Source organism: Chryseobacterium gallinarum (assembly GCF_001021975.1).
GTDB lineage: Bacteria > Bacteroidota > Bacteroidia > Flavobacteriales > Weeksellaceae > Chryseobacterium > Chryseobacterium gallinarum.
The window spans coordinates 1,730,143-2,191,515 of record NZ_CP009928.1; the positions used below are offsets into that span (position 1 = coordinate 1,730,143).

At 37.3% G+C, this 461,373-nt stretch carries 412 protein-coding genes, 2 tRNA genes, 1 pseudogene and 1 riboswitch (2 of these 416 cut by a window edge); of the genes and pseudogenes, 214 read left to right on the forward strand and 201 right to left on the reverse strand.

The genetic code is table 11. From position 1 onward, the window contains the following. From OK18_RS07745 to OK18_RS07780, 8 genes are all read left to right on the forward strand, one after another. Window positions 1-133, forward strand: the 3' portion of a protein-coding gene (locus OK18_RS07745; protein ID WP_053327637.1) for a hypothetical protein. Its footprint begins 527 nt before the window's first position; only the last 133 of its 660 coding nucleotides appear in the window; its start codon lies off the left edge, out of view; its stop codon occupies window positions 131-133. Between the two features lie 123 nt (window positions 134-256). Further along, window positions 257-1,573 (forward strand): 2TM domain-containing protein, encoded by a 1,317-nt coding sequence (locus OK18_RS07750; RefSeq protein WP_053327638.1) that lies wholly within the window; start codon window positions 257-259, stop codon window positions 1,571-1,573. A 4-nt stretch (window positions 1,574-1,577) separates the two neighbouring features. After that, window positions 1,578-1,889 (forward strand): 2TM domain-containing protein, encoded by a 312-nt coding sequence (locus tag OK18_RS07755; RefSeq protein ID WP_082129259.1) that lies wholly within the window; start codon window positions 1,578-1,580, stop codon window positions 1,887-1,889. A gap of 48 nt (window positions 1,890-1,937) precedes the next feature. Continuing rightward, window positions 1,938-2,507, forward strand: a complete 570-nt coding sequence (locus OK18_RS07760; RefSeq protein ID WP_053327640.1) for a methyltransferase family protein — start codon at window positions 1,938-1,940, stop codon at window positions 2,505-2,507. A 112-nt stretch (window positions 2,508-2,619) separates the two neighbouring features. Then, window positions 2,620-3,189: a methyltransferase family protein gene (locus OK18_RS07765; RefSeq protein ID WP_167336355.1), complete on the forward strand. Its 570-nt coding sequence runs from the start codon at window positions 2,620-2,622 to the stop codon at window positions 3,187-3,189. 186 nt (window positions 3,190-3,375) lie between these two features. Continuing rightward, window positions 3,376-3,681, forward strand: coding sequence for a 2TM domain-containing protein (locus OK18_RS07770; RefSeq protein ID WP_053327642.1), 306 nt, complete (start codon window positions 3,376-3,378; stop codon window positions 3,679-3,681). A gap of 3 nt (window positions 3,682-3,684) precedes the next feature. Continuing rightward, complete coding sequence (locus tag OK18_RS07775; RefSeq protein ID WP_053327643.1) at window positions 3,685-3,948, forward strand: 2TM domain-containing protein; 264 nt, start codon at window positions 3,685-3,687, stop codon at window positions 3,946-3,948. Between the two features lie 67 nt (window positions 3,949-4,015). Further along, the gene (locus OK18_RS07780; protein WP_082129160.1) at window positions 4,016-4,759 is read left to right on the forward strand and encodes a LytR/AlgR family response regulator transcription factor; all 744 of its coding nucleotides are present in this window, start codon (window positions 4,016-4,018) and stop codon (window positions 4,757-4,759) included. Window positions 4,760-4,923: 164 nt separating this feature from the next. On the opposite strand, the gene OK18_RS07785 is transcribed toward OK18_RS07780, so the two are convergent. Continuing rightward, window positions 4,924-5,820 carry a hypothetical protein gene (locus tag OK18_RS07785; RefSeq protein ID WP_053327644.1) on the reverse strand — a complete coding sequence of 299 codons (897 nt, stop codon included), beginning with the start codon at window positions 5,818-5,820 and terminating at the stop codon, window positions 4,924-4,926. Between the two features lie 118 nt (window positions 5,821-5,938). On the opposite strand from OK18_RS07785, the gene OK18_RS07790 reads away from it, so the two are divergent. Then, entirely contained in the window at window positions 5,939-6,649 is a 711-nt protein-coding gene (locus OK18_RS07790; RefSeq protein ID WP_053327645.1) for a glycine-rich domain-containing protein, read from the forward strand. Between the two features lie 441 nt (window positions 6,650-7,090). Here the strand turns inward: OK18_RS07790 and mnmA are convergent, their stop codons facing one another. Next, a complete protein-coding gene (mnmA, locus tag OK18_RS07800) occupies window positions 7,091-8,278 on the reverse strand; it encodes a tRNA 2-thiouridine(34) synthase MnmA (protein ID WP_050021742.1) in 1,188 nt (395 codons plus the stop codon). A gap of 211 nt (window positions 8,279-8,489) precedes the next feature. Between mnmA and OK18_RS07805 the strand changes: the two genes are divergently transcribed. Continuing rightward, window positions 8,490-9,020 (forward strand): hypothetical protein, encoded by a 531-nt coding sequence (locus OK18_RS07805; RefSeq protein WP_053329322.1) that lies wholly within the window; start codon window positions 8,490-8,492, stop codon window positions 9,018-9,020. Window positions 9,021-9,307: 287 nt separating this feature from the next. Here OK18_RS07805 and OK18_RS07810 read toward each other — a convergent pair whose 3' ends face one another. Continuing rightward, window positions 9,308-11,845, reverse strand: a complete 2,538-nt coding sequence (locus OK18_RS07810; RefSeq protein WP_053329323.1) for an ATP-dependent Clp protease ATP-binding subunit — start codon at window positions 11,843-11,845, stop codon at window positions 9,308-9,310. Between the two features lie 151 nt (window positions 11,846-11,996). On the opposite strand from OK18_RS07810, the gene OK18_RS07815 reads away from it, so the two are divergent. From OK18_RS07815 to OK18_RS07830, 4 genes are all read left to right on the forward strand, one after another. Next, the gene (locus OK18_RS07815) at window positions 11,997-12,221 is read left to right on the forward strand and encodes a hypothetical protein (RefSeq protein WP_053327646.1); all 225 of its coding nucleotides are present in this window, start codon (window positions 11,997-11,999) and stop codon (window positions 12,219-12,221) included. Then, window positions 12,221-13,330, forward strand: coding sequence for a glycosyltransferase (locus OK18_RS07820; RefSeq protein WP_053327647.1), 1,110 nt, complete (start codon window positions 12,221-12,223; stop codon window positions 13,328-13,330). The genes OK18_RS07815 and OK18_RS07820 overlap by 1 nt, the downstream gene beginning before the upstream one ends. Window positions 13,331-13,417: 87 nt before the next feature. After that, window positions 13,418-13,837, forward strand: coding sequence for a SufE family protein (locus tag OK18_RS07825; protein ID WP_050021740.1), 420 nt, complete (start codon window positions 13,418-13,420; stop codon window positions 13,835-13,837). Between the two features lie 2 nt (window positions 13,838-13,839). Beyond that, on the forward strand, window positions 13,840-14,811 hold the full coding sequence (locus OK18_RS07830) for a glycosyltransferase family 9 protein (RefSeq protein WP_228377707.1): 972 nt from the start codon (window positions 13,840-13,842) through the stop codon (window positions 14,809-14,811). Here the strand turns inward: OK18_RS07830 and OK18_RS07835 are convergent. The 4 genes from OK18_RS07835 to OK18_RS07850 all read right to left on the reverse strand — a co-directional run bounded on the left by OK18_RS07835 (window position 14,801) and on the right by OK18_RS07850 (window position 17,485). Continuing rightward, window positions 14,801-15,922, reverse strand: coding sequence for a glycosyltransferase (locus tag OK18_RS07835; protein WP_053327648.1), 1,122 nt, complete (start codon window positions 15,920-15,922; stop codon window positions 14,801-14,803). The two genes, OK18_RS07830 and OK18_RS07835, sit on opposite strands and share 11 nt — an antisense overlap. A 94-nt stretch (window positions 15,923-16,016) precedes the next feature. After that, a tRNA-Val gene (locus tag OK18_RS07840) sits at window positions 16,017-16,091 on the reverse strand. Window positions 16,092-16,123: 32 nt separating this feature from the next. After that, window positions 16,124-16,198, reverse strand: a tRNA-Val gene (locus OK18_RS07845). A 42-nt stretch (window positions 16,199-16,240) separates the two neighbouring features. Then, on the reverse strand, window positions 16,241-17,485 hold the full coding sequence (locus OK18_RS07850) for a bifunctional folylpolyglutamate synthase/dihydrofolate synthase (RefSeq protein ID WP_053327649.1): 1,245 nt from the start codon (window positions 17,483-17,485) through the stop codon (window positions 16,241-16,243). Between the two features lie 96 nt (window positions 17,486-17,581). Here OK18_RS07850 and OK18_RS07855 point away from each other — a divergent pair, with 96 nt between their 5' ends. Genes OK18_RS07855 through OK18_RS07875 form a run of 5 tightly spaced genes read left to right on the forward strand, consistent with a single transcriptional unit; the run spans window position 17,582 to window position 21,805 of the window. Then, window positions 17,582-18,928 (forward strand): TolC family protein, encoded by a 1,347-nt coding sequence (locus OK18_RS07855; protein WP_053327650.1) that lies wholly within the window; start codon window positions 17,582-17,584, stop codon window positions 18,926-18,928. A 1-nt stretch (window position 18,929) separates the two neighbouring features. Continuing rightward, window positions 18,930-19,520 (forward strand): SprT-like domain-containing protein, encoded by a 591-nt coding sequence (locus OK18_RS07860; RefSeq protein ID WP_053327651.1) that lies wholly within the window; start codon window positions 18,930-18,932, stop codon window positions 19,518-19,520. A 2-nt stretch (window positions 19,521-19,522) separates the two neighbouring features. Then, window positions 19,523-20,605, forward strand: coding sequence for a mannose-1-phosphate guanylyltransferase (locus OK18_RS07865; protein ID WP_228377708.1), 1,083 nt, complete (start codon window positions 19,523-19,525; stop codon window positions 20,603-20,605). A 32-nt stretch (window positions 20,606-20,637) separates the two neighbouring features. Further along, entirely contained in the window at window positions 20,638-21,303 is a 666-nt protein-coding gene (locus tag OK18_RS07870; protein ID WP_053327652.1) for a hypothetical protein, read from the forward strand. Then, window positions 21,272-21,805: a GNAT family N-acetyltransferase gene (locus OK18_RS07875; RefSeq protein ID WP_053327653.1), complete on the forward strand. Its 534-nt coding sequence runs from the start codon at window positions 21,272-21,274 to the stop codon at window positions 21,803-21,805. The genes OK18_RS07870 and OK18_RS07875 overlap by 32 nt, the downstream gene beginning before the upstream one ends. Window positions 21,806-21,883: 78 nt before the next feature. Here the strand turns inward: OK18_RS07875 and bcp are convergent, their stop codons facing one another. Next, window positions 21,884-22,333: a thioredoxin-dependent thiol peroxidase gene (gene bcp, locus OK18_RS07880; RefSeq protein WP_053327654.1), complete on the reverse strand. Its 450-nt coding sequence runs from the start codon at window positions 22,331-22,333 to the stop codon at window positions 21,884-21,886. A gap of 33 nt (window positions 22,334-22,366) precedes the next feature. Between bcp and nth the strand changes: the two genes are divergently transcribed. Further along, entirely contained in the window at window positions 22,367-22,987 is a 621-nt protein-coding gene (nth, locus tag OK18_RS07885) for an endonuclease III (protein ID WP_050021736.1), read from the forward strand. Window positions 22,988-23,170: 183 nt separating this feature from the next. On the opposite strand, the gene OK18_RS07890 is transcribed toward nth, so the two are convergent. Further along, entirely contained in the window at window positions 23,171-23,617 is a 447-nt protein-coding gene (locus OK18_RS07890) for a DinB family protein (protein WP_082129161.1), read from the reverse strand. A gap of 114 nt (window positions 23,618-23,731) precedes the next feature. After that, complete coding sequence (locus OK18_RS07895) at window positions 23,732-25,528, reverse strand: DUF885 domain-containing protein (RefSeq protein WP_053327655.1); 1,797 nt, start codon at window positions 25,526-25,528, stop codon at window positions 23,732-23,734. 168 nt (window positions 25,529-25,696) lie between these two features. Between OK18_RS07895 and OK18_RS07900 the strand changes: the two genes are divergently transcribed. The 4 genes from OK18_RS07900 to OK18_RS07915 all read left to right on the forward strand — a co-directional run bounded on the left by OK18_RS07900 (window position 25,697) and on the right by OK18_RS07915 (window position 28,422). Then, window positions 25,697-26,158 carry a hypothetical protein gene (locus tag OK18_RS07900; RefSeq protein ID WP_050021733.1) on the forward strand — a complete coding sequence of 154 codons (462 nt, stop codon included), beginning with the start codon at window positions 25,697-25,699 and terminating at the stop codon, window positions 26,156-26,158. Between the two features lie 162 nt (window positions 26,159-26,320). Then, window positions 26,321-27,025, forward strand: coding sequence for a MotA/TolQ/ExbB proton channel family protein (locus OK18_RS07905; RefSeq protein WP_050021732.1), 705 nt, complete (start codon window positions 26,321-26,323; stop codon window positions 27,023-27,025). A gap of 81 nt (window positions 27,026-27,106) precedes the next feature. After that, on the forward strand, window positions 27,107-27,505 hold the full coding sequence (locus OK18_RS07910; protein WP_053327656.1) for an ExbD/TolR family protein: 399 nt from the start codon (window positions 27,107-27,109) through the stop codon (window positions 27,503-27,505). A gap of 32 nt (window positions 27,506-27,537) precedes the next feature. Next, window positions 27,538-28,422, forward strand: a complete 885-nt coding sequence (locus tag OK18_RS07915) for an energy transducer TonB (protein ID WP_053327657.1) — start codon at window positions 27,538-27,540, stop codon at window positions 28,420-28,422. A 12-nt stretch (window positions 28,423-28,434) separates the two neighbouring features. Here the strand turns inward: OK18_RS07915 and OK18_RS07920 are convergent, their stop codons facing one another. Both OK18_RS07920 and OK18_RS07925 read right to left on the reverse strand, forming a co-directional pair. Then, entirely contained in the window at window positions 28,435-28,827 is a 393-nt protein-coding gene (locus OK18_RS07920) for a hypothetical protein (RefSeq protein ID WP_053327658.1), read from the reverse strand. Window positions 28,828-28,897: 70 nt separating this feature from the next. Then, the gene (locus OK18_RS07925; protein ID WP_053327659.1) at window positions 28,898-30,301 is read right to left on the reverse strand and encodes a nucleoside recognition domain-containing protein; all 1,404 of its coding nucleotides are present in this window, start codon (window positions 30,299-30,301) and stop codon (window positions 28,898-28,900) included. A gap of 654 nt (window positions 30,302-30,955) precedes the next feature. Between OK18_RS07925 and OK18_RS07930 the strand changes: the two genes are divergently transcribed. The 13 genes from OK18_RS07930 to OK18_RS07990 all read left to right on the forward strand — a co-directional run bounded on the left by OK18_RS07930 (window position 30,956) and on the right by OK18_RS07990 (window position 45,185). Continuing rightward, window positions 30,956-31,300, forward strand: coding sequence for a hypothetical protein (locus tag OK18_RS07930; protein WP_053327660.1), 345 nt, complete (start codon window positions 30,956-30,958; stop codon window positions 31,298-31,300). A 31-nt stretch (window positions 31,301-31,331) separates the two neighbouring features. Continuing rightward, window positions 31,332-32,219: a peptide arginase, FlmR/OhkR family gene (locus tag OK18_RS07935; protein WP_082129162.1), complete on the forward strand. Its 888-nt coding sequence runs from the start codon at window positions 31,332-31,334 to the stop codon at window positions 32,217-32,219. Then, window positions 32,209-33,441 carry a lanthionine synthetase LanC family protein gene (locus tag OK18_RS07940; protein WP_053327662.1) on the forward strand — a complete coding sequence of 411 codons (1,233 nt, stop codon included), beginning with the start codon at window positions 32,209-32,211 and terminating at the stop codon, window positions 33,439-33,441. Before OK18_RS07935 ends, OK18_RS07940 begins: the two co-directional genes overlap by 11 nt. Window positions 33,442-33,447: 6 nt before the next feature. Then, entirely contained in the window at window positions 33,448-34,374 is a 927-nt protein-coding gene (locus OK18_RS07945; RefSeq protein WP_053327663.1) for an LLM class flavin-dependent oxidoreductase, read from the forward strand. Further along, window positions 34,371-37,535 (forward strand): lantibiotic dehydratase, encoded by a 3,165-nt coding sequence (locus OK18_RS07950; RefSeq protein ID WP_053327664.1) that lies wholly within the window; start codon window positions 34,371-34,373, stop codon window positions 37,533-37,535. Before OK18_RS07945 ends, OK18_RS07950 begins: the two co-directional genes overlap by 4 nt. Next, window positions 37,528-38,583, forward strand: a complete 1,056-nt coding sequence (locus OK18_RS07955; RefSeq protein WP_053327665.1) for a lanthionine synthetase LanC family protein — start codon at window positions 37,528-37,530, stop codon at window positions 38,581-38,583. The genes OK18_RS07950 and OK18_RS07955 overlap by 8 nt, the downstream gene beginning before the upstream one ends. Next, window positions 38,580-40,808 (forward strand): peptidase domain-containing ABC transporter, encoded by a 2,229-nt coding sequence (locus OK18_RS07960; protein ID WP_053327666.1) that lies wholly within the window; start codon window positions 38,580-38,582, stop codon window positions 40,806-40,808. The genes OK18_RS07955 and OK18_RS07960 overlap by 4 nt, the downstream gene beginning before the upstream one ends. Further along, window positions 40,798-41,682 carry a hypothetical protein gene (locus OK18_RS07965; protein WP_156173242.1) on the forward strand — a complete coding sequence of 295 codons (885 nt, stop codon included), beginning with the start codon at window positions 40,798-40,800 and terminating at the stop codon, window positions 41,680-41,682. The genes OK18_RS07960 and OK18_RS07965 overlap by 11 nt, the downstream gene beginning before the upstream one ends. Window positions 41,683-41,821: 139 nt before the next feature. Further along, window positions 41,822-42,049, forward strand: coding sequence for a class I lanthipeptide (locus tag OK18_RS07970; protein ID WP_053327668.1), 228 nt, complete (start codon window positions 41,822-41,824; stop codon window positions 42,047-42,049). A gap of 33 nt (window positions 42,050-42,082) precedes the next feature. Further along, window positions 42,083-42,292, forward strand: a complete 210-nt coding sequence (locus OK18_RS07975; RefSeq protein WP_053327669.1) for a class I lanthipeptide — start codon at window positions 42,083-42,085, stop codon at window positions 42,290-42,292. Between the two features lie 28 nt (window positions 42,293-42,320). Further along, the gene (locus tag OK18_RS07980; protein ID WP_053327670.1) at window positions 42,321-42,527 is read left to right on the forward strand and encodes a class I lanthipeptide; all 207 of its coding nucleotides are present in this window, start codon (window positions 42,321-42,323) and stop codon (window positions 42,525-42,527) included. A gap of 29 nt (window positions 42,528-42,556) precedes the next feature. After that, entirely contained in the window at window positions 42,557-42,754 is a 198-nt protein-coding gene (locus tag OK18_RS07985) for a class I lanthipeptide (protein WP_053327671.1), read from the forward strand. Between the two features lie 190 nt (window positions 42,755-42,944). Then, window positions 42,945-45,185: an outer membrane beta-barrel family protein gene (locus tag OK18_RS07990; RefSeq protein ID WP_053327672.1), complete on the forward strand. Its 2,241-nt coding sequence runs from the start codon at window positions 42,945-42,947 to the stop codon at window positions 45,183-45,185. Window positions 45,186-45,319: 134 nt separating this feature from the next. On the opposite strand, the gene OK18_RS07995 is transcribed toward OK18_RS07990, so the two are convergent. The 7 genes from OK18_RS07995 to OK18_RS08025 form a co-directional block, all read right to left on the reverse strand. After that, entirely contained in the window at window positions 45,320-45,829 is a 510-nt protein-coding gene (locus OK18_RS07995) for a DUF6973 domain-containing protein (protein ID WP_050021728.1), read from the reverse strand. A 54-nt stretch (window positions 45,830-45,883) separates the two neighbouring features. Then, window positions 45,884-46,738: an acetyl-CoA carboxylase, carboxyltransferase subunit beta gene (gene accD, locus OK18_RS08000; RefSeq protein WP_047095043.1), complete on the reverse strand. Its 855-nt coding sequence runs from the start codon at window positions 46,736-46,738 to the stop codon at window positions 45,884-45,886. 89 nt (window positions 46,739-46,827) lie between these two features. Next, on the reverse strand, window positions 46,828-47,898 hold the full coding sequence (gene fbaA, locus OK18_RS08005; RefSeq protein WP_053327673.1) for a class II fructose-bisphosphate aldolase: 1,071 nt from the start codon (window positions 47,896-47,898) through the stop codon (window positions 46,828-46,830). A 69-nt stretch (window positions 47,899-47,967) separates the two neighbouring features. Continuing rightward, window positions 47,968-48,834, reverse strand: coding sequence for an NAD kinase (locus OK18_RS08010; RefSeq protein WP_050021726.1), 867 nt, complete (start codon window positions 48,832-48,834; stop codon window positions 47,968-47,970). Window positions 48,835-48,836: 2 nt separating this feature from the next. Continuing rightward, window positions 48,837-49,490, reverse strand: a complete 654-nt coding sequence (locus tag OK18_RS08015) for a CBS domain-containing protein (protein WP_050021725.1) — start codon at window positions 49,488-49,490, stop codon at window positions 48,837-48,839. A 187-nt stretch (window positions 49,491-49,677) separates the two neighbouring features. Then, window positions 49,678-50,208: an RNA methyltransferase gene (locus tag OK18_RS08020; protein WP_050021889.1), complete on the reverse strand. Its 531-nt coding sequence runs from the start codon at window positions 50,206-50,208 to the stop codon at window positions 49,678-49,680. A 219-nt stretch (window positions 50,209-50,427) separates the two neighbouring features. After that, window positions 50,428-51,306 (reverse strand): bestrophin family protein, encoded by an 879-nt coding sequence (locus OK18_RS08025; protein WP_053327674.1) that lies wholly within the window; start codon window positions 51,304-51,306, stop codon window positions 50,428-50,430. A gap of 248 nt (window positions 51,307-51,554) precedes the next feature. Here OK18_RS08025 and OK18_RS08030 point away from each other — a divergent pair, with 248 nt between their 5' ends. Continuing rightward, the gene (locus OK18_RS08030; protein WP_053327675.1) at window positions 51,555-52,436 is read left to right on the forward strand and encodes a cupin-like domain-containing protein; all 882 of its coding nucleotides are present in this window, start codon (window positions 51,555-51,557) and stop codon (window positions 52,434-52,436) included. A 142-nt stretch (window positions 52,437-52,578) separates the two neighbouring features. Here the strand turns inward: OK18_RS08030 and OK18_RS08035 are convergent, their stop codons facing one another. After that, a complete protein-coding gene (locus tag OK18_RS08035; protein ID WP_050021723.1) occupies window positions 52,579-53,109 on the reverse strand; it encodes a GNAT family N-acetyltransferase in 531 nt (176 codons plus the stop codon). Between the two features lie 115 nt (window positions 53,110-53,224). Between OK18_RS08035 and mutS the strand changes: the two genes are divergently transcribed. Further along, window positions 53,225-55,816 carry a DNA mismatch repair protein MutS gene (mutS, locus tag OK18_RS08040; RefSeq protein ID WP_053327676.1) on the forward strand — a complete coding sequence of 864 codons (2,592 nt, stop codon included), beginning with the start codon at window positions 53,225-53,227 and terminating at the stop codon, window positions 55,814-55,816. A gap of 33 nt (window positions 55,817-55,849) precedes the next feature. On the opposite strand, the gene OK18_RS08045 is transcribed toward mutS, so the two are convergent. From OK18_RS08045 to OK18_RS08065, 8 genes are all read right to left on the reverse strand, one after another. Beyond that, window positions 55,850-55,996: a hypothetical protein gene (locus OK18_RS08045; protein ID WP_156173243.1), complete on the reverse strand. Its 147-nt coding sequence runs from the start codon at window positions 55,994-55,996 to the stop codon at window positions 55,850-55,852. A gap of 46 nt (window positions 55,997-56,042) precedes the next feature. Then, window positions 56,043-56,201 (reverse strand): hypothetical protein, encoded by a 159-nt coding sequence (locus OK18_RS21140; protein ID WP_156173244.1) that lies wholly within the window; start codon window positions 56,199-56,201, stop codon window positions 56,043-56,045. 126 nt (window positions 56,202-56,327) lie between these two features. Further along, window positions 56,328-56,489 (reverse strand): hypothetical protein, encoded by a 162-nt coding sequence (locus OK18_RS21145; protein ID WP_156173245.1) that lies wholly within the window; start codon window positions 56,487-56,489, stop codon window positions 56,328-56,330. Window positions 56,490-56,535: 46 nt separating this feature from the next. Beyond that, on the reverse strand, window positions 56,536-56,697 hold the full coding sequence (locus OK18_RS21150; protein WP_156173246.1) for a hypothetical protein: 162 nt from the start codon (window positions 56,695-56,697) through the stop codon (window positions 56,536-56,538). Between the two features lie 487 nt (window positions 56,698-57,184). Next, complete coding sequence (locus OK18_RS08050) at window positions 57,185-57,637, reverse strand: energy transducer TonB (protein ID WP_228377709.1); 453 nt, start codon at window positions 57,635-57,637, stop codon at window positions 57,185-57,187. Continuing rightward, a complete protein-coding gene (locus OK18_RS08055) occupies window positions 57,618-58,535 on the reverse strand; it encodes a YARHG domain-containing protein (protein ID WP_053327679.1) in 918 nt (305 codons plus the stop codon). The genes OK18_RS08050 and OK18_RS08055 overlap by 20 nt, the downstream gene beginning before the upstream one ends. Then, a complete protein-coding gene (locus OK18_RS08060) occupies window positions 58,532-59,170 on the reverse strand; it encodes a DUF2306 domain-containing protein (protein ID WP_053327680.1) in 639 nt (212 codons plus the stop codon). Before OK18_RS08060 ends, OK18_RS08055 begins: the two co-directional genes overlap by 4 nt. Before the next feature lie 52 nt (window positions 59,171-59,222). Then, window positions 59,223-60,425 carry a BaiN/RdsA family NAD(P)/FAD-dependent oxidoreductase gene (locus tag OK18_RS08065; protein ID WP_053327681.1) on the reverse strand — a complete coding sequence of 401 codons (1,203 nt, stop codon included), beginning with the start codon at window positions 60,423-60,425 and terminating at the stop codon, window positions 59,223-59,225. A gap of 114 nt (window positions 60,426-60,539) precedes the next feature. Between OK18_RS08065 and OK18_RS08070 the strand changes: the two genes are divergently transcribed. The 5 genes from OK18_RS08070 to OK18_RS08090 all read left to right on the forward strand — a co-directional run bounded on the left by OK18_RS08070 (window position 60,540) and on the right by OK18_RS08090 (window position 65,509). Further along, window positions 60,540-61,034 carry an acyl-CoA thioesterase gene (locus OK18_RS08070; RefSeq protein WP_050021888.1) on the forward strand — a complete coding sequence of 165 codons (495 nt, stop codon included), beginning with the start codon at window positions 60,540-60,542 and terminating at the stop codon, window positions 61,032-61,034. A gap of 107 nt (window positions 61,035-61,141) precedes the next feature. Next, entirely contained in the window at window positions 61,142-62,206 is a 1,065-nt protein-coding gene (gene thiL, locus OK18_RS08075; RefSeq protein WP_050021887.1) for a thiamine-phosphate kinase, read from the forward strand. A 92-nt stretch (window positions 62,207-62,298) separates the two neighbouring features. Continuing rightward, window positions 62,299-63,120 carry a helix-turn-helix domain-containing protein gene (locus OK18_RS08080; protein WP_053327682.1) on the forward strand — a complete coding sequence of 274 codons (822 nt, stop codon included), beginning with the start codon at window positions 62,299-62,301 and terminating at the stop codon, window positions 63,118-63,120. Between the two features lie 166 nt (window positions 63,121-63,286). Beyond that, window positions 63,287-64,504, forward strand: a complete 1,218-nt coding sequence (locus OK18_RS08085) for a multidrug effflux MFS transporter (RefSeq protein WP_053327683.1) — start codon at window positions 63,287-63,289, stop codon at window positions 64,502-64,504. Window positions 64,505-64,603: 99 nt separating this feature from the next. Continuing rightward, entirely contained in the window at window positions 64,604-65,509 is a 906-nt protein-coding gene (locus OK18_RS08090; RefSeq protein ID WP_053327684.1) for a DUF6268 family outer membrane beta-barrel protein, read from the forward strand. Between the two features lie 140 nt (window positions 65,510-65,649). Here OK18_RS08090 and OK18_RS08095 read toward each other — a convergent pair whose 3' ends face one another. The 6 genes from OK18_RS08095 to pepT form a co-directional block, all read right to left on the reverse strand. Continuing rightward, window positions 65,650-66,384 carry a LytR/AlgR family response regulator transcription factor gene (locus OK18_RS08095; protein WP_050021714.1) on the reverse strand — a complete coding sequence of 245 codons (735 nt, stop codon included), beginning with the start codon at window positions 66,382-66,384 and terminating at the stop codon, window positions 65,650-65,652. Then, complete coding sequence (locus OK18_RS08100) at window positions 66,374-67,435, reverse strand: sensor histidine kinase (RefSeq protein ID WP_053327685.1); 1,062 nt, start codon at window positions 67,433-67,435, stop codon at window positions 66,374-66,376. Before OK18_RS08100 ends, OK18_RS08095 begins: the two co-directional genes overlap by 11 nt. 80 nt (window positions 67,436-67,515) lie before the next feature. After that, window positions 67,516-68,112, reverse strand: a complete 597-nt coding sequence (locus OK18_RS08105; protein WP_050021712.1) for a porin family protein — start codon at window positions 68,110-68,112, stop codon at window positions 67,516-67,518. A gap of 152 nt (window positions 68,113-68,264) precedes the next feature. After that, window positions 68,265-68,507: a hypothetical protein gene (locus tag OK18_RS08110; RefSeq protein ID WP_128572432.1), complete on the reverse strand. Its 243-nt coding sequence runs from the start codon at window positions 68,505-68,507 to the stop codon at window positions 68,265-68,267. Between the two features lie 293 nt (window positions 68,508-68,800). Continuing rightward, the gene (locus OK18_RS08115; protein WP_053327686.1) at window positions 68,801-69,370 is read right to left on the reverse strand and encodes an energy transducer TonB; all 570 of its coding nucleotides are present in this window, start codon (window positions 69,368-69,370) and stop codon (window positions 68,801-68,803) included. 4 nt (window positions 69,371-69,374) lie between these two features. Next, window positions 69,375-70,622: a peptidase T gene (gene pepT / locus OK18_RS08120; protein ID WP_050021709.1), complete on the reverse strand. Its 1,248-nt coding sequence runs from the start codon at window positions 70,620-70,622 to the stop codon at window positions 69,375-69,377. 600 nt (window positions 70,623-71,222) lie between these two features. Here pepT and OK18_RS08125 point away from each other — a divergent pair. The 13 genes from OK18_RS08125 to OK18_RS08185 all read left to right on the forward strand — a co-directional run bounded on the left by OK18_RS08125 (window position 71,223) and on the right by OK18_RS08185 (window position 87,640). Next, a complete protein-coding gene (locus OK18_RS08125) occupies window positions 71,223-71,633 on the forward strand; it encodes an RrF2 family transcriptional regulator (RefSeq protein ID WP_082129165.1) in 411 nt (136 codons plus the stop codon). Window positions 71,634-71,722: 89 nt separating this feature from the next. Continuing rightward, the gene (locus tag OK18_RS08130; protein WP_053327687.1) at window positions 71,723-72,436 is read left to right on the forward strand and encodes a phosphoadenylyl-sulfate reductase; all 714 of its coding nucleotides are present in this window, start codon (window positions 71,723-71,725) and stop codon (window positions 72,434-72,436) included. A gap of 9 nt (window positions 72,437-72,445) precedes the next feature. Further along, a complete protein-coding gene (cysD, locus tag OK18_RS08135) occupies window positions 72,446-73,354 on the forward strand; it encodes a sulfate adenylyltransferase subunit CysD (protein WP_050021708.1) in 909 nt (302 codons plus the stop codon). 60 nt (window positions 73,355-73,414) lie between these two features. Beyond that, the gene (locus tag OK18_RS08140) at window positions 73,415-74,653 is read left to right on the forward strand and encodes a sulfate adenylyltransferase subunit 1 (RefSeq protein ID WP_053327688.1); all 1,239 of its coding nucleotides are present in this window, start codon (window positions 73,415-73,417) and stop codon (window positions 74,651-74,653) included. Beyond that, on the forward strand, window positions 74,654-75,487 hold the full coding sequence (epsC, locus tag OK18_RS08145; RefSeq protein WP_053327689.1) for a serine O-acetyltransferase EpsC: 834 nt from the start codon (window positions 74,654-74,656) through the stop codon (window positions 75,485-75,487). Between the two features lie 23 nt (window positions 75,488-75,510). Continuing rightward, the gene (gene cysK / locus OK18_RS08150; protein WP_050021705.1) at window positions 75,511-76,422 is read left to right on the forward strand and encodes a cysteine synthase A; all 912 of its coding nucleotides are present in this window, start codon (window positions 75,511-75,513) and stop codon (window positions 76,420-76,422) included. A 19-nt stretch (window positions 76,423-76,441) separates the two neighbouring features. Further along, window positions 76,442-77,284 (forward strand): uroporphyrinogen-III C-methyltransferase, encoded by an 843-nt coding sequence (cobA, locus tag OK18_RS08155; protein WP_053327690.1) that lies wholly within the window; start codon window positions 76,442-76,444, stop codon window positions 77,282-77,284. Next, window positions 77,274-78,989: a diflavin oxidoreductase gene (locus OK18_RS08160; RefSeq protein ID WP_053327691.1), complete on the forward strand. Its 1,716-nt coding sequence runs from the start codon at window positions 77,274-77,276 to the stop codon at window positions 78,987-78,989. Before cobA ends, OK18_RS08160 begins: the two co-directional genes overlap by 11 nt. A gap of 187 nt (window positions 78,990-79,176) precedes the next feature. Then, entirely contained in the window at window positions 79,177-80,853 is a 1,677-nt protein-coding gene (gene cysI, locus OK18_RS08165) for an assimilatory sulfite reductase (NADPH) hemoprotein subunit (protein WP_053327692.1), read from the forward strand. Window positions 80,854-81,250: 397 nt separating this feature from the next. Further along, window positions 81,251-84,133 carry a TonB-dependent receptor gene (locus tag OK18_RS08170; protein ID WP_053327693.1) on the forward strand — a complete coding sequence of 961 codons (2,883 nt, stop codon included), beginning with the start codon at window positions 81,251-81,253 and terminating at the stop codon, window positions 84,131-84,133. After that, a complete protein-coding gene (locus OK18_RS08175; protein ID WP_053327694.1) occupies window positions 84,130-85,656 on the forward strand; it encodes a TSUP family transporter in 1,527 nt (508 codons plus the stop codon). The genes OK18_RS08170 and OK18_RS08175 overlap by 4 nt, the downstream gene beginning before the upstream one ends. A 192-nt stretch (window positions 85,657-85,848) precedes the next feature. After that, the gene (locus OK18_RS08180; protein WP_053327695.1) at window positions 85,849-86,697 is read left to right on the forward strand and encodes a hydroxymethylglutaryl-CoA lyase; all 849 of its coding nucleotides are present in this window, start codon (window positions 85,849-85,851) and stop codon (window positions 86,695-86,697) included. Between the two features lie 88 nt (window positions 86,698-86,785). Next, the gene (locus OK18_RS08185; RefSeq protein ID WP_228377710.1) at window positions 86,786-87,640 is read left to right on the forward strand and encodes a sulfurtransferase; all 855 of its coding nucleotides are present in this window, start codon (window positions 86,786-86,788) and stop codon (window positions 87,638-87,640) included. Window positions 87,641-87,793: 153 nt separating this feature from the next. Here OK18_RS08185 and OK18_RS08190 read toward each other — a convergent pair whose 3' ends face one another. Both OK18_RS08190 and OK18_RS08195 read right to left on the reverse strand, forming a co-directional pair. Next, window positions 87,794-88,120: an SUF system Fe-S cluster assembly protein gene (locus OK18_RS08190; RefSeq protein ID WP_050021700.1), complete on the reverse strand. Its 327-nt coding sequence runs from the start codon at window positions 88,118-88,120 to the stop codon at window positions 87,794-87,796. A gap of 3 nt (window positions 88,121-88,123) precedes the next feature. Then, on the reverse strand, window positions 88,124-88,825 hold the full coding sequence (locus OK18_RS08195; RefSeq protein ID WP_050021884.1) for a 3'-5' exonuclease: 702 nt from the start codon (window positions 88,823-88,825) through the stop codon (window positions 88,124-88,126). A gap of 81 nt (window positions 88,826-88,906) precedes the next feature. On the opposite strand from OK18_RS08195, the gene OK18_RS08200 reads away from it, so the two are divergent. Next, window positions 88,907-89,677 (forward strand): DUF4382 domain-containing protein, encoded by a 771-nt coding sequence (locus OK18_RS08200; protein WP_053327696.1) that lies wholly within the window; start codon window positions 88,907-88,909, stop codon window positions 89,675-89,677. A 261-nt stretch (window positions 89,678-89,938) separates the two neighbouring features. Here the strand turns inward: OK18_RS08200 and OK18_RS08210 are convergent, their stop codons facing one another. The 3 genes from OK18_RS08210 to OK18_RS08220 form a co-directional block, all read right to left on the reverse strand. Next, complete coding sequence (locus tag OK18_RS08210) at window positions 89,939-90,286, reverse strand: tRNA-binding protein (RefSeq protein WP_050021697.1); 348 nt, start codon at window positions 90,284-90,286, stop codon at window positions 89,939-89,941. Then, window positions 90,283-90,792 carry a hypothetical protein gene (locus tag OK18_RS08215; protein WP_050021696.1) on the reverse strand — a complete coding sequence of 170 codons (510 nt, stop codon included), beginning with the start codon at window positions 90,790-90,792 and terminating at the stop codon, window positions 90,283-90,285. Before OK18_RS08215 ends, OK18_RS08210 begins: the two co-directional genes overlap by 4 nt. A 141-nt stretch (window positions 90,793-90,933) precedes the next feature. After that, entirely contained in the window at window positions 90,934-91,908 is a 975-nt protein-coding gene (locus OK18_RS08220) for a hypothetical protein (RefSeq protein ID WP_053327698.1), read from the reverse strand. 206 nt (window positions 91,909-92,114) lie between these two features. Between OK18_RS08220 and OK18_RS08225 the strand changes: the two genes are divergently transcribed. The 10 genes and pseudogenes from OK18_RS08225 to OK18_RS08265 all read left to right on the forward strand — a co-directional run bounded on the left by OK18_RS08225 (window position 92,115) and on the right by OK18_RS08265 (window position 104,094). Continuing rightward, window positions 92,115-92,945 (forward strand): DUF4200 domain-containing protein, encoded by an 831-nt coding sequence (locus OK18_RS08225; RefSeq protein WP_053327699.1) that lies wholly within the window; start codon window positions 92,115-92,117, stop codon window positions 92,943-92,945. Between the two features lie 13 nt (window positions 92,946-92,958). Beyond that, window positions 92,959-93,429, forward strand: coding sequence for a hypothetical protein (locus tag OK18_RS08230; RefSeq protein ID WP_050021883.1), 471 nt, complete (start codon window positions 92,959-92,961; stop codon window positions 93,427-93,429). Window positions 93,430-93,553: 124 nt separating this feature from the next. Continuing rightward, window positions 93,554-100,285 (forward strand): polymorphic toxin type 23 domain-containing protein, encoded by a 6,732-nt coding sequence (locus OK18_RS08235; protein WP_053327700.1) that lies wholly within the window; start codon window positions 93,554-93,556, stop codon window positions 100,283-100,285. Beyond that, on the forward strand, window positions 100,279-100,782 hold the full coding sequence (locus OK18_RS08240) for a hypothetical protein (RefSeq protein WP_053327701.1): 504 nt from the start codon (window positions 100,279-100,281) through the stop codon (window positions 100,780-100,782). The genes OK18_RS08235 and OK18_RS08240 overlap by 7 nt, the downstream gene beginning before the upstream one ends. Window positions 100,783-100,799: 17 nt before the next feature. Beyond that, window positions 100,800-101,495 carry a polymorphic toxin type 23 domain-containing protein gene (locus tag OK18_RS20870; protein WP_082129166.1) on the forward strand — a complete coding sequence of 232 codons (696 nt, stop codon included), beginning with the start codon at window positions 100,800-100,802 and terminating at the stop codon, window positions 101,493-101,495. Further along, window positions 101,489-102,034, forward strand: a complete 546-nt coding sequence (locus OK18_RS08250; RefSeq protein ID WP_053327702.1) for a hypothetical protein — start codon at window positions 101,489-101,491, stop codon at window positions 102,032-102,034. The genes OK18_RS20870 and OK18_RS08250 overlap by 7 nt, the downstream gene beginning before the upstream one ends. Then, window positions 102,028-102,756 (forward strand): polymorphic toxin type 23 domain-containing protein, encoded by a 729-nt coding sequence (locus OK18_RS20875; RefSeq protein WP_174441951.1) that lies wholly within the window; start codon window positions 102,028-102,030, stop codon window positions 102,754-102,756. The genes OK18_RS08250 and OK18_RS20875 overlap by 7 nt, the downstream gene beginning before the upstream one ends. Further along, complete coding sequence (locus OK18_RS08260; RefSeq protein WP_053327703.1) at window positions 102,750-103,292, forward strand: hypothetical protein; 543 nt, start codon at window positions 102,750-102,752, stop codon at window positions 103,290-103,292. The genes OK18_RS20875 and OK18_RS08260 overlap by 7 nt, the downstream gene beginning before the upstream one ends. 33 nt (window positions 103,293-103,325) lie before the next feature. After that, window positions 103,326-103,451, forward strand: a pseudogene (locus OK18_RS21935) (polymorphic toxin type 23 domain-containing protein); the annotation flags it as partial. A 145-nt stretch (window positions 103,452-103,596) separates the two neighbouring features. Continuing rightward, window positions 103,597-104,094: a hypothetical protein gene (locus OK18_RS08265; protein WP_053327704.1), complete on the forward strand. Its 498-nt coding sequence runs from the start codon at window positions 103,597-103,599 to the stop codon at window positions 104,092-104,094. Between the two features lie 1,029 nt (window positions 104,095-105,123). Here OK18_RS08265 and OK18_RS08275 read toward each other — a convergent pair. Next, a complete protein-coding gene (locus OK18_RS08275; RefSeq protein ID WP_167336357.1) occupies window positions 105,124-105,948 on the reverse strand; it encodes a universal stress protein in 825 nt (274 codons plus the stop codon). A gap of 291 nt (window positions 105,949-106,239) precedes the next feature. Here OK18_RS08275 and OK18_RS08280 point away from each other — a divergent pair, with 291 nt between their 5' ends. From OK18_RS08280 to OK18_RS08330, 11 genes are all read left to right on the forward strand, one after another. Further along, a complete protein-coding gene (locus tag OK18_RS08280; RefSeq protein ID WP_228377711.1) occupies window positions 106,240-107,298 on the forward strand; it encodes a sensor histidine kinase in 1,059 nt (352 codons plus the stop codon). Further along, window positions 107,295-108,059, forward strand: a complete 765-nt coding sequence (locus OK18_RS08285; protein WP_053327707.1) for a LytR/AlgR family response regulator transcription factor — start codon at window positions 107,295-107,297, stop codon at window positions 108,057-108,059. Before OK18_RS08280 ends, OK18_RS08285 begins: the two co-directional genes overlap by 4 nt. Window positions 108,060-108,571: 512 nt before the next feature. Further along, window positions 108,572-109,690, forward strand: coding sequence for an efflux RND transporter periplasmic adaptor subunit (locus OK18_RS08290; RefSeq protein ID WP_053327708.1), 1,119 nt, complete (start codon window positions 108,572-108,574; stop codon window positions 109,688-109,690). 30 nt (window positions 109,691-109,720) lie between these two features. Further along, window positions 109,721-112,879, forward strand: a complete 3,159-nt coding sequence (locus tag OK18_RS08295; RefSeq protein ID WP_053327709.1) for an efflux RND transporter permease subunit — start codon at window positions 109,721-109,723, stop codon at window positions 112,877-112,879. Next, the gene (locus OK18_RS08300; RefSeq protein WP_050021684.1) at window positions 112,866-114,281 is read left to right on the forward strand and encodes an efflux transporter outer membrane subunit; all 1,416 of its coding nucleotides are present in this window, start codon (window positions 112,866-112,868) and stop codon (window positions 114,279-114,281) included. Before OK18_RS08295 ends, OK18_RS08300 begins: the two co-directional genes overlap by 14 nt. A gap of 196 nt (window positions 114,282-114,477) precedes the next feature. Beyond that, window positions 114,478-115,053 (forward strand): DUF4840 domain-containing protein, encoded by a 576-nt coding sequence (locus OK18_RS08305; protein WP_053329328.1) that lies wholly within the window; start codon window positions 114,478-114,480, stop codon window positions 115,051-115,053. Window positions 115,054-115,142: 89 nt separating this feature from the next. Continuing rightward, window positions 115,143-115,709 (forward strand): RNA polymerase sigma factor, encoded by a 567-nt coding sequence (locus OK18_RS08310; protein ID WP_053327710.1) that lies wholly within the window; start codon window positions 115,143-115,145, stop codon window positions 115,707-115,709. After that, window positions 115,684-117,066: an outer membrane beta-barrel protein gene (locus tag OK18_RS08315; RefSeq protein ID WP_053327711.1), complete on the forward strand. Its 1,383-nt coding sequence runs from the start codon at window positions 115,684-115,686 to the stop codon at window positions 117,064-117,066. Before OK18_RS08310 ends, OK18_RS08315 begins: the two co-directional genes overlap by 26 nt. A 43-nt stretch (window positions 117,067-117,109) precedes the next feature. Next, window positions 117,110-118,078, forward strand: coding sequence for a T9SS type A sorting domain-containing protein (locus tag OK18_RS08320; RefSeq protein WP_053327712.1), 969 nt, complete (start codon window positions 117,110-117,112; stop codon window positions 118,076-118,078). A gap of 199 nt (window positions 118,079-118,277) precedes the next feature. Further along, the gene (locus OK18_RS08325; RefSeq protein ID WP_053327713.1) at window positions 118,278-120,098 is read left to right on the forward strand and encodes a hypothetical protein; all 1,821 of its coding nucleotides are present in this window, start codon (window positions 118,278-118,280) and stop codon (window positions 120,096-120,098) included. A 160-nt stretch (window positions 120,099-120,258) separates the two neighbouring features. Beyond that, on the forward strand, window positions 120,259-121,794 hold the full coding sequence (locus OK18_RS08330; RefSeq protein WP_053327714.1) for a YifB family Mg chelatase-like AAA ATPase: 1,536 nt from the start codon (window positions 120,259-120,261) through the stop codon (window positions 121,792-121,794). A gap of 11 nt (window positions 121,795-121,805) precedes the next feature. Here OK18_RS08330 and OK18_RS08335 read toward each other — a convergent pair whose 3' ends face one another. Next, entirely contained in the window at window positions 121,806-122,618 is an 813-nt protein-coding gene (locus OK18_RS08335; RefSeq protein ID WP_053327715.1) for a GLPGLI family protein, read from the reverse strand. Between the two features lie 606 nt (window positions 122,619-123,224). Between OK18_RS08335 and OK18_RS08340 the strand changes: the two genes are divergently transcribed. From OK18_RS08340 to OK18_RS08350, 3 genes are all read left to right on the forward strand, one after another. Continuing rightward, window positions 123,225-126,335 carry a non-ribosomal peptide synthetase family protein gene (locus OK18_RS08340; protein WP_053327716.1) on the forward strand — a complete coding sequence of 1,037 codons (3,111 nt, stop codon included), beginning with the start codon at window positions 123,225-123,227 and terminating at the stop codon, window positions 126,333-126,335. Window positions 126,336-126,409: 74 nt separating this feature from the next. Continuing rightward, window positions 126,410-127,561, forward strand: coding sequence for a histidine decarboxylase (locus OK18_RS08345; protein ID WP_053327717.1), 1,152 nt, complete (start codon window positions 126,410-126,412; stop codon window positions 127,559-127,561). 35 nt (window positions 127,562-127,596) lie between these two features. Beyond that, window positions 127,597-128,235: a GNAT family N-acetyltransferase gene (locus tag OK18_RS08350; protein WP_050021676.1), complete on the forward strand. Its 639-nt coding sequence runs from the start codon at window positions 127,597-127,599 to the stop codon at window positions 128,233-128,235. Window positions 128,236-128,349: 114 nt separating this feature from the next. On the opposite strand, the gene OK18_RS08355 is transcribed toward OK18_RS08350, so the two are convergent. From OK18_RS08355 to OK18_RS08365, 3 genes are all read right to left on the reverse strand, one after another. Beyond that, a complete protein-coding gene (locus OK18_RS08355) occupies window positions 128,350-129,588 on the reverse strand; it encodes a spondin domain-containing protein (RefSeq protein ID WP_050021675.1) in 1,239 nt (412 codons plus the stop codon). Window positions 129,589-129,705: 117 nt separating this feature from the next. Beyond that, window positions 129,706-130,179 (reverse strand): YdeI/OmpD-associated family protein, encoded by a 474-nt coding sequence (locus OK18_RS08360; RefSeq protein WP_053329329.1) that lies wholly within the window; start codon window positions 130,177-130,179, stop codon window positions 129,706-129,708. Between the two features lie 76 nt (window positions 130,180-130,255). Further along, the gene (locus OK18_RS08365; protein WP_053329330.1) at window positions 130,256-132,463 is read right to left on the reverse strand and encodes a S46 family peptidase; all 2,208 of its coding nucleotides are present in this window, start codon (window positions 132,461-132,463) and stop codon (window positions 130,256-130,258) included. 86 nt (window positions 132,464-132,549) lie between these two features. Here OK18_RS08365 and OK18_RS08370 point away from each other — a divergent pair, with 86 nt between their 5' ends. Then, a complete protein-coding gene (locus OK18_RS08370) occupies window positions 132,550-132,984 on the forward strand; it encodes an META domain-containing protein (protein ID WP_228377712.1) in 435 nt (144 codons plus the stop codon). 93 nt (window positions 132,985-133,077) lie between these two features. Here the strand turns inward: OK18_RS08370 and OK18_RS08375 are convergent, their stop codons facing one another. The 4 genes from OK18_RS08375 to OK18_RS08390 form a co-directional block, all read right to left on the reverse strand. After that, window positions 133,078-133,485 (reverse strand): hypothetical protein, encoded by a 408-nt coding sequence (locus OK18_RS08375; RefSeq protein WP_053327718.1) that lies wholly within the window; start codon window positions 133,483-133,485, stop codon window positions 133,078-133,080. A 5-nt stretch (window positions 133,486-133,490) separates the two neighbouring features. Continuing rightward, entirely contained in the window at window positions 133,491-136,013 is a 2,523-nt protein-coding gene (locus tag OK18_RS08380) for a beta strand repeat-containing protein (protein WP_053327719.1), read from the reverse strand. 6 nt (window positions 136,014-136,019) lie between these two features. After that, window positions 136,020-136,496, reverse strand: a complete 477-nt coding sequence (locus OK18_RS08385) for a T9SS type A sorting domain-containing protein (RefSeq protein WP_050021672.1) — start codon at window positions 136,494-136,496, stop codon at window positions 136,020-136,022. Between the two features lie 138 nt (window positions 136,497-136,634). Next, window positions 136,635-137,342 carry a LytR/AlgR family response regulator transcription factor gene (locus tag OK18_RS08390; RefSeq protein WP_050021671.1) on the reverse strand — a complete coding sequence of 236 codons (708 nt, stop codon included), beginning with the start codon at window positions 137,340-137,342 and terminating at the stop codon, window positions 136,635-136,637. A 194-nt stretch (window positions 137,343-137,536) separates the two neighbouring features. Between OK18_RS08390 and hflX the strand changes: the two genes are divergently transcribed. From hflX to OK18_RS08420, 6 genes are all read left to right on the forward strand, one after another. Further along, the gene (hflX, locus tag OK18_RS08395; RefSeq protein WP_050021670.1) at window positions 137,537-138,760 is read left to right on the forward strand and encodes a GTPase HflX; all 1,224 of its coding nucleotides are present in this window, start codon (window positions 137,537-137,539) and stop codon (window positions 138,758-138,760) included. After that, window positions 138,760-139,389 (forward strand): DUF4919 domain-containing protein, encoded by a 630-nt coding sequence (locus OK18_RS08400; RefSeq protein ID WP_050021669.1) that lies wholly within the window; start codon window positions 138,760-138,762, stop codon window positions 139,387-139,389. Before hflX ends, OK18_RS08400 begins: the two co-directional genes overlap by 1 nt. Window positions 139,390-139,411: 22 nt before the next feature. Beyond that, on the forward strand, window positions 139,412-140,695 hold the full coding sequence (locus tag OK18_RS08405; protein WP_050021668.1) for a cation:proton antiporter: 1,284 nt from the start codon (window positions 139,412-139,414) through the stop codon (window positions 140,693-140,695). A 2-nt stretch (window positions 140,696-140,697) separates the two neighbouring features. Further along, the gene (locus OK18_RS08410) at window positions 140,698-141,414 is read left to right on the forward strand and encodes a DNA alkylation repair protein (RefSeq protein ID WP_050021667.1); all 717 of its coding nucleotides are present in this window, start codon (window positions 140,698-140,700) and stop codon (window positions 141,412-141,414) included. Further along, entirely contained in the window at window positions 141,414-141,743 is a 330-nt protein-coding gene (locus OK18_RS08415; RefSeq protein ID WP_050021666.1) for a DUF6122 family protein, read from the forward strand. The genes OK18_RS08410 and OK18_RS08415 overlap by 1 nt, the downstream gene beginning before the upstream one ends. 66 nt (window positions 141,744-141,809) lie before the next feature. After that, a complete protein-coding gene (locus OK18_RS08420; RefSeq protein ID WP_050021665.1) occupies window positions 141,810-142,880 on the forward strand; it encodes a calcium:proton antiporter in 1,071 nt (356 codons plus the stop codon). Between the two features lie 90 nt (window positions 142,881-142,970). On the opposite strand, the gene OK18_RS08425 is transcribed toward OK18_RS08420, so the two are convergent. Then, the gene (locus tag OK18_RS08425; RefSeq protein ID WP_053327720.1) at window positions 142,971-143,351 is read right to left on the reverse strand and encodes a group III truncated hemoglobin; all 381 of its coding nucleotides are present in this window, start codon (window positions 143,349-143,351) and stop codon (window positions 142,971-142,973) included. A gap of 148 nt (window positions 143,352-143,499) precedes the next feature. Between OK18_RS08425 and OK18_RS08430 the strand changes: the two genes are divergently transcribed. The 3 genes from OK18_RS08430 to OK18_RS08440 all read left to right on the forward strand — a co-directional run bounded on the left by OK18_RS08430 (window position 143,500) and on the right by OK18_RS08440 (window position 145,474). Continuing rightward, entirely contained in the window at window positions 143,500-144,468 is a 969-nt protein-coding gene (locus OK18_RS08430; RefSeq protein WP_053327721.1) for an ion channel, read from the forward strand. 3 nt (window positions 144,469-144,471) lie between these two features. Next, window positions 144,472-144,960, forward strand: a complete 489-nt coding sequence (locus OK18_RS08435) for a YkgJ family cysteine cluster protein (RefSeq protein WP_050021662.1) — start codon at window positions 144,472-144,474, stop codon at window positions 144,958-144,960. A gap of 199 nt (window positions 144,961-145,159) precedes the next feature. Then, window positions 145,160-145,474, forward strand: coding sequence for a hypothetical protein (locus OK18_RS08440; protein WP_053327722.1), 315 nt, complete (start codon window positions 145,160-145,162; stop codon window positions 145,472-145,474). Here OK18_RS08440 and OK18_RS08445 read toward each other — a convergent pair. The 4 genes from OK18_RS08445 to OK18_RS08460 all read right to left on the reverse strand — a co-directional run bounded on the left by OK18_RS08445 (window position 145,425) and on the right by OK18_RS08460 (window position 149,463). Continuing rightward, window positions 145,425-145,874 carry an iron chaperone gene (locus OK18_RS08445; RefSeq protein WP_082129167.1) on the reverse strand — a complete coding sequence of 150 codons (450 nt, stop codon included), beginning with the start codon at window positions 145,872-145,874 and terminating at the stop codon, window positions 145,425-145,427. The genes OK18_RS08440 and OK18_RS08445 overlap by 50 nt on opposite strands. 129 nt (window positions 145,875-146,003) lie before the next feature. Next, window positions 146,004-147,362, reverse strand: a complete 1,359-nt coding sequence (gene gdhA, locus OK18_RS08450) for an NADP-specific glutamate dehydrogenase (protein ID WP_050021659.1) — start codon at window positions 147,360-147,362, stop codon at window positions 146,004-146,006. Window positions 147,363-147,552: 190 nt separating this feature from the next. Further along, window positions 147,553-148,662 carry a DNA-processing protein DprA gene (gene dprA, locus OK18_RS08455; RefSeq protein ID WP_053327723.1) on the reverse strand — a complete coding sequence of 370 codons (1,110 nt, stop codon included), beginning with the start codon at window positions 148,660-148,662 and terminating at the stop codon, window positions 147,553-147,555. 33 nt (window positions 148,663-148,695) lie between these two features. Then, the gene (locus tag OK18_RS08460; RefSeq protein ID WP_050021657.1) at window positions 148,696-149,463 is read right to left on the reverse strand and encodes a rhomboid family intramembrane serine protease; all 768 of its coding nucleotides are present in this window, start codon (window positions 149,461-149,463) and stop codon (window positions 148,696-148,698) included. A 244-nt stretch (window positions 149,464-149,707) separates the two neighbouring features. Here OK18_RS08460 and OK18_RS08465 point away from each other — a divergent pair, with 244 nt between their 5' ends. From OK18_RS08465 to OK18_RS08495, 7 genes are all read left to right on the forward strand, one after another. Then, entirely contained in the window at window positions 149,708-150,637 is a 930-nt protein-coding gene (locus OK18_RS08465; protein WP_053327724.1) for a DUF3078 domain-containing protein, read from the forward strand. A gap of 357 nt (window positions 150,638-150,994) precedes the next feature. Continuing rightward, window positions 150,995-155,182: a glycoside hydrolase family protein gene (locus OK18_RS21455; RefSeq protein ID WP_053327725.1), complete on the forward strand. Its 4,188-nt coding sequence runs from the start codon at window positions 150,995-150,997 to the stop codon at window positions 155,180-155,182. A gap of 9 nt (window positions 155,183-155,191) precedes the next feature. Next, window positions 155,192-156,181 (forward strand): hypothetical protein, encoded by a 990-nt coding sequence (locus tag OK18_RS08475; protein WP_053327726.1) that lies wholly within the window; start codon window positions 155,192-155,194, stop codon window positions 156,179-156,181. Between the two features lie 234 nt (window positions 156,182-156,415). Further along, a complete protein-coding gene (locus tag OK18_RS08480) occupies window positions 156,416-156,733 on the forward strand; it encodes a hypothetical protein (protein WP_053327727.1) in 318 nt (105 codons plus the stop codon). Further along, window positions 156,681-156,923 carry an XAC2610-related protein gene (locus tag OK18_RS21940; RefSeq protein ID WP_053327728.1) on the forward strand — a complete coding sequence of 81 codons (243 nt, stop codon included), beginning with the start codon at window positions 156,681-156,683 and terminating at the stop codon, window positions 156,921-156,923. The genes OK18_RS08480 and OK18_RS21940 overlap by 53 nt, the downstream gene beginning before the upstream one ends. A 38-nt stretch (window positions 156,924-156,961) precedes the next feature. Continuing rightward, window positions 156,962-157,720, forward strand: a complete 759-nt coding sequence (locus OK18_RS08490; protein WP_053327729.1) for a hypothetical protein — start codon at window positions 156,962-156,964, stop codon at window positions 157,718-157,720. 178 nt (window positions 157,721-157,898) lie between these two features. Next, on the forward strand, window positions 157,899-158,822 hold the full coding sequence (locus OK18_RS08495; protein WP_050021940.1) for a DUF3078 domain-containing protein: 924 nt from the start codon (window positions 157,899-157,901) through the stop codon (window positions 158,820-158,822). A 74-nt stretch (window positions 158,823-158,896) separates the two neighbouring features. On the opposite strand, the gene sufD is transcribed toward OK18_RS08495, so the two are convergent. The 6 genes from sufD to OK18_RS08525 all read right to left on the reverse strand — a co-directional run bounded on the left by sufD (window position 158,897) and on the right by OK18_RS08525 (window position 163,797). Further along, window positions 158,897-160,204 (reverse strand): Fe-S cluster assembly protein SufD, encoded by a 1,308-nt coding sequence (sufD, locus tag OK18_RS08500; RefSeq protein WP_053327730.1) that lies wholly within the window; start codon window positions 160,202-160,204, stop codon window positions 158,897-158,899. 100 nt (window positions 160,205-160,304) lie between these two features. Further along, window positions 160,305-161,048, reverse strand: a complete 744-nt coding sequence (gene sufC / locus OK18_RS08505; RefSeq protein ID WP_050021939.1) for a Fe-S cluster assembly ATPase SufC — start codon at window positions 161,046-161,048, stop codon at window positions 160,305-160,307. Window positions 161,049-161,066: 18 nt separating this feature from the next. After that, complete coding sequence (locus OK18_RS08510) at window positions 161,067-161,573, reverse strand: GNAT family N-acetyltransferase (protein ID WP_050021938.1); 507 nt, start codon at window positions 161,571-161,573, stop codon at window positions 161,067-161,069. Window positions 161,574-161,577: 4 nt separating this feature from the next. Beyond that, window positions 161,578-163,026 carry a Fe-S cluster assembly protein SufB gene (gene sufB, locus OK18_RS08515; RefSeq protein WP_050021937.1) on the reverse strand — a complete coding sequence of 483 codons (1,449 nt, stop codon included), beginning with the start codon at window positions 163,024-163,026 and terminating at the stop codon, window positions 161,578-161,580. 137 nt (window positions 163,027-163,163) lie between these two features. After that, a complete protein-coding gene (locus OK18_RS21690; protein ID WP_238555429.1) occupies window positions 163,164-163,295 on the reverse strand; it encodes a four helix bundle protein in 132 nt (43 codons plus the stop codon). Window positions 163,296-163,467: 172 nt separating this feature from the next. After that, window positions 163,468-163,797, reverse strand: coding sequence for a HesB/IscA family protein (locus tag OK18_RS08525; protein ID WP_050021936.1), 330 nt, complete (start codon window positions 163,795-163,797; stop codon window positions 163,468-163,470). Window positions 163,798-164,067: 270 nt separating this feature from the next. Here OK18_RS08525 and OK18_RS08530 point away from each other — a divergent pair, with 270 nt between their 5' ends. Beyond that, on the forward strand, window positions 164,068-164,913 hold the full coding sequence (locus tag OK18_RS08530; RefSeq protein WP_053327731.1) for a GLPGLI family protein: 846 nt from the start codon (window positions 164,068-164,070) through the stop codon (window positions 164,911-164,913). A gap of 86 nt (window positions 164,914-164,999) precedes the next feature. On the opposite strand, the gene ypfJ is transcribed toward OK18_RS08530, so the two are convergent. From ypfJ to OK18_RS08605, 16 genes are all read right to left on the reverse strand, one after another. Continuing rightward, entirely contained in the window at window positions 165,000-165,857 is an 858-nt protein-coding gene (ypfJ, locus tag OK18_RS08535) for a KPN_02809 family neutral zinc metallopeptidase (RefSeq protein ID WP_053327732.1), read from the reverse strand. 48 nt (window positions 165,858-165,905) lie between these two features. Continuing rightward, the gene (locus OK18_RS08540) at window positions 165,906-166,733 is read right to left on the reverse strand and encodes a GLPGLI family protein (RefSeq protein WP_082129168.1); all 828 of its coding nucleotides are present in this window, start codon (window positions 166,731-166,733) and stop codon (window positions 165,906-165,908) included. Continuing rightward, on the reverse strand, window positions 166,726-167,601 hold the full coding sequence (locus tag OK18_RS08545) for a hypothetical protein (RefSeq protein ID WP_156173248.1): 876 nt from the start codon (window positions 167,599-167,601) through the stop codon (window positions 166,726-166,728). The genes OK18_RS08540 and OK18_RS08545 overlap by 8 nt, the downstream gene beginning before the upstream one ends. Before the next feature lie 28 nt (window positions 167,602-167,629). After that, a complete protein-coding gene (locus OK18_RS21990; RefSeq protein WP_410493149.1) occupies window positions 167,630-167,797 on the reverse strand; it encodes a bacteriocin-like protein in 168 nt (55 codons plus the stop codon). Window positions 167,798-167,884: 87 nt separating this feature from the next. Next, window positions 167,885-169,963 carry an LTA synthase family protein gene (locus OK18_RS08550; protein WP_053327735.1) on the reverse strand — a complete coding sequence of 693 codons (2,079 nt, stop codon included), beginning with the start codon at window positions 169,961-169,963 and terminating at the stop codon, window positions 167,885-167,887. Window positions 169,964-170,174: 211 nt separating this feature from the next. Next, window positions 170,175-170,693: a 6,7-dimethyl-8-ribityllumazine synthase gene (gene ribH / locus OK18_RS08555; RefSeq protein WP_053327736.1), complete on the reverse strand. Its 519-nt coding sequence runs from the start codon at window positions 170,691-170,693 to the stop codon at window positions 170,175-170,177. 3 nt (window positions 170,694-170,696) lie between these two features. After that, on the reverse strand, window positions 170,697-171,404 hold the full coding sequence (locus OK18_RS08560) for a YfgM family protein (protein WP_053327737.1): 708 nt from the start codon (window positions 171,402-171,404) through the stop codon (window positions 170,697-170,699). Window positions 171,405-171,562: 158 nt separating this feature from the next. Then, window positions 171,563-172,099: an adenine phosphoribosyltransferase gene (locus OK18_RS08565; RefSeq protein ID WP_053327738.1), complete on the reverse strand. Its 537-nt coding sequence runs from the start codon at window positions 172,097-172,099 to the stop codon at window positions 171,563-171,565. Next, window positions 172,100-173,308, reverse strand: coding sequence for an NTF2-like N-terminal transpeptidase (locus OK18_RS08570; RefSeq protein WP_053327739.1), 1,209 nt, complete (start codon window positions 173,306-173,308; stop codon window positions 172,100-172,102). Between the two features lie 267 nt (window positions 173,309-173,575). After that, window positions 173,576-174,589 (reverse strand): hypothetical protein, encoded by a 1,014-nt coding sequence (locus OK18_RS08575; RefSeq protein ID WP_053329331.1) that lies wholly within the window; start codon window positions 174,587-174,589, stop codon window positions 173,576-173,578. A 150-nt stretch (window positions 174,590-174,739) separates the two neighbouring features. Further along, window positions 174,740-176,071 (reverse strand): hypothetical protein, encoded by a 1,332-nt coding sequence (locus tag OK18_RS08580; protein ID WP_050021930.1) that lies wholly within the window; start codon window positions 176,069-176,071, stop codon window positions 174,740-174,742. 8 nt (window positions 176,072-176,079) lie between these two features. Continuing rightward, window positions 176,080-176,778, reverse strand: coding sequence for a c-type cytochrome (locus tag OK18_RS08585; RefSeq protein ID WP_053327740.1), 699 nt, complete (start codon window positions 176,776-176,778; stop codon window positions 176,080-176,082). Further along, window positions 176,771-177,292, reverse strand: coding sequence for a DUF3341 domain-containing protein (locus tag OK18_RS08590; RefSeq protein WP_050021928.1), 522 nt, complete (start codon window positions 177,290-177,292; stop codon window positions 176,771-176,773). The genes OK18_RS08585 and OK18_RS08590 overlap by 8 nt, the downstream gene beginning before the upstream one ends. Continuing rightward, window positions 177,279-178,676 (reverse strand): NrfD/PsrC family molybdoenzyme membrane anchor subunit, encoded by a 1,398-nt coding sequence (gene nrfD, locus OK18_RS08595; protein WP_050021927.1) that lies wholly within the window; start codon window positions 178,674-178,676, stop codon window positions 177,279-177,281. The genes OK18_RS08590 and nrfD overlap by 14 nt, the downstream gene beginning before the upstream one ends. 25 nt (window positions 178,677-178,701) lie before the next feature. Beyond that, the gene (locus OK18_RS08600; RefSeq protein ID WP_053327741.1) at window positions 178,702-181,764 is read right to left on the reverse strand and encodes a TAT-variant-translocated molybdopterin oxidoreductase; all 3,063 of its coding nucleotides are present in this window, start codon (window positions 181,762-181,764) and stop codon (window positions 178,702-178,704) included. Window positions 181,765-181,787: 23 nt separating this feature from the next. Next, a complete protein-coding gene (locus tag OK18_RS08605) occupies window positions 181,788-183,152 on the reverse strand; it encodes a c-type cytochrome (protein WP_053327742.1) in 1,365 nt (454 codons plus the stop codon). 184 nt (window positions 183,153-183,336) lie between these two features. Between OK18_RS08605 and OK18_RS08610 the strand changes: the two genes are divergently transcribed. Further along, window positions 183,337-183,894, forward strand: a complete 558-nt coding sequence (locus OK18_RS08610) for an SPOR domain-containing protein (protein WP_050021926.1) — start codon at window positions 183,337-183,339, stop codon at window positions 183,892-183,894. A gap of 55 nt (window positions 183,895-183,949) precedes the next feature. Here OK18_RS08610 and OK18_RS08615 read toward each other — a convergent pair whose 3' ends face one another. The 6 genes from OK18_RS08615 to OK18_RS08640 form a co-directional block, all read right to left on the reverse strand. After that, a complete protein-coding gene (locus tag OK18_RS08615) occupies window positions 183,950-185,227 on the reverse strand; it encodes a DUF6080 domain-containing protein (RefSeq protein WP_228377713.1) in 1,278 nt (425 codons plus the stop codon). A 74-nt stretch (window positions 185,228-185,301) separates the two neighbouring features. Further along, window positions 185,302-186,627: a T9SS type A sorting domain-containing protein gene (locus OK18_RS08620; RefSeq protein ID WP_050021925.1), complete on the reverse strand. Its 1,326-nt coding sequence runs from the start codon at window positions 186,625-186,627 to the stop codon at window positions 185,302-185,304. A gap of 81 nt (window positions 186,628-186,708) precedes the next feature. Next, a complete protein-coding gene (locus tag OK18_RS08625) occupies window positions 186,709-188,250 on the reverse strand; it encodes a protein adenylyltransferase SelO (RefSeq protein WP_053327743.1) in 1,542 nt (513 codons plus the stop codon). Window positions 188,251-188,325: 75 nt separating this feature from the next. Next, entirely contained in the window at window positions 188,326-190,704 is a 2,379-nt protein-coding gene (locus OK18_RS08630) for a transglycosylase domain-containing protein (protein WP_053327744.1), read from the reverse strand. A gap of 6 nt (window positions 190,705-190,710) precedes the next feature. Continuing rightward, window positions 190,711-191,175 (reverse strand): gliding motility lipoprotein GldH, encoded by a 465-nt coding sequence (locus OK18_RS08635; RefSeq protein WP_053327745.1) that lies wholly within the window; start codon window positions 191,173-191,175, stop codon window positions 190,711-190,713. Further along, complete coding sequence (locus tag OK18_RS08640; protein ID WP_050021923.1) at window positions 191,168-192,538, reverse strand: PSP1 domain-containing protein; 1,371 nt, start codon at window positions 192,536-192,538, stop codon at window positions 191,168-191,170. Before OK18_RS08640 ends, OK18_RS08635 begins: the two co-directional genes overlap by 8 nt. A 278-nt stretch (window positions 192,539-192,816) precedes the next feature. On the opposite strand from OK18_RS08640, the gene OK18_RS08645 reads away from it, so the two are divergent. From OK18_RS08645 to OK18_RS08665, 5 genes are all read left to right on the forward strand, one after another. Beyond that, entirely contained in the window at window positions 192,817-194,052 is a 1,236-nt protein-coding gene (locus OK18_RS08645) for an OmpP1/FadL family transporter (RefSeq protein ID WP_053327746.1), read from the forward strand. 12 nt (window positions 194,053-194,064) lie between these two features. Beyond that, window positions 194,065-195,627 (forward strand): SGNH/GDSL hydrolase family protein, encoded by a 1,563-nt coding sequence (locus tag OK18_RS08650; protein ID WP_053327747.1) that lies wholly within the window; start codon window positions 194,065-194,067, stop codon window positions 195,625-195,627. 85 nt (window positions 195,628-195,712) lie between these two features. Continuing rightward, window positions 195,713-196,651, forward strand: a complete 939-nt coding sequence (locus OK18_RS08655; protein WP_050021921.1) for a ribose-phosphate pyrophosphokinase — start codon at window positions 195,713-195,715, stop codon at window positions 196,649-196,651. 56 nt (window positions 196,652-196,707) lie between these two features. Next, a complete protein-coding gene (locus tag OK18_RS08660) occupies window positions 196,708-197,349 on the forward strand; it encodes a 50S ribosomal protein L25/general stress protein Ctc (protein WP_053327748.1) in 642 nt (213 codons plus the stop codon). A 270-nt stretch (window positions 197,350-197,619) separates the two neighbouring features. Beyond that, window positions 197,620-198,840, forward strand: coding sequence for an aminotransferase class V-fold PLP-dependent enzyme (locus OK18_RS08665; protein WP_053327749.1), 1,221 nt, complete (start codon window positions 197,620-197,622; stop codon window positions 198,838-198,840). 92 nt (window positions 198,841-198,932) lie between these two features. On the opposite strand, the gene hemE is transcribed toward OK18_RS08665, so the two are convergent. The 4 genes from hemE to hemA all read right to left on the reverse strand — a co-directional run bounded on the left by hemE (window position 198,933) and on the right by hemA (window position 202,935). Continuing rightward, window positions 198,933-199,964 carry a uroporphyrinogen decarboxylase gene (gene hemE, locus OK18_RS08670; protein WP_053327750.1) on the reverse strand — a complete coding sequence of 344 codons (1,032 nt, stop codon included), beginning with the start codon at window positions 199,962-199,964 and terminating at the stop codon, window positions 198,933-198,935. A 54-nt stretch (window positions 199,965-200,018) separates the two neighbouring features. Next, window positions 200,019-200,702, reverse strand: a complete 684-nt coding sequence (locus OK18_RS08675; RefSeq protein ID WP_053327751.1) for a uroporphyrinogen-III synthase — start codon at window positions 200,700-200,702, stop codon at window positions 200,019-200,021. A gap of 63 nt (window positions 200,703-200,765) precedes the next feature. Beyond that, window positions 200,766-201,674 carry a hydroxymethylbilane synthase gene (gene hemC / locus OK18_RS08680; RefSeq protein WP_053327752.1) on the reverse strand — a complete coding sequence of 303 codons (909 nt, stop codon included), beginning with the start codon at window positions 201,672-201,674 and terminating at the stop codon, window positions 200,766-200,768. Then, window positions 201,661-202,935 carry a glutamyl-tRNA reductase gene (gene hemA / locus OK18_RS08685; protein WP_050021917.1) on the reverse strand — a complete coding sequence of 425 codons (1,275 nt, stop codon included), beginning with the start codon at window positions 202,933-202,935 and terminating at the stop codon, window positions 201,661-201,663. The genes hemC and hemA overlap by 14 nt, the downstream gene beginning before the upstream one ends. Window positions 202,936-203,398: 463 nt before the next feature. Between hemA and OK18_RS08690 the strand changes: the two genes are divergently transcribed. From OK18_RS08690 to OK18_RS08715, 6 genes are all read left to right on the forward strand, one after another. Beyond that, window positions 203,399-204,424, forward strand: coding sequence for a rod shape-determining protein (locus tag OK18_RS08690; RefSeq protein WP_002982450.1), 1,026 nt, complete (start codon window positions 203,399-203,401; stop codon window positions 204,422-204,424). A 28-nt stretch (window positions 204,425-204,452) separates the two neighbouring features. Next, window positions 204,453-205,307, forward strand: coding sequence for a rod shape-determining protein MreC (mreC, locus tag OK18_RS08695; protein ID WP_053327753.1), 855 nt, complete (start codon window positions 204,453-204,455; stop codon window positions 205,305-205,307). Beyond that, on the forward strand, window positions 205,300-205,806 hold the full coding sequence (locus OK18_RS08700; protein ID WP_050021915.1) for a hypothetical protein: 507 nt from the start codon (window positions 205,300-205,302) through the stop codon (window positions 205,804-205,806). Before mreC ends, OK18_RS08700 begins: the two co-directional genes overlap by 8 nt. Continuing rightward, on the forward strand, window positions 205,803-207,830 hold the full coding sequence (locus OK18_RS08705; RefSeq protein ID WP_053327754.1) for a peptidoglycan D,D-transpeptidase FtsI family protein: 2,028 nt from the start codon (window positions 205,803-205,805) through the stop codon (window positions 207,828-207,830). Before OK18_RS08700 ends, OK18_RS08705 begins: the two co-directional genes overlap by 4 nt. Beyond that, window positions 207,827-209,056 (forward strand): rod shape-determining protein RodA, encoded by a 1,230-nt coding sequence (gene rodA, locus OK18_RS08710; protein ID WP_053327755.1) that lies wholly within the window; start codon window positions 207,827-207,829, stop codon window positions 209,054-209,056. The genes OK18_RS08705 and rodA overlap by 4 nt, the downstream gene beginning before the upstream one ends. Before the next feature lie 90 nt (window positions 209,057-209,146). Further along, window positions 209,147-209,716 (forward strand): pentapeptide repeat-containing protein, encoded by a 570-nt coding sequence (locus tag OK18_RS08715; RefSeq protein WP_053327756.1) that lies wholly within the window; start codon window positions 209,147-209,149, stop codon window positions 209,714-209,716. 500 nt (window positions 209,717-210,216) lie between these two features. On the opposite strand, the gene OK18_RS08720 is transcribed toward OK18_RS08715, so the two are convergent. From OK18_RS08720 to OK18_RS08730, 3 genes are all read right to left on the reverse strand, one after another. After that, window positions 210,217-210,927: a C40 family peptidase gene (locus tag OK18_RS08720; protein ID WP_053329333.1), complete on the reverse strand. Its 711-nt coding sequence runs from the start codon at window positions 210,925-210,927 to the stop codon at window positions 210,217-210,219. Window positions 210,928-211,264: 337 nt separating this feature from the next. Then, window positions 211,265-213,460, reverse strand: a complete 2,196-nt coding sequence (locus OK18_RS08725; RefSeq protein ID WP_050021912.1) for a glutamine synthetase III family protein — start codon at window positions 213,458-213,460, stop codon at window positions 211,265-211,267. Between the two features lie 249 nt (window positions 213,461-213,709). Next, the gene (locus OK18_RS08730; RefSeq protein ID WP_053327757.1) at window positions 213,710-214,279 is read right to left on the reverse strand and encodes a DUF6680 family protein; all 570 of its coding nucleotides are present in this window, start codon (window positions 214,277-214,279) and stop codon (window positions 213,710-213,712) included. A gap of 301 nt (window positions 214,280-214,580) precedes the next feature. Here OK18_RS08730 and OK18_RS08735 point away from each other — a divergent pair, with 301 nt between their 5' ends. The 9 genes from OK18_RS08735 (at window position 214,581) to OK18_RS08775 (ending at window position 222,830) form a co-directional block, all read left to right on the forward strand. Beyond that, entirely contained in the window at window positions 214,581-214,892 is a 312-nt protein-coding gene (locus tag OK18_RS08735; protein WP_053327758.1) for a hypothetical protein, read from the forward strand. A gap of 17 nt (window positions 214,893-214,909) precedes the next feature. Next, the gene (locus OK18_RS08740; RefSeq protein WP_053327759.1) at window positions 214,910-215,281 is read left to right on the forward strand and encodes a hypothetical protein; all 372 of its coding nucleotides are present in this window, start codon (window positions 214,910-214,912) and stop codon (window positions 215,279-215,281) included. A 151-nt stretch (window positions 215,282-215,432) separates the two neighbouring features. After that, entirely contained in the window at window positions 215,433-216,359 is a 927-nt protein-coding gene (locus tag OK18_RS08745) for an IS1595 family transposase (RefSeq protein WP_053327760.1), read from the forward strand. Then, window positions 216,350-216,580 (forward strand): hypothetical protein, encoded by a 231-nt coding sequence (locus tag OK18_RS08750; protein ID WP_053327761.1) that lies wholly within the window; start codon window positions 216,350-216,352, stop codon window positions 216,578-216,580. Before OK18_RS08745 ends, OK18_RS08750 begins: the two co-directional genes overlap by 10 nt. A 205-nt stretch (window positions 216,581-216,785) precedes the next feature. Further along, window positions 216,786-218,477, forward strand: coding sequence for a DUF6909 family protein (locus tag OK18_RS08755; RefSeq protein ID WP_053327762.1), 1,692 nt, complete (start codon window positions 216,786-216,788; stop codon window positions 218,475-218,477). A 177-nt stretch (window positions 218,478-218,654) separates the two neighbouring features. Beyond that, on the forward strand, window positions 218,655-219,125 hold the full coding sequence (locus tag OK18_RS08760; RefSeq protein WP_050022440.1) for a hypothetical protein: 471 nt from the start codon (window positions 218,655-218,657) through the stop codon (window positions 219,123-219,125). Window positions 219,126-219,290: 165 nt separating this feature from the next. Continuing rightward, on the forward strand, window positions 219,291-221,129 hold the full coding sequence (locus OK18_RS08765) for a M1 family metallopeptidase (protein ID WP_053327763.1): 1,839 nt from the start codon (window positions 219,291-219,293) through the stop codon (window positions 221,127-221,129). A 355-nt stretch (window positions 221,130-221,484) separates the two neighbouring features. Continuing rightward, window positions 221,485-222,243, forward strand: a complete 759-nt coding sequence (locus OK18_RS08770; RefSeq protein WP_053327764.1) for a type III pantothenate kinase — start codon at window positions 221,485-221,487, stop codon at window positions 222,241-222,243. Between the two features lie 53 nt (window positions 222,244-222,296). Beyond that, window positions 222,297-222,830 carry a GNAT family N-acetyltransferase gene (locus OK18_RS08775; RefSeq protein ID WP_050022443.1) on the forward strand — a complete coding sequence of 178 codons (534 nt, stop codon included), beginning with the start codon at window positions 222,297-222,299 and terminating at the stop codon, window positions 222,828-222,830. Window positions 222,831-222,873: 43 nt separating this feature from the next. On the opposite strand, the gene OK18_RS08780 is transcribed toward OK18_RS08775, so the two are convergent. From OK18_RS08780 to OK18_RS08825, 10 genes are all read right to left on the reverse strand, one after another. After that, window positions 222,874-223,305 (reverse strand): nucleoside deaminase, encoded by a 432-nt coding sequence (locus tag OK18_RS08780; RefSeq protein WP_050022444.1) that lies wholly within the window; start codon window positions 223,303-223,305, stop codon window positions 222,874-222,876. After that, on the reverse strand, window positions 223,306-223,929 hold the full coding sequence (locus OK18_RS08785; RefSeq protein WP_228377714.1) for a hypothetical protein: 624 nt from the start codon (window positions 223,927-223,929) through the stop codon (window positions 223,306-223,308). 43 nt (window positions 223,930-223,972) lie between these two features. Continuing rightward, the gene (locus OK18_RS08790) at window positions 223,973-224,893 is read right to left on the reverse strand and encodes a helix-turn-helix transcriptional regulator (RefSeq protein WP_053327765.1); all 921 of its coding nucleotides are present in this window, start codon (window positions 224,891-224,893) and stop codon (window positions 223,973-223,975) included. A gap of 88 nt (window positions 224,894-224,981) precedes the next feature. Continuing rightward, window positions 224,982-225,449, reverse strand: coding sequence for a hypothetical protein (locus OK18_RS08795; protein ID WP_053327766.1), 468 nt, complete (start codon window positions 225,447-225,449; stop codon window positions 224,982-224,984). Between the two features lie 2 nt (window positions 225,450-225,451). Then, window positions 225,452-225,754: a hypothetical protein gene (locus OK18_RS08800; RefSeq protein ID WP_053327767.1), complete on the reverse strand. Its 303-nt coding sequence runs from the start codon at window positions 225,752-225,754 to the stop codon at window positions 225,452-225,454. A 219-nt stretch (window positions 225,755-225,973) separates the two neighbouring features. Next, complete coding sequence (locus OK18_RS08805; RefSeq protein ID WP_053327768.1) at window positions 225,974-226,981, reverse strand: relaxase/mobilization nuclease domain-containing protein; 1,008 nt, start codon at window positions 226,979-226,981, stop codon at window positions 225,974-225,976. Next, window positions 226,971-227,375, reverse strand: coding sequence for a plasmid mobilization protein (locus tag OK18_RS21945; protein WP_053327769.1), 405 nt, complete (start codon window positions 227,373-227,375; stop codon window positions 226,971-226,973). The genes OK18_RS08805 and OK18_RS21945 overlap by 11 nt, the downstream gene beginning before the upstream one ends. Window positions 227,376-227,607: 232 nt before the next feature. Then, window positions 227,608-228,114 carry a DUF3408 domain-containing protein gene (locus tag OK18_RS08815; protein WP_053327770.1) on the reverse strand — a complete coding sequence of 169 codons (507 nt, stop codon included), beginning with the start codon at window positions 228,112-228,114 and terminating at the stop codon, window positions 227,608-227,610. Between the two features lie 3 nt (window positions 228,115-228,117). Next, a complete protein-coding gene (locus OK18_RS08820) occupies window positions 228,118-229,170 on the reverse strand; it encodes a toprim domain-containing protein (protein ID WP_228377665.1) in 1,053 nt (350 codons plus the stop codon). A gap of 316 nt (window positions 229,171-229,486) precedes the next feature. Then, entirely contained in the window at window positions 229,487-230,677 is a 1,191-nt protein-coding gene (locus tag OK18_RS08825) for a VapE domain-containing protein (RefSeq protein ID WP_053327771.1), read from the reverse strand. Between the two features lie 50 nt (window positions 230,678-230,727). Between OK18_RS08825 and OK18_RS08830 the strand changes: the two genes are divergently transcribed. From OK18_RS08830 to OK18_RS08860, 6 genes are all read left to right on the forward strand, one after another. Then, window positions 230,728-230,937, forward strand: coding sequence for a hypothetical protein (locus OK18_RS08830; protein ID WP_053326637.1), 210 nt, complete (start codon window positions 230,728-230,730; stop codon window positions 230,935-230,937). 376 nt (window positions 230,938-231,313) lie between these two features. After that, window positions 231,314-231,520 (forward strand): helix-turn-helix domain-containing protein, encoded by a 207-nt coding sequence (locus OK18_RS20880; RefSeq protein ID WP_228377725.1) that lies wholly within the window; start codon window positions 231,314-231,316, stop codon window positions 231,518-231,520. Between the two features lie 2 nt (window positions 231,521-231,522). Continuing rightward, a complete protein-coding gene (locus tag OK18_RS20885; RefSeq protein WP_078737269.1) occupies window positions 231,523-231,810 on the forward strand; it encodes a helix-turn-helix domain-containing protein in 288 nt (95 codons plus the stop codon). Between the two features lie 237 nt (window positions 231,811-232,047). Then, window positions 232,048-232,581, forward strand: a complete 534-nt coding sequence (locus OK18_RS08845) for a hypothetical protein (RefSeq protein ID WP_228377666.1) — start codon at window positions 232,048-232,050, stop codon at window positions 232,579-232,581. A gap of 4 nt (window positions 232,582-232,585) precedes the next feature. Then, window positions 232,586-233,182 (forward strand): type 1 glutamine amidotransferase family protein, encoded by a 597-nt coding sequence (locus OK18_RS08850; protein WP_053326640.1) that lies wholly within the window; start codon window positions 232,586-232,588, stop codon window positions 233,180-233,182. A 459-nt stretch (window positions 233,183-233,641) separates the two neighbouring features. Beyond that, window positions 233,642-234,109, forward strand: a complete 468-nt coding sequence (locus OK18_RS08860; RefSeq protein ID WP_053326641.1) for a hypothetical protein — start codon at window positions 233,642-233,644, stop codon at window positions 234,107-234,109. 51 nt (window positions 234,110-234,160) lie between these two features. Here OK18_RS08860 and OK18_RS08865 read toward each other — a convergent pair whose 3' ends face one another. The 8 genes from OK18_RS08865 to OK18_RS08895 form a co-directional block, all read right to left on the reverse strand. Further along, on the reverse strand, window positions 234,161-235,339 hold the full coding sequence (locus tag OK18_RS08865; RefSeq protein WP_053326642.1) for a site-specific integrase: 1,179 nt from the start codon (window positions 235,337-235,339) through the stop codon (window positions 234,161-234,163). A 5-nt stretch (window positions 235,340-235,344) separates the two neighbouring features. Next, window positions 235,345-236,574, reverse strand: a complete 1,230-nt coding sequence (locus OK18_RS08870) for a site-specific integrase (RefSeq protein ID WP_053326643.1) — start codon at window positions 236,572-236,574, stop codon at window positions 235,345-235,347. Between the two features lie 267 nt (window positions 236,575-236,841). Beyond that, entirely contained in the window at window positions 236,842-239,097 is a 2,256-nt protein-coding gene (locus OK18_RS08875) for a hypothetical protein (RefSeq protein WP_156173249.1), read from the reverse strand. Continuing rightward, window positions 239,084-239,452 (reverse strand): nucleotidyltransferase family protein, encoded by a 369-nt coding sequence (locus tag OK18_RS08880; RefSeq protein ID WP_053327773.1) that lies wholly within the window; start codon window positions 239,450-239,452, stop codon window positions 239,084-239,086. The genes OK18_RS08875 and OK18_RS08880 overlap by 14 nt, the downstream gene beginning before the upstream one ends. Window positions 239,453-239,470: 18 nt before the next feature. After that, window positions 239,471-243,544 carry a hypothetical protein gene (locus OK18_RS21550; RefSeq protein ID WP_174441952.1) on the reverse strand — a complete coding sequence of 1,358 codons (4,074 nt, stop codon included), beginning with the start codon at window positions 243,542-243,544 and terminating at the stop codon, window positions 239,471-239,473. A 305-nt stretch (window positions 243,545-243,849) separates the two neighbouring features. Beyond that, window positions 243,850-244,020, reverse strand: a complete 171-nt coding sequence (locus OK18_RS21170; RefSeq protein ID WP_156173250.1) for a hypothetical protein — start codon at window positions 244,018-244,020, stop codon at window positions 243,850-243,852. Between the two features lie 229 nt (window positions 244,021-244,249). Further along, window positions 244,250-245,287, reverse strand: coding sequence for a patatin-like phospholipase family protein (locus OK18_RS08890; RefSeq protein ID WP_053327774.1), 1,038 nt, complete (start codon window positions 245,285-245,287; stop codon window positions 244,250-244,252). 193 nt (window positions 245,288-245,480) lie between these two features. Beyond that, entirely contained in the window at window positions 245,481-245,981 is a 501-nt protein-coding gene (locus OK18_RS08895; protein ID WP_050022451.1) for a M15 family metallopeptidase, read from the reverse strand. Between the two features lie 376 nt (window positions 245,982-246,357). Between OK18_RS08895 and OK18_RS08900 the strand changes: the two genes are divergently transcribed. Then, window positions 246,358-247,629, forward strand: a complete 1,272-nt coding sequence (locus tag OK18_RS08900; RefSeq protein ID WP_050021589.1) for a Y-family DNA polymerase — start codon at window positions 246,358-246,360, stop codon at window positions 247,627-247,629. Window positions 247,630-247,675: 46 nt separating this feature from the next. On the opposite strand, the gene OK18_RS08905 is transcribed toward OK18_RS08900, so the two are convergent. The 5 genes from OK18_RS08905 to OK18_RS08925 all read right to left on the reverse strand — a co-directional run bounded on the left by OK18_RS08905 (window position 247,676) and on the right by OK18_RS08925 (window position 252,652). Further along, complete coding sequence (locus OK18_RS08905; protein WP_053329334.1) at window positions 247,676-248,305, reverse strand: YdeI/OmpD-associated family protein; 630 nt, start codon at window positions 248,303-248,305, stop codon at window positions 247,676-247,678. A gap of 4 nt (window positions 248,306-248,309) precedes the next feature. Next, the gene (locus OK18_RS08910) at window positions 248,310-249,443 is read right to left on the reverse strand and encodes a serine hydrolase domain-containing protein (RefSeq protein WP_053327775.1); all 1,134 of its coding nucleotides are present in this window, start codon (window positions 249,441-249,443) and stop codon (window positions 248,310-248,312) included. A gap of 129 nt (window positions 249,444-249,572) precedes the next feature. Then, window positions 249,573-250,394, reverse strand: a complete 822-nt coding sequence (locus OK18_RS08915; protein ID WP_053327776.1) for a hypothetical protein — start codon at window positions 250,392-250,394, stop codon at window positions 249,573-249,575. Between the two features lie 106 nt (window positions 250,395-250,500). Continuing rightward, window positions 250,501-252,042 carry a glycine--tRNA ligase gene (locus tag OK18_RS08920; RefSeq protein WP_053327777.1) on the reverse strand — a complete coding sequence of 514 codons (1,542 nt, stop codon included), beginning with the start codon at window positions 252,040-252,042 and terminating at the stop codon, window positions 250,501-250,503. A 97-nt stretch (window positions 252,043-252,139) separates the two neighbouring features. Beyond that, window positions 252,140-252,652, reverse strand: a complete 513-nt coding sequence (locus OK18_RS08925; protein ID WP_053327778.1) for a hypothetical protein — start codon at window positions 252,650-252,652, stop codon at window positions 252,140-252,142. A 292-nt stretch (window positions 252,653-252,944) separates the two neighbouring features. Between OK18_RS08925 and OK18_RS08930 the strand changes: the two genes are divergently transcribed. Beyond that, entirely contained in the window at window positions 252,945-253,640 is a 696-nt protein-coding gene (locus OK18_RS08930) for a pseudouridine synthase (RefSeq protein ID WP_053327779.1), read from the forward strand. 160 nt (window positions 253,641-253,800) lie between these two features. Further along, the gene (locus OK18_RS08935) at window positions 253,801-254,838 is read left to right on the forward strand and encodes a quinone-dependent dihydroorotate dehydrogenase (protein WP_053327780.1); all 1,038 of its coding nucleotides are present in this window, start codon (window positions 253,801-253,803) and stop codon (window positions 254,836-254,838) included. Between the two features lie 34 nt (window positions 254,839-254,872). Here OK18_RS08935 and OK18_RS08940 read toward each other — a convergent pair whose 3' ends face one another. Both OK18_RS08940 and OK18_RS08945 read right to left on the reverse strand, forming a co-directional pair. Further along, the gene (locus OK18_RS08940) at window positions 254,873-255,757 is read right to left on the reverse strand and encodes a hypothetical protein (RefSeq protein ID WP_053327781.1); all 885 of its coding nucleotides are present in this window, start codon (window positions 255,755-255,757) and stop codon (window positions 254,873-254,875) included. Window positions 255,758-255,775: 18 nt separating this feature from the next. After that, a complete protein-coding gene (locus OK18_RS08945; protein WP_053327782.1) occupies window positions 255,776-257,020 on the reverse strand; it encodes a DUF445 domain-containing protein in 1,245 nt (414 codons plus the stop codon). A 179-nt stretch (window positions 257,021-257,199) separates the two neighbouring features. Between OK18_RS08945 and msrB the strand changes: the two genes are divergently transcribed. Beyond that, complete coding sequence (msrB, locus tag OK18_RS08950) at window positions 257,200-257,646, forward strand: peptide-methionine (R)-S-oxide reductase MsrB (RefSeq protein ID WP_128572420.1); 447 nt, start codon at window positions 257,200-257,202, stop codon at window positions 257,644-257,646. A gap of 127 nt (window positions 257,647-257,773) precedes the next feature. Next, window positions 257,774-258,526 carry a murein L,D-transpeptidase catalytic domain family protein gene (locus OK18_RS08955; protein ID WP_053327784.1) on the forward strand — a complete coding sequence of 251 codons (753 nt, stop codon included), beginning with the start codon at window positions 257,774-257,776 and terminating at the stop codon, window positions 258,524-258,526. Between the two features lie 338 nt (window positions 258,527-258,864). Here the strand turns inward: OK18_RS08955 and fabF are convergent, their stop codons facing one another. From fabF to OK18_RS08975, 4 genes are all read right to left on the reverse strand, one after another. After that, window positions 258,865-260,106 carry a beta-ketoacyl-ACP synthase II gene (gene fabF / locus OK18_RS08960; RefSeq protein ID WP_050021595.1) on the reverse strand — a complete coding sequence of 414 codons (1,242 nt, stop codon included), beginning with the start codon at window positions 260,104-260,106 and terminating at the stop codon, window positions 258,865-258,867. A gap of 177 nt (window positions 260,107-260,283) precedes the next feature. Beyond that, entirely contained in the window at window positions 260,284-261,552 is a 1,269-nt protein-coding gene (locus OK18_RS08965) for an acetyl-CoA C-acetyltransferase (RefSeq protein WP_053327785.1), read from the reverse strand. A gap of 10 nt (window positions 261,553-261,562) precedes the next feature. Next, window positions 261,563-262,168, reverse strand: a complete 606-nt coding sequence (locus OK18_RS08970; RefSeq protein WP_053327786.1) for a TetR/AcrR family transcriptional regulator — start codon at window positions 262,166-262,168, stop codon at window positions 261,563-261,565. Between the two features lie 107 nt (window positions 262,169-262,275). Next, window positions 262,276-262,695, reverse strand: a complete 420-nt coding sequence (locus OK18_RS08975) for an OsmC family protein (protein WP_053327787.1) — start codon at window positions 262,693-262,695, stop codon at window positions 262,276-262,278. Between the two features lie 216 nt (window positions 262,696-262,911). On the opposite strand from OK18_RS08975, the gene OK18_RS08980 reads away from it, so the two are divergent. The 13 genes from OK18_RS08980 (at window position 262,912) to OK18_RS09045 (ending at window position 282,749) form a co-directional block, all read left to right on the forward strand. Beyond that, window positions 262,912-263,790 (forward strand): AraC family transcriptional regulator, encoded by an 879-nt coding sequence (locus OK18_RS08980; RefSeq protein WP_053327788.1) that lies wholly within the window; start codon window positions 262,912-262,914, stop codon window positions 263,788-263,790. A 374-nt stretch (window positions 263,791-264,164) separates the two neighbouring features. Beyond that, window positions 264,165-267,083 (forward strand): SusC/RagA family TonB-linked outer membrane protein, encoded by a 2,919-nt coding sequence (locus tag OK18_RS08985; RefSeq protein WP_156173251.1) that lies wholly within the window; start codon window positions 264,165-264,167, stop codon window positions 267,081-267,083. Window positions 267,084-267,093: 10 nt separating this feature from the next. Next, window positions 267,094-268,740 (forward strand): SusD/RagB family nutrient-binding outer membrane lipoprotein, encoded by a 1,647-nt coding sequence (locus OK18_RS08990; protein WP_053327789.1) that lies wholly within the window; start codon window positions 267,094-267,096, stop codon window positions 268,738-268,740. Window positions 268,741-268,900: 160 nt separating this feature from the next. Continuing rightward, entirely contained in the window at window positions 268,901-270,190 is a 1,290-nt protein-coding gene (locus tag OK18_RS08995; protein WP_053327790.1) for an MFS transporter, read from the forward strand. Window positions 270,191-270,279: 89 nt separating this feature from the next. Next, on the forward strand, window positions 270,280-271,251 hold the full coding sequence (locus tag OK18_RS09000; RefSeq protein ID WP_050021598.1) for a glycoside hydrolase family 130 protein: 972 nt from the start codon (window positions 270,280-270,282) through the stop codon (window positions 271,249-271,251). Between the two features lie 118 nt (window positions 271,252-271,369). Beyond that, the gene (locus OK18_RS09005) at window positions 271,370-273,601 is read left to right on the forward strand and encodes a GH92 family glycosyl hydrolase (protein ID WP_167336358.1); all 2,232 of its coding nucleotides are present in this window, start codon (window positions 271,370-271,372) and stop codon (window positions 273,599-273,601) included. 32 nt (window positions 273,602-273,633) lie between these two features. Next, entirely contained in the window at window positions 273,634-275,061 is a 1,428-nt protein-coding gene (locus OK18_RS09010; RefSeq protein ID WP_053327792.1) for a glycoside hydrolase family 125 protein, read from the forward strand. Window positions 275,062-275,170: 109 nt separating this feature from the next. Then, window positions 275,171-277,321 carry an endo-beta-N-acetylglucosaminidase H gene (locus OK18_RS20890; protein ID WP_082129169.1) on the forward strand — a complete coding sequence of 717 codons (2,151 nt, stop codon included), beginning with the start codon at window positions 275,171-275,173 and terminating at the stop codon, window positions 277,319-277,321. Window positions 277,322-277,583: 262 nt separating this feature from the next. Further along, complete coding sequence (locus OK18_RS09020; protein WP_053327793.1) at window positions 277,584-278,450, forward strand: ROK family protein; 867 nt, start codon at window positions 277,584-277,586, stop codon at window positions 278,448-278,450. Window positions 278,451-278,463: 13 nt separating this feature from the next. Beyond that, window positions 278,464-280,746 carry a GH92 family glycosyl hydrolase gene (locus tag OK18_RS09025; RefSeq protein ID WP_053327794.1) on the forward strand — a complete coding sequence of 761 codons (2,283 nt, stop codon included), beginning with the start codon at window positions 278,464-278,466 and terminating at the stop codon, window positions 280,744-280,746. 25 nt (window positions 280,747-280,771) lie between these two features. Beyond that, a complete protein-coding gene (locus OK18_RS09030; protein WP_050021602.1) occupies window positions 280,772-281,269 on the forward strand; it encodes a cupin domain-containing protein in 498 nt (165 codons plus the stop codon). 500 nt (window positions 281,270-281,769) lie between these two features. Beyond that, on the forward strand, window positions 281,770-282,027 hold the full coding sequence (locus OK18_RS09035; protein WP_050021603.1) for a hypothetical protein: 258 nt from the start codon (window positions 281,770-281,772) through the stop codon (window positions 282,025-282,027). A 449-nt stretch (window positions 282,028-282,476) separates the two neighbouring features. Next, on the forward strand, window positions 282,477-282,749 hold the full coding sequence (locus OK18_RS09045; RefSeq protein WP_128572422.1) for a hypothetical protein: 273 nt from the start codon (window positions 282,477-282,479) through the stop codon (window positions 282,747-282,749). 1 nt (window position 282,750) lies between these two features. On the opposite strand, the gene OK18_RS09050 is transcribed toward OK18_RS09045, so the two are convergent. Further along, window positions 282,751-283,218 (reverse strand): hypothetical protein, encoded by a 468-nt coding sequence (locus tag OK18_RS09050; protein WP_050021605.1) that lies wholly within the window; start codon window positions 283,216-283,218, stop codon window positions 282,751-282,753. A 128-nt stretch (window positions 283,219-283,346) separates the two neighbouring features. On the opposite strand from OK18_RS09050, the gene OK18_RS09055 reads away from it, so the two are divergent. Beyond that, complete coding sequence (locus OK18_RS09055; protein ID WP_050021606.1) at window positions 283,347-283,730, forward strand: DUF6876 family protein; 384 nt, start codon at window positions 283,347-283,349, stop codon at window positions 283,728-283,730. Window positions 283,731-283,850: 120 nt separating this feature from the next. Here OK18_RS09055 and OK18_RS09060 read toward each other — a convergent pair whose 3' ends face one another. From OK18_RS09060 to OK18_RS09080, 5 genes are all read right to left on the reverse strand, one after another. After that, window positions 283,851-286,541: a TonB-dependent receptor domain-containing protein gene (locus OK18_RS09060; protein ID WP_053327796.1), complete on the reverse strand. Its 2,691-nt coding sequence runs from the start codon at window positions 286,539-286,541 to the stop codon at window positions 283,851-283,853. A gap of 200 nt (window positions 286,542-286,741) precedes the next feature. Then, window positions 286,742-286,900, reverse strand: a complete 159-nt coding sequence (locus tag OK18_RS21175) for a hypothetical protein (RefSeq protein ID WP_156173252.1) — start codon at window positions 286,898-286,900, stop codon at window positions 286,742-286,744. Window positions 286,901-286,989: 89 nt separating this feature from the next. Beyond that, entirely contained in the window at window positions 286,990-287,631 is a 642-nt protein-coding gene (locus tag OK18_RS09070; protein WP_228377715.1) for a hypothetical protein, read from the reverse strand. A gap of 78 nt (window positions 287,632-287,709) precedes the next feature. Next, complete coding sequence (locus OK18_RS09075; RefSeq protein WP_050021610.1) at window positions 287,710-288,396, reverse strand: response regulator transcription factor; 687 nt, start codon at window positions 288,394-288,396, stop codon at window positions 287,710-287,712. Between the two features lie 148 nt (window positions 288,397-288,544). Next, the gene (locus OK18_RS09080) at window positions 288,545-290,083 is read right to left on the reverse strand and encodes a sensor histidine kinase (protein WP_050021611.1); all 1,539 of its coding nucleotides are present in this window, start codon (window positions 290,081-290,083) and stop codon (window positions 288,545-288,547) included. Between the two features lie 197 nt (window positions 290,084-290,280). Between OK18_RS09080 and OK18_RS09085 the strand changes: the two genes are divergently transcribed. Further along, the gene (locus OK18_RS09085) at window positions 290,281-290,769 is read left to right on the forward strand and encodes an SRPBCC family protein (protein WP_053327799.1); all 489 of its coding nucleotides are present in this window, start codon (window positions 290,281-290,283) and stop codon (window positions 290,767-290,769) included. Between the two features lie 95 nt (window positions 290,770-290,864). Here the strand turns inward: OK18_RS09085 and OK18_RS09090 are convergent, their stop codons facing one another. From OK18_RS09090 to OK18_RS09120, 7 genes are all read right to left on the reverse strand, one after another. Continuing rightward, complete coding sequence (locus OK18_RS09090) at window positions 290,865-291,692, reverse strand: hypothetical protein (protein WP_053327800.1); 828 nt, start codon at window positions 291,690-291,692, stop codon at window positions 290,865-290,867. A 1-nt stretch (window position 291,693) separates the two neighbouring features. Next, a complete protein-coding gene (locus tag OK18_RS09095) occupies window positions 291,694-292,533 on the reverse strand; it encodes a hypothetical protein (protein ID WP_053327801.1) in 840 nt (279 codons plus the stop codon). A gap of 1 nt (window position 292,534) precedes the next feature. Further along, window positions 292,535-293,425: a hypothetical protein gene (locus tag OK18_RS09100; RefSeq protein ID WP_053327802.1), complete on the reverse strand. Its 891-nt coding sequence runs from the start codon at window positions 293,423-293,425 to the stop codon at window positions 292,535-292,537. Between the two features lie 534 nt (window positions 293,426-293,959). Beyond that, the gene (locus tag OK18_RS09105) at window positions 293,960-294,298 is read right to left on the reverse strand and encodes a hypothetical protein (protein ID WP_050021616.1); all 339 of its coding nucleotides are present in this window, start codon (window positions 294,296-294,298) and stop codon (window positions 293,960-293,962) included. Window positions 294,299-294,403: 105 nt separating this feature from the next. Beyond that, a complete protein-coding gene (locus OK18_RS09110) occupies window positions 294,404-296,449 on the reverse strand; it encodes a S9 family peptidase (protein ID WP_053327803.1) in 2,046 nt (681 codons plus the stop codon). A gap of 173 nt (window positions 296,450-296,622) precedes the next feature. Next, entirely contained in the window at window positions 296,623-297,363 is a 741-nt protein-coding gene (locus OK18_RS09115) for a uroporphyrinogen-III synthase (RefSeq protein WP_034721908.1), read from the reverse strand. 12 nt (window positions 297,364-297,375) lie between these two features. Beyond that, window positions 297,376-298,044, reverse strand: a complete 669-nt coding sequence (locus OK18_RS09120; RefSeq protein WP_053327804.1) for a DUF4271 domain-containing protein — start codon at window positions 298,042-298,044, stop codon at window positions 297,376-297,378. Window positions 298,045-298,277: 233 nt separating this feature from the next. On the opposite strand from OK18_RS09120, the gene OK18_RS09125 reads away from it, so the two are divergent. Genes OK18_RS09125 through OK18_RS09140 form a run of 4 tightly spaced genes read left to right on the forward strand, consistent with a single transcriptional unit; the run spans window position 298,278 to window position 301,750 of the window. Next, on the forward strand, window positions 298,278-298,994 hold the full coding sequence (locus tag OK18_RS09125; RefSeq protein WP_053327805.1) for a polyprenol monophosphomannose synthase: 717 nt from the start codon (window positions 298,278-298,280) through the stop codon (window positions 298,992-298,994). Window positions 298,995-299,017: 23 nt separating this feature from the next. Continuing rightward, complete coding sequence (locus OK18_RS09130) at window positions 299,018-299,437, forward strand: DUF4296 domain-containing protein (RefSeq protein ID WP_082129264.1); 420 nt, start codon at window positions 299,018-299,020, stop codon at window positions 299,435-299,437. 60 nt (window positions 299,438-299,497) lie between these two features. Continuing rightward, window positions 299,498-300,628, forward strand: a complete 1,131-nt coding sequence (gene tgt / locus OK18_RS09135) for a tRNA guanosine(34) transglycosylase Tgt (protein WP_053327806.1) — start codon at window positions 299,498-299,500, stop codon at window positions 300,626-300,628. Window positions 300,629-300,637: 9 nt separating this feature from the next. Continuing rightward, a complete protein-coding gene (locus tag OK18_RS09140) occupies window positions 300,638-301,750 on the forward strand; it encodes an LptF/LptG family permease (RefSeq protein WP_053327807.1) in 1,113 nt (370 codons plus the stop codon). On the opposite strand, the gene OK18_RS09145 is transcribed toward OK18_RS09140, so the two are convergent. Then, the gene (locus OK18_RS09145) at window positions 301,744-302,457 is read right to left on the reverse strand and encodes a biotin--[acetyl-CoA-carboxylase] ligase (RefSeq protein WP_053327808.1); all 714 of its coding nucleotides are present in this window, start codon (window positions 302,455-302,457) and stop codon (window positions 301,744-301,746) included. The two genes, OK18_RS09140 and OK18_RS09145, sit on opposite strands and share 7 nt — an antisense overlap. 87 nt (window positions 302,458-302,544) lie before the next feature. On the opposite strand from OK18_RS09145, the gene rsfS reads away from it, so the two are divergent. The 5 genes from rsfS to OK18_RS09170 all read left to right on the forward strand — a co-directional run bounded on the left by rsfS (window position 302,545) and on the right by OK18_RS09170 (window position 307,227). Then, a complete protein-coding gene (gene rsfS / locus OK18_RS09150; protein ID WP_050021622.1) occupies window positions 302,545-302,910 on the forward strand; it encodes a ribosome silencing factor in 366 nt (121 codons plus the stop codon). Between the two features lie 22 nt (window positions 302,911-302,932). Then, window positions 302,933-304,954 carry an ATP-dependent zinc metalloprotease FtsH gene (gene ftsH / locus OK18_RS09155; RefSeq protein ID WP_053327809.1) on the forward strand — a complete coding sequence of 674 codons (2,022 nt, stop codon included), beginning with the start codon at window positions 302,933-302,935 and terminating at the stop codon, window positions 304,952-304,954. 136 nt (window positions 304,955-305,090) lie between these two features. Further along, on the forward strand, window positions 305,091-305,672 hold the full coding sequence (locus OK18_RS09160) for an LUD domain-containing protein (protein WP_050021624.1): 582 nt from the start codon (window positions 305,091-305,093) through the stop codon (window positions 305,670-305,672). Window positions 305,673-305,696: 24 nt separating this feature from the next. Then, window positions 305,697-306,569: a phosphatidate cytidylyltransferase gene (locus OK18_RS09165; protein ID WP_050021625.1), complete on the forward strand. Its 873-nt coding sequence runs from the start codon at window positions 305,697-305,699 to the stop codon at window positions 306,567-306,569. Window positions 306,570-306,573: 4 nt separating this feature from the next. Then, a complete protein-coding gene (locus tag OK18_RS09170; RefSeq protein ID WP_053327810.1) occupies window positions 306,574-307,227 on the forward strand; it encodes a phosphatidylserine decarboxylase family protein in 654 nt (217 codons plus the stop codon). A gap of 205 nt (window positions 307,228-307,432) precedes the next feature. Here the strand turns inward: OK18_RS09170 and OK18_RS09175 are convergent, their stop codons facing one another. The 4 genes from OK18_RS09175 to OK18_RS09190 all read right to left on the reverse strand — a co-directional run bounded on the left by OK18_RS09175 (window position 307,433) and on the right by OK18_RS09190 (window position 311,310). After that, the gene (locus OK18_RS09175; RefSeq protein WP_053327811.1) at window positions 307,433-307,780 is read right to left on the reverse strand and encodes a hypothetical protein; all 348 of its coding nucleotides are present in this window, start codon (window positions 307,778-307,780) and stop codon (window positions 307,433-307,435) included. A gap of 19 nt (window positions 307,781-307,799) precedes the next feature. After that, window positions 307,800-309,638, reverse strand: a complete 1,839-nt coding sequence (locus OK18_RS09180) for an ABC transporter ATP-binding protein (RefSeq protein WP_050021628.1) — start codon at window positions 309,636-309,638, stop codon at window positions 307,800-307,802. A gap of 197 nt (window positions 309,639-309,835) precedes the next feature. Beyond that, on the reverse strand, window positions 309,836-310,759 hold the full coding sequence (locus tag OK18_RS09185; protein ID WP_053327812.1) for a M28 family metallopeptidase: 924 nt from the start codon (window positions 310,757-310,759) through the stop codon (window positions 309,836-309,838). Window positions 310,760-310,920: 161 nt separating this feature from the next. After that, entirely contained in the window at window positions 310,921-311,310 is a 390-nt protein-coding gene (locus tag OK18_RS09190) for a DUF4293 domain-containing protein (protein WP_053327813.1), read from the reverse strand. 144 nt (window positions 311,311-311,454) lie between these two features. On the opposite strand from OK18_RS09190, the gene rho reads away from it, so the two are divergent. Next, window positions 311,455-313,257 carry a transcription termination factor Rho gene (gene rho / locus OK18_RS09195; RefSeq protein WP_053327814.1) on the forward strand — a complete coding sequence of 601 codons (1,803 nt, stop codon included), beginning with the start codon at window positions 311,455-311,457 and terminating at the stop codon, window positions 313,255-313,257. A 26-nt stretch (window positions 313,258-313,283) separates the two neighbouring features. Here rho and OK18_RS09200 read toward each other — a convergent pair whose 3' ends face one another. Continuing rightward, window positions 313,284-314,033, reverse strand: coding sequence for a 4-hydroxy-tetrahydrodipicolinate reductase (locus OK18_RS09200; protein ID WP_053327815.1), 750 nt, complete (start codon window positions 314,031-314,033; stop codon window positions 313,284-313,286). 277 nt (window positions 314,034-314,310) lie between these two features. Here OK18_RS09200 and OK18_RS09205 point away from each other — a divergent pair, with 277 nt between their 5' ends. After that, complete coding sequence (locus OK18_RS09205) at window positions 314,311-314,907, forward strand: superoxide dismutase (protein WP_050021631.1); 597 nt, start codon at window positions 314,311-314,313, stop codon at window positions 314,905-314,907. A gap of 105 nt (window positions 314,908-315,012) precedes the next feature. Here OK18_RS09205 and OK18_RS09210 read toward each other — a convergent pair whose 3' ends face one another. Further along, entirely contained in the window at window positions 315,013-315,432 is a 420-nt protein-coding gene (locus OK18_RS09210; protein WP_053327816.1) for a DUF6146 family protein, read from the reverse strand. Between the two features lie 50 nt (window positions 315,433-315,482). Further along, window positions 315,483-316,682, reverse strand: coding sequence for an endonuclease/exonuclease/phosphatase family protein (locus OK18_RS09215; RefSeq protein ID WP_053327817.1), 1,200 nt, complete (start codon window positions 316,680-316,682; stop codon window positions 315,483-315,485). Window positions 316,683-316,915: 233 nt separating this feature from the next. Here OK18_RS09215 and OK18_RS09220 point away from each other — a divergent pair, with 233 nt between their 5' ends. Continuing rightward, window positions 316,916-319,660 (forward strand): TonB-dependent receptor, encoded by a 2,745-nt coding sequence (locus OK18_RS09220; RefSeq protein ID WP_053327818.1) that lies wholly within the window; start codon window positions 316,916-316,918, stop codon window positions 319,658-319,660. Between the two features lie 10 nt (window positions 319,661-319,670). Next, window positions 319,671-321,830, forward strand: a complete 2,160-nt coding sequence (locus tag OK18_RS09225; protein WP_053329337.1) for a DUF5689 domain-containing protein — start codon at window positions 319,671-319,673, stop codon at window positions 321,828-321,830. Window positions 321,831-322,139: 309 nt separating this feature from the next. Here OK18_RS09225 and OK18_RS09230 read toward each other — a convergent pair whose 3' ends face one another. The 5 genes from OK18_RS09230 to OK18_RS09250 all read right to left on the reverse strand — a co-directional run bounded on the left by OK18_RS09230 (window position 322,140) and on the right by OK18_RS09250 (window position 325,819). Next, window positions 322,140-322,610, reverse strand: a complete 471-nt coding sequence (locus OK18_RS09230) for a DUF6702 family protein (RefSeq protein WP_228377716.1) — start codon at window positions 322,608-322,610, stop codon at window positions 322,140-322,142. Between the two features lie 58 nt (window positions 322,611-322,668). Beyond that, window positions 322,669-323,421, reverse strand: a complete 753-nt coding sequence (locus tag OK18_RS09235; RefSeq protein WP_050021636.1) for an LOG family protein — start codon at window positions 323,419-323,421, stop codon at window positions 322,669-322,671. Between the two features lie 8 nt (window positions 323,422-323,429). Further along, a complete protein-coding gene (locus OK18_RS09240; RefSeq protein ID WP_053327819.1) occupies window positions 323,430-324,143 on the reverse strand; it encodes a nucleotidyltransferase family protein in 714 nt (237 codons plus the stop codon). A gap of 96 nt (window positions 324,144-324,239) precedes the next feature. Beyond that, window positions 324,240-324,647, reverse strand: a complete 408-nt coding sequence (locus OK18_RS09245; RefSeq protein WP_050021655.1) for a RapZ C-terminal domain-containing protein — start codon at window positions 324,645-324,647, stop codon at window positions 324,240-324,242. A 155-nt stretch (window positions 324,648-324,802) separates the two neighbouring features. After that, a complete protein-coding gene (locus tag OK18_RS09250) occupies window positions 324,803-325,819 on the reverse strand; it encodes an aminoglycoside phosphotransferase family protein (protein ID WP_050021637.1) in 1,017 nt (338 codons plus the stop codon). A 260-nt stretch (window positions 325,820-326,079) separates the two neighbouring features. Between OK18_RS09250 and xrtF the strand changes: the two genes are divergently transcribed. After that, a complete protein-coding gene (xrtF, locus tag OK18_RS09255; RefSeq protein ID WP_053327820.1) occupies window positions 326,080-326,610 on the forward strand; it encodes an exosortase family protein XrtF in 531 nt (176 codons plus the stop codon). After that, complete coding sequence (locus OK18_RS09260) at window positions 326,597-327,034, forward strand: exosortase F system-associated membrane protein (protein WP_053327821.1); 438 nt, start codon at window positions 326,597-326,599, stop codon at window positions 327,032-327,034. The genes xrtF and OK18_RS09260 overlap by 14 nt, the downstream gene beginning before the upstream one ends. A gap of 11 nt (window positions 327,035-327,045) precedes the next feature. Here the strand turns inward: OK18_RS09260 and OK18_RS09265 are convergent, their stop codons facing one another. From OK18_RS09265 to OK18_RS09350, 18 genes are all read right to left on the reverse strand, one after another. After that, window positions 327,046-328,041 carry a cation diffusion facilitator family transporter gene (locus OK18_RS09265; protein ID WP_050021640.1) on the reverse strand — a complete coding sequence of 332 codons (996 nt, stop codon included), beginning with the start codon at window positions 328,039-328,041 and terminating at the stop codon, window positions 327,046-327,048. A gap of 57 nt (window positions 328,042-328,098) precedes the next feature. Next, complete coding sequence (locus OK18_RS09270) at window positions 328,099-329,088, reverse strand: aspartate-semialdehyde dehydrogenase (protein ID WP_053327822.1); 990 nt, start codon at window positions 329,086-329,088, stop codon at window positions 328,099-328,101. Between the two features lie 71 nt (window positions 329,089-329,159). After that, window positions 329,160-329,597, reverse strand: a complete 438-nt coding sequence (locus OK18_RS09275) for a hypothetical protein (RefSeq protein WP_053327823.1) — start codon at window positions 329,595-329,597, stop codon at window positions 329,160-329,162. A gap of 86 nt (window positions 329,598-329,683) precedes the next feature. Then, window positions 329,684-332,275 (reverse strand): TonB-dependent receptor, encoded by a 2,592-nt coding sequence (locus tag OK18_RS09280; RefSeq protein WP_053327824.1) that lies wholly within the window; start codon window positions 332,273-332,275, stop codon window positions 329,684-329,686. A gap of 208 nt (window positions 332,276-332,483) precedes the next feature. Next, window positions 332,484-333,344 carry a carboxylating nicotinate-nucleotide diphosphorylase gene (gene nadC, locus OK18_RS09285; protein ID WP_053327825.1) on the reverse strand — a complete coding sequence of 287 codons (861 nt, stop codon included), beginning with the start codon at window positions 333,342-333,344 and terminating at the stop codon, window positions 332,484-332,486. Window positions 333,345-333,356: 12 nt separating this feature from the next. Then, complete coding sequence (gene nadB, locus OK18_RS09290; RefSeq protein ID WP_053327826.1) at window positions 333,357-334,928, reverse strand: L-aspartate oxidase; 1,572 nt, start codon at window positions 334,926-334,928, stop codon at window positions 333,357-333,359. A gap of 30 nt (window positions 334,929-334,958) precedes the next feature. After that, entirely contained in the window at window positions 334,959-335,585 is a 627-nt protein-coding gene (locus tag OK18_RS09295; protein WP_050021644.1) for an NAD(P)H-dependent oxidoreductase, read from the reverse strand. A gap of 122 nt (window positions 335,586-335,707) precedes the next feature. Then, window positions 335,708-337,969, reverse strand: a complete 2,262-nt coding sequence (locus OK18_RS09300) for a T9SS type B sorting domain-containing protein (protein ID WP_053327827.1) — start codon at window positions 337,967-337,969, stop codon at window positions 335,708-335,710. A gap of 123 nt (window positions 337,970-338,092) precedes the next feature. Continuing rightward, the gene (locus tag OK18_RS09305) at window positions 338,093-340,351 is read right to left on the reverse strand and encodes a T9SS type B sorting domain-containing protein (RefSeq protein WP_053327828.1); all 2,259 of its coding nucleotides are present in this window, start codon (window positions 340,349-340,351) and stop codon (window positions 338,093-338,095) included. A gap of 165 nt (window positions 340,352-340,516) precedes the next feature. Next, on the reverse strand, window positions 340,517-340,993 hold the full coding sequence (rnhA, locus tag OK18_RS09310) for a ribonuclease HI (RefSeq protein WP_053327829.1): 477 nt from the start codon (window positions 340,991-340,993) through the stop codon (window positions 340,517-340,519). A 60-nt stretch (window positions 340,994-341,053) separates the two neighbouring features. Continuing rightward, window positions 341,054-342,646 (reverse strand): replicative DNA helicase, encoded by a 1,593-nt coding sequence (gene dnaB, locus OK18_RS09315; protein WP_050021648.1) that lies wholly within the window; start codon window positions 342,644-342,646, stop codon window positions 341,054-341,056. A 150-nt stretch (window positions 342,647-342,796) separates the two neighbouring features. After that, window positions 342,797-344,908 (reverse strand): T9SS type B sorting domain-containing protein, encoded by a 2,112-nt coding sequence (locus OK18_RS09320; protein WP_053329338.1) that lies wholly within the window; start codon window positions 344,906-344,908, stop codon window positions 342,797-342,799. A 478-nt stretch (window positions 344,909-345,386) separates the two neighbouring features. Beyond that, window positions 345,387-347,462 carry a T9SS type B sorting domain-containing protein gene (locus OK18_RS09325; RefSeq protein WP_053329339.1) on the reverse strand — a complete coding sequence of 692 codons (2,076 nt, stop codon included), beginning with the start codon at window positions 347,460-347,462 and terminating at the stop codon, window positions 345,387-345,389. 420 nt (window positions 347,463-347,882) lie between these two features. Next, on the reverse strand, window positions 347,883-349,118 hold the full coding sequence (locus OK18_RS09330; RefSeq protein WP_053327830.1) for an MFS transporter: 1,236 nt from the start codon (window positions 349,116-349,118) through the stop codon (window positions 347,883-347,885). 92 nt (window positions 349,119-349,210) lie between these two features. Next, window positions 349,211-349,573, reverse strand: a complete 363-nt coding sequence (locus tag OK18_RS09335) for a hypothetical protein (RefSeq protein ID WP_050021649.1) — start codon at window positions 349,571-349,573, stop codon at window positions 349,211-349,213. A gap of 69 nt (window positions 349,574-349,642) precedes the next feature. Then, window positions 349,643-351,142 (reverse strand): GH3 auxin-responsive promoter family protein, encoded by a 1,500-nt coding sequence (locus OK18_RS09340; RefSeq protein ID WP_053327832.1) that lies wholly within the window; start codon window positions 351,140-351,142, stop codon window positions 349,643-349,645. Between the two features lie 126 nt (window positions 351,143-351,268). Beyond that, window positions 351,269-351,559: a hypothetical protein gene (locus tag OK18_RS09345; RefSeq protein WP_053327833.1), complete on the reverse strand. Its 291-nt coding sequence runs from the start codon at window positions 351,557-351,559 to the stop codon at window positions 351,269-351,271. 173 nt (window positions 351,560-351,732) lie between these two features. After that, complete coding sequence (locus tag OK18_RS09350; protein WP_053327834.1) at window positions 351,733-352,128, reverse strand: hypothetical protein; 396 nt, start codon at window positions 352,126-352,128, stop codon at window positions 351,733-351,735. 254 nt (window positions 352,129-352,382) lie between these two features. On the opposite strand from OK18_RS09350, the gene mfd reads away from it, so the two are divergent. From mfd to pth, 7 genes are all read left to right on the forward strand, one after another. Further along, a complete protein-coding gene (gene mfd, locus OK18_RS09355; RefSeq protein ID WP_053327835.1) occupies window positions 352,383-355,751 on the forward strand; it encodes a transcription-repair coupling factor in 3,369 nt (1,122 codons plus the stop codon). 368 nt (window positions 355,752-356,119) lie between these two features. Beyond that, window positions 356,120-356,941, forward strand: a complete 822-nt coding sequence (locus tag OK18_RS09360) for a hypothetical protein (protein ID WP_053327836.1) — start codon at window positions 356,120-356,122, stop codon at window positions 356,939-356,941. 5 nt (window positions 356,942-356,946) lie between these two features. After that, the gene (locus OK18_RS09365; protein WP_053327837.1) at window positions 356,947-357,762 is read left to right on the forward strand and encodes a hypothetical protein; all 816 of its coding nucleotides are present in this window, start codon (window positions 356,947-356,949) and stop codon (window positions 357,760-357,762) included. A gap of 9 nt (window positions 357,763-357,771) precedes the next feature. Next, window positions 357,772-358,512 carry a hypothetical protein gene (locus OK18_RS09370; RefSeq protein ID WP_053327838.1) on the forward strand — a complete coding sequence of 247 codons (741 nt, stop codon included), beginning with the start codon at window positions 357,772-357,774 and terminating at the stop codon, window positions 358,510-358,512. A 151-nt stretch (window positions 358,513-358,663) separates the two neighbouring features. Beyond that, the gene (locus OK18_RS09375) at window positions 358,664-359,524 is read left to right on the forward strand and encodes a hypothetical protein (protein ID WP_053327839.1); all 861 of its coding nucleotides are present in this window, start codon (window positions 358,664-358,666) and stop codon (window positions 359,522-359,524) included. Between the two features lie 98 nt (window positions 359,525-359,622). Next, window positions 359,623-360,552 (forward strand): hypothetical protein, encoded by a 930-nt coding sequence (locus OK18_RS09380; protein ID WP_053327840.1) that lies wholly within the window; start codon window positions 359,623-359,625, stop codon window positions 360,550-360,552. An 85-nt stretch (window positions 360,553-360,637) separates the two neighbouring features. Next, window positions 360,638-361,201 (forward strand): aminoacyl-tRNA hydrolase, encoded by a 564-nt coding sequence (gene pth / locus OK18_RS09385; protein WP_050020486.1) that lies wholly within the window; start codon window positions 360,638-360,640, stop codon window positions 361,199-361,201. A 155-nt stretch (window positions 361,202-361,356) separates the two neighbouring features. Here pth and OK18_RS09390 read toward each other — a convergent pair whose 3' ends face one another. The 7 genes from OK18_RS09390 to OK18_RS09420 form a co-directional block, all read right to left on the reverse strand. Continuing rightward, the gene (locus OK18_RS09390) at window positions 361,357-361,992 is read right to left on the reverse strand and encodes a carbonic anhydrase (protein ID WP_050020487.1); all 636 of its coding nucleotides are present in this window, start codon (window positions 361,990-361,992) and stop codon (window positions 361,357-361,359) included. A 44-nt stretch (window positions 361,993-362,036) separates the two neighbouring features. Then, entirely contained in the window at window positions 362,037-363,629 is a 1,593-nt protein-coding gene (locus tag OK18_RS09395) for a SulP family inorganic anion transporter (RefSeq protein ID WP_050020488.1), read from the reverse strand. A gap of 149 nt (window positions 363,630-363,778) precedes the next feature. After that, window positions 363,779-364,078 (reverse strand): hypothetical protein, encoded by a 300-nt coding sequence (locus OK18_RS09400; RefSeq protein ID WP_053327841.1) that lies wholly within the window; start codon window positions 364,076-364,078, stop codon window positions 363,779-363,781. Between the two features lie 23 nt (window positions 364,079-364,101). Continuing rightward, window positions 364,102-364,770 (reverse strand): carbonic anhydrase, encoded by a 669-nt coding sequence (locus OK18_RS09405; protein WP_053327842.1) that lies wholly within the window; start codon window positions 364,768-364,770, stop codon window positions 364,102-364,104. A 295-nt stretch (window positions 364,771-365,065) separates the two neighbouring features. Beyond that, window positions 365,066-365,620, reverse strand: a complete 555-nt coding sequence (locus OK18_RS09410) for a serine O-acetyltransferase (protein ID WP_053327843.1) — start codon at window positions 365,618-365,620, stop codon at window positions 365,066-365,068. Window positions 365,621-365,629: 9 nt separating this feature from the next. Beyond that, window positions 365,630-366,781, reverse strand: coding sequence for a glycosyltransferase (locus OK18_RS09415; RefSeq protein ID WP_053327844.1), 1,152 nt, complete (start codon window positions 366,779-366,781; stop codon window positions 365,630-365,632). Continuing rightward, window positions 366,782-367,345, reverse strand: coding sequence for an acyltransferase (locus OK18_RS09420; RefSeq protein ID WP_053327845.1), 564 nt, complete (start codon window positions 367,343-367,345; stop codon window positions 366,782-366,784). It lies immediately after the preceding gene. 41 nt (window positions 367,346-367,386) lie between these two features. Between OK18_RS09420 and OK18_RS09425 the strand changes: the two genes are divergently transcribed. Both OK18_RS09425 and OK18_RS09430 read left to right on the forward strand, forming a co-directional pair. Then, window positions 367,387-368,361 carry a 3-oxoacyl-ACP synthase III family protein gene (locus tag OK18_RS09425; protein WP_050020492.1) on the forward strand — a complete coding sequence of 325 codons (975 nt, stop codon included), beginning with the start codon at window positions 367,387-367,389 and terminating at the stop codon, window positions 368,359-368,361. Between the two features lie 25 nt (window positions 368,362-368,386). Further along, the gene (locus tag OK18_RS09430) at window positions 368,387-368,623 is read left to right on the forward strand and encodes a phosphopantetheine-binding protein (RefSeq protein WP_157837417.1); all 237 of its coding nucleotides are present in this window, start codon (window positions 368,387-368,389) and stop codon (window positions 368,621-368,623) included. 14 nt (window positions 368,624-368,637) lie between these two features. On the opposite strand, the gene OK18_RS09435 is transcribed toward OK18_RS09430, so the two are convergent. Continuing rightward, window positions 368,638-369,801, reverse strand: coding sequence for a glycosyltransferase (locus OK18_RS09435; protein WP_053327846.1), 1,164 nt, complete (start codon window positions 369,799-369,801; stop codon window positions 368,638-368,640). Further along, window positions 369,801-370,640 carry a glycosyltransferase family 2 protein gene (locus OK18_RS09440; protein ID WP_050020495.1) on the reverse strand — a complete coding sequence of 280 codons (840 nt, stop codon included), beginning with the start codon at window positions 370,638-370,640 and terminating at the stop codon, window positions 369,801-369,803. Before OK18_RS09440 ends, OK18_RS09435 begins: the two co-directional genes overlap by 1 nt. A 272-nt stretch (window positions 370,641-370,912) precedes the next feature. On the opposite strand from OK18_RS09440, the gene OK18_RS09445 reads away from it, so the two are divergent. The 8 genes from OK18_RS09445 (at window position 370,913) to OK18_RS09480 (ending at window position 378,658) form a co-directional block, all read left to right on the forward strand. After that, window positions 370,913-371,683 carry a class I SAM-dependent methyltransferase gene (locus tag OK18_RS09445; RefSeq protein WP_053327847.1) on the forward strand — a complete coding sequence of 257 codons (771 nt, stop codon included), beginning with the start codon at window positions 370,913-370,915 and terminating at the stop codon, window positions 371,681-371,683. 138 nt (window positions 371,684-371,821) lie between these two features. Continuing rightward, complete coding sequence (locus OK18_RS09450) at window positions 371,822-372,850, forward strand: acyltransferase family protein (RefSeq protein ID WP_053327848.1); 1,029 nt, start codon at window positions 371,822-371,824, stop codon at window positions 372,848-372,850. Between the two features lie 184 nt (window positions 372,851-373,034). Next, window positions 373,035-374,759: an HAD-IIIC family phosphatase gene (locus OK18_RS09455; RefSeq protein ID WP_053327849.1), complete on the forward strand. Its 1,725-nt coding sequence runs from the start codon at window positions 373,035-373,037 to the stop codon at window positions 374,757-374,759. A 2-nt stretch (window positions 374,760-374,761) separates the two neighbouring features. Next, entirely contained in the window at window positions 374,762-375,673 is a 912-nt protein-coding gene (locus OK18_RS09460; protein ID WP_053327850.1) for a class I SAM-dependent methyltransferase, read from the forward strand. 22 nt (window positions 375,674-375,695) lie between these two features. Beyond that, the gene (locus OK18_RS09465; RefSeq protein WP_050020501.1) at window positions 375,696-375,935 is read left to right on the forward strand and encodes an acyl carrier protein; all 240 of its coding nucleotides are present in this window, start codon (window positions 375,696-375,698) and stop codon (window positions 375,933-375,935) included. Beyond that, a complete protein-coding gene (locus tag OK18_RS09470; protein WP_053327851.1) occupies window positions 375,935-376,315 on the forward strand; it encodes a VOC family protein in 381 nt (126 codons plus the stop codon). The genes OK18_RS09465 and OK18_RS09470 overlap by 1 nt, the downstream gene beginning before the upstream one ends. A gap of 161 nt (window positions 376,316-376,476) precedes the next feature. Further along, window positions 376,477-377,730: an MBOAT family O-acyltransferase gene (locus tag OK18_RS09475; protein ID WP_167336359.1), complete on the forward strand. Its 1,254-nt coding sequence runs from the start codon at window positions 376,477-376,479 to the stop codon at window positions 377,728-377,730. Window position 377,731: 1 nt separating this feature from the next. Continuing rightward, on the forward strand, window positions 377,732-378,658 hold the full coding sequence (locus OK18_RS09480; protein ID WP_228377717.1) for a hypothetical protein: 927 nt from the start codon (window positions 377,732-377,734) through the stop codon (window positions 378,656-378,658). Here the strand turns inward: OK18_RS09480 and OK18_RS09485 are convergent. The 23 genes from OK18_RS09485 to OK18_RS09595 all read right to left on the reverse strand — a co-directional run bounded on the left by OK18_RS09485 (window position 378,650) and on the right by OK18_RS09595 (window position 401,804). Beyond that, window positions 378,650-379,591 carry a glycosyltransferase family 2 protein gene (locus OK18_RS09485; protein WP_053329341.1) on the reverse strand — a complete coding sequence of 314 codons (942 nt, stop codon included), beginning with the start codon at window positions 379,589-379,591 and terminating at the stop codon, window positions 378,650-378,652. The genes OK18_RS09480 and OK18_RS09485 overlap by 9 nt on opposite strands. A 164-nt stretch (window positions 379,592-379,755) precedes the next feature. Further along, entirely contained in the window at window positions 379,756-380,697 is a 942-nt protein-coding gene (locus OK18_RS09490; RefSeq protein WP_053327853.1) for a glycosyltransferase family 2 protein, read from the reverse strand. 75 nt (window positions 380,698-380,772) lie between these two features. After that, entirely contained in the window at window positions 380,773-381,771 is a 999-nt protein-coding gene (locus OK18_RS09495; protein ID WP_082129171.1) for an acyltransferase family protein, read from the reverse strand. Next, the gene (locus OK18_RS09500) at window positions 381,758-382,702 is read right to left on the reverse strand and encodes a glycosyltransferase family 2 protein (RefSeq protein WP_053327855.1); all 945 of its coding nucleotides are present in this window, start codon (window positions 382,700-382,702) and stop codon (window positions 381,758-381,760) included. Before OK18_RS09500 ends, OK18_RS09495 begins: the two co-directional genes overlap by 14 nt. Beyond that, window positions 382,702-384,498 (reverse strand): asparagine synthase (glutamine-hydrolyzing), encoded by a 1,797-nt coding sequence (gene asnB / locus OK18_RS09505; protein ID WP_053327856.1) that lies wholly within the window; start codon window positions 384,496-384,498, stop codon window positions 382,702-382,704. The genes OK18_RS09500 and asnB overlap by 1 nt, the downstream gene beginning before the upstream one ends. Window positions 384,499-384,616: 118 nt before the next feature. After that, window positions 384,617-385,537, reverse strand: coding sequence for a glycosyltransferase family 2 protein (locus OK18_RS09510; protein WP_053327857.1), 921 nt, complete (start codon window positions 385,535-385,537; stop codon window positions 384,617-384,619). A 13-nt stretch (window positions 385,538-385,550) separates the two neighbouring features. Next, window positions 385,551-386,684 (reverse strand): hypothetical protein, encoded by a 1,134-nt coding sequence (locus OK18_RS09515; RefSeq protein WP_053327858.1) that lies wholly within the window; start codon window positions 386,682-386,684, stop codon window positions 385,551-385,553. Window positions 386,685-386,717: 33 nt separating this feature from the next. After that, the gene (locus OK18_RS09520) at window positions 386,718-387,680 is read right to left on the reverse strand and encodes a glycosyltransferase family protein (RefSeq protein WP_053327859.1); all 963 of its coding nucleotides are present in this window, start codon (window positions 387,678-387,680) and stop codon (window positions 386,718-386,720) included. 10 nt (window positions 387,681-387,690) lie between these two features. Then, window positions 387,691-388,479 carry a glycosyltransferase family 2 protein gene (locus OK18_RS09525; protein ID WP_156173253.1) on the reverse strand — a complete coding sequence of 263 codons (789 nt, stop codon included), beginning with the start codon at window positions 388,477-388,479 and terminating at the stop codon, window positions 387,691-387,693. An 11-nt stretch (window positions 388,480-388,490) separates the two neighbouring features. After that, a complete protein-coding gene (locus OK18_RS09530; RefSeq protein WP_053327861.1) occupies window positions 388,491-389,441 on the reverse strand; it encodes a glycosyltransferase family 2 protein in 951 nt (316 codons plus the stop codon). Between the two features lies 1 nt (window position 389,442). After that, entirely contained in the window at window positions 389,443-390,111 is a 669-nt protein-coding gene (locus OK18_RS09535) for an NAD-dependent epimerase/dehydratase family protein (RefSeq protein ID WP_053327862.1), read from the reverse strand. Between the two features lie 70 nt (window positions 390,112-390,181). After that, window positions 390,182-391,357, reverse strand: a complete 1,176-nt coding sequence (locus OK18_RS09540) for a glycosyltransferase (protein WP_156173254.1) — start codon at window positions 391,355-391,357, stop codon at window positions 390,182-390,184. 41 nt (window positions 391,358-391,398) lie between these two features. After that, window positions 391,399-392,307 carry a glycosyltransferase family 2 protein gene (locus tag OK18_RS09545; RefSeq protein ID WP_053327864.1) on the reverse strand — a complete coding sequence of 303 codons (909 nt, stop codon included), beginning with the start codon at window positions 392,305-392,307 and terminating at the stop codon, window positions 391,399-391,401. Further along, the gene (locus OK18_RS09550; RefSeq protein ID WP_050020520.1) at window positions 392,297-393,397 is read right to left on the reverse strand and encodes a DegT/DnrJ/EryC1/StrS family aminotransferase; all 1,101 of its coding nucleotides are present in this window, start codon (window positions 393,395-393,397) and stop codon (window positions 392,297-392,299) included. The genes OK18_RS09545 and OK18_RS09550 overlap by 11 nt, the downstream gene beginning before the upstream one ends. Further along, entirely contained in the window at window positions 393,390-394,169 is a 780-nt protein-coding gene (locus tag OK18_RS09555; protein ID WP_053327865.1) for an acyltransferase, read from the reverse strand. Before OK18_RS09555 ends, OK18_RS09550 begins: the two co-directional genes overlap by 8 nt. A gap of 10 nt (window positions 394,170-394,179) precedes the next feature. After that, window positions 394,180-394,605, reverse strand: coding sequence for a sugar 3,4-ketoisomerase (locus tag OK18_RS09560; protein WP_053327866.1), 426 nt, complete (start codon window positions 394,603-394,605; stop codon window positions 394,180-394,182). Then, the gene (locus OK18_RS09565; protein ID WP_053327867.1) at window positions 394,592-395,773 is read right to left on the reverse strand and encodes a glycosyltransferase family 61 protein; all 1,182 of its coding nucleotides are present in this window, start codon (window positions 395,771-395,773) and stop codon (window positions 394,592-394,594) included. The genes OK18_RS09560 and OK18_RS09565 overlap by 14 nt, the downstream gene beginning before the upstream one ends. Next, window positions 395,758-397,020: an ABC transporter ATP-binding protein gene (locus OK18_RS09570; protein ID WP_053327868.1), complete on the reverse strand. Its 1,263-nt coding sequence runs from the start codon at window positions 397,018-397,020 to the stop codon at window positions 395,758-395,760. Before OK18_RS09570 ends, OK18_RS09565 begins: the two co-directional genes overlap by 16 nt. Before the next feature lie 50 nt (window positions 397,021-397,070). Continuing rightward, window positions 397,071-397,919, reverse strand: coding sequence for an ABC transporter permease (locus OK18_RS09575; RefSeq protein ID WP_050020524.1), 849 nt, complete (start codon window positions 397,917-397,919; stop codon window positions 397,071-397,073). A gap of 166 nt (window positions 397,920-398,085) precedes the next feature. Continuing rightward, the gene (gene rfbA, locus OK18_RS09580) at window positions 398,086-398,949 is read right to left on the reverse strand and encodes a glucose-1-phosphate thymidylyltransferase RfbA (RefSeq protein ID WP_053327869.1); all 864 of its coding nucleotides are present in this window, start codon (window positions 398,947-398,949) and stop codon (window positions 398,086-398,088) included. A 6-nt stretch (window positions 398,950-398,955) separates the two neighbouring features. Further along, a complete protein-coding gene (locus OK18_RS09585; protein ID WP_053327870.1) occupies window positions 398,956-399,405 on the reverse strand; it encodes a hypothetical protein in 450 nt (149 codons plus the stop codon). 5 nt (window positions 399,406-399,410) lie between these two features. Further along, window positions 399,411-400,490 carry a dTDP-glucose 4,6-dehydratase gene (rfbB, locus tag OK18_RS09590; RefSeq protein ID WP_050020526.1) on the reverse strand — a complete coding sequence of 360 codons (1,080 nt, stop codon included), beginning with the start codon at window positions 400,488-400,490 and terminating at the stop codon, window positions 399,411-399,413. Next, window positions 400,491-401,804: a UDP-glucose dehydrogenase family protein gene (locus OK18_RS09595; protein ID WP_053327871.1), complete on the reverse strand. Its 1,314-nt coding sequence runs from the start codon at window positions 401,802-401,804 to the stop codon at window positions 400,491-400,493. A 210-nt stretch (window positions 401,805-402,014) separates the two neighbouring features. Here OK18_RS09595 and rimP point away from each other — a divergent pair, with 210 nt between their 5' ends. The 13 genes from rimP (at window position 402,015) to pckA (ending at window position 422,261) form a co-directional block, all read left to right on the forward strand. Then, complete coding sequence (rimP, locus tag OK18_RS09600; RefSeq protein WP_050020527.1) at window positions 402,015-402,482, forward strand: ribosome assembly cofactor RimP; 468 nt, start codon at window positions 402,015-402,017, stop codon at window positions 402,480-402,482. Between the two features lie 16 nt (window positions 402,483-402,498). Further along, window positions 402,499-403,734 (forward strand): transcription termination factor NusA, encoded by a 1,236-nt coding sequence (nusA, locus tag OK18_RS09605; RefSeq protein WP_002982960.1) that lies wholly within the window; start codon window positions 402,499-402,501, stop codon window positions 403,732-403,734. 78 nt (window positions 403,735-403,812) lie between these two features. Further along, on the forward strand, window positions 403,813-406,743 hold the full coding sequence (gene infB / locus OK18_RS09610) for a translation initiation factor IF-2 (RefSeq protein WP_053327872.1): 2,931 nt from the start codon (window positions 403,813-403,815) through the stop codon (window positions 406,741-406,743). Window positions 406,744-407,061: 318 nt separating this feature from the next. After that, a complete protein-coding gene (locus OK18_RS09615) occupies window positions 407,062-409,887 on the forward strand; it encodes a SusC/RagA family TonB-linked outer membrane protein (protein ID WP_053327873.1) in 2,826 nt (941 codons plus the stop codon). A gap of 12 nt (window positions 409,888-409,899) precedes the next feature. Continuing rightward, window positions 409,900-411,510, forward strand: a complete 1,611-nt coding sequence (locus tag OK18_RS09620) for a RagB/SusD family nutrient uptake outer membrane protein (RefSeq protein ID WP_053327874.1) — start codon at window positions 409,900-409,902, stop codon at window positions 411,508-411,510. Window positions 411,511-411,529: 19 nt separating this feature from the next. Beyond that, entirely contained in the window at window positions 411,530-412,315 is a 786-nt protein-coding gene (locus tag OK18_RS09625; protein WP_156173255.1) for a hypothetical protein, read from the forward strand. 75 nt (window positions 412,316-412,390) lie between these two features. After that, window positions 412,391-413,047: a hypothetical protein gene (locus OK18_RS09630; RefSeq protein WP_156173256.1), complete on the forward strand. Its 657-nt coding sequence runs from the start codon at window positions 412,391-412,393 to the stop codon at window positions 413,045-413,047. A gap of 94 nt (window positions 413,048-413,141) precedes the next feature. Continuing rightward, complete coding sequence (locus tag OK18_RS09635) at window positions 413,142-415,070, forward strand: putative porin (RefSeq protein ID WP_053327877.1); 1,929 nt, start codon at window positions 413,142-413,144, stop codon at window positions 415,068-415,070. 12 nt (window positions 415,071-415,082) lie between these two features. Next, window positions 415,083-416,669, forward strand: a complete 1,587-nt coding sequence (bshC, locus tag OK18_RS09640) for a bacillithiol biosynthesis cysteine-adding enzyme BshC (RefSeq protein ID WP_053327878.1) — start codon at window positions 415,083-415,085, stop codon at window positions 416,667-416,669. 38 nt (window positions 416,670-416,707) lie between these two features. Beyond that, window positions 416,708-418,654 (forward strand): LysM peptidoglycan-binding domain-containing protein, encoded by a 1,947-nt coding sequence (locus tag OK18_RS09645; RefSeq protein WP_053327879.1) that lies wholly within the window; start codon window positions 416,708-416,710, stop codon window positions 418,652-418,654. Between the two features lie 71 nt (window positions 418,655-418,725). Beyond that, window positions 418,726-419,601, forward strand: coding sequence for an ACP S-malonyltransferase (fabD, locus tag OK18_RS09650; RefSeq protein WP_053327880.1), 876 nt, complete (start codon window positions 418,726-418,728; stop codon window positions 419,599-419,601). A 10-nt stretch (window positions 419,602-419,611) separates the two neighbouring features. Further along, window positions 419,612-420,517, forward strand: a complete 906-nt coding sequence (locus OK18_RS09655) for a GYDIA family GHMP kinase (protein ID WP_050020537.1) — start codon at window positions 419,612-419,614, stop codon at window positions 420,515-420,517. 127 nt (window positions 420,518-420,644) lie between these two features. Beyond that, entirely contained in the window at window positions 420,645-422,261 is a 1,617-nt protein-coding gene (gene pckA, locus OK18_RS09660) for a phosphoenolpyruvate carboxykinase (ATP) (RefSeq protein WP_050020538.1), read from the forward strand. A gap of 191 nt (window positions 422,262-422,452) precedes the next feature. On the opposite strand, the gene OK18_RS09665 is transcribed toward pckA, so the two are convergent. Both OK18_RS09665 and OK18_RS09670 read right to left on the reverse strand, forming a co-directional pair. Further along, window positions 422,453-422,860, reverse strand: a complete 408-nt coding sequence (locus OK18_RS09665; protein WP_050020539.1) for a type II 3-dehydroquinate dehydratase — start codon at window positions 422,858-422,860, stop codon at window positions 422,453-422,455. 30 nt (window positions 422,861-422,890) lie between these two features. After that, a complete protein-coding gene (locus tag OK18_RS09670) occupies window positions 422,891-423,904 on the reverse strand; it encodes a helix-turn-helix domain-containing protein (RefSeq protein WP_156173257.1) in 1,014 nt (337 codons plus the stop codon). 346 nt (window positions 423,905-424,250) lie between these two features. Between OK18_RS09670 and OK18_RS09675 the strand changes: the two genes are divergently transcribed. Further along, window positions 424,251-425,510, forward strand: a complete 1,260-nt coding sequence (locus OK18_RS09675) for a hypothetical protein (protein WP_128572253.1) — start codon at window positions 424,251-424,253, stop codon at window positions 425,508-425,510. Between the two features lie 73 nt (window positions 425,511-425,583). Here OK18_RS09675 and OK18_RS09680 read toward each other — a convergent pair whose 3' ends face one another. Beyond that, window positions 425,584-426,528, reverse strand: coding sequence for a helix-turn-helix domain-containing protein (locus OK18_RS09680; RefSeq protein WP_156173258.1), 945 nt, complete (start codon window positions 426,526-426,528; stop codon window positions 425,584-425,586). Between the two features lie 604 nt (window positions 426,529-427,132). On the opposite strand from OK18_RS09680, the gene OK18_RS09685 reads away from it, so the two are divergent. The 5 genes from OK18_RS09685 (at window position 427,133) to OK18_RS09705 (ending at window position 434,335) form a co-directional block, all read left to right on the forward strand. Next, the gene (locus OK18_RS09685; RefSeq protein ID WP_053327883.1) at window positions 427,133-427,570 is read left to right on the forward strand and encodes a transposase; all 438 of its coding nucleotides are present in this window, start codon (window positions 427,133-427,135) and stop codon (window positions 427,568-427,570) included. A 79-nt stretch (window positions 427,571-427,649) separates the two neighbouring features. Continuing rightward, window positions 427,650-427,973: a hypothetical protein gene (locus tag OK18_RS09690; RefSeq protein WP_050020546.1), complete on the forward strand. Its 324-nt coding sequence runs from the start codon at window positions 427,650-427,652 to the stop codon at window positions 427,971-427,973. A gap of 119 nt (window positions 427,974-428,092) precedes the next feature. Next, complete coding sequence (locus OK18_RS09695) at window positions 428,093-429,412, forward strand: hypothetical protein (protein ID WP_053327884.1); 1,320 nt, start codon at window positions 428,093-428,095, stop codon at window positions 429,410-429,412. A 292-nt stretch (window positions 429,413-429,704) separates the two neighbouring features. Beyond that, a riboswitch (SAM riboswitch) is annotated at window positions 429,705-429,802 on the forward strand. An 83-nt stretch (window positions 429,803-429,885) separates the two neighbouring features. Continuing rightward, window positions 429,886-432,825, forward strand: a complete 2,940-nt coding sequence (locus OK18_RS09700; RefSeq protein WP_053327885.1) for a SusC/RagA family TonB-linked outer membrane protein — start codon at window positions 429,886-429,888, stop codon at window positions 432,823-432,825. 16 nt (window positions 432,826-432,841) lie between these two features. Further along, window positions 432,842-434,335, forward strand: coding sequence for a RagB/SusD family nutrient uptake outer membrane protein (locus tag OK18_RS09705; RefSeq protein ID WP_053327886.1), 1,494 nt, complete (start codon window positions 432,842-432,844; stop codon window positions 434,333-434,335). 111 nt (window positions 434,336-434,446) lie between these two features. Here the strand turns inward: OK18_RS09705 and OK18_RS09710 are convergent, their stop codons facing one another. The 4 genes from OK18_RS09710 to OK18_RS09725 all read right to left on the reverse strand — a co-directional run bounded on the left by OK18_RS09710 (window position 434,447) and on the right by OK18_RS09725 (window position 443,128). Continuing rightward, window positions 434,447-434,830 carry a hypothetical protein gene (locus OK18_RS09710; protein WP_053327887.1) on the reverse strand — a complete coding sequence of 128 codons (384 nt, stop codon included), beginning with the start codon at window positions 434,828-434,830 and terminating at the stop codon, window positions 434,447-434,449. Then, window positions 434,823-441,701 carry an RHS repeat-associated core domain-containing protein gene (locus tag OK18_RS09715; protein ID WP_082129173.1) on the reverse strand — a complete coding sequence of 2,293 codons (6,879 nt, stop codon included), beginning with the start codon at window positions 441,699-441,701 and terminating at the stop codon, window positions 434,823-434,825. Before OK18_RS09715 ends, OK18_RS09710 begins: the two co-directional genes overlap by 8 nt. Before the next feature lie 107 nt (window positions 441,702-441,808). Further along, window positions 441,809-442,294: a hypothetical protein gene (locus OK18_RS09720; RefSeq protein WP_050020553.1), complete on the reverse strand. Its 486-nt coding sequence runs from the start codon at window positions 442,292-442,294 to the stop codon at window positions 441,809-441,811. 6 nt (window positions 442,295-442,300) lie between these two features. Next, window positions 442,301-443,128 (reverse strand): hypothetical protein, encoded by an 828-nt coding sequence (locus OK18_RS09725; protein ID WP_082129174.1) that lies wholly within the window; start codon window positions 443,126-443,128, stop codon window positions 442,301-442,303. 277 nt (window positions 443,129-443,405) lie between these two features. Between OK18_RS09725 and OK18_RS09730 the strand changes: the two genes are divergently transcribed. The 7 genes from OK18_RS09730 (at window position 443,406) to OK18_RS09760 (ending at window position 453,944) form a co-directional block, all read left to right on the forward strand. After that, a complete protein-coding gene (locus OK18_RS09730) occupies window positions 443,406-443,729 on the forward strand; it encodes a DUF6660 family protein (protein WP_050020555.1) in 324 nt (107 codons plus the stop codon). Window positions 443,730-443,869: 140 nt separating this feature from the next. Continuing rightward, a complete protein-coding gene (locus OK18_RS09735) occupies window positions 443,870-448,234 on the forward strand; it encodes a CusA/CzcA family heavy metal efflux RND transporter (protein WP_082129175.1) in 4,365 nt (1,454 codons plus the stop codon). A gap of 91 nt (window positions 448,235-448,325) precedes the next feature. Then, window positions 448,326-449,555: an efflux RND transporter periplasmic adaptor subunit gene (locus OK18_RS09740; RefSeq protein WP_053329343.1), complete on the forward strand. Its 1,230-nt coding sequence runs from the start codon at window positions 448,326-448,328 to the stop codon at window positions 449,553-449,555. Between the two features lie 130 nt (window positions 449,556-449,685). Further along, window positions 449,686-450,567, forward strand: a complete 882-nt coding sequence (locus OK18_RS09745; RefSeq protein ID WP_053327889.1) for a bestrophin family protein — start codon at window positions 449,686-449,688, stop codon at window positions 450,565-450,567. An 11-nt stretch (window positions 450,568-450,578) separates the two neighbouring features. After that, window positions 450,579-451,478 carry a cation diffusion facilitator family transporter gene (locus tag OK18_RS09750; RefSeq protein WP_053327890.1) on the forward strand — a complete coding sequence of 300 codons (900 nt, stop codon included), beginning with the start codon at window positions 450,579-450,581 and terminating at the stop codon, window positions 451,476-451,478. A gap of 19 nt (window positions 451,479-451,497) precedes the next feature. Further along, complete coding sequence (locus OK18_RS09755) at window positions 451,498-451,917, forward strand: Fur family transcriptional regulator (protein WP_050020659.1); 420 nt, start codon at window positions 451,498-451,500, stop codon at window positions 451,915-451,917. Window positions 451,918-451,961: 44 nt separating this feature from the next. Then, a complete protein-coding gene (locus tag OK18_RS09760) occupies window positions 451,962-453,944 on the forward strand; it encodes a heavy metal translocating P-type ATPase (RefSeq protein WP_053327891.1) in 1,983 nt (660 codons plus the stop codon). Window positions 453,945-454,094: 150 nt separating this feature from the next. On the opposite strand, the gene OK18_RS09765 is transcribed toward OK18_RS09760, so the two are convergent. After that, window positions 454,095-454,613, reverse strand: coding sequence for a GNAT family N-acetyltransferase (locus OK18_RS09765; RefSeq protein ID WP_053327892.1), 519 nt, complete (start codon window positions 454,611-454,613; stop codon window positions 454,095-454,097). Window positions 454,614-454,862: 249 nt separating this feature from the next. Between OK18_RS09765 and OK18_RS09770 the strand changes: the two genes are divergently transcribed. From OK18_RS09770 to OK18_RS09810, 9 genes are all read left to right on the forward strand, one after another. After that, window positions 454,863-456,356, forward strand: a complete 1,494-nt coding sequence (locus OK18_RS09770; protein ID WP_053327893.1) for a T9SS type A sorting domain-containing protein — start codon at window positions 454,863-454,865, stop codon at window positions 456,354-456,356. A 131-nt stretch (window positions 456,357-456,487) separates the two neighbouring features. Continuing rightward, complete coding sequence (locus tag OK18_RS09775; protein ID WP_050020561.1) at window positions 456,488-456,850, forward strand: hypothetical protein; 363 nt, start codon at window positions 456,488-456,490, stop codon at window positions 456,848-456,850. A 228-nt stretch (window positions 456,851-457,078) separates the two neighbouring features. After that, window positions 457,079-457,351 (forward strand): YHS domain-containing protein, encoded by a 273-nt coding sequence (locus tag OK18_RS09780; RefSeq protein ID WP_050020660.1) that lies wholly within the window; start codon window positions 457,079-457,081, stop codon window positions 457,349-457,351. Next, the gene (locus tag OK18_RS09785; protein WP_053329344.1) at window positions 457,338-458,015 is read left to right on the forward strand and encodes an SCO family protein; all 678 of its coding nucleotides are present in this window, start codon (window positions 457,338-457,340) and stop codon (window positions 458,013-458,015) included. Before OK18_RS09780 ends, OK18_RS09785 begins: the two co-directional genes overlap by 14 nt. A gap of 108 nt (window positions 458,016-458,123) precedes the next feature. Continuing rightward, on the forward strand, window positions 458,124-458,798 hold the full coding sequence (locus OK18_RS09790) for a superoxide dismutase (RefSeq protein WP_053327894.1): 675 nt from the start codon (window positions 458,124-458,126) through the stop codon (window positions 458,796-458,798). A 4-nt stretch (window positions 458,799-458,802) separates the two neighbouring features. Further along, a complete protein-coding gene (locus tag OK18_RS09795; protein ID WP_053327895.1) occupies window positions 458,803-459,171 on the forward strand; it encodes a hypothetical protein in 369 nt (122 codons plus the stop codon). 154 nt (window positions 459,172-459,325) lie between these two features. Further along, on the forward strand, window positions 459,326-460,153 hold the full coding sequence (locus OK18_RS09800; protein ID WP_053327896.1) for an MbnP family protein: 828 nt from the start codon (window positions 459,326-459,328) through the stop codon (window positions 460,151-460,153). Then, window positions 460,146-461,195 carry a cytochrome-c peroxidase gene (locus OK18_RS09805; RefSeq protein WP_053327897.1) on the forward strand — a complete coding sequence of 350 codons (1,050 nt, stop codon included), beginning with the start codon at window positions 460,146-460,148 and terminating at the stop codon, window positions 461,193-461,195. The genes OK18_RS09800 and OK18_RS09805 overlap by 8 nt, the downstream gene beginning before the upstream one ends. A 13-nt stretch (window positions 461,196-461,208) precedes the next feature. After that, window positions 461,209-461,373: the 5' portion of a transporter gene (locus OK18_RS09810; RefSeq protein WP_050020566.1), read on the forward strand. The gene runs 783 nt beyond the window's last position; 165 of the gene's 948 nt are visible here — the first part of the coding sequence; it begins with the start codon at window positions 461,209-461,211; its stop codon lies off the right edge, out of view.

The following is a 461,373-nucleotide window of genomic DNA, read 5'->3' on the forward strand; positions in this document are numbered from 1 at the left end:
AAAAGGAATAGAGCAATTTAAAACGGCATTAGCCAGGTTTAATTCCTATAAACCCAAAACAGCTTTAGATCCCAATTGGGGTAAATCCGAAGCGGAATATTTTATAAGCCTTCCTGCAGAAAAAACTAAATAAAAAAACCAGCCTTCATCCAGTGAAGGCTTTTTTATGCGGTTCGGTTATAAAAACCCGCCTTTCGGTAAGAAATAATTTTTGATACCTTTAATAAAAGCTAATTTTGAGTTAAGAGAACACATCATGAGACGTAAAAATATCATCATTTTACTTTGGATATCGCTGGGAACAACATTGTTTTTCTTTTTGTTTTTTAATCACGAAAAGACTTTCAGGGCTTTTATGATAACCATGTTGCTTTCAGTGATGTACACCTTTGTATTGGGAGTAGGAAACGGAGTGATTAATGAGTTTCTCAACAAAAGATTTCCATGGTCTGAAGCAACCCGGACAAGAGCCGTTTTGAGTATTGTTTCCATCATAATCGGGAATTTTATTCTGGTGTATTTCTGTAATTATATGAATTATGTTGTCATTCAGAAAACTGCCACTGCAGAAGAATTTTTCTCACCGAAATATGGTTTTACCAATTGGTTTATGATCAATATTGCTCTTTTGATCACAGCGTTCCTTCATGCTAAAGGCTTTATGGAAGAACTAAGAAAAACCTCAAGGAAAGAAGTCGTGGAACAGAAGCTTATTGCCAAATCCGCGAATGCTCAGTTTGAAAGCTTAAAAAATCAGCTGGATCCCCATTTCCTTTTTAATTCTCTGAATGTTCTGAGCGCTCTGATTGATGAGAACCCGGGAAAAGCACAAAAGTTTACTGCTTCGATGTCAAAAATTTACCGGTATGTACTTGAACAAAAAGATAAAGAGCTGGTAACCGTAGAGGATGAAATCGAATTTGCAAAAACTTATTGTGACCTCTTAAAAACAAGATTTGAAGACAGTGTAGATTTTGTTTTTGAAATACGCCAGGAAGACCTCCGGAGGTACGTAGTGCCCCTGTCTCTGCAACTGCTGCTGGAAAACTGTATTAAACATAACTTTGCAACATCTTCAAAACCCCTGATCATTAGAATCTTTTCGGAAAATGATACGCTTTGTATAGAAAACAACCTTCAGGTAAGAGAGCAGATCAAAGAAAGTTCAGGCATTGGACTTGCCAATATTGTACAGCGTTATTCCCTGCTTACCAAAAAAAATGTATTCATTGAAAAGTCTGAAGACTATTTTAAAGTAAAACTTCCGGTGCTTTCCAATAAACCTAATATAGTCAGCATTAAACCTGAAAATGAAGACCTGGCGTATGAAAGAGCAAAAAAGCGTGTGAAAGAACTTAAAAGCTTTTATGGAAACCTTACGTCTTATTGTATTGTTATTCCTTTTCTGATTATTATTAACCTTCTTACCAACCCAAAACATATCTGGTTCTATTTTCCGATGTTCGGCTGGGGAATAGGAGTGATCGCTCACGGAGTCAGTGTCTTTGCTATAGGAAAAAATTGGGAGGACAGGAAGATCAGAGAAATTCTTGAAAAACAAAGTAAACGATAAAACTATGAGAAATTTAAGTGAAAACGATATCCGCTACCAGGAAGCAAAAAGAATGGTGAAAAGAATCAAAGGGTTTTATATGTCTGCTTTTATTTATGTAGCAGTAAATATATTCCTCCTGTTTCTTAATTATGAAGGCTTGAAACCCGGGGAAAGCATTTGGCATATAGAGTATTTTATTGTTCCGGTTGTTTGGGGAGCTATCCAGATCTTCTACGGATTTACCGTTTTTTTTCCGGGATTCTTTCTGGGAAAGAACTGGGAAGATAAAAAAATTAATGAGTTGATTGATAAATATGAAGATAGGGTGAAATAAGAAGGAAAGCATACAAGGTAATACACCATTAATAATAAATATAATCCAATGAATGTGCTCCAGGTTTTATTTGCAGTTTCTATGGCCGTTTGGTTTGTCAGTGAATTTTTATACAAAAATATACTGAAGTCCGGCAAGGAAGATAAAAAAGATAAAGACAAATCCACTCTTAATATTTTATGGTTTGCTATTCCTTTTTCCATCCTGGGAGCCGTGCTGGTTTCCCACCTGACCACACTGCCGATTGCCGGTGGAAGCTGGATTTATTATGCAGGAGAAGGGTTTGTTCTTATCGGTATTATTTTCAGATTTATCATTATCAGGTCTCTTGGGAAATATTTTACAGTGGATGTTACCATTAAACAGGGCCATAAAATTAAAAAAGGAGGATTTTATAAATACATACGGCATCCTTCTTATACTTTTTCCCTGCTGACATCTCTTGGGCTTGGCTTATATCTGAATAATTGGCTGTCAATGGCTTTCGCGGTTATTCCCCCGTTCCTTGCTTTTACACACAGGATCAACATTGAAGAACAGGCTCTGATAGAACAATTTGGAGATGAATATATTCAATACAGAAAGAATACAAAGAAACTGATTCCGTTTATCTATTAGTTTAGATCCCGTCTTCTGTTGATATATTACGATTTTGAAATAAATGAATTTTTAAATATAAATGATTATTTGTATTGATTGGTTAATTTTAAAAAACCAAAAACTGCAAATAATGAAAACCTTAGACATCGTTATCTACACAGGGATTATTGTCTGGTCCCTGATCGAATATTATTACCTCAGGTTCCGGCGTTCCGGAAACGGAGATCAAAAAGTAACAGATAAAATAGGTCTTCAAAGGCTTTGGATTATTGCCTGTTTCACACGAATAAATCCGGTATTGATTTCAATACTTATAAAACTTCCTATTAGTGACATCATTGAATTCAGATATTTCGGGCTGGCAGTGTTTATAGGTGGAGTTTTACTAAGAGCATTGGCTATAAGAAATCTTGGAAACTTTTTCACGATGGATCTTACCATTAAAAAGGATCATCTGCTGATAACAAACGGAGTATACAGATACGTCAGGCACCCTTCTTATACGGCAATGCTTATCGGTCTTATAGGAATTGGTCTGGCTTTAAATAATTGGTTATCACTCTTAATAGGCCCTCTTGTATTTTTTCTGGCCTTTGAAAGGAGGATCGCAGATGAAGAGAGAGGTTTGATAGGAAGGTTTGGAAATGAGTATATCCAATATCAAAAAAGGACTAAAAAATGGATTCCTTTTATATATTAGTTAACATAAGAGATACCAGGAACAGGATAATGGGTTATTTTTTTTAAGAATTGTTTCAGTAATTCCAGATTTTTACCATTCGGGAAAAAAAATCTACCGTTCGGTAACATAAAGTTGATGTAAGGCTATTATACAGCCTACCTTTGAATCAGGAAAAAACAGCAATAACCTTTAAAACATTACATTATGGAAATTTTATCAAATAAAGAAACTGCTTCCTATGAAAGAGCAGCAAAAAAAGTAAAAGAATTGAAGAAGTTCTACGAAAACCTTACTTCTTTTTGTATTGTTATTCCCTTTCTGGCCTTTCTGAATCTTATGACTACAACCGGATATTTATGGTTCCTATGGCCGATGTTGGGCTGGGGTATCGGGATAGCATTTCATGCTGTCAGTGTTTTCGGAATTGGAAAAAGCTGGGAAGAAAAAAAGATCAGGGAACTGATGGAAGAAGAAAAAGAAAAACCTTATTATAACTTTAAAAAACCTTAGATCATGGATTACGATACTGCATACGGCAAAGTTCAGCAATTGAAAAAATTCTATAAAAACCTTGTATGGTTCGGCATTGTCACAGCAATTATCATTGGTAATAATTGGCTAGATAACGGGTTTCATCACAGGTTTTTCGGGGGACGTCTTTTGCTTGCCATTTGGGCGATTATTCTTATCATTAAAGCATTTTCTCTTTTTGTTTTAGATGACAAATGGGAAAAGGAAATCTTAGAAAAGGAACTTAAAAAACAAAAGAGCCTGTAGATTTTTAAACCCGGAGTCTTTTAGTTACCTTTATTTTCTTAAAATCTGAAAACCAAAGCCATAGAGAATGATCAAAACAGTGATTATTGAAGACGAGAAGCCAGCTTCAAGGAAATTAGAGAGGATGTTAAGTAACTTTCCTGAAATAGAGGTGGTTGCTAAAATAGAATCAGTGGAAGAAGGGGTAACCTGGTTTTCTGAAAATGAACATCCCCAGCTTATCTTTTCAGACATTGTTCTGGGAGACGGGCTTTCATTTGATATCTTTGAAAAAGTTCCCACCAAAGGTTTCATTATCTATACGACAGCGTTTGATCAGTATACCTTAAAAGCATTTAAATTAAACAGTATCGACTATCTTCTGAAACCAATTCTTGAAGAGGATCTTGCCGGTGCTGTTGAAAAATTTAAATCCTTTATTCCGGCTAATCATGATATGGGATCCCGGGATATCAAGCAGCTGATCAGAAAAGAAAAATCCATCCTTTCAAGAATCCTGGTAAAAATCGGATACAATCTGAAAATTGTTCAGACACACGAAGTAAGCTGCTTTTTCAGTGAAAACAAGATTGTTTATCTTCAGACGGAAGAGCGGGTATATCCTTCAGATTTCACATTGGAAGAGCTTGAAGATATTCTGGAAGATAAAAAATTTTTTCGTGTCAACAGACAGTTTATTATCAATTCTGACTATATAAAAAACATTCATACATCACCTTATTATAAAGTGGATCTCAGTTTTCAGCCCCAGGAAGAAATTACAGTAAGCAGGGATCGCGTTAAAGACTTTAAAGACTGGTTGATAAGTTAATTGTCATCAATTATAAAATATAACCAATGGACCTCATGCTTCTTATTTTAAAATTATTTCTTTTCCTTTTTTATTACTGACGGATAGATTAACGGCTGTAGAATTGTTTTTCATCTCCTCCTTCCCGTAATCAAAACGGATTTATATGAAAATACTGTTTACAGCTACCTGTAATCAATTCTATTAGTCTCAGTGTCTTCGAGCTGTTTTACAATAGACTCCGGAATTTCATCACTGTTTATCGGAAAGCTGATGGAATCTGAAATAAAATTTTTTCTGTCTGCTTTTTGAAAAATCTCAAATAAAGCTATAGGTTCCTGGTTAAAGCTGATGCAGGTGCTTATAAAGTGGAGCTCATGGAGCTTATATTCCGGATTTTTGAGCTTTTCTTTACTATCTTTGATCCGAGAGATAAAATGTCTCTGCCGGATGAAGGTATTGCTGTTCATAATGATAAAGATATAATCCGAATAAGCCGTTACTTTACCAAAATATTTATGGTGATCACCGCCGCTTCTTTCTATAAAAAACTCTCCTGTAGTTTCAGATTTATAAATTTCCATCGCAGAACGCCAGATGCGGTCTTCTTTTTCCTGTAAAGGATTTTCAGGAAGATTTCTGTTATAAGAATACCAGCATCCCACCAGATGATCTAAAAGAGCCGTGTTTGAGCTCACGTTATTCATATCAATTCTGAGATCGTTGAAGTTGAAGGATTCTGTATTGGAATTTATAAAATCAATATACCCTGAATAGCCCAGGACTTTTACAATCAGGCTTAATTTGGCCAGATTAGGTTTGCTTATTATAGAATATTCATTATTACGGTACTTTTTTAGTTTATTGATAACAAGATGCTCATAAAGGTAGTTCGAGCCCAGGAGCTCGGGTTCTTTTTTTATTCCTTTTTCTGAATGATCATTAATAATCAGATCATTGAGTTCCGTGCAGATGTATGACCATTCGGTTTTTGAGACATCTTCCCAGCTATTTTTCTTTAAAAACTGCCTGCTTAGAAAGTTCATAAGCTTCTCAAGATGAAGGATATCCTCTTTTCTCATTTCTTTATTTTTTATTGTAAGACGAATTTAAGGCTTTTATACATCCGGATAAGATATTTGTAAGGTTTTTATATTCTGATTTCAAAAGATATTTGAGTAGAAAATAAATGGTAACACAATGGAAACAAAAATATTTGTAAAAGATCAATCTCTTTGGAACCGGATTCAGGGGTTCTCCTTAGACGCTCCGGATGCTGCTTTTCCTTTTTCAAAGAAGCTGGCCAAAGAAGAAAACTGGAGCCGTGATTTCACAGCAAAAGCGATAGAAGAGTATAAAAAGTTTGTTTATCTCTGCTGTATTCTTCCCAATGGAGCCTCTCCAAGCAAGATCGTAGATAAAGTATGGCATATGCACCTGATCTACACCCAAAATTATTGGGAAGATTTTTGTCCCAATATTTTAAAAAGAAATCTTCACCATCATCCTTCAAAAGGAGGAGTAGAAGATCAATCTAAACATCGGAACTGGTTTATATACACCTTAAAAGCGTATCAGCAAATTTTTTATATGGAAGCACCAAAAGAAATCTGGCTTCAGAATACACCCTATAAAAGAAGCTGGTGGGAAAAATTCAGGATAATTCCGTTATTAGGCATTCTTTTGTTGATGTCATCCTGTCTTGGAGAGATTTTAAGTACAATTACCTCCTTGTTTATTTCACTTATGGTAGCTTTTATTTTTGGTGGGCTGATTGGAATATACCAGGGAAATAATAAACAAGATGATAAAAATGGCGGAAGCTGTGGCGGAAGTAGTTGTAGTGGTGGAAGCAGCTGCGGAGGAGGTTGCGGAGGTGGATGTGGCGGATGCGGGGGTTGTGGTGGATAATCAAGTAAAAATAAAAACTATGAAAAAATTGATCATTCATTTAGTGCCGGGTGTTATTAGCTTTATTTGGCTTTTTTCAAAACACCATACTTTTAATCCGATTACTTTGAAAGGTCCGGACTTTTTACAATTCTATTCAATTCTTTTATTGAGTGTTTATGCCGTAATCCCCCTGTTGAAAATGCTGAGAGAACCTGTTTCAAAAACAGTTTTGTATGGTATAAGCCTGGTTTTTATCTTGGGAATTATAAAGCTGGTGAGGGGATTGATCCTGGGAAAACCAATTGGCTTTTTAGCAATGATATTATTGTTAGAATGTATTGTGGGAATGGTATTTATTCGATCCTGTTTCAAGTATAAAATGAATAAAACAACCCGGAATACAAGATTCCGGATTTGCATATTTGATTTAAGGTTTTTCTGAAGTTTTATCAGAATATATTATGAAATGACACCACTTCCGATAAGCTCTTCGCCGATATACCAGGACGCAAACTGCCCTTCTGCTATAGCAGACTGCGGCTCATCAAATTCCACATAAAAAGCATCTTCAAACTGATAAAGCTTAGCTTTTTGCAAAGGCTGTCTGTATCTGAATCTGGCCATCACATCCATGGACTCGCCGCTTTTAAGCCTCATATCTTCACGTACCCAATGCAGCTCTGAATTGTCAATTTTTAAGGCCTTTTTATAAAGCCCCGGAAAATGACTCCCTTCTCCTACAAAAAGAATATTGTTTTCCATATCTCTGGAAATGATAAAGCAGCTTTCTTTATGCCCCCCGATACCTAATCCTTTACTTTGTCCGATGGTAAAAAACTGGGCTCCCTGATGCTTGCCAATCACTTTTCCATCAGTCTTTTTATATTGGATTTTGGCAGATAAAAACTTAAGCTCTTCTTCTTTAGATGTAAACCCCGGTTTTTCTTCTGAAAATAATGGAGAATCTTTGAAAATTTCTACAATTTCACCCTCATTAGGTTTCAATTGCTGTTGTAAAAACTGAGGCAGGCTTACCTTTCCGATAAAACATAGCCCCTGTGAATCTTTTTTATCGGCGGTTACCAATCCTATTTCTTTAGCAATCTCCCTTACCTGAGGCTTTGTAAGCTCTCCGATAGGAAATAATGCTTTTGAAAGCTGGTCCTGACTCAGCTGGCAAAGAAAATAAGACTGGTCTTTGTTATTGTCTTTTCCCGCCAAAAGATGAAAAATTTCTTTTCCGCTTTCATCAAAAGTAGAATTGACTCTTGCATAATGGCCTGTGGCAACTTTATCAGCACCTAAAGACATAGCTGTCTTCATAAAAACATCGAATTTTACCTCTCTGTTGCATAATACATCAGGATTCGGTGTTCTTCCTTTCTCGTATTCGGCGAACATATAATCAACGATTCTTTCTTTGTAAAGCTCGCTCATATCAATCACCTGAAACGGAATACCCAGCTTCTGGGCAACCATCAGTGCATCATTGCTGTCTTCAATCCAGGGACATTCATCCTCTAAAGTGACCGATGCATCATTCCAGTTTCTCATAAATAAAGCCACTACGTCATGGCCTTGTTGCTGCAGCAAATAAGCTGCAACACTTGAGTCTACACCTCCGGAGAGGCCTACTACTATTTTCATTATTTTCAATTTTACGAAACTCTTAACGGGAGTTCTTAGTTTGACGCGGCAAAAATACAACTAATAAATTCGTAAAAAAACCATATTTTTAAACATTGATAAAAACAATTTTAAATTAAATAACACCATATATGATACTTTTCAACAGCCAGACAGAGATAAAAAAGTGCTGATTGAGGAAGAATCTTTACACAAAATAAAATATTTAAATATGAAAAAGTTTATTATTCCACTGATGTTAATGTTCTTTTCAGGAACAGTTTTTTCCCAGATTTCAGTAGGTACACCAGCCCAGGAAAATAACCGTTGGACTTTCGGAGGAGGAATTGGTTTGGGATTCGGAAGCAACAGCGCTTTTTATCTGCAGGCATCACCGAGGGTAGGATACAGGCTTACCAATGATCTTGAAGGAGGTGTGGTGGGAAGTGTTTCATGGCAGACTTCAGACTATTACAGATCTACGATGTTTGGAATAGGTCCGTTTATCAATTATTATTTTGCCAGATCATTCTATGTCGGGGCCAATCTCCAGCATTATTTTATTAATTATAAAGATAAATACTACGATTATAAATACAACAAGGAAGAAACAGCATTATACCTTGGTGGAGGATATATGCAAAGGATCGGAAATAATTCTTTTATGCAGTTGGGATTAATGTACAATGTTCTCTATAAGGAAAACTCCAGTGTATTTTCAAGTGGACTGATCCCGAATATAGGCTTTGTTGTAGGACTTTAATAGATGCCGGAAGTTACTTTCAGTTATAATACTGACAGTAAACAACAATTTATTTTATTGTAAAGAAGATAAAACAGAGGAATGTTTATTCTTTAGGGTTCATCAGAAATTCCCCATAAAAAACAATAAATTTTATATTATGGTCCATCAATATCAATAGGGGGCGGGCTTTAGCCCGCATAAATCAAATATCCCCATTCCATGGGCTTTAGCCCAAACATAAGAACACCATAAACAAAAAAGCATCGGGAATTCCCGATGCTTTAATCAAAAATTAAATTATTTATTTAAGACTGAGAAGACTTCTCAGCTGCAGATTTCTTGGCTTTCTGTGTTTTTCCGGCTAAACCGTCTTTGGCTTCATTAAGATCAAGAACTACGGTTTCTCCTTCATTCAATTGTTTATTCACCAGCATTTCTGCCAATAAATCCTCAATATATTTCTGGATAGCCCGTTTCAATGGTCTTGCTCCGAAATCTTTATCCCATCCTTTTTCAGAAATAAAGTCTTTGGCTTCTTCAGTCAATTCTACTTTATATCCTAATTTTTCAAGTCTTCCGTACAGCTTATTAAGCTCAATATCAATAATTTTCTTGATATCATCCTGTACAAGAGAGTTGAAGATAATAATATCATCAATTCTGTTCAGGAATTCAGGAGCAAATGCTTTCTTAAGGGCATTTTCAATTGTGCTTCTTGCTCTGTTGTCGGAACTTGATTTCTTAGCTGAAGTTCCGAATCCTACACCATCTCCGAAATCTTTGAGATCTCTTGTTCCGATATTGGAAGTAAGGATAATAATTGTATTTCTAAAGTCGATTTTTCTTCCTAAACTATCTGTAACGTGTCCTTCATCCAAGATCTGCAACAGGATATTGAATACATCAGGGTGAGCTTTTTCAATCTCATCCAACAGAACCACAGCATAAGGTTTTCTTCTTACTGCTTCGGTCAGCTGGCCACCTTCTTCATATCCTACATATCCCGGAGGCGCACCTACTAATCTTGAAACAGCGAATTTTTCCATGTATTCACTCATATCAATTCTGATCAATGCTTCGTCAGAATCAAATAATTCCCTTGCCATTACTTTCGCCAGCTCGGTTTTACCTACCCCGGTTGTCCCCAGGAAGATAAAGGTACCGATAGGACGGTTTGGATCTTTAAGTCCGGCCCTGTTTCTCTGAATGGCTTTTACCACTTTTTTCACAGCATCTTCCTGACCGATCACTTTTCCGTTCAGTTTGCCGTCCATCTGGGCAAGTTTGTCGAGTTCGTTTTTACCTACTTTTGTTACAGGCACCCCGCTCATCATAGAAACCACTTCTGCTACATTTTCTTCCGTTACGGTTTCTTTTTTCTCCTTCACGTCTTTATCCCATTTTTCCTGAGCCGAGTTAAGTTCCATCTGAAGACGTTCTTCCTCATCTTTAAGCTTTCTGGCTTCCAGATAATCCTGGGCTTTTACCGCTTTTTGTTTTAATTCTTTGATGTCTTCGATTTTTTTCTCGAAGTCAATGATTTCCGTAGGGACTTTCATGTTTTTAATGTAAACACGTGATCCTGCTTCATCCATCGCATCAATAGCTTTATCCGGTAAAAAACGGTCTGTTATATATCTTGATGTCAAATTGACACAAGCGGCTATCGCTTCAGGCGTATAAATTACATTGTGATGTTCTTCATACTTGTCTTTGATCTGATTCAAAATCTGAATGGTTTCCTCAATAGAAGTAGGCTCCACCATTACTTTCTGGAATCTTCTTTCTAATGCTCCATCTTTTTCAATATACTGACGGTATTCATCAAGCGTCGTAGCCCCGATGCATTGGATTTCCCCTCTTGCTAAGGCAGGCTTAAACATGTTGGAGGCATCCAAACTTCCTGTGGAACTTCCGGCGCCTACAATGGTATGGAGCTCGTCAATAAATAAGATGACATCCCTGTTCTTTTCCAGCTCAGTCATAATGGCCTTCATTCTTTCTTCAAACTGACCACGATATTTGGTTCCGGCTACTAAACTGGCCAGATCTAAAGTGATCACACGTTTTCCGTAAAGAACCCTGGAGACTTTTTTCTGTTGAATCCTTAATGCCAGTCCTTCTGCAATCGCAGATTTACCAACTCCCGGTTCCCCAATGAGAAGAGGGTTATTTTTCTTTCTTCGTGATAGGATCTGGGAAACCCTCTCAATTTCTTTTTCACGTCCGATTACAGGGTCCAGCTTTCCGTCTCTTGCCAGAGAAGTCAGGTCTCTACCAAAGTTATCCAATGTAGGCGTTTTACTTTTTGCAGAACCTAAATTTCCTGTAGGCTTTCTCATTTGCTCAAATTCTTCTCTCTCATCATCATCATCGTATGCACTCATCTGAGGTGCTTGTCCTGAATTTTTGAGCATAGTCTGATACTCTCTTGAAACACCTTCATAGTCGATGTCATAAGCTCCTAAAATGTTTGAAGTAGGATCCTCATATTTATAAAGAATACCCAAAAGCAAATGAACGGTATTAATTTCATTGCTTTTATATTGCCGGCATTCTAACTCTGCACGTTTAATGGCATGATCTGCCATCTTGGTGAAAGAAATATTAGTAACCTCCTCAGAAATAGGATTAAGACTTGCTGTATTTAGAGTTTCAATTTTTCTTCTGATTTGTGTTAAATCCGCATTAAGGTTTTGAAGGATTTCTTTTGCAGAGTTTTCCGTTTTTATAATACCTAAAAGTAGATGTTCTGTATTGAGAAATTCACTTTTCAGCCTTTTAGCTTCGCTTTTGCTTTGTTTGAACACCTGGCTCAAACCTTGTGAAAACTTATAGTCCATAATATATCTCATTAGAATAAAAGCAACGTTGCTTTTTATTCATTATCTAAATTACAAATATTTTACCAAAAATCAATTAATGACTTTATGGCAGAAAAAATTTTATTATCTTATTGAAAATGATTAAGTTTGTTATCCTTAAAATTTCCCCATGAATCCTGAAATTACTACTTATATTGGATACTCTGCTTCTGTTTTTATCGTACTGAGTTTCATCCTGAAAGATGTAAGAAAAATCAGAGTGGTCAATATGATTGGTTGTATCTGTTTTGTCATTTATGGTTTTTTTAGTGGTCCGTTATGGCCGGTTATCATACCCAACGGGTTGATTTGCTTTATTCAGATGTATCATTTACTGACCGGAAAAAAATCCTGATGAAGAAAAAAATCATTACATCAGCTTTCAGTAATCTGTATACGGATCAGCGCATTGAAAAGGTTTGCAGGACCCTTCATGAAAACGGTTATGAGGTGGAGTTGATAGGAAATGATTGGAAAGGAGCCGAAGAAATGGAACGGCCTTATCCTTTTTCACGAATACATCTGGCTTCAAAAAGCTTAAAGACAGCCTATTTTGAGTTTAATTGGAAGCTTTACCATGTACTCAAAAGAAAAGCAGACCGGAATACCATTCTTCATGCTAATGATGTGGATGCCTTGTTATCAAACTATCTTATCGCCAGAAAGCTGAATATCCCGCTGGTTTTTGACAGCCATGAGATTTTTTCAGAAATGCCTGCCATTCAGGGCAAAATGTCACAAAAGGTGTGGCGGTATGTAGAAGAAAAGATTATTCCCCAGCTACAGTGGATGGTGACAGCCAGTGAAAGTTATGCAAAATGGTTCCGAAAAAAATACGGAATAGACGCTGTGGTGGTTCAGAATGCTCCAAGAAAACTGGATTTTACAATAGAAATTCCTCAAAATTCACCCAGAATATTTTTATACCAGGGAGCCCTTAATCCTTTCCGGGGAATTGATAAAGCCATTATGGCGATGCATTATCTGGAAGGAGTCATTTTTAAAATTGCCGGAGACGGTCCAAGAAAAAAAGAATATGAAGAACTGGTCAACAGGGAAAAGCTTCAGCATAAAGTTCAGTTTCTGGGAAAACTAAAACCCGAGGACTTAAGAAAAATAACCGTGACAGCAGATGTCGGAATGAGCATAGAAGAGAACGGGGGAGATAGCTATCTTTATTCATTGCCCAATAAGGTATTGGACTGTATCCAGTCAAGGGTTCCTTTAATTTTGTCTGATCTTCCCGAATTGCGAAATATTAAAAATCAGTTTGACATAGGAGAAATCATTAAAAATCATCATCCTGAAAATATTGCGGAAGCAGTAAAAAAGGTTTTGGAGAAAGGAAGAAAAAATTATCAGCTGGAGCTTGAAAAAGCATCCAAAGTGCTGTGTTGGGAAAATGAAGAAATACAATTATTAAAAGTTTTTCAAAAAGCAGGTTTGGCTACAGGCTTCAGGTAACAGGTTAATATCTGAAATAGCTTACTGCCTGAATCTTATCGCCTAAAGCATAATTTCTTATCTTTGCACAAAGAAATTTGATTTAAAATGACCATTAAGGAAAAACAGCAGGAAATAATCGAAGAATTCGCATTTCTTGAAGATTGGGAGCAGAAATATGAGTATATCATAGATCTTGGCAAGGAATTAAAAGGACTTTCGGATGATAAGAAGACAGAAGAAAACCTGATTAAAGGCTGCCAGAGCAAAGTATGGATTGATGCTGAATTTAAAGATGGAAAGCTTTTCTTTAATGCAGATTCTGACGGAATTCTTCCAAAGGGAATCGTTTCTCTTTTGGTGAGCATTTACAGCGGGCATTCTACACAGGAAATTTTAGATTCAGATTTTGAGTTTATTTCAGAAATAGGTCTTCAGGAGTTTCTTTCTCCTTCCAGGGCAAACGGATTAATGGCCATGACCAAGCAGATTAAATTTTACGCAGTCGCTTATCAGCTGAAATCGTAATTGTGACCAGAATTTTAGCATATCGTTTTTCTGCTTTTGGAGACGTTGCCATGACAGCTCCGGTTTTCAGAGAATTCCTGGAACAAAACCCAGATGTAGAAATTGTAATGGTTTCCAGAAAAAATTTTGAAGCCTTATTTGCTGGTATTCCGAATCTTATATTTAAAGGAATCAATTTAGATGACTATAAAGGACTTTTTGGATTAAACAGGTTGAGTAACGAACTGATCCGAGAATTCAACCCCGATTTTATCGCTAATCTTCATGATGTAATCCGTACCAAGGTATTGGACAGGATTTATAAAAGGAAAGGACTTAAGGTCTTCAAAATTGATAAAGGAAAGGAAGAAAAGGAACATCTTACCGATGTATGGAACTTAAATAAGGTTCAATTAAAAAAAACCGTTGAGCGGTACGCTGATGTTTTTCGGAAAATGGGCTTTAAAGTAGAATTGTCTCATCAGCTAAGGCCGGCTTCCACAGCGAAGTCCGGAATTGGCTTTGCTCCGTTTGCCCAGCATAAAGGGAAAATGCTTCCTCTGGAAAAATCATACGAGCTGGCCAGGCTTTTGGCACAAAAACACACTGTTTATTTTTTCGGAGGTGGAAAAAAGGAAACCGAAACTCTTGAAAAGTGGGAAGAACAGATTCCCAACACCAAAAGCCTCTCAGGGAAACTGAGCCTTTCGGAAGAACTGAATAAAATTTCAGAACTGGAGCTGATGATTTCAATGGATTCTGCTAATATGCATCTTGCCAGTCTGATGGGGACAAGATGTATATCTGTATGGGGAGCTACACATCCTTATGCGGGGTTTCTGGGCTTTGGTCAGAGCGAAAATGATGTGGTTCAGGTCAATGATCTTACCTGCAGACCCTGTTCTGTTTTTGGGGATAAAGAATGTTATCGCGGAGATTGGGCCTGTCTGGAAGAGCTTGATATCCGTAAAATAATAAAAGTTGTTAATCTTTAAAAATACTGTTGACCATTGCTTCTGCTTTAGCATGATCAGAATGATTCTTTTCTAAAACCATCTTTCTGGTTTCATTTTCATTGTAATCGCTTGTTGCGGTAGTTATAATATGTTGCCTTATTTCCTCTGTTGTTATTCCCATAAGGCATAGCCGGATCAGAGAGCTGTCGTCAGTAATATTCTGATTGATAATGACAAATCTGCTGTTATAAAGGGCATTGAAAAGCTTGACTTTTGTTCCGGACTGCTGGTATGAGAGTAAAATATTGGCATGTGCATTTTCAAAAAGCCGGTGAAGGGATTCGTCGGTTTCTATAGGAACCAGATCGATGTTTTTAATACGGTTTATTTTCTTTTTAATTTCATCAGGAGCCCGGTCGGACGCCACGATGAGGTTGTATTCAGGTAGGCTTTCAAACAGGCTGATCGTTTCATTTAATGCCTTTTTGTTGTCTGATATACTCAGATCCCCATGAAAAAGGAAATACGCTCCCTTTTTATCCAGGAATTTTACTATACGGTTACCATGGAAAATATGGATAAGGCTTGCGTTATTTGAATAAGCGAGAGTCTCCCGGCATTCTTTTTCCGAAAGACAGAATATCGTTTTAAATTCTTTCAAACGCTTCTTTTGGTATCCTTTGTATTTTAAAGCTTCAATTCTGTAAACGATCTTTTTTAAAAGGTTTTTTTCGGAAGAAGACAGGCCTTTATAATATTCAGTTTCGTTATTGTGAAGCCGGAGGAACAATTGATGTTCTTTCTGCTTTAATTGGTCGATAATTTTCGTCGTCTGCAGTCCTTCAAAAAGGATAGGTGCTTTGAATTTTTCAAGATTTTTGAGCAATGTCTCTGAATTTCTTATTGCTGCAGCGAAGGGCACGGGTGAAAAATAAAGAAAAGGGTTTCTCTTTTTTTTATAAAAGAAAATATTTTCTGTACTATCCCGAACTTCCGGATCAATTTTTTCAGGGATATGATCCACAAAACAATGAAGATGTATTTTTACTCCCAGATCTGATAATGCCTTAATCTTATAATATACATCAATAATGCCACCATAAGACGGCGGATAAGGATAATTGAACGATATAATGTGAAGCTCCTTCAAAAGCTGGTAATATGGATGTTAAGAGCTGTAAAGGTAATGAATATTGAGAGGAATAAAAAACAAAAAAATCTCCCAGAAATCTGAGAGATCTTTGTGGGTCCTGAGGGATTCGAACCCCCGACCCTCTGGGTGTAAACCAGATGCTCTGAACCAACTGAGCTAAGAACCCGAATTTTTTTGAAAGGTTTCGTTCCTTTTCTGTGGGTCCTGAGGGATTCGAACCCCCGACCCTCTGGGTGTAAACCAGATGCTCTGAACCAACTGAGCTAAGAACCCTCTAGACTTGTTCTCTTGTTTAGAGTGGTGCAAATATACGACTTATTCATTAATCTCCAAATTTTTTTCTAAAAATTCTCCCACTACAAAGTTACTTCCGCCAATAAAAATCATTTCGTTATCTGTACATCGTTCTTTTGCAGCCAGATACGCTTCCTGTACGGAATCAAAAATTTTATAAAAAATTTTAGCTTCACGGAGAAGGTTTTCATAATCTTCAGGATGCCTTCCCCTGTTGATAGATGGTTTAGCAAAATAAAACTCGGAATTGTCAGGAAGTAAAGCCATGACTTCATCTATTTTCTTATCGTTGACGAAGCCTAAAATAATATGTTTGTGCTTATCTATAGAATTTAACTGTGAAAAAACCTGCTCCAATCCGGCCTGATTATGCCCCGTATCACAAATAGTAAGCGGATTTTTTGAGAACTCAAACCAGCGGCCAATGAATCCTGTATTGTGATGAACATTTAATAATCCATTGGCTACGTCCTGTTCTGAAATAGTAACATTCAACTTTCTGAGTTCTTCTACCATAGCCAGGACAACACGAATATTTTTCTGCTGGTAATTCCCTTTCAGATCAGAAGTAAGGTCTGTCTGGATAAGGGTTGCATCAATAAACGGAGCATTTTCCTCTATAGCTTTTTTTATGATAATGTCTTTTACCGGTTTATTTTCATCGCCTGAGATAACAGGGGTGTTCTTTTTAATAATTCCTGCTTTTTCCCATGCAATTTCTTCAATAGTGTTTCCCAGGATATTCTGATGATCCAGCTGAACATTGGTAATCGCCGAAATAAGAGGTTTAATGATATTGGTAGAATCCAGTCTTCCTCCTAATCCTACTTCAATAATGGCAAAGTCTACCTGCTGTTGCATAAAGTATTCAAAAGCCATGATAGTAGTAAATTCAAAAAAAGACGGACGGATATCTTCGGGCAGCTTTTTAAGCTTTTGAATAAAATCAAAAACAAATTCTTTATTACAGTTTTTTCCATTGACTTTGATCCGTTCTGTAAAGTCAATAAGGTGAGGAGAATTGTATAGCCCTACTTTATAGCCCGCTTCCTGAAGTACAGACGCCAGCATATTGCTTGAAGAGCCTTTTCCATTAGTCCCGCCGATGTGGACGCATTTGATCTTTTCCTGGGGATTTCCAAAGAGCTCACAAAGCCGGATAATATTAACAAGTCCCGGTTTGTATGCTTTTTGCCCGTCTATCTGATAATTGGGCATTTGTACAAAGAGCCAGTCTATGGATTCCTGATATTGTTCGTTTGTCATGATGCAAAATTCCCAAAAGTTTTTTTAAAATAAAATATAATTTTTGAATCTGTAACTTTTTTATATTTAATTCGTCTAATATGGAAAAATCTTAATATGAAAAAAGTTTGGATTATCGTTTTTGGATTAGGTTGTTTGGGACTGAACGCCCAAAAGAAATGGTCCTTAAAAGAATGTGTAAGCTATGCAGTGGAGCATAATCTTCAGGTTATCCAAAATCAGTATACCAAAAAATCTCAGGATCTCAATCTTAAAATGGCCAGAAATGAATATCTGCCTTCAGTATCAGCGAGTATGACAAACACAGTAAGTTTTGGACAGACTTCATTTGGTACCGGAAGTTTAAGGAATGACAGATTTAGTAACAGCACCAATTTAGGGGCTGATATTGTCATTTATAACAATGGGAGACTGGACAAGAATATCAGAAAAGTTCAGTTTGATGTTGAAGCAAGTCAGTATGATATTGAAACCATTAAAAATGATATTTCTCTTCAGATTGCCCAGCAATACCTTACGGCTCTTTTAAATAAAGAAATTGTTAAGATTTCTCAAAGTGCTGTAGAAAACGCACAAAAACAATATGACAGAGCAAAAATAACGACCCAGGTAGGTACTACGGCCCAAACGGTTCTGGCAGAAGCGGAAGCAGCACTGGCAAGGGAAAAACAAAATCTTAAAACAGCGGAAGTAAATGTAGGAAGGGCTTTGTTTGCCATTGCCCAGCTCTTACAATTGTCAGATTATAAAGACTTTGATGTAGAAGATGTAAACGTACCGGATACACTGGAAACGCAGCTAAGATCAGCAGATGAAATATTGGCAACTGCTTTTGAAATCCAGCCACAGATCAAAGCGGCAGAAAGCAGGATCAAGTCCGCAGAAGCTCAGACTGAAGTAACAAAAACATCATTCTGGCCTACACTTTCGGCCAGTATAGGAGTAGGAAGTTTTTACAATAATCTTTTGAACACCAATACTACAGGATATGATATAACGGGAAGGCCTGTAAATGAAAGAGGCTTTTTCCAGCAATACAGTGATAACTTTGGTCAGCAGGGCGGGCTTACCCTAAGGGTGCCTATCTTCAACAAGGGAAATACAAAACTTCAGGTAGAGCAGTCCAAAATCAATGAAAGCGCAGCCAAAATCACTCTGGAACAACAGAAACAAACCATAAGACAAAATGTGCAGAAAGCCCAGTTTGACGCTGATGCCAATTATGAAACCTACTTATCAGCAGTAGAAGCAGAAAAAAGTTCAAAGCTGGCTCTTGATTTTGCGGACAAAAGCTATGCTGCCGGAAGAACTACCATATATGACGTTAATATTGCCAGAAATAATTATGCAAATGCACAGGGATCAGTAGCACAGGCAAAATATAATTATCTTTTTAGTCTTAAACTATTGAATTTCTATGCAGGAATTCCATTAAGTTTGTAAAATGTCTATCCAATCATTAGAAAAATATTTGCCCCAAAACACACTTCAATATTTAAGAGTTTGGTTTTCAGATTATTATATACATATAAAAGTTACAAGGAACAGAAATTCCAAACTGGGAGACTATAGAAAGCTCCCGGACAATTCTCATGAAATTACGGTAAATTCAACCCTTACCCCGCAGCTTTTTTTCTTTGTGCTGACTCACGAGCTGGCTCACCTGATTGCCTTTGAAAGATATGGGAGAAGAATTTCTCCACATGGTAATGAATGGAAAGTAACTTTTAGAAATATGCTTCTGGAAAGCCTGGAAGTGTATGATGAAGATCTGAAACCGATTATTGTAAAGTTTTCAAAATCACCTAAAGCAAACTTTATGGCCAGTCCTGATCTTGTAAGATATTTTCACACTGAAAAACAAGATGATAGCCTGTTGTTTATTGAAGAGCTTGAAAAAGGTGAATTTTTTATATATCGTAATGAAAAGTATTTATTAGAAGGTCTGGTGAAAAAAAACTATCTTTGTAAGAACCTGGCTACGGGAAGGAAGTATTCTTTTAAGCCTTTAGCAAGGGTAGAAAAATGTAGCTAAGAATGTTAAAATCAGATAGATACTGTGTGATAATGGCGGGAGGGATCGGAAGCCGGTTCTGGCCAATGAGTACGCAAAAGTTTCCCAAACAGTTTCAGGATATTTTAGGAGTGGGACGTACAATGATTCAGCAAACTTATGACAGAATCAGCAAGGTTATTCCAAAAGAACAAATATTTGTGATTACGAATAAGGAATATGTGGCGCTTTCACATCAGCAGCTTCCTGAAGTCCCTGAAGAAAACATTGTAGGGGAGCCCCTGATGAAAAATACGGCAGCCTGCAATCTGTATATGGCGAACAAAATCGCCGAAATTAATCCTGATGCTACAATGATTGTGCTTCCTGCAGATCATTTGATACTTAAAGAAGATGTTTTTTTAGAAAAAGTGGAGCTTGCTTTTGAGCTAGCATCAAAGCATGATTATCTGGTAACACTGGGAATTACGCCTACAAGGCCTGATACCGGCTACGGATATATTCAGTTTGTAGAAAAAAAAGGATCGGAATATTTTAAAGTAAAAACATTTACGGAAAAACCCATTCTTGAAATTGCCCAAAGCTTTTTAGAAAGTGGTGATTTTCTTTGGAATGCAGGAATATTTGTATGGAATGTTAAAAGCATTCACCATGCTTTCGAACTCTATCTTCCAGAGATGATGCAGCATTTTATGGCGTGCGAATATAATTCCGAAAAGGAGAACAGCTGTATCGAAACAATTTACCCGAAAGTACAGAAAATTTCTATTGATAACGGAATTCTGGAAAAGGCGAAAAATGTATATGTTATTCCGTCAGACCTGGGCTGGAGTGATCTGGGAACCTGGACCTCTGTATATGAGAATACTGAGAAGGATGAAAACGGGAATGCCGTGAAACTAAAGCATTTACTGACCTATAATGCAAAGGGAAACGTTATCCGTCTGAAAAACAATAATAAAGCTGTCATTATTGATGGTCTTGAAAATTATATCATTGTAGACACGGATAAGGCACTTCTGATTTGTCCCCGGGACAATGATCAGCTGATCAAAGATTATGTTCTTGATTTAAAAAGTTTCAAAAAAGGGGAAAAATTTATGTAAAAAATATGGTATATTTCAACTGATTTTAAATTATGATGAACATTACCACCCGACTTACAATTTTCGCATTGGCATTTTTAGGATTTCTGGGATATTCTCAGGAGAAGAAAAAGTTTTCAAGTATTCATGGTATCTTACAACAGATAGATCCGGACAGTAAAATTAATTCCTGGGTGCTGGTGTACAATAGCTATGGAAAAGGACAGGAAATCAAGGTTTCCGGAGATAAACTCAGCTATGTTCCACAATTTTCCGGGTTTAACCTGTTTCCCAATGAAGACAGTTTTTATTATATCGTTTACTCCTCAGCAGGAAAAACAGGATATATTACTAATACAGAAGAGCTGAAGACTTTTGTAGGAAAAATAGATAACGCTCAGGAGGCAGCAGTTGTTTTAGCGGCTGAAGGATATATGGTGGATGAAGAATTTAAAGATCTTGCCGGGAACTACCATGAAGACCGCTCAAATTATTATTTGGATCTGGGAAAACTAACGTCAAAGGAATGCCCTTATCAGAAAACACATTATACTTTAACGGTAAACAAAGCTACAGGAGAAGTGTCCAATGTGAAAAACAATGGAACTTATATTGAGCTATACAATAAAAAATGTGCTAATAATCCTAGACTTCTGAAAATCGAGAAAAAAGAAGAACCCAAGAAAGATGAGCCTAAAAATACAGCCAAACGCAGATAAAATTTACGAAACAGAGCGATTAATCATTCGCCCGATGTCTTTAGAAGATAAAGAACTTATTTTTAGACTGTATAACAGTCCGAAATTCATTCAATACATTGGTGACCGTAATATCAAGAGCGTGGAGGATGCAGAAAATTATATTAAAAACAGATTTCTTCCTCAATTTGAAAAACTTGGGTTTGGAAATTATCTTGTTATGACCAAAGAAGGAAATGAAAAAATCGGAGGAGTAGGTATTTTTGAAAGGGAAGGCCTGGATATTATGGATATAGGGTATTCCCTGCTGGAAGAATTTGAGGGTAAAGGATATGCCTATGAGGCCGCCCAAAAAGTAAAATCAATAGGAATGGAGGAATTTGGATTAACTAAAATATCTGCTATTATTTCAAAAGATAATCTTTCTTCTCAGAAGCTGATCGAAAAACTAGGACTTGTTTTTAAAAAGCATGTAACTCTTCCTGGTGAAAATGAAGAACTTAACTACTACGAAACAGAGTAGATCTTTAAAGACAAATCCGTCAATAACACAACTTATAGTAATTGTGGCGTTATTGGCGGATGTTATTTATAAACAATATTAACCTTCCAGAATTTGTTCTGCCGCTGTTTTTGAAGTCACTTTTTCAATAACCCTGGTGCAAATACCGTTTTCATCAAAAATAAAAGTGGTTCTTACGATTCCCATATAGGTTTTTCCAAAAGTCTTCTTTTCCTGCCATACCCCGAATTTTTCAATGATATCACGGTTTTCATCAGCAATAAGGTCATAAGGGAATGCAAATTTACTGTGGAAATTTTTCTGTTTTTTCACAGAGTCTCCACTTACTCCCAATAGTTGAAATCCGGCTTTCTTCAGGGCTGTATAGTTGTCACTCAGATTGCATGCTTCCACTGTACATGTTGGAGTATTGGCTTGAGGGTAAAAGAAAACAACAAGCTTTTTTCCGATAAGTTTTGATGAGGTTACTGTTTTTCCGTCTTGATTGATTCCTTCAAATTCAGGTAATTTGTCTCCAACTTTCAACATAAAGATTTAATTTTGTCCAAATTTACGGGTAAAATGACAAAAAAGCAAAGAGCCGAGCTCGTTCAGAGAGAACTGGATAAATTGTATCCCACCACACCTATTCCTTTAGACCATACTGATCCTTATACCTTAATGGTAGCAGTGGCGCTTTCTGCACAGACTACAGACAAAAAGGTAAATGAAGTCACACCTCATCTTTTTGAAGTGGCCGGAACTCCCCAAAGGATGGCCAGGCTGGAAGAATATCAGATCAAAGAACTGATTAAAGAAATAGGACTCTCCAATACCAAGGCAAAAAATCTGAAAAGAATGGCTGAGCTTTTATTGGAAAGGCATAATGGAGTGGTTCCCCAGACCTATGAAGAATTGGAAGCGCTCCCGGGAGTAGGGCACAAAACAGCATCAGTGGTAATGAGCCAGGGCTTCGGATTTCCTGCATTTCCGGTGGATACCCATATCCATCGCCTGATGACACAGTGGAAACTTACCTCAGGAAAAAATGTGGTGGAAACGGAGCGTGATGCTAAAAAACTATTTCCGGAGGAAGTATGGAATAAGCTCCACCTTCAGATTATTTTCTACGGAAGAGAGTATTCTCCGGCAAGAGGAAAAGGAGAAAAGGATTTTATTACGAAAATGTTATTTGAAAAGTAGTTTATATCGTTAACGAATTGCTCGCCAAGACTTTGTGAAATAGGGTTAAATAGTGCATAAAGACCTTTCGTTCAGTGGAAAAACTTTCTTAACTGGATGAAATGCCCCATGAACCTAAAAAATAAAACGCAACGGAAATAATATTATGTTCGTTGCGTTTATTTATTGACTGTAATTTATAGCTCAGACGTCTAACAACCTTCTGTGATAATTGATCTGTCCCAGATGATAATTCAGATGACCGATAAGATGAATCAGGAAATACTCTGCGGTCATTTTGTAACCTAAAGGCTCAAGAGGATATTCTTTTTTAAGATCTTCTTCAGATAACCCGCTTAATACGGTGCTTACCATTGTAATTGTTGACTGCACTTGTTCTACAAGTTCAGCCTTTGGAATATTTTTTAATGAAAACTCCAGGTCCCGCTGTCTTACATAATCTGTATTTCCGAGTACTCTGCCAATAAAATGGTTAAGGTTTCCAACCAGGTGAAGGCATAAATTTCCTGCAGAATTGGCGATATCTTTATCGGTCTTCCAGAGGTTTTCTTCATTTTGATAGGCTTCGATCTCTGTCTTTAATTTATTTAAATCCCTGCTATAAAGAGATTTCAGGCTTTCTGTAATCATGTTTTTGTTGTGTTATGGTTTTACAATATTCCTGGTATTTGTTATGATGAGATATCACACAATTATTTGTAAAAGATAAAAAAAAGATGGGATTGCTGTAATCCCATCTTTTTTTTATTTCTGTTTCTTGGCCCAAAGCTCCATCTTCCGGTTCAGAATATCCAGTGGAAGACATCCCTGGCTCAATACTTCATCATGAAAACTGGCCAGACTAAACCTGGCTCCCAGCTCTTTCTGATATTTTTCTCTCAATTCACGGATTCTTAAAGAGCCTATTTTGTAGCCTAAGGCCTGCCCAGGCATAGCCATATATCTTTCCACTTCTGCCGTTGCAGCTCCTTCATCATAGGAAATATTACTCAGGAAGTATTTAATAGCTTCCTCTCTGCTCATTTTTCCTGTGTGCAAGCCGGTGTCCACTACCAGTCTTACCGCTCTTAGCATCTGGTCGCTTAAATATCCCATTTTCTGATAAGGATCTGTATATAACCCAAACTCAGGTCCTAAAGTCTCACAATAATGGGCCCAGCCTTCTCCGTATGCTCCAAACCATCCGAATCTCATAAACTTGGGAAGGCGGGTATTCTCCTGCTGCAGAGAAACCTGATAATGGTGCCCCGGTATTGCCTCATGAAGAAAAAGAGACTCCATTCCCGAAGTTACATTAAACTTTGTAGGGTCCGGAAGCGGAACATAAAAAATACCAGCTCTTTTTCCGTCAGGAGTTCCCGGAATATATTCTGCACTGGCGCTGGCTTCCCTGAATTTTTCTGTTTGCCTGATTTCAAATTTTGTTTTTGGTGTCACATTAAACATGGTTTTCAGCTTCGGAGTAATCTTGGCCAGAATACCGTTAAACCCTGCTAAAACTTCTTTGGCGCTCTTATAGGTCATTGCTTTTGGATCGGTTTTCACAAAAGTGATAAACTCTTCCAGCGTTCCGGTAAAACCTACCTGTTGTTTTACTTTTTCCATTTCTGCACGCAGCATAGCCACTTGCTGCTGGCCAATCTTATTGATCTCCTCAGGTGATTTTTTAGTGGTAGTCCAGGTTTTTACATAATAGCTATATATTTCATTTCCATTGGGAAGGCTGTTGTAGCCGTCGGTATCTCTGGCTTTTGGCAGGTATTCTTTTTCAAGAAAAGTCCCCATTTTGGTGTAGGCAGGAATAATTTTTTTCGTGATAGCATCCTTATACAAAGCTGAAAATTTATCTTTCTGAGCCTGGGTAAAGTTTTTTGGAAAATTTCTTACCGGTCCGTAGAAAATATTTTTCTCCATATCGGCAGTGGTGATTTCCTCGGCTTTCATCTGAGGAATCATTTTGATAACCAGTTTTTTGGGAAGCACTATTTTATTGTTGATTCCTTCACGGAAATTATCTGTAGCGGCATTCATCCATTCCGGGAATTTTTCCATTCTTTTCAGCCAGTCATTATAATCTTTCTCAGTTTTAAAAGGCTGGCTTCCTTCTCCGCTCCCATACAAAGGAAAGGTGAGCGGAAGTCCTCCGAATTGGGTAAAAGGAATGTACTCAGGATGATAGACATACGCTTCAATTTTGTCTTTTAAAGTATAGTCCAATACATCATAAACTACTTTGTCCTCATCAGAAAGAGCTTTATAATCAACGTGTTCCAGCTGTTTCTGCACAGAGTTATAGAACGCTATTTCTCCTGAGATGAAATCTTTATCAATATTGATAGGAAGCTGGTCATTGTATCTCGTATCTCCCTGAGATGTAGCATCTAAAGGATATAGTTTAAGGTACTGCTCATAATAATTGGAAGCAATGGAATCCAGGTTACTGGGAGTCACTTTTGTAAGGGGAGAATCAGATTTTTTGCATGAAGCAAGGCTGATCATCAATCCTAATCCTAAAATACTTTTTGATAAGATGTTTTTCATATTCAGAATCTTTATGAAACAAAAGTAAGTAATATTGGGTGATTCAGACTCATTATACAATTTGATTTTAAAAAATAATTTTCAAAATCCTTTTCACTTTGAATCAATTTTTTATCTTTGTCTAAAACGTTTAACAATCATATTATTACAGTTCTTTTTTAAGAAAAAATGAAAGGGATTTTAAAAATTTACCATCCGGATGAAACGCTAAAATACAATATCAGAAATACTTATTGTAAAGCGGTTTACAGCAACCAGCAACATTTTTTAGAGGTTGAAATTATTACGGATGACAGTTTGGATCATGTAGATGATGATTCATTACAGTACAACTTTCCGCAGCTTTCACTGGAAGTTTTCGATTTCCCTATCGAATCTTCGGAGATAGAAGGCAAAACAATCAAAATCAATGATTCTGACGAGGAAACCTATACAGAAGTCGATTTATTCGATGATGAAGATGCTTATATCTATGATAATGAGCTTCTTTTTGAAAAGAATGAAGAGGGAGAGCTTCAGGTAATCTGGAAGGGAAATATTGATGATTTCTATACGGGATCCGATAACCCTATTCCTTTCAGGTTGAAATGCGAATTCAGACAGGATGATATCGAAGTAGACGAGGATTAATTCCTTTCCGATACCCTATTTTACCAGATTTCTTTTCAAATTATTTTTTTGGAGAGAAATTTGTTGTTTGTATATCATAACAAATTTTAAGCAATTTTTAAGATATCAATTAATAATATTCCACTACATTTGTCGTTGAAACTTTTATAAAAATTCACATTAATGCTGTTAACGGAACTTACTCAGATTTTATTTGCACAAATCGCTACACCCGCAGTTGCTACAGACAATTTAGAATTTTCATTTTGGAAGATCATGTTCCATGGAGGAGCTTTCGCTAAAATAGTGATGGTAACCGTATTGCTGCTGGGCGTATTTTCTTTATACCTGTTTTTTGAAAGGTTTTTCTTTATTAAAAGGCTGACCTCGAAGACAGATTCCAACTTTATGAATAATATTGAAGATTTTATCAAAGCAGGAAAGATTGAGGCAGCAAGTGATTATTGTAAGACGCAAAATTCCCCGGAAGGGAGAATCCTGGAAAAAGGAATTTCAAGATTAGGTCGTCCTGTTTCAGATATTGTAAGTGCAATGGAGGCTCAGGCTCAGGTAGAAGTGGCCAATATGGAGAAAAACCTTAACCTTTTGGCGGTAGTTCCGAGTATTGCTCCGATGTTAGGACTTTTAGGTACCGTAATCGGGATGATCATCGCCTTTTTTAATTTGTCCCATGCTACCGGATCTTTTTCTCCGAAAACCCTTTCAGAAGGTATTTATACGGCATTAGGACAAACAGCAGTAGGTTTGGCAGTGGCTATCCCGGCTAACTTCTGTTATAATATTCTTTTGACAAGAATTGATAAGTTTGTATTAAAAGCCCAGAATATGTCAGGCGAGTTTTTAGACCTTATCAACAAACCTTTATAAATCTTTCTTATGAAATCGCAGTGAAAGGGATTTACACCGTTAAGCGATTCCATCTGACCCTTAAAATAGCAGAATAAACAGATGAAAATTCAGAGAAGAAATAAAGCAAACCCGGAATTCAGTTTAGCAGCGATGACAGATGTTATCCTGTTGATGCTGATTTTCTTTATGGTAACGTCTTCTGCAGCCAATCAAAGTGCCATTGATGTAAACTTACCGAAAACCGGAGCTGTTGAAGATAATATACCCAATCCTGTTACCGTAAGTATCAAACCCGATGGGTCTTATTTTGTAGATGATAATCCCGTGAATAGAGGAGAACTGGAGCAGGTTATTATAGATAAGCTGGCCGGTCAGGAAAAAAAATCCTTTACCATCAGGGCAGATGAAAATACGCTGCATAAAGACGTTGTTTTCGTAATGGAAATTGCTGAAAAACATAAGATTAATATTGCTATAGCAACAGTTAAAGATAAATAATATACCGGATCGCCGGAAGAATGACTTTTAAGATGAGAAGCTATACTGCCAACAGAAACGAAGAAAACAAGGATAGAGTAAAGAGTGCTTTGCTTTCTGTCTTTATTTGGGCTGCCGTTTTGCTTTTTGTTTTTTTATATAAATTAAAACCGGAACTTGATAAAGAACCCGAAGTGGTGACTACCATGCTCGTGAATTTCGGGGATAACAGAAATGGGAATGGAATTGAAGAGCCGGCAGAACAACCCGGAAGCTTGGCTGCTGCCACGGAAGAAGTAACTCCCGAGCCGGCGGAAACTCCTGTTCCCGAAACCAAAACAGTAGTAAAACCAGAGCCTGCTCCCGAGCCAAAGAAAACAGAAGCTAAGGAAAAGATTATTACAGGAAACAGTTCAAAGAATACCGTTTCTAAAAAAGAAGACTCGAAAAAAGCGGAAAAGAAAGAAGCAACAAGCAATAGCGCTTCAAAAAACACCAAAAAGTCAGGAGCTGCTACGGCAAATGCCAAAACAGGAAATGGTGACGGAAAAGGAAATGCTGCTATTGGCAACCTGATTAAAGGAAGGGGCACAAAGGCGGGAAGCCAGGGCACCGGGCAGGGAATTGGAAATGCAGGTGATCCTTTAGGTGGTGATGGAAATGGGGATAGTAAAGTGGGAATCGACCGAAAATTAGTGGGATATATTCCGGGAACAATGGGTAGAGGTGGTGCTCAGCCTTCCCATAGCTGTACGGCAAGCGGATCTATCACTATTGCTTATACTGTAGATAAGGCTGGTAACGTAGTCTCTGCAAGAAGGGCCGGAGGAATCTCGGATCCTTGTGTGTCATCTACTTCCATAGCCTGGGTAAAAAAATATGTAAAGGCAGAGAAAGCCAATACATCCTCTACCGGAACCTATAAAATTACATTCTAACATAGAAAGCGCTTATTCAAGTGCTTTTTTTAATTCATTGATCCTGTTGATGACCGGAAGAGCAAAAATCCCGCTGGTCTGAAGATACAGTTCATAAAATGTCTTTGCCTTATCCTGAAAATCTTTATTGTGCTCTCCTTTGCTTTTAAAGTAAAAAAGATTCCCAAGCATCTCATAATAATCTTTATGATCTCTTTCCTGTTTCTGGCTGACCAGGGCGATCATGTCTTCCTTAGTCATTGAAGAAACTTCTGTGAAATTCATCTTGAAAATGTTCCGCATCAGCGTATCAAAATCCAGTTCTTTCTGCAGTAAACTTTCTTCAGGTTTGTCCAGGATCAGCTTTTCCAAAGCCTGGGTAAGTTGACGGATGAGTCTTAATGTAAATTCTTTATCTGTGATCATAATGGGTAATTTTATTGCTGGTTGTTAGTTGTTAGTTTGGAGTGATGTGCGGCATCAACCATCAGCTTGATTAAGCAAAGAATAAATAAGCCAAAGCAATAGAGGTAATAATTCCCACCAAATCGGCCAGAAGCATGGCAATTACAGTGTATCTTGTATTCTTTACCGCTACGGCCCCGAAATATACGGCAATCACATAAAACGTCGTATCTGAGCTTCCCTGGAGAACAGCAGCCAGCTTACCCTGAAAACTATCTGCTCCAAAAGTAGCCATCGTATCCACCATCATTCCTCTTGCTCCTGACCCGGACAAAGGCTTGATTAAAGCCGTTGGAAGCCCATCCACGAAACGTGGGTCAAGGCTTGCTGCGTTGGCTACCCATTTCATTCCATCAATAATCACATCAAATACTCCGGACGTTCTTAATAAAGAAATGGCGATCAACATCCCTACCAGATAGGGAATAATCTTTACACAGGTTGTAAAGCCTTCCTTTGCTCCTTCAATAAAGGCGTCAAAAACGTTGATCTTCTTGTAGACGGCTCCAAGTACTATGGCGAGGAAAATGAAGAGAATGAGCCCGTTACTTAGAACTTTACTGAAATCATCCAGCTCATCTTTGCTCAGCTGCACCAGATATACCACCAGCAAGGCGATAATAGCCGAAATACCACCTACATAGGCAATAACCACCGGACGAAGAAGGTTGATCTTCTGATATAAAGAAACAATAATCATTGCGGCCAGCGTTGCAGCAAAAGTGGCAATCATACAGGGAAGAAATATATCGGTAGGGGTTTTGGATCCCATTGAGGCCCTTATGGCAATAATGGAAACAGGAATTAAGGTCATTCCACCTGCATGAAGGCAGAGAAACATGATCTGCGAATTACTGGCCGTATCTTTATTGGGATTTAAGGTCTGCAGGCTTTCCATGGCCTTTAATCCAAATGGTGTGGCTGCATTATCCAGGCCAAGAAGGTTGGCGCTGAAATTCATCAGCATATGTCCGAATGCCGGATGATTTTTCGGGATTTCCGGAAATAATTTTGAAAAGAACGGCTGGATAAACCGGCTTAAAAGATTAATCCCGCCAGCTTTTTCAGCAATACTCATAAAACCCATGAAGAGTGTCATGATTCCAATCAATCCAAGACAGATTTTTACTGCTGTTTCTGAAGTTCCGATCACCCCATCCGCTTCCTGAACACGGTAAATGTTTACATTTTGCTTTAAAGAATCTGTTTTATAATGAATTCTGCTGTCTGCAAAATCATTTTTCTTTATCAGGCTATCCTTCACAACAGGAGACAGGCTGCTCATGGGCTGGGTTGCGATCTTTACCGTGTCACCGCCTTTTCCTACTACCATATCATTGAAAATGGTTTTGTAATGGCTTGACGAAATGTATTTTATACTGGCAATGGCAATGGCAATGATAATGAAAGCCGACCAAATTCTGCTGAGAACCATTCGATTGATTTAATTGTTTAAACTTATCAAAAATACTTTAAATCACAAAAGGCACAAAAGAATTAAACTCTTAAGTTTTTGAAAAGTGAAGAGAATTCTACTGAAGAGATACTCAAGTTTTTGAAAATCATTTGTTTTAATATAATAGTCGTAAAGTTTTTAATGGAAGGTATAAAATTTTACGTTCTCAGAGGCGTTGGCACTTAGCAGAGCGCTTTATATTTTGTAAAGATAGTAGTTAGAAAAACCTTAAGATAGGCTTTAACCAAATATAAAAATCAATTAGATATGGCTGTATTCATCTGTACGCCTGCTATACACCTGCTAAGCAAGAGAAGAATTCCGGTAACCAGCCCATAACAGAGAATCATCATGATCCATGGAATTGATATTAAAGATTTACATTGTAGGTATTGGTTGTTTAATTGCTTTTTGTGTTATACTGATCAGAAAACTTTAAATAACTCTATAAATAATAATGTCCTGCAAAAATCTACAGAAATATAATATACTTGAAGACGAGTTACATAAGAAACAAAAAATACATCTTATATAGAATCTTGGAATATTTTTAAGTCATACGTAAGAGAAATATCAGATTTTATATTTCATTTTTAATAAAATTAATCCTATATTTGATTAGTTGAAACTTATATGAAAAGCTTATTTGTAGCGATATTTTTTTTAATACTTGATAATTTTTGTTGTCAATCTGTTAAATATTTGCAAAATGTAATTATTCCTTCACATGAAGGAATGCTAATTCGTGCCCCAAAATCAGCAGCACATATGCAAATAAAAAATTTATCTTTTGAAAAAGTGGTTCTCAATTCTCCATTGAAAGTTCCTGATTATATTTTATCAAAGTCTGAGTTTAGCTATGTACTTCCAAAAAAGGGATACATTTACTTTTATAATTATTCTGCTTCAGACATTACTATTCAGTTAGATATAGAAAGTAAAAAACAATTTATTATTGAAAAACTAAAAACTAAATAAAGAATCACACTCTCACCAACTCCCAAAATTTATGAAAACAAAATGTCATGTCATTGAGGAACACAATGAAGCACTTATAGTTTGGATAAAATATATTAAAAATAATCAGATTCCTCCCTCACATAATTTTCTATTACATTTTGATGACCATTCTGATATGTCCATTCCTAAATTTGACGAAAGCCTTACAGGGATATTCCAAAAATCAGATGATGATATTGTGGACTTTGTAATGAGAAATATTACAATAGAAACATTCATTGTATCTGCATGCTTTCTAAAAATTTTTGATAAAGTAGACTGGATTCAGATAGATGGTGTAACGAGCTCCAGACAAAATTATGTTACCTCTTATAATGATGATGGTAAAAATATAATTTCCGGACTATTAATGTCTGAAGAAAATCCTTTTTTGCAAAATAAAACATCACATTGTTATACTTTTAATAAATTTTCAGAAAAGACATTCTCTTATAATGAATCTCCCGATACAGTTTTTTTTCTGGATATTGATTTAGATTACTTTTCCTGTGAAGTAAATCCGAATTTAGCAAATGAAGTTGTAATAGAAATTTCAAAGGATGAATATGATAATTTTAACTCTAATTTTTATCATCCGGTAAGGTATCTTGTTAATAGGGTTGAGGTGATGACTCAGGATGAAAAGTATTATTTAGTGATCAACTACTATCACGATGTAATTCCAAGCCCCAGAAAAGTTGATAATGATGCTATTTTGTATAGGCTCAATGATTTGAAAAACAAGTTACTTGAAATTCCTGTTTCCCCCAAAATTATTACGATTTGTAAATCAGTAAATAGCGGATATCTTCCCGAAGATCAATGCGAGTTCATTCTGACTCATCTAATAAACGTATTGAATGAAATTTATGATTTAAATGTTTGCTATGGATATTAAAGAATATACTCTAGAAATACTTGACTATATCAATATAATTTATAAGAAAAATACAGACCATTATTCTGATATATCTCTTATGAATGGAATTACCAGTCTTGCTATTGCCAATTTGACTATAGGGATAAAAACCAATAATACTTATTATATAGAAATGTCTAGAGATATTATGGAAAATGTTTTGGATAGGATAAATACTGATGAATATGGTTTGAAGAATACGGTTTCTTATTGTAATGGTTTTGCCGGAATATGTGAAGCATTATGCTTATTTTCTCATAAGAATATTATAGATTTCAATTCAGAGGATTTGGAGGATTTAGACGAATTTCTTTTTGAGAATGCCATTTTGCTATTTAGTAGTAATAATCCGGACTATCTCCATGGGGCAATGGGTGTATTATATTATTTTTCTAATAGATATGATGGAAATACAGGCAAAATTGCAGATTATATAGAATCCCTGATAAAAAAATATCAGGATATGATAATTTCTGATGAAAAAGGAATCAGAATAACAAACAATGTGTTATTAGACCAAAAAAATCGGGAGTTTAACTTTAGTTTGTCTCATGGCTTATCAGGACATGTTGTAATTTTTTTAGAAATATATAAAAAATACCCTTCTCCTCATATTCTGACAATTGTTGAGGGAATTGAGAAGTATATTAATTCTTTTAAAAAGCAACCCAGTTCAGGAAATAATGTTTATAAGACTTTTTTCCCAACATTTATTGTTGAGGGAGAAAATATTCTGGAAGATCCTGAAAATGCTGGATATAACTCTAGATTAGCGTGGTGTTACGGAGAGTTAAATTATGCGATGATGTATTTAAAATTAAATGAGGTATACAAAGAAGTAAAATATTTAGATACGGCAAAAGAAATTTTAGAAACCACCATATATAGGAACAACCCCGAGGAGGCAAGGGTAAATTCTCCATTCTTTTGTCATGGGGCATCCGGTCTTGTTGCGCTCAATATGTATTTTTATAAAAAAACCCAAAATACCGAATATCGCAAACTAGCAGATTATTGGAAAGAATTTACGATGAGTTCATTTCCGAAAGAAGAATTGTATAAAGCTATAGATCATAATCCGTTTTGCTTACTGGAAGGTGGGACGGGCCTCGTCATAGGGCTGTCCGCATTAATTGAGGAGGATCATTCTTTTGATCTTAAAGAGAATATGACGTGGGAAAGAATATTATTATTAAACTAAAAACACATGAACAAATTAAAACTGGGAATATTAGAATTCGGGAATATAAATTCAGAATTCAGCAGTTTAGGGAAAATATCTGATATATTGGATTTGACTGTGGAGGCAGACCGTTTGGGATTTTCCAAATATTGGTTTTCTGAACATCATAATTATATTAATGACGACCCATGGTCTAATCCACTCGTTTTACTACCTATCGTATTGAATAATACTGAAAATATAAATGTAGGTTTAGCCGGTATTCTGCTGAATTTTTATTCATCCTATGAAACAGCGATGCACTTTAAACTACTCAGTAATCTTTTTCCTGACAGGGTAGATTTGGGAATTGCAAATGGCAACCCTCCCATTAAGATAAAAAAAATGTTGACAGATAATGAATCATACAGCTTAGACCGGGAGAACACGATTCCCCGAAAAATAAATGAATTTTATGAGATGTTCCACAATGAACATAACTTTTCAGAGTCTAATAAAGTAGTTATACCTCCTTATCAGGGTGAGATTCCCAATGTATATTTTCTATCCTCAAGCTTCGATAATATAGATACAGCAATCAGGTATAAATTACATTTTTCAATGTCTATTTTTCATTCTGTAAAAGAATATGATAATACTAAGCAGCTGATTTTGCAGAAAAGGGAAGAATACTTTGATAAAAATGGATTCTATCCTAATATAAATGTTGCATTTACAGGGGCTTGTGCTGAAACTATTATTAAAGCTGAAACTATTGCCAAAAACTCAAAAATAGATCTTGTTAATGCGGTAGTAGGTACTCCGCAACATTTTCATGAAAGATTATTGGAAATGAAGGAATACTTCGGGGTCAATGAATTTATTTTCAGAGATGTAGCATTGGAAAGTGAAGATCGTCTGAATACTTTAAACTTGTTAAGTGATATTTTTCAACTAAAAAAGCAACCATGAAATTTGATATAGACCATTTTGGTAAATTTATACACAGATCACCAGTCCTATCTATTAATGAATATTACAAAGCGTCATCAGGCGACATATATTTATTTCTTAAAGATTTTTTTTCAAATCGTATAGTACAAACTGCTTTATATAATTCTTCGTATAATTTTTATAATGAAGTACTCTTCTTTTTAGAGGGGAAATATGATGGAAATGATGAAAAGCTGTATAAGTTTTATAGCAAAGCTTTAAAATATGCCAACAGAATGTGTACAAGACCCACTCCTTTTGGAAGCTTTTCGGGATGTACAGTAGGGGATATTGAATATAAAACAAGCATAAAAAGATCAGAAGATGGAAGACTTATCAGAAGGCATCGCTTAGACTATGAATTTTTATACGGTCTTGTTGTAAGTTTACTGAAGAATACTAATATTAAAGAACATATAAAATATTATCCTAATGACTCTATTTATATTGTAGGAGATAAATACAGATATGTAGACTTTAATACTGAAAGCGGAGAGCTGAACTATCTGTTATCTTCATTGGAAAAGAATGAATATGTTGATGAAATATTAGAAATTGCAAATACAGGATGCTATTATGAGGACTTTGTAAAATACCTGGTAGAAGAAGGGAACGAAAAAGAAGAGTCGGTGAACTTCCTGAATGAGGTAATTGATTCAAATATTATACTTCCTGAAATTCATCCTAATACTATAGGTGCTGAATATCAATATCATGTGTTGGATATTTTAGAAAAAGTTATCAAAAGGGATGGGGTTGATCATGAAATAAAAAAAATACATAATAGCTTAAAAGATATTGTTCAAAAGCTGGATTCTATTTCAGATAAGGACTATTCTGTGGACCATATGGAAGATATAATATCTGCTATAAAAAGCCTGCCTGTCGGTTTTGATACAGGAAATTATTTACAGATTGACACTTCTATCTTGTATCAAGACAATCATTTATCTCATCAAGAAGTTCAGAACATAAAAAAGGGACTCAGGGATTATTTTAAGATTTCGCAAAAGTCCTTTGAAAATAGAAGGCTTAGTGAATTTATAAAAAAATTCGAAGAGAGATACGAAGATACACCTGTAAAGCTTCTTGAGGTACTGGATCCTGAATTTGGGCTTGGATATGGAGATTACTCAAATGAGTTTTTGGTTATAACACCTATAGTAGATCATATACCTGTATCAAATAAAACGAGTGACAAATCATCATTTGTATGGAATAATAAAATCCATTCCTTTTTATTTAGAAAGATATTTGAAGCTCATAAGAATAATGCCGATGAAGTTGAATTGTTTGAAGAAGAAATTAATGACTTTGAATTTGATATACAGGATATCCCTTCTACATTTGTTGCATTCTTTAATATGTACCATACTCCTGAAGGATATTTATATAATTTTAAAAATTGGAGTTCAGATACGGCTGCTTCTATTATAGGAAGATTTTCTACACTGGATGAAACATTTCATGAGCTGTTGTCAAATATTGATAATTTCGAAAAAACCAGACTGAACTCAAACCAGATATTGGCAGAAATCAATCACCTTTCCGGGCTACGGATTGGGAATATAACGACCAGGACAAGTTTCAGAGAATATGAGATTCCTTATATCACTGTAGATAATAATAACGGACTGAAAAAGATATATCCTAATGATATTTACGTAAGGGTTTTTAGCGGAAAGGTGAGGTTATTTGATATCCGTTCCGGAAAGGAGATTATCCCGGTGTTATCCAATGCTCATAATTATAACAACAATCCTTTGCCATTATATCGGTTTTTATCTGATATTCAAAATCATTCTCAAATCAACGATCTGTCATTAAATATTGATCTCGGAATTATTCCCACTTTATTTAACCATATTCCAAGAATAAGGTATAAAAACTTTATCTTCAGAACTGCAACATGGATACTTCAGGCAAAAGATTTTAAAGAAACGCTTGAGATTAATGACAAAAATAAAAGAAAGGAAGCGCTTATAGCCAAGTTAGAAAGCCAAAGAATTCCAAAAGTATTTTATGCTACTGATGGGGATAACAAATTGTTTTTAGATTTTTATTCTCTATACGATGCATCAGAGCTTATTTTTAAGGATGAACTAAGGAAAAAAAACAATTTAATTATTGAAGAATATATCCCCAAGTCCTATCATGAGGAATTGAAAGCATCTGCAAATGGCTTTTACTGTAATGAAATGATAATCCCTTTTAAAAACAATGCTTCTAAGGTTTTTAATTATAGTGATTTTGGGTATTTAAGAGAAGATATTCTCCAAAATGAACATACAGATGTGCCAATAGGAAATAACTGTGTGTATCTGAAGATATTTATAGGAACAATCTCAAGAAATAAAATATTAAATGAGAAATTTATATATTTCATTTCTCAGCTAAAAAATGAAAATTTATTTGATTATTGGTTTTTTATCAGGTTTTCAGAAAACAATAACCCTCATCTGAGAGTACGTTTTTTCAAAGATCAAATAGATAATAATAGGATATTGAATATATATAATGAGATCTTCAATGAAGAAATAAAATCTAATATTATTTATAAGTCTGAACTGACTCTTTATAAAAAAGAAATCATAAGATATGGAGGAAGTGAGTTAATAGGTTATGCAGAAAGAATATTTGAAAAAGATAGCGAATTGTATCTTAATCTCAGCCTGCTTCTGGAAAAACAGGGTCTAAATGAATATTATTGGATATTTATTATGAAAACCATGTATATTTATTTAAGAGCCTTTGATCTGAAGGATAAAGAAAAAATAGCATTCTGCACAGAAAATAAAATATACTTTGCAGAAAAATTCAACGCTAATAAAGAGCAAAACAAAGAGATTCTGCTGAACTATAAGGAACATAAAAAGCAAATAGAAGAATTTTTGGATGATCATATTTTAAGAAACAAATACCCGGAGATCGCAAATCTTTTTGATACTTTTTTTCTGCAATTAAAACAAATTACAGATAGCTCATACCAAAACAAAGAAAATAAAAAAAGTTATCTGATGAGCTTGATTCATATGTCTGTCCTCAGGAGTACAATATCTAAGAATGTAAAGCACGAATATATATTATATTGTTTCTTGGAAATGTATTCTAAAAACCTGATGTATAGTAAAAATGTCTAAATATAATATAATTCAGTATTCGGAATACTTAAAAGGGATTATTAATGAAATACAGAAACCAGAAGCTTGTTATGGAAAACAAGGCCTGATTTTATTCTATTTGTACAAATACAAAATATATTCTCTTCAGGAAGATTATGATTATTATAATGTTCTTATCGAAGACTGTATAAATGAATTGATAGAGAATAATGATTTTATAGGGATAGTTGAATTTTTATACCTAAGTTTATTATATAAAGAAGAGTTCCAGGCAGAATATGATTTATCGGAAATTATTGAAGAATTTGAAAAAATTGCCTATTCATATATGTTAGGATGTTTTCAAAGAAATGATCTTGACGGTTACGCTGGTGCGGGTTATCCAATGAACTATTTTTTGCTTAAACCCAATAAAAATGAAGATCTTATAAAGCTTTTTCGTTCTTTTATAAAAAAAAATATTATTAATAACGATAAAATAAGTTACATAAAACTGAATGATGATACCAAAGCATTTGATTTAGGAATCACGCACGGATTATCGTTTATTATTAAATTATATGTTGATTTTTTTAATAGAGGAGATTTAAATGAAGATGATTTAGTCATTCTTAATCGGTTTATTAATTATATAAAGGAGAATTATAAGGCTTTTGTTGTAAAAGATCAAGCCTGCAATATTGTCTATGGGTGTTTAGGGATCTTGTATTGCCTTTTGATGTATAGGAGTGCTTTTCAGGATGCTCAGACGGATATAATAATATCAGATATTTTACAATATTTGTCTGAAAATAGACAGAATATCTGGTCCCTGAATAATAATACGCTTATGTATGGTAACTCCGGGATTATTTTGTTTTATAATATAATTAGCGATAAAATAGCTCCGGAATTCTATAAAGATGTAGTATTTTGGAACGCTAATATTGATAAAGTGCTCAATGATAATTTAACCATGGAAAGTTACTCTTTAGCTGAAGGAAAAATTGGCCTGTTTATAACTTATATGAGCCAGATGATTAATGATTACCGTTTTATGAACTTGTTTTTTATTAATAAAATATGATAGGCTTAAATAACTATGATAAATTTCCTTTTTATAAGCAGATAGATTCCAAAGACTGCGGTCCTACGTGTATCCGTATTGTAAGTAAATATTATGGAAAAGATGTAAGTCTGTCTCAGCTTAGAAAGCTTGCCCAAACCACAAGAGAAGGAAGTAGCTTATTAAACTTAAGTGAAGCCTGTGAAAAAATTGGATATAGGACTATAGGAGTACGAACAGATTTTGATACACTGGTAGAGGATGTACCTCTTCCGGCAATAGTGATGTGGAACAAGAATCACTTTGTGGTTGTATATAAAATAGAAAAGAAGAGAAAAGATACGCTTGTGTATGTTTCAGATCCGGGGTTTGGATTGGTTAAATTTAAAAAAGATGAGTTTCTTAGACATTGGATAGGGAATAATGCCGACGAAAAAACGAGAGAAGGAATTGTTTTGACACTGGAGCCAAGCCCTTCTTTCTTTGCCAATAAGTTTGATGATGAAAATATAGAAGCGGGGAATAATAAAATCAATCTCAAGTTTATTATTGCTTATTTAGCAAAATATAAGAAACTTATATTTCATCTTCTTTTAGGTCTTTTTATAAGTAGTGTAATAACACTGATAGTTCCTTTTCTTACCCAAAGCATTGTAGATATAGGCATTGCCCAGAATAATATCAATTTTATTTATTTAATACTGCTTGCTCAGATATCACTTTATATTGGTAGAGTGAGCTCGTTAGCCATCAGAGAATGGATATTTCTTCATTTAAGTACGCGTATCAATTTATCGGTGATTTCGGATTTTTTTATCAAATTAATGAAATTACCCATTAGCTATTTTGATTCCAGAATGACCGGGGATTTGATGCAGAGAATCAACGATCATGAAAGAATTGAAAAGCTCCTTACCAATAATAGTCTAAATACCATATTTTCACTATTTAATCTTATTGTATTTTCTATTGTTCTCTTATACTATAATGTAACACTGTTTTTTATTTTTGCTATAGGCTCTTTTTTATATTTTTCATGGATTTTCTTTTTTTTAAAAAAAAGAAAGATATTAGATTATAAAAGGTTTTCTCAGATTTCTCAAGAGCAAAGTACTGTTATTGAGCTTATAAATGGTATGCAGGAAATTAAAATGCATAATGCAGAGAGACAAAAAAGATGGGGTTGGGAAAAAATGCAGATAAGCCTGTTTAAAATTAATCTGAAAGCACTTTCTTTAGAACAATGGCAATCTATTGGTGGTGATTTTATTAATCAACTAAAAGATCTGACGTTAACATTTTTTTCTGCAAAATTGGTTATAGACGGTCAGATTACTCTAGGGGCGATGTTATCCATCCAGTTTATAATTGGACAGTTAAATAATCCTTTAATAATGATTATCAACTTTATCAAACAATTTCAGGATGCTGATATTGCTATTGAGCGGCTTAATGAAATCCATAATAAGGATAATGAGGAAAACAAAATATATTCTTCTTTCGAAAATGGGGATATTAAGCTAAATGAGGTGGCCTTCAAATATAATGGTACCAACGAATATATTTTTAATGGACTGAATATCAGGATTCCTTATAAAAAAACAACAGCAATTGTAGGAACTAGTGGAAGCGGAAAAACAACATTGCTAAAGCTTTTGTTACAGTTTTATCCCCCTAATCAGGGATCAATAACATTAAATGAAACGCCATTTGAAAATATCTCTCCTTCAAGATGGAGATCAGAATGTGGGGTAGTAATGCAGGACGGATATATCTTTAATGATACAATAGCTAATAATATTGCCTTAGGAGAGGCAGATCATATTTCGATGGAAAGACTCTGGCAAGCAATAAATATAGCGAATATTGATGAGTTTATAGAATCACTTCCATTGGGCTTAAATACTAAAATCGGAAGTGAGGGAATGGGAATAAGTGGGGGGCAGAAGCAAAGGATTTTAATTGCACGGGCAGTATACAAATCTCCTAAATATATCTTTTTTGACGAAGCTACCAGTGCTTTGGACGCAAATAATGAAAAGAAAATTATTGAAAATTTGGAATCCTTTTTTAAGGATAAAACAGCAATCATTGTAGCTCATAGATTGTCAACAGTAAAACATGCAGATAAAATCATTGTAATGGAAGATGGTGAAGTGGAAGAAGAAGGGACTCATAATGAGTTAGTTGAGAAAAAAGGAAAATACTATCAATTAGTTAAAAATCAATTAGAACTTGGAAACTGATAAATATACATCCCGAGACATACAGCTAAGATCAGAAGAAGCAAATGATATATTAAATAGTCCTCCCCCAAAACTATTGAGGGTGAGCAATATAATTATTTTCTTTATTATGATAATCATTCTGGTTTTGTCGTTTATAATCACTATTCCTATATACTCTAAAATCCCTATTCAGCTTAAACCTTTAAACCAGTCATTTATTATCCAAAGTGGGAAGACAGCTCTAAAAAACCTTGTAATATCTCCTATTCAAAGTCAACCAATAAATAAGGGACAAGTATTGATAGTCTCAGATTCTACTGCTAATTACCCTGAAATATTAAAACTTAAATATTTTATTGAGAAGAACCTGAATACCAAAACAGTCACAAAGCCTCCTCAACGGAGTGCTTCAGACTTGGGAACTCTAAAAAAAGATTATCTAGAGTATACATCCGGCAAGAAATCCCCTACGGAATTTTATAAAAGTATAATTTATTGGGAAGATACTCATCTGATTACTTCTGATTCTAAAGGAACTCTATCTATTGAGATGGATGATGAAGGAGGGGTAGAGTATATGATTTATCCTGAAAAAGGAATTGACCATAGTATAAGATATCTGATAGCAGAACTATCGCCTGATGAAATGAATCAGTTAAAAGGGAATCATTATTTTCTGACTATAGTTTCTCCAAGAAATTATCAAAATAAAAAGATTAATATATCACTTATTAATGAAAATTATGTAAGGAATAATGATAAATACAGTGTATTATTTAGAATTAACGGGACTTCATTAGAAGGAAATAACAGGATTAATGGATATATAAATATTCTAACAAGTAATAAAAAAGTAATTTATCTTTTATTACCTTTTTTTGATAAAAAGTAAAGGCTGCTGTATTTTTATAAATAATAGTGGGTTAAAAGTTTTATTTTTTATGAAATTTTCACTTTTTTTTGAGAAAATAGTTGGATGTTAAAAATTTTTTTTATATTTGATTAATTCAATAACAGATGAATTAGTTTCCATGAAATCAATAAAAAAAACACTAAATCTTAAAAAAGAAACCCTTATAAAATTACAGGAAAAGCAAATGAAAGCCTTAGCCGGTGCTGGCGATATGTCTAATAGTGAGTATAATGAGCTTGCCCTTTTGGATAATTCGTGCTGTAAAAGATCATGTAATGTTGCCGGCATTGAAATAGGATTGGAATTGCTGGATGAATCATGTTGTAAAAGAACCTGTAACAGATAGAATATCAAAAACTAATTATAAAAAATAATAATTATGAAAAACAATCAAAACAAAAAAGTATTAAATCTTAAAAAGGAAACCCTTGTAAGATTACAGGAAAAGCAAATGAGAGCTTTAGTAGGAGCAGAAGAAATGTCTAACAAATCCGGAGTTTGCGGGAATACTATTGAGGTGCCCATTGGAATCCTGGGATTAGCTGCAGCTGGAGACTCTTGCTGTAAAAGGTCTTGTAATGGTAAATAATAAACACTAACACTATAAAAAGCATTTTATGAAAAACAATCAAAACAAAAAAGTATTAAATCTTAAAAAAGAAACCCTTGTAAGACTACAGGAAAAACAAATGAGAGCTTTGGTTGGAGCAGAGGAAATGTCTAACAAATCCGGAGCTTGCGGGAATACTATTGAGGTGCCTATCGGAACCCTGGGACTAGCTGCAGGAGATTCTTGCTGCAAAAGATCTTGTAATGGCAAATAAAAGAAGATACTAACTATAAAATAATAATTATGAAAAAAGATCAAAATAAAAAAGTATTGAATCTTAAAAAAGAAACCCTTGTAAGACTGCAGGAAAAACAAATGAAAGCTCTAATTGGGGCTGCTGAAATGTCTAACAATTCGGGAGTTTGTGATAATACAATTAAAGTTCCTATTGGAGGACTAGGAGCAGTAGCTGCTTCTTGTTGTAAAAGATCATGTAATTAGAATTCAAATTAAATAAATATAAAAATAAAGCCCTGATTCAGGGCTTTTTAATTAAATAAAAATGAATTTCATAAGATCGCTTATCAATAAACTTTTCTTATTAAGCTTATTATCATTCTCTCTCTTAGTCTATTCACAAATCTCTGTAACGGGTCATGTGAAATCTCCCAATAATGAGTTTCTTCCTAATATGTTAGTAAAAATAAGTACTGATAAGACTACGTATAGTTCGTTAACAGACTATACTGGAGCTTATAAGCTTACGGTACCGGAAAAAGGAAATTATACTTTAAATGTATTTAAAAATAATGTTTTATTATCCTCCGAAGAGCTAAACATCCAATCTGATATAAATAAGGAATTAATTATCAATAATGGTGAAAAGCTGATTGAAACAATAACCCTTCTCTCGCAGAAGAAATTGATAGAACGGAAGATTGATAGAACGGTTTTCAATATAAACAATTCATCGATGAGTTTGGGAACAAACCTTTTTGATGCACTGCAGCAAGTACCTATGATAAGGGCTGATGAAAATTCAGGAATCTCCATTACAGGAAAATCTAATGTATCGGTTATGATTAATAATAGAATAATAAATCTATCATCCTCAGAGTTGATAAGCTATTTAAAATCATTAAATTCAAATGATGTTGACAAAATTGAGGTGATTACATCTCCACCCGCCAAATATTCTGCTCAGGGGAATAGCGGCCTTATTAATATTGTATTAAAAAAAGATAATACGCAAGGATTTAAAGGTACATATTCTTCTTCCGTTATTTCAAGAACATGGAATTCTTTTAACAATAATTTAAACCTAAGCTATAAAAAAAATAAAATCTACACTAATCTCAAATTAAGATATGAAGATTACAGGAAAAGATCTGTGGAAAATTATAATATCGTAGGGCCTACTTCTTCATATAGTAATGATTTGAGAACAGATTTTGGGAACTCAAAAGGAGCATCTCTTAATTTAGAATACAAAATAAATAGTCAGTCTACAGTAGGTATTAATAGCGATTTAAATTACCTGCATTCCAATATGAATATAAATAATACGACAAATTATTATATTGAAGAGAGATTTAACCAGACTTTGCATACCTATACTGAAAATCGAAAGAAAAATACTTCTTTTACTCTGAATGGCTATTATGATTTAGCTTTTGGAAAAGAAAATAAAAATAAATTAAATGTACTAATCAATTACTTTGATTATGATCCCGTTACAAATGTGAATTTTGCTACATCTTCTGTAAATGATATTGATAGTGTAAGGACCTATTCAGGTGTTAATTATAAAGTTTTTTCAGGGCAGTTTGACTTCACTATTCCCACTAAATTTGCAAATATTGAAACAGGAGCAAGATACTCTTCTATTAAAAATTTATCTAACGTTGAATATTATAATTTTGATTATGATAATTCTATTTTTATCGAGAATAAAGAAAGAGCTAATCAGTATAACTACAAAGAAGATAACTATGCTTTATATATAAGTGGAACAAAAGAGTTTGAAAAATTCTCTGTTAAAGCAGGCCTAAGGTATGAGTATTCTGTGATTGACGGAAAATCAGTTACTTTGAATAAAACGAATACATATAAATATGGCAGGCTATTCCCTACATTTTATTTTGATTATAATATTAACGATGATAATGATATATCTTTTTCATACAGTAAAAGAATAAACAGACCCGGATTCAGAGCAATAGATCCTTTTAGATGGTACTCAAACCCTTATTCTTATATGAGTGGAAACCCGGAATTAATGCCATCCTATAACCACAATTTTGAATTAAATTACACATATAAGAACTCACTATCCATAGGAGCATATTTTCAGAGGTTGATTAACGGATTCGACCAGATAACAAATTTAGATGGAATGTATGAAGTTAGCACCTATAAAAACTTTTTTAATCAAAATAGTTTTGGGGTAGATATAAGTTATAATAAATATATTTTCAAATGGTGGCAGGGATATTATACTGCAAATTTGGCATATTCTACCTCTGATATAGAAAACCCTTCTATTATTGCTCAAAAAGGTATTGGAATAAACTTTTCCATTACCAACAGTTTAAGGCTGAACAGCAATAAAACATCCTATTTAATTCTTGCATATAATCATTCTTTTCCATCAAGAGAAGGAAATACATATTATCTCCAAAAAAGTAGCTTTGATATAGGATATAGACAGGCACTTTTGGATAATAAATTACAGCTTTCCATTGCGGTTAATGATTTATTCAGACAACAAAAATTTAGAGGAGAGGTTTATTTTAAAGATAATACGCAATATTATAACAATTATTATGATAATAGAAGAGTTACTTTTGCAGTCACATATAACTTTGGCGCTTTAAAAGCTAATAATAAGGCTAAGCAGGTTGACTTTAAAGAAAAGGATCGTGCAGAATAATTTATCAATCACATTATTAATATAAAAGAGGAGACCTTCTTGGTCTCTTTTTCCTTTATCTAAAAAACGTTGTCCACAAAACCTTCTGATATTAGATTGTTTTCATGTAACTTAAATACATTTTTGATATGTATTTACTCTTCCAGGTAAACAAGATACCCTTCAAAATCATCATCAAGATTTTTCAGGACCTTGGCATCATCCATTTTTTTAATTAATCCGTCTACAAAGAAACTTTTTTCAAAAAACTGGCGGTGGATGCCGGGAAGAAGTTCCATGAAATAATCCATTCCGATTTTGTTGTTGTGGAGATCCATTTTAGTCTCCAGAGGCTGGTTGGGAAACAGTTCTTCGTGCATATCGGTTATTCTTTTACAGAAATCCAGCGCTTTTTCAGGAGAAGAGATTTTGCAGCAATACATCATGATAAAACAGCACCAGAGTGCATGCCTGAATGCATTTCCTATCCCATTATTGGAAGCTGTTTCCGGAAATCTTTTCTGGGCAATGGTGAATGCTTTAATAGTAGCGTAAAAACTTAATATGGAAAAAAGAGGGTGGGGGAGAACAAGAGATAAAAGACGTATAATCTTTTTAAAACTCATACTCCGGATAGTATTGAAAAATATCTTAAAAGTCCTCATAAATAAAAATCTCTCCCCAATTAGAGAGAGATTGTATTGTTTTTGTTACAGAAACTAGGCTTTTACAGCTAATAAATTAACCGTTTTAGCAACAGTGTCCTGAATTTCAGTTCTTTTTACGATGAAATCTACAAATCCTTTTTCCTGTAGGAATTCTGATGTCTGGAATCCTTCAGGTAAATCTCTTCCGATGGTTTCGCGGATTACTCTTGGTCCTGCGAACCCGATCAGTGCTCCCGGCTCGGCCATAATAATGTCAGCAGTCATTGCGAAAGAAGCTGTAATTCCTCCAAAAGTGGGGTCGCAAAGGTAAGCAATGTATAAAAGTCCTGCTTCAGAAAGCTGAGCTAACTTAGCCTGAACTTTTGCCAGCTGCATCAAAGAGTACGTGGCTTCCTGCATTCTTGCTCCTCCGGACTGACAGATAATCATATACGGAAGTTTGTGCTTAATACAGTAATCTACAGCTCTTCGGATCTTTTCACCCATTACAGAGCCTAACGAACCTCCGATAAAAGCAAAATCCATACAAGAAACTACCATTTCAGTTCCTTTTACAGTACCTACAGCATTTCTGATAGAATCAGTAAGCTTGGTTTTGGCTTTTACTTCTTTTAAGCGGTCTTTATACGGTTTTGTATCTTTAAAGTTCAAGATATCAATACTTTCAACATTGGCATCCAGTTCGGTAAATTTACCACCGTCAAAAAGGATGTCAAAAAATTCCGCACTTCCTATTCTTACATGAAACCCGTCTTCAGGAGAAACGTAATTGTTCCTCTTTAGTTCATCATGCTCCACAACTTTTCCTGATGGAGTCTGGTGCCATAAGCCCTTGGGAACGTCCTTTTTTTCATCAGTAGAGGTGGTAATGTTTTTTGCTTTTCTTTTAAACCAGTCGAATGCCATTTTTGTTTGTATTAATGTATAAATGTAAAATGTATTAATGTAAATGCATTCTTATGAATACTTTTTACATTAATACAAATGTACAGTTCTTATTTTAAAGTATTTACGTTATTTAAATCTTCAAATGCTTGTACCAATCTTGTAGAGAAAGTTTCCTCGCCTTTTCTTACCCAAACTCTTGGATCATAGAATTTTTTGTTAGGTTTTTCTTCTCCTTCAGGGTTTCCGATCTGAGATCTCAGATAGTCGATGTTATTGATCATATAATCTCTTACTCCTTCAGTATATGCGAATTGAAGATCAGTATCAATATTCATTTTGATCACTCCATAATCGATTGCTTCTCTGATCTCTTCCAAAGTGGAGCCGGATCCTCCGTGGAATACGAAATTGATTGGCTTGGCAGCAGTTCCGAATTTCTCCTGAACATATTTCTGAGAGTTGTCAAGGATTTTTGGTGTAAGAACCACATTTCCTGGCTTATAAACTCCGTGTACGTTACCGAATGCAGCAGCAATGGTAAAGTTATCAGAAATAGCTTTTAATTTTTCATAGGTATATGCTACATCTTCAGGCTGGGTATATAATTTAGAGTTATCAACATCTGAGTTGTCAACACCGTCTTCTTCTCCTCCTGTTACTCCGATTTCCACTTCAAGGGTCATCTGAAGTTTGGCCATTCTTTCAAAATATTGAGCGGAGATCTCAAGGTTTTCTTCTAAAGGTTCTTCAGAAAGATCCAGCATATGAGAAGAGTAAAGAGACTTTCCGGTTTGCTTGAAGAATTCTTCGTTAGCATCCATTAATCCGTCAATCCAAGGCAATAATTTCTTTGCACAGTGATCTGTGTGTAAAATAACGGTTGCTCCGTAAGCTTCAGCAAGAGTGTGAATATGTTTTGCCCCTGCAATAGCGCCTAAGATGGCAGCCTTTTGTCCGTCATTGCTTAATCCTTTTCCTGCATTGAAGGCAGCCCCTCCATTTGAAAACTGAATAATTACAGGAGAGTTTAATTTCGCTGCAGTTTCCATCGTAGCGTTTACGTTGCTTGATCCAATTACGTTTACTGCAGGTAGTGCAAATTTGTTTTCTTTAGCATACTGAAAAATATCAGTAACTAACTGACCTGTGGCAACTCCTGCCGGAAAAATTCTGCTCATGTTTTACTTTTTATATAAATTTATTAGGTGTTTTAATTTCGTGTAAAGGTAATCATTTTTAAGCAATCATTAATTTCTTTTATCTCTTCCCCAAAGCAGCTTCTGGCGGATAGTTTCATAGAAGCTTAAATTATTAGGCTGTACCAGAAGTAGCTGGAAATCTGCCTTTTTAATGATGATCTCCTTGTCCGTTTCAATATGGATCAGTCTGGAATCCAGGGAAAGGGAATACTGGGGAACCCGGCTTTCCACCCGGAATTTTATTTCCACTTTATCATTCACAACCAAAGGCCTCACGTTCAGATTATGAGGAGCAATAGGAGTGATGACAAAATTTTCGTTATTGGGCGATATAATCGGTCCTCCGCAGCTCAAAGAATAAGCCGTAGAACCGGTAGGTGTAGAAATGATGACTCCGTCTCCCCAAAAAACATTTAAAAATTCATCGTTGATATAAGAATCTACAGTAATCATTGAGGTAGTTTCTTTCCGGGAAACCGTTACATCATTGAGTGCATAAGGGAAAAATCCATCAAGCCCCGGAGAGACTACTTCAATCACCGAACGGCGGCTGGTTTTTACATCACCTTTTAAAATGGAATCCAGTTCTTTAAAAGCTTCTTCTTTAGTAAAAAAGGCTAAAAAACCTAATCTTCCGGTATTGACTCCCACTACAGGAATTTCAAGATCTTCAATAAATGTCAACGAATTTACAATAGTCCCGTCACCACCAAACGTGAAGAAAAGGTCCACTTCTTTATCAAGCAGGTCTTGCTTGCAATTGAAGGTTTCAAATATTTTGGAAAACTGAAGAGCTTCAGCCATTTCATCAAACAGAACAGATTTTACACCCCTGCTTTCAAGCTCAGAGATAAACTTGCTTAAATATAAAAAAGTATCAAGATCTTTTTTCTGAGAATATATAGCTGCCTTCATTGTTATATTTCTATAAATTTTTGGAGAAAACCAAACCGGTCTTTAAATAAATCGGTTTTCTCGTCAGAATAGTATTTCTCAACAATTCTGTAATCATACCGGTCGAAAGTGGCGTCTATTGAGGCCAGGTTTTCATTGCTGATCTTTATGGTCACATGAATGACCTCATCAGACATAAAGCTTATAAAACCTCCATAAAATTTCGAATTATTGCTCTCTACAATATTGGCTATTTCCGTCATTGAATATTTCCGCGCAGGAGCTTCTATGGTAAGAATGGCTCCTGATTCTGAAAACAGGGGATACCGGGAAAGGTCCTGAAAAATATCTTCACAGGTAATGTAGCCTAAATATTTTTCATTCTTGTTGATTACCGGGATCACATTGGAACTGAAGGTGTAAAACAAACGGATGCTATCCATAATATTGCTGTCCTCCAGAATGGCAAACCGCTCAATTTGATGCTCAAGATCCTTCAATGTTCCTCCATCTTCTTCATAAAGAAAATCCTGGGCAATAGCTCCATAAAAGTGATGGGATTTTTTGATGAAAATATGGGAATATCCAAAATCTTCTAACATATTCCTGGCCGACTCAATGGAATCGGACAAGCTAAAACAAGGGAAGTCTTTTGAGATATAATCCTTAATAAACATTGTGCTAATTTATAAAAAATTAAACGAAACTTTTTCTGAAAACATCATTTTTTTTAAGCAGAAATAAAAAAACAGGCCTCAAAATTTGTTTGTAAAGAAAAAAAAAGTACCTTTGTCGCCTTTCATTTTTACTTTTTATTAGATTTATTTCAAACTGCACTGTCTGCTAATGACATATGCAGTTTTTTTATTTCAGGGCCTTTGCAAATTCCCACATGACGATTCCCCCGCATACGCTCACATTGAGAGAATGCTTTGTCCCCAGCTGTGGAATTTCCAGAAAAACATCAATATTGGGCAACACTTCATCACTGATTCCCTCTACTTCATTCCCTAAAACCAGCGCATATTTTTTTGATTGATCAATGGTAAAATCAGTGATCATTATGCTGTTGGTAGTCTGCTCAATTCCGATGATTTCATATCCTTTGCTTTTCAGATCTGCAATGGCAGTGTTGGTGTCTTGTTCATGTGCCCAGTCTACACTTTCAGTAGCTCCCAGGGCTGCTTTATGGATTTCACGATGCGGAGGCTGCGGAGTAATCCCGCAAAGGATTATTTTTTCAATTAAAAAGGCATCTGCCGTTCTGAAAGCAGCTCCTACATTGTGCATGCTTCTGATGTTATCAAGAATGATAACCAGCGGAATTTTTTCAACTTTCTTAAAGGTTTCTACATCGATTCTGTTAAGTTCTTCCAGTTTTAATTTATGTACCAATTCTATTATTTTGATGAGATTAATTTTCCGTCTTTGCAGACCTCTGCTTTTCAATGTTCTGTTTTTACACAAAAATTATTGTGTTATCCTTTCTTTGGTGTTAAGGTTGTTTTTTATAAGAGATTAAATAGTAAAATTTATTGCAACCTGAAAAGTGTTTAGGCCTATTTTACTTCAAAAATAATAAATTACTTATACTTTACGGAAGAATATCCGGTTTTATTTTTTTATCATAATCTGATGTACGTTTTTTTCAATATTTTGTGCCAGTGTTTCCATAGGAATATCATTTTCATCATTGTTGAAAGGGTCTTCAATTTCTTCGGCAATAAGTTCAAGGCTCATCAGCACATAGTACACAAAAACAGTAAGGGGGATCATGAACAATCCGATAGTAATTACGTAGGCAATCGGAAGCGCAAAGACATACAGGATAATAAACTTCTTGATAAACGAAGAATAAGAATACGGAATCGGGGTGTTTTTAATTCTTTCACATCCGCCGCAAACATCTAGGAAGCCTGAAAGTTGGGTGTCTAGGTAAAGCATTTCAATGTCTGATATTTTTCCTTCTTTTTTTAACAGGTTCAGTTTATGGGATAAAAGGATGACCATTTCACTTGGGCCGTGGTTTTTTAAAGTTTTTTCAATCTCGGAATAGTCTTCATCCAATGCCAGTCGGGTAGACTCCTTCGAAAGATGTTTGGCTAAAAAATGCGGAAAAAACTTCAGATATCTGGAGATTTGTTCTGCATCCTGCCGGTTGTCTCCAAGTATAGTATTGATTTTTATTGCAAAATTCCTGGTATCATTGACGAGCTTTCCCCAAAGTTTTCTGCCTTCCCACCACCTGTCATAAGCGGTATTGGTCCTGAAAACCAGAAGTAAAGAAAGCACGAAGCCCAATAAAGAATGGATCATTCCTACATTGCTAACTCCGGATTTAGAGGTGAGATGAAGGTATTCCACCTCTAAATACTGAATGCCCCAGGAGTATAATCCTACCAGAATCATACTTGGAAACAAAATTTTCAAAGTATCACTTTTATGTAAGCTAAAAAGGATTTTAATAAAATGCTTGGTATTGTAAACTCTCATACATTGGCTTAGTCTTACAAATATAAATTTTTCAGAATAAAGTAAAGAAGTCCGAAGCTGGAAAAGGGAAGTCATTGAAGCCAAAGGAGTGGTTTAAGTTTTTATAAAATATTTTATATGATGCATAGAGGTTTGCGGGCAAATAGTAATTCTATCCTCCCTATCTCTTCAGCTTCCAACCCTTTCATCTTAATTTTCTCAATTTTCAAAAAAACACTATTTTTATTTCGCATAAAATACCCAAACCAATGATCCTTCAAAACGTAGATGTAGTAAACGATATTAGTAAAGAAGATTTTCAGAAAAATTATTTCAAAAAGCAAAAGCCGCTTCTCATCAAAAATTTTGCCAGCCGTTGGGAGGCATTTGACAAATGGAATCTTGCCTATATTCGTGAGAAAGCAGGAGATCAGGAAGTTCCTTTGTATGACAATAAACCGGCAGACGCTTCCAAAAGCTCGGATGCTCCGGTAACCCATATGAAAATGAAGGATTATATTGATACGATAAAAGCTAAACCTTCTGATTTACGTATTTTCTTTTACATTATTACAGACCGGCTTCCGGAGTTGCTTAAAAATTTTACTTATCCGGACCTGGGAATGAAATTTTTCAAAAGGCTTCCAACTTTGTTTTTTGGAGGCAGTGAGGCCCATGTCCTGATGCATTATGATGTGGATCTGGGAGATTTTATGCATATCCACTTTGAGGGTAAAAAAAGGATCCTGTTATTTGATCAGAAACAATCTGCTTTCTTATATAAGGTACCCTTATCCGTCCATACCATCTATGAGCTGGATTACGAAAACCCTGATTATGGAAAATTTCCGGCATTGAAATATGCCCGGGGATATGAAATCTTTATGGAACACGGAGATGCTTTGTTTATTCCCGGGGCATTCTGGCATTTCAACAGGTATCTGGAACCCGGCTTCTCTCTCTCTCTGAGAGCTCTTCCAAATAAACCGGCTGTTTTTGCCAATATGCTGTATCATGTTTTTGTGATGAGATATACGGATAAACTGATGCGTAAGCTGTTTAAAGCCAGATGGGTGGATTATAAACAAAAATGGGCCTATAAAAAAAGTTCAGAGGCTTTGGAGAAACATCTGGGGAAAGAGAAAACTTAATAAGAAAGGTGGATGTCGGAAGATGCAGGTCGCTACTTTCCGGGAGGGAGAATTTAAATCCTCCATTACTATTTTATAGAATGATGCATAGAAATTCACAGACTAAAAGGAACTTTCAGCTTCATTCTTCCAGCTCCCAGCCCTATTTATTTACCAATCCGAAGATGGTGGCATCTACGAATTTTCCCTTTTCAAAAAAGTAGTCTTTTAAAGTTCCTTCTTTACTGAAGTTTAAAGAAGTGAGGAGCTTTTCTGAAGAAATATTGGCAGGGTCAATGAAGGCGTCCACACGATGTAGCCCCATGCTTTCGAAACCAAATGTTAAAATGGGAAGAATAGCTTCTTTCATATAGGATTGCCTCCAGAACAGGGGATTAAGCTCGTAGCCGATTTCGGCACGGGAATGCTCACGGTACCAGTTGTGATATCCGCAGGTTCCGATAACTTTTTTTTCAGACTTTAGTTCTAGTGCCCACCGGAATCCTTTCCCTTTCTCAAATTCACTGTTAAAGTGCTGAATGATCCGTTGCGCATCTTCTAATGTTTTGAAAGTCTCAAGATCATAATATTCCATCACCTCATCCTGGGAAAAATATTCAAAAAGGTCTTCCGTATCATGGATAGTAAGTTGGCGGAGAAAGAGTCTTTCGGTTTCTAAAACTGGAAATTCCATAGATCTGGTATTTTATGGTGAAAATACAACTAATTCCTGATAAGGAAAAGTTTATTGAAAGATTAACTGGGCAACCCTGAATTTATTTTTTTAAATTTGGGGCTCATTTTTTACTATGGCAAAATCGAAGAAGGAAACCCCGTTAATGACACAGTACAATACCATCAAGGCAAAATACCCTGATGCACTTTTACTTTTCAGAGTAGGGGATTTTTATGAAACTTTTGGGCAGGATGCCGTAAAAACATCCCAGATCCTGGGGATTGTTCTAACTAAAAGAAATAACGGGGAAGGGAGCGTGGAGCTGGCAGGATTTCCCCATCATTCAATAGATTCATATCTGCCGAAGCTGGTAAGAGCCGGGATGAGGGTCGCTATATGTGATCAGCTGGAAGACCCGAAAATGGTAAAAGGAATCGTAAAAAGAGGAGTAACGGAATTGGTTACTCCCGGAGTAACGTTCAATGATCAGGTACTGAATTCAAAAAAGAACAATTTTTTACTTTCTTTACACAAGGAAAAGGAAAAATATGGAATTGCGCTGGTAGATATCTCTACGGGGGAGTTTTTAATTAGTGAAGGTACCCTGGAGAAATTATTGCACATTGTCAATACTTTTGATCCCAGTGAGATTATTTTCCAGAGAAGCATGCCAATGCCCGAGCAGCTTAAAAATAAAAATGCCTTTAAGCTGGAAGACTGGGCTTTTCAGTATAACTTCGCTTATGAAAAATTAACCAATCACTTCAAAACCAATTCTTTAAAAGGCTTCGGTGTGGAAGGACTTTCATTAGCCATTACCGCTGCAGGGGCTATTTTTGCCTATCTTGTGGAAGATACCCATCACAACCTGCTTTCCCATATTACCAGACTTCAGATTATTCCTCAGGAAGATTACCTGATGATGGATAATTTCACATTGAGGAATCTGGAGATCGTTTATCCAAGTAATCCACAGGGAAAATCATTGCTGGATATCATTGATAAAACATGCACTCCAATGGGAGGAAGGTTATTGAGAAGAAGGATTATCCTGCCTTTGAAATCGGTGGATGAAATTGGAAGAAGACTTTCTCTGATCGACTTTTTAAACGAAAATGACGCACTGAAGTATGAAATTGTACAATTGCTGAAGTCAATTTCCGATCTGGACCGGCTGATGGGCAAACTGGCTGCAGAAAAAATTTCGCCTAAAGAACTCGGTTACCTGCGGCAGAGCTTGATCAATATTCATAAAATCAAAGCCCTGTTACATTCCCATGCAGATGTGCTGGCCTGGCTGGAGCCGTTGTTTGATATGGAAGAACTGATTAGGTTCTTGCAGAGCCACCTGAATGAAGAGCTTCCGGTGAATATTGCCAAAGGAAATATCATTAAAGAAGGGGTTTCCGAAGAGCTGGACAGGCTGAGAAACCTTCAAAGTAAAGGACGCGGATTCCTGGATGAAATGTGCCAGCGAGAGATTGAAAGAACAGGGATTTCCAGTCTTAAAATTGATTTTAATAACGTTTTCGGATATTACATCGAAGTTAGGAATACCCATAAAGATAAAGTACCGGCAGATTGGGTAAGAAAGCAGACCCTGGTAAATGCTGAGCGTTACATTACCGAAGAGCTTAAAGAATATGAAAGCCAGATTCTGGGAGCTGAAGAAAAAATAGGAGTGTTGGAAAACGAACTGTACAGGAATCTATGTGCGGAGACAATGGTTTATATTGATCAGATCCAGGGGAATTCCAATATCATTGCCCAGCTCGATGTGGCGGCCGGATTATCTGAACTGGCAGTATCTGAAAGTTATACCAGACCTGTATTAAATGACGGTTTTGCAGTTGATTTAAAAGAAGCAAGGCATCCGATTATTGAGAATGCACTTCCTTTGGGGGAAAAATATATCCCGAATGATATTTTCCTGGATAAGGACTCTCAGCAGATCATAATGGTTACAGGACCCAATATGGCGGGTAAATCTGCAATTTTACGCCAGACCGCCATTGTATGCCTGTTGGCACAGATAGGAAGTTTTGTACCGGCAAAATATGCTGAAATTGGCATACTGGATAAAATTTTTACCAGAGTGGGGGCTACCGATAATATTTCTGCAGGAGAATCTACTTTCATGGTAGAAATGAATGAAGCAGCCAATATTTTGAATAACATTTCAGAACGAAGCCTCATTCTGCTTGATGAAATCGGCCGTGGAACCTCCACGTATGACGGGGTGTCCATTGCCTGGGCGATTGCAGAATACCTTCATCAGCATCCAACCCAGGCTAAAACCTTATTTGCTACCCACTATCATGAATTGAATGAAATGACAGTGAATTTTGAAAGAGTTAAGAACTTCCATGTATCTATCCAGGAAAATAAGGGTAATATCATTTTTCTGAGAAAACTCGTTCCGGGGGGAAGTGAGCATAGCTTTGGTATTCATGTGGCAAAGTTGGCCGGAATGCCTGCAAAAGTAGTAAATCGTGCCAATGAGATCCTCAAAACCCTGGAGGCAAGCAGAAGCCAGGATGGAAAAGGGTCCTCAGAAAGTATTAAAAGAGTGACTGAAGAAAATATGCAGCTTTCCTTTTTCCAGCTTGATGATCCCGTCCTGGAAAACATCCGTGAAGAGCTGACCAAAATAGATATTAATACGCTGACCCCTATTGAAGCTTTAATGAAGCTGAATGCAATAAAAAAAATGATTGGAGGCTGATCCAATCATTTTTTTTATTATAAACTTGTAAAGTTAGCAGCAGAACTCATCCTGAATTCCCGGAACACCTGATCGTTCCTGTCCTGTCCGGCGGTCAGTACAGCTTATCACGATGTGGCAGATAGGTCCAGCTCCTTTGATTTCTTTCAATGCCTTTTTAGAAAGCTTTGTTTTTTGCATGTTTGATGTTTTCATAATAATTATAATTGGGTTGTTATATTTTCGGTTAACAGCAATATCCGTCATTGCCTCTCGGACCTATGATCAGAAAATGACTGACCCCTCTCAGTTTGCATAACCCTTCTGCACATGCAGCAGCGCCTCCGTTAATCTCTTTCAGCTCACTTTTTGTGAGTTTTGTTTTTTGAATACTGAACTTTTTCATAATAATTTAATTGATTTAGATTGTGAATATTGGTATTGTCGCATCGGAAACAGATACATTTTGTTTCGGCGAATAGTAACTAATGAAACGACCGGTAGTTTGCCTGGTTTTGTTGTATAAATGGTTTTAACAACAAGGACCATCCTGAATGCCGGGAACCCCTATGAGCTCTTCACCTGAATCGCGGTCAAAACAGCTAAATACAACCGGACATTCCGGCCCGGCGCCCTTAATCTTTTTAAGCTCTTTTTTGGTAAGTTTTTTTGTTTGAAAGTTTGATGTTTTCATAGTCGTCTGATTTTGTAGATTGTGTTATTTTAAAAAGAGGTGATTATTAACAGCAGTTTCCATGTCTGTCTATGAGACCCGCTACAGGCTCATCAGAACTGGGCATAAAACAAAGTCCCTCCACACATATTTCCGGAGGCTGTCCTCCGATGATATTCTTTAATGCTTTTGTAGGCAATTTATTTTTCTTAAAATTCAATTTTTTCATGATAAATTTAGTTTGATTCAATACGAATATACAAAATCGTTCAAATAATTCCATTGATTGTGAGAAAATTAACATTTTATTATAAATGATTGTATTTGTCAATATAATGTTTGCAGAGCCTGTGGCGGTGGTTCCCGTTTGGTCTTAATTATACAAATCCAAGAGCTAGCCGGTGATTACAATTAATCCCAATAATCCTTACAGCCTGAAGATAGTTACCAGCAGATTGGCTAAGGCAAAGCGAAAAGGATTTTACATTTCCTTACCTGGTGATTGAAGGACAGAAATTTATCCGCAGTATGGTACTACAAAAACACTGAAACAATTATGACAATCCGGATGAGGTATCCGAACATTACGGTCAGGGCGCCGGAATGTTAGTTAAAAGCCTGAATGAACCATGTCAAGGTTCAAAATCTTGACATGGTTTCAATAACGAAAATTTTGATTTTTGAGACGCTTCTTACAATAAATGAGCTAGACTAAGTTATTTTCCTGTTGTAAAAATTAAAGGTTGTCTTGCTTTAACCCTTATTTTAGTTCCGTTTTGTTCTCCGGGGATCCATTGGGTCTTTATTTTTTTAAGTGCTCTTATAAACTCATCCTGAATGATTTCATTATCAGTTGATTCTATTTTGATATTAGACATGCTGCCGTCCTTTTCTATAATAAAGATGGCTGTTGCGGATGCCTCCTTAATGCCGGAATTATGTAATACCCGGGAACGGAAATTACGTACAAATTCCTTTTTGAAAGCGGCCATACCACCTGGGAATTGCGGTCCGTTATTTCCTGATCCGGATTTAGGATTGGATGCTGGGGTTTGTTTAGTGTGCTGGTTTATAGCAGAGGCTTGTTGTTGAGCTTTCACCGAAAACGTAATCAGCAACAGCATTCCTATCATCATGTATTTGTTTATATTACCTTCCAAAACTATCATATTTATCTTCCGCATATTTCGTGAAACGATTCAACAGTGCTACATTTTCTTTTTCCAAAGGAGATAGCTCCTGATCTACATTGTTGGAAACCGGAATATACCAATCAGTCTGTTCAAAGAAATTTCTGTAGGTCTCTTTTTTAAAAGAGTAGCCGTGTCTTGCAAAGACAGAGTTTTTGATGATTTCAAGATCAAGTTTTCTTAAATTTTTAAGGTCTTTTTCCGTCAGTTTCTGTTTAGAAGCATTAAGCTTAAAAACAGCATCAGAAGCCACTCTGTTTTTAGAAGTCGTATAGCTTTCCGTTTTTCCGGTTTCGTCATCGGTATATTTTTCTACAAACTCCTTTGGATTAGTCCAGTCTACCAGATTTGAATCTTTATCAAGCATAAAGTTGGGATTATATACAAACTCCTTTTTAAGGAGTTTCAGTGTTTTTACCGGAGCTTTTACGGCTGCTTTATTGAAGGCATTCCATCTCCCGGTCAGGCTGTCACCGGTCAGTTTTACCTCAAATCTGCCATCTGTTTTATCATTTCCCGGTTCATCAAGTACAAATGATTTTGATGCTTCATTAAAAACTCCTCTGAAAGGGCGCTGGTTGCCATTAACGATACTTTGCCCATATACACTGTCCTTCGTGATTCTGTTGATTTTTAATGAAATTTTCTTATATACGTCCACATCATATGGGGTGTCGTCCATTTCGTCAACTGTTGTTACCATACCATTAAAATCACCGGTATAAATACCATAATACTCTTTATGAATTTCAGGAATAACAACCGAATCTTTTTTTGCAATTGAAGAATCTTTTCCGGAATTGTTGTTTTTGGTGTCTTTTTTACAGCCTGTTAAAGAAATGGCTAACACTAGCAAAGTATAATGTAAGGTTTTCATATCTGTTTTTTTGTGATTAAATATTCAATTAAAAATATATTCGGAATCCAGCCCAGCCATGCAATAACCTGATAGACATCCATTGGGTTTGGATGCAATAAATATACGATAATAACCTTCCACATCCGAAGGGTAATGGCGGATAAGGTAAAGGCAAAGCTTCGCCACATCCACTGCTTATGCTCTTTAAACCTTTTTTGCCGGGCAAGCTTATAAGCTTTACAGGTTGAAAACCACCATAAAATACCCAGTATGATAAATGAGATTTTCGATAACAGGCCTCCGTTTGCGAATATCCCCATATAAATTCCTGAAGGTGCCGCGAAGATCAGAATGAGGAAAATATACATCTTTCCTATATTCTTGTGAAAATTTTTTATTCCAAAATCTTTCCTGAGAATAGCCAGAAAACCGGAAAGAAGAACAAAAATACTCGTATAAACATGGGTATAGAAGAAACTGAGATATTCCGGTCTTTTGGTAACTTCGGTTTGTTTGATCATCAGAAAACTGACTTCAGAATTAAAAGGAATATACTCCAGCGTAATCCTGAACATCAGCCAAAAGAAATAAGTAAACCCAATGATTAAAAGGGCTTTTACAAAAAGAATAATATTTTTTCTGGCCAAAAGCATATCTATCAATTAAAGCCGGCAGTAACAGGTGTTTAAGGGGAGCATTTATTTACTATAAAGTATTTAAGTCCTGTGCAATGAGCCATCCTTCACTCCAGCATGCCTGGAAATTGAAGCCCCCTGTTACGGCATCTATATTCAAAACTTCGCCTGCAATATAAAAATTAGGGAGTAATTTTGAAGACATGTTTTTAAAGTTAATTTCTTTTAAATCAACACCTCCGGCTGTTACAAACTCATCTTTGAATGTAGATTTTCCGGTGACCCGGAATTTCTTTCTGCAAAGATTTTCCAGGATTTTCTGCATTTCTTTTCCTGAAACATTGGCCATTTGTTTGTTGAGGTCAACCTTTGAAATCTCCAATATTTTCTGCCAGAAGCGGTTCGTTAGTTCAAAAATTTTCGATTGGCCGATGCTTTTTTTAGGATTATTTTGTTTAAAATGGAGAAAGCTTTCCTCAGCATCATCCATTGATATTGAAATGAAATTAACTTCAATTTCAAAATTATATTTAAGCTTAGCAAGGTTTATGGCTTCCCAGGCAGAGATTTTCAAAACAGCCGGTCCGGAAAGTCCCCAGTGTGTTATCAAAAGTGGCCCGCTTTCTTCTGTTTTTAATTCGGGAATTGAAATGCCTGCATTTTCAAAGCTTGTTCCCGGCAGATCTTTTAACAATTCATCTTTAATATTAAAGGTAAACAGGGAAGGAACCAGGTCAATAATCTTATGACCCAGGCTTTCAATAATTTTCAATGACTTTGGTGAGCTTCCGGTAGTATACACAATATAATCTGCTTCGAAATCTCCGGAATTGGTTTTTACCAGGTACTTTTCATCCTGTTTTTCAATCTCTTTTACCGTACATTTTGTCCTTACCAATACATTCTTCTTTTGGGTTTCATTCAGAAATGTATTGATGATGGTTTGTGAAGAATTACTTTCAGGGAATGTTCTGTTATCATTTTCAATTTTAAGAGGAACATTACGCTGGTCAAACCATTCCATAGTATCTCCCGGCTGGAATCTGGTGAAGACACTTAATAATTCTTTATTCCCGCGGGGATAAAACTGAACCAGTTCTCTTGGATCAAAGCAGGCATGGGTGACATTACAACGTCCGCCTCCGGAAATTTTCACTTTCTGAAGGACATCTGAGTTCTGCTCTAAAATGGTAATAGTATATTTCTTTTCGTCAAGGTTGGATGCACAGAAAAAGCCTGCAGCCCCACCTCCGATAATTATGATCTGTTTCATGTATATGTAATCCTATGCTGAAGATTATTTTTCCAAAAGTACAATTTTTATAAACCATCTTATTTGAGTATTTTTGAAGATTATAATTTTAATGAACCCAAAAACGATTTCAGTATGATTTTCTACCATAAATTTGAAGTGCGTTGGAGCGACCTTGATGCCAACAAGCACTTAGCAAACTCGTCCTATGTACAATATTGTGCACAGGCCAGAATGGCTTTCATGACTAAAGAAAAAATGGGAGTTACACAGTTAAGCAGATGGGGAATAGGACCTGTTATCCTTCATGAAAGGTATTCTTTTTTCAAAGAAATTTATGCAGATCAGACGGTAATCGTGAGTGTGGAAATTGACGGCTGTTCCGAAGACTCTTCGATTTACCGTTTCGTACACAAGTTCTATACACCGGACGGAGTACATTGTGCCACTTCAGAAGCAACAGGAGTATGGATTGATATGATGCTGAGAAAAATGACAACTCCACCGGATGATGTAGTGGAAGCGATGAATAAATATAAAAGCGCGGAGACAGTGGTGCTGAGCAAAGAAGACTTCAAAAAACTTCCTTTCCACCCTCATAACATTGACCCGGCAGAAATAAATATATAGTATATAAACGATAAATGATTATTTGATTAATGGTACGCAAGTGAAAAATTTTGTATGCATGAAAAATCAGACGTCATTTATCAATGATCACTTATAAACAGAAATTTATGTTTGAAGATAAATCACAGGAGCTGACGCCCATTTCAAAACTAGGAGAATTCGGCCTTATCAAGCATTTGACTGAGCACTTTCCACTATCCAACGAATCTTCGGAGCTTGGAGTAGGAGATGATGCTGCGGTTATTAATCCTGAAAATAAAAGAGTGGTTCTTACCACAGATGTTCTGGCAGAAGGAGTTCACTTTAATTTGGGGTATGTCCCGTTAAAACACTTAGGATATAAGGCAGTGGTGGTAAACCTTAGTGATATTGCCGCCATGAATGCTACGCCTGCTCAGATCCTGGTTTCCTTAGCCGTTTCAAACCGTTTTCCGGTGGAAGCTCTGGAAGAGATTTACGCCGGAATTCAGGCTGCTTGCACAAGATACAAAGTAGACCTTATCGGAGGAGATACTACGAGTTCCAATTCCGGATTGGTGATGAGCATTACAGCTATTGGAATCGAGAATGAGAATAATATTGTAAAAAGAAGCGGAGCAAAACCGAATGATCTTCTTGTCGTAACAGGAGATTTAGGTGGCGCTTACATGGGATTACAGATTTTGGAAAGAGAGCATGCCGTATTCTTAGCCGACCCAAATATGCAGCCGGAAATGGAAGGCTATGACTATATCCTGGAAAGACAATTAAAACCTGAAGCAAGAACAGATGTTAAAAAGATTTTAGAAGAACTGGATATCAAGCCGACTTCTATGATTGATATTTCGGACGGACTGGCTTCCGAAATTCTTCATCTCTCTGATCAGTCTAAAGTAGGATTCAGACTGTATGAAGAGAAAGTTCCGATGGATAGCCTTACGATTTCTACTGCGGATGAAATGAATTTAAATCCGGTAATGGCTGCTTTAAGCGGAGGAGAAGATTATGAGCTGCTGTTTACGATCGCTCCTGGTGACTTTGATAAAATTAAAAATCATCCGGATTTTACCATTATCGGACATGCGGTAGAAAAAGAAGATGGGAATTTCATGGTTGCCAGAGGTTCCAATCAGCTTGTCGCTCTTACGGCTCAGGGGTGGGATGCTTTTCTGGGAAACCAGCAAAACGGATAAAAATTATATTTAATTTTTGAATATTGTAGAAAACCGCAGCACTTTTTTTGCTGTGGTTTTTGTTTATTGCTAACTCTCTTAAAAATGCATTGATGATAGTACCAGAAAAAGAAATCCCGGTTCACCACCTTACTTCTGAAGAATTTCAGATGAGCACCTTAGTGGCAGCAGGCCCGGAGAATTTTCACGACGTTCACCGGCACAATTTTTTTGAGATTATCTGGTTCCGGAAAGTGCATGAAAGAAGCTGTCTTGAGCTGGATTTTGAAAGCCATAAGCTTCAGGACAATCAAATCTGCATCATTGCACCGGGGCAGGCATTCAATATGAAAATAGAAGGTGAAGACGGATATGCCATGGCTATAAGCAGGGAGATTTTTACAGAAGTTTGTGATATAGACCGGGTGCTCACAGGAGGAGTGTTGCCCTTTTTTTTACATCCTGAAAATATAAAAACCTGCAGTACGATCCTGTCATTGATTGAGCAGGAATATAAAGCCACGTCAAGGACTGAGCTTTTAAAGGCATATCTGAAAGCGTTCTGCATTATTATCGGAGAACAAATTAACTCTCAGGAGCCTTTACTGAATGACCGTCAACGTATTCAGGAGCTGGTGGGGCTGATTGAAAAACACTATATAGTGCACAAGGAAACAAATTTCTATGCTGAAAAATTAAAGCTAAGTACTCATCATCTTAACGATATTGTGCGTCTTTTGAGAGGGACATCGGTAAAAAAGATGATTAACCATCGGCTTATCCTGGAGGCTAAAAGGGAACTCAGCTTTGGTGCCCTTACTGTAAAAGAGATTGCTTTCAAACTTGGTTTTAACGATGCTTCATATTTTTCAAGATTTTTCAAAAAACATACCGGGCAAACCCCCGACTCTTTTAAGAATAATGAAAAAAGGTGATCTTCAATATTTACAATCAGGATGGGTTTAAATTAACGTATTTTATTTGTTTTTGTATTTAAATCCTCAATTTGTCCTATACTTCCTTCAGTTCTTTTATTGTAAGCTTTTGCTTTTTTAGTCAATTTTGCCGACTTAAAATCGCCTGTGAAGGCTTACATTATTTATGAAGAAGTTAAATATAGTGGTGTTTATTTTAGCACTGCTGAACACGTTGGAATCATTAAGTATAGATCTTTATCTTCCTGCTTTTCCAAGCATGGCCGAAATTTTTAAAACCGACATCGGGCATATTCAGATATCCATTTCGGTTTTCTTTGCCGGATTCGCTTTCGGGCAATTATTATGGGGACCTTTATCGGACAAAAAAGGGCGTAAACCTATGCTGTATTGTGGACTTATACTCTTTATTATAGGAGCAACGGCAATCTATTTTACATCAGATATTTATGTTTTATGGGCAATGCGTTTTCTGCAGGCCTTTGGAGGAAGCGCCGGGATTGTTATCGGGAGGGCTATCATTATTGACCTTTATGACAAGCAGAAGTCAGTCACTATTTTTTCACAACAGTCCCAGATCAGTGGTATTGCTCCTATTGTAGCACCATTACTGGGGAGTGTATTCCTTAAATTCTGGGGATGGAACAGTTCATTTGCCTTTTTATGTATTATGGGGCTGATCACCTTTTTTATGGTCTACAAATATGTCCCGGAGACCAATACCAGAATCAGCCAGCCTGATGTACACAGGAATGAAATAGGATTAAAAGATCAATTGAAGATGATCCTCTCAAACCGGGATTTTATCAACAGTACAATGGTGGGAAGTATTGCTTTTGCCTCCCTGATCATCTATATTTCTAATGCTCCCTTCCTATTTATGGAACTTCATGGGTTCTCAAGTGGAGTTTTCAGTTTTATATTTGCTTTTAATTCGTTAGCATTGATAACGGCAGCTTATATTACTCCAAAACTGATTAAGAGGATTAGTAATTCAAACCTTTTATTTATCGCAACAATCGCTCTTTTGGTAGTTTGTGCCCTGCATATTCTGATTGCTGCTGAACATCTTTCTGTAGCCTTGGAAATAGCGGTATTGTATTTGTCATTACTGGCAATTGGTATTCTATTTCCTATCACCTCCGCTCATGCTTTATCTCCTTTTAAAGAAGGGCGTGGCACTGCAGCGGCATTATTGGGATTTACACAGTTAATTGTTACCTTTTTGATGTCCGGACTGTTAGGCTTATTGGAAGCTAATTCAATCATTCCGATGGTCTTGACACGTACGGGAATGGCTGTGATTGCAGTTTGGTTTGGATATCAGATTTTTAAAAGTCAAAAAGTGGCTACCGGGTCGAAAGTCGTTTTGAAGGATTTTTAATCCTGCTAATTATTCCTGTTGTCATATCATCCGGGCACTTAATCAAGTATTTTTTGCAGAAAACAGGTAAAGGTTTCTCTTTGCATCAAATTTAAAATTATGAAGAGAAGCCTTATGACAGCTTTGTGCTGTCTGTTGCCATTAGGATATTGGGTCAATGCACAATCCGGAATATCTGCTGAGCTGAAAACGGAATATATCCCGGGTTCCAACTACATCCGTCCTGAAGACAGTGTAAAAACAAACTCTAAAAGCGATTTTAAAAGAGTAGATCTTAACCTGAGTATTCCTTTATCGGTAAAGAAAGATAGTAACGGGAAAGTAAAAGCATGGTCAATGCTGCTTAGCGGTTCCTATGCAAGAATGACGCACAGAAATTATGAAACCCGGCTGTTTCCCAATGAAATGCTGAATGCCCAGGTCGGCATACAGCATGTCCGGCCTTTAGGTAAAAAGTGGAGCATGATGATGACAGCCTCTGTAGGGGTATATACCGATATGGAAAAGATCAATTTTGACGATGTACTGGGGCAGGGAGGAATTTTGTTTATCAGGCATTTCAGTCCTAATCTTGCATTGGGAGGAGGCCCGGTCCTCACTACAGCATTTGGGGTTCCCATGATTTTGCCCTGGATTTATTTCGATTGGAAAACAAACGGAAAAATTAAATTTAACATCAATTTTCCTGAAGGAATGGAAGCCGGATATCAATTCACGGATAAGTTTGCCTTAAAGGCTGTTGTAAACCTCAACGGGATGTCGGTAGAAAGAAATAAAGACGGTAAATCTATGTTATTAGGATATCAACAGATTATAGCTGGTTTAAGGCCAGAAATACAACTTAGTGATCGGTTAAGCCTCCGGCTTACGGGAGGAACTACTTTAATACGGAGCTTTAGTGAGAACGACCGGAAAATCAAGAGTATTTTCAGGGATAAGAAAATGGACGACCCTCGTTTTTCCACTACATTTTATGCAGCTGTAGCACTGCGTTGGAATTTATAAGGCTGAAAACTGGAAGAAGGGAGCCGCGAAGTTTCTTCCAGTTATAATTATTGAACGCTGGCAAAACGATTATTTTTACTCAAAGAAGATAAATAGTATTGTTTAAAAACTCCATAACTTCCCTCTTCCCGCCTCCCTTCTTACTTACTGATCAGCTTCTTATACACCACTTGATTGAGCAGTTCCTCTTTCCGGGTTCGGGAAATAGGAAGCTCTGTTTTGTTGATAAATAATCGGCCTCCTGAAATCATATCAATATGGGTGATGTTGATTAAAAATGACTTGTGAATTCTGAAGAAATGTTCGGAAGGTAAGGATTCTTCAATCGCTTTCATAGTCTGATGGATGATCAGGGATTTATCTTTAAAATGAAGTTTCGTATAATTCTGCATGCTTTCTATGTATAAAATGTCCACCCAGGAAACCTTGACAAAGGTATCGGATTGTCTTACATACAGAAAAGGATCATCCAAAGGCGTATTTTTCCTCAGCTTTTCATTGATAATAAACTGTTGCTGGGCTTTATTTACTGCCTGATAAAAACGATTGAAAGCAATAGGCTTTAAAAGATAATCTGCAACCTGAAGGCGAAAGCCTTCCAATGCATATTCAGAATAAGCAGTTGTCAGAATACAAAGGGGAGGGTTTTCAAGTTGTTCTAAAAATTCCAGACCGCTCAGATAAGGCATATTGATGTCCAGAAAAAGAAGGTCTATTTCGTTTTCTTTTACTTTGGCGTCTGCTTCCAACGCAGTGGCACAAGTCCCCTCTACAGATAAGAATTCTACCTGATCAGCAAGTTCTTTCAGGTGAAATCTAGCCAGGGGTTCATCATCGATGATCAGACATTTCATTTTGGGGATATTACTGCTCATTTTCTTCAGACAGTTTTAAGAGTAAAGTTACTTTATATACCAGATTATCAGATTCAATTTTAAGGTCATAAGAATCAGGATATTGTAATTTCAGACGTTTTTTTACATTTTGAAGACCAATTCCTCCGATGCCGTCTTTCTTTTTGTGAACAGCGATTTCCGAGTAAGGATTTTCAACATAAAAGAAGAGATTGTTATTTTCTTCTTTACAAAATATTTTAACATAACCGGTTTGGCCGGGAAGCCTGCAAACATATTTAAAAGCGTTTTCAATAAAAGGGACCAACAATAAGGGAACAATATCGGCTTTTTTATTATGGATTTCCCAGGAGGTCTTTACATGAAGCTCATTCCCCCATCTTAGCTTTTCCACTTCTACCAAATTTTGAAGGTATTCAATTTCTTTATCTAAAGGGACCATAGGCTGGTTACAGTGATAGAGTTGATATCTTAGGATGTCTGAGAATTTCATCAGCAAAAAATCGGCAAGTTGAGTATCTGTTTTCATCAGGATATGAATATGATTCATAATGTTGAAAACCAGATGAGGATTAATCTGATCCTGCAGTAACTTAAGCTGATTTTCCAGGTGAGCCTGCTGAAGAAGGATATGATCTCTTTCTATCCTTCCATGTTCTTTGTAAAATTTAATTCCGCAGGCAGACCCGTTAATCAGAAGTGAGGCAGGTAAAGACATGTAAAATCCTTGCCACAAATAGGGGAGATGATCCCATATATTTTCCGGAAGCTCTTCTTTTGGAGCAGCTTCAAGATAGGTGAAAATAACAGAGAATACCAGACTTAACAGGAAAATGACTATAATTGCCTGAATGAGAAACTGTCTCATTTTTTTTGCCTGTAAAGCTTTGGGCAGCAGTTTATTGGTTAAAAAATGAGTAAAAGTAAAAGAGCAAAACCCAATAATAGAAGCCTGTATCATAGCCAGATATTTTTCTGTAGAGGTTTGAAAATTACACCATAAGACAATGGTAAAAACAAACCAGAACAGAAAGGTAAAAATATGCTCTTTTAAAACAAAAGATTTGGTCATGGGGAGAAACTTGAGTAAATTCATAAAAAAATAGAAACTGTACAGGGACAGTTTCTAATGGTAAAGATAATTTAAGTTTTTTAGAATAGGAAATAGCCAATCCCTAGACTGAAACTGTGCGGTTTGGATTTAAAATCTTTACTGATATTTGACAACCCGGTTTCATACCGCAGATCCACTGTGAAATTCTTATAATCTACTCCCACACCTCCTGTAATTCCGATGTTTGATTTATCAAATTTTATAAACCCTTCCTGGATCGCATGTGAAGTGGATATTTTATTATTAAATGCGTAACTGTAAACTCCGCCGGCAAAAACCCTTACGTTAAATTCGTCGGCTTTTACTACTTTGTATCCTATTACTACAGGAATATCAATAGCATTCCAGGTGAGCTTGGCTGAACTTCCGTCCTTGATATCGTAAGAGGTCTTTCTTTTGTTGAATAAGGCTTCTCCTTGTACATACAGCCTGCCAATATCCATTCTGGTCATTACGCCCGCCTGATAGCCGAAGCCGTATTTCCCTTCCAATAAAGAAGATTCCGTTGAGGTTTTGGTAAAACTGGTTCCGCCCTTTACCCCGATATGAAAAGCGGGAGTCTGCTGAGCTTGAATATCTACCGAACAAGTAATGCATAGTAATAAGGCACTTAATGACAGAAAATGTTGTTTCATAAACTGATAATTGTTAAAAATTTGATGCAAAACAACGGATCAGGAAAGGGAGATGAAATTTTATTTGATGAAAGGTAAGAATACGTTGACAAAACTCTGTTTCCGGCTGAAAATAAAAATCGGAAGTTGTAATAACTTCCGATAAATAAATATTAATAAGGTTCTTCTACACAAATGGTTGGTGGTATACAGGTGTTACCGCCACCACCGGGATTGCCTCCTCCTCCAACAGCAATGCATTGTCCCGGGCTTCCATCATCGTACATCTCACAAGCTTTTCCCCAGGCGCACTGGCAGTCACTTTGGCAATTATAGGAATCTCCTCCCATGTGACAATTATCTCCTATTCCGTTTCCATGAATGGTTTGTAACTCTTGTCTGGTTAGTTTTTTCATTTTTCTCATAGTAATCTGATGTTAAAAATTAATAGTTTTGTTTGTATATCATTGTAAATATAATAAAAAACCAGTTCATTATATTTTTAATCATCTGGATCTTAGAGTGATATGTTTTTGAATTAAAAAAAGTGTAAACGCTCTAAGTTATTTATCTCTCGCTGATTGAACTGATTGTACAGATTTCTCTACAAACATCTGCGTATAACCATATTTCACCTTCTCACTTTTGCAGAATAAAATGATAGATGTCTAAAAAAAATGCTGCCTCATTTTTTGAAGCAGCATTGTATTTATTTTTTAAATGTTAAAACCAAAGGAAGGGATACAGTAGAAGATACCGGTTTTCCGTTGCTTTCTGCGGGTTTCCATTTGCCCTGGTTTTTAATGCGGTAAAAAGCTGCTTCAATAAAGGCATTTATATCTTCGTTATTTCCTTTTACATTGGCATCAAGGGCATTTCCTTTAGAGTCAACCACAAAAGTCATTGTTGCTTTGTAAGAATCCGAAGAAAAATTTAAAAAAGCAAGATCCACTGCTTCATATAAAAGTTTTTGGAAAGAGGTCTTACCTTTATCATATTCAGCTTCTTTAGTGATTTTTGATTTTGTTGGAGGATCTAATGCAATTAGTTTCTTCTCTTCAGCAGAAACTTTATCCAGTGCGTTTTTATACGCTGATATTTTCTCTTCTGTCAAAAGCCACTCCTTCTTAGTTCTTAGATCATTAGGCTTAGGATATTTGTTATATAAAGCCTTTATCTTTCTGTCATAGCGGGAATCTGCCCTCTGAAATTCAGAAACCTGGGCATAGCCGAACACAAAAGTAATAATGAATGCTAATGCTAAGAGCTTTTTAATCATTGTATTAAGCTTTTACGATGTTAATAATAACTTCAGTTGCTTTCTCCATACTTTCTAAAGCAACATATTCGTACGGTCCGTGGAAGTTGATGCCTCCCGCGAAGATATTAGGACATGGAAGGCCCATATAAGATAGTTGTGCCCCATCCGTTCCTCCTCTGATCGCTTTGATCTTAGGCTCAATACCAGCTTCTTTCATCGCTTTGGCTGCAAGGTCTACAATATGCATTTTACCTTCAAACTGCTGTTTCATGTTTCTGTATTGTTCCTTGATTTCTACTTCTGCCGTTCCTTCACCATGCTTTTGATTGAATTCAGCTACTTTTGCTTCAAGGAATTTCTTTCTTGCCTCAAATTTATCAGCGTCATGGTCACGGATGATGTATTGAAGTTTAGCTTCAGAAATATCAGCAGTAATATCCATTAAATGGTAGAATCCTTCAAAACCTTTTGTCGTTGCAGGAGTTTCATTAGCAGGTAGCATCTGGGCAAATTCAGCTGCTAAAAGCGCAGCATTGATCATTTTCCCATAGGCATAACCCGGGTGTACACTTAATCCGTGAATTTTAACTACCGCTCCGGCAGCATTGAAGTTTTCATATTCCAATTCTCCAACTTCTCCGCCATCCATGGTGTAAGCCCACTCAGCCCCGAATTTTGCAACATCAAACTTGTGAGCTCCTCTTCCGATCTCTTCATCCGGAGTAAATCCTACAGCAATTCTGCCATGTTTGATTTCCGGGTGGGCAATAAGATACTCTGCAGCCGTTACAATTTCCGCGCATCCGGCTTTATCGTCAGCACCAAGAAGAGTGGTTCCATCCGTGGTAATCAGGGTCTGGCCGATATATTTTTTTAAGCTTTCAAATTTTGAAGGAGACAAAGTAAATCCTGTAGTCTGATTTAGAAGAAGATCATTTCCGTCATAGTTTTCCCACACCTGTGGTCTTACATTTTCACCACTGAAGTCAGGGGATGTATCATAATGCGAAATAAATCCAATCGTAGGCCTGTCATCATTTTCAAGGTTAGAAGGAACATATCCCATAATATAACCGTTATCATCAATTGAAACATCTTCCAAACCTATTGTCTTCAGTTCTTCAGTAATGTAATTTGCGATGTCCCATTGTCTTGAAGTGGAGGGAGTATTTTCGCTTTCAGCATCACTGGTTGAATATATTTTTACATAACTAAGAAAACGATTCAGTAATTTCTCTTTCCACAATTGATTAAATTCTATTGTACTCATCAGATATCTTAAATTTGAACAAATATACGATGTATATTGTTCAGATTTTATTTTTATGGCATCTTTCTGATAATACGTTTACTTAGAACGAATCAATGAAATGGTGAATAAAACTTTGATTTTAACTTATGGGTTCTTTTTAAAACATAATGCTTTTAATTTTAACCGCAGATTTCACAGATTTGCACAGATGTTTATGTGTAGTTTAATCATACGGATAAAGCAGGTAGCAAAAAAATCTTGATTTTTAAACTTATGTGGACTTCTTAGCGCTATGTTTTTCACTTTAAAAAGCTAAAGTGTTCAAAACTTTTGTGACTTTGTGGTTTAATTTTAACCGTAGATCTCACAGGTTTGCATAGATGTTTACGTGGTAGTTTAATCATGCAGGTAAAGCAGATTGTAATAAAATCTTTGATTTTAACTTGTGTGAACTTCTTAGCGTTATGCTTTTAACTTTAAAAAACTAAAGTGTTCAAAAATTTTTACTGCATTTTGTGGTTTTAACTTTACTATGACTCTCTTATGTTTTATCTTTTTTAAACTGATGTTTAACCCATATTTCGCCAATCGGATAAATTGTTATAACTTGCATGGATTATGATGTCCAAACGCTGCAAATATGCTCTAAAAGCAATGGTAAGGCTGGCAAGAAACTACAATCAGGGGTTTTTGCCCACTGCTGTTATTGCTCAGGATGAAAATATACCCAGAAAGTTTTTGGAACAGATTCTTTTGGAACTGAAAAGGGCAAAGTTGGTCAATAGTAAACAGGGAACAGCTGGAGGGTATTACCTTCTTAAGTCCCCGGATGAGGTCTCATTAGCAGATATTTACCGGATTTTTGAAGGTCCTATCGCTCTGACTCCGTGCGTATCTTTAAATTTTTATGAACCTTGTGACGACTGTGTCGATGAGGCAGTATGTTATCTTAGAAAAGAATTAATTATTGTTCGTGAAAAAACCAGGAAAAGCATGATGGAAGCTACTCTTACATCATTTCTGAAATAAAATCAAAATTTTTTTAATGTTATATTCTACTAATTTGGTAGGATATATAGAATTTTATATATATTTGCATCAGTTAAAATCAATTGCAAATGGAAAATCATCTGAAAATAGAATTCAAAAAACTACTGGAACTGGCTTCAGAAGAGGAGATTAAGGTGGATTTTTTGAAAAAGCTATCAGAATTGTTTCCTGGAGAGGTGATCTTTTCTACCAGTTTCAGTTATGAAGATCAGGTAGTGACTCATTTGATAAAAGACCTTGATATTGATATTTTCACATTGGATACGGGAAGGCTTTTTGAGCAGACGTATGAAACATGGACGGCTTCAAGAGCTTTTTTCAAAAAAAATATCAAGGCCTATTATCCGGATCCGGAAGCTTTACAAATATTTGTATCAGAAAACGGCCCGGATTCATTTTATCAATCAGTAGATCAAAGAAAGGCTTGCTGTAATATCCGTAAAGTTCAGCCTTTAAAACAGGCACTTAAAGGATACAAAGTATGGATCACCGGTTTAAGATCTGAACATTCCGTAGGAAGGAAACAAATGCCTCAGCTGGAATGGGATGCGGATCATCAGATCATCAAATTCCATCCGCTTTTGAACTGGACAACAAAACAGGTAGAAGACTATGTTCAGTCTCATCATCTGCCTTACAACTATCTGCATAAAAAAGGATTTGTAAGTATTGGCTGTGCGCCCTGCACAAGAGCTATAAAAGAAGGAGAAGACTTTAGAGCCGGCCGCTGGTGGTGGGAAGATGCTGATAAAAAAGAATGCGGTTTACATATTCATCAATAAAAATATACTATGTCACTATATCATTTCAATTATTTAGACCAATTAGAATCTGAATCTATTTACATTTTAAGAGAAACTGCAGGGCAGTTTGAGCGTCCTGCACTCTTATTCAGTGGAGGAAAAGACAGTATTGTGCTGGCTCACCTGGCTTCAAAAGCATTTCCTTACGGAAAAATACCTTTCACTTTTGTTCATGTAGATACAGGACATAATTTCCCTGAAGTATTACATTTCAGAGATCAGCTTGTGGCACAAAAAGGAGTAGATCTGGTTGTCCGTAAAGTGGAAGACACAATAAAAGAAAGAAAGCTTACCGAACCTAAAGGTCGTTTTCCAAGCCGTAACTGGTTGCAGACGTTTACTTTACTTGATACTATTGAAGAATTTGAATTTGATGCCTGTATCGGTGGAGCACGTAGAGATGAAGAAAAAGCCAGAGCTAAAGAAAGGATTTTTTCAGTGAGGGACGAATTTGGACAATGGGACCCTAAACTTCAACGCCCTGAGCTATGGAATATTTTCAACGGAAGAATCCATAAAGGTGAAAACGTAAGAGTTTTTCCGATCAGCAACTGGACGGAGCTGGATGTCTGGAATTACATCCGGAGAGAAAATATAGACCTTCCGTCTATTTATTTTTCGCATGAAAGAGAAGTAGTAGACCTTAACGGACAATGGATCGCCAACTCCGAATTTGCTTCTCTGGAAGAAAATGATATTGTAATTACAAAAAAAATACGCTACCGAACCGTAGGAGACATGACTTGTACAGCCGCGGTAGAATCTGAAGCCGCTACAGTAGACAGCGTCATTGAAGAAATACTGGCTACCAGAATTTCCGAAAGAGGAGAGACCAGAATTGACGACAGGGTTACCGAAGCAGCAATGGAAGACCGTAAAAAAGGAGGCTATTTTTAATAACTAATGAACATTCAATATGAGTCATTACTTATAACTAATCATTTATAATCAAAGAACGTGGACATATTAAGATTTATAACAGCAGGAAGTGTGGATGACGGTAAAAGTACCCTCATCGGAAGACTGCTTTACGATAGCAAAAGTATCTTGCAGGATCAGCTGGAAGTACTTGAAAAACACTCTAAAAACAAAAATGAGGACGGAGTAGACCTGGCTCTTCTAACAGACGGATTGCGTGCGGAAAGAGAACAGGGAATTACCATTGATGTTGCCTACAGGTATTTTTCAACGGCCAAAAGAAAGTTTATTATTGCTGATGCGCCGGGACATGTGCAGTATACCCGCAATATGGTCACCGGAGCTTCTAATTCAGATCTGATGGTCATTCTGATTGATGCCAGAAAAGGAGTCATTGAGCAAACGAGAAGACACTCAATCATCGCATCGCTTTTACAATTGAAAAAAGTGGTAGTAGCCATTAATAAAATGGATATGGTGGATTATTCAAAAGAGATTTTTGAAAACATCAAAGCAGAATATTCTCATATTGCAGAAAGTCTTGGCCTGAAGGATGTAACTTATTTTCCAATCTCGGCATTTAACGGAGACAATATTGTTTCTCTATCGTCCAATACAGATTGGTATAAAGGAAAACCCCTCCTTGAATATTTGGAAGAAGTAAATATTGACCAGGAGAAGAATAAAGGAAACCGCTTTCAGGTTCAATATGTGATTCGTCCACAAACTGAAGAACTGCATGATTATAGAGGATATGCCGGACAGGTTTTAAGCGGAAGTTTTCAAAAAGGAGACCAGATTCACATTCTTCCGGCAGGTATTGCTACGAAAATATCTTCCATTGAAATCAATGGAGCCGAAGTAGAGCAAGCTTTTGAAGGGCAGCCTGTCATTATACGTGTAGAAAATGATATTGATATCAGCAGGGGAGATTTCTTTACCACTACGGAAGAGCTTCCTCAGGTAGAAAAAGAGTTGGAAGGATTGTTGTGCTGGGTAGATGAAAAAGCGCTTCAGCCGGGTAATAAATATCTGATACAGCATCACAGCCGGTTATTGAAAGCAGTGGTCAAAGAAATCGATTATAAAATTGATGTCAACACCCTGGAACATGAAGAAGTAAAAGGAGAGGTGAAGCTCAATGAGATTGCAAAAGTCAGAATCAGGACGGCACAGCCGTTGGTGTTTGATGATTTTATCAGCAACAAAACAACCGGATCTGCAATTTTGGTGGATGAAACGTCCAATGCCACTGTTGCAGCCATAATAATTCAGTAAATGCCTGTTTCATTAGATTTTATCGGAAATATTCTTCAAAATAAAAAGCTGGGTTCTCATGGTTTTTTTGATAAAACCAAGATGGAAACTTTTGTGACGGGATTATACAATACGCTGTTTCTTCCACAGCATATTGATACTGAAGAACAGTTGCAGCAGGATTTTGAGAAATTGAATAAAGCGCTTTTTGAACTTATTTTAAGTGGAGTTAATCATGATGAAAGTTGGGCTAAAAAGCAAACAGAAGTTTTTTTTGATGAATTGTCCAACATTTACCATACGCTCATTTTAGATGCCGGATCCATTCTGGAATTTGATCCTGCGACAGAATCTCTGGAAGAAATACTTCTTTCTTATCCCGGTTTTTTTGCAACCTATGTGTACAGGATTTCTCACCAGCTCTGGATGCAGGAAGTGAATACATTGCCGCGTGTTATTTCAGAATATGGCCATAGCAAAACAGGTGTGGATATTCATCCGGGAGCTGAAATCGGAAAACATTTTTTCATCGATCATGGAACCGGTATTGTCATCGGAGAAACAACGGTAATCGGAGATCATGTTAAAATTTATCAGGGAGTTACTCTGGGAGCATTGAATGTTTCCAAAGAATTTGCCAACCAAAAAAGACATCCCAATATTGAAGATAATGTCATCATTTATTCCGGGGCAACTATTTTAGGAGGAAATACTACAGTAGGAAAAGACAGTATTATTGGAGGAAATGTTTGGATCACCCAAAATGTACCGGCTAATTCCCTGGTCTACAACAAAAGCGAAATAAAAATAAAGGATAACGGGCCCCTTCCCGAATCTTTAACATTTGTAATATAAAAAATAACATAAATTGAATAGATATGAAGTTCCAAAACACATTAGAAGCGATCGGAAATACACCGGTAGTCAGAATCAACAAACTTTTCGGAGCCGATCATGAAGTCTGGATTAAACTGGAAAAAAACAATCCCGGAGGAAGTATCAAGGATAGAATTGCTTTGGCGATGATTGAAGATGCAGAATCGAAAGGCCTGTTAAATAAGGATAGTGTCATTATAGAACCTACCAGCGGAAATACAGGAATAGGACTGGCATTGGTAGCTGCCGTAAAAAACTATAAGCTGATTCTGGTGATGCCTGAAAGTATGAGCCTTGAGCGCCGTAAAATTATGGAATCATACGGAGCAGAATTTGTGTTAACACCCAGAGAAAAAGGGATGAAAGGGGCAATTGAAAAAGCAGAAGAACTGTCAAAAGAAACTCCCAATTCATGGATTCCGAGACAATTTGACAACCCGGCTAATGTAAAAGCTCATACAGAAACTACTGCTCAGGAAATTTTGAAAGATTTTCCTGAAGGATTAGATTACGTGATCACAGGAGTAGGAACGGGCGGACATATCACCGGAATCGCAAAAGTTTTGAAAGAAAAACTTCCCAATATTAAAGTAATTGCTGTAGAACCTGAATTATCTCCGGTATTGAGTGGGGGAGTTCCGGCACCACATCCTTTACAAGGTTTGGGAGCAGGATTTGTTCCTTCCATATTAGACACTGATATTCTGGATGGCATCATTAAAGTGGGAAAAGAAGAAGCTTTCACCTATACTCAGAATGCCGCTAAAAAAGAAGGCCTTTTTGTAGGAATTTCTACAGGAGCAGCTCTTGCTGCGGTAGCTCAAAAACTTCCGGAAATTCCTTCCGGCTCTAAAATACTGACGATCAACTACGACACAGGTGAAAGATACCTGTCTGTCGAAGGACTTTTCTAACCCCATTTAATTCCATACCATGATACATCCTCATACACCACAGGTTTACCTGGTGGGTGCAGGGCCTGGTGACCCTGATTTGATTACAATGAAAGCTGTAAAAGCTGTTGCTTCCGCTGATGTTATTTTGTGTGACAGGCTGGTAAGTCCCGAAATTATAGACCGCTATGTCAATAAGGAAACAGAAGTGATATACGTAGGCAAAGAATGTAGTAAAAATGCTTCTACACCACAATCCTTGATCAATACCCTGATGGTAGAATATGCAGAACAGGGAAAAATTGTCGTAAGGCTTAAAGGAGGAGATGTTTCCGTTTTTTCCAATGTCCTTGATGAATTAAAAGCTTTAAAGCAAAATCAGATTTCATATGAAATTATTCCCGGTATTACAGCTGCTTTGGGAGCTGCTGCCTATGCAGGAATGCCTTTAACGGCCAGGGATCATGCGACCTCAGTTCGTTTTCTGACCTACTATAAAAGTGAAATTCTAACTGATGCTTACTGGAAAGAACTGGGCAACTCAGATGATACCCTTGTTTTTTACATGTCTAAAGGAAATCTGAATGCTTTGGTAGAAAAGTTTTTGAAATTCGGAGCAATGAATGGGAAAAAAATAGCAGTTATAGAGCAGGCAACCACGCCTTATCAAAAGGTTTATACATCCTCCCTGGAAGATTTTCAGAAGAATTTAGGGAACAAAACATTTATATCCCCATCTCTGGTTGTTGTTGGCAAAGTGGTTCATCTGCATGAAGAATTCTCCTGGCTATCGGCAGAAACACAGGAAGGGCTGTACTTTAAATCAGTCACTAACGGAAGTCTCTTACCTAATCCACAAAATTTATTTGAATATGCTGTCTGAAAATAAATTAAATGTACTTAAAGAAATATCCAGCAGTTTCTCGAGAGATGAAGCTGTTTGGGCCAGTGGTTTCCTTGCGGGCCTTGCCGGCTTGTCAACAGCGTCTGTTATAGAGCCCTCTCTGTCACACTCTGCACCTGTTTATTCCGTTTCTGTAAAAAAAATTACCCTTGCCTACGGAACTGAAACGGGGAATAGTAAAAAGCTGGCGGTAGAATTAGCGGGAATGATTAAGAAAAAAGGTCTTCAGGTAAAACTGGCTGATTTGTCTCAGTATAAGCCTAAAGACCTTGTCAAAGAAGAATTTTTCTTTGTTATTATCAGTACACAGGGAGAAGGTGAGCCTCCGGTCCTTGTAAAAAAGTTTTATGATCATATCCATGAAAATGATGTTGATCTTAATCACCTTAAGTTTGGTGTTCTTGCACTGGGAGACAGCAGTTATCCCTTGTTCTGCAAGACCGGGGAAGATGTAGATTCCCGTCTCGAAGTCATGGGAGCACAACGTATCATTCCTTTGAAAAAATGTGATGTAGATTATGAGCGGGACGCTGAAAGCTGGGCCGGACATATCCTGGATGTGGTAAACAAAACAGCAGAAAGCAGCAGCAAAAGTGTTTCAGTTCCAAAAGCTTCTACAGGAAGAAAAAAATATCAGGGAAAAATTTCATCCATCATCAACCTTAATGACATAACCTCTGAAAAAAAGACTTATCATATAGAAATAGAAACGGAAGAACCTATTGTCTATACTCCGGGAGCAGCATTAGGAGTGGTTGCCTTTAATCCCAAACCGGTTGTGGATGAAATTATTAGCCTGACAGGAATCAATCCTCAAAAGCAGATTGAGACGGCAAAAATTACAGCGAGTGTAGAGGAATTGTTGCATAAACATCTTAATATAAGTTACCTGCTTAAAACAACCGTTGCCCATTATGCAGAAATTACAGGACACAGTATCCCGGAAGTTCGTTTGGGACTTCTGGATCTGATAAGGATTTATCCTGTGAAAAATGCCGAAGAATTTGAACAGATAATCCCGGTTTTGACAGCGCAGGCCCCTCGTCTGTATTCCATTTCTTCATCTCCTGAGGCTCATGGTGATACTGAGATTCATATTACCGTTGCCCGATCTGAATTTTTTATTGATGACAAAAAGCAGGATGGATTATGTAGTGGCTTTCTGGCAGGATTTAATGAAGGAGAAAATCTGGAATTCTATATTCAGGAAGCAAAACATTTCCGGCTTCCTGGACCTGATAAAGATATGATTATGATTGGACCGGGAACGGGTATTGCACCTTTCAGATCATTCCTATGGGAAAGAGATGCACTGGGTGCCGAGGGTAGAAACTGGTTGTTTTTCGGAGACCGGAATTTTGTTTCAGATTTTCTTTACCAGGCAGAGTTACAGGATTTCCTTAAAACAGGGACTTTAACTCATTTAGATCTGGCATTCTCAAGAGATACTGCTGAAAAAATATACGTGCAGCATAAACTACAGCAGAAAGCTCAGGAAGTATACCATTGGTTGGAAAGTGGAGCCTCCTTATATGTTTGCGGAGCTAAAGATCCAATGAGTAGAGATGTTGAAAATACTCTTTTAGAGATCATTCAAAGTGAAGGGAAGCAAAGCCCGGAAGAAGCCAGACTTTATCTCGAAGATTTGGAACTAAACGGCAGATATCATAAAGATGTGTATTAATCATAATATGAATCTTTGTGTGAAGTAAAGAGTACAATTTTGATTTTTTATCTCGCAGATTTCACAAATCAAGCAGATTCTCATAAAAATCTGCGAAATCACCTTAATCTGCGTGAAAATAAGATAAACGCAAAGATTTTATAGCTAAAAAATCATATTGAATGCACAACCATCATAAAATAAAAACATGACTCAAAAAAATAATCTTTCACCGGTAGAAAGAATCAAAACAGAAAGTAACGGATTAAGAGGAACTTTAAAAGAAAGCCTTTTAGATGACTATACCGGAGCCATCAGAGAAGATGATCAGAATCTCATCAAATTCCACGGAATGTACCAACAGGATGACAGGGACAGACGTGAAGAAAGAATTGCTAAAAAACTGGAATGGCTGTATTCTTTTATGATCAGGCTAAGGCTTCCGGGAGGTTTTCTAACAGGAGATCAGTGGATTGGCCTTCATGACATTGCAGGAGAACATTCCACCGGAGTTATTAAAGTGACTACCCGGCAGACAATCCAGCTGCATGGGATTTTAAAATCTCATATCAGACCTACCATTCAGCAGTTTAACCTGCAGCATCTTGATTCCATTGCCGCATGTGGTGATGTCAACAGAAACGTTACCTGTACGTCGAATCCTTCAGAATCTCCACTGCATCAGCAGGTCTATGAATTGGCGGGAAAAATAAGCGAAATGTGCCTGCCAAAAACAAAGGCGTATTATGACCTTTGGATTGATGATGAATTGGTGGTTGAAAGAAAAGCAGAAGAAGACCCTCTGTATCAGGACAGATATCTGCCGAGAAAACTGAAAATAGGAATTGCCATTCCGCCTAATAACGATGTGGATGTTTTTATCAATGATATTGCCCTTATCGCTGTCATTGAAAATGATGAATTGGTAGGGTACAATATCGCTGCCGGAGGAGGACTTGGGGCTACTCATGGAAATGAAGCGACTTATGCCCGTCTGGCTTCTCTTTTAGGCTTTGTGGATTCGGAAGAAAAAGCCTTGAAAGCGGTTTATGAAATTATTACAGTACAACGCGACTTCGGAAACAGGAGTGACCGAAAATTATCGAGATTAAAATATACGATTGATAAACTGGGTATTGAAGAATATAAAAAAGAAGTTGAAAAAAGAACAGGATTTCAGTTTGAACCTGTCCGTGAATTCACCTTTACCCAAAGGAAAGACCGTTATGGCTGGGTGCAGAATCATGAAGGGAAATGGTTTTATACGGTATTTGTAGAACATGGAAGAATCTTGGATATAGAAGGGTATTCTTTAAAGACAGGATTATTAAAAATCGCTGAAACCGGAAAAACCAATTTCAGATTTACCTGTAACCAGAACCTGATTCTTTCTGATATTACAGAAAATGATAAAGCTGAAATAGAAACGCTTCTTACCGAATATGGAATTGCCCATTATACGGAAAATGCAGGAGCAATGCGTAAAAACTCAGTGGCTTGTGTTGCTTTGAATACCTGCTCCCTGGCTTTAGCGGAAGCTCAGCGTTATCTGCCTGACTTAGTAACAAAAATAGAGCCTGTTCTTGAAAAATATGGACTTCAGAATGATGATATCACCATTCGTATGACCGGATGTCCCAATGGTTGTGGAAGATCACCAAATGCAGAAATCGGGCTGATAGGAACGGCATATGGTAAATATAATCTTCATATTGGTGGTGACAGGCTGGGAATGCGCCTTAACACCAAATACAAAGAAAATTTAGGTGAAGACGAAATTCTAGGAAGTCTTGATGAGCTTTTCAAAATGTATGTGGAAGAAAGGCTTCCTGAGGAAACATTGGGTGACTTCTCGCATCGCTATTTGAGCTTGGAGAAGGCGTAAAGTTTTCCTTTAAAATAAAATCCAACCACAAAAACAAAAGATTATGACGTGTAGGTGAGTTTAAGTGACTACTTACTAACTCTTTTTAAGATCACTAAAGTTTTTGAAAATCTTTGATTTTCATCTTACGTGAACTTCTTAAGCAGTCTTTATTAAACTTACTCAAGTGATCTAAAGTGTTTAAAAACAAAAACTTTTGCGCCTTTTGTTGTTAATTATTTGATTAACAGTGTTTTAATAAACAAACAGAACCGAAAATATTAATATATGATTACAACTCTTCATCGAAGACAGAAAATTAAAAATCAATCTCTGCCTGTTTTAGAGAAACGAATGTGTATGTGTTGTCTTTTAATGACCACATAATCATTTTGTTAACTCTAAAACACACACCTCCATGAAACATAAATCCCATGAATACCTCCAAAAGAAAATATATTTTGTCCTATTTACATTTTTACTAACAGGTCTTACGCAGGCACAGCAGCTTATTGAAGTAACCGGAACCATTAAAAATACAGATTCTCATAAAGGAATTGCCGGAGCTCAGATCAAAGCTGAAAATACTGAAGATATGGCGACTACAGACCCTGAAGGGAATTTTAATTTAAGAACCCGGGTGAAAATTCCTTTCAGGGTTGTGATCGAAAAAGAAGGCTTTACCACCCGGACTTTTGAAATCCTTTCATTATCCAACAAAATCGCGATAGAATTAAATCCTCAGAATACCATCATCAATGAAGTGGTTATCTCAGCCTCCCGTGTTCCTGAAAAAGTGTTGAGGTCTCCGGTTGCCATTGAAAAAATTGATATTAAAACCATCCGTGAAAGTCCTGCAGCGTCATTTTATGAAACATTAGAGAATGTCAAAGGATTACAGCTTTTAACGTCAAGTCTTACTTTAAAAGTTCCCAACTCAAGAGGATTCAACTCTCCGAATAACTTCCGGTTTATGCAGCTGGTAGATGGGGTGGATGTACAGTCAGCAACATTGGGTGTTCCATTGGGTAATGCCATTGGTCCTACAGAACTTGATATTCAATCCATGGAAATCACTCCGGGAGCAGCATCAGCTCTTTACGGAATGAATGCTGTGAACGGCTTGGCCAGCCTTCAGACTAAAGATCCTTTTACCTCTGAAGGGATAAGCCTTTATTTCAAAGGAGGCGTGAACCATGTAGATCATATCAGTCATACAACAGCCCCTTTGGGTGAAAGTGCGATAAGGATAGCTAAAGTATTGAATAAAAACTGGGCCGTAAAAGTTAATGCATCTTACCTCAGTGGAGTAGACTGGGTTTCAGATAATCACACCGATCAGAATCCTAACTCATTAGTTACCGCCAACCCTCAGTTTGCTCTTGCCAACAATCCCGCTGAAGACCTTTGGAATAAATATGGAGACGAAAGAAACAACCGTACAACGGTAAAAGTAAATTATAACGGAAAACCAACCACTTTCAACGTATCGAGGACGGGATATTATGAAAAAGACCTTGTAAGTCCTGAAGTAAAGAATATTAAGTTTGATGCAGGATTGTATTACCGCTTTGGAGACCAATGGAAGGCTTCCTATGTTTATCGCTATGGATTGCTGGACGGAACTTTCCAGAGAGGAAACAAAATCCGTCTTCAAAACGCAACCGTCCAGAATCATAAAGTGGAACTTACGGGGAAAGAGCTTACATTCAGAGCGTATATGTCGATTGAAAATACAGGTGATTCTTATAACCTTAAACCCTTAGCCGATAATCTTGATCTGACGAATCTTTCCAATACCAATTGGAAAAATATCTTTCAAAATACCCTACAAGACAGGCTTAATGCAGGGGTCACTCTGAATGATGCCATGATACTGGCTCGTCAGGCGGCAGATAAAAACCGTGTTGTTCCCGGAACAACCGCTTTTGAACAATTGAAAAACACCATCATCGGAATTAATAATTGGGACTCCGCCAATGCGGGAATTGCAGGTGCTCCCGCAACCGGAGGGGCTAAACTTGAACAGAAATCTCACTTCTATCAGGGAGAAATTACTTATGACTTTACAAGGCTGGTAAAGGTATTTAGCTTGTTAGCGGGAGCAGATTACCGTTTGTACAGCATTACTCCGGATGGGAATAATTTTGTTGACTTTACAAGACCTGTCAACGAGAGAAATATTCCTCTGGCAGATGGTACATTCGGGAAAAATGTAATCTACCAGAAATATGGGGCATTTATTCAGCTTACCAAGCTTTTCTTTGAAGATCAATTAAAAATAAACTTTGCCTTAAGGGCAGACAGAAATCCGGAGTTTGAAACAAAGCTTAATCCAAGGGTAAGTGTCGTTTATTCTCCTGTGAAACAACATAACTTCCGGGTTTCTTTTCAAAACGGATATCGTTTCCCTTCATTATTTGAAGCATTATCTTTTGTAAACAACGGGAATGTTAGAAGAGTAGGAGGCCTTGAAAAAGCGAATGAAGGCTTAGGGTATCTTGAGAACTCTTATACCTTAGCTTCTATCGATCAGTTTACTTCTGCTGTTAATAAAGAAGCAGATGCCGGAGGAAACCAAAACCAGGCAGCATTAAAGAACAGAAACCTTTTGGTTGCAGCAAACTTACAAAAGCTACAGCCTGAAAAAGTAAATTCTTTTGAAGTAGGTTACAAATCATCATTGTTCAATGGAAAGCTGGTCATTGACTGGGATTTTTATTACAACATGTATGAAGGTTTTCTAGGACAGGTAGAAGTAGCGGTTCCCAAAAACGGAAAGATAGGAAGCGATAATGCTGTTTTGGATATGCTGGATCGAAGCAAACAAGATCGATATAGAGTATATACCAATAGTACAAGTGTTTATAAAAGTTTAGGAACTTCTTTGGGCGTTCGCTACAATGTGGTAAAAAATTATAATATCAATGCAAATGTATCTTATAACGACTTAGTATCTTCCAATACTTCCGATCTTTTTATAACGGCTTTCAATACCCCAAAATGGGCTGTGAATGTAAGTATAGGAAACAGGGAAATTGTAAAGAATATCGGATTTACGCTGACAGCAAGATGGCAAAATAAGTTTCAGTGGGAAAGCCCTTTGGCTTCAGGAGAAATTCCGGCTTATTATACCATTGATGCACAAGCAACCTGGCGAATTCCTGAAATCAATGCAAATGTAAAAATCGGAGCAACGAATTTGCTGAACCGTCGTTACTTTCAATATGCTGCCGGGCCTGAAATTGGAGAATTATATTATCTGGCAGTTACTTATGACTTAAAACTTTCGGTAAGATGAGCAATACGTTATATCCCATTTTTTTAAAACTCGAAGAATTATCTCTGTTGATTATTGGTGGAGGTAATATCGCTTTGGAAAAGCTTCAGTCGGTTCTTACCAATGCTCCGGAAACTAAGATTAAATTGGTAGGTAAAGAAATTAATGATGAAATTAAAACCTTGCCCCAACAGTTTCCTAATCTGGAACTTCACGAAAGGCCATATGCAGACCAAGATTTTGAAAATACAGATCTCGTGATTGCAGCAGTGAATGATATTGAACTGGCAGAACAGATCCGAAAAGAAGCCCATCAGAATAATCTGCTTGTGAATATCGCAGACAAGCCCGGATTGTGTGATTTTTACTTAGGATCTATTGTCCGAAAAGGAAATCTTAAAATTGCAATTTCCACGAATGGTAAATCTCCCACGATTGCCAAGAGACTGCGGGAGATGCTAACAGAAACCATCCCTGATGAAGATATGAATGGGTTGCTTGATAATATGCAGAGTATCAGAAACCGGCTGCAAGGAAACCTTGATGAAAAAGTTAAGACACTGAATAAACTGACAACGCAGTACCTGGAAGAAAAAGACAATCCGGACCATAGAACAAAACTGGAAATGGAAAAGCTGATCAGCATTACCAAAAACGCACAAAGGCGGGCAAATATCTATTTGGGAATCATAGGAGTTATCATTCTTGTGGCTGTTTTGGCATTGATTATCTATCAATTTAATCTGTCGGGAGACCTTCAGGTTTTTCTTAGCAAGGATGGGTATATATTTTACTGGATGTTACTGGCAGGGTTTCTGGCCGAAATTGTTGCCGGATCTATGGGAATGGGGTATGGTGTCATATGTACAACGATACTAATGTTACTCAATGTACCACCTCCTGTCATCAGTGCAAGTATTCACTCCGCTGAATCATTTACTTCTGCAGCCGGAAGTATCAGTCATTTTAAAATAGGGAATGTCAACAAAAAAATGGTGTTGGTTTTATTTCCTGTGGCAGCTTTAGGTGCATTTATCGGTGCTTTTGCATTATCGCATTTCGGGGAATATTATGCTCATATTGTAAAACCTGTAATCGCCTGTTATACTTTGTATTTAGGAATCAACATTCTTAGAAATGCTTTTAAGAAAAAAGGGAAAACGGAGAATTCTTCCAGACGTCATAAAAGAACAAACCTTAGAGTTTTGGGTTTGGTTGGCGGGTTTATTGATTCCTTTGCAGGCGGAGGATGGGGGCCATTGGTAACCGGAACTCTGATTAAAGAAGGAAGAACTCCCAGATATGTCGTAGGAAGTTCAACAATGGCTAAATTTTTATTGACAGTAGTCAGTGCCATCACTTTTATTTTCACCATCGGAATCCATCACTGGAATATTGTATTGGGACTTCTTTTGGGTGGAGTGTTTACCGCTCCTTTTTCGGCAATGCTTACTTCCCGCCTTCCCGCTAAAAAAATGTTTGTGGTAGTAGGAGTAGTAGTTATCGTGATGAGCCTTATATCCATCATGAAAGCTTTACTATAAATATTTTTAGATCAAATAGTCAGGTAAAAATGCTTCATTAGGCTTTCTGAGTTACTTCTGTGGATATGAATATTGATGATTGAAATTTTAAATCAGATATAAAGTATTGAAAATCAAAATAATGATAGATTTGTATGTGCCGGATACCAAATTATTTAGTTTTATTATATTTGAGAAAATCAAAAAGTAAAAATGTTTCTTACCGAATGTCCTAGAGATGCCATGCAGGGGTGGGGAGAGTTCATCCCTACCAATAAAAAAATAGATTATATCAACTCTTTAATGGATGTTGGTTTTGATGTATTGGACTGTCTGAGTTTTGTTTCTCCAAAAGCAATCCCTCAGATGGCTGACTCTGATGAGGTGGCAGAAAATATTGATAAATCCCGCTCCAAGACGAAAGTTTCTGCGATTATCGGAAATTATAGAGGAGCAGAAAAAGCTTTGAAGCACCAGTCGGTGGATATTCTTGGATTTCCTTTTTCTATTTCTGAAACTTTTCAGTATAGAAATACCAACAAAAGCCAGGAAGAAGCTTTTGATGAAATTATAAGAATGCTTGATCTGGTAAAAAGTGAAGGAAAACAACTGAACATCTACTTTTCCATGGCTTTTGGAAACCCTTACGGTGAAATGTGGAAATGGGAAGATGTAGACCAGTGGGCACAGCGATTTTCAGAAATCGGGGTGAAAGATATCTTGCTTTCGGATACAACAGGAGTGGCAACTCCGGAAACCATTGCTCTTTTATTTGAAAAAATCCCATCCAAATATCCTGCAATCAATTTTGGTGGACATTTTCACAACCGTTACGAAGATTCTTATTCCAAATTGAAAGCAGCTTATGATAAAGGTTGCAGAAGATTTGACAGCGCGATTAAAGGAATTGGAGGATGCCCGATGGCCAAGGACGATCTTGTAGGAAATATGCCTACAGAACAGGTTATTAACTTTATGAGCGTTGAAAAGGTAGATCATAAACTAAACCTGCTCAACTTTGAAAGCTCTTATAATAAAGCAAAAGATATTTTTCATTTTTAAAATGGATTGAAATAAAAATATCAATAGGAGCGGGCTTTAGCCCGCTTTGCTCTATATGAAAACCATGGCTTTAGCCAAAACCTAATTAATGCAAACCCAAAAAATCTACAAAATGTCTCCAATCATTTCACCATCCGAATTAAAGATACTCTCTTCAGAAAGCCTGATCATTCTTGACGCAAGAACGGGAAAAGATATTCGTCAAAATTACCTTGAAAAGCATATCAAAGGAGCCAGATTCATCGATTTGGATAAAGATCTTGCAGAGATAGGAGACGACGCAGCCTTTGGAGGAAGACACCCACTTCCGAGTATAGAAAGGTTTGCAGAAACGCTTTCAAACCTGGGTATATCAGAAGGGGCTCGTATTGTGGTTTATGATGATAAAAATGGATCAAATGCTGCGGCAAGAGCCTGGTGGATGTTGAAAGCTTTTGGATTTGAAAAGGTGCAGGTTCTCGATGGAGGAATGCAGGCTGCAGAAAAAAACGGAATTCCATTTTCATCAGGAGAGGAAATTTTTGACAAGGCTTCACTGATTACAAAAGAAAGTTGGTCTCTTCCGACTTCAACCCTGGAAGATGTTGAAAATGAATTACAAAAGGATTCTTCAACCGTTATTGATGTAAGAGATGCCTATCGATACAGAGGAGAATCCGAACCTATTGACCTGGTTGCCGGGCATATTCCGGGAGCTATTAATATTCCTTTTTCAGAAAATCTGGATGAGAACGGATTATTCCTAAGTCCTGAAATGCTAAGGAAAAAATACAACCAATTACTGGAAAATAAACCTGAAAATCTGATTATTCATTGTGGTTCAGGAGTAACGGCATGTCATACCATTTTAGCCCTAACGTATGCAGGATTTGATATCCCAAATCTTTATGTAGGTTCATGGAGCGAATGGAGCAGAAGAGAAGGAAAAGAAATTGCAAAATAATATTTGAAGGAAGCAAGATGATGGAAGAGGGAAGTTCTTAGCGGTTACAAAAGAATTGAATCTATGTGGTTAATATAGTTTCTGCCAAATAATTGTTAGAAATTATATCGAACAACACTAATTTCCTGCCTCCCTCTTCCAGCTTCTGGCCTATTATAGCATTCCCAATTCAAATTTTGCCTCTTCACTCATCATATCCTTATTCCAGCTTGGTTCAAAGGTAAGTTCGAGGTCAACACTTTTTACATGTTCTACTTCTCCTACTTTATCTTTTACTTCTTGTGGAAGTGTTTCCGCTACCGGACAATTGGGAGTGGTAAGGGTCATTATAATTTTTACATCGGCATCATCGGAGATCTGTACATCATAAATCAGCCCTAGTTCGTAGATATCTACCGGAATTTCGGGGTCATATACGGTTTTTAGAACGCTGATGATTTCCTCACCAATGTCAGCAATTTGATCGTCTGTAAATTTCATTTTTTAATCTAGATTGATATTCCTTTTCAACAAATCTTCCTGGCGCATACGCCGGAAAATATTTGCCAAAGTTAAGACATCTTTTTCACAATAGTCTACAATTCGCTGCAAGTCTTTTTCTATGTAGTAAATTGATGAAACCATTGAGCCGTCAATATCATCCTTCGGAGTGGGAATACCAAAGACATGAGCCAGTAATTCTAATGATACAAAACTTTTATAATCCCCGAACTTCCATAGTTCCATCGTATCGATGTGGGGAATTTCCCAGGGTTTCTTTCCAAACATCTGAAACGGTGCCGGTGGTTGCATTCCATTGATGAGATAGCGCCGGGCAATCCACGGGAAATCAAATTCTTTTCCGTTGTGGGCACAAAGGATCACATTATAAAGTCTAGGGCTGTTGAAGATTTCTCCAAATTCCTGAAGCATTTTTTTCTCATCGTGACCATAAAAGCTTTTAATCTTTAAAGTCTCATTTTTTTCAAGCATTCCTATGGTAATACAGATAATCTTTCCAAACTCGGCCATTATGCCGGCTCTTTCATAAAATTCCTCTGCAGAAACATCTTCTTTCCTCTGAAACTTTGTTTTTTTATCCCAGAGGTACCGGTCGGTTTCAGACAACTCGCTCCAGGAGCCTGCTTGAGGAACGGTCTCAATATCAAGAAATAAAACTCTTTCTAAGGGGATGTTTTGGATCATTTTTTGTTTTTTATAACCGAAATATATGACATAATAAACCAATTATCCAAAACGTTTTTATTATACATAAAATTTAAGCTTATGAAGAATTTATTCATTATAGGAAGCAGTATTTGCTTACTATTGTTAGCGTCATGTAATGATTCTGATGAAAAAGGTACTGCTACAGTGAATGTAAGGCTTACCGATGGTCCTGCTATGTATGACGCTGTTAATATTGATATTCAAAGAATTGAAATCAACAGTAACGGAGAGTGGACCGCATTGAATTTTCCAAAGCCGGGAGTGTATAACCTCCTTAATTTTAAAAACGGAACCGATGTGGTTTTAGGACAGGCCGTACTCCCGGAAGGAAATGTTTCCCAGATGAGAATGGTGCTGGGACCTAATAACACTTTGGTTGTAAATGGAATAACTCACCCGCTGCAAACCCCATCTGCTCAACAGAGTGGATTGAAGTTTAACTGGCATCAGACACTTGCTGCGAACGGAGCCTATAATGTATGGATCGATTTTGATGCTGGTAGATCTATTGTTACAACAGGAAACGGTGCCTATATTTTAAAACCTGTGATCAGAACCTTTTCTGAACTTACCAATGGACAAATAAAAGGTTACGTTCAGCCGCAAGCTGCCAAAGCAGTGGTTCATGCCATAATGGCATCGGATACTATTGCCACGGCTATTCCGAATCCTGATGGATTTTTTATGTTTTCGGGGCTTTCTCAGGGAAGCTATACCGTTTCCTATGATGCGTCAAATGGTACAGGATACGTTGATGAAAACTCCGGACCTGTATCTGTAACTTTCGGACAGATCACTGATCTGGGTACAAAAACGTTACATCAATAAAGGTTATCTTAAATAACCTCAGCCCGGAATGAGGAATTCTGATGTAATCAATTTTGAAGTTAAGGAATAGAAGATGGAAGTTACGGAGGTAATAAAATAACCATTTATCTGTTTTATCTTTTTTAAAGTAATTAATGGTGTTAATTATGACTGAAAGTAACTTCCAGCTTCCATCCTTACTTTCTAAACCCAAACTCAGGTTAAATACTATAAGCCCTTGTAAGAGTTTCATAAAGTTAATTCATTTTTAAATTGTAATTATTATCCTACCTGCATGCCGTTTTTTGTAGGCAGAGAAGGGGTTAAAAGGGTAACATCCTTTTTATCTTCTCCATATAATCCTAAAACAAGGCATTCACTGAAAAAATTGGCGATCTGCTTTTTAGGAAAATTAACAACGGCTAAAATCTGTTTCCCTATCAAATCTTCTTTTTTGTATAGTGATGTAATCTGTGCGGATGATTTTCTGATACCTAATTCCCCAAAATCTATTTCCAACTGATATGATGGGTTTCTTGCTTTTTCAAAATCATTAACGGATAGAATGGTTCCGCACCGGATGTCTATTTTTTCAAAATCTGCCCAGGTTATATCTGGTTTTACATTCATGGTAAGGTGTTTATTAAATGTTCTACTTCTGTTTTCTGTTCTGCATATTTTTGTTGTAATTCGGAGCCTTCACCCATTCTTCTATAATATTCCAGGGCTTTGCCGCCGAAGAATTTTTTGTGAAAGTCTGAAACCTCAGGAATCTGTGGGAAAACTTTATGAAAAAGCATCTCATAATAGGCCTGAAACTCCCGCTCATTTTTGTCTTCTATCACTTGTCCCGGAGCTTTTTGTCTTACATGGAGCATTTCATGGGCGATCATGTTCAACACAAGATTCAAATCAAAATCAAATAAATTTTTAGGAATCATTACCGTCTGCGGTCCTCCCAGTTCACCTTCTGCAGTAAGAAGCATTGATGTAGGAGAGAGCTCCTGCCTGAATCCAAACCCTGCAAAATTCTCATGCTCCAGGTTAAAAGAATGAATCAGGTACCGGGCCGCATCCAAAATCTGGTTGTGTTCTTTGTAGGCTTCAAGATGTAGATTGACCTGCTCGAAATTCATTTGAAAATATGTTTTCTAACAAATGTATTAAAATATTGAGAATTGATGAGAATGTTTGAAGAGTAAAGTATTGATGGAGTAATGCTGATAATAACCCGATTTTTAGATCTCCATATCATTCGGTTTTATAAGATGGGGCCTTTACATAGATAATTGAATACTTTTTTTTAATTGTTCTATTTTATTATACATTTTGTTAAAGAAAATATTTCTGGCTTTATTGTTTGCGGAAAGCAGTTCCGAGTTTTTCAGGATCAGTTCGAGGCTTTTTTCATAATTATTACAAACCCTCTCATCTAAAGTATAATAATAGCTTAGAATACTATAGGGTAAAAACAGCATTTTCTGATCTAAGAATTTTATAAAAACACTATTATTCATAATTAAAAGATCATTCTGATATAGTTTAAAGTATGCCTCCTGTCCATTCTTCTTCTCATTAAGAGCTTCATTCTCTATGAGTTTCAACATATGTAAAATTTCATCACATATTTTTTGAACATTGATTGTACTGATCATCTCCAATTGATGAAAATATATGAGTTGTTCAAGCATAGCATAAATGGTAACATTACTCCATATTTCTGTAGAACTCACATTATGATATATTTCAGAAAGTTGTCGGCCTTTTTGTTTAATTTTTTCAGGAACTTTAAACTCTTCAAAATCTATTCTTTGTGAAAAGAAATTAGCATCCATTAGTTTTAGCCATGTATAGATTTTAAATTTTTGTAATTGTTCAGACTTCATAAAATAAAAGAGTGGAATATCTTTTGCGGCATAAATGAATTCAACATTTGGAATTTCTTTCATCTTCTTCAGATTCTCAATAGAAAATTCAAAATATTTTTCCAAATCTTCTATATTATAAATATCATGCACTCTGTTTACAACAATATTATTGATATTGGAGTCATGAATTGAATCTAGGGAAATACCAAAGTGTGAGGCCATAGTAATTCCCTCATTAAATGTAATATGGCTTTTTCCATTAATTCTTCTGTAGGCTGTATCATTGGATAATGCAAGTTTATCAATCATTACATCAACCAAATTCTTTTTTCCTTCGGATTCACTTAGGAGTAGGTCAAAAAGATTTTTTTGGTAATTTTTCATAAGTATTGTGCTTTGGGTAAATATATCTAAAAAAGCTTGAATTATTGTCCTTTTTAGATAAATTGTCTGTTTTTCAGCATTAATTTAGACACATTGTCCTTTCATAACTTGCTGATTTTCTTGAATTTTGTAACAATAAAAAATATTTTTTTGAAAAAAACATCAATATTGATCTTATATAATTAATCACTTTAAAATTGTTATAAATGAAAATTAAGATATTATCCTTTTCTTTGTTGGTTTCTACATTTACATTGGCTCAAAGCTGGAATACCACAGGGAATACAGGAACCAATCCTGCAATAAATTTTATTGGGACAACAGATGGACAACCATTAATCCTAAAGGCTAATAATAAAGCGTCTATCCGTATACTTCCTACAGGGAATGTAAGAATTGGTTTAGGTGATACAGATATTAATCCTCTTTCCAATCTGAGGGTTTATAATACTGGAGACTCTCTTCTTGAAGTTGCCAGTTCGGTAGGTTTATTCCAAATTGCCAAGTCCGGATGTAACGGGTGTTTTGGTGGTATGACTGGAGATACAGTGCTAAGAAACCTTGGGAAAAGCCATACTATTATTCTTGCGATGCCTAATAATGTTAATGATGGTGGGTCTTACGTAGGCATTCAGGATGGAACCAATGGTACATGGGTTAAATTCTTTAATAATGCTATTGCCAAAATTGATGGTAAAGTCTATGCTAAAGAAGTTGAAGTAAAGGCTAATGTTTGGGCTGATTATGTATTCAGAGAAAATTATCAGCTCCGTACCTTAGAAGAAATTGAAAAGTATATTGCAGAAAAAGGGCATTTGCCCGATATCCCGCCTGCACAGGAAGTGATGGAAAACGGAATTAATATAGCACAAATGGATGCTAAGCTTCTTGAAAAAATAGAAGAGCTAACCCTTTACTCCATACAACAAAATAAAGAGATCAAGAAACTTCAGGAAGAGAACAAAACTTTGAAGTCCCAATCTGAGAAGATTGAAAAGCTGGAACAGCAGGTTCAGAAACTTTTATCTAATCAATAATAAAAATATTCATATGAAAAGAAAACTATTTTCTCTAGTTTCTTTATTAATAGGATTTCTTGGTTTCTCACAGGCTGAAGTGTACTTCAAATATGATGAAGCCGGAAGCCAAAGATACAGAGGAATAAATGCCAATGCCAAACAGACACCGGAAACTTTATCAAAAACGGAATCTAAAACTACTTCTTTGGCCCAGCCTGCTGTTGTTATGGATGAGAAAGCCTTCTGGAAGCAGATACGGCTGTATCCTGTTCCTGTTAATGACATTCTTACCATTGATTGGACTAATGAAGTAGACGGACTGATAGAATCCGTTTCGCTCTATCAGCATAGTACGGTTCATTGGAAATTTCAACTGCAAAATGCACCCGGGTTGAATAGGCAGGTTAAGATCAGCATGACCGGTTATGATTGGGGTGTTTATATTTTGCGTTTTACGTTGAAGGACGGAAGAGTCTTTGGCAGGAATATTACCAAAAGATAAAAGATTGGGAAAGGGATTGAAAATGGTGCATTGAACTTCAAGAAATTGCTCTTTCTCTGCATTCAGTCATTTCTATCGATCAATGATATTCATCAATTAGCTTTTATAAATATCCAACACAAATATGAAAATTATTTCATCCTTTATATTGTCTTTATGCTCAGTGGTAAGCTTCTCACAGACGATACTGTATCAGGCAGAAACCACGTCGAGGACAGTTCAAGATCCACAATCAGTAGTTTTTGCACAGGGATTTATAGCAAAATCTGATATTTCCAATCCTTTTATAGCCAAGATTGGGCCTGCAACAGAAAATGCAGGAGGAAGCCCTGTAGACTCCAATGCAGGCACTGATAATCCAAGTGGGGCATCTGCTCCGACAGGACAAAGCTTCCATGATACAAAGGGAAATATAGAAGTTACGGGAGGAGGACAATTGCAGTTTACTTTACCTATTGCTTTACCTCCGGGAGTAAAATCTGTGGCTCCTCAAATTAATCTTGTATATTCCAGTGATTCAGGAAACGGAATTGCAGGATACGGCTGGAACTTATCAGGAATCACGGCTATTTCCCGAATAGGAAAGAATATTGAAAAAGATGGAGAAGTAAAAAGTATCCAGATTGATTATTCGGATTATTACAGTTTCAATGGACAAAGATTGATCCTGAAATCCGGCGAATATGGAAAGGATGGTGCAGAATATGTTACAGAGAAATATTCCAACATTAAAATTAAGTCTCTTGGCAATATTCCAAACTGGAAGCAGCCTGAATATTGGGAGGTAACTTTTGAAGACGGTTCGCAGGCTTGGTATGGAGGAGTAGCTCCCGGTTGGAATAATGCTACTAATCGCTTAGGGTTTAGTATTGTAAAGTGGAAAGATACCCAGGGAAATGTCATCAATTATAATTATGATCAGGAATATAATGTCAATGTGATCAGATCTATTACTTGGGGAGGGAATGAAAACTTAGGGACAGCCTCTTTTAATGAAATAGTATTTAATTATAATGACAGAAATATTCCTGAAGGAGCATATATCAACGGCTCAGGGACTTTGTTTACCCAAACAAAAATTTTAAAAGATATTATTGTTAAAATAAGCGGGCAGATTTTTAAGAAATATGTACCGGAGTATTTCATTGATTCTATAGGATACCAATACATTAAACAGATTACTGAATCTAATTCCAAAGGTGAACCGGCCAACCCTGTTGTATTTAATTATCCTGTTCAAAACCCAACATCTGTCAGTGGTTGGAATATGGATAGTCAGGCTTTATTTGATAAGGTTAAGTTTACAGGAGATTTCAATGGAGATGCTTATCTTGATTTTATCATGACGGATGGAACTATAAAGCTGGGTGTTTTTAATGATGATTTTAATGTTGTTCAAACCAATAAGATTTTTAATTCAAGCTCTGTGGTTGTTAACATATTCCTGGATGAAACCGGAAAGGTTGTTAATGGTAATGGGGTGGCAGAGTATGAAAAGGGTAAAATTTCTGTATATGCTTTCAGAAATAATACTTTTGTTAAAGTTTTTGAAAAATTAGTTTACGATGATTCTGATTGTATACGAGGGAGCCAGCCTCCGCCTGCCGGTTGTAAGATAACAACAACATTAAATGAAGGAGATAGTAACGGAGATGGTATCTCTGATATTTTTGTTACTATAAAAAGAGAAGAATGTTATTGGGCACAAGACCCTAACTGTAACAATACTACTTCCAATGGCATCGCTAATCGACCTCCTCCATGCTCAATACTTCAATGTGCTTCTTATACAGCAGGGAATCTCATTGTAGATTTAAAGAATCAAAATAGTCCTCTTGCTACTTATACTTTAGGTGCCGGAATTAATGAAAGCTTATATACGGATCAAAAATATATGGATATTGACAGTGATGGTAAAGTAGACATTATTAATGTGTCGAATACTGCGTACACGATCTTTGAATTTGTAAAAACAGCACCGGATCAATATCTAAAGAAAATTAAGTTTACCGGAAACTTAGAAGAAACCAAAGGGAATGGATTTCCTGTATTATTCGGGGATTTCAATGGAGATGGAAAGCTTGATTTTGCACTCCCTCTTACTGAAGGGAAAATAGGGAAAGATGACTGGAAGTTTTACATAGGAACAGGAAAAAGTTTTAATACGGCCTTTAGACCTGATTTCTTAATGTATAAGAATGAAAATACGCAGAGTAATGGGGCTTGGCTACGATTTAGCAGAACGATGTATTCTATTACAGACCTTAATGCCGATGGGAAGTCAGATATTGTTCAGGTTCACTCCTATTCGAACTCATTAAATTCAACGTCAAGAACAATGGGAGTTGTTGTGAATGGACTGATTTCAAAAGGAGCTGCTTCATTTGGAGCTATAGATTTTACAACCCAGAATATTTACACCTATCCTACACCACCCCAGTTTAATATTGTTCAGCCTTATGATGATCTTTCCATCTATCAGCCGATAACCAATGTCATTAGGTCCAATAACAACTATTACAATGTTTTCTTATTCAGGAAAGATAATGTACTTAAAATTAAAGCTCCTACCGGAGTAGGTGAGCTAAAGAGAATACAATCAATTACACAGGGAGGTATTACAACATCTGCGAAATATCTGGAAATCATTCCGGATAATACGGTAAATCCTAATTTTTATAAGAATCCTAAAAATGAATTATATCCCTACTTCTCTTTACCGAGAATAGATAGAGGGCATGCGGTTTCACAGCTTCAACAAGAAAATAGAAAACAGGATTTCCGATACAGGGGAATGACGATGCATATGCAGGGGAAAGGAATGATAGGCTACTATCAAACAGCCCGTTCTTCCTGGTATGCAGATGGTTTTGAAAACACCAAAATCTGGACAGGAGCAGAAATAGATCCATTAAATGAAGGCGTGCCGGCAAAAGAATGGTCAGTAAGGACTAATAATGAAAGTTTGATCTTCCCGGATGATCTTTCTGAAAATAATACCCACCTCTTAAGTTTTAAATCCATCACTTACCAAACCGATAAATTATTAAATAATCAGGTAGTAAGTTCTGTTGCTGACAACGATAAGCCCAAAGTAGTAACAGCTATTGTACCGAAGACCACTAAGACAAAGGATTTTTTAACAAATACAGTAACAAACAGCACGGTATCCTACGATAATTATTATCTTCCGATACAGACCGTATCCAATGTTAATAATGGATATGCGGTAACTACTTCCACATTTGATTACACACACAATCCTTCAGGAACAGGCTCGAACTATTACATCGGACGCCCAAAATCTAAAACAGACATAGTACAGGCTTATGGTGATACCAAATCTGCTAGGGAAGAATACACCTACGAAAACAACCTGTTGAAAACCCTTAAAACCTGGAACAGGGACAATTCAGGTTACGTACAGGAAACCTATATTTACGATGACTTTGGAAACATAACCCAAAAGACGATAAGCAATAGTATGGATTCCCAAACCCAGACTACTAAAGCAGATTATGATCCCAAAGGAAGGTTTGTCATTAAGAAAACAGACAACTTAGGATTACAGACCGGTATTGTATACAACGTTTGGGGACAGATTCTGACCCAGGTTGATCCCTTAGGAAATATTCTCACCAATACTTATGATAATTGGGGTAAATTATTAACTTCTAAAACTAATTTGGCAGGAACGACAACGTATCAGTACGAAAGAGACAACAATGCCAATATCATGGTTACTCAATATGACCCTGATGGTAATATTTCCAAAAAGTTTACCAATAAACTCGGACAGGAATACAAAATATCTTCCAAAGCATTTGGACAAGGAAAATATATTTCTAAAGAAACTCAGTATGATATTCTGGGAAGGAAATTAAAAGAGTCTGAACCCTATTTTGAGGGACAAAGTGCGAGCCAATGGAATACGATGACCTATGATGATTCTGTATTTCCGGCCAAAATAACGGCTATTGCGTTTAATGGTAAACAAATGGAGACTTCTGTTTCCGGTTTAATAACAACCGTTAAAGAGCTGAACGGTTATGGAAGAACCACTTCCAAAACCACCGACGCTTTAGGAAATGTAGTTTCTACCACCGATAAAGGAGGAAGCATACAATTCTCCTATAATGCAGCCGGGGAACAGATCAAAGCCCAATATGCAGAAAATACGGTCATCACAAAATATGACTCCTGGGGAAGGAAATCAGAATTCAATGATCCTTCTAATGGCGTTTACAAATATGAATATGATGGATTTGGACAGCCTAAAAAGACAATCAGTCCGAAGGGAACTAAAGAATATATCTACAATAATCCTGGACAGCTTATTTCTCAAAAAGAGCTATCTACCACAGATGGCGGGCAGACTACTAATAAAACCATTAGTTTTACCTATGATAATAAAGGACGAGTAATTTCCAAATCCGGGACTTCCAAAGGAAACAGTTTTAGCTCAAATGTAACGTTTGATCCTCAGGGAAGAATTCTCTCCTCATCAGAAAGCGGAAATGGGAAATACTTTATTCAAAAAGGGATTACTTATGATGATAAAGCACGAGTAATATCTTATGAAAAGCAACTTTACTCATCAGGAATATTAACTAAAATACAGATAGAAAATGTATATAGTGCATGGAATGGAGAGTTGTACCAGGTAAAAGACAAAGTGACAGGGAAGACCCTGTGGGGGCTGAAAGAAACCAATGCCAAAGGTCAGGTGCTAAAATCCAGACTGGGAGCAGCAGATGTTAATAATACGTATGATGCAAATGGTTTTTTAACAAATGTGAATCATTCATCCGCTGTTAAACCTTCCATTTTACAGCTTTCTTACTCATTCGATGCGATTAAAAATGAGATGAAAAGCAGAACCACCGGAGGAGACTTCAATATCACCGAATCCTTTGATTATGATGACAACAACAGGTTGGTGAATTGGACAAATCCGGTAACCGGGGTAAAACCTACAACCAATCGTAATGTATACGACATCAAAGGAAGAATCACCCAAAACGACCAGGTAGGAACCATTAAATTTGAAAACAGTCAGAAGATCTACCAGCCAACAGGCATGACCCTGAATGCCGCAGGAGTTCAGAATTATAATAATGATCTGATCCAAAGCATTTCTTATAATGAAAATAACGATCCTGTATTTATCGATGGAGAAAAAGGCGATGCCGCCTTCCAGTATGGATTGACGCCCATGAGACAAAGAGTTACTTATGGAGGAAATTTCAGCAGTGATGGAGAAGGTAAGTTCACTAAATATTACAGTGAAGACGGAAGCTATGAAATCGTAAAAGACAATACTACAGGAAAAGAAAAACATATCATTTATATAGGAGGAACCCCATATGAATCAAATATTGTATATTTAAAAAACTATGTGGAGAGCAGTGGTTCTTACAAATTTTTGCATAAAGATTATATCGGAAGCATTTTAGCGATCAGTGATGAAGCAGGAAATAAGCTGGAGCAAAGACACTTTGATGCCTGGGGGAATATGACTCACCTTCAAATAGGTAACGGGCTAATTACAACGGATATAAACAAAATTAAGGAAACAATAAATAAAGGAGGATTACTGCTGGAAAGAGGCTATACTTCTCATGAGCACTTCATGGAAGTAGGCATCATCCACATGAACGGAAGACTATATGATCCTTTATTAAGAAGATTCTTAAATGCTGATGAAAACATCCAGGACCCATACAATACCCAAAACTACAATAAGTATGGATATGTGATGAATAATCCGTTGATGTTTAATGATCCTAGTGGAGAGTTTTTTGTAGCAGGCTTTTTCTTAAGCTATATTGCCCCGATTATCTGGGGTGCTATTGTAGGGACAGCCATTGCAGGAACAGCTTACCTTTTAACGGCTGCTTTTACGCAGAATTTTACATGGAGTGGTTTTGGAAAGGCTTTGCTGATGGGAGCAGTGGGAGGAGCAGTTACAGGTCTTTTGAATCCGGGCCTTTTCTTTGCCGGTGGATACTCATTTTTGGGGCAGTATGCCGGAGGAGTGATTTCCAGTATTATGCCTGCGTGGAACATCAATATCGGAAACTTCAGTTTTGGGCTTTCACCAAGTATTGCCTTTGGCAAGGGGGTGGGCTTTGGGGCCAATGTCAGTGCCACTTTCCAGGCTGGAGACTTTGCTATATCGGCAGGTTTTGGGATCATGAATTATGGAGCCCATGCCGGAAGTGGAGAAAGCGGATGGGAGTTTAGGAAGTCTCTAATGGCTGGAACTTTAGGGAAGGAAGGAAATTTGGGCTTAATGCTGGGAACTAATATCTGGAGCGGTATGTACGAACAGCAAACAGGTATTATAAGACTTGCAAGTGGAGATTTTTCGATGACTTATGAAAATGATGGAGCTCCATTTGGCCATACATTGGGAGATAATAATGATAGATTTAGAACAGCTGCGATGACGATTGGTATAGGAGATTTTAGTGCTGGATTTAACCTGTTTACAGGAGTAAGATTAGAAGAAAGCTACTATGATAATAAAACACTTTATAGTCCAAAAGATATTACTGAGGGCAAAATTCCTTATGATTATTGGCAAATGGGCAAATCATCAATAGGAGATTATGGTGAGAAATATAAAAATGGAATAGTTGATGAACGAGGCAGACAGTATCGATTTGGAGGGGCTTATGTTGGCTGGGGAAATTATCGAGTGGGAATAAATTCCGATAGGTATGTAAGACATGCGATACAAAATAGATTAGCTCACACATTTATTTCTCCTCAACCAGGATTTAGAGTTTTGTCTGGTACTATAAATCCTTATTTACAATTTCAAACAAAAAACAAATTCACATCATGGTAAAAACATTTAAAATATATCATTTGGCTATTTTTTTATTTCTTTATATGTCCTGCAGTAGTCAATTATCTGTTGAGAAAAAGATGGAATCTAAACTAAAAATGTTTAATAGAAATGACTTTAAACAAGTCCATTTTAATAATATATACCAATTAGAAGGTCTGTATGAAACAAAAAGAGATTTTGAGTTAATTTATCCTAAATTAGAAGAACACAGAGATAGTAATTATATTGATTATATGTATATACAAAATAATGGAAAAATAAACTTTGGAACGGGTTCTATGGTCCCAGATATTACTAAACACAAAGAAATACAAACATTTAATGGTGTTCTGGTAAAAGAAGGAGATAAGTACGTTATTTTTCGAAAAGTAGTACTACATCCAGTTTTAGGAGTAGGAGGATATGAAATAAAGAAACAAAAAATTTTAATTGAGAATCGTCGCTTATATATACAAGATGGTAATAACTGTTTGGTTTATAAACTTGTTGATTAAAAAATAGTACTTACAACATCAGTGCTACCTTCCGTGCTGAAAATTTTGCTATATCGGCAGGTTTTGGGATCATGAATTACGGAGCCCATGCCGGAAGTGGAGAAAGCGGATGGGAGTTTAGGAAGTCTGCGATGTTTAGCTACAATAGCAGAGACTTTGGAATTAGTCTGGGTACCAATATGTGGAGTGGGCTTCATCCTCAACAAACAGGAGTCTTAGGCTTAAGAAGTGGGGACTTTTCCATAAGCTATGAGAATGATGGGAGCCCGTTTGCTCCAAAAAAATGGTCAGAAGGAATTTTAGCAGATAATAATGATCGCTGGAGAACAGCTGCAATGACCATAGGGATAGGAGATTTTAGTGCTGGGTTTAATTTGTTTACGGGGGAACGTTTGAAAGAAACCTATGATAAAGGCTGGGATGATCAAATGATGGATTATGTTAAAAAGAATGGCCCTCTAAAAGGTGTTGCTGGTGCGAGATACCCACAAGGGTTTGCCTACGAACAGGGGCCTGCATACCGTTTAGGAGCAGCTTATGTAGGTTACAAAAACATGAGAATTGGAATAAATTCTGATAGATATATAAGGCATCCGATACAAAATATTGTAGCCCATGGTAATATATCTAAACAGCCTGGGTTTTTGGTATTGACACCAAATATTAATCCTTATTTTCAGTACAGAACAAAAAATCAATTTACATCATGGTAAAAAGGTATATAATATTACTTGGTTTATTATCAGTGAATTCTTGTATAAGCCAAAATAAATTAAAAGATGGGACAAAAGTGCCATCAAGTTCATATATTTTTTCAAATAAGAAAAATTTTTCTTCAAACATCTTAAATCACATAAATACTAATCATTTATATGAGTTGAAAGCTACCTATATGTGTGATTATAAATTAAATATAAAAAGAAAACTATCTCTAATGGGGGCATATTATTTACAATTTTATAATAATGGAGAGGTAAGATTCATGGATGCTTTAGAACCTAATCCTAATGTAACTGGATATAGAGGCGTAATCTATGTAAAAAATGGAAATTTTTATATTGATAAGGCTGCGCCTGTTTATACTTCGGGGAAAAACTTAGATATACATAAATATTTTCTAAAAGTAGATGGTGATTCTTTATTATTAAGGGAAGATAATAGCTTCTTTAGACAATCAGAATATATACTTCTTGTATACAAAAAATCAGGAAAAATTCCTGAGAATTGGAAGAAGTATAAGGCAGATTGGTAAACAAAATCTTCTCCTTATTAGCTACTATCAGTGCTGCTTTCCGTGTTGGAGACTTTGCTCTATCGGCAGGATTTGGGATCATGAATTACGGAGCTCATGCCGGAAGTGGAGAAAGCGGATGGGAGTTTAGGAAGTCTCTAATGGCTGGAACTTTAGGGAAGGAAGGAAATTTAGGCTTAATGCTGGGAACCAATATCTGGAGCGGTATGTATGAGCAGCAAACAGGTATTATAAGACTTGCAAGTGGGGATTTTTCGATGACTTATGAAAATGATGGAAGTCCGTTTGCTAAAGGCCCAAAAGGAACACATTTAGGAGACAATAATGACCGATGGAGAACAGCTGCAATGACGATAAACGTGGGTGATTTTCACGCTGGGTTTAACCTATTTACAGGTGAAAGAAGAAGTGAAAGCTATGCTGAAAATGGAGATAAATCTTGGGATGCACAAAGAATGAAAGAGGGACCCTGTTATAGCAACGGAGCATGTTTACCTCATAGCTATGTAGAAGAAAAAGGACCAAGGTATAGACTTGGAGCAGCGTATATCGGCTGGGGCAATTACAGAGTAGGTATAGATTCAGACAGATATATAAGACACCCTATACAAAATATTATGGCGCATAGCTGGTTATCTCCACAGCCAGGATTTGAAGTGCTTTCCACAAATATCAATCCTTATTTTCAATATCAAACAAGAAATAAATTTACGTCATGGTAAAAAATATAATAATATTATTAAGTAGCATTTTTTTCATTCACCCATATGCACAAACAAGAAGACTAGCAAATGGTACGAAAGTACTCACTAAGAAATATAAAAATATTGATAAATTTAATGAATTAGCATATAGAAATATAGACATTGATTATTTCTATAAACAAATTGACTACTATCTAAGTGATAAAAATTTTAATAAAAAAAGAGACTATGGAAGTAATGCTATTAGGAAAATTCAATTTTATAATAATGGACGCATTAGAATTCTAGGAATGGAAGACCCTGATCCAGAAAATGCGGGCATGAGAGGGATTATATATCTAAAAGATAATCATATAAGAATTGATACTCAAGGAGCTTCTCAAGATGGAGATATTTTTAAAATAACTTTTAAGGTGAAAATTGAAGGAGATAAAATTTATCTGTTAGAAATGCCTAATACATTATTATTTCAGCCTTCTGAATACAATTGTTATATATATCAAAAGGCAAAAAAAATTCCTGAAGACTGGAAGAAATACAAAGCAGATTGGTAATTTTTCATCTGCAAAGGCTAGGGCTTTGGAGCCAACGTCAGTGCCACTTTCCAGGCCGGAGACTTTGCTGTATCGGCAGGTTTTGGGATCATGAATTACAGAGCTCATGCCGGAAGTGGAGAAAGCGGTTGGGAGTTTAGGAAAGTCTGCGATGGTTAGTTATAACAGCAGAGACTTTGGAATTAGTTAGAAAAATTATAATCCGCTATTCTTCATAATTGGCAAGGCCACATGAACGAGTATAACGCTGTCTATAAGTGTACCACTCATTTTATAGACCATATTCATAACTTAAAATAATAACATGATAAGAAAGATTATATCATTGCTTCTTTTGATGGGCTTTCAGCTTCATTTTTCTCAAGACACTCTGAAGTCAGTTAATAACAAAGTTATTTTTCAGGAAATATATAAGAAGCCATTTGAAAAAGCAGGAAAGCAATACAAACTGAAAGATTATCGGCAGGTAATCACCAAAGAAGGAGCCCGAGCTTATGTCAGAAGAGCGAGAACCAACAAAACGATCGGGGAGGTCTTTGCCTTCAGCGGTGGATTTTGTATGGGCTACGGATTATTTCAGTCATTAGCGGGATCAAAATATCCGGCAGATAATAACAAATCCAGGGGGTGGACGATGGTAGGGATTGGAGCAGGAATTGTAGGGATCGGGTTGCCTTTTGCCCTTTCGGTTAACAAAAACCTGAGAAAAGCAGTGGATATAGAAAACGGAACGCCACCCCATACAGGACAACTAAATATGAACATTGGTACAAACGGTATTGGGCTGTCCTATAATTTTTAACTGTAATACCTCCAAAGAAATAACCTTCTCCCGAAAAACTGTTCCATTTTTTGGAGAAGGTCATTTTTCTTAATTTTAGGAGGACTTACACCATATAACCCAGTACCCTACTTGCCACAAAAACAATAGGGTGAGGATATATATTTACATCATGGTAATTAAAAGAATATTATTGCTTTTAGGTTGTATGGCTTGTGTTCAACAAAGTAAATTTCATGAAAAATGTGAGAATATTAGGCATATACCTGTTGCTCATGAGGCTTTTGACATAATTGATACTATATCTATTTATAAATTAGTAAAGAATTATGAATTATGGAATAAAAAGTCTTGGATTAGGCGATAGAGGAGATAGTTACCGCTCTGCTGCATTTAATAAGTATAGGTGATTTTTCTGCGGGTATTAATTTATTTACGGGATATAGAGGATTAGATAATCAAGAAGAGGAAAAAAAATCCATGATCTTAAATTCAAGAGGAAACCGCATAAATCCAATTGTTAATGAGACCGATGGTTATGGTAGAAAATTCAAATATGGTTTTACTAATGAAAAGATAGAATTAAAGAATAATACGTTTGTAAAAAAAGTATTGAAGAAATGATGAAATAAAAATAGTAAAAGGAGGAATTACAGGGATGACAATATCTGTTAAATGGAGGTCTGAGCAATTTAATAAATTCTATAGTTTTTCTGGGATGGAAATGAATGGTACCGGTTTTAGTGGAAATGGAATAGGAATAGGCTTTAGTACAGGAAGAATAAATCAGGTTGATATAGAATTGGGATATTTTCTGATACAAGTTTTAAAAGGAAATTAATTTATATAGGTTTGCGTTCTGCTTTAATACAGGTTTGTCAATCACAATATAGTGACTTTGTAACATCAGTCTGCTTTAATTACCCAGGAAAAAATTCAAAAAACATGACCGGAAAGAAATTTCCGGTCATATTAAACAAGATTAAGTGTAAAATTTAGCCTTTAAGGGCAAAAAAGGATAATTCAAATGTGTACAGATTTTTATTGATCTTAATCTATGTTTAATGGTATTGATAATAGTGGAATTTTATTTTTGTGTGCCATTATAGCTGTTTTACTCCGGTGAAACAGAGATTCCACGAGATTGTATTTATAAGGAATCATCGTCAGCAAATCAGGATTGGCCAGCCTGATTTCTTCTTCAATAGCCTTTATCACTTCAAAAGACTGTATCATTTTAAAGCTGTATTTGATATCATCCAGGTCATATCCGGAATTCAGATCGATATCGTGCATGACTTCAGTAAAATCTTCCAGACGTTCGCTTACATTAAATATTTCAATATCAGCGTTGAATTCATTGATGAAATTATAAATATCATTCATCGCAGACCAGGTTATATTTTTATGAGTATCATAGGCAAACAGGATTTTGTGAATGCCTGTATATTCTATATGATCAGGGATAATTAAAGTGGGTTTTTCAATACGATGAATCGTCTGGCCTACAAGAGTTCCCAAAAGTTTTTGCTCAATCGTTTTTTGAGTCATTCCCATGACAATAAAATCTCCGTTATGGGTATGTATGGCATTCTGAAGTTCTTCAATGAAATTACCTGAAGCCAGGTGATGATTAACCGGGATCCGGTACAGGTCACTCAATTCAGCGGCTTTATCAGCAATTTTTTTTTGATTCTTAAGCGTTTGTGCATAGAAAAATTCTGCAGAGGCCTGGGCATTCAGGGCATGTATGGACACACTCTGCAGAGTAAAGAGTATGAGTGTATATTCGTTTTCTTTAGCCATTGAAGCAGCATAATGAGTGGCATTTTCTGCTTCCTGGGAAAAATCTGTACAGACAATTATTGTTTTCATTTGTACCCAATTTGAATACGGCAAAATTATTATAGAAAAGAGCCGGATATATAAAAAATAAAGTGATATTGCATAAAACGATGTTGAAATGTCTTTTTCAGGTGATGAAACGTCACCTTTCATCTTATGCCATTTATTTAACGTTTCACATCCTGTTTTGGCGGTCTCATATAAAATAGACGCTACCCATCTAAAATCTATTTCTATATTTACATTCATAAAGTTCCTTATATGAGTCGGATTTCTAACATTAGAAAAAATATAATCCGGGGTAAGAAAATTCTTTCTGCGATGAAAAGAAGATTGGTGATATGGACGGTAGCCATTCTCACTTTCTGTATTTTTTCTTATCTTATGGATCCCTTTGACCCCGTTTGGGCGGGATATCTGGAATCACCTTTGAAAATGATCGCAGAAGACCTCTTGTGGGTATTTTTTTTCTCAGTAATCATTTCAGAAGTCAGCATATTCATAGATAGTATTCTGAACAGGCTGCTTCCCTGGAAGAACAGGACGGTGAAGAGATTGCTGATCCAATGTATTCTGCAGATCGTAGGGAGTATCCTTATCGTGATTATTGTTAATTTCATCATTGACAGTACTTCTGAAAGTCTTCCTGATATGGACTCCCGGAAGGAATATACATTATTGGGACAATGGGTAGCAACCAATATTATTATTTCTTTAATTATCAGTGCTTTCAATACAGTGGATTATTTATTGGCCAACTGGAAAGAAACGGCTATAGAAGCTGCTCAGCATAAATTAAGAGCTTCCAAACATAAACAGGCCGCTATGGCCGCAGAGCTGCAGGCACTTAAATTGCAGATTGATCCTCATTTTATTTTTAATAACCTGAGCGTATTGTCGGAACTTATTTTAGAAGACCAGCAGCTTGGTTATGAATACTCTGAAAAATTTGCAAAAGTATACCGGTACCTGCTTGTGAATTCCAGAAAAGACATTATTGCCGTAGAAGAAGAACTTAAATTTTTAGACTCCTATATTTTTTTGATTGAAAAAAGAATAGGGGATGGGGTGATATTTAAAATTAATATTCAGGATGAATACCGGTCTATGTATACCCTTCCGCTTTCTTTACAGCTATTGGTTGAAAATGCAATCAAACACAACCAGACTTCCAGAACCAATCCTTTGGAAATTCATGTATATACCCTTCCTACGGGAGAACTGGTGGTTGCCAATACCTTTTTGCCACTGATTAATAAGCCGGATTCCTCAGGAGTAGGGTTGACGAATGTCATCGCAAGATATGATATATTAGGCTATACAAAACCTGTCATAGAAAAAACTGAAGATAAATTTATCGTAAAACTCCCATTGATATGAAGCTGAACAAAATTTTAATAATTGAAGATGAAAAACCGAATGCAGACCGCTTAAAAAGACTTCTTCTAAAGTTAAGACCCCATGTAGAAATCTTATCAGTAGAAGATTCCATCATTTCTGCAGTGCACTGGCTTGAAAATAATGCTGCTCCGGATATGATTATGATGGATGTACGCCTGGCAGACGGATTGAGCTTTGAAATATTTAATAAATTTGAGATCAGAAGCCCTGTGATTTTTACGACAGCTTATGATGAATATGCGGTTCAGGCATTCAAATACAACAGTATAGACTACTTGCTGAAACCAATAGAAGAGGAAGAACTTGAGATCGCATTAAGACGCTATGAAACCTTCATAGAAACGGTCCCTTTTGTAGGAACGGCGATAGAAGGACTCCTTAATTATATCCAGCCTAAAGATTATAGAAAACGATTCCTGATTGCTCATCGGGACGGTTACAAAACCGTTTCAACCGAAGATATCCTGTATTTTTATACAGAACTGGGAATCAGTAAAGCCATGCTGAATACCGGAACCGTTGAAAATGTTCCCCAAACCCTGGAAGAGCTTGAGAAACAACTGGATCCCAAATTTTTTTTCCGGGCAAACAGGCAGTTCATTATTCATATTGATTCTGTAAAGCAGATTTTTAATCATTTTAATGGGAAGCTTAAGCTGGAACTGAGGAAACAACCTGATGTGGAAGTAATTGTAAGCCGCGAGAAGGCATCTGTTTTCAAATCCTGGATGGATTATTAGTTAATTTTAACCACAGATGACACAGATATGCACAGATGTTTGCGGATAATTTTTGTTTATGGATAAGCAGATACGCAGATTTACAAAAATCTATGATCTAGCTTATATGAACATCTCAACGCAACGCTTTTAACTTCAAAAACTGAAGTGTTTAAAAACTTTGGTTTATTTTAACCACAGATGACACGGATATGCGCAGATGATTGCGTGTAATTTTTGTTTATGTATAAGCAGACGGAGATTTACGACGAAAATCTATGATTTTTAAAACTTATGTGAACTTCTTAGCGCTATACTTTTTAACTTTAAAAACTATGGTGTTCAAAAACTTTGTGCTTTTGCGGTTTAATGAAAGAGCTTACTTATAGGCTAAATCGCCTGAATAGCTACTTTTCCCTTCATTTTTGGTATCATACGTTTCACCTGCGATTAATTACGTTTCACCTGATTTCTGCATCAGTATCCTTATGAGATGAACTTATTTTGCTCCTGTAAAATTTAAATCAAATGTTATGAATTACAGAAAAGGATATTGGGCTCTTCCCCTTATCACTGCAACAATATTGTATTCTTGTGGTTCGGGAAATGCTCAGGAAAATTCCCAACAAATGCCGGCCCTGCCTACAGATTTTATTCAGGTAAAATCAGGAGATGAAGATGTTTCTACCGGATATCCGGGGAGTATAGAAGGGCAGGATAATGTAGAAATAAAAGCTCAGGTTACCGGGTATCTTGAAGCGGTATATATCAAAGAGGGACAATACGTTAATAAAGGACAGACATTGTTCAGGATTAATCCATCAGTGTACAATGAGCAGGTTAATACAAATCAGGCGGCCTTAAAAGCGGCCCTGGCAGCACAGGAAACAGCAAGGCTGGAAGTTGAAAAGTTAAAACCGCTTGTAGAGGGAAAAGTAGTTTCCGATATGCAGCTGAAAACAGCACAGGCTAACCTTAAAGCTGCTTCAGCACAGGTAGCTCAGGCACAGTCTTCATTAGGATCTTCAAAGATCAATGCTGGTTTTACTTACATCAAAGCACCTGTAAGCGGGTATATCGGAAGAATTCCCAACAGGATAGGGAATCTTATCAGCCCTTCCGATGCGTCACCTTTGACAACACTTTCGAACATCAATACAGTGAATGTTTATTTCTCCATGAATGAAGCCGATTTCATAGCCCATAGCAGAGCTGCAGCATCAGGAAATAATACGGGAAATGTAGATCTTATTCTGGCAGATGGCTCCATGTATTCTTTGAAAGGAAGACTGGAAGCCGCCAGTGGAAATTTCGACAGAACTACCGGAAGTATACAGATGAAAGCTGTGTTTCAGAATCCGGATAAATTGTTGAGAGCCGGAGGTACAGCGAGAGTAATGATTCACAATGCGTTGGACGGTGTTGTTAAGCTCCCGAAAACTTCAGTGAAAGATATTCAGGATAAATACTTTGTATATAAACTGGAGGGAAAGGATAAAGTGAAGATGACCCAGATTAAAGTTTCGGGAAGTACCACACAGGATTACTTTATAAAAGAAGGAGTGAATGCAGGGGACAAGATCGCAATTAACAGAATTGATGCCCTTACCGATGGGGCACAGGTTGTCGCTAAAGTGGTTCCTTCAAAATAATTTTTATAACCATTCTTAGATTATTCGAAAATGTTAAAAAAGATAATAGACCGTCCTGTACTGGCGACGGTGATATCCCTTATCATTGTTATTTTAGGGATCATAGGATTAAACCAGCTGGCGGTGACCAGGTTCCCGGATATTTCACCACCCACGATTACCGTTTCAGGGTCATATCCCGGAGGAAACAGCGAAACAGTGATACGTTCCGTAGTAACACCGCTGGAAGAACAGATCAACGGGGTGGAGGATATGAGCTATATGAAATCCACCGCGAGTAATGATGGTACATTTACCATTTCTGTTATTTTCAAACAAGGGGTAAATGCAGACCAGGCTGCAGTAAATGTACAGAACAGGGTACAGCAGGCCACTCCGATACTTCCGCAGGAAGTTATACGGATGGGGCTAACCACTTCTAAACAGCAAAACAGTATGGTGCTGATCTTCAATATCTATACAGAAGATAATAAACAATATGACGAAACATTCCTTCAGAACTATGCCAATATCAATCTTATCCCCCAGATTAAAAGGGTAAAAGGAGTAGGGCAGGCGCAGATTTTCGGGGTTAAAGATTACTCGATGAGAATCTGGCTTAATCCACAAAAGATGTCATCGTATGGCCTTGTTCCCGCGGATGTTTCCAATGCCATTGCAGATCATAGTCTGGAATCTGCTCCGGGTAAACTGGGAGAAGAGTCTGATGCGGCATTGGAATATGTGATCCGGTACAAAGGAAAAAAGAATACACCGGAACAATATGAAAATATGATCGTTAAAAATGATGGAACAAATGTAATCCGGCTTAAAGATGTAGCCCGTGTAGAATTCGGGTCTATCAATAACAGTGGAGACAACCTTTCCAACGGAAGGAATGCCGTTACCGTAGCCATCATGCAAACCACAGGATCAAATGCCAATGAAATTGAAATAGGCGTTAATAAAGCCATTGACCAACTGGCAAAATCATTTCCTCCAGGGATAAAATATACCAAGGTAATGAGTACCAAAGAAAGATTGGATGAAGCAACGGGGCAGGTGAAATCTACCTTGTTGGAAGCATTTATCCTTGTATTCATTGTAGTGTTTATTTTCCTGCAGGATTTCAGGTCTACCATTATTCCTGCGATTGCAGTTCCTGTGGCGATTGTCGGTACTTTCTTTTTCCTTCTGGTGTTAGGATTTACCATTAATGTACTGACGCTTTTTGCCCTTGTACTGGCTATTGGTATTGTTGTGGATGATGCTATTGTAGTAGTGGAGGCTGTTCACAGTAATATGGAAGGAACTGACCTTTCGGGAAGAGACGCAACGCACAAGGCAATGAACGAAATTACAGGAGCCGTAATCTCTATTACCCTTGTCATGTCTGCGGTATTTATTCCTATCGGGTTTATGTCGGGATCTGCAGGATTGTTTTATAAGCAGTTTGCTTACACTTTGGCCATTGCTATTATCATTTCAGCGGTTAATGCATTAACGTTGACTCCGGCTTTATGTGCGGTATTCCTGAAAAACCATCATGCAGAAGAAGGCGGAAAAACCAAAGGATTCGGACAACGGTTTGCTGTGGCATTCAATGCAGGATTCAATAACATGACGAACCGCTATGCAAAAGGGGTGAAGTTCTTAATCGGACGCAAATGGATTGCTGCAGGATTAATTGCCGGTATTATAGGATTATCTGCATGGTTGCTGTCAAGTACAACCAAGAGCTTTGTTCCTATGGAAGACGATGGATTCTTTATTTATTCATTAAGCATGCCACCAGGAACAGGGTTGACAAAAACAACGGAGGTTTCCAATAAAATCAATACCATTTTAAAAAGTGTGGAAGCAGTTCAGGAAAACACGTCCATTACAGGATTTAACCTGTTAAGCAACAGTGCCGGTCCTGCGTATGCGATGGGATTTGTAAAATTGAAGCCGAAAAAAGAGAGAGGTGCCGTTCAGGATATTGATGAGATTATGAATATTGTGAATGGAAAACTGTCCGGAATCAAGGAAGGAAGTGTAATGAGTTTCAGAATGCCACCGGTAGAAGGATACGGAGTAACTAATGATGCAGAAATCGTTCTTCAGGATCGTATGGGAAGAGATCCACAGGTTCTTAAGGCTAAGGCAGATGATGTCATCGGACAGCTGATGCAGCTTCCTGAGGTAGCCTATGCATATACGATGTTCAGGGCAGATTACCCTCAGCTGGAGCTTGAAGTAAATGAAGACAAGGCAAAACAGCTGGATGTCAGTGTGGCTAATTTGCTGGGAACGGTACAGACGTATTTCTCAGGAGACCAATCCCAGAACTTTTCAAGATTCGGAAAATTCTATAGGGTGAATATTAAAGCAGACGGGGTTTTCAGAATGGACGAACAGGCTTTCAATGATATTTTTGTGAAAAACGCTAAAGGAGAAATGGTTCCCGTAAACACCCTGATTACTTTGAAAAAAGTCTATGGCCCCGAATCAGTTCAGCGATACAATCTTTATAATTCATTGAACATCAATGTGGTGCCGAAGCCGGGTATAAGTAACGGAGCTTTAATGGATAAAATAGAACCTACATTGAATAAACTCCCGTCCGATTATAGCTTTGAATGGACCGGATTGAGTTTAGAAGAAAAATCAGCAGGAAATCAAACTGTTGTTATCCTTGGATTATGTTTGCTTTTCGTGTATCTGCTCCTCGCAGCACAGTATGAGAGCTATATCCTTCCTCTGGCTGTAATGCTATCCATTCCGACAGGAGTAGTAGGGGCATTCCTGGGGATAAAAGCTATTGGCTTCGACAACAATATTTATGTACAGGTAGGATTGATTATGCTTATCGGATTACTGGCAAAAAATGCCATTCTTATCGTGGAATTTGCTATACAGCGCAGAAAATCAGGGCTATCCATCATAGATTCAGCATTGGAAGGAGCAAAGGCCAGGCTGCGTCCCATTATCATGACCTCACTGGCTTTTATTGTAGGGATGATTCCGCTGATGCTTTCTACAGGAGGAATGGCTTCAGGAAATAAATCAATCAGTGTGAGCGCTGCCATTGGGATGTTGAGTGGAGTTGTTCTGGGCGTATTTGTAATCCCTGTGTTATACATGTTCTTTCAATATCTGGATGAAAAGTTTTCATCAAAAAAGAAGTATCCTGTACTACAAAAACAATTGTCAAATGAGAATATTTAATATAAAGAATTTCCTTATTTCAGGCGCAATGGCATCATTAATGGTGTCCTGTGCCGTAGGGAAAAAATATACAAGAACAGATCTTCAGGTTCCTGAATCATATAAAGAACCGGTGCAGGTAACAGGAGATACCGTAGTTCTTCCCTGGAAAACGTTCTTCAAAGATCCTAAGTTGATAGGGTTAATCGATAAAGCACTGGCCAGAAATAATGAGGTGAATATTGCCTTAAAAAATATAGAACAGCTGGATCTGATCTATAAGCAAGCTAAGTTATCCCTCATGCCAACCCTGGACTTCAGCGCAGGAGCCAATAGAAGCTGGGCCTCTAAGAACAGTCTCAACGGCTCTCTGAATGAACAGTTTTTAGGAACAAAATATATTGATGATTTTAATGCAACCCTTAGGCTTTCGTGGGAAATAGATATCTGGGGGAAAGCTAAAATGCAGAAGGAATCAGCAGCTGCTGAATACTTTGCCCAGAAAGAGAATTTAAATGCGATTAAAAGCCGCATTGTGGTTCAGGTAGCACAGGCTTATTACAATCTGATAGGCTTGGACGAACAGCTGAAAATTGCCGAACAGAATATCGAATTGAGCAATAGTACGCTTACCATGATGAAACTTCAGTTTACGGCAGGCCAGATCAATTCACTGGCAGTACAGCAGTCGGAAGCTCAGAAAAAAACAGCTGAACTATTGATTCCTTTGGCAAAGCAGAATATTTCAATTCAGGAAAATGCATTGAGTATCCTTTGTGGAGAATATCCCACCAAAATTGAAAGAGAAGGAAACCTGAAAGATATGATTCCTGAAAACAAGCTTTCAGAAGGCCTTCCTGCACAGCTATTGAGCCGCAGACCAGATCTGAAGGTTGCCGAATATAACGTCATCAGTCTGAATGCAAAAACAGGATTGGCAAAAGCCGCCATGTATCCAAGCATCAGCCTGAGCCCGCAGATTGGTGTGAATTCTAATAAGTTTAATAGCTGGTTTGATATTCCGGGCTCCATCACGAAAGCCATTGCGGCAAATCTGGTTGCTCCGGTTTTCCAGAAAAAGCAGTTGAAAACCACTTACAAAACCGCATTGATAGAGCAGGAAAAAGCGGCAATCAACTTTAGGCAGGCGGTAATGACGGCTGTAGCTGAAGTTTCTGATGCCATGGCAAAATCTAAAGGTTCTTCCGAAAGATTACTGCTTCTGGATCAGAGGACAGCCATTTTAGATAAAGGAATTAACGATGCGCTTAAGCTGTACAAAAGCGGTATGGCTACTTATCTGGAGGTTATTACCGCACAGAATAACAAACTTCAGAATGATCTGGAAATGATCAATGTAAGTCTTGAAAGGCTCAATGCCGATGTAGAATTGTACAGGGCATTAGGAGGAGGAGCTGAATAATCAGGAATGAAATAAGATATAATTTAGGGGAGGTTACAAATGTAGCTTCCTTTTTTTTAATAAAATATCTGTTGATTATCAGAATTTTATAAATTATTTACATTTTTTTTTAAAATTTCATGCAAGATTTTTGTAAAAAGAGATTTATATCAGTGAGTACTCGAAATAATGAATGTTTAATGAAAAAAATAATGCAATGAAAAAATATACAGTACCCAGGCTTTTATTGGTGGTTCTTATTATGCTGACAGGTTTGTCTTTATTCTCATGTAATAGTGATAGCCCTGAAATCCCACCGGTAAAGCTGGAAGATATTAAAGGAAATTATAAAGCGAGACTTATTACCATACAGGGAAATTTCAGGACAGAGAAAATTATAGGTTTTACAGTAAAGAAAGACACTATAGCATTTGAAGACTTTCCGGTAAGTGAAATTGTAAAATCGGTGATAAAGGATCCGGCAAAGGCTGAAGCCGCCATTAAGGCAATGGGCAAGGTGAAATATGATCTTCAATATAATGCAACAGTCAATGCAGGGAATAATGTGCTGGAGCTTACATTTACCCCTAAAATAATGGAACTTCAGATTCCTGTTGACGGAACGAATAAAAAAGCAATGGTACTATTAAATGCCAAGCAGAAAGGTTTTTATGTAGGAATGGATCAATCATTGAGATTTGCCTTTTCAGCGGATAAAATAACAGTAGACGGGTTGGAAATCAGTCCCTATGATGCCATTAATTATAATCTTCCGTTTTGCATAAAGAATTAAATTATCAGAAATGGATTGCATTTTATCCGGTGCAATCTATTTTTGCTTCACATTTTTAATCAGTATTTAACCGGATAGGGCTGCAGTACATGGAAGAAAATAAAGAACAGATTTTACTAGAACGTCTTCTGATGAAGGATGAAGCTGCCTGGAAGGAACTTTTCGGAGCTTATTCCGGAAATCTGACCTATGTCTGTTCCCGGTATATTGCTGAAAAGGAAGATGTACATGATGTTCTTCAAAACAGTTTTATCAAAATGTTTCATTCCATAAAATCATTTGAATTCAGGGGAAGTGGCTCGTTAAGAGCCTGGATGACAAGAATTGTTGTTAATGAGTCATTACAATATATAAAACAGAAAGCAGATTTCAGATCAACTATCGAAGTGGAAGACCTTCCTGAAATACCCAATGAAGAAGAACCGGATTTTGAAGAAATTCCAAGAGCCGCCATTATGAAAATGATACAATCTCTTCCGGATGGATATAGAACGGTTTTTAACCTGTATGTTTTTGAAAAGAAGAGTCATAAAGAAATTGCCAACATCTTGGGAATCGCGGAAAACTCTTCCGCATCACAATTTCACCGTGCCAAAGGATTGCTTGTTCAGAAAATAAAAGAATTTAAAAATGTCAAAAAAACACAATATGAATAGTGAATGGCTAAACAATCTGCACCGCAGAATGGAAGACCATGAGATGGAGGTTCCGGATGGATTGTGGGATGACATCAGGGATGAATTATTCTCTGAAGAACATGAAATGAAAGGTGTTGCCGGGCTTAGTACTGAAAATCACACGAAAAATAATGCAGCAGGACACAGGCAAAAGAGCAGGACCCTGATGTACCGTATCGGAGGAATGGCAGCGGTTGTAGCCGGATTGGTTTTTTTAGTGATGAACCTGTTTCCGGAAAAAAATGATAAGCCTCTTTCTGGCCTTACTTCAGATTTACAAAAAGAGAGAAGAAAAAATGGTCTTGCAGAAAACCTTACAAATAATGTAAAACCGGAAGCAAGGACGAATCCTGATATTTCACTGACAAAAAATAGTCTTGCTGAAACAAAGGCCGGAAATATTGCAGGTCAAGGATATTATAAAACAGTCCTGAAAAAAGAAAATAAGGATAATGATGGAGCAGCCCGGGAGATAATTGCCATTCAGGAGATAGCAAAAGATTCCCGTAAGGAAATTCAAATAGCTCAAAAACAAACCGGGGCAGATGAAGTAAGCGGTAAAGAAGCGAAAGAAGAGATATTTAAACAGGAAAAATATACTGATAACAAGAAGAATCCGGTTACATCTAAAGCTAAAAAGTCCTGGATGTTGGGAATGCTTACGGGAAATGTTTCTTCCAACACGGCAGAACAGCAGTTTCCGGGATATGCTTCGATGAACGGAAAACCAATGACTGTAGAACAGGTGTGGAGCACTTCAGCATATGAAGACGATCCACTGACAGCAGTATTATTGGCAAACCAGAGCCAGCCGGTAGAAGCCAAGATCCGGCATAGAATACCGGTTACTTTTGGTCTTTCCCTGTATTACAGCTTAGGAAAAAAATGGGGAATAGGGACGGGGCTCAACTATACCAAACTGGTGTCTGATCTTCATTCAGGAAGTACGGCCAACTATATTAAAGGTCAGCAAACCGTCCATTATATTGGAATTCCTGTGCAAGTCAATTATAATGTAATCCGAAAAGGGAAATTCACAGGCTATGTCACAGGAGGAGCATTGGTGGAGAAGCCTGTATCAGGAAGCCTTACGACAACCTATATCGTCAATGATGAGGTTAAAGAGACTTCAAAAGAGCGTTTAGACGACAAACCTTTGCAGTTTTCGGTAAACACGGCGGTTGGGCTTCAGCTAAAAGTTATTGACCGTTTTGGCGTCTATGCAGAACCGGGAATTGGGTATCATTTCAAAGATGACCGCTCACCCAATACGATCTATAAAGAAAAACCTTTGCAATTCAACCTGAAGTTTGGAGTCAGGATACTGCTTGACTGATAGCAGAGGATAACCATTTAAAACAAAACTTAAATATTAACATATGAAAACAAACTTAATTTTTTTTGCCGTAGTGCTATTCGGCATCCTGAATATAAAAGCACAGTGTAATCCTACCGTTACCAGTCCCAGGTTAGGGCTGGTTTATCAGGATAAAATTTTATTCTGTAATACGGAAAATGAAGTGCTTTCTACCCAGACCTACAGCAATTACCAGTGGTATAAACAACAATGGACCTGGCAGACCCCCAATACAAATCCCTGGGTAGCGATTCCGGGAGCAACATCGCAACAATTGACAATTAATGGTTACGATGATCAGCTGTATTATTTTAAAGTTGCTGTTACAGAAGGAGACTGCACGGCAGAAAGCCCGGCCATCATGGCAGACGGATATGTTTACGGACTTCCTTCTATGATCTCTACATTTACTCCCGGCACTTATGAAGAAATCGGACCCGGAGAATTTAACATATGTACAGGAGCTTCCGTGAAATTCGACAACACATTTCCTGCCGTATATGGTATTCATACATGGTTTAAATGTTTCCCAGGCAATATACCCCCATCTGCTAATGATCCTTGTATCATCAGCGGGGTGACAGGAGACTCTTATACGGCTACTGAATCAGGCGAATATGGCTTTTATGCATGTACGGAATACTGCCCTGACCAATGCGAATTCTTGGGAACCAATTCTTTCGTGAAATTAAACTTTGGTGAATGGGATTTCTGCAAAAGTTTAGGAACAGGAGAAATAAAAACCAAGGGGAACAACTTAAAGGTATACCCGAATCCTACGGTACAATTCCTTTATATCGGAAAAGAGTCTGATAAGATATATAAGGAAGTCTCTATCATTGATATGACTGGAAGACTGATCCTTAAAAAAAATGATCATAAGTACAATGAGCCTATTGATGTAAGCAGCCTTGCGCCCGGAAATTATATGATTATTTCCAAAAGCTCAGATGGGAAAAATGAATTTAAAAATAAGTTTATCAAAAAATAAGATTAATAGGATTAAATAATCTTTTCATTAGTGTTTAGTTGTGGTTAGATCGGTGCAAATTTTTTGTGCCGATCTTTTATTTAAATCTTGAGTGAAAAACATGAAATCCTGGTTTTGATATTTTAAAAAATAATGCGTCATGATTTGGCGTATCCGGAAAATATATTTGTAATTAATCTTAATTATTAAATATTAAAAAATGAGTTATTTAGAATTTAATGATCCCTTTACAGGGGAATGGACCTCTTTCATGGAGGCGGTAGAAACTTATAATGGTAGCCCGATCACCGATATGTTGTGTCAGGAAATGGATGAAATATATAAGAAAGTCAACAATAAATATTACCGGCGGGTAATTGCTGACGGAAAAATCAATGTTAAATGGTTCGGGGCTATTGGAGATGGAGTGAATGACGAGTATATATATTTTACAAAAGCATTGAAGTTTATTGCAGATATAGGAGGGGGAACATTATATGTACCTGCGGGGAAATATAAATTAAGCCATGTGGATTGTGAAACAAAAAAATTCTCAAATATTACTATACTTGCTTATGGAGCCGAATTTATTCAGGACATTGGCACTAAAACCGAGTTTATTGTTCCGGTAACGCCGGAAAATCCTGAGGGGAAGATTTATACCTATGGAAGATATCGTGCCGCAGATGGAATGTTTGTATTTGATGCCAAAGTTTCAATGCAGACCGATGACTCTAATTCCATAAAGAATATCAAGTTTATTGGGGCAAAGTTTATTTCCAATGTTAAACAGTATGGTTTCGATGAACTACTTCACCATGTTTGTATGCACGGGGTATCTAATGTTACTTTTGAATATTGTTCTTTTATAGGATTCTTAGGCGATGGAGTTGCTGTTTGCAGAGGTTTGCGTGAAGACGGAATCAGAGATGCCTATAATAAAGATGTCAATTTTTATAAATGTAATTTTGACGGTATAAATAATAATAACAGACAGGGAATTTCCATCTATTATTGCGATGGGTTCAGTATAGATTTTTGTAATTTCGAAAATATCTGCAGACCGGATATGATTGGAGCTGTTGATATAGAGTCAGATACATCTAATACTATTTCCAGAAAAGGGGTTATATCAAATTGTAGTTTTAAAAATATCGGCGGAGGTAACGGAGCTGTTACTATATTCTTAAGAAATTATGACGGATCAGAAGAGAAAATTTCTCATTTAGGTTATATTATTGATAATTGTGATTTTGATAAGGTTGTAACCCCCTTATCCGTAATCGGAAATAATAATTTTATGTCCTCTCCTTCAAATTATGGCGTGGTGTTTCAAAATAACAGATGTTTCAATATACAGGGAGCTGCTGATTTACGCAAAGCATTTGGTGTATTGTTTTACAATAACCTGTTTAGAAATGTTATCTCGGAAACGATGACCGTAATACGGGCCGAAGGAGGTAAAAATATAACTTTTGAGAAAAATACTTTTGATGGGTGTAACAATGCGGCAGGATTAGCATTTGTTGGTACTACTAAAAATATCAGCTTTATACAGAATCAGTTTTATAACTTCTCAGGGACATTTATAACAATCAACGATCCAGGCGGAATTGGAAAAATTATAGGAAATGAATTAGTTTCTTCAGTAGTAGATGTCCAGCATCCGCTTGTGACTGGTTCTTCAGCAACTCCGGAAAAACTTACCAATGCTGTTGTAAAGGACAATGTATATGGAGAGAATATTTCACCTGTGAATCTGTATTTTTTTCTTAATGCCAATAATGCCCCCACTTTAGATAGTATTACTCCTGATAAAGTTATGTATGGAGAAAGCCAGTGTCAAATGACGGGAACCATGCCTTCAGGATTTCTTGGAGACCCAACTGTTATGGCTAAAATGTCTCGTGAGAATATCGGGAATAATTATTATCCCCATGTCTATCAAACAATATATCCATCTCCCGATAACCATGGGAATATTTGGAGAAGACAGGCTATCAATCAGACAACTTGGGGTGCTTTTGTCCAGATCCCATAGTAAAAAATAAAATTTTTATATTCCGAACATGACTTCGGAATATTTTTTTGTAATTATTTCATGGGTTCATTCTAAAATACGATTGGTTTATAGGATATTGTCAACATAAACCTTTGTTTTTAAAAATAGAATATTAATTACATTTACCGCAAAAACACCCATGCTGATTAAAATTTATGGCAGCGCCATTCACGGAGTTGCTGCGCAAACAATTACTATTGAGGTCAATATTGATACCGGTGGAGTAGGGTATCATTTGGTAGGCCTTCCTGATAATGCCATTAAAGAAAGCAGCTATAGGATATCTGCCGCCTTGAAGAATGTTGGCTATAAAATTCCCGGTAAGAAAATTACTATTAATATGGCACCCGCAGACCTTAGAAAAGAAGGCTCTGCTTATGACCTGAGTATTGCCATTGGCATTTTGGCAGCTTCAGATCAGATCCTTGCCGAAGATATTCAGCAGTATATCATTATGGGAGAGTTATCCCTGGATGGCAGTCTGCAACCGATTAAAGGAGTATTGCCCATTGCCATTCAGGCCAGGGAAGAAGGTTTCAAAGGAATTATTCTTCCCATTCAGAATGCGAAAGAAGCCGCTATTGTGGATGATCTTGAGGTGTATGGTGTACAGAATATTAAGGAAGTTATTGATTTCTTCAACGAAGGAAAAGCTATTGAAAAAATAATATTAGACACTCAGAAAGAATTTCATGAAAAGATCAATGACTTTCCATTTGACTTTTCTGAAGTAAAAGGCCAGGAAACAGCAAAAAGGGCCATGGAAGTAGCCGCTGCAGGAGGGCATAATATTATCCTGATAGGCCCTCCCGGAAGTGGAAAAACAATGTTGGCTAAAAGGGTTCCCAGCATCTTACCTCCATTGACAATAAAAGAAGCGCTGGAAACAACAAAAATACATTCCGTAGCAGGGAAAATTGGAGCAGAGGCATCTTTAATGACTGTTCGTCCCTTCAGGTCCCCTCATCATACCATTTCAGATGTAGCTTTGGTAGGCGGTGGAAGCTATCCGCAACCCGGAGAAATTTCTCTTGCCCATAATGGTGTACTTTTTCTCGATGAAATGCCGGAGTTTAAGCGGACCGTATTGGAAGTTATGAGACAACCTTTGGAAGACAGGGAAGTTACCATTTCAAGAGCCCGGTTTAGCGTAAATTATCCGGCAAGTTTTATGTTGGTAGCCTCTATGAATCCCAGTCCTAGCGGTTTTTTTCCTGATGACCCCAATAATACTTCCTCCGTATACGAAATGCAACGATATATGAATAAACTTTCAGGTCCTCTCCTGGACCGTATTGATATTCACATTGAAGTGCAGAAAGTAGAATTTGAGCAGCTTTCCGAGAAAAGGAAAGGAGAGAGCAGTAAAGCAATACGGGCGCGTGTGTTGAAAGCAAGGAATATTCAGAATGAACGGTATAAATACCTTAATATCAGTTGCAATGCCCAGATAGGACCCAAAGAACTTGAAGCTTTCTGCGAGCTGGATGAAACTTCTTTTAACCTCATCAAATTAGCAATGGAAAAGCTAAACCTTTCCGCCAGGGCTTATGATCGGATCTTAAAGGTAGCGCGAACAATAGCAGACCTTGAAGAATCCGAAAAAATTCTTTCACATCATATCTCTGAAGCCATTCAGTACCGAAGTTTAGACAGGGAATTCTGGAATGCCTGATCTGCATTTTATTATTTATAGTTAATGATAAATTCCTTTTCAATAAAGTTATTATTGGATTTTAATTCCCGTTGGGCTTCTATAGTCATCTGTTTGAAATCGACAGATATCTTATTCCCGTGCTCATCAATAAGAGTAGGCATATTTCCCCCTTTCATATCGGCTAAAGGGTCCGCATATTCCTGAAGCTTTAGCTGAATGTATTTCTTTTTATCAATCAACAAAGGTTTTTCTCCAAAAAATGTTTCTACAATTCCTGAGGTGTTGTATTCTTTATCCAGCACCTTATTTCTGACCAGAGTAAAATGATAATAACGCCGGTCATCATATATTTCCAGAATCATCCCCGGCAGTCCGCGGAACTTATAGGGACCTTCCGGAAAAGGAATGCTTTCTGCAAACCATGCGGTCCATTGTCTTCCACCAAAATGTGTCCTGGCAGCCTGAACTTTTATGGAGCCCATCATTTTGGTTTCCGGCAGAATAGACCATTTCATTTCATCATGGCTTTTCAATTGTACGGGAGTTGACCCTGCAGAAAGATAATTGATATTATCAAAGCTGTTTCTGTCTCTTTTGATATAATGGTATAATTGTGTTCTCTCATACCTTGATTCTGAGCTCACATTTTTTGTAATACTATCATTCTTATAATCGATCAATGAAAAATATTTTACAGATTTGGGATTAATATCTGTAATAAAAAATTCTTTAATTTCCTGATTGGCAATAGTGTCTGGTTTAAATTTTAATTCATAATAAAATCTGTTGCTTTGTGCATATACCATTGAGCTTGCCAGAAGAAGAAAAACGAATCTGATCATAAGTGTCTTTTTCTACATACTACCAAAAAGCAAACCCTTTTCTAACGTATGACTGGTATTTTCGCGACATTATAAAAAAATAACAAAAACATTATTTTTTTTAACATCATTTAATTTAAAAATTAATGTTTTTTTCATTTGTTGCTGTAATACAGTTGCTTATGTCTTTTGCTTTATGGATTTAAAATTATTAATTCGACAATATAATATAATGTAGAAATTATGTAACACTTTATCCAAATTATTATGTTAAATTTAATTTTCAAATTATTAAAATTAATTCATTATGAAAGATTAAGTCAATGCATATTTGTTTATTTGGTGTATTTACAATAAAAAATACGAAAATAAACTGTCTTTTTGATAGTAATAAATAAAGCTTTAGCATTATTTATAGTTCTACTGAATAAGTAGATCCTTTAGTCTTTCCGATATCTACCTTGCTACCGTAAAATTGCAGTTAATCAGTTAGCTGTGCCTATCCTTTATGTCTGTTTGTTTTATTTAAAGCTGCTCACATTCAGGAATGAACTGCTATTATGGTAGATGCGGATATTAGAAGACATACATTAATTACTAACCATGAATTACATTAATTTATTACAAATGCCAAACACAACACCTACACTAGAAACACAACCATCAGGAGCAACTGTATTGCTGTCTTCGGAAGACAGGGAAAAGCTTTTACAAAAATTTAATATGACCGGCTGGGACTACCTGCAGGAAGAAACATTAGAATCTCTCTTCAGGAATCAGGCACGTCGCCATCCCGATAATATTGCAATTGTATACCAGCACCAGACAATGACTTATAAAGAATTGGATGAGCGAAGCAACCAGCTCGCCAATGCATTATTAGATAAAGGAATAAAAGAAGGAAAATATGTCCCGGTATGGCTGGACCGTTCTCTGGAATGGGCAATAGCCGTTCTTGGAATTATTAAAACAGGAGCAGCCTATGTACCCATAGATCCTGCCTATCCGGTAAAAAGAGTAGAATATATTCTTTCAGACACTTCTGCAGAGTTTATTATTACAAACCATTCATTAGGTGAACAGCTGACAAAAAGCGGGAAAACAAAAATTTTCGAACTGGAGCAAATGAGCAGCCTGGATTCCTGGTCCTCAAATGATCCGGCCCTTAAGGTGAATCAAAATGCCTTAGCTTACACCATTTATACTTCGGGCTCTACAGGAAAGCCCAAAGGAGTTATGATTACACATCATACCATTCAGCATTTAGTAACCTGGCATAATCATCATTTCCATGTTGATCACACCTCACACTTAAGTTTGGTGGCAGGGCTGGCATTTGATATATCCGTATGGGAGTTTTGGTCGGCACTTACTTCGGGAGGCACTATTTTTATAGCAGATAATGAAGAAAGGACCAATGTATCTGCTTTAGTGGATTATTACCGTAAAAACCGGATTACCCATGGCTTTGTTCCTTCCGTGCTGGCACCGGCAGTTGTGGATAGTACCCGGAACTATAATGATTTGACATTGAAATATCTCTTTACGGGAGGAGAAAAGCTCAAACCGGTACTCACAACAGAGCTGAACTATGAATTGATTGATTATTATGGTCCTACAGAATGTACCGTGTATGCCACCTTTAAAAAAGTTAAAGACGTCAACGGGCAGTATGTATCCTCAATTGGAAAACCGATAGCGAATGCCAAAGCTTATATTTTGAACGAAAACCTGGAAGTATTACCGGTAGGCGCCGTGGGTGAGCTATTTATTGGCGGAAATATCTTGGCTAAAGGATACCTGAATAATGAAGAGCTTACAGCCGCTAAATTTATTGCCAATCCATTTAAAGAAAATGAAAAACTATATCGGACAGGAGATCTCGCCAGATGGCTTCCCGACGGTGATATTGAATTTCTGGGAAGAATGGATAATCAGGTAAAAATCCGTGGATTCCGGATTGAGCTGGGAGAAATAGAGCGTAGTCTTACTCAGGATAAAAATATCCGGGAAGCCCTGGTGATCACAAAAGATACAGTAAATGGAAATAAATATCTGGTGGCGTTCGTTGTGGCAACACCCGGAGCTGAAAAAGACGGTACTTCTGTTAGAAATCAACTGAAAGAAGAGCTGCCGGGGTATATGATTCCGGCCCAGATCATTTTTATAGATAAGATTCCTTTAACGGCAAATGGTAAAACAGATATCCGGTCTTTAAGGGATCTTGCAGATAAAGAAGCCAGAGATCTGATTTCATTGGAACCGCCAACCAATGAAACCGAGAGAATAATAGCAGACATCTGGTCTTCAGAATTGGAACGTCCGGTTATTAATATAACGGATAACTTTTTTGATATCGGAGGAAACTCTCTTTTAGTAGCGGTGGTAGCCGTTGCACTGCAAAGAAAATTGGACATGAAGGTTTATCTGAGGGATATTTACCAATACCCGGTACTGCAGGATCTTTCGGAAGTATTGATCAACAGGGCCAAAGCATTCAGAGAGGCAGCACCCGTAGAAGATGTAGAACCTTACGTGGAATTACAACAGGATGTGTATCTGGCTCCCGGAACTGTTTTTGCAGGAGGCTTCGATCCAAAACAGATGGAAAACCCGGCCGTCATTTTCTTAACCGGAGTGACAGGTTTTGTGGGGATTCACCTTTTACAGGAGCTTCTGGATACCACACAAGCGGATATTTACTGTCTGGTAAGAGCTGAGGATGAATTCCATGCTATGGAGAAAATAGACCGTTGTTTTAAACAATATCATATCCCTCAAAAACATGAACAAAAATCCAGGATTATTCCCGTAATAGGTGATCTTGCCCTCCCTGCATTAGGTCTTTCGGATGACAAATTCAAAATGCTGGCAACAAAAGCTGATCTTATTTACCATTCCGGAAGCTCCGTGAATTTTATCGAACCTTATTCTTATATGAAGGCTCCGAATGTGGAAGGATTGAGAGAGATTATAAAGCTTGCCGGAGCCGAAAGGACCAAATGTCTCGCCTTGTTGTCTACAATTTCTGTATATAGCTGGGGGCATATATTCACAGGCAAAAAAGTGATGCTTGAATCCGATGATATCGAACAAAATATCCTTTCGGTAAGCAAAGATATCGGATATGTCAGAAGTAAATATGTGATGGAAGCAGTAGCAGATCTGGCGGCAAAAGAAGGATTGCCTTTGATTACCTACCGTCTCGGCTACGCCATGTGTCACAGCGAAACAGGCGCCAGCGCACCTTATCAATGGTGGTCCGGACTGGTGAAAAACTGTGTAGAATTTCAGTCCTATCCTGCACTTACAGAACTCAGAGAGGGATTAATCACTGTAGATTATATGACAAAAGCAATGGCCCATATTACAAAAAATAAGGACGCTATAGGGAAAAAATTTAACCTCATTGCAAGTCCTGAAACGAATCTTACCCTGGAGGATTTCTTCGGTCTGATGAAAAAGTATTATGCATTCCCGCTTAAAGGTCTTCCTTATAAAGAATGGAGAAAGCAATGGGAAGACGACAGTAAAAACCGTTTATACCCACTAACGAGCCTTTTTAAAGATAATATGCATGAAGGACTGTCTACGGTTGAACTTTACCAGAACACCTATGTTTGGGATTGTTCCAATGTTACCCGCTTTTTGGAAGGATCCGGAATCAAAGAACCGGTATTTGATAAAACCATACTTGATTCTTACTTACAATATCTGGGAATTCCTGTTACAGAATAAATACCAATCAGGCAGCTTAGCTGTCTGATTTTTTATGATGAGAGAAATCTTATTTTATCAATAATAAAAAATTAATGAAAGCCAGAGAACAAAAAAAATTAATAAACTTTATTAATGTAATAAAAGAAAAATCTACTTTTTCTATTGGCTATCCTTTTGCCAGAGATTTTGATTATACTGAACTTTACGATCTGTTTCAATATCCGATTGCGAATGTAGGGGATCCCTTTATAGAAAGCAATTATGCTGTAAATTCCTTTGAAATTGAAAGAGAAGTGATTCAATTCTTTGCCGGTTTATTCAGGGCACCAAAAGATAATTATTCAGGGTATGTTACCAGCGGAGGAAGTGAAGGTAATCTTTATGGGCTGTACATCGCAAGGGAAATATATCCCGAAGCTATAGTGTATCATTCTTCTGAAGCTCATTACAGTATAACCAAAAATATTCGCTTACTGAACTTACGATCTGTAGAAATACAGGCGGACTCAAAAGGAGAAATGGATTATAATGCCTTAGAACAGTCAATAGAACAACACCGGCATTTGCCCGTCATCATTATTGCCAATATAGGAACTACTATGACGGAGGCTAAAGATGATATTCCCACAATCAGGCAGATTTTAAAAAAATGCTCTATAGAATCCTATTATATCCATTGTGATGCAGCGCTTTCGGGAGCTTACCTTCCGTTATTAGAAGATGACCCCCGTTTTGATTTCAAGAATGGAATAGACAGCATTGCCTGTAGCGGGCATAAATTTATTGGTTCACCTGTTCCATGTGGAATAGTGATTGTCAAAAAAAACTATAAAGAGCGATTAGGGCAATACATATCATATATAGGTTCGCAGGATACAACGATTGCCGGATCCCGGAACGGGCATAGCCCGGTATTTTTATGGTACGCCGTCAAAAAGCTGGGCAGGGAAGGAATGCTCTTAAGGGCACAGCAATCTCTTTCCATGGCAATATATGTTCAGCGCAGGCTTGAGGAAAATAATATATTCTGCTTTCGGAATGAAAATGCCATTACTGTAGTATTTTCCAAGCCGGATGATCAGTTATGCCGTAAATGGCAATTAGCAACTAAAAATGGATATGCCCATCTCATTTGCATGCCTGGTATTTCCAAAAACATTATTGATGATTTTTTTAATGACTTATTGAAAACGCTTCCTGTAAGTAATAAGAATCTTCTTGAGAATGCCTGCCCCTTGACATGAATTAATATAATAACACACCAATACAACTATTTATTATGAAAAACAATTTAGAAACATTAGCTCCTGAAACAGGATTTGAAACTCCTGTTGTCTTTACAGAACCTGAATCCTGGCATTGGAAAGTATTAGCAAAAGCTTTTATAACTGATCCTACTATTAGATTCTGGTTTAACGGAAAAGAGAATGAAGATTTACTTGAAAATTTTTTTGAAGCTGTGGTTAAGGATGTTTTAATGTCAGGGGGTACAGTATTCAGTAGTGCTGACCGAAAGGCCGTTTTCGTGTGGGCCTGGCTGGGAAATACAGATCAGAAGGCTAACACATTTAAAGAGAAATGGCATGGTATCCTTGGAGAAACAGGCGTAAAACGATACAATTGGCTTTATGAAGCCGGAAACATCCACTTAAACCCTGATAAAGTTCAAAAAAGTATGGAGCCTGCTTATTTAGCAGTACTTCCTGAAGCTCAGGGACGTGGGTATGGCAGCCATCTTTTTAAATGGACTTTAGACTATTTTGACCGGAAAGGTTATGATGCCCCTTTTATATTGGCAAGTACAAGACGTTCAGCAAAATTATATTGCCCTTTATTAGGCTATGATGTCCATAAAGAGGTATTTGTAAACAGCAATGATACAGAACCAATAGGTGTTTTTTTAAAACGGAAAAAGTAAATACCATAATAAATACCAATGAAAAATGAAAACCAGGCAGCAAAGCTGCCTGGTTTTCCAATAAACCAAAACAATCAAGATGAAACCTTGATATACATTGATTCCAGCAAAACTTTAATTCACAGTTACTTTTATTACATTTTGTACAGCAGGAACCGGATATTGTGTTCCTACTTTAGAAATGACCATATTTTCACTTTGTGGAGTTCCTCCAAATAAAGCCTGACGGTTTCCGGCACCAGGATATTGATCAACTCCTGTACCTGAATCAAATAATGTTGTCTTTGAAGTAATATCTCCTTTGGTATTGGCATCAATCATTTGTTCGTTGGCATAAAACCAGTCATTGGAGAATCCAAACATTGTTACGTAGGCAATTTTATCTCCCGGATCGGCCTTGAAGTTCGTCATAACCTTGTTTCCCGGTGCTACGGGAGCGCTTCCGGCAACATATACACCTTTTACATTAGGTAGAGATTTTAAACTGGTTTGAAGTTTTGTTACATTCCCAAACTGTGCGATTTCTTTCAATCCCATTCCGTTATCTGTTTTTCCCAATTCGTAAATAGGATTTTTGTCACCACGATACACTACGACTAATGCAGGAGATAAGCCTGTCATAATGCCGGTATTCGCAGTAAGCTTGGTCATCATTTTAGTGATGTTCCCCATTTGGGCAATATCAGTAATTTCAGGATTGGATAAAGTATTAGGCATAAAGAAAGGAGTACTGTTCAACAGCTGAGAACCATTGTAATTGGAAACCGCCCATACTCCCGGAGAAAGTGGGGTCTCATTAGCAGTTCCACCCGAAGTGTTGGTAATGGTAAGTGTGAACTCAGATTTTACATTATCATAAGCCAGATTAAGCTTTACCAATTGTGAAGCATTCACATTAGGAACCTGCATAATTGGTTTGCTTTCTGCTTGTCCCGTCTGGTTGTCCTTAGTTCCGTTATCCCACAATAATACGTCGGAGGAAACATCCCCTGTAATGGCATTACCATTGCTGTCAAATAGCTTGATTCCTGGCTGCTTTGAAGCGAAGAACCAGTCTTTTGAAGCTCCATACATGGTAGCAAACATAAGTGCTTGCGCCTTACCTGCGCTGAATTTGATGGTTTGAGATTCTCCGGGTAAGATAACTTTATGCCCTGCCGCTGCAAGAAAAGTAACTCCCGGAATTTCTCCACTTTCTACAAAATCTTTAGGGGTAACGACATTTTCGAATGTGATAGTCTTTTGATAAGACATATTCATCATGTCGTTATCCGAATCGTTACATGAAGACAGTGTAAATGTAACTGCCATTGCTGCAGCAAATGCTGTTGTTGTGAAAAAAGTTTTTTTCATAAAGTGAATTTTTAGAGTTATAACTGGTATGTACAACTATAGTCGAACACTTTTATGAATCCTGACAAAAAAGTATATAATTATTATTAAAAAGAATCAGATACTAAAAAAAGAGTATTAAATCCCCTTTTTCCCTTCTAAAATCATTTGAATCATTTTACTTTTTCTATTTTCCCTTGTTTCCGGTTTTTTGGCTTCTTCAATCCAGCGGATATATTCTTTTCTGTGGGTATAACTCATCTTATCAAATAATACTTTTGCTTCAGGGTTTTGATTAAAAATAAAAGCAATATCATTGGCAATCTCAACCAGCCTTTCTTCTTTATCTTCAATAAGAGAAACGGAAACCTCATCACCAAACGTTTTTCCAAGCTGTTTTCTGATTTCCTGGGTCAGTCCTAAAATATGGCAATCGGATTTCATTTTAGCCAGACTTCCGCGATACTCTACTTTGCCATCAAATGTAGCTTTAATTTTTACCAAACCTTTTTTCCCGAATAATTCCTCAGTAGAAAAAGGAAAATCTACAAAAGCAGCATTCATTGTGCCGGTTTGTCTGATAGTAGCGGTGAACTCAATAGGTGGTTTCATAATAAAGCTTTTAAAATCCAAAAATAAAAAAAACCGTGAAAGCAAATTTCACGGTTTCAAAATAGATCAAAAAAGATTATTTTTTCTTTGTTTTCTTAGGAGTTGCAGTAGTTCCTGAATTTTTGGTTTTTGTATCTGCCGGAGTATTCTCTCCTCTTACAAGCTTTAATTCATCAATTAATCTTCTTGCTCCTGCATACTTATCGATGGTCCAAAGGACAAAACGAACGTCCACATTGATTGTTTTTTGCCATTCAGGCTCAAATACAATATCCCCGCTTAATGCTTCGCTGTTTCCGTCGAAAGCAATACCGATAAGGTTTCCGTCTCCGTCAATCACAGGAGAACCAGAGTTTCCACCTGTAATATCATTGTTGGAAAGGAAGTTGACAGGCATATATCCTGCAGCATCAGCATACTGCCCGAAATCTTTAAGATTGTAAAGATCAATCACTCTCTGAGGAAGGTCAAACTCTTCATCCCCTTTCTTGTATTTACCTACAAGACCGGTCATATCTGTATAATAGTTATCAGTAACACCGAAATAGTTTCTGTCACTTCTGATAGGAAGTTTATCTACAGTTCCGTAAGTTAATCTCATCGTAGAGTTGGCATCCGGATAGAATTTTTTCTCAGGCATAGCTTTCATTAAGCCGGCTAGGAACAGACGGTTGTTTTTTGCGAAATTATCATCTATCTTAACATATCTTTCAGTATTCATTCTCTGATCTGCTTCTATACCGTTAGCTATTTTCCAAAGTGGATCAGCATCAAGTTTTAATGCGTCAGGATGCAATAAGAAATTGGTAGCAGAAGTCTTGTTTGCAAAAATAGAAGAATAGGCAAGGTTAGAAACATTTTTAGCATCTAATCCTAGGATGGTAGCAGAAGCCACCTCCTTGTTTTTCACTCTGGCCTGGTAAAGGCTGGTCATTGCAGCCAGCATCTCTCCTTCCAGAGATGGGTTGAAGTTTTCGTAAGCCGCTTTAATAGCTGCTTCTGTTTTAGCTTTCATTGCTAATCTTCCCTGCATATCCTGGGCAGCATAGGTTTTAAATAAAGATCCCAGTCTCGCAGCAAGGGATATATATTTTACATTTCTTGAAAACTGGCTGGCATAGTTTCTTTCAACATTTCTGTCTGAAACCTGGTTATAATAAACTCCGATATCTTCCAGGACACCGTCATAAGCTTCATTTCCAGGCATAGAAGCCCATTTTTTAAAGGTCTCTTCAATCTTTTGCTTATCAGAGATCGTACCGTTTTTCTCAACAGCATCTATTGTTCCCTGTCTGTTTTTCCAGTAATTGGCCACAGAAGCATATTGAGAAGCATAGTTAAGCTGAGTAGCCTTATCTTTATCCATGTATTTTTTCATAACGTCCATGGCTACTTTGGAAGCTTCAACCCATGCCGGATAATCTTTGCTTACCATTTGCTGGATACCATAAGAAGTCAGGTAACGGTTGGTTCTTCCCGGATAACCCAGGATCATTGAGAAATCGCCAGGTTTAATTCCTTTAAGGGAAACCGGAAGAAAATGCTTAGGCTTCAATGGAACATTGCCCGGAGAATATTCGGCAGGGTTACCTGCGGCATCAGCATACACTCTGAATACTGTGAAATCTGCCGTATGTCTTGGCCATTCCCAGTTATCCGTATCTCCACCGAATTTTCCTAATGAAGAGGGTGGTGCACCTACTAATCTGATATCTTTATAATCCTGATACACAAAATAGTAGAATTCATTTCCATTGAAGAAGTCTTTTACAACGACTGTATATTTCCCGTTTTCAGAGTTTTCTGCCTGGATAGCCTTGGTTTCAGCATCAATAACAGCTTTTCTCTCTGCTCCGGTCATATTGTTGTTAAGTTTGGAATTGATTCTTTGCGTAGCATCATCCATTCTCACTAAAAATCTTACGTAAAGATCCTTTGCATTGAATTCGTCCTTTTGTTTCATTGCCCAGAAACCATTCTTCAGGTAGTCTTTTTCTGGTGTAGAAGCAGCGGCAACAGCGCCGTAGCCACAATGGTGGTTGGTGAATATAAGTCCTTTATCAGAAACAATTTCACCTGTACAGAAGCCACCGAAGCTTACGATAGCGTCTTTTAAGCTCGAATTGTTTACCGAGTAAATTTCTTCAGGCGTAAGATGTAGACCCTCTTTTTGCATATCAACACCATTAAGTCTTTTGATGAGCATTAGCAGCCACATCCCCTCATCCGCCCTCATCTGAGCAAAGCTCAGCAAGAAAGTGAATAGTAGAAATAGTCTTTTCATTTTATAAAATAATTTTTGTGTCGCTAATTTACTAATTTTTACGAGATTCTGTCCCGGATTGGTATGAAAATGGGTGGATAATCCGCATGAAAAAAATACTATTATCACTTTTGGCAGTTTTGCTTGCAGGTACAGTTTGGAATTGTTCAACAGTGCCTGAGAAAAACCCATCCCTTCAGAGGCAATGGATGCTTGTCTCTTTTGATGGTTTTTCCAGGGATCAGCTGATTGCCCATAAAGCAGAAGTGAACCTGACTGCTGAAATGAAAGGTAATACTATTCAGGGCAGTGCCTTTATGGGATGTAACCGGATGTCATTTGCTTCCGGATTTAAAAAAAACGGGCAGGTAAATATTTCAAATATTACAGGAACAATGAAGGCCTGCAGGGATATGGCGTTGGAAAGCGCTTTCCAGAAGAAGTTTACTACCATGACAAAATATACCATTGAGGGACATTTTTTAACCTTATCTGATGACCATGGCCATTCAATGAAGTTTGTAGCCGCTGATTGGGATTAAAATAATGGAGTCTATCATACCAGAAGTCCGCCATATAGAGCGGACTTCTTTTGTTTGAAAAATCTGGATTGGTTATCAGCTTTTTTGAGGGTATTAGTTTTTAGGAATTGTTTTTTTTATTTCCTCCAGGGTTGCTGTGTTGGATAACCCCGTAACGTTGCTATTTGTGTTCCTAGAATTAACCGTGTTATGGTTTGCCTGTCTATTGGGAATTGTTTTTTTTATTTCTTCCAGGGTTGCTGTGTTGGGAAGCAGCTTTCCTGAGTTCGTGGATGCTTTAGGGCTTTGTGTCTGTTTTTTTACTTCCAGCCCATGGTCAGATGCCAATCCTGTTTTTGTTGTTTCTGTATTTTCTGAGGCTTCCTGCATCAATTTTGTCTGCAGCTCTTTTGCCTGTTTCACAGCCTGGGTTTGATCTTCCACAGGAACTGTCTGCTTGTTTTCCTGGGCATAAATCAGGGAACCTAAAAATAATAGCGGGATAATATATGCTGTTTTCATGAGGTTTATTTTATGTTGACTAATACTTGAATTTTTCCGGTCTCTTTTTGGTCATAATCCTGAAGTGCTTTTCCAATGACTTGCCCAATTTTTACTTTTCTAAGGTCAGCTTTCATGGCAATACCTGCTTTCGATGAAGTAACCAAAAGATCACCTCTTTTTATTCTACCGTTTTCAAGACATACCTTCGTTGGAATGACCCCTATCACGCCCATTGGTACTTTTCCTGAAAGATCAGCGTCAATATGTTCTTCGGTAAGAAGGACTCCCGGTTTGGTTGCATATACACCTGCAACAAGGTTGGAATAAGGCTTTGAAGACTTTTCTACCGTTCTGTCTGTGCTTGTGGAAATAACCAGGATATCCCCGGCTTCATATGCTGAGACAGGACCTTTCACATCAAAAGCCTCGGCAATGTCAGCACCACTGTTTTGTGTACCCCCGTTGAAGAATCCTTTTCCGGCAGAGTTAATTCTGGCAACATTTACCGTTCCGGGGTCTCCGGATTTAAATAAAGCAATTGAGCCATTACTATGGGTCTCTACAGTAAGGGGAGGGTTGGTATTGGCTGCATTGTAATTAACAAACCTTGCGGCACGGCCATTTCCAAAATTAGGAACCCATGCGTATAAAGCATTTCCTGAGCCCTCTGCAGAGGTTTCAACACCATCGCCCGTATTGGATGCGTTGGCAGTGATGGCATTTCCATTCCCTTCTGCAATAGCAATCAGGGCAGGACCGTTTCCTGCCGGGTTGCTGGCATAAAATAGTCCCCCATATCCTCCCGTTCCGGAAGAAAGACCATAAATACCGGCTGTTCCGAAATTGGCAAACTGGGAATTTACTTCCCCTTTTACGGCTGGAGAGGTTCCGGTTACTTTATCTACTTTAAAGTTTCCTGCAATACCATTTCCTACGGTGGTTACCGTTATGGCATCACTTGTATTGGATTCGTTAAAGATATTGAATCGCCCTGCGCGGCCGGTTGCAAAACTGGGAACCCAGGCATATAATGCATTCCCGCCTCCATCGATATTGGCTTCTACAGCATTTCCGTTTTTGCTGGCATTGGCAGTAATGGCATTTCCGTTTCCATCGGTAATGACTACTAATGCGGGCCCGTTTCCGGCTACATTAGATGCATGGAAGAGACCGGCATAGCCTCCTGTTCCAGAAGAAATACCGAAAACTCCTGCCGCACCGAAGTTTCCAAATATTGTTTTTACTTCACCTCTTACTGCTGCAGCTACACTATTGGTGTTGTTGACAAGAAATGAGGCTGCATTTCCCTGAGTGTTGTCCGGAATATTTCCGTTTCCGTTAGTTTCTACTTCCAATGTATTGGCGGCTGTATTGATTTGATTAAAATTTTCAAATTTTCCTGCCCGTCCGGTACTGTTATTCAAACCTACCTGGCCATATACCCCGATACCCGTTCCCGATGTATTAGTGGCGACAAACCCTCTTACACCATATCCGCCTCCATCATTTCTTCCGACTACGGCTCCGGCAATATCACTGGTGGTTCTTCCCACTACAGCTTCACCGCCTCCATTGTTATCTCCTACAACACCGGCAGAAGACACGGCAGAAGTAATGCCATGATGCGCAAATCCTGATACTGTAGAACTTCTTACCCCGGCTCCGTTTCCGGTAGTAGTAACATTCACTACTGTCCCGTTTCCTACACTGGAGACACTGAGTGCATTATTGTTGTTGGCATTATTAAAAATTGAAATTGCAGCCGGAATTCCGTTGTTACTGGTTGCGGTAAGACCGGTGCCTGTATTACTGTTGGCATAAACCCCAATTCCGTTGGCGCTTGCATTCCCGTATACCCCTAAGCCATTAGGAGTAACGCCATATACACCCCAGCCGCTTCCGTTCTGACTTCCGTATACGCCTACGCCCAGGCCGCCGGTCCCGTTATTGATACCGCGTACCCCTGAAGAAAAACCACCGGGGGAAGCGTTTGTAACAATTCCCCGTACGGCTGCAATATTTGATGTGGTTGCTGTATTGCTGCCTTCTAGTGAAGTCCCGTCACCATCATTTGTTAATGAAAATAGGGTAGCAGCATTATTTACGGTATTGGTATAGGGAATTGCAAATGTTCCGCCACTACTTCCTGCCGATTTTGCATACATGGCATAAGGCACACTTAGCAGTTGGCTTGTCCCTGTTATGGTATAATTATTTCCTCCGGCAGGATCAGTTTCTGTCTTTAAATAATAGTTTCCTGAAGGCCAGTTGATGGTAGCAAATGTTCCCGAAAGTACTGTTCCGGATCCTATTTCCAGAGTGATAAGTCCATTGGCATTAGTATTCCCTGTAAGTCTTTCAGAATAGACCTCTGTACCTGCAGGAGAACCTTGTAATATTGTTGCTTTAACGGCAATGCTTTGGTTATTCAGCAATTGACCTGATCCGTTCCTGATAATTGCCTGATAGCTCATTTTTTCCGGAACCTGCGCGATTGCCATACAAAGTCCATACAGGATCCAGAACGTTAATAGTATTTTTTTCATGGTAATTTAGTTTTTGATAATTTTAAATGTTTTAATATTTTCTCCGTTCCGGTTAATCCTGATGATATACATGGCAGACGGAAGAGAAGAAAAATTAAGCTCGGATTTCGATTGGATGATCATATCTTTTCTGATCAGTTTACCCTGCGCATCGAATAACTGATACTCCGAACCTTTATAATTATTTGTAGTAAAATCCAGATACAGATAATCTTTGAAGGGATTCGGATAGAGCAGGATACCTTCCTGGTCCGATAACATTTCATGCGTAGAGAGTGCGGTGACTTCGTAAGCTTGTTGTAAGCCTTCCTGTACCTGGGGTCCGGTACCTTTATAGAGATAAGCAATTTGGCCTATACTGTAAGAAACCGAGCCACTGCCGTCTGATGCATTCATTCCGGTGGCCAATACGGCTGACTGGGCCTGTAGTATTGCAGCGGAGAATATAAATACAGGGAAATAATAAATAGATGTCTTTTTCATAGGTAACAGTTTTATTTTGGAGGAAAATTCGGGAGAACTAAATTACCACCTATTAAAATCCATTATCAGAAAAATAGACTAACGACAGGAATAATCGACCAATGTCATTTTGTGAATTATTGTTAAATTCACACAACCTTAAAGCTCAAAGAAGGATAGATTGTTTTTATAAGCCCTGCCAATGGGGAGTTTTATATGATGTGCCAATTCTATTTCATGACAGCTCTTTCCACGGATAAGATGCCGGGGAACGGCATAACTACGGTGGATCCTTATAAAAGAATCAAAAAAGCTTTTATGGAGAAGATTTCCTAAAGAATCTAAAATACAATGGTTTTTCTCAAGGGTGATAATCCGGGTATAATCTTTTAAGGCTTCCAGATAAAGAATATCTGTTTTTTGGATTTGAAAGATACTTCCGCCTTCTTTTATTTTGATGCAATTTTCACCAAGCATGGCATCATAGCTCTCACACTTTTCTTTTAGTTTAAAAAAATCAAAAAGCCGCTGCATGGAATAATGAAACCGTTCCGGTGTTAATGGTTTAGTGATAAAATCCAAGGTATTGATTTCAAAAGCCCCGGCTGCCAATTCGGGATGCGAACTTACAAAAATGCATGCAGGGATTTTATGGGCCAGCTTTCTGAATTCCAGGCCGCTCATTCCTTTTAAGATGGTTTCAGTAAGTAAAAGATCAATGGGAAGCTCCAGGTAAGGAATAGCTTTTTCTGCCGAATCGAAAGAAGCGACTATTTCCAGGTTTTCATACTTTTTAAGATAATGTTGAAGAACCAGTCTGTCCAGTTCATCATCATCAATAATCATACATCTGATAGGAGTAATCATGATCGTCTGGCTATAAATTTTTAATTTAAATATTTAAAAATCAGCAAATTATTATATAAAGTTATGGTTTTTTATCAATCAATAAATGTTTTAGCTTAAAATTATATTAAAAATTGTTATTAAGTAAAATTAGATTTTGTTTTTTTTATGAAAAAATATTATCTTGTAAAAATCATAAACATAGATAGAATTTAATGTTAGAAAAGAAAGAACATAATTATGAGAAAGCTGTTCTGGTAGGAGTTATTACCCAAAACCAGGATGAAGAAAAACTGGTGGAATATATGGATGAACTGGAATTTCTGGCTTTCACAGCAGGGGCAACCGTACAAAAACGCTTCACTCAAAAACTGACTCAGCCGGATTCCAAAACCTTTATCGGAAGCGGAAAGGCACTCGAGATAAAAGAATATGTAAAAGAAAACGAAATCGGAACCGTTATTTTCGATGATGAGCTTTCCCCCTCACAGCTTAAAAACCTGGAACGCGAAATGGAAGTTAAGATTCTGGACCGTACCAATCTTATTCTGGACATTTTCGCCCAGCGTGCCCAAACTTCTTATGCCAGAACTCAGGTTGAATTGGCACAATATCAATATCTTCTACCACGGTTGACAAGGATGTGGACCCACCTTGAGCGCCAGAAAGGAGGTATCGGAATGAGAGGTCCCGGGGAAACGGAAATAGAAACTGACCGTCGTATTATCCGTGACAGGATTACTTTATTGAAAGATAAGCTGAAGACGATCGACAAGCAAATGGCAACCCAGCGGAACAATCGCGGAAAAGTTGTTCGTGCGGCTCTGGTAGGGTACACCAATGTGGGTAAATCTACCCTGATGAACTCCTTGTCAAAATCAGAAGTTTTTGCAGAAAACAAGCTGTTTGCCACTTTGGATACCACCGTAAGAAAGGTTGTGATTGGAAATTTACCGTTTTTATTGACGGATACGGTAGGATTTATCAGGAAATTACCAACGCAATTGGTAGAATCCTTTAAATCTACCCTGGATGAGGTTCGAGAGGCAGATCTTTTGATCCACGTTGTAGATATTTCCCATGAGAGCTTTGAAGACCATATCGCCTCTGTAAACCAGATTCTAATGGAAATCAATGCCCATCAGAAGCCTATGATCATGGTTTTCAACAAAATTGATGACTTCAGTTATGAGAAAAAGGATGAAGATGATCTTACTCCCGGTACAAAGAAAAATATTTCTCTTGAAGAATGGAAAAAAACATGGATGGCCAAATCGAAATACCCGACTGTTTTCATTTCTGCTCTAACGAAAGAAAACTTCCCGGAAATGAAAAAACTCATTTATGATGAAGTCATGAAAATCCATATTTCAAGATTTCCGTATAATGATTTCCTTTTCGAATATTTCGATAATGACGAAGAAGAAAATACCAATTAATGAAATACTATTTTTCTCTCTTATTTCTCTTGTTTTCGGTTTTTGGATTCAGTCAAAAAACCAGAATTGATCTGAAAACGATTGAAAAAAATCTTAAAAATCCTGATTCACCGTATAATTACGATAAACTTATCTTTAAGTATAAAGGATATCCGAAGTCTTTGGACAGCATAGAGACGCAGCACTTGTACTATGGAAGGAATTTTAGAAATGATAAAGTATCAACTTCGGATGAAAGTTTTAAAGTCCTGGTAGAAGCTTTTAAACAGGAGAATTTTGAGAATTGTATCAGGCAGGGAAAAATCTTGTATGATAAAGATCCCACCAACCTGGATATTCTGCTGATCCTTCTAAGGGCATATGATTCTATAAAGGACGGAACCAATTTCATGCATCATCTTAACCAGTTTCGTTCATTAGCAGACGGAATAAAGGGTTCTGGTGACGGAAAATCTGAAAAAACCGCTTATGTTGTCAATACAATGGGAGATGAATATATCCTGCTGAACATCCTCAATATAGGGAAAGACTATACCAGAGGCTCAAAAACAGCCAGAGACGGGATGTTCGATATTTGGGACAAAAACGGAAATAAAACGTATATCAAGATACTTTATTTAGATCAGTAAATTAATTTAAAAAAAACACTTAGTGGAATTATATTATTCATTTTCAGCATTAATCGTACTTGCATCCATATTTGCCTATCTTAATTACAGGTTTTTAAAACTTCCAAGCACGATAGGAATTATGGTTATCGCCATTGTGGTTTCTATTTTCCTGGTATTGTTTGGAGAAACAGTGCTGCCAAGAACTTTTGGGCATCTCCATAATCTGATGAGCAGTATTGATTTTACGGAGGTTCTGATGGGAGCTATGCTTAATTTTCTTCTTTTCGCAGGAGGTATTCACATTAATATTAACGATTTAAAGGAGCAATTCCGGCCGGTAGTGATTTTTTCCACTGCGGGGGTCGTGATTTCCACCTTTGTGGTGGGGTTCGGAATGTTTTATCTGCTACCATATGTAGGAATTAAACTGCCTTTTATCTATTGCCTTGTTTTTGGCGCCCTGATTTCACCTACAGATCCTGTAGCGGTGTTGAGTGTTCTGAAACAGGCAAAAGTTTCCAAGTCGCTGGAAACAAAAGTGGCCGGGGAATCTCTTTTCAATGACGGTATGGCTGTGGTGGTCTTTACCGTAGTCTTACAGCTTGCTGTAGGAAAAGAAGTGGATCTGGGAGTTGAAAATATAGGACTTCTTTTGCTGCATGAAGCAGGCGGGGGACTTTTGTTGGGAGTATTGTTAGGCTGGGTTACTTCAAGACTGATGCGTGAGGTGGATGACTACATTATCTCTGTACTGGTGACGCTTTCCGTAGTGATGGGAGGTTATCTTATTGCAAGGCAAATGCATATTTCAGGTCCGCTGACGATGGTGGCGGCAGGATTATTTATGGGGAACTTTAACAGAAACTTCAAAATGAAGTCCGTTACCCAGGACTACCTGATCAAATTCTGGGAATTGATTGATGAAATCCTGAATGCGGTATTATTCCTGTTTATCGGTTTTGAGCTTTTAATGATCAAAGATCTGAAACATTTTATGATTCCTGGTTTAGTGGCTATTATTGTGGTTCTGTTGGCAAGATTTATTTCCATTTGGGGGCCTACAAAGTTTACCTCTTTGAGGAAGAGTTTTAGCCCTCAAACAGTAAAAGTGCTGGTTTGGGGAGGAATTCGTGGCGGAGTTTCCATTGCCCTGGCGATGTCTATTCCTAAAAGTGAATACAGTGAGATTATTTTAAGTATCACCTATTGTGTAGTGGTATTCTCTATTATTGTTCAGGGACTTACAATAGCTAAAGTGGCAAACCCTAATCAGATTATCACTGAAGAGGAGCAGGTGGCAGGCTCTCCGGAAAATAAGGACTGATCATGAGTGTATTAAAGGAAATACAAGAAGCACTGGCTGTTTTATCCATTCCTGAAAAAGCGGAATTTTTTCCACGGTTTTTCAAGACAGGAACAGGGGAATATGGTGAAGGTGATTTGTTTTTAGGAGTGACGGTTCCGGATCAAAGATCTGTAGCTAAAGAATATTATTCAAAAACAGATTTAAGAGAACTCAGTAAGCTTCTTTCTTCAAAGTATCATGAACACAGGCTTACTGCTGTTTTTATATTGGTATTGAAATTTGAAAAAACTAAAGATCCGGTTGCTAAAGAGGAAGTGATTGCATTTTATTTAGACCACCTTTCTTTTATCAACAATTGGGATCTGGTAGATTCGGGTTGCTATAAAATCCTGGGCAGATATGCCTTTGAAAACAGGAAAGAATATCTTCTGAAAGACCTTTCGGAATCACAGGATATGTGGCATAAAAGAATAGCAGTGGTAGGTACAATGTATTATGTAAAAAAAGGATTTTTCGACCTGACGAAAGAATTGGTGACCAGAAACCTGAAACATCCCCATGATTTAATGCATAAAGCAAATGGATGGCTTTTGAGAGAAATAGGAAATAAAAATGAAGCAGAATTAATTACCTATCTGAACCAATATTACAAGGAAATGCCCAGAACAAGCCTGAGATATGCCATTGAAAAACTGGATGAAAGCATGCGACAAGATTATTTAAAAGGAAGAATATAATGGACTGTCTGTTGTGGAAAACGTGCTTTCATTACTTCCTGCATTTTATTTTTCCGGTGTTTATCGCGTTGCTTTTTTATCGTAAAAACTGGATAAAAGCTTACTTTATTCTGCTGGCGACCATGGCAGTAGATTTAGATCATCTTTTTGCCAATCCTGTTTTTGATCCGTCAAGAAATAGTATAGGTTTTCACATTTTACATTCTTACTATGCCATTGCGGTGTATTTTTTGATGCTTTTTTTTAAGGGAAATATCAGAATTGTGGGCATCGGGCTTTTATTTCACATGTTGACCGATTTTCAGGACTTTACTTTCTGGTGCCATTAAAATATTATTAATATTTTCTTTTGATATTTCAAATTTTATAGATTTTTTGTATTTTGTAGACACTTTATGAGATTAAAAGAACTTTTACATTATACTTATATTTTTCCTGTTCTTGCGGTAGGGTATTACTTTTCCGGATTGATGGGAAGCGGGGTTATTTATGACATTCTTGCAGGTATTTTATTAATCGGAAGTGTACTGTCTGCCGTACATCATGCCGAAATGGTAGCACATAAAGTAGGGGAGCCGTTCGGAACAATCATTCTTGCGCTCTGTATCACTATTATCGAAGTGGCACTTATCATCTCACTGATGGTAGCCGGCGGAGATCAGGCGATCACGCTGGCCAGAGATACGGTTTTTGCTGCTGTGATGCTTATTCTTAATGGGATTCTGGGAATCTGTATATTGGTAGGCGGTGTTAAATATCATGAACAATTCTTTGCAAGAACTTCAGCGACCACCTATCTGGTGAGTACTGTTTCAATTCTTATTCTTACCCTTGTTCTCCCGAATTTTACTTCAAGTGTTAACGGACCTTTCTATAATCAGGCGCAGCTTATTTTTGTTTCCATTGCCTGTCTTGTTATTTATGGTGTTTTCCTGATGGTACAAACCGTGAGGCACAGAAGCTATTTTATCGTTCCTGATGAGCATCCGGAAGAGCATTATGTTCCATCTCTTACCAAAACGATTATCAGTTTTATTTTCCTGGTTATCTGCTTAGCCATTGTTGTTTTAATGGCAAAAGGATTATCGGACACTATTGAAAGCATGGTGCAGAGCCTGGGAGCACCTAAATCCCTGGTTGGGGTAATCATTGCAGCTGTAGTCCTTCTTCCCGAAGGTGTGGCGGCTATACGTGCAGCAAGGGCCAATCAGATACAATCCAGCCTGAACCTTGCCTTAGGATCAGCATTGGCGAGTATCGGACTTACCATTCCTGCGGTTTCTGTAGTGTGTATTATCTACGATATTCCGTTGGTTCTGGGTTTGGATAAGAAAGATATTATTCTGCTTTCCCTCTCGGTATTTATTGTAATGCTTTCCTTAAGCCGGGGAAAAACCAATATCTTGTATGGTACGGTTCTTTTGGTCAATCTGGCGGCTTATATTTTTACTGTAATCGTCCCTTAGGACAAAGTAAAAGAGAGATTGTAAAAAGGATAATCAATCAGTTTGCTTATCGGGACAGAATCCTACATATATTAATCTTATAATCATGGCTTATAATCTTCTTGCCAGTTCCATTTTAAATGCCATTAACCTGGCGATGTTTTCAGATTTATAAATGGCCATATCTGCATTTTCACCTACAAAATTTTCTTCTATGGTTGTGCGCCACAGTTCCAGCCAGCGGTCAAAATGTTTTTGTTCCATAGCCCGGACTTCATTGATAGGAAAATGAACTCCCATCGGATTACCCTTGTAGGTCATCTGACCAAAAAGAACAGACTCCCAGAAAGAATACATTTTTGGAAGATGTTTATCCCAGTCTACCTTGGCAATATCATTAAAAAAAAATCCTATGGTCTCATCCTTAACGACTTTTGTATAAAATGAATTGACAAGATGTTCTATGTCTTCTCTTGATTCCAGCTTTTTCATACTTCAAATGTACAGCAAAATAAGATGAATGATGTAATGAATCAATTGATAAATTTCATGACAACAATATTTTATCTTTGCATATAAATGGTAAAGCATCAATAAGACCATCTGCTTTTTAAGCCATTCAAAAAAATAAGCTATCAACATGACAAGAGGATTCAGAAAGAAAATCCGCCAGAAAAATACTGAAAACAGTGGTTTTGGAAGCAATGCTTCAGGTAGATTCATTAACAGGGACGGTCTTCCGAATGTCCAGAGAAGAGGCGTGAATGTTTTTAATAGATTAAGCTGGTATCATACAATGCTTAATCTGTCCTCGTTTCGCTTTATTTCCTATCTGGTGATCGCTTATATCCTTATCAATCTTGTATTTGCAATGATCTACTACCTGATTGGAGTACAACACCTTACGGGAATTGATAAAAGCGATCCGCTCAATGAATTTATTGATGTTTTTTTCTTCAGTTCACAAACCTTTACTACAGTAGGCTATGGAAGAATTGCTCCTGTAGGTTTTGTGGCAAGTTTAGTGGCTACTTTTGAAGCTTTTTTAGGATTGCTTACCTTTGCCATTGCAACCGGGCTTTTTTACGGGAGGTTTTCAAGACCGCGGGCTTACTTAAGGTTTTCAGATATTGCATTGATTGCTCCTTTTCAGGATGCTGCAGCTTTAATGTTCAGATTAGCTCCCTATAAAAATAATGCACTTACAGATGCTGATGTTATTGTATCTGTAGCGATTGAGGTTATTGAAAATGATGTTCCGAAAAGTAATTTTTATAGATTGGAAACCCAGTTGAGCAAAATAAATACATTAGCGCTCAACTGGACTGTGGTTCATAAAATTGATGAAAACTCCCCGTTTTACGGATTCTCAGAAGATGATTTTAAAAATACCGATATTGAAATTATAGTACAGGTTCGTGCCTTTGACGAGGTTTTCTCTAATACAGTGGTTCAAAGGTCTTCTTATGTCTCAGGAGAAATAGTATACGGAGCCAGATTCGTCCCTATGTATTATCCCAATAAAGAAAATCTGGCTACCATTCTGGACCTGGATAAAATTAATGAGTATCAAAAAGAAGAACTCCCTATTTCACTGGGAAATAAATGATAAATGGATTTAGATTTTTATAAAAAACAGGCTTTACAGAAGCAGAAGGACCATAAAAAATTTCTGGACGGATTAAAGAAAAAACCGCCTAAAGACCTGGATTATATTGTCCGGGAAACGCATGAGGAAGTTTTTGAAGAAATAGACTGCCTGCAATGTGCCAATTGCTGTAAGACAACAGGGCCGCTTTATACAGAAAAAGATATCGAGCGTATTGCGAGACATCTCAGAATGAAGCCTGCAGATTTTGAAGCCAAATTTTTAAGGGTGGATGAAGATAACGACAAAGTATTGCAGAATCTACCTTGTTTCTTCCTGCAAAGTGATAATACCTGCTCGATTTACGAAGTGAGGCCCAAAGCATGTCGCGAATACCCTCATACAGACCGTAAGAAGATTTATCAGATTAATAATCTGATGCTTAAAAATACGGTGATATGTCCCGCAGCATTTGAATTTGTAGAAAGAATGATGAAAAATGCTACAAAATAAGCGGTCAGATATTCTATAATGCTTACAGGTAGATCGTTGATTGATGTATAAAATTATGCATTTAACTTATCCTTTTCTTTTCAGAAGAGTTTCGTAAAATCCTCTTAAATAATTATAAAATCCGTTAAATAAGATAGTTACGGATAATTTTTTAAATGACCTTTCGTTTTATCTAAACAATCATTTAAAATATTACATTATGAAAAAGTTATTTTTTGCGGCAGCGTTTACATTCGTTGGTGTAATTGCAGTATCAGCCCAAACCACACCACAAAAACCGGCAGAAACCCCAGCCACTACTAATCAAACGACAACTCCTCAGACACAACAGCCTAATTCGCAACCCGGTACAACCAATACACCGGATACGAATAGTACAAAACAGAACACAACCATGACTCCGGCTACAGAAGCATCTCCGGGTACAATGGCCCCTGCAGAGACTACCAAACCCGCAGAGACTACTAAAGATAAAGAAGAGAAGAAAGATAAAAAGAAGAAAACAAAACAGTAGAATAGTAAACTCTAATCCTGGAATCCTGTATTTCAGGATTTTTTTGTTCAATTTCCTGTATTTTGACGTCTGTAATTTTTTTGACCAGATCAAATGGAATATTCAGATCAATTGGAAATTGTACAGCTCCTTTAGAATATGTATATTTTCTATCTTTAAAATCTTTTTCAAACTTCTTTATACCTTCTGCTCCGGGATAGAATCCGATATGTTGTTTATAGGCTGCAAAATATACCAGTGGCTTGCCTTTATATTTAAAAGCAGGCATTTGATACCCGATGTATTCTTCAAGACCGGAAACCTGAGCATGAATGAATTCTCTGAGGCCCATGAGCTTTTCCTGAACTTCTATAGGGAACAGGAGGATGTATTCATCAATATTTCTGAAGGTGTTTTTCATAGTCATAAAAATAAAAAAAGCACTGCATATAGCAGCGCTTTCTCCTTTCACTTTTTACTTTTTTCCCATTATCCCGGGAACAGGCTATATTAAAAAAGGTCGGGAGTTTTTCCCAACCTTTGTTTTTTATTACACAACTCCCTGAGCCAACATTGCTTCTGCTACTTTTACGAAGCCTGCGATATTTGCTCCTTTTACATAGTTTACATAACCGTCTTCGTCTTTTCCGTAGTCTCTACAAGCTTTGTGGATACCGATCATGATTTCCTTTAATCTTGCATCAACTTCTTCAGAAGTCCAGTTAAGTCGGATAGAGTTCTGAGTCATTTCTAATCCTGATGTAGCAACACCTCCGGCGTTAGAAGCTTTACCAGGAGAGAATAATACCTTACTGTCCAGGAAATAGTTGATTGCATCCAGTGTAGAAGGCATATTAGCTGCTTCAGTTACACAAACACATCCGTTTTCAACTAATTTTCTGGCATCATCTAAATCTAATTCGTTCTGGGTAGCAGAAGGGAACGCTACGTCACACTTCACTTCCCAAGGACGTTTTCCGGCGTGGAATTCAGCTGATGGATATTTCTTAGCATAATCTTCAGCCCTGTTGTTTCCTGAAGATCTAAGTTCTAATAAATAATCGATTTTTTCTCCGCTGATACCGTCTTTGTCATAGATATATCCGTCAGGACCAGAGATGGTCACTACTTTGGCCCCAAGTTCAGTTGCTTTTTTGATAACTCCCCATGCTACGTTTCCGAAACCTGATACCGTTACCGTTTTTCCTTTGAAATCTTGTCCGATCGTTTTAAGCATTTGCTCAGCGAAGTATACTACACCGTATCCTGTAGCTTCAGGACGGATCAATGAACCTCCGTAAGCAAGTCCCTTTCCTGTAAGGACTCCAGTAAATTCGTTTCTGATTTTCTTATATTGCCCGAATAAATATCCGATTTCTCTTGCTCCTACACCAATGTCTCCTGCAGGTACGTCTGTTTCAGGACCGATATGCTTGCACAATTCAGTCATGAATGCCTGGCAGAAACGCATCACTTCCATATCAGATTTTCCTTGTGGATCAAAGTCTGAACCTCCTTTACCACCACCCATTGGCAATGTTGTTAAAGAGTTTTTGAATACCTGCTCAAAGGCTAAGAATTTAAGAACGGACAGGTTTACGGTAGGATGGAAGCGGATCCCTCCTTTGTATGGTCCAATAGCAGAGTTCATCTGAATTCTGAAACCTCTGTTAACCTGAATTTCTCCTTTGTCATCAACCCATGGAACTCTGAAAATAATAATTCTTTCAGCTTCAGCCATTCTTTCAAGCAGCTTCATTCCGTTATATTCTTTCTTGGTAGCAATGAATGGAATTACAGTTACGGCAACTTCTTTTACAGCCTGTAAGAATTCCGGTTCGTTAGGATTTTTTGCTTCAATTTTTGCAATAAACTCTTGGATTTTCTGGTCAATATTATATTGTTCCATATATTAAGGTTGAATATTATTGTCAACAAATTTAATTTTTTTTTCAAGATTCACAACACTATAATTTAACATTGTTAAAAATTAAATAATAATGTTTCATAATATTATTAAATTGATAATTTATGTTTAAATTTTGTTAAAAATTAAATGTTATGTATGAAATAATGCAATATTAAGAAACTGTTAATTCTCAAATTGCCATAAATTGTCTCCCGGAAAATGATTTTACTTTCCCTAAAAGCTCCAATTCTAAAATTATCGGTAAAATTTTGTACGAAGAAACAGCTGCTTCCTGTGAAAGATCATCTAAAGTGATTTGGGGATTTTCTTTTATAATTTTATATATTATGTGCTGATTTTCAGTTAGCTGCGCTGAAGTCTCATAATAGGGGAACAGTTCCCCGGTTTTCTCTTTAGGATGATTGAAACCAAGCATATTGACAAGGTCTTTAATCGTAGAAATAGCAATCGCTTTGTTATGGAAAATCAGTTGATTGCATCCCTGGCTATAAGGGTCGGTAATTTTTCCGGGAAGGGCAAAAACTTCACGATTGTAATCGTTGGCAAAGGCAGCTGTACTTACGGAGCCTCCCCCGAACCCGGTTTCCACTACAATTGTTGAAGGGGAAATTCCCGCAACAATTCTGTTTCTCTGGATAAAGTTTTCCCGGTCGGGTTTCCGGGAAGAATTGAATTCTGTAATAAGGCAGCCTCCCTCCTGAAGGATCCGTTCAGACAATTTCCTGTTTTTGGCAGGATATAAAAACTGAAAACCGTGGGCGAGAACTGCTATTGTGGGTTTCCGGTATTGTATGGATTTTTCATGGACCTCTTTATCAATACCTAAAGCAAGACCGCTTACTGATATAAACCGGGAAGATTGAGCGGCCTCAAAAAAATCTTCAATGAATTGCCTGCCATAGGCGGTCATATTCCGGGTTCCTACAATACTTATTTTGGGTGTTGAATTTTCATAATTTCCTTTTTGATAAAGTATGGCAGGGGCATCTGCACATTCATTAAGAAGAGCCGGAAGTTCATTAAGGTGTCGTATCGTAATCCGGATATTATTTTTTTCACAATACTTCAGCTCTTTTTCGGCAAAGGTCAGATGTTCCTTATTTCCAATATCTGCCACTGTCTTTTGGCCTAACCCTTCTATTTTCCTGTATTCTTTCTTTGCTCTTTTCCATGCTTCCTGGGCACTTCCAAAGGTCCGGACAAGTTTATAAAAGTTAATATCACCAATTTGACTGCATTCGCGGAGGGCGATGGCATAAAAGTATTCTTCGGAAATCATGTGTGTTTTTCTTCAAATGTAGTGAAATAAGTTTTATTTCTTCCTTAATTCTTCCAGATGATCCCAGATATCATCTCTTTTTTTGTAAGGCAGCTCCATGAAATCTTCAGGGTGGTTGTCTTTATATTCCTGCCATAATTTATCATCTTTTTCACTGTAGTAGTTTGGAAATTCCCAGATGAATTTTTTCTTTTTTTCACCAACATTTTTGAAAGCAAAAGCTATGATGCTTCCCACTACGGCTCCTGAAAGATGTGCCTGCCAGGAAATTTTACTGGGTTCCTCCATATTATAGAATAATTCTTCAGGAAGCATTCCCCAAACCAAACTTCCATAATATAAAACAACAAGCATAGAGATGGTAAGAAGCTTTGTGTTCCATTTAAATACTCCGCTGAAAAACAGGAAAAAAGCAAGAACATAGACCACACCACTGGCTCCAATAGTACAGGTATACATATATTCTCCTGTAAGAATATCTATAGGAGGGAGGAGCCATACCAAAAAGCCGGTGGCCAGCCAGCCGATTATAAAAACTTTATTGGCAACCAAAGGATAGAATTGATATAATAGAAACATTAAAGCAGCAATAGGGATAGAGTTTCCTATAATATGATCAATATTTCCGTGGAGAAGAGGAGAAGTAATTACTCCTATCAGCCCTTCAGGTAATAAGGGGATAATGGCTCCAAAGCAATTTGCAAAAAAGCCCTGCATTTGTAAAAAGTATCCGAACCACATTGCAGATAGCATCAGCAAAGGATGTAGAATCGCTCTTTTGGAAATTACATTTTTAAACATGGGGAATGTACGTCAAATCAAAAGCCAAGGATAAATTTCGGAAAATTTGTCGATGAAATCACTCTATCAGTCTGGTTTTAAGACAAAAGGTATTAAATTTATTTTTCATTCCATCTATTTTGGCATTGATTTTAATGAAGATTAAGGTTTAAAGGTGAAAGGTAACGGAAAAACAGATCCTTAATAAACAAGTTTACCTTTAAAAAAATTATTAATTATTTTTGTATTGAAATTATTTAGAGTAATGAAGAAGTTTTTATGGATTCTTTCCTTCTTTGCAGGGGTTTATGTCAGCGCACAAGAAGAATTGAAAAAAGATTCAATAGTGGCAGATACGGTGAAGTATTGGTCGGTACTGGGAAAAAACACCTTAATGATTAATCAGGCGGCCTTTTCCAATTGGGTCGGCGGGGGAGCCAACAATGTTGGCTGGCTTGCCGGAATCAATTACAATCTGACCTATGAAAAAGACAAAGACCTTTGGGAAAACATTATTATTTTAGGATACGGACAAAATGATACGAAAGGATTGGGAGTCAGGAAAACCCAGGATCTCATAAATGTTTCAACAAATTACGGGCGGAAATTTTCCAAAAGCTGGTATTTCTCTTTAGGAGCCGGTTTACAATCCCAGTTCGCTCCGGGATATGAAGACGGAAATAATCCTGCAGCAAAAAAAATCTCAAATTTTATGGCTCCCGGTTATCTGAACGTCGGTATGGGTATTACTTACAGGCCCAACGATGATTTAACCGTGACTTTACGTCCTACCAACGCCAGATGGACTTTTGTATTAGATAAGGATCTTCAGATGGCAGGAAACTATGGTTTGAAAAGCGATGGAGATTCTTCTTTGCTGCAATTCGGTTTTTTGGGTACAGCCATTTATAAACTGAAAATTATGGAGGATATTAACCTGACCAACACGGCTTCTGTCTTTTCCAATTATCTGGACCGTCCGGACAGGCTGGTTCTTGCCTATGGAGCAATTCTCAATTTAAAAGTCAACAAATATATTTCATCAAATATAACGCTTGACTTATTATATGACCATAATCAAATTGAGAAAACTCAGCTAAAACAGACACTTGGAGTTGGTTTTGCCTATACCCTGGATAATGGGGTAAAACGCTCCGACCGTAAAGACAGCCAATGGTGGATAAATAAAAAATAAGTTTAAAGATAAAACAGGAAAGAGAACTGTCTCCTATGTTTGTACTACAAGCATAGGAGATTTTTTTTTACTTTCCACGAATTTATTCACCCTGACAGGATTTTTTATATATTAGTATTCAAATACAAATGATATGAAAAAAAATACGAACAGAGTAACTGATACTATTCTTATGGGTATTCACACCCTGGATCAATCCCAAGGTTGCTATTACTATACAGTTTATACGGGTTTTCGGCCCCATCAATTACACGGGTAAAACCGGAAGAATAAAAAAAGCTGAAGCCATTGTCTGTATAAAAGCAGAGGATAAATTTTATTACCTGCAAACAATCACCATAGAAACAAAATAAGAATATGTCAGCACCCATCCCATATACGGTTCAGAGCGGAGAAACGCTGCAGGATATCGCCAGGAAACTGGGTATCAAAGACTGGACGAAACTCAAAGATTATCATAATGCCAATTCCGGAACGAAGGTTGGCAATACTCCCTATACAGGGTTTTCCCTGATGACCCCTCCGCCTGACGAGGTTTACGCCCTTAATGGTGAAACACCACCTCCTGATCCCGAAGAAGAACAAAAAACAGCAGAGCAGAAACAGGAAGAGGAAAAGAAGAAGGAAGAAGAAAAAAAGAAAAACGAACAGGCTTCCAAAAGCGACCACGACGGAAAATACTTTGTGGTGCATGGCGCCAAATGTGTTTGTGATAAAGCAGAAAATCCAAAACAAACAGCGGATCTACAGGTAACCACCCATTCCGTTATTGTTTTGAACGATCAACAGGGAAAACTGGCGGCAACCGAAGAAGATAAAACATTCAACCCTCCTGCAGCCACTTTTGGAAAATGTACCCTGAAACCATCCCCGGGAGGCTATCTTCCCTGTGCGGTTGCCCCGGCTCCAAAATGGAATAAAACCTATGACAGCACCCAGGTATTAGGAAAAAATACGCTCACTGAAATATCAGAACTTCCCTGTATGACCGGTGGGAAAATCACCATATTCAAACATGGACAGACGGACTCCGTGAGCAATGCCCATGCAGACAATACCAACCCGGCGGAACTCGCTATGGTTAACCCGGCAGTAGATATGCCTAAGAAAAAGGAGGAATATCCTTCTGTAACTTCTATTGCCTTAACCCAGATAGAAAACAGGATTACCTTTAAAGCAATAGATTCCAAAAATAAAAGCGGTGTTGTGTATCTGCGCAAAGACGAAGAAGCTTCTTTCAAAGCCAATCTGAAAAGCGGGAACCAACAGCTCACCTCATGGGTGGTTTACAGTGACCACCAGGGTAAGAAAGAGAATAGAATCTTTTTAAGAGAACAAATCGGGACAGAATTTTCCCAGAGTTTCGAAGGATTGGGAAAATTCAGGATTGAAGGATACGGAAAACCTAAAACCCCTGAATTTGAAAAAGGGAAATATGACAAATGTGATCCTTCCTGCTCCATTGACGTTGAGGTAGTAGAAAACACCCTGCTTGAGCTGGAATCCACCTCCGGAGATTTTACCACCCGTATCGATCCTTCTAAAAACAGGAAATTCAGAAGGGGTGTTCCTTCGGTTTTCAGGGCTAAGTTTTTGATCCCTGATCTTACGGAAGAGGAGAAATCCAGGCTGACGCTGGCGGTATTTGACGGAAGTGGAAATGCCATTACAGAAGGTGTTCATATCAATGGAGACACCCTTACCTTTACCCCTCAGAACACCAAGGCTAAATACACAATCCTGGCCCGTTATATCAATGAAAATGGTGAAGCCATAGAAAAAAAGATGTCCGGGGAAAGTGAAGGCAATGCAGTTTTAGGCATCAGCCATGGTGCGGAAGTTGTAAGGCCCGGAACCTCCATGTCGTTCAGTGTTACCAAAATGAAATATAAGTTTGGAGATGACAACTCTCCTTTTGGCCTGACTCCGGGGGAATCTTCAGACATTAAATGGAACCTGGACGGTGTACTGATCGGGAATGGGAAAAGCATTACCATTCCAGGGTCGCGGGTTACTCCAGGAAAACATGTTGTGGAAGCATACAGCATGGTGGCCAATGCTACCGGAAAAAACGCTAAAAAAGAAGATGATGACTGGCATTTTGAGGTGAAGGAAAATGATGTGGTAAGCTTTACCGTCAGCGGTACTCCAAAAGTGGGTAAACCTATGACCGCTACTGTTGATAAAATGATATTTTCCGACCTTCTTCCTAATGAAACCGTACACTGGCAAGGGTTTTCCAATGCCGTTACCGGAAAGTCCATCAACTTTACGCCTAAAAAGCCCGGGACATTAACCATTACCAGCAGAATAAAAGGGAAAGGTTCCACCCAAACCATAAATGTAGTACAGCCCATAATTAATGATATCCAGTTTACAGACAGCAACGGAAGTAAAATAGACAAAGCAGGCTGGGGACAGAAAGTAAATATCCGCATTGATCACCAAGGTCTTGAGAATGAGAAGTTGACTATTGTTCTCTGGGATAGTGACACGGTACAGGATGACCCTGTAAAAACCATTACCATCAAAGCTTATGACGGAGGGCTGATTCCGGTAACCTTAGATGCTGACATGAAAAATAAGGCGGGAAACCAGGGATTGATTTATGCCAGAATTTCAGCGCCTGATGTTGTAGCCATTGGGGAAGGATTGCCATTCCCTAAAACATATAAGCTGGATGTCCAGGACAAAAAAGAAATCTTTAATGCCAAGTTAGGCAGTGAAGACGGCAGCGAAAAACATACGGTAGTAGATTATGATGAGATCAGTTATTTCTACGCCAACAGCCGGGGAATAAAGCCTGATGAAAGCCTGTTCCTGGAAATAAGGGATTCCGTACTGGGGAGAGACCCTCTTCTATTACAGCAGGCCAATGTTAAAGCTAATCAGAATGGCATCATCAAACAAAAAATTATATGGAACGGTATAAAAAATAAAGTAAATTTATTGACCGTATATGCCATCGTAAAAGAAAAGAACCAGGACGGAAAAGTCTTATACGATGCAGATGGTGATTATTCTATGGCAACCGCTAAGCTGAGAAAAGGCAGTACCCTGGTTAAAATAGTGGAGAATAAAGGTGCAGTGAAGGTGGGGGATCAACCAATAAGTGGGTCTAATTGTGGTGGTAAATTTTGTATTAAAAAAGGAAGCCCTAAGAGCGAATTGATCAGAGAAATCAATATCCGCTTAGCTGGATTTGGAGGAAATGTTCCAACAGATGAGTTTACTGATAATACAGAAAAAATGGTAAAACAATTCCAACGGGATTATATGAAAGTTGAAGAAACAGGAAAAGTCTGTGGAAATGTTTTAAAAGCTATTGATGAGTTTTGTAATAAATACATTGAACAAATCAATGACTACAAATGTCCTTGCCAAAACCCTAATAATTCTAAAGAAAATGATAAAGCTGCTAAGATAAATAGATGCCCTGAAGGTTGGGGAAAAGGATTATATGCAAGTCAATACATGGACTCAAAAATTAAAGAACCATACAGGAAATATGAATATCCAGGTATGCACCGTTCAATACTGTGGGCAGTAAGCGCCATGAATTTTTACTTAGATTTTACAAAATCAAAATATAAGAAATTTGATATCAATAGAGGATATCGCTGTTGGGCGGATAATGATTTTCACAAGCGGAAGTCCACAAATCATTTTGGAAAAGCAGCAGATATACGCTTTACTAAGAATGGAACTAGAACTAAGGAGGCTTCAGATGCAAATACTATTAGAACTGAAATTTTCAATAAATATCTAAATGCAAAATGGTGGGGCAATCCAAATTTTTTTACATTAGAGAAAGAATCTGATGGAGCTGTAACTTATGTTCATGTAGATTGTCGAGATTTTGCAATTGAATACCATGATAATAAATTCTTTATTAAAACACAAGAGCTTGTTATGGGCAAAAGTATAATTCAAATTGCAAACGAATTAGGGTTAAAAGATATATGTAGTTGTATGGGTGGAGGAGCGACTAATAGTAATTCAAATTCGATAACAAGTGGTGACAGAGTTGACCCTAAAACATTAATTACATCACAAAAGGGTAAAGATTTTATAAAAGACTGGGAAAAATATTATAAAATGCCTTACGATGATTCTAAGCATTATGCTACAATTGGTTATGGATATCTTATAGCCTATAAAAGCCATGTAAAGGTCACTAAAGCCGACGTTGAACAAACAGATATTACTTGGAAAGAGTTCCAAGAAGGAATTTCAAAAGAAAGAGCGTTACAATTATTTGAAGAAAAAATAAAAAAATATGAAAAATCAGTATATAGAGATATTACGGTAAAACTGTATCAATATGAGTTTGATGCATTGGTTAGTCTTCTATTTAATTGTGGACCTGATTTTCTAAAAAATAACAAAGCCCCTAAATTATACAAGAACTTATTAGCAGAAAAATATGAAGACGCGGCAAAAGAATTTTTAGATATAACCAACGATGATACAGAGGGATTAGTAAAAAGAAGAAAAGCAGAAAACGATATGTTTTTAAATAATCATTATGATTCAACACATTAATATTATAAAATGAAATTACAACACATATACATCATTACTTTCTTTATTTTTTTTAGTTGTAAAGGAAATAATGATTTAAACAAAAAGCAAACTTCAATTGCTAAAGAAAACTCCTCTTCTGTAATAAGTATAGAAGATCAAAATAATACTAAAAGGTATAAGTTTAATACAATTTCTCAAAACCCAATTGTTGATATAAAGAAAGAGTCAAGAGAACAGATTATTAATAGATTTAGAGACTCTGAAGTACTCATCAACTTTAATAATAAAACTTTTCAGGCAGGTAAAGAGTGTACATTTGAATATTTTGAAAAAAAAGTTTCTCCTATCAAATATTGGTATAACCAATCAACTATAAATATTTATAAAGAAGAGTTGGCAAAAATAGGAATTTCTCTTCCAAAAGAATTTTCCGTTTTTATGTCAGCGAATCCAAATAAGACATGTGAATATCCAACAAGTGAATATATCCTTATCGAAGGTAAAATAATCTTTATTTATGAAGGTTATTTAATAGTATTTGGAAATGATTTAGATAAATTTGAACAGAATGTTGATAACTCCTCAGATCAGAACATCCAAGATAAGAAAACAATAGCAAAAAATAGTGAAAGAAACATCATATTGCCTGTCTCAAAAGAAGATTTATTAAACCCAAATATTCAATTTCCAATAATTGATAAAAAAATAATTGTCGAAGGTTCTGAAGCATCAAGTGTATATAAACTGGCAAATAATACTTTTTTGTTATGGTTTGACGGAGATAACGAAAGATGGTATGTGGTAACTTTTGTAAATAACCAATTATTTAATAAACTACTTATTGGTAAAAGTGAAACTATTGAATCAGAAAATGGTAAAATAATAGATAATTATATTGATTTTAATATTGGTAAAGATTTAGAAATTAAACTAAAATATAGTACTGGTAAAAAAATAAAAAAAATAGAGAGTTATCAAATCAGCGATCAAACTGGTAAAATTGAAAAGCTCTTGTAAGCCCCTATTATCTGGTAAACAAACACTTAAATTTTTATCTTTTCCTAAATTAAAATAGTATTGATTGCCTTATATGTAAAATATAAATCCTAACTCCACTGAAAACTAATAATGAAATTTTTAATATCCTCTTTTCTACTGATATTTCTTTGGTATTGCAAAAAGCCGAATAATACTCGTCTCAAAGAATTAAAAATACCTCATCTGTTTCTGATAAGGTAATGAACAACGCTGATGAGTTTAATTTTTGATATCTGTGTTGAAAAAGATCAAAATAACAGGCCTTCTTCTCTAAAAATAGAGATTATTAAAAATTCTAAGAATTTCCAAAACATAACGTATAATCCAAGCACTTGGCCTGTAATTAAAGATTCTCTAGCATTAACCCGTGCAAATTATTTTGCGAATGATGCTGTTATAAATGAAGGTGTGGAACATTTCCATGATTTTATTACTGCTGATTTCAATTTTGACGGACGTGAGGACTTTGCAATTCTTTATGATTTTTGGAGGCAATGGAGGACCTTCATATTCATATTTTTTCCAAAATGAGAAGGGCGAATTTCTATCAAATAAAGAGTTTCCATTAAATGAGGGACCATTTCCAAAAATTATCAATAAAGCTGATAAAACCTTAGTTATACAAAGACCAAAGGGCTGTTGTAAAACCAATACAACGGTTTTCCAATTACAAAAAAATAACTGGAAAATAATTTCCACAACAGATGAAGCTATGGAATAATCTAAGGTTTACCTAAAAAGCACAAACAAATTGAGTTAATGAGAAATATATTAAATAAATTATCATATATAGGATTATTCCTCTCTATAATAAACTCATGTCAATCCAAAGAGGAAAAAAAACAAACGAACAGTAGTGGAAATTCAGAAGAAGTAAGTAATAATTTATACATTGGTAAATGGCTTTCTATTAATAAAGAAGGCAACCAATATTATTATTGCACTGATAGTGATAGGTTTTTCGAAATAAATAAAGATAAAATCTATGACCATACTCCTATGGAGGATTCAGATTTTAATATTGATCATATTAAAGAGAAAGAAAATCAAACTTTTTTCTATATAGATAAACAAGAATCTTCTTATTATATTTTAAGCTGGGTCGACAAGAATAAAGGTATCATATCATACCAATTTAATAAGGATAGCCCAAACTTTTTTATTGCAGAAAAAAAATTAAAAAGTATTAATAGTAAAACTTGTCAGCCAAAAGCTAAATCGTGTGATTTTAATAACCTTTCGGATAAATATAAGTTTGTTTTAGAAGCCGGAGAATATAAAAACGAAAAAGAACAAACATATCCAATTTCAGCATGGGTTATTGTAACCAATAAAAAAAGTGGAAAATCACAGGAGATTCATTTTGAACCAAATTCGTGGGCAACTTACAGTAACTTACCTTGTGACAGTTTTTCTGTAAAAGATTTTAATTTTGATGGTCTAGAAGATTTTGCAATTGTTTGGGATCAAGGAGGAGCCGAAAAATTATATGAATATTATTTTCAGGATGAAAAATGAAATATTCTTCTCAATCCAAATTATAAGTTCTTTTAAGTTTGAATTCGTTAATATGAATAGTTAAGTGGTTTTATTTCATTGAGTTATGGGTTTTTGTTCCAAAGCTTTAAATTCATTTCAGAGTGAATTTTGTATTGGCGTAAATTATTATTTATACATTTGCAGCAAATCGTTAATTATGAAAAAACTTTTATTACTCACTTCCATGTCTTTGGGAGTTATTGTCAGTGCCCAGGAAACTAAAACTGAAGCTCCTGTAAAGGATACCGCTAAAGCCTGGTCTATTCAGGGTCAAAACACATTAATGCTTAATCAGGCTGCCTTTTCAAATTGGGTAGGAGGGGGAGCCAACAATGTAGGCTGGCTTGCCGGTGTAAATTACAACCTTACCTATGAAAAAGGAAAAGACCTTTGGGAAAACATCATTATTCTTGGCTACGGGCAGAATAATACCCAAGGTACAGGGGTAAGAAAAACACAGGATGTTATTAACCTTTCCACAAACTATGGGAGAGAATTTGCCAAGCATTGGTATTTGTCAGGTGGCGCAAGCCTTCAAACCCAATTTGCTCCCGGGTATGAAGACGGTAATAATCCTGATGCAAAAAAGATCTCCAATTTCTTTGCCCCGGGTTATCTGAATCTTGGTGCAGGGGTTACATACCGTCCCAATGACAATCTTACAGTAACTTTACGTCCGGCTAACGCAAGATGGACTTTTGTATTGGATAAAGACCTTCAGAAAGCAGGTACTTACGGGCTTAAAAATGATGGAGACTCTTCTCTTTTCCAGTTTGGTTTTCTGGGAACAGCGATCTATAAGGTAAAAATTATGGAGAATATTAACCTGACCAATACTGCTTCTGTTTTCTCAAACTACCTGGATCATCCGGAGAGATTGGTACTTGCTTATGGAGCCGTTTTGAATATGAAGATCAATAAGTATATTTCTTCCAATATCACATTAGACTTGCTGTATGATCACAATCAGATCTGGAAAACACAGTTGAAACAAACGTTAGGAGTAGGTTTTGCCTATAATATAGACAACGGAAAGAAACGTTCAGACAATAAAGACAATCAAAGCTGGCTGAAAAAATAGAACTCGGTTAGTTGAGACCATAGAAAAAGCACTTCTAAATGAAGTGCTTTTGTGTATCAATATATATATAAGTCTTAAAATTCTATATCCACTTCAAGCTTTTCAGCCAAAAGTTTTGAAATTTTATCTTTAAGAGGTTCGATATCAATGTTTTGCATTGCATCATTGGCAAAGGCATATAGAAGTAAAGCCTGAGCCTCTTTTTTAGAAATTCCTCTTGCTCTTAAATAGAATAACGCATCTTCATTCAGCTGACCTACCGTACAACCGTGAGAACACTTTACATCATCGGCAAAGATTTCCAACTGAGGTTTGGTATCAATACTTGCACCTTCGCTTAATAAAACGTTGTTATTCTGCTGGTAAGCATTGGTTTTCTGAGCAATTTTATCAACAAAAACCTTCCCATTGAAAACACCATGTGCATTACCGTCAAAAATGCCTTTGTAGTTCTGATAACTTTCACAGTTCGGGAAGTTATGGTGAACGGCCGTATGGTGGTCTACCAACTGATCTTTACCAATAATCGTAATTCCATTCATAAATGAATTGATATTGGATCCGTTATGAATAAAATCCAGGTTATTTCTTACCAGTTTTCCTCCGAAAGAGAATGTGTTTACAGTAGTTAAACTGTCTTTTTCCTGTTTTGCGAAGGTATGGTCTACAAGGTAAGAAGTATTGTTGTCATTCTGAAGTTTGTGCCAGTCCGCTTTTGCATTGGGATAGGTAAAGATCTCTGTCACAGAGTTAGTTAACACATAGGTGTCATCGAAATTGTGGTGACTTTCAATTACCTCTACTTTTGCTCCTTCTTCTACAATCAATAAATTTCTTGTGTTGTAGAATGTATTTTCTTCCTGATTCTGAGAAATGTAAAAAATATGGATTGGCTTTTCAATCACTACATTTTTAGGAACTTTCAAAAAGAAACCGTACTTGCAGTATGCAAGGTTTAAGTTGGTAAAAGCCAGGTCCTTGGAAGCAATTGTGTTAAAATATTTTTCAAATATCTCTTTATGTTTGTCATCATTCAATGCATAATTGAATGAAAGGAACTCTACATTTTCAATAGAAACTTTTGAAAGTTCTTTGTGAAGTTTACCATTTACGAAAACAATCCAATCAAAATTTTCCTCTCCAAGATGCAGTTCATCAAACTGCTCTTTAGTGATGTTGTGGTTTTCTTTCGGGAAAAAGTTATAATTTTTTTCCGTGATCTCCTTTAGATTGGTATATTTATATTCTTCGTCTTTTTTTGTCGGAAAACCAGCTTCTGCAAACTTTCCTAAAGCCTGAACTCTCGTTTCATCCAAAAAGCGATGACGAAGTGTGCTTAGAAATTCGTTATGATTATTTAAAATTTGTTCGTTTAAACTCATTTTCTGAACGTTTATTCTGTCACGTATAAGAATGCTGGATTCCTACAGAATGACAAAGATTGCGTTTATTTTTTTAATTTTTATCGGCTTTAATCTTCAATTAATTTAAAAGCCAGTCGTACCCTTTTTCTTCAAGCTCTAATGCCAAAGATTTATCACCTGTTTTGATGATTTTTCCGTTAGCTAAAACGTGAACGAAGTCAGGTTGAATATAGTTTAACAGTCTTTGATAGTGCGTAATTAAAAGAACTGCATTTCCTTCGTTTTTAAAATAATTTACCCCATCTGCAACGATTCTTAATGCATCGATATCCAATCCTGAATCGGTTTCGTCAAGGATAGCCAGTTTAGGATTAAGCATCATCATCTGGAAGATTTCGTTTCTTTTCTTTTCACCCCCTGAGAACCCTTCATTCAGTGATCTTGAAAGGAAATCCTTTTTGATTCCAAGCTTTTCAGATTTTTCACGGATTAATGCAAGCATTTCCTTTGCCGGCATTTCCTCCAATCCGTTTGCTTTTCTGGTTTCGTTTAAAGCAGCTTTGATGAAGTTTGTAACAGACACCCCGGGAATTTCTACCGGATACTGAAACGATAGGAAGATTCCTTTATGTGCCCTGTCTTCAGGAGCATCTTCAATGATGTCTTCTCCTTCGAAAAGAATCTCTCCACCTGTTACTTCGTAATCTTCTTTACCTGCGATTACGGAAGAAAGGGTAGATTTACCGGCTCCGTTCGGCCCCATGATAGCGTGCACTTCACCCGGCTTTATTTCAAGATTAATCCCTTTTAATATTTCTGCGCCATCTTCAATTCTGGCGTGAAGGTTTTTAATTTCTAACATTTTATTTGCTTAAACAAATTATTTTTGAATTCTATATACTAAACTTTCAGGCTGACCAGGAACATCATTAAGCGTCCCGATTCGGATCATACCTGCCTTTTCCAAAACTTTAACAGAAGCTATGTTGCCGGGACGGACAATAGCGAATATTTCTTCCTTATTCTTCTCATTAAGCCCGTATTCTATAGCTTTCTTTGCGAATTCTGTGGCGTATCCCTTCCCCCATGCCCGGGAGGCAAAACGATAGCCTAAATTCAATTTTTCTTCTTCTCCGTAGAGCTTATAGCTTAGCCCTCCAAAACCAATTATGTTGTCAGGATGATCTTTTTCAACAATCGCCCAACCTCCAAAATTATGTATTTCCCAATGATCAAGCATCCTGGCAAATGTGCTTTCTGCTTTTTCAAAACTCATGGGTCCACCTGGATTGTAAATATTGGTTTGAGGATCATGATTAATTTCAAAGAATTTTTCAAAATCTTCTTTTGCTGGTCTTCTTACAATTAATCTTTCTGTAGCTATCATATTTTTATCCTACTGATCCTTCTAATGAAATTTCAAGTAGTTTTTGTGCTTCAATGGCAAATTCCATTGGAAGTTTGTTTAATACTTCCTTACTGAACCCGTTTACAATCAGAGCAATGGCTTTTTCCGTATCAATTCCCCTCTGGTTACAGTAGAAAATCTGATCTTCCCCAATCTTTGAAGTTGTCGCTTCGTGCTCTAATTGTGCACTAGGATCTTTGATTTCTATATATGGAAAAGTGTGTGCTCCACATTCATTACCCATTAATAAAGAGTCACATTGTGAAAAGTTTCTGGCTCCTTTTGCAGAAGGCATTACTTTTACCAGTCCTCTGTATGAATTCTGGGATTTTCCTGCAGATATACCTTTTGAAATGATTGTAGATCTGGTATTTTTTCCAATGTGAATCATTTTTGTTCCCGTATCTGCATATTGGTGGTTGTTCGTTACTGCGATAGAGTAGAACTCTCCGATGGAATTGTCTCCTTTCAGAATACAAGAAGGATATTTCCATGTTACAGCAGAACCTGTTTCAACCTGCGTCCATGAGATTTTTGCGTTTTTTTCACAAAGACCTCTTTTTGTGACAAAATTGAACACTCCTCCTTTTCCTTCTTCATTACCCGGATACCAGTTCTGAACCGTAGAATATTTAATTTCTGCATCGTCTAACGCAATCAATTCCACAACTGCAGCATGGAGCTGGTTTTCGTCCCTTGATGGTGCTGTACAGCCTTCCAGGTAAGAAACATAACTTCCTTCATCGGCAATTACAAGTGTTCTTTCAAACTGTCCTGTTCCTGCCTGGTTGATACGGAAATATGTAGAAAGTTCCATCGGGCATTTTACGCCTTTAGGAATATAACAGAAACTTCCGTCAGAGAATACTGCGGAATTTAATGCTGCATAAAAGTTATCACCTCTGGGAACTACTTTTCCAAGGTATTTTCTTACCAAATCAGGATGATTCTTAATCGCTTCAGAAATAGAACAGAAAATAATTCCTTTTTCTGCCAAGGTATCCTGAAAAGTGGTTTTCACAGAAACTGAGTCCATTACGATGTCTACAGCCACTCCTGAAAGTCTTTTCTGCTCTTCGATATTGATTCCTAGCTTTTCAAAGGTTTTCAATAATTCCGGATCTACTTCATCAAGGCTGGCAAGTTCAGGCTTTACTTTAGGTGCAGCATAATAACGGATTGCCTGAAAATCAGGTTTTTCATATTTGATGTTGGCCCAGGTAGGTTCTGTCATTTTCTGCCAGATCTTGAAGGACTCCAGTCGCCATTCAGTCATCCATTCCGGCTCTTCTTTTTTAGCAGAGATGGCACGGATGATATCCTCATTTAAACCAGTCGGGAAGTCTTCATAATCAATCTTCGTTTCCCAACCGAATTCATATTTTTTATTTTCTAGATCGACTCTTAAATCGTCTTCAGTGTATTTTGACATTAATTAAATAATTAAAAAATTAAATGATTAAAAATTAGCTTTGTTCCCTAGTATCAGTTTTAGAGAGATAATCAATAAATTTTGATAATTGTTTAGAAACTAATTTACAATCATTAATTAACTGGTTCGTATCTTCATCATAACAGCGAGCAAAGATGTAACATATTTCTTACTTCTCCACAACTTCCTTTAGAATATTTTAAATATCGAATAAACTGTGTGTTATTATTGTACTCGCTTCCCTCTTCAATGTTATTTGAAACCGACAAAACAGCTCTTTTGATTTGGTTTGTCAGTTCAAACTTTTTTTAAACTTGTCTTTTTTTAAAAGATTAAAGATATTCTTAGTTAGAGTAACTGTAAGTTGATAAACTTCAAAATTTTCAAATTCAGCAGCCATTACTAATCTTTAAATTTTTCAATCATTTAATCTTTTAATAGCTACAAGCTAAATGATTCACCACACCCACATGTTCTGGATGCGTTCGGATTGTTGAAAACAAATCCCTTTCCGTTCAATCCTCCTGAATACTCAAGAGTTGTTCCTGCTAAATAGAGGATGGATTTTTTATCTATAATAATTTTAATGTTATTATCTTCAAAAATCTGATCTGTGTCTGTTTTTTGGTTGTCAAACTTTAAAACATACTCTAAACCAGAGCATCCGCCGCTTTTCACCCCCACCCGTATATAATCTTCAGCAGGGTTAAAACCATCTTCCGTCATTAACTGGATGGCTTTTTCCTTTGCATGGTCTGATACTTTTATCATTGTATTTATTTAGAATGATTTAATGATGCAAAAATACGAACTAATTTCCGCAATCTCAAATCGAAGATATCTATTTTAATGATTATGATCTTAATAGGACTGTTTTTGTTGTATAAAAGGTACTTCATCAGTATAAAAATTTCTTTTACAGATGAATAGCCCTGTTTTTGATTTAACCTTGAAATGCATTTGTGATCTATAAAGAAAATTGGGATAAAACAAGCAACCTGTCTTTTAATGCCAGGCTGCTATCCAATAAAAGAAATAATAATGAGAAAATTAGGTATTATTGCTTTGGCGCTTTTCATCCAGCATGTCTCGGCACAGACCAATCGGTTCGTGTATCAGGTAACTATGAAACCCAATGCAGAAAATAAAAGTGAAATAAAAACAGAAAACGCTTATTTGGATATCTCTCCCGAGAAATCAGTTTTTTATTCAGAAAACAGGATCAAAAGAGATTCTATTATGCAAAAGGCTTTTCAAGGTGGTGGTGGAAGAGGAAGTATCAACAGGGATCAGATGGAAAGTCTGAGAACCAATATCAGCTATTCCGTAGAAAAGGATAAAACCAATCAGAAAACGTATTTTAAAGACAGAATCGGAAGGGATATGTATTCTTATGAAGAAGACCGGCCCGTGAGTTGGAAAATTTCCTCCGAAACAAGAAAAATAGGAGAATATAAAGTTCAAAAAGCTGAAACAGATTTTGCAGGAAGAAAATGGACAGCCTGGTTTACAACAGATCTTCCTTATCAGGACGGACCATATAAGTTTGGCGGACTTCCTGGATTAATTGTAAAAATAGAGGATGATAAAGGAGATTATTCTTTTGATCTGATGAAGAATTATAAAATTGCAGAATTTCCGACTTTGAGCCAGTTTGGAAATACTTTAAAAGTAAAAAGAACCGATTTTGTAAAACAGCAGCAAAAGTTCAGAACAGATCCTATGTCATTTATGACTCAGGGGGCAGGAGGTATATCTGCTCCAATGAGAATCGGAGGTGGAAGAGGCTCTGGCGGAAATCAGAACCCTGCCGATATAAGAAAAAGAATGGAGGAGAGGGTTAAAGAAGAAGCTAAGAAAAATTCTAATCCAATCGAATTGCAATAAATGAAAATTCGGTCTCATTTTGAGACCGAATTTTTTATATTTAGTTTATCAAACCTAACAGGTTTGAGCAGTTTACCTTAGCAAGGTTATTTTAAAAGCTGGTTGAAGGTATCCCCTTGTCTGATATCACCGGTATTATACCCTTTCATAAACCATTCTTTACGCTGTGCAGAAGATCCGTGGGTAAAGCTTTCCTGATTCACATATCCCTGTGCTCTTCTCTGAATATTATCATCCCCAACAGCCTCAGCAGCATCTATGGCAGACTCAATATCTCCGGGCTCCAGAATATTTTTGCTGTCATTGGTTCTTTTCGCCCACACTCCGGCATAGAAATCTGCCTGAAGTTCTGTGGCAACAGATACCCTGTTCATTTCAGCTTCCGAATATCTTCCGCTCCTTCTTAAAGCATCTACTTTTTGAGTAGTTCCTAGAAGAGTTTGTATATGATGACCCATTTCGTGTGCTAGAACATAGGCTACAGTAAATTCAGTAACCTGAGCTCCGAATTTTTGCTGAAGCTCACCGAAAAATTCCATGTCCATATAGATTTTCTGATCGGCAGGACAGTAAAATGGTCCCATGGCAGACTGTGCTGTGCCACATCCAGAGCTGGTTGTGTTTTCGAAAAGTACAATTGTGGGTTTAGAAAAACTCATCCCGTTTTCTTTAAAGATCTGACTCCAGGTTTGGGTATTCCATCCGGCCATCATATCAACCATTTCCCCGATCTTTTTTTCCTGTACGGTAAGCTCTCTTTTCTCGCCGGTATTCCCGGAGGATTGTATGCTGCCGGAATTTAAAATGCCGGACGGATCGCCACCCAGAAAGAAAACGATTGCAGCTATAATTAAAGTTCCAAGTCCTCCACCTACAATCATACCTCCGCCACCGGAGCCACGGCGGTCATCAACGTTTCCGCCTCTGTCGTCTGTCCATCTCATACTAAATGTTTTTGTGACGTAAATTTATAAAATTAAAACATACAATAATTAAAATGTTATAATCGGAATGTCTTTATCCGGATAATTATTAAATTTTTGAATAAGTCCTTTGATATATTCATTCGTTTCTTTATAGTTTTTGTCTTTCGTTCCTTTGAAATCATAAGTAAAACTATCTCCCGAGTCATTACTGAAAATAATACGGTGAGAGGCCGGGTCTTCTATAAAATCATTGATAATCTTGCTTAATTTTTCTTTTTTAATGTTTTCTTTATATACTTCCGGGATGAATAAGTTATCTGTCTTTTTTATTGCTGTCATTTCGAAGCTATATTCTCCATCCGCCGATTCTGCTTTGAGCACCAGTCCGGGCAATCCGGAAAAAATATAAGGACCATCATTGATGGGAACATCTGTAGTGTATAGGATATGCCATTTTCTTTGCCCAAAATCAGCATAAGCCTCGTTGGTGGAATAGCTTTTATAATTTTCGTGTTTTTTTAGATCATAATATTGCAGATTCTTTTCATTATACCAATACTTGAACTGATTAAATGTACCTCCTACAGTATGAATATTTTTAGAGAGATGCTTGGAAACTTTAAGCCTGAGTAAAGGACTTGCAATGGATTTTACAGCAACAATATTATTTTGACTGATCAAAGAGTCAATTGTAGCTTTATTAAGATTATAAAAAATGCTTTGGTCCTTAACGATTTTTAAGATCATATTTTCTTTTACGAATGTATTGTTCTCTTTTTGTGGCTTAAACTTTACTTCATACGTAATCTCATAACTCTGCGCAAAGAAATAACCAAAAGGGTACCACAGTAGAATAAAAATAAGAACAGGCTTCATTATAGGTCTACTATTCATTAAACTTTTCAATTAAAACTTTTTTATAATACTCTTTATTGTGCCCGTTGGTGTGGTCCAGGTAGTTATATTTTTCCTGAAAATATTGTTTTTGGCAGTTTTGTGGCAGGTATTTGTTAACATTATCATCATCTGTGTGTTCTACAATAGGATAGATCGGAAGTTCAGCTTGCAGTAAAGTCTTATTCTTTGCCAACGTTTTAATAACCAGATAACGTAGAGAATAATCGCAGCTGTATTTTGTAATATCTGGTTCTATATATTTTTTGAAATAATAATTAATAGCTTCTTTTTTAAATGCCTGATCTAAATTGGATCTGTCAAAGGTTAGAAATAAAGTATAGAGCCACTGATACTTTATATAATTTTTTAATCTTTTTACAGAGTCTGTGTCATCCGGAGAAATAAGAATATTCGATAGTTTGCACTTCTTTAAGATATCTGCAAGAAGCATTTCTGAAGTAATTTTTAATTCTTCAATGTTTTTCTTATCCTCAATGTTATAATAGACATTCGTTTTTCCAAATGTTTTGTTAGTTAGTGTTTCATTGATGTATTCGTGGATAATGGCCTGATCTCCTGTGTAAACAAATTTTTGATCTTTCTCAATGGTAATATTTAGTTTTTCTGTTGGCTCAAGAAATAAATTAATATTTCGAAAAAGCTTATCAGCGATATTGATAGTGATCTTATTTATTTCATTAATTTCTTTTTTGCTATGGCTATTTATTGATATTTCTTTTTTTTCATTTTTTACTATAATAAGATCATCAGTCTTATTGATAAGGGTAAGTTCCTGTGCCTTTAGTCCGCAAAATGAAAATAAGAGGATACAGGATATCCTCTTATTTAAAAATAAATACTTCATATATAAAGTATAAAATTTACTTGTGAAATTAAGAATTCCTATAGTTATCACATATGTTGAAACAAGTTTCAGCATCAGGTGCTATAGTGTCTAAAGGTGGTTTTCCCGATCCCGCTGGTGCACAATGGCAATTAAATTCAGTCCCTCCTTTTACAGTTTTTAATTCTCTTCTTGAAATTTGTTTTAGATTTTTCATTAACAATTAGTTTTGGTTAAGTTTTTTTTGTTTGCTTTCAAATATAATAAAAATATCATCAAATGGTGATATTTTTATTATGTTTTGTTACCTGTTCAACTGTTTTGTTTTTAACCAATACGATGTAGACTGGTAAGCGGAAATGGTTTCGTCTACCAGCTTCTGATCTGCTTTTTTCAGCAGTTTTTCATTATAATAAAGCTTAAATTCAGGGGCAAGATCACTTTTTTCCTGCTCCAGAGAATACTGTTTTACTTTTTTTACCGGGGAAATGATAGTTAAACGTCCGTCTTTTACAAATCCAAGATCCTGATAGGTTGCAATATAGGCTTTAGGCTGAAATTCTTTTGTAAAAACATCCTGCCCTAAAAATTTTGATGTATAGCTGAAATTCAATAAGCCTAATAGAGTAGGCATGACATCAATCTGGGACATCAGCGTATCAAACTTTTGCGGCTGAATAAAACCTTCCGAAAAGATCATAGCAGGAATTCTGTACTTATCCATCGGAAGCTCTGTCTTTCCGGCACTGGAAGCACAATGGTCTGCAATGATTACAAACACCGTATTTTTATACCAATCCTGTTTTTTTGCCATATCAAAAAACAGTTTAAGAGAGTAATCTGTATATTTTACTCCTCCTTCACGGGATTTTGCCGTTCCGGGAATATCAATCCTTCCATCAGGGTAGGTAAAGGGTCTGTGGTTGGAAACCGTCATCCAGTGATTGAAAAACGGTTTTCCTGACTTGGCTTCAGCATTCATTACCTGAATGGCTTTTCTGGCCATATCTTCATCGGCAACACCCCAAACATTGGCAAAAGTAATTTCTTCCGGCTTAAAGCTATTTCTGTCTACAATACCATAGCCATTCCCTCCAAAAAAATCCTGCATATTATCAAAATAGCTGTAACCGCCATATAAGAATTTTACATCATAGCCTTTGGATTTGAAGACATTTCCCGTGGTAAATTTATTTTTATTATCATTCCTTTTAATGATACTTTCTCCGGCCGTAGGAGGAATACACAGCGTTAAAGCTTCCAGTCCACGCACGGTTCTGTTTCCCGTAGCATAAAGATTGGTGAAGAGCAGTGATTTATCAGCCAGACTATCCAGGAACGGTGTAATTTTCTCTTTATTTCCGTAGTGCTCCATAAAATCTGCAGAAAGACTTTCGATGGAAATCAAAACCACATTTTTCTTAAGTTCAGGCTGTTCCGAAACAATATTCCTTGATAACATAGGCTGCGAATACTGGCTTAAGAAATTACTTTCAGCCTGCTTCTGATTGATCTGCAAATAAAACTGAAAATAATCCAGCTCATTATGGGTGAATGCCCAGTAAAACTTAGGTAATCCGTTGGCCTCAATTTCATCGGCAAAAACATTATCTGATTTGATCTGCATTAATGAAGGTATTGCCAAAAGGCTGAGCGCACAAAGGACCATAAATGTGCCCAGTAAGACCATTTTTTGTTTGAAATCAGGAAGTTCCAGCAGCTCATCTTTTGTTTTTTTATAGATAAACCATGTGATAGCCAGGGTAACAATCATTATTGCTGAGAATAATGGGACAACAGGATAGCTTTCCATAATATTCCCAATTACCTCATTAGTATAAATCAGATAGTCTACTGCAATGAAATTATACCGTACACCAAACTCATTATAGAAAAAGTATTCACTTACTCCATTGAAGATGATTAAAAGGACGTAGAGAAATAATGTGATAAAATACAATACGTTACGGATTTTGATTCTTTGAGTAGGAAGGAAAAGCATGATTCCAAATAAAAATGTTTTTATCCCTACAAATGCCAACGCTATTTCAGTAACTGAGCCTCCGTACTGCTTAAAAATATTATTGGGAACAAGCCAGATATACAGGAAAAACAGAACCAGTATCCCGAAGATAATATAACCATAAGGCTTTTTATATTTCGAATTGGAAAGGAATAAAAAATAGAGCGCCAGAAACGTACTGGCCAGTATGAAGACCACTATATCATTCAAAAGGCCTATACCAAGCACTTTTATTACTTCAAAAAAGCTAAAACTGGCTGTGGTAATGGGATGGAAAAAGAATACTGTTCTTATTATCAACGATATAATAAGATAGAATACTCCTAGATACAGGAACGGTTTTATTTTTCTTAAAAACATGTATTGAACGGTCTATATTAGTTTCACAAAGATAGTTTTTGTGTTCAACTTTTAACATAAAAAAGTAAAAACATACGGTTTATTAAGAAGATTTTAATGGTTTCAAAAAGAAATAAGAAGGGACAATAGTCAATTTACCGGATAATGCTGATAAAAAAAGACCATCCCTAAATTGAGATAGTCTTCCTGTTATCGTTGCATTGGTTTAAGATTAAGAATGTCCAAAACCAATGTTTCCTTTTTTATCAGATAATTTCTTTTTAAAATCTATCATTCGTAAGGCGGTCACTGCTGCTTCCACTCCTTTGTTACCAAGGTCGCCCCCGCTTCTTGCAATAGATTGCTCTTTGTTGTCGTCTGTTAATACACAGAAAATAGTAGGGGTATCAGTCATGATATTGCAGTCTTTAATTCCTTGTGCTACTGCTGAACATACATAATCAAAATGAGGTGTTTCTCCGCGGATTACGCATCCGATAGAAATTACTGCATCAAACTTTCTTTCTTTGCAAAGCTGCATGCTTGCATAGCTCAGCTCAAATGCTCCTGGAACAGGAAAAAGTTTGATATTTTCAGGTTTCACTCCTTCTTTTTCAAGGATTTCCAGGGCTGCATCACGAAGATTGTACGTTACAAAATCATTCCACTCAGAAAAAACAATGCCGATAGAAAAATCTTCGGCATTTGTTATATGAAGTGGCTTGTAATCGGAAAGATTAACTGTTGCCATTTTTTAATAATATTTAGTCATTTCGATATAAGAATCAGACATTCCGTTGTCATAATCCTGGTATTTCTCATCAATGGTAGAGAAATATTTTTTAGCTTCTGTATTTTTCTTTAATCCTAAAGCCAGAATACCTGCTTTTCTTGTGAAGTAATACGTTGTATAAGGATCATCAGAAGCAGTGGCTGCTTTGTCTAGTAAAGATAAAGCCTCATCATTTTTATTAAGGCCTGATTTTGCATCTGCCATAGCTCCGTACTTCATCGCTACCAACGTTTTGTTGTCTGATGAAAACTTGTCTAACAGGTCATAAGCTTCCTGGAATTTTCCTTCTTTAAATTTCAATAAACCGGCATTGTACGCTGATAGCTGGCCAACACTTGTTCCTGAATAATCGTTATATGTACCAACAAAACCAGGGTTTGCAGCTGATTTTCCACCCAAAGCTTCTTTATCTTTCCCTTCAGAAAGGTTTTTCTGAGCAGCCAGGAAACTTTTTACAGCTTCAGCATTTTTAGGCGCAACTACAAATTGCTTATATCCAAAGAATCCTAAAACACCCAATACCAAGACTCCAAATGCAATACCTAAAGGCTTTGAATATTTTTCAAGAAATCTCTCAGTATTTAAAGCCTCTCTGTCAAGGTCCTTAAAGAACTCAACAGTTTCTTTACCTTCTTGCTCATTCTGAGCACTCTTTCCCAATTTTGCCATAAGTTTTTAAAAATTGAATTGCAAATTTAATTGTTTCTGAATGATTTACAAAATACTTTTAGCGCATTGTTCTGTAAATGTTGTGATTTATTAAATATAAATACGAAAATGCCCCGAAAACATAGTTTCCGGAGCATTTAATTTATTATTGGTATTGGTTAATACTCTAAGATATGGTAAACATCAGCACCGAACTTTTTCAGTTTTTCATCTCCGTTTAGCCCTTTTAATCCAATCAGGAAGCTAAATTGAGATACTATTGCTCCCTGTTTCTCTACCAGTTTGGCTGCTGCCTCTGTAGTTCCTCCTGTGGCCAGCAGGTCATCATGAATCAAAATTCTTTGTCCTTTTTTGATCTGTCCTTCGCGCGTTTCTATTTCAGCACTCCCATATTCCAGGTCATATTTCTCCGAAATGATAGGTGGAGGAAGTTTTCCTGCTTTTCTGATCAGGATAAACGGAACCTCCAAAGCGACTGCAATAGCAATCCCAAACAGATAACCGCGACTTTCTATTCCGCAAACCGCATCTACTTTTCCTTTACTGAAGGCGGCAAGGTCAGCAATTACTTCTTCGTAAAGTTTCGGATTTAAAAAAATAGGCGATATATCCTTGAACTGTATTCCCGGAATTGGAAAATCAGGAATATTTTCAATGGTATTTTCAAGTTTTTTGATCAGTTCTGCTGAAGCCATTTATGGATTTATTTTATAGCTGGAAATTTTCCAGTCTCCGTTTACATTTTTAAGTCCGAATGTTACTTTCAAAGAAGTTGTCTTTCCGTTTTTGTCTGTTACATCGTAAGTAGCGTTTACACTGGCACCATTGGCATTGGCAGCACTTGTGGTAATGTTTTTCACACTTACGTTTTTCACCGCTCCAAAGCCGGAATTAGGATTTGAGAACGATTCGTAGCTTCCCCAGCTTGGGTTGTTGGATGCATCGTACGCTGCTTTTAAATTTTGTGAGCTTACATTATTCAAAAACTTGCTTACCGTATTTTTAGGATCTGCAGAAGGCTGTTTTGGAGTTGCCGGAGCTGCCGGAGCATTAGTATTGCCAGGTTCTGTTGTGGAAGGTGTTGTAGTGGTTGCCGGATTATTAGGATCCACCACTGCACTTGGCTGTTGGGCGACGGCTGTAGTATCTGTTTTTGGCACTGCAGGTACTTTTAAAGCGGCAGCGTTGACATCTAGCCCGATTTTTGACATTTTGAATGTTTTGGCAGTTGTTTTTACAGAAACAGTAATGTCAATTTTATTATCCACTACTTTTGAAGCAGGAATAGAAGAGAACTTAAGGTTAAAACCTTTAAAATTATTATCCTGCATAAGATTTTTCGCAGTAGAAAGTCTTACTCCGTTACTGAAAACTTCCAGGGTAGCTTCCAGCCCGGCGCCTGTAAAAGATATGGGATTTCCGGCAGCATCCACCAGTCTTGGAATAATCTGAATAGCCGTAGGAGAGCCTGTTCCGTCATCACCTGTAGGTCTCGTAACAAGGCTTAAAGCGCCTGCTTTTACATCATTCGGGTCAGTTTCCTTGGCTTTGTCATCCCCGAAGATATTCATTTCTCCCAGTGATGGTGGGGCAGTACTGGCCCATTCGATACCGTTTTTCTTTGCAACTTCGTCTGCCAGAGCCATGATTTCAGGAACTTTTTTCCCGTTGATCAGTTTTCCAAGGGCTTTTAGCTCGTTGATATCACCATCAGCCTCTACACCAAATGTTTTAAGGATATAAAGAGCTTCATTAAACTTAATCTGCTTAATGGTTGGAAGACTGGAAGTCATGTCATTGATACTTGACTGCAGTGTTTTAGTATTCGTAGCATCTACATGATCTTTCTTGCATGCTGTAAAAAGCAACAGGCTGAAAACAAGTAGAAAAGAAAACTTTTTCATTTTTATTTGGTTTGTTGCAAATTTAGTAAAACCTTTATTAATAGTAAGTTTTTATTTTTATTTTATGTTTTTTTAGGAGTATGTGCCTGAGATTTATAGATCAGAAGATAAGATGCGAATAATTGCAGAAACCATAGTGACCTGAAAAGATTTATTATTTTTCAGATACGAAGATGACAAGTGTGGCGCTCATATAAAAGTTTAGTATGACTAATAGTAGTTACAGCATTCAGTTTTAATCTTAATTTTAGAAAGGATTTGTGGCAATTATTTATTAGGCTTTTCCTTCAGATCATCTTTAAAAAAGCTGCTGAAAATGGACTGCATATTCGGAAAGGAAGAAGAATTCCAGAATTGGGTTTTATAATTGCTGTAATCTTTATTGAATTTTACTTTTTCAATATCTTTTTCATCACTAAAGCTTAATTCAGCAGGATAAAAATTATTGTATGTAATAATCTGGTTATAGTCGGTTTCGCTTTTGTGTTTTAGTTTTAAGGAAATAACCTCGTTGTATTCTAAAAAATCTTTTAGGCTTTTTTCTGAATTTTTTTCAAAAGACATATTAAGGATGGTCCTGAGATCAAAGATCCTGAATCCGAAAATAGAGAATTCTTTTTGCTGTAGAGCTTCTCCTGTTACTTCAAGCTGATCTTTATGATCTCCTTTCAATTCTTTTATGACATTTCTTTTTGTCTTATACTCTTCAGGATTTCCTACGTACTTAAGCTCTGGCAGTCGTAGAGAGCTGCTGGTGTCCCACGAGGATACTATTTTTTTTTCATTTTTAGCATCTGCTAAATGAAATATCCTGTATTGTTCAATATTTGCACTCTTCAGTTTTTTTGTTTTGTTGTCAAAAATATACGTTATAACCCCGTCCGTATAGCTATTTAGTCTGTTATTCATCGTTACATAGGCATTAAAGTTTCCTTTTATATGAATATATTTGGCAGGTTTACTATTCTTGATAATGATGGTTTCAATTTCTTTAAACTGATCATTAATCCTGATCACGTCTTTATCCATATCCGAATAAGAAAGGCTAGCCACCGGGAAACTGTTATAAACGATCTGGAATTTTTCCTGAGAAGGAGATAGTGTTTGCTTTTCAATTTTCCCGTCAATATCGGAATAGGCAAGAATATTTCCGTCTTTTCCAAATACGGAAACTTTGGGAAGAGGTTTATTGGTCTTTTCAGAGATGAAAGTAATGGTTTGAGCGTTTGCGAAAACAGAGACCAGGATGAGCATGATACAAAACAGGTATATTCTTTTCATGGCAATATTTGTTTGGTGTTTACTATTAAACCAGACTTTAATGTAAAGGGATGAAAGTAACCTAAAAGGGCGTCCTGTCCACATCATTGTACAAAAAAAGACTGATCGTTTAACAATCAGTCTTTTAGAATTTTATTTTGTTACAAGCCCTTAAAAAGGATACTCATAAATTTCAGATTCGTGTAAGAATGGGTTTCCTGTAGGAATCAACTTCAGTTTAGATAAAGCTGAAAGTACAGTAAACATAAATAATCCGGCTACGAATAGGATCGCTCCTAAGATTAATAAGAATACTTCAGGAGTTTTCCAGTATGGTCCTACGGTTCCAGGCATTACCATGTTGAAGTAATCCAGGATGTGTCCTAAAAGAACTACTACAGCCATTGTAGTTACTACTTTGTAGTTTCTCTTGATGCTGCTGCTTACTAATACCAATAGTGGTAACAAGAAGTTGATGATCAGCATTGGTAAGAAAGTAGGAGAGTAGTGCTGGAATCTTCCGAAGAAGTAATTAACCTCTTCCGGTACGTTAGCATACCAGTAAAGCATGAACTGAGCAAACCATGTATACGTCCAAAGCATACTTGTAGCGAAAAGGAATACTCCTAAATCGTGTAAGTGGTTGTCATTGAACTGTGGTAAGAAACCATTTTTCTTAAGATAAACACTTAACAGAATGATTACAGCAATACCACTTGAAAGGCAGCTAACCATTGAATACCAGATATACATTGTAGAATACCAGTGAGGGTCAATAGACATCAACCAGTCCCAAGCCCAGGCTGCAGATGCAAATCCGAAGAATGCGATGTATCCTACTGACCATCTGTAAAGCATTTGATACTCTACTTTAGACTTGGTTTCGTCTACTTTCTTAGACTGAGCCTTTAATTTCCAGGCAAAGAATGAAGCACCGATCACGTAGATCAAAGTTCTTACTGCATAGAAAGGTATATTTAAGAATTTTTTCTTCTCGAATAAGATCACATCAAAATGCGGAGAATCCGGATTTGTCAATTCAGGGTCCATCCAGTGGAATAAATGACCATTATGAGTGATGTTTAAGATCATCAGGATTACTAAGATTGCACCACCGTAAGGAATGTAAGAAGCAATAGCTTCCATTACTCTTGTAATGATGATTGGCCATCCTGCGTGGGCAGCGTGCTGAATAGAATAGAAGAACAATACGCAGCAGCTTACTCCAAAGAAAAATACAGCTACAAAATGTATTGCTGCTAAAGGCTGGTTGTGTACCTGCATGGTAGCATGCTCAAGGTGAGCTGCGTGATCCTGAGGTCCAACCATTTCACTTGAGTGTGTAGGTGCTGTATGACCGGAAGCATGAACAGCTTCCATCATGTGTTCTATCTGCTCAGTAGAAATTCCTTTGTTCATAAAGAAACCAATACCGAAAAGAACTAAACCTACAACAAGAAGTATTATAGAAGTTGATTTTAATTTTGGTGAAAAACTATACATTTCTTTTCTTATTTTTTAGTTTCGGTAGTTGTTTCAGTCGCTGGTGCCGCCGCCGCTGTAGCTGCTGCCGGTGCTGCTGCTCCTTTTTTGAAAGCACTCATCACATACATAGCCACTCTCCATCTATCACCAGGGTTTAGCTGTCCGGCATAAGATCCCATCGCGTTTCTACCGTTTGTTAATACATAATGAACAGATCCTACAGTAAGCTCTCTGTCAGCATAGTTTGGTACCCCGGAGAATGCTCCGCTTTGCACGATAGGTCCTTGTCCATCACCTCCTGTTCCGTGACAAGCAGCACAGGTGTGGTCAAACAATACTTTACCTCTTTCAATATCCTTGGCTGCATTAGCCGGGTTCAGAGGAGATACTGTCAGTTTCTTGGAAGCATCATATCCCGCGTTGTATTCATCTACATTCTTAGGAAGTAAGCTTTCTTCAAAAACTCCATCTTTATTCTGAGGAACTGATCCTTCTACAGGAGAAAGACCTGTTGCTCCATTATTTTTAACGAAAGCCGGAATTTCATTTTCATGATCTGAATAAGCATCCTGAGCTTTCATCAACGGATCGTAAGCTACCGGAAAATACATGTCCGGAAAATAAACCAATGGAGTGTTCTCCTTTGGTCCGCAAGAGTTAAGTAAAACTGTTGTTAAACCTAAAACTGCTGTAATTCTTAATACATTTTTTTTCATTTTAAGCATCTTTAACAGTTATTTCTTCAACTCCAGTTTCAATAAGTAACTGCTTTACAGATTCTACATCATCAGTTACAAATTCCATCATGAATTTATCATCAGTAGTTCTTGGATCCGGGTTCTGAGCTGGAGCTCCTGGATACATTTTGTTTCTAACCAGGAAAGTTAAAGACATCATGTGAGCTGCACAGAATACCATTAATTCGAACATTGGAACTACGAATGCCGGCATGTTGTGTCCCCAGTCAAAAGCTGGTTTACCACCGATATTCTGAGGCCAGTCGTGGTTCATTACGTACCATGTTAAAGTAGCACCAATGGTAACTCCATAACAAGCGTAGATGAAAGCAGCATCAGAAATTCTGGTTTTCTTTAACCCTAAAGCCTTATCTAGTCCGTGAACCGGAAACGGAGTATAAACCTCGTTTATTTTGATTCCTTTATCGTTGAATGCTTTAACGCCGTTCATCAAATCGTCGTCGTCCGCATAAAGTCCGTATACAATTTTAGTGGTGCTCATCTCCTTCTTTTGCTTTATAAGTTTCACCTGAGATTTTCAAAATCGATTTTAATTCAGCCTGTGCAATTACAGGGAATGTTCTTGCGTATAATAAGAATAATACAGAGAAGAATCCGATTGTTCCTAAGTATACCCCCACATCAATGATCGTTGGCTTAAACATTGTCCATGATCCTGGTAAGTAGTCTCTTGAAAGGTTGATAACGATGATATCAAAACGCTCAAACCACATACCGATGTTGATGATCAATGCAACGATGAATGTCCAGATAATATTCGTTCTTAGTCTCTTGAACCAGAAAGAAGCAGGAACAACAAGGTTACAGATGATCAATGACCAGAATGCCCACCAGTAAGGACCTACAGCAGCACCCGGAGAAAGATACGTAAAGTCTTCAAATCTGGATCCTGAGTACCATCCGATGAAATATTCAGTTGCGTAAGCTACAGTTACCATACCACCCGTTAAGATGATTACGATGTTCATGATTTCGATATGATACATGGTAATATATTCTTCTAAGTGACAAACTTTTCTTGCAACCAACAATAAGGTCTGTACCATTGCAAATCCTGAGAAGATCGCACCGGCAACGAAGTAAGGAGGGTAGATTGTAGAGTGCCATCCTTTAATTACTGAAGTCGCGAAGTCGAAGGATACGGTAGTGTGTACTGAGAATACAAGTGGAGTTGCCAAACCTGCAAGAACCAAAGAAAGTTCTTCGAATCTTTGCCAGTGCTTTGCTTTACCACCCCAACCGAATGCAAGGAATGTATAAATTTTCTTCGTCCAAGGAGTCTTAGCTCTATCTCTGATCATTGCAAAGTCAGGGATAAGTCCCATGAACCAGAATACAGTTGATACTGAGAAATACGTGGAGATTGCAAATACGTCCCAAAGTAGAGGAGAGTTAAAGTTCCCCCAAAGAGAACCGAATTGGTTTGGTAATGGGAATACCCAATATCCAACCCAAACTCTACCCATGTGAATTACCGGGAAGATTGCCGCCTGTACCACCGCAAAGATCGTCATCGCCTCTGCAGATCTGTTTACAGACATTCTCCATCTCTGTCTAAATAATAATAATACCGCTGAGATTAAGGTTCCGGCGTGACCAATACCTACCCACCATACGAAGTTGGTAATATCCCAACCCCAGTTAATAGTTCTATTAAGCCCCCATGCTCCAATACCTGTTCCGATAGTATAAGCGATACATCCGAACCCGTAGATGAATAGAACTAAGGCAGCATATAATGAGATCCACCATAATTTACCTGCTCTTTCTTCGATAGGTCGTGCAATATCTTCTGTGATATCGTGATAAGTTTTGTGACCAATAATTAGAGGTTCCCTTATCGGAGCTTCGTAATGTCCTGACATTTTTTACCTATTTATTATTTAAACTTTATTTTTCTACTCTGTTTCTTACTTTAGTGTGATAGAACACATTTGGTTTTGTTCCGATCTCCTCCAGTAAATAATATCTTCTGTTTGAAGCATATAGCTTTCTTACTTCAGAATCTTTATCATTCATGTCTCCAAATGTCATTGCACCAGTAGAACAAGCTTTAGAACAAGCAGTCTGGAATTCACCATCCTTCACTTTTCTTCCCTCTTTCTTAGCCTCAAGAATAGTATTCTGAGTCATTTGGATACACATTGAACATTTCTCCATTACCCCTCTGGTTCTTACAACTACATCCGGGTTAAGTACCATTCTTCCTAAATCATTGTTCATGTTGAAATCGAACTTGTCATTTAGGTTATAAGTAAACCAGTTGAAACGTCTTACTTTGTACGGACAGTTGTTTGCACAATATCTTGTACCGATACATCTGTTGTAAGCCATATGGTTTTGACCTTGCTTACCGTGTGAAGTAGCCGCTACCGGACATACAGTTTCACATGGAGCGTGGTTACAGTGCTGACACATTACCGGCTGGAAGATTACATCCGGATTATCAGCAGGATGGTTCAATGCTCCACCTTCTTTATTGAATGCAGTACCGTATAATTCTGGTACAGCCATTCCTTCTTTTAATCCTTCATATACTTCTACAGTTTGTCTTGAAGAATAGTAACGGTCAATTCTTAACCAGTACATATCTCTGGACATCCTTACTTCCGCTTTACCTACTACAGGAACGTTATTTTCAGCCTGACAGGCAATAATACATGCTCCACAACCTGTACAAGAGTTCAGGTCAATTGATAAGTTGAAGTGAGGTCCGTCCGTATCATCAAATGCATCCCAAAGGTCAATTTTTCTTGCTGGAAGAGCCCCACTGATCGTGTGGTATTCCAAAGGTTTATTCCACCCTTTGTGCTCATCATCGAAAGCTACGTTGATAAAGTCTGCTAAAGGAACTTCTTTAGCGATTTCATAACGGCCCATTAATGTATTTTGAAGCTGGATACCTGCAAACTCATGCTCTTCTCCTGTTTTTTCGATCTTAACACCTGAAACAACAAGGTTAGAACCATCGAATAACGGATAAGCATTTACACCGGTATCTGCCGTAGCTCCTGAGTTTTTCTTACCATAACCAAGGGCAAGACCTACAGATCCTTCCGCTTGTCCCGGTTGTACGAATACAGGAACGTCTTTTATGGTTACTCCGTTTACAGTAAGGTTTACGATAGAACCATCCAGCTGCATTCTCGCATTAAGATCGTTATCGATTCCAAACTTTTCTGCATCTTTTGGAGAAATTGTTAAATAATTATCCCAGGACATTCTTGTGATTGGATCTGGTAACTCCTGTAGCCAAGGGTTGTTGGCCTGAGTACCATCTCCCATAGATGTCTTAGTGTACAATACCAGCTCTAATTCTGAAGGTTTGAAGTTCCCTAATTCAGCAACAGCCTGTGCAGCGTTTCCACCAGCGTAAGACAGTGTTGTAGAATTAGTAGAAGCATTGATACCGTTATATAATGCTTTATTGAATGAAGTACCTCCTAAAAGAGAAGCTGCATTTGCTTTTAAATAATCATAGTAGTTGTTCGCAGCGTTGTTTTTACCATTCTTCCACACCAATAGAGACTCTTCAATCTGTCTTGATTTGTAGATTTTCTGGATAGTAGGCTGCATTAATGAATATACTCCTGTCTGTGGTTCGATATCTCCCCAAGACTCAAGCCAGTTGGCTACCGGAATTACAGCTTTCGCTGCTTTGTACATTTCATTCTTTTTATCTGCTACAGCAATTACATAAGGAACTTTTGACAAAGATTTTTTGAAATCTTCTCCTTTTGGATGAGAGTAGATAGGGTCTACATTGTTGGCGATCAATACGCCAACCTGGCCACCATTTACCCATCCCAGGAATTCCTGGTATCTTGCACCATCAAATTCTTTAAGGAAGTTAGCCTTACCTGTGAAAGCTACTGAACCTAGTTTTTGGTTGATTAAGTGTGCTAAAACTTGTGCTCCTTTGGAACCATCTGCGAAAACAACAGCTTTGCTTCCTTTTGCTTTCAGTTCGTTGGCAATTTCAGTAGCTGTCTTATCTGAAGTTCCGCCACCTACGATTGCATTGTAAACCTCCACTAATGTTTTGTTTACTGCACTTGGTTTTAATCTGTATCTTGAATCAGCGTTAGCACCCGTTAATGACATATTGGATTCCACCTGGATGTGTCTCAACATGTTTGGTCCCGGTTTTCTAGCAGCTGCATAAGAAGTTTCTAAGCTTGAAGCATTATAATCTCCTAAGAAATCAGCCTGGAAAGAAACTACCAATTCGGATCCTTTAAGATCATAAACAGGCAAAGCTCTTTGTCCGAATACTTCCTGAGCTGCATCCAGTTGTGCAGAGTAAGGGAAAGCATCATAAGTTACTAATTCTGCAGTAGGATATTTTGCTTTGAATTCAGCGAATAACTTTTTGAAAGTAGGTGAAGCAAAAGAGTGTGATAAAACCACAATCTTTTTGCCTGATGCCTTAGCTTCTTCCAAACCTTTGATAACAAAACTGTCTACTTTATCGAAAGTTTCGTCTTTCCCGTCTAATTTTGGCTGCTTTACTTTATCATTATCATAAAGAGAAAGTACACTTGCCTGAGCTCTTGCGTTAGTTTTACCTAAGTCGCCACCAGCCGGGTTAGGTTCTATTTTGATAGGTCTACCTTCACGGGTTTTTACTAAAACACTGGCAAAGTCGAAACCATCAAAGAATGTTGAAGCGTAATAATTGGGGATTCCCGGAATAATATCATGTGGTTTTACCACGTAAGGAATCGTTTTGATTACCGGAGCTTCACAGGCAGCTAATGTTACAGCTGCTGTAGAGAATCCTAATAATTTTAAGAAATCTCTTCTTGAAGTACTTGATCCGTTTTTCTCAGCATCTCCAAGGAAATCTTCTACCGGAATTTCTTCCTGAAACTCTTTCTGAGCCAGCTTATTATTTAAAGCCGGATCTTTAAGTTCATGAATACTTCTGAATTGTATTTTGTTTGAAGCCATTTATACTTCTAATTTTTTAGTTATTAATAATGACATTTACCACACTCAAGACCTCCAATTGCATCTACAGTGATTTTACCTCCATCTTGTGGATATTGTTTTTTCAACTTGTCATGTAGATTCTTGAAGTACTCTTTATTATAACCGTTGTTCATATCAACCTCAGTAGTTCTGTGGCACTCGATACACCATCCCATAGTAAAGTCGTTAGCCATCTGAACAACATTCATTGTATCAATTTTTCCGTGACAAGCTTTACATACAACATCAATTTTGTTGTTAGGGTTCTTTTTGTTGAAAGAATTGATGATTGCCTGTTCACCAGCAATTACGTGCTGAGAGTGGTTGAAGTAAACGAAGTCCGGCATGTTGTGGATTCTTGTCCATTCAACCGGTTGTGTTTTTCCTGTGTACTGTTGTTTTGCAGGATCCCAACCTGTTGCCGCGTAGATCTTCTGGATTTCTCCGTCATAGAAAGCCTTATCTTTTCCAGGTTCCATGTAATGATCCGCGTTGTATTCAGAAATTGTTCTGTGACAGTTCATACAAACGTTCATAGAAGGGATTTCAGATACTTTTCCGTATTTGGCACTGGAGTGGCAAAGCTGACAGTCAATCTTTTGTTCTCCAGCATGGATTTTGTGAGAGAAGTAGATAGGTTGTTCTGGTTTGTACCCTTTGTATACCCCGATCCACATTAACCAGTTCCATACTCCGTAAGCCGCTAAAACAGCAAGAATTGCCAATAATGCTTTACCTACATAGTGGAATTTCTCATACATTTCCTTGAATGAGCGAACTCTTGTTTCATTAAGACCCGCTAATTCTTCAGACTGACCCAGTGTTACCAGCTGTCTTAGTTTGACTAAGATCCAGACTAACAATCCTGCGATCGCTAAAAGTGAAATGATTACAATGTTTGTAGTAGTTTTGTCTGCAGGAGCTGCAGTAGTAGAACCGGCATCAGCAGTAGCTTTCGCATCATCCTTCTTTGGTTCCGGCTCTGGCGGATTAGTTGTGAATGCTAAAATGTCGTCAATATCCTTCTCGGTAAGATTAGGAAACTGCAACATTTCAGTTTTATTATACTTTTCGAAAATTTCATTGGCGTATTTGTCTCCTGAAGCTCTAAGAGCTTTGTTGTCTTTGATCCACTTGTGAAGCCAATCCCTGTCTACACCACCTTCTGTCTTTACACGTTCCACAACCCCTTTCAAAGGAGGTCCTATCACTTGTTTATCCAGCGCGTGACATGCAGTACAATTCGCTTTGAAAAGTTTCTCTCCGTTTTTAGGATCGCCGTCTTGCCCGTAAAATGAAGCACTGGTTGATAGCAATAAGCCTATTGCGATCAACGTTTTTTTATAATGCTTTCTCCAACTAATCATTTAAATTATCTTATGTTAGTAAATTATTGAACATTCAATCAATTCCGCAAAAATAATATTTTTAACAGAAATTTAACGGCATATGCAAAAGGGAAAATATCATTTACGTTTAATTTGTATTGATTCTAAATAACCTGTTTGGTATAGTTTTTTAATTTGTATAAATTTGCGGAAACAAGTTTAAATGAGAAATTTGATCAAAATATTTTCGATATTATCATTATTTGGGTTTTATAATATTGAAGCACAGCAGGTTGTTAAAAAAGATACGCTTTCAGGAACAGAGCTTGTCATGACAATGGATTCAAAAATTAATGCTGCTTTGGAAGGAATTGAAGGAAAATGTTCTAAAGTTGTCACCAATAATTCCGGCAGAGATTTCAGCAATAACGATAATACTATTTCCACAGGCGGGGTGACGAAACCTGCCAAAATATATGTGCCGAGCAGGGAACTTACCAATGCCGAAATTTGCAAAAAAAATCCTAGAATTTTAGGGTATAAAATTCAAATTACAACTGTAAAAAGTAATGAAGAAGCCAATGAAGTGAAATCTTATTTTAGAAAAAGATTCCCTAATCTGAAAGTAGAAACAGACGCTTCTTTGCGTCCTAATTATAAGATCTTGGCAGGAAGCTATTTTACCAAGCAAAGTGCTGCAGCCGACCTTTCCAGGATCAAAGAATATTTCAAATCTGCTGTTGCAGTACAGTATAGAATTTTCTGTGCTGAAGCTAAATAAGATTCTTTTATCAAAAAAATAAATAAAAAGCTGGGAACTACTTTCTCAGCTTTTTTTATTGGTAATAGGTTTCCATAAACCAGAAGAACTCCGACATTCTGAAACCATTGTTGAAGAACAGGTATATGAATAGCAGGCTTATCGTTAAAGTCAGGAGTGACATGATTTTGGGTGATGTTTTGTAGGCATAAAAAAGCCATCCCATCATCAATGGATAAATAAAAACAAAGTGACCGCCATAGATGTACGAAGTATGCAAACCAAATCGCATAATGCAGTGGATGATAATATCCATGAAAAAAGAAATCATAATAACCTGTACCCACTTGTTTTTGAAATTTTTGAGATAACTCCATGAGATCAGGATCAATAGTATGACAATAAACAGGTAAGAAAATGCCGAGGAATACAGATCCATATAAAGACCTTTGTAGGCAAAACCTTTCATGTTGTGTTTGTCTGTCATAATAAACCCTGGAAATAAAATGTTTCCTCCGAAAAAGAAAGACATAATCATATCCCATGTCGGCATGGTTTGCACATTGGAGAACTTTTCATACTGCTGGTTGGTTTTCGAAAAGATGTTTTCGTATTTAAAATCAATCCTGTTCAGATACAGTAATACATAGCAAACCGTTGCAATAAATACCCTGATAACAGCATTGCCTGATCTTTTCCAATTCTTAAAAAGCCCTTTTTCAAAAAGTACCGGGATGAAAACTTTTACAAAGTTGGTTATAGTAAGCCCTCCAATGGTAATTGCAGCCAGTGACAGGGCAGTTGCAGGTGTCTTTTCTTCTTTTCTGAGCTTTATGGCTGCATAATAATTGTATAAAGTCAGCAAAAACAGAGTGTAGGTGAAGTTTTCCGGGGTAAAGGACAAAATAATATTGGTTGAAAAAATACCAAAGAATAAGATAATAAGAACGCTTACCCTTTGAGGAAGGCGGATGATATTTTTTAAATATTTAAAAACCTGTACCATAGTAAGGCTAATCATAAGATTGCTGAGCCACGCCAGGGTTAATCTGAAGGTAACATCCGTTTTCCCATCTGAAATGAACAGGGCAAATTCCCGGATCCAGTTGAAAAAATAATAGGAGAGAGGATGTCTTTCAAAGCTTCCTCCTGTCATAAGAATAGATTTGTTGTCAAAGCTGAAATAAGCATCCCATGGAATTCTGCTGTCAAATATAATTCTGTAATGAAAGGCAATATAAGAGCCTAAAATTCCATAACAGGTTATAAAAAACAGGAAAACAGCCAGCTCGGAATAAGTGGAAGGGAAAATCAGTTTAAAAAAATTAATGATTTTTGTTTTGATAAAAGGCACTGGTTGTATTTTTTTGCAAAAGTAAAACAAAAAAACCACCAAAACTGGTGGTTATGAAGATTGTATTAACGTTGTTATTGTTTTATTACTTTTTCTGTTGTAGAAGTTCCGTCTGAGAAGTCTGCCTTTAGCAGATAGGTACCTTTTGGAAGTGAGGAAATATCTGCATTTCCGGAATCGTTCGTAGTAACGGTTTTGCCAGACATATCAAGAACTGAGGTCTTCTTTATTTTTTTATCAGTTCTAATGGTAATTTCACCTTTTGTAGGGTTAGGATAAATGGAAATAGCATGTTTTATCATGTTTTTAACTTCGCCTGTAGAAAGTGTCTGAAGAGATTTGAACATTCCTCCAACCGTTGCAGAAGTACTAAATCCTCCAGAGTAACAGGTGTTTGCGTCGGAACATCTTACGCCCAGGTGTTGTACACCTGTATCAAGGGCTGTCCATGTAACTCCGTTGTTGGTGCTTTTCCAGGAACCGCCGGCGGTAGCATCTGAACTTGTAGCGACAAGAATATTGGTACCCGGAATATAAGTTATGTCATTGATTTTGTTAGCTGCTGTGATTCCTGTAAAAGTTACGGGAGCCCAGTTTGCACCTCCGTCAGTTGTGGTATAAAGATTTAAGGTGGTTGTGGTTCTTTTCAGAATGATTCCTGTGTTGGCATCACTCCAGGCCATATCTCCGCTTTCTGCGCTTCCGCCAAAGTCGCTGATGAGTGTGTTGGTTGCCAGTACGGTCCACGTCTGACCCTTATCTGTTGATTTATAGATTCTGCCTTGGTCTGTATAGAAAAAAATATTATTTCCCACCGCATAATATCCGTTGTTATATCCATATTCATCAACTAATGGGTCCGGAAGGTTAGCAGCAGGAACCCTTGTCCAGGTAGTGCCTCCATTAGACGTTGTGTAAATTTCGAATTCTCCGTTTTCCGGATCTCCTCCGACAATGCCATTGTTGGCATCGAAGAAATGAACATAGTTGGTCCAGGATTCACCGGGGGTGTTCAACATTTTTTGGTTCACCCAGGTTACTCCTCCATCACTGGTTTTCCAGACCCCTCCGATCCCGGTGCTGTTATTGAATGCTCCTACCCAGGCTGTGGTAGCACTTACTCCTGAAATGTTGGTAATTCTTAAAGCAGGATTACCGATATTAATGGTTCCTGCCGTCCATGTGGTACCACCATTAGAGGTTTTTGTAAACTCCTGTACATTGGTGGTTGTGCTTATTCCATCAAGGGCAAATGCCCAAACGGTATTGGCGTCATATACTTCGAGTCCGCTAATTCCTCTTGATGGAGCCGCAAACCCGGAGTTTTGAGTGCCCCAATACTGGGAAAATGCTGATGAGCCTATAAATAAGGCAGTAATAGAGAGTAGAATTCTTTTCATGTTTTAGATTTTTGCTAATTTAATAAAAATAAAAATACGGTAACAAGAATTCAATAAATTGATTGATAAAATATATTTTTATCAGGAACTGCAGGAAAGAGTAGAACATCCGCTAATGCCATTGTAGCCGGTTGGCCTTTTGGTGGAAAATTCAGGATATAGCTCTTCATAAGGATTTTCCAATGCTTTCGTTAACTTTTCCAGCATTTCTGTGCTGCCCTGGCTAATCTCTTCAATACATTCATAAAGCAGGTAATTCCTGAGAATGAATTTGGGATTTGCTTTTCTCATTATCATCAGGGAATCTTCTTTTGAAATTACATTTAAACTTATTCTGTTTTGATAGGATGTAAAAAAGTTTTCAAGTTTTCTTTGCTTTTCCTGATCCCATGGAAGGTAAGAAAGCTGCTTAAAGTATTCCGGGCTATGAGTATTATCAGATAACTTTTCCAGTTCATTGAAGAACAGGGTATAATCCAGCTGTAGCTCCTGCATTAAAGCCTGCCAGTTGGTAAAGAATTCTTCGTCATCTTCTCGAAGCTGGTCAAATCCGAATTTCTGGCAAAGCATTTTATCATGGTTTTCCCAGAAATAGGAGCCAAAATGATTCAAAGTATCTTCCAGGAATTTTTCATCTTTAATTAAAGGGTGAAGGGCATTGGCCAGCTGCCAGAGATTCCATTGGGCTATCTGGCCTTGTTTCCCGAAGGCATATCTTCTACCGGGAAGATCTGTGGTATTAGGAGTAAAATTCAGATCATACTCATCCATCATTGAATAGGGCCCATAATCAATAGTAAGCCCTAAAACAGACATATTGTCTGTGTTCATTACTCCATGTACAAATCCTACTCTGAACCACTCGATAATGAGATTGGCGGTACGTATACAGATACTTTCGAAAAAATCTTTATATTTCTGTTGATCAGTCGAAGTGATCTCGGGATAGTAATTTTCAATAGTAAAGTCGGCAAGTTCTTGTAGGGTTTTATATTCTCTCTGGGCAGACATAAGCTCGAAGTGTCCGAAACGGAGAAAACTTTCGGCAGTCCTGATGACAACGGCTCCTTTTTCCAGTTGCGGATTTCCGTTATACATCATATCACGTACAACATCCTCTCCTGTAAATGCAAGGCTTAATGCTCTTGTGGTAGGAACTCTCAGATGGTACATGGCTTCACTCATCAGATATTCCCTTACGGAAGACCTTAATACAGCTCTGCCGTCCGCATGTCTTGAATAGGGGGTTGCACCTGCGCCTTTCCATTGTATTTCGGTTCTCTTTCCTGTATCATTAATGATTTCTCCCGCAAAAATAGCTCTTCCGTCTCCAAGCTGGCCTGCCCAGTTCCCGAATTGATGACCGGCATAAGCTGTTGCATAGGGTTGGATATTTTCAGGAAGATCATTTCCTACCAGGAAGCCCAGGTCTTTTTCTTCATATTTTCCTAATCCTATTTCTTCAGAAAGCGCTTCGTTAAAAGCAATTAATTGAGGATGATCAAATCCTGCAGGGTTGACGGTGGCAAAAACTACTTTGGGAGTATTTCTTTGCATGGGATTATTGGAAAAATCTCCTGGGAATTTCCTTATGAAAGGTTGGTTGATGCGTTCGATATTCATACTTCAAAGGTATTAATAATAAAAGAAAAGACCTTCCAGATTATTGAAAGGTCTTATATATTGTTAAAAGAGAATTTATTTATTGAAGTCTATCTCATCATTCGAGTGAAGATTTTCATTAATGTTTTCTTCTTTCTTTTCTACCGGTTTTTTAGGAGTAGGGTCTACCGGTCTTGGATTTTTAATCTCATCGATGGTCTGAAGGCTTCCGTCATCCCCATATCCTCCTCCAAGGCCTTTAAGGTTTGAACATCCGTCTTTCCAGTCAGAAGGTTTGGTAAACTTATCATCAGGTGTAATTCCTAAGCTCTTATCCGCCCAGACCTTCTTCATGAAGATGGCCCAGATTGGTAATGCCATTCTGGCTCCCTGTCCTTCACCTGTACCATAGAAGTGGGTTGCTCTATCTTCCCATCCAACCCATGCTCCGGTTGCTAATTTAGGAGTGATTCCCATAAACCATCCGTCAGAGTTATTTTGAGTGGTACCTGTTTTGGCAGCAATCTCTACTGCTTTTGAAATTCCTCTTCTTCCCAGTTCACCGGAAGCGGTTCCGTATTGCGCAACACCTTTCATGAGTTCAATCATGGTGTAGGCATACATAGGGTTCATTACTTCTTTCGGCTCTACGTTTACTTCCTTGATGACTCTTCCGTTGGCGTCTTCAATTCTCCAGATCATTTCCGGTTTATTATAGTTACCATAGTTAGCAAAAGTACTGTAGGCTCCAAGCATCTCATAAATAGTGATATCTGATGAACCTAAGGCAATAGTGTTGTTTCTTGGAATATCTTCTGTGACACCAAGATCTCTTGCAGTTTGAATAACAGCATCTACGCCCGTCATTTCAATAAGTCTTGCAGCAACAGGGTTTTGAGAGTGTGCCAATGCGTCTTTTAACGTAAGCATTCCTCCTCTTCCCGGTACATGCCATCCTTTGTGATCGTAGGTCCCGTTGGAAACGGTTGAACAAGGTGTCATTCCCAGTTTCATAATGGCAGTTGCATATACGAAAGGTTTGAAAGTAGATCCTACCTGTCTTTTACCTTGTTTGATATGATCGTATTGGAAGTGCTGCCAGTCGATACCACCTACCCATGCTTTGATCTCTCCGGTTCCCGGAACCATTGACATTAGTCCTGCCTGAGCAATTTGTTTATGGTATCTGATAGAGTCCCAAGGTGACATTTCAACCTCTTCCTCTCCGTTCCATGTAAATCTTGATGTTTTGATCGGTTTCTTGAATTCCATCATGATGGAGTCTTCAGGCATACCGTCAGCTTTCAGTAATTTGTAGCGGCCGGTCCTTTTCATGGCCTGAACCATTACATCATTAATCTGTTTGTCTGTAAGGTAATAGAAAGGTCTGTTTTTCCTGCCTCTCTGTTCCGCATCAAATCTTTTCTGGAGATCAGTTAAGTGCTCTTTGATTGCTTCTTCAGCATACTTTTGCATTTTAGAATCAAGGGTCACATATATTTTTAGTCCGTCTTTATAAAGATTCAGTTTCTTGCCTGTTTCTTTTTCGTTGGCCTCAAGATATTTGTCGATCTCTTTTCTCAGATAGAATTTATAGTATGCAGAATATCCGTCAGTAATACTTTTAATAGGGTGGAAATCTACCTCAACAGGTGTATTGACTGCTTTTTCATAGGTTGCAGCATCAATATAGCCCGTTTTCTGCATCTGGTCCAATACTACATTTCTTCTTTCCTTTGCTTTTTCAGGATACCTGTAAGGATTGTTCTTTCTGGGATTTTCAAGCATTGCTACAAAAGTAGCAGCTTCAGGCAGCGTTAGCTCTGAAGTTTTTTTGTTAAAATACACTCTGGACGCCATTTCAATACCATTGGCATTGAAAAGGAAGTCGAATTTATTAAAATAAAGAGTGATGATTTCCTCTTTTGTATATCTTTTTTCAAGGCTTACGGCCACTACCCATTCCTTAAGTTTTTGGAAACCTCTTTCAAGTTTGTTCTGAGAAGCATTTCCTGTGAAAAGAAGTTTGGCAAGCTGCTGGGTAATGGTGGAACCTCCACCACGTCCTCCACCGTATGCTATGGCTCTGGCAACGGAATATAAATCAATTCCTGAATGTTCTTTAAAGCGTTCGTCCTCTTTAGCCTGAAGAGCATAAATAAGATAGGGAGGAAGATCTTTATAAACTATAGGTTGTGTTTTTTCTTTTTCAAATTTACCTAAAGTAACCCCGTCTGAAGAGATAATTTCAGAAGCGACAAAGATGTCCGGATTTTCAAGTTCCTTTACATCCGGCATTTCCCCAAGAAATCCTTGAGAAACAGCAAAGAAAAGTCCTGAAATTCCTAAAACTACTGCAATGAGTCCAATCCAAATAAATGAGACCCATTTTTTCCAAGAGGTATCTTTCTTTTTCTTGGGAGGCAGAGGAAACGTTTTCCCCTTACTTCCTGCATTTTTTTTGTTTTCTTCCATTTATGGTTACGGTTTAGCCGTTTCTATTTTTACTCCAATATCTTCTATTCCCGGAAGGTTGTCATTTCTCATCGCCTGGATAAGGCCGATTTCATATTTTCCTTTTGCAGGAAACCTGTACTTCAACTTATATTGAAACAATGTTTCTTTTGTGTCACCAAAGCCTGTACCAAGCCATTCTCCATTTGGTTTTGCCAGGATATAATTTAAAGTGTCCGTCTCCTTTTTCTTATTTTGAATGTCGGTGAAATTAACAATTAACCTTATATTGCTATAGGGGTAATCATTATTGTTTCTTACGACAAATATAATATTTTTAGGATTCTGCGGATCTGAAATTTCAAGATTAAATTTTTGCTCGCTTTTCTTATTCCATTTATTATCAACAGAATTCATGATAATGTCTTCTCCCTGGGAAGAATTACAGCCCAAGAAAAAGATAAGGGAAAATAATCCTAAAATTTTATGCATTTTTATCTTTTTTTGGAGGATATTTCTTTTTAAACTTTTTCTTATTCGGGTTTTGTGGCTTTTTATCAGCATCTGTATTAACTTCTGCCTTTTCTACAGCGGCTTTTGGCTGAGGCTGAGGCTTTTGTTGTTTATTCTGGTTCCCTGTATGAGGATTAGGATTTTCAGATTTTTCAGTCCGTTCCTGTCTCTCCGGTCTGTTTCTTTTTTGTCCTTGTCCCTGCTGATTGTTATTTTGCCTGTTTTGATTGTTTTTGTTTCTATTTCCCCTGTTTTTCTTTTCAAAGCGATCCATATTATTCTCCTGAATAAGGTCAATACTTTGCACAGAAGATTCAGGTTGCTTCAATTCTTCCAAAGGAGGGGTTTTTTCACCTCTTTTATTTTTCGAAATCAGCTTTTTGACAAGATCAATATCAAAATCATACCAGGCAATAGAGTTTTCTACGTAAGCAAACCACATTTTCTTTTTGAAAACATCTATTTTGATACAGAATGCTTTTCCTTTTTCTGTTTCCAGTGTTGTAGAGGAGGAAGGGAAATGGCTTAGTGCATCTAGGTAACTGTCCAGTTCGTAGTTAAGACAGCATTTGAGTTTTCCGCATTGCCCCGCCAGCTTCTGAGGATTGATACTTAATTGCTGATATCTTGCGACATTTGTGTTTACTGATCTGAAATCAGTAAGCCACGTGGAACAGCAAAGTTCACGTCCACAAGAGCCGATACCTCCTACCTTGGCTGCTTCCTGTCTGAAACCGATCTGTTTCATATCGATTTTCGTTCTGAAAGACCCGGCGTAATCCTTGATTAGCTGTCTGAAGTCTACCCGGTTGTCAGCAGTATAATAAAAAGTGATTTTTGAAGCATCTCCCTGATATTCTACATCAGTAACTTTCATTTCAAGGCCCAGTCTCTGAGCAATTTTCCTTGCCTCAAGCTTTACGCCGTCTTCTTTTTTTCTTGCTTCCTGCCATACCTCAAGATCTTTTTGGTTGGCCTGTCTGTATATTTTGAGTGCAGATTCTTCAGAAAACTTTTTCTTTTTCATCTGAATCTTTACTAATTCTCCTGTAAGGCTTACAACGCCTACATCGTGTCCCGGACTTGATTCTACTGTAACTACGCTGCCTATATGTAAAGGGATATTATTTACATTTTTATAAAAAGATTTCCTGTCATTTTTAAACCTAACTTCTACAAAATCACACCTGTTCGGTGCAGGGTTGTTGATGTTAGAAAGCCAGTCAAAAACACTTAATTTATAACTATTCCCGCAGGTATTTACATTTTCACAGCCACTTGCGGTTTTCTTAGGACCACAAGAATGTGCAGAATCGCCGGATGTTTTACATCCACAACTCATATTACTATTATTTATAATCTTGCAAATTTATGTATTTTTATCTTTATGCAATTCTAAAATAGTTAAATATTCCATAACAGCATTGTTTAACATTAAACATTCCAATAAATGTGACTTTAGAATACCTACAAATGTTTAATAACGATGCTTTTGTATAAAACTTTTCTTGAAGTATTATTTTAAACATAATTTTCTTTTAAGATATTGTTTAAAATGTTGGGAAATATTAACAGACCTATTCAAAATAATTTTATATTTGGATTATATAATAATAGTCTATGAAAAAAATATTAGTATCAACTGCTTTATTGGCGGGCGTTTTATCTTACGCAGGAGGCTTCAGGGTATCTCTGCAAGGGGTAAAGCAATTGGCAATGGCGCATACTAGTGCTCATGCCGAAGATGCGAGTGTGACATTCTTTAACCCGGCGGGTATGTCATTTATCCCTTCCAAGCTGAGTATAGTAGCAGGAGGGTTTGGTGCAAGTAATAAAGTTACTTTTCAAAACTTAAATACGTTACAAAGTACAGAAACGGATAACCCTTTAGGGACTCCTATCTATGCAGCGATTACTTATAAACCACTGGAAAACCTATCAGTAGGTTTCAGCTTTTCAACGCCTTTCGGAAGTACCATTCAATGGCCTGAAAACTGGGAAGGTAAGGAAATGGTACAAAAAATGGAATTGAAGAGTTATTATTTTCAGCCAATGGTTTCTGTGAAGCTGGCTCCATGGTTATCTTTCGGTGCAAGCTATATCTATGCGAGAGGAAAGGTAGATTGGGATAAAGCGGTAACGCAGTTCGACGGTCAGGTTAATATCAATGATGAAAAAGCAACCGGACACGGATATGGTTTCGGATTCTACTTCAGGCCTGATCCTAAGCTGGATGTAAGTGTGGCTTACCGTTCACCGGTGGATATGAAAGCCAAAAACGGTACAGCGACTTTCAAATTTCCGTCGCAGTCTGTTTATTCCCAGCTGAAACTCAACGCTGCCGGACAGGATGCTTTCTCGGCAACACTTCCACTGGTTGAAGAATATACAATAGGGTTAACTTATAAAGTAACTCCGAAATGGCAGGTTTCTGCAGATTTCAACTATCACGGATGGGAAAGATACAGCAGGCTGACTTTGGATTTTGCCAATGCACCGATTGGAAATCAGGCAGACCCGACGATTCTTGTGAATCCTAAGAATTTTAAAAATTCAAAAACATTCAGACTGGGGACCCAGTATGCATTCAGCAATATGATCTATGGACGATTAGGTGCTTATTATGATGAATCACCTTATACCAACGAAAACTTTATTCCGGAAACCCCTTCATTTGATACCTATGTGATTACAGGTGGGGTAGGATTTAAGCTGAAGCAATTCGGAATTGATATTGCGGGAGGATATGCTATGCCTCAATATAGAAATGTGAACAACGCTAACCTTGGATTCTACGGACAGGCAAAAGCAAGAGCGTTTTACTTTGGTCTAGGTTTATCTTATAATCCTTTTTAATTTTAAAAGACTATGAAAAAAATTATAATATCGACAATTGCAGTTTCTGCACTTCTTTTTACAGTAACAAGCTGTAATACGGATTTCGATACGGATGTGAAAGATATTCCGGTTACAAAAGGAGATGCGGACTTTTCAAAATATATTTCTTTAGGAAATTCACTTACTTCAGGGTATCGTGATAATGCCCTATACAGCAGCGGCCAGAATGAATCTTATCCAAGTATGATTGCCACGCAGATGAAACTTGCTGGAGGAGGAGAATTCAAACAGCCTCTGATGCCGAATGATGTGGGAGGATTTATCGGTCTTCCTGGTTTTTCTGGAAAATTGACGCTTCAGGTTGTTGGTGGGGCTTTATCTCCAGTACCAAGCGCTCCGGCAGCAGCATTGGATATTTTACCTAACGGAGGCTCTTATCAGAATATGGGGGTTCCGGGAGCAAAATCTTATCATTTGGTTGCCCCTGGGTATGGGAGCCAGGCTGGACTTTCAACGGGAACGGCTAATCCTTATTTTGTAAGATTTGCTTCTTCAGCAACAACCAGTGTTTTAGCTGATGCCATGGCTCAAAAAGCAACATTTTTCTCTCTGTGGATAGGAAATAATGATGTATTATCCTATGCAACTAACGGAGGAACCAATTCACAGACAGTAGGAGGTGTTACTACCTATACTCCTGCTACCGTTCAGACAGGAAATACTAATGTTGCGAATTATAAATCAAATGATATTTCTGATCCTGCTGTTGTGGCAGGTTCTATAAAAGCGGTTTTAGATGGTCTTAAAAGCGTAGGAACTACAAAAGGTGTGATTGCTAATATTCCTTATGTCACATCAGTTCCATATTTTACAACGGTGCCCTATAACCCTTTAACACCTGCGGCTTTAGGAGCTAATTTAGCAACTCTTAATACTAATTTATATGGACCTTTAAAACAAGCGCTTACTGCTTTTGGAGCCGGAGATAGAATTAATTTGCTTTCTACTACTGCTCCCAATCCGGTTCTGATTAAAGATGTTGCCCTGCAGGATTTATCAGTGCAATTAACAGCTGCTTTAACTCCGTCTCTAGGTTTACCGACAGCAACGGTTTTCGGGCAGATCTTCGGACAGGCAAGACAAGCAACGTCTGAGGATTATATCCTTCTTTCTACCAGTTCTGTGATTAACAGCACCGCGCCAGGTGCACCGGCTCCGGTAAATATTTATGGAATTTCTTATCCGTTACAAAACCAGCATGTATTAACAAAAACAGAGGCTGCTTATGTAAAAACGGCAACAGATGCCTACAATGCTTCTATAAAATCGCTTGCAGATTCCTACGGGTTAGCATTTGTGGATGCCAACAAGAAAATGGTTGAGCTGAACAGTCAGTCCGGAATTGTATTTGATGGTGTAAGGTATACCGCCAAATTCGTAACCGGCGGAGCCTTCTCTCTGGATGGCGTTCATTTGACGGGACGAGGCTATGGTATCGTTGCCAATGAATTTATTAAATCTATTAATGCGAAATATAGATCGACTTTACCTCTGGTAGAAGCGAACAAATATTCAGGAGTTAAATTCCCTTAATCATTGATAAAATAAAAACTTAGAAGCCACAAGAGTAATTCTTGTGGTTTTTTTTTAAATTTGCAAAATCTTTTAAAAAGTAAAAATGGCCGATCAGTTAAGTTATCTATTTTGTACAAGAACCAGCAGGGACTTGGCAGAAAAAATTGCCCAGCATTATGGGAAAGAATTAGGGAAAATCAACTTTCAGGAGTTCAGTGACGGGGAATTTGAGCCTGTTTTGGATGAATCTGTAAGAGGGGGAAGAGTTTTCCTAATCGGATCTACGTTCCCTCCTGCGGACAATCTTTTGGAACTTCTTCTAATGATTGATGCAGCAAAAAGAGCTTCTGCAAAAAGCATTACTGTAGTAATTCCTTATTTCGGGCTTGCAAGGCAAGACAGAAAAGACAAACCAAGAGCACCAATCGGGGCTAAGCTGGTTGCTAATCTTCTGACTGCAGCAGGAGCAACAAGAATTATGACAATGGATCTCCATGCGGATCAGATTCAAGGATTCTTTGAAATCCCTGTAGACCACCTTTATGCTTCCACAATTTTTGTAGATTATATCAAATCTCTGAATCTTGAGGATCTTACGATTGCTTCTCCGGATATGGGAGGCGCAAAAAGAGCGAAAAACTATGCCGGTCACCTTGGGGCAGAAGTAGTAATTGCTTACAAAGAAAGAAAAAAGGCAAACGTTGTGGAAGAAATGTTCCTTATTGGAGATGTGACAGGTAAAAACGTTATCCTTATCGATGATATGATTGATACCGCAGGAACGCTTTGTAAAGCAGCAGATATCCTGATTGAAAAAGGAGCAAAGACTGTAAGAGCGATGGCGACTCACGGAGTGCTTTCAGGAAAGGCTTACGAGAATATTGAGAACTCAAAAATTCTGGAAGTTATTGTAACTGACTCAATTCCTGTTAAAAATAATTTGTCATCTAAAATAAAAGTGCTATCTTGCGCCCCATTATTTGCAGACGTTATGACCATGGTTCATGAGCATAAATCAATTAGCAGTAAGTTTGTTATCTGATTGGTTTCTAGCGATTTGCAAAGTAAATTAAAAACAATTTTTTAAATTTTTTATAAATGAAATCTATTACAATTCAAGGTACAAAAAGAGAAAGCGTGGGCAAAAAGTCTACAAAAGCTTTACGTGATGCTGAATTAGTTCCTTGTGTTGTTTATGGAGGTGAAGCCCCTTTGAACTTCTCTGCTGAAGAGAAAGCTTTCAAAGGATTAGTATACACTCCTGAAGCACACACGGTATCTATTGAGGTTGACGGAAAAACAATTCCAGCTGTTCTTCAGGATATTCAGTTTCACCCAATCACTGACAGAATTCTTCACGCTGACTTCTATCAACTGGCTGATGATAAGCCTGTTATCATGGAAGTTCCGGTAAGAGTTACAGGACGTTCAAAAGGTGTTGTAGCTGGTGGTGTTTTACGTCAGTCTTTCAGAAAATTGAGAGTAAAAGCTATTCCTGCTAACTTGCCAGATGAAATCGTTGTAGATGTTACTCCATTAAGAATTGGTAACAAACTTTACATCGGTGATATCAAAACTGAAGGATATTCTTTCATGCACCCGGACAATGCAGTAGTAGTTGCTGTTAAGATGTCTAGAAATGCAATGAAAGGAGGTGCAGCAGCAATGGATGATGAAGATGAAGAAGAAACTGCAGCAGAAGGAGCAGCTCCGGCAGCAGAAGAAACTGCAGCAGAATAAGTATTGCTTATTTAAAGATATAAAAACCTGTCAATCTGTTGGCAGGTTTTTTTTATTATTAGAAATGTGAAAACCATTCAGCAAATGGGCGGTCTGCCTTACACGGCTTGTTTTTGCTACTTTGCTTTATCAGTTTTCTTCGCCATATACTATCGAATATTTCTATCAGCTGATAATGATCACTAGCCAACCTTGTGCTTCCTTTCGGAAAAAAAGCCGTAAATTTGAAGGGTTCTAAATAAGGACCTGTTAATTTAAAAAAATAAATAAATGTTTGACATTCAGGAAATAAGAAGCCAGTTTTCTATATTGGACAGAGAAGTGAACGGTAAACCCCTGGTTTATCTGGATAATGCAGCTACCTCCCAGAAACCCGATTCGGTTTTAGAAGTCTGTCATGCATATTATACCGAGATTAATGCTAATGTGCATAGAGGAATTCATACCCTAAGCCAATTAGCCACAGAAGCAATGGAGCTTTCAAGGAGAAAGATTCAGAAGTTTATTAATGCAGAGCATGATTTTGAAGTGATTTTTACCAAAGGTACCACGGAAGGCCTTAATCTTATCGCTTATATTCTGACACAAAAATTACAAAAGGATGATGAGATCATTATATCATATCTGGAGCATCATTCCAATATCGTTCCATGGCAGATGCTTTGTGAAAGAACCGGTGCGAAGCTTCGTGTAATTCCTATTGATGAGAATGGGGTTCTTCAGCTGGAGTATCTTGATGAGTTTTTAAGTGAAAAAACAAAAGTGGTTTCGGTAAACCAGGTTTCCAATGCATTGGGAATTGTAAATCCTGTCGAGGAGATTATTGCCAAAACAAGAGCAAATACAGATGCTTATATTGTGATTGATGGTGCTCAATCTGCACCACATTTCAATATTGATGTTCAAAAACTGGACTGTGATTTCTTTGTTTTCTCCGGCCATAAAATGTATGCTCCGATGGGAACCGGTATATTGTACGGTAAGAAGGAAATACTTGAAGCGCTACCGCCATTCCATGGAGGAGGTGAGATGATTGCTACCTGCTCTTTTGACGGAACTACTTATGCAGGGCTTCCGTTTAAATATGAAGCCGGAACACCGAATGTAGGCGGGAATATTGCTTTGGGAGCCGCTGTTGACTTTATGAATAAAGTGGGTCATCAGAATATTCAAAACCATGAAAATGCTTTATTAGAATATGCTCAAAGACAGCTTTTGGAGATAGAAGGACTTAAAGTTTATGGTGAGAAAGCTAAGAGAACAGGTGTTGTTTCTTTTAATCTTGAAGGAGTAGGAATTTCCTCTGATGTAGGGATGATCCTTGATAAAATGGGAGTTGCAGTAAGAACAGGACATCATTGTACACAGCCTATCATGAGCTTTTTTAATATTGCAGGTACCGTAAGGGCAAGTTTTGCGGTTTATAATACCTTTGAGGAAATTGATCTTTTGGTGGAAGGAGTTAAGAAAGCACAGCGAATGTTGAGTTAGTAATACTTTAAATCAAATATATAAAAAAGCCCTGTCAGCAATGATAGGGCTTTTGGATTATCTTATATCTTCGAGGTGAAGACTGATTTTTTTTACAGATTAGGTTTCCAGTCAACAACCGCTCTGATGAATGCCTCCGCATTTTCTACAGGAACATTAGGCAGGATTCCATGTCCCAGGTTGGCAATATACCTGTCTTTTCCGAACCGGTTAATCATTTCGGTTACCATTTTCCTGATAGTTTCAGGAGTAGAATGAAGTCTTGCAGGATCAAAATTTCCCTGCAGTGTCATTGTATGATTAGTCAATGTTCTTGCGAATTCCGGTTTAATAGTCCAGTCAACGCCAAGTGCAGAAGCTTTGGACATGGTCATATCCTCAAGTGCAAACCAACATCCTTTCCCGAATACTACTACATGGGTTAGAGGGCTTAGCGCTTCAACAATCTGGTTGATGTACTGCCACGAGAACTCCTGGTAATCTGTTGGAGAAAGCATCCCACCCCAGGAATCAAAAATCTGAACGGCAGATACCCCTTTTTCTACTTTTCTTTTTAAATAGGCGATTGTAGTATCAGTGATCTTCTGAAGTAACAGATGAGCTGCTTCAGGTTGCTGGAAACAGAAAGACTTGGCAATATCAAAAGCTTTGCTTCCTTTTCCTTCCACGCAATAACAAAGAATTGTCCATGGTGAACCGGCAAAACCGATCAGCGGAATTTCATTGTCTAATTTCTGTAATGTAAGCTCAATAGCATCAAAAACATATCCTAAAGTATCATTCACATCCGGAGTTTCAATATTCTGAACCTGTTCCATTGTCCTGATCGGAGTATCCAGCCATGGACCAACAGATTCTTTCATTTTGAAATCAATTCCCATTGCCTGGGGTACTACCAGGATATCAGAAAACAGAATCGCAGCATCCAAAGGAAATCTACGGATAGGCTGTAATGTGATTTCAGCAGCAAGTTCAGGGGTCTGACATCTTGTAAAGAAATCGTACTGATCTCTCAGGGCAATGAATTCCGGCAGATATCTTCCCGCCTGCCTCATCATCCAGACAGGAGGTCGTTCAACGGTTTCTCCGCGAAGCGCTTTTAAATATAGGTCGTTTTTAATCATAATCTATTTTAAACTAACTGATAATATTGTCAATGTTTATGGCAATACCAGTTTTTAATCATTACTCCAGGCTTCTTTTCTTATCAGCTCAAAGATAGAAGTCAGGTTGTTGTCCTCCGAAGTAAAGATCTTTCCTTTCGTATAATTTCTTAATTCTCCGGATGTGGTTTCTCCAATGGAAAAAAGCTTCATATTTTCCAAAGAATTCCGCTTTGCAAAACTACGAACTCCACTCGGACTAAAAAATACTGCAGCATGATATTTTTCAGTTATTAAAGGATTGATTTCCTCCGTATTATATATGGTGACTTTTTTGTATTTGATATTCTGTAACGGCAGATCTTTATCCAGGACATTGATGGCAAGGTTGCCACAGAAGTGGAGAAACTGTTCATGCTGGCAATGCCCGATGATAAACTGAGAGAGAACATCTGCATTTTTCAGGACTTTAAATGTTCCAAACCCGTTTTTTCTCAATGCCTTCTTTGTTTTATCTCCTACACAATAAATTTTATTGTAGTTTTTAGCCGTAAAATCTTCGTTTGGGCGGAAGCGGTTTTTGAAGAAAGCTGCCACTCCGTTGACACTGGTAAAAATTAATGAATAATTTTTCAGGTCAAACGGGGGGATTATTATAGGTGTTGTCTTAATTACCTCAACACAGTCAGCCGTAATATCCTCTCCTAGGGCTTTGGATATTATTACCGGGTCTATATTTTTGGTAAATAAGATTCTCATGTCTTTGAAAATTAAAAATGAAAAGGTGTGGTGAGAAAGTTTGAATTTAAAATCTAAATAGGTTTAGATCTGGCTTTTAATTTCTGCCATTAATTCTTTACCTCCGTTTTCCAGAACAACTTTTGCAAACTTTTCTCCAAAATTTTCTTCAGAATTGTACTCGAAGTTTTCATCGATTGCAATACAGTTTTTACCATCCAGGGAACAGAGCGCCGCAATAAAACGGATCTGAGGTCCGATGATTTCTGCAAAGGCTCCGATAGGGGCAGTACAGCCTCCTTCCAATGTGCTCAGGAAGTTTCTTTCAATCTCTACGCAGATCTGGGTAGGCTTGTGATTGATCTGTTTTAGTATTTCGATAATCTCAGGTTTTCCGGAGTGTCCGGCAACGGCAATTACTCCCTGTGAAGGAGCCGGAATCATTAATGGAAGCATTTCATAATCGGTTTCCATTTTCATTCTTTTGATCCCTGCCAATGACAGGATTGTAGCATCAAAATCTCCATCCTCGAGTTTTTGAAGACGGGTCTGGATATTTCCGCGGATATCAGAAAATTCAGTAGTAGGGTAATGTCTTAGCCAGAACGCTCTTCTTCTCAGGCTGCTTGTAGCAAGCTTCAGTTCGTGGAATTCTTTATTTCTTGAAGATTCTTTTCTGATTAAAATATCCTGTGGATAATCTCTTTCCAAATAGGCAATCAACTCAATATTTTGAGGTAACTGGGTGGGAACATCCTTTAGAGAGTGTACAGCAATATCGATTTCGTCATTCAATAAGGCAACATCGAGGTCTCTTGTGAAGACTCCGGTAATTCCTAAAGAATATAGCGGCTGATTAAGATTTTTATCACCCGAAGAAACGATTGGGACGATTTCCGTTAAATAATTGTTGTTCTGAAGGTGCCTCGCAACCTCTCTTGCCTGCCAAAGTGCAAGTGCGGAATTTCTTGTTCCGATTCTAATGCTTTTCATTGAATTCGTTGTTTGGTTGTTCAACTAATATTTCGTGCATTAATTTACTAATTTCTTCGGCTTTTAAAGGATTATCAATGATATATTTTGCAAAACGGTTGGTAATTTTCTGGATCATTTTATCAGAAAGCTCCATATCCGTAATGTTTATATATTTATTCTTCTTATAAAAATTATGCATTTCATTGCGTTCCATATTCTTTAAAACAGCTTTGAAATGGTGAATGTTTGGTGCTAATTTTCTTTTTTTCTCCCATTCCATAAAATCTTTCATCAGTTCTTTGATGATTTTTTCTGCTTTTGGGATTTCTTTTTCCCGCTGCTGAATGGTTTCCTGGATTTGTTTTGAAAGCTCATCAACATCAATTAAGGTTACATTTTCATTTTCCGTAACATTCTTTTCAACGTTATGCGGGATTGAAAGATCAATAACCAGTGTTTCTTTTCCATTCGGGAAGTGGGACTGATTGATGATGGGGTGTTTGGCTCCGGTTGCCACAATAAGAATATCCGTATTTTTTAATTCCTTATCAAAATCAGAGTAATCAACATGAGGAATGTTATATTTTTGAGAAATTTTTTCAGCTTTCTCCTGTGTCCTGTTGGCAATTTTAATCTTTGGCTGATAAACGTGTTTTACAAGATTCTCAACGGTGTTTTGTCCTATTTCACCTACTCCCAGAAGAAGAATATTCTTTTCCGCAATTCTCTTTTGATTGTTCAGGATGTAATGAACTGCAGCATAGGAAACAGAAGCTGCTCCATTGGAAATCCCTGTCTCATTTTTTATCCTTTTGGAAATCTGGATGGCGGAATTAATTGCTCTTTCCAGGTAAGGGTTGGAGTTTTGCCTTTCCTTTTTGAAGCGGTTGTATGCTTTTTTGATCTGGCCGATGATCTCAAAATCCCCGATGATCTGGCTTTCCAGCCCCGCAGCTACTCTGAAAAGGTGTATTAAAGCCTCTTCTTTAGTCAGGATATTAGCAAACTGAAGAAAATCTGTAAGATTTACTCCAATGGTTTTGCAATATTCTTCTGCTACTAAAAGATAATTGGATGAAGTAGTGTAGATTTCAGTCCTGTTACATGTGGAAACCACAAATGCATCTCCAAGATCTTTCTGATGGACCCGGGAAACAAAGCTTTTAATGTTTTCATCAAAGAATGCAAATTTTCCTCTCGTTTCTACATCAGCTTTTTCGTAGCTTATAGAAAGCACGGCAAAATTTGATGTTTGATGGATGTTGGAATACTGTAACATAAGCAGTGGCAAATTTACGCTTTTTTTAATTAATGGTCTTCTGATACTGTATATGATAATTATCGTAAAAAACTATAAGGAGTAAAGGGCAAATACAGCAAGAATACAATTCTGATGGTGTTTAAAAGAGCCATTTCAAGGTGTTGTAATTAAAGAAATTAAAAAATAATCTGAAATGTATAAAACTTTGCTGTTTTCATTGAAAAAAATAGGAAGTGCTTTTTAGCATATTTTTTGTACAGCCGGTCTTCTTTGCCTGCCTTTTCACCGTTTTGAGATTCCGCTTTTTCGTCCTTTTGTTACCCTGTTAATTTTAGTTGAACTCAAAGTCTGTAAATGTCTAAAGTAAAAGTTAATAAAGAATTATAAATTTTAATAAAATTTTAACCAAATTATGTTGTTGTGAAATTTCTTTAGTAGTGTTAAATTTATATCTTTGTAAACTTAAAATCAGAAGAGAAATATGAGTTTATTTGATATGTTTACGCAAGAAATTGCGATAGACCTGGGAACTGCTAATACCCTTATCATCCATAATAATAAAATTGTTATAGATCAACCGTCAATTGTTGCAATTGAACGTTCTTCGGGTAAGCCGATTGCTGTAGGTGAACAGGCAAAGCATATGCAAGGTAAAACTCATGAGGATATCAAAACAATCCGTCCATTGAAAGATGGGGTTATTGCAGATTTCCATGCTTCTGAACATATGATCAAGGAATTTATCAAGAAAATCCCTGGTATCAAAGGTAAATTCATACAGCCTGCATTGAGAATTGTAATCTGTATTCCTTCTGGTATTACTGAAGTTGAAAAAAGAGCTGTAAGAGACTCTGCTCAGAAAGTCAACGCAAAAGAAGTACGATTGATTTATGAGCCAATGGCTGCAGCAATAGGAGTTGGGATCGATGTGCAGAAGCCTGAAGGAAATATGATCATTGATATAGGCGGTGGTACCACAGAAATTGCTGTAGTGGCTTTAGGAGGTATTGTATGTGATAAATCTGTGAAAATTGCAGGTGACGTATTTACCAACGATATTGCTTATTACTTAAGAACTCACCATAATCTTTATATTGGAGAAAGAACCGCTGAAAGAATTAAAATTGAAGTAGGTTCTGCTGTAGAAGACCTTGACGTGGATATTGAAGATATCCCGGTACAGGGTAGAGACCTTATTACAGGTAAACCAAAAGAAATTATGGTTGGATATAAAGAGATTGCCCGTGCATTGGATAAATCAATCATCAGAATTGAGGATGCCGTAATGGAAACACTTTCCCTTACTCCACCGGAACTGGCTGCTGATATTTATAAAACAGGTATTTATCTTGCCGGGGGAGGTGCGCTATTGAGAGGTCTTGCGGATAGGATTCACAAAAAAACAGGACTTCCTGTATTTGTAGCTGAAGATCCGTTGAGAGCTGTGGTTCGAGGAACAGGTATTGCTCTTAAGAATATGGATAAATTCAATTTCTTAATTAAATAATTTTAACTTTTTACGACTCTATATCTGAATGGGATTTTTGCTGAGATTATTTTCGAAGAACACTCTTTTCGTCTTCTTTATATTCCTGCAAATTATTGCTCTGGTTCTGATATTCTCCAGAAATGCCATGCAAAGATCCTGGATTGCGGGGCAAACAGCCGCGTTTAATTCATGGGTCTCCGGATATATTGATGAAGGGGTTTCTTACCTGAAGCTTAAACAGACCAATGAGGATCTTGTCGCTCAGAATAAAGCACTTATGCTGGAGCTTTATGGCAAAGAAGGCATAAAAAAGCCGGTTTTTAGAAAGGTTCATGATACCATAGGAGGAGGTCAGATTTATACTTTTGTGGATGGAGAAATTGTTTCCAACAGCATCAACAGAAGAAACAATTATTTTACGATCAATCGTGGCCGCAGGGACGGGGTCTTTCCTCAAATGGGAGTGATGGCACCAAAAGGTATCGCAGGGATTGTTATCAATGCTACAGACAGTTATGCACTTGTTCAGTCTGTATTGAGTGTCAATAAGATCAGAATTAATGCTTCTCTTAAAAACTCAGGTTATTTTGGAACATTAACGTGGAACGGAGATAATTCCCGGGTGATGCACCTCGCCGATATCCCGAAATATGTAGCGTTGAAAGTTGGAGATACTGTGGTGACAGACGGTAAGTCTGCTATTTTCCCTAAGGGGGTGATGATCGGAACCATTGCAGGATACTCTGTAGATAACAAAACAGGATTCTGGGATATTTCCGTGGAACTGAGTGAAAAGATGGGAGCGTTGAATAAAGTATACGTAGTAAAGAATCTTAAAAAGGCCGAAGTACAGAAGATTCAGGATACTATGCAAGCTGTAATAAAAAAGGAAAATGATTAGCAGGACTTTATTTACCGACATATTGATCATGATTTTTCTTGTTGCATTACAGATTTTTGTATTGAACAGGATTACTATTTTCGGGAAATATACTCCGGTATTATATCCCGTATTCGTCATGTTTTATCCTTTCTTCAGAAATAAGTTTCAATTCCTGGCGTTAAGCTTTTTAATAGGACTGTCAATTGACGGATTTCTTTATTCATGGGGGATTAATGCATTTGCAACCACTCTGATTGCTTACTTCAGGACATTGATATTCAGGACTTCAACAGATACTTCAACAGATTTTTTCTCTTTTCAATCCCTGCAATGGGCTCAGTTTTTGTTGTTTTTATTTTCAAGTATTTTCCTGCATCAGCTTCTGGTACAGTATATTGAGTTCTTTAAGTTGAGTAGGTTTTTTGAAATATTATTTAATGTATTGGTAACTAGTGTAATTTCGTTTATATTTATAGTTATTTACGCATTAATATTTAAAATCAAACAGAAAGTTTGAACACACGTTATTTAAAAATTTTTTCCATCCTTGTTGTTATCGCCCTTATTTTTGTGGCGAGGCTGGCGTATTTGCAATTGTTTACGGACCGTTATGCACTGAATGCGGCCAATACTTCCATTAAAACTGAATATATCATTCCTCAGCGTGGAGTTATTTTTGACAGGAACGGTAAAATCATGGTAGGAAACCAACCTGCTTACGAAATTTCTTTTACTCAGGCCCTGATGAAGCCGGATTTCGATACTTTGGGATTCTGTAGCCTGATGAAAATCAGTAAAGCAGACTTTATCAATAGGATCAATACGATCAGGAAAGAAAAATATTATTCTAAACTGACTCCGATGACTTTCCTGAAGGACCTCAGCAGAGAAGACATTGCGAGAGTCCAGGAAATTATTTTCAAATATCCTGCCTTTACTATTGTACAACGTCCTCAGAGGCAGTATGAAGTCTCTACTTCCGGAAACCTTTTGGGATATACCAGTGAAGTAAATGATGCGGAAATCAAAAAAGATTCTGCTTATTATCTGCCAGGTGACTTCATTGGGAAAAAAGGAGTGGAAAAATCTTATGAAAAAGAGCTTCGGGGGATTAAAGGCGTAAAATATATCCAAAAGGATATCAAACTTCGAAGTATCGGGTCCTATAAAAACGGGACACTGGATAAAGATGTTGTTACGGGAAAAGATATTACTCTGACCATTGATTATGATCTTCAAAGGATGGCAGAAGAAATGTTGGTAAACAAACACGGAGCTATTGTAGCTATTGATCCTAATAACGGTGAAATCCTGACGCTGGCCACAGGTCCGGATGTTGACCCTAATTTATTTACCGGTCCTTATAAATCCAAGAATATCTATGCCTTAAATAAAGATACGATTTATGAAAATAAGCCAATGTTTGACAGGTCGGTACAGGCGGCTTATCCTCCCGGATCCACCTTCAAATTGCTGACTGCTTTGGCAGGAATGCAGATGGGAGTGATGGATGAAAAAACGATTTTCCCTTGTGGAGGCGGATTCTACTATAAAGGCTTAAGAATTAAAGGGCATGGAGGTGCCGATCCTTTGATTCCTTCCATCCAGGTATCCAGTAACTGTTATTTTTCCCATGCCTATCTGGCTATTATGAACAAATATCCGGGAAATCCTTCCAAAGGAGTGGATGAATGGAAAGCCATCATGAATAGTTTTGGAGTAGGAGTATTTTTAAATAATGATCTGGCTTCCGGAGCCAAAGGAAGAATCCCAAGTGGTGAATTTTACGAAAAAAGACAAAAAGCTTTAAATAAATACAGTGGTAAAAAAGATTTTAAAAACTGGGATCCTTTAGCCACAGGAGCTGTATTTAATGGAATGGGACAGGGAGATGTAATGCTTACCCCGCTGCAGATGGCTAACGCTGTAGCAGCTATTGCCAATAAAGGATGGTATTATACACCTCATATTGTAAAAGCAATTGACGGTAAGCCTAATCCTGATAAAAGATTCAAGGTAAAGCATAAAACCCTGGTAGATCCTAAGCACTTTGAACCTGTTTTGAAAGGAATGGAAGCCGTGGTGCTGAGAGGTACTGCCAGAAGTTTAAAATCAAATGATTTTACCCAACTGGCTAAAACAGGAACAGCACAGGTTCCGCAAGGAAAAGATAACTCAATCTTTGTATTGATTGCTCCGGCCGACAAGCCTAAAATTGTTGTGGCCGCCGTAATGGAGCATGCTGGTTTTGGAGCAACCTGGGCAGGACCTGCCTGTACGGTGATTGCTGAAAAATATATTACAGGAGACCTGAAGAGGGAGCATCTTTATAAGAAAATGACCAGTGCCAGCTTCATGCCTGAATATAAAAGACAATGGGTTGCAGATCTTAAACGCAAAGGTCTGTATGTAGATCCTAAAACCGATTCCATTAAGCGCAAAAAAGTACAGGATAGTTTGGAATTTGTTAAACAACAAAAAGCCAAATTAAAGCAAAGAATAGAAGAAGAAACCAAAAACACTAAATCTGCAAAGCAATGAAATGGATGGAAGGAATAGATAAACTGGGCCTTGGGCTGTATTTCCTGCTTTGCATTTTTGCGATTGCAAATATTTACAGTGTAGACCAGAAACTTGGGGAGAAACAATTTATCTTCTTTTGTATCTCTTTGTTTGTAGGCCTTGTAATATTCGTTGGAAGAAGTAAATTCTTCGAGAATATGGCAGGGATTATTTATATTGGCGGAGTCTTACTGTTGATAGGGCTTTTTCCTTTTGGAAAAGAGATCCTGGGACAAAAGAATTGGTATAAATTCGGAAGTTTTACCATGCAGCCTGTAGAATTTGCTAAAATAGGGACAGCGCTTATGCTTGCCAACTATGTTTCAGGGCCGGATTTTAACCTGAAAAATAAAAAGTCTCTCTGGACTTCTTTAGCAATTATAGGGATTCCGGCTGTAGTGGTTTTAGCTATTCCGGATGTGGGTTCCATGCTTGTATTCATTGCGTTCTTTATTGCATTGTATAGGGAAGGGCTTAATGGACTCCTGTTTGGGATTGGATTTCTTTTTGCTGCCGTATTTTTAGTGTCGCTGGCAGTTCCTCCTGTATACGTTGTGATTGCGATTCTGCTGATTATAGGAGTTCTGATCGCTATGAATTATCATAGGATGTCCTGGGATGTTATTACTATTTCGGGGATTGCAGGGTCTGTTCTGTTGCTATGTGGCCTGGCATTTGGATCGCCTTATATTTTAGAAAAGCTTCCCAAGCACCAGCGAGAAAGAATTGAGGTTCTTTATAAAGGAGAAAAAGCATTCAGAGATACTTCAGGATATAATTTGTTGTATTCTAAAACAGCAATCGGTTCAGGAGGAATGTGGGGGAAAGGATATCGTGAAGGATCTGTAACCCAGGGGAAATTTGTTCCTGAGCAGCAGACAGATTATATTTTCTGCGCCGTAGGGGAAGAATGGGGATTTGTAGGAAGTGCGCTTTTGGTATTGTGCTATATGGTGTATATAGGACGTATTTACTACCTGGCGGAAAAGCAGAAATCTACATTTAACCGCGTATTTGGCTATTGCTTTGCATCCATTCTGCTGATGCACTTTTCAATCAATTTAGGGATGGTTATGGGGCTCTTTCCAACCGTAGGAATTCCTCTTCCGTATTTCAGTTACGGAGGAAGTTCTTTGCTGGCCTTTTCCATGATGACTTTTATTTTCTTTAAACTTAATTATTCTGACAAAAACAGCTTGGTGTAATTCGTCTCTTGAAGGCAAACGGTAAAACCAAATTTACTCTGTGGAATCCTGCAGGATGGCAGACAATATACCTATTGACAAACATACAAAATGAAAGAAGTTTACATTCAGGACCAGGATTTTGACAATGCAGATCTTTCCCGGCTGGAAAAAGGAGAGTATGAGAACTGTACTTTCAGGAACTGCAATTTTGAATACATGGATCTTTCCGGTTTTAGTTTTAACGGTTGTGATTTTGTAACCTGTAACCTCAGCATGGCGAAACTGGTTAAAACAGCTTTCCGTGATGTATTCTTTAAAGAATGTAAAATGTTTGGTCTCCAGTTTACCGATTGTAATGCTTTTGGTATGTCCTTCACATTTGAAGACAGTGCGCTGAATAATTCGGTTTTCTATCAGGTTTCTATTAAAAAAACGGTGTTTAAAAACTCTAAACTGATTGAAGTAGATTTCACGGAATCGGATCTCTCTAACGCTGTTTTCAGCAATTGTGATCTTTCGGGTGCTGTTTTTGATGATACAATCCTCGAAAAAGCTGATTTTAGATCTTCCTTCAATTATTGTATAGATCCGGCTTCAAATAAGCTCAAAAAGGCCAAATTTTCACTTTCTGAAGTGTACGGGCTCTTGTATAAGCTGGATATAGAAATAGAGAAGTAAATGGGTTAGGTGCGAGTTGGAGGAGGCATATATTTAAACTTCATACAAAATTGCAAGAAATAAAGGGATGTATAACAGTTCAACAGATCAGTCTCAAAAATTGGGAACATAATAAATTGGCCTAAATATAAAAATTCTGTCCATTATTGATTAGCATCAAAATTATTGAGATCGTTTTTCACGCAAAGTTTTAAAAAAAATAATGTTCTATTTCAAGTAGGCAAAAGAAGGTAGCATAGCTGCTAACTAAGCGCATACAAAGTGTTCCCTTCATCAGAATCGATTAAAGATCGATTCATTTCTTAGCTTACTTAAAATAAAGAGTAGTCAAAAAGAAAGCTTTGCGTGAATTTTAAAAATTAAATAGATCTAAATATTATATGCCCCCAACTTTTGCGCTTGATCCAGTACAACAGAGACGGGCTTTAGCCTAACTGATAAACAATAAAAAAGCCATCAAAAATCTGATGGCTTCATTATTTAAATCAATTATTTAAAAATTAAAAATTTGCTGAAGTAGCTGGAGTTGTTGCTGCTAAATTGTTATAAGCATCTCCTTCTTCGTTGATTACTCTCTTGGCAAATCTGTATTTAGGACCCCAATATGAATCATTTAATGAAGAAATCATAACTCCTTTTGACGTTGCTGCATGAATAAATTTAACCTCACCATCTTCAGAAACACTTTCTACAATACCTACGTGAGAAATTCTTCTTCCATGAGAAAAGAAGATTAAATCTCCTTTCTGAAGGTCTCCTTTTTCTATTCTTTCGCCTTCCTGAGCCTGAGAAGCGGCCACTCTTGGCAGATTAAGTCCTGCTGCAGCTCCAAATACAGAAAGAACGAAAGCTGAACAATCTATACCTCTTCTGGTGGTCCCTCCATATCGGTAAGGAGTTCCCAGGTATGTTTCAGCTTCTGCAAGGATACCATCAATTGTTTTGTTGTATTTGATTGCTTTTGCAATCTCGGAATTCTTAATTGCCTTTTTAGCACTAGCTATAGAAGCAGCCTTTTCCGCAAGGAAAGAGTCGATCAATTTTTGCTTATCCTGCTCTAGTTTTTTGTTATCAATAGAAGCTAGTTTGGCATTTGTTTTGTATTCTTTAGTGTAAGTTGCTGGTTTTGAAACTACATAATTCGTAGCACACGATTGCATTGACACTGTAGTAACAATAGCAACTAAATAAAACAAAACTCTTTTCTTCATATATATTTGATTAACCGTGTTAAAAGGAATATTTATTTTCAAAAGCATTACAAAAGTATAGATTCCGAGTAAAAGACCCTTGATATGATTATTATCAGGATCTGACTTTAACACACTTTAACATATTATTTACGTATGTTAAAGAAAAATAAACCGCAACTGCCTTTTTTTGGCAAGTAAGCGGTTTTTTTTATTAAGATTCTTTAACAAAATATGTAGATATTCTTCTATAAACCGGAGATTCTCAATTAAAACTCTAAATTTCAGGGTTGTTAAAAAAATAAAAAAATTCCCCGGAAAACCGAGGAATTTAAACTAATATGGAACTTTACAGATACTATTTTGTAAACAACATTTCTCTGTATTTTGTCATAGGCCAAAGCTCATCATCCACCATCATTTCAAGAGCATCTGATGCTTCTCTGATTCCGTCGAATAATGGTTTAACTTTATTGCAGTATTCTTCTGCCTGCTTCTGGCTGTCGGATATGCTTTTTGCCGCTTCTCTGGCTTTAATAAGATCTTCAACTCCAAGCTTAATTTTAGAAACATTTTCGGAAATGCTGGTAATTAAACTCATTTGTTCTTTTGCCAATGGTTTAAATTCTTTATCTCCAAAGATCTCTTTAAGACCTTTAACGTTTTCAATCAATCTGTTCTGATAGTTTAAAGCAGAAGGGATAATATGGTTTCTTGCGATATCACTTAAAACTCTTGCTTCGATATCAATAACGGTAGAGTATTTTTCCAGCTTGATTTCATTTCTTGCTTCCACTTCCCTGTGGGTGAAGATTCCCATCTCTTCATACAGGTCTAAGAATTTTTTGTCCATTTCCTGCTTAAGAGCTTCCGGAGTGGTTTTAAGGTTATTCAATCCTCTTTTCTTCGCTTCTTTAGCCCAATCATCAGAATACCCGTCGCCTTCAAACATTATATTCTTGGATTGTTTGATGTATTCTCTTAATACATTGAAGATGGCTTCATCTTTCTTTAATCCTCCTTCGATAAGAGCATCTACTTCTTTTTTGAAGTCATTAAGCTGTTTAGCAGCGATGGTATTCATCACCGTCATAGATTCCGCACAGTTGGCAGAAGATCCTACGGCTCTGATTTCAAATTTATTTCCTGTAAAGGCAAATGGAGAGGTTCTGTTTCTATCCGTATTATCTAGTAGGATTTCAGGAATTTTCCCCACTACATTTAATTTCAATTCTGTTTTTTCTTCCGGAGATAATTTTCCGTTTGTTACTTTTTCAAGTTCTTCCAAAACACTGAACAGCTGGCTTCCGATGAATACGGAAATGATTGCCGGTGGAGCTTCGTTAGCACCAAGTCTGTGATCATTACTTGCAGAGGCAATACTTGCTCTTAAAAGATCTGCATATTCATGAACAGCCTTAATGGTATTCACGAAGAACGTTAAGAACTGAAGGTTTTTCTTAGGGTTTTTTCCTGGGCTTAACAGGTTTTCACCAGTATCAGTAGCTAAAGACCAGTTGTTGTGCTTACCGCTTCCGTTTACTCCGGCGAATGGCTTTTCGTGGAAAAGAATATGGAAGTGGTGTTTGTGAGCTACTCTTGCCATGATGTCCATCAATAAAGAGTTATGGTCTACAGCAACGTTTACTTCCTCAAACATTGGAGCAAGTTCAAACTGGTTAGGGGCAACCTCGTTGTGTCTTGTAGTTGCAGGGATACCCAGTTTCATACATTCAATTTCCAGCTCTTTCATGAAGTTCATCACCCTTGTCGGGATAGAACCGAAATAGTGGTCATCCAGCTGTTGCCCTTTTGCAGGAGAGTGTCCCAGTAAAGTCTTTCCTGTCAGAACAAGGTCCGGACGGGATTGGTATAATGCTGAATCTACAAGGAAATATTCTTGTTCCCAACCTAAAGTAGGGGTTACTTTCGTTACATTTTTATCAAAATACTGCATTACGCTGGTTGCTGCTTCATCTACAGCGTTCAAAGCTCTCAGAAGTGGGGCCTTATAATCCAAAGTTTCTCCTGTATAAGAGATAAATATGGATGGAATACATAATGTAGTTCCCATAATGAATGCCGGAGAAGTCGGATCCCAGGCAGTATAACCTCTTGCTTCAAATGTATTTCTGATTCCTCCGTTCGGGAAAGAAGAAGCATCAGGTTCTTGCTGAATCAGCATATTCCCGCTGAATCTTTCAATGGCTCTTCCACCTTCAATCGGGGTAAAGAATGAATCGTGCTTTTCTGCTGTAGTTCCTGTCAAAGGTTGGAACCAGTGAGTATAATGCGTTACTCCTTTACTCATTGCCCAGTCTTTCATTGCTACCGCTACCTGGTCTGCGATATGTCTCTGGATTTTAGTTCCTTTCTTGATCGCGTCCATAATAGAGCTGAAAGCCTCTTTCGTTAAATATTCTCTCATCGTTTCTTCTGAGAAAACATTTTTGCAGAATAGCTCTGATAGTTTTGCCGGGATTTCAACAGAATTATCTTTTCTGAAGTCCTTAAATGGCAGGGTTTCTAATGCTTTGAATCGTAAGGTTGACATATTTGGGTTGATTTTGATAGGGCAAATTTACAAAAAAAACAAAACAAAATCATTTTGACCCTAAAAAAATAAGGGGTCTAATTAAAATTTACATTATTTAAACATGTGTTTGGTGTTCTTCAATAGGGGTGATCATAATGCAGAACTTAAAAAATTAGGTAACTATACGTTACTTTACACAAACATAAAAGAATAAAGACCAACTACGACAGTTGGTCTTTTTTATTAATAATATTTATATTATGGAATTTATTCATTTTCCTCCGTTTGATTTATTTGGGGAGGCTGAGTTTCATAATAATTTATCCATAAATTATGAAACTTTGCTCCACTCTCATAAAAGGACTTCATTACGTAATTGTAATCCTGATTACTTAATTCAGAATCAAAGTGAGCCTTTGGAATATAATTGCGTTGAATCGTTGTCTGTTTCAATTTCTGATATCCTAAATGTTGAGCCATCGCAGAGAGCAGTTCTGTCCTCAGTAATTCCCAATTTTGAGCGGCATTATTTTGATTTGGCATATCCAATGAATCATAAAGTTTGTCCCATGCAGCTAAAACTTCGGGAGAGTCTTCAAAAACGATGTCAATTTGATTCAAGCCATTCACAAAACTATGATGTGTGGGATTACCTCGAAGAGAAAAAAGCATTAGAAATAAATCCTTTTTTGAGTTGTATTTATTTTGTTCGTTATCTAATTTACGACCTGTTTCAACGGCTTTTATCGGGGAAATGGCAATCCAATAAACAGTGAATCCCAGTATTAGTAAACTGATAATCCAGTAGATAATTTCAAAATAATCTTTAGTTGTCATGTTAAAAATTTTGCCCACAATATAGTGAAAAAGGTATAGTTTTTGTATTTTTGTAGAAATATTTATCGAACAAAAAAGGAAGCGTTAGCTTTATTCTGTTAATCTGAAATCTGGAAAATTTCTTTAATACAATGCAGAATAAACGTAGACACTTGCACCATATGGTGTGGGGTTGTCTTGTTTATATTGTATTGGCAATCCAGAGCCACAGATTAATAAGCAAGAGTTACAAACCCACGCCTTTCTTATTTATAATCATTAAATTTCTACATCGGGTTTGGGTGGATTACTAAATTCACTTATGAAAAAACTACTTTTTACACTTTTATTAGCATCAACACCAGTATTATTTTTTGCGCAGGAAGAAAAACCGAAAGAAACCGCAAAAGAATGTGATTTGCCTAAAGACTTCAAAGAGCCAATCAAGAACAACCGACTAAAAAAGTTTGTAGCCATTGATAATGGAGTTGAAGAAAAGGAAGTAATCATTATCAGAGTGCAAAATGGATTAGGTAGTGGTATTTATACAGCCTGCGTAAAGGGGCAGTCCATTCAATATCAAAAGATGGGTACAGTGTTTATGAGGGAATCAAATAATCCTTTCAAAAAGTAATTAAAGGATTTGTACAAATGCAAAAAAATAAATTCCTGAAAGTTCTTTTTGATAATGAACTATTCTTTCCTAAATACAAGAATGCTACCGATATGACATTTGGAAATTATTTGAAAACAATGGTATTAAATTGTATTTCATTTTGGAGTGGAGTGATATTTTTGGGTATGATTATTTTAGGAGCAGATATGCTTTTGAATTTAATAACAAGAAATAACGGAGAAAAACATATACTATATTTTGAACCACTATCAATGAATTATTATGTGGTAGTCTCATTATCTGTTCTATTCTCTATTTATGCTTTGTTTTCTTTGTTTTACTATATATTTTATAGTTTTGATTACTTAGGAAAGCTATTAAGAATGAGTAAAAACGGTAAAGAATAATAAAAGGATTAATCCTCAAATTAATGCTTTTTGAAAGCTTGAATAGTATCCTTATATTGTATAAAAATGTCTGGTAATTAATGACAAATTTCACGTTGTTGGCACTACATGGCTGTCATCTTTCCCAGACTTTACAAATATAAAAAAATCAATGATTAACACCAATATAAAATCAGCTTTTGAACTTGCTCAAATTTTTCCTACTGAACAGGCTTGTATAGACTATTTGGAGGTTATGAAATGGAGCAAAATTCCTGTAAGCCCCTTTGATTCTACATCCAAAGTATATAAGTGTAAAAACAACCAGTATAAATGTAAGAATACAGGCAAGTATTTTAATGTTAAGACAGGAACAATGTTCGAAAATTCAAAGGTTAGTCTTAGAAAATGGTTCTTAGCTATTTGGCTTGTTACTTCTCATAAGAAAGGAATAAGTTCTATACAGTTAGGAAAAGACATCGGAGTAAGACAGGCAACCGCATGGTTCATGCTCCAAAGAATCAGAGCGTGTTTCGGTATTGAAAACAGTAACGAGCTAGAAGGGATTGTTGAAGCAGATGAAACATTCTATGGCGGTAAAAACAAAAATCGCCACAAAAATAAAAAGGTTCCACACTCACAAGGTCGCTCATTTAAAGATAAAGTTCCAATTATGGGAATGCTTCAACGTGGAGGAAAGATGAATGCTTTTGTTGTAAATGATACAAAGAAAGATAGTATTCAACCTTTGATTTGTAGATATGTGAATCCAGAAACAACAATATTAATAAGTGATGAATGGTGGGCTTATAAAGGCTTGGATAAATATTATACTCACAATGTAATCGACCATTCTCGGAAAGAGTATGTAAGTTTGCAGGATAGTTCTATACACACAAATAATATAGAAGGCAGTTGGAAAATCTTGAAAAATTCAATTTCAGGAATGTACAACCATGTTTCTAAAAAACATCTTCAAAAATATGTTGATGAATTTGTGTATAGATTTAACCTGAGAAAGGTCACAGACCAAGAAAAATTCATACATTTACTACGAAATAGTAATGTAAGAACTAGATACACAGAATTATGTCAATAAAGACAATTAAACAGCTAAAAGAACAAGGAATGAAATACACTATTATAGATGGTGAAACATATTTCTTGGTAGAAGATGTCAAGAAAAATGAAGACTATCTTATAGTTGATTTAACACAAGTAATTCATAAAAACGGAATAGATATAATTCACGAAAAATATATTCATGAATTATCAGATTTCGATAAAATGATAAAACGAACATTAAAAAAAGAGGATTAAATTAATCCTCTTTTATTTTTAACACGCTTGTGTAAACTTGCGTATAATTACCAAAAATTACTGTCCAGGTCAGATTTTAAAGGGGCATGACATCAAATACATTTATTGTATGGAAGGTGGAATACGGTACGTATTAAGCTACTTATTAAAAGATAGTTAAAATAAAATGCTCAAAGATTTTGTATATTTGTGTGAAATTTATTTTATGACAAATTCTAGAGCAAGAGAAACAACAGAGGCTATTGAAAGACTATATATCTCTATGAGACATTTATTTTATAGAGGATTTTTCAAGCCAGCGGGTGTTTCAGGAGAGAGTATCAGGAGCTTGTTAAAAACCATCAATCCGGAGATTTACGGGACAATGAATATTCCGAATAAACTGGAGCTTGACGGTTTGATGTATGTTTTAGACAGACTTCCTGAGGGGATTGAAGAATGCGCTTTTATTCATCTTACATCAGATGAAGGGTTTGATAAAGGAAGTTTCGAACCTATTGTTCCAAAGAAAAGAAGAAGAAACTGTTATAGAATAGACGAACACCAGATGAATATTGAGGTTCTTTTGGGCCGTTCCGAAATTTATGACATACTTACCCACCTGACATTCCTGTTTATAGAAGCAGATAAAATCCGTAACCTGGCTTTCATCCAGGATGAAAACTGGAAACCAACAAGGGCCTTTAAAATTATTGAAGAGGTAGTAAAAGGAGAGAAAAAATTCAGCAGGAAAGAAAAAGAGGTTGCTCTTATCCATCTTTCTTCTTTAATCGGGAGATCTTTTGATGAAACCTTGAGGGCTTATAATACCTTTGGAGATGATAATAACCCTGACCGTCTATTTAAAATCATCTACAATCTGGGAAAGGTAAGCCTTGAAGACGCAAAAGGTGCCAGAGAAAGAGAAATTTATTTTAGTGCCATATTAAAGGAAAGGGTGGGACACCATTACTTTGGTGAAAAATGGGCCAATAAAGTAAAAGAAGTTTTATTTGAAAATGATCTTCATATGCGTCCGTTGCATATTATTTCCGCCAATATGCATTCTGTGAAAAATATGCTGTATGCCAATGATGCCCTTAAAAAGAAACAGCATCATGATGTAGACTATAAACTGTACGAAGAAATATCCAACAAAAAAGACCTTCGTGATAAAGTATTAAAATATGCTTTGGAAGAAGGGATGATTTATATTGCGGACAAAAGCGGAAGCAATATAGATGTCCAGATTATAGACCTCAGCAAAACTGATTTGAAGAATACGCCGTTTGCAGGCAGTAAGTTCTCAGGAGATGATGTAGTGATGGTATTCGATTATGCTTTCGGAGAACAGGCTTTTGAAGTGATGGATGAGCTTTTAAGACCTTTTGAACATAAAGGGGAAGTTTATATGATGAAAGTGAAGTCTGTGTCGATCATGGGAAAAGCGGGAATTCTTACCGGGGAAAAAGGCGATATCATGATTCCTACTTCTCATATTTTTGAAGGGACTGCGGATAATTACCCATTTGAAAATGCTTTGAAGCTGGAAGACTTTAAAGATGATGAATTGAGAGCTTTTGAAGGTCCAATGATTACCGTATTGGGAACTTCACTGCAAAACAGGGATATTTTATCCTACTTCATGAACACTTCATGGAAAGCCATAGGTCTTGAAATGGAAGGAGCACATTACCAGAAGGCTATTCAGGTGGCTTCTAAAATCAGACACCATATTTCGCCGGATTTGTTTGTGATGTATGCTTATTATGCTTCGGATAATCCTTTGGAAACAGGAAGTACCTTATCTTCGGGAGGCCTTGGCCTTACAGGAGTAAAACCCACTTACCTCATTACCCTGAGAATTCTGGAAAAGATTTTTGAAAGTGCCGGGAAAACTACTTCTGCTAAAAAATAATCGTAATTATAATTATAATAACAACCTCAGGTGATACATCTGAGGTTTTTTTGTGAGGCTTGTTAAGGTTTTAACCTTGATAAAGATCATCGCAATAAGCTTCTGCGTACTAAATCCATTGAGAATATTAGTAGAAATTCTTATATTGTTTACTTTAAAAAATAAAAAACAGTAATCATGAATTCAGTTTCACAATTAACCAAAAGATTCAGGGAGGTAATACTTGATGGTTTTTGGATTGCCAATACCAATTTTAAAGACCAGTTGTCTGATGTTACCTGGGAACAGGCGATAGCAAGGGTGGGTTCTTTGAACACCATTGCTATGCTCACTTTCCATATCGATTATTATATTGCAGGAATTGTCAATGTGTTGGAAGGCGGAGAACTGGAAATAAAAGATCAGTTCAGTTTTGATCTTCCTCCTATTGAATCCCGGGAGCAATGGGAAGGATTGTTGAATAAGCTCTGGTTAGACGCTGAAAAGTTTGCGGTATTATTGGAACAGATGCCTGGTTCTAAGCTTGATGAGGTTTTTGTTGATGAAAAATATGGAACATACCAAAGGAATATTGATGGAATGATTGAACATGCATATTATCATCTGGGACAGATTACTTTAATTAAAAAACTGTTGAAAAATAACTAAAGAAAAGACAGGCATAGTCATCTGTGATTATAAATAATCTTTTTGTTGTTTAACAATTTGATTTAAAATCCATCTAAAACCATATTCAATAGAATAAAACCTTCAAATAACTCTAATTTGAGAGTGTTATTTAAATTACTACCTTTAGAAAAAATAAAATTTTAAATGAGAAAATCGGCTGCAATCATTTTTGCGTTTATCATTTCACAATTTCAGGCTCAGCAAGGAGCTTATTATCAGCAGGCTGCAAAGTACAAGATGGATATTGATGTCAATGCTGAAAAATTTACTTACCAGGGAAAACAAACCTTAGAATACACAAACAACTCACCTGATGAGCTAAAAGTGGTATATTTTCATTTGTATTGGAATGCCTTTAAGCCTAATTCCATGATGGACCAGCGAGTGGCTTCCCAGGGGAAGAATGGTGATGGAAGATTACAAAAAGAGGGGATTTCAAGATTGGCATCCATTCCTAAGGATCAGGAGGGAGCCCAGAATATTCACTGGATCAGGCAAAATGGAAAGGATCTGAAATTTGAAGTTCAGGAAACCATTATGAAAGTATATCTGGCTGAACCTGTCAAACCAAACTCCACTACTACTTTTACTATGGACTGGGATGCTGTAATCCCTCAGCAGATCAGAAGGAGTGGAAGAAATAACAGGGAAGGGGTAGATATGACGATGACCCAGTGGTATCCGAAAATTGCAGAATATGATTATGACGGATGGGCAACTTTTGATTATCTGGGAAGAGAGTTCCATGCGCCATTTTCAGATTTTGATGTAACCATCAGGATCAATAAAGATTATGTAGTAGGAGCAGGAGGTATCCTTGAAAACCCTTCTGAAGTAAAGGGTTATGATGCCAATGCTAAAATAAAGACAGAAAAAGATAAGAAAGCAACCTGGAAATGGACCGCAAAAAACATTCTTGATTTTGCGTGGAGCGCAGACAGGGATTATTCTGTAGAAAGCTTCAATGTTCCGGAAGGGCCGAAAGTATACCTGGTGTATCAGAAAAATGACAAAACTAAAGTCTGGGGTGAAGCCCAGCCTTATATCACAAAATATTTCCAGATCATGAATTCTCATTTTGGAAAATATGTATATCCTACTTATGCGTTTATCCAAGGTGGAGACGGTGGTATGGAATATGGAATGTGTACGATGATTTTAGGGGAAGCAAAAGATATTAAAGGACTGATGGGACTAATGGCTCATGAAGGATCTCACTCCTGGTACCAGCAGATGCTGGCCACAAATGAATCTGTGCGTCCATGGATGGATGAAGGCTTTACAAGCTATGCGGAAGGGTATACCATGCACCAATTATTTCCGGAAGATTTACCCAATCCTTTTGCTAAAACCTTAGACGCCTACAGAAACTTTATTAAAAAAGGAATTGAGGAGCCGGCTGTTTGGCTGGGAGACCATCATGATAACGGAACAGCTTATACCTATGCTTCTTATGTGAAAGGAGAATTGTATCTTGTACAATTAGGATACATCATGGGAGAACAGAACCTTGCTGAAACCTTAAAGCAATATTATGATCAGTGGAGTATGAAACATCCGTCAGACAGAGATTTTCTTCATATTGCCCAAAAAGTATCCGGAATGGATTTAAAATGGTTTCACCACTATTGGATCAATACGACCAAAACCATTGATTATGGAATTAAAGATGTAAAATACGATGCAAAGTCAACAACAATTACCCTTGTAAATAATGGACAGGTGCCTATGCCGATAGATTTCAGCATAATGACTACAGATAAAAAAGTGGTTACCTACCAGATTCCATTGAATATGACCCATACATGGAAAGAAAAAGATATCTATGGTGAGTTTAAAACCATGCCTTACTGGCCATGGACACAAAAGGAATATACCATTACAATTCCTTACACAAAATCTCAATTGTCCGTGTTAGGAATAGATTTCAGTCAGAGAATTGCGGATGTGAATATGGTGGATAATTTTGTTGAGGTGAAATAATTCAGATAAATGATAAAAACAGAGGCTGCCACTTGGGGCAGCCTCTTTTCATGTCGTGGAAATTACCAAATAACCGGGGATCCGCAATCTTTGATAGAAACCCTGCAAGATTTTTTTTCAGATTTTTCATATAGTACAATTGATTTTGTTGTTTCAACTGTATCCAGTACCTTTAAGGAATAACAGGATAAACTTGCAGGTGTAGTTCTTTACTTAATAAGTGTGTTGAAAATACCATTAATTGAGGTAAAGTTTGAACCTTATCAATCTAAATTAATATGGGATTTCATTAAGTTTTTGATCATAAAGCTTTATTTTTACACTTATTTACAAATCTCTTTAGTTTAAAAAATAAATGAATTCAATTGTAATCAACGTAGGGAACAGCAATATCAGATTTGGACTTTTTAATGGCGATAATTGTGATATTTCATGGGTAATCAATACCAAGCCCTACAGAACTGCGGATGAGCTGTATGTACAGATGCTGATGCTTTATCAGACCTATAAAATTGAGCCTAGAGAAATCGGGAAAGTGATTATAGGATCGGTGGTGCCACAGCTGACCAAAGTAATGAGCTCAGGAATCAAAAAAATTCACGGTACTACTCCTGTAATTGTTGACAGGAATACCCCTTCAGGGGTTCAGGCAAAATCCAAGCAAATGGGAACGGATATCTATGCTAATCTGGTGGCTGCACATAATCTATATCCGGACAGAAAGAAAATCGTTATTGATTTCGGAACGGCTCTTACCGCAAGCTGTGTAGCAGAAACAGGAGAAACCTTAGGCGTAATTATTGCGCCGGGAATTGTGACATCACTCAATTCACTGATCAGCCAGACAGCCCAGCTTCCTGACATCGAACTTAAAAAGCCTAAATCTGTTTTAGGACTGGATACGGTGACCTGCATGCAAAGCGGGATGGTTTATGGTTTTTTAGGAATGGTAGAAGGCTTTATCAACCGTATCAATGATGAGGTGAATGATGATTGCTTTGTGGTTGCAACAGGAGGAGTCTCTCATGTATATAAACCCCTAACGGAAAAAATTCACGTGATGGACAGGCTGCATACCCTGAAAGGGCTTTATTTTTTAGGTAAAGATTTATAATTGTAATAACTGAGGCTAAGACAAAGCCTTAATTTGCCTTAATTTTTATTAAAATGAAAGATTTTCCTGTAATTAAAACGGAAAGACTTATTCTTTCCCATCTGGAAGAGAAAGATATTCCTTTTATCGTTGAATATCTTCAGCATAAAATTTATTCAGACCTTACTTCTAACATTCCTTATCCTTACACGGAAAGTGATGCCAGGTTCTGGTTGAAAATGTCTGAAGAAGCTTTTGAAAATAACTCGGGATATACTTTCGGAATCCGTAATAAAGAAGGACAAATTATCGGTGCTATCGGACTTCACGACAGGGATGATGATAAGGCTGAATTAGGTTATTGGATCGGAATGCCTTACTGGAATAAAGGATACGTAACTGAAGCAGCCAAAGCTATAATAGATTTTGGCTTCAAAAAACTTAATTTTAATAAAATTTTTGCCACTCATTTTCCCCACAATCCCGCCTCAGGGAAAATAATGGAGAAAATAGGAATGGAGAAAGAGGCCTTTTTAAAAGAAGAAGTAAAAAAAGATGGAGAATATTTTGATCTTGTCATGTATTCCATTTTTAATAATCATAAATAAAAACGGAGATCATTCCGGTCTCCGTTTTATTCGTATTGAGTATTTATCTTTTATTTTTAAAAAAAGTTTTAACAATAGATGAGCATTCGTTTTCCATAATTCCCGTTACAATTTCTGTTTTCGGGTGTAGGGAGAGGTGTTTATTGATGAAACCTCTCTGCTCATCTCTGGCCCCTATAACTACTTTTGAAATCTGAGCCCAGGATAATGCTCCTGCACACATAACACAAGGTTCCATAGTGACATAGAGCGTACAATCCTTTAAATATTTACCACCAAGAAAATGAGCAGCGGAAGTGATGGCCTGCATTTCTGCATGGGCGGTAACGTCATTCAGGGTTTCGGTGAGGTTATGGGCCTTTGCAATAACCCGGCTATTGGAAACAACAATACAACCGATAGGGACCTCATCTTTTTCCAGGGCAATTTCAGCTTCCTGTAAAGCCATCTTCATATAATATTCGTCGGTAAACATTTATTCTGTCATCGTTAAAGTTAAAGGAAGCCTGAATTGAAAACTGGCCGGATCACCTTTGGCGGTGGCGGGCGTAAATTTTTCAGAAATGGAATACATCGCAATTTCAGCCTGCCTGTTGAATGTGAAATTATCGCCTTGTGCATGTACATTGCTGATGCTACCATCCGGTTCAACCGTAAAAATCACATCTGTCATGACTGTTTTGGGTTCAGAATGAACACCATCCGTATAAAGAAGATCGGCAACCTCCTGTCTCAATGAATTGATTCCTCCCGGATAATTGGGTGCTGTTTCTACATCATTATTTTTGTTTTCCGTTTGGGATCCGTCTTTTATTTTTTTTATCAATTGAAGATCTTCCAGGTTTCTTACCCGTAACAAGGCTCCGATCAATGCATTATTTTCAATACTGTCCATTTTTTTCATGAAGAAAAGAAAATCACCTTTTATAGCAGCCTTTTTGAAGGTGTTGGATTCGGCATCAAATTTCTTCTTGAATTCTTTATTGAGCATAGTTCTGTGCTGGTTGTAATAATTTTTTACTACCCGGAACTCTTCCTTTTGCTGTGACAGGCAAAAAGCAGAAATAATACAGCAAATACAGATTAATAAAGCTCTCAATTCAGTATATTTATGTAAATATAATTAAAAAATATGAGATTCTTCAGCTTTCAAGGTAACGGTTCAGAGATTCCTGGAGATGGGTTCTGATTTCATCAACTAAAGCTTTAGGTTCTAAAACGGTAACCTCTTTCCCATATGAAAGAATCTCCTGCATAAAGTCGTAAGTAGGATGCAGGAAGAATTCAAAATAAATTTCTTCCGGCGTTTCTTTGGTCTCTTTTTGCGATTGGTGAAGTGGGAAACTTCTGATGTACTCTCCCTGATGACGGCTGCATTTCAATACAATATTCTGTGGCTTTTGCTCAGCCAGATTCATCACCCCAAATGCATTTTTAAAATGTTCTCTAAAATTATAGTTATATTTTTCACGGAATTTATTTTTACTAACATCCAGATAATTAATCCTGTCCAGACCAAATGATTTCAAAAGTTTGTCTTTGGTATCGATCGCAATAAGATACCATCGGTCTTTAGATTCTTTCAGGGCCAACGGATGAACTTTTCTGGAAGTCATCAGTTTGTTTTTGTAATTATAATGTTCAAAAGAAACCACTCTTTTGTTACGAATGGCAAAGAACAGATCATAGAAATGTTCAACTCCGGTGGGCTTCCTGCTTTCAAAGAAGATAAAATCTGAAAAATCCGGATGAAGATTCAATGCATTGCTCACCTGAAAAGATTCCAGGAGCTTTTGGTTATACTCATCCACTTCCATAATCGGGCGGCTCTCAATATAATACCGGTTGTCACCTTTTTTCTTATTGTGAATAGAAAGATTGAAAAGATCGGAAATTTCACGGATATCCCGCTGCAAGGTACGGATAGAGTAGCTCTTGATCCCTGCATCCTGAAATTCAAAAGAGTTTAAAAGATAGTCCTCCAGCTGGGAATAGGTAGCCGGAGAACTTTCTAATCTTTTAATAATTAAGGCATATCTTGTCAGATAAAAATCTTTTTTCATGATCTAATTTTATAAGACAAATATATGGGCTTAATGCGACAAAACGTGTCGCGTTTAATTAAAGTTTTTTGGTAATCGATTTAATATATTAATGCTGTGTTAATCCGTATAAATCATCTTCGCTCGTCATATTTTTCATAGATATTCCCTGAGAATAAAAAATGTATAAAAACTGTTCAAAAACATAAGGAACACTTAAAAGGTTAAGGACAATAATTATAGTATTTCCTTCAATTTTTGAACTATACCATTCCCATGCTCTGTGATACATACTTTCGATCCAGGATTCAAAATGCCATTGTCCATCTTCAGACATAATTTCATCTAATGTTTTATTTGTCATACTTTCCACAAACCATTTAGGTAAGATTGATTTCCATTCGCTGTCTTTTGGCCACTTATTTGTGTGAGCAAACTGACTTACAGATTTCATAACTTCTTTGGCTTTCTTTAAAACTTCATGAGGATTATTTACGTTCTTAACTTTAATAATCATTTTTAGGCCCTCAGGTATTTGAGCCTGGTTGTTAATATCTATTCTTTCCTTTTCTTGCATAATTATTTTAATTTTAATATTTCAGGATTTTTCATATTTTTAATAAGATCATCAAATAAATTTTTGGGAATCCCTAGTGAATATTTTGTTTTCGATGCATCTCCAAATTGTGGTCTTTCAGGAAAAGCTTTTCCATAGCTTTGCTTTACTGCATCTTTCATTAATTTATTGAAAAATTTTTCATTTACTTCTGCAGTAAAAACCTCGGCCGTTTCTCCTCTTTTTATCCAATATTCTAGTACTCTGTCATCATCTTTAAATGTAACATATAATCTTTCATGGCCTATAATTTTAACTTTCCCCATGCAACTTTTTGCCTGCGAACTATCTTGCTGAGGAGCAGAGTGTTACCATTTAGTAGTGAATAGATAGGTAACGATTAAGAAATGAGCGGAGTGCTTTGAGGTACACTGTTTTGAATAGCCAAAGAACGCTCACTATTATCACTTGCAAAGATATTGATTTGTGAGCAAAAGTGAGCGTTCTTTCGTGATTTTCTTCTTTGAGAAGAGAGAATTTGTTCCCTACATCCTTCGTCCCCGTTTCTTTCTCTTGTTGGCTTCGTGGCGCAGTCTCCGCTGAAAGGCGGTTTCGGCATAATTCTCTCCATGGACTTGGAAGTCCAGTACACCGCCAACACCCGATGCAATCCCTTCGGCAACAACATCCACTACGCTCTCAACAAGGCTTGGTTCAGGACTTGGTGTTGGCTGTCGCTTTTCTTCTTGTAAAGGGCTTTTCGGCTGATAAATTGGAACAGAAGAGTGATAGGGAGCAGCATAGGACAGCCCGAATTGTTTCAGCAGCGAGTTATATCCAAACTCTCGTCCTATTTCCGAAGCCTTGAAAGTCTGCCCCTCAAAATGAAACTTCAGTCCATAGATGCTACCTTTCTTGTTCGTCATCTGTTCCACGATTACACCTTGTCGTCTCAAATCATATCGAAAGGATGCGTAGCCATTCAGTCCGCCATTCGCATACTTTCCCAACAGTCCATAAGCCATTGTGCGCAGTTTCTCCCTGCTCGCCTCCCGTGTCTGATTGGCTCTCGGCTTTTGATAGCGTTTTTCTGCCCGTATCTCATTGGCAATCGTCAGACCGTGTTTGCGACTCAGCTCTTCTGCCACTCGTGCTGCCTTGTTACTTACAAAGGTCGTATCATAAACCGCCCCGTTCATACTCATCCGATTGGCAATGATATGAATGTGCAGATTGTCGGTATCCTTATGCGTAACGGCTACCACCTGATGCTCCTGCAATTTCATCGCTTGGATAAATTCACAGGCTATCCCTTGGAGCTTCTTCCAATTCATCCCTGCTTCATCTTTCGGAGCGATACCGATTTCCATCCGCAGGAACTTGTTGCGACAACGACTGTTGAACCGACTGACAAGGTTCATCTCTTCGTATATTCTCTTTGCCGTATCTCCACAAAGGTTCTGGATTAAGAGCTTATTCTTGAGTTTCGTTTCTCGGAAGATATACTCCAACGCCGTCTTACCGTGCGCTATGGCTTTGCACTTAGCTATCATTGCGCTTGATATTTAGAACATCATATACCTCGTCCGTAATCCGATACCGAGGGCTGTAAAATCGCTCGAAAGCGTGTAGCGAGATGCAAGAAAGGTTCTTGGCAATAGTAACCCAAGAGGGGTCTTTCGTCTTAATCAAGTTGGAAATATGACTGAAGAAGTAGCTGACCCGTTGCAAGACCCGAATAGCTTCCCGTTCGTGTTCTCCCAATTGAGGAACGGCAACAATCTCCCCCGTAAGCAACGCCTCCCGACAGAACTCGGAGAGCTTCTTGCCCGTCCGTTCCGCTCGCTTTTGTATCCTCGTTTTCTCCTCTTCGGAGCAACGTATCCGAAGAAAGCAGGTCTTATTCGACTTCTTATCCCGTTTCTCTTTATCTGTTTTTGGTTTCATATTAGTTTGTTCACTAAGGCATTCCAGCCGATGAGAACGAAGTGATTACGGCTCTCCCCCCGAGCGCAGCGGTAAAGGGGGCAAGTGCAGTTTGTGGCTACAAACTGACGTCTTGCAATGTTACCGATGAAATACATTCGCATATACTATGATTTGCTTCCATTACTTGTTCTTCTTGCCTTTTGAGAATGCCGATTATTCATTTCATCACTGATGGCTCGGAATGCCGGGATTAAAGTTTGCGCCAGCGTTCTATATCCTCGCTGTATTCTTCCAAATGTCGGAGGGCTATGCTCTCCAAGAAACTCGAAACATTCGCCCCGTAATCGCCCAAGCGACGGACAACGAACTCCAAGCGTTCCCACGTGGAGCGACTGAGATAGGTTGCCTTTCTGTCGATGATTTTATGGGGTGTGAGAAAAGCTTCCCGATAGCTCTCCAAGCTTTCTTGTCGTTGCTTGTGGCTGATGCGTTTCGGAGTGCTTGATACCTCTTGTTGCTTTTCCTGTTTGGAATGCTCTGCTTTCACGGCTTCCTTTACTTCACTCAAAGACTCGGAAGGCAACGTTTGCTCGGAGACGGAGGAATGCGGAGAGCTTTCAGATTGCCCCGATTGCTCTATCTGCTTTGCTTCTTGTTTGGTAGAGATGGCTTTACTGACAATTTTGGAAAGTATCTGTGAGCCATCGGAGTCTTTGGGATGGTTCAAGTAATGAGATAAATCAAATTCCTCTTTCATGGCTTATTTGAGTTTACGTTTGACAATAACAGGGCGTACCGTTCGCCCTCTCTCGATTTCTAATGAGCTTTCTCCCGATTGGTAATTAGTAATCTTTGGATTGCCAATTAGCTTTTTCTGCTGTTGAGAGTATTGAGCAACGTGGTACTCATTGAGGTCTTTGTATCGGGAATAGTGTCGGCTCATATCCTCCACGTTGATACCTGCCGATTGTAAAGAATGTAGGGCTTGTCGTCCAGCTTGGTCGTTATCGAAGAAAGCTTGAACGGAATCGATACCTTTCTCGTGGAGATAGGCAATGGCTCGTGGGAGATTGCTGACAGAGTTCAGTACAAGGCAGGGAGCAGTTTCTTTTCCTTTCATCGTGAGAAGGGAAAGGAAATCCATAAAGCCCTCAAAGATGCAGTGAGGAGCATTGTTCGCTTCTCCTGCAATCAGAGAAATATCCTTTGGAGCTATCGTTCCCTTGAATGTCTTGTCGTCTCGGAGTTCATATCCTCCTGCACGATTGGCAAAGCCGATGGCAGAATACTCTCTTCCTCCTACTTCGTAGCGAATATGACGGAGATAAGGACTTGCCACGGCAAGGTCTATCCTGCGTACCTCTCGAAGATAGTTTTGCAGATACAGGGGCAACTCTTCGTTGATGAAGAGAATACGCCTTACATTACTTGGTCGCTGTTCACCTCTTATCTGTCCTGTGTGAGTTTCACGATGAAAGGAAGAGGAAGCGAAGGTTATCGCTTTCCCTTCGGCAAGATGCGCCATTGCTTCGTAGGCACTGCATCCTTGCATCTTCATCACAAGGTCTATGATGCTTCCACCTTGGCTTGTCCCATAGTCGTGCCACAAGTTTTGCCGAAAGTCCACTTTCAGGCTGGCATTGGGGTCTTCTCTGTAGAGTGCGTGATAAAGGGCATAGCCGTTGTAACGCTTGGCAGGCTTGATACCGCAGGCGTGCAGATAGTCTGCTATCGGTATCGCCTTGATGTATTGTAGGTCGTAATATTCGTTGTTCATTGCTGTTATCGTTGGATTGGAATTGTTCGTATTCATAGTTCGCTCTGTTTTCTCTTTTTGGAATTTTCCTCTTTTTATCTTACTACTCTTCTACATTCAGATAAGAGATTGACAGTGAAAGAGAAAAGTGTAACACTTCATTCTGTTTTATCCTTCTACACCTCCTGTCTACACCTTTTCTCATTCATTCTTCCGTAGAAGCGTAGAAAGATGGTAGTAAGCCGTGTTGCAAGATGAATCCCTCCTGCAATCCTTTCTCTTTCACTGTATTATCCTTAGTTGTAGTAACGTAGTAAGGAGAATAGGAAAGAAAAGAGAAAGAAGTATTGCAAGGAGGGGTAACAACAAGGTGCTATGGCGGTTGCTCGGGGTAAATCTTACGGACGGCATAGACATATACGGGATTGCCGTTTATCCTGCGACACTCCTTTGTATAGCCAGCCTTTCGTAAGGCTTCCCCCATCCGTTTGGTGGAGAGGGATTGTCGGGTATAGCAGGAGAGGTAACCCACTATCTCCGAATTGGTCATATAGAAGCGTTTTGTTGCCGTCTCTGCCTCCGTGGGAAAGGTGAAATAGCGGAGCAACAGTTCCATCTCTGTCGTATAGACTTGGAAGGCTTCGCTGTTTCTATGCAATTCAATAATCTCTTCATCATTGAACCAATAGCGAAACCCTTCATTCAACCGTGTCTTGGCTTCGCTGTAAACGGCATCCATCGGAATGCTCTTGGCTCGGTCTATCTCTATCGCCAGCACCTCAAAAGGGAGGAAGCGTCTGCTCCCTGTCGGGTCGGTGAGGAAGTCGTTGCCATTGACCGAAGCCACGAAACTTGCCAAGTGGGGTCGCTCCTCGATATGCTTCTCGTAAGGCATACGGTACTTCACCTGCGGACAGGTAATGAGATTCTTCAGTTCGTTCTCGTCCCGTTTATTGAGGGCTTTGAGTTGGTCGTCAATATTGATGATAAGGTTTTGCCCGATAAGACTCAGCACGTCCTTCTCCTGTGGATATATCTTCCCCGTATAGCGGTAATCGGAGAGAGACGGAGGGCAGAGCAGGTCAAGGAACGTGGTTTTGAATTTTCCCTGCTCACCTGTCAGCACAAGGCAGGTATGGTTACGACATTGCTTGTCGTCCATTGCGTTGGCGACCACCGCAACCAGCCACTTGGTGAGGTATTCTTTCCACTTCTCGGGATTGGTTACACTCACGCAGTCGGCAAGGGCGGTGATAGCTTCCGCATTTCCTTTCGTCAGTGGTAAGGCTTGGAAATAGGTTTGTACAGGATTAACACGTGGGGAGAAATCGCTTTCGATGATGCTGTACAGGTTCTCGGGCGAGGTCTGTACATCGGCTTCCTTATCTAAAGCTCGTTTGAGGGTATTGATACGGTAGCGGTCTACGGCTGTATAATCGTCCGTTCCTCGTGGACGGTACTCCGCTCGGTGCAATACGGTATTGTACCGAAACTCGTAACGAGCCGAAAGGAACTCTTCTATTTGCGTGTTCTTGGAGAGGTTGTCCTTCTCTTCTTTTTTCATTGTTCGTATCTCTTTTATTTGCTTGATTTTGAACTTTCATCCGAAAACGGATGCTGAAACCAAGTTACAGAGGCGAACATAGAGTCCCAAGGCTGGTGTGTCTGTTGCTTCGAGGTACAGAGAAATGCTCTGAAAATGGATGGGATAAACAGGGAAAATCGGGACAAAAACACTCAAAAGGAGAGAACAGAGAAGAGAACGGCTCTGCAAACGACTTCATCGGATTGCCAACGTCTGCACCCTTTTTCTTCGAGGGATAGGCAAGCGAGAATTATCATTGGTGAGAGAGCATCCAAAAGATGCCGAGTAATCAAAGAAAAGATACCGAGCAATCTCACGGTCGCTCGGTATCTTTTTCCCGTTGTGTCGTGTGGACATTTCACATCATATCGAAGCCACAAGTACGCACTTAGAGAAAAGGGGGTGAAACAGGCGGTTTGTGCTTGTACATTTGCCTGCGATTTCCTGCTGTTTCCCTTGATTTCATCGGTTCTTGGGACAAGGATTTCGCTTGCATACATTTGCACCGAAAAGAGAAAAACGACAATTAAAAACGATATTGATATGAGATTTACCGCCATCGACACCTCCGCGTGGGAGGAACTGAAAAAGAGCATCGAAGAGCTGGCTCTTTGTATGCGAGAACAATTCGGAACGAAGCCCGAAGTCCCCGACCTGTTGCACAACGGGGACGTGTGCCGAATACTGAACATCAGCAAGCGAACGCTCCAACACTATCGGGACACGTCCGTGCTGCCCTTTATCCAAATCGGGCATAAATGCTATTACAAACGTGAGGATGTGGAAGCACTCCTCGAAAAGTCGAACCGAAAGATACAATGACTATGGAACACGAAATCGTAAACAAAGAAACACCCGAGATGAAAGAACTCATCTCAGGCATTAGGGAAGTAAGTAAACGTATTCGGGAAATTGCCCAAACGCACCGTCCGCTCTTCGGGGGAGAAATCTACCTCACGGGGCGAGAGGTCTGCGAACGCCTTTTCGTCAGTCCTCGCACCTTGCAAGACTATCGGGACAAGGGCATTATTCCCTACACGCAGATTGCAGGGAAAATACTCTACAAACTTTCCGACATCAACCGACTGCTGCAAGAGAATTATAGGAGATAGAGCCTCTTGTAAGGAATGTTCCCCTGCCGTTTGGCAACCACATAGAAAGAACATTCCGAATGGTCACCTCAAAGATACCGAGCAATCTCGCAATCGCTCGGTATTTTTTTTGGATTGCTCGGTATCTTTTTCGCAATAAGTCGAGTATATTTGCGTTATCAGGACAAAGCAACATCTTCCGCAAGCGAAATCCTCCGACTTCGGAAGAGGGAGCAAAGGGGGAAACACTACTGAATTATGGCAAATAAACCAATGAAGCTTATGAATGATTTTATCAATGCTCTATGTAGCAATGCAAGGAATGAACGAATTCCCGAAGAACACGACTTCTTTGGCTGCTTGATAGGTGAATGGAACATCGTGTGGAACGACCATTTGGAAGATGCCGAACCACGAAAAGTAAAGGGCGAATGGATATTTTCCCGAGTATTGGACGGTACGGCAGTTCAAGACCTCTTTATCGTTCCCTCTCGCAAGGAACGCCTGATAGATAAACAACTTGATGCCGAATACGGAACGACACTCCGTATTTTCAATCCCAAGACAATGGCGTGGGATATATTCTACGGTTGTATGGGCGAGGCTATCCGACTGACAGCCCGAAAGGTCGGCGAAGAAATTATCCTGACCGAAAACACGACGGAAAAAATGAGGTATGTATTCTCTGATATTGCGACTTCTTCTTTTCTGTGGAGAAAAGAGCGAATAAACGAAAACGGCGAGTGGCAAACCGTGGCGAAAGTAACGGCAGAGAGAAAACAAAATAAATGAACTGATGATGAAACAGAAAGTCTTATTTATCTTATTGAATGAATATACCGATTGGGAGGGAGCTTTTCTCTCCACGGCTCTTCACGTGGGTGTGATACCGGGCGGTGAAATAAAATACGAAGTGCATACCGTTGCACCGACATCGGACGCTGTCCGTTCAATTGGAGGTTTCAGAACTTTACCCGATTATTCTTTCGAGAATATGCCGAAAGATTATGCCGCCTTAGTGCTTATCGGTGGCAACCGTTGGACCTCGCCCGAAGCGAAACTTGTCATACCTTTGGTACAGAAGACTTTGGATAAAGGTAAAATTGTCGGGGCAATATGCAATGGTGCTTCATTCCTATGTTCACATGGTTTCTTGAACAACGTAAAACACACAGGCAACGGTCTCGACCAACTCAAAAAATGGGGCGGTTCCGGTTACACTAATGCGGAGAATTATGTGGAAGCACAAGCCGTTAGTGACAAGAATATTGTTACGGCAAATGGTGTAGGGCATTTGGAATTCACTCGTGAGATGCTTCTATTGCTGAAAGCCAACAATCCCGAGCAGATAGAGGCTTGGTACGATTTCTATAAAAATGGTTTCGTGAGATAAAGTTATTTTTCTGAGATACTAAACTTTATGTTCGTAACGTCAAACATAAGAGCCACGTTTCCATGCAATTTACAGAGCGTTTGGCAAGTTGTAACATCGCTAACAGACTATTCGTGGAGAAGTGATGTTGAAAAGATAGAGATCATATCAGACACGCAATTTGTAGAAATAACGAAGAGTGGATATAAGACAACTTTCACGATAACAAGACAAGAACCTTGTTGTCGATGGGAATTTGATTTGGAGAATGACAATATGAGAGGGCATTGGGTTGGTGTTTTCAGTGGAAATGAAAAGACAGCCTCGATTGATTTCACGGAGTACATAGAACCAAAGAAATGGTTTCCCAAACCGCTTGTAAAGATATATTTGAAGTACATGCAAGTCAGATATGTCAGGGATTTAAGGCAGACTTTGAAAAGAATATGACCATAGATTTTATCTGAAAATAAAAAAGCTATGCCACAAATAACCAAAGGAGGAAAGTTTATCTTCGGAATCTCTCATATTCGGGAAGATTTGACAATTCAGATACCAAAACAAGCTATCCATGAATATGCTCTTGCTGATATTGAAAACATCATTCTGATTACAGGAAGTAAAGCGACGGGAGGCTTCTGTATAACGACTTATCCACTTCTTTCTTCTTCAAAACTGTGTCATATATTGACAAATTGTCCTCAACTAAGGGAACAGACGCTACCAATGGGCAAACTGATAACCTATAAAGGAAGGGGTTATACTTGGGTGCCAATAGGAGAAGGAGGAATGATCAGCCTAACCCCTGAATTGATGAAGGCATTAAGATTGCAAGTCCATTCTGAATTATTGGCTATCAGAAGTAGCAATATCGCTTTCACAATGGGAGCAAAAGGGCCGTTGTGGGAAAAAGCGCAGGCTTTCAATGGTGAAATTACACGATATTAGTCGTAGAAAGGACTTGCTCCATAAAACGAAGCAAGTCCTTTCTGTTTAGTCTTAACCTCTCCTTTTTTGTGTGAGTTTCTCCATATCCTTTGAAATCTTGCTGTCCGTGATTTGAGCGTAGATTTGCGTGCTGGCAATAGAGGAATGCCCCATCATTTTGGCAATGCTCTCCATCGGAATACCTGCCTCTAAAGTCAGTGTGCCGAAGCTATGTCGTGCCATGTGCCAAGTTAGCGGAGTGCGAATACCACAAGCCAAACCAATCGTTTTGAGGTAAGTGGATAATTTGCCTTTACTTATCGTATCGGGAAATACCTTGTAATCCCCCTTGCTCTTCTCTTTCGTGTAAAGGGCGAGTATCTGCTCCGCTATCGGATGCAGGGGTATCAAACTCTCTACCTCCGTTTTCTGTCTTGCCTTGCGGATATATCGCTTCCCCTCGCTGTTCGTTTCGATTTGCGAAGCTCGGAGGCTCTGCAAGTCGGCGAATGCCAACCCCGTAAAGACAGAGAAAAGAAACATTCTTCGGCTCAGTTCCGCCCCTTCCTCCTGCAACGGGAATGCCAAGAGCTTTGCCACCTCGCCCTTGCTCAGGAAACGAGGTTTGCGCTCCACGGCTTCATACTTCACCTCTTCAAACGGATTGAAGCGTATTGTCCCTTGGCTGACAGCTCGGTACATCAACCGACTCAACCAACAGAGATGCTTGTTTATCGTTGCAGGAGCGTAGCCCTTCTTCTTCAAATGGAAGCGGTAATCATCAAAGAAGTCTATCGTAAGAGCCGTTAGGAGAATATCCTCCTCGCTACGACTTCGCACAAAGGCATTGAGTTGTCTGTCGGAATACCGATTGTTGCTATACGTCCCCTCACTCTTGCTTTCTCTTTGGGCATTGAGTTCCTCTGTACTAAGGGCAAGAAGTGTCGTTGGATTCCGTCCGATGCCTTGTAAGTAGTTCTTCAGAAGCTCGGCACTCACTGCTCCATATTTGTAGAGCAAAGTATTGTAACCCTGTTCGATTTCCTCCCGAAAGGTTTGTAGGCGTTGGTTGGTCTTCTTGTCCATTGTTTCCCCTCGCTTCACGCTCCAATCGTGGGGGTTGATGCTTTCGCCTGTGGTTATCACTACGTTCGCTCCGTCAATGGTGATACGACAAAGGATTGCCGTTGTGCCGTCTGCTTTGGTCTTGTTTTTATTGATATAGAATAGGATTTTGAATGTACTGCGCATAACTCCTACAAGGTTAAGGTTAAGTCTTCAGTGAAAGAGAGAAATCGATCAAACTCATCGAAGAGCTTTTTCGGGGTAACATGGGCGTATCGCTCAGTCGTTTGTATGTTGCTGTGCCCCAGCATTCGGCTCACCGTTTCAATGGGAACGCCACGTTCCAAAGTAATCAAGGTCGCAAAAGTATGGCGACCAACGTGTGCCGAAAGAGGAATAGATATACCTGCTCGAAGTTGCAGAGCTTTGAGTTGGACGAGATAAGCCGAATAAGCAATGGGTGCAAAGAGCGTAGTTCGTTCGTCAGATTGATACCGCCCTATCAAATGCACCGCTTCAGGCAAGAGCTTCACACGACAAAGGGTATTGGTCTTTTGTCTGCGGAACTTCAACCACAACGCCCCCTCATCATCCGTAAAGAGATGTTCCCGACTAAGGATGACCATATCGCAGTAAGGAACACCCGTAAAGCAAGAAAAGAGAAAGAGATTGCGAGCGGTTTCCAACTCCACTTCATATGGCTCAAAAGTCAGGTTCTGCAACTTATCCAATGAAGCTCTGTCCAATGCACGAGGTTGTTTATTCTCTCCTCGTTCTATCTCCACGTGGGCGAATAGTTGTCGTTCGGTTAGTCCTTCACGATACGCCAAACGGCAGACTTTCTTCACCGCTAAAGCCATCTTACGATAATAACCTTGCGAATGCCCCAGCTTTCCGACAGAATAGTGTTGCAAGCATTCCAAAAAGTCTTCCTCTATCTGTCCGAAAGAAATATCTGTCGTGTGATACTTCTCTCGGATAAAGGCTTGCAGATGCTTACGAGTAGTGTAGTAACTGTTTAAAGTCGTCGCCTTTATTTCTATACCCACCTTTTGCTCCATCTCCTTGACCATTCGGTCGTATCGCTCCAAAAAGGTTATTTGAGTTTGCATGCTCCCTTGGAACTGCTCCTTGATGTCTGTCGCTGTAAAGACAGCACCTCGCTCACAAAGCACTCGATAAGCCGACTGTACCGAGAGAAGCAAGCGTTCCAACTTGCCGTTCGTTGCCACCGCTTCACGGCTCTTGCCGTTCAGTCTGCTCTCACGAGCATTCCACAAATCGGGGTCGCACGATAGCTTACAACTGAACTGCGCCATGGTTCGCCCGTACGTTATCCGCCCCATGATTGGAGCTTGCCCCGACTTGTCCAATCCGCTCTTTTTCAGGTAGAGCAACACCTTGAATTTTTCTCTTTGCATACGCTTCTGTTTTTATGGGCAAAGTTACCCGTTGTCGAAGCGTTTTCAGCTACGCAAAACATTGTAATACAAAGCATAAGCACCGTGATAGAGAAAAGATGAGTTACCGAACACTCTTCTGTCAGTTACCTTCTCTTTCTTCTTCGTTACCATTCTGAAGACAGACTAATGATTTGGTAACGGAACTTCTGCATAAATCCACGCTTTCTGCACTTTATCCCTCAATGCAAACCACCGAGATATGGCGCAAATTATCCTCATTTCCATTTACTTACCTCTCATTCTCTCTCTAATGCCCTTTCCTCTGATAGTTCCTCCTTCGATAACAATTCTTTCTCTACTGGCATTTGGAATAATTCCTCCTTGTACTCTAAAAATTCTGACAAATTTTTCTCGAATTAATTTTTTCTCTAAGAGTGATTCAAGTTTTTTAGGATTGGTATAAACTTTTTTCAGCTCTTTATAAAACTTCTCTGAGTACCTATCCGTAGGAGCTCCCTGGATTAATCTTTCTCCTTTATAAACAAGAGCATACTCTTTTCCTTCTACCTCTACTAATATAGCTCCTTTTTCATATAGTGGTAATAAATTATCATATTTTCCAAAGTTAAAATTAGTTGCCTTCGATATAACCTGGCTATTGTATTCCAGGATTTTTATCTCAATACCGGAACTTGATTTTACTGTATTTCCTGCGAAAGTAAGAATTTCACGCTCCAGCATAATTTTAACCATACAGGATTTAAAGAAATTGGCATAATTAAAGTTTTTTATTGCTATAGCAGCCCGGTAAAGCCCTGCTGCCCGTGCAAATAGAAACTCCACTGTTGCCGGGGTAGCTAAAATAATACCTCCGATAATGTATATTTTTTCCCATTTGTCCAGGAATTCTTTTCCTCCGGGCATTGCAGCAATTTCTTCACGATTGGCCGTAATCACGCCATCTGCGGATGCTAAAGCGACATCAGCAAAAGCGAGCGCAAAAACGGTAGGATTGGCAGTAGTAAGCATAGTGGCTGTACCCACTACAATAAGAAAAATATCCAATCCTATTCTGATATTTTTTTCAAGCTCCTGTTGTTCTCTGGCTTCAGCAAGTGCTTTAATACTAATTGCCGATACAAAAGGAAAAGCAAAATTATTTTCCCCATCATATCTAACGCGTACAATGTCCATAGGATGGTATAGATTTCCTTTTTCCGCAGGATCTAAAGAGGTCCTGTCTACCTGTATTCTTTCTACATGGGAAGGAAGGTCATCCGGAATAATTTCGGTTTCGGTCCGGGTTACTTTTTTGAGTTGTTGTAAAAAAAACTCATTATCTTTTTCCTCTTGAAAGAAGCCACCGGAAGAAAAAGCATAATTATCACCTATCACAAACTCTTTGTTTACAATTCTCAACCCTTCAAAGGCATTATCCATACAGAGTGCATTGATGAAATTGGCAAATAATGTCTTATTGCTTATTTCAGTTCCATCGACTACCGAAGTTTTATCCATGTTATTGAAAATTCTTTTTACCATTGCCTGGTTGTTTTTAAAGCTTTCAAAAAGGAACTGACTGTTTTTGAAAATTTTGAGAAGATTAATCAGGGCTCCACTGGAATCTTTTGCCCAGCTGAAAAAACCTTTGTCATCATAATCTGAAAGCAGTTCAAGATGGCTCCAAAGAAACTCCTGGGCAGGAGTTGAGTTTTTTATCGGTGCTGCATTTTTATCTTTTGGCACCGTAATAGCAACTCCCATTTCCATATCTAACCTGTTTAAGATTTCCTCTGAGATAAAATCGGGCATATTTTCATACAGAAACTTTAATGCTCCCGCATCTTTGGTTTGTTTTATTTTCTCTACAAAAAGATCGGTGATCTCGTTTTTTGCCTGATTACTTATTCTTAATCTTTCGCATAAAGCTATAAAGCCTTCTATATCCGAAATACTAATAATAATTGCATTGTATTTTTTATCAAGATTATATTTTCCTGTGGTACTGTTAAAAGCTCTCTTATCTAAATAATCCGTATAAACGAATTCTAAACGAAAATCCATTTCTTTTCTTTCAGGATTAAGATAAAATACACTTCCGGCTTTTTGCAGGCTTACAAAGCAAGGCCTTTGATTAAGTTCTACAGATACCTCGACGGATCTTTTTTCATTACCTTTTGTATATTCAAAATATTTGGTAGGAGTATAAGTACTGGTTAAAGGAATTCCGGTTATGGGAGTTACTCCTGCACTTACTGTAATATTTTCTAATGCATAATTCTGGTAATAGAAAAAAAAAGCATCGTTTGTTCTATCGCTTATGTGGTTCAGGAGCTTATTCAGGTCCATATTGGCTTTGTAAAAGTCTCCTTTGGTTATTTTGCATTTGTCTTCCTGGCTGAATTTCCGGTCGTATGAAATTTCTTCAAAAGATGCGGCAGGATTTGAAAAGCCGGTTGACATTTGGCTTCCTTCCGGATTTTCATTTATCTGGTCAAAAGAAATTGTCTTAAGCCCGGACAGGGTATCAAATATTCCCATTGTTTTCATTTTTGAGAGTTAAATAGCTTAATTTATTTTCCGGGAAAATCATCGTGAGATTATTTGGGTTGTGGTACGTGTTAATTCTTTCTTCATCCAATACCACAAGATCTAAATGATAATTTTTATCCACAAGAACCTGGGCATTCTTCAGTTTGCATTTTGCCTGCACCAGGACATCCCAGTCCTTTCCCTCCAATTCATTCCATTGTTCTGTAGGAATTCTTCCTCTGCTTCCGAAAAGAAAGATTTTCTCAACGGCAGTAATATCATCAATCTTATCCTTTAAGATCGTGAGGATATAAGGCAGCACTTTGTCGTGCTGCCAGATAGCCTCGGGTTTTACTCGGCTCATTGTTACTTTTTTTCAGGATTATAGTAAGAATTTCTTCAGTGGAGCTTTGTCTAGGAAATCCTGTTCAGTCAATTTGTTTCCATTCTTGTCCAGGGTTCTTGCTATTCCATATTGTGATAGCCCATTTGAGAATTTTAGATAAGAATTTCCATCTGTAATAAATTCTAAAATATCATCATTGCTTGATGGATTAGGCTTACATAATTTAAAACTCTTGATTTTATTGACATCAATTCTTAAGCGTAATCCTCGCAGCTCACTTGGAAGAACTTCTACACCATCTGTTTTAGAAATTTCGTAAGCCAGTTCTTCATAGAATTTAATAGCAGAATCTGTTTTCTGCCAGTTAGCATCTCTATCAATCGTTATTGAGTTTCCCTGAAACTCATAGACCCTCGGGAAAACTGCCTGTTGATCCAAATCTCCAATGGTAGCATAAGATTCACTGTCCATGGCATTCCAGGTCAATTGAATCCATTTTTCTGAAGAGGCATTGCCTAAAAGCGATTCATCTTTAACGAAATTACTATCTGTAATCACGTCACCAGGTACCTCAAACTCATTAGGGTCTTCAACAGTGAACGGTAAAGCGTGTTGTACTTTCAAGCCAATACTTTCAGCCTGAAGAATGTTTAAAGGAGTAGGAAGTCTTGTGATCCAGGCTTTTCCTTGTTTTACTCCTTTTGGTTCTTTCATTTCATCTACGATTGACAGGTAAAGAGGATCTCCTATTACAGGAACTTCTCCGCCATTCCAGATTTTCCCGGTAGCCATATAAAACTGAACAGCATCTTCGAAGCCGGGACGAACGGTTACTACCACTCTGGCCATACCACTCTGCAGGAAAGCTCTAAATAAAGGATCTACATCTTCCGCCTGGTAAAGATTGGTCCATTCTGTTTTGTTAGCCCAATAATAAGGGTACAAATAATAAGAAAGATTTTCCCATTCAAAAGCTTGCTCCATGAATTTCAGGAAGGCTGTATATTTATCCAGTGTTGAAGAAAGGTTGGTTTCATAGTCGGTAAAAGTGCTTCCAGTGGTTAATCCTGCCATTCCATACCCATGTGTGGAATTGGCTGCTCTGTTGACCATATAGGAAATACAGTTTTTACGAAGAACCGTATTTTCGATTTGACGGTAAAACCCTGGATTGGTACCTTTAATTTGAATACCATTGGCTTTTTCTTCTGCCAGCCTTTGTTCGTAAATTGCTAATGCTTTTTCATATCCGTCAATAATCGCTTTGAATGTTTTCTGAAGCCATGCATTTCTTGTTTCGGGGGTTAACTCTAAATTAAGTTTCAGAGTTCCTTGGATAATTGGGCTTTCTCCGGTAGCAAAACTGAATTCCAGCTTATTTTTAATGTTCAGGGTTCCTGTAGTTCCACTGACTTGGGTACTCGCTGGTGAAGTAATCCAATAGGTGCCTTGTCCTCCGATGGTCATGAAAGCCTGGTGGGCGCCTTTAAAGCTATGCGGATAAGTCTGGAAAGTATAGTCGGCATTTCTTACGATATAGCCTTCCGGAACTTCCATTTCTCCATTTCCATTAACAATCTGAACTTTATCGTCATCTTTCCCCCCGAAATTTCCGTCACGTCCGCTGAATGATTTACTGATACTAAAAAATTCAGAAGGTTTTTCATCGATTTCAACATTGTATTTACTCACCCAATATCTTAAAGCGGCTTCATTAGTTAATGCAGCATAACTTTCTATAGGTAAGTACGTTGCTTTTCTTGGATCTTCAGGTTTTACAAGATCACTTTTGGTTGCTGACTTGTCCAAGGTCATGCCCAAGGTATGGAGTTTGGCCGGCTGAGGGACCATGAATTCAAACATCATACGTTTCCCGTAATTGTAGATCTGATTTTTCATGAGTTTATCTACCCAACGGAAAACTCCGACTACATGCTTATCTCCTTTGGTGTTATCAAATCCGTGTTTATTGTTTTCTTCAAACTCTTCAATGATTTTCTCAATCCTTTCTTCATGTACTTTAGTAACAACTCTGTCAAGGGCTCTGGCTGTAATGTCCTGGGCCTGAGTCATCGCTTGTCTGGTACTTTCCTCTTTAGAAGAATGATTGGCATATCCTCCTGCGATCCCGGTGTTTAAAGTAGCTGCCATTGGCCCTGTTCCTGTTTTCCAGGTTGCATCAAAATGGGCCTGTACATTGGTGTCTCTGGCTTCCTGTAGCATTTTGGCAATTTCTGTCTGCATTTCAAACCTGGTAGCAGTAGTAGTGTCCGTAAGTTTCTCCCTTTCAGTATCGGAGGATGTGGTGGTTGTATTCTCGCTTCTTCTTAGCCTTCTTGTGGCCTTTTCACGATATTCGCGAGCCATGATGTTTTCAATGTGGGCAACTTCTCCTTCTACGTAAGCATGAGTAGTTTGTTCTACTTTAAGGTAATCTGCAATACCTATCTGTTTAAATCCGAAGCCTGATGGAATGAAAGAATCGTCTGGCTCAACAGGATTCTTTATTTCATTAACGATTTCAAAAGCAGAGGAGTAGCAGGACTTCATTGTAATAATCCTTGGATGAAAAATGGTTATTTTACCATTGGTGAAGGTAATCTTGACATCCATTGAAAAGTTTTCCGTCTGAGAAATGTAAACTCCATCTGTTGTAGCAGTGCCCAATAGTTTGGTTAAGAATATTTTATTTCCTACCCGGTTTTTCTCAAAATATGTTCCGGAAACAGGCCCTGCATTGGTGTAAAGCGTATAGCTCATGCTGGCTACATTCCATGAGGCATCCGGTACATCGATAGACAGGTCCAGGCAAGTGTTTCTTAAAATAAATCTGGGACATAACTGATAGGAAAAGGGAATTGTCTCTACTCTGGAAACAGGAAGAATAACTCCTCCAATGCTGGTATAAGTTTCTGCGTTATCCAAAATGTTATCTACAATAACCCTGTTGGCTTTTTCCCTGGCATTGATAATAAGATCTTTCAATTCAGAAAATTTATTTCTGCCTGCCAGTAAAGTATCAATAGTTCCTGCATTATCTATTCTTTCTTTTTCCGGGCCGGAAAAGTCATAATCCAAAAGAGATAGAACCGTATCAACGCTGGCCGGCTTCAATGAATCGGCTATTGTTCTTCCATCTATTTCAGGGCGGAAAGAAAATTCAAATTTTGGAATCTTCGGATAAGGAACTTGTTCCGGCTGCTGACAGGGATCCAAAGGATTATATGGCTGCTCCGGATTTCTGATGTCACAATATTTTCTTTTTACTTCTTCTACACGGGCATTATATTCATCGATAAGTGGCTGAATTGATTCTCTGTACTTTTCCTCGCTGCCTTTATATTCACGTTGATATTCGTTATTATAATTGTTTTCAATAAGGGCAATCTCTTTGTTCAGTGTTTCATAGCGGTCTAATAATGCTTTAGCTTCCTGGATTTTTTGCTGTTTTTCCATATATGAAGAAGGTGAAGTAACTTCTCCTTCCTCTATTTCCATCCTTGCAGCGGAGCCTATTGGAAAGGCATCCGGGTTGTCCATTATCAGATCTTTGGGTAATACTACTCTTGCATTGATAAGTAGGTTGCTCTTTGAGACATCAAAATTCTGAGCTACATGTAACCCAAGAAGCATCTGCATAAGAGTTTCTTTGATATAAAAATCTTTTTGAGATACTACCTGGTAGATAAGGTTATTCCAAAGAAGGAGGATTATTTTGATATCATCAGTGGCAAAAACATCTTGCAAATGCCTCACACTTTTTTCCAGTTCTGTACCAGTAACAGACTGTTTATTTTTGGCAATTTCAATAGAAAAATCATATAATTCAGGAAAGGTATTTTTCAAATAATCTTTATCTTTTATACAATCCTGGGTCTCTTCATATGTTCTTGCATATTCACTTAATGATTGCTTTCTCGGTGTTGCAGGTTGGCTCAATACATATTTGTAGAAATGGCTTTCCTTTAATTTTCCAGGTGCCAGAATAAATCTTTTATCCTGTTCTTTATCATCAGATTGCTGAGGGCTTCTAAGGCTTACAAATCTGAAAAGTGTTTGTGATGGTGTATTGTCAGCAGAACCGGCTGCTTTATTTTCAATATCGCTCATTTTGTAATGTTGTTAGGTATTTATTAATTGAATTAAATTTTGAAACGTCTTTTTAATAGATGGGTTTCAGATACTTTACCTTATTTTTTAAGGTGGTTTCCGGCAAAAGGATATCCACCTGATTTCTTAATTTTCAGATTCATTTAAAAATGGTTATTAGTTTTTTGGCATAGTTCCGGCTGTCCACTCTTTTTGTGAATGGTGATTCAAAGGCGTTGCGAAAATTGATAAAGCTGCTATAAAGGCATTATAGAGGCTGCAAAGAAACAGTGGACAGCGTCAGAACTTAGCAAGGTTAAAAGTTTTTATAAGGTTTCTTCTTCCAGAGTATCATTCTCAAAATCTTCTCTGAAGAAATTTTCAATGTCGTTGAGATAGTTTTCATAATCCATCTCAGCATTTTCGATGTCGCTCCATTCTATGGTATAAAGATCTTCATCGAAGTCTATATGGGAATTGTGATGGGTTGTTTCCATATTATGTGCTTTAGGATATTGGTTATTTTTTAAACATATTTCAGGCTGTCCAACATTGGTAAATGTTGAATTTAAAGGCTTTTTAAATTTTTATAGATTGTTTTTTGTGGCTTTGTTTTATACTCCAAAAATAGCAGGGGAAAGCGACAAAACTCGACGTGTTAAAAAAATCTTTTATTTTCTGATATAAGTTTTTAAGCTTATATTGTGTCTTTATAAGCTTGATAGCTTATATTTTGTTTTTAATGAGTTTCTGAACAATTTGATTCAGTGTTTCTCTGTTATCATCAATGTAGCTCAAACCGGCTTGTATCAGGTTTTCAATATTGGATCTCCTCACGTTATCCATTGCAGGAGAAGCATTTTTTAAAGAAGGATTCAAACGGTAATAGTTTTTCTGGTTTCTTAACCCTAAAGTCTGGAACATTTGATCCAACTGGTAATCTACTGTTTCTGCATTGGCAGACATCAGGATGTCAATAATCGGATTAACCCAGCCTATTTTTCCCGCTTTTTCAAGTCTCTTGAAAGAATAAGGTCTGGCTTCAACTCCTGTTCCGATAGAAATTATGATCATGTCATTCACTCCCGGATGGTTGGCTTTCTGATGGTTTTTTAATACTTCTGCAAAAGGAACTTTTCTGGCTTCTGCATAGGCACAAAGTGCAGGATTGTTGGCAAACATACCTCCATCGATCAGGCTGAAAATCTGGCCGTACATAGATTTGATCTGTACCGGACTGAAATAGGTAGGTGCCGCTGAAGTTGCCCTGCATATATCCTTTACGTAAAAATTATCTGTGCTGAGGTTTGCCTCCCATGAATTGAAAAGTTTAGCCCTTCTGTTTTCTATATCATAGCTTGTAATTAAACAAGGTTTTATTAATTCTTTTAATTCTAAATTTCCAAAAAAGTCATTCAAATTTTTTTTAAGCGCTTCTTGCGAAATTCTTTCATTCAATAATCCAAAAGGATTAACCAGCTTTTCCCAAAAAGAAACCTGGAAGATGTCGCCGCCCTTTTCTGCATACAACTCTAATCCTTTCTGGATAGAATATTTTGCTTTCCGGGCTTCATCGGGACATAGAATAATAGAAGCAATCAGTCCTCCTGTACTGCTGCCTGCCACCAGATCAAAATAATCTCCGAGCTTGGCACCCGGTTTATCATAATACTGGAGCTGTTCTTCTATGTAACGTAGAATAATACAGGTAATAATTCCTCTTATTCCACCCCCGTCCAAAGAAAGAATGGTTATCTTTTTCATGTGATGTTTTAATTGGTTGTTAAAAAGACACATGCAATGTAAAAATCCATGAGACCGATAGATATCTTAGGTAATATTCCGGCTTTTATGTCTGGATTTTATTGCTTTTTTTGTTGTTAAACTTGTAAAGCAAAGGTAAGACGGGGAAGCGACAGAACTTGTCGTATTTTAATTAATTTCCAACTCAGGAGAATTAAAAAATGACATAATTTTGTGAATCCCTGGGCATTTTCAAAAGTGTTCTCCAGTTGGTTTTTATAAGGCCTTTTTGCGATGGAATCATCCTTTTTTCAAAATGGGGAAGATCTTTAAAAGTCTTCCAGTTTCCTCCCCAGTCCCATCCATGTTTAGCGAAAATTTTTACGCATTCATACCAATCGGCTACTTTATCATTATCCCAATCTTTTACAGTGTCCCAGCTTGCTGCTTTTCCATCAATAATCAGGCAGATATCCACGGCAAGCCCATAATTGTGGATACTCTGTCCGGCTTTTGCATTGGTTACCTTTCTTCCCGAGGTAATTCTTCCGATTGCATAAAGTTTTTCCTGCTCCTCAAAAGATCTTAATCCCTGGGTAATTCTTACCTTGGCTTTTCCGGTAAGAGCTTCATCGCATTCTTTAATGATCTGCTTAACTTCCTCCCGGACTACCGGATGAAGCTTCCGGATTCTGTCTAATGTTATTTTGTCCATAATTTTTATTGCTATAAAACAAAAGTACAGGGTCTTTGCGACGAAACTTGACGTGTTTGATGAAATTTTCTAACAATTTCAATCTTTTTGTTGAAAGTTATACTTTCGTAATGATGATGAGCTTTATAAGTTCTTATTGAAGCTCTGATAAGATTGAGCTATTCTTGCATTGATGCAAGACAGCTGAAGAGGATTCATTGTCAAAAAAATGTTTTTGAACACAAAACTAGCAGGTTAATGCGACAAAACATGTCGTATTTTAAAAGATCATTCATTTGTTTTTCAATATGTTAAATGTGATGTTAATTCTGGTCTAAAAGATTTTTTTATTCTTTAAAAACAATAATTTTGTATAGACATTTACAACACAATTGCTATGTATGCCCTGGTAGATTGCAATAATTTTTTTGTTTCCTGTGAAAGGACCCTGGATCCTGAACTTGAAGGCAAGCCCGTTGTGGTTCTTTCCAACAACGACGGATGCGTTGTGTCCAGAAGTAAAGAGGCAAAAGACCTGGGCATTCCCATGGCTGCCCCGGCTTTCAAATACAAGGAGCTCTTTCAGAAGCATGATGTGAAAAGTTTTTCTGCCAAATTTGAGCTGTACAATTATAAAAGCCAAATGGTTATTAATATTGCCAAATCCTATGTATTGGAACATGAGGTTTACAGTATTGATGAGCTCTTCCTTGATCTTACGGGCTATAAGTATATTGACATCCACGAATATTGTCTTAAAATTAAAACTGAGATCTATGAGAAGGAGAGCATCCCTGTAAGCATAGGTATTGCTCCTACAAAAACCTTATGTAAAGTGGCTAATAGAATTGTAAAAGATTTCCCGGAAAATTTTAATGGAGTTTATCTCCTGGATACTCCTGAAAAAATTGAAAAAGCACTAAAATGGCTGCCAATAGAAGCTGTATGGGGAATAGGAAGAAGATTGGCAGCTAAGATGCACGATAATGGGGTGTACAAGGCATGGGACCTCCTTCAGAAGCCGGAAATGTGGGTACGGAAGATTATGGGGATCCATGGGGTAAGGATGATTAATGAGCTGAAAGGGATCCGGCAATTGGAGCTGGATACTCCTGCTCCCAAAAAATCCATAGCAGTAACCAGAAGTTTTATGGAGATGCTGACCAGAAAGGAGGAGGTGAGAGAACGGGTGGAAACTTTCGGAATGTACTGCTCTGAAAGGCTCAGAAAACAAAATACGTGCTGTAAAATGATCACCGTTTTTGTGCAGACCAACCGCTTCAGAAAGGATCTCCCTGAATACAGGAATGCCATGACCCGTATCCTTTCCAATCCTACCAATTCCTCTATTCTGATAGGAAGGGTAGTGAATGAACTTTTTGAAGCAATCTATAAAGACGGCTTTCATTATAAAAGAGCAGGTGTTATCGTCAATGATTTTGTGCCAGAGGATCAAAGACAAATCAGCCTGTTTGAAGAAGATATACAAAACCAGCATCTTCCCGTTATGAGAGCTATGGATGCTATGAACCGGAAATACGGTAAAGATAAGGTCCGCCTGGGAAGCATGAGTGGTGAAAATACTTTTGGCCGTGCAAAACTTTCCCCGGAATATGAGGCCTTCTTAAAAAATAATATTTTGCCTGAAGCCAATTTCAGGTTTCATTAATCTTTAAAAGGTCGATAGTCTTAGGAAAAGGAATAATTTCTTTTCCTCATGAGTTTTTGTGTGATTTTTTTTCGTACTTCCAATTACGGCCTTTACCTTCAGCCATCCATTCCAAAGACTGTTCTATTCTTTTATTACGTGTAGCTTCTGTTTTCGCTTCAGTAATCCAGGAGATATATTCCTTTCTGAATGATGGGGATGCTTTCTGAAAAACTTCCAACGCTTTTTTATTAGTATCTAAGGCAGACTGAAAATAATCAGGAACTTCCATTTCCATTTTGGAAGGAGCTGCCTTTTTCATGGTAACCCCCATATCTGTAAGTTCCATGGCTTCTTTGATAGCCTTTTTGAGCTGATGTCTGGAAGGGAGATCTTCCATTTTGGTGATTTTTCCCAGACTGAACATCGAGCTTTTTTCAGCAGAAGTTTCCAGTTCTTTCAGCGTTTTCATTTCCTGATGAAGCCAGAATCCAAGGCTGCAATACTGCTTGAAAGAAGTAATAGAGCAGAGTATTTTTCCTTTATACATGAAAGTGGGAAACTTCCATTTGATAGTTTCTTCCGCATCCGGACATACTTCATGAATCATTTCACGGAGGTAGGTTAAGATGGGTTTAGCAAAATCCGGAGATTTTTCGATGTATTCATCAACTTTTATGCTGTATTGCTCTGTCATATATTTATTGGAATAATTGTACGGTTTCATTAACGAGGAATCTTACCTGGTCAGGTCTTCCTCTGTCGTTTTTAGGACTATTGAGATAGCTTCCCGTTCTCACAATAACCATATCATGGTCAGGAACTACAATAATGTATTGTCCTTGTAATCCCTGGAAATAATAATGCCTGACCGGATTATCATTATTGATCCAGAGCCCCATTCCATATATCCCTTCCGATTTTTCTGTAGGAGTCCTCATCTGCTCAATAAAGTCTGTATTGAGAACCTGTTGATTTTCTGATTTGCCGTCATCTAAAAAGAGTTGTCCCAGTTTGGCAAAATCCCGTGCATTGGAGTGGATACAGCAATAGGTTTTTTCCATGCCATACCCGTCTGTACTCCATTTGGCATTTTGTTCCATTCCCAAAGGGATCCAGAATTTTTCGGAAAGATAAGTTGCCAATGGTTTTCCTAAGGCTTTTTTCAGAGCGAATCCGAGAAGCTGGGTAGAGCCGCTTTGATATTCAAACTGTGTTCCGGGTTCTTGTTTAAACTTTCTTGAAAATACTGCCTTCATCAGGCTTCTTCCATAATAGGCTTTTGCATTAGGCAGAAATGGGTTGTTGTAATTTTCATCCCAATCAAGCCCTGCTTCCATTTGGGCCAGGTTCTTAAGAGTGACCAGGTCTCCAAATGTTTTCTCTTTAAACTCAGGATACAGATTGGCCAGCCTTTCATCAATGGTTTGAATGATGCCTTCTTCCAGAGCCTTTCCCAAAAGCATGACGGTAACGGCTTTTGCCATAGAAAAAGAATTGGTTTGTGACAGCTGATTATATCCTTCCCAATATTGCTCATGGAGAATCCTTCCTTTTCGGATCACTACAAAAGCTGCTGTTCTGGAATGTTTTAAGTTTTCAACTAAATGTTTAGGTAATTCTTTTTTGTTATATTCAGGATCCTCTTCCCATAGCTTAGGAGATTCCGTTACAATAGGATTGCCGGGAAAAAGATTCCCGTCATCAATATAGGCGCTTGATTTTCCTTTAAGATACGTTTTGGAAATTCCGCTGAATAAATAATCGTATCCCATAAGATAAGCAGCGGCAGCACCGGCTATGGCACCTCCTATCATGTACTTCAGTATTCTCATATTATTTGTGAATCGTCTTTAACAAATGTAAAATAATTTGGTTAGAAAAATGAAAATGAATGGATAAATGATTAAATAAAAAAAGCCCTGAAAGAATTCCAGGGCTATATATTGTGATACAATAAAGAATTACTTATTATATTCGTAAAGATAAGTATGCTCATTGGTTCCGAAAGAAGAGCTTGTATACTTCATTACCGATTTGGTAGGATAATTGGCGGCATTAAGAGTATGAGTTCCTTTGGTTTGAGTTGTTCCGCTCACGGCTCCTGTATACTTCCCGTTTGCTGTAGCCAGATTGCTGTAAGCCACTTCGCCGTCTCCAAGAGAGAACATATCCATTTTCACAAAGCCTTTTACATTTTTCATAGGGTGGTTATTTCCGTCATAGGTAAACGTAGTACTGTATGTCGTTCCATTATGTGTATAAGTGCTGGAAAGCAGGTTCCCGTTAGCATCAAGATAAATATCTTTCTCTACGTATTGAATGTTTGAATACGTCCCTGTAGCCGGGTCATAGGTAACGGAGTGGAAATCATTGAGCTTTATATGGTTGTCACTCAGATATTGATAATTTTCTGTGTAAACCAATGTCCCTAGCTGGTGTTTATCGGTTACTTTTTCAGAAACCAGTTTTCCGTTGGAATAAGTAAACTCTCTCATAACCTGCAGTACGCCATTCTTATTATACACTTCCGTTTTTACAATATTATCACCGTCATAAGTATATACTGTCTTTTTATTGTCTGTAACATCAAGGGATTCGGTTATTTTAGTTCCGTTGTACTTATATTCTATAACATAAGATTGGCCATCCTGAGTAAGCTCAGTCGATTTTTTTAAGAGGTAAGGAGTAGTATCATTGTTATTGTTGTTTGAGATATCATCATTTGATGAGCTACAACTTGAGATCACTGCTATCGCTAGTGATGAGATAATTAATTTCTTCATGGTTATAATTAGTTTTTTTTAAGCTGCGTCAAAAATAATCATTTTCACAATATGAATATACTTTTTTTTGAAAATGAAAAAGCCCTGAAAAATCAGGGCCTTTATACTATATTTTTGAAAGTAAATTTCTGAAGTTGGTTTTTTCATCAATAATCCTTCTCAATTCTGACACCGGAACTCTTTCCTGTTGCATCGTATCCCTGTCTCTGATGGTAACTGTATGATCTGTTAAAGAATCATGATCTACTGTGATACAATATGGAGTACCGATGGCATCCTGTCTTCTGTAACGTTTTCCGATAGCATCTTTTTCTTCGTAGAATAAGTTGAAATCGTATTTCAGGTCATTGAAGATTTTTTCTGCATATTCCGCCAGTCCGTCCTTCTTCATTAATGGAAGAATAGCAGCTTTGATGGGTGCCAGAGCCGGAGGTAAAGATAAAACCGTTCTTTCCGAACCGTCTTCCAACACTTCGTCTTTTAAGCAGTGCGAAAAGATAGAAAGGAATAATCTGTCTAATCCTACAGAGGTTTCCACTACATAAGGAACATAGTTTTCATTTCTTTCAGGATCGAAGAATTGTAATTTTCTTCCTGAGAATTTCTCATGAGCCTTCAGGTCAAAATCCGTTCTGGAATGGATACCTTCCAGTTCTTTAAAACCAAATGGGAAATTAAACTCAATATCTGCCGCAGCATTGGCGTAGTGAGCCAGCTTCTCATGGTCATGGAATCTGTAGTTTTCATTCCCTAATCCTAAAGCCAGGTGCCAGTTCAGACGTTTCTGCTTCCACTGCTCGTAGAATTCAAGTTCCGTACCTGGAGCTACGAAAAACTGCATTTCCATTTGCTCAAATTCACGCATCCTGAAAATAAACTGTCTTGCCACGATTTCATTCCTGAAGGCTTTACCAATTTGTGCAATACCAAAAGGAAGCTTGTGACGTGAGGTCTTCTGTACATTCAGATAATTCACAAAAATACCCTGTGCAGTTTCCGGTCTTAAGTAAAGGTCCATAGCATTTTCAGCAGAAGCTCCAAGCTTAGTTCCGAACATTAAGTTGAACTGTCTTACCTCGGTCCAGTTTTTAGAACCCGTATCAGGATCAGCAATTTCAAGCTCCTCAATCAAAGCCTTTACATCAGCAAGGTCTTCATTTTCCAATGACTTTGCCAATCTTGAAAGGATAGCTTCTCTTTTCGCCCTGTACTCCAGAATTTTGGGATTCGTAGCCTCAAATTGAGCCTTATCGAAAGCGTCCCCGAATCTCTTCGCTGCTTTTTCGATTTCTTTATTCTCCTTATCTTCTATTTTCGCACAGTAATCTTCCACCAAAACGTCTGCTCTGAAACGTTTCTTAGAATCTTTATTATCAATCAGTGGATCGTTAAAAGCGTCTACGTGGCCGGATGCTTTCCAAGTGGTCGGGTGCATTAGGATGGCCGAATCAATACCCACAATATTCTCGTTAAGCTGTACCATAGCTTTCCACCAGTATTGCTTGATATTATTTTTGAGTTCGGCCCCGTTTTGTCCATAATCATAAACAGCGGATAACCCATCATAGATCTCACTCGAAGGGAAAATAAAACCATATTCTTTAGCGTGAGAAATCACTTTCTTGAAAACATCTTCTTGCTTTGCCATAATTTTTTTACGTCTGATGTGCAAAAATAGCAAATTGGATCCAAAATCATGAGATTCAACAAAAAAAGCAGTTAAAAAACTGCTTTTTAAATATTTTTTAGAAATTATAGCTTAACGCAATACCGTTTCCCCGGATATCAAGCCTGTAGGACGTGACCTTTGACTCATCAGATCCTGCCCCCTGATTTTGGGTATCGACTGCTTTTTTTAAATTCTTCCCTGCACTAATGGCAAAAGGAATTCCTACTCCTACACAGCCAAGGCCTATACCAATAAGCCCCCAGCCGCCAGCTTGCTTTTCTTTATAGGCAATACCATTACGGTATACTGTTTTATTCCTCAGTAGCTCCTTTGCAAGCCCGAAACCTATAAAACCGCCACCTACAGCTGCAAAAACCTGTGAAACAGTACTGTTGGTATTGGCTTTTTTCATATATGCCAGTGCTTCGGGATTGGTAAATACTTTTTTGTATTCGGAAAATTTATATTTCTGATCACCTTTAATAAAAAATTCCCGGTTGGTCTTACCTAATTTGAGAGAGTCGGAAACCTGGGCTGATGTTGACATAAAGAATAAGCTTACCAATAAAGCGCTTAAAAAGTTTTTCATGATTAATTTTTTTGCGAAAATATTAAAACTAATAAAGATGTTAGCTGAGATTTATCAGGAACCGGGACCTGTTTTCGTTACTCGCTTTTTCCGGGATTAGGCGCGGCGGCGGAGCCGCCGCGCCTAATCCCGGAAAAGAAGAAAGGCCGCTCAATCAGAGCTATTGATTTTAGTTTGCTTATAAAACCTAACGGGTTTTTAAAACCCGTTAGGTTTAGAATAACAATGATCTCTTACATTTTTAAAGTTTCCAATGAAACAAGAATCAATCGAAAATCTCTACTTTTGCTCCATGTTAGAAATCCTTTATCGTGACGAGCATATTATCGCCATCAACAAACCCAGCGGATTATTGGTTCACAAATCTTTTTATACAGGAGAGGCAGATACTTATGCTATTCAGGAATTGAGAAGACAAATCGGGCAAAAAGTTTATCCTGTGCATCGGTTAGACCGCAAAACTTCGGGTGTTTTGTTGTTTACCTTAGATAAAGAGATGTTGAGAATTATGAGCGAACGTTTTGCAACCCGGGAAGTGGAAAAAAAGTATATTGCTATTCTGCGAGGCTGGGCGAAAGAAGAAGAGACCATCGATTATGATCTGATCAATGAAAATGAAGTCAAGCAAAATGCCATTACGTATTATCATCTTTTGCAAAAATCAGAAATTGATTTACCTTTTTTAAAACATCAGACTTCAAGATATTGTTTAGTGGAAGCTATTCCTGAAACAGGGCGATTTCATCAGTTGAGAAAACATTTTAAACATATTTTGCATCCCATTTTAGGCTGTCGCAAACACGGCTGCAATAAACAGAACAAATTGTGGCTCCAAACATTCGGTATTAACAAAATGACACTGCATGCTCACCAATTAATTTTCAATCATCCTGTTACCAATGAAAAAATGATCCTGAACGCTACTGTAGATGAAGAGTTCAAAAGAGTAGGAGAGATTTTGAATTTTGATTTGGGCCAGTATTCTTAATTTAATTCAAGAAGAAGCATATCCTTGACAAGGATTATCTCAAAAATTTACTGCTGTTTTCATCTCTTATAGATAGTGTATATCATACAATTTTGATAAAACATCTAGGATAATCTATGTATTAATTTTAAAATGGGTAATTTTGTAAAACTTTTTTTCAATGTACAAATCGCTCATTCGCCCGATTCTTTTTAAATTTGATCCTGAAGAAGTTCATCATTTTACGTTTTCAATGCTAAAAAATTTTGGATTTCTTACCAGATTATTTTTCCCAAAACCTATTGAAGACAAGCGTCTGGAAAGAGAAGTTTTCGGATTGAAATTTAAAAATCCTGTGGGATTGGCTGCCGGTTTTGATAAAAATGCAGTTTTGTTCAACGAATTGGCTGATTTGGGGTTCGGCTTTGTAGAAATCGGAACGGTAACACCAAAGGCTCAGGCTGGAAATCCGAAGAAGAGATTATTCCGTTTAATCGAAGACGGGGGAATCATCAACAGGATGGGTTTCAATAATGATGGTCTTGAGGCCGCTATTGAAAAACTGAAATCCAACAAAGGAAAAATAATCATCGGAGGAAATATCGGGAAAAATACAGACACAAGTCCTGAAAACTATACCCGCGATTATCTTGAATGTTTTGAAGGCCTTCATCCCCATGTAGATTATTTTGTACTCAATGTAAGCTGCCCGAATGTGGGTAGTCACGCAAAACTTGAAGATGTAGATTATCTGCGCGAATTGATTACGGAAGTAAAGAAAATCAATCAGTCAAAATCTGTACAGAAGCCTATTCTCCTGAAAATTGCTCCAGATCTTAACAACAATCAGTTAGATGAAATAGTCGAACTGATCGCAGAAACCAAAATCGATGGTGTAATTGTCTCCAATACTTCTGTCAACAGAGAGGGACTGAAAACCCCTCCTGAAGTTCTGGAACAAATAGGAAACGGAGGTTTAAGCGGAAAACCAATTCGTGAAAGGAGTACAAAAATGATCAGATACCTTTCCGATAAAAGCAAAAGGGCATTCCCGATCATTGGAGTAGGAGGTATTCACTCTGCGAAAGATGCGATTGAAAAGCTGGATGCAGGAGCGAGCCTTATACAGCTTTATACAGGATTTATTTACGAAGGCCCGGAATTGATTAACGACATCAATAGGGAGCTTCTGAAAAGAGCGAGCAGATTACCAAGATAATATCAAAAAGAGAGTTCAGTTACCGACTCTCTTTTTATTTGGATTTTGTAATAGCAGCATTTCTGATATCCACTGTAAATGAATATCCCGGGGAGGATGAGGTTTTCTTAATACTGAACTTTAATGTTTTGGCGTCTTTTGATGAAGAGGATATTGTATTATAAATCGATTCCCTGCAGCTTTCGGTAAGGAATTGTTCATAATTTTTATAGTTCCAGTCTTTAGTAAAATATAAGACCCTGTAGCCTTTTTCTCCGTCACTGGCACCACACATCCCACAGTAATTAAAGTTGGAAACCTGTTCAAAATAGAGCAATACCCTGTTCCCGGAACTATCTGATGCCGTGGATACCAGGCTGTTTCCGCCGGCCCGGTTGATGATGTCAAAAGTATTGATCTTTTTATTGTTCGGGAGAAGTAAATAATTGTTATACCGATAGATCATACTGTTTTTGGTATAGAGCTTGGCCTGTTGAGGTTGATTCCCTAGTGTAAAGATTCCCTGAATATCATGGCCTGATACTGATCTTTTAAAGGTAAAGCTTTCTGCAGGACGGAATTTTTGAGCGATACTGTCTGTTTTTTCAACCCATCTTGGAGAAGTTATTTTTTCTTTAAAAGCCTTGGCTTGCTGCTGTTGCTTTTTGCCAAAATAATAGAGCAATAGATCTCCTTCATCATACACTCCGGTTAATGGAATTTTCTTTTGATACTTATCATAATAATACCATCCTTCCACGAAATGCTGGTACTGGTTACAATCTATAATCCCTGTATAATTCAGGTGCAGGGTAATGGGGATACCGGAAATTTCTCCTTTAAAAACCTGTGAAGAATCTGTCACTGATTTCAGCTCAACCTTTTGGCTGAAGCAAAAGATGAAAATCCCCGAAAGGAATAGAGTAAAAGTTTTTTTCATGGTTAATGATCAGGGGTTTCAGATGAAGAAATGGGCAACAGTATAGATGAGTAAACCTACCAGGCCTCCTACTAATGTTCCGTTAACGCGGATAAACTGAAGATCTTTTCCTACTTCCAGCTCCAGTTTTTCACTCAGCTCTTTTCCTTGCCAGTTTCCTACCGTGGTACTGATGAGGTTTCCAAACTGGTGGGTATTTCTGAGTATATATTTGTAAGCAGTTACCCGTACCCAATGATCAATTTTATTCTGAAGGTTTTCATCCGTTTTTAAATTCTGTGAGAATTCATTCAGGTTTTTCGTCAGATAATTTTTCAATGCTGAATGCGAATCCTGAAGTTCTTTCATCAAGGTCCGCTTAATAGAGATCCATATGTCATTGGAATATTCTTCCAGTTTGTCATTCTTTAAAAGCCCGTTTTTAATGGTTTTAAACTCATCTTCCCATTTAGGATCTTCTTTCAGGTCAACCGAAAACTCATGGATTTTTTGTGTGATTAATGCTCTTACTTGATGTTGGGGGTTTTCTTCAATTTCTTTAAAGAATTCTGCCAGTCCATCAGCGATCTTATCAGCTATTTTATTATCTACAAATGACGGGACAAAGGAGTAGCTGCCTTTTTTCACACGTTCTTTGATCATTTCATCATTTTCAAGAATGTACTCTTTAATTTGTTTTGAAAGATTAGTAATAATCCTCTGATGGTCATTTTTCTCCAGAATATAATTGATTCCGTTTCCTACCACAGTATTAAGCTTAACATCATCAGTCATTTCAGAAACTTTTTTGCTGATAAACTGGCTTACTGTGGAATCATCAAGCCTGTTAAGAATATCAAGTACAATATCGGAAAGATTTTTAATCAGGATATCCTGTTTTTTTTGTTTACTCATCCATTCTCCGACGAAGCTGGATACTTTGAGCTTTTGAATATAGGGACGAATATTCTGTGGAGAAAGAAAATTGCTGACTACAAAACTTCCCAGATTGTCCCCAAGTCTTTGCTTACTATTTTCAATCAGATTGGTATGAGGAATCGGAAGTCCCAGCGGATGGCGGAACAGAGCGGTTACAGCGAACCAGTCTGCTAGTGCCCCTACCATGGCTGCTTCAGCAAAAGCCCGTACATAGCCGATCCAATGGGAATTATCAGACTTCTGTACAATAGTTGTTACAATGAAAATAACAGCCATCAGAACAAATAGCCCCGTTGCAAATGCTTTATATTTCCTAAGTTGTTTTCTTTTTGCTTCGTCATTCATATTCTCAAATTTACTAAATTTGGTTATGAAACTATTTACTATTAAACTCAAAAGTCATAAAAATTTATTTTTAAAAACTTTACAGCACTTACCCGGTAATGAAATTTTTAGTTTCAGGTATCATATTAATTTTTCTGCAAGCATGCGAGCAGAAGCATCAGCCTATTAAAATGACTCTTATGGAAAATACAGAAGCAAAAAATAATCCATACTATTCCAGAACAGATACTGCCAAATTGAACATTTCCAACGAAGAATGGAAAAAGATACTGGCTCCCGATTTGTATGCTATTGCCCGGGAAGCTGCTACAGAAAGGGCTTTTACCGGAAAATACAATGAATTTGATGAAACCGGAGAGTATTATTGTGCCGTTTGCGGGAACCATTTATTCCGCTCTACTTCGAAATTTACAAGCAGTTGTGGCTGGCCAAGTTTTTTTGAAGCGGATAAAGAAGGAGTGTACTATAAAAGAGATCAGTCTTACGGAATGGATAGGGTAGAAGTCCTTTGCAAAAGATGTGACTCTCATCTGGGACATGTTTTTGACGATGGGCCAAAGCCCACAGGATTGAGATATTGCATGAATTCCATTAGCCTGGAATTTGCCCCCGATACTCAAAAATAAGCCTTTAATTCACGAAATCAGGACGTTAAAGTTTCTTAAATTCAGTTAAACTTTTTAGATTTATAACTGGCTGGTAACGATGTTTTTATAATTTTGCCCCACTAATCTGGAATTAATATATTATTGAATGAAAGGACTTTATGGCGTAATAGGCCTTGTATACATGGTTACGACGTCATTCTACATTTCTCCGAAAGCGGTAGTGAAGAATGAGCATGTCAAAACAACAAAAACTGAAAGAGTAATTGAAACGAAATCTGAGAAGAATACAAGCATATCTTCATCAGAAGCACTATATCAATCCATTGCATTTGACCCGGAACACGAATTAAATTATGAGGTTTTCTCAAAAGCATTAACTGGTTTTGAAAATTTAAAGAAAGCAGGATTGCTTAACCAGGATTCGCATTTATTAACTATCTGCGATTTTTCTATGTCTTCCAATACAAAAAGGCTTTGGATTATTGATATTAATGATAAAAAAGTATTATTCAACTCATTGGTTGCCCACGGAAAAAATACAGGCGAAGAATTTGCGACGAATTTTTCTAACAGGGAAAGTTCGTTGCAGAGCAGCTTAGGTTTTTATATCACGGATGCAACCTACCAGGGAGACAACGGATATTCTTTAAGACTATTGGGAATGGATAAAGGATTTAATGATGCGGCGTATAGAAGGGCAATTGTCATGCACGGAGCAGATTATGTAAGTGATTCCTTTGCTGCGATGCACAAAAGAATTGGAAGAAGCTGGGGATGTCCGGCAGTTCCTAAAGAACTTACACAGCCCATTATTAATACGATAAAAGGAAGAAATCTTCTGTTCATCTACTATCCCGATCAGAATTATCTTTCCTCTTCGGAATGGTTAAAAGCATAAGAAAAGAAGCAGTCGGTGAGACTGCTTTTCTGTTTATATATGAATTGAATGCAGCAAATAGTTGTGTGTATATTGGGTTCAAAATCATTAACCACAGATTTTAGCAGATCTGCACAGATGTTTATGCTTTAATTAAAATTATTAATGGAGATTCATTTTTCTAAAATATGAGGTCATTATTATGCGTTATCATCTGTGAAAATCCATGTCCATCTGTGTTTAATAAAAAACTTTTTATACAATCTATCTTCAATAACTAAAAGTCTGTGCTATCTACGAGAGCAAATAAAAAATCCCTATGCAGAAACATAGGGATTACAAATATTTTTATTTCAGAATTAGCTGAATTTTTTGAAAACAACAGTTGCATTGTGTCCACCAAATCCAAAAGCATTACTCAAAGCAAATTTGATCTCTTTTTCTTTCGCTTCTCCGAAAACGATATTGATATCCTGAGGAATATTCTCATCAATGCTGTGCAGGTTGATCGTTGGAGGAATAATTCCGTTCTGAATAGCTTTGATTGAAAGAATCGCTTCTACTGCTCCGGCAGCACCCAATAAGTGTCCGGTCATAGACTTCGTTGCACTGATATCAAGGCTTTTACTTCCTTTGAATGCATTATTGATCGCTTTCAATTCAATCAAATCTCCAAGAGGTGTTGATGTAGCATGCGGGTTAATATAATCGATGTCTTCCATATTGGCACCGGCTTCTTTTACGGCTAATTGCATAGCTTTTATAGCTCCTGCTCCTTCCGGGTGAGGTGCTGTCATGTGATAGGCGTCTGCCGTCATGGCTGCTCCTGCTAATTCCGCATAGATTTTCGCTCCTCTGGCTACAGCATGCTCATATTCTTCAAGAACCAAGGCTCCTGCGCCTTCACCCATGACAAATCCATCCCTCTCCGCATCATAAGGGCGGCTGGCAGTTGTGAAATCATCATTTCTTGTAGACATGGCTTTCATAATGGAGAAACCTCCTATGGAAGCCGGTGTGATCGCAGCTTCAGAGCCTCCACTGATAATGACCTTTGCTTTTCCAAGACGGATATAATTAAAGGCATCCATCAATGCTGTATTTCCTGTGGCACAGGCAGAAATCGTTGTATAATTGATTCCCTGAAGTCCATATTTCATGGAAATCATTCCTGAGGCCATATTCGCAATGAACTTGGGCACGAAAAACGGGTTGAAGCGTGGCGTGCCGTCCCCTTGTGCAAAATCCATTACTTCCTTTTCAAAGGTCCACATACCCCCTTGTCCTGTACCCCAGATAACTCCGGTATCAAACGGATCCATTTTCTCCAGCTCCAGCCCGGAATCCTGAATGGCCTCTGAGGAAGCATACATTGCATATTGAGTGAATAGGTCACTTCTTTTAATTTCGTTGTGGGTAAGGTGAATTTTAGGGTCAAAGTTTTTTACCTCACAGGCAAAGTGTACTTTAAATTTTTCAGAATCAAAATGAGTAATTAACCCTGCTCCGCTCACACCTTTAATACTGTTTTGCCAAAAATCTTCAACATTATTTCCCAAAGGCGTCACAGCGCCTAATCCTGTAATGACAACTCTTTTCATATTTTAGTTATTAATTTTAATAGATTGATTTTTATGAGTAAAACCGATTTACCCATACCTGCATAATTTCGGTTGCAATATTATCATTTTTCTTCCGCTATAGACTAATAATTGTCCATATTATTTATTGCATAATAAAAATTACCTTTAGAAAAACAAGTTTGTTACCTTATAATATTACTTTTCCAAAATCATGGTTACTCCCTGTCCACGGGCTGCGCAAATGGAAATAAAGCCCTTTCCGTTCCCTTTTTCGTGAAGAAGTTTTGCCAAAGTAGCGATGATTCTTCCACCTGTTGCCGCAAAAGGATGAGCTGCAGCAAGACTGCCTCCTTTTACATTCAGCTTATTTCTGTCGATCTTTCCAAGCGATTTTTCCAATCCGAATTGCTTAGCGAGGGTATCATCTTCCCAGATTTTTAAGGTTGCTAAAACCTGTGCAGCAAAAGCTTCATGAATCTCATAAAAGTCGAAATCTTCTAAATTCATTTCAGCTTTTTTAAGCATTCTTTCAGCAGCAAAAACAGGTGCTAAAAGCAGGTTTTGTTGGTTTGTAACATATTCTATTCCGGCTAATTCTGAAAAAGTAATATAAGCTAAAACAGGAAGGTTATTGGCTTTTGCCCATTCTTCACTGGTTAATAATACAGCTGAAGCACCATCTGTAAAAGGAGTGGAATTTCCGGCTGTAAGTGTTCCGTTTTGCTTATCAAAAGCCGGTTTTAATTGTGATAGTTTTTCTAAACTTGTATCCCTGCGCAGGTTGTTATCTTTATCCAGGCCAAAAGCCGGTGTAATCATATCATCAAAAAAGCCTTCATCATAAGCTTTTGCCATATTTTGGTGGCTTCTGAGTGCTAATTCATCCTGTTCCTGTCTTGAAATCTGATAATATTTTGCTGTAATTTCAGTATGCTCTCCCATCACCAGCCCGGTTTTAGGCTCCTGCCCTTTATAGGGAATGGGTATCCAGTCTTTTAACCGGGGGCTCAGCAGATGTTTGATCTTTCCGAATGCAGACTTTTCTTTATTGGCTTTTAATAAAGCTTTCCTTACTCTTGATGAAGATTCAAAAGGAATGTTGCTCATGGCTTCTACACCGCATGCGATACCGCTTTCAATCTGGCCCAAAGCAATTTTATTCCCGATATAAATGGCTGCTTCAATACCTGTATCACAAGCCTGTTGAAGATCACAGGCGGGAGTAGCAGGATCAAGCGAAGTATTCATAACAGTTTCCCTGATGAGGTTACTTTCAGAGATATGTTTGATCACTGCGCCACCGGCAACTTCCCCGAGCCGTTTGCCTTTTAAGTGATAACGGTCTATAAGACCATTCAAAGCAACTAATAATAGCTCCTGGTTTCCTTGTTCCGTGTAGGCAGTATTCATTCTGGCAAATGGGATTCTGTTGTATCCTACAATAGCCACTTTTTTTGTTTCCATAAGGGTAAATTTATGATGGAAGGATTGTTAATTCATGGTCAATCATATGGGAAATTTTATCCAAAGCACGATCCAGATAGCTTTGATCTCCCAGCGTTTTCGAAAGCAGTATTCCTCCTTCGATAAGCATAATAAATAGTGAGGCATATTGCTCAGCACTTACTTTTTTACTAATTTCTCCGGTTTTTTGCCCCTGTAATATCACTTCAGATACTTTCGTCATCCATATCGTAAAAGAGTTTTTAACGTGTTTTTTAAGAGCCGGAAAAGAATCATCTGCTTCAGTTGCTGCATTCATCAGAGGACAGCCTCCGTTTGAAAACACAATCGGCCAGTTTTTCCTGTAAAAATCCACAAAAGCCTTAAGTTTCTTTACAGCAGTAGGATATTCATCCCCAAATGAACGGTTGATGGTTTGGCTTAGTAAGCCTGCATTATATTTATAAACTTCAATAGCGACTTCATCTTTATTTTCAAAATTTCCATAAATACTTCCTTTTGTAAGTCCGGTAGCCTGGGTGATATCTGAAAGAGATGTGGCGATGTAGCCTTTTGTATTAAAAAGAGCCGCTGTTTTCTCAATAATGAGTTGTTTTGTTTTCTCTGCTTTAGACATGTAAACAATTAATTCTAATACAAATATACAAAAATATACCAAATGGTATATTTTAATTGAAAATTAAATCTGAGCAGATCTGAACCCAGATTTAATAGAGTAAGTGATTACTGTTCTAAGGTGGCATTCAGTGTAATCTCAAAATTAAAGGCAGCACTTACAGGACATCCTTCTTCTGCAATTTTAGCATATTTTTGAAATTCTTCTTCTGAAATTCCCGGAACCTTAGCCGTTAAAGTCAATTCTGATTTAGTGATTTTTCCGATATTGGGGTCCAGGGTGATGACAGAAGTTGTTTTTAGCTCTTCAGGCTGATAACCTGCCTGTGACAGTTCCGCATCTAATTTCATAGTGAAGCATCCTGCATGGGCAGCCGCTAATAATTCTTCCGGATTTGTTCCCACGCCATCCGCAAAACGGCTGTTAAAAGAATACTGAGTTTGATTTAAAGTGGTGCTTTGGGTAGTTAAATGCCCTTTTCCTTCTTTGATGGTGCCGTTCCAAACGGCTGTTGCGTTACGTCTCATAATATTTTGTGGTTTTAATTTAATAATGATTTTTAAAGATACGAAAAAGTGTGATTGCAAAAGGACTCAATGATTCAGGCTGTACTTTCTTCATCTATTGGAAGTATATGATGAATGAAAAAAAACAAAATATGTTTTTTACATTGATATTATTTTATCAATTTTACAAAGATTTGTACTGCGGTTTATATTATATAATTTTTTCAAAACAGGTGAATGAGTGAATTAGAAAATATTTTGAGGGAAATAACTCCACTTTCTCCGGAAGATAGTTTTCTTGTGTTTGACAGGATCAAGGCGTCGTTTGATTTCCCTTATCATTATCATCCTGAAATTGAAATTAATTTTATATATAAGGGAAAAGGATACCGCAGAATGATAGGTGACCATACAGGTGAGATAGGAAATATTGAACTGGTATTGGTAGGCCCCAATTTGCCGCATTGTTGGGCAAACTACCGGTGTAAAAACAGAAAAACCCACGAGATTACCATACAATTCAATCAGGATTTCTTTCATCAGGCATTAATGGAGAAGAATATCCTGAAACCTATTAATAATCTGATGAAAGATTCCATCAGGGGAATCCTGTTTTCTACTGAGACTGCAGAAAAACTAAAAGACTCGTTTTTGAATCTCTCAAAAATGAATAGTTTTGAATCGTTTATAGAGATTATGAAGATCCTCAACGAATTGGCCGTTGCAGAAGATAAAAAGTTTCTATCATCATATAGTATAGAATTGGAAACTTTTGCCGATAATGATAAAATGAAGATTGTACACGACTTCGTTCATAAAAATTTTGAAAATAAAATAACATTGAGCAAAGTGGCTTCTCTTGTGAATATGAGTAATGTGACGTTCAACAGATTCATTAAAAAAAGGACAGGTAAAACATTTGTGAATTATCTTAATGAGATAAGAATCAGCTATGCAGCCCGTTGGCTGATGGAGAAAAATCTCACTGTTTTTGAAATTGCTTTTGAGGCAGGCTTTAATAATATTGCCAATTTTAATAAAGTTTTTAAATCCATCAAAAAAACGACCCCTTCGGAATTTAAGGAACAGTTTAAAGGTGTTAAAAAAATTGAATAATGCCCATGCTATAAAATTATATACTCTCAAAATCCGGACCTGTGCTCCGGATTTTATTGTTAATAAAAAGTAGAATAAATCCTCTTTTTATGTGGTTTGAGTTTGTTTATAAGTGTCTTGTGGTTAGGGTGTTAGCTAAGATTGTTTGAATTCCCTGAAAAAATAATATCGTTTTATGATAAAATAGTATTATATCGGACTGTCAACAAAATTTAGATTTGCTAATATGAATTAAATCTTAACAAAACTTTAAATTATTTAATGCATAAAGAGCAAATTGTTGCTTAAAAAGAAAAATTTTTTGTATTAAACACTAAGGAATTATTTAAAGCGATGTAATTGATTTTCAACTAACTCTAACTAATCTAAACCTTATGAGAAAAGCAGTTATACCGGTTCTATTAGTTTTTTCCCTTGCAGCCAACGCTCAGGAGAAAAAAACAACCGACACCACTAAGACAACCGATATTCAGGAGGTTGTTGTTACTTCTTTGGGGATTAAAAGGCAAGCCAGATCTTTAACATACTCCAGCCAGCAAATCGGTGGAGATGAGCTGACAGAAGTGAAAACGCCCAATCTTTTAAATTCAATCAACGGGAAAGTTTCCAATGTACAAATTAATAAAACCAATGGTGGTGTAGGAGGGTCTGTAAGGATAGTAATGCGTGGAGATAAGTCTACAAGAAACAGCCAGCCCCTTTTTGTAATAGATGGTATACCAATTATTAATAATACCGGAGGTCCGGATGCGATGGTATTTTCTCAAATGCCGGACACCGGGGATATTTTCAGTATGATTAATCCGGAGGATATCCAAAGTATTAATTTCCTGAAAGGGGCTTCGGCATCAGCATTGTATGGGGCCCAGGGAGGTAATGGTGTAGTATTAATTACGACGAAAAAAGGCTCAAAAGGAAAAAGTAGATTATCTTTTACATCCAGTCTCACTTTTGACAAGGCATATGATTTGCCGAAACTTCAATACAGTTATCTTCAAACTACTCCACATGACCCTGCTACTCGTACTCCTGGTTCTGAAAGCAGCTGGGGAGTAAAAGGAACTTCCAAAGATTATGTAAAAGATTTTCTTAAAACCGGAACTACTTTAACCAATAGTCTTACCTTCAGTGCCGGAAATGAAAAATCACAAAACTTTTTCTCTATAGGTAATACAACCAATGAAGGAATCATCCCAACTTCTAATTTTAAACAATATAATATCAATTTTAAAAATTCAAGTAAATTTTTAGATGATAAGCTTACTTTAGAGGCTAATGTAATGGCTTCTTTACAGGATTCTAAAAACAGGATATCTCCCGGAAGATGGTTTTCTCCACTTACAAGCTTATATTGGTTACCAAGAGGGGTAGATTTTGATTATTATGCAAATAATTATTCATATTTGGACAAATCAAGAAACCTGCCTGCTCAAAACTGGTGGAACATAGATTCTAATGGGGTGTTTTCTACCGAGGACCAAAATCCGATGTGGGTGCTGAATAGAAACCCGGTGACCACAACTAATAAAAATTTTTACGGATCAGCTTCATTAAATTATGCAATTAATAGCTGGTTAAATATTCAGGCCAGAGGAAATTATAGTTATTATTTTTCTGATACAGAAAGGCAAATTTCTGCATATTCTCTTTCTACTGTTTTGCCGGGAACCTATGATGGTAAAAAAAATGGTAGGCTTATTAAAAATACGATTGAACGTACAACAAAATATGGTGATGTAATATTACTTGGATCACCACATATCACAGATGATATAAGTTTTGATTTTACGGTAGGTGCGAGCATTTCAGATTTACGTTCTTTAACTTCTAAAATCGATAACAGTTTATTGAAGGTACCTAATCTGTTTACTGCTAATAATTTATATTGGCCAAAAGAGCGTGATGAAAGTGTAGCTTCATACACGATATATAATGGAAACAGACAAGACCAATCTGTATTTGCCAGTACAACGATTGGTTATAAGAAATTGGTGTATCTCGATTTAACATACAGGAATGACTGGTCATCCACTTTAGCTGATCTGTATGGTAAAACCAATGTTTCTTTTGATTATCAATCTGTGGGCGCTAATGCCATTCTATCGGATATTTTCACTCTTCCTAAACCTATTAGTTTCTGGAAGGTAAGAGCTTCTTATGCTAGGGTAGGTAATGCCCTGGATCCTGTTCTGATCAATCATATCAGTGGTTTTGATGCAGGAACACCTGTAGGCTTCAGTGGTTCACCAATTACAGGGGAAGAATTTAAAGATCTTTGGTTAAAACCTGAACTTAACAAAACTTTTGAAGCCGGAACAGAATTAAGATTTTTAAACAATAGGTTAAGCTTCGATTTTACCTATTACAGATCAAATACGACGAACCAGATGCTGAAAGATGTGAGCGCAGTAGGGTTTGGAGATCCATATAACAATGGAAAGGTAACAATCAACGCAGGAAATATTCAAAATACAGGATTTGAGTCTGCTATTTCTTATGATATTTTTAAAGGTCAGAAATTTGGCTGGACTACTACTTTTAATGCCTCTTCCAATAAAAATAAGATTATAGAATTGCTTCCTGTAAAGTACTTCCAGGATTCTAATATTAGCCTTGAATTAGTAGGAAGTGGTTATAATAGACTTAAAGTAGGAGGATCTTTTGGAGATATTTATGGATTTGCTTTTTTAAGAGATGATCAGGGACGTATTATTGTAGATGAGAACGGGGTTCCTAGAAGAACCACCAATAGAGAATATTTAGGAAATCCAAATCCTAAGTTTATGCTTGGTCTTAATAATACATTCAATATTGGGAATCTTAATGTGAGCTTCCTCATAGATGGTAAGTTCGGGGGTCAGGTCCTGAGCATTACCCAGGCGATGAATGATCAGTTAGGAGTAAGTAAAGCATCTGCAGATGCGCGTGATGCCGGCGGTGTTGTTATAGAAAATGCAGTTAAAGAGGATGGAACGCCATATAACGGAAAAACAGATGCTCAAGCATATTATTCAAGTGTAGGAGGCAGAGATCCGTTAACTGAAGCCTATATGTATAAAGCTACGGCAGTACGATTGAGACAGGCATCTGTATCTTATACCTTTAAACTGAATTCAAAATATCTTACAGACGCTACAGTAAGTTTCATCGGAACAAATCTTTTCTTCTTATATAAGAAAGCTCCTTTTGATCCTGAACAAGTTTCAGGAGTAAACCCGGGAGGCGTTGGAGTAGATATTTTTGGAATTCCAATAACGAGATCATTAGGATTTTCAGTGAAATTAAATTTTTAAATCTGTAGTTATGAAAAAATATTTTAAATATAAAGCGTTTTATTTATTAATGGCTGCAGGCCTGTTTACTGTAAGCTGTACTAGTGAATTTGATAAAATTAATAGTGAATATACTCCTGGTTTGGGTGATGAGCAGCTTAATGCTGATTTTGGTCAACTGGTGGCCTCTATGAAGTTAATGCAAAGAGGTCTAGTCCATTATAATCTTGGCGTTTATCAGTTGCAACAGAATTTGAATGCAGATATGTTTAGTGGATATTTTAGTACTTCTAATCCTTTCAACGGAAATAATTTCAATTCAACTTATTTTATGATGGATAACTGGAATGAAAGGATTATGATTACTCAATTGGAAGATATTCTTAACAAAAAAGATGTTTTTAAGGCTGTTATGGAGAAAACTTATCCTGGGTATAACTTTGATAAATCTTTGGCCATTATGGATATTATCAAAGTCGTTGCCAGTCTCAAAGTTTCCGATGTACATGGTCCGGTAATTTATAGCAGATTTAACAAGCCTAATAGTGATGGGTCTACTGATTTTGATTCTCAGGCAGATGCTTATCATTATTTTATTGCTGATTTAACAAAAGCAATTGCAACGCTTCAAAATACTAGTGTTGCTGTTGAGGATAAGGCTGTAATGAAATCTGCTGATGTATTTTATGGTGGAGACCAGATAAAGTGGGTAAAATTTGCCAATTCTCTTAAGTTAAGAATTGCTATGAGAATGCGATATGCAGCTCCTGCAGATTCCAAAAAGTACGCGGAGGAAGCACTTGCCTCTCCGGCTGGCCTTATTGAAAGTAATATTGACAATGCGTTAATTAATTATGGAACTCCTTCACCTATAGGAGGAGTGATCTACGATTGGGGAGATTGCAGATCGGGGGCTCCGCTTTTAGCATATCTGAATGGATTCAAAGACCCTAGAATCAGTGCCTATGCCTTTAAAGCAACAGATCCTGCAGTAGCAGGACAATATATTGGTATCCGTCAAGGTATTGACCTGAAAGGAGATAAAACTTTTTATGTTAATTATTCTGTTCCATTGGCGGATGCAGCCGGAGGAGCTTATTTCGCCCCGGGAAATCAGAATGGAAAAGGAAAAATATTTACAGCCGCAGAAACCTGGTTTTTAAAGGCCGAGGCCGCTTTGTTTGGGTATGCTGGAGCTGGTGACGCGAAAAGCAACTATGAAACGGGAGTAAGAATATCCATGGAAGAATGGGGGAAAAGTGCCGATTATGGGACATATATTGCGGATGATACTTCCATGGAACAGCCTTATATTGACCCTAAAAATACTGTTAATAATGTTCCGGCAGGAAACCCAATGTTAAGTACAATTACCATAAAATGGAACGAAACGGATAATCCGGAAAGAAAACTTGAAAGGATTATGACTCAGAAATGGTTGGCTCTATACCCCGATGGATCTGAAGCCTGGGCGGAACAAAGAAGAACGGGCTATCCAATATTATTTAAAAATATTTTGAACTCCAGTCAGGGAAGTATTGATACGGATAAAATGATAAGAAGAATACCGATCCCAACAAAATACCGTAACAATAATCCAATCGGGTATCAAAAAGCTGCTGCTACACTTAACGGGCCGGATAATGGAGGAACTAAATTATGGTGGGATAAGAAATAAGAAGCCAAAACATTTTTTAATATATACATAGACATCTCAGGATTCAAATAACTATTTGACTCATTTCGGGAGGAGTATATCTCCAATAAATTTATAGTTTCGTTTTAAACCGGAATAGAGTTTTTGAGATGTCTTGTTTCTTTAGAATCTTATTTTTAATATGGGAAAGAACAACTCCGGAATTCGTCTGATTCATCCTATTCTTTGGATTTCCACATTATACTTTGCAATGGGAGTACCTTTTGTAACAATTAATGCGGTTTCCGGGATTATGTATAAGGATATGGGTATTTCAGATTCTCAGATTACGTTCTGGACGGCCCTTATTATGTTTTCATGGACATTAAAACCACTTTGGAGCCCGTTTCTGGAGATCTGTAAAACAAAAAAGTTCTTTGTTGTTGCGACCCAGTTTGCCATAGGAATTTTGTTTGCCCTGGTGGCATTAAGCCTTCCTTTACCTGGTTTTTTCAAATATAGCATTGCTTTGTTTGCCATTATTGCCTTTTGTGGAGCCACACATGATATTGTGGCGGATGGCACCTATATCAGTTTCCTTACAAATAAAGAACAGGCAAAATACATTGGCTGGCAGGGGGCTTTTTATAACCTGGCGAAAATTATCAGCAGCGGAGCGTTGGTTTATTTTGCAGGGGTATTGGAAAAAACAAAAGGAGTGACGCATGCCTGGATGATCATCATGGGAATTTATGCAGCTGTTTTCTTTGCCCTGGCAATGTATCATTCATGGATCTTGCCCAAAGAAAATAAAGAAGAAAAAAAAGGGAAAACAGCAGGAAATGTTCGTAAGGAATTGTGGGAGGTAATTACCTCCTTCTTTACCAAACCCAAGATTGTATGGTGTGTATTGTTCATTATATTATACCGTTTTGCAGAAGGTTTTGCAATTAAAATAGCACCCTTGTTTTTTAAAGCACCAAGATCTTCAGGAGGATTAGGACTATCTACATCAGATATCGGACTTATTTACGGAACATACGGCTCAGCAGCATTTATTTTAGGATCCGTATTAGCCGGGTATTTTATTTCGGCCCGCGGGCTGAAAAAATCATTGATATGGCTGTGTTGTGCATTCAATATCCCGTTTGTGGTATACGCACTGTTGGCCCATTATCAGCCTGATGATCTTTTACCTGTAGGGATTGCCGTAGTGGTGGAATATTTCGGGTATGGATTCGGTTTTGTAGGATTAATGCTGTATATGATGCAGCAGATTGCTCCGGGGAAACACAAAACCGCCCATTATGCATTTGCTACAGGAATTATGAACCTCGGAGTGATGATTCCGGGGATGTTCAGCGGAATGATCAGTGACTGGGTAGGATATAAACTATTCTTTATCTGGGTGCTGATTGCTACAGTTCCTGCATTCCTTGTAACCTTATTTGTTCCTTTTCCTTATTCAGAAAATAAAGAAGAACATAATTAAACAAACACTAAACCTAACAGGTTTTTAAAACCTGTTAGGTTTAAATAACACATTACTCAAACAATTAAAATAAAAAGTAAAAATACTTTATGACAGCTCAATCAGTAATGATCCCTTGGCAGGATCGCCCGGAAGGTTGCAGTGATATTATGTGGAGGTTTTCCGAAAACCCGATCATTAACAGATATGCGATACCAACGTCCAACAGTATATTCAACAGTGCGGTAATTCCTTTTGAAGATGGATTTGCAGGAGTATTCAGATGTGACAACAAAGCAGTACAGATGAATATTTTTGCTGGTTTCAGTAAAGATGGAATCCATTGGGATATTAATCATGATCCCATTGAAATGAAGGCCGGAAATACCGAAATGATCGAATCTGATTACAAATATGACCCGAGAGTAACATTCATAGAAGACCGTTACTGGATAACATGGTGTAACGGATACAACGGTCCTACGATCGGAATCGGATATACTTTTGATTTTAAAGAATTTTTCCAGTGTGAAAATGCATTTCTTCCATTCAACCGGAACGGAGTTCTTTTCCCGGAAAAAATCAATGGTAAATATGCCATGTTGAGCCGTCCGAGTGATAACGGGCACACGCCTTTCGGGGATATTTATATCAGCTACAGCCCGGATATGAAATATTGGGGAGAACACCGTTGTGTAATGAAAGTTACACCTTTTGAAGACAGTGCATGGCAGTGTACAAAGATTGGTGGAGGGCCGGTTCCTATTAAAACAGAAGAAGGATGGCTGTTGTTTTACCATGGGGTAATCAATACCTGCAGGGGATTCCGTTATTCAATGGGGGCAGCATTGCTGGACCTTGAAGATCCTGCAAAAGTGTTGTACAGGACCAAACCCTATTTACTGGCTCCGGCAGAATTGTATGAGCTGACAGGAGACGTACCAAATGTAGTTTTCCCGTGTGCAGCACTCACAGAAGGGGATAAAGTTACCGTGTATTATGGCGCTGCCGATACGGTAGTAGCGATTGCCTTCGGATATATTTCAGAAATTATTGATTTTATGAAAAAGAATTCAATCTGAAGAATATAAAGTTTTTTAATAGGATGATCAGCTTAATTCCCTTTATTGTTGGGATCTTTGTAATGGTTTTCCTATTTTAGACCCAACTTTTAAATTAAAAAATCCTGATACTTTTATCATGAAAAAAGAATTGCTTATCTGTTTTTTTACCACTCTGGTTTCTGTAGTCAATGCCCAGCAAAATAAGAATGATGTTTTATCCTGGGTAGATCCTTTCATTGGTACAGGAGGACATGGGCATACGTTTCCGGGAGCTACCACTCCTTTTGGAATGATCCAGCTAAGCCCTGATCAGAATACAAAAAGTGGTGACTGGGATTGGTGTTCCGGGTATCATTACAGCAGCAAGACCATTATGGGGTTCAGCCATAATCATCTTAGCGGAACCGGTTGGGCAGATCTCGGAGATATTTTGGTAATGCCAACGGTAGGTCAGGTAAAAATGACTCCGGGAACAGAAGATAACCCTTCATCAGGCTACCGGTCAACATTTAGCCATGAAAAAGAAACCGCATCACCGGGATATTATTCTGTAATGCTGGATAGCTATGGGATTAAAGCAGAACTGACAGCTTCCCCGCGAGTAGGTTTTCATAAATATACATTTCCGAAAAGTGAGGAATCCAATATCATTATTGATCCTACCAATAAGATCTTCGGAAATATTTACCACACCCTGGTAAGTATAGAAGGAAATAACAAAATTAAAGGATATTGCTACAGTAATGGATGGGGAGGAAAAAGGTTTGCCTATTTTGTAATGGAGTTTTCGAAACCGTTTACATCGTATGGCGTTTACTCGGAAGGCAAAATAAAAAATAATGAAAAAATAGCTCTTGCCAAAGATGCCAAAGCTTTTGTAAGATTTGCTACTGAAGATAATGAAAGCATTGAAGTAAAGGTTTCCTTATCTCCGGTAAGTACAGAGAACGCCCAGGAGAATTTTGACACAGAAGCCAAAAATGTCAGCTTTGCCCAGGCCAAAGAGACTGCCCAGAAAACATGGCGAGATCTTATCGGAAGATTCCAGGTAACAGGAGGTACGGATGACCAGAGAAAAATTTTCTATACCGGAGTTTATCATACTTTCATCGCCCCTAATCTTTATATGGATGTTAACGGAGACTATGTCGCTGCCCAGGAAAATATGAATACCAAATGGTTTACCAACTATAGTACTTATTCATATTGGGACGGTTTTAGAGCTACACACCCGTTGCTGACCATTATGGATCAGAAACATACCAAAGAGTTTGCAAACTCCCTGATAAGCCGTTATACAGACCGTAAAGATCATATGCCGATCTGGGAGTTGTGCGGTTATGATAACTTCTGTATGCTGGGGTACCACAGCGTATCGGTTATCTGGGATGCTATTTCTAAAGGAGTACCGGGAATTGATGCCGAAAAAGCTTTTGCAGCCATGAAGGACGCCTCTTTAACCGATAAAATGAGCAGCAGCGATGGAGGTGGAGGCCTTAACGACTATATCAAACTGGGCTATACCCCATCGGAAAACGGAGCATCTGTCTCTGCAACCCTGGAATATGCCTATGATGATTGGTGTATTCAGCAGCTTGCTGAAAAATTAGGAAAAAAGGACGAAGCTGAAGTTTATAAAAAGCGTTCTATGAATTTCCTGAATACATTTAATAAAGAGAACAACCATTTCTGGCCAAGACAAAAAGATGGAAAATTTATCCCCGATTTTGCCTTAAACGATTGGAAAAAATTACAGCCTCACTGGGTTTCCGGAAATATCTGGGCTTATGACTTCTTCGTGCCGCACCAGATTGATGAAATGATGAATCTGTACGGAGGAAAAAAAGGCTTTGAAGAAAAGCTGGATAAAACTTTTACAGAAGTCCTGAATATGCAGGGAGAACAGCATGTCGACATTTCAGGATTTATCGGTTCACTGGGATTTGGGGATGAGCCCGGGCATCATGTACCTTATTTGTACAACTATGCAGGAAGTCCTTATAAAACCCAGAAAATGGTAAAATACATCCGTGACAATATGTATGCGGCGAAGCCGGACGGAATCGTCAACAATGAAGACTGCGGGCAAATGTCTGCCTGGTATATTTTCTCCTCATTAGGCTTTTATCCTGTAACACCAGGGAAGCCTGTCTACGCCATCGGAGCTCCTCAGTTTCCGAAGGCATCACTCAAACTTGAAAACGGAAAAACATTTACGGTCATTGCCGATAAAATTTCCGATAAAAATATCTATGTGCAGAAAATGTATCTGAACGGAAAAGAATTCAAAAGCTGGGAGATTAATCATAGTGATATTATGAACGGCGGGGAACTGAGATTTGTAATGGGTAGTAAACCTGTAAAATAACGAATAAAATAAAGAAATAAACGAAAGTATCAATGGAAAGGAGAAATTTTATTAAAACAAGTGCACTGGCAGGAGCCGGATTGCTGTTTACTCAAAATGTCTTTGCAAAGACACTGGACCTGGGAGATTTTCCTGTAGTACGGGTCCCTAAAGATAAGAGACATTTTACCAGTGAATCGGTAGAAAGTGCGATAACGGCTTTTAAGAAAAAAGTTAAAAATAAAGAACTGTCATGGCTGTTTGAAAACTGCTTTCCCAATACTTTAGATACTACTGTTTTCTATAGTGAAAATAACGGACAACCGGATACATATGTAATTACAGGAGATATTGATGCGATGTGGCTTCGTGACAGTTCCGCCCAGGTTTTTCCCTATCTGCAGTTTTCAAAGAAAGATGAAAAACTTCATAAGCTGATTTCAGGAGTGATTCATAAACAGACCACGTTTATTCTGAAAGATCCATACGCAAATGCTTTCTATAATGATGATCAAAAAATAAGCAAGTGGAAAGAATATGACCACACAGACATGAAACCGGGAACCCACGAAAGAAAATGGGAAATAGACTCCCTGTGTTACCCTATTCGTCTGGCTTACCATTTCTGGAAAGCAACAGGAGATACGAAACCTTTTGATAATAACTGGCTGCAGGGGATCAGGCTTACTTTACAGACATTTACAGAGCAGCAAAGGAAAAAAGATCTTGGACCTTACAAGTTTGAACGTACCACAGCGTGGGCTACAGACGGAGTGCCGATGGGAGGCTACGGTTATCCTACGAAGCCGGTTGGGCTGATCAGCTCAATGTTCCGTCCGAGTGATGATGCTACGATTTACGGATTTTTGATCCCTTCCAACTTATTTGCGGTAGTAAGTCTTCGCCAGGCAGCGGAAATGGTTTCGCAAATCAAAAATGAAAAAACATTGGCTCAGCAATTAACCAGTCTTGCCGATGAGGTGGATGCAGCCATTAAAAAATATGGAATTTACAACCATCCTGAATATGGGAAAATATACGCTTTTGAAGTCAATGGTTTTGGAAGTTATAACCTGATGGATGATGCCAACTGCCCTAGTTTACTGGGATTACCATATTTAGGAGCCGTAAAGGAAGACGATCCTGTCTACCTGAATACAAGAAAATATGTATGGTCACAAGATAATCCATTCTTTTTCAAAGGTAAACTGGCGGAAGGAATCGGAGGGCCACATATTGGTCTCGATATGATCTGGCCGATGAGTATCATTATGAAAGCCCTTACCACAAAGGATAAAGGTGAGATTAAATGGTGTATTGATACGTTGCAGAAAACCCATGGCGGGACAGGATTTATGCATGAATCATTCCATAAAGATGATGATAAAAAGTTTACCAGGGAATGGTTTGCATGGTCCAATACATTGTTTGGAGAATTACTATGGAAAACATTTAATGAAAATCCGGAGCTACTGACATAGTCCACCCTTTTATATTGCCCTTTTGTATAAGGTGTCTTTCTTGAAAAAGAAGGATGCCGGGGGAGTGCTGTATAAAATTGAAAACACCAAACCTTAAAATAAATATACAATGAAAAAAAAATCAATTTTTATTACACTGATGGCGCTGATCCTCCAGGCCGGCTCTCTACTGAATGCACAACAGCTTAATCCCGCAGGAATATGCTATGTAGAAGTAAATAACAATAACATCCTTAACGCAGGGGCGTACAAACTGCAGACATCAAATAGCTATTTATTTAATGTTGTAAATATTTTTGCGGCTAATATTAATTATGATGCAAACCGTGGAAGGGCTTATTTGTATAGCAATAACAATGTGACCAAAGTATTGACCAATGCGGATACATACATCAAACCCCTTCAGCAAAAAGGAATGAAAGTAGTACTGACTATTCTGGGAAATCACCAGGGAGCCGGTATCTGCAATTTTCCTACCCGCGAGGCTGCCAGAGATTTTGCATTACAACTGGCCAACACTGTCAATACATACGGATTGGACGGGATCGATTTCGATGATGAATATTCGGAATATGGTAATAACGGAACCGGACAGCCTAATGACAGTTCTTTTGTAATGCTCGTCCAGGAGCTGAGAGCCCTTTTACCGGACAAGCTTATCTCATTTTATTACTATGGCCCCGCAGCTTCAAGACTATCCTGGAACGGAAGCAGAGTGGGAGACTATGTCAACTACAGCTGGAATGCCAACTATGGAACATTTTCCGCACCCAACGTTCCCCCTCTTACGAAAGCCCAGATTTCCCCAGCTGCGGTTTGGTTAGGAAACACTTCTAACTCAACGACAACCAGCCTTGCCAGTCAAACCAAAACCGGAGGATACGGATTATATCTTTGGTATGATTTAAAAGGAACCAATCAGGCATCGCAGCTTTCTGCAGGTACCCAGACACTGTACGGAGAACAAACCGTTTTAAGTGGTTCTTTACAATCATGGACACAGGGAACAAATTGCGATGCCCCTATCGGATTATATACAAGCAATCTTACAGGGACAAGTGCAAAACTGAACTGGACTGCCGTAGGAACCAGTACTTATGATATAGACTATAAGCCCGCTTCATCTGCTACCTGGACCAGCGTTGCTACTGCCGTAAGCGGAACCTCTGTAACGGTATCAGGATTAACGGTAAATACAGAATACGATTGGAGAATAAGAACCAATTGTAGTGTGAAAAGCACTTATATGTTTGCGCCAAGATTTAACAGCGGAAGCGGAACAACAATACCTACAGGTTCCTACGCCCTTTCTTTAGACGGAAGTACAACATCAGGAGCTGCCGGAAATATCAATTTAAGCGGTTCTGCATTATCTTTTGAAGGCTGGATAAAACCATCATCTTTCAAATCAGCATTCCCCTACATCTCTTCCATTATGGGTACAGAAGTAGGTGATAACAATTCCGCATTTTTACGATTAGGAGACGGGAACCTTGCCAACAATAAGCTTCAGTTTGTGGTAAGCATCAATAATGTACAGCAAAAACTGGCTTCCACTACAGCCTTGAGCGCCAATACATGGTACCACGTTGCAGCAACATACGATGGGGCTACCATGAAATTGTATATCAATGGAGTTTTGGATGCAAGCAAAGCCCAAGCAGGAAACGTTAATTCAAACGGAGCTTTCAATGTAGGATATTTATATAATGTTTCCCGGAACTTCAATGGTAAAATAGATGAGGTCCGGGTTTGGAAGCGGGCATTGAGCCAGACGGAAATCAGCCAGAATATGTGTGGAGTATCAGTTCCGGCGTCTACTCTTGCAGCCTACTGGAAATTTAATGAAGGAACAGGCTCATCAGTACAGGATACCTCAGGAAATGGAATGTCATTAACTTTAACAGGCACTAATGCTTCAAGCTGGGTAACAGATGTACCGTGTCCGGCCGGCACCCAGAAATCAGCCGGAATGGTTGAAAGCCAAAAAATATCAGGACAAATAACCGCTAAGGAGCAAATAAAACTCTATCCGAACCCGGTAAATACCTCTTCAGCACTTGGTATTTCTGTTCCTGAAGAATATAGTAAAGGAAAACTAACGGTTTATAATTTTAAGGGTGATGTTGTGGTAACAAAAACATTAACAGCAGGAAATAATCAGTATGATATATCCGGCCTTTCAGCAGGAAATTATATTGTCCGCTTTGAATCTCAGGATGGAAGCCTGAAGCAAAGTGAAAAATTAATAATAAAATAATTAATCAATCATCGGGTTTAGGCCCGGTGATTTTTCGGTTACTTCGGCTCCCCGGCTTCTCCGGAAATTTATTTAAAACGAATATTAATTAAAATAATAATATAGGTAATACACAGGATTTAGTCGATGGTACTTATCTTTACAAAATTTCCTGACTGAAAAATTGTAAAGTCTGGGATTTAGAAAACAGACAGGTTAACTATTCTTGTTTGCCTGTTTTCAGTCACAGATATATTTGGAAAGTAAAATAAAGCGAAAAATAATGCAAAATATACTAGGAATAGATATTGGAGGATCTCATATTACGCTGGCTCAGGTGAGCGCGGAAAAGCGTGAAATTATTTCTTCAACATATGTAAGAGAGCATGTCAATTCTTTTGACGATAGGGAAACTATCTTTTCAGCATGGGTTTCTGCCATTAAAAAAGCAGCCCATGATTTGAATAAAGATGATCTTTTAATAGGAATTGCAATGCCCGGACCTTTCGATTATGAAAATGGAATATCCCTGATGCAGCAAGGAAAATTTATCGATATCTACCAGATCAATATCAAAAACGAACTGGCCGGAAGATTGGCTATTTCTAAAGATCAGATTCATTTTGTAAATGATGCGGCAGCTTTTATGGAAGGCGAAGTTTTCGGAGGCTGTGTGCAAGGATTCCAAAAAGTTTTTGGAGTGACTCTTGGGACAGGACTGGGAACTACTTTTTATAATGGTGAACTGGCAACAGATGAAGATTTATGGGATTCACCTTTCAAAAAATCTATTTGTGAAGATTATCTGGCAACACGCTGGTTTGTTAATTACTACGCAGAATTAACGGGTGAACAAATTTCCGGAACCAAAGATCTGTTGGATAAACCTGTAGAAATACAAACCAGAATATTTGATGAATATGCAGACTCCTTCTCTGAGTTTATCGTGAAATACGTGGATCATTATAAGCCGGAAGTTTTAGTTATAGGAGGCAATATTGCAAAGGCTTATCCTTATTTTGAAAAAAGATTTACTGAAAATTTAGCAAAGAATAACATCAGTTTGCCAGTCAGGATTTCTGCTATTTTTGAAGATGCTGCCATTTTGGGCGCTGCCAGCTATGCATTAAAAAAAGTGTCAACAAACTAAACGAAACGATACAATGAAGTCTCTATTTTCTACCTTTTTTCTCTTATTACAAGCCTGGGCTTTTGCACAAACCGGGTCTCCCGTAGATTATGTGAACCCATTAATGGGAACCCAGTCTAAACCTTCTTTATCCAACGGAAATACCTATCCGGCGGTAGGCCTTCCTTGGGGAATGAATATCTGGACCCCGCAAACGGGCAAAATGGGCGATGGATGGGCCTATACTTATGATGCTGATAAAATAAAAGGTTTTAAACAGACCCATCAGCCCTCTCCCTGGATGAATGATTATGGAGCATTTACTCTGATGCCGGGTGTAGGTAAATTAAAATTTAAAGAAGACGAAAGAGCGAGTTGGTTCAGCCATAAAGCTGAGGTTTCAACTCCCTATTTCTATAGTGTTTATCTGGCGGATATTAATGTGACCACAGAGTTTACTCCTACAGAAAGAGCCGCTTTTTTCAAATTTGATTTCCCAAAAACCGATAGCGCTTATGTGGTAATTGATGCATTGAATAAAGGCTCTTATATTAAAATTCTTCCTAAAGAAAGAAAAATACTGGGATATACAACCAGGTATTCAACGGGGAAATATGAAAATTTTAAAAACTATTTCATCATTCAGTTTGACAAACACTTTGATGTGACGACAGGCTGGAAAGATGATAAATTCGTAAACAATCAGTTGGAAATTACCAGTGATCATGCAGGCGCAGTGGTTGGGTTTAAATTAAAAAATAAAGAAGCAGTCTATGCAAAAGTAGCTTCTTCATTCATTAGTTTTGAACAGGCTGAGCTGAATCTCAACAGGGAAATCGGGAACAGAAATTTTGAACAGGTAAAAACCGATGCTAAAAATATCTGGAATAAAACATTAGGTAAAATAGAAGTAAAAGGAGGAACAGATCAGCAAATGAGAACCTTCTATTCTTCTTTGTACAGAACCCTGTTTTTTCCACAAAAGCTATATGAAATTGATGCCCGGAATACAATAAAACACTGGAGTCCTTATAACGGTAAAATTGTTGATGGAAGAATGTTTGCCGGAACAGGCTTCTGGGATACTTTCCGTGCATTGTACCCATTCCTGAACCTGGTATATCCAGGCATTAATGTGGAAATGCAGGAAGGTTTGGCGAATGCCTACAAAGAAGGAGGTTTCTTACCGGAATGGAGCAGCCCGGGATATTCTGATATAATGATCGGAAATAATTCTGCTTCCGTGGTAGCGGATGCCTATCTGAAAGGACTTCGCGGTTATGATATAGAAACCCTTTGGCAGGCGGTAAAACACGGAGCCGATAACGAGGGACCTATAGAAGCTGTAGGCCGTGCAGGAGTAGGGTATTACAATACACTGGGGTATGTTCCATATGATGTGAAAATCAACGAGAATGCAGCCAGAACACTGGAATATGCATACGATGATTTTGCGATTTACCAGCTTGGAAAGGCATTAGGAAAACCTGCTTCAGAAATTGATATTTACAAAAAAAGAGCATACAATTATAAAAATCTGTTTGATAAAGAAACCGGTTTAATGCGTGGGAAAAATAAAGACGGCAGTTTCCAGAAGCCTTTTAATCCTTTCAAATGGGGAGATGCCTTTACCGAAGGAAACAGCTGGCATTACACCTGGTCAGTTTTCCAGGATATTGAAGGTCTGGCCACATTAATGGGTGGGAAAAAGAAGTTTGAAGCCAAACTGGATGAAGTTTTCTCATTACCGCCGGTTTTTGACGACAGCTACTATGGAAGCGTAATCCATGAAATCCGTGAAATGCAGATCATGAATATGGGGCAGTACGCCCATGGAAACCAGCCGATACAGCATATGATTTACCTGTATAATTATGCAGGAGCTCCCTATAAAACACAATATTGGGTGAGGCAGGTAATGGATAAATTATACATGGCAACACCGGATGGATATTGCGGGGATGAAGATAACGGGCAAACCTCTGCTTGGTACATTTTCTCTGCTTTAGGATTTTATCCTGTAACCCCAGCCACTGATCAGTATGTGTTAGGAGCACCATTATTTAAAGAAGCCACTATTCACCTTGAGAATGGCAAGAAAATTGAGATAAATGCACCGGAAAATAACTCCGGAAACCTGTATGTAAAATCATTGAACGTCAACCAGCAACCTTATTCCAGAAACTGGCTCAGCCATAAAGAATTAATGAAAGGGGCTGTCCTTGATTTTAAAATGGATAATAAGCCCAATAAAGAAAGAGGTTCGCAGGAAAAAGATTTTCCTTATTCAATGTCAAAAGAAGAAACAAACAAATAATAATTTAATATAGAAATACAACTGTATGAGTACAGAAAAGAAAGAAATATTCGACAGAGTAGAAAAAATGCTGCAGGCACAAGGTTTTAATATTGCAGCACAGGATCAGACAAGACCATGGGGCGGTTTTTTTGTGATTGATGAAATCCAGGCACAGGATTTTGCCAACCAATACTTTGATGGGCTTGATGTAGAAAGCCTGCGAATAGGAGGAAAATTGAGCCCAAAAATTCTTATCGTTGCTCCCCAGGCAAGACTCAGCTGGCAGTATCATCACAGAAGAGCTGAAATCTGGCAGGTGGTAGAAGGAACAGTAGGAATTAAAAGGAGTAATACCGATGAAGAAGGTGAGCTGAAAGAATACCACCCGAAAGACCAGGTGAAACTTCAGCAGGGGGAAAGACACCGTCTTATTGGTCTCGACGGATGGGGAATTGTTGCAGAAATCTGGCAGCATACCGATGCCTCCAATCCTTCAGATGAAGATGATATTGTAAGGGTACAGGACGATTTTGGAAGATAGTCCGCCGTCAAAATAAATAAAATATCCCATTTTAGCAGCTTGATACTTATCAAGGCTAAAATGGGATTCTTTTTTATATGAGATTACATTAAATTCTGTCTTAATAGCTATTCTGATAAATAGGTATTTTTTTAATTTAAATAAATTTTTTGACTGATGTTTTACTTATAATTGGTGTATTTTGATTACAAAATTCTAAATTTTCCGAAAAAAATAACAGCGATATAGTGAATTATGGGCAGAAATAGGATTGTCGATTCTTTGGATTTTGTAGTATTGATGCAGGATTATTTGTTTTTTTGTTATTTTATTTAATTGTATTGATTTTTTTTGCAATTATGTAATGGTAACACAAGAATATTTATTACATTTGGTTTCAACAAATAGTGATATAAAATATTTTTATAAAATTATTTAAAGTAGGAAATATTATTATATTTTTTGTGGCTCAAATTTAAGAGGTAAGTCTTATCTTTAAGTTGTTAAAAAATATAATATATATGAAAGCAAGATTATTACTATCAGGAGTTTTATTACTATCTATTGTAACAGCATGTTCAGATAGAGAAGGAGAAATTGATGCACCAGCCGGTCAAAAAGGAGATAAAATTGAAATGAACAGAGCCGAAACTGCGAGATTTTTGGATGACTCCCTGATTAAAAAAGATAGTTTAAATGGAACCCACAGTAAAGAAGGAGACGTCAATGCAACAGCCCAGGAAACAATCGATCCAACAAAACCGGATCGGCCTAAATAAACTGACTATTGAAATAATAGCTTCAGCATTTGTCTTAATTTCAGCTATATTACCATTTCTGAATAATATAGTTGGATATTTTATTGATGTAAATGTCCAGTTAGATAATAATGCCGGAGAAAGAAGACTTGATCTTGATTCATCTATTTATTTTTTATCAATATCATCATGCTTTATATTATTAGCTTTAGGAGGCTTGTTTAAAGCCAACAGATATACTTTTTATGTGGCATTGGTGGCAGGTTATTTCCATTTGGTAACCTACATAAAATTCATATTTTTTAATCAGAATAAAATATCTGCAATAGCAGATATGGCTATTATATTGCTTCTGATACTGATCATTTTTTTAGTTTTTAGATTGGATAACTATTATAGAAAATTACATCTGCTTGATAAATTTAATAATAGTACGCTAGACAGGTTCTCTAATATTCTTTTTAAACGTAATGATATTAAAGAAAATGAATAGCCATAGAGAAAGATTAAAAATTCTTGTAGCACTTTCTGATAAATTATGGGAAGATTATTCTGAGACCCTTATCTCGGAGGAAGAATATCTAAAAAAGATTTATCTGGTAAAGAAAGAAATTAATAATGGATTTATAGCTACAATGCAGGATCTTGAGCTTTTTGCAAAAGACCTGGGATACCTCATTTTAAATACTCCTACAAAAACCCTTTTAGGAGGTTCAGAAAAAATAATTATTAATAGAAATTAGGTTATTTGGCTACAAGCTTGGCTAAGGTTAAGATTTCTTCCAAATACTTATTCTGCTGTAAGATCGCTTCGTCATATTTTTTCTCGATCCTTGAAATCTGGTTCTGGACAAATAAAATACTTTTATCCTGAGTATTATATTGTGCAAACAGATTGGCAAGTAAATCCCCCAGTTTTTCGTGCGTGTCTTCATGCTGAAGTTCGGCAGCCGGCTGATCTTTTCCCTGGTTTGAATGTAGATTCAATTCACCGTTACTGGTAATAAGCCATATCAGATTCTCATTTTCCTTTAACTCCGGATAAACAATCAAAATTTTTGCAAGTTTATCAACACCCAGGTCACTTTTCAATGCTGCTCCTTTAAAATTAGAGGAAGACATGCCTGTTTCTTTATAAAAAGTTTCCTTTTTAATGCCCTTTTTCTCAAGGAAAAAGAAAATTCTTTCTTTTATGGTTTGAATTTTGTCCATAATTTCTTAAATTGGTCTAAATTTAGACTATATTTGTCAAAGATAGAAAACAAATTTAACATAGCAATGTTAAATAATAAGGGAATAAAATTAATAATTAAACCAGAAATACAAAAATTAATAATTTCATGAGCACTAATAAGCATAACAAAGTTAAAAACTCGGCTAATGAACTATATGATATTTATACATTTCCGAATAAACTGCATGGGTATAAGAATGGGTACAAACTTACAGAAGGGGTAAATGATATAGCTGTTTATGAAAATTGTTTCTGGCTGCTGGACCTTATTGTAGATCAACAACTGTTTCCCGAGCTGGATGATGAAGTTCAGAACTGGGAACTTGAAAGGATCGGTGACAACCTGTTTAATCTCAGTTGCTCCTATGACAACGGAGAAACTGTTGAAGAAATTAAGGACCTAGAAGCTGATTTTTATTTTGATGATTTAAAAATTGTCAAAAAAGGTAATATATTTTGTCTTCCTATAGAGAAAGATCTTTATGACTAGCCTAAAATACCAGTATATATTAATTCTATATATTGTAAACCTGTAATTTTTTTAAAGTTTAATTTTTCGTAATGAAAAACAGCACCGGTCCGGTGCTGTTTTTGTTTTACGTAATAGAAATCAGAATGTTACATCAAGACCAACATAAAAATTAGCTTTCATGATCGGGGCATATACCATTCCACCATCAAAATAACTTCCAAATGGATTTTTAAAATCTACAATTGCATTTTTCTGATAATAGGAAGTCAGGTTTTCTCCACCCAGGTAAGCCCTGATCTTTTTATTAAAGTTTCTCGAAACCTGAGCATTCAATACAGCGTAGGATTCGGAATATACCGGCAACCGGAATTCTGCCGGATTGCTTGAGGTGTCCGGAAGTCTTTGTTTACCTACCCAGTTCAAAGTGGTATCAAAGCTCCAGAATCCTCCTTTGTCATTCTTATTGGTAGCATAGGCCAGGTTTACGAATCCTCTGTGTTTCGCCATGAAAGGGACTTCTCTTCTTCCTCCGGTATAATCTGCCTGTACATCATAATACTTATAAGCAAGCCTTACATCAAAGTTCCTGAAAGGAGTAAAATCCCATTGGGTCTGTAAAGAGTTGGCAAAAGATTTCCCTTCCAGGTTATAGAATGTAAGCTGCTGTGGAGACTGGTCCAGATCTACCAATACCTGATCCTGGAAATCCGTTCTGAAAAAATCAGCAATAATAGAAGATTTTCTTCCGAAAAGCTTAAATTCCTGTTGCAAGCTGGCACCATAATTCCATGCAATTTCAGGTTTTAATCCATAAATGTTTCCTCCATTCGGTATAATATTGATACTTCTGTTGGAAGCAAAATAGTGCTGGCTTTCAGCGAAAACATTTGCCGTTCTGAACCCTCTTCCTGCAGACAATCTCAGGATGGTCTGAGGAGTGATATCATATTTGAAATTTAATCTTGGGGTAAACTGTGTTCCTGCCAGGTTATGGAAATCAACCCTTGCGCCCGCTACTAAAGTATACTTTAGCCCTGTTAAAGTATATTCGGCAAAAATCCCGGGTACAATCTCATTTCTTCTGAAATCATCGGTAAGGTAGGTTTCTTTATAACCGTCATATAAAAAACTTGCTCCGGTTTTGTATTTATGATTGGTATTACCAATAATACTTTCAAAAATCAGATTGGAATAATAGGTATGCTGTTGTCCTGAATAATTCCTCAATCCAAAAAAACTGTCTTGCTGGTGATATACATACTGGTTCATCCAGCCAATACTCTGATAAGGCTTTCCTTTAAAAACATATCCTGTTTTGTTCCAGACCTGGAATCTTGAAATATCAATACCTACACCATATGCAGGCTGTTCGTTCTGAGCCAGTTTTTTATCAAAACCTATTTGCCCGGCTGTTCTCTCATCCCGGATAAAATTGATTCCGAAATGGGACCCGAATCCGGATTTTTCCAAATCATTATAGTTTAATAAGTAAGCTGCGTTGAGTTGTGTTCCTTTTGGCCTGTCCAGGAAACCATCGTGATTCATATCCGTATTTCCGAAGGTCCCGTTCCCATGCAGTAAAAATGTCTGTGACCATTTATCATTAATGGGAGATACGCTGGTAATGTTGGCTTCTGCCCTTCCGTTGAAGTCAGAAAAGAGGTTCAGGGAAGTCTCAGGAGCCTTTGCATTTTTCAAAAGTTCGGTGTTAATTTGTCCTGTTATACTTTCGTACCCGTTGGTTACCGTACTTCCTCCTTTGGTCAGCTGTATACTTTCTATCCATCTTCCCGGGATAAAGTTCAGTCCATAAGCAGAAGCCAGCCCACGAATTTCAGGAAGCTGCTCCTTAGTGAGGCTTGTATATTTTTGATCCAATCCAAGCATTTTTAATTGCTTGGTTCCGGTAACGGCATTGCTGAAAGAAACATCTACGGTTGCATTGGTCTCAAAGCTCTCCGATAAATTGCAACATGCAGCCTTTAAAAGTTCTTTTTTATCAATATTGAAGACAAGTCCGGTCTCTTTTTTATTTAAAGAAGTGGCCGCCCTGGAACCTGTTACAACAACACCGTCAATGCTTTTTTCCTTTTTGCTGTGAGATCCATCGGCAGGTGATGTTCCGTGTTCATCGTGGTTTTCATGTTTGGTGGCCTTCTCCTCATAATGTACTTTAGGATTAGCTTCTCCAAAGGTGAAATCCCTGTCGTACAGGCAACATCCGGGAAGACTGTTATAAACAGCGTCCGTTGCTTTGTACTTTTCATTGTCATGGCCTGCATCAGCAATGGCTTTTAAAATTTTATCTGATGAAGTTTTTGACGAATCGAAATTCAGGGTAACAGTTTGCTTTTCTGCATTCCATTCAGCGCCATCAGCCCCGGCATCTTTTGCAGCTTTTTCAATTCTTGCTTTGCATGAGGCGCAGTTCCCCCTTACATAAAATTCATTATTTTTTTTAGCAGGATGATGAGGGTAGGTTTCTGATTGAACAGGCTGAAGGTCTCTTTCGTAATGACAACATCCGGGAAGACCATCGTAGGTTGTATCAGGTGCTTTGAATTTTTCATTATCATGACCTGCCTCTGCTACTTTCTTTAAAATTTCATCTGCCGGAATATGATCTGTCTCCAGGGTCAGCGTCTGAAGATCTATGGAATAAACTGCTGTTTTTGCTCCTGCTTTTTTAGCTGCACCTTCTATTCTGGTTTTGCACATTTCACAGTTCCCTTTTACTCTGAACTGATTTTTTGAAAGGTTTTGAGCAGCAATAAATTGTGTAAATAAGAATAATGTACCAAGTAACAACCTGGAAATATATAATTTCATTGTTTAAAAGTTTAAATTAATTAAAAACGGTTCATTACAGGATGTAACAAACTTTGGGATTTTTAACTAACCTATTTTCGGCGGCTGCCATATTTCTTTTAAACGGTCTGATAAATAAGGATCTGAATATTGAAACTCCGGATTCTTATTGGCTTTATAATAAGAAAGTTCCAGCTGGAGGTTTTTAGAAAATGGGGTTTCTATATAAGTGAAACATGCAATACATGATGAGCAGCAATCATCATTACAGGACGGTTTTGAACCATTGTTTTTATGATCATTTTTTGAGCTGTGATCTTTGCAGCAATCACTTTTTCCAGTGTCTGCCTTGCAGCAGGTTTGTTGCATAGATTGGGCATAGAAGCTATCTTTAGGAACCAAGAAAATTCCTAAACAAAAAACTATTGCAAATAGGTGAAACAGCTTCATGACTGCAAAATTACAAAAATTATGGTAATGGATCACCAACTTTTACCGAACAGTTATGCCAGGGTTCTCCATGCGCAGGATTTGCTTTTGGTTTTTCTCCCATAGCCAGGTTTTGTTCTGCAGGAGCAGGAGTAGCTTGTGCTGTATTCTGGGCAGGTTGTGGAGCAGGAGCAGGTTTACTGTTTAAAGGTTGGCCTACAGGAATATCACACCGGTGTCCCGGCTGTCCGTGTGGAGGATTCATTCCCGGGGCTGTTTTTACTTGTTTGCCACTATTATCAATGGCAATTTTTCCGGGAGATACAGCATTGGGGTCAATCTGAATGGTATTGTTTCCGTTAACCGTTATATTCTGTGATACAGGAGCAGGTGATGGAGCCGGAGCGGAACTGCTGTTTAAAGGTTGTCCTACGGGAATGTCACATCGGTGTCCCGGCTGTCCGTGAGGAGGATTCATTCCGGGAGCGGTAGCAATAGGGGCTGGATTGGAAGCAGACTGAATGCCGGCCTGATCCATTAATGATGTTTTAGAAGTACTGTTAACAGCTATTCCGGGCTGCTGGGTGCCGGCTTCTTCCTGTATGTATGTTGCCCTTTCATCTTTTTTACAGGCAATGGTCAATAGTGATATGGCTATCAGGCCTAAAAATGTATTTTTCATATCCATAGGTATGAAACAAAATTAGCAAAACATTTTTAATTGTTTTGCTAATTTTTTATTTATAATCCGGTTTTTGAATTAATTTTTCACTAAAAGTCTGAATCCTTCTCCGTGTACGTTGATGATTTCTAACCCTTCGTCATCTTTTAATAATTTACGAAGCTTGGCAATATAAACATCCATACTTCTTGCCGTAAAATAATTTTCCTTCTTCCAGATCTTTCTTAAAGCAAGATCTCTTGGCATGAAATCATTTCTATGGACACAAAGAAGTTTTAAAAGTTCATTTTCTTTCGGAGAAAGCTTGTATTCTTTGTCTCCTACTTTTAACTGTCTCAGCATTGAATCGAAGAAAATATTACTGATTTTGAACTGTTCCTGTTCTTCATTTTCCAATGTAGAGCTTCTTTGAAGAATTGCTTTGATTTTGTATAGAAGAAGTTCGGTATCAAATGGCTTTGTAATATAATCATCAGCACCCAGCTGATATCCTTTTAAAATATCCTCTCTCATGTTTCTTGCGGTAAGGAAAATGATCGGTGTATTTTTATCAATCTTTTTTACATCCTCAGCTAATGAAAAACCGTCTTTTTTAGGCATCATCACATCAAAAATACAGATGTCAAATTCATTTTCTGTAAATTCCTTAAGACCCTGTTCTCCATCTGTTGCAAGGGTAACTTCAAAATTATTGATCGTTAAATAATCTTTCAGTACCGCTCCAAAACTCTGATCGTCCTCTACTAATAATATTCTGTTGCTCATAATTTTAATAATTAAAAATTAATAAATAAGAATGAACGTTCTCACTCTATCTTCCTATATTTTGTTATTGGTTATACAATTTATTATAACTGTTATATGACCATTGCCGTCCGGCTATAGATCACTGCTCGTCTTATTGCTTGTTCACTTAGCTCATCGGGAGTTTGATGGTAAACTTGCTTCCTTTTCCTTTGTGAGAGTCTACTATAATCTGTCCTTTATGCAGTTCCACAATTTTTTTCACATAAGACAGTCCCAGACCCTGTCCTTTTACATTATGAATATTCCCGGTTTCTTCCCGGAAGAATTTTTCAAAAATCTTTGTTTTATTCTGGGTTTCCATTCCCATTCCTTTATCCGACACCTCAATCACATACCAGTGTCCTTCATTTTTTGTTTCTACATGTATTTCGGGTGCTTCAGGGGAATATTTGTTGGCATTATCCAATAAGTTGACCAGCATATTGGAAATGTGGAATTCATCTATCTTAAAAATATAATTCGTTGCATTAAACTTTTGGGTAAGAGAGCCGTTTCTTTGCTCTACGATAAGATTAAAAGACTCTGTCGTTTTTTTGATCAGTTCCCTTACGTTGGTCTCTTTCAGGAATAGTTCTACTTCGTTTCTTTCTAGCTTGGACATATTAAGAACATTTTCTACCTGCTTTTTCATTCTTAGATTTTCCTGCTTGATCAGTTCAGAATAATATTTTACTTTATCCGGGTTTGTTGCAATTTTATCATTGGCCAAAGAATCCGTAGCTACTGAAATAGTCGCCAGAGGAGTTTTAAATTCATGCGACATATTGTTGATAAAGTCTGTTTTTACTTCAGCAAGCTTCTTCTGCCTCATCATATAATTGATGGAAATAATATAAATCCCTAAAATGGTAAGTAATGAAAGAAACGTCCCCAATAACATCGGCCAGTTATTCATTGCCAGGGAATATTCTTTCTTGGGAAAAACCAATGCCAGGCTATAAAGCGTACGGTCTTTTTTATCCGTAAAAAGAGGATAAGTATAAGTGTTGTTGTCCTTTTTCTCTTTATATACTTTATTGGCTACACTGGTAAGCTTGTTGTTTTTATCAACAACGCCATACCCGAATTTGGCAGTAATACCCCTTATTTTAAGCTCTTTAGCAATTACAGAATCAAGAATAACCGGATCAACTCTTTTAGCAATCGGCAGATTATTTCCATATACTTTTACAAACTCCTTGATGGCGTAATCTCCATTTTCAATATCCGTATTCAGATCGGCTGTAAGGAGCTCACGGTTTGTGGTGTCTCTTTTAATCTTATAAGCTGCTTCATCCGTATACAAAGTTGTCAGCTTTACAGAATCCCCTTTTTGCGAGATCGGCAGCTGCGTTTTTGAAATGATATTTTTTGAATAGATAATTTGTCTCTGGGTTCCGGAATCTTCTACCTGCTGAATGGTGGTTAAAGAAGGCTGACTATTGTTGGCGAGGATTGTATTTCTATTGTCTTTACTCAGATATTTGTCGGCCTCAATTTCCTCTATACTCTTTGAGGTATTTTCCAGGGCGGAATAAACTTTATTGGAAAAATCCTGTTCCAGCGCACCGTAATAGCCTTTCAACCAATAAAATTGGAGCGTTACAAAAACAATCAGTGAGATCGTCATAAACACCGAAATTATTGGGATGAACTTATTATTCATTATTGTAACTTATATATATTCGAAAAATGAATGTTAAAATTAATTGTTTTAAGACTTCATAAACAAAAAACGAGCCAAAAAATTGTATTTTTTTTCTTAAAACAGAGTTTTTTAACAATTATTTATGAATATGTATTACTTGTCATAGAAAAAGTCCGGTCAATAAATAAAATATTACCTTTATTAAAATATTATTTATGAAATCTAATATTGTTTTCAACAAAGATTTTGATTCAAATACTGCTTATGTAATGAAAATTTACAATGCAGATGTTTCAAAAGTATGGAATTATTTCACCCTGCCCGAATTGTTGGATCAGTGGTGGGGCCCAAAGCCCTGGAGATGCGAAACGCTGCGTCAGGATTTTAAAGAAGGTGGAATCTGGCTGTATGCGATGGTGGGACCTGATGGAGAGAAACATTACTCTCAGTCTCAGTACGGTGAGATCATAGAACACCGAAGCCTGGATTGGATGAGTGCTTTCTGTGATGAAAAAGGAATGATCAATGAAGATTTTCCCAGGTCAAAATGGCTGATTGGCTTTACGGGAGTAGAAGAAGGAACCAAAGTGACAGTCAATATTCATTATCAGTCAGCGGAAATAATGAAAAAAATGTTTGATATGGGCTTTGAAGAAGGCTTTACCATGGGACTGAATCAGCTTGAAGAAATTATCGGAAATTAGTCAGTGAGATGGCGAGTAAACATCGGTAATAAAAGCAGGGCTTTCGTAGAAAGGTTCCTGCTTTTATTACTTTAATGTTCAGATGATTGTTGGAATCATAGCTTTTCTATACTTATAAAAGTTCCGTCTGTAGGAATAATTTTATAGACATCGGCAACGGTGAGAATAGAAACACCTCCTGAAACCTGTACCTTAAGCTGATCTCCTTTATCAAACATGGCAAGGAACTCCATCGTTCCTACTCTGTTGGCTCCGGCTGTAATGAGAATAGCTTCATTTAAAGAAACATCATTTCGGGCGAGCACATTTCCGTTTTTAAGAGCTCTGAAAGAAATGGTCGGCGGGCTCACGTGCAATCCCGACGTTTTTACCTTTAAACTGATAAGCACTTTATAAAAGCCAGATTCTCTGAAAGTGAAGTTAGTAAAGTTATTGTTCACTGTTCCCTGAGGATCGATAATACCTAGTTTATCGATATCTGATGTGCTGTTATAGAATCCGAACGGAACATCTTTCTGTCCACAACCGATAAGTATACAGGCTACAGAGGGCAATTCGTTTTCCGGCATTGCCGGATTCATGCTGGCACGGGTTATTCTGCCTCCGTCTTCATAAAAAGTGGGTTTCCATTTTTCACCATCATATACCACCACTCTTTTGATATCTTTCTGATACATGATCATTCCCTGCATAGTGGGGTCATCGTCAAAGTGATCGGCCTGATGTATGTTATATAAAGGTAAGGCAGATTCGGTTTCAGCTGTTGGAATAATCATTCCTTTGGAGGTGTCAGGATGATCTTCTTTATTGACAACAGTAAGCATGGAATGGGAACTTGGAGTTGAATGACTGCCTATGATAACCTGGGAAAATGCCAGCTTTGCGGTTAGCAATAACCCGATGGTATATATATTCTTTCTCATATTAATTTAATTTTTCAATGTATAAAAAGGTATCCTTATCGCTCATTTTAAAGGTAACTCCTGTTCCTACATTCAATCCGGTATCAGCTTGGATGCCTGCTCTCAGACGGATTTGATCTCCGGCATGTAGAAATTTTATAGTGGAAAAACTGTTGATGGAATTGGAGCTACCTGCTGTGACCAGTAATCCATATAAGAGAAAGCTGTTTTCATGTATTTTTTGCCAGCCGTCTCCCTGGGCATTCACGTACAGAGCCTGCAGGGAAACAATAGTAGCTGCATTACCTACAGATAAGCCTCCGGCACTACTTGTTTTTACCGATGGATTGATTCTGTAAAAACCATCGGCCGGAATGGTAATTTCTCCGTTAGAATTGACGGTTACTCCCAGATTATTTACATTATTCCTGTCAATATCATTGAGAACGTTAAATACTAAGGTTGGACGCCCCGTAATTCCTAATACGTTGGCAACAGTATGATCTGAAGCGTTAGAGCCCAGTATGCTTACATTTTTATAATTTTTAATACTTTTTTCTGTAGCGGCTATCCATCTGTATCCATCGTATTTTACAACATCTCTAATTTCTTTATTATAAAACACGAGCCCGTTATCTTTAGGGCTGTTTTCATACAGATCAGGTAATGCGGAATTATAATGGGGAAGTTCAGTATGGTTTTCCACGACAGGGAGCATGATGCCTTTTGTATTGCTTTCTACATGTAATACAGCTCTTGGATGTATGATTTCAGGTCTGTTGCCCATTTTTACCTGAGCATATCCCCATTGTCCTGTAGTGATCAGAATAATGGTTTTGAGGGTAATTGTTTTTATGGTCATTTTAATCGCTTATTTTAGTGAACATTATTTCTCGTGGATAATATTTGGCAATATTAATCCCCGTGGCGGCCGTTAAAGTAACCACTACAGATACTGTTGCCAGGGGAGAATGTATCCTGGATATGATATAGTCTCCGGCTTTCAAACGAATTCTGGTGGTGGTAAACGCTGCAGTGTTGGTATCGCCGCCAATACCAAGGATTCCATAATAATCAGGGAAGAAAGTACTGAGTTTTGCCTCACTGTAACTTCCGTCATCCTGCTTTAGATAAGCTCTTAACTGATATTGAGGTCCGCTCGTTAAAGAAACGGCTCCACCGGTTTTCGATGGAATATTCAGATAGATATCATAGACACCGGGTTCATTAATTACAAATTTTGCGTTATCAAAACTTTTGTCGCCATATAAGCCTCCTCCCGGTACTATGGCTGTCTCCCTTGTTATATTAAGGTTATTATAAGACTGGATGCCATCAACCGGCGCACTGAATCCCAGGCCTACGTGCCGCCCACATCCGAGAAGGACGCAAACCACACTCGTCTCTTCATTGGCCGTAGATAGAAACCTGCTTTGCTTTTTATTGAAACCGGAAGCTGCAGGTGCAGGCTCGTTATTCCATTGCGTTCCGTCATAAGAGTAAAAGGTAGCATGCGTCTTTTCAAACATCATCATTCCTGTCATTTCTTTATCAGGAGCTGCATTGTAGAGGGGAAGGTTTTCCGGAGTGGAAACTTCGGGGAGTAACATTCCCCAACTTTTTCCGCCATATTGGCCATCTACCTGTAAAATAGCTTTACTGTGAATCCCGGCACTTTTGTTTTTTGAAATTCCTACTTGTGGAAAGGCCAGACTAAAAATGATCAACATCAAAGAAGTGTTAATTTTTTTCATATTCGATTCTATTTAATTTTAAAATCCGTTTTGTTCAGAAGTATTTTTTGAAATACATGGTTTTCAATTTTTTAGATGGTGTATTTTTATTCAATATTTTATCTGTCCGTATTCATAGAATGAATCGGATATACATGGGTTGCCTTTTTTTCCAAACCTGGGGTTTGAAGAAATTGACCATAATATTCTGAGGGAAATCAGCGCACAGCAAAAGGGCTGAAAGAATGTGGTCTGGTGAGCCTAAAATACAAAACTAATATGGTATAAACGCCCTGTTTATGGGAGAAAATGCAATTTTTTTGTTGATCACAATGAAATGAAGAACAAAGAAAAGTCCATTTTAAATTGTAATATATTGGGAATGAACACGAATCCTATGTTAACTAAATGTTATTTACAATATGGTATTTATTAACAAATTGTTCATTTTTAATGAAAAATGCAGGCCTTAAAGCCTGCATTTGGTAGTATTTCATGAGGTTCTGCGGATTACCGGTTCCCTAAAACAGGCGTCAATCCACGGATACAGCTCTTTTAAATCAATTCTTCCTCCTGGAAATATTGAATAATTGCTTTTTTCATAAGCAAAGTTTGCTCGTTAGGTTTAAGCTCCGGAAGGTCTTCCAGCTTTTCAAACTGTGGCCATCCGTCTTCATAGTGGGTGAACTTATAATACCCAAAAGGCTCCAGCAGCCTGCATACGGCAATATGAATCAGGTTGACTTTGTCATCTTTGGTATATTTCTGCTGTCCACTCCCCAGTTCCTGCAGTCCTATTAAAAACAACAGGGTTTCAATCGGGGGATTTTTTTCAGTCTGGAAGTTATCTTCAAAAAACTGTTCTATCTTTTTCCAATATTCGGACTCGTTCATATAATTGATAAATGATGATTAATAATTAATGTTGTTACTGTTTAATTTCTTCCTTTGGTTATTTTTAAAAGGAGAAGTTATCTTAATCTTATATGATTAACTCTTTTATCCTTTGTTATCAATCTTCAATAAAAACGCATATTCAAGCGCATCTTCTTTCAGGGATTCAAATCTTCCGCTTGCACCGCCATGACCTGAGCTCATATCTGTTTTAAAGATCAGAATGTTATTGTCTGTCTTGAGTTCTCTCAGTTTTGCAGTCCATTTTGCAGGCTCCCAATACTGAACCTGTGAATCATGAAAGCCTGTTGTAATAAGCATATGCGGATATTCTTTAGCTTCTACATTGTCATAAGGAGAATATTCTTTCATATACTGGTAATATTCTTTATCATTTGGATTTCCCCATTCATCATATTCTCCGGTGGTTAAAGGAATGGTGTCATCCAGCATGGTTGTTACCACATCTACAAAAGGAACCTGTGCTACAATTCCGTTAAACAACCGGGGTTCGTAATTAACCACAGCTCCTACCAAAAGGCCACCAGCGCTGCCGCCCATAGCATACATGTGTTTTGATGACGTGTAATTCTCTTTGATCAGATATTTCCCGGCATCAATAAAATCAAAGAATGTATTTTTCTTAAACAGCATTTTTCCGTCTTCGTACCACTCCCTTCCCAGGTATTCTCCACCACGGATATGAGCAATGGCATAAATAAAGCCACGGTCAAGAAGGGATAACCTTACATTTGAAAAGCTTGCATCCACAGTATGTCCATAGCTGCCATAACCATATAATAAAAGCGGAGTATCGGCAGATTTCTGAGTGTCTTTATGGTAAACTAGAGAAACCGGAATTTTCGTTTTACCATCCCGGGAATCAGCCCAGATTCTTTCAGAGATATAATTTTCAGGAAAAAACTTTCCGCCCAAAACTTCCTGTTGTTTTAAAAGCTTTGTTGTCTTTTCTTTCATATTATACTCATAGGTAGAGCTTGGCTGAGTCAGAGAAGTATAGCCATAGCGTAATACTTCCGTATCAAATTCCAGATTGATGCCAATATAGGCGGTGTAAGTAGGATCTGAGAAAGGGAGATAATAAGATTCCTGTTTTTTTTCATCAATAATCCTGATTTGGAGCAGGCCTTTTTCTCTTTCTTCAAGGACAAGATAATCCTTAAAAATTTCAAAGCCTTCCAATAAAACTTCAGCCCGGTGCGGAATTACATCTACCCAGTTTTCCATACCACAATGGTTGATCTTTGTTTTTACAATTTTGAAATTGAAAGCATCATCAGCGTTTGTGATGATATAGAATTCATCCTCATAATGCTCTACGGAATATTCCAGGTCATCTATTCTTGGCTGAATAATTGTCCAGTCAGCAAAAACATTATCTGCAGGAATGAAACGGTGCTCATCTGAGATAGTACTGGAACTTGCGATAAAAATATATTGTAAAGATTTTGTTTTAAAAACATTGACGTCAAAAGTTTCATCCTCTTCGTGGAAAATCAAAACATCTTCTGATGCATCAGTGCCCAGTTCATGTCTATACACCTGAAAGGCCCGGAGGCTTTTATCCTTTCTGATATAAAAAACATGTTTGTTATCATTAGCCCATACTGCTTTTCCGGTTGTATTGAGAATCTGGTCAGGGAGGATTTCTCCTGTTTTTAAATTTTTGAAGTTCAGGGTATAGATTCTTCTTCCTACATCATCGGCCGAAAAAGAGGCCAGTTCATTATCAGGGCTTACGGCAACGCTTCCCACTTCGAAATACTCTTTACCTTCTGCCAGTATATTAACATCCAGTACAATTTCTTCCTGATGATCCAGGCTTTGGTATTTTCTGCAGAAAATGGGGTATTCTTTGCCTTCTTCGTAACGTACGATATACCAATATTCATTGAAGAAGTAAGGAAGGGATTCGTCATCTTTTTTGTAACGTGCTTTCATTTCTTCAAAAAGCTCTTCCTGAAGGGCTTCAGTGTCTTTCATGATGAATTCTTCGTAAGCATTTTCTTCTTCAAGATATTTGATGACTTCGGGATTTTCCCTCTCGTTGAGCCAGAAGTAATTGTCAATTCTTCTGTCGCCATGAGTTTCTAATATTTTTTCTATTTTTTTTGCTTGTGGAGCTTTCATCCGGATAATTTAATGGTTTATTTGAGGTCAGGTCCGTCCTTTTTTATTTTTCCTTTTGAAAACCTTTAATAAAGGACGTTTCATTTAATATTAATTTTTGTTCAAATTTAGTTAAAAAAAAACCATCTTTCCTCGTATTGAAAAGATGGCAGTTTTATTTTCGGGTTTAAAGACTACTTGTGAAGTGCTTTAATATATTTTTCAAGGGCCATAGTCATGGATGGTGTTTCCTTCGTAGGGGCCATTAAATCTACTTTTAATCCGGCTTCTTCCGCAGCAGCCAGCGTGGTGTTTCCAAAAACTCCGATCTTTGTTTCATCCTGTTTGAAATCAGGGAAGTTCTGTTGCAGAGACTTGATGCCCTGGGGGCTGAAGAAGATCAGCATATCGTAGTCCTTAATGTTGATATCAGTCAGGTCACTGCATACGGTACGGTACATAATGGCCCTTGTCCATTCAACATTGGCAGAATCCAGAGTCTTCACAATATCCGGACTTAAAACATCTGAAGATGGCAACAGGTATTTTTCAGTTGGGAATTTTTTAAAAAGAGGAAGCAGGTCAGAGAAATTTTTCTCCCCGAAGCTGATTTTTCTTTTTCTGTAGACAATATGTTTCTGCAGATAATTGGCAATGGCTTCCGACTGGCAGATATATCTCATCGTATCAGGAACTGCAAAACGCAGCTCTTCTGCCAATCTGAAATAATGGTCAATCGCATTCTTACTGGTAAAAATAATTCCAGTGTATTGCGTCAGATCTATTTTCTGAGTTCTCAGTTCTTTATTGTCAACTCCTTCGACATGGATAAATGGACGGAAATCAATCTTTATTTTTTCCTTCTTCGCAATATCCAAGTATGGAGAAGATTCACTAGGCGCTGGTTGAGAAACCAATATGGACTTTATTCTCATCATTGACATTTATTAAAAAAATAACAACTTCCAAAGCAGTAATAATGGTGCGATTTGGAGGGTGCAAATATACAAAAATTTATAATACCATTTTTCCGGAAGAATCTTGTTCTTGTGAAATAAGTAGAAAAATACTTTGAAAATGAACACAAAAGAAAAGAAACAGAAGTAGTATAAAAACATTTTATTTCTGTCGATAGGGAAGTAATAATGGGCTACACATAAGATTATCAGTAAAAATGACAGGATGAAATAAAATTTGGTAGAGGTAAAATAAAAAATTGTCCATTTTTTTCCATCTCCTATACTTTGATAAAATAAAAATCCTAATGCTGATTTTATACCATAAAAAAATACAACGATCAGGAAGGTATATCCAAATTTATTCAGCTGATAGCCCAGTACCTGCAAATCCGCAATATATTTCGGAACCACAGGAATGTATTGTGAAATTAAAACAGAAAGGGTAAGAGCCGTTACACAAGAGGTAATGAACCAGCTTGGCAGGTTATTGCTTGCATCAAAGTATTTTTGAAGCAGAAAATCTTTCAGGCTGGCGTCTCTTTCTATGATGTTCATCATAAAAACATATAAAAATATACAACCCACGAGGATGAAGATTACCCAATCGTTGTTCTCAGGTATTCTTACATGATTGATGAAGTTTTGTGATGACGGCAAATTTTACGTTTTTTGGGGTTATTAACGGCAAACAACATAGCTGGCATAGATTTCTCTTTTAACCTGATCTGTGAATCTGACGTTAAAATATATTATCATTAATTACAAATTATCAGAACAGCTGAATAACGCTTTCATTTAATTCATTGAATCCAATGATAAATATTTTTGCAAAATTATAGATTATTTTGTATAAAATAAAAAGGTTAAATAAACTATCTTTGCAAACTGAAATGAAAAAACTAGTCATTATCCCAACCTATAACGAAAAGGAAAATATTGAAAATATTATTTCCGCGGTTTTTGCATTGGAAGATGACTTTCATGTTTTAGTAGTGGATGATTCTTCTCCGGACGGAACGGCAGAGGTTGTAAAAGAAATGCAAAAGAACTATCCCCAATATCTGCACCTGTCGGTAAGACATGTTAAAGACGGTTTGGGAAAGGCTTATATCCATGGATTTAAATGGGCCATTGAAAATAAATATGATTATATTTTTGAAATGGATGCCGATTTGTCGCATAACCCTAATGATTTACCCAAGCTTTTTGAAGCTTGTTTAAACGCGGATATGGCTATCGGTTCCCGTTATTCAAAAGGAGTGAATGTGGTTAACTGGCCAATGGGAAGGGTATTGCTTTCCTATTTTGCGTCAAAATATGTGAGGTTTATTTTAGGACTTCCGATTCATGACACTACAGCCGGTTTTGTATGCTTTTCCCGGAAAGTATTGGAAGAAATCGGATTGGATAATGTGAGATTGAAAGGCTATGGATTCCAGATAGAAATGAAATTCAGGGCATATAAAAAAGGCTTTAAAATTGTAGAGGTTCCTATTATATTCACCAACAGGGTGCTAGGAGAAAGCAAAATGAACGGGGGAATTATCCATGAAGCTGTGTTTGGAGTTTTAAACTTAAAGTGGAAATCAATAATCAACAGGTTATGAAACACTGCATGAACAATTTTTCTATGGAAAAACATGAGTTCCGGGAGACCATTGCAAAATGTAAAGATAGGCTGGTGAAAAAGCTGATCTGTGTTTTTGTGGTATTGACCATGTTTTCCTGCAGTGATTATATTGATAAACCTAAAAACCTTATTGATGAGAATGTGATGGCGGAAGTCATTGCAGATTTGATGATCAATGATCAGGCAAATTTCGTTTATCCGGATAAAAATATGGAGGCCGGAACCAGATTTATTCTGAAATCTCATCATATAAAACCTGATGACTTTATTGAAAGCTTCAAGTATTATGTAATTAAAGAAAAAATGCAGGATATTGCTAACGATGCCCAGGAAATTTTGTTAAAGAAAGATCCGAAGGCAGCTCAATATGTAAAAGATAAGCTGAAACAAAACGGAAACCCGCCGGCCCTTGTAAGGTAAGGCACGTTTTTAGTAAAAGCAACGGTCATCGGGTAACGATGATATGTAAAAAGAATACGGATGAAATTTTTTAATATAGAAAAAACCTCTGAAGGAAAAGCAAGAGCAGGGGAGATAACCACAGATCACGGGAAAATTCAGACTCCCATTTTTATGCCTGTGGGAACTGTAGCAAGTGTAAAGACAGTTCATCAGAGAGAATTAAAAGAAGACATAAAAGCCCAGATTATTTTGGGTAATACCTATCACCTTTACCTGCGTCCGGGTATGGAAACAATGCAGGATGCTGGCGGATTGCATAAATTTATGAACTGGGATCTGCCTATACTTACAGATTCGGGAGGTTTCCAGGTGTTTTCATTGGCGGGCAGCAGGAAAATGACAGAAGAAGGGGCGAGGTTCAAATCTCATATCGACGGAAGTTATCACATGTTCTCCCCGGAAAGATCAATGGAGATCCAGAGACAGATCGGGGCCGATATTTTTATGGCTTTTGACGAATGTACTCCTTATCCTTGTGATTACAACCAGGCAAAATCATCCATGGAGCTGACGCATCGTTGGCTGAAAAGATGTATCGATTGGACCAATAATAACCCCGAGCTATACGGACATAAGCAAAGGCTTTTCCCGATTGTGCAGGGATCTACCTATTCGGATTTAAGGAAAATATCTGCTGAAGTTATTTCAGAAGCAGGTGCAGAAGGAAATGCAATCGGAGGCCTTTCGGTAGGGGAGCCCGAAGAAGAAATGTATAGAATTACCGATGAGGTTACCGATATTCTTCCAAAAGAAAAACCAAGATATCTGATGGGGGTAGGTACTCCGTGGAATATCCTGGAATCTATCGGATTGGGTATTGATATGATGGATTGCGTAATGCCTACAAGGAATGCAAGAAACGCAATGCTTTTTACCTGGAATGGGGTCATGAATCTTAAAAATGAAAAATGGAAACGTGACTTCTCGCCATTGGACGAATTCGGAACCAGCTTTGTAGACAGAGAATATTCAAAAGCGTACCTTCGTCATTTATTCGTGTCAAAGGAATATCTGGCAAAACAGATTGCTTCTGTTCATAATCTTGCATTTTATCTGGATCTGGTAAAAGTGGCAAGAGAACATATCCTGGCAGGAGATTTCTACGAATGGAAAAACGCTGTAGTTCCAATCCTGAGACAAAGACTATAAAAAAAAAGTATGCTTAAAATTATAGACAGATATATCATCAAAAAATATCTTGGAACGTTCAGTTTCATGCTGATACTGTTGTCTATAGTTGTACTCGTAATCGATGTCCAGCAAAAGATTCCCAGGATAGAAAATGCCAAAGCCATAGATCCTAAATTGGATCTGGTGTATTTCCTCATCCATTTTTATCCTTTCTGGATTATTAATCTTGTGGTGACCTTCCTGTCTATTCTGGTATTTATTACAGTAATTTATTTTACCTCGAGAATGGCCAATAATACCGAAATTGTTGCCATTATCAGTAGTGGGGCAAGCTTTCACCGGTTTGCAAAACCTTATCTGTATACTTCCATACTGATCGCCCTGATTTCCCTTACGGTGAATCATATGGTACTGCCATGGGCCAATATCAAAAAAAATGAACTGGAAGCCTATACTTACAATGCGGCCAATAAAGAAAAAATATTAGGGACAGCTCCGGCCTCTTCACAGCTGAGTAAAACGGAGTATATCTTTGTAGATTCCTGGAACAAAAGAGAAAAAAGAGGCTCCAGCTTTATTTATCAGAAGTTTGATAAAAACAGGAGAATGATTTATGAGCTGAAGGCAGGAGAAGTATACTGGGATAATACCAAAAAGCAGTTTGTTTTGAATAATTACCTTGAAAAAACGATCAATAAAGACAATACTGAAAAATTGGGTAACGGATCGGAGTTGAGAAAAAATTACGGACATTCCCCCGAAGAACTTTTTCCTAATGAACTCCTTGGCCAGAACAAAACCACTCCTGAGCTCTTAAAATTTATTGAAAGGGAAAAAGCCAGGGGAAACAGCAACCTGAATTCTTACCTGAATGAGCTGTATCAAAGGACTTCAATGCCTGTTTCTATTGTTATCCTGACCTTTTTGGCACTCTCGCTCTCTTCTCAAAAGAAAAGAGGAGGGCTCGGAATTAACCTGGCAATAGGGATTTCATTAGCTTTCCTTTTTGTGTTCTCCTTTGAAGCCTTGAAGGTTGTTTCAGAAAATAAAAGCTTACCTCCGGCTTTAGCAATGTGGCTGCCCAATCTGGTATTCCTGCCCCTTACGCTTTATCTTTACCTTAAAAGAGCCAATCAGTAGAGAAGCTTTACTTCTTTGTGATAAAAAGAGCGCATTCCGTCTTCCAGTTCGATCCACAGTTCACCTCGTTCATCTGCCTTCCGGATGATGCCATTTTGTCGTTCTTTTTCAATCTCAAAAACTGAGATCTCATCCTTTCGGAACAAATGTTTATTGAATTCATCAAGAATTTCCCGGTCGCTGGGAATATTTTTCAGTTTTTCAGACACGAATTCATGAAGGCTCAATGCCAGCTCTTCAAGGTCAAATTGCTTGCCTGTCTGTGTCAGAAGAGAGCCTGCGTTAGATATAGCTTCGAATTTATCCTGAAGGATATTGATTCCGGCTCCTATGATGAAATAATTATTTTGATTAATTTTTTTCTTTTCAATTAAAATTCCGACGATTTTTTTACCTTTAAGGATGATATCATTCGGCCATTTGATCTTTACGTCATAATCAGCCAATTTGGCAAGGAAATCCCGGATAATAATTGCGGTATAATAATTGAAGATAAAGTCGGAACACAGGATGTTTTGAATATTCACTGCCAGCGTATATGCCAGATTTTTTTCGGCAGTCTGAGTCCATACATTTCCATACTGGCCACGACCTTTTGTCTGATTAAAAGTATGGAGGCCTATAAAATCTGAACTCTCATAAAGTAAAAACTTTGATATTTCGTCATTAGTAGAAGAACACTCTTTCAGGTAGAATAGTTGACTCATTTAAGAAAACTTTAAGACATTAAGGGGGTAAAAGTAAGGTTAAAGTAAAGAAAAAACAATAAATTTGCAGATTATAGTATATTTTTAATGAATAAAACAACAGAAAAACAAGAATTATTAGATAAAATCGTTGAAGCTATCCAGGATGTAAAAGGAGAAGATATCATGGTCTTTGATCTTTCAAACATCGAAAACTCAGTGGCAGAAACGTTCGTAATATGCAGTGGAAACTCAAATACACAGGTAGCAGCATTGGCGGGAAGTGTAGAGAAGAAAGTAAGAAACGAGCTGAAAGAAAGACCTTGGCATGTAGAAGGAACTGAGAATGCAATGTGGGTACTGGTGGATTATGTTTCGGTGGTAGTTCATATATTTCAAAAACAGGTACGTGAGTACTATGACATAGAAGAGCTTTGGGGTGACGCTGTCATTACCAAAATTGAAAACGAGTAATTATAAATTTTAAAAAGTATAAATGAACAATAAAGGATTCAACTGGTTTTTTCCTATTGCAATCATAGCTCTTTTGCTATTCTTTGGTTCCAATTTCTTAGGAGGGGATAGTGCAAAATCTATTGATGAAGATGGTTTCTTCAGAGAAATGCAGGCAGGGAAAGTCCAGAATATTATTATATACAAAGACACGGAGAAAGCTGATGTTTTCTTGACTAAAGTAGCAAAGACGGCCATGGTGAATAAATCTGCCAGCGAAAATAACCCGCTTTCTGCATTTGATATGGCTCCTAAAGCAGATTTTTCTGTGAAATATGGTGACCTTCAGCTTTTCCTTCAAAAATTTGATCAGATAAAAGCCGCAGATCCGGCGATTAAGACCACAAAAGATTATGGAGCAGGGAAAAACCCGTTCATGGATATCTTAGTGTCAGCCTTAATCTGGATTGCAATTTTAGGACTGTTTTATTTCCTTCTTTTCAGAAAGATGGGCGGTGGCGGAGGTCCCGGTGGACAAATTTTCTCTATCGGAAAATCCAAAGCGAAGCTTTTTGATGAAAAAGAAAGAATTCAGGTAACATTTAAAGATGTTGCAGGACTGGAAGGTGCTAAAGAAGAAGTACAGGAAGTCGTTGATTTCTTAAAAAATTCTGAAAAATATACCAAACTGGGCGGAAAAATTCCTAAAGGAGTACTTTTGGTAGGTCCTCCGGGAACCGGTAAAACATTATTGGCGAAAGCGGTGGCCGGCGAAGCAAAAGTTCCTTTCTTCTCCCTTTCGGGTTCTGATTTTGTGGAAATGTTTGTAGGAGTAGGGGCTTCAAGGGTAAGAGACCTTTTTGCTCAGGCGAAAGCCAAATCTCCGGCGATCATTTTTATCGATGAAATTGATGCCATCGGGCGCGCAAGAGGAAAAAATAATTTCTCCGGCGGAAATGATGAAAGAGAAAATACCCTGAACCAGCTTCTTACAGAAATGGATGGTTTCGGAACCGATACGAATGTGATCGTTATGGCAGCAACCAACAGAGCGGATATCCTTGATAAAGCTTTGATGAGAGCAGGACGTTTTGACCGTTCAATTTATGTAGACCTTCCGGAACTTCATGAAAGAAGACAGATTTTTGATGTTCACCTGAAGAAAATTAAACTGGATGATAATGTAGACAGGGAATTCCTTGCTAAGCAAACCCCTGGATTCAGTGGTGCTGATATTGCGAACGTTTGTAACGAGGCAGCCCTTATTGCAGCAAGAAATAACCATACTTCTGTAACCAAACAGGACTTCCTAGATGCCGTAGACAGAATCATTGGAGGTCTTGAAAAGAAAAATAAGGCAATCAAGCCATCTGAGAAGAAGAGAGTAGCTTATCACGAAGCAGGACATGCGACAATTTCCTGGTTGGTAGAACATGCTTCTCCACTTTTAAAAGTAACTATTGTTCCGAGAGGACGCTCATTAGGAGCAGCATGGTATCTTCCTGAGGAAAGACAGCTGACCACTACCGAGCAGATGCTGGATGAAATGTGTGCTACTTTAGGAGGAAGGGCGGCAGAGCAGGTAATCTTTAATAATATTTCCACAGGAGCACTTTCTGACCTGGAGACAGTAACGAAAAGAGCCCAGGCGATGGTTACGATCTATGGATTAAGCCCGAATATCGGTAATATTTCTTACTATGACAGTTCAGGACAGTCTGAATATTCTTTCGGAAAGCCTTATTCTGAAGAAACAGCAACTAAAATTGATGCAGAGATTAAATCAATTATCGAAAATCAATATGAAAGGGCAGTAAGAATCCTTGCTGAAAATAAAGATAAACTGGATGCTTTAGCCAATAAACTTTTAGAAAAAGAGGTGATCTTCCGGGAAGATTTAGAAGAAATATTCGGAAAAAGAGCATGGGATCCTGAATTGACAGAGAAGCCTGTAACCAATACTATTCCTGAAAAAGAAAAGGAAGAAATATTGGAGACACCTCAGATCAAGGATAAAGAAGAAGAAAGCGAAATTCAGGCTCCTGAAAGCCCGACACAGCTTTAAAATTCTTAAAAAATAAAGTAAATGGAAACCTGACAGCTTTAAAATTGTCAGGTTTTTTCATATTTCAAGAGACATTTTTAGAATCTATTGTAATTATTTTCTATTTTTGTATAAAGTTGACTAAAAATAGATTAAGTTGAATTTATTCAAGAGGATTGTAAGCAAACTTACCAACCAGCCTGAGGAAGAGGAAAAACAGAGCCTGGAGAAACTTGGGGACTCGCTTAAGAATGCGGATCTCGACTATAAGTTTGCGCAATTATTTACGCATTCAGGGGGATTTTTCAATTATTGTGCAGATGAAGCGGAGGCTCTACAAACTTTAAATCAAATTATCAAGATAGAAGGAATCAGCAACCTTTTCTGTTGGGATAAAGAACTTCAGAACTTCCTGAATGTAGTGAAGAGTTCCTATACATCAGAACTGGCCCCGTCAAATGATGCAGCATTTATTACTTGTGAATATCTGATTGCCTATGACGGAAGGATCATGCTTTCTCACAATAATATTCTCCATTACCACTCTTCAAGATTACCGGATAAAATTATTATCATTGCCAATGTTTCACAGATTGTCAATAATCTCAATGATGCAATGGGGAAAATAAAAAGAAACGGAAATATCAAGAACCTCACTTCCATCAGTGGAAGCCAGTCTAAAATGGACAGTTCTTCCAATTCCAATACAAAATTGTTTTTATTGCTGCTTGAAGATTAGGCAACCACTTATAAATTTTAAATTTTGGACAAAAATCTCATTCAAAGAACCATTTCAGGCTTAGTGTATGTAGCCATTATCATTCTTTGTACAACTCCGCTTGGAGCACAACTGATCAATCATCTGTCTCCCGGCCTTATCCAGCAGCAATACCTCTATCATGGACTGATCAGTTTACTGCTGATTGTAGGTACCTGGGAATGTGTTAAAATCATGAAGTTTGGAAAAGGTTATGAAAAATGGGTGGTTTTCCCACTGGTGATTTTTATATTGTATGTTTTCTCCAAACGATATTTTCATCATGATTTCTTTTTTGATTTCAGGTTGAGTGAAATATTAGCGCTTGCCCTCATCGGGATAGCTGTAGTGACCTTGTTTAAATATCCCAGCGAATTATATTATGATAGCGGGAAACTGATTTTTTCCGTTATTTACGTGGCGCTCCCGTTTAGTTTTGCCCTGGGACTGCCAAAGTTTTCCAGTTATAACAATTCTTTCTCTCTGGAAGTTCTTTTTTTGTTTATCCTGATCTGGAGCAGTGATACCTTTGCGTATCTGGTAGGGAAATTCTTCGGAAAACATAAAATGGCCCCTAAAATATCTCCCAAAAAGACATGGGAAGGCTATGCAGGGGGCGTTGTTTTAACCTTGATTTTATCCTACTTTATAGAACATTACCAGCCGGAGCTCAGAGGGAACTGGATGGTGGTGGGATTCCTGGTGGCAGCTTTTGCTCCGTTGGGAGACCTGGTAGAGAGTCAGCTGAAAAGAAATTTCGGGGTGAAAGACAGTGGGAACATTATTCCCGGACATGGAGGAGTTTTAGATAGACTGGATAGTTTCATAATCTGTGTTCCTGTCGTATATTTGTACTTTATTTTAGAAAAATTTATTTAATCTCATGAAATTACATAGAGAATCAAAAGGAACAATTACCGTAGCTACCCTGGTTTTTGTCATATTAGGAGCTTTAGCTATTTATTTCCTTAAAATGTGGTCATTAGTGATCATTATGCCTTTATTGGTTATTTATGGACTTGTATTCTGGTTTTTCAGAGTACCTGACCGTAACATTCTTGATCACAAAGAAAATGTAATCGCTCCGGTGGATGGAAAAGTGGTAATGATCAAGGAAGTGGAGGAGAATGAATTTGTGAAAGGAAAAGCCATTCAGGTCTCTATCTTCATGTCTCCACTGAATGTGCATATTTGCAGATACCCGGTTACAGGAAAAGTGGTTTATAAAAAATACCATCCCGGAAAATATCTGGTAGCATGGCATGAGAAATCATCTACAGATAATGAGAGAACAACTGTAGCCGTTGAAACGCTTACCCATCATAGAGTGGTATTCAGACAGATTGCAGGATATGTGGCAAGAAGGATTGTTTTCTATTGTAATGAAGGAGATCAGGCAAAAGCAGGGCATGAGTTCGGATTCATTAAGTTCGGATCAAGAATGGATGTTTTCCTGCCTTTGGACACTGAAATTGTCTGTAAGATCGGAGATATTACAAAAGGGGGCTTAGATGTTATTGCCAGATTGAAAAATTAAAATCAACGATTAATTATAGTCTCTCGCAGATTTTGCAAATTAAGCAAATGGATGAAAATATCATTTGCGGACCGGCAAAATCTGCGGGAGTTTTTTTATTTCTTTTTCTAAGGTAAACTCCATCAATAAAAAAAGAGAAACATCTATCCCAGCTTCAATTTTTAATTAAATTCTGTTGACAGCTATTAATATGTATGTTTTCTGTCTATTTGATATACGGTTTTATCTCGTCCAGCAAGCTTAAAATAAACTTTACTGGCAGATCTTCTTCCACATCAATTAAAAGGATTTTAAACTTCTTCCTGCCGTCCTGGATGAGTTCCGGATAATCAAGTTTGTCACCGTGGTAAAAGCTCAGGTAATGCTTTTTATATTTCTTGCTATAATAGAAATAGCACAGCATTTTCTTTTTGTATTTGATAAAAGGAAGTCCGAAGCTTAATGTTTCTGTGATATTTTCCCGATCCGAATCTAAAATAGCCTTCCGTAAAAATAAAAGAGTACTTCTTTCAGGTTCTTCGATTCTGTAGAAATACTCTTGTATAGGGTTCATTTTTAAAATTAATTAAAGATTAGTCAAAGTTTTGTAGCTCAACAAGCTTGTTATACATCCCTTTTTTAGCAATAAGCTCATGATGTGTGCCTTGTTCTACAATGTCTCCTTTTTCCATAACAACAATCCAGTCTGCTTTTTGAATCGTGGAAAGACGGTGGGCAATCACTAGAGAAGTCCTGTTTTCCATCATTTTTTCCAGGGCATCCTGTACAAATCTTTCAGATTCCGTATCTAATGCTGATGTGGCTTCATCCAGGATCATAATCGGTGGATTTTTCAATACGGCTCTTGCGATGGATACTCTTTGTTTCTGGCCTCCGGAAAGCTTGTTTCCGTCATCCCCGATATTAGTGTCATATCCTTCTGCCAGATTGGAAATAAAGGAGTCTGCATTAGCAATTTTAGCTGCAGCAATTACCTCTTCACGGGTAGCATCAGGCTTACCCATCAGGATATTGTTGTACACGGAATCATTGAATAGTACGGATTCCTGGGTAACCATTCCAAGAAGCTTACGGTAATCGTTTAGCTTTAAATGCTTGATATCCGTTCCGTCAATAAGAATTTCTCCTTCTGAAACATCATAAAATCTTGCTAAAAGATTGGCAATGGTGGTTTTTCCGCTTCCGCTTTGTCCTACTAAAGCTACTGTTTTTCCTTTTGGAATTGTTAAGTTAAAGTTTTTAAGGATCAGATTTGCTTTGTCATAGTAGAATCCGATATTTTTAAATTCAATGTTATTTTCAAGAGTGGAAATAGAAACAGGTTCTGCAATTTCTTCTATTTTTACATCTGCGTCCAGAATTTCCAATACTCTTTTTAAAGAGGCTTCCCCTTTCTGTACATTGGAAATGGAAGCGGATAAGCTTTTTGCAGGAGGTAGTATCTGGAAGAACATTCCCAGGAAAACCAGGAAGTCAGCCGGAGATATACTTTGCTCAACAATAATCTGTTTTCCTCCATACCAGGCGATGATCAGAAAGGTAATGGAACCCAGGAATTCGCTCATTGGCGACGCTAATTCCTTCTTTTTCCCCAGACTGATAGAGCTTGAAATCCATTTATTCATAGACTTCATGAATCGGTTATCCATGATCTTTTCAGCATTGAAAATTTTTATAACCTTTGAAGATTTTAATGTTTCATCCACAATCGAAAAGATGGTTCCCAGCTCGTGTTGGGCTTCATGAGAGTCTTTTTTAAGGCTTTTACCAATCAAGGCAATCATTGTTCCCATTACAGGGAGCACCAATAATGAGAAAAGAGTCATTTCTGGACTTAAGAAAAATAAAGTAACCAAAGTACTGATCAGCATGAAAGGAGCGTTAATTAATTCAATTAAGCTTCCTAAAATGTTTCCTTCCACTTCGCCTACGTCATTGGACATTCTGGACATCATATCTCCTTTTCTGCTTTCTGTAAAGAAGGAAACCGGTAAAGAAAGGATTTTTCTGTACATGGCTCCTCTAAGATCTTTGGTAACCCCTACACGGTAGTTGATGAGCAATAAAGAACCAAAATATCTGAAAGCATTTCTTAAAAAGAACATAAAGGCGGTAATGACACACAGCCAGGCAAGCACAGTCAGAGCTCCGTAATCGCTTACCAGGGTCTGCACATAATAGTTGGAATATTCTTTTATATAAGTGAAAAAGTCTGTTATTTCACCCGAATACACCGGTGCGGTTTCATATTTTTCAGGTTTTATAGTGCCAAAAAGCATTCCCAATACCGGTAAAATTGTTCCTAATGAAGCAATCTGAAATACGGAATAAAGGATATTAAAAAATAAACTTCCGTAAATGTATTTTTGATGCGGTTTCGCAAACTTTAATATTTTTTTATATTCGTTCATTCAATGAAAAAATTGGATAGCAAAATTACGTAAAATTAAAAGATAAGACGTTCCTAATCCTATTTTACTTTAGCTTATATGTTCTGAAAAACATTTTTTTGTTACAAGCTGGTGGTATTTCAAGTGCTTAATGAAAAGAGCCTGTATTGTATAATAAAAAAAGAAACCGCCATATCGGCGGTTTTATGATGATAAAATTAATTAAACTTCACCTGATCAGTATATTTTGGATTGAAATTCTGAGGATTTAATTTTTCTATGGTTTTGCTGAAATTATTGATAATTTGGGTCATATTATCAAAATCCACAATATTAATGTCGTCATTTTCATGATGATAATGAGAGGCTTTGGTCATGTCAACGGTAGAAAATGAATGGGCAATAATTTTCTTTTTTACAAAGCTTACATTGTCTGAACGATAAAAAAGCTGTTGCCTGGCATATGGATCAGGATTTATTTTTAATCCGTTTACTGCATTTTTATTTACTAATTCATCCAGATCCGAGAATCCGTCCCCGGTCATGTACACAGTATTGGGTCCCCATTGGGACATTGTGGCCACCATTTCAAAATTAAAAAGAGCGGTCAGGTTATTATAAATTTTATCAAGATTTTTATCTTCTGAAATAGCCTGTGAACCCAGAAGACCTTCCTCCTCTCCGTTGAAGGCCATAAAGACCATTGAAAATTCAGGTTTTTTCTTTTTAAAATAATCTGCGATTCCTATCAGTGTAGTGATTCCGCTGGCATCATCATCTGCTCCGTTATTGATATTGTCACCTGCTTTGTTGCTGGTTCCGATATGGTCGAAATGTCCCGAAAAACCTAAATACTTCTCAGATTTCCCTTTTTTGATCCCACAGACGTTATAGGCTTTCTTGCCTTCATATTCAAAAGGAATGAGATAGGAAGTTCCTGTACAGTATTCAAGATTATTTTCTTTGAACAGCCTGGCAATATAAAGAGCTGCATTTTCATTTTCGGGAGTCCAGATCTTGCGCCCTTTCATTTCATCTGAAGCCAGGGTAGATAAGATATCTTTTACTTTTTCCTTTGAAACCTCCTGAGCGAAAGTGATCATGGAAAAAAGACATAAGGAAAGATAAGCTATTTTTTTCATTTTTTGATTTCTGTTAAATGATATGTCGTATTCTTATTGAAAAAGTTGCATGAAAGTACACAAAAAAAATATTATTTCCAGAATAGTAAACATTTCCATAAAAAAAATAAAAAAACAGCTCCCGGAAGGGAACTGTTCTCACTCAAAAAATCGTTGTAAGGCTATCGAAGTCTGTCTACAGATTTTACGAGCCTCTCATCTTTGCGGATATAAATGTTTGCCATAAGCAGACAGATTACCGCAACTAATGGAAAGATCGGCTCAATACCCTTCTCAGGAAACTCAATTCCTCCGGATAAGCTGAGCAGCCAGTACGTCAATACACCAATCAACAAAACGTTTATAATGATGCTGATGGTATTCAGCAAAATTTGTCTTTTCCTGTTTTTGAAACTAAAAATACTTAATGCGCCAATGATAACAAGCACTATACAGCTTATATTAAGTACAGGAATACTACCCGAAACAGCAACATCCTGTCCTGTGATGAAAAGAAAAACAGCAGCTAAAACTGCCAATAATGTCCATATAGTCTGTATTCTCTGTAGCATTGAATATTAAATTCTAGGCAAAAATAACATAAATTTTGCACAATTCAAAAATAAGTGTAGATTTGCATTATACAATGTACTTGAAAACCAAAGTCACCGGACTTACTTTTCTTACTCACAATTAATTACATTTTTACATTAAGTATGTTTAACATCGAAACGTTAAGGTCAAAATCCGTAACGGAACTGACTAAAATCTTAAAAGATTTAGGCGTTAAAGTTGCAAGAAATAGCAATGACAATGATAAGATCTTTGCCATTCTTGACTTTCAGGCTTCTAACCCTAAAGTTGCAAAAGATTATTTCAACGCCACAGAAACCAACAGTATAAATACTGAAGAGGCTGTCACAGAAAAACCTGCGAAAGCCCCAGCAAAAAAAGCTGCTCCCAAGAAAGCGGCAGCCCGGCCCAAACCGGTTGCTAAACCATCAGAAGAACCTAAAGTAGAGGAAAAAGTGGAAGAAAAGACAATAACACCAGCTTCTGAGGAGATACAACCTGAAGAACCTAAAGCTGAAGCAGTAAGTGAAGAAACTCCTGCTGCACAGGCCAAAAAGAAAAGAAAAAGGGTTGCTGCCAATACCAATACTGCTGAAGTTTCTCAAGAGAAAGCAGAAGCTCCTAAAAACACAGAATCCCAAGAATCTGCTCAGCCAGAAGAAAAGCCGAATAATCCTCAACAACAGGCTAACAAATCCCCAAAAGGACACAATCATCCGCAGAACGGCGGAAATCAACATAAAAACCAGCATCAGCACCAAAATCAACATCAGAACCCAAACAGGCATTCTGATAAGACTGAGGAGCCGGAACCAAAGAAAGAATTTAATTTCGATGGAATGGTAAGTATTGAAGGTGTTTTAGAAATATTACCGGATAACTATGGCTTCTTACGCTCTTCGGATTTCAGCTATATCTCTTCTCCTGATGATGTGTATGTTTCTACGGCTCAGATCCGGAATTTCGGATTAAAAACAGGAGATACGGTTAAAGGTATAGTTAGATTGCCAAAAGAAGGTGAAAAATATTTTTCACTATTAAGACCTACAGAAGTTAACGGACGTGATTTGGCGTTTATTAAAGACAGGGTTGCTTTTGAATACCTGACTCCACTTTTTCCCGAAGAGAAATTCAATCTTGCAGGAAGCGGATCTACAGTATCCACAAGAATTGTAGACCTGTTTGCTCCTATTGGAAAGGGACAGAGAGCTATGATTGTTGCCCAGCCTAAAACGGGTAAAACCATGTTACTTAAGGATATTGCCAATTCAATTGCAGCAAACCACCCTGAAGTATATATGATGGTTCTGCTGATTGATGAGCGTCCTGAAGAGGTTACCGATATGGAAAGAAGTGTAAATGCAGAAGTAATTGCTTCTACATTTGATGAGGCAGCAGAAAAACATGTAAAAGTAGCTAACCTGGTTCTTGCAAAAGCACAGAGAATGGTAGAATGCGGACACGATGTTGTAATTCTGCTGGATTCTATTACAAGATTGGCAAGAGCTTATAATACGGTTACTCCTGCTTCGGGTAAGGTTCTTTCCGGAGGGGTGGATGCCAATGCGCTTCACAGACCGAAAAGATTCTTCGGAGCAGCAAGAAAGATTGAAGGGGGAGGATCCCTGACAATCATTGCAACGGCCCTTATTGATACAGGTTCCAAAATGGATGAAGTAATCTTTGAAGAATTTAAAGGTACAGGGAATATGGAACTTCAATTAGACAGAAAAATTGCCAACAGAAGAATTTATCCTGCTATTGATCTTGTAGCTTCAAGTACCCGTAGAGATGATCTTCTATTGGACGAAGTAACCTCGCAGAGAATGTGGATCCTAAGGAAGTATCTTTCTGAAATGAATCCTGTGGAAGCGATGGAGTTTGTAGATAAAAACATCAAAGGAACCCTGAATAACGAAGAGTTCCTGATGTCAATGAATAAATAATAATAAATTAAATGTAAGCCGGGCTTCTATACTTTGAAATAAGGATGCAATAAATCCTCAAATTTATAGAAGCCCGGTTTTTTATTGACAAGATGTTCGGCAGCAAACAGAGCACCGTTACCGAAAGCATCTCTTGAAATGGATTCATGAATAAGCCTTACCGTTTGGAAAGGAAATCCGAAAATCACCTCATGCTTCCCGACAATTCCTCCTGCCCTGATTGTATTGATCTTTTCATCTTTTACTTCCAGCACATCCGCAATCCGGATGGCAGTACCAGAAATGCCTTTTTTATCTTTAAAATGTTCTTCGATAATTTCTATATCCACTGCAGGGGCAATTTTTTTTAAAAACTGAGAAGCATATAACAGATAATTAATTCCTAAAGTTATGTTGGGAGACCAGAATACAATGGCTTTTTGTGCTAGTCTATGAAGAAAATTCACTTCTTTGTCAGAATAGTGGGAAATTGCTGAAATGATTTTTACTTTTCTATGAGCTGCAGATTCTCCATAGGTGTAGATACCTTCCTGGGATGAGAAGTCGATAATAGCATCTACAGGATGCTGCTCCAGTAAATCCTGTATACTTATTTTTTTCTCTGAATAGAAATGGCCAGGATCATTGCTTTCAATTCCGAAGAAATCAGCGGCATCCCTGCTGTTTAATCTGTTTGTTTTTCTGTACACCCACTGCAGGGAATGATCCTTGCTTTGAAGGATCACCGATGCTACAGCCTTACCTGCTTTTCCAAATCCAAAAAGTCCAATTTTCATAATAAAAAGTATTGAGTTAAACATTCCGTGAAAGAAGTATTCTATGGTTAGAATTTACTTCATATTGTGTAAGTTACAAAAATGAAAATAAACTATGTTTTGAATAGGGGTTGAAAGAGAGATAAAAAACTTTCTGATTCTATGAGGAATAAAAAAATAAAATTTAATTCATTCTAAATCAATGTATCAATGTTAAAGATTTATTAAAGTAATGCCTAGCTTTTGATAATCCCTTAAATATTGGCTAATTTTGGATATAACATTAAAAATAAAGATTATGTCATTTGAATTACCAAAATTAGGATATGCATACGATGCATTGGAGCCTACAATTGATGCGAAAACTATGGAAATCCACTATACAAAGCATCACCAGGCATATATTGACAATTTAAATAAAGCGATTGAAGGAACTGATCTGGCGGGAAAAACAATTGAAGAAATCTGCAAAACAGGAACAGATAAGCCGGCAGTAAGAAATAATGGTGGAGGACATTTCAATCACTCTTTATTCTGGGAGATTTTAACTCCGGGCGGAAGCAAAGAGCCGGTAGGAAATGTAAAAGCTGCTATTGAAAATTATGGTGGTTTTGAAAAATTCAAGACAGATTTTTCTGATGCTGCTAAAACAAGATTTGGTTCAGGATGGGCATGGCTGGTAAAAAATAATGACGGTTCCGTATCTGTTTCCTCTACACCTAACCAGGATAACCCGTTAATGCCTGTTGCAGATGTTAAGGGAACTCCGGTTTTAGGATTGGATGTTTGGGAACATGCTTATTATTTAAACTACCAGAACAGAAGACCTGATTATGTTTCTGCATTTTTCGATGTAGTAAACTGGGATAAGGTGGAAGAATTATTTAACAAATAATTTTCAACTATTATAAAAATAAGAGGTTCAGAATTTTCTGGACCTTTTATTTTATACAATATTTGTGATCAGATTAATATATCATTTATAATATGGCTGTTAACATCATCGTATCGCATCACTTCCTGATAAGCCTTTCATTTTTAAGCCGTATTTCCAGTTTACATAAGCAAAAACCTGATACAGTTTGTATTCAAATTTTATCCCGTAGTTTTCCTGGGGATCATAGTCTATCCTTGATTCTATAATATTTCTGTATTTTCCGGAGTTGTAATACCCATTCCATTCATTGACCAGGAAGGAGTTTTTTGTTTTCAGATAAGCCTCGGAATATTGGCTGACAGGTTTAGCGATAGCGTTTAAAAAATAATCAAATTGGGTGTCGATCACAATAAGGTCCCATTCTCCGTCTTCATTTTTTGAAGGTTTCATTTCGGATTGTTCTTTATCACTCTTTGGGCTGTTCTGAGAAAAACAGCTGAAAGGAATAAACAGCATGAATAAAAATAAAATAAAATTTTTCATGACACTGATATTTATATAAAAAGACACTCCAATAAGAGTGCCTTTTTACTTTATTTTTTAATATATTCTTTCTGAACTACAGAAACCGCCGGAAAGTGGTCGCTGTATCCTCCTGTGAACCGGTCTCCATCCCATGAACGTAACGGATATCCCTTCCACTGTCCTTCCTTGTTTACCAGATAAGGAGGAGCATAGATCTCGGCTTTATAAATGGTATAGGTAGGCGTGATTTTTTCAGTTGAATAAAGGTTTCGTGAAACGATAATCTGATCAAACAGGTTGGGAGCATCCCTATAGGCAAGGGAAGCAACACCTGCCTTATACAATTTGTACATAAGGTTATAATAAGGTGTTTTATCAGACAATTCACCAGGATCCCCTACAGCACCCAGGTATTTTTTTAAACTTGGGCTTACCGGATCGTCATTATAATCTCCCATTGAGAATAATTTAATTCCCGGGTTTTCTGCTGCTACTTTATCCATTTCATTTTTCAACACAGTAGCTGCTGTATTTCTTTTGGAAAGGGAAATAGCTTCTCCGCCTCTTCTGGATGGCCAGTGGTTCATAAATATTCCTACTTTTTCTCCGTCTAATAATCCTATGGCAACGACAATATCCCGGGTATATTCCCTTTTTCCGGTCTCGTCAAAGATCTTGATTTCCTTTTTATAAGAATCTAAAACGGAAAATCTTCCCTTTTGATAAATAATAGCCACATCAATTCCTCTGGCATCATAAGAATTGAAGTGTACGATTCCATAATTGCTTCTGGCCAGGGCAGGTTGCTTAATAAGATCTTCAATAACCTGTCTGTTTTCAACCTCGATCAATCCACAGATGGCAGGGGTGTCATTGGTATATTGCCTTCCCATTTCTGAAATTACCTTAGCTTCATTGGCTAATTTTTGATTATAGTATTTTGTACCCCATCTTTTAGGGCTGTTGGCGGTAAAATCATCAGCCAGGATCTGCTTTCTGATTACTTTTTTTCCTATCAGCAGCTCATCACTCCATTCCCCTTTGTAGTCTTCTGTAGTTTCCAGAAACTTTAAAGAATCTAACGGAACGCTCCTGTGAAATTTAGGATTGGACCTGGGAAGAGTACCATCAATATAATCTGCAGAAGGGATGGTGTCCCAAAGGTTTTCAACGTTCAGAAACCCGATAGCAGCCCTCTTTACCTGTTTCTGCTGTGAGAAAGCAGAACCGAAGCAAAATAAGGCAGCCATGATTACATATTTTTTCATGCTTGTCTGTTCAAAAAATAGAGGGTAAAATTACTAATTTTATGTAGAATAAGATTAAAATCATGTTACAAATCTTTTTTTTGCTATTGATGAAAATTATTGCTTATTTTTAGGATAATGATGAAAGGTTAAGAAAAATTAATAGAATAAATAGCTTAAACTGTTTGAGTTAATGAAAATAGTTCTAAATTTGTTGCCCCTTAAATAAAGAAGGAGTTAAAAATAAGTTTATTATGATTAAAAAACTATCCCTAATCTCTTTGTTTACGTTAATGCCTGCTTCTTATTATTTTGCACAAACTACTGTTTATGCGTATGTTAAAGACCAGGACGGTAAGCCATTGGAGAAAGCAGAAGTAGATCTGGCACAATCCGGCGACGACACAACCGCGGATAAAATTGGATACTTCCAGTTTGTGGATTTAAAACCTGGACACTATCTTATTACAGTAACAAAACCAAATTTTGATTCTAAAATCTTAGAGTTTGATGTGACTGCCGATGAGAAGAGAAAAGATTTAGGTGTGATTACACTTAACTATACTTTGGGATCAGACGCAGGAGTTATAGTCATTGACGACGCTGCGAGTGATGCTGAAGATGGAGGCTCATCCATGCAGCCTACTGTGGGACTTTTAAGCTCAGGGAGAGATGCTTTCCAAAATGTTTCTGCTTTTGAATTGGGAGCCTATTGGTTCAGACCCAGAGGTGTAGACAATAGATTTGAGGATGTGGTGTTCAATGGAGTATCTATGTCTAAAAATGATGACGGAAGAATAGATTTCAACAACTGGGGTGGTTTGAATGATGTGACCAGATATCCTTATGAAAATGTAGACAATATTACGCCTTCAGAATATACTTTTGGTAACCTAGGGGGAGTGGTTTATTATAATACAAGGGCTTCCAGCTATAGAAAACAAACCTCATTAGCCTACTCGTTTACCAACAGAAGCTACCTGCACAGAGCAATGGCTACCTATTCATCAGGTCTTACTAAAAATGGCTGGGCAGTGACGGTTTCAGGAAGCAGAAGATGGGGAGACAGAGCGATTCTGGATGGAGTTTATCAGGATGCATATGCTTATTTTGCGTCCATTGAAAAGAAATTCAGTGACAGGCACTCTATCAATTTAACGGCTTTCGGATCTCCTACATACAGGGCTTCTAACGCTCCTAATACCCAGGAAGTGTATGACATCATGGGTAAAAACTACAATTCATATTGGGGATGGCAGGATGGAGAGAAGAGAAATTCAAGAATCAGAAATGTTTTTGAGCCTATGTTCATCTTAACGGACTATTTGAAAATAGGAAAAAACTCCAACTGGATCAACACCGTTTCTTATCAGTTTGGTAGCGACGCAAGGAGCAGGTTAGACTGGTTCCATGCTTCTGATCCGAACCCGACCTATTATAGAAAATTGCCAAGCTTCGGACTTCTTAATGCTGATGAATTCAGACAACAGTCACAGATCGACTGGAATTATCTGTATAACACAAACCGGCTCAATCTTACCAACTCGGATGGTACTGCCAGAGGAGCTGTTTATACTGTTGTAGAAGATGTAAATAAAGATAAAACATTCAACTTCTCCTCTCACTTTGACACAAGACTGAAGGATAACTGGAAATTGAATATCAACTTTAATTATCAGAACCTAAAATCTGATAACTTTAGAAGAATCAAAGACTTGTTAGGAGCTGCCTTTGCTTATAACCTTAATGCATTTAACGGTGATGCCAAATATGACGCAGATAATGCAGACGTAACAGTAAGGGAAGGGGACAGAACTCAATATTCTTACGAACTGACAAGAAATCACTATTCATTAAATGTTTCATCTGAAATAGACTTCAATAAGTGGAATGTAGTAGCTTCTGTTTTCTCTTCTTATTCGGAAGCTTACAGAGAAGGAAATTTCAGAAGTGGTCTTGCGAGATTCAGAGATAACTCCAAAGGTAAGAGTGCGGTATATGATGCTTTAGATGCTGGAATCAAGGGCAAAATTACTTATAAGATCAACGGTAAGAACTTCATTGTATATAACGGAGCGTTCTTTAGCTTAGCCCCTACATTGAATGAAATTTATATCAATCCAAGAATGGTTGATTATGTAACACCGGGGGTTACTAATCAGATGATCAATTCTAATGATTTAAGCTATATCCTGAGAGGGCAAATACTGAAATTAAGATTATCAGCTTATTATACTACTATTCAAAATGCTACTGAAATTTCAAGATACTATGCTGATGTAAATGACGGAACATTAGGAAATTCTTTCAGTACGTTGGTAAACGAAGCAATGAGCGGTGTTAATAAAAGATACATGGGACTCGAACTAGGATTCGATGTTAAAGTAACACCTACCTTAAGTGCTGTAGGGGTAGCAAGTGTCGGTGAATATAAATATACCAATAACCCTGAAGTTTCTACCTTTGATGACCTTAACGGGTTCAGGGGAACTGATGTTTGGGGGAAAGCTAATGTTAAAGGCTATAAAGTAGCAGGAACACCACAAAAAGCATTCTCTTTCGGATTAAAATATAACTCTCCGAAATATTGGTGGGTAGGGGCTTCTGCCAACTACTTAATGGATCAATACCTTGATTTTTCAGCATTGAACAAAACTCCTTACATGTATACGGATCCACAAACCAACGATCCTTTCCCTGGAGTAACTCCCGAACTGATAGAACTTATTACCAAGCAAAAGAAATTTGATAATCAGTTTATGCTGAATGCCAATGCCGGTAAGTCTTTCCAATTTGGAAAATACAGAATGGGAGTCAGCGTATCTGTAAATAATATTCTGAATAACAGAAACTATGTTACCGGAGGATTTGAACAAGGACGAAATGTAAACTTTAGTGATGCGCTTGCTGATGCCCAGAGAGCAACCCCTTATTTTGGGCCAAAACTGTGGTATGACAGAGGAATCACTTTCTTTACTAATGTTTATTTAAGATTCTAAAACGATGACAATGAAAAATTATACTTCAATTTTACAATATATTTTTATCGCAGCCACTTCTCTGTTTGTAGTAACAGGCTGTGTGCATGATGATAAGTATGATCAGCCTGATCTTGACGGGTATGATTGTGCAGATAAAAAAGGAATAGTAGTGCCATTTGCTGATGTAAAAGCAAAATATCAGAATGCAAGATATGTTTTCCCTAAAGATGAAACTCCTGATAATGAAGCTGATGATCTGTATATGGTAGGATATGTTTCTTCTACGGATGAAACAGGAAATATCTATAAAACGATCTATGTTCAGGATGCTTTGGAAAATCCTACACAAGGGTTTACGATAAGTGTTGACGCCGTAAGTACCTACACTAAATATCCTCAGGGTTCAAAAGTATATATAAAACTGAATGGACTGGCCATCGGTACTTATGGAGGCCTGGTACAACTTGGGGTGGAAACGGGAGCTGAAACTTCTGCAACATCTGTGTCAAGAATTCCGGAAAAACTTGTTGCAAAACAAATCTTCAGATCTTGCGCTCCAAAAGGGAAAATTGTACCAAAGATTATGAAACTTGCCGATATGACGGCAGCAAATGACCAGTACTTCGGATGTCTTATTCAGGTAAATGATGTGGAATTTGATGCAAGAGCTTTATGTACTACCTACGCTCCAAATGGTGTAACTGTAGATAAAACCATCGGTGAAGGATGGGTAAATGGAAAATATGCAAAAACTGCCGTTGTAAGAAACAGCGGATATGCTTCCTTTGCCAGCCAGCTTCTTCCTTCAGGAAAAGGAAAGTTTGTAGGGATTTATAGTAAATTCCAGTCAGGAAATACAACTACTTATCAGCTGTATGTGAACAAAGCTGAAGATCTGGACATGAAATCATTCCCTCGTACAGATGGGCTTTTATCAGGACCTTGTGATTTCAATCCAGGCAGTCTGACCGCTAAAACAGTGGCTGAGGTAAAACAACTGGCTGCAGGAACTACAAACTGGGTACAGATTACCGGAGATTATTATCTTAAAGCCCAGGTGGTAGCTAACGATGAGACAGGTAACCTTTATAAATATGTATATGTAGAAGATGCTACAGGCGGAATCAGAGTGAACATGAATAAAACAAACCTATATCTTGACAGCAGATTCAGATTAGGAAAAGACGTTAATATCAAGCTGAAAAATCTATATGTAAGGAATGTCAACGGAGAAATTCAGCTAGGAGCTTTATTCAATAATAATACACAGTTCGGGCAGATTGAAGAAGCTGAAATGTATAAATACTTCTTCGATAGCAATACTGCTGCAAGAGCCGTAATTCCTACAGAAAAAACAATTCCTCAATTATCAATGGCGGATGTTGGAAGATGGATCAAAATTAAAGATGTTGAATTTGTAGACGGGGATTTAGGTAGGACGTTAACTGATGGTAACAGTGTTACAAACAGAACCCTTGAAGATTGTTCAGGAAATACAGTTGCTCTGAGAACTAGCGGGCAGGCAAGCTTCGGAACGATTAAACCAGGAGCTTATGAGGTAAAAGGAGGAAAGGGTGATGTATATGCAATTTTAAGTGTATTCAACGGAACTTACCAGCTATGGATTACAAAATTAGCAAATATTGACTTTGATGCGCCAAGATGTGACGGAAGTGTTTATACCCCTATTCCGGTAGTGTACAGTGATGATTTCGCAGCAGGTGGATTCAGTGCAGACTGGACAACTGTTAATAAAGTAGGACCTAACCAATTCTGGCAAACATCCAATCAAGGAAACGGAGCTAATTATTATGCTATGATGAATGGTAATGCCGGAGGAGCTAATAATAATATTGCCAATGAAGACTGGCTGATCTCTAAAGAAATAAACTTAGCAGGTAAAACTAAGGCAGCAGTAAGCTTTACTACGGATGTAAGATATTCCGGAAATGCCTTACAGGTTTATGCTACGGATAACTATACAGGTGATGTTACAACAACTAACTGGACGTTACTTCCTGCCACACTGGACACCAATTCAGGAGCATTTGGCGATTGGGTAGGCTCAGGAAACGTGAATTTGAATGCTTTCTTAGGTAAAAATGTAAGAATTGCCTTTAAATACACTTCTACAACCTCTGCTGCAGCTACATGGGAAGTAGACGACTTTAAAATAAAAGCACAATAATCAGTTATTGTCTTTATAAAGCAAAGCCGGTCGTAAGAGCCGGCTTTTTAATTGGCTTCATTTCCGGATTTTATATCGAATTTATTAAAGGTGTGCACCCAGTTAAAAATGATGTTTTGATTGAGTCCGGGAAAAGATTGACAGCTGCCGCTGATGGATTATTATCGGAAAAGTTTTGACGTCGCTTAATCGATGTATGCGAAGAAGATAAAGAATAATTAAAATGCTTGTGTGACGGAATATGAAGAGTGCTTCAAAAATAAAAAACCACTGTGTTTACAGTGGTTTTTATATTACAAAATTAATAGTTTAAAAAGAAACCTCATTCACTTCTTTTCCCCTCTGGAAGTTCATTGTTTTCTGGCTGCCTTTGTAGGCAATGTTCACCAGATTGATTTGTTTAGGGAAAGAGCTTAAAAGGATTGTATTTTTAATCTTTAAAGTGCTGATATCTGAAACGCCTCCGGTTTCAAAATACACCCATACAGTTTCTCCGCTGACCTGGCTTCCCGTGAAGGTAATTGTTTTAGGAGCACCATTGACAAATACATCAAAATTATTGTTCACATATTTTTTTACTTCAGCTTCAAATCCGGCGGTGTTTGGATTTATTTTAATAGCATCAGAAATATGGCTTGTATTCATTTTTGTGGTAAACTTCAATGTTTTGCTTCCATCAATATAATCCACCTTGGTCATTGAAGAGAAAAAGTCTACATACATAAAACTCATTAACACAAAAAATGTTAAAATTCCTGATATATATAAAAGTTTTTTCATCTTAATTAATAGATTTACAATCATACTTGCTAGTTATAGTTCACAAATAATATGCCAATTAAAAATTTACATTCACAGAATATTTATCATAAAAAGCCTTAATGTGTGCTACCGCCTCATCCGCAGTATCTACCACTCTGTAAAGTTCAAGATCATCTTCAGCAATCATTCCTTCTTTTAACAGGGTTGCTTTGAACCAATCCAGTAATCCGCTCCAGAATTCACTCCCTATCAGAACAATGGGAAATTTACCAATTTTATTGGTCTGAATAAGCGTTAATGCTTCCGTCAGCTCATCTAATGTTCCGAAGCCGCCGGGCATTACCACGAATCCCTGGGAATATTTTACAAACATTACTTTCCTTACGAAGAAGTAATCAAAGTTCATTGAATAGGATTTATTAATGTACGGGTTAAAGTGCTGTTCAAAAGGAAGATCAATATTAAGGCCGATGGAGCGTCCTTTTGCGTTGGCTGCCCCCTTATTACCGGCTTCCATAATCCCCGGACCTCCTCCTGTAATAATTCCGAATCCTAATTTTGTGATTTTTTCAGCAATTTCCACAGCCATATTGTAATAATGACTTTCGGGCTTTAATCGTGCAGAACCGAATATAGAGACACATGGGCCAATTTTAGCCAGCTTTTCATAGCCATCCACAAACTCGGCCATGATTTTGAAAACCATCCAGCTGTCTTTAGTAATTGTCTCATCCCATGTTTTTTGTCTGAAACTGTCGTGTAGTTTTGTCTCGTTAATATCAAGTTCCGGATTTACTAAACTCTCATCCCTGATTCCATCAATTTCCATTGCAAAAATTATTTAAAATGTTTTTCGGCTTCTATTATGGATTCTGGTCTTCCTACATCTATAAGAATGCTGTCATGCAGAAAGCCGTGAATATGTTCGGTTTGCATCAGGTCCAGATATTCTTCCATAACAGAAAACTTGCCGGTTCTTTTTATTTTTTCAAAGATGACAGGGTTGATACAGTGAACTCCACTAAAAGCAAGGGCTTTAAAACCTTTGTTGAATTCAGCAAGTCTCTGTTCACCTGTTTGTACATTCAGCCATCCTCTTAAAACCATATCATCGTTGAAAAGGAGTTTTCTCGAACTTTCCCGGTCCGAAACTGCTAAAGTAGCAAAATCTTTTATCTTTTTATGATATTCTACCAATGTATTGATGTTTATATTGGTTAAAATATCAGCATTCATGATTAAAAAATCTTCACCATGATCGAGAAACTTTCTAGCAAAAATCAAGCCGCCCCCGGTTTCCAGCAGTTCACCGGTTTCATCGGAGATTTCAATATGGCATCCGAAATTATTGTTTTTCTTTAAAAAATCGACAATCTGATCGCCGAAATGGTGGATGTTGATGACAAAATCCTGGATACCAAAACTTTTCAGGTAGCGGATATTTCTTTCTAAGAGCGAAACTCCGTTTACTTTTGCCAAAGCTTTAGGGTGGTGATCTGTAAAGGGTCTGAGTCTTGTACCTTTTCCTGCTGCGAAAATAAGAGCTTTCATTTTTTATAAGTGATAAATAATAATTGATGAGTGATGATATGATCCATTTTGAATAAATGATGAGTTAACAGTCATGTATCAATGGTCGCTTATCACTTATGTATTCAGTTGAGGTTGTTCATCATGATGAAGGCTTACTGTAGTTCCTTCGGGATATTTTTCTTTGATAAATTCAGCAATTTTAATAGCGGAATACACAGATCTGTGCTGGCCTCCGGTACACCCGAAATTGATCTGAAGATTTTCAAATCCTCTTGCCAGGTAATCTTCAATATTGATTGAAATAATAGCTTTTACCAGTTCCAAGAATCTTGGCATTTCAGTTTGGGTTTCCAGGTACTCCTGAACTTCGGCATCATTTCCGGTCTGGCTCTTATACTCTTCAATTCTTCCAGGGTTTAAAATTCCCCTGCAATCAAAGGCAAAGCCACCACCGTTTCCGGTAAGGTCTTTGGGAATTCCTCCTTTTTTATATGAAAAACTGTGGATGTCAATGTGTAGCATTTTTTCTTTTTTTATCATTTAAGGTATTTTAAGCTTTAAGGTTAATTAAGATTTTGATCGTTTCAAAATGCCATTAGAAGGCTTTTATTGTTGTAAGGCTTCGTAACCTTATCCTATACTCTTACCATTCTTAATAACTTAAAGCATCTAATGGTTCAATTTAAAATTTCTTTAATTTTTAATTTCGTTTTTTCAGTGGTTAATTGTTGAATAACTTTTTCAAGTTCCGGGTATTCTTTCATCCGCTCCCATTGAACGGCAAATTCTGTAATATTTTGGATACCTTTTTCTACACTTGATATGAAATGTTGTTTACGTTGGATCAGTCCTCTGAACCCGTAGGCTCCTAAAACCTGTAGGAATCTCATCATTTGAATAGGTTTTACAGCATTTTCCAATTCCATCCTGGTTTTGGAGTCTTCAAATTGCCGGATATAAAATGTGAGCATTTCGTTTTTAAAATCTTCAGGAAAATTGGCCTTAGCCTGGAAAAGAAAAGAAATAACATCATACATCAACGGGCCTTTCATCGCTGACTGGTAATCAATAAATGAAACTTCATTCTTTTCGTTTACCATAATATTCCTTGCCTGAAAATCGCGGATCATAATTCCCTTGGGTTCCAGTCCTTCTACAAGGGTGGCTATACGTTTGAATTCTTTAAGGAGTGCAGATTTATTGTATTCCAGCTCCAGGAAATCCGCCACAAAATTTTTGAAATAGTACAAATCATGAATAACAGGAAGCTCATCATAACTTTCGTACTCAAAAGTTTTGGAAAAATCTATTTTCCCCTGAGTCTGAACCTGCATCTGAAACAGCTTTTCCAAAGTCTGTTTTACGAGATCCCGTACACGGGGCGACAGATTTTCTTTTGTAATCACTTCCGAAAGGGTTTGTTCTCCCAGAAACTCCTGAATGTACATTTTTTTGTCTTCAGAAACGGCGTAGATGGTTGGAGTATTAAGGTGCAGGCCGGAAAAGATACTGGAATAGTAAAGAAAGCTTTCATTTTCGGAAATGTTTTCATTATATGTAATAATATACTTTCCGGTATCAGTTGCAGCCATAAAATTAACTCTCGCAGAGCCGCTTTGCGCTAAGGTGATGAATTCGGAAGATTTTTTACCTACCTGGCTTTCAAAAAATCGTTTTGCGTTTTCAGAAATCATAATATGGAAACAAATATACTAATTTAACATGAGTTGGTAACCAGAGATAATTATTATGGAACTGAAGCTTTGGAGATAAGGATGGAGAATCCAAGAAAGAAAGTGCTTTGTGAAAGTGTTGATGTTTTTTTTGATGGCTTTTCCTTGTTTTAATGATGATTTTATAATATTTGAAATAATCAGGAGTTCTGCACGATTAAAATTTGAGTTTATTATTCCAAACTCAGGATAATTTACAGTTGAATTTTTATATTTGTATTATGTTAAAAGACTTTAAGCCCGTATTAGGGATATTGTTGCGTTTCATCATCATTTATCTGGTGTTGCTTTTTGCATATCAATCCTACCTTAACAGTGAAAAAGGTTTGGGGCTGGATTCTTTTTCAAGAATTATCGCAGACCAGGTCAGCTATCTGCAAAATCTTATCAACTTCCCGACGGAGCTTTATGATGATATAAAAAACGAACAGGTTTGGTTTTATGTCAAAAAGCAATACACGACAAGGATGGTGGAGGGGTGTAACGCTGTCTCTGTAATGATTCTTTTTGTATCTTTTGTTTTTGCCTTTTATAAGGGTTTAAAAACTTTTATTTTTGCCGGAACAGGACTTGTTATACTGTACATTATGAACCTTTTGAGGATTGTGGGGCTTAATGTTGTAATGGCAGATCATAAGGAATATGGTAAAATGTTCCATGATTTTATTTTTCCGGCGGTAATCTATGGGAGTGTCGTTATTCTTTGGCTCATCTGGATTAAATTCTTTGCTTTAAAAAATGAAAATGCTTAATTGGTGCCTGGTCATAATAGGTATTTGCGGTCTATTCGGGGTGAGGATCCTTGAAGATACCTTATTTTATGATCCTTTTCTTGGTTACTTTCACGAAGCTAATAAAAATATTATGTTTCCTTCCTTTGAGTGGGGAAAACTTATTTCAGGTTATCTGTTCAGGTTTGCCTTAAATTTAGTGTTTTCCTGTCTGATTATTCAAGGGTTATTTAGAAACAGGCAATGGACAGTTCAGGGAGCGGTTATGATGCTCATTGTTTTCGGCATTGCTTTTCCTATTTATTTATATTGTATCTCTGATCATTTTGAGATCGGGTATCTTTTTTCTTTTTATATGAGGAGGTTTGTGATCCAACCTTTGATTATATTATTGATCGTTCCGATGTTTTATTACAGGAAACAGATGATGAAGCAGGGAAGGTGATAAAAGCTGAGCTATTCTGCACAATGCTTGTCTACACTTGTTACATTTTCTGAAGTCCATTCTACCCGCTTAATAAAGTCTTTTTCCCGGACAGGGCAGTTCTGGATCTGGCAAACAGTACACGACACGGGCTTACAGTCATCCATATGAAAATTAAATTCAATATTCCGCTTGATATTATTGGCTAAAAGAAGGATCATTTTTTCCATTTCATTGTGGGCATCACGAAGACTGTAATACCAGGGTAAAGTAATATGGGCGTCAATATGGAGATTAGCACCGAATTGCTGGATTTTCATATTGTGGACATCGATCCATTCCGTTCTTCTGTTTTCTTCTAAGATTTTGATAATCTGGTGCAGGATTTCAGGATCCTGTTCGTCCATAATTCCGCTTAAAGATTTACGGACAATTTTATATCCTACACTAATAATGTAAAATCCGAAGGCCAAAGCTACTACTGAATCCAGCCAGAAAATTTTTGTAAAATATACTATGATCAAACTGGCAACAACACCAAGGGTGGTAATGGTATCTGACTGGAGATGTTTCCCTGAAGAAACCAAGACCAGAGAATTTTCTCTTTCTCCTTTCTTGATAGAAATGTATCCCAGCAGATAATTGATTACTGCCGTAGCTGCAATGATCCAGATTCCAATATCCAGCTTACTGAGCGTTTTCCCTACAATAAGACTATGTACTCCTTCATAAATAATCATAAGGCCGGCAATGGCAATTAGGGCTCCTTCAATTCCCGAAGTGACAAATTCTACTTTCCCATGGCCATAAGGATGATCTTCATCCTTAGGCTTGGCGGCAAGATGAAGAGAGTAGAGGCCCATAAAGGCACTGATGACATTCACAATGCTTTCCATAGCATCAGAAAATACGGCATCAGAATTGGTAAGTTTCCAGGCTATAATTTTCCCGATGAAAAGAATGACTCCAAATGCAGCAATGATCCTTTGGAATCCTATTTTATCTTTATGGGTATTTTGTGTGGTCATATTGTGTTCGATAAAAAAAAGAATCTCAATTCTGAGACTCTTTTTTATTTTGTTAGTTTATACTAAGTTGTTTGCTACAAGGTATTCTGCGATTTGTACAGCGTTTGTTGCAGCTCCCTTCCTCAGGTTATCTGCTACAATCCAAAGGTTAAGTGTTTTGGGCTGTGACAGGTCTCGTCTTATTCGCCCTACGAAAACTTCATCTTTTCCTTCCGAATATAGCGGCATCGGATAATGGTTGTTTTTAACATCGTCCATGACAATTACTCCCGGAGTTTCGGATAGGATTTTTCTGACTTCGTCAAGATCAAATTCATTTTCAAATTCAATATTTACACTTTCAGAGTGTCCTCCCTGAACCGGAACCCTTACCGCTGTTGCTGTCAGATTGAATGTATCATCCCCTAAAATCTTTTTAGGCTCTTTCATCAATTTGATTTCTTCTTTAGTGTAATCATCATCTGCAAACACATCACAGTGCGGCAGAGCATTTTTGAAAATCTGGTAAGGATATACTTTTGCAGCATCATTTCCGCTGATTTCACCGTTTAATTGATCTACGGCAGCTTTACCGGTTCCTGTTACAGACTGGTACGTGGAAACGATTACTCTTTTTAAATCATATTTTTTGTTCAAAGGCCCTAAAACCATTACCAACTGGATGGTAGAACAATTTGGATTGGCAATGATTTTATCTTCTTTAGACAAAACATCAGCGTTGATTTCAGGAACCACTAATTTTTTGTCAGGATCCATTCTCCATGCTGAAGAATTGTCGATTACCGTTGTTCCTGCTTCAGCAAATAACGGAGCGAATTCAAGCGAAGTAGAACCACCTGCAGAGAAGATGGCAATATCCGGTTTGGCAGCTATAGCGTCCTTCATGCTTACAATGGTAAATTCCTTCTGTTTATACTTCACCTTCTTACCTACAGATTTTTCGGATGCTACCGGAATTAATTCTGTTATAGGGAAGTTTCTCTCCTCCAAAACTTTAAGCATAACTTGTCCAACCATTCCCGTTGAACCTACTACAGCTACTTTCATTGATTTAATTAAAAATTTAAGATTAAACTATTTAAATTATAACGCATAATGTATAATTTCTTTTTTTTGTCTTAGGCCCCGAAGACTCTTGCCCAGGGGAATGCAAATGCAAATAAACCTACTGCAATTAATCCCATGATCACTACTGCTAAAGAAATAGTATCATTGGATTTCACTTTTTTGTTGACGATGGTCATCAATACCGCTGCAATAAGCATAGAAAATGGATGTTCAACATACTGAAACCTTGAATAAGAATCACTCATTAAAGTTCCTGCAGACATTGCTGCTTTAACACCTGGAGACACCAACAGTAAGATTATTCCTGCCAAAAATTGAACGTGGAAAAAAATCATTGTGAAAAGAGTTGTCTTTTTTAAAAACTTGTTTACTTTTCCACTGAAACCAAACATGGTAGCTAAAAGTGCAATGATAAATAATGCAACTAAAAGAAGTTCAAGGTATCCAAATCCTTTGTGTGCACTAAGCAAAATCTTGTAAAAATCCATAATCCTATTTTTTTGTACACAAAGATAACAAAAATCCCGGCTCAAAGCCGGGATTCACATTTATAAAATCTAATGTTGTTATATTATTAGAAATTGAATGATAAGTTTGCAGTCCAGGTTCTGCCAAATCCGAAATAAACTCTGTTAGTTCTGTCAATTCCTTTATAGAAGTTATCAGGATTATTAATATATGCATCATATTGCTGCTGATTGTTATTAAAATCTCCCAAGGTTTTAACGTGGTTGTTTGTAGCTCCATCAGAAATGTAAGTAGTATCAAACAAATTGTAAACATTAGCACCAATTGTGAAATACTTAGAAGTATCTTTCAGTCTTATTTTGTATGATATACCTAGATCAAACAGATTATAATCGGGTAATTTTAATGTTCCTTTAGCTTGGTTTTCAATCTTAGAGAAAGTAGTAGCATCAATAGAAGAATACAGTTCACCAACATATCTCCAAGTACCATAGATATTAAGATCTTTTACTGGCTTTATCGTTGCTCCAAGTGATGCTGTAAACTGAGGAATACTGTTACTGCTGCTTCCTCCAACTTTTACACCATCAAGGTATAACGTTGATGTGGTTCCTAGTGGATTATTATTATCATCGAAGTTGGTTCCATTAGCATTACCTTTATATTTATAATCACCTAATGAGAACATACCATCAAGGTCCAAGAATGCAAAAGGCTTATAAACAGCATCTACTTCAATACCCATGTGTACTTGTGTAACTCCACTGATTTCAGAGTATCCTGTAATAATACCAACTCCATTAGGCGCTGTCGGGTCTGCAACTTCAAATTGCATTCCTCCCCTTCTCAGCCATCTGTCTTTCCATTCAGTTCTGTATAGGTTAACATTAGCGTTGAGTTTTGGAGATCTGAAGCCATACCCAACTTCAGCGGAGAATATTTTCTCGTTTGTCAAATTGGAGTTTAATAACTGTTGGTTATTAGGATAAACAGAGTTCATGAAAGGCTGCTTACTATAATAACCAATATTGGCAAATACATTATGGTGTGAATCAATATTATAGTTGGCACCTCCTTTAATATTATATCCGAAAAGGTCTTTAAATCCTGTTTTCGTATGAACTGTTTGCCCTTTCAGAGTGCTTCCGTCTTTTACAAAATTATCAATTCTTTGGTAGCTTTGGTTGGAAACTGATCCTTGTAAAAATGCAGATAGGTTATTTTTGGAATACTCAATTTGTCCAAATGCACTATACCATAGAACCTCACCATCGTTACTATATCCAATTTGCTCATTTAAAGGAGCTGTTTTTCCTCCGAATGGGTTCCAAGAAAGTTTTTTATAGTCGTAGATTTTATTAACTACATATGGGTTAACATTTGCATTACCTCCTTCTTTATATCCTGAAGCACCATATAAATCTGAAATTACCTGATAGTGATATCCATAGTAATATCTGTCATCAGTACCTATAGAGAAATTCCAGTTATCATTAATTTTATGCTGGAAATTTGCTAAAATCCCATACCAGTTATGAGAATTGATACTCGCTCTACGAATTAATGTACTTCCAGGAGCAGCTGTACCTACATTAACACCTTGGTTGGCTGCAAATATAGCATCATAGTTGAAATGACCCATATTATCATAGAAGCTGGTTATTGATTTTCCTCCAACTTTACCTAGGTCACCAACTCCACCACCTCTACCGTTAGACATGTATAATACTGTACTTAGCTTAGACTTTTCGCTCATAGTCCAATCCCAGTTCAACATCATTACCGGCTTTGCATAATAATTTGCTCTGTTAGCTAATGCAACTTTTCTTCCCGTAGCATCGGTATAATAACCAAAGTCTGAATTATATTGTCTATATGGTGTTCCGTCCTGATCGGGATTAAATTTGATGTAATTAGCAATTGTTGGAGCATAAGTTCTCTGATCATGCCATTGAGGAGCTGAAGTTAAAGTAAACTGAAAGTTATGCTTTTTGTTTGGTTCCCAGCCTAATGCAAAGTAATAGGCATATGATTCATAATCTGTATTTTCAATATAGGTACCTCCAGCCTGTCTGCTCATTAAAAATGAAGTAGACCAGCCGTTTTCAGATTTGCCGGTATTATAAGCAAATGAAGTTTTTAAATAATCATTATTACCAACTCCTAATCTTATAACCCCTCCTCTTTTCATATCTGCAGATCTGGTAAGGAAGTTTATTGTTCCTCCTACAGATGCGATAGCTAATTTGGAAGAACCTAAACCTCTCTGTACTTGTAATGTACTTGTCACATCTGATAACCCTGTCCAATTAGAGAAATAAACAGTACCGCCTTCCATATCATTAACCGGCATACCATTTACCATGATTGCAATATTTCGGGATTCAAAACCTCTCATGGTAATACCACCATCACCAAAACCACCTCCTGATTTTGTAGCGTAAACTGATGGAGTCGTGTTCAAAATCTCAGGTAACTCCTGATTTCCTAATCTTTCTATAATTTGTGCTGCTTTAATAGTAGAAACAGCAACAGGCGTTTTTCTATCTTTTGCGATATCCGTAACACCTCTTAAAATTACCTCCTCAATGTCTTTAGACTTAGCTGTAGCAGTGTCCTGAACTTGTTGAGCGTAATAAACACTAGCCGTGGACAAAGTAATAACCGCAGTTAGTATCGATTTGTTGATTAATTTCATAATCGTTAGTAATAATTAGATTTAATTTTCTGCAAAATTCGCAAAATTAAATTTAACTATTATTAACTCAATGTTAATTTTTAATCAGTCTTAATAATATTAAGTAATTGATTTACAATTATATAAACAAAAATTGAATTTTTGCATGAAAAAAGTCATGTTGTTGTATTTTTAACAAATCAAGGATGTTTTTGTTAAAAATATAACGCTATTTCACAGCCTTGAGACTCAGATCAATATTCTCTGCCGAGTGTGTAAGTGCTCCTACGGAGATATAAGTAACCCCCGTAGATGCAATTTCTTTAAGCATATCACGGGTAATACCACCTGAAGCTTCAGTTTCGCATGAACCGTTAATCATTTCTACGGCTTGTCTCATGGTAGGTACATCCATGTTGTCTAACATAATCCTGTCAACTTTTGCATTGATAGCCTCCCGGACTTCTTCAAGATTTCTTGTCTCAACCTCAATTTTTAATTTTTTCTTGTGAGCCTTAATATATTCTTTAGCCATATTAACTGCATTTGTAATACTTCCGTTATAATCAATATGATTGTCTTTCAGCATAATCATATCATAAAGCCCATATCTGTGATTGGTTCCCCCGCCTATTGCAACCGCCCATTTTTCACACATCCTGAAATTGGGAGTCGTTTTTCTGGTATCTAAAAGTTTAGTTTTTGTCCCTACCAATCTTGAGTCCCACTCGTGGGTCAGGGTCGCTATGCCACTCATTCTCTGCATACAATTGAGAAGGAGCCTCTCAGTAGAAAGAATAGATCTGGCATTTCCGGTTACTATAAATGCTATGTCTCCAACTTTAGCCGCATCCCCGTCTTTGAGAAAGGTTTCTATTTTTAAATTTTTGTCAAAAGTTTTGAGAATGATTTCAGCCAGTTCCACTCCGGCAAGAATACAGTTTTGCTTTACTAAAAGCTTGGCACTTTGTTGTAAATCTTTTGGTATAGTGGAAAGGGTGGAATGATCCCCGTCCTGAATATCTTCTTCCAGAGCGCTTTTTATGAATGCTTTTAATGCTTTTTCGGTAACGTAGCTTGGTTTTTTCATTTCGTATGCTTTTTAAGCTAAATCTTTATTGTAAAATGCCCCTTTATTTTCTGTCATTTCCATAGATTGGGTAATGATCAGATGAGCAACAGTCGTTAAATTTCTCAATTCCGATAATTGTGGAGACAGGATAGAGTAGTGGTAGATTTCATCAACAGCTGCTGCGATTTCCTGATGCTTTTGAAGTGCCATATTCAGACGCCTGTTGCTTCTTACAATTCCTACAAGGTCACTCATCATTTCCTGAAGCTGTTTTCTCAGGTAGCTGATAATTACCATTTCGTCCATAATTTTCATTCCTTCTTCATTCCATTCCGGCACAGCTTTCAGATCATCAAAATTAAAATTATTTTCTTTGAGCAGGCTTACTGTTTTCATTGCTGCATTATGTCCAAAAACCAGACCTTCCAGTAAAGAATTAGACGCTAACCTGTTGGCTCCGTGAAGTCCGGAATTAGTACATTCCCCTACCGCAAAAAGGTTTCTGATGGAAGACTGCCCGTCTCTGTCTACGTCAATGCCGCCCATCAGATAATGGCATGCGGGAACAACCGGGATCAGTTGGGTGAAAGGATCAATTCCTTCATCCCTGCATTTTTTATATATATTGGGAAAATGTTCCAGGAATTTTTCTTGATTCATTTCCCGGCAATCCAGACCTACATATTCGTCTCCGGAAATTTTCATTTCGTTGTCAATTGCTCTTGCAACGATGTCTCTTGAGGCCAGCTCTTCACGTTCATCATATTTGTTCATGAACTTTTCGCCTCTTTTTGTTCTTAATTTTGCACCATCTCCTCTTACGGCTTCGGAAATAAGAAAAAGCATTCCGTCTATTTTATTGTATAAAGCTGTAGGGTGAAACTGATAATACTGCATGTTGGAAACCTTTCCTTTGGCACGCGCAACGAAAGCAATACCATCGCCTGTGGCAATAGTCGGATTAGTAGTGTTTTTATAAACGTGTCCGGCTCCTCCGGTGGCTACCAAGGTTATTTTAGAAGTTATTTTCTTGATGATCTTGGATTTTTCGTCCAGGATATAAGCTCCATAGCAATGAATATCACCTTCATTCAGTTCTTTTCCCGGTACATGATGTTGGGTAATGATATCTATAACATAATGATGATCAAGGATCTCAATATTAGGACTATTGTTGGCAGTTTCCAGTAATGCTCTTTCTATTTCAAATCCTGTAATGTCTTTATGATGTACAATCCGGTTTTCGGTATGCCCTCCTTCTCTTCCCAAAGCAAATTTGCCATTTTTCATATCAAACTGAGCACCCCATTCTACAATTTCGTTGAATCTTGCAGGAGCTTCCTTAACAACCATTTCTACGACATTACGTTTATTTTCGCCATCTCCGGCACGCATGGTGTCTTCAATATGTTTTTCGAAATTGTCTTTCTGGAAGTCCGTGACTACCGCTAATCCGCCTTGTGCATATTTGGTGTTACTTTCATCTTCATCAGATTTTGTTACAATGATGATTTTGGCATCAGGGAGCTGTTCAGAAACTTTAATGGCATAGGAAAGTCCGGAAATCCCGGAACCGATTACTAATACATCCGCTTTTATCATTATGCTTGCTTTAGGTACAATCTCGTTTAATTAAATAAATTTAAACAATTTTTCATTTGGTTTTCTTACTTTTTTCATGTGCTGGAAGTAATCTTCTTCAGAACGATAGCCTAAAGCGAGGGTGACGGTTACTTTTTCTGTTTCCCGGTTGATATTCAGGATTTCTTCTATAAGATCTTGCCGAAAGCCTTCCATTGGGCATGAGTCAATATTTTCAATAGCAGCAGCATACATTAAATTGGCCAATACAATATAAGACTGCTTTTCTGCCCAGCTGAGAATTTCATCCTGTGTCTTTTGGTTAATATGTTGATTAATACTGTTTTTGAAAGGGGCAAGACTCTCAACAGGAGTTTGTCTTACTTCAGAAATATGATTAAAATAACCATGAATATAATGCTCTTCAATCATTTTTTTTGAAATAATAACAATAAGATGAGAGCAGGTGGAAATCTGCGATGGATTATAGAAAGCCGGAATCAATTTTTGCTTCATTTCCTCACTCTCAACCACCACAATTTTATAAGGCTGAAGCCCCAGCGAACTGGCGGATAGCTTTCCTGACTCAAGAATGTTGTGTAAAGTCTCCTGAGGAATGCGTTGATTATTAAATTTCTTCACAGAATATCTTCTGCTTAAAGCTTCCAAATAATTCATAGGACAAATTTAAGAATTGAATATGAATAAAATGCCTTTAAAATAAAATATCTCCTTTTCCATAAAAAAACAAAAATCACCCTGAACTAAGGGTGATTTTTACATCTAAAAATATTGCTTCTCTAATCTCTGTTTTTTACAACAATCCAGCCGGAAAACTGAACAGGAGTGTTGGTGCTGTTGTTTTCATTCCATGAGATAGAATACCAGTAATTTCCTGTCGATACTTTTCTTCCACCATGCTCGGAGCCGTTCCATCTGTATCCGTTGGTTTTATCTGCTTTAAATATTTTAGTGCCATATCTGTTGAAGACCGCTATTTCCAGGTTTTGTTTGTTGGATAATGCCGAATAATCTACAACATCATTGATTCCGTCCCCATTCGGTGTGATAACATTGATGATATTAGGTACCGTAATATTGACTTCAACAGGTTCGCAATTGTAAGCATCTTTTACAAAGACCTTGGCTTCTCCCCGGCTGACATTGGTGAATACATTAGAATCCTGCCAGTTAACGGTATCCATTGAATACTGATATGGCGGCGTCCCTCCGTTTACATATACAGTGACGGTTCCTGCTGAAATATCAATGCTTGTCACTACCGGATGTTCGGAAGGATATACGGTTACTTTTTGAGTGACCACGCAATTTCCGGTTTTGAGTTTTACCCAATAGGTGCCTACTCCTACATTATTGATGGCCTGGGTGGTTGCACCGGTGCTCCATTCATAGCTTTTGAACCCGGGGCCTGCATCCAGTGTTGTTTTATCTGCCATACAAATGGTCTTATCTTTTAAAACATCAGAATAAACAGGCGCCAGGACAGTGATAACAACGGTTGCAATAGCGTAGCATCCGGTGTCCGGATTGGTAACCTTTATATAAATTACTCCTGTCGGGGCAATGTAAGCTGAAGGGGTGGTGATTTCATTGGTCCCATTGATGGCGTCCGTTAAAGAAGGATAATAATTTTTAGGCCAGTTTTGAGCAGTAACAAAAGCTGATGTAAGATCAAAAGAAGCTGTGGAAGGGTCAGTTTCTATGAAACAGGATCTTATTTCTGTATTGCTAACCTCAACAACGGGATGAATATTGAGGGTAATCTTTGCCGTACTTACGCATCCTTGCGGTGTTGTTACCTTTACGTAGATGGTGGCGGCGGCTGATGCGTAGGCTGTAGGATTGGTAATCTGGTTTGTTCCTGCATTGAGATCGTATAGAGTGGGGTAAAATTCTTTAGTAACACCGGTTACCGTAGTGACTGCCGCTGTAGTGAGGTCAAAGGTTGCGGTTCCTGCATTATTGTTATTACAGCCCGTAAGACTTGCATCAGTTGCTGCAAATGGTGTCGGGTTAAGCTGTATGACGCCATCTCCGTTATCACAAAGGGTAGAAGTTGGATCTTTAATAACTACTTTAATGGTTGTATTTCCTGAATATTGGAAGCTTGTGGGATTCGCAATGGGGGTGGAGTTTCCTAATATATAATACGTGAAAATATAGTTCCCAGGGTTATTGACAAACTGCGGATTGAAGGAAGTCAGATCTACAGTTCCGTTTCCTGTGGCAGGATTTGTACATACAAATGGAGTCACTGTGTTATTAAGGATAGGTACCTTATCTACAAATACTTTTGCATTTTTAATGGAATGTCTTGCGCTGGCACCTCCGGTAGCAGCCGAAAAGCCAAAATATCCCTGTGTCATTCCTACAGCTCCCCCCGATGGAGCAAATGACTGGTCCACGATGAGTACTCCGTCTATTCTAATTTTAATAATCCAATTGGTAGGATTGCTGAGGTCTGTTTCTCCGTTTACCTCTACATGCCGATAGGTATCTCCTACAAAAGGCTGGGTAGGGTTAAGGTCCGGAGAATGGAAGGTGCTTCCCGGGGTATTGTTGAATTCAATATTATTACCTGCAGTATTGTTAGTGCCATACAAAAGGTGGACTTTACTCATCTGCCCTTCTGTAGTATTATTGAAAATATCAAAGCCAACCATTAAACCCGAAGCTCCGGCAGGAATTCCTAATCCTCCTCCGGATACAAACCCTGTAGGTGGATTCGCTAGATACCAGAATGTAAATCCATCGCCCTTACCAAATTGAGTAGTCCCGTTTCCGTCGATTCTGAAATCAAATTCTACTTTCCATTTATCGCAATAGCTTAAGGTAATGGGGGTAGATAATTTTATGGCACCATAACGGCTGGTCTGATCAGTAGTGAGCCTTACAAAATCTCCGATCACTGTGGCATCTGATACAAGGTCCCATCCTGTTGTATTTACTGGGTTACCAGTGAGTTGATAGGTTTGTGAAAATAACTTTCCCGACAAACAAAGCAGAAAAGTAAGTAAACCAATGAGTATATATTTTTTCATAATAGGTAGTTGAGTGTAATTTTTGTAGAGGAGGAAATCAGAATGCCAATGATGACAGACCTTAATGGCATTCTTTATCATCCCGCCCTTGAATAAGGCAGCTGTGTATAGCAAGCACCAATACTATTCTCTGTTCTTTACTAAAATCCAGCCCGTGTATTTGGTTTCGGTATTGTCTTTATTGTTTTCATTCCATGAAATGGTATACCAGTAAGTGCCGGTAAGGATTTTTTTGCCGGATGCCATACCATCCCATGTGTAATTTCTTATTTTGCTGGCTTCATAGAGTTTGTTACCATACCTGTCATATACTGTGAAAACCAGATTCTTTTTATATGCCAGGGCCGAATAATCAATCACGTCGTTGATATTATCTCCGTTCGGAGTGATCGCATTGATCAGGTTAGGAACTGTAATCTGAATCTGGACCGGGGTACAATTATAAAAATCTTTTACAAAGACTTTTACCTCCCCTCTGGCTAAACCGGAGAAAAAATTAGAATTCTGCCAATTGACCCCATCTAAAGAATATTGATACGGAGGAGTTCCTCCTGCTGCATTTACTGTAATGGTGTTATTGTGGATGTCAATACTTGAAATTACAGGATTGGCTGACGCTATTACTTTTACTATTTGCGTGGTGATACAATTACCTGTTTTGAGCTTTACCCAGTATTGTCCTACTCCTACATCTTTAATCGATTGTGTTGTTGCTCCGGTACTCCATTCGTATGAGGCGAAACCGGGGCCTGCATCCAGGTTGGTTTTATCCCCGATACAGATAATTTTATCTTTCAGAACAGGCGAAGTTACCGGTGGTAATACGATCAGATTAATTTTCGTTATTGCAAAACATCCGTTACTGTCCGTTACTTTCACATAGATAACTGTACTTGGAGAAATATATTGAAGTATATTGACAATTTCATTGGTGCCATTCAGAGCATTGGCAAGGGTGGTATAGTACTTTTTGCTGACTCCGGTAGTTAATGAAGTGACATCAGCAGCTGTTAAATTGAAAATAGCGTTGGAAATATTATTTTCTATAAAGCACGATTGAAGACTTGCCTCTTTCACCGGGGTTTCAGGATAGAAAGCCAGCGTGATCTTGGCTGTACCCGTACAGCCTTGCGGTGTACTTACTTTCACATAAACAATTCCCGGAGCAGCAATATAGTTGTCCGGATAAGGAATCTCGTTGATTCCTGCATTGAGGTCATTTAGTGTTTTGTAATACTTTTTAGTCACGCCGGGTACATTTGTTACATCGGCAGTGGTAAGATTAAAGGTGGCGGTCCCTGCTTTATTGTTGTTGCATGCTAAAAGTGTTTTATCGTCAGCTTTAAAAGGCGATAAAACCAGTTGGATTTTCCCGTCCGGGTTGTCACATAATATGCCTGCATTGTCTTTGATGACAACCGTCACAGTAGTGTTGGTATTAAATTGATAATTGGCAGGATTGGCAATCGGGGTAGAGCTTCCGAAAGGGTAGTAGGTGAAAGTATAATTCCCGGGATTGCTTACAAATTGCGAATTGAATGTAGTTAAATTGACAGTTCCATATCCGGTAGCAGGGTTAGGGCAGAAGGATTGGGTTGTTGAATCTTTCAGAATTGCCACCTTATCTGTGTAGATTTTTACGTTTTTAATGGAATGCCTGGACTTTGCGGCCCCTGTAGAGGCTGAAAACCCAAAATATCCCTGTGTCATGGTAGCAGCTCCCCCGGAAGGAGCGAAAGATTGGTTGCAGATGACGGTGCCGTCAATGGTTATTTTTACAATCCAGTTAGCAGGAGCGGCGGGATCTATCTGCGCAGTTACCTCCACATGTTTATAAGTGGTTCCCTGGAAAGGCAAGGTTGAATTCAGATCCGGTGAATGGAAAGAACTTCCCGGAACATTAAAGTATTCAACATTGTTATTGTCAGTTGTGTTAGGTACCTGTCCATAGGCAACGTGCACCTTGCTCATCATTGCTGTGGTTGTGTTATTATAGGTGTCAAATCCTACAATAAACCCTATTGCATTCTGGGATACTCCGAGTCCGGACCCTAATACACTGGCAACCGGAGGATTGGCGAGGTACCAAAATGCAAGCCCGTCACCATTAAAAGTTTGGCTGGAATCCATTCTGAAGTCGAACTCCACTCTCCATTTATCACAGTATTTTAAATTGATGGGGTTATTCAGTCTGATTGATCCGGATTGGTTATTGCTGTCCGGTGTGAGCTGTACAAAATCACCATTTACGGAAGCCGGAGATACTGTGGTCCATCCGGTAGTATTGATCGGATTGCCCGTAAGCTGATAGGTTTGGGCCAAATATTTTTCCGAAAAACTGAGAAATAAAAGAAAAAAACAAATTAATAGATTTTTATTCATTTAATTGGGATTTAGGATTAAAAAGTAAAGATATTAAATCCCAATCGAAATAAATATGTATTTATTGTTAATTTTGTTAAAAAATTAAATATTATTTAAAACATTAATGTTTCTTATGATGAAATATTGGCTGGTAGAGGTGTATTGGTGGCTAAGTGTTAATCGCTAAAAAAGCGAGTTGTTATCCAGGTTCTCAAAATAGGTGTCAATTTCGAGGCGGTCGGAAGCCGCGGCTGCAACTGCCAGTTTATCACAAAGTTCATTTTCAAAATGTCCTGCGTGTCCTTTTATCCAGTGCATTTTAGGAGTATGTTTATGATAAAGTTCGATAAATTTTTTCCAGAGATCAGGATTTTTTACATTTTTCCAGCCTCTTTTTATCCAGCCTGAAATCCAGTTTTGGTTGATGGCATCAGCCACATATTTGCTGTCTGTATAGATGTGGATTTCATTGTCTGTAGATTTCAGCTTTTCTAATGCGGTAATTACAGCCAGAAGTTCCATTCGGTTGTTGGTAGTTTTCCGGAAGCCTTTGGAGAAAGTTTTCTGGTAATTTCTCTCAGGAACGCGCATGAGAATTCCATATCCGCCCTTTCCCGGGTTTCCGCTGCAAGCACCATCGGTGTATATTTCGATTCTCAAATTGATACTATAAATTGATTATGTAAGCTGTAAAATTATAGGCTAAAACCTTCAAATCACCTAAAATGGAAAATCATCATCGTCATCCAGGTCATTCATCGAAGATCCGGAAAGCTTTGAGCTGTCCGGAAGGTCAAATGCTGCCCCCGGTTGAATCGTTGTTTTGATCCTGTCGAAACCGCTTGGTTCGTTGCTTCCGAAGTTAGATGGATAACCGCCGCCGGCACCGCCTTCAAAAGCTGCCTCAATATCCCCGAATTTAGCAAAATGCTTTAAGAAAGATAACCGGACATCGGCTGTGGCACCATTTCTGTGTTTTGCGATAATTAATTCAGCCTGGTTTTCAGTAGAAGTTTCCTGGCCTTCTTCATCGTTATCCCAAACGGAAATTTTGTAATATTCAGGCCTGAAGATGAAAGATACGATATCCGCATCCTGCTCAATCGCTCCTGATTCCCTTAGATCTGAAAGCTGGGGCCTTTTTCCGGGCCGCGCTTCCACACTACGTGAAAGCTGCGAAAGTGCAATAACCGGAACGTTAAGTTCTTTTGCAATAGCTTTTAATGACCGGGAAATCATGGAAATCTCCTGTTCACGGTTTCCTACTCCTTTTCCGCCTCCACCGGCAGTCATCAGCTGAAGATAATCGACCATGATAAGCCTTACTCCGTGTTGCATTACCAGCCTTCGGCATTTTGCACGGAAGTCAAAAATAGAAAGTGAAGGAGTTTCATCAATATAGAGCGGTGCATTTTCAAGCTCAGATACATTGGAGAACAGCCTTTGCCATTCTTCGTCATCCAGTGTTCCTTTTCTTAATTTTTCAGATGAAATTCTCGTCTCAGAAGCAATCATCCTTGTGATAAGCTGAACGGATGCCATCTCGAGAGAGAATAGAGCCATAGGAATCTTGTGGCCTACCGCAATATTTCTTGCCATAGAAAGAAGAAACGCGGTTTTTCCCATCGCGGGACGGGCGGCAATAATAATAAGGTCGGAATTTTGCCAGCCGCCGGTTTCTTTATCCACATCTCTGAAACCGGAAGGAACCCCTGAAAGTCCTTGCTTGTCTTTCAAAGATTTAATAGTGTCAATAGCCTGTTTTACCAATGAATTGGCAGTATCGAATCCCTTTTTGATCGTTCCGTTGGTGATTTCAAAGAAAGACTGTTCCGCTTTGTCCAGAAGTTCAAAAACATCGGTAGATTCTTTGTATGAAGAATCAATCACATTAGCAGAAACATTGATCAGGCTTCTTAGAATATACTTCTCAAGAATAACCCGTACATGGTATTCTATATGGGCAGATGAGCTTACCCCCATCGTGAGGTCAATGATATAATGATCGCCCCCTGCCTGGCTTAATTTGTCTTCCTTTTTCAGATCCTGGATAATGGTCATTAAATCTACCGGATGATTGCCTTCATAAAGCTTTAAAATAGTAGAAAAAATAACCTGATGCCTCGGATCGTAAAACACTTCAGGAGTAAGAAGGTCAATAGAATGGTCTAGACCTTTTTTGTCAATCAAAAAAGTTCCGATAACAAGTCTTTCAAAATCCACTGCATTAGGAGGCATTTTTCCATCCGCAATAGATAATTCTTTTGCAAAGTTTCCGTGCGTTAAGGATGATAATGTTTCTTTCTGCGCCATTGTGCAAAGATAGTCTATTTAGAAAATAATTTAAAAATAGTAATCAACAAATTATCCGCAGTTTTTTGCAAAAGGCGTTCTGCAGGAAGCTGAGTATGTTGATAAAAAAATCACCTCAGCTGAGGTGATTTTTCATAAGCCTATAAAAGCTTAGTCTTTATTTTTTACCAATACCCATCCTGAGTATTTTGTTTCAGTATTGTTTTTATCGTTTTCATTCCATGAAATGGTATACCAGTAGGTTCCTGTCGGGATTTTTTTGCCGAAAGCTGTTCCGTCCCATGTGAAATTTCTTACTTTATTGGCTTCATGAAGTTTGTTTCCATATCTGTCATATACAATAAACACAAGGTTCTTTTTGTATGCTAATGCAGAATAATCAATAACATCATTGATGTTGTCTCCGTTTGGAGTAATGGCATTGATCAGATTTGGAACCGTAATCGTAATCTGAACAGGGTTACAGTTGAAAGAATCTTTTACGAAAACTTTATTTTCTCCTCTTGGAAGTCCTGAGAAAACATTGGATTCCTGCCAGTTAACCCCGTCTATAGAATACATATAAGGAGGCGTTCCGCCGGCAACGTAAATGCTGATATTGTTGTTGGAAATATCTATACTTGAAATAACAGGCTGCTGAGTAGGCTGAACCTTTACTTCCTGCAGTGTAAAGCATTTTCCTGTTTTAAGCTTAACCCAATAAGAACCGATTCCAACATTGCTGATGGATTGAGTGGTTTCTCCTGTGCTCCATTCGTATCCGTCGAATCCAGGTCCGGCATCTAATGTTGTTTTGCTTTCAGCACAGATGGTTTTGTCTTTCAGTACAGCAGATTTTACCGGAGGAAGAACATTTAAGGTGATTTTTGAAATAGCATAACATTGTCTCTCATTGGTTACTCTCACATATACGGTAGTGCTTGTAGAGAGATAAACATTAGCGTTTAGAATAGCATTTGTTTCACTTTGGGCATCCGCTAATGTCTTATAGTATTTTATAACAGTTCCTGTAGGGACCGGATTAGGAAGTCCGATATCTGCTTTTGCAAGATCAAATGTTGAGAAAGTAATATTGTTTTCAATATAACATTCGCTAAGCTGTGCGTCCTTTAAAACAACAGTCGGGTAGAATTGCAGTTTAATGGTGGTGGTTGCGATACATCCGAATGAGGAAATTACTTTTGCATATACTGTAGTTTCCGGAGAAACATAATTGGTAGGATTTGTAATTTCATTGGTCTCTGCATTCATATCTGCAAGAGTCGGGTAATATTTGATTGTGGCTCCTGTACCTCCAAATACGCCGGCGGTAGTTAAATCGTATTTTCCTGTGCCTGCTCCATTGTTATTACACGCTAAAAGGGTAGCTGGAGTTGCCGTGATACCTACATTAACAAACTTGAACTTTCCTGTAATAAAGCAGCCGTTCATCGGGTTGCCCGCATTATTGGGATCGTGATATACAACTCTGTAGTAATAAATTGTTGTACCGTTTACCGTTGCTGTCGTAAGTGGGTTGGTACCGGTAAGGGCATCATTGATTTCATTATGATAGGTTACCTGGAAGTTGGTACTGTTTCCGTTAATAATTCCTGCTGTAAGGGTTGTGAAGTTAAATTGAGTTGGAAGCCCACATACCATAACCTGGCTTGGATCTGAAGGATTGGCTGCCGGAATTCCGGGAGTGATAAATGGATAAGGAGCTAAGCTGGCATCATTAAAGGCAGAGCTTAAGCTGGCAGTTCCTGACCATACCAGGGAGAATCCGTTTGGTGATTTACTGTAGTTATCAACCACCAGGTAATAAGTATCCCCAAGTGCTGCATCTATATAAGGGCTCCATTTTCCACTGTTTCCACTGGCCGGAGGAATAGCAAGATCCAGGCCGGTATCTCCAGGAGTACCTGAGTAGTTACATCTCAGAGGAGCTACAAAAACGTGCTGGTCATTCTGTAAAGACGGGCATCCGTTCGGGGTAGGACCGTACACGGCGAAATCGTAATCATCATCCGGGTCGTTAGGCTTGATCGTAAAAGCAAGAGTTCCTGCACTTGATACCGTGAAAGTGTACCATACTGTATAGCGCTCATTTGTAGATAAGCACCCCCCATTTTGATTGAGGATTTCTAAAATGTTCCCCGGCCCTGTAGGGGTATAGGAAATATCAGAATTTCCACAGAGAGGAATTGCAGAAGGACAATCTGATTGCGAATAAAACGCCTGTGAAATAAATAAAATTAAAAGAAGTAGTATTTTTTTCATTGTTAAAATGATTTTATGAAACAAAATTGAAATGAATAATTTTACCATCATTGCTTTATAAAGTTGCCACGAAGCAACTTGAGTAGTGTGCAATTCTCGATTTTATTACGAGCTTCCTGAAAACTTGAGCGAGTTCTCTTTTGTTTCATAATTACGGAATACCAGCCTGTTGTAAGGTTTTTCTGTTGAAAGCATGAGCTTGAGCCCATAAACTTACTTTAAAAAAGCATATAGTTAGTAAAAGTTTATTCATAAGCTATTATTTTATAGCAAATATAAAAAATTATTAATGTTAAATTAAAGATTTTGAGATATATTTAATAAAAATGAATATTAAGCTAAGATATCACTTTTTTATTGATCATCGCCAGTCTCCTTTTATTGAAATTTAATAGATAAATTCAGAATAGAAATTTCCTATTCTGAATTTACCGGCAATAAGCATCCATAAGTATTTCACTCAAACACTGATTGATGATTATTCTCTGTTTTTTACCATTATCCACCCTGAATACTTGAATGGGGTGTTTTTCTTATCATTTTCATTCCATGTCACCGTGTACCAGTATGTCCCTGTCGGAACTTTTTTCCCGGCTATTGTTCCGTTCCATTTATACCCGTTTAACCTGTCAGCCTGATGTATTTTAGAGCCATATCTGTCGAAAATAGTAAATACAAGATTTTGCTTATCTGCCAGTGCGGAATAGTCTATCGCATCATTTATACCATCTTCATTTGGTGTGATAACATTGATGAGATTAGGAACAACAACTGAAATTTCAACAGGCTTACAGTTGTAAGAATCTTTTACATATATTTTATGGTTTCCTCTTGTAATGTTCGTAAAGAGATTGGAGCTTTGCCATTTTATATGGTCCATAGAATATTGATAATCAGGAGTTCCTCCGGTCACATTGATTGTGAGCGTGTTGTTTGATATGTCAATTCCGGTAATGACCGGGTTCTCAGAAGCATATACCTTTACCGTCTGGGTGGTATAGCAATCCCGGGTCTTTAATTTTACCCAATATGTTCCTACTCCTATATTGCTGGCTATCTGAGTGGTTGCCCCGGTACTCCATTGGTAACCGTCAAATCCCGGTCCTGCATCCAAGGTCGTTTTGTCTTCCATGCAGATGATTTTATCTACCAGTACTTTAGATTTTACAGGAGGAAAGACAACTAAAGTGATTTCGGCGATGGAAAAACAGTTTTGCGAATCCGTTACCCTTACATATACCACCCCGTTGGGAGCAATGTATGTTGTTGGGTTGGCAATTTCGTTAGTTCCTGCCAGGGCGTCGGTTAAAGACGGGAAATACCTTTTAGTGGTATTGGTTTGGGTGGTTACATGAGCGTTATTAAGGTTAAATATTCCTGTTGAAGTGTTTTGCTCCGTGAAACAGGCGCTTATAGAAGCATTTTTCACCTGTACTACAGGATAAAAATCAAGGGTGATTTTGGCAATGGTGGAACAGCCTTGGGGGTTGGTTATTTTTACATAGACTACCCCGGCTGAAGAAGAATAGGTATAGGGGTTTGTAATTTCATTCGTTCCGGTATTTAAATCATTTAAAGTCGGATAATATTTTTTTGTGCCCGTTCCGCTATATACGTTGGCAGTAGTTAAATTGAAAACGGCTATACCTGAGTTGTTATTATTACACATGGTTAAGATTGCATCATTGGCAGTAATAGAATTATCCTTAAACTTAAAATTGCCGGTTTGTCTGCAGGAATTAACGGGATTGGTAGGATTGGTAGGATCCTGGTAATGTATGCTATAGTAATAGATGGTTGTTGTTCCAACAGTTTGAGGAGTCGTGATAGGGTTGTTGCCTGAAAGGGCGTCATTTTGATTGGTGTGATAGGTGACTACAAAATTGCTATTACCATTGAGTATTCCTGGAGTTAAGCTGCTGAAGTCAAAAATGGTTGGATTTGAACAAATGCTTACTTCATTTGGGTTGTTTGGATTGGGTGTACCAGGAGGTATAAATGGATGTGGAGTGAGCACAGGATCTGTGAAAGGAGATAATAAAGTAGCGGTTCCGCCCCATGTTAAAGAAAATCCGGTGGTATTTGCACTGTAATTATTTACTAAAAGGAAGTAGGTTTCTCCCGGTAAAACGTCCATATATTTACACCATGCCCCAAAATTTTGTGTCCCGGATCCGGCATATGGAAATGTTGTCGTCATATTAAGACCGGTTGCTCCCGACGTATAGGAGGTGTTGCACCTTATTGTATTTCCTTTGTTGTTACAGGTCACATTCGGGCCCCATACATAGAAGTCATAATCTGTTGATGTGCTTTGAAGGGGCGTAATTGTAAAAGTTAATGTTCCCGCCGTTGCAATAGTGAATTTATACCATACAGAATACTGTTCTGTGAAAGTACCGCAGTTCCCATCAGGTAATTCCTGTACTCCGGGACCATTAGGAGTATAGGAAATATCAGAACTGCCACAAACGGCTAAGGAAGTAATACAGTCTTGTTGTGCAAAAAAGACCTGGCATATGGACAGAATTAAAAGAAGTAATATTTTTTTCATTTTTGTGTTTTTAGATTTCATTCATTAGAGATAAGCTCGTCCTGATAGCTTTTTTTTGTTCTCAATCCCAAGCTATGCATGGTATTAGATTTTTGAAAATCCGATTTAAGTTGTAAAGCCTGTTCATATTATCCACTATAAAAATGAGTCTGATTCTGTACAGATAAGAAGGAGTATGCCCCCAAGTAAGCGGAACACCTATGAATTGAAACATTGTGCATAATGAAATAATTTTTTTACAATCAAATATAAAAAAAATATTATTCTGTTGCGAATTAATTTAAAATATGGCATTTATTTTAAATATATACTAATATTAATGGATATAATATTAGTGTTTTAATAAAAAAAAGAAAATTGTACTAGTAAATTGATTAATATGTTGATGTGTAATATTTCTTTAATTCAATATAAGAATGATTAATATTGCATCTTCCTCAATTTAGGATTGGTACTTCCTACCAGCAGCGCAATTAAAACAGTCATTGTTCCACCAAATACAACAGAACGTACAACGCCCAATAATTTGGCCATCAACCCGCTTTCAAACTGTCCCATTTCATTGCTGGACATAATGAATATGGAATTTACACTGAGGACGCGGCCTCTGATATGATCAGGGGTTTTTAATTGTACAATTGTCCCCCTGATGACCACAGAAATACCATCAAGCATGCCACTCATCACCAGGAACATAAAAGACAACCAGTAAAGCCTGGAAAGCCCGAACCCGATAATGCAAAGCCCAAATCCTGCCACTACCGCAAGAAGTATTTTCCCCTGGTTTCTTCTTAAAGGGACAATCGATAAAGTGGTTATGATGCACATTGATCCGATATCTGAAGCTGCATTGAGCAAACCGAAGCCTTCAGCTCCCGAATTTAAAATGTCTGTTGCGAATACAGGAATCATGGCTACTGCACCTCCAAAAAGCACAGCAAACATATCAAGACATAATGCCCCTAAAATTTCTTTGGTTTTGAATATATAAGAAATCCCTTCACGCATACTCTCTACTACATTCACATTTTCTTTTTTATATTCTGAATACTGTTTATTGAGCTGCCAGAAAAATAATGAAGCAATAAAGATCAGGGATAAAATAACAATCAAAGTCCACTTTACTCCGAAATAACCTATAAGAATTCCTCCTATAGCATGTCCGCAAACGGAGGATATAAGAAAAGTAGCCTGGTTCAGGGTGACTGCATTAGGAAGGTTTTCTTTTTTTACAATTTTAGGAATCATGGACGGTACAATAGGCCCGATAAAAGCCCTTGCAATTCCTGTGAAAAATATGACGCCATATATATAATAGGTGATCTGATGTCCTGTAAAATGCATTTTCATATTAAAAAAAGCAGGAATAAGCAACAGTCCGATCAGGAAAATATAGGCATAATTACAAATAAGCAGCAATTTCTTTTTTTCATTCATGTCGATAACATGACCGGCGTATAAAGCACAACTTACTGCCGGAATCACCTCTGAAAGCCCGATAAGTCCAATTGAAAAGGGATCTTTGGTCAACTGGTATACCCACCATCCCAATAATGTGGCAAGCATCCTGAAAGCTAAAACAATGAAAAATCTTCCGGTAAGAAGGTTTCTGAACTCAATATTTTGTAATGTTTTTAACGGGGTAAAGGAAATCATGAGCAAAAATAGCCCTAAAAATTTATTTAGGACTATTCATATATTGTTTTTTAAAAGATATATTAAATATATTCTGAGAGATAAAATCTATTTTAGTCGGCTCTTGAAGAACTAATCACCAGGGCTGCAACTCCCGCTGCTCCAATAACAGTGGCACCGGCCAGAATCCTGGCTTTGGATCTGTCTTTCACAGCAGCTACTTTAGCTTTAGGTATAATGACTTCTGTACTGTCTTTTTTTCCTGCGGTTCCTACCAGGTTGTCCCCCATTACATTCCGGAATAATATTTTTTGTTTCGGAGATCCGTCCCTCATGGTAACAACGTATATTTTACCGGCTTCCAGATTAGAATAATTGTTCTTTGAAATATCCTCACTATATTTTGTGGTAGCACAAGAAGAAACGACAAATAAAGATGTTAATAAAGATGATTTTAACAGTACAGATGCTTTCATTATTTTCTTTTAGTTTTTCAAATTTATAATTTTTTTCGAATATACGTTTTTGGAATTGAAAAAAAGTGTCTAAAGCTTGTAAATTTCTAATAGATCTGCAATTTTCCTGTCGTTGGCTAATCTTGGCGTTTTATTTTGTCCCCCCAGCTTCCCTTGTGATTTTGCATACTCCTGGAAAGCATTTTTCCTGAGAAGGGTAATATGTAGCTTTTGTAAAATATTCCCTGAGATCAGATCGTCATAATAGGTGTTCCTGTTTCTCAATTGCTGATCCAGTTCATCCCTGAATAGTTCTATGTTTTCTGGAGCTTTTTCAAACTCAATCAGCCATTCATGGTAAGGGAGTCCTTCCTGCGGGTTTACCTGTGGAGCAAGATGAAACTCGGTAACCTGAGCGGGATATTTTTCCAGGGTAGCTCTCATCGCTTCTTCTACTTCAAATGCGATAACATGCTCTCCGAATGCGGAAGTGAAATGTTTTGTTCTTCCACTTACCAAAACCCTGTATGGTTTTTTATCAATAAAACGCACTACATCTCCTATCGAATAAGCCCATAATCCGGAATTGGTAGTCAGGACTAAAGCATAATCCTTATGAAGTTCTACATCTTTTAAGGTCAGCCTCCGGGCTCCGGGTTTTCCATATTCTTCCAGTGGAATAAATTCATAGAAGATTCCATGATTGGTTAATAACAGAAGCCCTTCTTTGGTGTAATCGTCCTGGAAAGCAAAAAAACCTTCAGAAGCGGGAAAGGTCTGAATAATGTCTACCGTTCCTCCCAGCAAATCTTCCATTTTATCACGATAAGGCTCATAATTTACCCCACCCGTCACAATAAGCTGGAGATTAGGAAAGATCTGCTTTACTTTTTTTCTATGCTTATCAGTCAATTTTTCAAAATACATGATCAGCCATGGCGGGATTCCTGAAATCAGCGTCATGTTTTCATGTTCCGTTTCTTCAATGATTTTGTCTACCTTGGCCTCCCAGTCTTCCATGATATTGGTTTTCCAGCTTGGAAGACGGTTTTTCTGAAGATAGCCGGGAATATGATGAGCTACAATGCCGGATAGTCTTCCGGTCTTTATTCCGAAAACTTCTTCAAGCTCGGGACTTCCCTGTAAAAATATCATTTTGCCGTTAACAAAATCAGCATTGTTTTTTTTAGCGATATAATGGAAAAGTGCACTTTGGGCTCCGGCAATCTGAAAAGGCATTCCTTCTTTGGATATAGGGATGTATTTGGAACCTGATGTTGTCCCGGAAGTTTTGGCAAAATATTCAGGAGTATCTGTCCATAAAATATTCGCCTGTCCTTTCTTTACCCTTTCTATATAGGGTTTTAAATCTTCATAATCGGCAACAGGCACCAGGTCCTGAAATTCTTTTACAGAACGGATGTTTTCAAAATTATGTGTTCTGCCAAAAAGTGTTTTCTGAGCAGTGCTGACAAGAGATAGCAATAGCTCCTCCTGGTTTTTCTCTGCATTTTTTTTGAATGCCTCTGCTTTTTGAACATGTTTTTTTGCCCAAATAAGTGCCGCTTTTTTCTTGAAGAAGTTTAACATGCCTCAAATTTATAAATAAGTAAAGAATCTGAGCATATTTATCAGGGACAGATATAAAAAAACCGATGAAATAGATCCATCGGCGTTCGAAATTTGATTATGAAAATAACAACTATATGTTAAAGTTTACTTGTTGGCTTTGTACCTTTTATCCGGTGTTCCGTCTTTTTTCAGGTGTTTGTTAGCCTTATATCTTTTGTCCGGAGTTCCGTCTTTTTTCATTATGGCAGCAGGTTGGGCCGGAGCCGGTTTTGCTGTTTTCATATCGGCAGGTTTAGCTGCTTTTACATCAGCGGGTTTAGTTGCTTTTGCTGTTTTTACAGGATGAGGTGCTGAAGTGGTAGCGGGAGCGGTCTGCTGTGCAGTGGCAAGTCCTAGTCCTAAAACCAATGACATTGCAGATAATAATTTTTTCATAGGAAACTGTTATTTTTGTTTGATTAAAGATATGCAAAAAACGGGCTGGAATATTTGGTTTTTTAAACTTAACTAAAGTTTATTACAGCTTAAAAAAAAATTAAAACACCCTTGGAAAACAAAAAAGCCTGCCCTGTTTTGAGAGCAGACTTTGTGTATAGTGAATAAGTTGTTTAACGTGTACAATTCGCAGTCCAGGTCTTACCATCCTTTAAATATAGAATTTTCAATTCATTATTATCAATTCTGATGTATGAGGTAGCTGTGGAGCCAACCATTACCAGAGTGTGATCCCCTTTTTGCTCAAATTCAATTCCGTTCAGATCCGGGATGCTGTTTGAAAAGGCAAAATTATACTTTGTACCGCTGGCTATCTTTGTAACAAATACACTTCCGTTATCGGTGCTAATGTTGGTAGATCCACCGTCGTTATAAGAAATACTTCCTTTATACGTTCCTGCAAAGAAATCATTGTTGGTAGGATCATCATCTCTGCTGCACGACGAAAAAGATAATGCTGTAAAAACCAACAGCATCAAAACTCCTAAAATTTTAATTGCTTTTTTCATAATACTATTCTTAAAATGTTTGTTAAAACTAAAATCCCAAACAATATGCCATATATGGATATTTGGTTTTTTTTTAACTTGTTATTAAATAAATTAGCAAAAAATTAAGATTTATAATGATGAAACAATAATTCTTACATGAGAAACACGTGCTTGTCCTTCAATGGAAGAAAAAAATATCCTTACCTTTGTATATAGCAAACGGTTTCGGAATACTCCCGAAATCGCTTTTGTCGTTTATACCATTAGTATTTATGCAATTAAAATCCATCAATGAAAAGTTTCTTCCTGATTTAATGCAAAAAGAATTCGGAAAAGAGATTTTTATCAGGTTAGAAGATCACCGGCATATTGCTGTAAAAGGAAGTGCAGGGTCTTCGGTTTCTATTTTTGTGGCTGAGTTGTTTCTGGCTCAAAAGAAAAGTATTCTTTATCTGGTAGATGATAAAGAAGATGCATTGTATGCCAACACGGAAATGGAAGATCTGCTTGGAAAAGAAAAGGTCCTGTATTTCCCGGCAACACATCTTGAGCCTTACCAGGTAGAAAAAACCCAGAATGCCAATCTGGTTTTGCGGACCGAAGTACTGAACAAAATCAACTCGGGAAGATCTCCAAAGGTTATTGTAGCGTACGCAGGAGCCTTGTCTGAAAAAGTATTGAAAAAAGAAGACTTTAAAGCGATATCACACCACATTAAAGTAGGGGATCATCTGGATTTTGACTTTGTGGACGAGCTGCTTAATCATTATAATTTTCATCAGTCTGATTTTGTTTCCGAGCCTGGAGAGTTTTCAGTGAGAGGAGGAATTGTAGATGTATTTTCCTATTCTTACGAGAAGCCTTATAGAATTACCTTCTTTGGAAATGAGGTGGAAAGTATCAGGACCTTTGATATTGAAACCCAGCTTTCCATAGACAAAGTGAAAGATTTTCAGTTGGTTTCCAATATGAATTTTTCAGTAACCGGAAGCAGGGTTTCTTTGCTGCAATTATTGCCTGAAGAAAGTTTTGTAGTAACCAAAAATGGTATGGTGGGAATGCAGAAAATCAGAACTTTCTATGAAAAGGCATTGGAGAAATATGAAACATTAAGTAAGGATATAGCTCACAGAAGCCCCCAGGAACTTTTTATTTCAGACCAGGAATTCCTGTTTGATTATAAGAAATTTAAAACTATAGATTTCGGTGGAGTGTTGATTGAAGGAATAAAAGATGCCGCCGAAATTAAAATGGAACAGATGCCGCAGCCTTCTTTCCACAAAAATTTTGAATTGCTGATTGAAGACCTTGAAGAAAAACAAAATGACGGGTTTGATACCTGGATTTCTTTTTCAACGGAGAAGCAAAAGGAACGTCTGGAATCTATTTTTGAGGAACTGGAACATGAACTTCCTTTTAAAAGCTTCAGGTCTGAGCTGCATGAAGGTTTTGTAGATAACGGGCATAAATTGTTGGTCTATACGGATCACCAGATTTTTGACCGTTATCAGCGATATAAAGCTAAAAATACTTTTGCCAAATCAGAACAGCTTACCCTGAAAGACCTGATGTCTTTAAAAATAGGAGATTATATTGCTCATATAGATCATGGGATCGGAAAATTTATGGGGCTGGTAAAAGTAAATAACAACGGTAAGATCCAGGAATGTTTTAAACTGACTTATAAAAACGGGGATTTATTGTATGTAAGTATCCATTCCTTACATAAGATTTCCAAGTATAATGGTCCCGATGGAAAAGAAATTGTCCTAAGTAAACTGGGGTCCCCGACCTGGAAAACATTAAAGCAGAAAACCAAGGCAAAGGTAAAACAGATTGCATTTGACCTTATTAAGCTATATGCCCAAAGGAAAACAGCAAAAGGTTTTGCGTATACCCCGGACTCCTATTTGCAGAATGAACTGGAAGCCAGCTTTATCTATGAAGATACACCGGATCAGGAAAAAGCAACCATAGACGTTAAAAAAGACATGGAAGCCGATACCGTTATGGATAGGTTGGTTTGCGGAGATGTAGGTTTTGGAAAAACGGAAGTTGCCATCCGGGCTGCGTTTAAAGCTGCAACAGACGGAAAACAGGTTGCTGTATTGGTGCCAACAACAATTCTGGCCTTCCAGCATTACAGAAGTTTTAAAGAGAGGCTGAAAGATTTTCCGGTAAATGTTTCTTATATAAACCGTTTCAGGACGGCAAAACAAAAATCAGAAACATTGGAAGAGCTGAAAAACGGTAAAGTAGATATCATAATAGGTACTCATCAGTTGGTAAGCAGTTCGGTTAAATTCAAGGATCTTGGGTTATTGATTATTGATGAGGAACATAAGTTTGGTGTTTCTGTAAAAGATAAACTGAAAACGCTGAAAAATAATGTTGATACCCTTACCCTCACAGCAACTCCTATTCCAAGAACCCTTCAATTCTCTTTAATGGCCGCAAGGGATTTGTCTGTTATTAAAACGCCACCGCCGAACAGGCAGCCGGTAGATACCCAGCTGATTGATTTTAATGAAGAAACCCTTCGGGATGCTATTTCGTATGAGATTCAAAGGGACGGACAGGTTTATTTCATTAACAACAGGATTGAAAACCTGAAAGATATTGCCGGCCTTATCCAACGTTTGGTTCCGGATGCAAGAGTGATTACAGGGCATGGGCAGATGGAAGGGAAACAGCTGGAAAAAAATGTTTTGGATTTTATGGAAGGAAAGTATGATGTTCTTGTTTCCACTACAATTGTTGAAAGTGGTGTAGATGTCCCGAATGCCAATACTATATTTATCAATGATGCGCATCGTTTTGGAATGGCAGACCTGCACCAGATGAGAGGAAGGGTAGGGCGAAGCAACAGGAAGGCATTTTGTTACCTGATTACGCCTCCTTATGATATGATGACTACGGATGCAAGAAAACGGTTAGAGGCTATTGAACAGTTCTCAGATTTGGGAAGCGGTTTTCAGATTGCGATGAAAGACCTGGAGATCCGTGGTGCAGGAGATTTATTGGGTGCAGAGCAGAGTGGCTTTATTAATGAAATGGGGTTTGAAACCTATCAGAAGCTAATGCAGGAAGCTTTAGAGGAGCTTAAAGATGATGCTGATTTTGAAAATTTATTTGACAATGAAGAAGACAGGCAAAAGCTTTTCAAATCTGTAAAAGATGTCAATATTGATACGGATCTGGAGTTAATGCTTCCTGATTTCTATATTTCCAATACGGAAGAAAGATTACTGTTGTATCAGAAGATTGCTGAAATTACTAATGAAAAGGAGCTGCACCAGTTTGAGCTTGAGCTGATTGATCGTTTCGGGCCATTGCCTGAAGAAGCTGTTAATCTGTTGAAAAGTGTTTCTTTGAAATGGCTTGCTGCTGATATTGGTTTCGAAAAAATCGTAATGAAAAACGGAGTATTCTTAGGATATTTCCCAGGTAATCCGCAGGATAAGTTTTATCAGACAAACAGGTTCAGGCATATTATCAACTATTTAACCGGGAATCCGGCTGAAGCTCAATTGAAAGAGAAGTCGGGTAAAGAAGGGAATCAGCTTATGATGAGAAAAGAAAAGGTAAAGAATGTTGATGAAGTGAATAGGTTATTAAAAGCTATTATTGATCACGAGTAAATTATAATTTTCAGATATATTGCTTTTTTCTATAAAGTGTGAAAAACATATAAAAGCTTAAGTTTTTATATGTTTTTTGTGATTATTATCATTTTTTACTTTAAAAGTATTCATGTACCAGAGAGTTAATGCGTTTTATATGGTTTTGAAGTCACCTTCCAATGATAAAAAAAACTTAATAAGCTCCCATGTATAAAGGGTTTGCTGGAGGGTGTATTTAAATTCATTTGTGAAAAGTAGAGTTATGTAGAATTAATTCTACTTTTTTGTGTGATTAATTCGATAGCGTAATGTGTTTATTTCTATGGAGTTAAGGTGTGCTTTGGAAACTTTTTTGATTTGAAAATTGTACATTTGCAAACCTTATTATGAAAAAAACAATATATTGCTGCGTGACTGTATTTCTTTCAATCTATGCAGGCGCACAGGTGGGAATCGGGACTTCTAAACCAAAGTCTATGCTAGATATCAACGGAAAAACCACCTTAAGAAAAGAAATTAGAGTAGGAGGTACTTCAACCCAGGCGGGAGACGCGGGTTTGAATGGCCAGGTGTTGGTTTCTCAGGGAGAGGGTTTACCCCCTGTCTGGAAATCGTTGAATGTTTCCTTTATGGAAGAGGGGCAATACAAATTGATTAATTCGTATTTGTCGTCAGATCAAACTGGAATTATTACCCTTTCTAATGGCGTTGCCGGAGATAATGTGTACAAGAATAATGTTGGGGATGATATCACGGATACAAGCAAAGGTAAATGGGAAAAAATTACAGGTCTTGAAAACAATTTTACCATTAAAAACGGAAAAAACAGACTTACATATCAATTCCAGACGGGGGTTGAAATGAAAGCCGCTTCTTCAACTGTTTCATCCAATATCAGGTTTGCCTGTGGGGTTTTCAGAAATGGTAAGCTCGTAGCCGTGCGTCCTGACAGGATTGCTTCTAATAATAATGCAGAAAAGAATGGTATCCAGGATTATATTTTCACTCTCAGTTATACCGAGCTGAATGTTCCTGTCGGTGCTCATAAAATTGAGATTGCCTGCAGAAAAATCGATACTTCCAACCTAAACTCACAGTTTGCAATAGGGCGTGATGTTCAGAGCTCAAATGGAATATCCAATGCATTTACCCTGGAATCCACAATGAAGATGGATGTTATTGAATATGTTACTTATAAAAACAATTAATCAGGATGAGAAAAATATTATCGACTTTGCTTCTTGCATCAGGACTGCTATTGTCAGCCCAGGTGGGGATAAATACAGATACTCCGAAAGCAACATTAGATGTAAACGGAGACATTAACTTCAGGAATAAAATTGTACTTCTTAATGCTACAGACAATACCCTCTCTGAAGGAAACAATGATCAGTTGTTGGTTTCACAGGGAGAAGGATATCCGCCTACATGGAAAACACTTCGTATTCCAGAGTATGAGCCCAATAAATTTTACCTGATATTCAACAACTCTTTTTCAGATAAAGTAGGGGTTAAATTTACCAATGGAGAGGAAGCTAATATGACATCTTCCCGGGGAGCAACATTTAATAAGGGAACCAATATCAGTAGCTTACAGGGCTTTAAGAAAATTGACGGACTTTCACAAACCATCAGTGTGTTCAGTACTCAAAGTAAGGCATACTTCCAATTTGAAACCGTAGTACAGGCTAATTTCGGCTCGAACGGAACCACTGATACTTCTATAGATTATGCCTGTGGAATTTTTGTAGATGATAAACTGGTGAATCTAAGACAGAGAAATTTAAAGGCAAGTAGTGCTAGCTATCCTTTCCTTACCCATAACCAGATCGGTATTGTAGAAAACCTTACTAAAGGAAATCATACGGTAAGTGTAGGATGTGCGAGACTGGCATCTTATGGAGATACTACTAAAACATTGGCTATAGGAACCAATACAAATACTAATATCAACGGATTTGTAGCTCAATCCTCATTAAAAGTTGATGTGTATGAAGTTCCGGAAGTGTTCAATCCGATCATCAATTAAAAACGAATTATGAAAGAAATATTTTTTGTTGTATCCTTGTTTGTTGCAGGATGTATAAACGCCCAGGTGGGGATTAAAACAACAGATCCGGTTAATATGCTGGATGTTAACGGGGATATCAATATCAGAAAAGAATTAAGAACAGGAGGGACCAATTTGCTGAAAGGCTCCGCAGGAAACGCAGGGGATATTTTTCATAATAATTCTTCTATGGCGGCCAACGACTGGAAGAATATTAAAATTGCAGACGGGCAAGGCAGTATGTCTTTGTTTTCCATCAATACGGTTGCGGATCAGACAGGAGTTTCATTCAATACCAGTGGAAGTGCCGTCCCTTATAACGAAAATGATGCCTTAACAGGAAACTGGACGGTGCTGCCTGGAGCTACGGATACATTCTCCGTGACGAATGCAACGAATAAAGTAACATTTTCGTTCCAGACCACGGCGCAAAAAACAAATAACGGTTCTGCCTCTGCGAGTTTTGCGTGTGGAGTTTTTGTAGATGATAGACTTAAAGCGGTAAGAACAGATGTATTGCTGGGAGAAAGCGGAGCATACAAGATCTTTAACCTTAATGCCACTTTGGCGAATCTTGTCCCCAAAAACAAATATGTTGTAAAGGTAGCATGTATCAACAGAACCCTTAACAATACGACCCTTGGTATAGGCAGAGCAGTAAACACCAATTTTTTAAGCAGTGATATGTCGCAATCTGTATTGACAGTCTCTGTACTGCAGCCTTACTAATTTTCATAATAATGCAATAATTAAAATCTAAAAACGTTATGTTTTTAGATTTTTTCTGTTTATTAAGACTGTTTGTTGTGAATTTGTTTGAATAAATTAGAGGCTGTTATCAAAAATTGAATTATATTTGAACGTGCTAAAATTATTTTATATGGCAAAAAACTATTTTCTTAAAATTTTCGCCGGCTTTGCTTTGCTGGGCTTGCTGGCTTCATGTAATACGACTTCAGATCCCACCGAATCCATACCCAATCCTGATGAAGGAGCGCCACCCCAAAAGATTCTGTCAAAGGTGAGTGTGAACGCCAGTTCTGAAGAAGAATTTGTTACCACTGCAGGAGTTCTGGAAAAAGCAGTCTTCAAAGATGAAGTGAATACCAATGCCAATTATACAGGAACGGTAACTTATACCAACAAGAAAATAACCAATATCAAATTTGTAAGTACAGCCTCTACCAGTATGAATTACACATTTGATATTACCCCCGATGGTAAGGGGAATATTTATAACGCTTCTTGTGTGGCCACTTCTGTGAATGCGGGAGCAGCCTATGTAAGTGATCTTGCCTTTACTTACGATACTGCCGGGAAACTTACCAAAGTTCTTGAAAAAAGAAAGGTTGGTGGAATAACAGCTTATAATGTATTTGTAGAAAATCTATTTACCTATTCAGGGGAGAATATAGCCCAGGTTACAGTATCTAAAGGAATGTTGGATATCAATGGAACACCGAATATGGCAACAGCAGTAGTGAGTAAATATAGTTTTCAGAACTATGATACCCAGAAAAGCCCATATTCTACATTACCGAAACCGTTTTTTATCATAAGAGGCCTGATCAGTCCGGGTCATTTGTATAAAGCTTCCCCGAATAACCCTACGTCAAAGTATTTCCAGCTGCCGTCACCTGCTGCACCTGTAAATACTGCACAAACCTATTCTTATGACCAGCAAGGGTATCCACTTGTTGAGAAAAACCAGAATATTGTATTTACCTATAAAAACCTATAGTGGGAATATCTTTATGAATCTCATTGGAATATAAATAATTCTATAATTTTTTTGTCAAAAAAAATTATATTTGTGAAAAAATAATCAACCCCCAGGAAATGAAACAACTTTTCTATTTTATTTTATTAATAGCAGGCCTTTCTTCAGTACATTCATGTAAGAGTTTATTGGATGAGGATGGAGATCCTTTACTGGATCTGAACAATAATACCGGCCTGACCGGGCCCAGAGCTTTATATAGAGAAATTACTGATAAAGATACGTTGGCAGAATACCATTACAGTGGTCTTCTTGTGACAAAAGTACTTACCGATAGCGCATCAGTTACTGATATTATGTATAGTGGCGACAAAATAAGCCAGGTTACTTTCAATGGCTTTCTAGATCTGGATGGAAATGGAAAGCTGGATAAAGACAGTGTATCCTACACACAATTATTTACTTATGTTAATAATAAACTGGATGTCATCTCTGAAACACGTTTTATTTTTAGAAGAACACCTCCGGTTCCACCGGCAACAACCCCTGGCCCTCAGACATTATTGAGAAAGGAAAAATCGCATTACAAAATCGAATTCAACGCTACTACGGGTAAACTGGAATCTATTGTTATGGAAAACGGACCGGAAATTACCGGACAGCAATTTGCCTTTACAGACTATTCCAATACGACATATACCTATTCAGGAGACAATGTATCTAAAGTAGTAAGACATTACGGGCCAATGGCAGGTGGTATACACGGTGCGGCTAACAGAAAATACAGCTACGAGTATTTTGCGTATGATAATGAGATCAGCCCGTTCACATTATTGCCGCAGGCTTATAAAATCTCAAGGCTGTTGTCTACCATTATTAATGATAAGGAGAGCCTTATATTATCTCCAAACAATCCCAAGAGATGGTCGGCAACTGACCTAATGCCACCGGTTCCGACTCCGGTTGTAAAAAGTACTAACTACGTATATGATCCTCAAACCTATATGACAAAAGGGTATGGTGTGAATTACATTTACAAACCGCAATAAAATAATTTTTTTAATAATACAACAACTCAATCTGCCAGGATTGAGTTTTTTATTTTTTATCTCTTAATTTTGCAAAAAATTTCTGATGAAATATTTAATCGTTGGGCTGGGTAACAAAGGCTCTGAATATGAAAATACACGACATAATATAGGATTTAAAGTAGCCGAAAAAATAGCTGATGCTCTCGGCACCTCATTCAATACAGCTAATTTTGGCTGGATGGCTGAAGGAAAATATAAAGGAAGAAAAGTTTTTGTTCTTAAACCGGATACCTATATGAACCTTTCCGGAAATGCCGTGAAATACTGGATGCAAAAAGAGAATATTCCTTTAGAAAATGTATTGATTGTAACGGATGATCTGGCTCTTCCTTTTGGAACTTTAAGAATGAAAGGAAAAGGATCTGATGCAGGTCATAATGGTCTTAAAAGCATTAATGAAATGCTGCAGACTCAAAATTATGCTAGACTACGTTTCGGAATTTCCGCAGATTTTGCAGCAGGCCGACAGGTAGATTATGTCCTTGGCACATGGAATGAAGAAGAAGCTGAGAAACTTCCGGAAAGAATTGAAACTTTCTCTAAGGCAAGTCTTTCTTTTGTTTTTGCAGGGATCAATAATACGATGTCTGCATTTAATGGTAAGTAAGTTAACTTGAATAACTCCACTCGGTTTATACAATAAAGGCCATCGGATTCCGATGGCCTTCTGATGTGCTTTAAAAATTAATTTCCAATCAATTTATCTGAGCTATGCTCTGTTTATGTATTATTTTTTTGTAACTAGCTGTGAATGCTGAAGGTCTATAACCAGGTTACAGCACCTGTTTCAACATCATAATTCGCTCCCACGATTTTGATTTTACCTTCTTCTTCAAGTTTTTTAAGTGTTGAACTTTGTTTGCGGATTTCTTCAATGGCATTCCTTACGTTCTGCTGGTTAAGTCTTTCTAATAGCGAGCTGTTTTTTGATGAACGTTCTTCATTTTCTTCGATCACCTGGTCAATGATTGGGCTGAAATGATTGATGAGGTGATTAAGATTATCCATTCCCAAACCTTCAATCTGAGCAGCGTCAAGACCTCCTTTTAAAGCTCCGCACTTAGTATGGCCTAAAACGACAATCAATTTGGAACCGGCAACGTTACATCCGAATTCCATTGAGCCCAGGATATCCTGGTTCACAAAATTACCGGCAATTCTGATACTGAAAATATCTCCCAATCCCTGATCAAAGATCAGCTCTGCAGAAGTACGGCTATCTATACAGCTTAAAACCACAGCAAATGGCCATTGCCCTTCACGGGTAGCATTTACCTGTTCCAGAAGATCCCTGTTTGCTTTAAGATTATTGACGAACCTTTGGTTTCCTTCTTTTAGAAACTCTAATGCTTTTTCAGGAGTAATTGTCGACTGTGTTTCGTATGTATGTGCTTTCATATAATGTTTTCGAATTTTAAAGTTAAAATTAATTGATAATGAGCTTACATCGCTCTTTTATGGGTAATCAGAATATGAGAATCCTCACTTCTTTCATAATCCCTGTATGATGTTTTAAAACCTAAAAGCTCTACATTGATGTCTTCTTCCTTGGCCCGGATATTGGCAAAATCCTGGATCATTTCCAGAACATCTGTTGCAATATAAGAGGTTTCTTTTGCATCAATAGTTACTGTAGAGTTGGGTTTAATGTTTTTAAGGGTTTTTTTAATGGCGGCTTTGTTTAAGAATGAAACTTCTTCCGCCAGCTTGATTTTGATTCCGTCTGCATTGTCCAGTTTTTCTCTGCTTAAATAATAAGCTCTTTTCATATTTCCCTGAAGAATGTAGAAAATAGAGATGGCAAGACCAATTCCGACACCTTTTAACAAATCAGTTGCTACTACAGCTACCACAGTTGCGATAAATGGAACAAACTGGAATTTTCCAAGATGCCAGAAATGCTTGAAAGTAGCAGGTTTAGCCAATTTATATCCTACCAGAATCAATACAGCAGCCAGTGTTGCAAGCGGTATAAGGTTAAGAATGAAAGGAATGGTAAGAACGCATACAAGCAGCAATACCCCATGAATCATGGCAGAGACTTTGGAAGTTGCTCCTGCATTGGCATTTGCCGAACTTCTTACTACTACAGAAGTCATAGGAAGCCCTCCGATGAATGAGCTGATAAGGTTCCCTATCCCCTGAGCTTTAAGTTCAAGGTTGGTATCTGTAATTCTTCTTTGCCTGTCTAACCTGTCTGATGCTTCAATACAAAGTAAAGTCTCAATGGAAGCTACGATGGCAATAGTTGCTCCCACAATCCATACTTTAGGATTGGTGAAACCAGCAAAATCAGGCATAGTGATCAGGTTTTTGAAGTCATCCAGGGATGCTGGAACCGGTAAGGATACTAAATGTTCCTTTGAAATGGCTAAAGAACTTCCGGAAAGTTTGAATAATTCATTGATTAATATTCCGGCTGTTACAGCCACCAATGCTCCCGGCAACATTTTCAGTCTTTTTAAAGCCGGTATTTTATCCCATGCAATAAGAATTGCTACGGATACCAGGGTAATAAGGATCGCCCCAGGATGAATGGCTCCAAAAAGTTCCGTAAAATAATTGAAGTTGAGACCGTTATCGAATATTGATTCATGCCCTTCATAATCTTTATCAAAACCTAATGCATGAGGGATCTGTTTTAAAATAATGATGATCCCGATGGCGGCAAGCATTCCTTCAATAACGTTGTTGGGAAAATAATTGGAAATACTTCCAGCTCTTACAAATCCCAAAATCAGCTGGATAAGTCCTGCAATAATCCCGGCACAAAGGAAAAGTTCAAAGGCACCAAGGTCTGTTATTGCCGTTAATACAATTGCTGTTAAACCAGCGGCAGGACCTGAAACTGAAATATTTGAATTGCTGATCGCTCCTACAACCAGACCTCCTACAATACCCGCAATAATTCCGGATAACGGAGGAGCGCCGGAAGCTAAAGCGATTCCTAAGCACAAAGGCAGTGCTACTAAGAATACAACGAGCCCGGAAGGGAAATTCTCTTTGATTCCTCCTAATAATGATGTTTTTTTCATGATTTTTTGAAAAATAGTATAACTGATTGATTGATTTTAAACCTATCAATTATAAAAGATTGGAAAATTAATTTCAAAGCACAGGTGATATTCACGATCAGAAATGACGTGAACACCGTAATAAAAAATAATCTAATTATACTTTAAAATTAAGCTTCCGGAGGCGGAGAAAATATAGTAAGTAAAGGTGACAGATGAAAAGAATCATCGATCAGTATAAAGGATCCACCCTGAAGATCAGGTTCAGAAAACTTCAGATAATCAAACACATCCAAAGTTTTCGGAATCGCTTTTTCATAAACAATAAAAGAGGATGGATGAGAATGCGGTTCTTCTTCATTGACTATAATATTGGTTCTCAGAATATCCCAGCCTAATACCGCAGCAATGCTCGGCAGCGCTGTAAAATTCAGAAAGAACGTCAATACAATAATACTCCAGAATTTCATTTTACATTCTTTTTTAGAAAAAACTACTTGGTTTTTCTGCTCATGATCCAATCAGAACCGGTAAGGTTGTAGATTTTCTGAATATCTTTTAAGATTTTCTCAAAATCAATTTCCAAATCGATGATCTTACCTGTCCTAAGGTCAAATACCCAGCCATGTACAATAGGATGTTCTTCTAAGATATACCTTTCCTGTACGCAGGCCATTTTGATAACATTGATACATTGTTCCTGAACATTAAGCTCAACCAATCTATCATAACGCTTATCTTCATCTTCGATAGAATCCAGCTCAGCCTGGTGCAATCTGTAAACATCACGGATATTTCTCAGCCATGGATTCAGTAATCCTAAATCCTGGGGAGTCATCGCTGCTTTTACACCACCGCAGTTGTAATGGCCACATACGATAATGTGTTTTACTTTCAGATGTTCTACAGCATATTGAATAACTGCTGTGGAGCTCATGTCTAAAGTATTTACAACATTTGCAATGTTTCTGTGAACAAAAACCTCTCCTGGTTTTGCCCCCATCAATTCCTCTGCTGTAGCTCTACTGTCTGAACATCCTATATAAAGATAATCCGGATGCTGAGTTTTAGCCAATTCTTTAAAGAAGTTGGGATCTTCTGCCATCTTAGATTCTACCCATTTTTTATTGTTCTCAAAAATAACTTCGTACGATTGTGACATAATTTTAAATTTTAAAAGGCTTATAATTATTTATTTCGTTTAAATTATTTTTAAAATCAATAGACCGAATCAATAATTATGCAAAAATATACTTTTTGCTGAAAAACTATTCACTTTTAACAAAGTTTAATATTAAAATATGCTTAAAATCATATGTAATATGGCTATTATATGGCTGTTCAGATGAAGATCTGTTATGCAATAATTCAAACGTTAATAAACTATGATAAAATTACAAAGTAAAATTTACAAATTGAAATCTGATGATTAAAATATTCTTAATTTTTTTCGGATATCATACCTTGTTGTTGATATATGCTTTCGTAGCATCTAATGAAGGGTAGATTTTTCCCGGATTCCCCATAACCATAGAATCGGACGGAACATCAAAATTGACAAACGCATTGGGAGCGATCAATACATTGTTCCCGATATGGATGCTGCCTACTATAACTGCATTAGGGCCTATCCATACTTCATCACCAATCACAGGAAATCCTTCATTTTTTCCTCTGTTTTGCTGTCCTATGGTAACACCCTGAGCGATATTACAATTTTTCCCGATCCTGGTTTTAGGATTGATTACCAGTGCTCCCCAATGGCCCAGATAAAAACCTTCCCCAATCTCGGTTTCAGGGTAAATCTGGAAACCATATTTGATCTGGTAATGTCTTAACAGAAGCCTCCAGAATAAACCGGCAATAGATTTTTTTCTGTATTTCTGGGCTTTTCTAAGAATATAAACATAGTGTAGGTTAGGATTAATACATTTGGCCCAAATTTGAAAAGTGGAAAGCCACCGGCCACTTTCTCTGTAAAAATCTTTCTGTATTGCTGTGTAATCTGACATGACAAAATTTTATACTTTATCAATAATTTCCTGAAGATGAGCTACAGACTTTTGCAGGACAAAAGGCAGGTCGGTATTGGCTATTTCTTTTTCATAATGCCCGGCAAGTTCTTTTTGGGTAAGGATTTTTTTCATTCCTTCATAGATCCCTTCTTCTGAATTAGCGTTGATAATTCCAAGTTTTCCTTCCTGAAGCAGGTCCCTGATTCCTGAAACATCAGTAGAGATTACCGGTTTGTTCAGAATAAGGGCTTCGGCAATAATGGTAGGAAAACCTTCATGTCTTGAAGACATAATATAGAAATCCGACTGTTTTACATAAGGATAAGGATTGCTTCTGAATCCCAGCATTTTTACGGTCTCCTGAAGCCCCAGCTGATGAAGCTGGGATTGAATGTTTTCAAAGTCAAAGCCATCCCCAATGATGATAATCTGATGTTTCAGCCCTTCATCCATTAGTTTTTTATGAACATTCAGGAGCCTGTCATAGCCTTTTTGCGGATAAACGGTTCCTACCGTAACAAAGGTTGGAAGATCTTTTGAAAAAGGAAAATCATTAATCTTTATATCCGCTTTTTGTAAAGTATCCTCTTTGTCAATAGGGTTGTATATTTTAATGACAGACTGTTTTTCCCTTTCATTTTGGGCAAGCTTTTGCATTTCTTCTTTCAGCTTGTTTGAAATAACCAGTATTCTGTCGAATCTGAAAAATTGCCTGATAATATCCGGAGTATATTCTTTTAAATTGAAGATGTCATTTTGTATCCAGATTATTTTTTTTGAATGCTTCTGTGGGCTGGATAACAGCTCTTTGTACATTCCGTGGATGGCTGCTATTTCTACATCATATTTCTTATTTTTTAAAATAAATGTATATAACAGGGAAGGGAACCAGATGAACATTTTCTGATAAAGTACCCTGAAGGCTTTTACAGGAATTTCATGGGGCTTGTTGGTGGTGATCATTTCTCCTTTCAGCAGATAATGCAATTTGACCCATGATGGCACTTCTTTAATATACATGCCGGTATACAGATTGATCAGCAGGTCCACTTCGTATTTGTCTTCCGGAAGATTTTTGAGGAAGTTAATCAATACTTTTTCTGCTCCACCATGGCGCAGGGAACCTATTCTAATAAGGATTTTCTTTTTTTCAGACATTTATTTTTTTATAGGTTTATAGGTATGAGGGAGGTGTTCTTTTATATAAGCTTCTAATTTGGGTCTGTCCAGTTCCAGTTCTCTGGGGTACATCACGTTATTTTTTAACGCTTTATCTCCATATTCCTCGATGGTGCAGATATATTTTGCAGGAACTCCTGCATAGACTGTTCCGTCCGGCATAGAAGTCGTAAGTATAGATCCTGCTCCCAAAACGCAATTGTTTCCCATCTCTACCCCCAGCATGATAATCGTGTCGGCCCCGATTAAACATTGTTTGCCGATTTTTATTCTTCCGAATGCTCTCACATCTTTGTACTTTTCAAAAAAGTGTAAAGCATTATATCCGCCATCATGATTGATGAATCTTACATTGTTGGAAAATGTGGTTTCATCGCCTATTTCAATTAAAAAAGGCTCAGTTCCAAATTCCGGAACTTCTACAAAACGAACATTTTTTCCTACCTTTAGTCCTTTAGCAATACAAATTTTGAGATAAATTCTCTGGATAAGATATTGATAAGTGGTATGAATTTTTAATATAAGACGATATATGAATATCATTATTTACAATTTGTTTTTCTCTTACAAAGAAAAGAATTTATATGATAAAAATTTCTAAAATAGAATATTATTTGCCCGAACAAGTTCTTACCAATAAGGATTTGGAAAGAGAATTTCCTGAATGGAGTTCTGAAAGAATCAAGGAAAAAGTAGGAATTGCACAGCGTCATGTTTCTTCGGAAAATGAGACGGTATTGGATCTTGCCATACAATCTACAGAAAAGATTTTTAAGGATTACGACAGGAATGCTATTGATTTTATCCTCTTCTGTACTCAAAGTCCGGATTATTTTTTGCCGACTACCGCTTGTATTTTACAGGATAAACTGGGTTTAAGGAAGAATATCGGGGCTATGGATTTTAATCTGGGTTGTTCCGGGTTTGTTTATGGTCTTGCTTTTGCTAAGGGTTTAATTGCCGCGGGAATAGCCAAAAATATATTATTGGTCACCTCAGAGACCTATACCAAGCATATTCATCCCAAAGATAAAGGAAACCGTTGTATATTTGGGGATGCTTCTGCATCTGTCATTATTGAGAAAAATGAGGATGTTTCAGATTATCAGTTTTGCCTGGGTACCGATGGAAGTGGGGCTGAAAACCTTATTGTGAAAAAAGGGGCATTCCGGAGAGATTCTGAATTTAATCCGAATCACGAATTTGATCCGGAAAACCTCTATATGAATGGCCCGGAAATTTTTAATTTTACGATAGAAAATATCCCGGGACTGGTGAAAGAAACGATGGAACTTAATCAACTGACGATGGAGGATATTGATTATTTTGTCTTTCATCAGGCTAATTCATTTATGCTGAATTATCTGAGAAGAAAAATAAAAATACCTGCAGAGAAATTCTATATTGATATGGAAAACACAGGAAATACAGTTTCTGCAACAATTCCGATTGCATTGAAAAATATGATGGATAAAAAACTGTTGAAAAAAGGAGATAAAATTCTGATAGCTGGTTTTGGGGTGGGATATTCCTGGGGAGCTACGCTGCTGGAATTTTAAAATGATGAATCACAAATCAAAATATATGAAGACTTCCATTTTTTTAGAAAAATTACAAGAAGAATTAGGAGAAAGCCAGACACTTCATCTGGAAACCAGGCTGAAGGAACTGGAAAATTATGACTCAATCAGTTTCCTGTCGATTATTGCTTTCGTGGATGAAAATTTTAACCGGCAAATTGATACTGACCAATTCAAGGATATGGAAACTATCTCCGATTTGGTTACTATTATTGGTAAAGAAAACTTTGAAGATGAATAAACGAACGGTACAGGTTATTTTTGATGATAAAGTTCTTCTATAATCTGTTCCACAGCATTGAAAATCTTCTGATTGTCAAATTGATCTTCTATGGTTTCAAGGTTCTTTCTGATTCTGGCAATAAGTTCAGGATCAGAAAGAAAAATTTTCATAGCTTCATACATTTCATTAGTGTCATAGTTAATCAGGTAGCCTGTTTCACGGTCCCTGATCATAATACCAACATCACCGGTATCTGTAGCGATGATAGGCTTCTGAAGAATCAGCGCTTCAGCAATGACTAATGGCCAGGCTTCAGACTCAGAAGGAAGAATGAAATAATCCGCATTCTTGATATAAGGGTAAGGATTCATTTTATTGCCACATAGTATAAATGTTTCCTGAACATTATTAGCCTTAATCTGTTCCGTCAGATTTTTCATTTCCTCACCGCTTCCAAGTACTAAAACAGTGTGGTGAAATCCTTCATCAATAAGTTTTTTATGGGCATCAATGAGCTTATGGTATCCTTTTCTATGGTGAAGCCTTCCTACAGATACAAAAACAGGCCCCTCAGGAAGAGACTCTATTTTTTCCTCAGCTTTTCTTTTGATTTCTTCCAAAGGAATGGCATTAATCACGACACTTTCTGCTGGATACTGTAAATCCGGATAATAGCGGTGCATCATTTCCTTAATCCTTTGGGAGCAGTAGATCATATGGTCGAACTTCGGAAAATTTTCAATAATCTCAGGAACCAATGGCTGCAGGGCAGGTAAATTGATCTCTGAATGAAACCATCCTATTTTTTTGGAAGCTTTATTGCTGGAATTATTAACCGAAGAGAAGGTGGAATAGGAGGGTGCAATTTCCACATCAAACTTTTTATTTCCTAAGATGCGGTCAGATATTTTAGCATTTTTTAAGGCTCTTGAAAGTTTTAGCCTTCTGCGGATAAGCTGCAGTTTATGAATCAGAGGATTTTGAGAAAAATTTTCTTTTCCTTGTGTAAGGTATACTTTTTTTACATGTGCAGGAATTTCGTTACGAAGCTCTCCCTGGTTCATATTGAGGAATATTGTGATCTCAAATTTGTCAGGATTAAGATTATTGAGCATACTGAGTATAACTTTTTCCACACCACCCATCTCCATAGACCGGTGTCTGAAAAGAACTTTTATTTTCTTATTTTCTGACATTATCTGAAAAGTTTTTGTAAAGTAATAGAGATTTTTTTCTTGATCCTGTATAAAATGCCGTTTTTATAATCCAGAAGGGTAAAAATCTCCTTATGGTCATTATATTTTTCCGGGATTTTTTTTCCATTGATGCTTTTGAGGTTTCTTCTCTTCATGGTATCAAAAATAACCCGGGCAAAATAATCGTAAGATTTTGTTTTATTGCTGTTTTGAGAGATTCCTCCGGCATGTGCCCTGTAAAGGTAATTGGTTTCGTTGATGAAATAGACATCTCCCTTTTCATACATCTTTAAATACAGATCCTGATCTTCTGCAATCCTCAATTCCGGATTCATTTTTTCGGTTGTTTCATAAACATTCTTTCTGAATGTGGTAAAGTGACCAATCTGGATAGGATAATTGAAAAAATAAGGATCTCCGTTTTTTACCTGCATTGCCGATTTGAATGGGGCAACAGGATTAAGGTCTTTGTCACATGCCATGAATCGCGAGTAAGTAAGCACTACCTTCTTCTTACGTTTAAAAACATTGATGGCGGATTCAAGGGCAGTGGGAAGGATAGCATCATCCGGGTCTACAAAGCCACAGATTTCTCCTGAAGCCAGCTCAATAAGTTTACTTTTTGTAACGCCTACACCGGAGTTTTTTTTATTTTCAAAAAACTGAAACTTTTCATTTCCTGCAATAATCTTCTGTATCTGTTCTTTTTGGTTTTCTGAAGAACCGTCGTCCAGAATAATGGCTTCCCAATCAGGATAGGTCTGGTTGAGTATGGAGTCATAGCATTCCTTGAACAATGCAGCATTATTGTAGTGAGCTATAAGTATGGAAAACTTCATATGGTTTTAAACGTATTGAAATTAATTTCTGCTTTCCGTTACTTTTGCTATATCTGTAAATTCCGGTGTTGTTCAGCACATAAAATAGATAAGTTGTTGGGCCATCAACGGGGAGTAAATTGTTCATTGAAAAATGAAGTCCTGATTCTGTAACGGCATTTTTCATAGCGGGAAAGTAGATGTCATTTTTTCATTTGAGTTTCACAAATATAACCTGTTTTTAGATAAATGAAAAAAAAATCTCTATTTTTGTTTTTATTAAAGTTAACACAGTGAGTGAAATAACAAGAGTTCTCAAAACTTTTATAGGATATCTGAAAAGGCCTGATCTTTATCCGGAACTGGGCCGGAAAATTATTAAAAATACAGTTAATAGAGGCAATGCGTTTAAAGGGAAGGAAAAGACAAACTCCTGGGCTGCTGAAAGGGCTGTATCACAGGAAGAAGCTATTTCCACACTTTTTGGGTTTGAGATAAATCGTTTTCGTGACGAGTTTCGTAATGTTTTGACAGATGCTGCTCAAAGGGAAAAGGAATGTCCTGTAAAAATGGGAGGCCCTGGTGCTCTGGAGCTGATTTATTATGCTTGTGAGTTTGCCAGTGCCCAAAAAGTTGTAGAAACAGGAGTAGCCTACGGATGGTCTTCTTTAGCGAGTCTTTTATCCCTGGCTAAAAGAAATGGAACGCTGTACAGTTCAGATATGCCATATCTTGCCCAGGATGGTGACCAGTATGTAGGATATGTAGTTCCTGAAAATCTCAGAAGCCACTGGAAGTTATTCCGTTTTGCGGACAAGGAATCATTGCCTAAAATATTTTCTGAAAATCCGGTATTCGATGTTCTTCATTATGATTCTGATAAAAGCTATAATGGAAGGGTGTGGGCTTATAATGAGCTTTACAAACACCTGAAAAAAGGAGGAGTGTTCATTAGTGATGATATCGGAGATAATTCTGCTTATCAGGATTTTTGTGAAAAGAATAATATAGAGACCACCGTAGTAGAATACGAAGGAAAATACATCGGCGTTTTTATTAAATAAATATTTCCTCTGATGAGGCTTAGAAACTGCTGTTTTTGTTTGTCTGAAATTTAATTGTGAACTATTGTTGAAATGAAATATATCTGGATAAAGAAACGTTTAACTCAAGCTTATAATGTGACTGTTTAAGCAGTTTTTATGAAAATTAGTCAGATTACATTTACCAGATTCATTGCTGCGATGGCAATTGTCATTTCACATTTTAACAAAGAGCTGTTTCTCTATAAAATAGATTATATTTCAAATATTTTTCTGAAAGCCAATGTAGGAGTAAGCTATTTCTTTATTCTTTCCGGTTTTATTATGATTGTTGCCTATCATAGGAAAGATAAGATTGAATTTCTTGATTATTATAAAAACAGGTTTGCAAGAATTTACCCGTTGTATGTGGTAGGACTATTGCTTTACCTGATAACAAGATATTCAAACTTCACTGTTTACAAAGGGATTTTGTATTTATTAGGACTGCAGAGCTGGATTCCCGGGGAAGCCATGATTCTGAACTTCCCGGGCTGGTCTATTTCTGTAGAATTTTTATTTTACCTTATTTTTCCAGTACTTTATAATTATTTTTATTCCAAAAACAACAAAAGTGTCTGGGTAATTACTGTAATCATCTGGATCATTACACAGGTATTTTCTAACCTGTATGCAGGATCTTCCTATTATCAGGGACCTCATACGGAAAGCCACGAGTTTCTGTATTATTTTCCGTTGATGCATATTAATGAATTTTTAGCAGGTAACCTTGCGGGAATCTTTTTTATAAAACACTCTGCCCCGAAGAATTATGATATTCCTGTAGTTGTAGTCTTCATCCTTATCCTGTTATCGCTCATTTTTGTTCCGCTTTTTTATCACAATGGTCTGATGGCTCTTTTATTTATTCCGCTTATTATTTTGATATCCAGGAATAATGGTATGCTGACTCAATTATTTTCATTAAAGCCTCTGGAGTATTTGGGAGAGGCCAGTTATGCTGTCTATATTACCCATATTCCTGTTTTGTATATTTTGAGAGAGATTCTGAAATGGAGAAAATATGAACTTACTATAGATTATATTTTTTGGATTTATATGGTTGTTGTAATTATTACTTCAATTTTATTTTATCAATTTATTGAAAAACCATCGAGAGACTATCTGAAAAAGTTGAATATCAGATAAAAATTTTTATTTTTGTAATAAAGTAAACACAATTATGGAAATCAAAAAGATTCCCGGTACATATGCAATATATGTATTATTTAAAAGTTCAATACTACAGGATTCTTCCCAAAGACATCAAAAGAGCGGGTGGGCGGTAGCTGGAAACAGAGCACAGCCTAATTAATACAATAAAAAATCATGTATGTACAGAACGTTTTCCGAGCTTAAAAAAGACCTCCGCAAAAATATTCAGCAGCTTAAAAAAGTGAAAGTAGCTTTATTGGGTGATACAGCAACTCAGTTTTTGAATATTGCTTTAAAAGGAACAGCTATTAATGAAGGCATTAACTTTGAAATCTTTGAAGCGGATTTCGGACAGGTATCTCGCCAGATTTTGGATCCTTCATCAGAATATTATGAATTTGATGCAGATTATACCATCATTTTCGAGTCCTCCCATAAATTGTTAGGCCAATATTATAAATTTTCAGGATCGCAGAATGCTTTTGCTGAAAATAAGATCAATTATATTGCAGAACTTTATCGCACCATCCAAAGCAGAACAAAAAGCAGGGTGATTTATTGTAATTTTCCTGGAATCAACAATCAGATTTTTGGAAACTTTTCAACGAAAGTAGAATCTTCTTTTATTTTTCAGCAAAATAAACTTAATTATCTCCTTTCGGCAGAATTGGCCATTAAAAATGATAATTTCTTCATTGCAGATTTACTTTCCATCCAGAATAAATGGGGACGGGATTTCATGTTTTCGCCCAACATCTATATCAATACAGAAATGGTTCTTTCTTTAGATGCTCTTCCTGTTGTAGCACATCATATGGTAAGTATTATTTCTTCATTGGAAGGGAAATTTAAAAAATGTCTTATTCTTGATCTGGATAATACGACATGGGGCGGAATTATTGGAGATGATGGTCTTGAAAAAATTCAAATCGGAAGTTTAGGCATTGGAAAAGCATTTACAGAATTCCAGCATTGGGTAAAGGCCCTTCAAAAAAGAGGGATAATCATAGCTGTTTGTAGTAAAAATGATGAAGATAAGGCGAAAGAACCGTTCGAAAAACACCCGGATATGGTTCTTAAATTGGATGATATAGCTGTGTTTGTAGCCAATTGGGAAAATAAGGCAGATAATATCAGGAAAATCCAGCAGATTTTGAATATAGGATTTGATTCCATGGTATTCTTGGATGATAATCCGTTTGAAAGAAATATTGTAAGGGAAAATCTTCCGGAGGTTTGTGTGCCGGAACTTCCAGAGGATCCTGCTGAATATCTGGAATATTTATACAGTTTAAATCTTTTTGAAACCGCCAGTTTTTCAGAAAATGACACTGAAAGAACAAAGCAATACCAGGTGGAAGCGCAACGTGTCATTGCCCTGGAAAGTTTTACCAATGTGGAAGACTTTCTTAAAAGTATGAATATGGTGTCTGATGTACAGGCTTTCAATAGTTTTTCAAAGCCAAGGGTATCTCAGTTAACACAGCGTTCCAATCAGTTTAATTTGAGAACAATAAGATATACAGAGCAGGATATCGAAAATTTAATGTCTTCTGATGATCATCATACCATTTCTTTCACACTGGAAGATAAATATGGTGACAACGGATTGATCTGTGTCATTGTTCTTGAAAAGAAAAATGAAGAGACACTTTTCATTGATACCTGGCTGATGAGCTGCCGGGTATTGAAACGGGGAATGGAAGATTTTACGCTGAACACTATTGTGGACATTGCTCAAAAAAACGGGTATAAATATATTGTGGGGGAATATCTTCCTACCGCTAAAAACCAAATGGTAAAAGACCATTATGAGAAGTTAGGATTTACTGAACAAGAGGGAAGATGGATATTGAATGTAGATGATTATCAACAAAAAGAAGTTTTCATTAGCACCAAATAAATATGGAAATTGAACATTTAATTGAAAGTATTGCAGCTAAAAATACCATTCATGGTAAAAAGCTCCAGAAAAATTTCTTGTCTTTAAAAGAGGAGAATAACTATATATCTGATTTTAATACCTTTATTAAAAAGTATAAAGATATTCTTGAGAAAAAGAATCTATCCTTTGATGATTCAATCAATTATTACCTTAAAATGATTAGTGATTTTAATGAAGAAATGCTTGATTTTACGAGGACTGGCCAATATAGAAATACATCATTTGAAGAAGTAAATAAAGCAATGTATGATAATCCAGATGTTATGGTTTCTCATATGCATGGGTTGTTGCTCTCTCAATTCTTATGGAAACATCATTATTTTGTTTATCATTATTTTAAAAGTAATATAGAAAAATATTCACCAATAAATTCTTATTTTGAAATTGGGGCGGGACATGGTCTTTATTTTGAAGCCGCAATGGAAAAAATAGGAATGGATAATTGTACTTTTGAGGCTCTGGATATTAGCGAATCTTCTTTGGAACTTACAAAAAGTTTAATAAAAAACGATAAAGTTATTTATCATCTTAAAAATATATTTGATTATACGGATCAAGACGGAAAGAAAGATTTTATCACCATGGGTGAGGTTCTGGAGCATGTTGAAGATCCTTTATCATTACTGAAAAAAGTAAAAGATTTAATAAAACCAGAAGGAACAATTTTTATTACAACGCCAACCAATGCACCTTCTATAGACCATATTTATTTGTTTAACAATGTTCAGGAGATTCGGGATTTGATTCATGAGGCTGGATTGGAGATCGTTGATGAAAATAGCTTTGCCAGTGAGGATATTGATATTGAAAAAGCTGAGAAAAGAAAAATTGCCATCATGTATGCCTCATTTTTGAAAATAAAACAGAAATAAATAATTCAAACATAATACTACTATGAACAGAAATGAAATTTTGAACCAATTATCAAATGTTTTTCGCGAAGAATTGGATAATGAGGAAATTACTTTAACCGCTGAAACTACAGCAAATGATGTGGAAGAATGGGATTCTCTTTCTCATATCCAGCTTATTGTAGCTGTAGAAAAAGCTTTTGGGATTCGCTTTACATCTTCAGAAATTCAGAGCTGGAATAATGTAGGTGAAATGGCAGATTCTATAGCTGCGAAACTATAATGAAGTTTCATCATGTCGGGGTTGCCTGTAAAGATATACAGACCGAACTTCAAAACATCAGAAAGCTCCATAAGATTGTTGAAGAAACTCCCGTTGTTTTTGATCCGAACCAACAGGCCGAACTTTGTATGGTAACGGTTGAAGACGGTTTAAACATCGAGTTTGTTTCCGGAAAACCGGTTGAAAATCTTCTGAAAAAGAGGATTTCTTATTATCATATTTGCTACGAAGTTGAAGATATTGTGACAACAATAGATCTCCTCACGCAAAACGGCGGGATGTTGATTTCTCCACCTAAAGAAGCGATTCTTTTTAATAACCGAAAAGTAGCTTTTTTAATGCTTCCTTATGGAATTATTGAACTTTTAAATAGTAACTGATAATGCAGTTTACATCATTAGTATTTATTCTTTTTTTCTCCGTATTTTTTGCCATTTACTGGTGGATTTTGGGTAAGAATCTTAAAGCACAGAATATATTCCTGTTATTGGGGAGCTATCTATTCTATGCATATTGGGACTGGAGATTCCTTATACTTTTGATGGGAAGTTCAACGGTAGTTTATTTTTTAGGATTAAAAATTTCAGATAATGGCCCCTCAAAAAACATTTGGGTGAATATGGGTTTATTATTCTCAGTAGGGACATTACTATACTTTAAGTATTTTAATTTCTTTATAGAATCTTTTGCTGATTTATTCGGAATTAAAAGTGACTTGACATTAAAAATAATTTTACCTCTGGGGATTAGCTTCTATACCTTTAGAATGATTAGTTACATACTAGATATTAAAAATAATAAATTAAAGGCGGAAACAGATGTATTGGCATTCTTTAATTATATTGCTTTCTTTCCAAGTATGACTTCCGGTCCTATTGATAAAGGTGGATTGTTACTCCCTCAATTAAAGAAAGAAAGAGTATTCACACTGGAAAGCGGTACTGATGCAGCAAGGCAAATTCTATTAGGAGCTTTTAAAAAATTAGTTGTTTCTAATAATATTTCTCCAATTACTCAAGATATTTTTCAAAATTATGAACATCTTTCAGGAAGTACAGTTGCTTTTGGTGCTATACTTTTCCTTTTTCAGATGTATGCAGACTTTTCAGGATATTCAGACATGGCAATAGGTATTGCGAAATTATTAGGTTTTAAAACAACTAAGAATTTTGCTTTCCCCCTTTTTGCCCAGAATATAGCAGACTATTGGCGAAAGTGGCATATTTCATTAACCTCCTGGCTTACAGAATATGTTTTTACACCACTGGTAATCGCTTTTCGTGACTATGATAAAAAAGGATTAATGCTGGCTGTTTTTCTCAATTTTGTAATTGTAGGCTTTTGGCATGGTGCCAGCTGGACTTTTATTGTTTACGGAGCACTTCAAGGACTTTATTATGTCCCTTTGGTTGTAAATAATCAGATTAATAAAAAGAAAAAATTATCTAAAAGCATTCCTACGGTTAAAGAATTAGGAAATATTCTCTATACTATGATGTTGGTTTGTTTTGCATTGGTTCTTTTTGTAGCACCAAGCTTAAAAGATGCTTTCGGAATGTATGGAAAAATTTTCAGCCTTTCACTTTTTTCAATTCCCCAATTTATTAAAGTTAAAATTTTAGGATTAATTGGCATTATTATTTTGATAGATTGGATAAATAAAGAACAGGAACATGGTCTTGAAATCAGTAGGTTTCAACCTGTTACAAGAAGACTTTTTTATATTTTCCTAATTTTTATGATCATGTATTATGGGGTGTTTGGAAATGGTAGCTTTATCTATGAACAATTTTAATATGAAAAGGTTTTTATTTAAAATATCGTTTTATATTGTTGCAGTAGTTGCTGTTCTGTTGTTTCTCGGAACGTATGCGGATGGCAATACAGATGATAATTACAGACATTTTATTGGCCCGGAACCCTCCAATATTATTCTGGGAGATTCCCGTGGCGCACAAGCAATGGTTCCTTTTGTTTTGAATGAAAAAATAAAAGGTAGAACGTTTAATAATTTTGCTTTGAACATCGGTGATTCTCCCTACGGCCAAGTATATTTTGAGGCTTTAAAGAAAAAAATCAATCTTGATACTAAAGACGGAATTTTTATTTTAACTGTTGATCCTTGGTGTCTGTCATTAGATAAAAGTCTGGAACATTCAAAAGACGATCCGGATAAAAACTCTACTATGGCAGATATGCATTTTTTTAACATGACACCGAATTATGAATATCTCTTAAAACACTATCCCAGAAGTTGGTTTAATATTTATAAAGAAAGGGAAGAAATTGGGAGATCTGCGACATATTTGCATAAAGACGGATGGATGGAAGTAAGCGTTGATGTTCATCCAGATAGTGTAAGTGCCCGAGCAGTTAAAAAGATCGAAGGATATACCAACCTGCTGCAAACGCAGAAAATTTCACAATTCAGACTAAATGGGTTTGTTGATATGATCAAATATCTTAGAGATAAAGGGTCTGTTTATATTGTAAGAATCCCTGCGTTCAAAGGCATGATGGAACTTGAAGATCGATACGATCCCAATTTTAGCCAAAGGATAGAAAATATAGCTAAAGAAAACGGTGTGAAATTTTTTGATTTATCTTCAAACCCTGAAAATTATACATATACAGATGGAAATCATATGTATAAAGAATCCGGTAAGATCTTTACAGCTCAGATTGCCGATTCTATTTTATTGGATAGGAAGAATTTAAAATAGATTCCTCCTGAAATTAATATTATAGATACCGGAACGTATACTTGGGTAATCAATAAACAGATATTTTAAAATCATTCCCCATTTTTTCGGTAAAGGAGCACAGCCAATCTCAAAGCTTCTGTGCATTCTTTTGATATGTTTTTTTATATTCTCCGGCATTGTGCTTTCACCGGAAGCCCAATCATTTACTTCTTTCCACAGAAGAACTCTGGTAGTAGCCGGATTGATTTTCTTAGAATCTACTAGGGTAATTCTGTTATCTTCATGTACACCTCTCACTGCAACTGCTTTATCCAAAATGCCTGGGTAAAGATCAAGATAATAAGACAGACGGAATAAAAACTCAGTATCCTGGTGTAATCTTAAACTGGATTTAAACAACGGGTTCATTTTTTTCATTAAAGAATCCCTGCGTATCGTTAATGCATCAATGCTAAACAATCCAAAACTCCCCAGCATGTATATCTGTCCCTGAAAAACCTCTTGGGGGATATGTCTTTTATAAACTGTCGTAAGCCGGTCGCCGAATAATGAATAATATTGTTCTTTTGCTTTCTCGGAATAATAGTGAACACCGAGCGCTCCGTAGACACCCTCTACATCAGGATTTTTGAAAAGTTCTTTTTCAGCATCAAACCTGTTGGGCAAAAAATAATCATCCGCATCCAAAAAGGCTATAAAATCCCCGGAAGATTTTTCTATCCCTAAATTTCTTGTTGGTCCGGCTCCATGATTTCCTTTGTCAGGATGCTGGTAAAGTTGTACCCGCTCATGTTTTTCCGCAAGATTCTGACATACCTGCCATGCATTGTCAGGAGATTTGTCTTCCACTAAAATGACTTCGAAAACTTCACTGAACTGGAGAGCAGACTCTACTGCCTGGGTCACATATTTTTCTGCATTGTAAACGGGAATAATTACTGAAATTTTCATTGTTGAGCTAAACGAATCTTTTTGTGTCATCTGTGAGAAAAACTAATGCAATATAATCAATTGTAAAGACTTAAACACTAAAAAAATGATTTAAAAATGAATAAACAGGGTTCATTTATTCTTTTGCTCTACAACCTGTTAACACCTCGCTTAAACAATTGCCATCATAAAAGGGAATACCTGAAGTTGATATTATATAAACCGGAACGTATACTCTTATAATCGGTGAATAAATATTTAAGAATCATTCCCCATTTTTTTACCGTAGGGGCTTTTGCAATTTCAAAACTGCGATGCATTCTTTTGATATGGATTTTAATTTCTTCAGAAATGGATTCTTCCCTTCCTGCCCATAAATCGACTTCCCTCCACAGCAATTCCCGAGATACTGCGGGATCTACTATACCTGTATCCACTTTGGTTATCCTATTATTTTCATGCACTCCTCTCATGGCAACAGCCTGGTCAATATTTCCCGGATACAGATCTAAATAATAAGATAAACGGAAAAGAAATTCCGTATCTTCATGAAGTTGTAAGTGGGGTTTGAATAGAAATTTCATTTTTTGCACCAAAGCATCTCTGCGCAGCGTGAGTGTATCAATACTAAATAAACCAAAACTCCCCAGCATATGGATTTGTCCGGGGAAAACTTCTTTGGGAGTATATTTTTTGTAAACGGTGGTCAATCTGTCACCAAATAACTGATAGTATTGCTCTTTTGCCTTTTCGGAATAATAATGAACACCAAGTGCTCCATAGACTCCCTCTACTGCGGGATTTTTGAAAAGTTCTTTTTCAGCATCAAACCTGTTGGGCAAAAAATAATCATCCGCATCCAGAAAAGCAACAAAGTCACCGGTTGATTTTTCTATTCCCAGATTCCTACTTGGGCCTGCTCCATGATTTTTTCTGTCAGGATGCTGGTATAGTTTTACCCGATCATATTTTTCAGCCAGCTGCTGACAAACCCTTAATGCATTATCCGGTGATTGGTCTTCAATAAGAATGACTTCATGAACATCATCAAACTGAAGAGCGGATTCCACAGCCTGAGGGATATATTTTTCTGCATTATAAACGGGAATAACTACTGATATTCTCATTTTTACTTTCTACTTTTACGATAAATTAAATCCTCCTTGTGTTTTTCCGTGTAGTACCACTTTTGAAGTTGAAATTTAAGCTTTTAATTTTACTTTTAAAAATGCAGTAATCTTTTTTTCTACGAAATGATAAAGAAACGCTGCCAGAGCGATTACAACGATGATTTTAAAAATAAAATATGGAATATTAAGATACCCTGTAACCTTAAATTTTCTGAAAAATATCTCCACGAAGGGGTGAGATAAGTACAAAGAATAGGAGATGTCGCCCAAAAAAATCAAAAGACGATTCCCTTTAAATTTAAAAGTATAATCAAACAGAAGAAAGGAAAATACAAATAATGATACAACCAGTAAATTAAGCAAAGCATTTGTTGTAGTAATGATATCCAGTAAAAACAAAATAAAAGTGAGTATTCCGGTAACGGAAATAAGTGCTGCCCATTTCTTATGAATTACTATTTTATCAAGAATCAGGGCAAATACTATTCCTACCACAAAGAATAAGTTCAGAGGACTTGTTACCATTTGGAAATAAGCACCTTGAGGTGGAAAATAAATTCCTGTTAAATAGGTTAAAATAAAAAAGCTGATGATGAAAATATACCTTTTTGAATAAAAAAGAAGAGAGATCCCGAATATCAGGTAAAAAAACATTTCATAGTTCAGCGACCACCCCAGGTACAGTACGGGAAAGATATCTTTCTGGGGAAGAAACAGGATAGAGTGGATGAGCCTTTGAAGGCCGTCTCCATGGAAATAAGTCATCAGACTTTGTCCCATAACCATCCAGCTGAAACTCAGCAAAAAATATAAAGGAACAATCCTGATAAGCCTGCGTTTATAAAATAAAGTAATTTCTTTAGAGGTATTGATGCTGAAATCTTTTTTCCGGGTGGTATAGGCCATGATAAATCCACTGATTACAAAAAATACACTCACGCCGATGCTCCCTCTTCTGAACAGCATATCTCCGAGGGGAAAATTCTCAAAGTTAAGGTAATGTGAAAAGTGAAAACAACATACCAGCAATGCTGATATTCCCCGTAATATTTGTAGATTATTCAGCTTCATGAGAATAAGTGAATCTGTATTTTGTTCTCAGTATGTTGGGATTTTTGACGGTGGCAAGCAATAAGCTTACTGTTTTAGAAAATCCTTTCTTCAGAGATAGTTCAAACGCCTTTTTCTGAAGAGCAATATGTTGTGCTGCTTCTGTATCTAGAGGTTGAAGCTTAGACCAATCATAAAGGGAGTTCCAGAAAAGATGCTGGCGTTGGTTATATTGTGGTGAATATTTTACAATTTTGGTAATCCTGTTATCGTCATGTATACCTCTTACCGCTATAGCCTGATCTATAATTCCGGATTTTAAGTAACAATGAAAAGCCAGCTTGATGATGAAATCAGAATCCTGATGCACCCTGAGAATTTCATTGAATCTTAAATGATGTTTATCAATAGCTGACCTTCTTATTGTAAGGGTGTTGAGATGGAAAAACGTACCGAAAGTTTTCGGTGTAAGTCCCAAGAGACCTCTGAAAACCTCTTTTCCTTCTGCAGGATAATTAACGGTTGTAAGAGAATTGTCTGAAAATTTTGACTGAAATTCCTGTTTTCCTTTTTCCGTTAAATATTCAATACCAATGGCACCGAAAATTCCGTCTATTTTAGGATCATCAAATATTTTTTTTTCAGCATCGAATCTGTTGGGAAGATAGTAATCATCTGCATCCAGAAAGGTAATAAAGCTGCCGGATGATTTTTCGATTCCTAAATTTCTTGAAGCAGCAGCGCCGTGATTTTCTTTGTCGGGATGCTGAAACAGTTTGACTTTAGAATATTCATCTGCCAGCCTTCTACAGATTTCGAGTGAATGGTCTGTAGATTTGTCTTCAACCAGAATTACTTCTTTTACTTCTTCAAACGGTATTGCGGAAAGAACTGATTTTTCCAGAAACTCGCTGGCATTATATACGGGAATGATTACAGAGATATCAAGCATTATAATACGGTTTGGTTGTTATGGGCCCAAAGAGCGAGCTGCAGCAAATTCCAGTGTTTGTTGTCCTTATTCAAAAATTTTTGAGTGGCATCAAAATCAATATAATTAAAAACCTTTTGATTTCGGTCTTTCAGAAGATCATTGGAAAGCTTTATCAGGTTATCTTCATCAAACCAGCTTTTAACACTTAATCCGAAGCCTTGCTTATGCCTGTTCCTTATGGTATCTGTCCAATAGGAGCCCATGGTTTCACGAAGAATAATTTTATCATTTTCATTGGAGAGTTTCAATTGATCAGGGAGCTGAATGCAGAATTCAGCAAAGTCAATATCCAGGAATGGTGTTCTTACCTCCAAGGAGTTGGCCATAGCCATTCTGTCTGATTTCACCATCATATTACTGGGAACATAGTTTTCCAGGTCAACTCTCATGATATCGTTTAATGAGTTCGGGTTGGGAGTGAAGCTGTATTTCTGTTGGTAGTCTGTGAAGATTCCCAGCATGTTACGTTCTTCTTTATTAAAATCATTTCTCACCGAATTCAGATGAAAATCCAAAATAGAGTTGTATTTCAGATTTTGTTGAGTAAGGAAAGAAACAGGTTTTATTTTCTGATAAAGACTGAGCCCGAACTTAGCAATGAGATTTTGATAGCTGAAGTGGTTTTTCAGTTTATTTTCTACCGTATAAAAATGATATCCGCCAAACAATTCATCACCTGCGTCTCCTGAAAGGGCTACAGTAAGATTTTTTCTTGCATTTTTACATATTTCATAATGCGGAATAAAAGAAATATCGGAAAAAGGTTCGTCAAAAAAAGGAGAGATGTTGAGCAGGGATTCTGCCAGGTCTTTCTTTTGTTCATGAACTTCAATATGATGGGTTTTGTATTTATCCGCTATTTCTTTGGCATATTTAAGTTCACTGTCTTTATGGTCATAACCAAAACTAATGGTCGTCTGATGAGGTAAGAATTCATCAACGAGGGCTACTACAGATGAAGAGTCCAGACCTCCGCTCAGGAAACTTCCTACCTGAACATCTGCAATAAGTTGTTTTTTAACTGCATTTTTTAAAAGGTAAATAAACTCTTCTTTAGCATCCGATAAACCGATCACCCTGTCTTTAGCGGGAAGGCTGTAATAGCGGGAAACTGTAATCTTTCCATCTTTCCAGATCAATTGGTGAGCTGGAGGAAGGGCGAAAATATTGCTGTAAATACTTTGATAGCTATTTACATATCCATATTGCAGATAATGAGAAATGGCTTCAGGATTTACTTTGGGCTGTATCAGGCCGGAAGCTAAAATGGCTTTGATCTCTGATGCAAAAATAAATTCATTATTATTTCCTATGGCGTAATAAAAAGGTTTTTCTCCGAACCTGTCTCTTGCACAGAATAGCTGCTGTTTCTGATCATCCCAAATAGCAAAGGCAAACATTCCCGGCAGGTCATGAATGAGGTTTTCCTGCTTTCTTTGATACATTGCCAAAATGACTTCTGTATCTGAACCTCCACGGTAAGGATATTCAGTATATTGTTTTTTGATATCCTGATATCCGTAGATTTCACCATTCAAAACGATACATTCATTTTTTGTATTGGAGAACATCGGTTGTTTTCCATTTTCAGACAAATCGATAATGGAAAGTCTGCGATGGCCTAAAGCAGCGTTTTCATATAATTCATAATGTGAAGAATCAGGGCCGCGGTGGATTAATGAATCCGTCATCTTTTGGATCTCTTCGTGATAATTTCTGGCGTTATTGCCTATAATTCCCGCTATTCCACACATAATTGTAAATTTGTTGACTATATTAATTGTTATACTAAGATAAGATATTAAATGTAAAATTCCCGGTTTAGAGTAAAATAGGGCCTGTTTTACAAGAATTGTTCATTTATAATATATTTTAAAGATTAAGAAAAGTAGGACCAGGCTTAATCAGTTGATTTCGTAATTTGCCTAGCTGTTCTCCATCCTTTGAGATTTTTTTATACTTTAGGGAGAGTTTCCTGTATTGACTTATATTTCCTATGGCAAGGTTTTTAATCATACTCTGTCTCAGTGATTTTTTTTCCCGTTGCAGTGCATCAGGAAGATTGGGATTCATAGAATTGATTTCAACGCGTAAATCTTCAAATTTGGTAAAATCTATTTTATGCAGGGATTGTACCCCGTCATGTACGACTTTACTTCCGGGAACCAACAGCACTTTCTTTTGATGAAAGTGGATCCGGTTTACATATTCGTCATCTTCACCATAGTGAAAAAAATAAGGATTGAATCCTCCGATTGTTTCTATGGTTGCTTTCGGAAGCAGCCAATGAGCAGCGTTCACGAAATGAATTTCATAGTAGGGTTTCAATGTCTGAAAATACAAATCCGAAATCATCCTGGTCGATTCATAATTTTTGGCAATATACTGGTCCAGAAATATATCAAGGTACTTTTCTGATCCGTCTATATGGATAGGGCTTATAATTCCGATTTCTTCCGGATCAGGGTGGCTATAATATATCTCAAGCATTTTTTCCATGCTATCCGGATACAGCCATGCATCCTGATTCATCAGGTAAAAAAAATCAGCTCCGTCTTTGTATGCTTTTTCAATTCCTATATTGTTGGCTTTTCCGAATCCCAGATTGGTTTCAGATTGAATAAAGCTGACTTCAGGAAAATGGGTTTGGATGTATTCCTGGGTACCATCTGTAGACCCGTTGTCTACCACAAGGCATTTTACAGGAACGGATGATTTTCTTAAACTGGTGAAGCATCGTTCAGCCCATTTCATGGCGTTATAGGTAACAATAATAACATGAATCTTAGACATTGTTTTTTATAATTTATAGCAAATTATGGATTTTAAAATAGATAAAATAAAAGATCTTCTTAAGGAAATCATCAAGCTTTGGAAATGTTAGAAATCCTTGTGTAATAAGAAGCATTTTCCAGGTTAAATTAAATAAAATGAGAACAAAGGCGATGATTTCCTGTTTTCGACTAAGCACTAGTTTCTGTTCCAGAGCAATAAATATTGTCAATAAGGAAAAGAAAATATTGACCCATCTCCCCCAATCTACTGCCATATAAAATAATGGAAGGAGAAATACAATTTGTATAGCCAAAAATATGAAATTGATTTTAACCTTATTGAACTTACAATATATGTGGAATGCAAGTGTCCCTAATAATATACTAATAGCATACGTCTGATAATCGTAAAAATGACCTTTATAATGCCCCAGGACATCAAAATTAGTATCATAATCAAAAATCCCCATTTCACTAAGGGTTAATCCATGGGCTTTAAAAAATGAAACCGTATTTTCTGTCTTTATATCGATTCCGAATTTATAGAGAAGAAGCATAATAATGACAGAGGGGAAAAACTGATAGAGGAGTATCTTTTTTATTTTACTAATTGATGACCCACTGTTTTTCATAAAATAAGCGAGGCCTACAAAAGGTAAATAAAAAAACGCTGCTTCATGGGTTAGTAGTGCAATAATAATAAAAAACGTAATGGTAATGTCTTTAATAAAGACCTTGGAACGGAGACATAAAATATATACCAAGTATAAAAAGAAAAATAAAATTTCTTTTTTTGAAGCAATATTGGGATCTTTTACCATCATTCCGAAACCCACAGGGAGCAATACGAGCATTACTACAAGAAGGTTGTTTTTTTCTTTCCAAAAAAGCTTGAATAAAAGAGAAAAAAAGACAGTATAGAGTAAAAAAATGAATGCAAAGACAATATGCTCAAGCTTGATATCAGTTAGCTCATTGATCCATATAAAGAGGGTACCTAATAGTCCTCTTCGTTTAAATCCACCATCCTGGTAATTGATGATCCATTCTCCAAAATACCAACCACCCTTGTTCAGGACGATAAGATTATATGAAGTTTTAATACTGAAATAATAATATATAATTAATATAAAGCCAATAATGTAATTGATCAGTTTAGTTTTCATAATTATTGATGTAGAGTATAGGGAATAAATAGTTTAATCAATAAAAATTTCTTTAAACCTATCCATTACAGGATGTGGCAAAAATTTCTCGTATAATGACTTTGCCGACAAGTTAAGTTTCGCATCTAAAATAATATCCTGAAGCTCTTTACTGTCGTGATAATAATAAGCCTGATCTTTTAGATGACTGATGTGTGCTTTTTCCGGAGGATTAGCAAATGCAATAACCGGTTTTCCCTGAATGGCAAATTCAGCAACAGTGATCCCAAAAGTTTCTCCTCTTTCACGAGCATGCAGTAATGCATTGCAGGTATTGATGAATTTTTGCTTCATAATAATATCCGAGCTGGGAGGAAGGAATATAATATTGGAAGGAACCGATTTCCACCATTTCTTTTTAAGAAAAGGATCTACTCCCATAAAAATAAAATAAATATCCTTATATCTGGATGCTATTTTTTCTATGGTTTTCTGTGCAAAAATAATATTGAAACTGATGTATCCCCCATAATATCCGAATACTTTTGCTTTTGGAGGAATATTCAATTCTGCTCTTAAATCTTGATCTGTTTGGGTTTCAAAATTAACCATATGGGGAACATAAGGAAATTTGGATCCGGTCATTTCTTCACTGAGCCATTCAGAGACATAGGCATATACGTCCCCATGAGGTTCAAAATGTGTAAAAACACTATGTATTGCACTTTTAGTTTCTTGGGTATCTATCCCGTCAATATATCCATTTTTAATAGCATAAAATAGATCTACATTATTTTCATTAATAATTTTATCTACTTCACTGAAGTCAGAATAACCATGTACTTTGAAACGTTTTTCAAACTTTTCAATACCTAGCGGATGATTGGTTTTTGAGTTTTTGTTATATACAATTATAGACTCATTTCCCAGATATCTTTCATTGAAATCTGCATAATCGTAAACTGCTATAGAAGTTCCTCTGTAGTTGAGTTCATCTTCATGGAAAAGAATTTTCATCCTGTTTATGTTATTTAAATATTTTTTTCAGTTTTCCTTTTATCTTTTGAAGAATTGTCTTTTTCGGATACTTGGTCAGGTCATTGTGCATAAAAAGTCCTTCGCCCTGTGCAATTTTAAAATTTTGCTTCACCCACCATGCGGCTATATTTCTTTCCAGGGATGCTGTTTCCCCTGAAAAAGGGATAATAGTTTCCAGCAAAAAACTTTTTCTGACAAGATAAGGATTATTGGTCCAATTGGCCCAACGGGAAGTGGTTATAAAATATTCACCTTGTTTCTGAATTTTATCCGGAAATTCTAAGGCAGGATCCAACCAGTGTAATGATTCCAGGAGATGAGGTGAAGTACATTCGTGCCAGTCATCATAATAGTTGAGTTCATTTCCTTTGTGTCTGATTGAAATCAGCGGATATCCGGGATTTTTGCGGCTCCGGTAACGAATGACATCAAATCCGTTATTCAGCATTTCTAATCCACTTTTAAGGCGAGAATATACTGTTCTTTCATCTTCAATAAGCTCAAAATCATGTTCCAGAAAGAGAATGTTTTCACAAACTGCATTTTCTGCCAAAGCTTTCATTCCTTTCCCGATTCCGATATTATCTTGTAAACCGATATATCTGACTTTATATTGATCAGCTGTTTTTTTATCTTCTTCACTTACTTCCTGAAAAAGAACAACAATATCATCAATCATATCCAGGAGACCATATTTTTGATATGATTTCAACGTGTTTTTAAGGGTTTTCCCACTTTTCCAGGAAAGGATACAGATACTTACAGGGAGCTTTTCCATATTCATGTTGCTTAAAGGTTCAGGAATGGATGTTGAGCTGTCATAGATGTTTTTCTTGCCGTTTCAATCTCTCCGAATTTTTTTGAAAAATACCGGTACTGCTCTCTATAAAATTTTGCCTCATTGATATTTCCTTTGACCCCCATTTTCAGGAGATAGGAAAGGAGGGCTTTTTTTTCTCTTTTGATATTGAAATCATAATTGGGATCCAGGTATTTTGTTTCCCGTTGCATTTGCATGGAAAGTCTTGCTGTTTTTATTACTTCAGCTTTGCTATTGGGTTCTTTTTTATAGAAGGATTGTACGGTATCGTGAACTACTTTACTTTTTGAACATACAATTATTTTCAATCCGAAATAAGAGATTCTGTTGACATATTCATAATCTTCAGCCCCGTGAAAAAAATACGGATTGAATCCACCTACTTTCTCAATAATTTTCCTGGGAATACACCAATGTGCTGCATTTACGAAGCTTATTTCGTAATACGCTTTGGTCTCTTTAAAATAGATATCTGAAAGCATTCTGTTATTTCTGAGATCTTTGGCCAGGTAATTTTCAAAATGCAGATCCAGCTTTTTCTCACTTCCGTCAAGATGCATAGGGCTTAAAATACCGATCTGGGTGTTGTCAGGATAGGTATGGTAAACATCAAGTAATTGCCGGAAACTGTCAGGATAGATCCATGCGTCCTGATTCATCAGGTAAAAGAATTCAGCTCCCTCCTTATATGCTTTTTCGATCCCCATATTATTAGCTTTTCCAAATCCGGCATTTTCGGGAGATTGTATAAAATCCACTTCAGGGAAATGAGTCTTTACATACTCCTGGGTACCGTCTGTAGAACCGTTATCTATCACAATACTTTTAACAGGAACCGAAGAATGCCTCAGACTTGTAAAACATTTCTCTGCCCATTTCATGGCATTATAAGTGACAATTATGACATATATATCCGCCATCTTAAATATATTTTTGAGTTAGTGTTTCTAAATACGCTTCCGGGCTTACTTCTGCGAAAAATGAAGTAATGTCTTCTCCAAAGTCTACTTTATAAAAATCTCCTTCATCGATTTCCGAATAGATTCCTTTCTGATGTGTCTTTTTTTCAATTGCTCCAATGATTTCCTTTAAATCATAGTAATACGGAAAAGCACAATTTACAATACCATTATCAAGAAGGATACAATGGGTTTTCAGGAACCGGGTAATATCCTCCATGTCAATCAATAATCTTCGGGCTTTGTTATGAACTACAAACCGATTATTGTTTGTTATCTGATTTTTCAGGTAATTAAAAAGTGTATTGGGATTTCCTCCTTTTCCTACAATATTACCAATTCTCAGAATAAGATAATTTTCTGAATGTTTTTTAATGTAATCCTCAATGGACAGCTTATGCAAAACGTAATGGCTGCCTTGTTTGGATTGGTCTTTTACACTTAACGTGGAAAAGTAAATTATTTTTTTATCGTTATTGCTTTCAAGGGAATTCTTTAAAAGACTGAACTCTCTTTCAAATTCAGAACTTCTGGTTTCGAGGGAATTTGAAACACCGGAAGCAAAGAATACATACTCCTCTGAATCTATATTTTTTAATGCATTGGCGATAAGTCCGTTTCCTATGATCATTATCAATGTGTTTTTTAATAGTACAAAACTATATTTTTTAAAAGCCCAAGGTGGTTTCAGATTGTTTTGGTCATTTGAATTTTTTTAATATTGATGCCAGCTTTCTGTGAATCTTTAAACCTAATTGTCTGTTGGCTTGTCTAAGTTCTTCTTCATTTTTATTCGTTTCTGTAAACCATCGGTTGAATAAATGAATCTTATTTTGAATAATATATTTCGAAGCTTGTTTTTTTTCAATGCTTGTGAGAATGGCTTTTTCAAAAGCGAGAGAAGCGGCTTCCCAATTATACCATTCTGTAGCAGTTTGTAGTGCATTTTTCTTTAAAAACTCCAGTTTTTGAGGATTGTCTTTTAATATATTAATGTATTCAAGAATGGCGGAATCATCATTCATTCTAGCAATGAATGAATTGAAGTCATGCTTCATATATTCATCATGGCCTGTGACATTATAAGTAATTGCTGTCCCGCCACAATGGAACATTTCCAGCGGTGGCCCGAACATTCCTTCTACGGTGCTTAGTTTAACCAATACATCACACGATCGGTAAATTTTTTGGGTTTCATGGGTAGGAATATTAGAAAACACTCTGTCGACTCCCCCATAATTTTGAATCGGTGAATTTGTCAGAAGCCAGATTTCATCCGCTTTGGATTGTTTACAAATTTCAATGGTCTTAGGTACATTCTTGAAGCTGCTTTGAATATTTCCTTCAATCAAAACCCTGAGTTTTCCATTTTTTCTAGAAGCATAACATTCTCCTGTAGGAGAATAGTTTTCTTTTCTGATCCCATTAAGCACTAGCTCTGCATCTATATCATATTTTTCCTTTACATATTTCTGAATCCAACTGGCTTCAGTGATGATATTAAGGCCTAAAAGATAGGTGGCTTCAGCTGCATTTTGATTATTGAAATCCTGATCAGGGTAAAATTTAGATTCTACTGACTGATTAAAATAGAGATAAGAGGATGCATTTAAGTTGGCAAGCTGATAACATGTACGCCAGAATGTAGCAATAACAACATCAAAATTAATATCTTCGGCCTCTTTTAAGGTTGTTCTTGGTATTTTGTCTATTCCCTCAAACCATGCAATATCTTCATTTTTAACAAGGTGATCGAAAATAAGGACTACTTCAATATTTCCTCTTTCATGAATGTGAGAAAGATGTTCAAAAATAACATTATTACCTCCGGAAAGAGAAGGAGAAGCAAGTATACCTATTTTTAATTTTTGTTTCATCTTGTTTTCATCTTTAGTTCTGATAAGTTTTGGATACAATATCAGAAAAATTTACATGCTATTTTGTAAAGTGAGGGAGGAATATGATTTTGAATACAAAAAATAAGTCTTTTAACATGAAAAGGATATTTTTTATACAAAGTAAAAAATTCTTCGGAAATATCCTGACCTGATAGATATTTTTGTTGAATGAATCCGTTGATTTTATCCTTTACTTTTCCATCTTTATCAAACATGGTTTGAAGCATTACGAATTCTGTTTCTACTCTTTCTGCTCTTGTTTTTGATATATTTTCAGCATGTGTTCTATAATAAGCTAGTTTTTCAGGAATATAAGAAATCAGGTATTTTTCATTTATTTTCAGCCATCTATAATAATCTTCTACAATGAACTTTGAGTCATATTTTCCTGTCTCTATTAATGCTTTTCTTCGCATCATTACAGTAAGAGCAGGAATACGGTTCCCTTTGATCAGTTCCTGCCTAAAAACAAGAGGAGCTACATTCCCTGATGTATTATAATCAGCAATATCTGGAATAATAGCTGAAGAATCATCTACTGCGAATGTGTCTGTATAGATCATTCCAAATTCCTCTCCCAATGATTCCAGTTTAGAAACACAACGTTCAATAGCCTCAGGATGTAGAAAATCATCGGCGGCAATAAGTTTAATATATTTTCCTTTGGCTAATTCAATACACTCATTAAGCATTTGTGCCAACCCGGTATTATAAGAATGAAAGTTTTTTTCTGCTGGATATTCATTCTCCTTTAACCATTGCTCAAAAATCTTAACCGAATGATCTTGAGAAGCATCATCCCCAACAATCAGCTGAATGTTTTTATAAGTTTGATGCTTTACAGAGTTTAGATTTTCCTTAATGTATTTTGAATGGTTGTAGGAAACAACAACAATTGTTACTAATGGGCCCTCCATTTTAGAACTCATTTATGGCTTTTATAATAGCAGAAATTTCTTCTTTATCTAATACAGAAGATATTGGCAGGCTGAGGACTTCCTGATGCATTTTTTCCGTAATAGGGAAAGATAGGTTGTTGTATTCTTTGTATGCTTCCTGCTGATGAGGAGGAATAGGGTAGTGGATAATTGTTTGTATTCCTTTTTCTGTCAGGTAAGTTTGTAATTCATCTCTTTTCTCAGTTCTGATTACAAAGACATGCCATACATGTTCTTTTTCATCAGCAGGATTTTCAGGAAGTATGATTTTTGGATTGGTAATACCGGAGATGAATTTTTTTGCAATCTCACGACGAGTATCATTTTCGTGGCTGATGTATTTTAATTTTACATCTAAGACTGCGGCCTGTAGTTCATCCATCCTGGAATTCAGACCTTTGTATATATTTACATATTTTTGATTAGAACCATAATTTGCCAAAGCACGTATCGTTTCAAACAATTTTTCATCATTAGTTGTTACAGCTCCTGCATCACCTAATGCTCCCAGATTTTTACCGGGATAAAAGCTAAATCCCGAAGCATCACCCAGGTTTCCGGATTTTACTTCTTTCCACTCAGCTCCGATTGCCTGAGCATTATCTTCAACAATCTTTAAATTGTATTTTTGGGCCAGGTTTTTTAGCTCCTCTGAAAAAACAATTCTTCCCTGGAGATGAACGATCAGAATTGCTTTTGTTTTAGAAGTTAGTTTTTCTTCAATTTTTGAAATATCAATATTATATGTTTGGGCATCCGGTTCCACAAAAACAGGAACTAGTCCGTTGTCCGATAATGCCAGTATAGAAGCAATATAGGTATTTGCTGGTACAATAACTTCATCTCCCGGTTTCATAAGACCAAGCTCAATATAAGCACGAAATATAAGGCGTAATGCGTCTAAACCGTTGGCTACTCCAAGAGCATATTTTGTACCTATATATTGTGCTAAATTCTTTTCAAAAATTTTAGTTTTCTCTCCAAGGAGAAACCAGCCTGAACGAAATGTTTGCAGTAAAGCATCTTCTATTTCCTGCTGATAGGTAAGGTTAATTTTTTGTAAATCTAAAAACTTAATCATTCTCGTACCCGTTTTTTAATTTCCAATTTTCAAAACCTTCTTTTTCCCAGGGTAGGCCTCTTGAGAAGTTATACGGCCATGGATAATGAGATTTGCCTGTTTCTTTTGATTTTAGTTCACGAACATCCTTTATACTTTTTGCAGGGTTACCTATAATCAAAGAATAATCTTCATGCTTTCCTCCCACAAGAGATTGTGCTCCTACCAAACAATGTTTTCCTATTTTTGTAGCAGGCAGTAAAACTGTACCCACAGCAATTTGAGAAAAATCTCCAACTGTAGGACCGACACAAGTGTTGGATGGCGGAGTGGGATCGTTCGTAAATACTACATATGGATAAATGAAAACATAATTTCCTATTTTAGATTGTTGTCCAATATGTACATTACTATGCAGCCAGCAGTTATCCCCGAATTCTACATAGCCTTGTATATCGGATACTGTACCAATCCTGCAATTATTTCCAAACTTTGAGTTTTCTCTGATAGTTACACGGTGGCCTGTGGAAAACTTTTTTCCGAAAGAAGAACCAGCATATAAAATGCTGTGACTTCTTATGAAAGCTCCTTCCTCTAGTATTGTTTTTGGATTTTCATAGTTGTCACTGAAGTAATAATCATTGAGAGGCTCACCAATTATGCAATCATTACAGATAACAGAATTATCTCCAATAATTACATTGTCATATATAACAGAATTGTCTCCGATCTTTACGTTTTTTCCTATGACAGCTTTTTCACTTACATATACGTTCTTGTTATTAAATTTCATAAATTATATTTTATTTAAATGTCTTTTTTTGATCTATAATCTTTCTAAAATCTTCGAAGCTTCTAAAATAATCTTCTTCTTCATAAAGTTCTGAAGCAAGGCAAAGTAAAACAGCATTGTGAGAAAATTTAATATCTCTCCAAACCAATTGAGGTATGTATAATCCTTTTGTTGGATGATCTAATATGAAGGTTTCTTTGTTTCCCTCTCTATCTTCAGTATTAAAGGTAATTGTACCCGAAACTGCAAAAATAATCTGTTGAAGTTTCTTATGAGCATGCCCTCCTCTTGTTATGTCTTGTGGAGTATAGTATGTCCAATAAACACGTTGTATGTTAAATGGTACATTTTTTTCGACTTCAGCTATGGTTATGTAACCTAATTCTGAAGATCCTATCTTATTAAAAGTTATGATGGTTGGTTTAGTGTTTTCCATAGATATAATTAAATAGTTCTACAAACTGTTCAAAATTAATTATAAAATTACTATCAGTATGTACTCCATCATTTGCATATAATTGAGTATAAAAATCTACTTCGAAAATCTTTGCCAGATTCGAAAAGGCAGTAAACTCTTTTGCATTATCCGGAATAAAACAGATAGCTTGTGGATTATTTCCACAGAAAAGCATGTTTGACCAAGCAGCTCCTGAAATACCAACAATAAATTTAGCATTTTTAAAATAACTGATCTGGTCTTCAATACTCAATTCTTCAAGATAGACTGGAACAAATCCAAATTTTTTCAAATATTCTAAAATCTGATCTTGATTTTCTGCTACACGATGGGTATTCTTTCTGTATAAAAATATTCTTTCCGGTAGGTTGCTTACCATTGATAACTTTTGAGAAATTATATGAGAAAAACTACGGATGATTTCGGGATTGTAAAAAGTACCTTCTGCTTTAATAAAATGATCAAGGCGATTAAACGGGACATGATTGAAATCATTGATGTAATAAAGATCTTTTACTCTATATGTTTTATCCGGGCTTAAATATTTTACGTTAAATTTATTTTCAGTTAAAATTTCCAATATTTTTTTCATACTGGGGGTTTTGAGTATAACCTCATTAACAAGTATTGTCTGACAGTATTTTTTATTAAATACAATAAGTTTTGGCATTATTTCTATGAGGAAATGAAACCAATTCCAGGAACCGTTTCCTCCCAGAAAAAATCCCTCATCGAGTTCTTCAGTTTTTTTGAGGTCTACTTTAGCGTTTTTACTGTCATGTGCCGTTACAAAACCTTCGTTGAATCTTTCATTTTTGCTTCTATAGGCTATCAATTGTTTACCAAGTAAAACTGCGGAGGAGTGAATATCAATAATGGCATTCTTAAATAGATAAATCGAAATCTCTGGGGTAGAAGTTTGAATATAATGTTCGACACCATTTAAAGATTTTGGTAAATAATTTTTAAAAATAGTTTTGTTATATAGCGTTTGAACAATATTTTCTTTACATTTTTCAATGTTCTTTATGGTAACTATCTGAGATGCAGGACTGTATTTGTAGTTGTATACTGTCTTCTTAAAATAACTGGAAAGAGATTTGTTACTTTTAATATATGAAACGAGTTTTTCTATAACAGTTGCCATTGGAAGCTAGTTTTAATAAATCCAGGTTCTATTCCCAACCATTCTCCTAATTCTTTACCTTTCTCACTTATTCTGAATGTTAATAAGTCTTCTTCATGTAAAACACTTTCATGAATATTTCTTATAATATACAGGCTAAGAACATATTCCCCGACATTTAAGAATTCTTTGGGAATATCACATAAAAGTTTATTGTTGCCGGGTTGTAACGAAACCTTATTGAAATTGCTCATCGTAAAGAGAATATCATTATTGAAATTTTTTACGATATAGGAAAGGTGGTAATCGTTGCTGTTATCTTTTATCGTAATGTCGGTGAGAAGGTTAAATTTCTGATTCTCTTTAAAATCAGCTTCATTAGTTTGTAAATTTTCATCCACTAAAGAAATGCTATTGAGTTCAAAAAGATCGTTTTTAAAATCCTTATGGTCACCTAATATGACGCTGTTACCAAACGATTGCTTATCACCATTGTAGACACTTAATGCTTTATCTGTTGTACCATTATAGATAATATTTCCGTTTGACATTACAATTCCTTGATTGCATAGAGATTTTATAGCGGTCATATTATGACTTACAAACAATATTGTTCTACCTTGATCATTAGTGACGTCAGACATTTTAGCCAAACATTTTTTCTGGAATTCTGAATCTCCCACAGCTAAAACTTCATCTACAATCAGGATTTCGGATTCTAAATGCGCAGCCACAGCAAAAGCCAGCCGCACATACATTCCTGAAGAATATCTCTTTACAGGAGTATCGATATATCTTTCAACACCTGAAAAATCTACAATTTCATCGAATTTACGTTTGATTTCTTTTCTGGTCATTCCCAGAATGGCGCCGTTCAAAAATACATTTTCACGGCCGGTCATTTCAGGATGAAACCCTGTTCCTACCTCCAATAATGAAGCAATTCTTCCATTAGTATATATTTTTCCGGTGGTAGGCTTGGTTACCTTACTTAAAAGTTTCAAGAGTGTTGATTTTCCAGCACCGTTTCTGCCAATAATTCCTACGGCATCACCCTGTTCTATTTCAAAATTAACATCACGAAGTGACCAGACATAATCAGAATTACCTTTGGAAGTTCTATCGTTGGCCTCACCTATTTTCAGATATGGATCTTCCTTACCTCTTACTCTATGCCAGAATCTGTTGAGGTCATGGGATAGAGTACCTGTTCCGACCTCACCCAGACGATACTGTTTTGATATGTTTTCTGCCTTTAAAGCTAGCATGTTTTAATGTTTTAAATTTTCACTCAAGTGTTTTTTATGTACAATGGTATTTATACCGTGTCCATAAATGTTTTTTCAACCTTGTTAAAAGTTATTACTCCCACAACAAGAAGGAGTAAAATAATAATTGTGCTGGCAACCAACATTACGGGAGAAAAGTCTCCAACTCCCAGCCATCCATATTTGAAGCATTCAAAAATACCTGTGAGAGGATTAAACTTTGCCAGCTTTTTGAAATATCCGGGAAGCATAGATACGGGATAAATAACCGGAGTCGCATACATATACAATGTAATGCCGAAAGCTAATAACATGCTTAGATCCTTATATTTCGTAGTCAATGCTGAAAAAATCATTCCCACACCTAAGGCAAACAGAGCCATAAGGATTAGTAAGAATGGAGTAGCTAAAACCCACCAGTTAGGGGAAATTTCATTATTAAAAACATAATAGATCCAGACGATAAGAAATAATAGAAATTGCACACTCAAACGCATTAGATTTGAAATGACAATAGAAATAGGAGTAACTAATCTTGGAAAATATACTTTGCCGAAAATATTGGAATTCCCTGTAAATGTGGCTGAAGTTCCAAGTAATGCTCCTGAAAAATAATTCCATAAAGTAACTCCGGCAAGGTAAAATATAACCCCGGGAGCTCCATCTGTAGGAAGCTTGGCAAATCTTCCGAAGATGATCAAGTAGGTAATCGTTGTAAAGATGGGATTAATAAAAAACCAGATCGGTCCTAAAATAGTTTGTTTAAAACTTGATATAAAGTCTCTTTTGACAAACATGTAAATAAGATCTTTATACCTCCATACTTCCTTGAGCTTTAAGTCAAATAAAGAATGATTGGCTTCAATCGTTTCGGTCCACTTTTGGTGTGGGTCATTCATCTGTGTAAGTTTTTACAAATTTATAATAATTAATTCTTATTTTGTAGTTTGTGAATACATGTTCATATAAACTGAAAATATGGACTAATATATTAATATTTGTTGTTATGAACAAAAAACTATTGACCATAGGGCCAATAGTTTATGGAATTTATTAATTATATTACTATTTGTTGACGAGTTTTTTCAGATATTCACCATATCCGCTTTTTCCATACTTGGCAGCTGTTTCCAGTAATTTCTCTTCAGTAATGAATTGATTTCTGAAAGCAATTTCTTCAATACATCCGATTTTGAACCCCTGTCTCTTTTCAATCACACTTACAAATTCTGAGGCATCGTGTAAAGAATCAAATGTTCCTGTATCCAGCCAGGCTGTACCTCTGTCCAGTACTCCTACTTCTAATTTTCCTCTATTTAAATAAACATTGTTGACATCTGTAATCTCAAGCTCACCCCTTGCTGAGGGCTGAATATTTTTAGCAATTTCTACTACCTCATTGTCGTAAAAATATAATCCGGGAACAGCATAATTGGATTTTGGATTCAGAGGTTTTTCCTCAATAGAAACAGCTTTAAAATTATCATCAAAATCTACCACTCCGTATCTTTCAGGGTCTGCTACATGGTAGGCAAAAACAACACCACCATCCGGATTGGTTTTGTTTTTTAATAATGTTCCCATCTCGGAGCCATAGAAGATATTATCACCCAAAACAAGAGCCGCTGAATCATTACCGATAAACTGCTCTCCCAGGATAAAGGCCTGTGCAAGTCCGTCCGGACTTGGCTGTATTACATATTCTATATTGCATCCAATCTGGGACCCATCCCCCAAAAGCTTTATAAATCCCGGCTGATCGTGTGGGGTAGTGATAATTAATATATCTTTTATTCCGGCTAAAAGAAGCGTGGAAAGCGGATAGTAAATCATGGGTTTGTCATAAACAGGCATAAGCTGCTTGCTTACAGCAATAGTTAGGGGGTAAAGTCTTGTTCCGGAACCTCCGGCTAGTATTATTCCTTTCATCTTTTATTATTTGGTATTCTCTATTGCATAGTCCATTTGATTTTTAATATTTAAGTCAATAGCAGGAGTCATCATAAGAGCAGAATTGTCTTTTGATAATTGGCCGCCAATACTTCTGTAAAACCTAATCATCTCTTTTAGGCTTTTTTCTGAAATAAAAGAAAATGAACTATATAATGAAATTTTAAAATCATCAAAATTAAAATTGCTGATGATTGATTGAACTTGTTCTTTAGTGAGTAATTCCTTGGGGGGATTTACATTATAATCGAACATTTTACGTTCAAGATAATCTTTGGCATAATTAATCAATGCTTTTTTATAATGAGCAACTTCTATAAATTCATCGATTAATTTCTGTTGGGATGAGTTGGCCATTGCCGGAGGAGAGGGTAAATCCTGTGCTCCGGCAAAAGAAGAAGATATTATAAAAAGTAATGAAAAAATATACCTCATGTAGATTAATTGTATTGCTTTTCGTAATATTTTTGATAATCTCCGCTGGTTACATTTTCCAGCCATTCTTTATTTTCAAGATACCAGTCAATAGTTTTACCCAATCCTTCTTCAAAGGTTACAGATGGTTTCCATCCTAAATCTTTATTTAGTTTGGTTGCATCAATGGCATAACGTTTATCATGACCAGGCCTGTCTTTTACAAATGCGATCAGCTTTTCAGAATATCCTTCGGGTTTCCCTAGTTTAGCATCCATTTGCTTTATTAATTCTTTTACCAGATCAATGTTTTGCCACTCGTTAAAACCTCCGATATTATAAGTTTCCCCGGTTTTTGCTTCATTGAAGATCTGATGAATTGCTCTGGCATGATCAATGACAAATAACCAGTCTCTTGTATATTTACCATCACCATAGATAGGTAAAGGTTTTTCATTGATGATATTGGAAATACACAATGGAATCAATTTTTCCGGAAAGTGGTTTGGTCCATAGTTGTTTGAACAGTTGGATACAATAAATGGCATTCCATATGTGTTTCCATATGCTCTTACCAAATGGTCGGAAGCTGCTTTTGATGCTGAGTAAGGAGATTGCGGGTCATAAGGTGTTGTTTCCAGGAAAAATCCTGTTTCTCCTAAACTTCCATATACTTCATCAGTAGAAACATGATAGAAGAGGTTCGTTCTTTTTTCATCCGGGAATCTTCCATGGGTATGATCAGGATTCAATGTCCAGAATTCTTTACAAAGATTAAGAAGATTAGCTGTGCCGTTTACATTGGTATTGATAAATGCCATCGGGTCTGTAATACTTCTGTCTACGTGGCTTTCAGCGGCCAGATGTACAACAGCGTCCGGATTATATTTTTCAAAAACTCTTCTCAGCTCTTCCGGCTTGGTAATATCTGCTTTTTCAAAAATGTAGTTAGGCTCATTTTCGATGTCTTTCAGGTTTTCCAAATTTCCTGCGTAGGTAAGAGCATCAAGATTGATGATGGTACTGTCCGGATTGTTTTTTACAAATTCTCTTACAACATGTGATCCGATAAATCCTGCTCCTCCTGTAATAATAATATTTTTCATTTATTTTGAGATTGTCTTTCTACCTATACTTTTATAATAAAATCCATTTTGCTCCGGGATTTCAAGCGGATACATATTTCTGCCGTCAAAAATAGCCTTATTTTTCATCTTTTTCGCGATAAGATCGAAATTCGGGTTTTTAAATTCCGGCCATTCTGTAGCGATCAATAAAGCATCTGCCTCTTCCAAGGCATCGTACATGCCCTTAGCATATTGAATTTTATCGCCAAGAAGCTTTTGTACATTGTTTTCAGCAATGGAATCATATGCTACAATTTCCGCGCCTTTTTCTAATAGCAGATTGATATTGTCTAAAGATGACGCTTCACGAATATCGTCTGTGTTGGCTTTGAAAGCAAGTCCCCATATGGCAATTTTTTTACCTGTGAGGCTTCCCCCAAAATATTTTTCAATTTCAGAAACCAAAATGACTTTCTGGGAAGTATTTACTTTTTCTGTGGCTTCCAGAATCTGAAAATCAAAATTTTCCTGCTTTCCAGATTTAATCAAAGCTTTTACATCTTTAGGAAAACAGCTTCCTCCATACCCGATTCCGGGAAATAAAAAACGATGACCAATTCTGTCGTCACTTCCCATTCCGAGTCTCACCTTATCTACATCTGCACCTACTTTTTCGCAATAATTGGCAATTTCATTCATAAAAGTAATCTTTACTGCTAAGAATGAATTAGAGGCATATTTGGTAAGTTCAGAAGATTTTTCATCCATGAATATGATAGGAATTCCGGTATTGGTGAATGGCTGATAAATTTTAGACATAATATCCTTTGCTCTGTCGGAGCTTGCACCTACCACCACTCTTGATGGGTTCATAGAATCTTCCACCGCAAAGCCTTCCCTTAAAAATTCAGGGTTAGATACCACATCAAAAGGGATGTCGGTTTTAGAAGATATTGTTTCTCTTACTCTGTCTGCTGTACCTACAGGGACGGTACTTTTGTTGACAACAACCTTGTATTCGGTCATCATTTCTCCGATATCGTTGGCAACTTTTAAGACATAAGAGAGATCTGCCGAACCATCTTCTCCGGGAGGTGTAGGTAAAGCCAGATAAATAACTTCACTTTTATCTAAAGCCTCTTTTAAATTGGTAGTAAAAAATAATCTTTCAGACTGAATGTTTCTTAGGAACATTTCTTCAAGGTTCGGCTCATAAATGGGAACGATGCCGTTTTTCATACCTTCTACTTTTTTTTCATCAATATCAACACAGTATACTGAATTGCCAAGTTCTGCAAGGGTAGTACCTGTAACTAATCCCACATAACCTGTTCCTACAATCGTTATATTCAAAATGTTTGTTTTTTAAATTCAAGACAAAAATAATAAAATACTTTCACTTGCTTCTTTAATTTATTGTAAAAGAAATTCTCTCTATTTACTTGATACTAAGATAATTTTGCATTTTTAGAAAAAAAGCGTATATTTGCAATGGATTTACGGAAAAAATGGGAAGGCTTCGGAAGAAAGCCTTTTTTCGTACTGTAAATCAAGATAAATTATATGGAGTTTAGAAAAAGAATTGAAGAATTATTAAATGAATTCCTTGAGACCAGAAAAGATCTGTTTCTTATTGATCTTAAAATTTCTGCAGGGGATGATATTACAGTGATTTTAGATGGTGATAACGGAGTTTCTTTGCAGGATTGTCTTGACGCAAGCCGTGCTATAGAATTCAATATGGATCGTGAAGAGCATGATTTCAGCCTTCAGGTAATGTCTGCCGGATTAAGCGAGCCATTATCCACTCCAAGGCAATTCAATAAGAATATAGGAAGAGAGATTGAGGTGATGCTGGAAGATTCTTCTAAGATTGAAGGGGAATTGTCGAAAGTAGATGATGATAAGATCACACTTATTTTACGCTACCGGAAACCGAAAGATATCGGAAAAGGAAAGGTAGATGTGGAGGAGGAAAAAGAAATTCCTTACTCTGAGATTAAGAAAGCATTAGTAGTAATTAAATTTTAAAAAGAAAAAAGAATAGATGGATAATATAGCGTTGATTGAATCCTTTGGTGATTTTAAAGACGAAAAAGGGATCAGTAAGATTGATCTTATGGCAATTATTGAAGATTCACTGAAAACACTTTTAAGAAAAAGATTCGATTCAGATGATCATTTTGATGTGATTGTAAACCCGGATAAAGGAGATTTTCAGATATTTTTAAATAAAACAATTGTAGAGGATGAAATGTCTGAGGATGATGATTTGGAAATTGAAATTTCTGAAGCAAAGAAGATTGACCCTACTTTCGAAGTAGGTGAGGACTTTACAATGGAAATTCCTGTTGCACAGTTAGGAAGAAGAAATATCCTTACATTGAAGCAAATCCTGGCTACCAAACTTCAGGAGCATAATAATGCGATGCTATATGAACAATTCAGAGATAAAATCGGGGAGATTGTAGTAGGAGAAATTCATCATATCCGTCATAAGCATGTGATATTATTGGATGATGAAGGGAATGAATTTATCTTGCCAAAAGAAAACCAGATCCCGTCTGACTTCTTTAAAAAAGGTGAAAATATCAGAGCTATTGTTGAGACAGTAGACTTTAAAGGTTCTAAACCACAGATTATTATTTCCAGAACTGCCCCTAAATTCCTTGAGAAATTATTGGAGCTGGAAATTCCTGAAATCCAGGATGGAACAATTATCCTTAAAAAGGTAGTAAGAATCCCAGGAGAAAAGGCAAAGATTGCAGTAGATGCTTATGATGACAGAATTGATCCTGTAGGAGCTTGTGTGGGAGTTAAAGGATCCAGAATTCATGGAGTTGTAAGAGAGTTGAGAAATGAAAACATCGATGTTATTCAGTGGTCTAAAAACCCTGAGATCTTGGTGAAGAGAGCTTTAGGAAATGTTACTATTAACAAAATTGAGATCAATGAGGAGACTAATTATGCATTGGTGTATACTCCGGTTGAAGAAATTTCTAAAGTGATCGGAAAACAAGGTCAGAATATCAGACTGGCTTCTTGGTTGACAGGATATGAAATTGATGTGTACAGAGAGTCCAGCGAAGATGATGATGTTGAATTGAAAGAATTCAACGATGATATCGAGCAGTGGATTTTGGATGAATTTAAGAAAGTAGGACTTACTACTGCAAAATCGGTATTGGATAAAGAAACCGAAAGTCTTTTAAATATGGTGGACCTTGAAGAAGAAACTATTGAAGAGGTGAAACGTATTTTGAGAGAAGAATTTGAAGATTAAAATTTTAAATAAATTTTAATAAACAGTAAAAAAGAAATACTTTAATTTTAAGAATTAAAAAAATAGTAAATAATATAGATGCCAAAAATTAGATTAAATAAAGCGGTTAAGGAATTCAACATTTCGATGTCCAGGTTAGTAGAATTTTTACAATCCAGGGGATTTGAGGTTGAAAGCAATCCTAACGCTCAATTGGAAGAAGCGGCATATTCTGCATTGGAGGCTGAGTTTGCTAAGGATGGCGAACAGCGAAAGGCTTCCCATGAGGTGGTGATTACGAAAGTTCCGGAAGAAAAGCTGGAAATTGAGGAAAAGAAAACCCCTGAAGTGATAAGAGCTAAAGCTAACAAACCAGAAACTAAGATTTTAGGTAAAATAGATTTGGAACCTAAGACCCCAGTTGAAGAAGCTCCTGCAGCTCCTGTGGCAGCACCGGTTGAAGAAAAGAAAGAAGAAATAGTGAAAGAAGAACCGGAGGTAAAGGCAGCCCCTGAAAAGCAGGAATTTAAAGTTTTGGATAAGATTGATTTGTCTCAGATAGAATCTAGAAATAGACCTGCAAAGAAAGACAAGCCAAAAATGGAGGAGGCCAAAGAAGAAAAACCGGTAGTAGAACCTGTAAAAGAAACTCCAAAACCAGTGGTAGAAGAGAAAAAAATAGAAGCTCCAAAAACGGAAGCTGAATCTGAGACTCAAGAGCCTCAAAAAATTGAGACTGTTTATCAAAAACTTGATGGTCCTAAAATTGTTGGTGAAAAGATTGATTTGACTCAATTTGCTCCAAAGCCAGGTGCTGGTGCAAAGAAAAAAAGAAAGAGAATAGAAAAGCCTGGTCAAAATAACCAACAGGGCCAGGGGAATAATCAAAACTCAGGAAATACCCAGGGCGGGCAAGGTCAGGGAAACCGTCAGCATAATAATGGTGGCCAAGGTGGAAACCGTCAGGGACAAGGCGGTCAGGGGAACCGTCCTCAAGGCCAGGGTGGTCAAGGCGGAAACCGTTTCGGAAATAACCAGGGAGGAAACCGTCAGGGTGGCCAAGGTGGATTTAAGAAAGGAGGCCAAAACAACAGACCTGGTCAAAGAGTGATGCCGGTTGAATTAACGGATGAACAAGTTAAAAACCAGATCAAAGAAACCTTAGAAAAACTTACCAATAAAGGAGGTAAATCTAAATCTGCAAAACACAGAAAAGATAAAAGAACTTTCCGTAGAGAGCAGGATGAGCGTCAGCAAGAGCTGGAGGCTCAAGACAGAACACTGAAAGTTACAGAATTCATTACAGTAGGAGAATTAGCGAGCTTAATGAATGTTTCTCCAACAGAAGTGATTTCTGCATGTTTCTCTCTTGGGGTAATGGTTACCATGAACCAGAGGTTGGAAGCTGATACCTTATTATTAGTAGCTGACGAATTCGGTTATAAAATTGAATTCTCGGATGCTGATCTTGAAGAAAATGATAGTGAAGATGAAATCGACAGTGAAGAGGACCTGGTATCAAGAGCTCCGATTGTTACTGTAATGGGTCACGTAGATCATGGTAAGACATCATTACTTGACTATATCAGAAAAACAAATGTAATTGCTGGAGAATCAGGAGGTATCACACAACACATCGGTGCTTATAATGTGAAACTTGAAAATGGTCAGAGGATTACATTCTTAGATACACCGGGTCACGAGGCCTTTACAGCGATGAGGGCCAGAGGTGCCCAGATTACGGATATTGCAATTATCGTAATTGCAGCCGACGACGATGTAATGCCACAAACGAAAGAGGCAATTTCTCACGCCCAGGCAGCAGGTGTACCGATGATCATCGCATTGAACAAGGTTGATAAACCAAATGCTAATCCGGATAATATCCGTCAACAGCTTTCCGGAATGAATATCCTGGTAGAAGAATGGGGTGGAAATGTTCAGTCCCAGGAAATTTCTGCTAAGTTTGGTAATAATGTGGAATTGTTGTTAGAGAAGGTTCTTCTTCAGGCAGAAATGTTAGAATTAAAGGCTAATCCTAACAGAAATGCTCAAGGAGTTGTTATTGAAGCATCATTAGATAAAGGAAGAGGATATGTATCTACAATGTTAGTACAAACAGGTACTTTAAGAGTAGGGGATTATGTTCTTGCCGGTAAAAATCATGGTAAGGTAAAAGCAATGCTCGATGAAAGGGGAAGAAACCTTAAGGAAGCAGGTCCTTCAATTCCGGTTACCATCTTAGGACTCGACGGAGCTCCTACTGCGGGTGATAAATTTAAAGTATATGCTGACGAAAGTGAGGCAAAATCTATTGCCAACAAGAGAGAGCAGCTTCAGAGAGAGCTTTCGATCAGAACTAAGAAGCATACCACATTAGAAGAATTAGGTAGAAGGATTGCCTTAGGTGATTTCAAAGAATTGAACATTATTCTGAAAGGTGATGTGGATGGATCTGTTGAAGCATTGTCTGATCAGTTGCAAAGATTATCTACTGCTGAGATCAATGTGAACATCCTCCATAAAGGAGTTGGTCAGATTACGGAATCTGATGTTAACCTGGCTGCTGCATCCGATGCGATTATTATCGGATTTAATGTAAGGGCTGGTGCGAATGCTAAAGACTTAGCTGATAGAGAAGAGATCGAAATCAGAACGTATTCAGTAATCTATGCTGCTATTGAAGAAGTAAAAGAAGCGATGGAAGGAATGCTTTCTCCTGAAATTAAAGAACAGGTAATTGGTAATGTGGAAATCAGAGAGGTGTTCAAAATCTCTAAAGTAGGTACGATTGCAGGATGTATGGTTCTTTCGGGTAAAGTGACAAGAAATTCCAAAGTGAGAGTACTGAGAGATGGTATCGTTAAATTTGACGGTGAGCTGGAAAGTCTGAAGCGTTTCAAAGATGATGTGAAGGAAGTAACGAAAGGTTATGAATGTGGTCTGAACCTGAAGGGCTATAACGATATTGAAATTGGAGATATTCTTGAAGTTTACGAAGAAGTTGCAGTTAAGAAAAAACTGAAATAATAATACGGTAAATTATATCCTAAATATGTGAAAACCACTTTTTTATGAAGTGGTTTTTTTATTTTTTATACTTTCGCAATTTATAATAGTTCTAAATAATATTTTTTGCATTATTGACAATCGGCTATTTATGTACATTTTCATGGAAAAAATATATTTTATTAAATAAAAATTGTCTATCATTATTGAATCTTGTTTATTTTTTGTATTTTTCATTTATAATGTTAAAAAAAAGGAGTGCTTAAACAATGGTTTAATTTGTGAATATTAATATTTATTAACATATTTGCCTATTAAAATATATTAAAATTTGTTAATATGAATGTTAAACTACGTGTATTGAGTGCTGGAGCCATATTTTTTATAGGGCATGCGGCATATGCGCAGAAGAACTCTGTTCGAGATACTACTTCGAGAGAAACACAAATTGAACAGGTTGTTATTACGGGGTATAGACCAACGACGGAAAAAACGTCGACTACCTCATCTGCAAAAATTGATGAAAAGACAATTGAAAACAGACCAAATCCCAATGTATTAAATACTGTTCAAGGGCAATTAGCTGGCGTTAATATTGCTACTGGTTCTGGTCAGCCTGGAGCTAAGCCTACAGTAATTATTAGAGGAGTTGGAACACTTAATGGTAATACGGATCCATTATACGTTATTGATGGATTTCCTTCAAATAGTGACTCCTTCAGAACATTGAATACAAATGATATTCAATCTATGGAAGTATTGAAAGATGCTTCTGCTATTTCTGAATATGGTGCAAGAGGTGCAAACGGTGTTATTGTTATTAAAACAAAATCCGGTAGATATAATCAAGGGTTAAAACTTAGATATTCATCTTCATTTATGGTGTCTTCACTTCAGGATAATAAATATAATTATGCTGATTCAAGAGGATTATTAACCCTTGAAAATAGATATGGTATTGGTTTAGGTGCTACTCTAAGCCAACAAGAAATTGATAATTATGCTATTAATACGGACTGGAGAAAAGTGTTTTTTAGACCGGCTGTAGGACAGAGTCATGATTTTTCTATCAGTGCGGGTGGAAAGAACATCAATTCGTATACTTCAGTAGGTTATTTGGACCAGGAAGGAGTTTTAAGATCAACGGGTCTTAAAAGATTCTCAGTGAGAAACAATATAGTGGGTAAGTCAGATAACAGTAGATTTAATTATTCCTTAAATACTGGAGTAGGATATTCTAAGAATAATCTGGCTACAAACCTAGGAGATGGCGGGGTCAACCAGAACTATGTACTGGGTGCGATGGTAGCTGCTCCGTATGTTTCACCTAGTCAATATCAAGGTCCTCAACAACTTTGGGCTGATTATCAAAATAATGGAACGCTTTTAATGACTCCATTATTCTTGATGGATAAGCTTCAAAACTTTGAAACAAGTATAGGTGAATTCAGATTAGATTTGGCATCGCAAGCGTCATATAAAATAACGGATGATTTTACTGCAATGATCAGAACGTCTGGTCAGTATTTAAATTCTACTCAATTGCAGGCAGAATATCCAAACTCTTTCAATGCACTGTTATTCTTAGGAAATAAAGAATTTGGAGGATCAGAAACAAACAGTACTACTAGAACTTATTTATTTAATAATTTATATCAATTAAGGTACAACAAGAAGTTTTTAGAAAAACATACTATTGGCGTTGCTGCCAACGCTGAATTTAATTATTCACAGCAAGATTTCTCATCCATTAGACGAAATGGTTTAGACCCGAAGACTTATGTTCCGGGAACAGGATCAGGTTACATTTCTGATACCTCAGATAATGATTTTTACGTTCCGGTAACAAGTAATTATAAGCTTAAATTCAATATGATTTCATATTTTGGATCAGTAGATTATGATTACGATAAGAAATTTGGTTTATCAGGAACTATACGTACTGATGGAGCAAGTAGATTTGGTCCTGGAAATCAATGGGGGACATTCTGGTCTGTAGGAGGTAGAGTAAATTTAGAATCTTTTATTAAAAATTCAAATATTACGTTATTAAAACTTAGAGGTTCATTAGGTACTGTAGGTAACCAAAGAATTGTGGATGGAAGTGTTTTTGAGGCAGTTAACCCGCCAAGATATTATCACGTATTCTCTGCTGCCAACAACGTATATGGCCCGAACCGAGGCTACGGGATTTCTTTCGGTTATTATGATCTGAAGTGGGAAACTACCAGACTTGCTGATATCGGAGTTGATTTTGATATTTTTAAAAGATTATCTGGATCCCTTGATTTTTATCATAAAAAAACCATAGATCAGTTTATCGATGTTCCTGTATCTTCCCCTGTAGGAACAACATTCATTAGACAAAATTCTGATGCAGATGTTGTAAACAAAGGAATTGAGCTTAATCTGAAATATGACATTATTAAAAGGGAAGATCTTCAGCTTTCCATAAGAGGAAACGGAGCTTACAACAATCAAAAGGTAGGAGGGCTTCCTGGAGATGGAGAAATCAGATCAGGTAACTATATTACCAGAAACGGAAGTAAAATCAGTGAATTTTTTGTTTACAAATATGCTGGAGTGAACCAAGGAAATGGTAACTTATTATTCTACGATATCAACGGTAATTTAACAGAAAACCCTAAAGAATCAGATCGTGTGCAAACTGGAAAAAACTATCTGCCGGAATTCCAGGGAGGGTTTGGTTTTGATGTAAATTATAAAGGAATGTTTGCCAGTGCTACATTTACTTATGTAGCTAAAATCTGGAGGTATGATTTCGATTACGCAAGTTTGATGGACCCAACCAGTTTAGGTACATTTAATGCAAGTAAAGACTTATTAAATGCATGGACGCCTGACAATACTAATACAGCAGTTCCATCTTTGACAGCAGCTAATTTAGCTTTGGATGCTCAATCTGATCGATTTATTGTTGATGCATCTTATCTGAGACTTAGAAACGTTCAGTTAGGATATACTTTCCCTGCTAGCGCTTTAAGAGGAACATTTATTACCGGTTTATCTGTATTTGTACAAGGAGAAAACTTAGTAACATTCTCTAAATGGAGAGGTTGGGACCCTGAAAGTAACAGAGCTGCAGATCAATATCAATACCCAACCCCTAGAATTTTTACTCTAGGATTAGATGTTAAATTTTAAATTAACTAAGAAATGAAGAAATCTTTTTTTAAAATATTTTTAGCTGCAGGATTGTTTTTTGTATCCTCTTGTAGTGATGATTTATTAGAGCCATATACACCAGGTTCACTCACGGAAGAGCAAGCCTTGACAAATGTATCAGATTTAAGGCTGCTGATGAATGGAGCTTATTCTAGTTTTAATTCTAGAGCAGAATCAGAGTTTGTATCCGTATTTACCGATGAAGTAGGTATTGGGTATGCGAACGGAGGACAGGGACTAAGTTCTGAATGGGTTTTTCAAATGACGCCTAACTCCAGTTTACCATCTGCTATCTGGGCTCAGAGCTACGCATCATTAGCAAGGATAAACAGAGTTCTTGAGTACGGTAATAAAGTGGCTTCAAGTACGGCTGCAGGAAATACAGAAAATGATAGAAAAAAAGTATTAGCTGAAGCATATGCCTTAAGGGCGTATCATCATTTAAGAATCCTCGCTTACTTTTCAACAAATATGAAGGATGATTCTGCACTGGCAGGGATTTTAGCAACAAGATCTTTTGACTATACAGAACCAGGACAGAAAAGAAGTACTAATGGAGAATTTTATACTCTGATTTTTGCAGATTTAGATAAATCTATTAACTTATTTACAGAGGCTGGAGCTAATTCAATTTCTACTGCAAATGACAGGCTTTTTGTGAATAAATACTTTGCAATGGGAGTTAAAGCAAGAGCTTATGCATACAAAGGAGATTATCCAAATGCTGAAATCTGGGCTAATAATGTCATTACACAATCTGGAGTAGTACTGGCAAATAAAACGCAATATAGGAATATGTTCTTTAATGATTCAGATTTGACTACTAGCCCTACTACAAGTGAGGTGATTTTCAAATTGAAGAGAAATGCTGTATCAAATGCTCAGGGATATAACCTGCACAATGCATGGTGTAGTGTAAGACCTAGATTAGATGGCTCTCCATTCTATGAAGTAGGAAGATCTGTACATAATATTTTAAACCCAGCTAATTTACCTGCAGCGGGTTTATCTACTGCAATTGCTGATGTAAGAGCAAATGTAATTATTGCACCTTCCTCCCGTATTGACCCTGGATATGCTACTTCTTTTGATTATAGAAATTCTGATGTAATTGTTATTAATAAACATGGTGGAGTAGCTACAGGAACATCGACGGCTGGGGTTACTACAAGTAATGGGTTTAATAATGATATTAAGATAATGAGATTATCTGAAATGTATCTTATCAAAGCAGAAGCAAGAGCAGCAGCGGGAGATTACGCTGGAGCCGCTACTGCAGTAGATGCAATCAGAGATGCAAGATATGGTTCTAATCAAGCTACTCCTGTATATACAACCCCTGTAGCAGCTTGGAGAGGAATATTAAATGAAAGAAGAATTGAATTCGCTTTCGAAGGATATAGATTCCTTGATTTGAAAAGATTGGCAACTTTGGCGAATACCGGGATTGATAGAAACCCTGCAGATTACTCTTCTAGTTCTGCAAATTTCCCGGGGGCAAACCCAACAAATTTACCAATGACAAGTCATAAATGGGCGTTACCAATTCCTCAAGTTGAGACTAATGCTAATCCGGGGATCGGCCAAAATCCTGGATATTAATCTTAAATTTTTAAAAGAAATGAAAAATATATTTAATTATTTTATAGCATCTGTACTGACATTATCTTTAGTGGCATGTACTACAGAAGATAGAACGGTGGAGGATCCTTCAGAAGTTTTCTTTACGGAAACGAATCTTACCAAGACCATCAGTTCTACTCAAACATCAGCGGATGTAGATATTCCTTACTCACTGACTACACCCGCAGATGGAACTCACTCTGTTAATTTAGTTTTTGATCCTAATTTCTCTACGGCAGAACCAGGGAAGGATTTTGAGATTCTAGCAGGAGATCAGGTAGCAGCAGGGAAATTAGGTGGTGTTTTAAAATTGAGAATTTTTTCAGCAGCAGCTTCTTCAAGTGGTAAAATTGCTAATTTTAGAGTGACATCACCTACATTGAAGAGTCTTCAGGACAATAATATCGCTGGTGTTCGTCTTTTTAAAACATGTCCAATTAATACCTTCGTTGGAAGTTTTGAAAATACTGGATGGTTAATAGATTCAGGAGTAGTTACTATTGTGGAAGATCCTACAAAACCCAATACTCTTCTAGTTAAAGGTTTCCTTGATAGTGGGGCAGATTTACCACTTACTTATGATCCGGTATCATATGAGATTACAATTCCTACAATGCAGACAGGTCAGATTCACCCAACTTATGGTATGATCTCAATGGGACCAGCCACTGACGGTACAAAATCTAGCTTTAACAGCTGTAACAGAACAGTTTCTTTAAGAATAAACTATTTCGTATCGGCGGGCAGCTTCGGGGTTCAGGACGAGAAATTCACAGGGCTATAAGCTTAAATAAAACAAAGAAAAAAGATCGCTCTAAGCGATCTTTTTTTTAAATTTATAATAACTAAAATGAAGAAAATGAAGAAAATAATAATATTATTATTACTTACTATAATGAGTAATATTTATGGACAAGGAAGCGTTTCAATGCCCACTCAGGAAGGCTTTTTAGAAAAAATATTTATTGAAGGTCTTAATGAATCATTTAAGTATTCTGATATAAACGGTTCTGCCTATATTGATGATACCTTTAGACAAGCAAAAGTTTCTCAGGATTATGTGGCCATTGAAGCTCGTTATAATACTTATAAGGATGAGATTGAATTCAAACAGAATAATCAGATTTATGTACTTCCCAAAAATAGCTCATTTTCACGAATAGAATTTTTGGGAACTAAAGAAATATTAGTGCTGCTTGGTCTGAACGGAAAGGAAGGGTATTTCTTTGAACTATATTCTAAAAATAATAAGGCATTATTGAAAAAGGTTACCACAACGCTTACCATTCCAGAGAAAAATAAAAGCACTTATGCAGATGATTCTCCTCCTTCCTTCAAAACAGCAATTAACTACTATATTGGTGTAGGAGATCACTTTATGGAAATTCCATCCAAAAGGAAGAAAATATATGATTTATTTCCGTCTCAGAAAGCAGATTTAGAATCTAAAGTAAAAGCTAAAAATATAGATATCAATACTGATAAAGGACTTATAGAATTTGTAGGATTGTTATAATTGTATCACTTTCATATAACTTTGAGTAATAGGAGGAAACTTTTGAAGTTTCCTTTTCCTTTTATTTCTTATTTTTGCTGTACAATAATGAATAATGAAGTACATCCTTTTCATACTTTTTTCTTTAAGTTTTATAGCTAAAGCTCAAGTCAAGCCTGAGAAGCCTTTGCAAAAAGCAGAAGACACTCTGGTCATAGATTCCGGGAAAAAAGATTCTTTAAAGATTTTCAAGCCTACCATTCAGGATTATCAGTATCAGACTCAGTTTTCCGAAAAGAAAGTTTTTGATACGGTAATGACATTTGATAAAACCTACATCTACTCACAATACAATAACAGGGATAATTTTGGAAGGATACAACCCGCAAATATAGGTGCAGGATTCAATCCGCTGGTATTCGAAGTAAATGCAGAAGAAAACCTGTCTCTGCTTCCCGCCAATAAGTCGTATATGATTATTGGGGCTAATGATGTGAAGTATTATGATGTAAAAACTCCTACCGCCTCTTTCATTTATCATAATGCAATGAGAAACGGTGCAGCACTGAAATCTACCTACACCCAGAATATCGGAAAAAGATTCAATTTCGCACTTGAATATATGGGTCTCCGTTCCCAGGGGCTTTACAGAAATTCATTAGCGGCAAATAACAACACCATATTTTCGGGACATTATGTTTCAAAAAATGGAAGTTATGAGCTCTTTGCCCATTATCTTCACCAAAATGTAAATAATCAGGAAAGTGGAGGGATTACAGAAGATGATTTGTTTCAAAGTGGTGACAGTAACTATAAAAACAGACAAAATGCCCAGGTGAACCTGGCTTCCACAAGTTCGCAATTTTCCTACAGAAGATATTATTTAAGTCACCAGCTTACTCCGTTTAATTCGGAGAAATTCCCATTCAGTATCAGGCATACTATTTTTCATCAGGGAAATAAATATTTTTACAATCAAGGCGCAATAGAGCCATATTGGGTGACCAATCCTACTAATGTTATCACTGGTTTTCCATTGACTACCAAAAAATATTCTGAGAACTTAAGCAATACTGTAAGTCTTGTGTTTAATAACGAAAAATTTAAATTAGATGCAGGAGTTCGCTATCAGATTATTAAACTTGGGATAAGAGATGTGGTGGCTCGGAATGGGGTCCCTTTTCCCGATGAACTTAAAGAAAACAGGATAGGTGCAGTAGGAAACCTGGAAGTAAAACTTTGGGATAAAATTCAGTTGAAATCATTTCTTGAATTTTCGAATGGGAGCCAGTTTAAGAGCTATCTTAAAACCACTAATAACCTGAAGTTTGAACCTGTAAAAGATTACTTTGTGAATGCAAAAGTTAATTTTCAAAGTGCCTATCCTTCGTTCAATTATTTATTAAATACTTCTGTGTACAGCAATTTCAATTATTATTTTGAGAATGCGAAAAACCAATCGGTGATGGAAATCGGCGGAAGTGTAAATCTGAAATGGTTTAAAACAGAACTTTTTGCCAATTATTTCAGGATCGATAACTATACTTATATAGATAGTAATGCAAACCCCAGACAGAGTGAAAGCTCACTGAATATTTCTCAGATTGGAGGAGAGGCCACTTTTAGTTATGGCAAATTCCATTTGAATACAAGATTGCATTTTCAAAATACTTTAACAAATAAAGAATTGCTTCCTTTACCAGGTTTCATTGGAAGGGCTAACCTCTTTTATCAGACACAAGCATTTAAGAAAGCCGCCGAAATTCAGGCCGGACTTAAAGTATATTATTTCTCCAAATTTGCATCCAGAGACTATTTCCCGGTTCTTAACGAGTATATTCTACCTGGTGCCAATTCATTCTCTATTGGCGGACAACCTATGATGGATCTTTATATTAACATGAAGGTGAAAAAAATGTTTTTCTTCATAGAAGGGCAGCAGATAGGAACCGTTCTTTCCAATAACAAAGCATATGCATTTCCACATTATCCGGTATATGATTTCAGATTGAATATCGGAATTGTGTGGTATTTGTTCAACTAAAAAACGAGCAGGTTGAAAACAATTAATAAAATTCCGTTTAGCGATATAGAAAGTATCCCCCAGTTGGTAAAAGATTTTTTAAATCAGAAAATTGAGGGTTTTGAAAACAGTACTTTTTCCTTAGAACATTTCCGGAATCAGATCCACATCAAACAGGATTCCTTTTCACAAGAGCAAAGAGAAGTGTTGTATAATGTACTTGAAAAACAGCTTTCAGGATTTACTCTTTCGTCCGGACAAAAGAAAAATATGGACCTTTTGAAACTGCCGGATACATTTACCATTACCACCGGTCATCAGCTGAATTTATTCTCAGGACCTGTTTTCTTTGTCTACAAAATATTACAGACCATTAAAACCTGTACCTATCTTAAAGAGAATTTTCCGGATTTTAACTTTGTTCCGGTATATTGGATGGCTTCAGAGGATCATGACTTTGCAGAAATCAATCATTTTAAGACCGAGAATAATTATTATGAAACCAATGAAAAAGCAGGAGGGCCGGTAGGGAGAATTAAAATCACCGATACCTATTTCATTTCGGAGTTTGAAAAAGAATTTAAGGACTCCGTTTTTGGGACAGAGCTGATTTTAATGTTAAAAGAAGCTTATAAGAACGGGAATACCCTTACGGAAGCCATCAAAACGCTGGTGAACCGTTTGTTCTCAGAATTTGGATTATTGATGTTGGACGGAGATTCTAAAGATCTTAAACAGCAGGCTAAAGACATTTTTAAAGATGAGTTGCTTCATTTCAGTTTACAAAAAAACTCAAAAAATAAAGTTGATTTCTTGACAGGCAAGTATGGGAAAGTTCAGGTAAATCCACGGGAAATTAATCTTTTTTACCTTACTGAAACCAGAGACCGGATTGATTATAACGGACAGCACTATCTTGTTGTAGATACCAATCTTCAGTTTACAAAGGAAGAAATATTGGCAGAACTGGAACAGAATCCGGAAAAATTCAGCCCGAATGCATTAATGCGTCCGGTATACCAGGAAAAAGTTTTGCCAAACCTGGCTTATATCGGGGGGAATGCTGAAATTATGTACTGGCTTGAGCTTAAAGATTATTTCTCTGCAACCGGGATTCCTTTTCCTATTCTTATCCCGAGGAATTCCATGCTCTTTTTGAAGGAAAAAACGGTAAAGAAAATAGAGAAATTACATCTCAAAACAGAAGATTTCTTTCAGAATTTTACTACCATTACCAATCAGGTGATTATGAAAGATAACACAATCTTACAATTGCTTGAAGATAAAGAAGAACTTCTGGTTCGTAATTTTTCCGAATTGAAAGAAGCTGCCGAAACTACAGAAAAATCCTTTGGAAATATGGTGAAGGCAGAAGAAGTAAGACAATTGAAATCTTTTAAAAGAATGAAAAAACGCTTGCTTCATGCTGAAAAAATAAAACAGAATGAGCTGCTCGAAAGACTTGAAAATCTGTTTTTAGATGTACATCCTTCCAAAATATGGCAGGAAAGAGTTTTCAATTTTAGTGTATTCTTTTCAGATGAAGGGTATTCATGGCTTGAAAATTGTTTGGAAGAAATGGTGGTTCAAGAATCCAAATTAATAATTGTTGCCATTTAATTTTAAAGGAGTATTTTTGTAAATTATAATTATCGAATATGATAAAGAGGTTTTTTATTCTATCCAGTTTATGTATGGTTTTGGGAGTTTCAGCTCAGAAATCCCATACGGTTGTACAAGGTGATAACCCTTACAACATTGCAAAGAAGTATGGAATGACTGTAGATGAATTGCTGAAGTTAAACCCTAAGCATAAAGATGGCAAGCTGGCTATTGGAGATGTTTTAACGATAAAATCAGACAAAGCAGCCACGCCGGTTGTTACAAAAACGGCTGTCGCTGAAAAAGTAAAAACGGCAACAAATACGAATGCTGCATTAGGGAAAATTGTTCTACAGCCAAAGCAAACCATCTATGGAATTACAAAACAATATAGAATTTCTGAAACTGATTTAAGAAAACTGAATCCGGAACTGGATTCCCATATGAAAATCGGGGATGAAATTACCTTACCTCTTGCCAGCATTAAAAAATATGGTGACAGCCAACAAGTGGTAGCTACAGAAAAGCCGGCAGAAACAACTGCTGAAAAAGTAACAACTCCTGCTCCTGTGGCACCTGCGGATGATGAAACCTATGTGATTCAGGCAAAAGATAATTATTACAGGATTTCAAAACAATTTGGAATCAATCAGCAGGAACTTTTTGCTTTAAATCCCGGTTTAGAAGAAAAAGGGCTGAAGCCTGGTGAGACTATTAAAATAAAAAAAGCCAATGCTGATCCCGTTGCAGAACCTGCCAATCCAAAAGCAAAAATGGATTCAGGGAACGAAAAGCCTTCCGGAACAACGACAGCCAGTGTGGCCGCAGGAGATGATTATGTAACCTATACCGTTCAGCAAGGAGATACTGTATTTTCTATTGTTAATAAATTCGGTGTTTCAATTGATGAGTTAATTGCCCTTAACCCGGAACTTTCGCAGGGGTTGAAGGCAGGAATGGTTTTAAAGATTAAAAAACAGGATCCGGCTTATGTGAAGAAAAATGGAGATGCCTTAAGCGTAGTTCTGATGCTTCCTTTCGGGTATAGCACCAACGAAACGCAATACAGAGGTATGGCGCTGGACTTTTTGACAGGAGCTAAGCTGGCTATTGAAAGAAATGCAAGAGGAGGCCAGAAGTTAGACATTAAAATCGTAGACTCAGGAAATGAAGCTTCATTTAAAAACTCTTTAACACAAATCAATCCTGAAAATACAGACCTGATCATAGGACCATTCTTTAAATCCAATGTGATTGATGTCCTTGACTTTACCAGAAATCAGAAAATCCCGATTGTAGCACCTTTTGCCAACTCTCCGGAACTATATAACTACAGCAACCTGATTATCGTGGAAACGAACAATCAAACCTATGCTGATAAGATTGTGGAAGAAGTAAAGGCAGTGTATTCAGATCAGAAAATATATGTAGTGGCAGATGCTAAAAAAGAAAATGCCAATTACATTAAAACAGGCCTTGAAAAAGCAATCAAAAATCCAAATATCGTCATTGTTAACTCACCTGCAGATATCCAGCTGGATCAGAATATGATGACAGGACAATCTGCTCCGGTGATTGCTGTTTTAGCCAATGATGATATGGGAGATGCCTTTGCCAATAAAATAATCGGCCTTTCTAAGGAAGCACACGGGGTAAAAGCTTTCAGTATGTTCTATTCTCCCGTCTTCGAAAAGAGAGTAGATGAATTGAGCCAGGCAAGTTTAGTGTACCTGATGGATAGAAAAATCAATACGGATGGTAGTTTTGAAAAAGAAATCCTGGCGGCTTATAAAGCCAAGTATTGTAAAACCCCACCAAAATATGCCATCGTTGGTTTTGATGTGGTAAACGATATGCTAACCCGGGAAAATAGAAAAGGAGAAATCTTTAAACAAATGAATAAGGTGCAGACTCAGCTTGCAACGAAATTTGAGTTTGTAAAATCCAAAGCCAATGGAGCGTATGTAAATACCGGTTACAGAGTAATCAGGCTGGTACCTTAACATGTTTTATAGCTCTTTAAAAGAATATTGTTAACATTATAGTTATATTTGCATAATATTTAATTCAATACATGAAAGCACTTGTATTTCCTGGGCAGGGTTCTCAGTTCGTAGGAATGGGAAAAGAATTGTACGATTCTAGAAAAGATATTAAAGATCTGATGGAATCTGCCAATGAAATTTTAGGTTTCGACATCCTTTCCATTATGTTTAACGGAACAGATGCAGATCTTAAAAAAACAGAGGTTACCCAGCCTTCAATTTTTATACATTCAGTAGCAGCATTAAAAGCAGTAAATGGTCTTGGAGCCGAAATGGTAGCAGGACATTCTTTGGGAGAATTTTCAGCATTAGTGGCCAACGGCGTTTTATCTTTCGATGACGGGTTGAAATTAGTCGCAGAAAGAGCTAAGGCTATGCAGGACGCTTGTGATGCTAATCCAAGTTCTATGGCCGCTATTTTAGGATTGGAAGACGCTAAAGTAGAAGAAATCTGTGCACAAATCAGTGGAATTGTTGTTCCTGCAAATTATAACTGTCCCGGACAGCTGGTAATCTCAGGAGAAACACCTGCGGTAGAAGAAGCTTGTGTAAAACTGAAAGAAGCAGGCGCCAAAAGAGCATTATTGTTACCTGTAAACGGAGCCTTTCATTCACCATTGATGCAGCCTGCACAAGAAAGGTTAGCTGCGGCCATTGAAAATACAAAATTCAGAAAAGCTACCATTCCTGTGTATCAGAATATCACGACTACAGCAGTAACAAATCCTGACGAGATCAAACAAAATCTGATCGATCAGCTTACCGGTCCTGTAAAGTGGACGCAGTCTGTACAGAATATGATTAAAGACGGTGCGTCTAACTTTGTAGAAGTAGGACCAGGAAAAACCTTGCAGGGATTGATCAAAAAAATTGATGGAACAGTAGAATCTACTTCTGCAATCTAATCAAAAAAATATGAATGCGATATTTTCACCGGGAAAGCTTATGCTTACTTCAGAATATTTCGCAATAGATGGAGCTCTTGTCTTAGCGGTACCTACCAGGCTGGGACAAGAGTTTTTCTTTGAAGAAAAAGAAGATCAGAAGTTTCTGGTTTTTTGGGAAGCTTTCCATCAGAATAAACCGTGGCTAAGAGCTGTCATTGACTATAAAAACTGGCAGGTCCTGGAAACCAATATTCCAGCAGGCGCTGAATTTATCCTACAGACTTTAAAAAATGTTCAGGAGCTTTCTTCCACTAAATTCAGGCATACTCTTACATACCATTTAAAAACAAACCTTCAGTTTCCATCTGACTTTGGACTGGGAAGCAGTTCTACCCTGATGAATAATCTGGCGGAATGGGCCGGGATTGATCCTTTTTACCTGAATACAATCAGTCTTGGAGGAAGCGGTTATGATATTGCTGTCGCCAAAGAAAAAACTGCTGTTCTTTTCCAGAACAAACCTGAAATCAGGTATGAAAAGGTTAATTTTGCTCCTTCCTTTAAAAATGATCTGATTTTCATTCATTTAAATCAAAAACAGAATAGCCGTGAGGGAATCAGTTTTTATAAATCGAAAAAGAGGTCTCAAAAACTGGTTGATGAATTTTCGGATATCACAAAAAAAGTTTTGTTATGTAATGAATTGGATATTTTTAGCCAATTAATGACAAATCATGAACAAAAAATATCCGGTTTTCTTGAAATTCCTACAGTTAAAGAGAGATTGTTCCCTGATTCTCCTGCTTTTGTAAAAAGTTTGGGAGCCTGGGGCGGAGATTTTGTAATGAGTGCCAAATTTGGGGGCTTTAAAGACTATTTTTGGGAGAAAGGTTTTACAACCGTTTTCGAATGGTCTGATATAATAGGTTTATAATCAATATTTTACAATCCTGTTTTTTTATTTGTCATTCTGACTTATATCAGTATATTTAAACCACCTTTAACAAATAATTAATATTATTTTTGTTGAACTCAATAAAGAAATAGAAAATATAAGTAAAATGAAAAACACTAAAATCATCCAGGATTTAGAGAAATTAGGGATTAAAGGAAACTACGAAGTAGTGTACAATCCTTCTTATGAAGAATTGTATCAGGCTGAGGTTTCTCCTGAAAATCAGGGGTTTGAGAAAGCTGAGCTTACAGAGTCTGGCGCAGTATCGGTAAAAACAGGAATTTTCACAGGTCGTTCACCTAAAGACAGATATATTGTTCAGGATGATGTTACAAGAGATACAATTTTCTGGGATGGTAAAGTAAATTTACCTACAACCCCGGAAGTTTTCGGGTCTTGTAAAGAACTAGTGATGAACCAGCTTTCTGAAGCTAAGAAAATTTATGTTGTAGATGCCTTCTGTGGTACGAATGCAGATACAAGACTGAAAGTGAGATTTATCGTTGAAGTAGCGTGGCAGGCACACTTCGTTACTAATATGTTTATCCGTCCTTCGCATTATGAGCTTGAAAACTTTGGCGAACCTGATTTCACAGTAATCAACGGATCAAAAACAACCAATCCAAACTGGGAAGCACAAGGATTGAACTCTGAAAACTTCATTATGTTCAACCTTACTGAAAAACTACAGATCATCGGAGGTACCTGGTACGGAGGTGAAATGAAGAAAGGGATGTTTGCCATGATGAATTATTACCTTCCATTAAAAGGAATGGCTTCAATGCACTGCTCTGCAAACGTAGGGGAAAAAGGAGATGTTGCTTTATTCTTTGGTCTTTCCGGAACAGGTAAAACAACTTTATCAGCAGATCCGAAAAGATACCTTATCGGTGACGATGAACACGGTTGGGATAATAACGGAGTATTCAACTATGAAGGTGGATGCTACGCTAAAGTAATCGACTTATCAGAAGAGAAAGAACCGGATATTTTCAGAGCAATCAAGAGAGATGCCCTTCTTGAAAACGTAGTAGTGAATAATGGAGTAGCAGATTACACTGACGGATCCATTACTGAAAATACCAGAGTTTCTTATCCAATCTATCATATTAACAAAATTGTTTTGCCATCTAAGGCAGGACATGCAAAAAAGATCGTATATCTTTCTGCAGATGCATTCGGAGTACTTCCTCCGGTTTCCATCCTGAATGATGACCAGGCGCAATACCACTTCCTTTGCGGGTATACCTCCAAATTAGCCGGAACAGAAAGAGGAATTACAGAACCTCAGCCATCTTTCTCACCAGCATTCGGAGAAGCTTTCCTTACATTACACCCGACAATGTATTCTAAAACATTAATCGGTAAAATGAAAGAGCACGGTGCAAAAGCTTATTTGGTAAACACCGGATGGAATGGTACCGGTAAAAGGATTTCTTTAAAGGATACCAGAGCAATTATTGATGCAATCATCGACGGTTCTATTGATAATGCCCCTAAAACTCAGGTTCCGATCATGAATCTTGAAATTCCTACCGAGCTTCCAAACGTTTCTGCAGGTATTTTAGATCCTAGAGACACCTATGCGAACGCTTCTGAATGGGAAGAAAAAGCAAAAGATCTTGCTTCAAGATATATCAAAAACTTTGAACAATACTGTGATACTGAAGAAGGTAAGAGATTGATCGCTTCAGGCCCTCAATTGCAGGAACAAACAATTTAATAAGATCAAACCATATAAAAGCCTCATCATTGATGGGGCTTTTTATTTTTATCTTTCGCGGGTTAGGCTGATTTCGCAGATGTTCGGGGTGTCAATATAAGCTCATACGATTAAGAATAATATCTGCTAAACTGTTAAACCTGCGTCAAAATATTATTTTTGATATGAATCAGGGTAATTCATCATCCTATTTATTTTAAACTGAGGATAGCTAATCGGTAGCCATCCATCCCGAATCCGGATAAAACAGCATCTGTGTTCGCTGCCGTCACCGATTTCTGCCTGAATTCTTCTCTTTTATAAATATTGCTGATATGGACCTCCACTTTAGGCTTCCGGATATTTTTTAAACAGTCAGCTATGGCATAGGAGTAATGGGTAAAAGCTCCCGGATTAATAACAACGGCATCAAAATCATCTTCCTGAAGCCTGTTGATGAGTTCTCCTTCTATATTAGACTGGTAATAAAGTATTTCGTGAGTGTGAAACTCGGATTTCAGGGTAACTAAATAATTTTCCATGGAAATATTCCCATAGATTTCCGGTTCGCGGCTGCCTAAAAGATTCAGGTTAGGCCCGTTTAAAATCAAAACTTTCATATAAAAAATTTACCCAAAGATAAATATTTTCTATCCATTTTGTTCATGGTCTGTTGCTAGGTTTTGTTGAATATATTCTGAAGGAGTGACCCCTTCTATTTGTTTAAACACCCTGTTAAAGGTAGATTGGTTGGAAAAACCGGCTTCTGTATAGACATACATCAGGGTTGCCTTTTGAAAATCAGTTTCAGTGAAAAGCTTTTTGACATAGTCTACCCTATATGTATTCAGATAGGCATTAAAATTAGCATATCCTTTATAGCGGATGGTTTTTGAAATATAAGTGCTATTAACATCAATGGCTACGCTCAATCTGGAAAGATTAAGCTTAATATCCTTAAAAAGCAGATCTTGCTTCATTGCTGTTTCTATTCTTTCAAATATTTTTTCGAAATTTTCTACATCTGCAACATCAGGTTGTGTTTTGCTTTCTTTTTCTGTTACTTTTTTATAATCATTTCTGATATTGGCTAGCGACTGTAAAAATTCCTGCTTTCGTATTTTATCCTTATAATACAGTAGCAAGGCTATGATCAGAATATTGGAAACAAATAAAAGGGTATCTGTAAACATCACTTCTTTTTGAGAATGTTTAGGAAATATAAAACCAAGATTGAATACAGAAAAGTTATTAGCAACAAGACTTGCAATAATGATGATTATCAGAGTATACAGAGTATAATAAAAGACTGTCTTTTTTGAAAAAAATATATAGGCTCCCAACGGGATGGGCAATAACCAGCAAAATCCTGATACTGAATTATCCCAGAAAACAATCATTACATATAAGCTATAAATAGGGGCAAATATCAGATAAGTATGTACAATCCGGTTTTGGGAACATTTTCTTCTTGCAAACAGATACCAGCTTCCTAACAGAATTATACCACAAATTAAGTAGGAAGAGATCATTTTATCCTGGATGATGAAGGAATAAATGACCGTAAAAATTCCCAGAATAAACATCATAAGAATTACATATCTGTCCATCAATGCAAGCTTTAATCTTTCTATCTGCTCATTTTTGATATTTAATGCAGCCATATTAATTAATATTATGTGGAATTCCCAGTGAATTCTTTGAAATGATTTTGTTATCTTATTGATTTGAAATGATTTATTAATCTGTAAATCATTTTCCAGATTATCATTGACAGTTAATTTTTTTTTGAAAGTTTTAAAGAATAATTTTGTACTTGAGCTTTTGGAGCACAATAAATTAATAATTTTCTTAAAAGATTTTTCAAACTTACTTAATTAATTTTTTTTTGACAACTATCTGAATTATTTTCTTCAATCGGAAATAGCCAGCTATCATATCATCGGAAAAGATGCTGTATAGCGGAACCTAAAGCAGCCACAATTTTTAACCTACTATAAATTATTTCAAATGAAGAAGACCTTTCTATTACTTACACCCTTGTTTTGCAGTTTAATGTATTCGCAGGTAGGTATTAATACTACCAATCCGCAAAACATTTTTCATGTTGACGGAGCTAAGGATAACCCGGCAACTGGTATTCCAACTGCAGCCCAGCAGGCTAATGATTTTACTGTAACATCCAGTGGAAGTGTTGGGATTGGTACTACTATGCCTCACGCATCTGCTATTTTAGACGTAAATGTTGATGCGTTGGCAGATGGCAGTAAAAAAGGATTTCTAGGACCCAAAGCAGCTCTGACCTCTTTGACGGATCAGACAACGATACCGTCACCTGCCACCGGGTTACTGGTGTATAATCTGGGGACTGCCGGACTTGCTTATAATGGCTATGTATTTTGGAATGGAAGTGAATGGAGAACTCTTAATAACGGCTCCCTTGCCATTGGAACAATCGGGACGATTACCTGCAACTCCATTAAGCTTACACCCAGTATCTATACTGCAGGAACTCCTTTTAACGGAACGATGAGTGTGCCTTACACCGGTGGAAACGGAGGAACTTATCCTGCACAGATGATAGGTCCTGTAAATGGCCTTACTGCCACGTTATCTGCGGGAAATTTTAATTCCGGATCGGGCACTTTAACCTATACAATCTCAGGAACTCCTACGGTAACCAGTCCGGTTACAACAGTATTTCCCCTGAACATTGACGGGAAAACCTGTGACGCTACTGTAGGAGCGGGAGATGGAATTTCCATGGGGGAATTAATTTACTATAAGGCCAGCATACCTTCGGGGCCCTCTAATGTATGGCTAAGCGATTATGTTTCTGATCTGCCTGTTTTAGGAGGGAAATTAAGACTGGATGCCTGGTTTATGTCCAATTCAAGTGTGGGGCCTAATAATGTTACAATGAATCCTCGTCTTGTGAATGTTTCTTCGGATCCGGTAAAATTTTGGTTCAGTGCGTTGACAAATGTTGATAGATTTAATGCTTCAAATATTCTGATTGCCCCTTCTTCCTATGTTAATTTGGATAATGGTATTTATTTTAACTTAGGATATGACGATAAATTAGGAATAAGTACACCCCGGACTGCAGCTAGTGGCGGAGCAAGTCATCAGGAAGTGCTTACTATGGACCTTTCACTTGACGGACAATGGTACAGGGTATATTATTTCCCTATTGTTGATAACAAAAATACAGCGTCAACGGCGGATGATACCAGGGATATTTATTTGTCTATTCAAAGGCTTTATTAAAATGAAATTCTAAAAGATATTATGGCAAGGTGATGTCCGGGAGATATCACCTTTGCCATTTAGAGGATCCGGTTTATAGATAATCGGGATCTGTTTTCAGATGTTGCTGGATATATTCGGAAGGAGTAATTCCTTCTATTTGTTTAAAAACCCTATTGAATGTGGATTGATTTGAAAATCCGGCTTCCGTATAAATATACATCAGGGTAGCTTTTTGAAAATCGGTTTCAGTGAAAAGCTTTTTTATATGGTTGATTCTATAGGTATTAAGGAAAATTTTAAAATTAGGGTATCCTTTATGACGGATTGACTTGGAAATATACGAGCTGTTGACATCCAACGTTGCGCTAAGTTTTGAAAGGTTGAATTTATCATCCTTGAAAAGCATATCTTCAGTCATGGCAGATTCTATTCTTTCAAATAATTTTTCCATACTGGCAGGATCAATAGAATCTGTTAGAGACTTAATTTCCGTTTTGTTACTTTTTTCTTTTTCTGGTAGTCCGGCAATTATGTGCTGCTCTGATGCTTCCAGCCTTTTTATTTTATCTTTATAATGGATAAGTAAAAATACAACTGAGATATTTGAGATAAATAAAAGAATATCATTGAATTTAACTTCAGCCTGCGAATGTTTGGGAAAATCAAAGTTAAAATTATTGGCGACAATACTGACTGTAATAATTGTTACTATCACATACAGGGTATACATGAGCACCTGTCTTTTTGGAAAAAATATATAAGCTCCCAGTGGAATGGGCAATAATATAGAAAAACTTGCAACAGAGTTTTCCCAAAAGGCAAGTATAATGTAGAAACTATAAATAGGAACACAAACTAAAAACACAGTGACAATGAAATCCGGTGAATATCTTTTCCGGGTAATCAGATATGGAGCAGCTAGAAGAATGGCCCCGGCGAGCAAATACCAGCTCATTATTTTGTCATAAATAAAGAATGTAAAAATGATGACATATACAAATAGGATAAAAGCCATCAGGATCACATATCTGTCCATCAGTTCAATTTTCAGTTTTTTTATTTGTTCTTTTTTTGCACCCAATGAAGTTGATTAAATTGTTATTGATATAATTTATTAATTAATTTCTAATAAATGATTTATTTAAAATTCTGTTTATCAAGTGAATACTGTTTATAAATCATTTTCGGGAATCTCATTTACGCTTTATTTTTTTTGTACTGCTGTAAAGAATAACTTTGCGACAGGACTTTGAAACAGGATAATCGGAAACAGATATTATCCGCATTTCAATTTCTTATGATAAAGCTTCTGCATTCCGGAAGATCAAAATATTTCACATTTCAGGTCAGAATTATAATAGCTTAATTTTCGACTAAAAGATAGAAAAAAATGCACAATATCTTGCAGATCATACCTCTTTTTTTGATCTGTTGTTATGTGCTGAATTAATCTTGTATTTTCTTCCCGGAGTGAAATGAAGGATATCTTTATTATAGTTTAGTATATAAACACAACTTTATACAATAAAAACACAAATGATGATTTATGAATATGGCATAAGCAAAACAGACCTCTGTAAGAAGGTGAAGAATTTATTAATGGAAAAAGTTCTGAATTTCTTAAAGGTTAAGTTTTGACAATGGAATTTGATTTTAAAAATATATGTATCGGCAAATGCATTAAAAGCAGAGCTGATGAGCTAGACATTTCTATGGTCCGTATCTGTAACTTTCTTCATACCACGGAAGAAGAGGTACATAAAATGTTTACACAGGAAAACATGGATACTGAACTTATTCTTAAGTGGTGTAAGCTTTTAGAATATGACTTTTTCAGAATTTATACCCAACACCTGATTATTTTTGCTCCCCCATGTAATGACCAATATAATAAGGCGTCTTGCAAACAAACCTCTGTTCTTCCGCAATTCAGAAAAAACATCTACACAAAAGAACTGATCAGCTTTATTTTAGAAATGATAAATACCGGTCAGAAAACAAAACTTCAGATTATAGAGGAGTACAGAATTCCCAAGACGACCCTTTATAAATGGCTTAGTAAGCATGAACACATATAAACATATAAAATGAATAGGAGGTTCTGCTATCAAATTAAAACCTTAAACAGCAAAATATAAACTTATAAACAAAAAAGCAATGAAAGAGCAAGGTCCGGATTACAAGAAGATTTATACAGACATTATTCGCATGAAGCATCCTGAAAAACTTGAAGCTTGCCGTTCTATTTTAAAAAAGGAATATTTAACGGCATTGGATGTCATTAAGCTCAATCAGATCATTTTTGATTTTAAAAATGTTGAAACAGAACAATTTAATCAAAGTCATAAATCGTATGATAAACTTACCATTATGGAGATTCTTGAGTTTCAGAAGAAAAATGGCTATAACAATACCCAAACGGCAAATCAGTTTAAAACAAGTAGAAATACTGTAGCGAAATGGAAAAAAATGTTTCTTTAAAATGCTGCAGTAGGTATAGCTCCACGGCTTAGAATTCACACATAAAAACAATTATATTCAGATTCATAACCTTATGATTCTGTGTACACTTATTTTATAACAATAATTTAAACATTAAGATGATGAACAAACAAAAACTATTAAGCTTAGTAGCTTTCCTGGCTTCTTTTTTATTCTTACATGCACAAGTAGGGATAAATATTGCTAATCCACATCCTAAATCGGCGCTGGATGTTTTTTCTAATGATAAAGGGTTTCTTCCACCACGCCTGACAACTTCCCAAAGGGACTCCCTTCTTTCCCCGGATACCCCTAACATAGAGGCAGAGGGTATGGTGATCTATAATAAAACGGTGAATTGCCTGGAATTCTGGAATAGTGTAGAATGGATAAACCTATGTCAGGGCAATGCAGCAGTGTATACTATCAATTGTGAACCTGTTGTCAATGGAAATTTTTATGCAGGTTCGCCCGCTGTAGGTTCCGTAAGGATTAAGGTGACAGTGAGTAAGCCTGGTAAGTATAAAATTAATACTGATACAGTCAATGGAATTAGTTTTAACGCAGAAGGGTATTTTGAAAATACGGGGGAACAATATGTTACCCTTTCTGCTGAAGGGACTCTGCTACAGGCAGGAACCTACACATACTCTATTGTTATGCCGGCGGGCAATGAAAGCTGTACTTTCGCTGTTACAGTAACGAACCTGCCGTCCGAAAGGGTAGTGAAAATACTTTCGATCATTCCTGACGCCTGGAACGGGACTTTATCCACAGATTCTCATGGGAGATATTCATCTGTAGCCAGATCTAAGCTTAACAATCCCAGTAATTTCGGACCCAATGGAAGGGTGGTAATTTCCAACTTTATTTTTAATACAATCAATATACGGACTGCCACTCCTGCTGAATTGGCTCAGGCAATAGATAATGCGGACATTATCTGGATTGGTTATGTATACACCAGCTACTTTTCTGACCAGGCTATTGCTGTTCTGAGGCAAAAAATCCAGGAAAAGAAAAAGTTTTTTATTATTGACGCAGAACACCAAAGCCTTACTCCTATCAATAAGCTGAATTTAGGATATACAGCACAATATATTAACAGTCAAAGACCGGGTTCCTTTTATACGACAGGCTCACAGGGGCCAAATACAGGGATATTTGGTAACCTTCCTGAAAATACCAGGCTACAAACCAACCGCTATATGGGACGGATCACACAATATCCTGCTACTGCCAGGGTATTTATGAAAGACAGTGCCGGTAAAGCGGCTGCAACTCTGGATGATAATTTACTGGTCTATACTGATGTTAATTTATTTTATAATTATGAATCTACTGATAAATTTTACAATGAAGGAGCGGGTTGTTCGGAAAGCTCTAATGCGAGGATGTTCTGTAATATATTCAGTATCGCAGTTGATTACACCAGATAGGATGTTATTTGCATTAATCAACGATCAATGAAGCTGTAGGACAATACTTTTCAATTATTTAAATAATTATATCCGATAAATGGCACTCAGGTGTCATTTTTTTTCTCTTTGTGATTTTGAGTAATCTATAATGATATTTGTCATATTTGCTAAAATTGTAAATTTCGTAACTGCTTATTTTAGTGGCGTTTGTTATAAAATTAAGTTAATTTTTAAAAATTTAACATGAAAAATAATAAGTCTACTTGTTTTGTAGACTAAATATTTATAGCTTTGCAACTATATTTCGATCGGCTTATAAAGAAAGATGGAGGGAACTGACCCTGTGAAGTCTTAACAACCTGCGTTATGTAAGGTGTTACATTCAGCCTTTTAAAGGGAAAATAAGCATTTGGTTTATCGTATATTTCGATGCCCTTTGCTGATTATTCTGCAAAGGGCAAAATTTTTATATATGGTAAATAAAATTGATTATGATTAGAGAAAAATTAATTAATTATACAATTTGGATCCCATCAGTGGCGGTATTTTTCTTAGGAGTTACCGGGATTAATGGACAGAGTTCGGGACCTAAAAAAGATACTCTTCATGAAAAGGAGATTGATGAAGTTGTAGTAGTTGCTTATGGAAAAGCAAAAAGAACAAGCTATACAGGTTCTGTAGCAACTATTTCCAGTGATAAAATCAACAACAGGCCCGTCACCAATATCACCAAAGCGCTGGAAGGCCAGGTACCGGGAATCCAGACAACAAGTTCTTCCGGACAGCCCGGAGCCACATCTACAATCCGGATCAGGGGGATTGGCTCCATCAGTGCCTCCAGTGATCCTCTTTACGTAGTAGATGGAATTCCTTTTGACGGAAACCTGAACGCCATCAGCCCCAATGATATTGAATCCATCAGTGTATTGAAAGATGCTACAGCAAGTGCCTTGTATGGTTCAAGAGGAGCCAACGGGATTATTATCATTACCACGAAATCCGGTAAAAAAGGCGAGGCCAGGGTGAATTTTAATATCAGCCAGGGATTCTCCGGCAGAGCAGTGAAAGATTATCAACAGGTAAGTACGGATCAATATTTTGAACTTTACTGGGAAGCGATGAGGAACGGCTATCAATCAGGTAAAGTATCAGCACAGCAGGCTGCACAAATGGCCACTGATAATATAGTTTCAGGTGCAGGGCTTTCTATTAATCCTTACGGGGCCGGTTATCCTAAACCTGTAGGTACAGACGGGAAATTGTTGCCCGGCGCAAAAGCTTTATGGAATGACGACTGGCGGGATATTTTGCAAAGAGTAGCTTCCAGGAATCAGGTGGATCTTGATATTAGTGGCGGAAGCGAAAAAAGTAACTATTTCTTTTCACTGGGGTATCTGGATGATAAAGGAATGGCGATTGAATCCGGGTTTAAGAGATATAATACCAGATTAAAACTCAACTCAGAAGTTAAAAAATGGTTGAATGTAGGGGTGAATTTGAGCTATACCAATAGCATTCAGCAAGCTCCACCTTCATCAGATTCAAAATCCAGTAACATCATCCAGGCGGCAAGGGTAATCCCTTCTTTCTATCCTTATTATGAAAGAAATCCTGATGGATCGTATGTGTTGGATGCTGCAGGAAACAGAATTTATGATTTTGGAAAGTACAGGCCTACAAGTGCTCTCCAGAATCAAAATGCTGCTGCTACCTTGCCTCTTGATAAGAATGAAAATAAAGAAGACAACTTTTCAGGAAAAGGGTTTCTGGATTTTACCTTCCTGCCGGAGCTGAAGTTCAGATCAAGTTTTTCCGTTGATCTGGTTAATTACAACGGACATTATTATTCTAATCCGCTTATCGGACAAGGAAGTGAAACAAACGGTTCTGTAACGAAATCCAACAGCAGGACGTTGTCATATACTACCAGTAATATTTTAACTTTTGATAAGAAATGGGGTAAGCATCATTTTAATGTTTTAGGAGGGCAGGAATTTTATAAATATGATTATCAGACAATTTCCGGTAGCAGAACTCAGTTCTCCCTGCCTTATTATTATGAGCCAGATGGAGCTGCTTTATTGGGAAGCTTCAGCGGGAATAGTGATAAGGTAAGCCTCCTGAGTTTCCTGGGAAAGGTGGAATATGATTTTAATAATACGTATTTCTTATCCTTTTCAGGAAGGGCGGACGGATCTTCAAGATTTTCTCCGGATAACAGATGGGGGAAATTCTGGTCTGTAGGAGGTTCATGGAAAATTTCAAATGAAGAGCTGATTAAAAACCTGAATGTATTTAATCAACTGACACTCCGTGCAAGCTATGGAGGACAGGGTAACGATAAGTTGTTACGCCCTAATGGCTCACCTCTTTATTATGCTTACCAGGAATTGTACAGGTTTTATAATAACCTGGGTGAAGCAGGAACTGTTTTAGAAAAAGCAGCTACAGCTAATGTGAAGTGGGAAACCAACTTAAATTTGAATGTCGGACTGGAGTTTGGAATTCTTAAAAACAGGATTAAAGGAAATATTGAATATTTTAAAAGACAAAGCCAGGATCTGTTATTTAATATGCCGGTTGCCCCGTCATTGGGGATCAGTGATTTTCCTGCCAATATTGGGACCATACAAAATACAGGTTTTGAATTTTCATTATTCACAACTCCCGTTAAGAAAGATGATTTTCAGTGGGACCTGGATATTAACCTGAGTACTCTGAGTAATAAGGTTACCAGGCTTCCGAAAGGTTCTATCGTAACGGGAACCAAATTACTGCAGGAAGGTGGATCTGTCTATGATTTCTATATTCCCGAATGGGCCGGGGTGGACCCAAGTAATGGAAAGCCTTTATGGAAAACGATTTCTCAGGATGCCAACGGAAATACTATTGAAGGAACCACATCTGAATATGCAAAAGCAACAAGAACCTTACAAGGTTCTGCATTACCTAAAGTAACAGGAGGAGTAAGTACGAACATCATCTATAAAAACTTTGATTTCTCAGCATTGCTTACTTTTAAAATAGGGGGTAAGATTCTGGACACAGATTATACTTCACTGCTTCATAACGGAAGTGCAGGAGGACGTGCCTGGAGTGTTGAAATGCTGAACAGATGGACTCCGGACAATCCTTACACAGATGTTCCCGCTTTAAGTACCACTACCAATAACTGGACTTCTACTTCTTCGAGGTTTTTATACTCAGGAACATATGCAAGGCTTAAAAATGTGAGTTTAGGATATACTCTTCCTGCCGATTATTTTGAAAAAATCGGGCTTAAGAAATTCAGGATTTATATCCAGGCAGAAAACCTTCTCACATTTTATAAACATAAAGGAATGGATCCTGAGCAGGCCTTGGATGGTACCACCTATTACAGATATCCTGCTATGAGAACAATTACTTTCGGCCTTCAGGCGACTCTTTAACTTTAAAATTGAAACAATGAAACAATTAAAATATTTATCTGTTAGTCTTTTGGCATTATGGTCGCTGGCCAGCTGTGAAAGTGAACTGGATACGGCTCCTACCAACCAGGCCAATGATGTTGAGGTTTTTAAAACAGCAGAAAGTGCAGAGACGGTTATTAATGGAGCATGGGCAAAATTCAATGATGACGGGACTACCTATGCGAATATCGGTTACTCTACCGTTTTGAGGACAAGTGATGCAATGGGAAGTGATGTAGCGGTATTGACCAATAAATATGGTTTTGCATCTGCTTACGCTTTCACCGAGATGGTGAATAGTACTACAAGCCGTCCGTTGTTTATCTGGTCATTATTGTATTCCACCATCAACAATATGAATAATGTTCTTGCAAAAATAGATGGTACGGAGGGCAGCCAGGAAAAAAAGAACCAGGTGAAAGGCCAGGCAAAAGCATTGCGCGCTTTCTGCTACCTTAATCTGGCCAGTTTTTATCAGTTTAGTTATCTTAAAGATAAAACAGCCCTGACCGCTCCTATTTATACTGAACCTTCTACTATAAACTCAGTCGGGAAGAAAAAAGCAAGCCTGGAAGAAATTTATACTTTGATTAAAAGTGATCTTACGGATGCGGATCATTTATTACAAGAGTATACAAGAAATAATAAAGACAAGATCAACCGTTCTGTAGTCAATGGACTATTAGCCAGAACATACCTGAATACCGGGGAATGGGCAAAAGCTTCAGCTGCTGCAAAAATTGCAAGAGAAGGTTTCCCTTTGATGGCTCCGGAAAAATATAAAGAAGGGTTTAATGATATTAATAATGCAGAATGGATCTGGGGACACGGGCAGACACAGGAACAGTCGGATGCAAGCTATGCTTTTCATTATCTGGATGTGTCTTCTTCCGGAAGTTTTTATTACAGCTTTATGGCGGATCCTTACTTTAAAGATCTGTTTGATACGAATGATATCCGGTATCAGCTGTTTTCATGGGATGGCCTTAAAGGAAGGGAAGGACTGTTGAGATATGCCAAATTTAAATTCAAGCCTACTTTGATTGCGGATATTGTATACATGAGGTCGGCGGAGATGTATCTGATTGAAGCTGAAGCTGAAGCAAGAAACGGAAATACATCACAGGCAGTAGCTGTTTTAAACCAATTGAAGACGGCAAGAAAAGCGAATGTTTACAGCGGCTCTCTGGCTCAGGATGATGTGGTAAAAGAAATTCTGGTTGAAAGAAGAAAAGAATTGTTCGGAGAAGGCTTCTCGCTGTCAGATATTATCAGAACCCAGGGAACGGTGGTTAGAAAACCATTTGTAGATGCTGATGGAAAACCTGTTAAGGTTCAGATTACAACACCGGATGGAACTGTGAAAACAGTAGACGGCAGGGGACATTCTGTTTTTGATTTCCCTGATAAAACGGCCTTTGTTCCAAATAGTCCTTATTATTTATTCAGTATTCCACAAAGAGAAACGGAGAATAACCCGAATTTATAACATAGAGCCATAATTAGATTTGATTTTTAGCCACTGCTTTTGCAGTGGTTTTTTGTTGATGAGGTATAAAAATAGCCGCAAGATTCTTGCGGCTATTCATATTATGGTCTATCAATTTTCTTTATAGTAAAATGTATAGACTTTGTTGGGTAAACTGATATAGACTGTATCCGTTATCAGTTTTTTCTTATCAATTTTCTTAAGATAAACCCTTTCTTCAGGAGACGGATCTATTTTTCCGAAAGTAGAAGACCGAATGCTTGAGGCAGTCATAACTTTGCTCTTGAAAGCAATGTATATGGAATGGTTATTTTGTATATTGTAAAGAGTGTGTACTCCTACTTTTACATAATTAACTTTGCCGTCTGATTCTTTAATTTCATAATACTCTTTAGTTTTTGGTAAGTTATCAATTGATTGGTAACTTTTGAAATCACTTGATACGCAGCTTGTTGTTAAGCAGAACGTTAAGAGTAGTAAAATATACTTATTCATCTTTAGATATTCTATATATTTTAAACATTTGTGTAGCATTACATTCGTTAGTGCCAAAGGTTTCATACGGATCACCTTTCATAAAGAGTTGTTCCCATATTCCTTTTACCTGGAAATTTGTCCAGCCTTGTTCATACACCTGGAATATATGGCCAAATTCATGCCCAAATGTAGTGAAATGAGTGAGTGCTCCCTCGGCGCCAAAAGTAGCTACATTATTTCCCCAGGTAACTTCTCTTCTAAATTCACTTATAGAATAACCTCTGCTGTTGGTAGTAAATAATTTTGCAAAGAAAGGTTGTGCCAGTTGGTATAAACCTTTATTTCTCCATTTTACATGTTTATATGAAATATCTAACTCCTTAGACATGGCTTTCACATCTTGAAGCTGCTCATCAGTTGGTTTATAGGTTGCACCAAAAACAGTAATCATGAATGCTGCCTGGCCCGCTCCGTTATAGGCTCCGTTTTCAAAGCCATTTTTAATTCCCTGCCATACATTTGTTCCTCGGAACATGGCTGTAAAGCCACCTGAAATAGCACCTGTAATTCCATATTTAGTTGAGTTGTACAGGATTTCTCCTACTACATTTTTAGCCCAGCCCCAAACACCTTTTCCGCCTAAAGCTCTCCATCCCGGTAGTTTATTTCCAACAAATGCCCCAATCATTGAAGAAGTAATGGTTATTGCATCAATTTTTCCGTCCAGCATAGACTGAGTAGTGATGTTAGAAAGAAGTTCCCATGTTCCGTTGTTAAGAATAGCACTACTAGGACTGAATAAAGCGGCACCCAGGCCGTTTAATCCTCCGGAAATTGCACCCGCAATAGCTCCTCCCAATACTGCTTTGCCAAAACCGCTCCAATCTTTGGTAATTAAGCCTTTGATAGTGTATGTTAAAATACCAATACCTGCCCCTATGATAGCTCCGTAGGCTGCCCCTATAGCAATTTTGATGAGAACAGGTAGCAAGACCTGCAGGAATTCCCCACTAGGGTCATTAAACATCAAAGGATTGTTCAGAACATAGCCGTACTTATTATAGTTTTGGGTATTATAAGGATCCTGGATATGCTCATCAGCATTTAAGAATCTTCTTAATAAAGGGTCATATAGCCTTCCGTTCATATGGATGATTCCTACTTCCATGAAGTGCTCATGAGAAGTATAGCCTCTTTCCAGCAGTAATCCTCCTTTATTTACTGTTTCCTGAATTTTGTTGATATCCGTTACAATTGGTCCGTTACCTATTTGAAGATGGGTCATATTCCCCCATGCATCAAAATGTCTTTGTTCCAGTTTATTTCCCGCTTCATCACTGATGGCTAAGATACTTCCTAAATAATCTTTATGCAAGAATTTATAAGAACCATTATTCTCCGTATAGTTCTTGACAAAAATAATATCACTTTCATAAGGAGTTCCACCAATATAAAGAATATGCTTTTCTTTTCCTGTAGCATTATCTTTTACAATTTCAAAGCTTCCGTCCTCACTATAGAATTTAGTGAATTTACCATCTCCATCTGCATTAAAATTACCTCCATAGGTAACTCTTTGTCTCATTGCTGTCAATCCGTATTGGAAAGCGACATCTCCTTTCATGCCATCAATAAATACAGGATCGTTATTTTCATTATAAACAACATTTTGGATTAAATCATTGTTATAATTCTGTGTCCCTGCCGCATTAAGAGTCATCCCTGTAGGCTGATAGATTTTAGAAGAATTATCAAACTTAATTTTTCCTACCTGATCATTTTCTAGGATTCTACCCTTTACATCATAAACATTAAGAACAGCATTTTGGGTTTTAACCCCTGTCACCGGGTTGGTCCAATTGATCAACCTGTTGTTATCATCATAATCAAATGATTCCTGAATGTAGAAATCGCCTTCGGTAGACCTGGTTTCCAGCTCATTCTTGATGGCATTGAAATTATAGGACAGTCGTAAGATATGTTTTTTAACAGCTGAACCATGGTTTACCTGGCTTAAGGTACCATCGGGTTCATAGGTTTGGTTAATTTCAGCAGCTCCTAACTGAGCTTTAAGAACCTGGCCTCTTGCATTTACCTCTTTCAGTTCCCAAAGAGTTTTTCCGGAGTTTTTATCTTTTACCAGATATAAATCTCCATTCCAGGGATTGTACACATTTTCTATCTGAACTTTAGTCAATACTCCCGAAGAGAATAATTGTTTTTCGTAAGAGATAATTCTTGCTTTGTCATCATAGGTAATTCCTTTTTGGATAAAGTACTTGTCATTACTGCTTTCAGAAGAGGACAATATCCTTCCCTGCTGATCATAAGTGGTTGATGAACTGTATGCTTTTCCTTTAGAAGTTCCGGTTTTTGAAACAAGTCTTCCCTTATCATCATAGCTGAAAGAAATTAACTTATTGGTGGCCTGCCCACCATCCGTTGTGGAAATCTCTTTTTGAGAAATAAGCTGCCCAAGATTATTATATGTATATTCTTTAGTACCCTTAGGGCTTACAATTTTCTTAATCTGGCCAAATCCATTATATTCATATTTATAAAGACCATTTGAAGGATCATTGAATTCTGATTTTCTTCCCCATGAGTCATACTTGATGGTTACCGTATTTTCAGCATACTGCGTCTTGATTTGTTCTCCGGCAGCATTGTAAGAGAATGTAATAGTACCTCCTTTATCTGTGGATGATACTACGTTTCCTAAAGCATCGGTAGTTTTGGAAGTTGTTCTGCCATAACCATTGAGCTCTTTCTCTGTAGTAGTTCCACCCACAATTGAAGTTTCCATTTGCTTGCCGGTAAACGCTGTAGCGGTAACTTTGGTTGGAAATACGGAGTCATCATAAACTATAGTATTCCACTGCCATGCGTTTGTTCCTTCACCATAAGGCTCACTTTCACTTGTTTTTCTTCCTAATAGGTCATATTGAATGTCAATATTGAGGAATTGTCCCTGCTGAAAGGCTTTTGTAGATGCCTTGTATTTTTGTCCAAACTTATTGGTATATTTTTTTGAAATATTTCCATGAGGCTCATGCTGTACTACTATAGCGTTATACTGATCATCTTTAATATATTCATAAGTAGTAGTTCCACCTAAGCTTGTCTTTGATTTCAACAATTTACCCCACGCATCATATTCATTTTCCAGGATATTGCCAAGAGGGTCAGTCTGTTTGGTAATCTGCCCCCAATTATTGTAAACAATATCAGTGACAAGTCCTAAATTATCAGTTTTTTTAACAACAAACCTACCCTTATCATCATATTGCGTACTTACCGTTTGTGACTGGGAATCTATACTGTTAGTTGTTGTTTTCTGAGTAATATTTCCAAAACTGTCATAATTGTAGTTTTCCAGTAGCCAGCCTGTATTATCCCTATTCCAGGTTTTCTTTGTTTTTACTGAATTATTCTCATACGTGTATTCTTCTTTGGAAGACTTAGTATCATTGTACGCCTGCTTGGTTTCTGTTTTTTCCTGCGGCCTGCCTATATAATAAGCTGCTCCTGATCCGGATGGATTATGGAAATAAGTAAATGCTGACGTCGTAATGGCATATCCATTATTGATATTAGTAATATTTTGCGACGGGAGATAATAACTTCCATAAGTAATTGTATTCTCTGCAACTGTGTTGGTTATGAAATCTTTCGTCCTGATTTTTTTAGGAACAATTGCTGTAACCGCTTTGGACTTATCATTCTCTGAAACAACAGCGGTAACCTGGCCATTTATTAATTTTTCAACTTGATAGATGGTAGATTTTAAGCTTAATAGCTGGCTATTGTTTTCAGAAATGTCAGTTGGGAAAACTTTTGTTTCATCGGTTGTCCGGATAGACCATTCCTTGATTGGTAAACTTTCGTTCAGCGGATCTATTTCCGTACCGTTCCATACTTTAGTGTTTTCAAAGCCGTCTGCATACCATGATGAGCGGGCAATTTGACGGAATCCAACAGTTCCACGACCCTGTAGATGGGCTAATAGTCCCCTATAACGGAAATCCTGCTTTTTACCCTCTTGCTGGAGTTGCGACACAGCGTAGGATTGCTGAACATTTGCAAGTTCCATATAAGGATATTTTTCCTTCTTTACAGCCTGATAGAAGTTCGGTGAAGCAATAGGGTCAAGCTCTTTATAGCTGATATCTGTTTTTACACCGCCTTGAGTAATGGAGCTGATACGGGCTTCTTTAGAAACATCATAAAAATCAATTCTCTTTACCCTGTCTCCTGAAACTCCCCTGATTGGGCTTGGGCTGACAAGTATGATCTGATGAACAGACTGATTGATTTTAAAGTTCCCTAAAAGCTCCTGCATATCATATTTGGTTCTCTCATTAAGATAAGTATGCGGATCATCCCTAAAACCGCTACTATCTCCTAAAGGACCTTCATTGAATGCATAACGAATATCATTGTTGAATTTTTTTTCTCCCGCAGATATTTTAATATCAACCGTATTATAATAATAGATATTAAAAATAGTTTGAGAACCGCTAAGCTTAACTCTTTCTTTTCTATAGTTAAAAGTAACGAAGTCACTCTTACCGTCTCTGTCAAGGTCATAAGCCTGGTGGCTTGTTCTTTCAACAGTTGCAGTACCGTCATTATTAGAATTAACAAGCTGATCTTTACGGAATAAAGCAAAATTAGGTTTAAATTCCTCCAGAAACGTTTTACCCGTTGACTGATATAAATACCAGTCTGTCGTAGTATTGGACGCAGGAACCAATAAATCACTCTTTCCGTCTCCGTTAAAATCTCCGATGACAGCTCTTTGATTAACTCCTTTAACTCTTTCATCATTCTGATAAAAACCATTTTCGATTACAGAATAAAGGTTATTCGATTCCTTCTTAAACTGAACGAGAAATGGACGATTTCCACTGTCAAATCTTAAAAAATCAGTTCTGCCATCTCCGTCAAAATCTCCCATTTTGTAGGTGTCAAATATATCCACATCATAAGGATAAAAAGACATTTGAGAGAAAGATTGCGTAGCACTTATTGCATTATCCAGGTTGATTGCAATATATCTTTTCCTATCTTGAAAAGTTTCATCAAATTCAGGCAAGCTTATTGGGCTATTAGGATCCTGGGGTCTCTGAACTTTGGTATGTACGGCGTCATTGAACCCCATCATTAATTCAGAAATGCCATCTCCATCAAGATCCAGTTCCATAAGTCTCAAAGGGGTGGTTTTGAAACTGGTACCACCTTGCATAGGGTCTATTTCCGGAGTAGTGAGATCATAAACAGATTTAGGAAGAACCTTGGTGTATTGATGCTCTAGTTGATTATTCTGATTAATTGAATATACAAATAATTGAATATCTTTTGTATCACTGGCAATTTTATAAAAAGCGAATCCCTGCTGGTTTTCCATAATGCCTGCCGGGTTTTTGAATGAAATGGGCAAAGCTTTCTTAAACTCATCTTTTGTAATAGCCAGAGATCCGACGTAGGTAAGTTCAGCCAATCCTTGTGGACGGTCCAGGGCTTTCTTTGCCAGATAAAGACCAGCTGGTTTGTCTATAGGATTGTTACATACAGAATTGAAACCGCTGCCTCCAATACTTCCACAGATTCTGAAAGGCTGATCCTTATATTCTAAGGCATCTATTTTACCGTCTCCATCAAAATCACCCAATAATCCTGATTCCAAAGAATGACTGGAAGATTGTATCCAGTCAGTTCCTCTTACCGAGTTTTCATATTCAAAGCTGACAGGATTGGCGGCTTCACCTGCTGAATTATATTCAGTGACTTTATTCAGAAACTGATAATTTGTCCCGTTATTATCTTTTTTATATTCAAGACGGTAAGTTTTGAAAGGTTGTAAATGGGAGGTTACAATAATTTCTGAAAGAATTTTATTCTGTGCATGTTCAAGCCCTTGTACAAAAGACTGTTCTTTCAGGTCCCGGTCAATGTATAAGAATTCGATTGAATTAAAATGCGGTTTATTCAATGTTTCATTTCCTCCCCATCCTATGGAAGAGATCCTCATGACACGATTTAAGGTTCTGAAGCCTCCGGAAGATGATTCAGAAGCATAATTATAGGTAATGTAATTTCCCTGTGCATCTTTCCACTTTACGATATTGTATTCTAAAGGGGTTGTTACAGTAGGATTACCCCTCATTCCTGGCTGGTATGCGCCATACCAGGCTTGGGATCCGTCTTCAAAAGTAACTTCAAAATGGGCAGGTCCGACATCTTGTCCATTGACTACATAGGTGCCAACAGATTTAATCTTGAGGTTAGAATATTTTTCAGTCACATATTCAGCCCCATCTTTTCCATATTCGCCTGATTTTAATATTAACCGTTGGCCATTGAAACTGTAGTTGTCGGAATAATCTATTTGTACCGGCTTCACCTCACCATGCGTTTCAATAGTTTTACCAATCCTTGAAATAGATGTGATTCCTGAAAGGTTCCAGCCATATCCTGCAATACCATTTCCCGTACCACTGGTATAGACAAGATTAGCCTGCGGAGCTACGTTTTTCACTCCGGGAGGTAAAGTGATCGGTAATGTAAATTGTAATTGCCCAGTTCCCGTAACTTCTATATTTCCTTGAGTATCATGGAAACTTTTACCCGTAGGTGCAGAAGTCCCGCTAGGGTTATTCGACCCTGCATTTGAATTTGTCGGCCCGCCACCCGGATTCTCCGTGGCAGGACCTATTTTAGCCACAAACGGATTCGAAACATCCGATTGGGCATGAAATCCCTGTGCCATGACCACCGTCTGCGGATCCTGAACCGTCCGGGAGGTGGATTCTGCCTGGTAGAGGATGGTCTGCGAAAAAGCCCCTACCGAACACATGGATAACATCAATGATGAAAATAATTTCATTGTTATTAGTTGTTTGTTATGATAATTTGTAATTGATGAGATAGGAATACCATCCTGATAACATTGAGATATCTTTGAATTTTTCAACGTTAAATAGTTCCTGCCTTTTATCTTTTAGTCACATTTCTTCCAAAGACTCTTCCGTCTTTTAACGTAAAGCGAAGAATGTAAACACCCCAATCGTATCCGGTCATATTGATTTTTATCTTACGTCCTAAATCCGGTGAATTCTGCTGCTGGAATTTCCAGTGAACTGTACTATGCTGGTACAACGATACGGATTCAATCAATCCGTCTACTTCTTCAGTCCAGTCAATGGTTAGATAATCATTTACCGGGACAGGATAGAGCCTTATTTGTTTCCAGAATGTTTTTTCATCAATAGCAGGAGTTTGTTGGGTAACAGCTGCTACCTTTGCTTCCTCCTGTACTTTGACTTCTTTTGTAATAATCTCGTCGGCTTTTTTAGCGGATACGTTAGTACCCCTGTACCGTTGGTTTCCGGCTTCATCATATTTGAAATAGACTTCAGTTTGTGAATAGCCCAGAAAACCTACCAACAAAGAAACTATTGAAAATAATTTTCTTTTCATGGTATTTTATTTTTTTGCAGAAAGCAATTGTTGTACCTGTGCTTTTAGTTCTTTAATCTCTTCAGATTGTGATTTTAACTGTTTGTTCTGCTCAATGGAATAAAGGGTTAATTCTTCTATTTTCTCCAAAAGCTTAGCATCCATTTCTCCTAAATTAATTCCGTCTTTCTCTACTTCTTTGGCAGAAGGGATGTTTGGTAAATGTCCTTTTTCTGAAATATGCCTTTCTACCTCTTCCAAAGAGCGAAGTTTATAATCTTTTTTGAAGACATAGTCTGCCCAGCCGTTAGCCGCAGGGTTTTCAACTTTTACCTGTTGTGCTTTGATTCCCTTGCCCACATACAGGGTAAAATTAGGATCATTATCATACAGCTCCGTTCCCATCGTTACCTTTCCTGTGTTGAAAAGTACCAGTAAACTTTTGTGGACCCCATCAGAAAAACGGACTCTTGAGATTCCCGGTGAGTTAGGAGTGCTGGTATCTGCATTAGGATCAATGGCATTATCATTATCCATATGGATATTCAGATTTTGCCCGCTTAATAACCTCATCACAGCATCATTTGGTTGTGCCCATTGGGAGTAACAACGGCTGCACGGAGCAAGGGCCAGCTGTAAGTTTCCGGTTCCAGGAGCTCCGCTTCCGATATTGATGCTCTGGCCCTCCAGTTTAAAGATCTGTTTGTTGTTTTGTCTAAAAACAATTGGCTTGTCATCTGTTGTTCCGATAAAGTGAGTTGAAGGATTGGTTCCAACATTCCCGGTAGTGTTCCAGCTTTGTGCGAAAATGCCGGATGCCGCCATCATAAAGGCGAATAGTAATGTACGTTTCATTGAAAAGTTTTTAAATTTGTTATTCTCAGTACAAATTTAACACTTTTTTATTTTAGTCACTTTTTGGTGTCTTGTGATTTAAGTCATATAAAAAAGGCTTATCTTTAGATGAAATTTACTATCAATTACAAATCCTTTTGAATCAGTAAAAAGAATGGTATTTATTTTGATGATTACTGCCAAAGAAACACTCATGAAAATGAGAAGAATGACTTTAAGTTCTTCTAAGTTTCAATAGAAACCGTTCATTTTAGAAAAAAACTTTACCTTTGTTGCAATGAACCTGTTAAGATGGATACTGGCAATTTATTTCATGGCGTTATCTTTGATGCCATGTGAAGATGTGTCCCGTCCATTGGATTCTAACGGTAATAAAATATCTTCATCTATCCAAGGAGCTCACTCTACAGAAAAGGGAGATGTTTGTTCACCACTTTGTGCCTGCAGCTGTTGCCAGATTACGGCTTCAGCTTTTAAAATGGATCCTTTGTTAGAAGTTCCCGAGCAGATTCAGGCTTATTTCTCTAAGAAAATCTTATTTCAGAAAAACGACTTTGCCTATCAGGTGTATGACCCTATCTGGCAACCTCCTAAGATTTAATTTTTATTGACTTATCAGAAAGCTGTGCTTTCTAAACCGTGTTTGAAACTTTGCAATACCATTGCAGGGGCTTTCAGAATATTTTTGCTGCAGTATTTTAGGCTGTTAGCATTATTTTCAATAAAAATTCAATAAAAATCGTGTTAGATAAAATCATACAATTCAGTATTAAAAATAAGGTCATTATCGGTATTATGACCCTTTTGCTGATCATCTGGGGAACATGGAGTGCAACCAGGCTCCCTGTTGATGCTGTGCCCGACATTACCAATAATCAGGTGCAGATTATTACCGTTTGCCCCACATTGGCAGGGCAGGAAGTGGAGCAGTTGGTAACCTTTCCCATTGAACAGAGTATAGCCAATGTGCCGGATATTCAGGAAACAAGAAGTATATCAAGATTCGGGCTCTCTGTGATTACCGTTGTTTTCAAAGAAGATGTTAATATTTACTTTGCGAGACAGCTGATCAGCGAACAGTTGAAAAATGCAGTTGAGGAAATTCCGAAAGGAGTAGGAACCCCTGAGCTAGCTCCTGTGAGTACGGGTCTGGGGGAAATCTATCAATATATTCTTCATCCTAAAAAAGGGAGTGAGAAAAAGTACAATGCTAAAGAACTCAGAACCATGCAGGATTGGATTGTTCGCAGGCAGCTCAACGGAACACCGGGCGTTGCTGAGATCAACAGTTTTGGAGGTGAATTAAAACAATATGAAGTCGCTATAGACCCCAACCGCCTGAAGGCAATGGATATCAGCATTACAGACATATTTACAGCACTTGAAAAAAATAACCAGAATACAGGAGGGGCTTATATTGATAAAAAGCCCAATGCTTATTTTATCCGTGGAATCGGGTTGGTAAGTTCCCTGGAAGATATTAAAAATATAGCCGTAAAAAATGAAACGGGGAGTGTGCCGATATTCGTCAAAGATGTGGCCGATGTCCGGTTAGGAAGTGCCGTCCGATATGGAGCATTGACGTATAATGGAAAAGTAGATGCTGTGGGAGGAGTTGTTATGATGTTGAAAGGAGCCAACAGTAACGAAGTGGTGAACAATATCAAAGCTAAAATCCCTACCATTCAGAAATCACTTCCGGATGATGTAGTGATAGAACCGTTCTTGGACAGGACAGATTTAGTGAGCAGGGCGATAAATACTGTTGAAAAAAACCTGATGGAAGGTGCATTGATTGTTATTTTTGTTCTTGTTGTCTTCCTGGGTAACCTGAGAGCCGGACTTATCGTTGCATCAGCCATTCCGCTTTCTTTATTATTTGCTTTGGGAATGATGAATGTTTTTGGGGTTAGTGCCAACCTGATGAGCTTAGGAGCTATTGATTTCGGGCTGATTGTGGATGGAGCGGTAATTATCGTTGAAGCAACCCTGCATCTCCTGCATAACAAAAATTATAACGGCAAGCTCAGCCAGATTCAGATGGATCAGGAAGTAGGAACTGCAGCTTCCAAAATGATGAACAGTGCCATATTCGGGCAGATTATCATCCTTATTGTGTATGTTCCCATCCTTACTCTGGCAGGAGTAGAAGGGAAGATGTTTACGCCAATGGCTAAAACAGTAGGCTTTGCAATTATTGGGGCAACAATATTATCGGTTACGTATATTCCGATGATGAGTGCCCTGTTTCTATCTAAAAAGATTTCCCATAAAGAGACTCTTTCAGATAAAATGATGAATGCATTACAGAAGATTTATCAGCCATTGCTGCGGAAAGCAATTAAAATAAAATATGTTATCGTCTCAGCAACGGTATTGATATTTGTAATAGCGGCTTTCATCTTTAAGAATATGGGTGGAGAATTTATTCCACAGCTACAGGAAGGAGATTTTGCATTTCACTGTATCTTACCTCAAGGAAGCTCGCTGAGCCAGAGTATTGAAACATCTATGCAGGCATCCCGGATTATCAAACAGTTTGATGAGGTGAAAATGGTCGTAGGGAAAACCGGTTCAGCTGAAGTTCCTACAGACCCCATGCCGCCTGAAGCCACTGATATGATTATAGTATTGAAACCACAAAGTGAATGGAAAACCAAAAAATCCTACAACGAACTGGGAGATGAGATCAGTGAAAAACTGGAAGCTATTCCGGGGGTGTTCTTTGAGAAAAATCAACCGATTCAGATGCGTTTTAATGAACTGATGACAGGGATCAGACAGGATGTAGCTGTTAAAATTTTTGGAGAAAACCTTGATTCACTGGCAGTATATGCTGATAAAGTAGGAAAGGTAATCCAAACGGTTGATGGAGCTACTGCCCCCCAGATTGAAAGAGTGAGCGGTTTGCCTCAGATCAATGTACAATACGACCGGACAAGAATTGCCAACTACGGATTGAATATCGAAGACGTCAACAATGCGGTAAGTACGGCATTTGCCGGTAAAGCAGCCGGACAGGTTTTTGAAAACGAAAGACGTTTCGATTTGGTGGTCCGCCTGGACAGTCTCCACAGATCAGATATCTCGGATGTTAACAATTTAATGATCACTACTGCTACCGGTGCACAAATTCCATTATCACAGGTGGCTAATGTAAGCTACAAGCTTGGTCCGGCACAGATTAGCCGTGAGCAGGGAAAACGCAGAATTGTAATAGGATTTAATGTAAAAGGCCGAGATGTGGAAAGTGTGGTAAGAGATATCCAGGCAAAACTGGATAAAGATATCAAACTGCCTTCAGGGTATTACTTTACCTATGGCGGACAGTTTGAAAACCTGCAGGAAGCGAGTAAGCGTCTGATGATTGCAGTACCGGTATCCCTGTTTCTTATTTTCATGCTGCTGTATTTCACCTTTCATTCATTCAAACAGGCCGGATTGATCTTTACAGCGATTCCAATGAGTGCTATAGGAGGAATATTTGCGTTGCTTCTCAGGGATATGCCGTTCAGTATCAGTGCGGGAATAGGATTTATCGCGCTCTTTGGAGTAGCCGTGCTCAACGGAATTGTTTTGATCGGAACGTTTAACCAGCTTGAAAAAGAAGGAGAAACCGATCTTCTGAAAAGGGTGTATGAGGGAACGAAAAGCAGATTGAGACCGGTTTTAATGACGGCTACAGTAGCTTCATTAGGGTTCCTGCCGATGGCCATTTCCACAGGAGCAGGAGCAGAGGTTCAGAAACCTTTGGCAACGGTAGTAATCGGTGGCCTTGTATCAGCCACATTCCTTACCTTGTTTGTTCTGCCGATGCTGTATATTATTTTTAACACAAAGATTTTGAAAAGAAAGAAAAATAACCCGGGAACTTTTACCATTGTTCTTATTGTAGGGCTGATGATGATGGGGCAGACTTTTAACGCCCAGTCCAGACCGATCTCCGTAGAACAGGCGGTGCAGATGGCAATGGACAATAATTTAACCTTACAATCAAAAGATTTAAGTATTAAATCGGCAGAAGCGTTGAGGCCAACTGCCAAAGAGCTTCCTAAATTAAGCTTTGAAGCCCAGTTGGGACAATACAACAGTCCGAAGTTTGACCAGTCTTTTGCCATTTCACAGAGTATTCCCTTCCCAACACTTTTTAAAGCAAGAAAGGACCTGATCAATGAAAATATAAAAAGTAAAAAAATTGATAAGGAAATCACTGCCAATGAGCTGATAAGACAGGTCCGGACCTATTATTATCAGATTGAATATCTTCAATACAATAAAGCACAGCTTACCAGCCTCGACGCGGTATACGAGGATTTTATCAGGATTGCAACAGTAAGATTCAAGGCAGGAGATATCAAGAAAATTGAAATCAGCACAGCAGAAACCCAGAAAGGAGAAATTGACCTGCTGCTCAGACAGAACGAAGTATATTTAAATAATGCCTATAAGAATTTAAAAACCATTTTAAATACTGCCGAAAATTTTGAAGTTCCGTTCAACCAGAATTATGAACCTTTAAAAGCGGAGAGCGTATTGGATAGTACCGTAGTTGCTAACAATCCATCCGTAAAGGCTTTTTACCAGGAAATGGAAATTGCGGAGAAAAATAAAAAGGTTGAAAAATCCCTTGGGCTTCCTGATTTCAGTTTGGGATATACCAATCAGTCGTTGATAGGCTTTCATACGGTAAACGGGCAAGAGATGTATTATGGAGCAGGAAACCGGTTCAACTCTGCAACAGTAGGAGTTGCCATTCCATTGACTTTCGGAGCTACAAAGGCAAGAATCCAGGCATTGGAATATGAAAAGCAGGTTGCTGAAACCAATGCAAAAATGCAGCAGAAACAGCTTACCACCCAACTGGAAAATGCGCTTAATCAGTATCAGCAGGATATGCAGCAATATGAGTACTACATCAATCAGGCTTTGCCCAATGCTGAAAAAATTGTGAAAGCGGCTCAACTGGGATACAAAACAGGAGAAATCTCTTATGTAGAATATCTTTTTGCCTTGCAGACAGCTACCAGTATTCAGCTGAAATACCTGGAATCTATTCAGCAGGTCAATCAATCTGTAGTTACTATTAATTCAATCATTAATAAATAATATGAAATCGCTTTTAATACAATTCACCGGCAAAAAAATAAAAACGGGAGCAGCGATGATCCATGACTTTATAAAAAATAAATATTTGCATATGAAACCCAGTTATAATACCATATCCCTTATCCTTATCGCATTCCTGATAACGGGCTGTGGGAAAAAAGAAACTCCGGAAGAAAAAGCCCCTGAAAAAACAGAACAAAAGGAAAAACCCAAAGAAGAAGCCCATGAAACCATAGCCTCATTAACGGAAGAACAGATGAAGTCTGTAGGAGTGGCCCTGGGATCGGTTGAAATGAAAGAACTCACTTCCACTATTAAGGCGAATGGTTTATTAAGTGTTCCCAACAGCAATAAAGCCACAATAACTTCCTTATACGGTGGGATTATCAAAACATTGAACATCCAGGTAGGAAGTGTGGTGAAAAAAGGCCAGGTGATAGCAACTATTGCCAACCCTGAATATATACAGCTTCAGGAAGATTACCTGACGACCAGCAGCAGAATTACCTATGCAGAACAGGAATACAGAAGGCAGAGGGAACTTTTTGATAACGATGCGGGAGCTAAGAAAAACCTGCAAAGCGCAGATGCTGAGCTGAAGACCTTAAGAACAAAAAGGGCATCCCTGCTGAAACAACTTCAGATGATGGGAATAAACCCGGGAAAAGTAAATAACGGAAATATGAAATCCGGTCTGGTGATCACCTCTCCGATTAGCGGAACGATCAGCAGTATCACCGCACAGATAGGAAGTTATGTTGATATTTCTTCCCCTGTTGCTACGGTCATTGATAACGGTTCAATTCATCTGGATCTCCAGGTTTTTGAAAAAGACCTCCCTAAAATGAGAGTAGGACAGATTGTTCATTTTAAGCTGACGAATAATCCCGAAACAGAATATGACGCAAGAATTTATAGCATAGGATCATCCTTTGAAAATGAGAGCAAAACCATTTCCATGCATTGTGAGGTGACAGGGAATAAAGCAGGATTGATTGACGGGATGAATATCACAGGAATCGTGAGCCTGGATAAAAGCACTACCCCGGCAGTTCCCACTGAAGCCATTGTAGAGGCTGACGGGAAATATTATGTTTTTGTGCAGGCAGACCAGAAGAAAGAAGAACAACATAAAGAAAATGAAAAAAGCCATCCTAAAACAATGAACTTTGAAAAAATAGAAGTAGTAAAAGGTACAACGGATATGGGATACACTGCCATTACACCGATTGGTGAAATTCCGGCCGATGCAAAAATTGTTGTGAAAGGAGCCTTTTTTGTGAATGCTAAACTGGTCAATGCCGGAGAACATGAACATTAATGAAGGGGCTGGTCTCTGGTAAATGTCGATTTTTATGCTTAATTTAGAGACGTTTACGGAATATTTTCATTGAATTTTAATCAATTGAGGGAAAAGATAATCCCTGCAGAATTTTAATCAAGGATCTATTATGTTATTAAATAAAAGAATATCGGTCTGGTATTTCCTTCGTGAAATAAAAATCCAGATGTTATTTATTGGAATATTTGCCGTAGTCATAGGGCTTTTGGATATGCTTCCCTGGTTTCAGAAAATTTCACTACCTTTAAACATACCCGCACTCCTGGGAACAGCAGTATCCTTGTTATTAGCTTTCCGGACTTCCCAATCCTACGAAAGGTGGTGGGAAGCCAGAACGGTATGGGGAGCCATTGTGAATGACTCCAGGTCCCTGATACGACTGGTTGTTCAGTTTCTCCCGGAAAGTGAAGATAAGATCATCAAAGATTTTGCAGAAAGACAAATCATATGGACCTATGCACTGGGCGAATCTTTAAGAAAACAGCCTTTTTCTGAAAAAGTTCTGCAGTATCTCGGAAAAAATAATATCAGTGCGGCTAATATTCCCAATGCACTTTTGGATGCACACTCCAGACAGCTGAAGGAAATAGCTGAGCCCGCAGGACTTACCGGGTTTCAACAGATGCAGCTGAATGATATGATAACGAGGCTTTGTGACAGTATGGGAAAATGTGAACGACTGAAAAATACCGTTTTCCCGAGATCTTACAGTGTGCTGGTTCATATTTTAATCTATGTATTTGCAGCCATCCTTCCATTCGGACTTGATGACTCGGAGTTGATGGTGGAAATAGGAGTGACTTTCCTGATTCCGGTAGTATTTATCAGCATAGAAAAAACCTCTATCCTGATGCAGGATCCTTTTGAAAATAAACCGGTAGATACACCCGTGACGTCTCTGGCGCAAACCATAGAAATCAATATAAGACAAATGATCGGGGAGCAGAATGTTCCTGCAAAAAAAGAGAATACATCATATTATGAAATGTAAGTAACTGAATTATGGAACCAAAAACACAAATACAAACCGCTTCTGCTGCCAGTAAACATAAAAAAAATCTTCTGATTGTACTGAGCTTTAGCGGAACTTACCTGATCGCCGAGGTAATAGGAGGTATTCTTACCAATAGCCTTGCCTTACTTGCAGATGCTGCTCATATGCTGACTGATGTGGTAGGGCTGCTTCTGGCTTTTATTGCCATCAAAATAGGAGAAAGAAAAGCCGATCCTTCCAGAACTTATGGATATTACCGGACCGAAATATTGGCGGCAGTCATCAATGCTGTTGTTTTATTAGGAATTTCGGGATATGTTTTATATGAAGCTTATCAGCGTTTTCAGAATCCGCCGGAAGTGCAGAGCAAGTCCATGCTGATAGTAGCAGGAATAGGATTGCTGGTAAATGTTGCCGGAATGATGATTTTAAGAAAAGATTCAGAAGCGAGTCTCAATATGAAAGGCGCTTATTTTGAAGTCCTTTCGGATATGCTTACCTCTATAGGTGTTATGATTGCAGGAGTCATTATGCTGACTACCGGTTGGTATTATGCAGATCCGCTGATTTCTGCGGCAATCGGATTATTGATTTTTCCAAGGACCTGGCGGCTGTTGAAAGAAGCGATTAATGTTTTACTGGAAGGTACACCGAAAGAAGTAGATATTTATCAATTACGTCAATCACTGGAACAGGTTCCGGGAGTGAAGAATGTTCATGACCTGCATGTCTGGTCTCTGACATCAAGCGTCAATGCTATGAGTGCCCATATCGTTAAAGATAAAGCATCTTCTCAGAATCAATTGCTGAAAACACTGACAGAAACAACGATTAGGGATTTCAGGATCAGTCATACAACCTTTCAGATAGAAGAGGAAGGCTATGGAGAAAATGAAATTCATCTGTAACCCATTAAATGACAGAGAAATGAAAAAAGATATAGAAAACAAACTTATCGATAAAAATACAAAACCAACCAGTATGAGAATTCTGGTATATGATTTTTTAAGCTCACAAGAGGCTGCATTGTCTCTTTCTGAAATAGAAAATCATTTTGATAACGCAGACAGGATTACCATTTACAGGACCCTGAAAACTTTTGAAGAAAAAGGAATTGTGCATAGCATCCAGGAGAATACCACTACAAAATATAAATTATGTGAGGATGACTGTGATGAGAAAACCCATAAAGACTGGCATCTGCATTTCTACTGCAAAATATGTAAACAGACCACCTGTAAAGAAGATATTTCGTTTCCTGAAAACATTCAGACCAATTTCAGGATTGATGAAATAAGGCTCTTTGCCAAAGGAATCTGTGAAAATTGCCTTGAAAGTTTGCAATAGTATTGCATCAGTCTCACTCTTAAATTTGTATAAAAATATCAGTTATGGAAAAATGCTGTAGTACAACCCCGGAAAAACCGGATACAAAAAGACACCAACATAATCACCCTGAAGGAGACGGGCACGACCATGACGGTCATGACCACTCTCACGATTCGGGAGATCAGTCTGTCTTTCAAATGTTTCTTCCGGCCATTATATCGTTTGTGATCCTGTTAATAGGAATTGCTTTTGACAATTATATAAAACCGGTATGGTTTGCAGGCTGGGTGCGCTTAGTATGGTTTTTGGCTGCTTACATCCCTGTAGGATTCCCGGTATTGAAAGATGCGTATAAAAGCATTATTAAAGGAGATGTTTTCTCAGAATTTTTTCTGATGGGTATAGCAACAATCGGAGCTTTTGCCATCGGGGAGTATCCCGAAGGAGTTGCGGTAATGCTTTTCTATGCCGTAGGAGAAGTTTTTCAGACGTTGGCGGTTTCCAGAGCAAAAGGAAACATCAAAGCTTTGCTGGATCAGCGTCCTGATGAGGTTACCATTATGGAAAACAATCAGCCCAGGACCATGAAAGCAAAAGAAACAAAAATCGGAGATGTTATCCAGTTGAAACCCGGTGAAAAGCTGGCATTGGACGGAGAATTGCTTTCAGACGCAGCTTCATTCAATACAGCGGCATTAACCGGGGAAAGTAAACCCGATACGAAAAACAAAGGGGAAGTGGTTCTGGCAGGAATGATTAATATGAACAGTATTGCACTTGTTAAAGTAACTACGGCCTATGAAGACAGTAAGCTCAGCAAAATATTAGAGCTCGTTCAGAATGCAACTGCTCAAAAAGCCCCTACAGAATTATTCATCAGGAAATTCGCTAAAGTATATACCCCTATTGTTGTACTTCTTGCTATTGGAATCTGCTTATTGCCGTATTTTTTCGTCAGTGAGTATCAGTTCAGGGACTGGCTGTACAGAGCGCTCATCTTCCTGGTAATTTCTTGTCCTTGTGCCCTGGTTATTTCCATTCCGTTAGGCTATTTCGGAGGAATAGGAGCAGCAAGCCGTAATGGGATATTGTTTAAAGGAAGCAATTTCCTGGATGCCATTGCCGAAATCCAGAATGTGGTAATGGATAAAACCGGAACCATGACAGAAGGAGTTTTTAAAGTTCAGGAAGTAAGCATTAGACCCGGATTCAATAAAGATGAAATCCTTCAGATGGTTAACGTGCTGGAAAGTAAAAGTACACACCCTGTAGCCACTGCCATTCATAATTATGTAGGAGATATCAATTACTCCATCCCATTGGATGAGGTGGAAGAAATTGCAGGCCACGGATTAAAAGCCAGAGTAAACGGAAAAGAGCTTTTGGTAGGAAACTTTAAATTAATGGATAAATTCAATATCAGGTATGATATCAACCATGCCAATATTGTATATACCCTGATTGCCGTAGCGTATGACCAGAAGTTCGCAGGATATATTACCATCGCAGACAGCATTAAAGAAGATGCCAGAGCAACTGTTGAAAGGCTGCATCAGCTGAATGTAAAAGCTACCATGCTGAGCGGTGATAAAAGCACCGTAGTAAAATATGTGGCGGATCAGCTGGGCATTGACAACGCTTTTGGAGACCTGTTACCGGAAGATAAAGTCAATAAGGTGAAAGAGATCAAAGCCAAAAATCAGTCTGTAGCTTTCGTGGGCGATGGGGTGAATGATGCACCCGTAGTTGCCTTGAGTGATGTTGGAATTGCAATGGGAGGACTAGGCAGCGATGCAACCATTGAAACAGCAGACGTTGTAATTCAGGATGATAAACCAAGTAAAATACCTATGGCGATCAATATTGGTAAACAAACTAAAAAAATAGTCTGGCAGAATATCATTTTAGCTTTTGCTGTAAAAGCAGTTGTATTAGTGCTGGGTGCGGGCGGACTGGCAACCATGTGGGAAGCGGTATTTGCTGATGTTGGGGTTGCATTATTAGCGATTTTAAATGCCGTAAGAATTCAGAGAATGAAATTTTAAAAGGTAAAAAGCAAAAAGCTATGATGCTCAATATATAATACTTATAGTAACGGAGTCTCATGCCTGATTCCAGGGAATAAAATAACAAAAAGCTCTCCTGATTTACTTTTCAGGAGAGCTTTTATTAACAAGATTAAACTTTATAAAGAACTAAATTTTTTGTTTTGATAAGGCAAAGAAATCAAAAGTCTCTTTTCCTATAGTGAATTGATGTTCTCCGACCTTTGAAAAACCGTTTTTGTAATAAAAATTTATCGCCCGTTCATTGGAGTTCAAAACAGAAAGCCAGATATGGGTCTGAGCCGAATCGTTAAAAGAAGACATCAGCTTTTCCATTAAAATTTTACCTGCCCTTTTATCTAAAAATTCCTTTAATACATAGATCTTCTGCAATTGAGAAACGGTTGAAACATCGATAAATGGTGATGGAGAATGAACTTTTAACTTGGCATATCCGATGGGAAGATCATTCCAGTGGGCAATCCAGAATTTGTTATTAGCATTCTCTATACTATTTCTGATCTTCGCTACGTTGAAGGTCTTTTCAAAATAATCGAAAAGATCCTGTGGATCACGGAAATACTCCGAGAATGTTTCTGTGAAAGTAACTCTTCCCAATAATGCAATTTGAGGCGCATCTTCAGTAGTTGCTGTTCTAATGGTGATCATGGCAATATCCTTATGGCCAAAGTTCGGAATAATATCATTGTAGTAACAGGTACAGTTTTGTTATTTTTTTAGGTAACAGTATGGTTTATTTCTTACAAGTCCTGCATCTGTTTTCAGGTTAAGTAAAAATTAATTTTTTGATCAAAATATCTGAATAATTTCATTAAATCATTTTTATGTGAAAAAAAATAATAACATAATGCTTTTATTTGTAATTTTGATATCAACCAAATCTTAAATTTTAATTACATGAAAAATTATTTATTACCAGGCAAGGACTTGCTGTGTAAAGTAATGACAGCAGCCTTTTTATTCCTCACTACAGCTTTATACTATGGACAGCTTGAAAAAACCTATATAAGCAGCCAGACGAATCAGATCTTTGGAGTTTGTGTATTATGCGGGGTAAATAATCCGCAAAACGTGGTGGGAAGTAATGAAAACGACTATGCCACTTTAAAAATTCCTATAGGAGTAAGTGGAAGGATTGAGCAGAATTTTATTTTCCCAAAGCTAAGCCCCGGTTTCAGAAAGATTGTAATGGGTATTGAAACACCGAATGTCTCCATAAAAGAACAGGCAAAAAGAGAAATTTATATTGAAACGTTTAATGGCAATGTTTCCAATGGTGACAGGCAAAGATTAAACGTCAGTATGCTGAAACCAGGTCCCAATCCTCAGAAAGGTACCATTGAATTTACCTCTCCCAAGCGTTTTGATAAAGTTCATATCTCTGTTTACAGTGGATTGATTGGCTTGGGTGAAGAAATGAGGATTTATTATATGGCTCATCTTCCGGCTCCATTCACAACATGCGGTAACCCACCGCTTGATCCGCAACACTATTATCCATTTGATGGAAATGAAAAGGACTTGATTTCTGATCATGATTTCTTCTCTAAATCGGAGATAGATTCTCACCAAAATCTGGTTTGTGGGGAAGCTATTTATGGCGGAGTTAATGTGGGACAATTACATAGCGATTATCTACCATATAAAAGTGCAAAAACTATTGCATTTTGGGTAAGTATGGATAACGCACCCATGGCCACGGATGGAATTCCAGAGTTTTTAGTAAAACATAATGAAATAGATATCAATGGTAAGAAATGGGAAACAGGTAGTTATGTTATTGATGTACATGGATATAACGAATTGGGACCAGTAAGACAACCCGTAGAAACGACCAGTATTACTCCCGATGAATTAACTCATATTACCTTAGTTTATAATGAAGATCAGTACGGAAATAGAACAGTATGTCTTTATAAAAATGGGGTCCCGGCAAATAATATTGTCCCTTGTAAAGCTTTTAAATATGAATATCAACAGTCAGATGTAACTATTCTGGATATTAATCTACAACAGTCTAAAATGGATGAACTCATTATATATGACAGGGCGTTAACCAGTGATGAAGTAAAAACATTATCATGCTCCTATGGTATACTTCCCAATTGTAATTCCGGAAATACATCCACTGTGGCCAAAATTGCTTCTGCAGAAGAAGTCTTCACGGTTTCCCCTAACCCTACCACCGGGCAGATTACCCTGGATGGGAACATTCTTTTCCTGGATGCTGATATTTCCATTACCAATACTTCCGGGAAAGAAGTGTACCGCTCAAAGTTTATCTCTAAAACTTTTGAGCTGCCTTCCACATTGCCGGGAGGAGTGTATATCCTGAACCTGCAGACAAAGGATAAAAAGATGCATTCCCGTAAAATTATCCTGAACCGGTAGATGTTTTAAAGAATGGAGAGGCTGTCTGAAAAGGCAGCCTCTTGCTTTTTTAAAAAAGGGGCAATGACATTCATCATAAATGAAAGGTAAACCCATTTTGAAATAGTATATTTGTAACACAAAATAAATCATTGAGAATATTAATTTCCATATTTATCATTTTTACTGTTGCAATACGTCCCGTTTTGCCATTGATAAATTATGTGGTTAATTATGATTATATCGTAAAAAACCTTTGTGAAAACAAAGATGTCCCACAGTCTACCTGTAAAGGGAAATGTTACGTAGGAAAAGAACTGGCCAAAACAGAAAAACAATCCAATACTTCCCAGACTATAAAAATTGCAGGGCTGGATGTCTTTTTATCCAATGAGATTCTGACATTTCCTGATCATAAAGAGCATGAGCTTTTTGCTGAAGCTCCCGGCTCAGGCCACTTTAATTTCTCCTCTTCAGATTATTTTTCAAGGGTTTTCCATCCTCCATTGGCGTAAAATTTATTTTAAACCAGGTTTTTAGTTTTTAAAGTGAAATCTTTTTGATTCTGCTTGTCTGAACTTTTTACTGTATCATTGTAAACTGGCGAGATCACTTAAGTACTAAGTAAAACTTTTGTGCCTTTGCGGGGTATACTGATAGGTTTAAACAGCTATTCTGCCAGGGATCAGAATATAATCGAAAGCCAAATTTATTTAACACATTCATTTCAATCATATCATAAAATGAAATCTCCTTTTATTTTGATAGCCTTGCTGTCAATATCATTGTTTTCCTGTACAAAGGAAACTCCACAGGTAAAACATAAAAGCAATATGAGTTCTTCCAGGGAAAACCTGGATATACAGGTCGTGAACGAAGAAGATCCTGTTTGCCATATGAAGACTGCCGGATTTCTAAAAGATACCGCAGTATACAAAGATAAAACCTACGGGTTCTGCAGCTCTTATTGTAAAGATGAATTTAAAAAAAATCCGGAAAACTATGCCCAAAAATAATAAGACGAATAACAAAAGCAAGCTGCTGATCCCGATTGCGGTTATTGCACTGCTTTTTCTGGGTATCGGGATAGGAATGGGATATTTTAAAAAGAATCTTTACACCGTAATGAAGGTTCCTGATTTTGAACTTACCGACCAGAATAATAAAAAGATTACCAATAAGGATATGTTGGGCAAGGTATACCTGGTAGAGTTCTTTTTTAGCAAGTGCCCTACGATTTGTCCGGTAATGAATACCAATATGAAAGCGATCCTCAGCCAGGTCAATGATCCCGGTTTCGGAATCATCTCTATCAGCATCGATCCGGATAATGATACCCCGGAGACATTGAAAGAGCATGCCAAAAGAATCGGAGCATCTTCCCCAAACTGGCATTTCCTGACGGGCGACAGAGGGTATATTGGTAAGCTGGCCGACCAGTTCAACATCTACGTGGGAGATAAAGAAGATGAAAGCGAAAGCCTTAATCATAGTGGAATGATTGCCTTAGTAGATCAGAAAGGAAATATACGCTGCAGGTATAATAAGGAAAATATGCCCATTTTATATTATTCAGGGCTCAACTATGACGATCCGGAAGGAAAAACACCCAAACTGAACGGTAAATTTCATCCGGACCGGGAGATCCTGATTGAAGACATTAAAAAATTATTGAAGTAAAGCAAGAAGAATGAAGGAAGCCGTATATCGGTAACTATTTCGGAGTCATACTTCCATTGTAAAATTTCATCTACACAAAATATTGTTTAACCATATACCCATACGTTTATGAAGATTATGAAAATAGCTGCTTTAGGAGCAGTACTGATGGCGCAGTTTACGCTTGCGCAGTTCACACAAACCCCTTTACCATATGCTTATAATGCATTGGAAGGTTCCATAGATGCCCAGACGATGGAGATTCACTATTCCAAACACGGGGCGGCTTATGCAAGTAACCTGAATAAAGCAATTGCCGGAACCCCACAGGAAAAACAGACACTCATTCAGATTCTGTCAGAAACTTCAAAATTAAGCCCTGCAGTAAGAAATAATGCTGGAGGACATTTCAACCATGAACTTTTCTGGACAGTCCTTACGCCTGAAAAAAATACGCAGCCATCAGCAAAGCTGGCAAAAGCCATCAATGAAGCTTTTGGGAGTATGGAGGCTTTTAAGGAGAAAATGAGTAAGGCAGGTGCCGACCGTTTTGGTTCAGGATGGGCATGGCTTTCTGTGGATAAAAACGGAAAACTATTCGTTTCTTCAACACCGAACCAGGACAATCCTTTGATGGATATTGCAGAAGAGAAGGGAACCCCGGTTTTAGGAATTGACGTTTGGGAACATGCTTATTATCTGAAATATCAAAATAAAAGAGCAGATTATCTTACAGCGATCTGGAATGTTCTGAACTGGAAAGAAGTCAGCAGAAGATACGAAGACGCTTTAAGCAAAAAATAAACTGATGAAGTTACTTTACAGCATACTTTTTACTTTTTATATGGTGTTCAGGCCACTGGTACCATTGGTGGAGTATGCTGTAAATTATGATTATATCAAAGATGTTTTATGTATCAACAAAAATAAGCCTGAACTTCATTGTAACGGAAAATGTTACCTGAGTAAAGAACTGGCCAAAACCAATGATACAGAATCTTTGCCATTGGGTAAGATTAAAAACTCAGGACAGAAGATCCTCGATACGTACATTCTTCCCGAAATTACTGAAATTGTTTATTCTGAGAAAAACCTTTTTTTCAGTTTCAATTTTACCTATGAAACAGCCTATTCTTTCCTGTTTCTGAAACCTGTTTTCAAGCCGCCGGTTTTTTGAGCTGCATACAGCACTATAGCCACCACTACAAAAAATTATAAGCTCGTTATCAGTATTATTTTTTGTCTGGGATGGTTAAAATGAATGTTTTCATAAGACATTCAAAGCAATTCTATTGCTTGTATTCAAATTGTATCAACTTAAAAAATCAACAATGAAAATCTATAAATTTTTATCATTATTCTTTATTGCCTTTACTGTATTGTCTTTTTCATCTTGCGGAAGCAGGGATGAAGATAATCCCCAAGATACCACTCCCGGAACTCTCCAGATTAAATTTGAGAACGGATTTAACAACCTGGGAGATATTGTTTTAAACCAGACGACCCAAATCTCTTCCCAGGGACAAAAACATAACTTTTCCACTTTAAAATACATAATCAGCAATATCACTCTGATTGACGAAGCAGGAAAAGAATTCAGATACAATGAAAATAATCCTGATAAAGGAGCCTTTATTATTGATCAGGCAGACGCTGTAGCGGGAATTGTTTACCTGAATTTAAACGAAATCCCCCAAAATAATTATAAGAAAATAAAATTCGGATTGGGAATCAGCCAAAATGCTTATTTATTGGGACAAGGCGGACAGGCGGAATTCTGGAACAGAGCCAAGCAAAAAGGGATGTCATGGTCCTGGGCGGCAGGATATGTTTTTGTAAAGCTGGAAGGCAAGTACGGAACAGGTTCGGCAACTACAGAATACATGAATCATACAGGGAATATGGGGAACGTAAAAGCCAATGACACTCCCGATCTGTACAGGGAAATTACTCTGAATCTTCCGACAACCGCAAGGGTAAATGGAAGGATCAGGCCTTCTATTCATATTCTTGCAGATCTTAATCAATTCCTGAGCGGAGAAAAACCTTTGATTTTAAACACTGCTAATGCAATGATGATGGGCTCAAGTTCTCATCTGGTAGATGTTACCAACAACCTCACCAAAATGTTTAAAGTAGACCACGTACACAATGATTAATTTTTTGCTGAAGACGATCCTGCTTCCGGCAGGCTTGCTGTTGAGTTGTATGTCCTGTTCAGGAGAGGTGATAGAGCCATTGGAAAAAGACGAAGCCTACTACCTGACATCTCCATTCTATTTTCCGCCCATGACGTATAATACACCTGATAATCCGGTTACCAGGAATGGAGTGGAACTGGGAAGGAATTTATTTTATGAAGGAAGACTCTCCCGGAATAATACCATCTCCTGTGGCTTTTGCCATATTCAGGAAAATGCTTTTACCCATCATGGGCACACGGTAAGCCATGGGGTAGATGACAGGATCGGTATCAGAAATGCACCTCCCATCCAGAATATGGCATTTCTGAAAAGATATATGTGGGACGGTGTGATTCATAATCTGAATGAACAGCCGATTATCCCGATTACAGATGTTAATGAAATGGATAGCTCAATGCCGGATGCTATTTCGAAAATTAAAAATGACCCCAAATATAAAAGGCTTTTCAAAGCTGCTTATGGAGATGAAAATATAACCGGAGAAAGAGTTTTGAAAGCATTGTCCCAGTTTATGGCCTCCATGATTTCAGCTGACTCAAAATATGACCGGTTCAGGCAGGGAAAAGAAAAACTGACATCAGAAGAATCACAGGGAATGGCATTATTTAATCAGAAATGTGCCTCGTGCCATAGTGGTGAGCTGTTTACAGACGAAAGTTTCAGGAATACAGGAATGTATTATAACAATCAGTTTAAAGATGCGGGACGATACAGGGTAACCCTGGATCAGAATGACTGGATGAAATTCAGAGTGCCAAGTTTAAGAAATGTTGAATATACTGCTCCCTATATGCATGACGGAAGATTCTATACGCTGGAAGCTGTGCTCAATTTTTATACAGATAGTGTTGAAGATAATCCTAATCTTGATCCCGCACTTAAGCAGAACAACCATGTCGGAATTGAAATGAACAATCAGGAAAAACAATTTATTATTGCCTTCCTGAAAACTTTATCCGACAAGAATTTTACTTCAGATCCAAAATTTGCAGAATAATTTACATATAGACATGAAGAAGATCATTATAATTCTAAGTCTGATAGTATTTACGGTACATCAGGCAAAAGCTGTCGAAGACAGTGCTTATATTGCCCGGAATAATTTTAATTACTTTAATTTTTATGACGACTGTGATGCCTGTGGCTGTGCAGCCGGAAACGGTTCATCCGGCTTT

Bases quoted from the DNA above. Each gene is read 5' to 3' on its own strand.
- OK18_RS07750 (WP_053327638.1), top strand. From the start codon at position 257: ATGAGACGTAAAAATATCATCATTTTACTTTGGATATCGCTGGGAACA.
- OK18_RS07755 (WP_082129259.1), top strand. From the start codon at position 1,578: ATGAGAAATTTAAGTGAAAACGATATCCGCTACCAGGAAGCAAAAAGA.
- OK18_RS07760 (WP_053327640.1), top strand. From the start codon at position 1,938: ATGAATGTGCTCCAGGTTTTATTTGCAGTTTCTATGGCCGTTTGGTTT.
- OK18_RS07765 (WP_167336355.1), top strand. From the start codon at position 2,620: ATGAAAACCTTAGACATCGTTATCTACACAGGGATTATTGTCTGGTCC.
- OK18_RS07770 (WP_053327642.1), top strand. From the start codon at position 3,376: ATGGAAATTTTATCAAATAAAGAAACTGCTTCCTATGAAAGAGCAGCA.
- OK18_RS07775 (WP_053327643.1), top strand. From the start codon at position 3,685: ATGGATTACGATACTGCATACGGCAAAGTTCAGCAATTGAAAAAATTC.
- OK18_RS07780 (WP_082129160.1), top strand. From the start codon at position 4,016: ATGATCAAAACAGTGATTATTGAAGACGAGAAGCCAGCTTCAAGGAAA.
- OK18_RS07785 (WP_053327644.1), bottom strand. From the start codon at position 5,820: ATGAGAAAAGAGGATATCCTTCATCTTGAGAAGCTTATGAACTTTCTA.
- OK18_RS07790 (WP_053327645.1), top strand. From the start codon at position 5,939: ATGGAAACAAAAATATTTGTAAAAGATCAATCTCTTTGGAACCGGATT.
- mnmA (WP_050021742.1), bottom strand. From the start codon at position 8,278: ATGAAAATAGTAGTAGGCCTCTCCGGAGGTGTAGACTCAAGTGTTGCA.
- OK18_RS07805 (WP_053329322.1), top strand. From the start codon at position 8,490: ATGAAAAAGTTTATTATTCCACTGATGTTAATGTTCTTTTCAGGAACA.
- OK18_RS07810 (WP_053329323.1), bottom strand. From the start codon at position 11,845: ATGGACTATAAGTTTTCACAAGGTTTGAGCCAGGTGTTCAAACAAAGC.
- OK18_RS07815 (WP_053327646.1), top strand. From the start codon at position 11,997: ATGAATCCTGAAATTACTACTTATATTGGATACTCTGCTTCTGTTTTT.
- OK18_RS07820 (WP_053327647.1), top strand. From the start codon at position 12,221: ATGAAGAAAAAAATCATTACATCAGCTTTCAGTAATCTGTATACGGAT.
- OK18_RS07825 (WP_050021740.1), top strand. From the start codon at position 13,418: ATGACCATTAAGGAAAAACAGCAGGAAATAATCGAAGAATTCGCATTT.
- OK18_RS07850 (WP_053327649.1), bottom strand. From the start codon at position 17,485: ATGACAAACGAACAATATCAGGAATCCATAGACTGGCTCTTTGTACAA.
- OK18_RS07855 (WP_053327650.1), top strand. From the start codon at position 17,582: ATGAAAAAAGTTTGGATTATCGTTTTTGGATTAGGTTGTTTGGGACTG.
- OK18_RS07860 (WP_053327651.1), top strand. From the start codon at position 18,930: ATGTCTATCCAATCATTAGAAAAATATTTGCCCCAAAACACACTTCAA.
- OK18_RS07865 (WP_228377708.1), top strand. From the start codon at position 19,523: ATGTTAAAATCAGATAGATACTGTGTGATAATGGCGGGAGGGATCGGA.
- OK18_RS07870 (WP_053327652.1), top strand. From the start codon at position 20,638: ATGATGAACATTACCACCCGACTTACAATTTTCGCATTGGCATTTTTA.
- OK18_RS07875 (WP_053327653.1), top strand. From the start codon at position 21,272: ATGAGCCTAAAAATACAGCCAAACGCAGATAAAATTTACGAAACAGAG.
- bcp (WP_053327654.1), bottom strand. From the start codon at position 22,333: ATGTTGAAAGTTGGAGACAAATTACCTGAATTTGAAGGAATCAATCAA.
- nth (WP_050021736.1), top strand. From the start codon at position 22,367: ATGACAAAAAAGCAAAGAGCCGAGCTCGTTCAGAGAGAACTGGATAAA.
- OK18_RS07890 (WP_082129161.1), bottom strand. From the start codon at position 23,617: ATGATTACAGAAAGCCTGAAATCTCTTTATAGCAGGGATTTAAATAAA.
- OK18_RS07895 (WP_053327655.1), bottom strand. From the start codon at position 25,528: ATGAAAAACATCTTATCAAAAAGTATTTTAGGATTAGGATTGATGATC.
- OK18_RS07900 (WP_050021733.1), top strand. From the start codon at position 25,697: ATGAAAGGGATTTTAAAAATTTACCATCCGGATGAAACGCTAAAATAC.
- OK18_RS07905 (WP_050021732.1), top strand. From the start codon at position 26,321: ATGCTGTTAACGGAACTTACTCAGATTTTATTTGCACAAATCGCTACA.
- OK18_RS07910 (WP_053327656.1), top strand. From the start codon at position 27,107: ATGAAAATTCAGAGAAGAAATAAAGCAAACCCGGAATTCAGTTTAGCA.
- OK18_RS07915 (WP_053327657.1), top strand. From the start codon at position 27,538: ATGAGAAGCTATACTGCCAACAGAAACGAAGAAAACAAGGATAGAGTA.
- OK18_RS07920 (WP_053327658.1), bottom strand. From the start codon at position 28,827: ATGATCACAGATAAAGAATTTACATTAAGACTCATCCGTCAACTTACC.
- OK18_RS07925 (WP_053327659.1), bottom strand. From the start codon at position 30,301: ATGGTTCTCAGCAGAATTTGGTCGGCTTTCATTATCATTGCCATTGCC.
- OK18_RS07930 (WP_053327660.1), top strand. From the start codon at position 30,956: ATGAAAAGCTTATTTGTAGCGATATTTTTTTTAATACTTGATAATTTT.
- OK18_RS07935 (WP_082129162.1), top strand. From the start codon at position 31,332: ATGAAAACAAAATGTCATGTCATTGAGGAACACAATGAAGCACTTATA.
- OK18_RS07940 (WP_053327662.1), top strand. From the start codon at position 32,209: ATGGATATTAAAGAATATACTCTAGAAATACTTGACTATATCAATATA.
- OK18_RS07945 (WP_053327663.1), top strand. From the start codon at position 33,448: ATGAACAAATTAAAACTGGGAATATTAGAATTCGGGAATATAAATTCA.
- OK18_RS07950 (WP_053327664.1), top strand. From the start codon at position 34,371: ATGAAATTTGATATAGACCATTTTGGTAAATTTATACACAGATCACCA.
- OK18_RS07955 (WP_053327665.1), top strand. From the start codon at position 37,528: ATGTCTAAATATAATATAATTCAGTATTCGGAATACTTAAAAGGGATT.
- OK18_RS07960 (WP_053327666.1), top strand. From the start codon at position 38,580: ATGATAGGCTTAAATAACTATGATAAATTTCCTTTTTATAAGCAGATA.
- OK18_RS07970 (WP_053327668.1), top strand. From the start codon at position 41,822: ATGAAATCAATAAAAAAAACACTAAATCTTAAAAAAGAAACCCTTATA.
- OK18_RS07975 (WP_053327669.1), top strand. From the start codon at position 42,083: ATGAAAAACAATCAAAACAAAAAAGTATTAAATCTTAAAAAGGAAACC.
- OK18_RS07980 (WP_053327670.1), top strand. From the start codon at position 42,321: ATGAAAAACAATCAAAACAAAAAAGTATTAAATCTTAAAAAAGAAACC.
- OK18_RS07985 (WP_053327671.1), top strand. From the start codon at position 42,557: ATGAAAAAAGATCAAAATAAAAAAGTATTGAATCTTAAAAAAGAAACC.
- OK18_RS07990 (WP_053327672.1), top strand. From the start codon at position 42,945: ATGTTAGTAAAAATAAGTACTGATAAGACTACGTATAGTTCGTTAACA.
- OK18_RS07995 (WP_050021728.1), bottom strand. From the start codon at position 45,829: ATGAGGACTTTTAAGATATTTTTCAATACTATCCGGAGTATGAGTTTT.
- accD (WP_047095043.1), bottom strand. From the start codon at position 46,738: ATGGCATTCGACTGGTTTAAAAGAAAAGCAAAAAACATTACCACCTCT.
- fbaA (WP_053327673.1), bottom strand. From the start codon at position 47,898: ATGAGCAGAATTTTTCCGGCAGGAGTTGCCACAGGTCAGTTAGTTACT.
- OK18_RS08010 (WP_050021726.1), bottom strand. From the start codon at position 48,834: ATGAAGGCAGCTATATATTCTCAGAAAAAAGATCTTGATACTTTTTTA.
- OK18_RS08015 (WP_050021725.1), bottom strand. From the start codon at position 49,490: ATGTTTATTAAGGATTATATCTCAAAAGACTTCCCTTGTTTTAGCTTG.
- OK18_RS08025 (WP_053327674.1), bottom strand. From the start codon at position 51,306: ATGAGAGTTTACAATACCAAGCATTTTATTAAAATCCTTTTTAGCTTA.
- OK18_RS08030 (WP_053327675.1), top strand. From the start codon at position 51,555: ATGATCCTTCAAAACGTAGATGTAGTAAACGATATTAGTAAAGAAGAT.
- OK18_RS08035 (WP_050021723.1), bottom strand. From the start codon at position 53,109: ATGGAATTTCCAGTTTTAGAAACCGAAAGACTCTTTCTCCGCCAACTT.
- mutS (WP_053327676.1), top strand. From the start codon at position 53,225: ATGGCAAAATCGAAGAAGGAAACCCCGTTAATGACACAGTACAATACC.
- OK18_RS08045 (WP_156173243.1), bottom strand. From the start codon at position 55,996: ATGCAAAAAACAAAGCTTTCTAAAAAGGCATTGAAAGAAATCAAAGGA.
- OK18_RS21140 (WP_156173244.1), bottom strand. From the start codon at position 56,201: ATGAAAAAGTTCAGTATTCAAAAAACAAAACTCACAAAAAGTGAGCTG.
- OK18_RS21145 (WP_156173245.1), bottom strand. From the start codon at position 56,489: ATGAAAACATCAAACTTTCAAACAAAAAAACTTACCAAAAAAGAGCTT.
- OK18_RS21150 (WP_156173246.1), bottom strand. From the start codon at position 56,697: ATGAAAAAATTGAATTTTAAGAAAAATAAATTGCCTACAAAAGCATTA.
- OK18_RS08050 (WP_228377709.1), bottom strand. From the start codon at position 57,637: ATGATAGTTTTGGAAGGTAATATAAACAAATACATGATGATAGGAATG.
- OK18_RS08055 (WP_053327679.1), bottom strand. From the start codon at position 58,535: ATGAAAACCTTACATTATACTTTGCTAGTGTTAGCCATTTCTTTAACA.
- OK18_RS08060 (WP_053327680.1), bottom strand. From the start codon at position 59,170: ATGCTTTTGGCCAGAAAAAATATTATTCTTTTTGTAAAAGCCCTTTTA.
- OK18_RS08065 (WP_053327681.1), bottom strand. From the start codon at position 60,425: ATGAAACAGATCATAATTATCGGAGGTGGGGCTGCAGGCTTTTTCTGT.
- OK18_RS08070 (WP_050021888.1), top strand. From the start codon at position 60,540: ATGATTTTCTACCATAAATTTGAAGTGCGTTGGAGCGACCTTGATGCC.
- thiL (WP_050021887.1), top strand. From the start codon at position 61,142: ATGTTTGAAGATAAATCACAGGAGCTGACGCCCATTTCAAAACTAGGA.
- OK18_RS08080 (WP_053327682.1), top strand. From the start codon at position 62,299: ATGATAGTACCAGAAAAAGAAATCCCGGTTCACCACCTTACTTCTGAA.
- OK18_RS08085 (WP_053327683.1), top strand. From the start codon at position 63,287: ATGAAGAAGTTAAATATAGTGGTGTTTATTTTAGCACTGCTGAACACG.
- OK18_RS08090 (WP_053327684.1), top strand. From the start codon at position 64,604: ATGAAGAGAAGCCTTATGACAGCTTTGTGCTGTCTGTTGCCATTAGGA.
- OK18_RS08095 (WP_050021714.1), bottom strand. From the start codon at position 66,384: ATGAGCAGTAATATCCCCAAAATGAAATGTCTGATCATCGATGATGAA.
- OK18_RS08100 (WP_053327685.1), bottom strand. From the start codon at position 67,435: ATGACCAAATCTTTTGTTTTAAAAGAGCATATTTTTACCTTTCTGTTC.
- OK18_RS08105 (WP_050021712.1), bottom strand. From the start codon at position 68,112: ATGAAACAACATTTTCTGTCATTAAGTGCCTTATTACTATGCATTACT.
- OK18_RS08110 (WP_128572432.1), bottom strand. From the start codon at position 68,507: ATGAAAAAACTAACCAGACAAGAGTTACAAACCATTCATGGAAACGGA.
- OK18_RS08115 (WP_053327686.1), bottom strand. From the start codon at position 69,370: ATGATTAAAAAGCTCTTAGCATTAGCATTCATTATTACTTTTGTGTTC.
- pepT (WP_050021709.1), bottom strand. From the start codon at position 70,622: ATGAGTACAATAGAATTTAATCAATTGTGGAAAGAGAAATTACTGAAT.
- OK18_RS08125 (WP_082129165.1), top strand. From the start codon at position 71,223: ATGATGTCCAAACGCTGCAAATATGCTCTAAAAGCAATGGTAAGGCTG.
- OK18_RS08130 (WP_053327687.1), top strand. From the start codon at position 71,723: ATGGAAAATCATCTGAAAATAGAATTCAAAAAACTACTGGAACTGGCT.
- cysD (WP_050021708.1), top strand. From the start codon at position 72,446: ATGTCACTATATCATTTCAATTATTTAGACCAATTAGAATCTGAATCT.
- epsC (WP_053327689.1), top strand. From the start codon at position 74,654: ATGCCTGTTTCATTAGATTTTATCGGAAATATTCTTCAAAATAAAAAG.
- cysK (WP_050021705.1), top strand. From the start codon at position 75,511: ATGAAGTTCCAAAACACATTAGAAGCGATCGGAAATACACCGGTAGTC.
- cobA (WP_053327690.1), top strand. From the start codon at position 76,442: ATGATACATCCTCATACACCACAGGTTTACCTGGTGGGTGCAGGGCCT.
- OK18_RS08160 (WP_053327691.1), top strand. From the start codon at position 77,274: ATGCTGTCTGAAAATAAATTAAATGTACTTAAAGAAATATCCAGCAGT.
- cysI (WP_053327692.1), top strand. From the start codon at position 79,177: ATGACTCAAAAAAATAATCTTTCACCGGTAGAAAGAATCAAAACAGAA.
- OK18_RS08170 (WP_053327693.1), top strand. From the start codon at position 81,251: ATGAAACATAAATCCCATGAATACCTCCAAAAGAAAATATATTTTGTC.
- OK18_RS08175 (WP_053327694.1), top strand. From the start codon at position 84,130: ATGAGCAATACGTTATATCCCATTTTTTTAAAACTCGAAGAATTATCT.
- OK18_RS08180 (WP_053327695.1), top strand. From the start codon at position 85,849: ATGTTTCTTACCGAATGTCCTAGAGATGCCATGCAGGGGTGGGGAGAG.
- OK18_RS08185 (WP_228377710.1), top strand. From the start codon at position 86,786: ATGCAAACCCAAAAAATCTACAAAATGTCTCCAATCATTTCACCATCC.
- OK18_RS08190 (WP_050021700.1), bottom strand. From the start codon at position 88,120: ATGAAATTTACAGACGATCAAATTGCTGACATTGGTGAGGAAATCATC.
- OK18_RS08195 (WP_050021884.1), bottom strand. From the start codon at position 88,825: ATGATCCAAAACATCCCCTTAGAAAGAGTTTTATTTCTTGATATTGAG.
- OK18_RS08200 (WP_053327696.1), top strand. From the start codon at position 88,907: ATGAAGAATTTATTCATTATAGGAAGCAGTATTTGCTTACTATTGTTA.
- OK18_RS08210 (WP_050021697.1), bottom strand. From the start codon at position 90,286: ATGAATGTAAAACCAGATATAACCTGGGCAGATTTTGAAAAAATAGAC.
- OK18_RS08215 (WP_050021696.1), bottom strand. From the start codon at position 90,792: ATGAATTTCGAGCAGGTCAATCTACATCTTGAAGCCTACAAAGAACAC.
- OK18_RS08220 (WP_053327698.1), bottom strand. From the start codon at position 91,908: ATGAAAAATTACCAAAAAAATCTTTTTGACCTACTCCTAAGTGAATCC.
- OK18_RS08225 (WP_053327699.1), top strand. From the start codon at position 92,115: ATGAAAATTAAGATATTATCCTTTTCTTTGTTGGTTTCTACATTTACA.
- OK18_RS08230 (WP_050021883.1), top strand. From the start codon at position 92,959: ATGAAAAGAAAACTATTTTCTCTAGTTTCTTTATTAATAGGATTTCTT.
- OK18_RS08235 (WP_053327700.1), top strand. From the start codon at position 93,554: ATGAAAATTATTTCATCCTTTATATTGTCTTTATGCTCAGTGGTAAGC.
- OK18_RS08240 (WP_053327701.1), top strand. From the start codon at position 100,279: ATGGTAAAAACATTTAAAATATATCATTTGGCTATTTTTTTATTTCTT.
- OK18_RS08250 (WP_053327702.1), top strand. From the start codon at position 101,489: ATGGTAAAAAGGTATATAATATTACTTGGTTTATTATCAGTGAATTCT.
- OK18_RS08260 (WP_053327703.1), top strand. From the start codon at position 102,750: ATGGTAAAAAATATAATAATATTATTAAGTAGCATTTTTTTCATTCAC.
- OK18_RS08265 (WP_053327704.1), top strand. From the start codon at position 103,597: ATGATAAGAAAGATTATATCATTGCTTCTTTTGATGGGCTTTCAGCTT.
- OK18_RS08275 (WP_167336357.1), bottom strand. From the start codon at position 105,948: ATGAAAACAATAATTGTCTGTACAGATTTTTCCCAGGAAGCAGAAAAT.
- OK18_RS08280 (WP_228377711.1), top strand. From the start codon at position 106,240: ATGAAAAGAAGATTGGTGATATGGACGGTAGCCATTCTCACTTTCTGT.
- OK18_RS08285 (WP_053327707.1), top strand. From the start codon at position 107,295: ATGAAGCTGAACAAAATTTTAATAATTGAAGATGAAAAACCGAATGCA.
- OK18_RS08290 (WP_053327708.1), top strand. From the start codon at position 108,572: ATGAATTACAGAAAAGGATATTGGGCTCTTCCCCTTATCACTGCAACA.
- OK18_RS08295 (WP_053327709.1), top strand. From the start codon at position 109,721: ATGTTAAAAAAGATAATAGACCGTCCTGTACTGGCGACGGTGATATCC.
- OK18_RS08300 (WP_050021684.1), top strand. From the start codon at position 112,866: ATGAGAATATTTAATATAAAGAATTTCCTTATTTCAGGCGCAATGGCA.
- OK18_RS08305 (WP_053329328.1), top strand. From the start codon at position 114,478: ATGAAAAAATATACAGTACCCAGGCTTTTATTGGTGGTTCTTATTATG.
- OK18_RS08310 (WP_053327710.1), top strand. From the start codon at position 115,143: ATGGAAGAAAATAAAGAACAGATTTTACTAGAACGTCTTCTGATGAAG.
- OK18_RS08315 (WP_053327711.1), top strand. From the start codon at position 115,684: ATGTCAAAAAAACACAATATGAATAGTGAATGGCTAAACAATCTGCAC.
- OK18_RS08320 (WP_053327712.1), top strand. From the start codon at position 117,110: ATGAAAACAAACTTAATTTTTTTTGCCGTAGTGCTATTCGGCATCCTG.
- OK18_RS08325 (WP_053327713.1), top strand. From the start codon at position 118,278: ATGAGTTATTTAGAATTTAATGATCCCTTTACAGGGGAATGGACCTCT.
- OK18_RS08330 (WP_053327714.1), top strand. From the start codon at position 120,259: ATGCTGATTAAAATTTATGGCAGCGCCATTCACGGAGTTGCTGCGCAA.
- OK18_RS08335 (WP_053327715.1), bottom strand. From the start codon at position 122,618: ATGATCAGATTCGTTTTTCTTCTTCTGGCAAGCTCAATGGTATATGCA.
- OK18_RS08340 (WP_053327716.1), top strand. From the start codon at position 123,225: ATGCCAAACACAACACCTACACTAGAAACACAACCATCAGGAGCAACT.
- OK18_RS08345 (WP_053327717.1), top strand. From the start codon at position 126,410: ATGAAAGCCAGAGAACAAAAAAAATTAATAAACTTTATTAATGTAATA.
- OK18_RS08350 (WP_050021676.1), top strand. From the start codon at position 127,597: ATGAAAAACAATTTAGAAACATTAGCTCCTGAAACAGGATTTGAAACT.
- OK18_RS08355 (WP_050021675.1), bottom strand. From the start codon at position 129,588: ATGAAAAAAACTTTTTTCACAACAACAGCATTTGCTGCAGCAATGGCA.
- OK18_RS08360 (WP_053329329.1), bottom strand. From the start codon at position 130,179: ATGAAACCACCTATTGAGTTCACCGCTACTATCAGACAAACCGGCACA.
- OK18_RS08365 (WP_053329330.1), bottom strand. From the start codon at position 132,463: ATGAAAAGACTATTTCTACTATTCACTTTCTTGCTGAGCTTTGCTCAG.
- OK18_RS08370 (WP_228377712.1), top strand. From the start codon at position 132,550: ATGAAAAAAATACTATTATCACTTTTGGCAGTTTTGCTTGCAGGTACA.
- OK18_RS08375 (WP_053327718.1), bottom strand. From the start codon at position 133,485: ATGAAAACAGCATATATTATCCCGCTATTATTTTTAGGTTCCCTGATT.
- OK18_RS08380 (WP_053327719.1), bottom strand. From the start codon at position 136,013: ATGAAAAAAATACTATTAACGTTCTGGATCCTGTATGGACTTTGTATG.
- OK18_RS08385 (WP_050021672.1), bottom strand. From the start codon at position 136,496: ATGAAAAAGACATCTATTTATTATTTCCCTGTATTTATATTCTCCGCT.
- OK18_RS08390 (WP_050021671.1), bottom strand. From the start codon at position 137,342: ATGATTACTCCTATCAGATGTATGATTATTGATGATGATGAACTGGAC.
- hflX (WP_050021670.1), top strand. From the start codon at position 137,537: ATGTTAGAAAAGAAAGAACATAATTATGAGAAAGCTGTTCTGGTAGGA.
- OK18_RS08400 (WP_050021669.1), top strand. From the start codon at position 138,760: ATGAAATACTATTTTTCTCTCTTATTTCTCTTGTTTTCGGTTTTTGGA.
- OK18_RS08410 (WP_050021667.1), top strand. From the start codon at position 140,698: ATGAGTGTATTAAAGGAAATACAAGAAGCACTGGCTGTTTTATCCATT.
- OK18_RS08415 (WP_050021666.1), top strand. From the start codon at position 141,414: ATGGACTGTCTGTTGTGGAAAACGTGCTTTCATTACTTCCTGCATTTT.
- OK18_RS08420 (WP_050021665.1), top strand. From the start codon at position 141,810: ATGAGATTAAAAGAACTTTTACATTATACTTATATTTTTCCTGTTCTT.
- OK18_RS08425 (WP_053327720.1), bottom strand. From the start codon at position 143,351: ATGAAAAAGCTGGAATCAAGAGAAGACATAGAACATCTTGTCAATTCA.
- OK18_RS08430 (WP_053327721.1), top strand. From the start codon at position 143,500: ATGACAAGAGGATTCAGAAAGAAAATCCGCCAGAAAAATACTGAAAAC.
- OK18_RS08435 (WP_050021662.1), top strand. From the start codon at position 144,472: ATGGATTTAGATTTTTATAAAAAACAGGCTTTACAGAAGCAGAAGGAC.
- OK18_RS08440 (WP_053327722.1), top strand. From the start codon at position 145,160: ATGAAAAAGTTATTTTTTGCGGCAGCGTTTACATTCGTTGGTGTAATT.
- OK18_RS08445 (WP_082129167.1), bottom strand. From the start codon at position 145,874: ATGAAAAACACCTTCAGAAATATTGATGAATACATCCTCCTGTTCCCT.
- gdhA (WP_050021659.1), bottom strand. From the start codon at position 147,362: ATGGAACAATATAATATTGACCAGAAAATCCAAGAGTTTATTGCAAAA.
- dprA (WP_053327723.1), bottom strand. From the start codon at position 148,662: ATGATTTCCGAAGAATACTTTTATGCCATCGCCCTCCGCGAATGCAGT.
- OK18_RS08460 (WP_050021657.1), bottom strand. From the start codon at position 149,463: ATGTTTAAAAATGTAATTTCCAAAAGAGCGATTCTACATCCTTTGCTG.
- OK18_RS08465 (WP_053327724.1), top strand. From the start codon at position 149,708: ATGAAGAAGTTTTTATGGATTCTTTCCTTCTTTGCAGGGGTTTATGTC.
- OK18_RS21455 (WP_053327725.1), top strand. From the start codon at position 150,995: ATGTCAGCACCCATCCCATATACGGTTCAGAGCGGAGAAACGCTGCAG.
- OK18_RS08475 (WP_053327726.1), top strand. From the start codon at position 155,192: ATGAAATTACAACACATATACATCATTACTTTCTTTATTTTTTTTAGT.
- OK18_RS08480 (WP_053327727.1), top strand. From the start codon at position 156,416: ATGAGTTTAATTTTTGATATCTGTGTTGAAAAAGATCAAAATAACAGG.
- OK18_RS21940 (WP_053327728.1), top strand. From the start codon at position 156,681: ATGATTTTTGGAGGCAATGGAGGACCTTCATATTCATATTTTTTCCAA.
- OK18_RS08490 (WP_053327729.1), top strand. From the start codon at position 156,962: ATGAGAAATATATTAAATAAATTATCATATATAGGATTATTCCTCTCT.
- OK18_RS08495 (WP_050021940.1), top strand. From the start codon at position 157,899: ATGAAAAAACTTTTATTACTCACTTCCATGTCTTTGGGAGTTATTGTC.
- sufD (WP_053327730.1), bottom strand. From the start codon at position 160,204: ATGAGTTTAAACGAACAAATTTTAAATAATCATAACGAATTTCTAAGC.
- sufC (WP_050021939.1), bottom strand. From the start codon at position 161,048: ATGTTAGAAATTAAAAACCTTCACGCCAGAATTGAAGATGGCGCAGAA.
- OK18_RS08510 (WP_050021938.1), bottom strand. From the start codon at position 161,573: ATGATAGCTACAGAAAGATTAATTGTAAGAAGACCAGCAAAAGAAGAT.
- sufB (WP_050021937.1), bottom strand. From the start codon at position 163,026: ATGTCAAAATACACTGAAGACGATTTAAGAGTCGATCTAGAAAATAAA.
- OK18_RS08525 (WP_050021936.1), bottom strand. From the start codon at position 163,797: ATGATAAAAGTATCAGACCATGCAAAGGAAAAAGCCATCCAGTTAATG.
- OK18_RS08530 (WP_053327731.1), top strand. From the start codon at position 164,068: ATGAGAAAATTAGGTATTATTGCTTTGGCGCTTTTCATCCAGCATGTC.
- ypfJ (WP_053327732.1), bottom strand. From the start codon at position 165,857: ATGAGATGGACAGACGACAGAGGCGGAAACGTTGATGACCGCCGTGGC.
- OK18_RS08540 (WP_082129168.1), bottom strand. From the start codon at position 166,733: ATGAATAGTAGACCTATAATGAAGCCTGTTCTTATTTTTATTCTACTG.
- OK18_RS08545 (WP_156173248.1), bottom strand. From the start codon at position 167,601: ATGAAGTATTTATTTTTAAATAAGAGGATATCCTGTATCCTCTTATTT.
- OK18_RS21990 (WP_410493149.1), bottom strand. From the start codon at position 167,797: ATGAAAAATCTAAAACAAATTTCAAGAAGAGAATTAAAAACTGTAAAA.
- OK18_RS08550 (WP_053327735.1), bottom strand. From the start codon at position 169,963: ATGTTTTTAAGAAAAATAAAACCGTTCCTGTATCTAGGAGTATTCTAT.
- ribH (WP_053327736.1), bottom strand. From the start codon at position 170,693: ATGGCAACAGTTAATCTTTCCGATTACAAGCCACTTCATATAACAAAT.
- OK18_RS08560 (WP_053327737.1), bottom strand. From the start codon at position 171,404: ATGGCAAAATTGGGAAAGAGTGCTCAGAATGAGCAAGAAGGTAAAGAA.
- OK18_RS08565 (WP_053327738.1), bottom strand. From the start codon at position 172,099: ATGGCTTCAGCAGAACTGATCAAAAAACTTGAAAATACCATTGAAAAT.
- OK18_RS08570 (WP_053327739.1), bottom strand. From the start codon at position 173,308: ATGAAAAAGTTTTCTTTTCTACTTGTTTTCAGCCTGTTGCTTTTTACA.
- OK18_RS08575 (WP_053329331.1), bottom strand. From the start codon at position 174,589: ATGAAAAGAATATACCTGTTTTGTATCATGCTCATCCTGGTCTCTGTT.
- OK18_RS08580 (WP_050021930.1), bottom strand. From the start codon at position 176,071: ATGTATAGTTTTTCACCAAAATTAAAATCAACTTCTATAATACTTCTT.
- OK18_RS08585 (WP_053327740.1), bottom strand. From the start codon at position 176,778: ATGCTTAAAATGAAAAAAAATGTATTAAGAATTACAGCAGTTTTAGGT.
- OK18_RS08590 (WP_050021928.1), bottom strand. From the start codon at position 177,292: ATGAGCACCACTAAAATTGTATACGGACTTTATGCGGACGACGACGAT.
- nrfD (WP_050021927.1), bottom strand. From the start codon at position 178,676: ATGTCAGGACATTACGAAGCTCCGATAAGGGAACCTCTAATTATTGGT.
- OK18_RS08600 (WP_053327741.1), bottom strand. From the start codon at position 181,764: ATGGCTTCAAACAAAATACAATTCAGAAGTATTCATGAACTTAAAGAT.
- OK18_RS08605 (WP_053327742.1), bottom strand. From the start codon at position 183,152: ATGATTAGTTGGAGAAAGCATTATAAAAAAACGTTGATCGCAATAGGC.
- OK18_RS08610 (WP_050021926.1), top strand. From the start codon at position 183,337: ATGAGAAATTTGATCAAAATATTTTCGATATTATCATTATTTGGGTTT.
- OK18_RS08620 (WP_050021925.1), bottom strand. From the start codon at position 186,627: ATGAAAAGAATTCTACTCTCTATTACTGCCTTATTTATAGGCTCATCA.
- OK18_RS08625 (WP_053327743.1), bottom strand. From the start codon at position 188,250: ATGAATATCGAACGCATCAACCAACCTTTCATAAGGAAATTCCCAGGA.
- OK18_RS08630 (WP_053327744.1), bottom strand. From the start codon at position 190,704: ATGGAAGAAAACAAAAAAAATGCAGGAAGTAAGGGGAAAACGTTTCCT.
- OK18_RS08635 (WP_053327745.1), bottom strand. From the start codon at position 191,175: ATGCATAAAATTTTAGGATTATTTTCCCTTATCTTTTTCTTGGGCTGT.
- OK18_RS08640 (WP_050021923.1), bottom strand. From the start codon at position 192,538: ATGAGTTGTGGATGTAAAACATCCGGCGATTCTGCACATTCTTGTGGT.
- OK18_RS08645 (WP_053327746.1), top strand. From the start codon at position 192,817: ATGAAAAAAATATTAGTATCAACTGCTTTATTGGCGGGCGTTTTATCT.
- OK18_RS08650 (WP_053327747.1), top strand. From the start codon at position 194,065: ATGAAAAAAATTATAATATCGACAATTGCAGTTTCTGCACTTCTTTTT.
- OK18_RS08655 (WP_050021921.1), top strand. From the start codon at position 195,713: ATGGCCGATCAGTTAAGTTATCTATTTTGTACAAGAACCAGCAGGGAC.
- OK18_RS08660 (WP_053327748.1), top strand. From the start codon at position 196,708: ATGAAATCTATTACAATTCAAGGTACAAAAAGAGAAAGCGTGGGCAAA.
- OK18_RS08665 (WP_053327749.1), top strand. From the start codon at position 197,620: ATGTTTGACATTCAGGAAATAAGAAGCCAGTTTTCTATATTGGACAGA.
- hemE (WP_053327750.1), bottom strand. From the start codon at position 199,964: ATGATTAAAAACGACCTATATTTAAAAGCGCTTCGCGGAGAAACCGTT.
- OK18_RS08675 (WP_053327751.1), bottom strand. From the start codon at position 200,702: ATGAGAATCTTATTTACCAAAAATATAGACCCGGTAATAATATCCAAA.
- hemC (WP_053327752.1), bottom strand. From the start codon at position 201,674: ATGAAAAGCATTAGAATCGGAACAAGAAATTCCGCACTTGCACTTTGG.
- hemA (WP_050021917.1), bottom strand. From the start codon at position 202,935: ATGTTACAGTATTCCAACATCCATCAAACATCAAATTTTGCCGTGCTT.
- OK18_RS08690 (WP_002982450.1), top strand. From the start codon at position 203,399: ATGAGTTTATTTGATATGTTTACGCAAGAAATTGCGATAGACCTGGGA.
- mreC (WP_053327753.1), top strand. From the start codon at position 204,453: ATGGGATTTTTGCTGAGATTATTTTCGAAGAACACTCTTTTCGTCTTC.
- OK18_RS08700 (WP_050021915.1), top strand. From the start codon at position 205,300: ATGATTAGCAGGACTTTATTTACCGACATATTGATCATGATTTTTCTT.
- rodA (WP_053327755.1), top strand. From the start codon at position 207,827: ATGAAATGGATGGAAGGAATAGATAAACTGGGCCTTGGGCTGTATTTC.
- OK18_RS08715 (WP_053327756.1), top strand. From the start codon at position 209,147: ATGAAAGAAGTTTACATTCAGGACCAGGATTTTGACAATGCAGATCTT.
- OK18_RS08720 (WP_053329333.1), bottom strand. From the start codon at position 210,927: ATGAAGAAAAGAGTTTTGTTTTATTTAGTTGCTATTGTTACTACAGTG.
- OK18_RS08725 (WP_050021912.1), bottom strand. From the start codon at position 213,460: ATGTCAACCTTACGATTCAAAGCATTAGAAACCCTGCCATTTAAGGAC.
- OK18_RS08730 (WP_053327757.1), bottom strand. From the start codon at position 214,279: ATGACAACTAAAGATTATTTTGAAATTATCTACTGGATTATCAGTTTA.
- OK18_RS08735 (WP_053327758.1), top strand. From the start codon at position 214,581: ATGAAAAAACTACTTTTTACACTTTTATTAGCATCAACACCAGTATTA.
- OK18_RS08740 (WP_053327759.1), top strand. From the start codon at position 214,910: ATGCAAAAAAATAAATTCCTGAAAGTTCTTTTTGATAATGAACTATTC.
- OK18_RS08745 (WP_053327760.1), top strand. From the start codon at position 215,433: ATGATTAACACCAATATAAAATCAGCTTTTGAACTTGCTCAAATTTTT.
- OK18_RS08750 (WP_053327761.1), top strand. From the start codon at position 216,350: ATGTCAATAAAGACAATTAAACAGCTAAAAGAACAAGGAATGAAATAC.
- OK18_RS08755 (WP_053327762.1), top strand. From the start codon at position 216,786: ATGACAAATTCTAGAGCAAGAGAAACAACAGAGGCTATTGAAAGACTA.
- OK18_RS08760 (WP_050022440.1), top strand. From the start codon at position 218,655: ATGAATTCAGTTTCACAATTAACCAAAAGATTCAGGGAGGTAATACTT.
- OK18_RS08765 (WP_053327763.1), top strand. From the start codon at position 219,291: ATGAGAAAATCGGCTGCAATCATTTTTGCGTTTATCATTTCACAATTT.
- OK18_RS08770 (WP_053327764.1), top strand. From the start codon at position 221,485: ATGAATTCAATTGTAATCAACGTAGGGAACAGCAATATCAGATTTGGA.
- OK18_RS08775 (WP_050022443.1), top strand. From the start codon at position 222,297: ATGAAAGATTTTCCTGTAATTAAAACGGAAAGACTTATTCTTTCCCAT.
- OK18_RS08780 (WP_050022444.1), bottom strand. From the start codon at position 223,305: ATGTTTACCGACGAATATTATATGAAGATGGCTTTACAGGAAGCTGAA.
- OK18_RS08790 (WP_053327765.1), bottom strand. From the start codon at position 224,893: ATGAAAAAAGATTTTTATCTGACAAGATATGCCTTAATTATTAAAAGA.
- OK18_RS08795 (WP_053327766.1), bottom strand. From the start codon at position 225,449: ATGCAAGAAAAGGAAAGAATAGATATTAACAACCAGGCTCAAATACCT.
- OK18_RS08800 (WP_053327767.1), bottom strand. From the start codon at position 225,754: ATGGGGAAAGTTAAAATTATAGGCCATGAAAGATTATATGTTACATTT.
- OK18_RS08805 (WP_053327768.1), bottom strand. From the start codon at position 226,981: ATGATAGCTAAGTGCAAAGCCATAGCGCACGGTAAGACGGCGTTGGAG.
- OK18_RS21945 (WP_053327769.1), bottom strand. From the start codon at position 227,375: ATGAAACCAAAAACAGATAAAGAGAAACGGGATAAGAAGTCGAATAAG.
- OK18_RS08815 (WP_053327770.1), bottom strand. From the start codon at position 228,114: ATGAAAGAGGAATTTGATTTATCTCATTACTTGAACCATCCCAAAGAC.
- OK18_RS08820 (WP_228377665.1), bottom strand. From the start codon at position 229,170: ATGAATACGAACAATTCCAATCCAACGATAACAGCAATGAACAACGAA.
- OK18_RS08825 (WP_053327771.1), bottom strand. From the start codon at position 230,677: ATGAAAAAAGAAGAGAAGGACAACCTCTCCAAGAACACGCAAATAGAA.
- OK18_RS08830 (WP_053326637.1), top strand. From the start codon at position 230,728: ATGCTGAAACCAAGTTACAGAGGCGAACATAGAGTCCCAAGGCTGGTG.
- OK18_RS20880 (WP_228377725.1), top strand. From the start codon at position 231,314: ATGCGAGAACAATTCGGAACGAAGCCCGAAGTCCCCGACCTGTTGCAC.
- OK18_RS20885 (WP_078737269.1), top strand. From the start codon at position 231,523: ATGGAACACGAAATCGTAAACAAAGAAACACCCGAGATGAAAGAACTC.
- OK18_RS08845 (WP_228377666.1), top strand. From the start codon at position 232,048: ATGGCAAATAAACCAATGAAGCTTATGAATGATTTTATCAATGCTCTA.
- OK18_RS08850 (WP_053326640.1), top strand. From the start codon at position 232,586: ATGATGAAACAGAAAGTCTTATTTATCTTATTGAATGAATATACCGAT.
- OK18_RS08860 (WP_053326641.1), top strand. From the start codon at position 233,642: ATGCCACAAATAACCAAAGGAGGAAAGTTTATCTTCGGAATCTCTCAT.
- OK18_RS08865 (WP_053326642.1), bottom strand. From the start codon at position 235,339: ATGCGCAGTACATTCAAAATCCTATTCTATATCAATAAAAACAAGACC.
- OK18_RS08870 (WP_053326643.1), bottom strand. From the start codon at position 236,574: ATGCAAAGAGAAAAATTCAAGGTGTTGCTCTACCTGAAAAAGAGCGGA.
- OK18_RS08875 (WP_156173249.1), bottom strand. From the start codon at position 239,097: ATGGGAATATTTGATACCCTGTCCGGGCTTAAGACAATTTCTTTTGAC.
- OK18_RS08880 (WP_053327773.1), bottom strand. From the start codon at position 239,452: ATGAGCCGAGTAAAACCCGAGGCTATCTGGCAGCACGACAAAGTGCTG.
- OK18_RS21550 (WP_174441952.1), bottom strand. From the start codon at position 243,544: ATGAGCGATATTGAAAATAAAGCAGCCGGTTCTGCTGACAATACACCA.
- OK18_RS21170 (WP_156173250.1), bottom strand. From the start codon at position 244,020: ATGGAAACAACCCATCACAATTCCCATATAGACTTCGATGAAGATCTT.
- OK18_RS08890 (WP_053327774.1), bottom strand. From the start codon at position 245,287: ATGAAAAAGATAACCATTCTTTCTTTGGACGGGGGTGGAATAAGAGGA.
- OK18_RS08895 (WP_050022451.1), bottom strand. From the start codon at position 245,981: ATGGACAAAATAACATTAGACAGAATCCGGAAGCTTCATCCGGTAGTC.
- OK18_RS08900 (WP_050021589.1), top strand. From the start codon at position 246,358: ATGTATGCCCTGGTAGATTGCAATAATTTTTTTGTTTCCTGTGAAAGG.
- OK18_RS08905 (WP_053329334.1), bottom strand. From the start codon at position 248,305: ATGACAGAGCAATACAGCATAAAAGTTGATGAATACATCGAAAAATCT.
- OK18_RS08910 (WP_053327775.1), bottom strand. From the start codon at position 249,443: ATGAGAATACTGAAGTACATGATAGGAGGTGCCATAGCCGGTGCTGCC.
- OK18_RS08915 (WP_053327776.1), bottom strand. From the start codon at position 250,394: ATGAAGAAATTAATTATCTCATCACTAGCGATAGCAGTGATCTCAAGT.
- OK18_RS08920 (WP_053327777.1), bottom strand. From the start codon at position 252,042: ATGGCAAAGCAAGAAGATGTTTTCAAGAAAGTGATTTCTCACGCTAAA.
- OK18_RS08925 (WP_053327778.1), bottom strand. From the start codon at position 252,652: ATGAAAAACTTTTTAAGCGCTTTATTGGTAAGCTTATTCTTTATGTCA.
- OK18_RS08930 (WP_053327779.1), top strand. From the start codon at position 252,945: ATGTTAGAAATCCTTTATCGTGACGAGCATATTATCGCCATCAACAAA.
- OK18_RS08935 (WP_053327780.1), top strand. From the start codon at position 253,801: ATGTACAAATCGCTCATTCGCCCGATTCTTTTTAAATTTGATCCTGAA.
- OK18_RS08940 (WP_053327781.1), bottom strand. From the start codon at position 255,757: ATGAAAAAAACTTTTACTCTATTCCTTTCGGGGATTTTCATCTTTTGC.
- OK18_RS08945 (WP_053327782.1), bottom strand. From the start codon at position 257,020: ATGAATGACGAAGCAAAAAGAAAACAACTTAGGAAATATAAAGCATTT.
- msrB (WP_128572420.1), top strand. From the start codon at position 257,200: ATGGAAAATACAGAAGCAAAAAATAATCCATACTATTCCAGAACAGAT.
- OK18_RS08955 (WP_053327784.1), top strand. From the start codon at position 257,774: ATGAAAGGACTTTATGGCGTAATAGGCCTTGTATACATGGTTACGACG.
- fabF (WP_050021595.1), bottom strand. From the start codon at position 260,106: ATGAAAAGAGTTGTCATTACAGGATTAGGCGCTGTGACGCCTTTGGGA.
- OK18_RS08965 (WP_053327785.1), bottom strand. From the start codon at position 261,552: ATGGAAACAAAAAAAGTGGCTATTGTAGGATACAACAGAATCCCATTT.
- OK18_RS08970 (WP_053327786.1), bottom strand. From the start codon at position 262,168: ATGTCTAAAGCAGAGAAAACAAAACAACTCATTATTGAGAAAACAGCG.
- OK18_RS08975 (WP_053327787.1), bottom strand. From the start codon at position 262,695: ATGAGACGTAACGCAACAGCCGTTTGGAACGGCACCATCAAAGAAGGA.
- OK18_RS08980 (WP_053327788.1), top strand. From the start codon at position 262,912: ATGAGTGAATTAGAAAATATTTTGAGGGAAATAACTCCACTTTCTCCG.
- OK18_RS08985 (WP_156173251.1), top strand. From the start codon at position 264,165: ATGAGAAAAGCAGTTATACCGGTTCTATTAGTTTTTTCCCTTGCAGCC.
- OK18_RS08990 (WP_053327789.1), top strand. From the start codon at position 267,094: ATGAAAAAATATTTTAAATATAAAGCGTTTTATTTATTAATGGCTGCA.
- OK18_RS08995 (WP_053327790.1), top strand. From the start codon at position 268,901: ATGGGAAAGAACAACTCCGGAATTCGTCTGATTCATCCTATTCTTTGG.
- OK18_RS09000 (WP_050021598.1), top strand. From the start codon at position 270,280: ATGACAGCTCAATCAGTAATGATCCCTTGGCAGGATCGCCCGGAAGGT.
- OK18_RS09005 (WP_167336358.1), top strand. From the start codon at position 271,370: ATGAAAAAAGAATTGCTTATCTGTTTTTTTACCACTCTGGTTTCTGTA.
- OK18_RS09010 (WP_053327792.1), top strand. From the start codon at position 273,634: ATGGAAAGGAGAAATTTTATTAAAACAAGTGCACTGGCAGGAGCCGGA.
- OK18_RS20890 (WP_082129169.1), top strand. From the start codon at position 275,171: ATGAAAAAAAAATCAATTTTTATTACACTGATGGCGCTGATCCTCCAG.
- OK18_RS09020 (WP_053327793.1), top strand. From the start codon at position 277,584: ATGCAAAATATACTAGGAATAGATATTGGAGGATCTCATATTACGCTG.
- OK18_RS09025 (WP_053327794.1), top strand. From the start codon at position 278,464: ATGAAGTCTCTATTTTCTACCTTTTTTCTCTTATTACAAGCCTGGGCT.
- OK18_RS09030 (WP_050021602.1), top strand. From the start codon at position 280,772: ATGAGTACAGAAAAGAAAGAAATATTCGACAGAGTAGAAAAAATGCTG.
- OK18_RS09035 (WP_050021603.1), top strand. From the start codon at position 281,770: ATGAAAGCAAGATTATTACTATCAGGAGTTTTATTACTATCTATTGTA.
- OK18_RS09045 (WP_128572422.1), top strand. From the start codon at position 282,477: ATGATATTAAAGAAAATGAATAGCCATAGAGAAAGATTAAAAATTCTT.
- OK18_RS09050 (WP_050021605.1), bottom strand. From the start codon at position 283,218: ATGGACAAAATTCAAACCATAAAAGAAAGAATTTTCTTTTTCCTTGAG.
- OK18_RS09055 (WP_050021606.1), top strand. From the start codon at position 283,347: ATGAGCACTAATAAGCATAACAAAGTTAAAAACTCGGCTAATGAACTA.
- OK18_RS09060 (WP_053327796.1), bottom strand. From the start codon at position 286,541: ATGAAATTATATATTTCCAGGTTGTTACTTGGTACATTATTCTTATTT.
- OK18_RS21175 (WP_156173252.1), bottom strand. From the start codon at position 286,900: ATGCCCAATCTATGCAACAAACCTGCTGCAAGGCAGACACTGGAAAAA.
- OK18_RS09070 (WP_228377715.1), bottom strand. From the start codon at position 287,631: ATGAAAAATACATTTTTAGGCCTGATAGCCATATCACTATTGACCATT.
- OK18_RS09075 (WP_050021610.1), bottom strand. From the start codon at position 288,396: ATGAGCAACAGAATATTATTAGTAGAGGACGATCAGAGTTTTGGAGCG.
- OK18_RS09080 (WP_050021611.1), bottom strand. From the start codon at position 290,083: ATGAATAATAAGTTCATCCCAATAATTTCGGTGTTTATGACGATCTCA.
- OK18_RS09085 (WP_053327799.1), top strand. From the start codon at position 290,281: ATGAAATCTAATATTGTTTTCAACAAAGATTTTGATTCAAATACTGCT.
- OK18_RS09090 (WP_053327800.1), bottom strand. From the start codon at position 291,692: ATGAGAAAGAATATATATACCATCGGGTTATTGCTAACCGCAAAGCTG.
- OK18_RS09095 (WP_053327801.1), bottom strand. From the start codon at position 292,533: ATGACCATAAAAACAATTACCCTCAAAACCATTATTCTGATCACTACA.
- OK18_RS09100 (WP_053327802.1), bottom strand. From the start codon at position 293,425: ATGAAAAAAATTAACACTTCTTTGATGTTGATCATTTTTAGTCTGGCC.
- OK18_RS09105 (WP_050021616.1), bottom strand. From the start codon at position 294,298: ATGAACGAGTCCGAATATTGGAAAAAGATAGAACAGTTTTTTGAAGAT.
- OK18_RS09110 (WP_053327803.1), bottom strand. From the start codon at position 296,449: ATGAAAGCTCCACAAGCAAAAAAAATAGAAAAAATATTAGAAACTCAT.
- OK18_RS09115 (WP_034721908.1), bottom strand. From the start codon at position 297,363: ATGAGAATAAAGTCCATATTGGTTTCTCAACCAGCGCCTAGTGAATCT.
- OK18_RS09125 (WP_053327805.1), top strand. From the start codon at position 298,278: ATGAAAAAACTAGTCATTATCCCAACCTATAACGAAAAGGAAAATATT.
- OK18_RS09130 (WP_082129264.1), top strand. From the start codon at position 299,018: ATGGAAAAACATGAGTTCCGGGAGACCATTGCAAAATGTAAAGATAGG.
- tgt (WP_053327806.1), top strand. From the start codon at position 299,498: ATGAAATTTTTTAATATAGAAAAAACCTCTGAAGGAAAAGCAAGAGCA.
- OK18_RS09140 (WP_053327807.1), top strand. From the start codon at position 300,638: ATGCTTAAAATTATAGACAGATATATCATCAAAAAATATCTTGGAACG.
- OK18_RS09145 (WP_053327808.1), bottom strand. From the start codon at position 302,457: ATGAGTCAACTATTCTACCTGAAAGAGTGTTCTTCTACTAATGACGAA.
- rsfS (WP_050021622.1), top strand. From the start codon at position 302,545: ATGAATAAAACAACAGAAAAACAAGAATTATTAGATAAAATCGTTGAA.
- ftsH (WP_053327809.1), top strand. From the start codon at position 302,933: ATGAACAATAAAGGATTCAACTGGTTTTTTCCTATTGCAATCATAGCT.
- OK18_RS09170 (WP_053327810.1), top strand. From the start codon at position 306,574: ATGAAATTACATAGAGAATCAAAAGGAACAATTACCGTAGCTACCCTG.
- OK18_RS09175 (WP_053327811.1), bottom strand. From the start codon at position 307,780: ATGAACCCTATACAAGAGTATTTCTACAGAATCGAAGAACCTGAAAGA.
- OK18_RS09180 (WP_050021628.1), bottom strand. From the start codon at position 309,638: ATGAACGAATATAAAAAAATATTAAAGTTTGCGAAACCGCATCAAAAA.
- OK18_RS09185 (WP_053327812.1), bottom strand. From the start codon at position 310,759: ATGAAAAAAATAGCTTATCTTTCCTTATGTCTTTTTTCCATGATCACT.
- OK18_RS09190 (WP_053327813.1), bottom strand. From the start codon at position 311,310: ATGCTACAGAGAATACAGACTATATGGACATTATTGGCAGTTTTAGCT.
- rho (WP_053327814.1), top strand. From the start codon at position 311,455: ATGTTTAACATCGAAACGTTAAGGTCAAAATCCGTAACGGAACTGACT.
- OK18_RS09200 (WP_053327815.1), bottom strand. From the start codon at position 314,033: ATGAAAATTGGACTTTTTGGATTTGGAAAAGCAGGTAAGGCTGTAGCA.
- OK18_RS09205 (WP_050021631.1), top strand. From the start codon at position 314,311: ATGTCATTTGAATTACCAAAATTAGGATATGCATACGATGCATTGGAG.
- OK18_RS09210 (WP_053327816.1), bottom strand. From the start codon at position 315,432: ATGAAAAATTTTATTTTATTTTTATTCATGCTGTTTATTCCTTTCAGC.
- OK18_RS09215 (WP_053327817.1), bottom strand. From the start codon at position 316,682: ATGAAAAAATATGTAATCATGGCTGCCTTATTTTGCTTCGGTTCTGCT.
- OK18_RS09220 (WP_053327818.1), top strand. From the start codon at position 316,916: ATGATTAAAAAACTATCCCTAATCTCTTTGTTTACGTTAATGCCTGCT.
- OK18_RS09225 (WP_053329337.1), top strand. From the start codon at position 319,671: ATGAAAAATTATACTTCAATTTTACAATATATTTTTATCGCAGCCACT.
- OK18_RS09230 (WP_228377716.1), bottom strand. From the start codon at position 322,610: ATGAAAAAACTTTTATATATATCAGGAATTTTAACATTTTTTGTGTTA.
- OK18_RS09235 (WP_050021636.1), bottom strand. From the start codon at position 323,421: ATGGAAATTGATGGAATCAGGGATGAGAGTTTAGTAAATCCGGAACTT.
- OK18_RS09240 (WP_053327819.1), bottom strand. From the start codon at position 324,143: ATGAAAGCTCTTATTTTCGCAGCAGGAAAAGGTACAAGACTCAGACCC.
- OK18_RS09245 (WP_050021655.1), bottom strand. From the start codon at position 324,647: ATGCTACACATTGACATCCACAGTTTTTCATATAAAAAAGGAGGAATT.
- OK18_RS09250 (WP_050021637.1), bottom strand. From the start codon at position 325,819: ATGATTTCTGAAAACGCAAAACGATTTTTTGAAAGCCAGGTAGGTAAA.
- xrtF (WP_053327820.1), top strand. From the start codon at position 326,080: ATGTTAAAAGACTTTAAGCCCGTATTAGGGATATTGTTGCGTTTCATC.
- OK18_RS09260 (WP_053327821.1), top strand. From the start codon at position 326,597: ATGAAAATGCTTAATTGGTGCCTGGTCATAATAGGTATTTGCGGTCTA.
- OK18_RS09265 (WP_050021640.1), bottom strand. From the start codon at position 328,041: ATGACCACACAAAATACCCATAAAGATAAAATAGGATTCCAAAGGATC.
- OK18_RS09270 (WP_053327822.1), bottom strand. From the start codon at position 329,088: ATGAAAGTAGCTGTAGTAGGTTCAACGGGAATGGTTGGACAAGTTATG.
- OK18_RS09275 (WP_053327823.1), bottom strand. From the start codon at position 329,597: ATGGATTTTTACAAGATTTTGCTTAGTGCACACAAAGGATTTGGATAC.
- OK18_RS09280 (WP_053327824.1), bottom strand. From the start codon at position 332,275: ATGAAATTAATCAACAAATCGATACTAACTGCGGTTATTACTTTGTCC.
- nadC (WP_053327825.1), bottom strand. From the start codon at position 333,344: ATGAAAAAACCAAGCTACGTTACCGAAAAAGCATTAAAAGCATTCATA.
- nadB (WP_053327826.1), bottom strand. From the start codon at position 334,928: ATGATAAAAGCGGATGTATTAGTAATCGGTTCCGGGATTTCCGGACTT.
- OK18_RS09295 (WP_050021644.1), bottom strand. From the start codon at position 335,585: ATGAATTATTTGGAAGCTTTAAGCAGAAGATATTCTGTGAAGAAATTT.
- OK18_RS09300 (WP_053327827.1), bottom strand. From the start codon at position 337,969: ATGAAAAAATATATACTCATTGGTTTACTTACTTTTCTGCTTTGTTTG.
- OK18_RS09305 (WP_053327828.1), bottom strand. From the start codon at position 340,351: ATGAATAAAAATCTATTAATTTGTTTTTTTCTTTTATTTCTCAGTTTT.
- dnaB (WP_050021648.1), bottom strand. From the start codon at position 342,646: ATGGCGCAGAAAGAAACATTATCATCCTTAACGCACGGAAACTTTGCA.
- OK18_RS09320 (WP_053329338.1), bottom strand. From the start codon at position 344,908: ATGAAAAAAATACTACTTCTTTTAATTTTATTTATTTCACAGGCGTTT.
- OK18_RS09325 (WP_053329339.1), bottom strand. From the start codon at position 347,462: ATGAAAAAAATATTACTTCTTTTAATTCTGTCCATATGCCAGGTCTTT.
- OK18_RS09330 (WP_053327830.1), bottom strand. From the start codon at position 349,118: ATGATTTCCTTTACCCCGTTAAAAACATTACAAAATATTGAGTTCAGA.
- OK18_RS09335 (WP_050021649.1), bottom strand. From the start codon at position 349,573: ATGAAAGCATCTGTACTGTTAAAATCATCTTTATTAACATCTTTATTT.
- OK18_RS09340 (WP_053327832.1), bottom strand. From the start codon at position 351,142: ATGTTAAACTTCTTCAAGAAAAAAGCGGCACTTATTTGGGCAAAAAAA.
- OK18_RS09345 (WP_053327833.1), bottom strand. From the start codon at position 351,559: ATGAAAAAATTATTATCTGCAATGTCATTGGTTTTAGGACTAGGACTT.
- OK18_RS09350 (WP_053327834.1), bottom strand. From the start codon at position 352,128: ATGAAAAAAGCAATTAAAATTTTAGGAGTTTTGATGCTGTTGGTTTTT.
- mfd (WP_053327835.1), top strand. From the start codon at position 352,383: ATGCAATTAAAATCCATCAATGAAAAGTTTCTTCCTGATTTAATGCAA.
- OK18_RS09360 (WP_053327836.1), top strand. From the start codon at position 356,120: ATGAAAAAAACAATATATTGCTGCGTGACTGTATTTCTTTCAATCTAT.
- OK18_RS09365 (WP_053327837.1), top strand. From the start codon at position 356,947: ATGAGAAAAATATTATCGACTTTGCTTCTTGCATCAGGACTGCTATTG.
- OK18_RS09370 (WP_053327838.1), top strand. From the start codon at position 357,772: ATGAAAGAAATATTTTTTGTTGTATCCTTGTTTGTTGCAGGATGTATA.
- OK18_RS09375 (WP_053327839.1), top strand. From the start codon at position 358,664: ATGGCAAAAAACTATTTTCTTAAAATTTTCGCCGGCTTTGCTTTGCTG.
- OK18_RS09380 (WP_053327840.1), top strand. From the start codon at position 359,623: ATGAAACAACTTTTCTATTTTATTTTATTAATAGCAGGCCTTTCTTCA.
- pth (WP_050020486.1), top strand. From the start codon at position 360,638: ATGAAATATTTAATCGTTGGGCTGGGTAACAAAGGCTCTGAATATGAA.
- OK18_RS09390 (WP_050020487.1), bottom strand. From the start codon at position 361,992: ATGAAAGCACATACATACGAAACACAGTCGACAATTACTCCTGAAAAA.
- OK18_RS09395 (WP_050020488.1), bottom strand. From the start codon at position 363,629: ATGAAAAAAACATCATTATTAGGAGGAATCAAAGAGAATTTCCCTTCC.
- OK18_RS09400 (WP_053327841.1), bottom strand. From the start codon at position 364,078: ATGAAATTCTGGAGTATTATTGTATTGACGTTCTTTCTGAATTTTACA.
- OK18_RS09405 (WP_053327842.1), bottom strand. From the start codon at position 364,770: ATGTCACAATCGTACGAAGTTATTTTTGAGAACAATAAAAAATGGGTA.
- OK18_RS09410 (WP_053327843.1), bottom strand. From the start codon at position 365,620: ATGTCAGATTACACAGCAATACAGAAAGATTTTTACAGAGAAAGTGGC.
- OK18_RS09415 (WP_053327844.1), bottom strand. From the start codon at position 366,781: ATGTCTGAAAAAAAGAAAATCCTTATTAGAATAGGTTCCCTGCGCCAT.
- OK18_RS09420 (WP_053327845.1), bottom strand. From the start codon at position 367,345: ATGATATTCATATATCGTCTTATATTAAAAATTCATACCACTTATCAA.
- OK18_RS09425 (WP_050020492.1), top strand. From the start codon at position 367,387: ATGATAAAAATTTCTAAAATAGAATATTATTTGCCCGAACAAGTTCTT.
- OK18_RS09430 (WP_157837417.1), top strand. From the start codon at position 368,387: ATGAAGACTTCCATTTTTTTAGAAAAATTACAAGAAGAATTAGGAGAA.
- OK18_RS09435 (WP_053327846.1), bottom strand. From the start codon at position 369,801: ATGTCAGAAAATAAGAAAATAAAAGTTCTTTTCAGACACCGGTCTATG.
- OK18_RS09440 (WP_050020495.1), bottom strand. From the start codon at position 370,640: ATGAAGTTTTCCATACTTATAGCTCACTACAATAATGCTGCATTGTTC.
- OK18_RS09450 (WP_053327848.1), top strand. From the start codon at position 371,822: ATGAAAATTAGTCAGATTACATTTACCAGATTCATTGCTGCGATGGCA.
- OK18_RS09455 (WP_053327849.1), top strand. From the start codon at position 373,035: ATGTACAGAACGTTTTCCGAGCTTAAAAAAGACCTCCGCAAAAATATT.
- OK18_RS09460 (WP_053327850.1), top strand. From the start codon at position 374,762: ATGGAAATTGAACATTTAATTGAAAGTATTGCAGCTAAAAATACCATT.
- OK18_RS09465 (WP_050020501.1), top strand. From the start codon at position 375,696: ATGAACAGAAATGAAATTTTGAACCAATTATCAAATGTTTTTCGCGAA.
- OK18_RS09470 (WP_053327851.1), top strand. From the start codon at position 375,935: ATGAAGTTTCATCATGTCGGGGTTGCCTGTAAAGATATACAGACCGAA.
- OK18_RS09475 (WP_167336359.1), top strand. From the start codon at position 376,477: ATGGGAAGTTCAACGGTAGTTTATTTTTTAGGATTAAAAATTTCAGAT.
- OK18_RS09480 (WP_228377717.1), top strand. From the start codon at position 377,732: ATGAAAAGGTTTTTATTTAAAATATCGTTTTATATTGTTGCAGTAGTT.
- OK18_RS09485 (WP_053329341.1), bottom strand. From the start codon at position 379,591: ATGAAAATTTCAGTAATTATTCCCGTTTACAATGCAGAAAAATATGTG.
- OK18_RS09490 (WP_053327853.1), bottom strand. From the start codon at position 380,697: ATGAGAATATCAGTAGTTATTCCCGTTTATAATGCAGAAAAATATATC.
- OK18_RS09495 (WP_082129171.1), bottom strand. From the start codon at position 381,771: ATGAAGCTGAATAATCTACAAATATTACGGGGAATATCAGCATTGCTG.
- OK18_RS09500 (WP_053327855.1), bottom strand. From the start codon at position 382,702: ATGCTTGATATCTCTGTAATCATTCCCGTATATAATGCCAGCGAGTTT.
- asnB (WP_053327856.1), bottom strand. From the start codon at position 384,498: ATGTGTGGAATAGCGGGAATTATAGGCAATAACGCCAGAAATTATCAC.
- OK18_RS09510 (WP_053327857.1), bottom strand. From the start codon at position 385,537: ATGTCTAAGATTCATGTTATTATTGTTACCTATAACGCCATGAAATGG.
- OK18_RS09515 (WP_053327858.1), bottom strand. From the start codon at position 386,684: ATGAAAACTAAACTGATCAATTACATTATTGGCTTTATATTAATTATA.
- OK18_RS09520 (WP_053327859.1), bottom strand. From the start codon at position 387,680: ATGAAAATTCTTTTCCATGAAGATGAACTCAACTACAGAGGAACTTCT.
- OK18_RS09525 (WP_156173253.1), bottom strand. From the start codon at position 388,479: ATGGAAAAGCTCCCTGTAAGTATCTGTATCCTTTCCTGGAAAAGTGGG.
- OK18_RS09530 (WP_053327861.1), bottom strand. From the start codon at position 389,441: ATGGCGGATATATATGTCATAATTGTCACTTATAATGCCATGAAATGG.
- OK18_RS09535 (WP_053327862.1), bottom strand. From the start codon at position 390,111: ATGATCATAGGAAACGGACTTATCGCCAATGCATTAAAAAATATAGAT.
- OK18_RS09540 (WP_156173254.1), bottom strand. From the start codon at position 391,357: ATGAAACAAAAATTAAAAATAGGTATACTTGCTTCTCCTTCTCTTTCC.
- OK18_RS09545 (WP_053327864.1), bottom strand. From the start codon at position 392,307: ATGAGTTCTAAAATGGAGGGCCCATTAGTAACAATTGTTGTTGTTTCC.
- OK18_RS09550 (WP_050020520.1), bottom strand. From the start codon at position 393,397: ATGATTAAGTTTTTAGATTTACAAAAAATTAACCTTACCTATCAGCAG.
- OK18_RS09555 (WP_053327865.1), bottom strand. From the start codon at position 394,169: ATGAAATTTAATAACAAGAACGTATATGTAAGTGAAAAAGCTGTCATA.
- OK18_RS09560 (WP_053327866.1), bottom strand. From the start codon at position 394,605: ATGGAAAACACTAAACCAACCATCATAACTTTTAATAAGATAGGATCT.
- OK18_RS09565 (WP_053327867.1), bottom strand. From the start codon at position 395,773: ATGGCAACTGTTATAGAAAAACTCGTTTCATATATTAAAAGTAACAAA.
- OK18_RS09570 (WP_053327868.1), bottom strand. From the start codon at position 397,020: ATGCTAGCTTTAAAGGCAGAAAACATATCAAAACAGTATCGTCTGGGT.
- OK18_RS09575 (WP_050020524.1), bottom strand. From the start codon at position 397,919: ATGAATGACCCACACCAAAAGTGGACCGAAACGATTGAAGCCAATCAT.
- rfbA (WP_053327869.1), bottom strand. From the start codon at position 398,949: ATGAAAGGAATAATACTAGCCGGAGGTTCCGGAACAAGACTTTACCCC.
- OK18_RS09585 (WP_053327870.1), bottom strand. From the start codon at position 399,405: ATGAGGTATATTTTTTCATTACTTTTTATAATATCTTCTTCTTTTGCC.
- rfbB (WP_050020526.1), bottom strand. From the start codon at position 400,490: ATGAAAAATATTATTATTACAGGAGGAGCAGGATTTATCGGATCACAT.
- rimP (WP_050020527.1), top strand. From the start codon at position 402,015: ATGGAGTTTAGAAAAAGAATTGAAGAATTATTAAATGAATTCCTTGAG.
- nusA (WP_002982960.1), top strand. From the start codon at position 402,499: ATGGATAATATAGCGTTGATTGAATCCTTTGGTGATTTTAAAGACGAA.
- infB (WP_053327872.1), top strand. From the start codon at position 403,813: ATGCCAAAAATTAGATTAAATAAAGCGGTTAAGGAATTCAACATTTCG.
- OK18_RS09615 (WP_053327873.1), top strand. From the start codon at position 407,062: ATGAATGTTAAACTACGTGTATTGAGTGCTGGAGCCATATTTTTTATA.
- OK18_RS09620 (WP_053327874.1), top strand. From the start codon at position 409,900: ATGAAGAAATCTTTTTTTAAAATATTTTTAGCTGCAGGATTGTTTTTT.
- OK18_RS09625 (WP_156173255.1), top strand. From the start codon at position 411,530: ATGAAAAATATATTTAATTATTTTATAGCATCTGTACTGACATTATCT.
- OK18_RS09630 (WP_156173256.1), top strand. From the start codon at position 412,391: ATGAAGAAAATAATAATATTATTATTACTTACTATAATGAGTAATATT.
- OK18_RS09635 (WP_053327877.1), top strand. From the start codon at position 413,142: ATGAAGTACATCCTTTTCATACTTTTTTCTTTAAGTTTTATAGCTAAA.
- OK18_RS09645 (WP_053327879.1), top strand. From the start codon at position 416,708: ATGATAAAGAGGTTTTTTATTCTATCCAGTTTATGTATGGTTTTGGGA.
- fabD (WP_053327880.1), top strand. From the start codon at position 418,726: ATGAAAGCACTTGTATTTCCTGGGCAGGGTTCTCAGTTCGTAGGAATG.
- OK18_RS09655 (WP_050020537.1), top strand. From the start codon at position 419,612: ATGAATGCGATATTTTCACCGGGAAAGCTTATGCTTACTTCAGAATAT.
- pckA (WP_050020538.1), top strand. From the start codon at position 420,645: ATGAAAAACACTAAAATCATCCAGGATTTAGAGAAATTAGGGATTAAA.
- OK18_RS09665 (WP_050020539.1), bottom strand. From the start codon at position 422,860: ATGAAAGTTTTGATTTTAAACGGGCCTAACCTGAATCTTTTAGGCAGC.
- OK18_RS09670 (WP_156173257.1), bottom strand. From the start codon at position 423,904: ATGGCTGCATTAAATATCAAAAATGAGCAGATAGAAAGATTAAAGCTT.
- OK18_RS09675 (WP_128572253.1), top strand. From the start codon at position 424,251: ATGAAGAAGACCTTTCTATTACTTACACCCTTGTTTTGCAGTTTAATG.
- OK18_RS09680 (WP_156173258.1), bottom strand. From the start codon at position 426,528: ATGGACAGATATGTGATCCTGATGGCTTTTATCCTATTTGTATATGTC.
- OK18_RS09685 (WP_053327883.1), top strand. From the start codon at position 427,133: ATGGAATTTGATTTTAAAAATATATGTATCGGCAAATGCATTAAAAGC.
- OK18_RS09690 (WP_050020546.1), top strand. From the start codon at position 427,650: ATGAAAGAGCAAGGTCCGGATTACAAGAAGATTTATACAGACATTATT.
- OK18_RS09695 (WP_053327884.1), top strand. From the start codon at position 428,093: ATGATGAACAAACAAAAACTATTAAGCTTAGTAGCTTTCCTGGCTTCT.
- OK18_RS09700 (WP_053327885.1), top strand. From the start codon at position 429,886: ATGATTAGAGAAAAATTAATTAATTATACAATTTGGATCCCATCAGTG.
- OK18_RS09705 (WP_053327886.1), top strand. From the start codon at position 432,842: ATGAAACAATTAAAATATTTATCTGTTAGTCTTTTGGCATTATGGTCG.
- OK18_RS09710 (WP_053327887.1), bottom strand. From the start codon at position 434,830: ATGAATAAGTATATTTTACTACTCTTAACGTTCTGCTTAACAACAAGC.
- OK18_RS09715 (WP_082129173.1), bottom strand. From the start codon at position 441,701: ATGAAATTATTTTCATCATTGATGTTATCCATGTGTTCGGTAGGGGCT.
- OK18_RS09720 (WP_050020553.1), bottom strand. From the start codon at position 442,294: ATGAAAAGAAAATTATTTTCAATAGTTTCTTTGTTGGTAGGTTTTCTG.
- OK18_RS09725 (WP_082129174.1), bottom strand. From the start codon at position 443,128: ATGAAACGTACATTACTATTCGCCTTTATGATGGCGGCATCCGGCATT.
- OK18_RS09730 (WP_050020555.1), top strand. From the start codon at position 443,406: ATGAACCTGTTAAGATGGATACTGGCAATTTATTTCATGGCGTTATCT.
- OK18_RS09740 (WP_053329343.1), top strand. From the start codon at position 448,326: ATGAAACCCAGTTATAATACCATATCCCTTATCCTTATCGCATTCCTG.
- OK18_RS09745 (WP_053327889.1), top strand. From the start codon at position 449,686: ATGTTATTAAATAAAAGAATATCGGTCTGGTATTTCCTTCGTGAAATA.
- OK18_RS09750 (WP_053327890.1), top strand. From the start codon at position 450,579: ATGGAACCAAAAACACAAATACAAACCGCTTCTGCTGCCAGTAAACAT.
- OK18_RS09755 (WP_050020659.1), top strand. From the start codon at position 451,498: ATGAAAAAAGATATAGAAAACAAACTTATCGATAAAAATACAAAACCA.
- OK18_RS09760 (WP_053327891.1), top strand. From the start codon at position 451,962: ATGGAAAAATGCTGTAGTACAACCCCGGAAAAACCGGATACAAAAAGA.
- OK18_RS09765 (WP_053327892.1), bottom strand. From the start codon at position 454,613: ATGATCACCATTAGAACAGCAACTACTGAAGATGCGCCTCAAATTGCA.
- OK18_RS09770 (WP_053327893.1), top strand. From the start codon at position 454,863: ATGAAAAATTATTTATTACCAGGCAAGGACTTGCTGTGTAAAGTAATG.
- OK18_RS09780 (WP_050020660.1), top strand. From the start codon at position 457,079: ATGAAATCTCCTTTTATTTTGATAGCCTTGCTGTCAATATCATTGTTT.
- OK18_RS09785 (WP_053329344.1), top strand. From the start codon at position 457,338: ATGCCCAAAAATAATAAGACGAATAACAAAAGCAAGCTGCTGATCCCG.
- OK18_RS09790 (WP_053327894.1), top strand. From the start codon at position 458,124: ATGAAGATTATGAAAATAGCTGCTTTAGGAGCAGTACTGATGGCGCAG.
- OK18_RS09795 (WP_053327895.1), top strand. From the start codon at position 458,803: ATGAAGTTACTTTACAGCATACTTTTTACTTTTTATATGGTGTTCAGG.
- OK18_RS09800 (WP_053327896.1), top strand. From the start codon at position 459,326: ATGAAAATCTATAAATTTTTATCATTATTCTTTATTGCCTTTACTGTA.
- OK18_RS09805 (WP_053327897.1), top strand. From the start codon at position 460,146: ATGATTAATTTTTTGCTGAAGACGATCCTGCTTCCGGCAGGCTTGCTG.